Origin of the sequence: Wolbachia endosymbiont (group A) of Lasioglossum morio, from assembly GCF_947250585.1 — a bacterium.
GTDB classification, from domain to species: Bacteria; Pseudomonadota; Alphaproteobacteria; order Rickettsiales; family Anaplasmataceae; genus Wolbachia; species Wolbachia pipientis.
In genome coordinates, this window is sequence record NZ_OX366327.1 from 173014 (window position 1) to 634386 (window position 461373).

General features: G+C 35.1%; 384 protein-coding genes, 8 tRNA genes, 3 rRNA genes, 1 other RNA gene and 39 pseudogenes (2 of these 435 cut by a window edge). 246 read left to right on the plus strand and 189 right to left on the minus strand.

All coding sequences use genetic code 11. From position 1 onward, the window contains the following. The 4 genes and pseudogenes from OOK89_RS00895 to OOK89_RS06575 all read left to right on the plus strand — a co-directional run. Positions 1-2286 carry the 3' portion of a response regulator gene (locus tag OOK89_RS00895; RefSeq protein ID WP_151807519.1) on the plus strand. The gene continues 195 nt to the left of window position 1, outside the view, so 2286 of the gene's 2481 nt are visible here — the last part of the coding sequence; its start codon lies beyond the left edge, outside the window; the stop codon is at positions 2284-2286. Positions 2287-2376: 90 nt separating this feature from the next. After that, complete coding sequence (locus tag OOK89_RS00900; RefSeq protein WP_006280226.1) at positions 2377-3219, plus strand: ParA family protein; 843 nt, start codon at positions 2377-2379, stop codon at positions 3217-3219. Continuing rightward, entirely contained in the window at positions 3216-4067 is an 852-nt protein-coding gene (locus OOK89_RS00905) for a ParB/RepB/Spo0J family partition protein (protein ID WP_151807520.1), read from the plus strand. The genes OOK89_RS00900 and OOK89_RS00905 overlap by 4 nt, the downstream gene beginning before the upstream one ends. Before the next feature lie 235 nt (positions 4068-4302). Then, positions 4303-4386 (plus strand): annotated as a pseudogene (locus tag OOK89_RS06575) (WPE palindromic element domain-containing protein); the annotation flags it as partial. Between the two features lie 560 nt (positions 4387-4946). Here OOK89_RS06575 and OOK89_RS00915 read toward each other — a convergent pair. Beyond that, complete coding sequence (locus tag OOK89_RS00915) at positions 4947-5561, minus strand: hypothetical protein (RefSeq protein WP_264719075.1); 615 nt, start codon at positions 5559-5561, stop codon at positions 4947-4949. Positions 5562-5714: 153 nt separating this feature from the next. On the opposite strand from OOK89_RS00915, the gene OOK89_RS00920 reads away from it, so the two are divergent. The 10 genes and pseudogenes from OOK89_RS00920 (at position 5715) to OOK89_RS00965 (ending at position 15227) form a co-directional block, all read left to right on the plus strand. Beyond that, positions 5715-7219: ribosomal RNA gene (locus tag OOK89_RS00920) — 16S ribosomal RNA — on the plus strand. A gap of 100 nt (positions 7220-7319) precedes the next feature. Continuing rightward, positions 7320-7697 carry a succinate dehydrogenase, cytochrome b556 subunit gene (sdhC, locus tag OOK89_RS00925; RefSeq protein WP_010963112.1) on the plus strand — a complete coding sequence of 126 codons (378 nt, stop codon included), beginning with the start codon at positions 7320-7322 and terminating at the stop codon, positions 7695-7697. Further along, a complete protein-coding gene (gene sdhD / locus OOK89_RS00930) occupies positions 7694-8050 on the plus strand; it encodes a succinate dehydrogenase, hydrophobic membrane anchor protein (RefSeq protein WP_010963113.1) in 357 nt (118 codons plus the stop codon). Before sdhC ends, sdhD begins: the two co-directional genes overlap by 4 nt. A gap of 84 nt (positions 8051-8134) precedes the next feature. After that, a complete protein-coding gene (locus OOK89_RS00935; protein ID WP_141456696.1) occupies positions 8135-9373 on the plus strand; it encodes a hypothetical protein in 1239 nt (412 codons plus the stop codon). A gap of 112 nt (positions 9374-9485) precedes the next feature. Then, entirely contained in the window at positions 9486-10775 is a 1290-nt protein-coding gene (locus tag OOK89_RS00940) for a sugar phosphate nucleotidyltransferase (RefSeq protein WP_006280310.1), read from the plus strand. Positions 10776-10908: 133 nt separating this feature from the next. Further along, positions 10909-12138, plus strand: a complete 1230-nt coding sequence (locus tag OOK89_RS00945; RefSeq protein ID WP_012673387.1) for a lipoprotein-releasing ABC transporter permease subunit — start codon at positions 10909-10911, stop codon at positions 12136-12138. Beyond that, the gene (locus OOK89_RS00950; RefSeq protein WP_038250643.1) at positions 12131-12862 is read left to right on the plus strand and encodes a hypothetical protein; all 732 of its coding nucleotides are present in this window, start codon (positions 12131-12133) and stop codon (positions 12860-12862) included. The genes OOK89_RS00945 and OOK89_RS00950 overlap by 8 nt, the downstream gene beginning before the upstream one ends. After that, a pseudogene (locus tag OOK89_RS00955) lies at positions 12859-13215 on the plus strand (heme biosynthesis protein HemY); the annotation flags it as partial. The gene OOK89_RS00950 and the pseudogene OOK89_RS00955, both read left to right, overlap by 4 nt. A 58-nt stretch (positions 13216-13273) precedes the next feature. Beyond that, a protein-coding gene (locus tag OOK89_RS00960; protein WP_264718686.1) for an IS5 family transposase occupies positions 13274-14106 on the plus strand; the annotation gives its coding sequence in 2 pieces (ribosomal slippage) (positions 13274-13640 and positions 13640-14106; 834 coding nt in all). Between the two features lie 109 nt (positions 14107-14215). Continuing rightward, positions 14216-15227, plus strand: a protein-coding gene (locus tag OOK89_RS00965; protein WP_094745768.1) for an IS630 family transposase whose coding sequence is annotated in 2 segments (ribosomal slippage) — positions 14216-14677 and positions 14679-15227 — 1011 coding nt in all. Because the reading frame shifts where the segments join, the coding sequence is not laid out codon by codon here. 35 nt (positions 15228-15262) lie between these two features. Here the strand turns inward: OOK89_RS00965 and OOK89_RS00970 are convergent. Then, positions 15263-16095 (minus strand): IS5 family transposase gene (locus OOK89_RS00970; RefSeq protein WP_264718686.1). Its coding sequence is split into 2 segments (ribosomal slippage): positions 15263-15729 and positions 15729-16095, totalling 834 coding nucleotides; the frame shifts between segments, so codons are not numbered across the junction. Positions 16096-16140: 45 nt separating this feature from the next. On the opposite strand from OOK89_RS00970, the pseudogene OOK89_RS00975 reads away from it, so the two are divergent. The 12 genes and pseudogenes from OOK89_RS00975 to OOK89_RS06375 all read left to right on the plus strand — a co-directional run. Further along, positions 16141-17022 (plus strand): annotated as a pseudogene (locus OOK89_RS00975) (heme biosynthesis protein HemY); the annotation flags it as partial. 198 nt (positions 17023-17220) lie between these two features. Next, positions 17221-18084: an ATP synthase F1 subunit gamma gene (gene atpG, locus OOK89_RS00980; protein WP_264719078.1), complete on the plus strand. Its 864-nt coding sequence runs from the start codon at positions 17221-17223 to the stop codon at positions 18082-18084. Between the two features lie 18 nt (positions 18085-18102). After that, entirely contained in the window at positions 18103-19437 is a 1335-nt protein-coding gene (locus OOK89_RS00985) for a TldD/PmbA family protein (RefSeq protein ID WP_264719079.1), read from the plus strand. Between the two features lie 174 nt (positions 19438-19611). Then, positions 19612-19863, plus strand: coding sequence for a cold-shock protein (locus OOK89_RS00990; RefSeq protein WP_006279919.1), 252 nt, complete (start codon positions 19612-19614; stop codon positions 19861-19863). Positions 19864-19898: 35 nt separating this feature from the next. Continuing rightward, complete coding sequence (locus tag OOK89_RS00995) at positions 19899-21125, plus strand: DEAD/DEAH box helicase (protein WP_264719080.1); 1227 nt, start codon at positions 19899-19901, stop codon at positions 21123-21125. A gap of 203 nt (positions 21126-21328) precedes the next feature. Beyond that, positions 21329-23635 carry an AAA family ATPase gene (locus OOK89_RS01000; protein WP_070357007.1) on the plus strand — a complete coding sequence of 769 codons (2307 nt, stop codon included), beginning with the start codon at positions 21329-21331 and terminating at the stop codon, positions 23633-23635. A gap of 63 nt (positions 23636-23698) precedes the next feature. Further along, entirely contained in the window at positions 23699-24700 is a 1002-nt protein-coding gene (locus OOK89_RS01005) for a J domain-containing protein (protein WP_264719081.1), read from the plus strand. Positions 24701-24758: 58 nt separating this feature from the next. Then, a complete protein-coding gene (locus OOK89_RS01010; RefSeq protein ID WP_151807527.1) occupies positions 24759-25655 on the plus strand; it encodes a class I fructose-bisphosphate aldolase in 897 nt (298 codons plus the stop codon). Positions 25656-25660: 5 nt separating this feature from the next. Continuing rightward, positions 25661-25732, plus strand: a tRNA-Cys gene (locus tag OOK89_RS01015). A gap of 130 nt (positions 25733-25862) precedes the next feature. Then, positions 25863-26939: a quinone-dependent dihydroorotate dehydrogenase gene (locus OOK89_RS01020; protein WP_151807528.1), complete on the plus strand. Its 1077-nt coding sequence runs from the start codon at positions 25863-25865 to the stop codon at positions 26937-26939. A gap of 187 nt (positions 26940-27126) precedes the next feature. Beyond that, complete coding sequence (rnc, locus tag OOK89_RS01025) at positions 27127-27825, plus strand: ribonuclease III (RefSeq protein WP_264719082.1); 699 nt, start codon at positions 27127-27129, stop codon at positions 27823-27825. 81 nt (positions 27826-27906) lie between these two features. Then, positions 27907-28042 (plus strand): annotated as a pseudogene (locus OOK89_RS06375) (IS66 family transposase); the annotation flags it as partial. A gap of 122 nt (positions 28043-28164) precedes the next feature. Here the strand turns inward: OOK89_RS06375 and OOK89_RS01035 are convergent. Both OOK89_RS01035 and OOK89_RS01040 read right to left on the minus strand, forming a co-directional pair. Further along, positions 28165-28707: a hypothetical protein gene (locus OOK89_RS01035; RefSeq protein ID WP_264719084.1), complete on the minus strand. Its 543-nt coding sequence runs from the start codon at positions 28705-28707 to the stop codon at positions 28165-28167. A 109-nt stretch (positions 28708-28816) separates the two neighbouring features. Next, on the minus strand, positions 28817-29347 hold the full coding sequence (locus OOK89_RS01040) for a phospholipase D family nuclease (RefSeq protein WP_250296025.1): 531 nt from the start codon (positions 29345-29347) through the stop codon (positions 28817-28819). Positions 29348-29893: 546 nt separating this feature from the next. On the opposite strand from OOK89_RS01040, the gene OOK89_RS01045 reads away from it, so the two are divergent. Beyond that, complete coding sequence (locus OOK89_RS01045) at positions 29894-30019, plus strand: hypothetical protein (protein WP_255511221.1); 126 nt, start codon at positions 29894-29896, stop codon at positions 30017-30019. 185 nt (positions 30020-30204) lie between these two features. Here the strand turns inward: OOK89_RS01045 and OOK89_RS01050 are convergent, their stop codons facing one another. Next, a complete protein-coding gene (locus tag OOK89_RS01050) occupies positions 30205-30900 on the minus strand; it encodes a hypothetical protein (RefSeq protein ID WP_264719085.1) in 696 nt (231 codons plus the stop codon). A 288-nt stretch (positions 30901-31188) separates the two neighbouring features. On the opposite strand from OOK89_RS01050, the gene OOK89_RS01055 reads away from it, so the two are divergent. Genes OOK89_RS01055 through OOK89_RS01070 form a run of 4 tightly spaced genes read left to right on the plus strand, consistent with a single transcriptional unit; the run spans position 31189 to position 33470 of the window. Beyond that, positions 31189-31827: an HAD family hydrolase gene (locus OOK89_RS01055; RefSeq protein WP_155969299.1), complete on the plus strand. Its 639-nt coding sequence runs from the start codon at positions 31189-31191 to the stop codon at positions 31825-31827. Further along, entirely contained in the window at positions 31827-32315 is a 489-nt protein-coding gene (locus OOK89_RS01060) for an RDD family protein (RefSeq protein WP_264719086.1), read from the plus strand. Before OOK89_RS01055 ends, OOK89_RS01060 begins: the two co-directional genes overlap by 1 nt. 59 nt (positions 32316-32374) lie before the next feature. Next, positions 32375-32851, plus strand: a complete 477-nt coding sequence (gene bfr, locus OOK89_RS01065) for a bacterioferritin (RefSeq protein ID WP_007549093.1) — start codon at positions 32375-32377, stop codon at positions 32849-32851. A gap of 1 nt (position 32852) precedes the next feature. After that, on the plus strand, positions 32853-33470 hold the full coding sequence (locus OOK89_RS01070; RefSeq protein ID WP_006280475.1) for an SURF1 family protein: 618 nt from the start codon (positions 32853-32855) through the stop codon (positions 33468-33470). A gap of 30 nt (positions 33471-33500) precedes the next feature. Here OOK89_RS01070 and OOK89_RS01075 read toward each other — a convergent pair whose 3' ends face one another. Together OOK89_RS01075 and OOK89_RS01080 are read right to left on the minus strand one after the other, a co-directional pair. Next, complete coding sequence (locus OOK89_RS01075) at positions 33501-35219, minus strand: monovalent cation:proton antiporter-2 (CPA2) family protein (RefSeq protein WP_264719087.1); 1719 nt, start codon at positions 35217-35219, stop codon at positions 33501-33503. A 5-nt stretch (positions 35220-35224) separates the two neighbouring features. Next, on the minus strand, positions 35225-35797 hold the full coding sequence (locus OOK89_RS01080; RefSeq protein WP_264719088.1) for a thioredoxin family protein: 573 nt from the start codon (positions 35795-35797) through the stop codon (positions 35225-35227). A gap of 108 nt (positions 35798-35905) precedes the next feature. Between OOK89_RS01080 and tmk the strand changes: the two genes are divergently transcribed. Then, positions 35906-36496 carry a dTMP kinase gene (gene tmk, locus OOK89_RS01085; protein WP_264719089.1) on the plus strand — a complete coding sequence of 197 codons (591 nt, stop codon included), beginning with the start codon at positions 35906-35908 and terminating at the stop codon, positions 36494-36496. Here the strand turns inward: tmk and OOK89_RS01090 are convergent. The 4 genes from OOK89_RS01090 to OOK89_RS01105 all read right to left on the minus strand — a co-directional run bounded on the left by OOK89_RS01090 (position 36489) and on the right by OOK89_RS01105 (position 41123). Beyond that, entirely contained in the window at positions 36489-37157 is a 669-nt protein-coding gene (locus OOK89_RS01090) for a hypothetical protein (protein ID WP_010081999.1), read from the minus strand. The genes tmk and OOK89_RS01090 overlap by 8 nt on opposite strands. Positions 37158-37363: 206 nt before the next feature. Continuing rightward, complete coding sequence (gene ftsH / locus OOK89_RS01095) at positions 37364-39151, minus strand: ATP-dependent zinc metalloprotease FtsH (RefSeq protein WP_264719091.1); 1788 nt, start codon at positions 39149-39151, stop codon at positions 37364-37366. Positions 39152-39163: 12 nt separating this feature from the next. Next, complete coding sequence (gene tilS, locus OOK89_RS01100; RefSeq protein WP_007548788.1) at positions 39164-40459, minus strand: tRNA lysidine(34) synthetase TilS; 1296 nt, start codon at positions 40457-40459, stop codon at positions 39164-39166. 184 nt (positions 40460-40643) lie between these two features. Next, on the minus strand, positions 40644-41123 hold the full coding sequence (locus tag OOK89_RS01105) for an OmpA family protein (RefSeq protein ID WP_010081889.1): 480 nt from the start codon (positions 41121-41123) through the stop codon (positions 40644-40646). A 275-nt stretch (positions 41124-41398) separates the two neighbouring features. Here OOK89_RS01105 and OOK89_RS01110 point away from each other — a divergent pair, with 275 nt between their 5' ends. From OOK89_RS01110 to OOK89_RS01155, 10 genes are all read left to right on the plus strand, one after another. After that, positions 41399-42820: a gluzincin family metallopeptidase gene (locus OOK89_RS01110; RefSeq protein ID WP_010963135.1), complete on the plus strand. Its 1422-nt coding sequence runs from the start codon at positions 41399-41401 to the stop codon at positions 42818-42820. A 23-nt stretch (positions 42821-42843) separates the two neighbouring features. Beyond that, a complete protein-coding gene (locus OOK89_RS01115; RefSeq protein WP_264719092.1) occupies positions 42844-43920 on the plus strand; it encodes a rod shape-determining protein in 1077 nt (358 codons plus the stop codon). Positions 43921-44236: 316 nt separating this feature from the next. Next, on the plus strand, positions 44237-45349 hold the full coding sequence (gene mnmA, locus OOK89_RS01120) for a tRNA 2-thiouridine(34) synthase MnmA (RefSeq protein WP_264719093.1): 1113 nt from the start codon (positions 44237-44239) through the stop codon (positions 45347-45349). A gap of 949 nt (positions 45350-46298) precedes the next feature. Next, a complete protein-coding gene (locus tag OOK89_RS01125) occupies positions 46299-47522 on the plus strand; it encodes a WD1261 family protein (protein WP_264719094.1) in 1224 nt (407 codons plus the stop codon). Between the two features lie 69 nt (positions 47523-47591). Further along, positions 47592-48098: an inorganic diphosphatase gene (gene ppa / locus OOK89_RS01130; protein WP_182321076.1), complete on the plus strand. Its 507-nt coding sequence runs from the start codon at positions 47592-47594 to the stop codon at positions 48096-48098. Between the two features lie 44 nt (positions 48099-48142). Continuing rightward, positions 48143-48304: a hypothetical protein gene (locus OOK89_RS01135; protein WP_010963140.1), complete on the plus strand. Its 162-nt coding sequence runs from the start codon at positions 48143-48145 to the stop codon at positions 48302-48304. Positions 48305-48396: 92 nt separating this feature from the next. Continuing rightward, positions 48397-48487, plus strand: a tRNA-Ser gene (locus OOK89_RS01140). A 159-nt stretch (positions 48488-48646) separates the two neighbouring features. Next, positions 48647-49792: a SurA N-terminal domain-containing protein gene (locus OOK89_RS01145; protein WP_155968436.1), complete on the plus strand. Its 1146-nt coding sequence runs from the start codon at positions 48647-48649 to the stop codon at positions 49790-49792. Positions 49793-49879: 87 nt separating this feature from the next. Continuing rightward, a complete protein-coding gene (locus OOK89_RS01150) occupies positions 49880-50500 on the plus strand; it encodes a ferredoxin reductase domain-containing protein (protein WP_155968434.1) in 621 nt (206 codons plus the stop codon). Further along, complete coding sequence (locus OOK89_RS01155; RefSeq protein WP_006280381.1) at positions 50484-51035, plus strand: 5-formyltetrahydrofolate cyclo-ligase; 552 nt, start codon at positions 50484-50486, stop codon at positions 51033-51035. The genes OOK89_RS01150 and OOK89_RS01155 overlap by 17 nt, the downstream gene beginning before the upstream one ends. Before the next feature lie 44 nt (positions 51036-51079). Here the strand turns inward: OOK89_RS01155 and OOK89_RS01160 are convergent, their stop codons facing one another. Further along, positions 51080-52117, minus strand: coding sequence for a hypothetical protein (locus tag OOK89_RS01160; RefSeq protein WP_264719095.1), 1038 nt, complete (start codon positions 52115-52117; stop codon positions 51080-51082). Between the two features lie 136 nt (positions 52118-52253). On the opposite strand from OOK89_RS01160, the gene elbB reads away from it, so the two are divergent. Further along, positions 52254-52961 carry an isoprenoid biosynthesis glyoxalase ElbB gene (gene elbB, locus OOK89_RS01165; RefSeq protein WP_022626165.1) on the plus strand — a complete coding sequence of 236 codons (708 nt, stop codon included), beginning with the start codon at positions 52254-52256 and terminating at the stop codon, positions 52959-52961. A 175-nt stretch (positions 52962-53136) separates the two neighbouring features. Continuing rightward, a complete protein-coding gene (locus tag OOK89_RS01170) occupies positions 53137-53445 on the plus strand; it encodes a hypothetical protein (protein WP_039963709.1) in 309 nt (102 codons plus the stop codon). A gap of 2 nt (positions 53446-53447) precedes the next feature. Here the strand turns inward: OOK89_RS01170 and OOK89_RS01175 are convergent, their stop codons facing one another. Further along, complete coding sequence (locus tag OOK89_RS01175; RefSeq protein WP_264719097.1) at positions 53448-54995, minus strand: peptidoglycan D,D-transpeptidase FtsI family protein; 1548 nt, start codon at positions 54993-54995, stop codon at positions 53448-53450. 20 nt (positions 54996-55015) lie between these two features. On the opposite strand from OOK89_RS01175, the gene ispH reads away from it, so the two are divergent. From ispH to hemA, 5 genes are all read left to right on the plus strand, one after another. Next, positions 55016-55945, plus strand: a complete 930-nt coding sequence (gene ispH, locus OOK89_RS01180) for a 4-hydroxy-3-methylbut-2-enyl diphosphate reductase (protein ID WP_264719297.1) — start codon at positions 55016-55018, stop codon at positions 55943-55945. A gap of 673 nt (positions 55946-56618) precedes the next feature. Further along, positions 56619-56810, plus strand: coding sequence for a hypothetical protein (locus tag OOK89_RS01185; RefSeq protein WP_264719098.1), 192 nt, complete (start codon positions 56619-56621; stop codon positions 56808-56810). Between the two features lie 969 nt (positions 56811-57779). Next, entirely contained in the window at positions 57780-59675 is a 1896-nt protein-coding gene (htpG, locus tag OOK89_RS01190; protein ID WP_095742876.1) for a molecular chaperone HtpG, read from the plus strand. A gap of 37 nt (positions 59676-59712) precedes the next feature. Continuing rightward, positions 59713-63846, plus strand: a complete 4134-nt coding sequence (locus tag OOK89_RS01195) for a host RNA manipulator TomO (RefSeq protein WP_264719099.1) — start codon at positions 59713-59715, stop codon at positions 63844-63846. 64 nt (positions 63847-63910) lie between these two features. Continuing rightward, entirely contained in the window at positions 63911-65119 is a 1209-nt protein-coding gene (gene hemA / locus OOK89_RS01200; protein WP_264719100.1) for a 5-aminolevulinate synthase, read from the plus strand. Positions 65120-65237: 118 nt separating this feature from the next. On the opposite strand, the gene OOK89_RS01205 is transcribed toward hemA, so the two are convergent. From OOK89_RS01205 to OOK89_RS01220, 4 genes are all read right to left on the minus strand, one after another. Beyond that, positions 65238-65933, minus strand: coding sequence for an inositol monophosphatase family protein (locus OOK89_RS01205; protein ID WP_151807552.1), 696 nt, complete (start codon positions 65931-65933; stop codon positions 65238-65240). 8 nt (positions 65934-65941) lie between these two features. Further along, positions 65942-66508, minus strand: a complete 567-nt coding sequence (efp, locus tag OOK89_RS01210) for an elongation factor P (protein WP_012673415.1) — start codon at positions 66506-66508, stop codon at positions 65942-65944. A gap of 62 nt (positions 66509-66570) precedes the next feature. Then, the gene (gene rimM / locus OOK89_RS01215) at positions 66571-67077 is read right to left on the minus strand and encodes a ribosome maturation factor RimM (RefSeq protein WP_006279718.1); all 507 of its coding nucleotides are present in this window, start codon (positions 67075-67077) and stop codon (positions 66571-66573) included. Between the two features lie 14 nt (positions 67078-67091). Beyond that, on the minus strand, positions 67092-68267 hold the full coding sequence (locus OOK89_RS01220; RefSeq protein ID WP_065094478.1) for an aspartate aminotransferase family protein: 1176 nt from the start codon (positions 68265-68267) through the stop codon (positions 67092-67094). Positions 68268-68332: 65 nt separating this feature from the next. Here OOK89_RS01220 and OOK89_RS01225 point away from each other — a divergent pair, with 65 nt between their 5' ends. The 3 genes from OOK89_RS01225 to recF all read left to right on the plus strand — a co-directional run bounded on the left by OOK89_RS01225 (position 68333) and on the right by recF (position 71522). Beyond that, positions 68333-69751 (plus strand): sensor histidine kinase, encoded by a 1419-nt coding sequence (locus tag OOK89_RS01225; RefSeq protein ID WP_264719102.1) that lies wholly within the window; start codon positions 68333-68335, stop codon positions 69749-69751. 189 nt (positions 69752-69940) lie between these two features. Further along, positions 69941-70408: a thioredoxin-dependent thiol peroxidase gene (gene bcp / locus OOK89_RS01230; RefSeq protein ID WP_006279715.1), complete on the plus strand. Its 468-nt coding sequence runs from the start codon at positions 69941-69943 to the stop codon at positions 70406-70408. Between the two features lie 16 nt (positions 70409-70424). Next, on the plus strand, positions 70425-71522 hold the full coding sequence (gene recF / locus OOK89_RS01235; RefSeq protein ID WP_138264925.1) for a DNA replication/repair protein RecF: 1098 nt from the start codon (positions 70425-70427) through the stop codon (positions 71520-71522). A gap of 696 nt (positions 71523-72218) precedes the next feature. Here recF and OOK89_RS01240 read toward each other — a convergent pair. The 3 genes from OOK89_RS01240 to OOK89_RS01250 all read right to left on the minus strand — a co-directional run bounded on the left by OOK89_RS01240 (position 72219) and on the right by OOK89_RS01250 (position 73470). Continuing rightward, positions 72219-72560: a TrbC/VirB2 family protein gene (locus OOK89_RS01240; protein ID WP_264719103.1), complete on the minus strand. Its 342-nt coding sequence runs from the start codon at positions 72558-72560 to the stop codon at positions 72219-72221. A gap of 214 nt (positions 72561-72774) precedes the next feature. Beyond that, positions 72775-73128 (minus strand): TrbC/VirB2 family protein, encoded by a 354-nt coding sequence (locus tag OOK89_RS01245; protein WP_264719104.1) that lies wholly within the window; start codon positions 73126-73128, stop codon positions 72775-72777. 24 nt (positions 73129-73152) lie between these two features. Continuing rightward, entirely contained in the window at positions 73153-73470 is a 318-nt protein-coding gene (locus OOK89_RS01250; RefSeq protein WP_264719105.1) for a TrbC/VirB2 family protein, read from the minus strand. 136 nt (positions 73471-73606) lie between these two features. On the opposite strand from OOK89_RS01250, the gene OOK89_RS01255 reads away from it, so the two are divergent. Continuing rightward, positions 73607-74422, plus strand: coding sequence for a YihY/virulence factor BrkB family protein (locus tag OOK89_RS01255; RefSeq protein ID WP_155969484.1), 816 nt, complete (start codon positions 73607-73609; stop codon positions 74420-74422). After that, positions 74409-75164, plus strand: a complete 756-nt coding sequence (locus OOK89_RS01260; protein ID WP_264719106.1) for an SDR family oxidoreductase — start codon at positions 74409-74411, stop codon at positions 75162-75164. The genes OOK89_RS01255 and OOK89_RS01260 overlap by 14 nt, the downstream gene beginning before the upstream one ends. 465 nt (positions 75165-75629) lie before the next feature. Here the strand turns inward: OOK89_RS01260 and OOK89_RS01265 are convergent, their stop codons facing one another. Further along, on the minus strand, positions 75630-75791 hold the full coding sequence (locus OOK89_RS01265) for a hypothetical protein (protein WP_238514577.1): 162 nt from the start codon (positions 75789-75791) through the stop codon (positions 75630-75632). Positions 75792-75929: 138 nt separating this feature from the next. Here OOK89_RS01265 and carB point away from each other — a divergent pair, with 138 nt between their 5' ends. The 3 genes and pseudogenes from carB to OOK89_RS06580 all read left to right on the plus strand — a co-directional run. Then, on the plus strand, positions 75930-79385 hold the full coding sequence (carB, locus tag OOK89_RS01270; protein WP_264719107.1) for a carbamoyl-phosphate synthase large subunit: 3456 nt from the start codon (positions 75930-75932) through the stop codon (positions 79383-79385). Between the two features lie 164 nt (positions 79386-79549). After that, positions 79550-79765: a hypothetical protein gene (locus OOK89_RS01275; RefSeq protein ID WP_264719108.1), complete on the plus strand. Its 216-nt coding sequence runs from the start codon at positions 79550-79552 to the stop codon at positions 79763-79765. Further along, positions 79762-80350, plus strand: a pseudogene (locus tag OOK89_RS06580) (IS110 family transposase); the annotation flags it as partial. The gene OOK89_RS01275 and the pseudogene OOK89_RS06580, both read left to right, overlap by 4 nt. A gap of 181 nt (positions 80351-80531) precedes the next feature. Here OOK89_RS06580 and OOK89_RS01290 read toward each other — a convergent pair. The 9 genes from OOK89_RS01290 to OOK89_RS01330 form a co-directional block, all read right to left on the minus strand. After that, complete coding sequence (locus OOK89_RS01290; RefSeq protein ID WP_010082050.1) at positions 80532-81512, minus strand: SGNH/GDSL hydrolase family protein; 981 nt, start codon at positions 81510-81512, stop codon at positions 80532-80534. Between the two features lie 140 nt (positions 81513-81652). Continuing rightward, a complete protein-coding gene (gene rpoD, locus OOK89_RS01295) occupies positions 81653-83605 on the minus strand; it encodes an RNA polymerase sigma factor RpoD (RefSeq protein WP_012673419.1) in 1953 nt (650 codons plus the stop codon). 138 nt (positions 83606-83743) lie between these two features. Next, positions 83744-84055 (minus strand): cation:proton antiporter subunit C, encoded by a 312-nt coding sequence (locus OOK89_RS01300; protein WP_006279706.1) that lies wholly within the window; start codon positions 84053-84055, stop codon positions 83744-83746. Beyond that, positions 84052-84471, minus strand: coding sequence for a Na(+)/H(+) antiporter subunit B (locus OOK89_RS01305; RefSeq protein WP_006279705.1), 420 nt, complete (start codon positions 84469-84471; stop codon positions 84052-84054). Before OOK89_RS01305 ends, OOK89_RS01300 begins: the two co-directional genes overlap by 4 nt. Continuing rightward, positions 84464-84991, minus strand: coding sequence for a DUF4040 domain-containing protein (locus OOK89_RS01310; protein WP_015589497.1), 528 nt, complete (start codon positions 84989-84991; stop codon positions 84464-84466). Before OOK89_RS01310 ends, OOK89_RS01305 begins: the two co-directional genes overlap by 8 nt. A gap of 1 nt (position 84992) precedes the next feature. Next, on the minus strand, positions 84993-85280 hold the full coding sequence (gene mnhG / locus OOK89_RS01315) for a monovalent cation/H(+) antiporter subunit G (protein ID WP_006279703.1): 288 nt from the start codon (positions 85278-85280) through the stop codon (positions 84993-84995). Between the two features lie 6 nt (positions 85281-85286). Beyond that, on the minus strand, positions 85287-85532 hold the full coding sequence (locus tag OOK89_RS01320; RefSeq protein ID WP_007548527.1) for a monovalent cation/H+ antiporter complex subunit F: 246 nt from the start codon (positions 85530-85532) through the stop codon (positions 85287-85289). Positions 85533-85560: 28 nt separating this feature from the next. Further along, on the minus strand, positions 85561-85968 hold the full coding sequence (gene rpoZ, locus OOK89_RS01325; protein ID WP_007548528.1) for a DNA-directed RNA polymerase subunit omega: 408 nt from the start codon (positions 85966-85968) through the stop codon (positions 85561-85563). Positions 85969-86028: 60 nt separating this feature from the next. Continuing rightward, positions 86029-86325 (minus strand): helix-turn-helix domain-containing protein, encoded by a 297-nt coding sequence (locus OOK89_RS01330; RefSeq protein WP_012673420.1) that lies wholly within the window; start codon positions 86323-86325, stop codon positions 86029-86031. Positions 86326-86761: 436 nt separating this feature from the next. Here OOK89_RS01330 and purE point away from each other — a divergent pair, with 436 nt between their 5' ends. The 4 genes from purE to OOK89_RS01350 all read left to right on the plus strand — a co-directional run bounded on the left by purE (position 86762) and on the right by OOK89_RS01350 (position 93640). Next, on the plus strand, positions 86762-87253 hold the full coding sequence (gene purE, locus OOK89_RS01335) for a 5-(carboxyamino)imidazole ribonucleotide mutase (protein ID WP_006280351.1): 492 nt from the start codon (positions 86762-86764) through the stop codon (positions 87251-87253). 7 nt (positions 87254-87260) lie between these two features. Further along, positions 87261-89078, plus strand: coding sequence for a DNA mismatch repair endonuclease MutL (gene mutL / locus OOK89_RS01340; RefSeq protein WP_264719109.1), 1818 nt, complete (start codon positions 87261-87263; stop codon positions 89076-89078). 882 nt (positions 89079-89960) lie between these two features. Continuing rightward, positions 89961-92606 carry a 2-oxoglutarate dehydrogenase E1 component gene (locus OOK89_RS01345; RefSeq protein ID WP_264719110.1) on the plus strand — a complete coding sequence of 882 codons (2646 nt, stop codon included), beginning with the start codon at positions 89961-89963 and terminating at the stop codon, positions 92604-92606. Positions 92607-92851: 245 nt separating this feature from the next. After that, positions 92852-93640, plus strand: coding sequence for a hypothetical protein (locus OOK89_RS01350; protein WP_264719112.1), 789 nt, complete (start codon positions 92852-92854; stop codon positions 93638-93640). 130 nt (positions 93641-93770) lie between these two features. Here the strand turns inward: OOK89_RS01350 and OOK89_RS01355 are convergent, their stop codons facing one another. The 3 genes from OOK89_RS01355 to OOK89_RS01365 all read right to left on the minus strand — a co-directional run bounded on the left by OOK89_RS01355 (position 93771) and on the right by OOK89_RS01365 (position 96759). Beyond that, the gene (locus OOK89_RS01355) at positions 93771-94367 is read right to left on the minus strand and encodes a TIGR02217 family protein (protein WP_138265061.1); all 597 of its coding nucleotides are present in this window, start codon (positions 94365-94367) and stop codon (positions 93771-93773) included. 45 nt (positions 94368-94412) lie between these two features. After that, positions 94413-95780 carry an OTU domain-containing protein gene (locus tag OOK89_RS01360; RefSeq protein WP_264719113.1) on the minus strand — a complete coding sequence of 456 codons (1368 nt, stop codon included), beginning with the start codon at positions 95778-95780 and terminating at the stop codon, positions 94413-94415. Positions 95781-96000: 220 nt separating this feature from the next. Next, positions 96001-96759 carry a DsbA family protein gene (locus tag OOK89_RS01365; protein WP_264719114.1) on the minus strand — a complete coding sequence of 253 codons (759 nt, stop codon included), beginning with the start codon at positions 96757-96759 and terminating at the stop codon, positions 96001-96003. 422 nt (positions 96760-97181) lie between these two features. Between OOK89_RS01365 and OOK89_RS01370 the strand changes: the two genes are divergently transcribed. Together OOK89_RS01370 and OOK89_RS01375 are read left to right on the plus strand one after the other, a co-directional pair. Then, positions 97182-99062, plus strand: a complete 1881-nt coding sequence (locus OOK89_RS01370) for a DUF3857 domain-containing protein (RefSeq protein ID WP_236514513.1) — start codon at positions 97182-97184, stop codon at positions 99060-99062. 47 nt (positions 99063-99109) lie between these two features. Continuing rightward, positions 99110-100588 carry a UbiD family decarboxylase gene (locus OOK89_RS01375; protein WP_151807676.1) on the plus strand — a complete coding sequence of 493 codons (1479 nt, stop codon included), beginning with the start codon at positions 99110-99112 and terminating at the stop codon, positions 100586-100588. Between the two features lie 785 nt (positions 100589-101373). Here OOK89_RS01375 and ubiA read toward each other — a convergent pair. From ubiA to OOK89_RS01400, 5 genes are all read right to left on the minus strand, one after another. Continuing rightward, on the minus strand, positions 101374-102231 hold the full coding sequence (ubiA, locus tag OOK89_RS01380) for a 4-hydroxybenzoate octaprenyltransferase (RefSeq protein WP_264719117.1): 858 nt from the start codon (positions 102229-102231) through the stop codon (positions 101374-101376). 3 nt (positions 102232-102234) lie between these two features. Further along, positions 102235-102633, minus strand: a complete 399-nt coding sequence (locus tag OOK89_RS01385) for a ribosome-binding factor A (RefSeq protein ID WP_015589509.1) — start codon at positions 102631-102633, stop codon at positions 102235-102237. A 9-nt stretch (positions 102634-102642) separates the two neighbouring features. Further along, the gene (gene infB, locus OOK89_RS01390) at positions 102643-104967 is read right to left on the minus strand and encodes a translation initiation factor IF-2 (protein WP_264719119.1); all 2325 of its coding nucleotides are present in this window, start codon (positions 104965-104967) and stop codon (positions 102643-102645) included. 9 nt (positions 104968-104976) lie between these two features. After that, positions 104977-106539, minus strand: coding sequence for a transcription termination factor NusA (gene nusA / locus OOK89_RS01395; RefSeq protein ID WP_151807679.1), 1563 nt, complete (start codon positions 106537-106539; stop codon positions 104977-104979). Between the two features lie 88 nt (positions 106540-106627). Next, positions 106628-109702, minus strand: coding sequence for an efflux RND transporter permease subunit (locus tag OOK89_RS01400; RefSeq protein ID WP_264719121.1), 3075 nt, complete (start codon positions 109700-109702; stop codon positions 106628-106630). 175 nt (positions 109703-109877) lie between these two features. On the opposite strand from OOK89_RS01400, the gene OOK89_RS01405 reads away from it, so the two are divergent. Beyond that, positions 109878-110618 carry a hypothetical protein gene (locus tag OOK89_RS01405; RefSeq protein ID WP_151807680.1) on the plus strand — a complete coding sequence of 247 codons (741 nt, stop codon included), beginning with the start codon at positions 109878-109880 and terminating at the stop codon, positions 110616-110618. 3 nt (positions 110619-110621) lie between these two features. Here the strand turns inward: OOK89_RS01405 and OOK89_RS01410 are convergent, their stop codons facing one another. Next, positions 110622-111359, minus strand: a complete 738-nt coding sequence (locus tag OOK89_RS01410; protein WP_006280263.1) for a type I glutamate--ammonia ligase — start codon at positions 111357-111359, stop codon at positions 110622-110624. Positions 111360-111685: 326 nt separating this feature from the next. Here OOK89_RS01410 and dnaA point away from each other — a divergent pair, with 326 nt between their 5' ends. After that, entirely contained in the window at positions 111686-113068 is a 1383-nt protein-coding gene (dnaA, locus tag OOK89_RS01415; RefSeq protein ID WP_264719122.1) for a chromosomal replication initiator protein DnaA, read from the plus strand. 27 nt (positions 113069-113095) lie between these two features. Here dnaA and OOK89_RS01420 read toward each other — a convergent pair whose 3' ends face one another. Continuing rightward, positions 113096-114370, minus strand: coding sequence for a metallophosphoesterase (locus tag OOK89_RS01420; RefSeq protein ID WP_151807682.1), 1275 nt, complete (start codon positions 114368-114370; stop codon positions 113096-113098). A gap of 190 nt (positions 114371-114560) precedes the next feature. Here OOK89_RS01420 and OOK89_RS01425 point away from each other — a divergent pair. The 8 genes from OOK89_RS01425 to OOK89_RS01460 all read left to right on the plus strand — a co-directional run bounded on the left by OOK89_RS01425 (position 114561) and on the right by OOK89_RS01460 (position 122763). Further along, a tRNA-Leu gene (locus tag OOK89_RS01425) sits at positions 114561-114648 on the plus strand. A gap of 29 nt (positions 114649-114677) precedes the next feature. After that, on the plus strand, positions 114678-115760 hold the full coding sequence (locus OOK89_RS01430) for a GTP cyclohydrolase II (RefSeq protein WP_010082649.1): 1083 nt from the start codon (positions 114678-114680) through the stop codon (positions 115758-115760). Positions 115761-115832: 72 nt separating this feature from the next. Further along, positions 115833-116513 (plus strand): VirB8 family type IV secretion system protein, encoded by a 681-nt coding sequence (locus tag OOK89_RS01435; RefSeq protein WP_151807683.1) that lies wholly within the window; start codon positions 115833-115835, stop codon positions 116511-116513. Further along, the gene (gene virB9, locus OOK89_RS01440; protein ID WP_174515708.1) at positions 116500-117300 is read left to right on the plus strand and encodes a P-type conjugative transfer protein VirB9; all 801 of its coding nucleotides are present in this window, start codon (positions 116500-116502) and stop codon (positions 117298-117300) included. The genes OOK89_RS01435 and virB9 overlap by 14 nt, the downstream gene beginning before the upstream one ends. 16 nt (positions 117301-117316) lie before the next feature. Continuing rightward, positions 117317-118777: a TrbI/VirB10 family protein gene (locus tag OOK89_RS01445; RefSeq protein WP_174515709.1), complete on the plus strand. Its 1461-nt coding sequence runs from the start codon at positions 117317-117319 to the stop codon at positions 118775-118777. Position 118778: 1 nt separating this feature from the next. Then, positions 118779-119771 (plus strand): P-type DNA transfer ATPase VirB11, encoded by a 993-nt coding sequence (gene virB11 / locus OOK89_RS01450; RefSeq protein ID WP_264719126.1) that lies wholly within the window; start codon positions 118779-118781, stop codon positions 119769-119771. Between the two features lie 30 nt (positions 119772-119801). After that, positions 119802-121805 (plus strand): type IV secretory system conjugative DNA transfer family protein, encoded by a 2004-nt coding sequence (locus tag OOK89_RS01455; RefSeq protein ID WP_264719127.1) that lies wholly within the window; start codon positions 119802-119804, stop codon positions 121803-121805. A 121-nt stretch (positions 121806-121926) separates the two neighbouring features. Further along, complete coding sequence (locus OOK89_RS01460) at positions 121927-122763, plus strand: P44/Msp2 family outer membrane protein (protein ID WP_264719128.1); 837 nt, start codon at positions 121927-121929, stop codon at positions 122761-122763. A 38-nt stretch (positions 122764-122801) separates the two neighbouring features. Here OOK89_RS01460 and OOK89_RS01465 read toward each other — a convergent pair whose 3' ends face one another. After that, positions 122802-122945: a hypothetical protein gene (locus OOK89_RS01465; protein WP_264719129.1), complete on the minus strand. Its 144-nt coding sequence runs from the start codon at positions 122943-122945 to the stop codon at positions 122802-122804. A gap of 3 nt (positions 122946-122948) precedes the next feature. Further along, positions 122949-123788, minus strand: coding sequence for a peptide chain release factor N(5)-glutamine methyltransferase (gene prmC, locus OOK89_RS01470; RefSeq protein ID WP_174515710.1), 840 nt, complete (start codon positions 123786-123788; stop codon positions 122949-122951). A gap of 434 nt (positions 123789-124222) precedes the next feature. Here prmC and OOK89_RS01475 point away from each other — a divergent pair, with 434 nt between their 5' ends. The 3 genes from OOK89_RS01475 (at position 124223) to OOK89_RS01485 (ending at position 126551) form a co-directional block, all read left to right on the plus strand. Beyond that, positions 124223-124393, plus strand: a complete 171-nt coding sequence (locus tag OOK89_RS01475) for a hypothetical protein (RefSeq protein ID WP_264719130.1) — start codon at positions 124223-124225, stop codon at positions 124391-124393. Positions 124394-124609: 216 nt separating this feature from the next. Continuing rightward, positions 124610-125440, plus strand: coding sequence for an ankyrin repeat domain-containing protein (locus tag OOK89_RS01480; protein WP_264719131.1), 831 nt, complete (start codon positions 124610-124612; stop codon positions 125438-125440). A gap of 112 nt (positions 125441-125552) precedes the next feature. Continuing rightward, entirely contained in the window at positions 125553-126551 is a 999-nt protein-coding gene (locus tag OOK89_RS01485; RefSeq protein ID WP_264719132.1) for a helix-turn-helix domain-containing protein, read from the plus strand. Between the two features lie 485 nt (positions 126552-127036). Here OOK89_RS01485 and OOK89_RS01490 read toward each other — a convergent pair whose 3' ends face one another. Next, positions 127037-128062 (minus strand): SDR family NAD(P)-dependent oxidoreductase, encoded by a 1026-nt coding sequence (locus OOK89_RS01490; RefSeq protein WP_264719134.1) that lies wholly within the window; start codon positions 128060-128062, stop codon positions 127037-127039. An 846-nt stretch (positions 128063-128908) separates the two neighbouring features. Between OOK89_RS01490 and OOK89_RS01500 the strand changes: the two genes are divergently transcribed. After that, positions 128909-129970 (plus strand): ankyrin repeat domain-containing protein, encoded by a 1062-nt coding sequence (locus tag OOK89_RS01500; protein ID WP_151808102.1) that lies wholly within the window; start codon positions 128909-128911, stop codon positions 129968-129970. 524 nt (positions 129971-130494) lie between these two features. Continuing rightward, entirely contained in the window at positions 130495-131997 is a 1503-nt protein-coding gene (locus OOK89_RS01505; RefSeq protein ID WP_174516139.1) for an ankyrin repeat domain-containing protein, read from the plus strand. Between the two features lie 486 nt (positions 131998-132483). Here the strand turns inward: OOK89_RS01505 and OOK89_RS01510 are convergent, their stop codons facing one another. The 4 genes from OOK89_RS01510 to OOK89_RS01525 form a co-directional block, all read right to left on the minus strand. Then, positions 132484-135915 (minus strand): cytoplasmic incompatibility factor CifB, encoded by a 3432-nt coding sequence (locus OOK89_RS01510; RefSeq protein ID WP_319803646.1) that lies wholly within the window; start codon positions 135913-135915, stop codon positions 132484-132486. Positions 135916-135968: 53 nt separating this feature from the next. Next, positions 135969-137441: a cytoplasmic incompatibility factor CifA gene (locus OOK89_RS01515; protein ID WP_264719135.1), complete on the minus strand. Its 1473-nt coding sequence runs from the start codon at positions 137439-137441 to the stop codon at positions 135969-135971. A gap of 109 nt (positions 137442-137550) precedes the next feature. Further along, the gene (locus OOK89_RS01520) at positions 137551-138264 is read right to left on the minus strand and encodes a pyrimidine dimer DNA glycosylase/endonuclease V (RefSeq protein WP_015588934.1); all 714 of its coding nucleotides are present in this window, start codon (positions 138262-138264) and stop codon (positions 137551-137553) included. A 20-nt stretch (positions 138265-138284) separates the two neighbouring features. Continuing rightward, positions 138285-139181, minus strand: coding sequence for an Rpn family recombination-promoting nuclease/putative transposase (locus OOK89_RS01525; RefSeq protein ID WP_213863264.1), 897 nt, complete (start codon positions 139179-139181; stop codon positions 138285-138287). A 588-nt stretch (positions 139182-139769) separates the two neighbouring features. Between OOK89_RS01525 and OOK89_RS01530 the strand changes: the two genes are divergently transcribed. The 6 genes and pseudogenes from OOK89_RS01530 (at position 139770) to wmk (OOK89_RS01555) (ending at position 146179) form a co-directional block, all read left to right on the plus strand. After that, positions 139770-140681 carry a hypothetical protein gene (locus OOK89_RS01530; RefSeq protein WP_264719137.1) on the plus strand — a complete coding sequence of 304 codons (912 nt, stop codon included), beginning with the start codon at positions 139770-139772 and terminating at the stop codon, positions 140679-140681. 75 nt (positions 140682-140756) lie between these two features. Further along, positions 140757-141596 carry a WO male-killing family protein Wmk gene (gene wmk, locus OOK89_RS01535; protein ID WP_264719299.1) on the plus strand — a complete coding sequence of 280 codons (840 nt, stop codon included), beginning with the start codon at positions 140757-140759 and terminating at the stop codon, positions 141594-141596. A 162-nt stretch (positions 141597-141758) separates the two neighbouring features. After that, positions 141759-142439 carry a JAB domain-containing protein gene (locus OOK89_RS01540; RefSeq protein ID WP_264719138.1) on the plus strand — a complete coding sequence of 227 codons (681 nt, stop codon included), beginning with the start codon at positions 141759-141761 and terminating at the stop codon, positions 142437-142439. Between the two features lie 224 nt (positions 142440-142663). Beyond that, entirely contained in the window at positions 142664-143971 is a 1308-nt protein-coding gene (locus tag OOK89_RS01545) for a hypothetical protein (protein ID WP_264719140.1), read from the plus strand. 364 nt (positions 143972-144335) lie between these two features. Next, positions 144336-145173 (plus strand): annotated as a pseudogene (wmk, locus tag OOK89_RS01550) (WO male-killing family protein Wmk). Positions 145174-145237: 64 nt separating this feature from the next. After that, on the plus strand, positions 145238-146179 hold the full coding sequence (gene wmk, locus OOK89_RS01555) for a WO male-killing family protein Wmk (protein WP_264719141.1): 942 nt from the start codon (positions 145238-145240) through the stop codon (positions 146177-146179). Between the two features lie 49 nt (positions 146180-146228). Here wmk (OOK89_RS01555) and OOK89_RS01560 read toward each other — a convergent pair whose 3' ends face one another. The 7 genes and pseudogenes from OOK89_RS01560 to OOK89_RS01590 all read right to left on the minus strand — a co-directional run. Next, positions 146229-146927 carry a BRCT domain-containing protein gene (locus OOK89_RS01560; protein ID WP_264719142.1) on the minus strand — a complete coding sequence of 233 codons (699 nt, stop codon included), beginning with the start codon at positions 146925-146927 and terminating at the stop codon, positions 146229-146231. A 112-nt stretch (positions 146928-147039) separates the two neighbouring features. Beyond that, positions 147040-148482 carry a group II intron reverse transcriptase gene (locus OOK89_RS01565; protein ID WP_264719301.1) on the minus strand — a complete coding sequence of 481 codons (1443 nt, stop codon included), beginning with the start codon at positions 148480-148482 and terminating at the stop codon, positions 147040-147042. After that, the gene (locus OOK89_RS01570; RefSeq protein WP_264719143.1) at positions 148401-148817 is read right to left on the minus strand and encodes a reverse transcriptase N-terminal domain-containing protein; all 417 of its coding nucleotides are present in this window, start codon (positions 148815-148817) and stop codon (positions 148401-148403) included. Before OOK89_RS01570 ends, OOK89_RS01565 begins: the two co-directional genes overlap by 82 nt. Before the next feature lie 508 nt (positions 148818-149325). Then, positions 149326-150057, minus strand: a pseudogene (locus OOK89_RS01575) (NAD-dependent DNA ligase LigA); the annotation flags it as partial. A gap of 31 nt (positions 150058-150088) precedes the next feature. Beyond that, positions 150089-151339 (minus strand): group II intron reverse transcriptase/maturase, encoded by a 1251-nt coding sequence (gene ltrA, locus OOK89_RS01580; protein ID WP_264719144.1) that lies wholly within the window; start codon positions 151337-151339, stop codon positions 150089-150091. Between the two features lie 34 nt (positions 151340-151373). Beyond that, complete coding sequence (locus OOK89_RS01585; RefSeq protein ID WP_264719146.1) at positions 151374-151532, minus strand: hypothetical protein; 159 nt, start codon at positions 151530-151532, stop codon at positions 151374-151376. A gap of 353 nt (positions 151533-151885) precedes the next feature. After that, positions 151886-152335 (minus strand): annotated as a pseudogene (locus tag OOK89_RS01590) (NAD-dependent DNA ligase LigA); the annotation flags it as partial. Between the two features lie 201 nt (positions 152336-152536). Here OOK89_RS01590 and OOK89_RS01595 point away from each other — a divergent pair. Further along, on the plus strand, positions 152537-153397 hold the full coding sequence (locus OOK89_RS01595) for a helix-turn-helix domain-containing protein (RefSeq protein WP_264719148.1): 861 nt from the start codon (positions 152537-152539) through the stop codon (positions 153395-153397). 383 nt (positions 153398-153780) lie between these two features. Here the strand turns inward: OOK89_RS01595 and OOK89_RS01600 are convergent, their stop codons facing one another. The 4 genes and pseudogenes from OOK89_RS01600 to OOK89_RS01615 all read right to left on the minus strand — a co-directional run. After that, on the minus strand, positions 153781-154125 hold the full coding sequence (locus tag OOK89_RS01600) for a hypothetical protein (RefSeq protein WP_015588894.1): 345 nt from the start codon (positions 154123-154125) through the stop codon (positions 153781-153783). A gap of 12 nt (positions 154126-154137) precedes the next feature. Beyond that, positions 154138-154947 (minus strand): ankyrin repeat domain-containing protein, encoded by an 810-nt coding sequence (locus OOK89_RS01605; protein WP_015588895.1) that lies wholly within the window; start codon positions 154945-154947, stop codon positions 154138-154140. Positions 154948-155136: 189 nt separating this feature from the next. Beyond that, positions 155137-155628, minus strand: a complete 492-nt coding sequence (locus OOK89_RS01610; RefSeq protein ID WP_264719150.1) for a hypothetical protein — start codon at positions 155626-155628, stop codon at positions 155137-155139. A gap of 111 nt (positions 155629-155739) precedes the next feature. After that, positions 155740-155895 (minus strand): annotated as a pseudogene (locus tag OOK89_RS01615) (patatin-like phospholipase family protein); the annotation flags it as partial. A 240-nt stretch (positions 155896-156135) separates the two neighbouring features. Here OOK89_RS01615 and OOK89_RS01620 point away from each other — a divergent pair. Together OOK89_RS01620 and OOK89_RS01625 are read left to right on the plus strand one after the other, a co-directional pair. Continuing rightward, on the plus strand, positions 156136-157050 hold the full coding sequence (locus tag OOK89_RS01620; protein ID WP_197907416.1) for a DMT family transporter: 915 nt from the start codon (positions 156136-156138) through the stop codon (positions 157048-157050). A gap of 64 nt (positions 157051-157114) precedes the next feature. After that, the gene (locus tag OOK89_RS01625; RefSeq protein WP_174516729.1) at positions 157115-158428 is read left to right on the plus strand and encodes a UDP-glucose dehydrogenase family protein; all 1314 of its coding nucleotides are present in this window, start codon (positions 157115-157117) and stop codon (positions 158426-158428) included. 2 nt (positions 158429-158430) lie between these two features. Here OOK89_RS01625 and OOK89_RS01630 read toward each other — a convergent pair whose 3' ends face one another. From OOK89_RS01630 to OOK89_RS01670, 9 genes are all read right to left on the minus strand, one after another. Continuing rightward, the gene (locus OOK89_RS01630; protein ID WP_255498567.1) at positions 158431-159633 is read right to left on the minus strand and encodes an MFS transporter; all 1203 of its coding nucleotides are present in this window, start codon (positions 159631-159633) and stop codon (positions 158431-158433) included. 112 nt (positions 159634-159745) lie between these two features. Continuing rightward, on the minus strand, positions 159746-160789 hold the full coding sequence (locus OOK89_RS01635; protein WP_174516730.1) for a threonine aldolase family protein: 1044 nt from the start codon (positions 160787-160789) through the stop codon (positions 159746-159748). Beyond that, positions 160786-161835: a threonine aldolase family protein gene (locus tag OOK89_RS01640; protein WP_174516731.1), complete on the minus strand. Its 1050-nt coding sequence runs from the start codon at positions 161833-161835 to the stop codon at positions 160786-160788. The genes OOK89_RS01635 and OOK89_RS01640 overlap by 4 nt, the downstream gene beginning before the upstream one ends. Further along, positions 161807-163612, minus strand: a complete 1806-nt coding sequence (locus OOK89_RS01645; RefSeq protein ID WP_174516732.1) for an ABC transporter ATP-binding protein — start codon at positions 163610-163612, stop codon at positions 161807-161809. Before OOK89_RS01645 ends, OOK89_RS01640 begins: the two co-directional genes overlap by 29 nt. Continuing rightward, complete coding sequence (locus OOK89_RS01650; RefSeq protein ID WP_006280067.1) at positions 163613-164602, minus strand: phytanoyl-CoA dioxygenase family protein; 990 nt, start codon at positions 164600-164602, stop codon at positions 163613-163615. Positions 164603-164605: 3 nt separating this feature from the next. Beyond that, positions 164606-166300, minus strand: coding sequence for a WG repeat-containing protein (locus tag OOK89_RS01655; protein WP_006280066.1), 1695 nt, complete (start codon positions 166298-166300; stop codon positions 164606-164608). After that, entirely contained in the window at positions 166261-168597 is a 2337-nt protein-coding gene (locus tag OOK89_RS01660; RefSeq protein ID WP_015588900.1) for a glycosyltransferase, read from the minus strand. The genes OOK89_RS01655 and OOK89_RS01660 overlap by 40 nt, the downstream gene beginning before the upstream one ends. Beyond that, the gene (locus tag OOK89_RS01665; protein WP_015588901.1) at positions 168554-169513 is read right to left on the minus strand and encodes an NAD-dependent epimerase/dehydratase family protein; all 960 of its coding nucleotides are present in this window, start codon (positions 169511-169513) and stop codon (positions 168554-168556) included. Before OOK89_RS01665 ends, OOK89_RS01660 begins: the two co-directional genes overlap by 44 nt. A 131-nt stretch (positions 169514-169644) precedes the next feature. Then, positions 169645-170406, minus strand: coding sequence for a sugar phosphate nucleotidyltransferase (locus OOK89_RS01670; RefSeq protein ID WP_174516733.1), 762 nt, complete (start codon positions 170404-170406; stop codon positions 169645-169647). 693 nt (positions 170407-171099) lie between these two features. On the opposite strand from OOK89_RS01670, the gene OOK89_RS01675 reads away from it, so the two are divergent. Beyond that, positions 171100-174627 (plus strand): DEAD/DEAH box helicase, encoded by a 3528-nt coding sequence (locus tag OOK89_RS01675; protein ID WP_264719151.1) that lies wholly within the window; start codon positions 171100-171102, stop codon positions 174625-174627. Positions 174628-175090: 463 nt separating this feature from the next. Here the strand turns inward: OOK89_RS01675 and OOK89_RS01680 are convergent, their stop codons facing one another. Beyond that, positions 175091-177205, minus strand: coding sequence for an AAA family ATPase (locus tag OOK89_RS01680; RefSeq protein ID WP_264719152.1), 2115 nt, complete (start codon positions 177203-177205; stop codon positions 175091-175093). A gap of 1793 nt (positions 177206-178998) precedes the next feature. Here OOK89_RS01680 and OOK89_RS01685 point away from each other — a divergent pair. Together OOK89_RS01685 and OOK89_RS01690 are read left to right on the plus strand one after the other, a co-directional pair. Next, positions 178999-179496, plus strand: a pseudogene (locus OOK89_RS01685) (AAA family ATPase); the annotation flags it as partial. 1433 nt (positions 179497-180929) lie between these two features. Then, the gene (locus OOK89_RS01690; RefSeq protein ID WP_213862822.1) at positions 180930-181781 is read left to right on the plus strand and encodes a BRO-N domain-containing protein; all 852 of its coding nucleotides are present in this window, start codon (positions 180930-180932) and stop codon (positions 181779-181781) included. 521 nt (positions 181782-182302) lie between these two features. On the opposite strand, the gene OOK89_RS01695 is transcribed toward OOK89_RS01690, so the two are convergent. Together OOK89_RS01695 and OOK89_RS01700 are read right to left on the minus strand one after the other, a co-directional pair. Beyond that, the gene (locus tag OOK89_RS01695; RefSeq protein WP_264719154.1) at positions 182303-183409 is read right to left on the minus strand and encodes a hypothetical protein; all 1107 of its coding nucleotides are present in this window, start codon (positions 183407-183409) and stop codon (positions 182303-182305) included. Then, on the minus strand, positions 183375-184607 hold the full coding sequence (locus OOK89_RS01700; RefSeq protein WP_264719155.1) for a hypothetical protein: 1233 nt from the start codon (positions 184605-184607) through the stop codon (positions 183375-183377). Before OOK89_RS01700 ends, OOK89_RS01695 begins: the two co-directional genes overlap by 35 nt. A 226-nt stretch (positions 184608-184833) precedes the next feature. Here OOK89_RS01700 and OOK89_RS01705 point away from each other — a divergent pair, with 226 nt between their 5' ends. The 17 genes from OOK89_RS01705 (at position 184834) to OOK89_RS01785 (ending at position 196513) form a co-directional block, all read left to right on the plus strand. Further along, a complete protein-coding gene (locus OOK89_RS01705) occupies positions 184834-185301 on the plus strand; it encodes a crossover junction endodeoxyribonuclease RuvC (RefSeq protein ID WP_264719157.1) in 468 nt (155 codons plus the stop codon). A gap of 131 nt (positions 185302-185432) precedes the next feature. Next, positions 185433-186665 (plus strand): DNA modification methylase, encoded by a 1233-nt coding sequence (locus OOK89_RS01710; RefSeq protein ID WP_264719158.1) that lies wholly within the window; start codon positions 185433-185435, stop codon positions 186663-186665. A gap of 1 nt (position 186666) precedes the next feature. Continuing rightward, complete coding sequence (locus OOK89_RS01715; protein ID WP_264719159.1) at positions 186667-187164, plus strand: hypothetical protein; 498 nt, start codon at positions 186667-186669, stop codon at positions 187162-187164. A gap of 14 nt (positions 187165-187178) precedes the next feature. Beyond that, positions 187179-187301 (plus strand): hypothetical protein, encoded by a 123-nt coding sequence (locus OOK89_RS01720; protein ID WP_264719160.1) that lies wholly within the window; start codon positions 187179-187181, stop codon positions 187299-187301. Further along, the gene (locus tag OOK89_RS01725; protein ID WP_264719161.1) at positions 187298-189136 is read left to right on the plus strand and encodes a phage terminase large subunit family protein; all 1839 of its coding nucleotides are present in this window, start codon (positions 187298-187300) and stop codon (positions 189134-189136) included. The genes OOK89_RS01720 and OOK89_RS01725 overlap by 4 nt, the downstream gene beginning before the upstream one ends. Then, positions 189136-189360 (plus strand): gpW family protein, encoded by a 225-nt coding sequence (locus tag OOK89_RS01730; RefSeq protein ID WP_264706169.1) that lies wholly within the window; start codon positions 189136-189138, stop codon positions 189358-189360. Before OOK89_RS01725 ends, OOK89_RS01730 begins: the two co-directional genes overlap by 1 nt. Positions 189361-189443: 83 nt before the next feature. Next, on the plus strand, positions 189444-189644 hold the full coding sequence (locus tag OOK89_RS01735; RefSeq protein WP_264719162.1) for a hypothetical protein: 201 nt from the start codon (positions 189444-189446) through the stop codon (positions 189642-189644). A 53-nt stretch (positions 189645-189697) separates the two neighbouring features. After that, the gene (locus tag OOK89_RS01740; protein WP_264719163.1) at positions 189698-189961 is read left to right on the plus strand and encodes a glycoside hydrolase family 25 protein; all 264 of its coding nucleotides are present in this window, start codon (positions 189698-189700) and stop codon (positions 189959-189961) included. A 77-nt stretch (positions 189962-190038) separates the two neighbouring features. Next, positions 190039-190290 (plus strand): GH25 family lysozyme, encoded by a 252-nt coding sequence (locus OOK89_RS01745; protein ID WP_264719164.1) that lies wholly within the window; start codon positions 190039-190041, stop codon positions 190288-190290. After that, a complete protein-coding gene (locus tag OOK89_RS01750; protein ID WP_264719303.1) occupies positions 190290-191720 on the plus strand; it encodes a phage portal protein in 1431 nt (476 codons plus the stop codon). The genes OOK89_RS01745 and OOK89_RS01750 overlap by 1 nt, the downstream gene beginning before the upstream one ends. Continuing rightward, complete coding sequence (locus tag OOK89_RS01755; RefSeq protein WP_264719165.1) at positions 191717-192802, plus strand: S49 family peptidase; 1086 nt, start codon at positions 191717-191719, stop codon at positions 192800-192802. Before OOK89_RS01750 ends, OOK89_RS01755 begins: the two co-directional genes overlap by 4 nt. 200 nt (positions 192803-193002) lie before the next feature. Beyond that, the gene (locus tag OOK89_RS01760) at positions 193003-193374 is read left to right on the plus strand and encodes a head decoration protein (protein ID WP_264719166.1); all 372 of its coding nucleotides are present in this window, start codon (positions 193003-193005) and stop codon (positions 193372-193374) included. A 51-nt stretch (positions 193375-193425) separates the two neighbouring features. Continuing rightward, the gene (locus OOK89_RS01765; RefSeq protein ID WP_264719167.1) at positions 193426-194430 is read left to right on the plus strand and encodes a major capsid protein; all 1005 of its coding nucleotides are present in this window, start codon (positions 193426-193428) and stop codon (positions 194428-194430) included. Between the two features lie 173 nt (positions 194431-194603). Next, positions 194604-194909 (plus strand): head-tail joining protein, encoded by a 306-nt coding sequence (locus OOK89_RS01770; RefSeq protein ID WP_264719168.1) that lies wholly within the window; start codon positions 194604-194606, stop codon positions 194907-194909. Positions 194910-195008: 99 nt separating this feature from the next. Then, positions 195009-195599, plus strand: coding sequence for a PQQ-like beta-propeller repeat protein (locus OOK89_RS01775; RefSeq protein ID WP_264719169.1), 591 nt, complete (start codon positions 195009-195011; stop codon positions 195597-195599). Then, positions 195557-196192, plus strand: coding sequence for an outer membrane protein assembly factor BamB family protein (locus OOK89_RS01780; protein WP_264719170.1), 636 nt, complete (start codon positions 195557-195559; stop codon positions 196190-196192). Before OOK89_RS01775 ends, OOK89_RS01780 begins: the two co-directional genes overlap by 43 nt. An 87-nt stretch (positions 196193-196279) precedes the next feature. Continuing rightward, positions 196280-196513, plus strand: a complete 234-nt coding sequence (locus tag OOK89_RS01785) for a phage tail protein (protein ID WP_264719171.1) — start codon at positions 196280-196282, stop codon at positions 196511-196513. Here the strand turns inward: OOK89_RS01785 and OOK89_RS01790 are convergent. Beyond that, positions 196493-197325, minus strand: a protein-coding gene (locus OOK89_RS01790; RefSeq protein ID WP_264718686.1) for an IS5 family transposase whose coding sequence is annotated in 2 segments (ribosomal slippage) — positions 196493-196959 and positions 196959-197325 — 834 coding nt in all. Because the reading frame shifts where the segments join, the coding sequence is not laid out codon by codon here. The genes OOK89_RS01785 and OOK89_RS01790 overlap by 21 nt on opposite strands. A 64-nt stretch (positions 197326-197389) precedes the next feature. Here OOK89_RS01790 and OOK89_RS01795 point away from each other — a divergent pair. The 13 genes from OOK89_RS01795 (at position 197390) to OOK89_RS01855 (ending at position 205360) form a co-directional block, all read left to right on the plus strand. Further along, positions 197390-197716, plus strand: a complete 327-nt coding sequence (locus tag OOK89_RS01795) for a phage tail protein (RefSeq protein WP_264719172.1) — start codon at positions 197390-197392, stop codon at positions 197714-197716. Between the two features lie 3 nt (positions 197717-197719). Then, entirely contained in the window at positions 197720-198193 is a 474-nt protein-coding gene (locus OOK89_RS01800; protein WP_264719173.1) for a hypothetical protein, read from the plus strand. Next, a complete protein-coding gene (locus OOK89_RS01805) occupies positions 198180-198644 on the plus strand; it encodes a phage baseplate assembly protein V (RefSeq protein WP_264719174.1) in 465 nt (154 codons plus the stop codon). The genes OOK89_RS01800 and OOK89_RS01805 overlap by 14 nt, the downstream gene beginning before the upstream one ends. Before the next feature lie 3 nt (positions 198645-198647). Beyond that, positions 198648-198902, plus strand: coding sequence for a PAAR domain-containing protein (locus OOK89_RS01810; RefSeq protein ID WP_264719175.1), 255 nt, complete (start codon positions 198648-198650; stop codon positions 198900-198902). Further along, complete coding sequence (locus tag OOK89_RS01815) at positions 198899-199234, plus strand: GPW/gp25 family protein (protein ID WP_264711367.1); 336 nt, start codon at positions 198899-198901, stop codon at positions 199232-199234. Before OOK89_RS01810 ends, OOK89_RS01815 begins: the two co-directional genes overlap by 4 nt. Before the next feature lie 2 nt (positions 199235-199236). After that, on the plus strand, positions 199237-200037 hold the full coding sequence (locus OOK89_RS01820) for a baseplate assembly protein (protein WP_264719176.1): 801 nt from the start codon (positions 199237-199239) through the stop codon (positions 200035-200037). Continuing rightward, positions 200037-201197, plus strand: a complete 1161-nt coding sequence (locus tag OOK89_RS01825; RefSeq protein WP_264719177.1) for a phage tail protein — start codon at positions 200037-200039, stop codon at positions 201195-201197. The genes OOK89_RS01820 and OOK89_RS01825 overlap by 1 nt, the downstream gene beginning before the upstream one ends. A gap of 173 nt (positions 201198-201370) precedes the next feature. Continuing rightward, positions 201371-201973: an ankyrin repeat domain-containing protein gene (locus tag OOK89_RS01830; RefSeq protein WP_264719178.1), complete on the plus strand. Its 603-nt coding sequence runs from the start codon at positions 201371-201373 to the stop codon at positions 201971-201973. Between the two features lie 262 nt (positions 201974-202235). Then, positions 202236-202805, plus strand: a complete 570-nt coding sequence (locus tag OOK89_RS01835) for an ankyrin repeat domain-containing protein (RefSeq protein ID WP_264719179.1) — start codon at positions 202236-202238, stop codon at positions 202803-202805. Positions 202806-202845: 40 nt separating this feature from the next. Beyond that, positions 202846-203286, plus strand: coding sequence for a DUF2924 domain-containing protein (locus OOK89_RS01840; RefSeq protein ID WP_264719180.1), 441 nt, complete (start codon positions 202846-202848; stop codon positions 203284-203286). Further along, positions 203280-204782 carry a recombinase family protein gene (locus tag OOK89_RS01845; protein WP_264719181.1) on the plus strand — a complete coding sequence of 501 codons (1503 nt, stop codon included), beginning with the start codon at positions 203280-203282 and terminating at the stop codon, positions 204780-204782. The genes OOK89_RS01840 and OOK89_RS01845 overlap by 7 nt, the downstream gene beginning before the upstream one ends. A gap of 28 nt (positions 204783-204810) precedes the next feature. Then, positions 204811-204969: a hypothetical protein gene (locus OOK89_RS01850; protein ID WP_209472999.1), complete on the plus strand. Its 159-nt coding sequence runs from the start codon at positions 204811-204813 to the stop codon at positions 204967-204969. 214 nt (positions 204970-205183) lie between these two features. Further along, a complete protein-coding gene (locus OOK89_RS01855; protein WP_264719182.1) occupies positions 205184-205360 on the plus strand; it encodes a hypothetical protein in 177 nt (58 codons plus the stop codon). A 76-nt stretch (positions 205361-205436) separates the two neighbouring features. Here OOK89_RS01855 and OOK89_RS01860 read toward each other — a convergent pair whose 3' ends face one another. The 4 genes and pseudogenes from OOK89_RS01860 to OOK89_RS06585 all read right to left on the minus strand — a co-directional run. After that, entirely contained in the window at positions 205437-206339 is a 903-nt protein-coding gene (locus OOK89_RS01860; RefSeq protein ID WP_264719183.1) for an Rpn family recombination-promoting nuclease/putative transposase, read from the minus strand. A 676-nt stretch (positions 206340-207015) separates the two neighbouring features. Further along, positions 207016-207957 carry a hypothetical protein gene (locus OOK89_RS01865; protein ID WP_264719185.1) on the minus strand — a complete coding sequence of 314 codons (942 nt, stop codon included), beginning with the start codon at positions 207955-207957 and terminating at the stop codon, positions 207016-207018. Between the two features lie 769 nt (positions 207958-208726). Continuing rightward, positions 208727-211252 (minus strand): ankyrin repeat domain-containing protein, encoded by a 2526-nt coding sequence (locus tag OOK89_RS01870; protein WP_458694372.1) that lies wholly within the window; start codon positions 211250-211252, stop codon positions 208727-208729. Positions 211253-211456: 204 nt separating this feature from the next. Then, positions 211457-211711, minus strand: a pseudogene (locus OOK89_RS06585) (DnaJ domain-containing protein); the annotation flags it as partial. Between the two features lie 504 nt (positions 211712-212215). Here OOK89_RS06585 and OOK89_RS01875 point away from each other — a divergent pair. Both OOK89_RS01875 and OOK89_RS01880 read left to right on the plus strand, forming a co-directional pair. After that, positions 212216-213790: a hypothetical protein gene (locus tag OOK89_RS01875; RefSeq protein WP_264719188.1), complete on the plus strand. Its 1575-nt coding sequence runs from the start codon at positions 212216-212218 to the stop codon at positions 213788-213790. 441 nt (positions 213791-214231) lie between these two features. Beyond that, positions 214232-214399 carry a hypothetical protein gene (locus tag OOK89_RS01880; protein ID WP_264719189.1) on the plus strand — a complete coding sequence of 56 codons (168 nt, stop codon included), beginning with the start codon at positions 214232-214234 and terminating at the stop codon, positions 214397-214399. 212 nt (positions 214400-214611) lie between these two features. Here OOK89_RS01880 and OOK89_RS01885 read toward each other — a convergent pair. Then, a pseudogene (locus OOK89_RS01885) lies at positions 214612-215548 on the minus strand (IS110 family RNA-guided transposase). 224 nt (positions 215549-215772) lie between these two features. Between OOK89_RS01885 and OOK89_RS01890 the strand changes: the two are divergent. Together OOK89_RS01890 and OOK89_RS01895 are read left to right on the plus strand one after the other, a co-directional pair. Then, positions 215773-216085, plus strand: a pseudogene (locus OOK89_RS01890) (IS66 family transposase); the annotation flags it as partial. Between the two features lie 175 nt (positions 216086-216260). Further along, positions 216261-217404: pseudogene (locus OOK89_RS01895) on the plus strand (transposase). Between the two features lie 71 nt (positions 217405-217475). On the opposite strand, the gene OOK89_RS01900 reads toward OOK89_RS01895, so the two are convergent. From OOK89_RS01900 to OOK89_RS01920, 5 genes and pseudogenes are all read right to left on the minus strand, one after another. Beyond that, positions 217476-218308, minus strand: a protein-coding gene (locus OOK89_RS01900) for an IS5 family transposase (protein ID WP_264718686.1) whose coding sequence is annotated in 2 segments (ribosomal slippage) — positions 217476-217942 and positions 217942-218308 — 834 coding nt in all. Because the reading frame shifts where the segments join, the coding sequence is not laid out codon by codon here. Between the two features lie 85 nt (positions 218309-218393). Then, positions 218394-219226, minus strand: a protein-coding gene (locus OOK89_RS01905; RefSeq protein ID WP_264718686.1) for an IS5 family transposase whose coding sequence is annotated in 2 segments (ribosomal slippage) — positions 218394-218860 and positions 218860-219226 — 834 coding nt in all. Because the reading frame shifts where the segments join, the coding sequence is not laid out codon by codon here. Between the two features lie 85 nt (positions 219227-219311). After that, positions 219312-220144, minus strand: a protein-coding gene (locus OOK89_RS01910) for an IS5 family transposase (RefSeq protein ID WP_264718686.1) whose coding sequence is annotated in 2 segments (ribosomal slippage) — positions 219312-219778 and positions 219778-220144 — 834 coding nt in all. Because the reading frame shifts where the segments join, the coding sequence is not laid out codon by codon here. Between the two features lie 90 nt (positions 220145-220234). Beyond that, a pseudogene (locus OOK89_RS01915) lies at positions 220235-221093 on the minus strand (IS630 family transposase). A 109-nt stretch (positions 221094-221202) separates the two neighbouring features. Next, positions 221203-222114 (minus strand): Rpn family recombination-promoting nuclease/putative transposase, encoded by a 912-nt coding sequence (locus tag OOK89_RS01920; protein ID WP_264719190.1) that lies wholly within the window; start codon positions 222112-222114, stop codon positions 221203-221205. Between the two features lie 425 nt (positions 222115-222539). Here OOK89_RS01920 and rnhA point away from each other — a divergent pair. After that, positions 222540-222966, plus strand: a pseudogene (rnhA, locus tag OOK89_RS01925) (ribonuclease HI); the annotation flags it as partial. Between the two features lie 200 nt (positions 222967-223166). Beyond that, positions 223167-224156 carry a WO male-killing family protein Wmk gene (gene wmk, locus OOK89_RS01930; RefSeq protein WP_264719191.1) on the plus strand — a complete coding sequence of 330 codons (990 nt, stop codon included), beginning with the start codon at positions 223167-223169 and terminating at the stop codon, positions 224154-224156. Between the two features lie 12 nt (positions 224157-224168). On the opposite strand, the gene OOK89_RS01935 is transcribed toward wmk (OOK89_RS01930), so the two are convergent. From OOK89_RS01935 to OOK89_RS01965, 7 genes and pseudogenes are all read right to left on the minus strand, one after another. Beyond that, entirely contained in the window at positions 224169-224870 is a 702-nt protein-coding gene (locus OOK89_RS01935) for a BRCT domain-containing protein (protein ID WP_264719192.1), read from the minus strand. A 112-nt stretch (positions 224871-224982) separates the two neighbouring features. Continuing rightward, complete coding sequence (locus tag OOK89_RS01940; protein WP_264719301.1) at positions 224983-226425, minus strand: group II intron reverse transcriptase; 1443 nt, start codon at positions 226423-226425, stop codon at positions 224983-224985. Further along, the gene (locus OOK89_RS01945; RefSeq protein ID WP_264719143.1) at positions 226344-226760 is read right to left on the minus strand and encodes a reverse transcriptase N-terminal domain-containing protein; all 417 of its coding nucleotides are present in this window, start codon (positions 226758-226760) and stop codon (positions 226344-226346) included. The genes OOK89_RS01940 and OOK89_RS01945 overlap by 82 nt, the downstream gene beginning before the upstream one ends. A 508-nt stretch (positions 226761-227268) precedes the next feature. Further along, a pseudogene (locus tag OOK89_RS01950) lies at positions 227269-228000 on the minus strand (NAD-dependent DNA ligase LigA); the annotation flags it as partial. A gap of 31 nt (positions 228001-228031) precedes the next feature. Next, positions 228032-229282 (minus strand): group II intron reverse transcriptase/maturase, encoded by a 1251-nt coding sequence (ltrA, locus tag OOK89_RS01955; protein ID WP_264719144.1) that lies wholly within the window; start codon positions 229280-229282, stop codon positions 228032-228034. A 34-nt stretch (positions 229283-229316) separates the two neighbouring features. Beyond that, complete coding sequence (locus OOK89_RS01960) at positions 229317-229475, minus strand: hypothetical protein (protein WP_264719146.1); 159 nt, start codon at positions 229473-229475, stop codon at positions 229317-229319. Positions 229476-229828: 353 nt separating this feature from the next. Then, positions 229829-230278 (minus strand): annotated as a pseudogene (locus OOK89_RS01965) (NAD-dependent DNA ligase LigA); the annotation flags it as partial. 201 nt (positions 230279-230479) lie between these two features. Here OOK89_RS01965 and OOK89_RS01970 point away from each other — a divergent pair. Then, complete coding sequence (locus OOK89_RS01970; protein ID WP_264719148.1) at positions 230480-231340, plus strand: helix-turn-helix domain-containing protein; 861 nt, start codon at positions 230480-230482, stop codon at positions 231338-231340. Between the two features lie 383 nt (positions 231341-231723). Here the strand turns inward: OOK89_RS01970 and OOK89_RS01975 are convergent, their stop codons facing one another. The 4 genes and pseudogenes from OOK89_RS01975 to OOK89_RS01990 form a co-directional block, all read right to left on the minus strand. Continuing rightward, positions 231724-232068 carry a hypothetical protein gene (locus OOK89_RS01975; protein ID WP_015588894.1) on the minus strand — a complete coding sequence of 115 codons (345 nt, stop codon included), beginning with the start codon at positions 232066-232068 and terminating at the stop codon, positions 231724-231726. 12 nt (positions 232069-232080) lie between these two features. Further along, positions 232081-232890: an ankyrin repeat domain-containing protein gene (locus OOK89_RS01980; RefSeq protein ID WP_015588895.1), complete on the minus strand. Its 810-nt coding sequence runs from the start codon at positions 232888-232890 to the stop codon at positions 232081-232083. Between the two features lie 189 nt (positions 232891-233079). After that, positions 233080-233571, minus strand: coding sequence for a hypothetical protein (locus OOK89_RS01985; RefSeq protein WP_264719150.1), 492 nt, complete (start codon positions 233569-233571; stop codon positions 233080-233082). A 111-nt stretch (positions 233572-233682) separates the two neighbouring features. Continuing rightward, positions 233683-233838, minus strand: a pseudogene (locus OOK89_RS01990) (patatin-like phospholipase family protein); the annotation flags it as partial. Between the two features lie 240 nt (positions 233839-234078). Between OOK89_RS01990 and OOK89_RS01995 the strand changes: the two are divergent. Then, entirely contained in the window at positions 234079-234993 is a 915-nt protein-coding gene (locus OOK89_RS01995; RefSeq protein WP_197907416.1) for a DMT family transporter, read from the plus strand. Between the two features lie 64 nt (positions 234994-235057). Next, entirely contained in the window at positions 235058-236371 is a 1314-nt protein-coding gene (locus tag OOK89_RS02000; RefSeq protein WP_174516729.1) for a UDP-glucose dehydrogenase family protein, read from the plus strand. A gap of 2 nt (positions 236372-236373) precedes the next feature. Here OOK89_RS02000 and OOK89_RS02005 read toward each other — a convergent pair whose 3' ends face one another. The 9 genes from OOK89_RS02005 to OOK89_RS02045 form a co-directional block, all read right to left on the minus strand. After that, entirely contained in the window at positions 236374-237576 is a 1203-nt protein-coding gene (locus OOK89_RS02005; protein WP_255498567.1) for an MFS transporter, read from the minus strand. 112 nt (positions 237577-237688) lie between these two features. Beyond that, the gene (locus tag OOK89_RS02010) at positions 237689-238732 is read right to left on the minus strand and encodes a threonine aldolase family protein (RefSeq protein WP_174516730.1); all 1044 of its coding nucleotides are present in this window, start codon (positions 238730-238732) and stop codon (positions 237689-237691) included. Continuing rightward, on the minus strand, positions 238729-239778 hold the full coding sequence (locus tag OOK89_RS02015) for a threonine aldolase family protein (protein ID WP_174516731.1): 1050 nt from the start codon (positions 239776-239778) through the stop codon (positions 238729-238731). The genes OOK89_RS02010 and OOK89_RS02015 overlap by 4 nt, the downstream gene beginning before the upstream one ends. Then, entirely contained in the window at positions 239750-241555 is a 1806-nt protein-coding gene (locus OOK89_RS02020) for an ABC transporter ATP-binding protein (protein ID WP_174516732.1), read from the minus strand. Before OOK89_RS02020 ends, OOK89_RS02015 begins: the two co-directional genes overlap by 29 nt. Further along, positions 241556-242545 carry a phytanoyl-CoA dioxygenase family protein gene (locus OOK89_RS02025; protein ID WP_006280067.1) on the minus strand — a complete coding sequence of 330 codons (990 nt, stop codon included), beginning with the start codon at positions 242543-242545 and terminating at the stop codon, positions 241556-241558. Positions 242546-242548: 3 nt separating this feature from the next. After that, entirely contained in the window at positions 242549-244243 is a 1695-nt protein-coding gene (locus OOK89_RS02030) for a WG repeat-containing protein (protein ID WP_006280066.1), read from the minus strand. Then, entirely contained in the window at positions 244204-246540 is a 2337-nt protein-coding gene (locus OOK89_RS02035; RefSeq protein ID WP_015588900.1) for a glycosyltransferase, read from the minus strand. The genes OOK89_RS02030 and OOK89_RS02035 overlap by 40 nt, the downstream gene beginning before the upstream one ends. Beyond that, positions 246497-247456, minus strand: coding sequence for an NAD-dependent epimerase/dehydratase family protein (locus OOK89_RS02040; protein WP_015588901.1), 960 nt, complete (start codon positions 247454-247456; stop codon positions 246497-246499). The genes OOK89_RS02035 and OOK89_RS02040 overlap by 44 nt, the downstream gene beginning before the upstream one ends. A 131-nt stretch (positions 247457-247587) precedes the next feature. After that, positions 247588-248349, minus strand: coding sequence for a sugar phosphate nucleotidyltransferase (locus OOK89_RS02045; protein ID WP_174516733.1), 762 nt, complete (start codon positions 248347-248349; stop codon positions 247588-247590). Between the two features lie 693 nt (positions 248350-249042). On the opposite strand from OOK89_RS02045, the gene OOK89_RS02050 reads away from it, so the two are divergent. Then, positions 249043-252570, plus strand: a complete 3528-nt coding sequence (locus OOK89_RS02050; protein ID WP_264719151.1) for a DEAD/DEAH box helicase — start codon at positions 249043-249045, stop codon at positions 252568-252570. Between the two features lie 592 nt (positions 252571-253162). Here the strand turns inward: OOK89_RS02050 and OOK89_RS02055 are convergent. Then, complete coding sequence (locus OOK89_RS02055) at positions 253163-253315, minus strand: hypothetical protein (protein ID WP_174516734.1); 153 nt, start codon at positions 253313-253315, stop codon at positions 253163-253165. A 40-nt stretch (positions 253316-253355) separates the two neighbouring features. On the opposite strand from OOK89_RS02055, the gene OOK89_RS02060 reads away from it, so the two are divergent. From OOK89_RS02060 to OOK89_RS02085, 6 genes and pseudogenes are all read left to right on the plus strand, one after another. Next, entirely contained in the window at positions 253356-255539 is a 2184-nt protein-coding gene (locus OOK89_RS02060; protein ID WP_264719193.1) for an AAA family ATPase, read from the plus strand. A 1080-nt stretch (positions 255540-256619) separates the two neighbouring features. Further along, positions 256620-257471: a BRO-N domain-containing protein gene (locus OOK89_RS02065; RefSeq protein WP_264686500.1), complete on the plus strand. Its 852-nt coding sequence runs from the start codon at positions 256620-256622 to the stop codon at positions 257469-257471. A gap of 240 nt (positions 257472-257711) precedes the next feature. Next, positions 257712-257840, plus strand: a pseudogene (locus OOK89_RS02070) (IS5-like element ISCaa9 family transposase); the annotation flags it as partial. A gap of 1696 nt (positions 257841-259536) precedes the next feature. Continuing rightward, positions 259537-260001 carry a crossover junction endodeoxyribonuclease RuvC gene (locus tag OOK89_RS02075; RefSeq protein ID WP_264719194.1) on the plus strand — a complete coding sequence of 155 codons (465 nt, stop codon included), beginning with the start codon at positions 259537-259539 and terminating at the stop codon, positions 259999-260001. Positions 260002-260125: 124 nt separating this feature from the next. After that, a pseudogene (locus OOK89_RS02080) lies at positions 260126-261358 on the plus strand (DNA modification methylase). Between the two features lies 1 nt (position 261359). Beyond that, positions 261360-261878, plus strand: coding sequence for a hypothetical protein (locus tag OOK89_RS02085; RefSeq protein WP_264719195.1), 519 nt, complete (start codon positions 261360-261362; stop codon positions 261876-261878). Here OOK89_RS02085 and OOK89_RS06590 read toward each other — a convergent pair. Next, positions 261864-262981 (minus strand): annotated as a pseudogene (locus OOK89_RS06590) (IS3 family transposase). The gene OOK89_RS02085 and the pseudogene OOK89_RS06590 sit on opposite strands and share 15 nt — an antisense overlap. A gap of 262 nt (positions 262982-263243) precedes the next feature. Between OOK89_RS06590 and OOK89_RS02115 the strand changes: the two are divergent. From OOK89_RS02115 to OOK89_RS02140, 6 genes are all read left to right on the plus strand, one after another. Next, positions 263244-263762 carry a phage tail protein gene (locus tag OOK89_RS02115; protein ID WP_264719198.1) on the plus strand — a complete coding sequence of 173 codons (519 nt, stop codon included), beginning with the start codon at positions 263244-263246 and terminating at the stop codon, positions 263760-263762. A 3-nt stretch (positions 263763-263765) separates the two neighbouring features. Beyond that, on the plus strand, positions 263766-264239 hold the full coding sequence (locus OOK89_RS02120; protein WP_264719199.1) for a hypothetical protein: 474 nt from the start codon (positions 263766-263768) through the stop codon (positions 264237-264239). Next, positions 264226-264681, plus strand: coding sequence for a phage baseplate assembly protein V (locus OOK89_RS02125; RefSeq protein ID WP_264719200.1), 456 nt, complete (start codon positions 264226-264228; stop codon positions 264679-264681). Before OOK89_RS02120 ends, OOK89_RS02125 begins: the two co-directional genes overlap by 14 nt. A 3-nt stretch (positions 264682-264684) precedes the next feature. Then, positions 264685-264939 carry a PAAR domain-containing protein gene (locus tag OOK89_RS02130; protein ID WP_197907399.1) on the plus strand — a complete coding sequence of 85 codons (255 nt, stop codon included), beginning with the start codon at positions 264685-264687 and terminating at the stop codon, positions 264937-264939. 2 nt (positions 264940-264941) lie between these two features. Then, positions 264942-265232: a GPW/gp25 family protein gene (locus tag OOK89_RS02135; RefSeq protein WP_264719201.1), complete on the plus strand. Its 291-nt coding sequence runs from the start codon at positions 264942-264944 to the stop codon at positions 265230-265232. A gap of 20 nt (positions 265233-265252) precedes the next feature. Next, positions 265253-266264 (plus strand): IS630 family transposase gene (locus tag OOK89_RS02140; protein WP_094745768.1). Its coding sequence is split into 2 segments (ribosomal slippage): positions 265253-265714 and positions 265716-266264, totalling 1011 coding nucleotides; the frame shifts between segments, so codons are not numbered across the junction. 35 nt (positions 266265-266299) lie between these two features. Here the strand turns inward: OOK89_RS02140 and OOK89_RS02145 are convergent. Further along, a protein-coding gene (locus OOK89_RS02145) for an IS5 family transposase (protein WP_264718686.1) occupies positions 266300-267132 on the minus strand; the annotation gives its coding sequence in 2 pieces (ribosomal slippage) (positions 266300-266766 and positions 266766-267132; 834 coding nt in all). Positions 267133-267230: 98 nt separating this feature from the next. On the opposite strand from OOK89_RS02145, the gene OOK89_RS02150 reads away from it, so the two are divergent. The 13 genes from OOK89_RS02150 (at position 267231) to OOK89_RS02210 (ending at position 285297) form a co-directional block, all read left to right on the plus strand. Beyond that, positions 267231-268859, plus strand: a complete 1629-nt coding sequence (locus OOK89_RS02150) for a recombinase family protein (protein ID WP_264719202.1) — start codon at positions 267231-267233, stop codon at positions 268857-268859. Between the two features lie 533 nt (positions 268860-269392). Further along, on the plus strand, positions 269393-269767 hold the full coding sequence (gene rpsL / locus OOK89_RS02155) for a 30S ribosomal protein S12 (protein WP_007549314.1): 375 nt from the start codon (positions 269393-269395) through the stop codon (positions 269765-269767). A gap of 5 nt (positions 269768-269772) precedes the next feature. Next, entirely contained in the window at positions 269773-270252 is a 480-nt protein-coding gene (gene rpsG / locus OOK89_RS02160) for a 30S ribosomal protein S7 (RefSeq protein WP_007549313.1), read from the plus strand. A 21-nt stretch (positions 270253-270273) separates the two neighbouring features. Further along, a complete protein-coding gene (gene fusA, locus OOK89_RS02165) occupies positions 270274-272349 on the plus strand; it encodes an elongation factor G (RefSeq protein ID WP_264719203.1) in 2076 nt (691 codons plus the stop codon). A gap of 11 nt (positions 272350-272360) precedes the next feature. Continuing rightward, complete coding sequence (gene tuf / locus OOK89_RS02170) at positions 272361-273533, plus strand: elongation factor Tu (protein WP_010962309.1); 1173 nt, start codon at positions 272361-272363, stop codon at positions 273531-273533. 13 nt (positions 273534-273546) lie between these two features. Continuing rightward, a tRNA-Trp gene (locus OOK89_RS02175) sits at positions 273547-273619 on the plus strand. A 10-nt stretch (positions 273620-273629) separates the two neighbouring features. Further along, complete coding sequence (secE, locus tag OOK89_RS02180) at positions 273630-273839, plus strand: preprotein translocase subunit SecE (RefSeq protein WP_006279543.1); 210 nt, start codon at positions 273630-273632, stop codon at positions 273837-273839. After that, positions 273829-274665, plus strand: coding sequence for a transcription termination/antitermination protein NusG (nusG, locus tag OOK89_RS02185; protein ID WP_070356705.1), 837 nt, complete (start codon positions 273829-273831; stop codon positions 274663-274665). Before secE ends, nusG begins: the two co-directional genes overlap by 11 nt. Positions 274666-274667: 2 nt before the next feature. Next, on the plus strand, positions 274668-275108 hold the full coding sequence (locus OOK89_RS02190) for a 50S ribosomal protein L11 (RefSeq protein WP_006279541.1): 441 nt from the start codon (positions 274668-274670) through the stop codon (positions 275106-275108). A 4-nt stretch (positions 275109-275112) separates the two neighbouring features. Next, positions 275113-275766 (plus strand): 50S ribosomal protein L1, encoded by a 654-nt coding sequence (rplA, locus tag OOK89_RS02195; RefSeq protein ID WP_065094732.1) that lies wholly within the window; start codon positions 275113-275115, stop codon positions 275764-275766. 12 nt (positions 275767-275778) lie between these two features. Beyond that, positions 275779-276297, plus strand: coding sequence for a 50S ribosomal protein L10 (gene rplJ / locus OOK89_RS02200; RefSeq protein WP_006279539.1), 519 nt, complete (start codon positions 275779-275781; stop codon positions 276295-276297). 26 nt (positions 276298-276323) lie between these two features. Beyond that, positions 276324-276725, plus strand: a complete 402-nt coding sequence (gene rplL / locus OOK89_RS02205; protein ID WP_007551887.1) for a 50S ribosomal protein L7/L12 — start codon at positions 276324-276326, stop codon at positions 276723-276725. Positions 276726-276783: 58 nt separating this feature from the next. Then, positions 276784-285297 carry a DNA-directed RNA polymerase subunit beta/beta' gene (locus tag OOK89_RS02210; protein ID WP_012673039.1) on the plus strand — a complete coding sequence of 2838 codons (8514 nt, stop codon included), beginning with the start codon at positions 276784-276786 and terminating at the stop codon, positions 285295-285297. 6 nt (positions 285298-285303) lie between these two features. Here OOK89_RS02210 and dusB read toward each other — a convergent pair whose 3' ends face one another. After that, positions 285304-286266 (minus strand): tRNA dihydrouridine synthase DusB, encoded by a 963-nt coding sequence (gene dusB / locus OOK89_RS02215; RefSeq protein ID WP_012673040.1) that lies wholly within the window; start codon positions 286264-286266, stop codon positions 285304-285306. A 5-nt stretch (positions 286267-286271) separates the two neighbouring features. Continuing rightward, entirely contained in the window at positions 286272-288194 is a 1923-nt protein-coding gene (locus OOK89_RS02220; RefSeq protein WP_151807695.1) for a Ulp1 family isopeptidase, read from the minus strand. A gap of 143 nt (positions 288195-288337) precedes the next feature. On the opposite strand from OOK89_RS02220, the gene serS reads away from it, so the two are divergent. Both serS and purD read left to right on the plus strand, forming a co-directional pair. Beyond that, positions 288338-289615 (plus strand): serine--tRNA ligase, encoded by a 1278-nt coding sequence (gene serS / locus OOK89_RS02225; RefSeq protein WP_264719304.1) that lies wholly within the window; start codon positions 288338-288340, stop codon positions 289613-289615. 34 nt (positions 289616-289649) lie between these two features. Next, positions 289650-290921 (plus strand): phosphoribosylamine--glycine ligase, encoded by a 1272-nt coding sequence (gene purD / locus OOK89_RS02230; protein ID WP_264719206.1) that lies wholly within the window; start codon positions 289650-289652, stop codon positions 290919-290921. 636 nt (positions 290922-291557) lie between these two features. Here the strand turns inward: purD and OOK89_RS02235 are convergent. After that, on the minus strand, positions 291558-294152 hold the full coding sequence (locus tag OOK89_RS02235; RefSeq protein WP_246432744.1) for a WD_0033/WD_0034 family tandem repeat-containing protein: 2595 nt from the start codon (positions 294150-294152) through the stop codon (positions 291558-291560). A gap of 395 nt (positions 294153-294547) precedes the next feature. On the opposite strand from OOK89_RS02235, the gene OOK89_RS02240 reads away from it, so the two are divergent. The 3 genes from OOK89_RS02240 to gatC all read left to right on the plus strand — a co-directional run bounded on the left by OOK89_RS02240 (position 294548) and on the right by gatC (position 296987). Then, positions 294548-295414, plus strand: coding sequence for an ankyrin repeat domain-containing protein (locus OOK89_RS02240; protein ID WP_006280296.1), 867 nt, complete (start codon positions 294548-294550; stop codon positions 295412-295414). A 303-nt stretch (positions 295415-295717) separates the two neighbouring features. Beyond that, positions 295718-296644: a ribose-phosphate diphosphokinase gene (locus OOK89_RS02245; RefSeq protein WP_264719208.1), complete on the plus strand. Its 927-nt coding sequence runs from the start codon at positions 295718-295720 to the stop codon at positions 296642-296644. Continuing rightward, positions 296634-296987, plus strand: a complete 354-nt coding sequence (gatC, locus tag OOK89_RS02250; RefSeq protein ID WP_015588776.1) for an Asp-tRNA(Asn)/Glu-tRNA(Gln) amidotransferase subunit GatC — start codon at positions 296634-296636, stop codon at positions 296985-296987. The genes OOK89_RS02245 and gatC overlap by 11 nt, the downstream gene beginning before the upstream one ends. A 41-nt stretch (positions 296988-297028) precedes the next feature. Here the strand turns inward: gatC and OOK89_RS02255 are convergent, their stop codons facing one another. The 15 genes and pseudogenes from OOK89_RS02255 to OOK89_RS02325 all read right to left on the minus strand — a co-directional run. Beyond that, complete coding sequence (locus OOK89_RS02255) at positions 297029-298291, minus strand: Tol-Pal system protein TolB (protein WP_015588777.1); 1263 nt, start codon at positions 298289-298291, stop codon at positions 297029-297031. A 5-nt stretch (positions 298292-298296) separates the two neighbouring features. Further along, the gene (locus OOK89_RS02260; RefSeq protein WP_012673044.1) at positions 298297-299931 is read right to left on the minus strand and encodes a ribonuclease J; all 1635 of its coding nucleotides are present in this window, start codon (positions 299929-299931) and stop codon (positions 298297-298299) included. A gap of 339 nt (positions 299932-300270) precedes the next feature. Then, entirely contained in the window at positions 300271-301389 is a 1119-nt protein-coding gene (dnaJ, locus tag OOK89_RS02265) for a molecular chaperone DnaJ (protein WP_015588778.1), read from the minus strand. Positions 301390-301471: 82 nt separating this feature from the next. Further along, positions 301472-301549, minus strand: a tRNA-Arg gene (locus OOK89_RS02270). 66 nt (positions 301550-301615) lie between these two features. After that, positions 301616-302092 carry a hypothetical protein gene (locus tag OOK89_RS02275; RefSeq protein WP_264719209.1) on the minus strand — a complete coding sequence of 159 codons (477 nt, stop codon included), beginning with the start codon at positions 302090-302092 and terminating at the stop codon, positions 301616-301618. Between the two features lie 23 nt (positions 302093-302115). Further along, positions 302116-302532: a hypothetical protein gene (locus tag OOK89_RS02280; RefSeq protein WP_264719210.1), complete on the minus strand. Its 417-nt coding sequence runs from the start codon at positions 302530-302532 to the stop codon at positions 302116-302118. Between the two features lie 218 nt (positions 302533-302750). Then, positions 302751-303062: pseudogene (locus OOK89_RS02285) on the minus strand (nuclease/transposase family protein); the annotation flags it as partial. A 95-nt stretch (positions 303063-303157) separates the two neighbouring features. Then, positions 303158-303418: an HNH endonuclease signature motif containing protein gene (locus OOK89_RS02290; protein WP_264719212.1), complete on the minus strand. Its 261-nt coding sequence runs from the start codon at positions 303416-303418 to the stop codon at positions 303158-303160. Next, positions 303393-304127, minus strand: a complete 735-nt coding sequence (locus OOK89_RS02295) for a group II intron maturase-specific domain-containing protein (RefSeq protein ID WP_264719213.1) — start codon at positions 304125-304127, stop codon at positions 303393-303395. The genes OOK89_RS02290 and OOK89_RS02295 overlap by 26 nt, the downstream gene beginning before the upstream one ends. Next, a complete protein-coding gene (locus OOK89_RS02300; RefSeq protein ID WP_209473350.1) occupies positions 304121-304489 on the minus strand; it encodes a reverse transcriptase/maturase family protein in 369 nt (122 codons plus the stop codon). Before OOK89_RS02300 ends, OOK89_RS02295 begins: the two co-directional genes overlap by 7 nt. A 9-nt stretch (positions 304490-304498) precedes the next feature. Further along, positions 304499-304885 (minus strand): reverse transcriptase N-terminal domain-containing protein, encoded by a 387-nt coding sequence (locus OOK89_RS02305; RefSeq protein ID WP_264719214.1) that lies wholly within the window; start codon positions 304883-304885, stop codon positions 304499-304501. Between the two features lie 451 nt (positions 304886-305336). Beyond that, positions 305337-305633 (minus strand): annotated as a pseudogene (locus OOK89_RS02310) (PD-(D/E)XK nuclease family transposase); the annotation flags it as partial. Positions 305634-305685: 52 nt separating this feature from the next. Further along, a pseudogene (locus OOK89_RS02315) lies at positions 305686-307065 on the minus strand (IS4 family transposase). A 54-nt stretch (positions 307066-307119) separates the two neighbouring features. Beyond that, a pseudogene (locus OOK89_RS02320) lies at positions 307120-307347 on the minus strand (IS66 family transposase); the annotation flags it as partial. Between the two features lie 105 nt (positions 307348-307452). Then, a pseudogene (locus OOK89_RS02325) lies at positions 307453-307794 on the minus strand (DUF6444 domain-containing protein); the annotation flags it as partial. A 466-nt stretch (positions 307795-308260) separates the two neighbouring features. On the opposite strand from OOK89_RS02325, the gene OOK89_RS02330 reads away from it, so the two are divergent. The 8 genes from OOK89_RS02330 to OOK89_RS02365 all read left to right on the plus strand — a co-directional run bounded on the left by OOK89_RS02330 (position 308261) and on the right by OOK89_RS02365 (position 317010). Then, the gene (locus tag OOK89_RS02330; RefSeq protein ID WP_264719215.1) at positions 308261-308902 is read left to right on the plus strand and encodes a protocatechuate 3,4-dioxygenase; all 642 of its coding nucleotides are present in this window, start codon (positions 308261-308263) and stop codon (positions 308900-308902) included. Positions 308903-309037: 135 nt separating this feature from the next. Further along, on the plus strand, positions 309038-310501 hold the full coding sequence (locus tag OOK89_RS02335) for a leucyl aminopeptidase (protein WP_233395611.1): 1464 nt from the start codon (positions 309038-309040) through the stop codon (positions 310499-310501). Between the two features lie 694 nt (positions 310502-311195). Then, positions 311196-312383 (plus strand): MFS transporter, encoded by a 1188-nt coding sequence (locus tag OOK89_RS02340; protein WP_141456806.1) that lies wholly within the window; start codon positions 311196-311198, stop codon positions 312381-312383. A gap of 60 nt (positions 312384-312443) precedes the next feature. Then, complete coding sequence (locus tag OOK89_RS02345; RefSeq protein ID WP_006279881.1) at positions 312444-312749, plus strand: integration host factor subunit alpha; 306 nt, start codon at positions 312444-312446, stop codon at positions 312747-312749. Then, on the plus strand, positions 312749-313075 hold the full coding sequence (locus tag OOK89_RS02350; RefSeq protein WP_006279880.1) for a MerR family transcriptional regulator: 327 nt from the start codon (positions 312749-312751) through the stop codon (positions 313073-313075). The genes OOK89_RS02345 and OOK89_RS02350 overlap by 1 nt, the downstream gene beginning before the upstream one ends. A 45-nt stretch (positions 313076-313120) precedes the next feature. Continuing rightward, on the plus strand, positions 313121-313717 hold the full coding sequence (locus OOK89_RS02355; protein WP_006279879.1) for a murein hydrolase activator EnvC family protein: 597 nt from the start codon (positions 313121-313123) through the stop codon (positions 313715-313717). Between the two features lie 12 nt (positions 313718-313729). Next, complete coding sequence (gene leuS / locus OOK89_RS02360; protein WP_264719216.1) at positions 313730-316246, plus strand: leucine--tRNA ligase; 2517 nt, start codon at positions 313730-313732, stop codon at positions 316244-316246. Positions 316247-316374: 128 nt separating this feature from the next. Then, the gene (locus OOK89_RS02365) at positions 316375-317010 is read left to right on the plus strand and encodes a hypothetical protein (protein ID WP_155968855.1); all 636 of its coding nucleotides are present in this window, start codon (positions 316375-316377) and stop codon (positions 317008-317010) included. Positions 317011-317439: 429 nt separating this feature from the next. On the opposite strand, the pseudogene OOK89_RS06595 reads toward OOK89_RS02365, so the two are convergent. Next, positions 317440-318526: pseudogene (locus OOK89_RS06595) on the minus strand (IS3 family transposase). A 136-nt stretch (positions 318527-318662) separates the two neighbouring features. On the opposite strand from OOK89_RS06595, the gene OOK89_RS02390 reads away from it, so the two are divergent. After that, positions 318663-319370 carry a pyridoxine 5'-phosphate synthase gene (locus tag OOK89_RS02390; protein ID WP_006279877.1) on the plus strand — a complete coding sequence of 236 codons (708 nt, stop codon included), beginning with the start codon at positions 318663-318665 and terminating at the stop codon, positions 319368-319370. Here the strand turns inward: OOK89_RS02390 and OOK89_RS02395 are convergent. From OOK89_RS02395 to rplM, 3 genes are all read right to left on the minus strand, one after another. Further along, positions 319363-319674, minus strand: coding sequence for an HU family DNA-binding protein (locus OOK89_RS02395; protein ID WP_006279876.1), 312 nt, complete (start codon positions 319672-319674; stop codon positions 319363-319365). The genes OOK89_RS02390 and OOK89_RS02395 overlap by 8 nt on opposite strands. Positions 319675-319820: 146 nt before the next feature. Continuing rightward, a complete protein-coding gene (gene rpsI / locus OOK89_RS02400; RefSeq protein ID WP_264719217.1) occupies positions 319821-320276 on the minus strand; it encodes a 30S ribosomal protein S9 in 456 nt (151 codons plus the stop codon). Positions 320277-320286: 10 nt separating this feature from the next. Next, entirely contained in the window at positions 320287-320745 is a 459-nt protein-coding gene (gene rplM / locus OOK89_RS02405; protein WP_010082596.1) for a 50S ribosomal protein L13, read from the minus strand. 129 nt (positions 320746-320874) lie between these two features. On the opposite strand from rplM, the gene OOK89_RS02410 reads away from it, so the two are divergent. From OOK89_RS02410 to OOK89_RS02450, 9 genes are all read left to right on the plus strand, one after another. Beyond that, the gene (locus OOK89_RS02410) at positions 320875-322098 is read left to right on the plus strand and encodes a TolC family protein (RefSeq protein ID WP_006279873.1); all 1224 of its coding nucleotides are present in this window, start codon (positions 320875-320877) and stop codon (positions 322096-322098) included. 19 nt (positions 322099-322117) lie between these two features. Then, entirely contained in the window at positions 322118-322693 is a 576-nt protein-coding gene (locus OOK89_RS02415) for a PopZ family protein (protein ID WP_010082598.1), read from the plus strand. Positions 322694-322769: 76 nt separating this feature from the next. After that, entirely contained in the window at positions 322770-323348 is a 579-nt protein-coding gene (locus OOK89_RS02420) for an RlmE family RNA methyltransferase (protein ID WP_264719218.1), read from the plus strand. Positions 323349-324200: 852 nt separating this feature from the next. Further along, on the plus strand, positions 324201-326222 hold the full coding sequence (locus OOK89_RS02425; RefSeq protein WP_264719219.1) for an ankyrin repeat domain-containing protein: 2022 nt from the start codon (positions 324201-324203) through the stop codon (positions 326220-326222). Positions 326223-326545: 323 nt separating this feature from the next. Continuing rightward, positions 326546-326857 (plus strand): ECH_0659 family protein, encoded by a 312-nt coding sequence (locus OOK89_RS02430; protein ID WP_151807564.1) that lies wholly within the window; start codon positions 326546-326548, stop codon positions 326855-326857. Positions 326858-326993: 136 nt separating this feature from the next. Next, entirely contained in the window at positions 326994-327542 is a 549-nt protein-coding gene (locus OOK89_RS02435) for a head-tail connector protein (protein WP_264719221.1), read from the plus strand. A 135-nt stretch (positions 327543-327677) separates the two neighbouring features. After that, positions 327678-328088 carry a tail completion protein gp17 gene (gene gp17 / locus OOK89_RS02440; protein WP_264719222.1) on the plus strand — a complete coding sequence of 137 codons (411 nt, stop codon included), beginning with the start codon at positions 327678-327680 and terminating at the stop codon, positions 328086-328088. Then, positions 328063-328452, plus strand: a complete 390-nt coding sequence (locus OOK89_RS02445) for a phage tail protein (protein ID WP_264719223.1) — start codon at positions 328063-328065, stop codon at positions 328450-328452. The genes gp17 and OOK89_RS02445 overlap by 26 nt, the downstream gene beginning before the upstream one ends. A gap of 65 nt (positions 328453-328517) precedes the next feature. Then, on the plus strand, positions 328518-329303 hold the full coding sequence (locus tag OOK89_RS02450) for a hypothetical protein (RefSeq protein WP_264719224.1): 786 nt from the start codon (positions 328518-328520) through the stop codon (positions 329301-329303). A 359-nt stretch (positions 329304-329662) separates the two neighbouring features. Here the strand turns inward: OOK89_RS02450 and OOK89_RS06600 are convergent. Beyond that, positions 329663-330749 (minus strand): annotated as a pseudogene (locus OOK89_RS06600) (IS3 family transposase). Positions 330750-330958: 209 nt separating this feature from the next. On the opposite strand from OOK89_RS06600, the gene OOK89_RS02475 reads away from it, so the two are divergent. From OOK89_RS02475 to OOK89_RS02485, 3 genes and pseudogenes are all read left to right on the plus strand, one after another. Continuing rightward, positions 330959-331219, plus strand: coding sequence for an HNH endonuclease signature motif containing protein (locus OOK89_RS02475; RefSeq protein WP_151808131.1), 261 nt, complete (start codon positions 330959-330961; stop codon positions 331217-331219). 95 nt (positions 331220-331314) lie between these two features. Next, positions 331315-331626, plus strand: a pseudogene (locus tag OOK89_RS02480) (nuclease/transposase family protein); the annotation flags it as partial. A gap of 7 nt (positions 331627-331633) precedes the next feature. After that, positions 331634-332638, plus strand: coding sequence for an Mrp/NBP35 family ATP-binding protein (locus OOK89_RS02485; RefSeq protein ID WP_264719226.1), 1005 nt, complete (start codon positions 331634-331636; stop codon positions 332636-332638). Positions 332639-333016: 378 nt separating this feature from the next. Here the strand turns inward: OOK89_RS02485 and OOK89_RS02490 are convergent, their stop codons facing one another. Beyond that, positions 333017-333184: a hypothetical protein gene (locus tag OOK89_RS02490; RefSeq protein ID WP_160142642.1), complete on the minus strand. Its 168-nt coding sequence runs from the start codon at positions 333182-333184 to the stop codon at positions 333017-333019. A 180-nt stretch (positions 333185-333364) separates the two neighbouring features. Here OOK89_RS02490 and ubiH point away from each other — a divergent pair, with 180 nt between their 5' ends. After that, a complete protein-coding gene (gene ubiH, locus OOK89_RS02495) occupies positions 333365-334513 on the plus strand; it encodes a 2-octaprenyl-6-methoxyphenyl hydroxylase (RefSeq protein WP_213863120.1) in 1149 nt (382 codons plus the stop codon). Between the two features lie 442 nt (positions 334514-334955). Beyond that, on the plus strand, positions 334956-335918 hold the full coding sequence (locus tag OOK89_RS02500; protein WP_012673056.1) for an IS481-like element ISWpi4 family transposase: 963 nt from the start codon (positions 334956-334958) through the stop codon (positions 335916-335918). Positions 335919-335920: 2 nt separating this feature from the next. Here the strand turns inward: OOK89_RS02500 and pth are convergent, their stop codons facing one another. Together pth and OOK89_RS02510 are read right to left on the minus strand one after the other, a co-directional pair. Next, entirely contained in the window at positions 335921-336469 is a 549-nt protein-coding gene (pth, locus tag OOK89_RS02505) for an aminoacyl-tRNA hydrolase (RefSeq protein ID WP_006280288.1), read from the minus strand. After that, the gene (locus OOK89_RS02510) at positions 336469-337080 is read right to left on the minus strand and encodes a 50S ribosomal protein L25/general stress protein Ctc (protein WP_010962412.1); all 612 of its coding nucleotides are present in this window, start codon (positions 337078-337080) and stop codon (positions 336469-336471) included. The genes pth and OOK89_RS02510 overlap by 1 nt, the downstream gene beginning before the upstream one ends. 145 nt (positions 337081-337225) lie before the next feature. On the opposite strand from OOK89_RS02510, the gene OOK89_RS02515 reads away from it, so the two are divergent. Next, complete coding sequence (locus OOK89_RS02515) at positions 337226-337525, plus strand: NADH dehydrogenase ubiquinone Fe-S protein 4 (RefSeq protein ID WP_065094969.1); 300 nt, start codon at positions 337226-337228, stop codon at positions 337523-337525. Positions 337526-337818: 293 nt separating this feature from the next. Here the strand turns inward: OOK89_RS02515 and ftsL are convergent, their stop codons facing one another. Both ftsL and rsmH read right to left on the minus strand, forming a co-directional pair. Beyond that, on the minus strand, positions 337819-338130 hold the full coding sequence (gene ftsL / locus OOK89_RS02520; protein ID WP_007548286.1) for a cell division protein FtsL: 312 nt from the start codon (positions 338128-338130) through the stop codon (positions 337819-337821). After that, positions 338127-339071, minus strand: a complete 945-nt coding sequence (gene rsmH / locus OOK89_RS02525) for a 16S rRNA (cytosine(1402)-N(4))-methyltransferase RsmH (protein WP_182320089.1) — start codon at positions 339069-339071, stop codon at positions 338127-338129. Before rsmH ends, ftsL begins: the two co-directional genes overlap by 4 nt. Positions 339072-339289: 218 nt before the next feature. Here rsmH and OOK89_RS02530 point away from each other — a divergent pair, with 218 nt between their 5' ends. Continuing rightward, complete coding sequence (locus tag OOK89_RS02530; protein ID WP_264705539.1) at positions 339290-340537, plus strand: MFS transporter; 1248 nt, start codon at positions 339290-339292, stop codon at positions 340535-340537. Positions 340538-340564: 27 nt separating this feature from the next. On the opposite strand, the gene map is transcribed toward OOK89_RS02530, so the two are convergent. Together map and ftsA are read right to left on the minus strand one after the other, a co-directional pair. Then, positions 340565-341347, minus strand: a complete 783-nt coding sequence (map, locus tag OOK89_RS02535; RefSeq protein ID WP_038250362.1) for a type I methionyl aminopeptidase — start codon at positions 341345-341347, stop codon at positions 340565-340567. Positions 341348-341480: 133 nt separating this feature from the next. Next, a complete protein-coding gene (gene ftsA / locus OOK89_RS02540; RefSeq protein ID WP_264719230.1) occupies positions 341481-342719 on the minus strand; it encodes a cell division protein FtsA in 1239 nt (412 codons plus the stop codon). 138 nt (positions 342720-342857) lie between these two features. On the opposite strand from ftsA, the gene def reads away from it, so the two are divergent. The 10 genes from def (at position 342858) to uvrC (ending at position 355125) form a co-directional block, all read left to right on the plus strand. Further along, on the plus strand, positions 342858-343397 hold the full coding sequence (def, locus tag OOK89_RS02545; RefSeq protein WP_264719232.1) for a peptide deformylase: 540 nt from the start codon (positions 342858-342860) through the stop codon (positions 343395-343397). Further along, on the plus strand, positions 343387-344208 hold the full coding sequence (locus tag OOK89_RS02550; protein ID WP_264719233.1) for a uracil-DNA glycosylase: 822 nt from the start codon (positions 343387-343389) through the stop codon (positions 344206-344208). The genes def and OOK89_RS02550 overlap by 11 nt, the downstream gene beginning before the upstream one ends. Positions 344209-345149: 941 nt before the next feature. Continuing rightward, positions 345150-345362 carry a hypothetical protein gene (locus OOK89_RS02555; protein ID WP_006279675.1) on the plus strand — a complete coding sequence of 71 codons (213 nt, stop codon included), beginning with the start codon at positions 345150-345152 and terminating at the stop codon, positions 345360-345362. 5 nt (positions 345363-345367) lie between these two features. Next, complete coding sequence (gene nuoG / locus OOK89_RS02560; protein WP_458694373.1) at positions 345368-347416, plus strand: NADH-quinone oxidoreductase subunit NuoG; 2049 nt, start codon at positions 345368-345370, stop codon at positions 347414-347416. Next, complete coding sequence (gene nuoH, locus OOK89_RS02565; RefSeq protein ID WP_264719235.1) at positions 347400-348425, plus strand: NADH-quinone oxidoreductase subunit NuoH; 1026 nt, start codon at positions 347400-347402, stop codon at positions 348423-348425. The genes nuoG and nuoH overlap by 17 nt, the downstream gene beginning before the upstream one ends. Then, the gene (hemB, locus tag OOK89_RS02570; protein WP_264719236.1) at positions 348418-349413 is read left to right on the plus strand and encodes a porphobilinogen synthase; all 996 of its coding nucleotides are present in this window, start codon (positions 348418-348420) and stop codon (positions 349411-349413) included. Before nuoH ends, hemB begins: the two co-directional genes overlap by 8 nt. 146 nt (positions 349414-349559) lie before the next feature. After that, positions 349560-350318: a phosphatidylglycerophosphatase gene (locus tag OOK89_RS02575; protein WP_213863111.1), complete on the plus strand. Its 759-nt coding sequence runs from the start codon at positions 349560-349562 to the stop codon at positions 350316-350318. Positions 350319-350362: 44 nt separating this feature from the next. Next, entirely contained in the window at positions 350363-351202 is an 840-nt protein-coding gene (locus OOK89_RS02580) for a glycine--tRNA ligase subunit alpha (protein WP_264719237.1), read from the plus strand. A gap of 3 nt (positions 351203-351205) precedes the next feature. After that, positions 351206-353314 carry a glycine--tRNA ligase subunit beta gene (gene glyS, locus OOK89_RS02585; RefSeq protein ID WP_264719240.1) on the plus strand — a complete coding sequence of 703 codons (2109 nt, stop codon included), beginning with the start codon at positions 351206-351208 and terminating at the stop codon, positions 353312-353314. Beyond that, on the plus strand, positions 353299-355125 hold the full coding sequence (gene uvrC / locus OOK89_RS02590) for an excinuclease ABC subunit UvrC (RefSeq protein WP_264719241.1): 1827 nt from the start codon (positions 353299-353301) through the stop codon (positions 355123-355125). Before glyS ends, uvrC begins: the two co-directional genes overlap by 16 nt. 94 nt (positions 355126-355219) lie before the next feature. Here the strand turns inward: uvrC and OOK89_RS02595 are convergent. Then, a tRNA-Arg gene (locus OOK89_RS02595) sits at positions 355220-355296 on the minus strand. 147 nt (positions 355297-355443) lie between these two features. Between OOK89_RS02595 and OOK89_RS02600 the strand changes: the two genes are divergently transcribed. From OOK89_RS02600 to OOK89_RS02625, 6 genes are all read left to right on the plus strand, one after another. After that, positions 355444-356217 (plus strand): ABC transporter ATP-binding protein, encoded by a 774-nt coding sequence (locus tag OOK89_RS02600; protein ID WP_141456795.1) that lies wholly within the window; start codon positions 355444-355446, stop codon positions 356215-356217. A gap of 128 nt (positions 356218-356345) precedes the next feature. Then, the gene (tatA, locus tag OOK89_RS02605) at positions 356346-356513 is read left to right on the plus strand and encodes a twin-arginine translocase TatA (protein ID WP_006013840.1); all 168 of its coding nucleotides are present in this window, start codon (positions 356346-356348) and stop codon (positions 356511-356513) included. 166 nt (positions 356514-356679) lie between these two features. Then, a complete protein-coding gene (locus tag OOK89_RS02610; protein ID WP_010962397.1) occupies positions 356680-357336 on the plus strand; it encodes an exopolysaccharide biosynthesis protein in 657 nt (218 codons plus the stop codon). Between the two features lie 90 nt (positions 357337-357426). After that, positions 357427-358083 (plus strand): exopolysaccharide biosynthesis protein, encoded by a 657-nt coding sequence (locus tag OOK89_RS02615; protein WP_264719242.1) that lies wholly within the window; start codon positions 357427-357429, stop codon positions 358081-358083. Then, on the plus strand, positions 358076-359443 hold the full coding sequence (gene cysS / locus OOK89_RS02620; protein ID WP_264719243.1) for a cysteine--tRNA ligase: 1368 nt from the start codon (positions 358076-358078) through the stop codon (positions 359441-359443). Before OOK89_RS02615 ends, cysS begins: the two co-directional genes overlap by 8 nt. 6 nt (positions 359444-359449) lie before the next feature. Continuing rightward, a complete protein-coding gene (locus OOK89_RS02625; protein WP_319803647.1) occupies positions 359450-359869 on the plus strand; it encodes a YqaA family protein in 420 nt (139 codons plus the stop codon). Positions 359870-360048: 179 nt separating this feature from the next. Here the strand turns inward: OOK89_RS02625 and OOK89_RS02630 are convergent, their stop codons facing one another. Together OOK89_RS02630 and gatB are read right to left on the minus strand one after the other, a co-directional pair. Beyond that, positions 360049-363753 (minus strand): ankyrin repeat domain-containing protein, encoded by a 3705-nt coding sequence (locus tag OOK89_RS02630; RefSeq protein ID WP_264719245.1) that lies wholly within the window; start codon positions 363751-363753, stop codon positions 360049-360051. Between the two features lie 141 nt (positions 363754-363894). Beyond that, positions 363895-365319, minus strand: coding sequence for an Asp-tRNA(Asn)/Glu-tRNA(Gln) amidotransferase subunit GatB (gatB, locus tag OOK89_RS02635; RefSeq protein WP_264719246.1), 1425 nt, complete (start codon positions 365317-365319; stop codon positions 363895-363897). 565 nt (positions 365320-365884) lie between these two features. Here gatB and OOK89_RS02640 point away from each other — a divergent pair. Together OOK89_RS02640 and ruvX are read left to right on the plus strand one after the other, a co-directional pair. Then, positions 365885-366073 (plus strand): hypothetical protein, encoded by a 189-nt coding sequence (locus OOK89_RS02640; RefSeq protein WP_264719247.1) that lies wholly within the window; start codon positions 365885-365887, stop codon positions 366071-366073. Between the two features lie 266 nt (positions 366074-366339). Then, entirely contained in the window at positions 366340-366807 is a 468-nt protein-coding gene (ruvX, locus tag OOK89_RS02645; RefSeq protein WP_010082183.1) for a Holliday junction resolvase RuvX, read from the plus strand. Positions 366808-366851: 44 nt separating this feature from the next. Here ruvX and ruvC read toward each other — a convergent pair whose 3' ends face one another. From ruvC to rplU, 8 genes and pseudogenes are all read right to left on the minus strand, one after another. Beyond that, positions 366852-367340 carry a crossover junction endodeoxyribonuclease RuvC gene (gene ruvC, locus OOK89_RS02650; protein ID WP_151807779.1) on the minus strand — a complete coding sequence of 163 codons (489 nt, stop codon included), beginning with the start codon at positions 367338-367340 and terminating at the stop codon, positions 366852-366854. Beyond that, positions 367341-368168, minus strand: coding sequence for a cytochrome c oxidase subunit 3 (locus OOK89_RS02655; protein ID WP_006279354.1), 828 nt, complete (start codon positions 368166-368168; stop codon positions 367341-367343). 47 nt (positions 368169-368215) lie between these two features. Beyond that, complete coding sequence (locus OOK89_RS02660) at positions 368216-368875, minus strand: TenA family protein (RefSeq protein WP_264373885.1); 660 nt, start codon at positions 368873-368875, stop codon at positions 368216-368218. A gap of 44 nt (positions 368876-368919) precedes the next feature. Then, positions 368920-369603: a TenA family protein gene (locus OOK89_RS02665; protein WP_038249063.1), complete on the minus strand. Its 684-nt coding sequence runs from the start codon at positions 369601-369603 to the stop codon at positions 368920-368922. Between the two features lie 126 nt (positions 369604-369729). Further along, positions 369730-370901, minus strand: a pseudogene (metK, locus tag OOK89_RS02670) (methionine adenosyltransferase). Between the two features lie 57 nt (positions 370902-370958). Then, positions 370959-371035, minus strand: a tRNA-Ile gene (locus OOK89_RS02675). Positions 371036-371044: 9 nt separating this feature from the next. Then, the gene (gene rpmA / locus OOK89_RS02680) at positions 371045-371314 is read right to left on the minus strand and encodes a 50S ribosomal protein L27 (protein WP_006279564.1); all 270 of its coding nucleotides are present in this window, start codon (positions 371312-371314) and stop codon (positions 371045-371047) included. Positions 371315-371324: 10 nt separating this feature from the next. Beyond that, positions 371325-371627: a 50S ribosomal protein L21 gene (gene rplU / locus OOK89_RS02685; protein WP_006279565.1), complete on the minus strand. Its 303-nt coding sequence runs from the start codon at positions 371625-371627 to the stop codon at positions 371325-371327. A 219-nt stretch (positions 371628-371846) separates the two neighbouring features. Between rplU and OOK89_RS06515 the strand changes: the two genes are divergently transcribed. Next, positions 371847-372104 (plus strand): toluene-4-monooxygenase system B family protein, encoded by a 258-nt coding sequence (locus OOK89_RS06515; RefSeq protein WP_264719248.1) that lies wholly within the window; start codon positions 371847-371849, stop codon positions 372102-372104. A gap of 642 nt (positions 372105-372746) precedes the next feature. On the opposite strand, the gene glmU is transcribed toward OOK89_RS06515, so the two are convergent. Then, positions 372747-374039, minus strand: a complete 1293-nt coding sequence (gene glmU / locus OOK89_RS02695; protein ID WP_264719250.1) for a bifunctional UDP-N-acetylglucosamine diphosphorylase/glucosamine-1-phosphate N-acetyltransferase GlmU — start codon at positions 374037-374039, stop codon at positions 372747-372749. Next, positions 374040-375083, minus strand: a complete 1044-nt coding sequence (pheS, locus tag OOK89_RS02700; RefSeq protein ID WP_077188521.1) for a phenylalanine--tRNA ligase subunit alpha — start codon at positions 375081-375083, stop codon at positions 374040-374042. Positions 375084-375229: 146 nt separating this feature from the next. Here pheS and OOK89_RS02705 point away from each other — a divergent pair, with 146 nt between their 5' ends. From OOK89_RS02705 to OOK89_RS02790, 18 genes are all read left to right on the plus strand, one after another. Further along, positions 375230-376960: a hypothetical protein gene (locus OOK89_RS02705; protein WP_006280251.1), complete on the plus strand. Its 1731-nt coding sequence runs from the start codon at positions 375230-375232 to the stop codon at positions 376958-376960. A 181-nt stretch (positions 376961-377141) separates the two neighbouring features. Next, positions 377142-377738 carry a riboflavin synthase gene (locus OOK89_RS02710; RefSeq protein WP_151808045.1) on the plus strand — a complete coding sequence of 199 codons (597 nt, stop codon included), beginning with the start codon at positions 377142-377144 and terminating at the stop codon, positions 377736-377738. 57 nt (positions 377739-377795) lie between these two features. Further along, positions 377796-378386, plus strand: coding sequence for a CvpA family protein (locus tag OOK89_RS02715; RefSeq protein ID WP_015588828.1), 591 nt, complete (start codon positions 377796-377798; stop codon positions 378384-378386). A 124-nt stretch (positions 378387-378510) separates the two neighbouring features. After that, positions 378511-378840, plus strand: a transfer-messenger RNA (tmRNA) gene (gene ssrA / locus OOK89_RS02720). Between the two features lie 23 nt (positions 378841-378863). After that, on the plus strand, positions 378864-379301 hold the full coding sequence (locus OOK89_RS02725; protein WP_264719253.1) for a ClpXP protease specificity-enhancing factor SspB: 438 nt from the start codon (positions 378864-378866) through the stop codon (positions 379299-379301). 200 nt (positions 379302-379501) lie between these two features. Next, positions 379502-379720 carry a hypothetical protein gene (locus OOK89_RS02730; RefSeq protein ID WP_006279413.1) on the plus strand — a complete coding sequence of 73 codons (219 nt, stop codon included), beginning with the start codon at positions 379502-379504 and terminating at the stop codon, positions 379718-379720. Between the two features lie 67 nt (positions 379721-379787). Further along, positions 379788-379994 carry a type II toxin-antitoxin system RelE family toxin gene (locus OOK89_RS02735; protein ID WP_231115925.1) on the plus strand — a complete coding sequence of 69 codons (207 nt, stop codon included), beginning with the start codon at positions 379788-379790 and terminating at the stop codon, positions 379992-379994. A gap of 110 nt (positions 379995-380104) precedes the next feature. Further along, complete coding sequence (locus OOK89_RS02740; protein ID WP_095742622.1) at positions 380105-380326, plus strand: hypothetical protein; 222 nt, start codon at positions 380105-380107, stop codon at positions 380324-380326. Beyond that, complete coding sequence (locus OOK89_RS02745; RefSeq protein ID WP_010962380.1) at positions 380307-380618, plus strand: type II toxin-antitoxin system RelE family toxin; 312 nt, start codon at positions 380307-380309, stop codon at positions 380616-380618. The genes OOK89_RS02740 and OOK89_RS02745 overlap by 20 nt, the downstream gene beginning before the upstream one ends. Positions 380619-380701: 83 nt before the next feature. Further along, positions 380702-380923 (plus strand): hypothetical protein, encoded by a 222-nt coding sequence (locus OOK89_RS02750; RefSeq protein WP_006279415.1) that lies wholly within the window; start codon positions 380702-380704, stop codon positions 380921-380923. Continuing rightward, entirely contained in the window at positions 380914-381189 is a 276-nt protein-coding gene (locus tag OOK89_RS02755) for a type II toxin-antitoxin system RelE family toxin (protein WP_264719254.1), read from the plus strand. Before OOK89_RS02750 ends, OOK89_RS02755 begins: the two co-directional genes overlap by 10 nt. A gap of 172 nt (positions 381190-381361) precedes the next feature. Next, complete coding sequence (locus OOK89_RS02760; RefSeq protein WP_264719255.1) at positions 381362-381637, plus strand: YggT family protein; 276 nt, start codon at positions 381362-381364, stop codon at positions 381635-381637. 4 nt (positions 381638-381641) lie between these two features. Continuing rightward, the gene (locus tag OOK89_RS02765; protein ID WP_264719256.1) at positions 381642-383756 is read left to right on the plus strand and encodes an FtsK/SpoIIIE family DNA translocase; all 2115 of its coding nucleotides are present in this window, start codon (positions 381642-381644) and stop codon (positions 383754-383756) included. Positions 383757-383937: 181 nt separating this feature from the next. After that, entirely contained in the window at positions 383938-384795 is an 858-nt protein-coding gene (locus OOK89_RS02770; RefSeq protein ID WP_264719257.1) for an Rpn family recombination-promoting nuclease/putative transposase, read from the plus strand. 196 nt (positions 384796-384991) lie between these two features. Further along, positions 384992-385516: a hypothetical protein gene (locus tag OOK89_RS02775; RefSeq protein ID WP_264719258.1), complete on the plus strand. Its 525-nt coding sequence runs from the start codon at positions 384992-384994 to the stop codon at positions 385514-385516. Between the two features lie 163 nt (positions 385517-385679). Continuing rightward, positions 385680-386300: a TRP75-related protein gene (locus tag OOK89_RS02780; RefSeq protein WP_264719259.1), complete on the plus strand. Its 621-nt coding sequence runs from the start codon at positions 385680-385682 to the stop codon at positions 386298-386300. A gap of 25 nt (positions 386301-386325) precedes the next feature. Continuing rightward, positions 386326-387606 carry a flavodoxin-dependent (E)-4-hydroxy-3-methylbut-2-enyl-diphosphate synthase gene (ispG, locus tag OOK89_RS02785; RefSeq protein WP_264719260.1) on the plus strand — a complete coding sequence of 427 codons (1281 nt, stop codon included), beginning with the start codon at positions 386326-386328 and terminating at the stop codon, positions 387604-387606. 396 nt (positions 387607-388002) lie between these two features. Next, positions 388003-388835, plus strand: a protein-coding gene (locus OOK89_RS02790) for an IS5 family transposase (RefSeq protein ID WP_264718686.1) whose coding sequence is annotated in 2 segments (ribosomal slippage) — positions 388003-388369 and positions 388369-388835 — 834 coding nt in all. Because the reading frame shifts where the segments join, the coding sequence is not laid out codon by codon here. Here the strand turns inward: OOK89_RS02790 and OOK89_RS06605 are convergent. The 6 genes and pseudogenes from OOK89_RS06605 to OOK89_RS02825 form a co-directional block, all read right to left on the minus strand. Continuing rightward, positions 388796-389678: pseudogene (locus OOK89_RS06605) on the minus strand (IS3 family transposase); the annotation flags it as partial. The gene OOK89_RS02790 and the pseudogene OOK89_RS06605 overlap by 40 nt on opposite strands. A gap of 346 nt (positions 389679-390024) precedes the next feature. Beyond that, positions 390025-390282 carry a hypothetical protein gene (locus OOK89_RS02805; RefSeq protein ID WP_010962372.1) on the minus strand — a complete coding sequence of 86 codons (258 nt, stop codon included), beginning with the start codon at positions 390280-390282 and terminating at the stop codon, positions 390025-390027. Positions 390283-390375: 93 nt separating this feature from the next. Next, positions 390376-392763 (minus strand): DNA topoisomerase (ATP-hydrolyzing) subunit B, encoded by a 2388-nt coding sequence (gene gyrB / locus OOK89_RS02810; protein WP_264719261.1) that lies wholly within the window; start codon positions 392761-392763, stop codon positions 390376-390378. A 216-nt stretch (positions 392764-392979) separates the two neighbouring features. Then, the gene (locus OOK89_RS02815; RefSeq protein WP_264719263.1) at positions 392980-393588 is read right to left on the minus strand and encodes an SCO family protein; all 609 of its coding nucleotides are present in this window, start codon (positions 393586-393588) and stop codon (positions 392980-392982) included. 44 nt (positions 393589-393632) lie between these two features. Then, positions 393633-394328: a DNA polymerase III subunit epsilon gene (dnaQ, locus tag OOK89_RS02820; RefSeq protein ID WP_064124802.1), complete on the minus strand. Its 696-nt coding sequence runs from the start codon at positions 394326-394328 to the stop codon at positions 393633-393635. Positions 394329-394345: 17 nt separating this feature from the next. Next, entirely contained in the window at positions 394346-394996 is a 651-nt protein-coding gene (locus OOK89_RS02825) for a Tim44/TimA family putative adaptor protein (RefSeq protein ID WP_264719264.1), read from the minus strand. A 164-nt stretch (positions 394997-395160) separates the two neighbouring features. Here OOK89_RS02825 and secB point away from each other — a divergent pair, with 164 nt between their 5' ends. The 3 genes from secB (at position 395161) to putA (ending at position 401548) form a co-directional block, all read left to right on the plus strand. After that, the gene (gene secB / locus OOK89_RS02830; RefSeq protein WP_006279761.1) at positions 395161-395664 is read left to right on the plus strand and encodes a protein-export chaperone SecB; all 504 of its coding nucleotides are present in this window, start codon (positions 395161-395163) and stop codon (positions 395662-395664) included. 14 nt (positions 395665-395678) lie between these two features. Continuing rightward, positions 395679-398273 carry an aconitate hydratase AcnA gene (acnA, locus tag OOK89_RS02835; protein WP_264719265.1) on the plus strand — a complete coding sequence of 865 codons (2595 nt, stop codon included), beginning with the start codon at positions 395679-395681 and terminating at the stop codon, positions 398271-398273. 134 nt (positions 398274-398407) lie between these two features. Further along, a complete protein-coding gene (gene putA / locus OOK89_RS02840) occupies positions 398408-401548 on the plus strand; it encodes a bifunctional proline dehydrogenase/L-glutamate gamma-semialdehyde dehydrogenase PutA (protein ID WP_264719266.1) in 3141 nt (1046 codons plus the stop codon). Positions 401549-401689: 141 nt separating this feature from the next. Here the strand turns inward: putA and OOK89_RS02845 are convergent. The 8 genes and pseudogenes from OOK89_RS02845 to OOK89_RS02880 form a co-directional block, all read right to left on the minus strand. After that, a pseudogene (locus OOK89_RS02845) lies at positions 401690-402825 on the minus strand (transposase). 266 nt (positions 402826-403091) lie between these two features. After that, the gene (locus OOK89_RS02850) at positions 403092-403436 is read right to left on the minus strand and encodes a DMT family transporter (protein ID WP_006279756.1); all 345 of its coding nucleotides are present in this window, start codon (positions 403434-403436) and stop codon (positions 403092-403094) included. A gap of 16 nt (positions 403437-403452) precedes the next feature. Then, the gene (locus OOK89_RS02855) at positions 403453-403767 is read right to left on the minus strand and encodes a DMT family transporter (RefSeq protein WP_010082606.1); all 315 of its coding nucleotides are present in this window, start codon (positions 403765-403767) and stop codon (positions 403453-403455) included. Between the two features lie 99 nt (positions 403768-403866). Next, positions 403867-404973 carry a D-alanyl-D-alanine carboxypeptidase family protein gene (locus tag OOK89_RS02860; protein ID WP_264719267.1) on the minus strand — a complete coding sequence of 369 codons (1107 nt, stop codon included), beginning with the start codon at positions 404971-404973 and terminating at the stop codon, positions 403867-403869. 832 nt (positions 404974-405805) lie between these two features. Continuing rightward, positions 405806-406564 (minus strand): cell division protein FtsQ/DivIB, encoded by a 759-nt coding sequence (locus tag OOK89_RS02865; protein WP_015588843.1) that lies wholly within the window; start codon positions 406562-406564, stop codon positions 405806-405808. Beyond that, positions 406545-407498 carry a D-alanine--D-alanine ligase gene (locus tag OOK89_RS02870; protein ID WP_264719268.1) on the minus strand — a complete coding sequence of 318 codons (954 nt, stop codon included), beginning with the start codon at positions 407496-407498 and terminating at the stop codon, positions 406545-406547. Before OOK89_RS02870 ends, OOK89_RS02865 begins: the two co-directional genes overlap by 20 nt. 89 nt (positions 407499-407587) lie before the next feature. Next, positions 407588-408373, minus strand: coding sequence for a hypothetical protein (locus OOK89_RS02875; RefSeq protein ID WP_264719269.1), 786 nt, complete (start codon positions 408371-408373; stop codon positions 407588-407590). A 193-nt stretch (positions 408374-408566) separates the two neighbouring features. Continuing rightward, complete coding sequence (locus OOK89_RS02880) at positions 408567-408941, minus strand: ferredoxin family protein (protein WP_141456813.1); 375 nt, start codon at positions 408939-408941, stop codon at positions 408567-408569. A 61-nt stretch (positions 408942-409002) separates the two neighbouring features. On the opposite strand from OOK89_RS02880, the gene dprA reads away from it, so the two are divergent. Continuing rightward, entirely contained in the window at positions 409003-410091 is a 1089-nt protein-coding gene (dprA, locus tag OOK89_RS02885) for a DNA-processing protein DprA (protein ID WP_264719270.1), read from the plus strand. Between the two features lie 213 nt (positions 410092-410304). Here the strand turns inward: dprA and OOK89_RS02890 are convergent, their stop codons facing one another. Both OOK89_RS02890 and OOK89_RS02895 read right to left on the minus strand, forming a co-directional pair. Beyond that, positions 410305-411033: a triosephosphate isomerase gene (locus tag OOK89_RS02890; protein WP_015588848.1), complete on the minus strand. Its 729-nt coding sequence runs from the start codon at positions 411031-411033 to the stop codon at positions 410305-410307. 24 nt (positions 411034-411057) lie between these two features. Then, a tRNA-Thr gene (locus OOK89_RS02895) sits at positions 411058-411130 on the minus strand. Positions 411131-411208: 78 nt separating this feature from the next. Between OOK89_RS02895 and rsmA the strand changes: the two genes are divergently transcribed. From rsmA to OOK89_RS06610, 3 genes and pseudogenes are all read left to right on the plus strand, one after another. Beyond that, positions 411209-412027: a 16S rRNA (adenine(1518)-N(6)/adenine(1519)-N(6))-dimethyltransferase RsmA gene (rsmA, locus tag OOK89_RS02900; protein ID WP_264719271.1), complete on the plus strand. Its 819-nt coding sequence runs from the start codon at positions 411209-411211 to the stop codon at positions 412025-412027. Between the two features lie 31 nt (positions 412028-412058). Next, positions 412059-413552, plus strand: coding sequence for an IMP dehydrogenase (guaB, locus tag OOK89_RS02905; RefSeq protein ID WP_264719272.1), 1494 nt, complete (start codon positions 412059-412061; stop codon positions 413550-413552). A 63-nt stretch (positions 413553-413615) separates the two neighbouring features. Continuing rightward, positions 413616-414597 (plus strand): annotated as a pseudogene (locus tag OOK89_RS06610) (IS3 family transposase). 46 nt (positions 414598-414643) lie between these two features. Here OOK89_RS06610 and OOK89_RS02920 read toward each other — a convergent pair. Continuing rightward, positions 414644-414925 (minus strand): hypothetical protein, encoded by a 282-nt coding sequence (locus OOK89_RS02920; protein ID WP_237357365.1) that lies wholly within the window; start codon positions 414923-414925, stop codon positions 414644-414646. Here OOK89_RS02920 and secD point away from each other — a divergent pair. Beyond that, on the plus strand, positions 414825-416270 hold the full coding sequence (secD, locus tag OOK89_RS02925; RefSeq protein WP_458694374.1) for a protein translocase subunit SecD: 1446 nt from the start codon (positions 414825-414827) through the stop codon (positions 416268-416270). The two genes, OOK89_RS02920 and secD, sit on opposite strands and share 101 nt — an antisense overlap. Here secD and OOK89_RS02930 read toward each other — a convergent pair. Next, complete coding sequence (locus tag OOK89_RS02930) at positions 416267-417052, minus strand: enoyl-ACP reductase FabI (RefSeq protein ID WP_006280349.1); 786 nt, start codon at positions 417050-417052, stop codon at positions 416267-416269. The genes secD and OOK89_RS02930 overlap by 4 nt on opposite strands. A 233-nt stretch (positions 417053-417285) precedes the next feature. On the opposite strand from OOK89_RS02930, the gene OOK89_RS02935 reads away from it, so the two are divergent. The 3 genes and pseudogenes from OOK89_RS02935 to OOK89_RS06615 all read left to right on the plus strand — a co-directional run bounded on the left by OOK89_RS02935 (position 417286) and on the right by OOK89_RS06615 (position 420584). Beyond that, positions 417286-418101 carry a hypothetical protein gene (locus OOK89_RS02935; protein ID WP_264719275.1) on the plus strand — a complete coding sequence of 272 codons (816 nt, stop codon included), beginning with the start codon at positions 417286-417288 and terminating at the stop codon, positions 418099-418101. Between the two features lie 62 nt (positions 418102-418163). After that, positions 418164-419336, plus strand: a complete 1173-nt coding sequence (locus OOK89_RS02940; protein WP_264719276.1) for a porin — start codon at positions 418164-418166, stop codon at positions 419334-419336. 170 nt (positions 419337-419506) lie between these two features. After that, a pseudogene (locus OOK89_RS06615) lies at positions 419507-420584 on the plus strand (IS3 family transposase). Between the two features lie 48 nt (positions 420585-420632). On the opposite strand, the gene OOK89_RS02965 reads toward OOK89_RS06615, so the two are convergent. Next, complete coding sequence (locus tag OOK89_RS02965; RefSeq protein WP_264719277.1) at positions 420633-422036, minus strand: NAD(P)H-dependent flavin oxidoreductase; 1404 nt, start codon at positions 422034-422036, stop codon at positions 420633-420635. Positions 422037-422180: 144 nt separating this feature from the next. Here OOK89_RS02965 and OOK89_RS02970 point away from each other — a divergent pair, with 144 nt between their 5' ends. Next, complete coding sequence (locus OOK89_RS02970; protein ID WP_179947529.1) at positions 422181-422324, plus strand: hypothetical protein; 144 nt, start codon at positions 422181-422183, stop codon at positions 422322-422324. Positions 422325-422385: 61 nt separating this feature from the next. Here OOK89_RS02970 and coaE read toward each other — a convergent pair whose 3' ends face one another. Both coaE and OOK89_RS02980 read right to left on the minus strand, forming a co-directional pair. Beyond that, on the minus strand, positions 422386-422973 hold the full coding sequence (coaE, locus tag OOK89_RS02975) for a dephospho-CoA kinase (protein WP_151808066.1): 588 nt from the start codon (positions 422971-422973) through the stop codon (positions 422386-422388). A 342-nt stretch (positions 422974-423315) separates the two neighbouring features. Further along, positions 423316-424494 carry a ribonuclease D gene (locus OOK89_RS02980; RefSeq protein ID WP_264719306.1) on the minus strand — a complete coding sequence of 393 codons (1179 nt, stop codon included), beginning with the start codon at positions 424492-424494 and terminating at the stop codon, positions 423316-423318. Positions 424495-424627: 133 nt separating this feature from the next. Between OOK89_RS02980 and OOK89_RS02985 the strand changes: the two genes are divergently transcribed. After that, positions 424628-425026: a hypothetical protein gene (locus OOK89_RS02985; RefSeq protein ID WP_007548550.1), complete on the plus strand. Its 399-nt coding sequence runs from the start codon at positions 424628-424630 to the stop codon at positions 425024-425026. A 989-nt stretch (positions 425027-426015) separates the two neighbouring features. On the opposite strand, the gene mutS is transcribed toward OOK89_RS02985, so the two are convergent. The 4 genes and pseudogenes from mutS to OOK89_RS03010 form a co-directional block, all read right to left on the minus strand. Next, positions 426016-428526 (minus strand): DNA mismatch repair protein MutS, encoded by a 2511-nt coding sequence (mutS, locus tag OOK89_RS02990; RefSeq protein ID WP_264719308.1) that lies wholly within the window; start codon positions 428524-428526, stop codon positions 426016-426018. Between the two features lie 359 nt (positions 428527-428885). Then, positions 428886-429842 (minus strand): annotated as a pseudogene (locus tag OOK89_RS02995) (IS5 family transposase). Between the two features lie 260 nt (positions 429843-430102). Next, a complete protein-coding gene (locus tag OOK89_RS03005) occupies positions 430103-430921 on the minus strand; it encodes an ankyrin repeat domain-containing protein (RefSeq protein WP_141456816.1) in 819 nt (272 codons plus the stop codon). Between the two features lie 185 nt (positions 430922-431106). Further along, positions 431107-431289, minus strand: coding sequence for a hypothetical protein (locus OOK89_RS03010; RefSeq protein ID WP_006279522.1), 183 nt, complete (start codon positions 431287-431289; stop codon positions 431107-431109). Positions 431290-431686: 397 nt separating this feature from the next. On the opposite strand from OOK89_RS03010, the gene OOK89_RS03015 reads away from it, so the two are divergent. Then, positions 431687-432394 (plus strand): TerC family protein, encoded by a 708-nt coding sequence (locus OOK89_RS03015; protein ID WP_038199715.1) that lies wholly within the window; start codon positions 431687-431689, stop codon positions 432392-432394. Between the two features lie 32 nt (positions 432395-432426). Here OOK89_RS03015 and guaA read toward each other — a convergent pair whose 3' ends face one another. From guaA to OOK89_RS03030, 3 genes are all read right to left on the minus strand, one after another. Then, a complete protein-coding gene (gene guaA / locus OOK89_RS03020; RefSeq protein WP_264719281.1) occupies positions 432427-433989 on the minus strand; it encodes a glutamine-hydrolyzing GMP synthase in 1563 nt (520 codons plus the stop codon). 968 nt (positions 433990-434957) lie between these two features. Then, positions 434958-436742 (minus strand): ribonucleoside-diphosphate reductase subunit alpha, encoded by a 1785-nt coding sequence (locus OOK89_RS03025; RefSeq protein WP_264719282.1) that lies wholly within the window; start codon positions 436740-436742, stop codon positions 434958-434960. A gap of 58 nt (positions 436743-436800) precedes the next feature. Continuing rightward, positions 436801-437877 (minus strand): methyltransferase domain-containing protein, encoded by a 1077-nt coding sequence (locus tag OOK89_RS03030; RefSeq protein WP_012673083.1) that lies wholly within the window; start codon positions 437875-437877, stop codon positions 436801-436803. Between the two features lie 335 nt (positions 437878-438212). Between OOK89_RS03030 and OOK89_RS03035 the strand changes: the two genes are divergently transcribed. Then, positions 438213-440978, plus strand: a 23S ribosomal RNA gene (locus OOK89_RS03035). A gap of 66 nt (positions 440979-441044) precedes the next feature. Beyond that, a 5S ribosomal RNA gene (gene rrf / locus OOK89_RS03040) occupies positions 441045-441151 on the plus strand. A gap of 85 nt (positions 441152-441236) precedes the next feature. Here rrf and OOK89_RS03045 read toward each other — a convergent pair. The 3 genes and pseudogenes from OOK89_RS03045 to rpmH form a co-directional block, all read right to left on the minus strand. After that, on the minus strand, positions 441237-441500 hold the full coding sequence (locus tag OOK89_RS03045; protein WP_065094928.1) for a hypothetical protein: 264 nt from the start codon (positions 441498-441500) through the stop codon (positions 441237-441239). 86 nt (positions 441501-441586) lie between these two features. Continuing rightward, positions 441587-441862 (minus strand): annotated as a pseudogene (rnpA, locus tag OOK89_RS03050) (ribonuclease P protein component); the annotation flags it as partial. Positions 441863-441929: 67 nt separating this feature from the next. Then, the gene (gene rpmH, locus OOK89_RS03055) at positions 441930-442064 is read right to left on the minus strand and encodes a 50S ribosomal protein L34 (RefSeq protein WP_006279898.1); all 135 of its coding nucleotides are present in this window, start codon (positions 442062-442064) and stop codon (positions 441930-441932) included. A gap of 107 nt (positions 442065-442171) precedes the next feature. Here rpmH and pstC point away from each other — a divergent pair, with 107 nt between their 5' ends. The 4 genes from pstC (at position 442172) to OOK89_RS03075 (ending at position 445752) form a co-directional block, all read left to right on the plus strand. Continuing rightward, complete coding sequence (gene pstC, locus OOK89_RS03060) at positions 442172-443260, plus strand: phosphate ABC transporter permease subunit PstC (protein ID WP_038199744.1); 1089 nt, start codon at positions 442172-442174, stop codon at positions 443258-443260. Between the two features lie 101 nt (positions 443261-443361). Then, positions 443362-444789, plus strand: a complete 1428-nt coding sequence (atpD, locus tag OOK89_RS03065) for a F0F1 ATP synthase subunit beta (RefSeq protein ID WP_010962432.1) — start codon at positions 443362-443364, stop codon at positions 444787-444789. Between the two features lie 12 nt (positions 444790-444801). After that, positions 444802-445146: a F0F1 ATP synthase subunit epsilon gene (locus OOK89_RS03070; protein WP_015588865.1), complete on the plus strand. Its 345-nt coding sequence runs from the start codon at positions 444802-444804 to the stop codon at positions 445144-445146. Between the two features lie 426 nt (positions 445147-445572). After that, entirely contained in the window at positions 445573-445752 is a 180-nt protein-coding gene (locus OOK89_RS03075) for an ankyrin repeat domain-containing protein (protein WP_223823054.1), read from the plus strand. Between the two features lie 197 nt (positions 445753-445949). Here OOK89_RS03075 and OOK89_RS06620 read toward each other — a convergent pair. Together OOK89_RS06620 and OOK89_RS03095 are read right to left on the minus strand one after the other, a co-directional pair. Then, positions 445950-446930: pseudogene (locus tag OOK89_RS06620) on the minus strand (IS3 family transposase). A 105-nt stretch (positions 446931-447035) separates the two neighbouring features. Beyond that, positions 447036-447746: a class II aldolase/adducin family protein gene (locus tag OOK89_RS03095; RefSeq protein ID WP_264719283.1), complete on the minus strand. Its 711-nt coding sequence runs from the start codon at positions 447744-447746 to the stop codon at positions 447036-447038. A 280-nt stretch (positions 447747-448026) separates the two neighbouring features. On the opposite strand from OOK89_RS03095, the gene OOK89_RS03100 reads away from it, so the two are divergent. After that, on the plus strand, positions 448027-448650 hold the full coding sequence (locus OOK89_RS03100) for a DEAD/DEAH box helicase family protein (RefSeq protein ID WP_010082279.1): 624 nt from the start codon (positions 448027-448029) through the stop codon (positions 448648-448650). On the opposite strand, the gene tsaB is transcribed toward OOK89_RS03100, so the two are convergent. From tsaB to OOK89_RS03115, 3 genes are all read right to left on the minus strand, one after another. Beyond that, positions 448645-449220: a tRNA (adenosine(37)-N6)-threonylcarbamoyltransferase complex dimerization subunit type 1 TsaB gene (tsaB, locus tag OOK89_RS03105; RefSeq protein ID WP_010962437.1), complete on the minus strand. Its 576-nt coding sequence runs from the start codon at positions 449218-449220 to the stop codon at positions 448645-448647. The genes OOK89_RS03100 and tsaB overlap by 6 nt on opposite strands. Continuing rightward, on the minus strand, positions 449220-450350 hold the full coding sequence (locus OOK89_RS03110; protein ID WP_264719310.1) for a dicarboxylate/amino acid:cation symporter: 1131 nt from the start codon (positions 450348-450350) through the stop codon (positions 449220-449222). The genes tsaB and OOK89_RS03110 overlap by 1 nt, the downstream gene beginning before the upstream one ends. A gap of 128 nt (positions 450351-450478) precedes the next feature. Continuing rightward, complete coding sequence (locus OOK89_RS03115) at positions 450479-451468, minus strand: ribonucleotide-diphosphate reductase subunit beta (RefSeq protein ID WP_006280119.1); 990 nt, start codon at positions 451466-451468, stop codon at positions 450479-450481. Positions 451469-451599: 131 nt separating this feature from the next. Here OOK89_RS03115 and OOK89_RS03120 point away from each other — a divergent pair, with 131 nt between their 5' ends. After that, positions 451600-451938 (plus strand): outer membrane protein assembly factor BamE, encoded by a 339-nt coding sequence (locus OOK89_RS03120; RefSeq protein WP_006279908.1) that lies wholly within the window; start codon positions 451600-451602, stop codon positions 451936-451938. A gap of 131 nt (positions 451939-452069) precedes the next feature. Here OOK89_RS03120 and OOK89_RS06520 read toward each other — a convergent pair whose 3' ends face one another. Together OOK89_RS06520 and OOK89_RS03130 are read right to left on the minus strand one after the other, a co-directional pair. Then, positions 452070-452222 carry a hypothetical protein gene (locus OOK89_RS06520; protein ID WP_237357331.1) on the minus strand — a complete coding sequence of 51 codons (153 nt, stop codon included), beginning with the start codon at positions 452220-452222 and terminating at the stop codon, positions 452070-452072. A 78-nt stretch (positions 452223-452300) separates the two neighbouring features. Further along, complete coding sequence (locus OOK89_RS03130; protein WP_022626225.1) at positions 452301-452921, minus strand: hypothetical protein; 621 nt, start codon at positions 452919-452921, stop codon at positions 452301-452303. A gap of 172 nt (positions 452922-453093) precedes the next feature. On the opposite strand from OOK89_RS03130, the pseudogene OOK89_RS03140 reads away from it, so the two are divergent. Both OOK89_RS03140 and recO read left to right on the plus strand, forming a co-directional pair. Then, a pseudogene (locus tag OOK89_RS03140) lies at positions 453094-454117 on the plus strand (PDDEXK nuclease domain-containing protein). A 310-nt stretch (positions 454118-454427) separates the two neighbouring features. Further along, positions 454428-455150: a DNA repair protein RecO gene (recO, locus tag OOK89_RS03145; protein ID WP_065094880.1), complete on the plus strand. Its 723-nt coding sequence runs from the start codon at positions 454428-454430 to the stop codon at positions 455148-455150. 42 nt (positions 455151-455192) lie between these two features. Here recO and OOK89_RS03150 read toward each other — a convergent pair whose 3' ends face one another. The 4 genes in view from OOK89_RS03150 to OOK89_RS03165 are tightly spaced (at most 52 nt apart) and all read right to left on the minus strand, a layout consistent with a single transcriptional unit that may run on beyond the window. Further along, positions 455193-455486, minus strand: a complete 294-nt coding sequence (locus OOK89_RS03150) for a hypothetical protein (protein WP_264339170.1) — start codon at positions 455484-455486, stop codon at positions 455193-455195. Between the two features lie 52 nt (positions 455487-455538). Next, a complete protein-coding gene (locus OOK89_RS03155) occupies positions 455539-456921 on the minus strand; it encodes a PleD family two-component system response regulator (RefSeq protein WP_264719285.1) in 1383 nt (460 codons plus the stop codon). Further along, positions 456893-457189 (minus strand): Sec-independent protein translocase subunit TatB, encoded by a 297-nt coding sequence (gene tatB, locus OOK89_RS03160; protein ID WP_151807733.1) that lies wholly within the window; start codon positions 457187-457189, stop codon positions 456893-456895. Before tatB ends, OOK89_RS03155 begins: the two co-directional genes overlap by 29 nt. A 4-nt stretch (positions 457190-457193) precedes the next feature. Beyond that, positions 457194-461373, minus strand: the 3' portion of a protein-coding gene (locus tag OOK89_RS03165) for an NAD-glutamate dehydrogenase (protein WP_264719288.1). The gene runs 554 nt beyond the window's last position; only the last 4180 of its 4734 coding nucleotides appear in the window; its start codon lies off the right edge, out of view; its stop codon occupies positions 457194-457196.

A 461373-nucleotide genomic window follows, 5' to 3' on the forward strand; every position in this document is an offset into this window, starting at 1 on the left:
CTCTTTATGATGTATAATGTAAAACGCTACAGATACCTACTTAATACTATAGAATTTCAAAATGCAATATTTGCAAATGCACTAAATCATAATACAGAATTTTGCCTTATTTTACATAAAGATGAAGGTATTATTTATGCTGATGCAAGGTTCTACGAAAGGTTTAAAGATCATATAGATGATGACATTACGTTAGACAAGATTCTTGAAATAGGAGATGTTTCAGAAGCAGACAAAAAAGTACTCTATCATGCACTAAAAAATAACTCTTCTGTACAGGTATGCATTTCCTTAAACAAGAAGAATAGAGTATCTAACTTTCTTTTGCTCTTTGAGCCGATACCAGATAATCCCCAAATTGCTATAAATAGTAATAAGATTTTAAATTTATCATTAGTGCCAATAGCAAGGCCAGATGGGTATTTTGTATTAAAAGCAACACAGATAAACAAGGAGCAGATATATGAAGAGTTAATAGAAAAACACAGCATAGGAACTTACATTGCAAATGCCAAAGGGGTGATTTTATCTGTAAATAAAAGATTTTTAGACATATTTGAACTGAAAAAACTGGAAAAAGGTAGCTCAATCAGTGATTTTATATCTCAATCTAAATATAACAATACAACAACCGATAATGAAATTTTGTTTTTTACTATAAGTGGTATTCCATTCAAGGCTTATATGAGCACTGCTATATTTTGTGATAAATACAACCATAGCTATATATATGGCTTTATAACACCAACCGAATCAAATATTGTTGATTATCAATTACACCCTTGTTTTGCAAATTCATCAATTGCTATTGCACAATGTGACATAAACGGCAACTTTGTAAAGAAAAATACGGCACTAATAAAGCTTGCAGGGTCAGATAATAATTCAATCTTTACGTTGATATTGGATAGTTATCATGTGAAAATACGTGAATATTTTTCGAGTAATAGAATAAATAATGCGTCTTTTGATGTACAGCTCAACGGCGGTAATAACATAAAAATATATTTCAATAAGTTTCTTCATAATAAAATGATCTTCATACTTTGTTATTTTATTGACAATACTGAACACAAAAACCTAGAGATAAAGCTTGAGCATTATCAAAAGATGCAAGCTATAGGGCAGTTAGCAGGTGGTATTGCGCATGATTTCAACAATATATTGACTGGGATAATAGGATTTTGCGATTTGCTTTTACTCCAGCATTCAGCTGGTGATCCATCTTTTGGAGATATAATACAGATACAGCAAAATGCAAAGCGTGGATCAAATTTAGTAAGACAATTGCTTGCTTTCTCAAGAAGACAGACCTTGCAGCCAAAAATTATTGATGTAAATAATACTATAGCTAATCTTTATGAAATGATAAAAAGATTAATAGGTGAAAATATAAAATTTAATATTTATTATGGTAGAGACTTGGGTGCTGTTAGGGCTGATCAAGGGCAATTAGAGCAAGTTATACTTAACTTAGCAGTCAATGCTAGTGCTGCTATGGAAAAGGGCGGAGAATTAACTATACGAACCTTTAATCAAAAGATTGACTCATTAAATTCTACACCTCAGGATATGTTTTCTCCAGACAAGGAAGCGATTGAACATGGAAATTATGTTGTGATTGAAGTAATTGATACTGGATGTGGAATGACGAGTGATACAACTGAAAAGATCTTTGATCCATTTTTTTCTACCAAAGATATTACCTCTGGTACAGGTCTTGGCCTCTCTACTGTATATGGCATTATTAAACAAACTGAAGGATACATCTATGTTGCTAGCAAAGTAAATCATGGAACTAAATTTAGCATATTTTTGCCCATGGTTTACATATCAGATGAAAATGATAGAGAGGAAGATAGTGAAGAAACAGAAAAACCGGTAGTAAGTGAAATTAAAGGTAATGGTATAATTTTATTAATCGAAGATGAAGATTCAGTAAGGGAATTCATCTCTAAAGCACTCAAAAGAAAAGGATTTGATGTAATAGAAGCAAGCATAGGCAGCGAGGCGCTAGAAATAATCAGTAAAAAAAGTCAACACATAGATCTTATAATCACTGATGTAATCATGCCAGAGGTGAGCGGCCCAGAAATAGTTAAAGAAGCATTGATCCATAGGCCAAATATCAACGTTATTTTTATTTCTGGGTATGCAGAAGATGCTTTTTTAAAGAGTGATGACATCAATATAGAAGATTTTCACTTTTTGCCAAAACCATTCACTCTGAATGAATTAGGAAACAAGGTTCAAAGTGTGTTACACAAAGCAAAAAAGACAGTCTAATTTTAGTGTGGTTAACAACAAAAAAATTTTCTAATGCAAAAGTTTCTTGCATATATACAATAGAATTATTTTATACATAAGATAAAAGGCGTGAGCAAGATTATTGCAATAGTAAATCAAAAGGGTGGAGTTGGCAAAACCACAACTAGTATAAATTTATCGACAGCCTTTGCTGCTGTGGGAAAAAGCACTTTATTGGTAGATCTTGATCCTCAAGGAAATGCTAGCACCGGGCTCGGGATTTCTTATCGTAGTAGGGAAGAAAAAAATATATACAAAATACTACTAAGCAGCGAAAATAAATTGATAGAATCGGCAATTTTCAATATAAAGGAAATTCCAAATTTATCACTAATTTCGTCAGTAGTTGATTTATCAGCTGCAGAAATTGAATTATCGCAACTTGAGCGAGGAAAATTTGTGCTAAAAAGCGCATTAGAGAAGATACGCGATAATTATGAGTATATAATCATCGATTGCCCTCCATCACTTGGGCTTCTAACCATAAATGCTTTGACTGCTGCTAATTCTATTATTGTCCCTCTTCAGTGTGAATTTTTTGCTTTGGAGGGATTAAGCCATTTAGTTAAAACTGTAGAGCTGATAAAAAGAAATAACCTAAACCCTTTTTTGGCAATAGAAGGGATAGTGTTAACAATGTATGACAGGCGCAACAAACTCAGTGAACAGATTAAAAACGATATTTGCCAGTATTTAAATGATAAAGTATACAAAACTATCATCCCATTGTATGAGACTGTTATTCCACGTAACGTACGGTTATCAGAAGCACCTTCTCATGGAAAACCCGCTATTGTGTATGATCTTAAATGTCCTGGTGCACAAGCGTATATAAGTTTGGCAAGGGAAATTTTAAAAAAGCACGCGAGCAGTTGTAAGGAGAAGAAGCTAGTAAGCGAGGGCGTGGTATGAAGGATGATAGACGCCTCGGCAGAGGTCTTGCCGGTCTCATAGGCGATAATTATGATAATAAAGAAGATCGACAAGAGTATTTGCCTATTTCATTACTGCACCCAAGCAAATTTCAACCGAGGAAACATTTTGACGAGGAATCATTAAGAGAGCTTGCAAATTCGATAAAGAAAAGTGGCATTATACAGCCTATCGTGGTACGCAAAGATTCAAATGATGATGGTTACGAAATAATAGCTGGGGAACGTCGTTGGCGAGCAAGCAAGATTGCAAATCTTGATAATGCACCGGTTATCATAAAAGATCTGAGCGACAAGGAATGCTTGGAAGTATCCATTATTGAAAATATACAAAGGCAAGATATTAATCCAATAGAGGAAGGTGAAGCTTACAGAAAACTGATAGATGAGTTTTTCTATACACATGAGGAATTAGCTTCAGCTATAGGCAAAAGCCGCAGCCACATAACCAATATGATTCGGATGTTGTTGCTCCCTGATAGGGTGAAAACAATGATCAATGAGAAAAAATTGTCTATGGGTCATGCAAGAGCGTTGATTAATGTTGAAAATGCGGAAAGTATTGCAGAAAAAATAGTTTCTCAGGGCTTAAGCGTTAGACAAACTGAAAAACTGATAAAGGACCTACATCAAAACAACAATCAAAAAGAGCAGAGATATACTAGAAATCAAGATATGACAGTAATAGAAGGCGCTATATCTTCTCAACTTGGTTTAAAGATCAAAATTAATGACAACAATTCTAAGGGTAAAGTTATGATACGGTATGATAATCCAAATGAATTGGATTTGATATTGAAAATTTTGAATAGGAAACTTGAGGCATAGCTAGTAGTTGGCTAGCAAAGCAACAAACCAATATCAACTGTTGGTGTCATGAAAGTAGCTGACACTGGAATCCAGGAATTTTATTAAGTTGGTAAGCATAAAAGTATAACTTCTACGTCATACCGCCGCGGTATCCGCTAACAAGCAGCGGGGTGACGATTGTCAGGGTAGCTGTCATCCCAGTGCCCTGACTACTTGGATCCAGGAAAAAGAATGGTGTCATCCAAGTAGCTGACACTGGGATCCAGAAGACTTAATTTCAACCAAGTGGCTGCATAATAAAGGCTGGATTCCAGTGTCACGCACTGGGATGACACCCTAGTAGAAATCGTTTTTGTAATTGCAACATTCGTGCAATCTTTAGCCATAAATATTAAGAAATTTACCAAATGAAAAAAAAGGCAAAAGAAGCCCTGGGGTTATTATCCGCTTTAAAATATTGGCGTTTTTTATGTTTTAAACGCTTGACAAGCAAGATTAAGCTGCTTTTAATTGCAACTAACTTACGCTGCAAATGTTTAAGAAGTTTACTAAGCAGAAAAAAAGACAAAGAATCCCCGAGTTAGCTAGTCTTTTACTATCTCTGTCGAGTATTGGCATTTTTTGATGTCTTGTAACGCTTTATAAGCGCGTTCAGCTTATTTAGATAAAAATCTAGATGTAGATGAAGTTTTGTAAAGACATACAGTATCTATATACTGCAAAAAATTGAACATAAGACGCCGATACATTAAGTAATCCTTACCTTTTAATCTGCAGATTGGCGAAAGCAAATACAATAGCTTCACTATCATGATAAGGGGGCTGGCGAAGGGTGTCAAGTAAGTTTTTTCGTTTCATCCGATGCGCTGCCAAAAGCTATGCAAAAAGTCCAATGAGTTAACTCCCATATATCCTGAGTAATTCTTGTGCATTAGCTTTGATTAGGATAGGGCATTTTCTATCATTTAATAGGGAACGCAATATTTCAGTTGCACCTTTAATGTCGTTATTATGTATCTTTACTACAGCGATAGCTTCTTGGCTTGAATAAGGATACACTGTGCTTGATTCTAAATTATCAATTTTGTCTTTATTTATTTTTTCACCGTTGGAGTGAAGTAAGCTCATTACTTCTAAATATTGTGCTAACTCACGCAAAACACCAGGAGCATCTTTATCATCTGCCAAATCATTATAAATAGATGCTGTGTCTGTTGGCATTGAATCTGAGATATGATTGAATGCGCGTTCAAAATTTGCTAAATACTCCCAATTTGAATCTATTTCTTCTAGCAGCGGCTTATTATCTTTTTTTAAGAATAATACTTCGTAAAACTTGTCACCTGCAGTTATAGATTGTTTTGTGTTATCAATGTTGCGCAATAAGTATAATGTGATGCCAACTAACATTGGCGCGAGTGCAAGCAGAAAGATGTATTTTTTCATGGTAATATTCCAAATAGTTATATATTTATACATTAATGCTTTTGATTTGCAAAAACATATTGACATAGTGATTATATCACATAATAATATTCTTAAAGTTGTTTGAATAGTTGGAGATTAAAATATTTCTAAAGTAGAAATAAAGACAGCAGTATTAAGCTAAATTATTTTTTGTCGGATTTATCCGATGTACCCTCAACCTTTTATAGGTTGAAGTCTAAATTTGAGAGTTTGATCCTGGCTCAGAATGAACGCTGGCGGCAGGCCTAACACATGCAAGTCGAACGGAGTTATATTGTAGCTTGCTATGGTATAACTTAGTGGCAGACGGGTGAGTAATGTATAGGAATCTACCTAGTAGTACGGAATAATTGTTGGAAACGGCAACTAATACCGTATACGCCCTACGGGGGAAAAATTTATTGCTATTAGATGAGCCTATATTAGATTAGCTAGTTGGTGGAGTAATAGCCTACCAAGGCAATGATCTATAGCTGATCTGAGAGGATGATCAGCCACACTGGAACTGAGATACGGTCCAGACTCCTACGGGAGGCAGCAGTGGGGAATATTGGACAATGGGCGAAAGCCTGATCCAGCCATGCCGCATGAGTGAAGAAGGCCTTTGGGTTGTAAAGCTCTTTTAGTGAGGAAGATAATGACGGTACTCACAGAAGAAGTCCTGGCTAACTCCGTGCCAGCAGCCGCGGTAATACGGAGAGGGCTAGCGTTATTCGGAATTATTGGGCGTAAAGGGCGCGTAGGCGGATTAGTAAGTTAAAAGTGAAATCCCAAGGCTCAACCTTGGAATTGCTTTTAAAACTGCTAATCTAGAGATTGAAAGAGGATAGAGGAATTCCTAGTGTAGAGGTGAAATTCGTAAATATTAGGAGGAACACCAGTGGCGAAGGCGTCTATCTGGTTCAAATCTGACGCTGAGGCGCGAAGGCGTGGGGAGCAAACAGGATTAGATACCCTGGTAGTCCACGCTGTAAACGATGAATGTTAAATATGGGAAGTTTTACTTTCTGTATTACAGCTAACGCGTTAAACATTCCGCCTGGGGACTACGGTCGCAAGATTAAAACTCAAAGGAATTGACGGGGACCCGCACAAGCGGTGGAGCATGTGGTTTAATTCGATGCAACGCGAAAAACCTTACCACTCCTTGACATGGAAATTATACCTATTCGAAGGGATAGGGTCGGTTCGGCCGGGTTTCACACAGGTGTTGCATGGCTGTCGTCAGCTCGTGTCGTGAGATGTTGGGTTAAGTCCCGCAACGAGCGCAACCCTCATCCTTAGTTACCATCAGGTAATGCTGGGGACTTTAAGGAAACTGCCAGTGATAAACTGGAGGAAGGTGGGGATGATGTCAAGTCATCATGGCCCTTATGGAGTGGGCTACACACGTGCTACAATGGTGGCTACAATGGGCTGCAAAGTCGCGAGGCTAAGCTAATCCCTTAAAAGCCATCTCAGTTCGGATTGTACTCTGCAACTCGAGTGCATGAAGTTGGAATCGCTAGTAATCGTGGATCAGCACGCCACGGTGAATACGTTCTCGGGTCTTGTACACACTGCCCGTCACGCCATGGGAATTGGTTTCACTCGAAGCTAACGACCTAACCGCAAGGAGGGAGTTATTTAAAGTGGGATCGGTGACTGGGGTGAAGTCGTAACAAGGTAGCAGTAGGGGAATCTGCAGCTGGATTACCTCCTTAGGCTTTGCACATAATTTACCATTTTTAATGATGGTGTTGTTATGTGCTATACTGCTGTCTTTACTTCTACTTTATTTTAATTTCCCGATAACGGAATTTTATGAGTGATAGACCTCTTTCTCCACATTTACAAATATATAAAGTACAAGTTACTAGTTTTTTCTCTATTATGCATAGATTGACTGGTATCTTGCTATTCCTTTTATTAATGATACTTTCTTGGTATTTCATATTACATGTTTACTTTCCTGAGTTACTTATAGTAAGGTACTTAAATGCATTATTATTCACTCCTGTTGCTAAATTAGCTTATGTCTTATGTTTTATAAGTTTTGTATATCATTTTCTTAATGGTATTCGTCATTTATTGTGGGATGTTGGGCTTAATTTAGAAATTACTGGCGTTTCAAGGAGTGCTATACTGCTGACAGTAACGCTACTTCTTTCTACTATGGCTTTTTTATTTATGTTTATATGAGTCAGTCTGGAAATTCAGTACATCATTGGTGGGTTCAGCGTGTTTCTGCGGTAATTTTACTGTTCCTGTTTCCTTGGTTTATCTATTCATTTTCTTGCACATTTTATACTGATAGCTCTTTGTCTTTTAGTGAAAAATTTATTAATCACCCTCTAGAGCTTTTATTTTTTGTTGTATTGTTGTTTTGCATTTTTTGGCACGCAGTTCTTGGAATGCAGGTAGTATGCGAAGATTATATACACAGCGTACCTTTGAGGATTTTTACAATTACATGCATAAAGTACTTATCAAGCATTACTTATATAACCCTCGCTTTTACAATCTTTATCTTCTACAGGCATATTTTCTTGTAAAATCACCGGTGCTGTGTTAATATATTATTAGTGTACTAGTTTTATTATTGAACTATAGCATTATAGCGATTTTGGTTTGACAATATGTTTGAAGCATTAAAAAAGGGAGCAATAGATCTTACACTTAAAGCAAAAGGTCTGCTTACTTCACCTGAATCTCAAGTTTACGTCGAAGACCTTAGAAAGGTAATGATGTATGATGGAAGGAAATGCCAGTATCCAAAAAATTATGATCAAATTGTACAGTCTGCTAAAATCATAGAAAACAGGGATATGCATGGAAATGCTATACTAGATAAAGATAAAAATCCAACCTATAAACTTTTGTATGGTCAAAAAGATGAGAATAGAAAACAACCAAGTTTCAGATTATCTTTAGTTCCCAAAAATGAAGATAATGATAGATCTTATTTTACTATCAATTATATAGACAATCAGGGTAAGCAAATTCCTATAGATTGGTTAAATAAGTCATACTTTGAGCCATTAGGCTTTTCGAGAATGGATTTGAAAAAACACGCGCCAATTTTCGAAGCTCAAAAAACTAAGAATCCTCAATATCCGTTTGAATTAACTAACTCTTCTGTGCTAACTAAAGAGGTGAAAAATAAAGAAGGTAAAGTTCAGGAAGTTGTTGATGAAAAAGGAAGAAATGGAGAATTATTATACACTAGTGATGACAAAAAGCTAAGCACCCATTTTTCAGAAATTAGAGATCAGAATGGTAATCTAGAGCTAGATAAAAGTCTTATATCTGTTCCTATCGTTTTTGCTACAAGCTTGGCTAAAGTTTGTACTAAATTGTTGACTTCTCTTCCTATAAAGTTAGGGAAGTATTTAATAAGCGAACAAAACCCAATTGCAAAGTCTTTTGGTTATCTTTTATTTACTCCTGCAATGGCAATAAAAAATTTAGTGAATATGGGAGCTACTATACTTAAGGCTCCAATTTTATTGTTTGTAGCAAATGAGAAAAAATATGGTGATGCTTACTACACCATGTGGAAACACCAACTGAAAGGATGTTTGGAAGAAGCAAAAAGTGACTTTAATGTTATTAAAGGTGAAGAAAGGCTAAAGCCGGATCATGGGAATCGTGATTCACTAGTGGGCACATGGGATGAGCTTAACGCTAGAAGGCCAAAGAAACAAGGGGATGATAAAGAAGTTAGCAAGAGTAATGAAATACTAAAGAGTCCTGAGGAAGAACAAAATAAGGGTAATGAAATATTAAGTGATAAAAGAAAAGGTCATGTTGAGGAATTACAAAATAGAAGAAATTCACAGCAAGGGCAAGGCGCTACACATGATCACTCTCATTAGCAATTACTTTAAATCAACATTTACTTTCTTTATTAACTATTCCACAACAAAAACTTGCATGTATTTTGCCCTCAGTATAAGATATTAATTATTTAATTAATATCTTAACTAAATGCGCCCTGTAATATTGTGTGGTGGTAGTGGTAGCAGACTTTGGCCTTTATCTAAGCCAAAGCAATTTCAGAAAATATTTAGTCAGAACACTATGTTTCACAACACTTTGTTGAGGCTAAAAAGCGATTATATGCCGCCCATAATTGCTACAAATATACAGTACGAGTCATTAGTGATGGAGGAATTGCATGCACTGCAAGAATATAAAGTGATTTTCGAACCAGTGAAAATTGGAACAGCAGCGGCAATATTAATTGCTGCACTTCTCTGCAATGAAAACGAGACAATGTTAATTCTGCCTTCAGACCATTTTATAGGTGATTTGAATAGTTTTTATGCTTCTACTCAAAAAGCGTCTAAGTTAGCCTCTGAAACTAACTCTATAGTCACTTTTGGGGTTAAGCCTCATGAATTCAATTCTGAATACGGCTATATAAATGCAGTATATGATCAGAAAGAAAAATGTCATATAGTGAAAGATTTTACAGAAAAGCCCGAGCGTAAGTTAAGTAACGATCATTATTGGAACTCTGGAATATTTGTGTTTAAAGCAAAACGCTACATAGATGAGATTAAAAAATCTGCCCCGAATCTTTACAATTTATGTTTTAAATATTTCACACCGCAAGAGAGATTTCTGTATTTAAAACAACGAGATTTTGCAGGAATTGAAGGCATATCCATTGATTACTTGGTGATGGAGAAAGCAAAAAACGTTGCAATGATAGAAGCTAATTTCGATTGGTTGGATGTTGGAACTTGGAATTCAGTTTTAGAATTGAGTGAGAAGTTTAGTAAAGAACCGGTGTCATTTCAGCATGTGATTAGAGAAAAAGAACCAGTTTCAACGACAAAAAGTAATAAAAATTTATTGGGTGGAGCTTGTAAGCAACCAAACAAAAGTCTAATTTCATTTATTCATAAAGTTAAGAAAGTAAAGGTGATAAGGAAAGAAGTTAAACCATGGGGATTTTGTAGTATAATTTTAATGAGCGAAAATTTTCTTATAAAATATCTTTTTATAAATCCATTAAGCTGCACTTCTAAGCAATTCCATCACTATAGAGATGAATACCATATAGTGCTATCAGGAGTTGGGTATGTTAGTTTAGAAGACAAAGAATATGCTATAGCAAAAGACCATATGATAGAAATCCCAAGGGAAGTTTCCCATAGGATTGAAAATAGAAGCATAAGCTCTCCACTTGAAATAGTTGAATTTCAGATAGGAGAGCATTTATCTGATAATGATATAGTGAGGTTGGATGATGTATATGGAAGATTTTGAAATTCTAATGTTAAAGATACTCTATAAGCCTGCTAAATTTAAGGAAGCAAAAATCTCTAGTTTTCAAATAAAGAAAAGTCTACAATTATACGAAGTTTCAAAAATATAATGTTTAACCTCAAAATATTTTGTAATGTCCATTGCCTTTGAAATTACTATGGCTGCTTGCTATTTGCGAGCGAAAAATGCCAGATTTTGCTCTATAATGACTTTGTTCTCTATTATCGGCATTGCCCTTGGAGTTGCAACACTAATAGTGGTGATGTCTGTGATGAACGGATTCAGAGCAAAGTTGCTTGACTCAATACTTGGCATTGATGGCCATATTAATGTTTATTTTGATAGGAACATAAATTCAGATTACTACGCAGTTTCAAAATCTATTGAGAGAATTCCTGGTATATTAAAAGCTACTCCTATGACCAATGATCAAGTTATTATTGTAGCAAACGGTAAAATTGCAGGTAGCGTAGTGCGAGGTGTATCAACTAAAGACTTGCTTGATAGTACTGCCGTTACAAATAATGTAATTATAGGTGATGTAAAAAAATTTGATGAAGGAATAATAATAGGAGCACGCTTAGCAGAAGCTTTGAACGTTGACTATGGCGACGAAATTACGTTTATATCATCTGAAGAATTTGATGCATTACTTGGTGAAATGCCGCGAATGAAAAAATATAAAGTTATAGCAATATTTGATATGGGTATGTTTGAGTATGATAATACCTTGATATATATGCCTCTAAAATCAGCACAAGCCTTTTTTAATTATAAAAATAGCATAAAAAATATAGAAGTACTTGTAGACGACGTTACTAGAGCTGATAAGCTGGCAGATGCTATAGAAAAAGAAATAGGAATGGAAGCTGAAAGTTGGCAATCACAGCAAAGCCATTATTTTAGTGCTTTAAAAACTGAAAGAAATGTGATGTTTTTAATTCTCACTTTGATTATAGTTGTAGCAGCGTTTAATATTATCTCAAATTTAATGATGATAGTGCAAGAAAAGAAATCCGCGATTGCAATTATGCGTACATTTGGTGCAACAAGTGGAAGCATTATGCGTATATTTTGCGCTTGTGGTCTATTAATCGGTTTTACGGGAACTTGTCTTGGCTGTATTATAGGTGTCGTTTTTTCTCTCAATATCGAAAGCATTAGAGTGTTTTTAGAAAACATTACTAACGTCAAGCTGTTTGATCCTATGATATACTTTTTTTCAAGTTTGCCAGTGATATTAGTACCCCAAGACGTAGTAAATATTTCTGCACTTGCGTTACTCTTATCATTTTTAGCGACAATTGCTCCTGCGTTGCAGGCAGCTGCACAAGATCCTGCGGAGATACTACGTTATGAATGATACTCAGCAAAAGTACATAGGTTGGTTCTTAATTGTATTGTTATTTACCGGTTACATCACAATAAATAACATAATCTTTTTAAAAATAAATCAGCAAGAGAGTGAAAACAATGTGAAAGCTTTAACGGAAAACATGGATGAATTTAGAATGTTGCTTGAAGTTAATCAATCTAGAATAGAAAAAAAGATATTTGACCTCAAGAGAAGTCAGCATACTCAATGTGAGCAAGGTGATAATAACTCAAGATGTAAGAACCTTGCAAAATTGCTATTACTTGTGGTTAAAATGAAGAATTCGTTATTGCGAGAAGCAAAATTTGATAACCATATAAATTCAATAAAGCCTTTGATATCAGAGCTTGACGATCCAGAGATAGAAAATGCAGTAGATGAATTAGAAAATTTGAAAGAGATAAATACCTTACACGAATTGAAGTTATCTTTTGAAAAAACTATTGATACTATCGATTACAACAAAAGTACATTGTCTAAAAAAATCATTTCAAACTGGATAAAGGTAGACGACCGAAATGATCCATTAAGAGTAAAATTCGCAGAAATTGAGGAGTCAATAAATGATAATGATTGGCAAAATATAACTGTTACAGTAAGCAATTTAACGCATTCAGAATTCAAGCCATGGCTGAATAAATTGAATGGTTTTATTGTAGCTTCTAAGAATATTTCAACAATATATCATCACTTATTACAATATATCTCATGATTTATTTTATAATTTTCGCTTTTTCGTTTTTATTTGGTATATGGGTCAAGGTAAGTGGTGAAGTAATAAAATTGGAATTAGGCAATTACACTATAAGTATTGATCTATATTTCATTATTTTTACTTGTGTAGTTTTATTATTTTTATTAATTACACTTGTACGCTTTTTTTCCTCCATTTCATCAACATTTGCCAACATAAGAAATAGAAGAAGGGATAGGGAAGAATTGCTTCTCTTTGAAGCTTTCTTTAGCATAGACTTAGACAATATAGAGAATGCCCAAAAGCTAGTTAAAAGTCTGAGTGAGGAGAGCGATAGGTTGTCTTTAATAAAGCTCTTTAACTCAGGTAAGAGGTTGTCCACAAACCAAGGAATACGTAGTATATAAAGAAAGAATATTGAGGTAAGAGATGAGGAAAAAATATCCAACAGATTTAAGTAAAAGGGAGTGGGCAAGAATAGAAAAACACTTCAGAGTATCGTACAAGAAAGGAGGAAGGCCACCAAAATACAGTAAGTGTGAGATAGTAAATGCAATTCTTTATATACTGCGCACAGGATGTCAATGGCGCTATTTACCACACGATTTTCCGCCGTGGAAGGCTGTGCATGAACAGTTTAGAAGATGGAAAAAGCAGGGAATTTTTGAGAAAATGAACTATGATATCACTAAATATAGTAGGTCAAAAATGGGAAGAAATGAGGAGCCGAGCGCATGCATAGTGGACAGTCAATCGGTAAAAACCACGGAAAAAGGGGGGTCAAAGGTTATGATGGTGCGAAAAAGGTAAAGGGGAGAAAAAGACATATAATCACAGATACTCAAGGATTTGTGCTTGGTTGCTATGTAGGAGCTGCAAGCGAAAATGACAGAGATGGGGTGAAGATGGCATTGGACAATATGAAGGAAAAATACAGCAATATTAAGAAAATGTGGGCTGATATGGGATACCAAGGAAAAGATTTAAAGGATTACGTAAAGAGAGAATATGGGATAGATATTGAAATTGTCAAAAGGCCTCCATGTAGGTTTTGGGTGCATAAAGATACACCACTAGAACTATTGCCACAACGGGATCCTGGATTTTCAGTACAGCCGAGAAGGTGGGTGGTAGAGAGGACTTTTGCTTGGATCAATAGAAATAGAAGGCTATCAAAGGAGTACGATTTACTTACAACATCTACTGAAAGTTTCATATATCTGGCTATGAGTAAAGTTATGTTAAGTAGGGAATATGCTTGATTTACTGGTTTGTGGACAACCTCTAATACCAATTCCCATTACACGGCAAACAGATGGACAAAGATGGAAGAAAAGCCATAATGAAGTAAGTAAAATAGTTGAGGTATAAATGGCATTAAGATCAAAATTATTGGATGAAAAAGTAGTAGAATCAGCAAAAGAAATGCTGAAGAAAGTAAGGAATAATGCATATGTTTCAAAAAAACTAAATGCTGTAATTGCAGCAAAAAAGTACAGTATAACGGCTGTAGCAAAAATATATTGCATTTCAAGAAGCGCACTAACTTCGTGGGTAAAACTCTTGAAATTTGGCAGAGAAGAAAAACTGTTTGCTCCTCCACAACGCCGTAGAAAAACTAAATTAAATCAGGTTCAACTACAGCAAATTGAAGAGTGGATAGAAGAAAATCCTAATATTACCATTAAAGAAATGAGAATAAGAATCCAGGAAAAGTTCAGATTAAATATCAGCAAATCTACAGTACACCGCTATATGCAAAAGATGAAATTCTCATATATTACACCAAGACCAGTTCATAATGGACAAGATAAAAGCAAACAAGAGGAATTCAAAAAAAAATCTCAATGGCGCTATTAGCAAGTATCCAGAAAAAGAGCTATTTTTCTTTGATGAATCACGGTTTGGCACACATTCAAAGGTTGGACATGGGTGGTTTAAAAAGGGGATTAGAACACAGGTTAAAACAAAATTAGGTAGGCAAAATTTCTATCTCTATAGTGCGGTTAATCCTAGAAATGGAGAGAGTTCTAGCTTATTTGCACCAAATGTCAACACTGATTGCATGAACATATTTCTTGAGCAGATGTCGCAATATCTAGAAACACGAGAGGCTTTTCTTGTTATGGATTGTGCTAGTTGGCATAGGTCAAAAAATTTAAAGGTACCTAAAAATATCGATATTATATACCTACCTCCGTACTCACCTGAGCTAAATCCTGTTGAGAGGCTTTGGTTATATATAAAACAGAACATTTTGCGCAATAAAATATACGATACAATTGCTCTGCTTGAGGGTGCTTTGTGCAAATTTATTACTTCTCTTGCCAGCTCCACAATTAAACAACTCTGCAATGTCTCCTATTTGACTGGCCAACAATGAGAGTTGGTATAAGAGGTTGTCCACAAACCAGTAAATCAAGCATATTCCCTACTTAACATAACTTTACTCATAGCCAGATATATGAAACTTTCAGTAGATGTTGTAAGTAAATCGTACTCCTTTGATAGCCTTCTATTTCTATTGATCCAAGCAAAAGTCCTCTCTACCACCCACCTTCTCGGCTGTACTGAAAATCCAGGATCCCGTTGTGGCAATAGTTCTAGTGGTGTATCTTTATGCACCCAAAACCTACATGGAGGCCTTTTGACAATTTCAATATCTATCCCATATTCTCTCTTTACGTAATCCTTTAAATCTTTTCCTTGGTATCCCATATCAGCCCACATTTTCTTAATATTGCTGTATTTTTCCTTCATATTGTCCAATGCCATCTTCACCCCATCTCTGTCATTTTCGCTTGCAGCTCCTACATAGCAACCAAGCACAAATCCTTGAGTATCTGTGATTATATGTCTTTTTCTCCCCTTTACCTTTTTCGCACCATCATAACCTTTGACCCCCCTTTTTCCGTGGTTTTTACCGATTGACTGTCCACTATGCATGCGCTCGGCTCCTCATTTCTTCCCATTTTTGACCTACTATATTTAGTGATATCATAGTTCATTTTCTCAAAAATTCCCTGCTTTTTCCATCTTCTAAACTGTTCATGCACAGCCTTCCACGGCGGAAAATCGTGTGGTAAATAGCGCCATTGACATCCTGTGCGCAGTATATAAAGAATTGCATTTACTATCTCACACTTACTGTATTTTGGTGGCCTTCCTCCTTTCTTGTACGATACTCTGAAGTGTTTTTCTATTCTTGCCCACTCCCTTTTACTTAAATCTGTTGGATATTTTTTCCTCATCTCTTACCTCAATATTCTTTCTTTATATACTACGTATTCCTTGGTTTGTGGACAACCTCTAAGACGGGAAATTACAGCTTTTTCAGTAACGGTTTAACAAATATTGCAAATAAAAATCGTAACTTAGCTCTACTTCTAGCCAATAAGCTGATTGTCCACCTCAAACAAGAAAAAGTAGTCTTTCAAAAATTTATAGAATATTGCTCTAGTTCAATTAACGATAAAATGCTATCTATTCCCTTTCAAATAGAGCATTGCATATTGAAAGAAGATTGGATTAATGCAATTTTAAGGTTGAAGGAAGCAGTTAAGTTCAATATTTTTCTTCCCTTTGACCATAAAGAAATGTTTGCAGTCTTTTATTGTGCTTTGGCAAAACAATATGAAAGTAAAGGGGATTTTAAAGGGGCTATAAAGTCTTTATTCAGAGCACAAAGTTATTATGCAACTTTTCGGCCCATCAATTATTTAAAGGCAGAATTATATATTAAACTTGGAAAAATCAGAAAAGCTTCTGCAGTGCTAGAGGCAGAATATGCAGTAAATCCTACTCTTCAGTCAGCTAGAATGTACATCAATTTAAATAGTAAAGGTGCTGAAAGACTATACAACTTACGCCCTGATTATTATTTTAGTTACTGTTTACTTGCTTTGTCCTCAATGAGTTCAGGTAAATATGATCTTGCAAGTCAATATTTAGACACTGCTATGAAAAAAGCTAATTACATGTCAATCTACTTTATTGTAATACAGCTCAAGGTTACATTGCAAGAACACGACAAGGTAATTTATTGGCTAAACAAGATGGGCTCAGAAGCTTTGCCTGATCCAGGCTGGAAATGTAAAAATTGTAACAGGGAACTAGAACAATGGGATCATAAGTGTTCAAGTTGTAATAGTTTTAATTGTGTTTATTATATATTATAAAATTCCACAAAGTGTAGAAATTACCATTAGGCTACTTTCACATTGATATTGCTGAAGTTAGAGCACTTTCTTAATATAATCCTTATCTCCAAACAATAAACCTGCAAGTTTCTTAGCTAGACTTGGTTTTAATGTCAAAAAAACTTGCTTTTAGACACTAACAGTTATATATTTTTAATAAATAGAGTTGTATACAAAATGAAGAGCTTAAAGGAATTCTCCTTAAGAATTAAGAATATTAGGTCTGTCCAGAAAACCACGAAAATAATGCAAATGGTTTCTGCAGCAAAGTTATTACAAAGCCAAAAGAAATTATCAAATTCAAAATTATATATATCTAAGCTGCATAGCATTATTTCTTCATTAATGCTATCAGTTGATCAAGAATTACTGGCAAAAATTCTAAATGTCAGTAACAACGGTTCTTACCTAGTATTCATTGTTGCGTCTGATCGTGGCTTGTGCGGCAACTTTAACTCTTCTATTGTCAAATTTAGTCAAAATAAGTTAATCACAAATGGCAAAAAAGTAGATATTGTATTTCTTGGTAAAAAAGCTTTTGATATAGGGAAAAATAGATTTGACTCTAAAAGTATCTTAAAAATTGAAAATAGTAAGGGAATCACGTTAAAGCACGTAGAAGCTTTGGTTGGTGGTATAGATCTAAGTAAATACGATAAAGTTAAAGTTTTTTATAGCAAATTCTATAATACCTTCACGCAAAAACCAATGTTGGAAACAATAAAACCATGGAGTAAAGACTCATCCTTGATTGATAACTCTCTGGCTGGTCCAATAACAGATTACGGCTATGAGTATGAACCACAAAATATTGAATTTATTTTAAAATCTTTGGTTCAAGATTACGTTGTAATTGCTCTTTACTCTGCTTTACTTGAAAGTGCAACGAGTGAGAATAGTGCTAGAATGGTTGCTATGGAATCAGCAAACAGAAACACTAAAGAGATACTGAACAAATTAGCATTGCTTTATAATCGTTCTCGTCAAGCAGCGATTACGACTGATTTAATTGAAGTTATAGGTGGTGCAGAATCTTTATAGAAATCTAAGGAATAGAAAATGAATATATTAAATATTGCAGCAGATATTACTAAACTAATAAAAAAGCAAAATCAAGATGCGGAAGTTACAATATATGAAACTAATAAGACTTCAGTTTCTCAGCGTCTATCAAAAATTGAGCAAATATCACAATCTAAAAATTGCACTGTAGGAATCAGAGCTATAGCAGGTAAAAACAAAGCTGCGTATATTTCTACAAACGATTTGAATAATCTGAGTGATACAGTAAGCCAAGTGGTAGAAATGGCAAAGAATGCACCAGAAGATCCTCACATTAATTTTGCTGTAAATGGTAGTAATTATACCTCTTCTGTAGATTTAAGTATCTCAGATAATAATGTTGTAACCGTTGATAACCTAAAAGAAATTGCTGAAGCTGCAGAAAATTCAGCCCTCGCACATAAGAGTATCACTAATTCTGAAGGAGCCTCTTCTTCATACGCTTTAGTGAATACAGTATTATCAACTGTTTCTGGTTTTATTGGCTCGTTTAGTAAATCAACCTTTGTTAATCAGGTCTCTGTTGTTGCTGGAAGAGAAAGTGAAATGAAGGTTGGTTACGATTATGATATAGCATGTAATTTTAGTGATTTAAAGTTGCCAGAGTTAATAGGAAAAGAAGCAGCAAAAAGAGCAATTGATCAATTGAATTCACGTACAATTAAAACTGGTAAGTTTCCGGTTATTTTTGAAAAAAGAGCAGCAAAGGGGCTAGTAAAAAGTTTCGCTTCTGCTATAAATGGCGACAGCATTGTGAGCAACAGTTCTTTCTTGAGGAGTAGTTTAAACGCTCAAATTTTTAATGATAGAATTAGCATTATCGATGATCCGTTATTGCCAAGAGGCATAGCATCAAGACCATTTGACGGAGAAGGGATAATTAGCAAGAAAAATATATTTGTAAAAAACGGAATATTACAAAATTGGATTTTAGACTTATACTCGGCTAAAAAATTAAACTCAGAAACAACCGGAAGTGCAACTCGTGCAAGTAATGCTGCAATTATTCCTGCAGCTAGTAACCTCTACATTGAGAATGGTAATGTATCATTTGAAGAATTAATTCAGGAAGTGAAAGAAGGAATATATGTAACTGATTTGTTTGGTTTTGGTGTCAATTTAATCAATGGCAATTACAGCCAAGGCGCTTCCGGATTTTTTATAGAAAATGGAAAAATAGTGTATCCAATACATGAGATTACCATTGCTAGTAATTTGAAGGATATGTTTAGCAATTTAGTCGTTGCAGATGATCTAACTTTTTGTGGGCAATTTAATTCACCGACGATTAAAGTTAGCGAAATGACGGTTGCAGGTTCGCTTAACGATTAAAAATTTTATTTGCATCAAGTGCAACAATTGTGTATTATTGTCATGTAATGTTAAGAATAGACTATGGAGTATAAAGGTTTAGTTTCAATAGCTAAGCTTAAAGCATTCTCAATCGTAATTTCAAAGTTTTTCATCACATTAGTAATATTAGTTAATAATTTAGGAGTTGTTTAAATGGAATTTGGTAATGTAAAATGGTTTAATGCCGAAAAAGGCTATGGTTTCATCAAGCCAGAAGGTAAAGGGGGTGACGTTTTTGTACATATTAGCACATTGGAACGTTCAGGAATAAGGCCTGAGGCACTTAAAGGAGAGAATAAAGAGAAAGGAATAAAAGGGGAAAGGGTGAGTTATGAAGTTAAAGAAGAGCGCGGTAGAAACGGAGAAGATAAAAAATCTGCAATAAACTTAAGATTGGAAGATTAATCTATTATGAAGTCTTTTAATAGGATTAACGTATTGTGAATAATTTTCATGAGATGGGTCTACCAGCTTCGCTTACACAAGCTCTAGATAAAAATAATCTTTTCGTCCCAACTCCGATTCAAATACAAGCGATTCCCTTAGCGCTACAAGGTAAAGATATTCTCGGATCTGCTCAAACGGGAACTGGAAAAACTTTGGCATTTGCTATTCCGTTGGTTGCTAAGTTGCTGAATGAGCCTAACGCTGGTTCAGCTTTAGTCATTGTGCCAACCAGGGAGCTTGCGCATCAGGTAACAAATGAGATAAAAAAACTCTTATTTCAAAATTCTGCACTAAGGGTCGCTTTGTTGATTGGTGGTGAGCCTATTTTTAGGCAGCTAAATCAACTTCAGAAAAAACCACAAATTGTAATAGGTACTCCTGGTCGTATTATGGACCATATTGAGCGTAAAACTTTGATTACTCGCAATGTTAGCGTTCTTGTGCTTGATGAAACGGATCGTATGTTTGATATGGGCTTTGGAATTCAAATTGAAGGGATCATGAAATATCTGCCAAAAATACGGCAGACTCTTATGTTTTCTGCAACTCTTCCTAGTGATATAGTTAAACTTACTGAGAAGTACCTTAATCGACCAGAACGTATTTCTGTTGATTGTGAGGCTACAACTTCTGTAAAAATTAAGCAAGAAGTTGTTTATGCATCAGAATCAGAAAAATATGGGAAGCTTGTTATACAACTATGTCAGCGCGAAGGATCAATCATTATCTTTGTCAAAACAAAGCAAGGAGCGGATCAGCTAGCTAGCAGATTGCACAAAGATGACTATAGCGCTTTAGCAATTCATGGTGATTTAAGGCAGCACAAGCGCGAAAGGGTCATTAATTCTTTTCGTCGTGGCCGTAATCAAATCATGGTTGCAACAGATGTTGCTTCTCGCGGCCTTGATATTCCCCACATTCAACATGTTATCAATTATGATGCACCACAATCGCAAGCTGACTATATTCATCGTATAGGTAGAACTGCACGCGCTGGAGCTGAAGGGTATGCGCTATCTTTTGTTACACCTCAAGATAAGAGAAGACTGCCTGCACTGGCAGACAAAGAAGGAGAGCTAAATTTTGATTGTAGTGTGCAATTTAAAAAACGTAACAGCAAAAAGGTCTTTAAAAGGCCAAGTACGTTAAAGACTAAATACGGTAGAAAAAAGATCAATGCATTTAAGAAGAAAAGCAGAGTACTAGAAAAAGCGTATTAAATAGGATTTACCTACAATTTGATAAGCGTAAAACTCGTCATTCCGCTACTCATTAGCGGAATCTATGCTGAGATATTGCGGTGCTATGACGTAGATCCAGAGTGGGATTCAAATTGGCTACAGCGAACTGCTGGATTTCAATTTTTTTAATAATTGTGTGCTATTCATTATATATGAGTTCCCACTTTTAAAGAGAATAGGAGATGATTTCCAAAAACTTAGAGGCAAGTTTGAATAGAGCACTATTCATTGCTTCTAATTTTAATCTTAAATATGCGAAAGTAGAACATTTATTGCTGGCGTTAACTAAAGACGTGGATGTAAATTACGTTTTATCAAGATGTAATATCAGAGCCGATGAAATCATCAGTATGGATAACATTCTATCAAGATGCAATATTAAGGCTAATGATTATAATAATAATATAAAAGGGTTTTTACAAAGCAGTTCTGAATTGATTATCAGTGGAGTTAAACCTAGCTCAATGTTTCAATGCATAATACACAGAGCAATAATACGGGCTCATAGCTTGGGGAAAAAAGAAATAAATGGAGCAAGTGTTCTAGTAGAAATTTTGTCTGGGCAAGATTTATACGTTGAAGATCTATTGCAGAAACAAAGTGCGAAAGATTCCAATTTGATTTACCACATATCTAACATGAAATACTCTAACGATATAGATGAATACACCACTAATCATAAAGTAAAACTTGATAAAAATAATGATGCTCCTACTACAGTAAATAAAGGTGAGCTACTAAAAGATGAGGAAATTCTACAAAGTTATTGTAAAAATTTAAATGACTATGCAAGAAGCAAAAAAATAGATTATGTTATTGGTCGTGATTATGAATTAAATCGCACTATAGAAATATTATTGAGGCGTAGAAAAAACAACCCTTTATATGTTGGAGATCCAGGTGTTGGCAAAACCACAATAGTTGAGGGTTTGGTACTCAAAATCATTGAAAACAGTGTTCCAAGTGCGCTCAGGTCCAGTATAATTTATGCTTTGGATTTAGGGTCACTCCTTGCAGGGACACGCTATAGAGGTGATTTTGAAGAGAGAATAAAATCTATAATAAAAGCGATTGAGGCAAAACCAGGTGCTATCCTTTTTATTGACGAAATACACACTATCATTGGAGCAGGTTCTACAAGTGGTAGCTTTCTTGATGCAGGTAACCTACTCAAACCTGCGCTTGCAAGAGGTACACTGCGTTGTATAGGTGCAACTACATATAGAGAATACAGCAATAGTTTTGAAAAAGATAAAGCATTAGCGAGGAGGTTTCAAAAAATTAATGTTAAGGAATCTTCTGTTAACGAAACGATAAAGATACTAGATGGTATAAAGCACTACTATGAAGGGTATCATGGAGTATATTATACAAAGAATGCCATTAGGTCTGCGGCTGAACTTTCGCATAAGTATATTACTGGGCGAATATTACCTGATAAAGCGGTTGATGTTATTGATGAGGCAGGGGCATATTGTAAATTGCTAAGAAACAGGGGTAAAATTGTAAATAGTAGAGATATTAAGAATACCATTACTAGAATTACAAATGTGCCTTGCGGATCTGAATCTGATGATTTGCAGAAAGTAAAGTCTTTAAAAGCTAATCTAGAGAAGGTGATTTTTGGCCAAGAGCAGGCAATAGAATCTCTTGTTAATTCTATTAAAATTGCTAAATCTGGGTTGAGAAATTACAATAAGCCTTTAGCAAATTATCTTTTTGCAGGGCCAACCGGTGTTGGTAAAACCGAGCTAGCAAAACAATTAGCAGAAAGCATGGGCATGAATCTTATACGCTTTGATATGTCCGAATATATTGAGTCTCATACGATATCAAGGATGATTGGTTCTCCTCCTGGATATGTAGGTTATGATCAGGGTGGATTACTCACAGAGTCTGTATCTAATAATCAATATAGTGTTGTGCTGCTTGATGAAATTGAAAAGGCTCATAGCGATATCTATAATATATTGCTACAAATTATGGATTATGGTTGCGTTACAGACACTTACGGACGTAAAGTTAACTTTTCCAATATAATCTTAATTATGACAACTAATGCAGGAGCAGCTGAACGCAGCAAAAGTTTTGTTGGCTTTGGGCATAAAAAATTTAACACTGGTGATAGTGAAAAAGCGATAGAACAGGTTTTTAGCCCTGAATTTCGTAATCGTCTTGATGCGATTATTTCTTTTTCTGACTTAAATGCGGATATAATTCTGCATATTGTAGATAAATTTATTCAGGAACTGAAAAAGCAGCTGACGCAAAAAGGCATAAACTGCTTGGTAGAAGATGAAGTGAAATCTTATCTTGCACAAACAGGTTATAGTAAGGAAATGGGAGCACGTCCGATAGAGAGACTTATTGAAAAAGAGATAAAAAGTTACTTAGCGGAAGAAATACTGAATCGTAAATTAATAAAAGGAAAGAAATTAAGAATCTATATGAATAAAGTAGAAAATAAAATTGCTTTTGATATAGTTTGAAATTCTTGTTTTTTTATTACACTTATAGTATACTTGTTTTATTTTAAGAATAATGAGGCTATAGTGGCAAGTTTAACTAGAAATCAATATTACAGTAATCAAGATTTACAGAATTTATTTTCAAGACTAGGAATAAAAGCGGAAGAAGTAATAAGCCAGGAGTTTGACGATATACTCAAGTTAGTTGAACGGCGTTATAGAAAACTGGCATTGAAATTCCACCCTGATAAAAACAAAGGTAATGAAGAGCAGGCAAAGAAAAAGTTTCAGGAACTTACTGATAACAAGAGGAAATTAGAGCAACATCTTAACGCCTTAAGATCAGGAAGAACTCCTGGTAGACCTACAACATTACAAGAAGAAATAGCAGAAAAGCAGAGAAAAGTCGATGAGATTTTATCACGTAGAAGTGAAGCTATAAATGGAGCACTTTTATTCTTTGTATTAGCAAATGTGGTGTTTACTCCATCGCTGAAAGTCGAATATTGCTTATCGCAACTTGCTAATAGTGGCACGGTGCAAAGCATCGCTTATCAATTTTATGCATTTAGCATAGGGATTTGGCCGTTGTTATTTATTATATCCTTTTTTGGTGTTATTTATGCAGCAAGTAAACAACAAGGTTTGCAAGAAGAAAATTCTGATAAATATAACCGAAGAGTAAATATGCTTCTTACTGCTGATAATTATGTGATATGTATCGCAGCAACATTTGCTATATGTGGTCTAGTGTCAGAGGTAGCACAAAATGGCTGGCCTGCTCAATATGGAACAATGCTGATGATTAATTTAGTATTAGATTTATTACTTATTGCTTTACTTAGAACTTTTACAAAGGCATCTGAACTATATAGTGAACATTGCATTCAGCGTTTATATGAAGAAGATACAGAATTTAGCTATAAAGAAAAATTTGCATGGTATGACTACAAGTTAGTGCTTATGCCACTTGTTCTTCCTATTGTCAAAATGTGTTTTGGAGATTTAATCCAAGAAAAGTCACGACAGCACACCACCGATCCTAACGTTACATCTTTAGGTACACCTGCAGGACAAGAACCATAAAAAGATCTTTGCTTCAACTGTGGTTTTTGCTATACTTTAAATGAACTTCATAGCGTTAATGAGTAAAGAAATAAGACAAATCTTAAACCACTACGAAAGTGAAAACCCCGGGGTAAAAGCAAATCTTACTCGTATTCTCATGCATGGAAAGCTTGGCGGCACTGGCAAATTAGTAATTCTCCCTGTAGACCAAGGGTTTGAACACGGGCCAATAAAAAGTTTTGAAGTTAACCCTGATGCTTATGACCCACATTATCATTTTCAGCTTGCAGTTGATTCGGGAGTAAGTGCATATGCTGCTCCACTTGGTATGATTGAAGCTGGTGCTTCAACTTATGCTGGAATGCTCCCACTTATTTTGAAACTTAATAGTTCCAACTCCTTACATTCGAAGAATCTGACTTCTGATCAAGCAATAACCTCTTCTGTGAAAGATGCACTGCGTTTGGGCTGCTTGGCTGTTGGATTTACTATATATCCTGGTTCTGCTAAGTGTTTCGATATGATGGAAGAAGCCCGTGAAATCGTAGCTGAAGCCAAATCTTATGGGCTTGCAGTAGTGTTATGGTCTTATCCACGCGGTGAAGGAATTTCCAAAGAAGGTGAAACAGCGGTTGATGTTATTGCCTATGCTGCACACATGGCAGCTTTGCTTGGCGCTAATATAATAAAAGTAAAACTTCCAACTAAATATTTGGAAAGGGAGAAAATAGAAACAGAAAATATTGAATCATTACCTAAAAGAATTGAATATGTTAAAAGATCTTGTTTTGCAGGAAAAAGAATAGTAGTTTTTTCTGGTGGCGAGTCGAAATCAGTGAATGACATATGCAATGAAGCGAAAGAAATTAAGCAGGGTGGTGGTAATGGTTCAATTATTGGACGTAACACTTTCCAACGCAAAAGGGAGGAAGCTTTATCTATGCTAAAAGATATAATGGATATCTACACATAAAAAACGGCTGGGTGGCAGAATGGCTTATGCAGAGGACTGCAAATCCTTTTACACCGGTTCAATTCCGGTCCCGGCCTCTTTCATTTTCTATATCTTGTAAAAGTTGCTCAATTTAACAGTAGCTTTAAGTGTGTAACCTATAGAGAAAATTATTTATAAGTAAAATCAATTTCTTTTCAAGTTATGGTTATACTCTTATAGCGTTTCATGGTAAAAAATAAACTAAAAATAAGCAAAGTGTTTTACAAAATGATATTACGTGATTTATTGTTTTTACTGCCGCCCGAAGTTGCTCACTCTTTGGCAATTATGGCATTAAAGAAAATACCTTATAAGAATCCTATAGAGCTACCAGAATCTTTGAGTGTAAATTTTTTTGGTAATAAGCTCAGAAGCCCCGTGGGTCTGGCTGCAGGTTTTGACAAGAATGCAGAAGTTATAAGGCCTATGCTTTCATTTGGTTTTGGATTTATTGAAACTGGTACTGTAACTCGTAATCCACAATATGGAAACAAAAAACCAAGAATTTTTCGGTTAATTAAAGATCAAGGGGTAATTAACAGATTGGGATTTAACAATAAAGGAATAGACTACTTTCTTAAACAAATAGATAAAACCAAGCTTGATGATTGCATTTTTGGCATCAACATAGGAAAAAACAGTACATCAAAGGACCAAATCAGCGATTATGTTGACTTAATAAAGATAGTATATGGAAAAAGCAATTATATAGTGCTGAACATCTCATCCCCAAACACGCCTAATTTACGCAATCTGCACAATAAGCAAGAATTATCGGAATTGTTGAAATCCGTAACTCTAACCCGGAAATCAATTGATAATTCTAAATCCATACCAATAATATTAAAAATCTCACCAGATATAGATCAGCAAACGAAAGAAAATATCGCTGAGCTTGCGTTGGAATATAAGATTGACGGATTAACAGTGAGCAACACTACGATCAGTCGGAATAACTTACATTCCCACCACAACGAGAGTGGTGGGTTGAGTGGCAAACCGCTGTTTAAACTTTCAACCGAGTTATTGAGCGATATGTACAAACTTACTAAGGGCAAAATATTGTTGGTAGGATGCGGAGGAATCTCAAGTGGTGCTGATGCATATAAAAAAATAAAGGCAGGAGCTTCTTTGGTGCAGTTGTACACTGCTCTCATATACCACGGACCTCAAGTTGTAAACAAAATTAATCTAGAACTTGCAGAACTAATAAGGAGAGATGGATTTAGTAACATTAGTGAGGTGGTGGGTTGTATACATTAAACATCTTCTCTGTTACCTAAGTAGCCGACACTGGAATAACATCGATGAATCATTATTCAAATAATGGTTATGCAAGAAGTCTATTAAAATGTATATTTTGGAAGTTGTTGGTATTATTTTAATAAAACAAAACTAATTCTTTGGTATAAAGGTGTGGTAGGAAGTGTTATTCTTTTAAATAATGGGTATGAAGAGTTTGAATGATGCAATATCTAAGATCATTGATTATAAATTTACAAATTATGCAATATTAGAAGAGGCACTAACTCACCCAAGCGTAAATAAAAGGAATAGCAAAAACCAGATTGTAAGCTACGAAAGACTAGAGTTTTTGGGCGATAGTGTTTTGAATATGGTTGTATCTGCCACACTGTTTAAACTATTTCCTGAAGAAAAAGAAGGAGCATTGGCAAAAAGAAAGACGGATTTAGTTTGTGGCAACACCATTGCTAATGTTGCTAAAGAAATAAAATTAGGCAGCTTTATCATCATGAATAATAGTGAACGCTGCAATGGAGGAAGATGTAACTTAAAAAATTTAGAAAACTCGCTTGAAGCACTAATAGGTGCAATTTATGTTGATGGCGGACTTGAAAATGTTGAAAAGTTTATTATCCAATATTGGGAAAAGCTAGCTAAAAGCATGCTTGATCCCCCTCAAGATCCTAAAACCTCACTGCAAGAGTGGACTCAGAAAAACAAATTGCCTTTACCAGAATATGAGCTTGTAAAACAAACTGGACCAGCGCACAATCCTGAATTTACTATGTCAGTTTGCATAGAAGATTATGGTAAAGTTTCTGCATGCGCTTCTAGTAAAAAGATTGCTGAACAAAAAGCTGCTGAGTTGATGCTAGAAAAAATTGAAAAAGACGCTTCAGTTTAGGCAAAATAGGCATTAATGTAAGTTTTAAGGAAGCTAATAGCGTTTAGGGGAAATGGTCAATTTAAGGAGAAGCATAGTATTATTCATAAAAAAGTTGATCTACCAAAAATCAAGCCTTATGTAGTGGAATATCAATGGCCGTTGTCGGAGATGCGGAAAAAAAAGAAGTAGCAAGTTACCAAAAGGTGTTATGCCAGATACATTTGGTCCAAGAGTTGTTTTGTGAAGTTGACAGAGTCAAGGAGAATGAAAGTTTTAAAAAATAGCATATTTTTTAATTATAAAAATTTGATATTAACTGTTGTTGGTTGATTGAGTAAAAACCAGTAAATGGTCACGTTAAAACATATTTTTAAATTTTTGCCAAAACCCTGGTTTACTATCATTAACCTTTGTAAATGTTACATTTAAACTGTATCTCGGATCGTTTGGCACGTCGTATTTAATGCTAAATGTTGAAACTTTATCGTTATTGTAAATATTCACATCATCATATGATAGCTTCGTTGTGTAACACTTTACATGCTTTTGTTTATCATACACTAGATCACCTGACTCTCTTTCTAGTTCTACAAATTTCGTTTTTTTCTGACATTCCTTTATTTTTATTAAATCCTTATCTAGTGATATTGAAACTGGCAGCGTATTTCCAGCGTATTCTTTAGCTAAAAGTTCACTTTGAGGATACATTTTTATTTCCCTGCCAAAATGTGAGTCTATGAAATTATTGCTCCAAAATTTATCGCCAGAATGTACGTATTCGTCAGTAGCATACGGTACCCCACCATAACTGCATTGAACTTTATAATCTCCAACACCGTTGTTTTGAAAAAAATCGTGAATGGCAGTGTAGCTACCGGCAGCATCGTTTATATAATCCATTACCTTATTCCTTAAACTTCTAGTTTATTATATCATAATCATTACGCCAATCAATAAAAAAAGCTCTCCCTTGCTGTTTTTAGAGCTGATTTTAAGCAAGTGCTTTTGATTAGTTGGGAGCATATTTATAAGATTGTGACATTCGTGCCTCCCAGTTTTTCACATACTGCTGAATCAATTCAGGATAATCTGTAATAATTAATAAATTTTCAGCATTTCCTTTTTTAGCTGTCTTACTCAGGTTAAACGACCCTGTGATGACTTTTTGATTGTCAACAATCATTATCTTATTATGAGCAATCTTTGGCTTATCATCGATCCAAATTGGTACTCCACCTGAAAATAATTCATTTATAACACTATATTTTGAGTAGAGTTGCGATTTATCTAAGATGACTTTAACATCAACGCCACGTTCTTTAGCATTGATCAAAGATTTTGCAATTGTTCCAAGAGTAAATGTATATTCTTGAACTAAGATAGATTTTTTAGACTGATCTATTACGCTGATTATCGGCATAGCACAATCTTCTCCAGGTGAAAAGCAAACCGTAGCTTTTGGGCAGGGCGAAAATATAAAACCCGCATAGTAATACAGAGAAAAACACATTAACAAGAATAAAAAGTGAAAAAGCCTCACAACAACCCACCCCCGGATATACGGCGATAGGCTACATCATAATTTAATCACCTGTCAATAGACTTCTTGCATAGTTTTTGGCAACAACCGTTAGAAACGAAAAAACTTACTTGACAAACTCCGCCAGCCCCCTTATCATGAAACTGAAGGTATTCAGTTATCTTCATCTGTGCAGATTAAACAGCAAGAAAACAACGTAGTTGGCGTCTTATTTTTAATTTTTTGCACTATGTGCACCTTATGTCTTCACAATATTTCTAGGTTTTTACCTACACAAGCTGAAACGCGCTTATAAGTCGTTTAAGACAGTATAGTACGCCAATTTGCAGGATTAGGGAGTGACAACTAGCTAACACGGGGTTTCTTTTGCCTTTTTTTCTGCTTAGTAAATTTCTTAAACATTTAAACTAAGGTGAGGTGCATTTAAAAGCAGCTAAATTGCAGTGTTTAAGACTTAAAAAACGCCAATGTTCTAAAATAGATATTAGCTGGGGCTTCTTTTGCCTTTTTTTTCGCTTGGTAAATTTCTTAATGTTTATAGCTAACATGAAGCTAAGTACGAACTTTGTTAAATACAACAAATGGTGTCATCCCAGTGCTCCTTTTTTTGTCATCCGAGTAGCTGATACTGGGATCTATTTTGCATGTAACTCCAATTGTGTTTTGGCATAAAACGCGACGCGTATTAGACTTATTTGCAAGCAAAGCTTGCTAGATCCAAGTAGTCAGGGCACTGGGATGACATCATAGGGACACTGGGATGACACCCTGACAATCGTCATCCCGCTACTTGTTAGCGGATGAGATACCGCGGCGGTATGACGGTTCGTGGCGGTATAATGAAGCTTGAAAGTGGATCACCTTTCACGACCCGTGTTTACTTCATTCACTTTAGGAGTATTAACAGGCGTTATTGCCGGGTTCTCAAGCTTTGTTGCCTGCTTCAAACCCTCGCTTACACTTTTGTCCTTTAAAATTTCATCAAGCTGCTTACTCTTTTGTTGCTCTTCGTTATTTGACGTATCTCTTTGAGCATCTTCTTTCATGCCACGAGCATTCTCTACATCCTTTTCACCTTCACCTAAAAATTTTTCTAATATTTTCTTAACAAAGCGCTTCAGAAGACTCAAAAACCCTTCTTCTTTTTGATTTTCTTGTGGTTGAGGCGTGTTATCTTTTTTGTCCGGCTCAGTGTTGAGCTTCTCTTTTACAGAACTCTTGCTCACTGAGGGATTAACGGTTTGTGAATCGTGCTCTGATGCTGTTTGCACAGAAGCTTCAGTAGTCTTTTTTTGTGTATTATGTTCAAGGTCTTTAACTGCTGTTGTAGTTTCTCTAAGAGTGTTAGCTGCTTCTTGAAATTTTTTGTCATTTTTTAATTCTGCAACTTTTTCACTTGTGAAGATGCCCTTCCCTTTATATTGTTGGTCAAGCTCAGCAATTCTTTCAAAATCTTGACGTGCTTTTTCATCTACACGTCCTTCTTGACTTTCAAGTTTCTGATTCAATTCTGCAACGTTTTTCATTTTGTTCTCAAGCTCCTTATTTTTCACAGCTTTTAGAGCCTTTGTTCCTTTTGCGATATAATTAACCTTCTCTTCTAATGAGGTACCTTCTGGAAAAGCACCTGGAGAACGTTCAAAGACGTCTTAAACTTTTTTTCAACACTTTCTTGAGATGTCTGGGCCATACCTATTACCTATTAAAACATATCATATAACCAGTATATTAGCTAATTATATAAAAAACAGTTAACATAACTTGTGGTAGAGCGTCCTATTTATATCTTTTTCATTAAAATGCTATTTACTTATTAACTTAAAATATATAACAATATAGAAATGAAAAACAGCCCATTAGCAGTAGTATTCGATTGGGATAATACCTTAGTTGACACTCAAGATAATATTTTTAATGCTATTAAGCATACCATAAACTCAATGGGGTATAGTAATAAAGCTGCTGATAGAAATTCCCATGAGTCGAGAAAGAGCTATATGGTCAATTTATTTGGCGATCAGTGGAAAAAAGCGAATCAGATATATCAACAATATTTAGATGATGCACTATTGCAAAACATTGCTCTGAATCAAGGAGTAGAGAAAATGTTGCAGACACTGAAAAGCCACAATGTTTATCTAGCAATAGTAAGTAATAAGAAAAATACTAATTTACGTAAAGAAGTTGCCTATTTTAAACTAGATTCTTACTTTGAAAGAGTGGTTGGGTCATGCGATACTGCAGAAGATAAACCATCTGCAACCCCACTGCTATTTGCACTAGAAGAGAGTACGTTGCCTATAAATAGAGAAAATGTGTTTTTCGTTGGTGATAGCATCACAGATGTTCTGTGTGCACAAAATGCCAATTGTTTACCTATTATATACGGTCAATCAATAAGCGGTTATGAAGATTTGTTATGTTTTCAACATTTTGATAAGCTTACAGATTTCATAATAAAATATTTGGAAGATAGGTAATGACAGAGATTGCCAGTATAATAAGACGCTTTTGCGCATATTTGATAGATAGAGCAATTTTATTAATTCCAAACTTATTAATCAGACTATTGTTAAAGAATTTTCCGTTAATTTCATCTATGTGTATAGATTGCAGTTACTTCACATATTTTATATCTTCAAAAGCCCAAGCAACTCCTGGTCAGCAATTAATGAACATACATACCATAAGCTTGGACGGTTCTAAAATAGATTTGAGTTTAGCATTTGATAGAAGCATTTCTCAGTTTTTTCTTTCTCTATTATATAACATAATAGTTATCCTCATCGAGCTTTTCCAAGAACAGGACGTGTTAATAAACGCTTTCGATATATTAATAGTGCTACTCACTATATTAACGGTGCTGCTCACTCTCTGCTGGTATCTAGTTGCTTGCTTCTCTAAGAAAAAACAGACATACCACGACATGCTATTTAATACGGTTGTTATCAAAGGAACTATTAAATGAGTTGCTATAACTATCGTTATCATATAAATTATGCTGATGAATTGAACTAAGGGAAGATTATGAATGAAGAGATAGTAAAACATTTGAACAAATTATTGACCAATGAGCTGACTTCTGTACGCCAGTATCTTTTGCATTTTGCGATTCTCAAAAACAATGGAATTAATAGACTTGCAGAAAAGGTAAAAAATGAGCTTAATGAAGAACTTGAACATGCAAACAAGTTGGCAGAAAGAATTTTGTTATTCAAAGGAGTTCCAAATTTTCAGGATACAAACGAAATATCAAAGCATGATGGAAAGTTTACAAAAGACACAATACGGAAAATCTTAGAAGCTAATTTGAAATTAGAGGGAAAAGGTATTAAGGATATCAAAGAAACGATTTCTATCGCTGAGAAAGAAAAAGATTTTGTTAGTGTAATGTTATTAGAAGAGATGTTAAAAAATGAAGAAGAGCACTTCCATTGGATTGAAAAACAGATTGACCTTATTGAACTAATGGGTGTTGAAAACTATTTAAGAACACAAATATAGAGTGTTAAAAAAAATAGTATTTATTTTAATTGTACCTTGCTTGCTCCTTTTTTTATTAGGATTATGGCAAGTATTCAGATTGAACTGGAAGAATAATATTATCAAAAATATGAGTCTTCCAGTTGTTCATCTATTGCCCAATAACGACCTTGAAAAATTTAACTATAGGCATGTCAAGATTGATGGGATTCTAAGTGACATAGAACTATATGTTTTTGCAGGACAACATGGCTATCATGTGTTATCTCCTATGCTACTTACTACTGGAAATTATATGCTAGTGAACAAAGGAATAGTTAAAGAAAAAAAAGAGGAAAGAGCAAAAATTGAAAAAGTAGCTGCAGGTGGAGTTTTATATTGCAATAGCAGTAAAAGCAAAAATTGGTTTATCAAGAACGATACTGCTTCGAATACATGGTTTACCCTGAGTACAGAGGAAATTTCCAATGAGTTAGGTATTAAGCTAGAGAAGTGTATATTGTGGCCGAACAATTTTGGCAGCAAATTAGCTATACAGCCAATGAAGCATTTGGAATATGCAATCACTTGGTTTGCACTTTCCTTAACTTGGTTGATTATGTGCATAATTTACCATAGGCAAAACCTCAATAAAGCTTGAAGCTTTCTGTACATAAAATTAGAGAAGTAGTTATTCATCTTTATCACTACCAAGGTCTTTTAACATACTGTAATTGCCTTTTCTGAATCTACTTTTTAAAGACGTAACTCCACTTTCGCTAATACCACTAAGGCTCAGTGCAGCTCCACCTAGCTGCAATCCTATCTCAGATGTTTCAGGAATAATTTTACTAGCTCCTAGATCTCTATAAACCTCCACATTACTCAGATCTGGTAAGCGTATTACAATATTTACATGCGGAAAATTTGCTGCAACTAAAGAAACAACTTTTTTTATAGTAACTTCATTCTTTATTGAAATAACGAGAGCTTGAGCTCTTTCTATTCCTACTGATTTTAAAATTTCACATCTTGTAACATCTCCAAGATATATAGGAAAACTATCACTTTTTCCTTCTTTGACTATTTTCGATTGAATATCTACAACAACGTAACTTAAATGCTCTGCAGTAAGCATTTTTGTTACCATATATCCCACTCTACCAAATCCAGCAACTATCACATGGTTATAAAGATCTTGTGTATCTGTTTCAACAGCTTCATCATCTAATATTGTTTTCTCAGTGCTAAATGAGCTTGCTATCCAATCTCCAAGCCCCGATAAAAGAGGAGTGAAAGCCATGGTTACTGTAGTTACCATCATAAGTACTTGAGCGATTTCACTTGGTAGCACATTTAGCTCATCTGCTAAGCGAAATAAAATAAACGCAAATTCACCGCCTTGTGAAAGCAGTAACCCAGCTTGTATAGCAGGTGCACTCTTAAACCCAAAAAATCTACACAATATATATATGATAGATGTTTTTAAAACGATAAGGATAATCGATAATAAAGTAATTAGTGGTAACTTATTGAGTAAAAGTTCGGTATTGATGGACATACCAACAGTCATGAAAAATAAACCAAGAAACAAATCTTTAAATGGCAATACTGCGTGTTCTACTGAGTGTCTATATTCTGTTTCTGCAACTAACAATCCAGCAACAAATGCACCTAATGCCAACGATAAATGAAATTGCTCAGTAATAAACGCTGCTCCTAATACTATTAAAAGCGTTGTTGATATAAAGACCTCATTACTTTCCATTTTAGCAATAATCGAAAATAAAGGTCTAAGCAATAATCTACCAGTTATAAATATCAGCACTAATGCAATAGCTGCTTGCATCAATGAACCTGCCAATGAGCTTATCAGGCTGTGCTCAGAATTGCCAGCAAGTAAAGGTACCAATACTATTAATGGTACCACTGCAAAATCTTGCATTAATAGCACTGCTATCGACAACCTACCAACCTGACTTGCTTGAGAACCTTTTTCTTGCAGAACCTGCAACACTATTGCTGTTGAGGATAGCGCAAGCCCACCACCAATAACTGTTGCTATATTCGTATTCACTCCGAAAGCAAGAGCGATGCACCATATTGCTACCATGGTAACTATAACTTGAAGAGAACCGAACCCAAATACATGAATACGCATAGCGATCAGGCGCTCAAATGTCAATTCAAGGCCTATAATGAATAATAGAAAAACTACACCAAATTCTGCAAGATTATCCATTGCTTCAGCTGAGTGTATCAGATTAAATCCATGAGAACCAATAACTGCACCTGCAACGAAGTAACCAAGCACTGGACTAATATTCATTTTCCAAAATGCTATGACTATAAACACAGCAGCAGAAAGTAAAATTATAATATCAAACAAATGCTGAGAGCCACTGTGCATGATATTTAACCTGTAGAATTAGACCATTTAATTGAGCAGCCAATACTTGATTCTTGGTCAATTGGAGAATTACCAGTTTCTGCAATAAATTTCATAGCTTGAAATAAGTCACTACTTCCTACTTCATAGCTTTGAACCTTTTCTTTTTTTGTGTCGTTAAAACGTCCACGATAGCAAAGGTTTAAATTGGAATTAAAGCCAAAAAAGTCAGGAGTACAAACAGCCCCGTATTCTTTAGCTATTTTCTGTGTACTATCAATCAAATATGGAAATGTAAACTTATTTTCCTTGGCAAAATTAATCATATTTTCAAAGGAATCTTCTGGATATTCATTTACATCATTTGGCATTATTGCAATGGTGTTTACCTGATAATCTTTTTTCAATTGATCAACATCGCTCACCAGATTGCTAATAATTGACTGAACGTAAGGACAGTGATTGCATATAAACATTATAATAAGACCATTTTTTCCACAACAGTCACTTAATGCATAATATTTATTGTCTACTCCCAAAAGATTAAAATCTTTTGCAGTAAAACTAAAATCGACTTTAGGAGTATTCAGAGCAACCATAGACTATTATTATACCATATGTAATTTACGGTCTTATTATTTAAATGTCAAACGGTTTCTATGTATACTGTTTGCATATTCTTTTTTAGTATTATAATTATAAAACTTATGTTCATAACTTTCGAAGGAATAGACGGCTCTGGTAAAACAACACAATCTGAGCTACTTGCAAATCATTTTAAGCAAATTCGCGGTGAAAATAGCGTAGTATTGACTCGGGAACCAGGCGGCACTGATTTTGCAGAAAAGATAAGAGGAGTGTTGTTAACAAATAATATTGATCCTATTTCTGAACTCTTGCTGCTTATCTCGATGAGGCACGAACATATGAAAAAATTAATATTACCAGCTCTTGCAGAAGGAAAAATAGTGATTTGTGATCGGTTTATTGACTCAACTATTGCATACCAAGGATATGGGTTTGGAGTTGACTTAGGGCTAATAAGGGACTTACATAAGCTAGTGGAAATTAAATATCCAGATATTACATTCATTCTAGATATTGATGTTAAAGTTGGGTTAAGTAGAGCAAAAGACAAGAATAAATATGAAGAAATGAATGTTAATTTTTACAATAAGGTCAGAAAAGGATTTCAGGAAATAGCCATAAAAGAGCCCGTTAGGTGCAATGTTATCACTAAAATTGAAATAAAAAATGATAATCACGTACACAATGAAATTATTGATAAAATCACCTAGCTTGTGATAGAAAATTATCAATTTCAGGTAACATTATTTCATATGAATAACTTTTTGTTTGAGTAGCTAAAAAATCCTGTATTTTGTCTGGATCTTCTTCACTTATCATCTTATATGCCCTTGCGAGGTTCATTAATTCACTTCTATTTTTTTTATTGCTTACTTCAGTAATAGTAAAAAATTGATCAAAATGGTCTAAGAGGTCTTTATTTTTTATTGAAGACACAATATCGTCAATTTCTTTCACATATAATGCAAGTTTGTGTGCTTTACTACGATCTTCAAAACAAAGATTAACAAGCACGTTGCGAAACCTATCTTTCGTAGTACTTCTCACTTCTGCTAATAAGGACTTAATATTTTCTTGGCAATGCACTCTCTTTACCGATTCAGCCGGTTCAACCATACCAAGAACATTCTTTACCAAAGATTTTTCTTCACAACTAAATATGAACATGTAATAACCCATCGATAAAGTGAAGAGCAAGAACATAGCCGGGAGTAAAAACGGAGCTAATACATTTTGTGACGCAGGGAAAATAAACCAGGTAACAGTTGCTATTGACACAGTTACAAATAATCCTGATAAACATAATTGTGCTTTTCTTCTATAATTCTGATCAATAACTGTACTTACACCAATAGAAGCTATATCAATCATTACTCACACCTCATTAAACATTAATACTAACTGAATGATAGCATTATTGTGATGAAAATGCAATATTATGAATATTTTAATACAATTTATATTGACAGTTACAATTCTAAATTGTTTTATTGCAGCGTTAGCTGATTAACATTTTTAAGATGAGGTCAACTCTCATAGAGAGAGGATTTTTTTATTTTCTCATTCTTCTCATTTTCCTATCTAACAATTTTTTTTCCATTTAATATGTCCTTTATTTCATCTCCTGTTAAAGTTTCAAACTCCAGTAGATTTTCGGCAATGAGATCTAAGCCTTTCTTATGCTTGGTCAAAATCTCTTTTGCTTTTTCATAGCAAGAAGACACAACTTTCTTCACTTCTTCATCTATAAGTTTTAACGTATCTTCAGAAATTATGTCAGAACCATGCATGGTTTGTTCGCGATTGTGATAGATCGGACCTATTTTGTCACTCATTCCCCATTTTGTTACCATAGAACGTGATAAATCTGATGCTTGTTTTATATCCGAAGATGCACCGCTTGTGACTTTATCATAGCCAAAAATTAGCTCTTCTGCCACACGTCCACCCATTGCAACAGTTATATCTGCTAGCATCTTTTCTCTTGTGAGGGACACTCTATCTGTTTCTGGTAGTCTCATCACTAAACCTAGGGCTCTACCCCTTGGAATAATAGTTGCTTTGTGTATCGGGTCAGAGGCAGGCATGTTGATAGCAACTACTGCATGACCAGCTTCATGGTATGCAGTCAGTCTCTTTTCCTCTTCTGTCATAATTAGGGATCGTCTTTCTACGCCCATCATCACTTTATCACGTGCATATTCGAAATCATCCATGGTAACAATCTTCTTGTTTCTTCTTGCAGCGATAAGTGCAGATTCATTCACCAAATTTGCTAGATCAGCCCCTGAAAAACCTGGTGTTCCTCTTGCAACTGTTTTCACGTTTACATCTGGTGCTATTGATATTTTCTTTATATGAGTATTTAATATCTTTTCACGCCCATTTATATCGGGTAAAGAAATAGTAATCTGTCGGTCAAAACGACCAGGTCTAAGCAGTGCTGGATCTAAGACATCCGGACGGTTAGTCGCAGCAATTATTATTACACCTTCATTAGACTCAAAGCCATCCATCTCAACTAATAACTGATTTAATGTTTGTTCTCTTTCATCATTGCCGCCACCAAGACCAATGCCACGATGTCTACCCACCGCATCTATTTCATCTATAAAAATTATACAAGGAGCATTTTTCTTGCCTTGATCAAACATATCACGAACACGACTTGCACCAACACCCACAAACATTTCAACAAAATCAGATCCAGAAATACTAAAGAATGGCACATTAGCTTCTCCTGCAATTGCACGAGCAAGTAAAGTTTTACCAGTTCCAGGAGAGCCAATCAAAAGGCACCCTTTTGGTATTTTTCCACCTAATATTTGAAATTTTTGCCTTTGTTTAAGAAAATCAACGATCTCTACTAGCTCTTCTTTTGCTTCATCAATTCCGGCAACATCATCAAATGTTACTTTTTTTCCACTAGTCATGAGTCTAGCCCTTGACTTGCCAAAGCTTATAGTTCTGTTGCCCCCCGCTTGTGTTTGTTTAAGAAAGAATAGCAAGAAGCCAATAAAGATAAATGTTGGGACCCATGAGATAAGTAATCCACCAATTACGTTCATGGCAGAATCTCCAGTTGAAAAGGAGAATCTCACTTTTCTATCATGTAAATTTTTTATTAGGTCGCTATATATGACACCGCTTGAATTGAAACTTGAACCGTCCCTGAACTTGCCTTCAATGCTCTGGTTTTTTATGACAATATTTTCTACATCATTGTCTTCTAGTCTAGTTAAAAATTCCGAAAAAGGTATAATTGTTTTACTTTTACCTACATTTCCGCTGAACTGAATATAAGCAACTGAAATAAGAACAATAATTACTAACCAGATCAATAAGCCTTCTAAAAATTTTTTCATTTCTATTTCTAACTAAATACTAATCAAGCTTACCAAATTTTGTTTTATCGTGCTATTAATAATGCATTGAACCTTATCGTCATTGGTATTTTTTCCGTTATAATTTACATCAGGATAAGCAAGCACCTTTCCATCTTTTAGCACTACAGGCAAAGAATAGAAAACTTCAGGGCAGCAGTTGTAATCCTTCAGAAATTCAGGAACTTTTTGTGTTTTTTTTAATGGAGCGATGATAACTGAACACTCTTGATTTCCGAGTATTGTGCAGCTAAATCTGTTATCCCATTGAGTAGGTTCATTTAAAGGTAGGTTTAAGGTAATTTCTTGTATCTTTGACGATTCTCTAATTATCAAGATATTTTCTCCATGTTTTCTTATTTTACACCCAGAAAGTGTACAGTTAACATTACTATCCTTTTGCAATATTTTATTAAATATTACGATAAGGCTGTTGTACCTTGGTTTATAATGTTTACTGGCAATTGCCATTATGGAGTAAAGAAGAAGCCTCAAGGCTATTTCCTCTGGCAATTGATAAAACTCACTTAGTTTAATTTCAATATAACCAAGATCATGCACATTAACGCAGTCATTAAACGCAAGGCGTGTGTAGTGCATCAACGCTTTTGCAGCTCTTTTCATATGAAGGGCTGTGAGGCATATTCGCTCTGTTAAAATCTCTTGATTATCACTTGCTTTAAGTAAGTTACGGTATAAAGTTCGCCTGTATTTTAAGTCATAGTTGCTTCTATCTTCGATCCATTTTAACCGATGAAGCTTAGCGTACTTTTCTATTTCACTACGACTAAAATTTAACAATGGCCTAAATATATAAATACCATTTAGGAAAGACTTGTAGTCCATTGATGATAATCCATCTACGCCACTACCTCGCTCTAATCTTAACAAGAACGTTTCTGCTTGATCATCTTTGTGATGAGCAACAAGTAAATATTTAACATTATTATTTTTACACCACTCTGCTAGTAACTTATACCGTGCTTTTCGTGCCTGTAACTGAATATTGCCTTTAATATTTTGCTTCTCCCAATTTAATATGAACGATTCCTTTGCTCCAAGTTCCTTTGCATAACTTACAACAAAATCAGCTTCTTTTTGAGACTCTGGACGTAACCCATGATTTACTGTTAATGCTGTAGGAAGTGAAAGCTTGTTTTTTTTTGCCCAGTTAGTCATTAAGTGCAGTAAGACTATACTATCTACACCACCTGATACTGCAACTGCAACTTGATTGTTATAGAAAGCAAAACTATTAACCACATTTTGAAATAATAACTCTAATTCCATTATGTCTCTTGATGGCCAGACAGGTCAGATCTCTTACGTCATACCGCGACTTATTTGTGGTATATATAGATCCCGCTAACAAGCAACGAAATATGACAAGTTTGTCCTTTTTTGTCTACCCCAGTGCCCTTTCTTTATGTCATCCCAGTGTTTGACACTGGGATCCAGGTTTTAATGCAAGAAACTATTTCTTTATTCCAGAAAATGAAAATTCCACTCTACGATTTTTAGCATGCTCTTTTTCATATTTAGAATTTCTAGAATCATCTTTTACATTAACCAAAGGCTCAGTTTCACCTTTAGAAGCAGTTTTTATTCTGTTTTCTATGTAGGGTGTACAACTAACCATAAATTTTTTAGCTGCATCTGCCCTTCTAGCGCCTAGCGCAAGATTATATTCATGAGAACCACGGTTGTCAGTGTGACCAGTTAAAGTAACCTTCGCGTCAGGGTTATCTTGTAACACCTCCATTACGTCAAGTAATGCATCTGCACTTACTTCAGCAATACTAGATTCATCATAACCAAAGAAAACTCTTTTATCACCTATCTGCTTAACAACAGAATTTATTTTATTTGTTGTATTTGCTCCTTTTTTTGGGCAAGAACTTACACCAGTAAGTAATAAACAAAAACAGCACATTATAACCAGTCTACTCCACATTACTAAACCTCCATAAATTTTAAATAGTGCGTAACTTTAATTTCAGTAGCTAATATCTCTCCATATTGTAATATAGTCAAGAGAAATAAAATACTAAATACTTTTTCTACAACCTTACAATTAATTTTCCTATAATATGCTGGACTCTGAGTAGAAAAATCCAATAAAAGAATAAAAAGTACAATTTTTTATTGTACTTTAAGCAAATATACTTTTAACTTTATTATTAATCTATTACGGTATTAAACAGATGTTTTCTAAAATAATGAACAAATATGCAATCTTATAAGTTTTTAGAGGAAGTATTATATAGGGTAAAGAATATCGAAAATACGCTAAAAGTACTAAACCAAAGCCAATTGAATATAGAGGACAAAGTTGAACAAATGAGTCTTCTAGAAGAAATCAGACATGAAATTATCTCTCATGACGCAATAAAGGAATCATTAGCAGATGCTCTTGGTAACAAAAAAAGTGCAAATACTCAGCAGCTAAAGTTAATAGAGAGAATACATAAAAGCAACAGTGCTGTTCCTATTGATTTAGTAAAGTCTTTATCCAAAGCTAAGGTTGAATGCCAAAATTTATGGAAGCTATCTCATTCTGAAACCAGTAACTTAGAAAAACTAAAAGAACGTTTTACTGATTTAATCACACTCATTCGCGAAGTAGCTTCTATAAAATCGCAGCAATTAAAATGCTCAAAATACGACTCACTGCTTGCTGACTATGACTCTGATATCACAGAAAAGAATATAAGGGAAGTATTCCCCAAGGTAGGCAAATTTTTTAGCGAAAATGTAGATAAAATAATTGAAAAGCAGAAAAAGGATAAGGTTACTAATATACAAAAAGTTGCTACTCAGAAACAGATTGAACTTGGCTCATTATGTTTACAGCAAATGGGTATTGCACTAAATGAGATTCGTACTTCTTATTACTACCCTATAGATTATGATGAATCTGATTTTTGTTATGGTTTATTTTCACTTTTACGGCATAGTGGTTATGCAATTTATCAAAAATGTTTAGCGCAAAATTCTATAAGTAGTCCAATTACGAGACATGTTATGTATGAAACTCAAGGGTTATTCATGGAAAGGATGATTGGAACATCCAGAGAATTTATTGAGTTTATTCAACCACACATAAAAGAGAAATTTGCTATAAAAGGCAAAACTAACGAGAAAGTTAGCAGTGTTGAAAATTTGTACTTGATTTTCAATGAAATAAACCTTTCTTCTTTTTTAAAAAATGCAGATGAATTTAGTCTGTTAGCTCATATTATGTTGAGAACTAGGTTAGAACAAGATATAATAAATGGTACATTGGAAGTCAAAGACCTGCATGATGCGTGGCTGGAAGGTATGAAGCACTATAAAATTCCAGTAAAAGCTGAAAATGAGCTAAACACTTATTTTCAAGATGAATATTGGGCAAGCGGTGTTATGGGCTACTTTCCTATAAAAATTATTGCTTTAATTGCTGCTGTGCAGATTTTCTCTTGCGTTAAAAAGAATCATTACGAATCATTAAGTGCTATAATAAAAGGAGATTTTAGTTTACTTATCAGTTGGTTATCTCAAAATATATACAGTGCAAAGTGTGGCCTGGAACTGCTAAAAAAAGTAACAGGTAAGGGTTTAGACGTTGAGTGTGTTACTTACTACTTATCTGAAAAGTATAATTTGTCTTAATAAATGGTTTTCTTGAGTTATGTATGAATTTTGTTCGAAAATTAACCGGAAAGTTTTGTAGCCTTTTCACTTTCAAAGGTTTATTCGCTAGCGATATTGCTATAGATCTTGGCACTGCAAACACTTTAGTTTATCAGAAAAATCAGGGAATAGTGCTTGATGAGCCTTCAGTTGTAGCAAGAATAAAAGAAAAAGGAAGCTACGTTCCTTATGCTTTTGGTAAAAAAGCTAAAATGATGCTTGGGAAAACGCCTGGAGAAATAGAGGCGATAAGGCCCTTAAAGGATGGAGTTATTGCTGATTTTAAAAGTGCGGAAGAAATGCTAAAATATTTCATACGCAGTGCAAACACAAAATTCACTGTTAATAAACCTAATATTATCATATGCGTTCCATCTGGATCCACGCCAGTTGAAAGGCGTGCTATACAAGATGCAGCAGAAAGTGCTGGTGCAAATGAAGTATTTTTAATTGAAGAACCAATGGCTGCAGCAATCGGAGCTGGGCTCCCGGTTACTGAACCTGAGGGTTCTATGATTGTTGATATAGGAGGCGGTACAACTGAAGTTGCAATTATTTCTTTAGGTGGAATTGTTTATTCACGTTCTGCCAGAGTAGGTGGCGATATTATGGATGAAGCAATAAAATCATATATTCGTGAAAATCATAAATTATTAATCGGTGAAACAACCGCTGAGAAAATTAAGAAAAGCATAGGTTCAGCTAGTCTGCCAGGTGAAAATAACAAAGAGGGAATGATAATTAAAGGCAGGGATTTAGTGAGTGGCATGCCAAAAGAAATGCTTTTATCAGAATACCAAGTTGCAGAGAGTTTAATAGAGCCTGTACATCAGATAATTTCTGCTATTAAGACTGCGCTGGAGAGCACTCCACCTGAACTTTCTTCTGATATAGTCGATAGAGGAATAGTTTTATCCGGTGGTGGTGGATTATTACGTAATCTAGGTAAAGTTATCAGTGAAACAACAAAATTACCGGTTCGTGTTGCAGATGACCCACTTTGTTGTGTTGCCTTAGGTAGTGGAAAAGTGCTTGAAAACATGGATTATTTTGGCCATGTTTTATTCAAGCAAGATTAAATTATTTTTGAAGGTAGTTTATCGAATTGTTTTGATGGAATTATGTAATATAAATGAGATCCCAGTGTCATGCACCAAGTAATTTGAAGGCAACTTCTAGCAGAAAAGGGTGTCATCCGAGTAGCTAACACTGGGATCCAGGAAACTTGATTACAAATAAATATGCTGTTTTAATGAATTTGTGTAATAGAAGCTAGATTCCAGTGTCAGCTACTTTCATGACATCATCTACTATGTAAATTGCCCCCAAATCAAAACGTTTGCACAGTTGTATGTTGGAATGACACAAGATTTGCGTTTATAAATTAAGGCGATTATGCTAAAAGAATTTGAAATTGAACCTCTGCTAAAAGATAAAGCTCCGCACCAGACCAAGGCTATTGTTGCAATGTCCGGGGGAGTTGATAGCTCGGTTGCTGCAGCACTGCTACATAACCTTGGGTACCAGGTGATAGGTGTGACTCTTCAACTCTATGGCACTGACGGTAATGCTAACGCAAGAAAGGGTGCATGCTGCGCTGGACAGGATATTTATGACGCTAAGCGTGTAGCTGAAAGTGTTGGCTTTCCTCACTATATTTTAAACTATGAGGAAATATTCAAAAAGGAAGTAATAGAGGATTTTGCGAGTACCTATATGCGTGGGGAAACTCCCATACCATGCGTGAGATGTAACCAAACGGTAAAATTTCGTGATCTATTGCAAGTTACAAAAAATCTTGGTGCGGATGTGCTCGTAACAGGACATTACGTGAGAAGGTTAGAAAAAAATGGTGAGGTAAAGTTGTGCAGAAGCATTGATAAAAGTAAAGATCAAAGTTATTTTTTGTTTGCAACTACTGAGGAGCAGTTAAAGCTTTTGCGATTTCCGCTAGGTGGGTTCTATAAAAGTGATATAAGAAAATTAGCAAAATATTTCAGTTTACAAATTTCTGAAAAGCCAGACAGTCAAGATATATGCTTTGTTTCCGAAAGCTATAGTAAAACAATAGCTAAATTAGCTCCACAATCTGTACAGAAAGGTAAAATAGTGGATGTTAATGGAAAAGTGCTAGGCGAGCACAGTGGCATAGTAAATTTTACAGTGGGGCAAAGAAAGGGCTTGGGTATCGCACACAATGAACCTCTTTACGTGATAAAAATTAATACAGAGAATAATGAGGTTATAGTAGGTCCGATCAACGTATTAATGCAAAAAAAAATATTGATCAAGGAGTTAAATTGGTTAGAACAACCAAAGGAAGGTATGGAAGTAACTGTGAAGCTGAGATCATCACATGCGGGAAGTTTAGCAACAATACATTCAGCTGACGAAAAAAATAAAGCCTGTGTCATTTTAAACGACGATTACTTTGGCATCAGTCCAGGTCAAGCCTGTGTAGCGTATAAAGATGAGCAAGTTATCGGCGGTGGATGGATATGCTCTTAACTAAAAGCTTTAATGCAGAGTGTAAACATACAATAGACTTCTTGCATAACCATATAACATTGGGAATAGAAACAAAAAAACTTGCTTGACAAACTTCGCCAGCCCCCTTATCATGAAACTGAAGCTATTTATTTATCTTCTCTGTACAGATTAAATGACAAAAAAACTCACGTATCTGGCGTCTCATGTTTAATTTTTTGCACTATGTGCACTCTATGTCTTTATCAAATTTCTGGGTTTTTACCTACACAAGCTGAAATACGCTTATAAAGCATTTAAAACATTAAAAAACGCCAACTTAAAAAATGGATAGTGAATAACTAGCTACCCTAGGGTTTCTTTTGCCTTTTTTTCTGTTTAGTAAATTTCTTAACGTTTATAATTTAGATTAGTTGCGGCTTAAAAGCAGCTAAATCGCGGTTATTAAGTGTTTAGAATAAAAAAACGCCATACTTGAAAGTATAATGTAAGTAATTAGCCAACCACGGGGCTTCTTTTGCCTTTTTTTTCATTTGGTAAATTTCTTAATGTTTGTAGCTAAACGACAACCGTCATCCCGCTGCTTGTTAGCGGCTAAGAGATACCGCGAATGAATCGCGGTATGACGGTTCGCGGCGGCATAAAGATAAGTCTCGTCATCCCGCTGCGTGTTAGCGGAATCTCTTGTTAGCGCTGCGGCGGTATGACGGTTCGCGGTGGCATGACGATAAGCCTTGTCATCCCGCTACGTGTTAGCGGGATCTATGTTGAGAGATACCGCGAATGAATCGCGGTATGACGGTGTAGATAGTATCCCGCTGCGTGTTAGCGGGATCTCTTGTTAGTGCCGCGGCGGTATAGCTATACCTTTTTCTACTTAGTTTGGGTTATGCAAGAAGTCTAATAACATTTGTTGCTATTTTGCCATGTATCCCTTATACTATAAAGTAGAACATTATAGGTTTCAGCAATGATAAAAGAAATTGAAGAACTAATAAAAATTGTTGGTAAGGGTAATTTATTAGAGACGTTATTTATTTTTTTAGGTAGCTTTCAACATGCTGACTTAGGTCGTTTTATGGATCACAGAAATCATTTTGGTTTGTCTGAATTCATTAGAAAAAAAGAGGAACCATTAGATAAATATTTTAACTTAAAATTTAGTCTACAAGGGCTGTTTTTAATTTATGCTCAAGCTTATCAAATTCTAAGTGAAAACAATAACCTGAATACTAAAGATGTCATAGATAAAATATATGAAGTTATTAAAGGATCTGAGTTAAATGAATATATAAATGAAGTAGTAGATGGAAGAAAATTAGATTTACTTAACATCTTAGCAAATCCAAAGAGAGAACCAATATTTAAAACAGAAGAAGATTTTGAAAATAAAGTACTCATTGGTCTTAGAAAGTTACTAAGTGAAGGAAATACATTAAACAAATATGACAGAGAATTTGCATTAAATAAGTGCGTTATCAGCAGCTATTATTCCATTCATGACATAAAAGCAGATAAAGATATAGCATTGTTCTTTTCTTTGGGTGGTCACTATAAAGAACTTTCGTCATCTAACAAAACAGTAAAAAGAGAAGTATTAGAGATATGTGAGAATCAGTTAATAGAGAGCTATATAATGTTCTTAGCTGGCAAACTACACATGATCGGATTATCAAGTAGAGATAAATATACAATCGACCATGAGAATGTGGATCGGCAAGAGAAAGCATTGAAAATGGATGGATTAATATATCCTATAAATACAAAAAACACCCTAGAGCAACTGTTAAAAAACCAAAATAGTGATGAATTTGAACAATTAATAACGAGCCCTGATAATATATACTACTCAGTGCTGCAAGAAGAGAATGAATGTAGGCCAAATCCTATCACCAGCAAGAAAAAAGAAAAAGACCATAAAAACACAGTCTGTAAACTTATTTTAGGTATGTTTGTATTATCTGTTGGGTTATATGTTGCTGATTATTTCTTTATGGAGCAAAAATTGTTCAACTCAATAAAAAATGTTTTGCCACAAGACAACCTTACTAACCTGATAGTTGGTGCGGTGCTTACTATCGTAATAGTATATGCCTTATTTCAATTATTGGAACCACCACAGGAACCACCACTTTCAACAGTCAATAAGATGACGAATGAAAATTTAGGACCGCTCCATGCAAAACAAGCTTAGAACTACATAAATGTAGCAACTTAAAAGTACATATTGTATAATGCTTATTCTTAAGTTAAGAGGTAATTTATGGATTTAAGTAAAATAACAGCAGGACCAAATGCGGTGAATGTGGTAATTGAAATAAGTGCAAATGCTGAGCCTGTAAAGTATGAATTTAATAAAGAGCTTGGGTTGTTACAAGTTGACAGATTTTTATCTACCTCAATGACTTATCCTTGCAATTATGGGTTTGTACCAAATACCTGCGCAGGTGATGGTGATCCTGTGGATGTTTTGGTGCTAACTCAGTTTCCCTTAGCATCTAGTGTTTTAATATCGGTGCGTCCGATAGGCGCATTACTCACTAAAGATGAAAAAGGAGAAGATGAGAAAATATTAGCTGTGCCTGTTTCCAGTGTTGATAGCTATTATGACAATATAAAGGACTATTCTGACTTATCTAAAAGCCTACTAGATAAAATTACTCATTTCTTTTCTCATTATAAAGATCTAGAAAAGGGAAAAACGGTAGCAGTTGGAGAATGGGTTGGTGTGGAAGAAGCAAAGAAAATCATTGAAAAAAGCAGAAATTAGTTTTTATTGATTTATAGCTAAAGTGGCTTAGGTTTGCCCACAATTTGAAAAACAACAAATTCGTCATTCCGCTACTTGTTAGCGGAATCTATACCGCGCACAACTGTACGAACATTGCAATATGGCACATAGTAAACGATGTCATTCCAGTGCGTGACACTGGGATGACAAGAAAGGGAGCACTGGAATTTTTGTTTCAGCATTAGCCATGCATCTGAACAGATACAAATATTGCAATTAAAAGCATTAGACAGGTGGTAGAGGTCTTGGTATTATATAATCTTTAGGTTCTAAATTTGGAAGGGTGGCCGAGCGGCTGAAGGCGGCGGTTTGCTAAACCGTTATACGACCCAAAAGTCGTATCGAGGGTTCGAATCCCTCTCCTTCCGTATACTGTTTTTAGCACGGTTTAAATTCGCTATATTAGCATGTTTACCTGATCTTATTGTAATGTTTTTTTTATTTCCATCTTTAACTATTAAAAAGTTGGCTAGCATTGACTCAGTATTTATTATAGAATTGGTCATTAACTAAACAACTTTGCTTGTATGTATAGAATACTAATTTTACTGTTAATAGTGTTGCCACTTAGGTTGCTTGCAACCGAGATTGAAATTGTTGCAGATGTAAATGGTGAACCAATTTCAAATTTAGATATCGAAAAGCGCATCAACTTTATAAATTCATTGTTTGGCACTCAAAGCGTTAATCAAAAAGAAGCAAAGCCTCAAATTCTTAGGGAGCTAATAGACGAAATTATCATTATCAATGAAGCGCAGAGGCTGAATATAAAATTGAGCAACGAGGAGTTAGATAATGCTATCATGTTATTTTTAACCCAAAGTTTTAAACTTAAGGCTAATGAAGTTGATCAATACATAGAGAAGCATAATATAGATCTTGGTATTTTAAGAAAACAAATAAAATGTCAGTTACTGTGGAGCAAAATTATTGAAGTAAGAATTGTGCCATTTATTAATATAAGCGATAAAGAAGTAGATGATGTAAAAAGGCAAACAGAAAAGCCGGATTATCTTATCACGTTCCAAGAGTTTATAATTCCTGATCAAAAAGACAAGGACGTTTATGGTATAGCTGAAGATTTAGTAAAAAAATTACGCAACAGTAATAACCCAGAATCTCCAATAAAGATGCGTAAAGCAACAGTTAATTTAAGTCAGCTAAAAGGAAAACTCAAGAGCGTTTTAGAAGGATTAGAAACCAGCGACATAGCAGGTCCATTCAGTTTCAGTGAAGGTTACTCCGTTATAAAAGTAATAGATAAAGTACAACTTAATCATGCACTGCTGGAAAGCACTTTAAAATTAAAACAGATTGTGGTTGAAGGTTCAGAAAGTTTATTAGATAATCTCAAGGAGCAAAAAGTTAATTGTTTAAATTTTGATAAATTAGCAGATAATTTTAAGCTGCCAAACGCAAAAGAATTTGAAATAAAAATGCGAGATTTAAATCCTGATTTACAGATTTTATTTAGTAAAACAAGTGTGAATGAAATAGTAGAATTGAGAGAAAATGGCACTGCAAAGTTGATGATGTTGTGTGATATCAAGAGTAATGTAGCGGGTATAGAAGCAATCAAACAGAAAATGTACCAACAAAAGATTATGATACAAAGCAACTTGTTATTAGATGATATGCGTAAAAATGCAGCTATCAGTTATCGGTATAGTTGAAGTCAGAGAGTGTCCTTGTCTCTGTCTTTGTGTGCCTTTGTTCTACAAAATTTCGAAAAATTTGAACAAATGTAGTTAAAGTAGCACATGAAGAATATAATGCTAATTGGTGGTGGAGTTGGAAATGCAGTGTTATTTTCGATAGGGAAGGCATGTCTTGAAAATAATAACAAGGTTTTGTACTTCGCTGGCTATAAGAAGTTAAGTGATGTATTTAAACGAGCACTGATAGAGCGTGCATCAAATGCAGTAGTTTGGGCATGTGAAGAAGGATTGATAGAAACAAGCAGAGATCAAGATAAATCCTTTCATGGTAATATAGTTGATGCAATAGTCTCTTATCAACAAGGAAGATTAGGTATTAATTTGAACGTTATAGATAAAATTATCACTATTGGTTCTGATAAAATGATGAAAGCTGTGAATGAAGCTAGAAAAACAATTTTAAAGCCATATCTGAAGTCAAGTCATATAGCAATATCATCAGTTAATTCTCCTATGCAGTGTATGATGAAAGAAATCTGTGCTCAGTGTGTGCAGCAACATATAAATGCGAAAACAGGAGAAAGGAGTTTTGTTTATAGCTGCAGTAATCAAGACCAGGATATGGAATTTATTGACTTTGATTTTTTAAGTGAGCGCTTGAAGCAAAATAGTTTACAAGAAAAACTCACTGCGAAATGGATAGATCATGTTCAAAGATATTAAACAGCACAAAAAGGAAATAAGAGAGCAATATAGAGCTATAAGAAAAGATATTGATGAAAGTTATTCCAGTTATGCAGCAAATTCCCTTATTAATCTCTTTAATCAGAACTTAAGCTACGTTAAAGGCAAAACAATTGCGGCTTACATTCCAATGGATGGGGAAATAGATGTTGTGCCTTTGATGCATAGTTTACTCGATTTAGATTATAAAGTAGCAATTCCTAATAAAAATAAGTTACTAAAATTTGAGGAATGGAACAAAACAAATGAAGACGTAATTCCTGACACAATCATTACTCCTGTTATTGCTTTTGATGATCATTTTAATAGATTAGGTTTTGGCGGTGGTTGGTATGATACAATGATAAAAAAATTACGGCCGCTTGGAAAAATATTTATAGGTGTAGCCTATGAGAAACAATATTGTAAAAATCTACCTGTAGAACAACATGATCAAAAATTGGATATTATAATCACTGAAATGTGTGTTAGATTTGAAAGTGGATTGCTCAAAAAAGTGGATAAAAAGGAGTAGCGCAATCCCTCTTTCTGATAGTAATTTTTGCGTCAAAAAATGCATCAACTCGGTCCTGTGATTCCTCCTTCACTAACTCGTGCAGCACTTGAAATACCTAAGTGAGAATTTGGCTTCATTTCCTGAGCTTTCTCATTAACTTTTTGTTCTACCTCTTTTATGTCACTACCAATTGCCATAATTACAGGTTGAAATTTATTTATAAGGTCATTAAGTGCTTTCATATCTGCTACATGAGTACTGAGGCCCTTTTCCAGAAGTCTGCTCATATCATCTTTTGAAAAATTTTGAATGGTTCCATTCTTTACTAACTCTTGTATAGCAGATCGCTGCCCTTCATTTTGAAGCATTTCTAATATTTTTTTCCCATCATCAAAACCTTTTTTAGTGTCAACGTTTTTGTTATCTTTAAGACTAATGTTTGCAATAGTTTCAAGCACGTTTGTTCTTAATCTGCTAAAGTTATTCTCTCTTGCTTGAACTGTAGGTAATTTATCTATTAAATCCTTATATGAACTTTTCACTGCTTTTCCTGTTTCAATCGCACCTTCTTTTATTTTTTCCCCTGCCTTTCCTATACCTATTCCTACATAACGTGCTCCAATAGCTACAAGCGCTACTAATGTAGCAAGCACAATAAGCGGAGAAAATGCTGCTCCTAATACCATTACGGCAGAAGCTATTCCAATTTTTTTATTTGCAGATGCTGATTTAAAATAATTGACTAGATTATCCAGTGGACCTTTATTATTATTTATAACATTACTTATTGCTTGTTGGTTAACAGATTCTAACGCCTCTTCTATTATTTTTGAGTTAACATTTTCAGAAGTTAAACCTTCAAGCGCTTCTTCAATGAATTTTATAAATAATTCTTTGTTGACCTCCTTTTGCAAGCCTTGGTCATTAATCGCTAAACCTAAATCTTTGAGGTTCATCCCTTTAACTTGTTCTGATAGGGTTGTAAATAACTCTTTTTTCCCCTCTTGTGAGGATTGTGCAATACTTTCTATTATATCTGAAATAGCTTTTCTTAGTTCTGGATAGTCAGTGTCAAAAAACATACTATTGCTAGATTCCATATTCAGCTTCGTTGATTATAAATATGCCTAATTATACATACTAATCATTAATTATATTATAATTGATATAACATACCCCTTTCCAAATATAGAATTTGTATTAAAATATCTAGATTATATGAAATCAAGGTACTTTATGGGTGAAAAAAAATTAAAAGCTGCTGTGGTCTTATCAGGGTGTGGTCACCTTGACGGTGCAGAGGTAAGAGAAGCGGTTTTAAGTTTGCTTGTGCTTGATCAGCAGGAAGTGGATGTTAAATGCTTTGCACCTGATATCAATATCACACAAGTTATGAATCATAGAACAAAAGAGGCAACAAAAGAAAAAAGGAATGTACTTGTGGAAGCAGCAAGAATCGCAAGAGGCGAAATATATGACTTAAAAGAAGCCAAAGCTGAAAATTTTGACATGCTAGTTGTACCTGGTGGATACGGGGTTGCGAAAAATTTATCTGACTTAGCTGAAAGTAAAGACATGGTGACAGTAATGCCTGAATTTGAAAGATTAGTTTCAGAATTTTTTGTTACAAAAAAGCCAATAGGAGCGATATGCATATCTCCAGCCATCATTGTTTCAATTTTAAGTAGCAAGATAGGTAAAGAAGAAAGTAAGGTTAAGGTAACTATAGGAGATGACAGAGAACAGTTGATAGAAAGGCTTGGCGGCGAGCACATAAAATGCGATACAGAGTTATCAATAGAAGACGAAGAACATAATGTATTTTCCTGTTCTGCTTATATGCGTAGCGACGAAAGTACATACTCTGTATATCAAGGGATAAAGCATATGATTGACAGCATGGTAAAAAAGATTAACAAAAAAACTAAACAGCCATTCCTATAAGGTGTACTAAATAAGACTTCTCTATTAATCACACAATTAACTGTTGAATTTTACATTTCTAGCTGTATTATGGCTACGTAGCTAAAGTAACTTAGGTTTATCGACGCTTTACTACTTGTTAGCGGTGTGGTGTAGTGGCCATATATGTTTAGTTCTTTTTTTTAAGGTATTTTGTATGTCAGATCTTTTCTATATTGAAACTACGTGTTGTGTGGACGGTCAGTGTGATGTCTATACAGGGGAAGTGAGTTTTAATGATGTCATGTTAGGCAAGTTCAGTCTAAATTCGTGCAGCGGGAAAGAAGCTATGATAAATCTAGACATTATTACATTCGATATTAATATCGCTATTGATGGTCAAAATGGAAAGACAATAAAAAAAGACCTTAAAGGTCTTGAATTTGTAACTAAAGATGATGGTTCTTGGTATATTAATAAGGATTTTGGTAATGATAAATTTGAAATTATAGTAAAGCAATCATAATTTTACATCTCAGGTGTAACATTTAGTATAGGTGCTACTCTATTTATAATGTTTCTTACTATAGGCGCAGCAATTACTCCCCCGGTATGGTGCATCCCTTGAGGCTCATCAATAGCAATTAGCACTATGTACCTTGGGTCAAGCATAGTTAGCACTCCTATAAATGATGCTATGTTTGCATCTTTGCTATATTTACCATCTACAACTTTTTCCGCCGATCCAGTTTTTCCTCCTATTGAATATGCCTTTATTTTTGCTTTTCTGCCAGTGCCATCTGTTACTGCTGCACGTAATAATTTTCTCATTTCCCTGGAAGTTCTTCTTGAGATAATTTGCTCTCCTATACTTCTTTTATTCAACATCAAGGTTGCGTTATGAAATATCCCATTGTTGATTAATGCTGCTGCAGTTTGTGCAAGATGTATAGGAGTTACAGCTATGCCATAACCATAAGATGCTGTTATTAAAGTGTTTTCACTCCATTTATCCGGGATTATCGGTGTGGATTTTTCTGGTATTTCTATTTTCAAAGGAGAAAATAGCTTCATAGCTTTAAAGTATTCTACCTGTTTTTCAATACCTAATTTGACTGCAATTTTTGCTGCACCAATGTTGGATGATTTTACGAATATATCTTGCACAGTAATTTTTGGAATTTTAGATTTGTGAAAATCCTGAATTTTATACTTTCCAATGGTGATTGGTGTTGATACGTCATATAAATCGCTAGTTTTTGTAGCGTTCGCATCAAGCGCTGCGGCTATTGTAAAGTATTTTAATACCGACCCCATCTCATATACCCCAAGACTGGCGCGATTAAACTTTTGTACGTCTTCTGCCTTATTCTGTAAGTTGGGATTAAAATCAGGTAGGCTGACCATCGAGATGACTTCACTATTTCTCACATTTAAAACAATTCCTACTCCGCCAAGTGCCTGATATCTGCTTACAGCTTTAGTTAGCTCTTCATGCACTATGCTTTGCACTCGTGTATCTAAGGATAGTATTATGGGCTTTTCTTGCTCATTGTTTTTACTTATATACGCCTCAACTCCTGCAATACCATTGCCATCTATGTCAGTGTAACCAAGCACGTGTGAAAATAAATTACTGTGAGGATATATACGCTTTATGTCGTCATAAAAATTTACTCCTGGTACACCAGCGTTTTTGATCGCTAGTAATTCTTTTGGAGTCAAGTGCCGCTTTATCCAAGCAAATTTCTTTTCTGAAGTAAGTACTCTATATAAGTTCTTGTATTCGAGGTCATGCAAAGTAGAACACAGTTGTGCTGCTATACTTTCCGGATTCTTTACTTTGGTTGCATCTATATATAGTGATGTTGTGGGCACATTTGTTGCTATTACCACTCCATTTCTATCTAAAATATCAGGTTGTTTATGTACTATATTATCTTTTCTAAAATTTTCTGAAGTAGTAGGTTGATCAAATGTTAAAGAGAATATGCGAAAAATAATTATTATATAAAATATAAATAATGGTACTATAAAACACAGTGAGCGGAGCTTATTTTTAAGTAATGCTTGCATATTTACTTGATTTGACAAAAATGGAAATCATCTTAGCTGAACCACGAGGTTTTTGTGCCGGGGTAAAAAGAGCTGTGGACATATTAGCTATTACTTTAGAAAAATACAAAAACGAGTGCCAAGTTTATGTGCTACACGAAATTGTTCACAATAAATATATAGTAGAGGACTTTAAGAAACAAGGAGTGGTTTTTGTAAGCAGTATCGAGGAAATTGAAGATAATGAAGGAATACTGATCTTCAGCGCGCACGGAGTATCAAAAAATATAGAAGATGAGGCAAAAAGAAAGGGTATTCAAGTGATTGATGCAACATGTCCTTTAGTTAGCAAAGTGCATAAAGAAGCAAAAAGGTATGAAAACAGTGGTAAAGAATTAATTCTCATTGGGCATGAAAACCATCCAGAAGTTAAGGGAATTAGGGGAAGAGTAAACAATCCTATCACTTTAGTGCAAACTTTGCAGGATGTATATGATTTAAAGGTTAAAGATCCAGATAATTTGTCTTATGTTACACAAACTACGTTAAGCATCGACGATACCCGTGACATTATTGCTGCCTTGAAATTAAGGTTTCCAGGCATAACAGGTCCAGATTTAAAGGACATATGCTATGCAACGCAAAATAGACAAAATGCTGTTAAAAAGCTAGCTGAAATTGTAGACATGGTGTTAGTTGTAGGAAGTAAAAATAGCTCAAATTCAAACCGCTTATTAGATCTGTGCACTGCTAGAGGAAAAAGAGCCTACTTGATTGATAATTACAGCTGTGTGAATAAAAGCTGGTTTCAGGGCGTAGAAAAGATAGGAATCACCGCAGGTGCTTCCGCTCCTGACATATTGGTTGATGAATTAATGGACTACCTAAAAGTAAACCTGAGTGTAAAAATTTCAGTTATGCCAGGTGGTATTACTGAAAATGTTCAGTTTAAAATACCGAATCTGGTTTAAAACACAACTTATCTACTAAACTTCTTTTGAAATCACACAAACCAGCATCTATAGCTAAGACGTCATACCGCGATTCATTAGACTTCTTGCATAACCATATAACAAACTTTTATTGGGAATAGAAACGAAAAAACTTGCTTGACAAACTCCGCCAGCCCTCTTATCATGAAACTGAAGCTATTGTATTTGCTTTCGCCAATCTGCAGATTAAAAGGTAAGGATTACTTAATGTATCGGCGTCTTATGTTCAATTTTTTGCAGTATATAGATACTGTATGTCTTTACAAAACTTCATCTACATCTAGATTTTTATCTAAATAAGCTGAACGCGCTTATAAAGCGTTACAAGACATCAAAAAATGCCAATACTCGACAGAGATAGTAAAAGACTAGCTAACTCGGGGATTCTTTGTCTTTTTTTCTGCTTAGTAAATTTCTTAAACATTTGCAGCGTAAGTTAGTTGCAATTAAAAGCGGCTGAATCTCGCTTGTCAAGCGTTTAAAACATAAAAAACGCCAATATTTTAAAGCGGATAATAACCCCAGGGCTTCTTTTGCCTTTTTTTTCGTTTGGTAAATTTCTTAATGTTTGTGGCTGAACGACAACCGTCATCCCGCTACTTGTTAGCGGGATCTCTTGTTAGCGGCTGAGATACCGCGAATGAATCGCGGTATGACGGTTCGCGGCGGCATGACGATAAGGTTTATACCTTGTCATCCCAGTGCCCAAACACTGGGATCCAGTTTTCTTTACAAATTCACCAAAAGTGTTTCATTCTATAACATAAAACCCATACTCACCAAATCCAATGCATTACTTGCAATTAAGTTTCCTGGATCCCAGTGGGCTTTGTTGCATCGCTAGCTATGATGGATTAAAGATAAAAAAGGTGGAGAATATCAGTAGCTTATTATTCTGGTATTTATAACAAGAACGGTCAGTGAATACCTAAATTTGAGTAAAAGAAATTTCACTACCACTCACTAATCTGGCTAAAATTCAAGAATTTCAATGCTTTAGCTATTTTCAATAGAATTAAATTTATTAATATAAATAACAAATTACTATTCTTAAATTTGATCAGATTGATTGCAAAAAAACAAGATTTTCAATAAGTTGCTTATAATCCTAATTATAGTTAGCCTTTCATAAGTAGCGATGCAACAAAGCCATCCCAGTGCCAAGCACTGACCATTTCTGGTCTCTTAAATTGCAACTAATCTAAGTATTAAAAAATTTACCAAGCGAAAAAAAAGGCAAAAAAAGCCCGATGGTTGGCTAGTTACTTACATTATACTTTCAAGTATGGCGTTTTTTTATTCTAAACGCTTAATAACCGTGACTCAGCCGCTTTTAAGCCGCAACTAATCTAAATTATAAACGTTAAGAAATTTACTAAACAGAAAAAAAGGCAAAGAAACCCTAGGGTAGCTAATTATTCACTATCCATTTTTTAAGTTGGCGTTTTTTGATGTTTTAAATAGCGTATTTCAGCTTGTGTAGCTAGAAATTTGATAAAGACATGAGGTGCACATAGTGCAAAAAATTAAGCATGATTTACGCCAAATACATTAAGTTTTTTTGTCATTAATCCACTGCAGAGATTGCGAAGATAAATAAATAGCTTCAGTTTCATGATAAGGGGGCTGGCGAAGGGTGTCAAGGAAGTTTTTCGTTTCATCCAATGCGCTGCCAAAAGTTTGTTATGCAAGAGATCCCATAAATTGGGTGTCATAATAACTACACCCACATTAATTTTGGTGTACGTGACCTTGAAAGATCGTGATTCAATACTTAAATTATTAGGGTAGTAGGCAAATAATGGAGCTCAAAATGCATAATGTACAAGAAACTGAAAATTTAAAATTTGACGCTGAGGTAGGGAAAGTACTGAATATAGTGATTCATTCACTTTACACCAATAAAGACATTTTTCTGCGTGAATTAATATCAAATGCATCAGATGCATGTGATAAGTTGCGCTATGAATCTCAACTAAACCCTAATTTGCTAGATTTGAGTGACGAATTAAAAATCACTATCAGCTCCAATAAAGATAAGAACGAGCTATATATCACTGATAATGGCATTGGAATGAATAGACAGGATTTAATAGACAATCTTGGTACAATTGCAAGCTCTGGTACGCAAAAGTTCTTGGATGCGATTAAGAATAGCAAGGATTCAAGCCAAACTGTGGAGCTGATTGGGAAGTTTGGTGTTGGTTTTTACTCAAGCTTTATGGTTGCATCAGAAGTAATAGTAGAATCGAGAAAAGCTGGAGAAGAGGAGTCTTGGATCTGGCAATCCAAAGGAGATGGGGAATATTCAATCAGCAAGTCAGATAATCAAGTCCCTCGCGGAACCAAAATTACGCTCATTATGCATCCTGAAGAAAACGAGTTTTTAGATAAATTTCGTGTTGAAAATATTGTCACTACTTACTCTGATCACATAAATTTTCCTGTTGAATTTATAGACGAAGAAGGAAAAAGTGAAAAGTTAAACAGTAAGGCTGCAATTTGGACTAAGCCAAAAAATGACGTTACTCAAGAGGAGCACAACGATTTTTTCCGCAGTGTTGCCCACGTTGGCGGGGAGCCCTGGATGATATTGCATAATAAAAATGAAGGTGCAATAGAATATACAAATTTGCTTTATGTTCCTTCTATAAAACCTTTTGATTTATTCCATCCAGATAGACGTTGCTCTGTTAAGTTATATGTAAATAAAGTATTTATCACTGAAGATAATGTACAGATCATACCGCAGTATTTACGTTTCTTGAAAGGTATTGTTGATTCACCGGACTTACCTCTTAATATCAGCAGAGAAACGTTGCAGAATAATCGTGTTGTTGAGCAAATCAGGAAATCCCTCACTAAACGCGCGATATCAGAGCTCGGTAAAAAGGCAAAAGAGAATTTAGAGGAGTACACAAAATTCTGGACCAATTTTGGTGCAGTATTAAAAGAGGGTCTTTGTGAAGCTATGCCAACTGATGAGAGAGAAGCGCTGCTCTCGATTTGCAGATTTCATAGCACTGGTGATGAGAAATTAGTCAGCATTGATGACTATATAAGCAGAATGAAGCCTGAGCAGGAGCATATCTATTATCTCACTGGAAATAGCTTGGATTCAGTGAAAAACAGTCCGCAACTTGAGGGATTCGTCAGTAAAGGACTAGAAGTGCTCCTATTTGTTGATCCAGTTGATGACTTTTGGACTAGTGTAATTCATGAATACAAAGATCAGAAAATCAAGTCTGTAACCCGTGCAGATGTTGATTTGGAAAAATTCTCTTCAGAAGAAGATAAGACAGATGAAGAAAATAAATCGAATGAAGAAAAAACTGAGGAAACTATACTGCAATATTTTACCACAGTGCTTGGAGATTCAGTAAAAAGCGTAAAAATTTCCAAAAAATTGACTGATAGTCCCGTATGCCTAGCGGTTGATGAAGGTGCTATGGATCTTCGCATGGAGCGTTTTTTGCGTGAACAAAAGCAGCTAAATTACCGCACGCCAAAGGTGCTTGAAATTAATACTAAGCATCCTGTAATAAAGAGTATAATGAAATCTTATGCTGAAAGTGGTGAAAACCCAACATTGGAAGACATGATTCATTTATTATTTTACCAAGCTTGCATCGTGGAAGGTGAAGAGATGGATGATGTAAGTCTGTTTGCTAAGAGATTGAATAATTTGCTTGGCAAGATTTCTGTTTAATGCTATACTTAGTTTAGTTATTAATTAGGGGTAAAACATGTTTGGTCCAGGTTTTAGAGACTTTGTATCACAGGATACAACTTCACATGGCCAATCAAATCCTGAAAGATTAATCAAAAGTTGGCATGGTTTTGAAAAACCAGATTCTGAAGATTCAGGTATTGAAGAAGAGTTTGAAGTTTTAGATAGCGAAAGTCAAGAGATACCAGCTACTCCATGCAGTACATTTCCTGAAGATCTAAGTTTAGAGAATGCAATACTTGCAAACTTTCCTGATGGTTGTGATAGGTCGTTTACTGTAGAGTTAAAAGATGAAGATTCATATGGTATCATTCCTAAAAACTTAACTTTTGCTGAGATTATAAATATCTTAAATCAAGCTATACAAGAAGATAATTGTGAAGAATTAGACAAGGTTGTACAAAATATTGAAGATTATGAAGGCAGGTCTATTACGCTGGATAATGAAAATCTCAAAGATTTCTGTTCAAATCAACTTAATTTGGAGTTACAAAACGGAAGCAACCATCAACATATATATTCAAATGTACTATCACAATATAAATTTGATCAAGAGGGTTTCAAGTATGATTATTCAGTAAAAGAATTGGTACTATTGGCAATTGCAGCTAATGACAAGCTAGTAGAGCAATATCAGGATTTTCTTTTTGCTGAAGGAAATTTAAGTCTTTTACCTATACTTGTTGGTGGTCAAGAATACGTTAAAGCTTTTATAGGAAGATTCCATGATACTGATGGGATTTATGGAAGATTAAAAGATCAAACTATACAACTTGTTGAACCTAATAAGATTGACTTTTTCTCAGTTATAGCACTAAGAAAAGAGCAAGAATTATTAAATGCAGTTTTTGTCAAATACGTTTTAAGAGATTTTGGACAGGTGTTAAAAACAAGTAAACCTGATCCTTTGTATGGTGTGCTTGAAACAGCGTCTCTGATCAAAAATGAAGAGTTCATCACGATAGTGCTAGATGCATTTGAAAAATATATTAATGAGCTAACTGAAAAAGCCTCAACAGAAGAGTTATTAAAAAAGAGTTTTGTTACTTTATTAGAAACTGCGATAAGCCAGGAACACACATCTGTCATTGAATACCTGTGCAAACGATACACTAATAGTGCAGATTATGCCATTTACGATGTATATGAACAAGCATTTGCGGATGATAAAGTTATTACAATACTAGGGCAACAAATCCTGAAAAACATAGGAGCTCGTGGCAGAAAAGAAATTTATGATTTAATTCTGAAAACTGCATTGGATGCTGGTAATATTGCATTTATCGAGCACTTGTGTGAAAAATGTGCTAAATGCAGCAATGATGTTATCGGCTATCTCAATCAAAAATTTAAAAATAACGAATTTGATAACATACACGAATCAATCCTCATTGCATTGTCTAATGTTGAATACACAAACACAGACGTTATAGTCGAGGTGCTTTTTTACACTAAAGAAATCCATCAAAACGTATCACATAATGAGCAAGTGATTAGGCCGGTCATACAGAATATACTGAAAAATGCAACACACTACTCAATAGGCCAAGAAGATTACTCCTTAGTCAAGGAAGTATGTTACTTATACACAGAAGAGGGTGCAATTAACGTAATTTTTCAAGAGGAGTGTAAGATTTTTAAATCTAGCATAGAAAAGCGCATAGAAGATCTGGAAAAGGAAAACAAATTATTGCAATCTGAAGCTTTACGTGAATATAACAGCTGTCTTCCAGGTATTGTAAATGGATTAGTTCAGACTGCTTGCATAGTGTATGATGAATACACTAAAGATCCAAAAGACAATAAACGTCAAAAGAATATTGATCTAATATTCAGTTTAATGCAAATTAGAAATATTCTGCAATTTTCTATTGATGTGCAAAAATATTCCTGTCATGAACGTCAAGATTTGTGGGATGAAATGTGCCAAACTCCTGGAACTTTTATAATACGAAAAAGAAGTAATAACGTTGCAGATGAATTAGAAATTCCAGTTATAACAAGTGACATTCTATCAGAAAATCCAGGACTTGAAAGTGCTGGCAGTAAGCAGACAGAAAAAAATATTGTGGACAGAGGAAAAAATATTATGAACAATGAAGAGGCTTCAATAGAGGAAGCTATAGGTAATAATTATGAGGAGGGTGAAATGGGTAAAAATAGTGCTAAAAAACGTAAAGAGAGCATAAAACGATCTAAAGAAGAAAAAAAGAAAAATGAACAAGAAAAAGAAGTGCAATTTAGAGAACTATATGTTGGTAAAAATGATGGCTCGAAGGTAATCACTGAAGTTGATAGTAGTAAGAGGAAACAAGCTCCTGTCCAACCTGCTGAACATGTACCAGAAGAAAGTGCAAAACTTAAGGCACAGCCTTCTAATACTCAAGAGCAACAAGGTGATCAACAAGATTCACCACCACTTTCACCACAGAGTTCTGCGAGTGGTAATGTTGAAGGTACAAAAGCCTCTGCTAATGCAGCGCCAGTGCCAACGCCGAATCCGATATTAACATCAATACCAGACCAAGTGCCAACATCAGTGCCTCCAGTAACTAATAAAAGCTCTGGACAAGCGGATAATGTTCAAATCAATGGCAAGCAGTCTACTAATCCAAGCAATACTGTACCACCTGTTCAACCAACTACACCTGAAACACCTAATGCTTCTTCAAGTGAGAATAAAATCTCTGAACAAAAAGATGGTACTCAAACTAGCACCAGGCAGCAAGAAGTGTTTCCTTTTTATCCTTATATGCAGAACGGTCATGTGCTTCCAAGTGGAAGTCTTAACCCTATTACCGAAATGGGAAATACACAGAATTTGCAATCTGCAGTTTTAAGTAGTCAACAGCTTGCTTTCCGCAATGTCATTGAAATTTTCAACAAGCATGGTAGAGAGGGTTTTACTTCGCTTAAGCTTGTGGTACAGGAGTTTCTTCGCAATGGAATATCAAAAATCCAACTTCCTACCTCTAATGGTTACATTACCCTTAATTTGAATACGATCAACAAAGCAGGTTCAGAAGGATTGCAAAATATAGTAAAAGTACTTACAGATTCGTATGAGAATGGTGCACTTAATGATAGAACTCGCAATGCTATTGAGACACATGATGATATTGACGATTATAGGCTATTTTCAGAGAAAGATCCAACTCTAACACCTACGCCAGTGCCAACGCCGAACCTAACACCAACACCGAATCCAATTCCAATACCTACGCCGGCGCCAACACCACAACCAACACCGGCACTGAAGCCAACACTAATACCTTCAGTAGCTAACAACAAATCTGAGCAGGTGAATAATGTTCAAAGTAATGGTAGACAGTCTGATAATCAAAACAATAAAGATATACAAGATGTTAGCGCTACTATAAGTGATCAGGTAACTCCTGTGAGTAGTGATACTGAAAACAATAAAGTGGAAAAAAGTGGTGTGAGTTTACAAAGCAGCGGCTATGTGGACAATAGCACAGTATTATCCTTTGTGGATAGAGAGCATGTTATTCATGTTGATGCGCAGGTTTCAGGGGATGTGAGTTGTCTGGTTGAAACTATTAGTGAAGATACTGATGAAGTTGCAAGTAATCAAAATGGTGTACTTTTGCTGGAAGCTCAACCTATGGTACAGAGTTATGATTCAAGTGAAAAAGGTAATACTAATTTGCAAAGTGCAGGTGATAGTAGTGTAGGTGTAGTGTCAAAGAATGGTAGTGATCAACTACCTGCCGATAATCTAGAGCAGAATAGCAAAGGGGTGGATGATAGTAGTGTATCTGTGCAGTCTATAGGTATGGTGATAAGTCAATCTAATAGTGCTTCCACTATAACTCTGGATGATCACAAGCCTCTCATGAAAGATATAGAAAATGATAATGATCCAAGTGAAGAAGATAATGATTCTCCACAGAATATCAAAAAAAGCACATTGTCTACTATAGTTGTTTCAACACTAGTCGTGGCTGCAGTAGCTTCGATAGCTATCTCTGTTTACTTAGAAATGTTAGCAGTGGGGATAGCAGTTGGAGCTTGTTGTCTGGTTGCTGCTGCAGTTATATACTGCTGTACACCTAAAAGCCAAGTTGAAAACAACGAGGTTGAAAAATCTTTCAACACGGGGAAAGTACCTACTGCCGTACATGTATAATAAATATAGTAGTTTACCATTTAATAATTTATTATAATTATGTTAATTATCGGTAAATAAGGACTTGGTAAACTACGAAGAAATATTCTTGAATAAAATAAAAGATATAAAAGATGAGGGGCGCTACCGTGAATTTACGCACTTTGCGTCATTGCCAGGTAGGCTCCCCCACATTATGGACTACGAAAGAAATAGGGAAGTAATTGTTTGGTGCAGTAATAACTATTTGGGAATGTCGCAGAATGAGAAAGTTATTGCCGCTATTCAAAATTCATCTGTTGGCGCTGGAGGAACAAGAAATATATCTGGTACAACAAAAGAGGTTGTCGAACTTGAAAAATCCTTAGCTTGTTTGCATAAAAAAGAGGCTGCTTTAACTTTTGCTTGTGGCTACCTCGCTAACCAGACAACACTTAGCACTTTATCGTCTGTTATTCCTGGCGTAGTAATTTTTTCAGACGAGAAGAACCATTCTTCGATGATAGAAGGCATAAAATCAGGAAAAAGGCCAAAACATATATTTAGACATAATGATGTTGATCACTTAGAGCAGTTGTTAAAGTCCGTAGACACAAAAACACCAAAAATCATAGCACTTGAATCCGTATATTCAATGGATGGCGATATAGCGCCGCTTGAAGCGATATGTGATCTTGCAGATCAACATAATGCAATTACCTATTTGGATGAGGTGCACGCAGTTGGCATGTATGGTTCACATGGTGGCGGAATTGCAGAAAGAGAAGGTCTGATGGATAGAATAACCGTTATTCAAGGTACACTATCGAAGGCTTTTGGAGTGATGGGTGGGTATATAGCGTCTTCAAAGAGCTTGGTAGATGTAATAAGAAGTTCCGCTCCAGGATTTATTTTTACCACTGCTATGTCGCCTGTTTTAGCAGCGGCAGCAAAGGCAAGCATTGAGCACCTAAAATCGAGCAACATTGAAAGGGAAAAGCAAAAGCAAGTCGTTGAAAAAGTAAAAAACTCGCTGAGAAATGCAGGAATTAACTTCATTCCAACAGAAACTCATATAATTCCAATAATAATTGGCGACCCAGAGTTATCCAAAAAAGCATCAAAATTATTATTTGATGAGTATGGAATATACGTTCAACATATAAATTACCCGACAGTTCCAAGAGGAACTGAGCGTTTCCGTATTACCCCTACACCTTATCATACAGATGAAATGATAGAGCATTTAACAGAATCTCTTGTAAAAGTTTTCGAAAAATTGTCTATCCCTTTAGCCTGTTTATGCTATAGCTAGTACAGCCCTACGTCATACCGCGATTTATTCGCGGTATCTCAGCATGGATTCCGCTAACAAGTAGCGGAATGACGAGTTTTACGCTTATCAAATTGTAGGTAAACATAAATTACTTTAGCTATAGTTTTATATCTCCAGCAATGATTAGCCCGTTGTCTTCCGTTAGCCTTCCACCGCTTTCTTGCAGAAAAAGTCTACCGAGCAAGGCTTTATATTTGTTAACTCCAGAGTAAACTGTTCCTCTGTGCCTTCCTGCTGCAAGGTATGCAAAGCCTAAAATTGTTGAACCTATGGAGCGTACATTACTATTACCAGGCAGCAATTTATTTAATAAATTACCACTTACATCTATTAGACCCCCTTCACGGCTTTTCACTCGCATTTTTATATGACGAGATCTAAAATCCTCAAGAAAAGCACCTTTCTTTTCTTCTGCCCAAAAAGTTTCTCTAAGAGCCGGAGCATCAATTACAGCCGCCACAACTTTATTTTTATGAATGAGACAGACTGATACTGCAAAATAAACCATACAACTGGAAAAGTTCTCCCTGCCCTCTATAGGCATAATAAACCAGGTATAAGTGTCATCTTTTACTTCTTGATCAGTATCATCTTCGGAAATAAACCCATAGTCTCGTTTGTAGTCGTGCAAGCAATCGTATATGGTTTGCTTGGATTTTGAATAAGTTTTATTAATAAAGTCTGCTGATTTAACATTAGAAATTTGCAATTCATTAAAATCGCGCATAAGCTGCCTGGAAGCATTACGCACAGAATCAAGCATCACATTAATTCGTGGTGATGAGATGGACATTCTTCTTTTTACTCTTTCACTCTTTCATAATAGCTGTCATCTGGAGTATATACTACAATTTTATCCTCTTCTTTTATAAACTGAGGCACGTTAACGCGCATTCCGTTTTCCAAAATTGCAGGCTTATAAGAAGCAGTAGCAGTTTGTCCTTTAATAACAGACTCTGTTTCTTTCACAGCAAGTGTAACATAATCAGGCACATGCGCAGAAATTATTTTGTCTTGATAAGCTACAACTTTAATTTTCATGTTATCCTGTAAATAAATTTTTTTTTCTCCCAATAAGTCCAAATTTATAGTGATTTGCTCGTAATTACTTGGATGCATAAGATTTACAATGTTTCCTTCAGTGAAAAGGTAAACATATTCCTCTTCATCTAAAATTGCCCTTCTGATTGTTGCATCAGAACGAAATCTTTCATAGTGTTTTGCTCCGGTTTTGATGTTTTTCATTTCGGCTTGTATGTATGCACCACCTTTACCAGGTTGAGTATGCATAATACCTACAACCAAAAATAATCCGCCGTTATGTTCCAACACCTGACCTGGTCTAATATCGTTAGCTCTTTCTGCCATAATTACATTTTCAGTTTGATCTTACAATTATAAATAGCTTTATATAAATATCAAAGTCTTTATTAGTCAATAAATTCTGGTATATTTAATACTATATACCTCCCCTTTATATTTATATGTGGAAATATCTCTTTAGTGAAAGACAGCATAATACGTTTTTTTGTGCTGATAACTAAAATTTCTAATATATCCCCTGAGCCGAAATTATACACAGATTTTACATAGCCATATAATTCATTACTTTTCAGCCTTACTTCCATATCTACAAGGTCACTTTGGTAAAATTCATCCTCATCATTTAGCTCTGGTAACTTGCTTCTTTCTATATATAGCTTCTTATTCCTTAAAAGCTCTGCTTCATTACGGGAATTTACTCCGCTTATTGTAGCTATTACTAAATTATCACCTATGACGGATACTGAGTCTATTTTATAATTCTCATCACCACTTATTAGCTTACCATATAAGGAGATATTTTCAGGCTTTTCAGTAAAGGTTTTTACTTTAACAGCTCCTTTAATTCCGTGAGGAGAGGTAATAATTCCTAAGCATACCAGATTGTCGTTCATATTAATGCAAGTATCTAATCAGAAGATTTCTCAGATAAATATTGAGTCAAAATCTCGATGCCTTCATCAATCTCTTTTTCAGTGATAATGAGTGGAGGTAAAATTCTCACAACGTTATCTGATGTTACCCCAACAGTAAGCAAGCCGCGATGACTTAACTCTTCTGCAAACTTTTGATTGTCTGCTTTCACTTTTATTCCAAGCATTAACCCTTTCCCTCTTACTTCCTCTATTATTGGAAATTTACTTGCTAAGTCTTCTAGTTTATTTTTTAAGTATTTACCTCTAATTTCAACATTTTTCAAAAAGCCGGGGCTGAGCAATTCTTCGAGCACAGCATTACCTACTGAGGTTGCAAGCGGATTGCCACCAAAAGTGGAACCGTGCATACCAACTGCCATATATTTAGCAGCCTTTTCAGTTGCAAGACAAGCCCCCAGCGGAAACCCCCCGCCTATTCCCTTTGCAAGAGCACATATATCAGGTTCCACTCCTATATGTTCGTATGCGAATAATTTTCCTGTCCTACCAGCACCGCATTGTACGCAATCAAAAAATAACAATATGTCATTTTCATCACACAGCCTTCTTAGTTCTTTCATAAAGACTTCATTCATTACTTTGATACCACCTTGCCCTTGTATTGGTTCTATTAATATAACGCCTATACCACTTGAAATTGCTTTCTTTACGCTCTCAATATTGGGCTCGATGTTATCACACCAATCAATGTAGGGATTTAGTAATTCAGAAAATTTCTGTTTATCGTTTGTAGCACAAGTTAAAAAGGTTCTTCCATGAAATGCACCATGGAATGTTAAAATTCTGTGACGATTTTTATTGCCTTTTCCATTTTGATAGATCCTAGCAATCTTAAGCCCACATTCTACTGCCTCTGATCCAGAATTTGAGAAAAATACAGTGTCAGCGAAACTGTTGTTTATTAATTTTTCTGCAAAATTATTGGCAGCAGGTATATTATAGGTATTTGATATATGCCATAATTTTTCTCCTTGCAATTTAAGAGCACTAATTAATCGCGAATTAGTGTGACCTAAGCTACTAACGGCTATTCCGGAGTGAAAATCTACGTAGCGCTCACCATCAACATCATATAGGTAGATACCTTTGCCATGAGAAAAATTTATATTAACAGGAGAATAAACTGGCAAAATAGGAGAAATTGTCATAAAATATTATATGCTAAATTTTATTATTAATAACATAAAAACCGTTGTTTCACAATAAGAAGGATATGTATAAGCTAGGTAAATTGATGTTTTCTGCGTTGAAGAAAAACAAATACACAAAAGTTATTGTATTACTCTCATCGATCTTTATGATTTTATTCAGTGTGATATATTGTAATCATTTACTAAGGAGTAATTTCCTTTCTTCTTACCGTGATTCAAGTGTAAACTTAAAAAGCGTACTGGAAAATGGCATAATAAAAAAATACCATTATTTACTAATAGAAAAGCATCACATTAAATACAAAAATTTTGACTACATAAACCAACTAGTAAAACTAAGTGCTGAATTATTACAATCAGTGAGCAAAGTAAAGGATTTCAGCTTAATACTGTATGATCAAAACGGCAGAATAATATTCAGTAATTTTAACACTCAAGATTATGATTATGAACAGTTACTTACAAACGATGCAATTGATAAACTATTAAGTAACCAAGAAATATTTTATACTACAGGAAATACATTAACTTCTATTTTCCCTATATTCCATGAAAATAGCGCTAAACCGTCGTTTTTTTTGAAGATTCTTCGAAGCTACAATAATTCTTATGTTATAGCATATGGCCTATTTTTAGGCTTATTATTAATAATTTTAATATTAATAATGTTCTATTTGCACTTTTCTAATACCAAAATGCTGGCCAAGCAACATAAAACTAACATTGAATTACAGCAGATAAAAGAGGCATTAGAGCAAGAAAATGCAAACAAGCTAAAGTTTTTTGCAAGCGTTACACATGAGTTACGCACACCTCTTAATGCTATTATTGGATTTGCAGAGTTGATCAAAAATGAAACTTTAGGTTCAATGGATAACTCTCAATACAAGGAGTATGCAGACGATATATATAATGCAGGGACGCATTTACTTGCTTTAATTAACGATGTGCTCGATTTTTCTAAAGCTGAATCAAGTAGTTTAACAGTAGAAAAAGTGAAGTTTAACCTGAACAAAATAATGGATTCATGCATAAATATGCTATTACCTAAATTAAGAGAAACTGAGATTAATTTAAAAAAAGAGATACCTAATAAGCAATTATTAGTTATTGCAGATCCTAAGAGAATGAAACAAGTTATAATAAATTTATTATCAAACTCAATCAAATTTACCCCAAAGGGTGGTTTAATAAGAATGGTGGTAAAAGAAAATATAGAAAAAAACTTATTAACTATTGAGTTTCATGACAATGGAATAGGGATAATGCAGCAGGACATATATAAAGTTATGTCTGTTTTTGGCCAAGCAGATTCGGGGTATAGAAACGAAGGTACGGGCATCGGATTGCCGCTAAGCAAGAAATTAGTAGAGTTAATGGGTGGAACTTTTGACATTAAAAGTGAAGCAAAACTTGGTACTACGATAACATTGAACTTCTTTTATGAAGAACAAACATGTGAAGATTCGATTGATTTTTAATAGGATCTATTTGATATGGCCTTACATCAGACGAAAACCACACTTTATCAAAAGCGGCAAGCCGAGAAGGTAGGCAGAAATTCATCAATAAGCCCCCGTCAAGAATCTTATCTGTTAGCTATATATAAAATTTGATACTCTGACTACAATATACTACTATAGATAGAAGTGTTATTAATGGAGCAAGGTATGGAATTAGCAGTAGGAAATAATGCACCCGATTTTAGCTTACCAACAGATTCTGGTGAAAATTTATCACTGAGTGAATTTTTTGATAAAAAAAATGTAGTTCTTTATTTTTATCCTAAAGACGATACTCCGGGTTGTACAATGGAGGCAAAAGGCTTTAGAGATAAAATAGATGATTTTTCTTTCCTTGACACAGTGATAATTGGTGTATCAAAAGATAGTGTTAGATGTCACACTAACTTCAAAGCAAAATATTCTCTGCCGTTTTCTTTAGTTTCTGATGAGAATGCTGAAATGTTGGGAAAATATGGTGTTTGGGTAGAGAAAAGTATGTTTGGCAAAAAGTATATGGGAATAGAACGCACTACTTTTTTAATAGATAAAAAAGGTAAAATAGTGAAGATCTGGAAAAATGTAAAAGTTAGTGGACATGTTGATGAGGTTCTGGAAGAAGTAAAGAGAATATAAACTAAAGAATAGGTTAATGGCTACCCATTGCTACATAAAAAAGCTGAAATTACATAATTTTCGTAGCCACTCAAACTTTGAACTGGATTCAGATGATAGCTCAGTTGTAATAACTGGCAAAAACGGTATTGGTAAAACTAATATACTTGAAGCAATCTCGTTGCTTGCTAAAAGCAATGGAATGAAAAAAGCAAAAGCCAGTGAGATACAAAATAGATTCAGTAATGAAGATTGGGTAGTGCACTATGATTTTTTTAATGGAATGGATTTTAATTCAATTGGTATCGCAAAGAGTTTTGATAAGAAACTAATACAAATTGATGGAAAAACGCAATCGAGTTATTCATCTTTGTATAAGATATCCAATGTAATATGGCTGATTCCACAAATGGACTATGTTCTTCTCAATTCTCCAAGTGACAGATTAAAATTTTTAGACCGTATAGTCTCACTGTTTGAGGAAAATTACACTTGCTGCTACATGAAACACAGAAAAGCTAAACGTGAGCGAAGTAAACTGTTGAGAGAGAACACCTTGGACGAAAATTGGCTCTCTAGTCTTGAAAACATAATGGCCGTTAATGCAGTTAGTATTTTACGTATGCGATCGTCTGTTTTAAAGACACTACAAGACACAATTGATAACCATTCCAGTGAGTTTTTTCCGAAGGCAAGTTTGAAATTCAGCAGCCAGCTAACTTTGGACGATACTGCAGAATATTTTCAGAATCGTCTAAAGGAAAACAGAGAAAAAGATTCATTGACTGGTAGAGTAACCTTTGGTGTGCATAACGATAATTTTCGGGTTTTTTGTCAAAAAAGAAACGTACCAATAAATCTGTGCTCCACTGGAGAACAAAAGTTATTACTGCTTTCTATTATTTTATCCAGTGTAAAAGCAAGGTGTATTCATTACAATAAGGCACCACTTCTTCTACTTGATGATATAATGTCTCATCTGGATAAACATTACAGAAAGGCGTTAATGGAGGAAGTGTTAAGTATTCAATGTCAAACTTGGATAACTGATGTAAATCAAGATAATTTCAATAGCTATCTTTATTCTTTCAAGTTTTTTGAATTATCAAATGAATTAAATGCAAAACTTCCTTGACAAACCTCGCCAGCTCCCTTATCATGAAACTGAAGCTATTTATTTATCTTCGCAATCTCTGCAGTGGATTAATGACAAAAAACTTAATGTATTTGGCGTAAATCATGCTTAATTTTTGCACTATGTGCACCTCATGTCTTTATAAAACTTCTAGGTTTCTACCTATATAAGCTGAAACGCGCTTATAAAGCGTTTAAGACAGTAAAAGACGTCAAATAGACAAGGGAGAATTTGAATACTAGCCACCCTAGGGTTTCTTTGCCTTTTTTTTCGCTCAGTAAATTTCTTAATGTTTATAATTTAGATTAGTTGCGGCTTAAAAGCAGCTGAATCGCGGTTATTAAGCGTTTAGAATAAAAAAACGCCATACTTGAAAGTATAATGTAAGTAATTAGCCAACCACGGGGCTTCTTTTGCCTTTTTTTTCATTTGGTAAATTTCTTAATATTCATAGCTAAACGACAACCGTTATTCCGCTGCTTGTTAGCTGATGAGATACCGCGAATGAATCGCGGTATGACGGTATGCGGCGGCATGACGATAAGCCTTGTCATTCCAGCGCGTGACGCTGGAATCTAAACTTTAACTGATATGATTACAGAAAGAGAATTTATTAGGTATTCATAGACACTGAAAGTGGTCAGCTTGACCACTTTCAAGTAAAGAAAACTACGTTTGTGCCTCCAATAATTTCTATTACTTATCCGCTACTGCACCGTCTTTACAAATCACACCGCCTGGTGTTATTTTTGAAACGACTACAGGAGCGCCAAAAAACACAGCAGTGAATGCACCGAGTGCAAAAAGCGCTGGCCATGGCATTCTGCCAAATATCGCAAGCAAAGCTGCACCTATTATCACTATTGTGATCATCGGCCCACCTATGCCGTGAGTATAGCCTATTATCTTGCATATCACTGATGATGTTGTATCATTTTCATCAACAAAAACGGTGTTGGTGGTGCCACCACTAGTATTAGCATTTGCATCAAACGCAAAGGAGAGAATTAACGCCACAAGTAGAAGAAAATTTTTCATTACGCCTCCTATAATTTCTGTTTCATGTTTGATTATCTATCGCTTTGATTAAATTTAAGTAAATGGTGAGGGTTCTAGTAAATTTGTCATCCTATCAGTTTATAAAAATTCCCGGATCTCAGTGTTATTCACTTGGACAACATTTATACAATTGTGGAATAATGGTGCTCCTTTAAGAAGCACCATTCAGCTAATGTTTTTCTAAATTTAGTACCTATTTACATACATTATTTGTTGTATCCCATGCTTTACCATCAGGGCAAGCAGTTGCACCATTTTTACAAATCACACCGCCTGGTACTATTTTTGAAACAACTACAGGTGCACCAAAAAACACAGCAGTAAATGCACCGAGTGCAAAAAGCGCTGGCCACGGCATTCTGCCAAATATTGCAAGCAATGCTGCACCAATTATTACTATTGTGATCATCGGTCCACCTATGCCGTGAGTATAGCCTACTATTTTGCATATTGTATTTGACGTTGCGTCATCAGTAACACTGCTAGCAAAAGCATTATCAAATGCAAAGAAGAGAATTAACGCCACTAGTAGAAGAAGATTTTTCATTATGCCTCCAATAATTTCTATTACTTATTCGGTTACTACACCGTCTTTACAAATCACACCTCCTGGTGTTATTTTTGAAACGACTACAGGAGCACCAAAAAACACAGCAGTGAACGCACCAAGTGCAAAAAGTGCCGGCCATGGCATTCTGCCGAATATCGCAAGCAAAGCTGCACCAATTATCACTATTGTGATCATCGGTCCACCTATGCCGTGAGTATAGCCTATTATCTTGCATATCACCGATGATGTTGTATCATTTTTATCAACAAAAGTATTTGCAGCATTTGCATCAAATGCAAAGGAGAGAATTAATGCCACAAGTAGAAGAAAATTTTTCATTATGCCTCCGATAATTTCTATTTAATGCTGGATTATCTACCATTTTGATTAAATTTAAGTAAATGGTGAGGATTTTTTTGCTTAAAAGTATCCTTTATTTCATTTAGAATACTTTTCTTGGTTCGTTTATATTACAGTGCTACAGAAATTTTACAGCATCGTTTATTGTCTTTATCGTGCTTTGATTGACACAATTTATAATGATGGAGTGGAGCATGCAGGGTATTTATCATTTTTAATTCTGTTATCAATATTTCCTTTTCTCATCGTTTTAATGGCTGTGGCGTCAACATTCGCAAATTTTTTAGACCAGTACAACATTGGCTGGGTATTTATCATTGATAACATGCCACAGGATATTTTATCATCTTTGATGCCGCGTATTAGGGAGATAATATCAGGCCCGCCGCAAAGCTTACTAACTTTAGCAATTGTAGGTGCTGTTTGGACCGCTTCATCGACAATTGAAGGGCTTAGAACAATACTCAATAAGGCCTATAAAGTTCCGGTTTCGCCGCCTTATATATTAAGAAGAGTACTAAGTATATTACAATTTTTAGTAATCACGCTTATTATAACTCTAACTATAGTGTTTTCTACACTAGTACCAATGCTAATTGATTTTTCCTATCAGGGGCTAAGTTATACTAGGTATTTACTTATTGAATTTGTACTTTTCACAGTAGTCTCTTGGCTATATTTTATGTTACCAAACATAAAACAAAATTTATCAGACGTATTTCCTGGATCTTGTGTAGCTGTTATTCTTTGGACGATTTCTGCTTCAGCTTTTAAGCAATACTTAAAAGCTTCCTTTGACCAACTGGATTTGATATATGGAAGTTTAGGTGGTGTGGTAGTGTCATTACTATTTTTTTATATGCTAAGTTTGATTTTTATATATGGAGCAAAATTCAATTTTCAGCTAAAATATTTCAATGGATCTCGCTAAGGAGAAAGAAATGGGTAAGTTAGAAGGTAAAGTAGCTTTAATCACCGGAGCTTCAGGTGGAATAGGCTCTGCTGTTGCAAAAAGGTTTATAAGAGAAGGTGCATGTGTGATTCTGATTTCAAGATCTCTTGATAATCTCAAGCCACTATATAATGAAATTGAAGAGCTTGAAGAATTTAAAGAAGGCTCTGTGAAACTAATTCAGCTTGATCTTTTAGACTTTGAGAATGTAAAGATACTGACAAACATGATAGAAAGCCTGAAATTATCAGAATCTGGAGCACTTGATATATTAGTTGCGTGTGCTGGAATTTTAGGCAAACTGAACCCCATTCATGACTGTGAGATTGAAGAGCTACAGAACGTAATGAATACAAATTTTACTGCCAATTGGTACTTACTAAAAAACTTAGATCCAATGCTAAAAAAGTCTAATGCTGGAAGAGCGATATTCATGACCTCAGAAGTGACACTTTCTCCTTCCTCTTATCCATATTGGATGCCGTATGCTGCAAGTAAAGTTGCACTAGAAATAATGGTGCAGATATATGCATCTGAGACAAAACATACAAAATTATGTGTAAATGCTGTATACACGGAAGGACCTGTGGGTAGTGAGCAGGCGTTTCCTGGATCTGAATTAGTGTCACCCGATAAACTAACAGATGAATTCGTGGAATTAGCTTCTGAAAACTGCAGCGTATCAGGAAAAATCTTACCGCTCAGCAAATCTCCCGAATAAATTACCATAGTATCTGCAAAGATACCGTTAAGCCCACAACTGTATGAACATTGTGATTTGAGTCCACTAGGAAGGATGTCATCCCAGTGCCTCTATGGTGTCATTCCAGTCTGGAATCTAGTCTTTATTATGCAGCCACTTATTTAAAGTTAAGTTTTCTGGATCCCAGACGGCTTTGTTGCATCGCTAGCTATGATGGATTAAAGATAAAAAAGGTGGAGAATATCAGTAGCTTATTATTCTGGTATTTATAACAAGAACGGTCAGTGAATACCTAAATTTGAGTAAAAGAAATTTCACTACCACTCACTAATCCGGCTAAAATTCAAGAATTTCAATGCTTTAGCTATTTTCAATAGAATTAAATTTATTAATATAAATAACAAGTTACTATTCTTAAATTTGATCAGATTGATTGCAAAAAAAACAAGATTTTCAATAAGTTGCTTATAATCCTAATTATAGTTAGCCTTTCATAAGTAGCGATGCAACAAAGCCATCCCAGACTGGGATGACACCTCTGGGCACTGCCGTCATAAAGGAACCAGTGTCAGCTACTTGAATGACATCATTTGCTGTGCAATTTACCTTCAAAAATGAATGTTTGTACAGCTGTGTGTCAAGCACTGGAATCTGCCACGCAAATTGCAATGTTCGTACAGTTATGCGTCAAGCCTAAAAGTAATTAGCTAATAGGTTTAATAAAAATTCACATATACAGGAAAGATTGGTAACATTACTTGAATAGAGACCGTTATTGTAATTATGCCGAAACGCACAGATATAGAATCTATATTAGTAATAGGAGCAGGCCCAATAGTTATAGGTCAGGCATGCGAGTTTGATTATTCCGGAACGCAAAGCTGTAAAGTATTAAAAAGCGAAGGTTATAAAGTCATTTTGGTTAACTCCAACCCCGCAACTATAATGACAGATCCTGAGTTTTCTGATGCGACGTATATTGAGCCGGTACTGCCTGAAATCATAGAGAAAATTATAATTAAGGAGAGGCCAGACGCAATATTGCCAACAATGGGCGGGCAAACAGCGCTCAATTGTGCAATAAAACTTGCAGATGATGGAGTGTTAGACAAATACAACGTAGAATTAATAGGGGTAAATAGAGAAGCAATAAAAAAAGCAGAGGATAGAGAGTTATTCCGCCAGTCCATGGATAGAATAGGACTGAAATACCCCAAAAGTATCATTATAAAAAATCAAGAACAAATAAAAAAGGCTTTGGATTACGTTGGATTACCAGCAATCATTCGTTCATCATTCACTCTTGGTGGCGCAGGTAGTGGCATAGCATATAATAAAGAGGAGTTTTTCAATATCGCAGAAAGTGCTCTCAAAATTTCGCCAATAAATGAAGTTCAGATAGATGAATCAATTATCGGCTGGAAAGAATATGAAATGGAAGTTATCCGCGATTGTAAAGATAACTGCATAATAGTCTGTTCGATAGAAAATGTTGATCCGATGGGAGTGCACACTGGGGATAGCATAACTGTTGCTCCTGCTTTGACTCTGCGTGACGTAGAATACCAACAGATGAGAAATGCATCTATAGCAGTGCTGAGAGAAATTGATGTTAGTGCCGGTGGTGCAAATGTTCAGTTTGCAGTGAATCCTAAAGAAGATGGAAGCCTCGTTGTAATTGAAATGAATCCAAGAGTTTCTCGCTCTTCTGCACTTGCTTCGAAAGCAACAGGCTATCCTATTGCAAAAGTTGTAACTAAACTTGCTATTGGCTATTCGCTCGATGAAATACGTAACGACTGTGCTCCAATAATACCAGCAGCATTCGAACCAGTGATTGATTATATCGTCACTAAAATTCCTCGATTTGAGTTTGAGAAATTTAAAGGAACGAATTGTGAACTATCAACCTCCATGAAATCAGTGGGAGAAGTAATGTCTATAGGCCGCACTTTTAATGAGTCACTGCAGAAAGCTTTTCGTTCACTTGAAACTGATTTTACAGGACTTGATGAAGTATTTCCTGAGAACATTGATATTGATCACATAAAATCTCAATTAGCAAAATTGCTACCAAACAGATTACTGATTGCTGCTGACGCAATGCGCCACGGAATTAGCATAGAAGAAATAAATTCGATTACAGGATATGACTTATGGTTTCTGCAAAATATACAGCAAATTATATTAACTGAACAAAAAATCAAGGAAAATGGCCTTCCTGGAACTGCATATGAAATATTAGAACTAAAAAAGATGGGATTCTCGGATGCAAGGTTGGCAAAGTTAAGTAATAGACCTACCTCTGTCATCCCAGTACCCTCTAATGTCATCCCAGTGTGTGACACTGGGATCCAGCCAGCGTTATACGCTGGAGATCGAGTAAAACAAATTGAGGAAATAAGGAAAAAATTTGGCATTCATCCAGTTTATAAACGTGTAGACACCTGTGCGGCTGAATTTGAATCGAGCACTGCTTATATGTATGGCTGCTATGAGGGAGACATTACAAATAGGACAGAATGCGAAGCGGACATTTCTGACCGAGAAAAGGTTATCATCTTAGGAAGTGGTCCAAACCGCATTGGTCAAGGTATTGAATTTGATTATGCATGCGTACATGCAGCTTCTGCCGCCAAAGAAATGGGGTATGAAACAATAATGATCAACTGTAATCCAGAAACTGTCTCAACTGACTACGATACTGCTGATCGTTTATATTTTGCCCCACTGATTGCAGAGGATGTGCTTGAAATACTAAGTAAAGAGCAAGAAAATGGCACACTGGTTGGTGTAATAGTTCAAATAGGTGGTCAAACGCCCTTAAAGTTAGCCAAAGTGCTTAACGAGAGAGGTTTCAAAATTCTGGGAACTCCGTTTGATTCTATTGACCTTGCAGAAGATCGCATGAGATTTAAAAATCTTGCTTTGCAACTTAATTTAAAACAACCTGAAAGTTCTATCTGCCATTCAGTAGAAGAAGCGTTAACCAACGCAGAAAAGGTGGGGTTTCCACTAGTAGTCAGGCCATCATATGTCCTCGGCGGTCAGTCTATGTCGATTAGACACGATACTCAGAGCTTTAAAGAGTACGTCTTGGATCAAACTAAAATCTTTGAGCATGGTTCGCTGCTTCTTGATAAATTTTTAGTCAATGCAGTTGAGGTTGACGTTGATGCTGTATGTGATGGGGAAAAAGTTTTCATTGCAGCGGTCATGGAGCACATTGAAGAAGCTGGTATCCACTCTGGCGATTCAACATGCTCAATACCGACAAATACATTGAGCGACGAAGTAATAAAAGAGATTAAGCTACAAACTGAAAGAATAGCTCTTGCACTAGAAGTGAAAGGTCTGATAAACATTCAGTTTGCTGTTCAAGAGAATAGACCTCTTGCAGAACCTGTTTGTGATGAGAAATTTTTAGAAAAAATGCAGATGAGCACCACAGAATACTCGAATGTATTTGAGGAGCGCAGACAAGCTTTGACGACAAAATTGCCTTCAGAAATCGAGTTATGCAAGAGGTCTAGTGATGTATACATACTTGAAGTGAATTTAAGGGCTAGTCGAACCGTTCCTTTTATTTCCAAGGTAATCAATATTCCTATTGCAAAGCTTGCCACTCAAGTTATTTTGGGTAAAAAATTGAATCAGGAAAACAAGCCTTTCAATCATTTTGCAGTTAAAGCTGCTGTTTTTCCATTTACCCGCTTTGCAGGAGTGGATACTTTACTTGGTCCTGAAATGAAATCAACAGGAGAAGTGATGGGAATCGACTCATCTTTCGAAGCTGCACTTGCAAAAGTGCACATGGCTGCAGGATACAAGTTACCAACAGAAGGAACAGCTCTGGTTTCAGTAAAAGATGATGATAAAAAGTATATATTGCCAGTTGCACGAATGTTGAAAGAACTGAGTTTTGAAATATATGCCACCAAAGGCACAGCTTCGTATCTGAACAATAACGGCATTGCTGCACAAGCTGTAAATAAAGTAAGAGAAGGCAGACCTCACATAGTTGATATGCTCAAAGATGGAAAAATAAATCTAGTGATCAATACTTCAAAAGGCGTGAAATCAGTCTCAGATAGCAAAGATATCAGGAGAACTGCTATTTTGCAAAATATAGCTTACAGTACCACAGCTTCTGGGAGTAAAGCGTTAGTGCTTGCAATTCAATATGTAAAGAATAGCAAATTGGAAGTGAAATCATTACAGCAGATACAAAACGTTTAAATATCAAAACTAGAATAATTCACTCTCAAAATGCTAAAGAGAACATAATAAAAAGATGGAAATTTTGAAGGAAATAGTATACCTAAAGAATCAACTAGCGTAATTGAACAGCCAAATGCTACAACGAATACTCCACAATCTTACCTAGAGGACACTTCCCTTATATGTTAAGAACAGGTCTTTATAAATATCAAAGTAGTGATATTAAAGACACACAGAGAAGAGGAACCGTCACGCCCCTTGATTATAAGAATCGTTGTTCAGCAAGGTTCTCTTCTCTGGTTTATTATACTGAAAGTTCCGAACAACTGATTGAGCTTTTAGGCTCGTATATAAGGCTGGAAAATGCAGTATATGTTATTATTACGGAGGAATTATGAATTCATCAAACATTATTGCTGGCATTGATGTTAGCAAAAGTAAATTAGATCTCCACATTCACCCACTTGAGCATTATAAAATATTTGAAAACAATGTACAATCCATTGATGAAATGCTGGACTTTTTACGTTTGCATAATGTAACCAAAATTGGTCTTGAGGCAACTGGTGGATACGAAAAATTATGTGCCTATACTTTACTAAGCAATGGTTTTGAGGTGTACGTCATTCAACCAAGGTGGGAGAGACTATGCTAAAAGCCTTGGTATTACTACAAAAACTGATAAAATAGACTGCAGTATCATCTCACGTTATATTAATAATACAGATATGCGTGTTACTCCTTTAACAGTTAGTAATGGTAATATTGATTGCTTGAAACAAAAATTATCTCGTAGAAACCAACTTGTAGAAATAGCAAAAATACAAAAAACCCAAATCCAACAGGTAACTGATACATCTATAATCAAACAAATAGAGGAACTTCTTGCAATTTTACGTAATCAAATTAAAACTTTAGAAGATGAAATGATTACATTTATCGATCAAAACCAAGAGCTTAAAAGAAAATATATATCAATAACTATATAGTAGCGGGATGACGGTTTTTCAAATTGTCGGTAAATCTAAGTTAGTTTAGCTATAGGCAGCAATTTTCTGTATTTATTTTAAATTGAAGAAAGCTCAAATGAAAGATCGTGTTTTGCTAAAAATCACAGAATGCAGTCTGGTTACTATTTAAAAGGATATGTTCAAAAAAACTGTGTCAAATCAACTCATACACTTCATTACCAACTTCATGATGAAGTTCCGCAGTTGGATGGAAATAATCAAAAAAGAAATAATCCTTTAGTGTTTCTTTGCTACACCCAGGGTTATAGTGAACGTCAAGTTCCCCTTTAAATATCAACTTTAAGAGTATTTTTATATTTTCTTTAAATCTCCCAACTTGGTCTGCAATGTTCGATGTGCATGCATCTTGACAATTTAAACCTTTGCTCTTGTATTCGCTAAACATACTTCTCATTTTAGAGTTAAGATCAAATGCTTTTATTTCAAGATTTGTACTTTTCTTCATATAATCTAAGCCTTTAGCCAGTTTTGCATTGAAACTCTCCGTGAGCTTTGTAGCTAGTTCCCTTGCTTCTTCATCTCTATTAAAAGCTGGTATTGAGCCAACTTCAGGTGCATTTGCAACAACTACATGCTTAACACCATGTTCATTTAGAACCTTAAGTGCATTACATATTTCACTCACTGCTTGTTCCAACACTTCTTCCGCTTTAGTATCGTCATAAGCAGTGGCAACCATAACATCATTTCCGCCGATTATGATGCAAAATAAATCTTCTTTACCTATATCTGGATGATGTTTAATTACCGCATCTAGCTGGTTAGCTAAACGAAATTTATTGAAGAAATAAGAAAAAATAGGGTCAAAAATTTCAGATGCTGTTGCATATGAAACTGCGTAATTCTGACCTTGCTGTTCGTGGCATCTCCCAAAAAATGAATAACTCCACCCAGGTTTAAATTCATCTAAATCTAAATATTTTGCTATATATTCAACAGCAGTAGGGCCATTGCTAAAAGATCTTCCTTGATAAAAAGGATCATCAAATTTTACGCTTTTTGCAAAGGATAAATTATTTAAAATTCCAATGATTGCGCCATTATCGGATAAGCTATCACCCAGAACATAAAAATTTCTATACTTTGAATTAGAATTGTCATTTTTGTTTGTCATAATATTTACTGTAGATTAGCATGTTGTTTCATTAGATTCATAGAAAAAGAAAAATAGCGGTGAAATTATACAACTTTGGCCTAACTTGCTCTCCACTTTTTCCGGGCAAAATCAGCTTCTTCTTAACTTGACACGTATACTTAAAAGAACCCTCTAAGTTTTCTAGCACGGCTTGGATGTTTCAACTTGCGCAGTGCTTTTGCCTCTATTTGCCTAATTCTCTCACGTGTTACATTAAAAATTTTTCCTACTTCTTCTAAGGTATGTTCCTTCCCATCTTTACCAAGGCCAAAACGCATTCTTAAAATTCTTTCTTCCTTTGGTGTTAAAGTTGCAAGAACATTGGTTGTAATGCCACGCAAGTCAGCAAGTATTGCAGCATCCTCTGGCCTGGAGACTCGCTTGTCTTCTATACAATCACCAAAGGTACTACTATCATCTTTTCCTGTTGGAGCTTCAAGACTTACTGGATCCCTTGCTATTTTCATAACTTTGCGTATTCTTTCCAGTGGCATTGTCAGTTCTACACTCAATTCCTCTAACGTCGGCTCTCTTCCCATCTCATGAGTCATCTTTCTTAATGCTCTGTTGATTTTACTGATAATTTCCACCATATGAACTGGTATTCTAACTACTTTAGACTGCTCAGGTATTGCTCTAGTGATTGATTGTCTTACCCACCAAGTGCCATAAGTTGAAAATTTATATCCACGTTTGTAATCAAACTTATCCACGGCCTTCATAAGACCAATATTGCCTTCTTGTATCAAATCAAGCAGATCAAGGCCTCTTTTTGAATACTTCTTAGCAATGGAAACTACTAGCCTTAAGTTAGCCTTAATCATTTCTTGCTTTGCTTCAGAGACTTCTCGTTCGTGTTTTTGTATTCTCTTGATTAGCTCCTTAAATTCTTGTACGTTATCTTCCTGTATATGCTGCTTAATACCGTTCAAGGTACTAGCTATATGTTCAGAGTTATCGTCTATAAACCTTAAAAATTTGTTTTTTAATTCACCTGTAAAAGAGGACTGATTTTCATTGATCTTTAAAAGACTTATCTTTTTCAATTCGTGCTTTAAAAGCACGTCATCATAAACTTTATAGAAACTTTCTCTATCGATATCGTATTTTCTAGCCTCAGCAATAAGATTAGCCTCTTCAAGCGTAATGGATCTATTTATCTTATAAAGTTCTTGTGTAATTCTGGCAACAGCAGCATCACTTAACTTAATTTGTAATGCTATAGACCATATTTGATTATACAAATTTTCTAGCTCATTAGAGAAATTTTTAGAATTTTTTCTTAATATCAACGCTTCATTTGTTAAAGTAATTATCTCATCCAATGCAACTATGACCTTTGGCAATAAGTCACTTTCCATTTCAAGAATAGAAACATTTAAATTGACTGAACTTATATCTTCATTATTACCGTCTTTCTCATCATCACTTTTTTTACTATCTTTCTCATCATCACTACAGTACTCAGCATCTTCAGAAACATCCTCAGAATCCTCAACATCTTCAGCACTTTCTTCACTCTCTTCACTTTCTTCTTTGGGTACCACATTAAAATCAGAGTTATAAATTGCATCCAGATCTATAATTTCTCTCAGTAAGAGAGCTCCATTACTTAAATCATCACGCCATACTTTTATCACCTTTAATGTTACTGATGTTTCAATTATTGCACGTAACATGTTATGCTTTTCAGATTCAATTTTTTTTGCTATCTCGATTTCATCTGCCCTTGATAAAAGCTTTACGGAGCTCATGTCTTGTAAATAAATCCTCACTGGATCATCATTTTGTACTAAAGTTGCAGTAACATTTGGCGATGTGTCATCATCATCAAGTTTACTATCATCACTGTTGGAAGGAATATCTTCTTCATCTTCGCTACTTTCAAGCACATTAATTCCGGAATCCTGCAATAAAGATATAGCATCATCTATAAAGTCAGACGAAAAATTTTCATCTGATAATTTATCATTTATATCATCAAAGGTGATAAAACCACCCTTTTTTATACTCTTAGTTACCAGATCTTTGATAATTTTTTTCTTATCTTCTGCATCATTAATAGTTGACATCATTACCTTTATAGTTTATAATTTTATTTCTTATTAACAAACAAACTTACAACGAGCAAGTCTATAATTTTACTTTTAACTTGTGGCTATTTGTTACTTCATATAGTTTAAGATACTGTTAATTTATGTACACTTGTCTTAATCGATTGTTCCATACTTTTCTTCCATTTTTACTGCTATGGATAATCCAACTGAAAATGTTGCAATTCCAACCACTATAGCAGTAAGCATTAAAACATGGGGTATAGGATTGCTATATGAATAAAAATTTGAAACCAATATAGGAGGCAAGGAACTTTTTATATATCCTAGAGATATGTAAAATAACAAAACAGATGCTTGGAAGACGCTTACCCCTATCATTTTCTTGATTAAATTTTTATCGTTTATAATAATATATAAACCTAGCACCATTAATACAATAATAATCGTATAATTATATAAAGTCATTGTTTTTTCCTACGAGCAAAATTTATATATATAATTAACATAGAGGAGCAGACAGTAAATGCTACACCTAATTCCACCAAAAAAATACCTAATTTTTGACCGGTTCTATTATTGGTTAACAAGATATCATAAGATAAAAAATTTTGGCCAAGTAAAGTTGTTGCAACGCCCGTTCCTCCATAAATTAAAATACCTAACACGTTAGTCAATCTAATCACAGAATAAGGTATTGCTTTTAGAGTTGTAGATACACCAAATAGCATTGAATATAATATTATCCCGGAGGCAATAATTATTCCTGCTTGAAAACCTCCACCCGGAGTGTAATCACCGTGAAATTGTATGTATAAACCAAATAAAATGATAAAAGGTATCATCAAAAATGTTACTGCATTTAATATCGGATCTTTAATCATTTTCTTTTTCTTCTTTTAATATCAACGTTATACAAAGCGCAGCAGTAAAAACTACTATAGTTTCTCCAAACGTGTCATAACCACGAAAGCTTGCCAAAATAGCTGTCACTATATTAGGAATACCGGTAGCTTTTTCGGTATTTTCCACATAATAAGGAGCAACATGCAAGTGGATCGGAGCATTGTGGCTGCCAAAATCTGGCAATTGAATCATAAAATATGACAAACATACAGCCAGAAATAACATAAAAAAAAGCGTTATAGGGTTATGAGATAGATTTACTTTATGATTCTTTATCAAGGAGAGTGCTGCAAACGTAAAAACTGTACTGAGCCCCGCACCAACAGAAGCTTCAGTAATTGCAACATCAGGTGCATTCATAATTAAGTATATAAGCGCAATCAGTGAACTAAATACACACATTAGAACAGCACTTACGACTAAATGTCGCGAGAAAACTATAAAAACCGTAACTGTTAGTAACAACAAAAGTAACACTACATTTAATATTTCTAACACCTTAGCCTTCTTTAACAGTTTTTTTCTTAACTTTATAATGAGTGCGCGCTAAAATATAGCTATTAGTTGAGTTAGCTACCCATATTATAAAAATTAATAATACTATTTTAACAGTATTGATTGAAAATCCATTCTGCAAAGCAAAACCAATTAACAATAACGTTGCACCGCTAGAATCTGTAATACCTGCTGCATGTAACCTAGTATAGAAATCAGGAAATCTGATCACCCCTATATTTGAAATAATTATCAAACAAATACCTAAAAATATGAAAATGGATCCTATCATAAATTATCAAAACAACATTAATCTCATTAGTGCTATAGTTGATATAAAGCTAACGCTAGCATACAACAATGCTATATCAATTAAAAAAAAATTATTCAGAATGATTGATATTGCTGTTATAAGTACAACTACTTGCGTTGAGAAATTATTGAACGCTAAAACCTTATTGTACACATCATTTGACTTAGACACTATGCAACACAACATTACACTCATACAGAACAACAGTGTATAGATAGCAATGCAAATCATTTAAAGACTATGTGACTTCAGTAGATTTCTAAACGGATACTTCTTCATCGCCATCTTGATCATTTATTTCATCATCTATTTCACCATCCACTTCATAATCTTGGCTTTCTTGACTTGCATCAAGATCTGTGTTATCAGAAAAATTTAATAAATTCGCTAGCTTACTTGTATTACTGCTGTAAACATTATTCATATTTCCTTTCATGTATTCCTTGCATCTACCTACCAAAAGGCTAAACAGCTCATGAGTATCCACCTGTTTTCCTGCTATTTCATGTAAGGAAACTATGGTATTTTTATGACCTTTAAACTTAGCTGCTTGAATTGGATTACTTGCCCCTGTATTTAAATCATGTGTTCTTTGACTTGCCAACAGAACCAATTTGAAACGGTTACTTACCCGTTCTATACACTTTTCTACAATAGACTCAGCCATAAGATACTACCTTAATAAGTTTTATACTATATCACAAAAAACAAGTTGTCAACTTTGTATCTATTGCGATTCAACTTCATGTTTTACTTTTTCTGCCTCAGATTTTATTTCTTGGCTTTCTGTCATCGTGATTGTTATCTCATGATCAAGTTTTTTTAGAAATCCTAACAATCGCTCTAAAGAAAAACCATCTATTTTACCATTTTTAATTTGCGATACCTTTGGCTGATCAATACCAAGTTTCTCAGCTGCAAAAGCCTGAGTCCAAGCATTTTTTTCTACAATTTTATTTATTATATAAAGCAACTTTGTTTTTATTCCTGCACTGTCTAAGTTATTTAACGATATTATTTCCATAATTCTTACACTCACATATCAATTAACTTTATTAAATATTATAACATAATATTTAATATACCAAGATATTAATATCATGTAACTTGTCAATAATTATATGATATCAATATTTAAAACTTTAAGTTGATTATATATTAATATTTTTATCAAATTTCTAGTAATTTTAAATTACCATTTTACCATCAGTCTATCTGAAAAAACCATTTATAGAAAGAACAAGCTAAGATTACAAAGCTTGAAATACAAAAATAATTATTTTATAAATTTATCTTACATAAGAAGTTTATATCTCTATATCTTAATATAAATATTTATTTAAATTTTTAAAATTTCTATTTTAACGAGAATTCTATATATTATATTTATAATATAATTTAAATATTTGTTGCTTTTTAGCTGGAACATTATTTAGTTAGTAAGTAAAATTGTGTTGAATATGACAAAAATAAAAAAAGATGTTGCTGTTATTATGGGAAGTGAGTCAGATTACACCACTATGGTCCATACTGTTGATATGTTAAAAGCATTAGAAGTTTCACATGATATATTCATAATATCTGCACATAGAACACCAGAAAGGCTCTTCAATTTTGCTAAATCTGCACAAGAAGAAGGTTTTAAGGTTATTATAGCTGGTGCAGGAGGTGCAGCTCATTTACCTGGTATGGTTGCGTCACTAACTTGTTTACCAGTTATCGGCGTTCCTGTGCATAGTAAACAATTAAATGGGCTGGACAGCCTACTCTCTATAGTTCAAATGCCAAAGGGTGTTCCAGTTGCAACCATGTCTATAGGAGAAAATGGAGCATATAATGCTGCCATTACTGCCGTATCTATATTGTCAATTTCCAACAGTGAAATTGCAGGTAGGTTAAAAAAGTGGAGAGAGAAACAGACCAAAGAAGTAAAAGAAAAACCAGTTTCATAATAAATCTATGGCAATAATTCTTTTAGACACAAAAACCATAAACCGTATAGCAGCGGGGGAGGTGATAGAAAGGCCAGCAAGTGTAGTAAAGGAATTAGTGGAAAATGCAATAGATGCTGGAAGTTTAGAAATAGAGATTAAAATAGAAAGTGGTGGGCGTAACCTTATTATTGTGACAGATGATGGTAACGGAGTAGAAAAAAACGATTTAGAACTTGCGTTTATGCGCCATGCTACTTCAAAATTGAGCGACAATGAGTTGATAGAAATCAAGCATCTTGGCTTTAGAGGAGAAGCTCTGCCTTCAATTGCAGCAGTAAGTAGGATAAAATTATCGTCTAAGGCAAGAGAAGCAAATGAAGCATGGTCTATAAGTTATGAGGGTGGAGAGAAAATAGGGGAGCAAACTCCTTACTCTTTATCACAAGGCACACATATTGAAGTACGAGATTTATTTTTTGCCACTCCAAATAGACTAAAATTTCTAAAAACTGAAAGAGCAGAAACTCAAAGCATTGTTGATATTGTAAACAACCTAGCAATGATTAACTATCATATAGGGTTTACTCTCACTTCAGGTAATAAAAAGCTCTTAAAATACGCTAAGCAGACTTCGTTATTTCATAGATTGTGTGAAGTAGAAGAAGAATTTCAGGGCAGTTCTCTGGAGATTAATGAAGAAGAAGACGGCATTAAACTTACGGGACACATCTGTAAGCCGACCGTCAATCGTGGTAAGTCCACTCAGATCTATACGTTTGTTAATGGAAGGCCAATTAAAGATAATTTACTTATTGGCGCAGTTAGGTATGCATATCATGATTTTATTCCAAGCGATAGGTATCCTTTTGCAGCGTTACATTTAGAGATACCTTATGATCAAGTAGATGTAAACGTGCATCCAAATAAGTCAGAAGTAAGGTTTCAGAATAAGAAGCTCATATATGAGATAATGACAAGAGGATTAATTAAAGCATTGTCAAGAAGGATAGGCACCTTTCCAGCGCATGACCAGAAAATGGATTCAACATTGCCAGATCCTTTTGATAAACCTGATGTTCAAAATGAAAGAAGGCCAAGTCCTTTTGAAAATCAACTAATAAAAGAATTTGCTTCTCCAAATGAAAAAGCAAAAGGCTTATCAGAACAGTCAAAATCGTTTGATTATACCGGCATACAGAAATTCCCAGCACAAGCGGAGGCTATGGTTCTAGAAAAAAAGGTGTTAGAGCAAGTTGATTTGATAGAGAGCCACCCGCTCGGGTTTGCACGCTGTCAGGTCTATAATACTTATATTATTGCAGAGGTAAGAGACAAATTGATTATAGTCGATCAGCATGCAGCCCACGAGAGATTAGTATATGAATGCCTAAAACAAAAATCAAGTATAAAAAGACAAAAACTACTTCTTCCTGAAACGGTTGAAATCAAAAATCAAGCCGGAATGGAGATGATTGAAATCTATAAAGATAAGTTATTTGAAATGGGTTTTGATATTGAAATCAAATCAGAGAATAAAGTGATAGTAAAAGAAATCCCTGCAATTTTGGGAGCAATAGATGTGAAAGAGATGCTAATTAACATAATTGATAGATTAACGGAAATAGAAGATACATTGCCAGTAGAAGATAAAGTGAACAAAATATTGGCCACTATCGCTTGTCATGGATCAATTAGAGCAGGCAGGAAAATGAGATTAGAAGAAATGAATGAGCTGCTGAGACAAATGGAAAAAACCCCATATTACGGGCAATGCAACCACGGAAGACCAACTTATATAGAAATGAAACTCAGTGATATTGAAAAACTTTTTGAGCGTAGGTAATGAGGTTGCCATAAATATGTAAGTGCTCCTTTCTCGTCATCCAAGTAGCTCATAGAAACGAAAAAACTTCCTTGACAAACCTCGCCAGCCCCCTTATCATGAAACTGAAGCTATTTATTTATCTTCTCTGTACAGATTAAATGACAAAAAAACTCACGTATCTGGCGTCTCATGTTTAATTTTTTGCACTATGTGCACCTTATGTCTTTATAAAATTTCTAGGTTTTTACCTAATATAAGCTAAAATGCGCTTATAAAGCATTTAAAACATAAAAAAACGCCAACTTAAAAAATGGATAGTGAATAACTAGCTACCCTAGGGTTTCTTTTGCCTTTTTTTCTGTTTAGTAAATTTCTTAAACATTTATGACTAAAGGTTAGTTGCATTAAAAAGCAGCTAAATCGCGGTTATTAAGCGTTTAGAATAAAAAAACGCCATACTTGAAAGTATAATGTAAGTAATTAGCCAACCACGGGGCTTCTTTTGCCTTTTTTTTCGCTTAGTAAATTTCTTAATGTTTATAGCTAAACGACAACCGTCATCCCGCTACGTGTTAGCGGGATCTCTTGTTAGCGCCGCGGCGGTATGACGTCTCGCTTGCAACCTATAGCTTTGTCATTCCAGTGCTCCTTTTTTTGTCATCCCAGTGCCTTGACTATTTGGATCCAGAAAACTTAGCTTCGAGTCAAGTAGGCTGCAAATAAAAACTGGATTCCAGCGTCACGCGCTGGAATGACACCCTGACAATCGTCATCCCGCTACGTGTTAGCGGGATCTATGTTAAGAGATACCGCGGCGGTATGACGTATAGAAACTAAAAAAGTTCTTTTTTAAAAAACTTAAGTTATACTTATAAGTGTTTGATATCTTATATAGTAATTATGTCGAGTTTAAGCTGCCTTTATGGTGATAATGCAGAATTTGTGGAAGAAATGTATAGCCGTTATTTGCAGGGCGATAAATCAATCGGGGAAGATTGGAACAGAATTTTTTCAAGTAATTTAGAAGTTAAGAAAACGGAGACCTGCAATGTAACCAAGACGGATGATTCGGCTTCTGATTTGGCAAATTTCTTTAGGTCTTACGGTCATTTTTTTGCAGACTTAAATCCATTATCGCCAAATGTAAGTAAAGAAATAGATTATCAGAAATATTCGAATCTTTCTCCTACGGATGATACTAGAATCTATAGAGATATTTACTGCAAGAATATCGGTTTTGAATTTATGCATATTTCCTCTTATGAGGAGAGAATGTGGCTGCAAGAAAAAATAGAAAGTCAGAGCTACAAACTGGATTCGCGAGACAAAAAAGAAATACTGAGGCACTTGATCGAATCTGAGATGTTCGAGCAATTTCTCCATATGAAATTTCCTGGATATAAACGCTTTTCTATTGAAGGTGGAGAATCAGCTATTGTTGCAATTGAGAGAATCATCAGTGATTCTGCAGCTTTTAGTATTGAAGAAATAGTCCTTGGCATGGCTCACCGCGGACGACTCAATGTTCTAACCAAAGTTATGGGAAAAGAATATGCAGCAATGCTGTCTGAATTTCAAGGCAATCTTGCATACCCAAGTGGTCTTGAGGTGTCCGGTGATGTTAAATATCACCTTGGTTACTCTTCTGATCGAGCACTTTCAGGTGGCAAAAAAATACATTTAAGTTTATGCCCTAATCCATCTCACCTTGAAGCGGTAAATCCGGTTTTGGCTGGAAGAATAAGAGCAAAACAGAATATAAGATCTGTGCTTGGCATATCAATTCATGGTGATGCGGCTTTCATCGGTCAAGGAGTGGTTGCTGAAACTTTAACCTTAAGCAATATTGAAGGCTATAAAGTGGATGGCATTGTGCACATTGTCATTAATAACCAAGTTGGTTTTACTGCTAACCCATGTTGCGCACGATCCTCTTTTTATTGCACTGATATAGCAAAATCAATAGAAGCTCCAGTGTTTCACGTCAATGGAGATAACCCGGAAGCTGTGAGTTTTGCTACAAGTCTGGCGATGGAATATAGGCAGAAATTTAAAAAGGACGTAGTAATTGACATAATGTGCTACCGCAAATATGGCCATAATGAAGGTGATGAACCGAATTTCACTCAGCCACTTATGTATAAGGCGATATCAAAGCATAAAACTCCTGGAACATTGTATGAAGAAAAATTGACTGCAGAGAAAGTATTAGATGGCGATGAAGTAAATAAATTGCGCAGTGAATTCAGGGCAAAATTAGATAAAAGTCTTGCTGAATCAGCGGCTTACACTCCAAAAAAAGCTGACTGGTTCGGTGGAGTGTGGTCAAAATTAAGAAGAGCAAAGCTGAACGATTTGAGCGAATACTACACGGATTCTGGTGTTCCGCCAGATGAGCTGAAAAAATTGGGTGTTCATATAAATAGCAATATCCCAAGTAGCTTTAATATCAACAATAAAGTTAGAAGAATACTCGATGGCAGAATAGACAGTATAAATTCCGGTCACGATATAGACTGGGCAACTGCTGAAAGTCTTGCATTTGCATCACTGCTCACAGAAGGAATAGGAGTGCGTTTATCAGGACAAGATTCTGGACGTGGAACTTTCTCGCACCGTCATTCAAGGCTTGTTGATCAGGTAACAGAAGAAGCGTTTATTCCGCTAAACAATATAAATGAAAAGCAAGCTCACTTTGAGGTCATAGATAGCGCACTATCTGAGTATGCTGTAATGGGCTTTGAATATGGATATAGCCTTGATTCCCCGTATTCACTGGTGCTCTGGGAAGGACAATTTGGTGATTTTGCAAACGGTGCGCAAATTATGATCGACCAGTTTATCGCATCTGCAGAAACAAAGTGGTTGCGATCAAGCGGTCTAGTTTTATTGCTGCCTCATGGTTATGAAGGACAGGGACCTGAGCATAGCTCCGCACGTATAGAGAGATTTTTGCAACTCTGCGCAGAGGATAATATGCAGGTAGTTAATTGTTCCACTCCGGCAAATTACTTCCATGTCTTACGCAGACAAATGCATAGAGACTTTCGTAAGCCTCTGGTAGTGTTTACACCTAAATCGCTACTGCGCCACAAAAGAGCAGTTTCTAACCTATCCGATTTTGAAGGAAAATTCCTCACGGTGATTCCAGAATGTAGAAAAGGTTTAGTTTCAAGTGATAAAGTACGAAAAGTTGTAATATGCAGCGGTAAAGTTTATTACGATATAATTGAAATGCTTGAAACACAAAAAATAAACGATATAGCAGTAATACGTTTGGAGCAATTCTATCCGTTTCCGGCCGATAAACTAAGCAGTGAACTTGAGAAATACGAGAACGCTGAAATTATATGGTGTCAAGAAGAACCAAAAAATATGGGAGGATGGTTTTTTGTCAACCCATTGATAGAGGAAGTGTTATCCAATCTCAATATTCAAGCAAAAAGACCTAAGTGTATCGCAAGACCTGCTGCTGCATCTCCTGCATGTGGTTATGTTAGTGTCCATGCTCAGCAACAAGAGGAGATTTTAAGACAGATCGCTTAGTATTTACAGTTATTGAAGCAGAAGTGGTGCTATAAAAGTAGCTGACACTTGAATCCGGTTGCATCACGCGCTGCAGCCAGGCGCAATAGAAAACGCATTACACCAATAAAGCCCTTTTGGTACTCAAGCAAATATAAAAGATTTTTATTCTATTAAAAAAAATATAATTTTTATTAAAATTTTCATTTATTTTTATTTAAAAAGTAAACATTATTAATATTTACTTTAATTAATATAGGATATATATGAATACAAAAATATTTGAGATGTTAATAAGGAGAACTGGTCTACGCAGAGATAGCAAAGCTGAGATCATACAGTTAAATAGAAATGAAAAAGCTTTTGTAGATGAGGATAAAGAATCTATCGAATTAGCTGAGGCCATTTTTGAAGAGAATAATATGTTTCATTTCCGCAAACCAGGTCCTGCTATGGATTACATTTTGCACAAATTAATAAATGATAGGAAGCTTTTCGAGGAAATGAAAGATAGAGGTACAAGTATAATACGTCTTTTTTCTTTGTTATCAATGTATCATGGTCGTCTCAATTGCTGTGTTATAAGAAAAGGAGGGTGTATTACTGAGTGTGGCATACTTGATTACGCTGGCACCTATCCAGAACTAGTGCCTTTAGAGGACTTTATACTTATTGAGCCTTGCTCGTACCTCGAGTACACTGTGCTTGATAATGATAACATCAGAAATAGGTTAGCTAGAGACTTGACTGAAGACAAAACAAAATTAGATATTTTCGTAAATGGAATTTTAGCAATAAAGAGCTCGGATTTAGTATTATCTTGTATTAACAAGATAGAGGTTCTTAATGAGGAAGATAGATATTTTGTTAATCGCTTACAGAAAAACAACATGCTAGACTACATCTTAAACAAAGATGATACAACACTTGCAAAATCAACTCTAAAGGAGTTGTTGAAGCTTTCTATTTTGCAGGAAGAAAAAAGCACTGAGTTAGAATCTCCCCAAGCTTCAAGTGTAAATGTTAGCAAAGCTCAGCAACATTGTAGTATATAGCTGGTGATAAAGTTTAAAATAATTGCATATACTGAGGCTCATTTAGGTATAGAGCCTCAGTGGTGCTTAATTTTTCAATTTATGGTAGACTAGTAGCCCTACTATGATGTGGATCTATGCTCGCTTATAACTAAAATTTCACTTCCACCAAGGGGATATTATTCCAGCTATTGCTTCCATAGTCATCAATCGAAGCGTTTAAGTAATCTGTATCAAAGCGTACGGGCACATCAAATTCGAAGCTCGCAGTGATTATCGCATCTTTTACTGGTGGCTTCATAAATGTTATTTCTCCCGTTGAATAATTTACTGAATATTCACTCTCTTCTTTACCATTTAAATAAATCTTTACTGTCCCATGTACTGGCTTTTTGATCATACGTATATGCTTATCTTCCCCACTTACATAAGTTTTGATTAGCTGAAAAGTCGTTTTTTTGTTATCTCCTATACCAATCTCTTGATTAATGGCTATAAAATCCGACCAATCCTTAAAACGAAACCCTATTGCTTTACCTTTTCGTGCATGAAAAAATGTTATTAGTTCTAGTAGCTGCTCGTTTGATCTGACCCCGTAAGCTATGTTGTATCTAGTGCGTGCATGAGACCAATTGATGTTGCGCTGTTCACAACCATTGTGAGTTGTTACAACGTCAGTGGAAAATTCCGGTCCTCCAGTGGAACCATAAGATATATTTTCTGGAAATCTAATTTCTGTGAATGACATATGTCCTCCTGTGAAAATGAAATTGAGATGATAGTTTAAAAAGTCTTAAATCCTTAATGTTGCCTTATCAATAAGGCTGTGCATTTTTAATCCCACCTTCTCTAAGAAAGTGTGGGCATTATCTTCTTGACCTTTTCCTAACTCGCTTTTCAGTTCGTTAATGTCTTTATGACTCTGCGTTAATTGATATACACAAACACATGCAGCGACTAAAGCAGTTCCAGCAAGACATGCAAAAGGAATTGCTTGAGTAATGATAGCAGCTATAGCAGATGCTGTGAATGCTATAGCTGTTATTACAGTAGCTATTACATAAATAGCCTCTTTCCTGTAACTATTGATTAATTTTTTTTGTATTTCTTTTTGTTGTGTTTTTTGTTCTTGCTGATGAGAGGAAGGGATTTTTTTATCTGTGTAAATTTGTAAAACCGGCGCACTAGTGTTGGTATTAATTATTTCTTGTTGTACTTTTTGCTCTGATTGATTAGAAGTAGGAATTTCTCTATCCGTATAAACAGTCGCACTAGCGCTGGCATTAATTCCTTCTTGTCGTGTTTTTTGCTCTAGTTGATGAGAAAAAGGGATTTCTTTATCCGTATAAACAGTCGCACTAGTACTGATATTAATTATTTCTTGTTGTACTTCTTTCTCTGATTGATCAGAAGTAGGAACTCTTTTACCTGTGCCAAGAATTGCTTCACTAGAAACTTGTTGATCTTCTTTTATATCTTCAGAAATTCCACTAAGGAGTGGTACAAAATGTTGCATGTAATTCACTACTCCTACAGTTTTTTTACTATTATCTATCTTTAATTGATCAAGATTCACACCTTGTATAAAAACTTCTAGATCATCATCATGTGCTGTAATTTTAGTTACTGTAACTTTTTGACTATCTTCCTCTATTGAATAAATATCAAGCTCCACTTCATACTTATCACATATCATTCTCCCTTCAATCCCTGGGCGACCCCATATAGGTAGGCTAGCTTCTGTAGCCATACTTCTAATATCTTTTAAATATCTATCAAAAGATGCAATATTGTCTGGTATAATATTGTTCTGGTTATCTTTCATTACATTTCCATTTGAACCTATCATAGGTACAGCATATCCTTCAGCAATATTTTTTGTTATTTCATCAAAAACCCATCGTGAGTCCTTTTTGTTTTCAGCATAATCTGCACAATCTTTTCTTAATGATTTTGCGGTAAAACGATGACCAGGTTTTAACTCATTCAACCCTTGAGCCACGGAGTCAAAAAAGCAATCCCCTGTCTTTAGAGCAGCCCCTATCTTTAGTTTTTTAGAATAAGCACTCTTTAAATTATGCAATAAATTACTTGATTTTTTCTTTTCTTTGATTTGTCGAAAAAGAGCAATTGGTTCTCTTGTATAATTAGGTTCTTTCATATTGTAACTCCAGAATGGTAATTATATATTGAGTTTAACACTTTTTAATGGATTAGTCAATCTTTGCAGGCTGAGGTTATGCTTGACTATAGGCATCACCTGCTTTTCTTGAGCTACTGTGTCACTTCTACGTGCCGTTACTTATCACACCCACAGTTACTATACTCAGGTTCATTTGAGTTGTCAAGCAAAAAAAATAAAATTTTATGGCAAACTGTAACTAGCCTTGCTTGTGACTTAATTCATCTACTTTTTTGCGTAATACATTCAAATCAGTTGCTCCTACAAACAGGCTATCTCCAATTATTAAAAAAGGTGTACCACCTACTCCCAAATCTCTTACTAGAAGCCTACTGTTGTTTATCATTTGCTCAATTTTGTCCGCGTTATCTTTTATGGAATCATTAAAATCGTCCTCATCAATCCCTATGTTTTTCACTATATCCAATATGCTTTCGTCTGAAAATTCTCCTTTGTGACTTAAAGCAGCATGGTGAAAATCGAAATATTTTTCTTTATCGAGAAAATAGACAGCTAAAGCACTTTTTGCTGCCTTTAAAGAAGCGTTACCAAGTATTGGAGCATCCCTAAAGATATACTTAATTTTGCCGTCGTTAATTAACTGCTTTATATCATTCTTTATAGCTTTGCAATGTCCACAAGAATAGTCAAGGAAGCCTACAGCTATAACACTACTATTTTCATTTCCGGAGTAAGGATAAGTAAGGTCAAATATTTCATCCTTGTATTGTGAAATTTTACTTTTGGTTACATTATCTCGAGCAGCGTAACTACTTTTAATCGACTCCTCTTTGAGAGTTTTTACGATCTTATCAAAATTTCTACTGATATAATCATCTAATCTCGTACTTATTTGGTCATCGGTTAGGGTTTGACCGCGGTGTGAAAGCCAATTGTTTATTACTGGTAAACTTGCTACTGCCAGTATAAGAATCAATAAAAACGATATTCTAGACATATACTTATTAAAGAACCTACAATATAAAACTTTTAGTACACATTTATCTATATATTAAAAGAAGCATCTAATGTTAATATATAAAAACATTTATATCAAGTGTATTTTATAGTCAGTTTTGCCTCGAATACAAACTTTACGTACAATGATTAGGTATATTGTCACAAAGTTCATCAGAAGACTTGGTGATGAGGGTGGTGAAACATTTTGGTAGTTGATTATCTTATAACTGCCATGTATAATGCTAACAAACGCGGCGATAAATATTGGTAAAAAAAAGGAAATAGCCATTCTAGGAAGTAAGCTTCTCTTTTTCCCATTTGCTGAGTTTATTGCAGTGTATGGTCGCGTCGTGTGGGTGTAATAAAACAATTTTTCAGTCAATATGCCGATAATTTTAAATATTCTATATGAGTGTCATAATGAAATTTTTAAAAACTCTTTTTAACTTAACATTGTTAGTGTTTTTTATAACTCCTCCAGTTGAAGCAAGGTGGACTAAGTATGAAGATGCTCCCATTGAGATCAAAATTTCTAATAGTACCATTAATATTAATGGGGATGGTACTTATGAATTAGAATCAGAACTCCAAGCAAAAGTACTCAAGGAATCTGGGCGTAGTGCATTCTCCCCATACAGTCTTATTTATAATGGTGATAGTGCAGACCTCACTATTTTAGAAGCTAAAACAGCTTACAATGGGAGGGAATACGTAGTCGCTAAAAACATGATAGAGGACAAGGCGTTGGCTAGTCCTCAAGGTTTCGATCAGCTAAGGCAAGTAACCATATCATTTCCTAAAATGACAATTGGTGCAGAAGTATATCTAAAATATAAACAAATTCATAAAAAAGTTCCTATTGATAATTTTTATGGTTTGCACTTTTCTTATTATGGGCGGTATTTTCAAGCAGAGAATACTAAAATCAATTCTGAGTTGCCTCTAGAGATTAGAGTGAATGATCCAAGAAACGTATTAAAGATCGCTGAGGAGAAAAAGAATGGTGTACATTCTATAAGCATTACTTTAAAAAAGGCAATTTATGAAGGTTTGATAAATGAGCCACATAATGGAATATTGAATTTTAAGCACAATACTTGGGTATCACTGTCAAGCCTATCTAAATGGGAGGATTTAGCAAAAAAATTAGCTCCTGGATATTATAACGTCATTACTCAGCCACTTCCTACAATTTTTACGGCCATAGCAGAATCTGCTGCCAATGAGAGTACTGATGAAGAGAAAATTAACGTTGTTACTTCTTTGTTGAATGAGAAAATTCAATACACGGGAGATTGGCGTACAGTGTCAGGACGATTTTTTCCAAGAGATTTAGAGAAAATTGCTGATTATCAAACTGGAGATTGTAAGGATTTTTCTGTTAGTACGGCTGCTATTTTACAAAAACTTGGTTACAGAGTTCAACCTACTCTAGTTATGAGAGGAATTACTAGCATTCCTAATTCCGAAGCATTACCTAATCTGGGTAATTTTAATCATACGATGCTCAGAGTAACAAATAAAGGTGGAAAAATATATTGGATTGATCCGACTAATAAGGTTAGTATGGCACAAGGTATTTTTCCAGATGTTGCTGACAAAGTTGCTTTAGTATTGGATTCTAAAGAAGTTAGCTACACAAAAATTCCTGCTGTACAAGCTGAAAATTCAAAAATTATATCCCATAGTGAATTAACTATACAAGATAATGTTGTAAACGAACGTGGTCAGCTTACTATGCAAGGGGAGTCAGCTATGAGCTTAGCAAGTGCTGGATTATATTACTCAAACGAGCAGTTAAGAGATTCTGTTTTTTATATAATTAGTGGGGTATATCTTAATGAAAAAGAAAAGAAATTCTTAGAATTGCCTGATCTTACTTCGCGTAATGTAGAGGATCTTACAATTAAGTATGAATTACAACAAAAAAATAAAGTTTTTAGGACGAACCTAGGACTTGTTTTAACTTTAGAAAATAATTTGCTTAATGGTGTCGTAAATACAGTTTCTGACCAAGTGTCAGACATTTTTATAGGTACTCCTCATACTCGTGAAACGCATACGGTAATAAAAGACATTGCGATTAAAAACTGTGCAGAATTGAATTTTGAAATAAATTCTCCATGGTTATATGTAAATAGGTCATGTAAACATCAAAATGGCAGCACAGAATTAAATGATATAGTAGCTATACAGAAAAGCTTTATTACCAATGAAGAGTTAAACACTACTGAATATAAAAACTTAAAAAGCGAGCTGGAGAATAATTTTTCTAGAGCCTCTATAATAATAAGTGAATAGGTTGTGCTGGGAAAAACACTTCTTAAAAGACTTAAAATCTTTAAAATATGTACAACAACTTACGCGACTTCATCAAAGCCTTAGAAGAAAAAAAAGATCTGATTAGGATTAAGGAGGAAGTTTCAACAGTTCTTGAAATGACAGAAATTCACCGCAGAGTTTTGTCAAACAAAGGACCAGCTATCATCTTTGAAAATGTTGTCACAGAAAACGGCAAAAATTCGATTCCAGTTTTAGTGAATTTATTCGGTACTATTGAAAGAATTGCCTTGGGACTGAACATAAATCCTGGTGAGCTAAGAGATCTTGGTAAACTTTTAGCATTTTTGCAATCACCTGAGCCGCCAAAAAACTTTAAGGATGCTATAAAAATGTTTCCTTTGTTGAAAGTTGTGTTATCGATGCGAAGTAAAATAGTGAGCAAGGCTCCATGTCAAGAGGTAGTGCTAACCGGAGATGAAGTGGACCTAAGTCTACTGCCCATTCAAACATGCTGGCCAAATGAACCTGCACCACTTATCACCTGGCCAATTGTGGTAACGAAAGGACCCACGAAAGAAAAGCAAGATAATTTTAATCTTGGAATATATCGTATGCAGGTTATAGATAAAAAAACAACACTAATGCGTTGGCTTGCACACAGGGGTGGCGCAACTCACCATAAGCGTTGGAAGGAAGAAGGCAGAAATATGAAATTTCCTGCTGCTGCTGTGATCGGTAGTGATCCTGCAACGATTATTGCTGCGGTAACTCCAGTGCCAGAAACATTGTCAGAATACCAATTTGCTGGACTACTGCGAAAGAAGCCGCTTGAGCTGGTAAATTGTAAGACTATTCCACTTCAAGTGCCAGCTCACGCGGAAATCGTTCTGGAAGGCTATGTGAGTTTGGATAGATATCAAGACGAAGGGCCATACGGAGATCACACCGGCTACTATAATTCTGTTGAGCAATTTCCTGAATTTAATATTACTGCAATTACTATGCGTAAAAATCCAATTTATCTCAGCACTTTCACCGGCAAGCCACCTGATGAACCATCGATTCTTGGTGAAGCACTCAATGAAATTTTTGTGCCCATTCTTATTAATCAATTTCCAGAGATAGTGGACTTTTATCTGCCGCCGGAAGGTTGCTCATATAGAATAGCGGTAGTGTCGATAAAAAAATCCTATCCAGGGCAGGCAAAAAGAATTGTTATGGGCATACTTTCTTTTCTAAAGCAGTTTTTATACACGAAGTTTATTATCGTTGTTGATGATGATATAAATATACGTGATTGGAAGGAAGTGATGTGGGCAATGTCAACAAGGATGGACCCTGTGCGTGATACAATCATGATAGAAAATGCACCTATTGATTATTTAGACTTTGCTTCCCCTGAAAGTGGACTTGGAGGTAAGATGGGATTTGATGCGACAAATAAAATCCCGCCTGAAACCAAACGAGAGTGGGGAAAGAAAATTGAGATGAGTGAGGAAATAGTAAGGAAAGTCGCGGAGAAGTGGGAGGAATATATGGACTAGACTTCTTGCATAAAAGCAGAAAAAAGTTTGGCGTTTTTTATAATGCCGTAATTAGCATTAACTGATAATTGTGATTTAAGTTCGTCACAGTGCCCTTTTTTTGTCATCATATAGCTATACCGCCGCGGTATCTCTTAGCCGCTAACAAGTAGTGGGATGACGAGCTTATCGTCATCCTGCCGCGAACCGTCATACCGCGATTCATTCGCGGTATCTCAGCCGCTAACAAGCAGCGGGATACTTAGGGATGACGGTTGTTGTTTAGCTGTAAATATTAAGAAATTTACCAAATGAAAAAAAAGGCAAAAGAAGCCCTGGGGTTATTATCCGCTTTAAAATATTGGCGTTTTTTATGTTTTAAACGCTTGACAAGCGAGATTCAGCCGCTTTTAATTGCAACTAACCTACGCTGCAAATGTTTAAGAAATTTACTAAGCAGAAAAAAAGACAAAGAATCCCCGAGTTAGCTAGTCTTTTACTATCTCTGTCGAGTATTGGCATTTTTTGATGTCTTGTAACGCTTTATAAGCGCGTTCAGCTTATTTAGATAAAAATCTAGATGTAGATGAAGTTTTGTAAAGACATACAGTATCTATATACTGCAAAAAATTGAACATAAGACGCCGATACATTAAGTAATCCTTACCTTTTAATCTGCAGATTGGCGAAAGCAAATACAATAGCTTCAGTTTCATGATAAGTGGGCTGGCGGAGTTTGTCAAGCAATTTTCGTTTCTGCGAGTACCTGAGTTTATTGACTTCATTAGAGCCAAAACTCTTGAGACCTAGGTGATAATTCTATCTAAAAGGATGCCAAAAAAGAGAAGCAACCCTACGTAGGAATTATTTTTAAATATGGACATGCATTGACTGGGATCGTCAGGATTGAAATTTTTGTATTGGCGGTGAAATATGAACCCTACAGCAAGTAGAGCAATATAAAAAATGTTATTTAATGATGATAAGATACCAGCATATAGCCACGTCATAAGAGATATTAAATAAAATCTTTTCAACCAAGATTTTGTTGTATCACCAAAATATAATGCGGTAGATTTCATCCCGAGTTTTTCATCATCTTTTTTATCTTGATGGGCGTATATGGTGTCATAACTAAGCGTCCAAAAGACGCATCCTATATAAAACAGCAAGGATTCTATACTGATCTGGTTTATTATTGCTGCTGAGCCCATGAGCGATCCCATATTGAAGGTAAACCCTAAGAACAATTGTGGCCACCAAACATACCGCTTTAATAAAGGGTAAGTAGCTATCATACACATTGAGATTATTCCAAGTATAAGTGTAGTTTTATTAGTTAATAATAAGATTACCAGGGCAATAGACAGTAACAGTGAAAGTAAAGCCAAAGCCTGCTTTATGTTTAATGCACCACTTGCAAGTGGCCTATATTTTGTTCGTTCAACGTGCGCATCTATTTTTCTATCGAAGATATCATTGATTATGCACCCTGCGGGTCTCATTAAAAATGCACCTATAGTAAACAAAACAAGGAGAAAAAGAGTCTGATACGATAGAGAAGTTGAGGCTAAAAGAATACCGCTCAAACTGGGAAATAGCACAAGCCACAAACCCGTTAAACTGTGCAACCTCATTAATGAAAAGTAACGATTGAAATGCATTAATTAAGTGTGATTATGTAATATTTTGCTTACATTAACAAAATTATCGAACGCTAAGTCAGGCTTGAAAACTAGTTCAGGTATAAATCGCAAATCAACATAACACAGTATAGATTTACGTATTGACCATGCAGATTGGTTCATTTCATTAACAACGGTGTTAAGATCACAATTATTCTCAGAAGGATCTCCAGTGCGTCTTTTTTCTGGATCTAAGTAGTCAGCTACTTGAATATTCAATGAAGATAACACAATATATACATCTGCTTTTTTCAAATCTTTACTTAATTTTACGTCAGATACCGCTACATTTTTATTGAACACCTTACCTTCCATTAGAATTCTTGATATTGCTCTATGCAATACCGATGCTATCTTTAGGTTTCTAATTTCCTTTTTCATATCCAGCTACTATAACACCCTTTCTTCTTGCACTAATTGATAAGCTTCCAAAATATCTCCAACTTTAATATCGACATTACCCTCTAGTGATACTCCGCATTCAAAGTTTACACCTACTTCTTTAACATCATCTTTAAATCTACGTAGTGCTTTTAACTTTCCTTCATGCACCAATTTGCCACCACGCACTACCTTAATTAAAGAATCTTTTTTTATGACTCCATCACTTACATAACATCCAATGATATTACCAGCTTTAGATACATTAAATATTTGCCTTACAGATGCAGAACCAACACGAACCTCTCGTGTAACAGGCTTTAACATTTTAGTTAAATACATTCTCATGTCGTCAATGAGCTCGTATATTATGTTATAAGTATGTATTTCTATACCTTTTTGTTTTGCCAAGTCCCTTATTTTTGAGTCCACTTTTACATTAAAAGCTAAAATTACTGCACTTGATGCTTCTGCAAGCAGCACATCTGAATCTGTTATCCCTCCTACTGCTTTGTGTAGGATATTTAATTTCACTTGGTCTTTACCGAGTTTATCAATTGAACTTGATATTGCTTCAATAGAACCAGTTACATCGCACTTTAAAACTACAGATAGTTCTTCTGTTTCGCTGTTATTACGACTGAATATATCTAAATTATTGTCGCCCAAATCTTCTTTCTTTTTCTTGATCAACTCTAGCCTGTATTCAACAATTTCACGCGCCTGCTTTTCAGAATTTACAACAACAAATTTATCTCCAGCATTTGGTACACCATTTAGACCAGTAATTTCAATTGGAGCGGAGGGTAGTGCTGCTTTTTCTCTTTGACCAAGGTGATTAACCATACTACGTACTTTACTGTATGTTGTACCAACTACCAATATGTCACCAACCTTTAACGTTCCTTCCTCAACTATCAATGTAGCTGATATTCCTTTCGCTTTATCTATTTTGGATTCTATTACCCATCCAAGTGCTCGACAATCTTCTATTGCTTCTAGCTTCATTAATTCAGCGATTAACAAAATCGTCTCTTCTAGTTTATCTAAATTAGTTTTCTTTTTTGCTGATACTGGCACAATCATAACATCACCACCAAGCTCTTCAGGAATGAGATCATATTGAGGTAAGCTACTCATTACTTTCTCCACATCACCAGGCTCAGATTTATCAATTTTATTAATAGCAACTATAATAGAAACATTTGCTGCTTTTGCATGATTTATTGCTTCAACTGTTTGTTTCATGATTCCATCGTCAGCTGCAACTACTATTACAACTATATTAGTAATATTGGCACCACATGCACGCATCGCAGTGAACGCTTCATGTCCTGGTGTATCAATGAAAGTAATTTTTTGCTTATCTTTTGTTATTATTTGATAAGCACCTATGTGTTGAGTTATGCCACCTGACTCTCTTTCTGCAACATTAGATTCACGAAATGCATCGAGCAATGAGGTTTTACCATGATCGACGTGTCCCATAAAAGTGACGATTGGTGGTTTAGGTTTTTTAGGCAGGCTTTCTCTGCCTTCTATAAAAAATAAATCCTTTTCTTTGTTGGCATCGCTCACTCGTTTAGCCGTATGATTAAATTTTTCCACTATTTCACATGCTATATCTGGATCCATCAGATCATCTACTCTATAACTCTCACCGACTTCTTCTTTGAACATTTTTAGCACACTCTTGCTATCTTCTGCCATGCGAATAGATAACTCCCTGATAGTTATTTTGTCTGGTATAATAACTTCTCTTGATATATTTTTACCCTTAGTAAACTTTGACTTTCTACCTCTTATACCAAACCTTTGCTTAAATACAGGGGGTTGTTCAGTTTTTTCATCTATTGCCTGTGCAATTACCAGTTTAGAATGCTTAGAATATATATCTTTGTTGACTTTAAAAGACTTTTTATCGTTGTCCTCATGGTCAATACTATCTTCTTTTGGTTCAACTAAGTGGGTATTACTTAAAACTTGCTTATTTATTTCCTTAGATAAAGCGTCCGCTTCATTTTTCTCGTCAGTCTCTTTATTGCTGTCTTCTTTTGCTGTTTTCTCTTTTTCTTCTCTCTGATTTCTTTCTTTCAGCAAAGCAGCATTCTGCACAGCATTAATGCGAAAAATTTGTTCTTTCTCTGTTAAAGAACCTAATTTACTCTCGTCAAATAAATTATGTTCTTCTGCATCATGAGATTTTTTTCTTCTTTTTTTTACTACTGTAGCTCCAGTACTTGGGCTAGCTGAAGAGTTTAAATTGAGGTCTAATTTAAGCTTGCTTAAACCTTGGAGCGTTAATTTTTTATCACTGATATCTTCATTATTCATATTATTTTATTATATTAATCCAAGCTTTTTACGTGCTTCTATGATTATTGAATCTACTGTATCTTTTAGATCTTCTTTGCTATCGGATGAGGAAGAGAGTATGCTGCAAAACTCATAACTTGATAAATCTGCTATGTCCTCTAAAGTCTTAATATCATGCTTACTAAGAGCAATTTTATTGTCTATTGATAAAGTTAAATTGATTACATCATCCTCCATACCTAAACTTTTTAGCTCTTCTATTTTTCTATCATTTTCTGCTTTCAGGTACTTATTTGCTCTATTGTGAAGTTCGTTTGCAATATCTTCATTAAAGCCCTCTATTGAAGCAAGCTCTTTAATTGAAGCGCTAGATATGTCTTCTACACTTGAAAAACCTTCTGTTACCAATAGCTGACCCATAATCTCTTCTAAGTTTAAAGCTTCAGCAAATAAAGCTGAACATTGACTAAGTTCTTTACTTCGCCTTTCTGATTCTTGCTGAGTGCTTAATATCTCAATTTTCCATCCAACAAGCTCTGAAGCTAATCTTACATTCTGGCCCTTTTTTCCTATAGCTAAACTCAATTGATCTTCAGCAACTATTAACTCTATGCAATTTTCATTTTCATCAATAATAACCTTCGATACTTCTGCAGGAGTAATGGCTTTGATAACAAATTGACCCAAATCTGAGGAGTAATTTATAACGTCAATTTTTTCACCATTTAATTCGTGTATAATAGTTTTTATTCTATCTCCCTTAACTCCAACACAAGCACCTACTGGATCAATGTTCTTGTCGGGAGAGAAAACGGCAACCTTAGACCTTGAACCAGCATCTCTAGCTATACCTTTAATTGTCACTAATCCGTCAGCAATTTCTGGTATTTCTTGATTTAATAATGCCTCCAAAAAGCCTTCATGAGTCCTAGAAAGAATAATTTGACGTCCATCATCAGAACGCTTAACAGTCTGTATGTAAGCTTTAACCTTATCACCTTCACGAAATGATTCACCACCAGTTAAATTTCGCAATGGAAGATATGCCCTAGTGCCATTTATGTCTATAATAAGATCTGAATATTCTACTTGTTTAACAATACCATACCTTATTTCTCCCACTTTATCTTTAAATTCCTCATATTGCTTTTTTGACTCTTCATCTTTAATTATTTGAGCAATCGTTTGCTGGGCAATTCTTGCTGAAGCAAGATCAGTGTTAAGAGAGAGCAATTCACTAACAGTATCTCCAACTTTTGCATCTCCTTTTATTAATTTAGCTTGTGTAAGCGTAATTGATTCACACTCAGTATTCTCTTTTTCATTTGATTCATCATCAATAACTTTTAGTTTTCTATATGAAGTAACTTTGCCTGTGTTTCTATCTATATCAACTACAATTTTACTTTTGCTACCATATTTTTGATGAGCCACTGCTTCTATAGCACTTTCTAGTGCCTTTATTACAACATCAAAATCTAAACCTTTTTGAAGTGAAAGCTCTCCTGCTGTTTTTATTACATCAAGGCTTCCAACTATGTTATTCTTGTTACTTTTCTGCTTAACACTGCTTTTACGATTAGCAATCATAATAAATAAATCCAATGTAATTAGTTATAATTATAGCTCCAACGGGCAAAGAACACTATCTTAAATGTTAAATGATTGCTAATTTAAGTCAAGTTTTTTCATGTTTTTGTATAACAAGCAACGCAGGAGTAAAGAATAAAGTTAAAACCGTTGCAGCCAATATTCCACTTGCTATGGTTGTTGAAATGTCAACCCACCACTGGCTTGATGGAGCATCATATGTGATTTGTAGCGTAAAAAAATTGATATTTAACCTGGTAATCATCGGTATTAAACCAAGAACTGTGGTTGCAACGGTAAGCAATATTGGCCTAACGCGAGAAATTGCAGCGTTTATTACACATCGCTTGATGTCATTTTTGTGTACCTTAATTTGGTGATGAAAGGCATCAAGCAATAGTATGTTATTATTTACTATAATTCCCGCCAAAGCAATTATCCCCACTCCACACATAACAACTACGAAAACTTGTTGGATAAGAAAGAAAACAAAAAACACACATGTTGTGGATAAAAACACTGCTGTCATTACGATAAATGTATGGTATACATTATTAAACTGTGTCACTAATACCAATATCATTAGTGTAATCGCTAATATAAAAGCCTTTAACAAAAATGCTCCTGATTTTTGTTGATCTTCTTTGTCGCCTTTAAAATCAATTTTTACTCCCTTGTCCCAATCCTGGGCAATAGAATTCTGAATGAACTTTACTCTTTCATCAACAAGATAGCCAGTATCAACGTCAGCAGAGATTGTCACTGTGCGTAATCCATCAATCCTGTTTAGTTTGTTTACCTTTTTTTCGGGAGCATATTTTACTATATTGCTCATAGGATACGGGCCATTAACTGTATTGATAAAAAGATTGTCTATAGTCTTCATGTTGCGATCCTTTCCAGGGAAACGGAGTACAATATCGATTTCTTCATCCGTGTTATTTGGTCTATATTTTCCAATCAACACTCCATTTGTAACCATCTTTATAAAATCGCCAATGGTTGCAACACTTACTTCAGAGCTTGTAGCCTTATTCTTATCAACACTCATATTCCACTCTATTTCAGGTGCTGATCTGCTATCTTGAATATTTATAAACCCGGATGAAGGTTGGTTCATAATTTCTAGAATTTTCTCTGCTGCTAAATTCAAACTGGATACACTCCCGCTGAGGTTAATTTGTATTGGCTTGTCAGCCGACGGTCCTGGCTTTTCCTCTTGAACATTAATTATTATTCCTTTCATGTCTTGCACACTGCTCCTTATATCATTTAGTATGTGCTTAGCTTTGCGCCTGAAGCGCCAATCCATAAGTTCTAGTTGTATTCTGGCGATAACGTTGTCTGAAAATGCTCCTGATCTAGCATAAGAAACATGAATTTCTTTTTCAATGCTCAAAATGCGTTCTTCCACTTCTTTGAGTATCAGATCTCGTTCTTTGGCTGATAAGCTTTCTTTTGCTTTAACACTGATTAAAATATTATCTGAATCCACTTTCGGAAAAAACTTTACTCCAGGACCAAAAGTAAAGTACAGCACACTAAATGAAAACAAAACGAATACAGTAGCACATACGAATTTTTTAGGATGATCCAAAACCTTCTCTAGCATGCGTACGTAAGCTCTTATTATAGGCCCAGCATTTTTTATTTCACCACTTTCTATAGCACTCATTTTTTTTATTTCTTTTTTTGAAGTTATCGAAGGCTTACCAAATATTGCACCAAGTGTTGGTATAAAAACCAAAGCCATAATGAGCGATCCAGTCAAAGTTAGGATTATTGTAATTGGTATGTACTGCATGAATTTACCAACAGTATCAGGCCAGAATAATAGAGGAAAAAACACTGCTAATTTAGTTAACGTTGATGATAGAACCGGATAAAACATATCACGAACTGAAGTGTAAAAAGCTTCTACTTTGTCCATTCCGCAGATCATCTTTCTATCGGCATATTCGCTGATCACAATTGCATCATCAACCAGCATGCCAACAGCCATAATTAAACTGAAGAGCACAACGATATTTAAGGTTATACCCATAAAGTAAAGAGCTATTATCCCAATGAGAAAGGAACCGGGTATCGAGAGTGCCACAAGAATAGCAATCCTTGTTCCCATAGAAAGCATCATTATGATCAATATTAACAACACAGCAAATATTATGCCGTTTTCCAAGTCATCAAGCACATCGCGGACGTTTTTTGACTGGTCGTTTAAGTACACCACTTTTAAATTTTCAGGTAATTGATCTTTTGCCTTATCCATTAAGTATTTTACTTGATTTACTGTGTCTATTATGTTTTTTCCGTTACGTTTTGAAATTTCTAGCATGACACTAGGTAATCCATTAATGCGAGCAAATCCTTGGTGATCCTCAAACCTAGGGTATACTTTTGCTATATCTTTGATTCTCAAAACTGCATCGCCTTGAGATCTAATAGGAATATTCATAATATCTTCTATATCTTTTAATAACCCTGATATTTTAATCGAATATTTACCGGTATCATTTTCCAGTGACCCAGCTCCCACTAGTCTGTTATTGCTTGATATAGCTTGGAATATTTCGTTTGATTGAATGTTATATTTTGTTAGAACTGTGGGCTTAACTATCACTTCCACTGTTTCTTTACGCATACCTGCCACTTCAACTTTGAGAACATTTGGCAGAGATTCTATTTCTTTCTTTAGCTTGCGTGCTATTTCAGTTAAGGCTCTTTCTGGCAAATTACCAATTAAGCCGACATTGAGTATCGGAAATAAGCTCAAGTTTATTTCATTGATTATCGGAGATTCCGCTTCAACAGGTAACTTCGATTTTATGTTTGAAAGCTTTGAACGAACATTATCGAGCACTTCTTTATTATCATACTCTGTTCCAAATTCGAGTATCATGTGAGCACCATCATTAGTTGCAAAAGCTCTCAATTCTCTTACACCTTCGATGGATCTTAGTTCATTTTCTATAGGAAGCACTAATAGCTTTTCACTATCTTGAGCAGAAATCCCAGGAAGTCCAACAAACACGCTGATTATAGGAATCTGTATATCAGGATTGCTTTCCCTTGGCATTTTTACATAAACGTATGAACCGAAGATAAAAATTACTATAAGTAATAATACCACCGCCCTGTTTCGCTCTATGAGTAAGCTCTGCATGTTGAATGTTAGCTGAATATGTGTGTTTGTACAATATTATAGTCGAGATACATTGCATATTAATTAATCCTTGTGTAGCTTTAAAACTTTATGCAAATAATTAAAATTTTCGCAAAATTGCAAGTATAAGAAAATTCCTGTATAATAATTCTAGAACAGTATTTGAGAGGTTATTATGGTGGCAATTCTAAATATAACAAAAGGCAAAAATAAAGTTATTGTGTCTGGATTAGCTGGAGCTTTATCAGCTTTAATATTTTTAACAGCAATCCACATTGCCGCAAAGATAGCCATTATCGTTTCTGCTGCTGCAGTTACTTACTTATTACTTTCGCTGATTCATAAAATAAGAACTAAAAAAGAACAGCCTGAAATTACTGGTGTTTCAGGAGAGAAAGTTTCAGAAGATGAAGGGTATAGCAGTGTTGATGAAGGTGAAGAAAAAGATACCGCAAAAGAACCAGAAAGAACTGAAACTGAGTTAGAAGAAGAAATAATAAGGAAAAGAGCACAAGAACGCATGGAGAAAGGATCACTTGGTGGTCCTATAAATGCGTTTGGCGAACCAATTCATGTGACTATAGATGCTGAAAATAGTAATCCTGTTGATTATACAAAAACTATGGTAGTGCCTGAGGAAATTATTCTTAGCATGCTAAATGATAAAACTCTTACACAAAATAACTCTAGCTCTATAAAGAATCAGATGAAACCTCTTCCTGAGCACATGGATGTGCCTGGTAATCCACTTCCTGGGCAAGTGTTAAGCAATCTAGAGCTTGAATCTAAAAGCACGCAGAAACTATCTGCTTTAGACTTGCTATTACAGTGCAAAAATGTAGATAATGATGTAAAAAAAATGCTAAAACAGCCAATTACCCAAAAGGGGTTTAACGGATTAGGATTTGATAGATAGTTGTTATATTAACCTCTCCATCTCATATTGAGGATCAGATGCAATGCCGTAGACCCTATTTGGCGGAGCAATTTTGTTCTCTATACCAAAAACCATACCTTCAATTATTGCTGTGAGTACTTTTTCAAGGTCACAATCTGCTCCGGGAACGCGGTGCTCTAGGCGGCATCTTTTGAAATCGTTGCCAAAATAGGGAATTCTTATCGCAGCAGTTCTGTTATTTACTCCCCAACTAATCGTAGTTGGAGTGTGAATATCCGGATACTGAAATCTTAAATATGAATCATCATTTGGAGCAAAAAACAACATATGTTTTTTCATCATTGCACATAATCCACCAATACTATGAATCAGATAGTCACTGTACTTTTGCTCATTGATATAAAATAAGTTACCGTTATTTGAATTCACGAGATTAACATGCACATTTAATGCACTGCCTGCTCTATCCAAATAAGGCTTTGCTTTAAAAGAAACATTCCCACCTAGTTTTTGTGCTGTTTCAGTAAGTGATTGTTTTGCTAACTCAAAATGCTTAATTAAATTGTAGGAGTTCGTATAACAACCACTTTTTATCTCATACTGATGTGTAGAATTCTCCTTCTCGCAAGAAAATTCAAGAGATGCTATTTTATTTTTGATGCTATTCAGAAATAAGTATTCTTTTTCTATTCCTTCAATGTAAAACTCTAGTTCAATACCGAATACAGCATAACAACTCAAATTACTTAATATAATCATAAATTTGCTTCAGTAAATCTATATTAGGTTAGCTATATTTATATGAATACTTTACTTATTTGCCAGTAAATTTAACATCTTATTTATACATAATGTATTACTGTTTTTAATAGCATGCTTCTAATCCTCGATACAAGCGACATTTACAAATTTTTCATTTTTTTGAAATAAAAATGATCAATTTTAATGTTTTTATACCCTTTACAACCCATCAAAAAATCACCATAATTTTTAGTATGTATTAAGTAGTATTAGCTTTTCATTTTGCAGTAAGCTATTGATTATCTTATATTTTTCTAATTATTGCTTTTTTCTTGGTGTGGTATATGAACTTAACTAGCCCTAAGGTTTCTACTATGTTTTTTGATCAGATTATTACAGTAACGGATCACAATGTTACTTGGGAAAAAATCCAAAATTGTCTTTATAATCTTTATGGAGAAGCAACATATAATAGCTGGCTGAGTTCACTAAAATTTGTCAGTAGCAGAAATGGGGAAGTTCTTTTATCCGTGTCAACAAGGTTTATAAAAGAGTGGATTACAGTTCATTACATGAAAAAAATATTATCATTATGGCAAAGCGAAGATAAAAGTATACGTTCTATTGATATTCAAGTAATTGAGGAGAGGAATTCAAATTTTAATGTTATACTAAAAAACAGAGAGGAAAGTAATCATAATCTTGGTTCGCCGCTGGATCCAAGGTTCACCTTTGATAATTTTGTAGTGGGAAAGCCAAATGAATTAGCATTTACGGCGGCAAAGCGTGTGGCAGAATCTATAGATCCAATATTAGGCAGCAATCCTTTGTTTCTATATGGTGGAGTGGGACTTGGTAAAACACATCTAATGCATGCTATAGCTTGGCACATAGTCAATTCCCCATCAGCAAAAAGAAAAGTGGTGTATTTATCAGCAGAGAAATTCATGTACCAATATATTACAGCGCTGCGAAGCAAAGATATTATGTTATTTAAAGAGCAATTTAGATCAGTAGATGTATTGATGGTAGATGATGTGCAATTTATCAGTGGTAAAGATAGTACACAAGAAGAATTTTTTCACACTTTCAATGCATTGATAGACCAAAATAAACAATTGGTTATATCAGCTGATAGGTCTCCTAGTGATCTTGATGGAGTGGAAGAAAGAATAAAATCACGACTCGGTTGGGGGTTGGTGGCAGATATTAATGAAACAACTTTTGAATTAAGGCTTGGTATATTGCAGGCAAAAGTGGAGCAGATGAATATGTATGTTCCGAAAGATGTCCTAGAGTTTTTAGCAAGGAACATAAAATCTAATATAAGAGAATTAGAAGGAGCATTAAATAAGGTTACCCATACCTCATTAATTGGAAGAAGTATGACGGTAGAATCAGCTAGTGAAACCCTAATCGATCTTCTTAGGTCAAATCATAGGTCAGTCACAATAGAAGAAATACAAAAGAAAGTAGCTGAATTTTTCAATATAAAGGTTGCAGATATGCAATCCAATAGAAGGCTTCGCAGTCTTGCAAGGCCAAGACAAATAGCTATGTATTTTGCCAAAAAATTTACGCAAAAAAGCCTACCAGATATTGGGAGAAACTTTGGTGGCAGAGACCATGCTACTGTTATACATGCAGTAAAACAAGTAGAAAATTTTATAAAGACCGACTCAAAATTTGCTGATGAAATCAATCGATTAAAAAAACTGTTTAAGTAGCGTTTTTAAAATAGCTAATAACAAATCCTAAAATGAATCGACTATAGTTTTAATCCGTTTAAGTTTAAAATCTTCTGTTAGCTTCGCAGAATACATTTCCTTATTGTGTTGATTATAGAAGGTAAATTCGTGATCATCTAAATTTAGTATTGCAAAGCCAAAGCCAAAAAAGTTTCTAACCTCGTGTGCTAAGTAGTTTTTACCATTTAAATAGTCAAATTCTACATTTTGATAAACAGATTCTTGATCTTGAGCGTGTAATGATGCACCACCGTTTCCAACTATAATTTGGTCTGGAACATTATCCATTAATAAAATCTGGGCTATATGAATGTGGCCAGAAACTATGGTAGTAACATTGCTTGGAAATTTATCTCCAAAAGCTTCGATTTGTGTAAGATTACCATGGCTTTTTAATGTCAAAAATTCTTTTTTTGGAGATCTCCAAAGCGGTTTATGAGTTAAAAACCACATGGGCTTGTCAGAACTATTTTGTATCAATTTATCAAATTGCCTCTCAAAAGCATCAATTGTGCTTTGGGTTGTAAAAATATCCTCACCGGATGAAGAGTCGAAGATAAAAAATTTCATCGGTCCAGCATCTAAGGACCAACTAGAAACGAAGTTTCCACATTTTTCAGACGAAAAGGGGTATGAATCTAGATACCTGAACCATCCTTCATAAGCTCTATCACAACTCTCATGGTTTCCACGAACAAAAAGGAAAGGGGATTGTGATAAAATATCCTTTGCAGGCTCAAACCAATCAGCGTACCAAACTTCTTTATTATATCCATAAATATCGCCACACTTTTTTGTATTTCTACATTTTGTTTGTCTATAATGATAATCACCAACATGGATAATTAAATCTGGTTTATGAAGGGCGATTGAATCTAAATTTTTTTTTAAAGGCCAGCTATCTACCGAATTACATTCCTGCTGAAATAACATATTTATTCTACAGCCCGTGTCACCAATGAAAGCAATTTTATTAACCTTTTTTGGTAATATAGGAACCCGTAGATCCTCAATACTAATGTTTTTGGCACTTGTTTGTACTGTCAGTTCACAAACTGTTTCGTTATGACCACCATTGTTAATTGAGCTGCGATTCAGCATTTCTGTTTCCTCGCCATCAACATAAACAATGGGACACATGTCATTGTCCGTAATTGCGCGTATGCTTAGTTTATTTTCTGGGATAACTTGAGACCATGTGTATAATATTTGTGCATGGACGAAATGAAAGCTAGTTATAAGAGAGAGAGCTAAAAAAATAAAGATATTAGCTATATTCATTTGTATAAAAACCTAAGTTAAAAATTAGTAGTAAGGTTATCTTAAATGATTAAAATTTATAATCACAAAATTCATAATCAAATTATACAAACAATTTCTAAATTATTCTAGTATCAGATTGACACTCTAGATGAAAAATTCTAAAATGATTAAGTAATTTAAAATAATTATATAAAAACTAGAATATAGTGCGGCCGTGGTGGAATTGGTAGACACGCAGCGTTGAGGTCGCTGTGGCTCATAAGGCCTTGGAAGTTCAAGTCTTCTCGGCCGCACCAGTTTTTATCGCTGTTTAATATGGGTAAAAATGTTTATAGGAAATCAGAGTAGCAATAAGGTAGAAAGAGCTATCAGCGAAATCAGGCGCGGTCGGCCAATTGTAATATATGATGAAAGTAATTACCTATTGTTTGCTGCTGCTGAGGCTTTAGAAAGAGATTTATTTAATCAATACAAGCTTACATCAAGTAATGTATATGTTACTTTAACTTCAAGTAAGGTAAAATACATATCTCAGAATAAAGAACATAACAGCAAACGTCTGTTGGTGAATAATTTTGATGAACTGCTCTATTTAATAAACTGTTCAAAGGAAGATTGCATAAAAGAGTTGCAATGCTCAAAGACAATAGATGAATGTGCTATTGCCTTGCTTAAGTTCTCAGAATTATTGCCATACGCGTTAGTGGCTGATATGACTTTTGAGAATAACCATGAAATGCGAAATTGGTGCGAGAAAAATGACGTTATTGCACTGGACACGTCATTCATAAATAATTTTCAAGAAAATCAGGATGTATATGAAGTGTGCAAAACATCATTATTTTTAAAACAGACTCAAGAAGTAAATATCATATCTTATAGAACCGAAAGTGGTGGAAGAGAACATCATGCAATTATCATTGGCAATCCAGATAAAGATGACGAACCATTAGTGAGAATTCATTCTTCGTGCTATACGGGTGACTTGTTAGATAGCTTGTCATGCGATTGCAGAAGTCAGTTACATCAAGCAATTCAAATGATAGCTGACTCTGGAAGTGGTATTATATTGTATTTGATGCAAGATGGAAGAGGCATTGGTTTAACTAATAAGTTAAGAGCGTACAGTATGCAAAGAGGACATAATCTTGATACTGTTGATGCAAATAGAATATTGGGTTTTGAAGATGATGAAAGGAGTTTTGCTGTTGCAGCTAAAATGCTTAAGAAATTGAACATTAACAAAATCCAATTACTTACAAACAATGATAGGAAATTGTCAGAATTGGAAAGTAGTGGTATAGGAGTTACAAAGTGTCTACCACTTATTGTGGAACGTAATAAATATAACGATTCATATATGGAGACAAAGTTTGGTAAATTAGGCCATAGATTAAGAGTTTTTTAGCTTTTTTGCTGTAACTACTTTGTTAATTTGCTATGTTTATTAACATAAGTTAAGATTTTTAGGAATACTAAAATGCTAAGATTTTTTAAGCGAGAAAAAAATACTGAATCCTTAGATAAGGATATAAATTGGAATTCAAACCGCTACAGCACAGTTATTGCTCAAAGGAATATTCTACTTTTATTTGCATTAATATTATTAGCAACGATCTCTATCAGCATATTAGTCATATTTAAAATTAGCACAAGTAGCACTATTGAGCCATTTGTTATAGAAATTGACAAGAAATCAGGAATAGTGCAATTGGTTGATCCTGTCACAGTAAAACAGTATTCTGCAGATGAAGCGCTAAACGATTATTTTATTTCAGAGTATATAAAAGCAAGGGAGGTTTTTGATCCATATCATTATAATTATAACTATTATACAAAGGTGAGGTTGTTTTCCTCACCTAATGTGTATAATGAATTTAGAAATTATGTAGGATCGCAGAATATGGATGATCTTTTTAATTTATATTCAGATACCAAAAGTGAATTTAAAATTCGCTCAATTCAAAAGTTGGGTAACGATGCTCTTCAGGTGAGATTTTTTGTGGAATTTACACGGAAAGATGGAAGTTCTACGAGAAAAAATAAGATAGTTATTATGTCATATAGATATGCATCGCTTGAAATGGATGATCAGCAAAGATATATTAACCCATTAGGATTTCAAGTTATTTCATATAGAGTAGATGATGAATATGTATAGGATATTATTAGTTTTAGCTTTACTTGTAAGTGGCAATTTAAACGCATCCATTAATTATAATGAGCCTATTTCTATAGATAGTAGAATAAAGACTTTTGTGTATAGCCCTAATGAAGTATTTACGGTGGTTTTTAGTCAGGGTTACTATTCTTATATTGAATTTGCGGAAGGAGAAAAAGTTAAAAATATCGCTGTTGGTGATGCATCAAGTTGGAAAATTAATCCTTATGACAATAAATTGCTTATCATGCCATTTGAAGTTAGTAGTCGCACTAACATGATTATTACGACAACTAAAAAAAGAAATTACATTTTTGATTTAATCTCAAGGCCAAACTACGATAAATACCCGGATACTGATGCTAAGAAAGTAGATCACGATTATTCTGCTGAAAAGGATATATCTTACGTAGTACGTTTTTATTATCCTCAAGAAGAAGGTGAATTTGATGTTGATTTAGATGAGGTTTCTTTACCTACTCAAATGCAATATACTACAGACAAGCTAGAAAAAATAATACAAGAAAATGATACGAAGTACAATTATACATATATTGATGAAGGTGGTAATGCGGATATAGTTCCGATCGAGTTATTTGATGATGGTTATTTAACCTATTTAAAATTTAGAAATAATAATAAAATACCTCAGGTTTTTGTAGAAGGGGAGGATAAACCTTGTAAAAGGCTGTTATTTGATGATTATGTTATAATAAAAGGAGTACATAAAAAGCTATTTATGCGTTATGAAGATGGTGAAGTTGAAATTATAAATAGGTCACTTTAGCTGTGGTACATGCAATATGAATAAAGAAAGGCGTAACAATTCAGAAGATGAATCAGAAATAGAGAATAAGGTAGTAACAGTTGGCTCTAATCAAGGTCATAGGGCATTGATGGTCATTATTTTAGTGCTTCTGGCTGGTGGAGTGTATTATCTCTATTTTAGTCCTTCTCCTAAAGAGGGTTCAGAAGTTATTAAAAAAGAGGAAACAAAGCAAAACGTTCAAGAATTGAAAGGAAAGTTGGAACAAGTTCCAGATAATGTAATGGTTCCTGAAAGAATAATAACTGATCCCTTACCACCCTTACCTCCTCTTCCTACACCACTAATCATACCAGAAATAAAACAAATTAGAAAAGAAGAAGTGATGAAAAAAGAAGAAGAGAAACCAAAAGAAACTCCTGTGTCAAATATACCTATTTTGCCAAAGCAAAATTTTCCTTCTAGTAATGTTATGGGCAATTTACCTACCTCGTTTCCTACAATAGGGGGTGGCGGTTATCCTAGAGACAGACGTAGTGCACAGATGTTGACAATTTCAGGTGGTAGTGGAGAGAACAAGGCTGCTGATGCTATTTTATCCGACACTTCAGCACAATCGAGCAAAGCTACCAGAGTAGGAAAGCTTGGTTTAATGATTACTCAAGGTAAAATTATTGATGCTGTTCTTGAAACTGCAATAAACTCTGATCTGCAAGGAATGCTGCGTGCTATGGTGAGTAGAGATGTTTATGCAGAAACTGGTGATACAGTTTTAATACCTAAAGGCTCAAGATTGATAGGCAGTTATTCATTTGACTCGAATGTTGCTAAATCTCGTGTAAATATAAACTGGAATAGAGTGATTCTGCCACATGGAATAGATATTGCAATCTCATCACTTAGTACTGACGAGCTTGGTAGAGCAGGAATAGCAGGAATAGTTGATAACAAAATAGTAAGTGCGTTATTCTCTTCAGTGACACTTGCTGGTGTTTCGATTGGTTCTGCTGTTATAGGGCAAAAGGCTTCTAATCTTGTTGATACGCTAACTATCAGAGATGCAGTAAAGTCTATCACTGCAACCGAAATAGATTTTTCTTCTCTCCAACTCATTATTGACCCAGAAAAGAAGATATCTAGTGACAAATGGAAATTAGGCCTTGGGGCTATCGGAAGAATTCGGAGTGCCAAAAGCAGACAAGATTTACTAAAAATAATGAAAGAGGAAATAGCAAAAGCACTAGGAATTGAAGAAGACGAGGTAAATATAAGCCTGGAAATTGTAAATCAACTGTTAGAACAAATTCAAAGAAAAAGCAAGTCTGTTTATGATGAAGCAATCGGGAAATCAATCGAGGATTTTTCTAAAGATATGCGGGATGTAGTGGGCAGATATACAGATAAAAAACCAACTATTTATGTTGATCAAGGCACTGCATTGAAAGTATTTGTTAACCAAGATATAGTATTTCCTCCACAGGCAATATTAAATCAATGAAATGAACTATGCTGCACTTGATACATATTTGGAGCCATTACAAGGCATATTTCAAGAAGAAGGCGTAAATGAAATATCAATAAATAAGCCAAAGGAAGTATGGATTGAAAATCGCGGTGAAATAAGGTGTGAAAAATTAGAAGTATTCGATCTTAACCATTTGAAATCTCTTGGCAGACTGATTGCTCAAGCTACAGAACAAAAACTTAGCGAAGAAGCGCCGTTACTTTCGGCAACATTACCAAATGGTTATCGTATACAGATAGTATTTCCGCCAGCATGTGAACCTGATAAAGTAGTCATGTCGATTCGTAAGCCTTCTAGCATGCAGTTAGCACTCGATGATTACGAAAAAATGGGGGCTTTTTCTGAAACTGTTACAGAAGCAACTGATAATCCAGTTGACCGTCATTTGGATTTATTGTTAAGGCAAAAAAAAATAAAAGAGTTTTTAGAATACGCTGTAATAAGTAAGAAAAATATTATAATTAGTGGTGGAACTTCCACTGGTAAGACTACTTTTACTAATGCTACTTTGCGTGCTATTCCAGCTGAGGAAAGAATTATTACTGTTGAGGATGCAAGGGAAATCGTTTTGAACGATCATCCCAATAAAGTCCATCTAATTGCCTCTAAAGGAGGGCAGGGCAGAGCAAAAGTAACCACTCAAGATTTGATAGAAGCGTGCTTACGTTTAAGGCCAGACAGAATAATAGTTGGTGAGCTCCGTGGAGCGGAAGCTTTTAGTTTTCTCAGGGCGATAAATACTGGTCACCCTGGATCAATATCAACCCTTCATGCAGATAGTCCAACAATGGCCCTTGAGCAAATAAAATTGATGGTTATGCAGGCAAATCTTGGCATTCCTCCAGACCAAATTATACCATACATTAAAAATGTGATTGATATTGTTATTCAGCTAAAAAGAACCGGTGGGGGCAAAAGAAGCATTTCTGAGATATTATTTACTAGATCTGCGAGCGAAAATGCTTAAATTTATACATAAGTTAAGGAAGAGTAGTTTATGAGTAATGGAAATCACCTACGTAATATTCTCATAGGAGGTGTAGTAGCTTTTAGCGTACTTGAGTTTTGCTTCTATCTATCTGGTATATTGTTTGTTCTGTTTGCTGATGGTCCGGATGCTGTGGATTTTAAGGCAATTAATCCTAGTTTGACGCCTTTCCCTCAAGCTCTTTGGCCAACGATTTTTGATCATATACAATATTGTTGGCATCATCCAGAGTTATATAGCCTTGAGCTCAAAATCACATTAATTATATCTTCTGCACTGCCTATCATTGTTTTAATGATTATCTTATGGAATTTAAGAGAAAGGATAATTGAGTGGCGACCATTTAAAAAGAAGGAATCACTTCATGGAGATTCGCAGTGGGCATCAGAGAAAGACATACGAAAAGCAGGATTAAGAAGCAAAAAGGGATTATTGCTTGGTAAAGATAAAAGAGGATACTTCATTTCTGATGGGTTTCAGCATGCATTGTTATTTGCACCTACAGGTTCTGGTAAGGGTGTTGGCTTTGTAATTCCTAATTTATTATTTTGGACTGACTCGATAATTGTACACGACATAAAATTAGAAAACTATGAAATAACAAGTGGTTGGCGAGAACGACAAGGACAAAAAGTATACGTATGGAATCCAGCGCAGCCAGATGGAATAAGTCACTGTTACAATCCATTACAATGGATTAGTGAAAAACCTGGGCAGATGGTTGACGATGTGCAGAAAATAGCTAACCTAATCATGCCTGAACAAGACTTTTGGCAGAATGAAGCAAGAAGCTTATTTGTTGGAGTGGTATTATACTTACTTGCTGCACCAGAGAAAGTTAAATCTTTTGGTGAAGTTGTGCGTACGATGCGTAGTGATGACGTGGTTTATAATCTTGCTGTTGCTCTTGATACAATGGGTAAAATACTACACCCTGTAGCATATATGAATATTGCAGCTTTTTTACAAAAAGCTGATAAAGAAAGGTCAGGTGTTGTATCAACCATGAACTCATCACTTGAATTGTGGGCAAACCCATTGATTGATACTGCAACTGCGTCAAGTGATTTTAATATTCTAGATTTTAAAAAGAAGAAAATTACAGTTTATGTTGGTTTAACTCCTGACAACTTGACTAGGCTCAGGCCTTTAATGCAGGTTTTTTACCAACAGGCAACTGAGTTTTTATGTAGAAAATTGCCATCGGATGACGAGCCTTATGGCGTATTGTTTTTAATGGATGAGTTTCCTACACTTGGAAAAATGGAGCAATTTCAAACAGGTATTGCATATTTTCGTGGTTATCGAGTTAGGTTATTCTTAATTGTTCAAGATACTGAGCAGCTCAAAGGAATATACGAAGAAGCAGGGATGAACTCCTTTTTGTCAAACTCGACTTACAGAATAACTTTTGCAGCCAATAATATTGAAACAGCTAATTTAATATCGCAACTTATAGGAAACAAAACTGTACAACAAGAATCGTTGAATAAGCCTAAATTTTTAGATTTAAATCCTGCTTCAAGGTCATTACATATCTCTGAAATACAGAGAGCATTGCTATTGCCTCAAGAAGTTATTATGTTGCCACGTGACGATCAGATAATTTTAATAGAGTCGACTTACCCAATTAAATCAAAGAAAATTTTGTACTACAGTGATACCACCTTCACAAGAAGGCTGCTCAAACAAACTCGTGTGCCTACACAAGAACCATATGACCCAAACAAAGTTCTTTCTGCCGCTGCGAGCAAAGATCAGGTTAATAACGAGGGGAATAATGTTCTTGAGGGACCTAATTCAGTTGATTATCCTGCTGAAACTAAAACCGAAGATGCAGTATATGATGAATCAGATGAATTTGCAGACGAAGATATTGATGATGAAGATATCGACGATAAGTTTGAAGATGATGACGAGGAAGATGAGGATAGGAGCGATGATGGGTTTGATGACGAAGAAGAGGAGGATGAATTTGAAGATGAAGATAAATTAAAAAATGACGAGAAGTAAGGTTAACTTTGCCTATTTTTAGCTCAGAAAAGTGCAAGTTATGCAAATAATTAGGTTTTTCATATTAAGCCATTTTTAATTAATTAGTATTAGATTAGCTATTTTAACTAGGGGAGTAGTAATGATTAGTAAAAAAACATTAGCGGTTACAGCATTTGCTTTATTGTTGTCACAACAATCTTTTGCAAGTGAAACAGAAGGGTTTTACTTTGGTAGTGGGTATTACGGTCAATATTTAAATAACACAAGCGTACTAAAAACAAGCACTACAGGTATCAAAAATTTGTCTATAAATGACAGGGGTGCTCAGAACACAGAAGGTCAGTCACTAAGTGAGTATAAAGGAGATTATAATCCACCTTTTGCTGCAAATGTGGCATTTGGTTACACAGGAGAATTGGGTAACAACAGCTATAGGGCTGAATTGGAAGGAATGTATTCTTCTGTAAAAGTGGATAATATTGGTTTAACAAGTAGCCAAATAACTGTTTCATACCTAAAGGAGACTCCTAATAAAGAAATTTATCTCTATAGTGCTGCAGTTAGTCATGACCAAATTGAGAACATATCTGTAATGGCAAATGTTTATCATCATTGGAAAAGTGACCGTTTCTCTTTTTCTCCTTACGTTGGTATTGGGATCGGTGCAACAAGAATGACGATGTTTGAAAAACCGTCAATAAGACCCGCAGGTCAATTAAAAGCTGGCTTTGACTATCGCATAAACGAAGATGTAAATATGCATATCGGATATAGAGGTTTTGGTGCTATTGGTAGCGATATTAAGCTTACAGCAAAAAGGTTAGGACAAGTGGTAGACGGCCATAATGCTGGAAAAAAGAAGCTTGATCCTAGCTCAGGTAACAAAGTAACTGAGGAAATAAATATAGGTAATCAACTATTTCACACACACGGCATAGAGGCTGGCCTTACTTTCCACTTTGCTAGTAAAGCTTAAACATGTTGCCCTTTAAAAAATGCATAAAACCGTTCCTGTCATCCTATGGCTTGACCATAGTAAATATAGATCCCAGTGTCACGCACTGGGATGACGAGGTAGAGGGTACTGGGATGATGAGGTAGAGGGTACTGGGATGATATAGGATAATATGGGATGAAGGAGATAATACAAGAAAACATTAGCTATGTTCTTTTCACAACAATGCATCTCTTCATTCCCGCTAAGTCATATACATATTCCTGAAAAGCTAGTTCATACAAGGGTATTATTTTGTCAATATCATTTTGATCTTCACCTACCTCCAATATCGCAAACCCATTTTTTTTAAGGCACTTTCTCAATATTGGAAAAATACTCAAATAACAGCTCAAACCATCAATACCACCATCAAGGGCAATTCTTGGTTCCTTTTGCACTTCAGCTTGCAAGTCTTTCAATTTGCTTCTTTTAATATATGGAGGATTACTGATTATAAGATCGAATGAACCTCTGCACTCTGTCCACGAACTTGGAAATATTTTGGCTCTGCTGAGAAGATCATGTTTTTTTGTGTTCTGATAGGCAACTTTATATGCTTCCAAGCTTTTTTCAAAACCGACGCCAACAGCATATTCATACTCACTAAGTACGGATATCAATAAACAACCTGTGCCTGTACCAAAATCTGCAATTTTTAGTTTCTGTTTTTTGTTTGGGTAATATTTTAACACTGCTAGGATTATTGTTTCACTATCTGGCCTTGGATCTAAAACATGCTGGTTAACTATAAAATTTTTACTCCAGAATTCACGATTACCTATTATTTGCGATATTGGATATCTTTCCGCTCTTTTTTTTGTTAATTTCCAAAATAAAAGTTCTTTCTCCATCGGCACTTGATCAGCATGGTTCACAATTATAAATGATCTTTCCACTCCAAGTACGTGCTGCATGATGATTTCACAATCTAAATGTGGTGATTCAACTTTATGTGACGATAATAACTCCGATCCTTCTTGAATTAAAGTGCTGATTGTTTTCATTATTCTAAAAATATGTTTCTTTCAGCCAAAAATAGCAAGATGAGCTTCCAGTTTAGGGTAGCTGCACTAAATCCCAGTGTCAAGCACGCAGCTGTACGAACATTGCAATTTGCAGATCCAAGTAGCTTGACTACTTGGATCCAGCTAAGTTGGTGAGCATAAAAGTATAGCTAATGCGAGCTTTACGTCATACCGTCACGGTATCTCTAGATTCCGCTAACACGTAGCGGGACGACGAGGTCAGGGTGTCATCCTAGTACCTTCTCCTGTCATCCCAGTGCCCTGACTACTTGGATCCAGGAAAAAGAATGGTGTCATCCAAGTAGCCTTCCTCCCCTGTCATCCCAGTGCCCAGACACTGGGATCCAGAAAAGTTTGCTTGTAAGCAAGCAAACTAGCACAGAAAGTGGTTACAACATTTTCGATGAGATTATATGGAAAACTGGATTCCAGTGTCAAGCACTGGAATGACACCTTCCTGCCCAGTTCATGTTGCCATAAATATTAAGAAATTTACCAAGCAAAAAAAAGGCAAAAGAAGCCCTAGTCATTGTCTATTTTCAGTATTGACGTGCATAACAATGTTACAAAAAATAATATCATAGAATTCAATAGGATAATCCCTAGAGAATTACTCATCTACAAAAAGCCAAATCGTGTTAATTCTGTTTAGATGTAAAAGATAAGCTAAATTTTTACAGGGAATTTAAAACAGTAGAATACCTTCGATTGAAAGAAAGAACCAAACTAGGCAACTTAACCGGTTTGCTATTTCAACTACTACAACTAAATCAATAAATCTTAATAGGGGGAAAAACATTATGAAAACGTCAAAATTGACATTAGTATGCGACATATATGAATTAACAAATAAAGATGAAAAGAATATACAAAAACTAGCAAGAAAAATAGAAGAAGGGGAAGGTGTTGCCGAAAAGTTCAAAAATGGAATATTCAAAAAGTCCAGCTATAACGCAAGTACGACTCTTTTAGCGAAAATAGCTTACAAATATCAGGGTAGAGAGGAGACATTGTCACTACTACAGTATGCTATAAGTCATAAAAATAATCAAGCTGTAAAGGATCTTTTAGAAGAAGCCAAAAAACAAAAACTATTAAAGAAAGTTCTTAATGAAGAAATGACCACAAAACATTCAGATGGTCGAGAAGAAAATCATACAATACTTACAGATGCTATATCACGTAGAGACAATGACATGATTAGAGCAGTGTTAAAGATCTCTGAGGAAAATGGTATCTTGAAAGAGATTGTCAAAAAAAGAATAACGATAAAACATTCAAATGGCAAGGAAATGACTTACACCCCATTCACCTATGCTGAAGTGTGTGAAAATAGTGAAGCTGTAAGAGAACTGGGAAATATTCTTAATAAGAGAGCAACCCAGCAGTCCACTGTTGTAACAGCCAAAACTACTACAGCTAAAGATGGCACTACTGCACTACACATAGCTGCTGAAGATTGTAACTTTGACATGGTCAAATGTCTTGTAATAAATGGGGCAAATATAAATGCCAGAGACAAGAATGATAATACACCGCTATATTTGGCTACTCAAGATAGAGAATATCAAGATAAAGATATTAAAGAGGACGTGAAGGAGTACCTTATCAATCGAGGTGCACATATTTAGAGAAAGCAGAAACCTCTTTTACTCAGCTCTCCTATTTCTAGTGCAAGGTAGGAGAGTTAATAGAATCTTAGATAAAAGAGTATACCTTTGTCTCAAAATATTTTAAAGAGACATGACTACTGATACAAGGTCTACAGACTACGAAGTAGGGAAAAAATTAAAACATGAGAGGGAAAAGCAAAGACGTACTCAGGCAGGTTTAGGAAGTAAAATCGGAGTATTAGAGAAGCAAATGTCCAGATATGAGCGAGGGGAAAATCCGATTTCAATCATTATATTCTGTATGATAGTAGTGGAACTAATGATTGATATGGCAAAACTACTGCCTGAATCGACGATATCAGAGAAAATTGAAGGTAAAGTAGAAAAAACACTAAATCTAGTTAGAGAATGTAAAAAATTTAGGAATCAGGAATTATGTAAGATAGCCTCTGCATTAAACAAATCTATCCAGATGGGAGAAGAAGAGGGTAGAGAAGCAGGAAAGATTAAAGTGGCAAAGAATTTACTTAAAGCGGGTATTTCTGTTGATGTCATTCTCCAAACAACAGGCTTGTCTGAAGATGAACTTAAGAAACATGATAAAACAGAGATAGTTAACTTTATAGCCTATAAAACAGGGGAAAATATGAAAGACTGGAGGCTAGCAAGAGGACGTAGTCAGGAGGATTTAGGAAATGAAGTCGATTTAACAGGTGGTCAAATACGACGCTATGAGCAAGGAACCCATATCATGACAATAGGAAAACTATGTAACACAGCAGACAAATTATCAACGCACGCTAAAGCTCTACTGCCGAAAATTAGTGAACTAATAGAAAAAGGCAATGTTGAAATTGAAAGAAGTAATGAGGATAGAGAGGGAGAAAATGGGGTACTAGATTTAGTGAGAGAGTATGAAAAAATTGATGATCAAGAAATACGTGATAAATTTTATTCATTAATTATGTCAGTATCTAAAAGAATACAGATTGATAAAGAAAAGGGTAAAAAAATAGGGAGAACAGAAATGGCAAAGAATCTACTTGAGGTAGGTGTTCCTATTAATGTAGTACATCAGGCAACTGGACCACAAAACCTTAAAGCTAGTGGCATGCTTAAAAGACAATAAGCAAAGTAATTTTTTAAATAAGATAATTTATTTAGAAGAATTATTAATCCAACATTACCTCCCTTTATCCCACTGCCATTTCTCCTTAACTTGAGCTTATGGAGCTTTTCACCCTATTTATTAAGAGTTTAATGAACTATCGAGAATAACAATAAAGAGCACGCCTAACATTATATAAACGGATACCATAATAAAAGCCCCTTAGCTAACCACATTAAAACCATTGCCCTTCTCTGGCTTTTTTGATTGTTTCGTTTACTTCTGCCTTATCATAAACTTGTCCAGGCTTAAAAATATCTTCAATTAACACTCAGCCTGTAAAGATATTATGTATAATACATAGCACGAATAAAAGTTAATGCAAGCATAATTTTTCTAACTTGAGTATTTTTTACTCCAATAAACTTCACTGACGTTGATGTGCACACCCCTGAGCCTGCTATACTTCTGCTTGTTAATTAGTTATGCAAAAAGCCGGCCTAATGCTATGCTTTCCAATTCCCAGTTATGCTTTGCTCTTCTCTCGGTTCATCTATTTTAGTACTAGGCTTTGACAACATATATGTAATACCACCAACTGCTAGTGCTGCTATTGTGGTTGCAACTACTGCTATTGCTATAGATATTAGTTCAGCTGCAACCACTCCAGTTATAAAAAGTGTCACTGCTATTGTAGCGCCTAATGCTGCAACTGAACCACCAGCAAAAAGACCTATGATTGCTTGTTGTTTCGTTTTGTTGCCATGTATCCATGCAGAAACTCTTGTAGATGATTTAGTAGGAAGCAACGACATAATACGACCAAGGCATAGTAATGAAGTCGGCAAAATTATAATTTCTTTTTTTCCCTTGAGAACACCGTCTAAAATACGTTTTGCAGCGTCTTCTTTCTTCAACACAAACCAACTAAGCATATTATTCGCTTTCGCTATAGATTTATTCAAATTCTTTAATATATTTGTTTTTATTCCTCCTGGCATTACAGTAACAAATTTTACATTATTATCAACATGCTGAATCCTTAGTGAGTCAAAACAAGCTGTTAATGCTCCTTTACTGGCAGAATACGCAGCATTGTATGGTAATGGATATAAAGCCGCCATAGAAGATGTAGCAATAAAAGTTGCTTGAGAATTTCGATCAAGGGAATACTTAAGCCAATGCTCAAGCCAATTCACAACACCAAAGTAGTTAGTTTTCATAACCTTCTCATGAACATTGGCGCTTAATCCATCACCCTCATTTTCACCATATCCTGCATTAAGGAAGAAATAAGTTGGTATAATATCTTTTTCTTTTAGCTGATCAGAAGTATTTTTAACGTCGGAACCATTACTAACATCACACACCATAGGCGTAAAATCTTTACCCAATTCTGCTCCTAGTCCTTGTAGTTTTTCATTGTTCCTAGCAACACCCACTACACGCCATCCACCTTGAACAAGCTGACGTGCCATGACTTCTCCGATTCCAGATGAAGCTCCCGTAATAAGACAAACCCTTTTACTCATATCATCTCCTATAAAATCGCATAATAACAGTAAAACTGTAACGGGAACCATTGTTCATGTCAACTAATTTCTTTCAATAAAATTTTAACCTTACCCAGATGATATAAATTGTTATTGTTCGGTTGGAAGTAAGAGAAGATAATAACTTCTCAGAGTGGATAAGGGGCAGTTGGCTAAAATCCATATTCATGTAGAAAACGCTGGGCTCCATAGCGTCACAAACAATTTAATTATTTACTTTTTCAAAAAATATAAAAATAGTACGTACGTTTGTGAGAACAATTCAAATAAAAGCGGCGTTGTGAAAATAAAAACGTAAAATTGTTGCAACAAAGCTAAGCAAATTAGTTCATATCTAAATGTGGTAAAATAGGCTAAAATGGCTGGTTTTGTGGTATAGTAAAATCATTATAAGTAAAAGTTTGCACGGATCTAGCGGTAGACCAACTGATCCCAAAAAAACTTGTTCTCACGCTTGTTATTTTAAGTTGCTGAAAGTGGTTGTATCGGTTAGGTTATTAGTAATATATTTTACTAAATTAATACCAATTCATTTGAGGATAAAAAGGAAAACTAAGGTAAATTTATAGCAAAAAAGGTTTGTGCTCATCTTATGACAAAGATGCAATAGAAACTCTCATGGAAAAGAGGCAAAGATTGTGGAAGTATATAGAAAAAGCTTTATGACGCTCAACGAAAAAAGGGAGGCGTTTGGCTTGCTGATGTTGCAGGTGATGATGAATTGAATTAAAAATTTTATATATAATGTAAGTGTAGTAATATTAATAAATATCAAATATTTATACTGCATTATCATCTAGCATACTAACAAATTAGAGGTAATTTATGAACGAAATACAACAAAGAGAGTTAAATGAACAACTTTTTAATGCTGTTGTACAGGGTAATATAGGGCAAATTGAGGAGTTAATAGTAGCTGGAGCAGAGGTTAATGCGGTAGATGAGGGTGAAAAAGCTTTTTCACGTCTTTCTGCTTTAAGTAATACAAGGGAAAGAGGGGTAGTAGAGGCAGCGAATATTCAGCAACTTAGACTCACTCCTTTACATTATGCTGTTTTAAGTGGCAGAGAGATGGTAGAGCTTTTAATCGAAAAAGGGGCAAATATTAATATGGTAAGTGAAGATGGACCTACTCTTTTACATTATGCTGCTGCTTTCAGTGACAAAAGAGAGGTGGTAGAGCTTTTAATCAAAGAAGGGGCGAATGTTGATGCGGTGGATGATAATGGCAATACTCCTTTATTTTCTGCTGCTTTAAGTGGCAAAAGAGAGATGGTAGAGCTTTTAATCGAAAAAAGGGCGAATGTTGATGCGGTGAATAAGGTTAAAAATACTCCTTTACATGCTGCTGCTTTAAGTGGCAAAAGAGAAGTAGTAGAGTTCTTAATCGAAAAAGGGGCGAATATTAATGCGGTGAATGAGAGTAAAAATACTCCTTTACATGCTGCTACTTTAAGTGGCAAAAGAGAAGTGGTAGAGCTTTTAATCGGAGAGGGGGCGCATATTGATGCGATAGATGATAATGGCAATACTCCTTTAAGTTGGGCTGCTGAACATAGCCAAAAAGGTGTGATAGAGTCTTTACTTGAAAAAGGAGCGAATATTGATGTGATAGATGGTGATGGCAATACTCCTTTAAATTGCGTTATTATCTCGAATAAAATAGACAATGCTGAGTTAATAGTAAATCACATAGCAAAACTGGAAGCTACTGGCTTATATGTCAGTCCAGAGAATATACAACTTAAAGCTCAGATAATGCCAGAAATAGAAAAAAGAATATTTCTACATAATCATAAACCATTGATTGATGCTTTATCGACGCATTATGGAAGTAATTTTCAAGCAATGACATTTACTGGTATAAAGAACAGGAGTACGAAATAATACACTAATTTACTTTGTAGACTTCGAAGATGTTACAACAAGACATGTTCCTACACTGAAAGTCAAGACATTTGCAGAGATGGTTAAAAATAAAGATATAAATAGTAACCTTGAGTGCCCAAGCACTGAACAAACTCAAGGAGCTAGTCAGTCTCTTAATTAAAGAAGGATACATGGAGACCTGCTGCGAAAACAAGAAGAGGTGTTCCTCGCTTGTATGAAGTATTTTTAAACGTGGTTTTTTTAAAGATCATAATTACCACAAAAACTGGGCTTTCCTTTTGCAGCAGGTCTTAAGCCTCCGCAGCGGACCTTCCGATTCCAAAGCAACTTCTTCTCTGTTGCATTTATTGGTTTGTGGAATAGTAGAAATATTGTTTTAATATCTACATAAAGACATACATATAATTAAGAAAAAGACAGAAGAAAAGAATATAAGAAATTAGAACTGACAAGCAAAAACTTGCTTTTTTATTAAATACGTGTACAATTTAGGCATGTGTTTTTAATTTTGAGGTATAGGTATGATAGACTTTATGAAGAATGAATTTGAAATAATATTGCAGGGGATAGAGGAAAATCCAAGTATATACAGCAATAACACAACTACAAGAATAGCAAATGAATTACAAGAATATAATTCAAGAAGGTCAAGCGAAATTAATGAATCTAGTGAATCTATTCACCACAAAATGCAGCTATTGGATGAAAACTATAACAGAGAGACACAGTTATTGAGTGAAAACTATGGCAGAAAGATACAGTCGTTAAACTACCAGTACAATAGTAAATTGTTACAGGAGCTGCATAACAATGCCAATAGTAGTAAATCCAATTATGATTCTAGACATGCTATACCTGATTATGATTGGGAATATGAAAGGTATAATAATAGTTTGAAAGATAGCGAAGCAAAATTTAATATGGAATTCAAGAAATATGAGAATGAGCTCAGAGAGTTAGAGCAGGAGCGTTGTAGTATAAAACATATAATGCATGAATGTAATCAGTGGAAAAAACATGGGTTTGATATAAATTACATTTTCAAAGTACAAGATGATTCTAACCATACAAAAGAATATACATTATTACATTTTGCTGCAAATTTTGGGGATATAAATGTTACAAAATTACTGTTAGAAGGAGGAGCAGGTGTTGATATAAAAGATCAAAACGGAAATACTTCTTTGCACTTATCCGCATCCAATGGCTATATAGACATAGTAGAACTTCTAGTGAAAGAAGGATCAGACCCTAATGTAGTGAATAAAGACGGAAATACTTCCTTGCACTTAGCTGCTGCAAATGGCCATATAGACATAATAGAACTTCTAGTGAAAGAAGGATCAGACCTTAATGTAGTGAATAAAGACGGAAATACTTCCTTGCACTTAGCTGCTGCAAATGGCCATATAGACATAATAGAACTTCTAGTGAAAAAAGGATCAGATCTTAATGTAGTGAATAAAGACGGAAATACTCCTTTACATAGTGCTTTCTATAATAATTGCACAAAGGTAGTTAAGTATTTAATAGGAAAAGAACCAAGTATGAAAGAAGTTGTAGAGCATCTAGTGAGGTGTGTAGTAGAAGATAGAGCACATACGTTACTAAAAGGTCGTACTCCTTTACATTTAGCTGCTATTTATGACTGCACAGAAGTAGCAGAGTCTTTACTGAAAAAGTGGGAAAATCCTTTGTTAAAAGACACTAATGGTAAAACTCCAAGAGAGTTAGCCACAGATGAAAGTTTAATACAGCTTTTCGGGGAAGCAGAAATAAAACAACAAGAATATAATGCAACCAAGTGGGGTCTTGTTAGTGGCGGATCAACAGCAGTATTAGGTATAGCTGCGACAACCATTTTTGCAACAGTATTTACAATTGGATTTCTGCCTATAGTAGGGGCGGTTGCTGCAGCCACAACACTTGCGTTAGCGGTTGGTGGGACTACATATATGATATTAAAGCCCAGTGCTAAAATAGAGAGAATCGAATGTGAAGAAACATACATCTGCAGAACTTAGGCTTGTTGAAGTTTAGCTCCTTGTGTATGGAATATGCAACTACTATCGGCTTGATGTGCATCCCCAAAGTGTAGTGGTATGGGCGGTATCTGACTCATAGACGTCGTTTCAATTATTAAATATGTTAAAGTACAAACATGAATGAGTTAGAAAAAGTTTGTTCAAGCTATATGAAAAAGTGAAAAATCTAGGGGTAGTGTGCTGCAAGACCTACCCATTCCAAAAAAAAATTGTTCTCACGCTGGCTGGTTTTGGTTGCTGGAAATGGTTGCATCGTTTAAATTTATTAATGTTATACACTACCAAATTAATAGTTGCTCATTTAAGAACCTCCTTCAACTTTACCCAACTCGACACATATACTTTTTGAAACATTGCTGCAAGTAGAAAAAAACAGGTTACCCACCTTAACTTCTTTAAATTTGCTCACAATCTTTACTTGATGCATAAGGTTTTTGTTACACTCCTTTCATCTACCGATTACCTCTACCTACCGCCTTTACCTTGGCTAAGGTCAGAAACACGACTAGCTTCAGGACTTTCTAAGCTTGACTGTGGCAGGTCACCAAAATTACTGGAATCACTAACACCAAGCGATATAGGTGCTTCTACTGGTCCACACCCTCCTCCCACTCTGTGATATCCTAATTCTAGATAAGTACGTAGTAATGGATCAATTTGTTCTCTATTTTGAATGTATGCTTGCAATTGCACATCTTGAAATCCCGGATTATTCCTGAATAATTGCGAAATGCCCACTCTTATGTTCTGAAAGTAATTTCTATCTCTGTTTGGGTGGCCTCTTCCAAGAAAATCGCGTATTATATTTATGATATTCTGCACTTGCCCAACAGGATTTTCGTTTAGAACTCGATTAATATCACTAGCATTTTCTAATGCCCATAAACCACAATTCCAACCATCTGTTTGCTGACTAACAGAAACATTATTAATCCTGATATTATTTCCTAAGTTATTTTGAATGATATCAGTAATACCACCTGGAACAGCAGTAGCAGTTGAATCAGCATAGTACCCAACATAGTTCCCATTTTGACGTTCAATCACTAGTGTAACCCAATGAGTATTATTTAAAGTAATGATTAAAGTTAAACGCTGTTGTTTTTCATTTTCCCTAAATTGATTTAATACTCTAACAATGTGCTCGTTACCGTCATTCCTTGCCAAATTAGCTACTTCAAAAGTGTGATTACCTTCAGTACGAAGCTGATATCGCAATCTTCCAGCGTGAGCTATATCAATTTGTTGAAGCCAGTAATCATAATGTCCATTTCTCGTCGCAAATTCTAGCGTAAGTAGATCATTTACTTCTATCCCTTGATTTCTAAGAATATCTCTTATTTGTCTTCTTATCTCTTGTGCTGTAGGAATGGAATTATCACCTCTCCTTATTCTTGACTTTAATGTTTCTATTACCTGTGCTCTAGTACCTTGCAAGTAACTAAATGGAACGTGCAGATTATCATCTATATCAAGCAAAAAAATCGAGTTCTGTCCTGGTTTTCTTTCCGTGTAAAAGCGCCTGAAATTTTCACGAGTCTGATCTGATAATAGACCCTCTGGTGGATTTTCATCAATAACACTTTCAGGTCCCACTAATACTCCTGGTCTTGAGTCACGACCACCACGATCAAGTCTATGTACATACTCTTCTCTTCCTATTCCTTCTGGAATAGATATAAGACCTTCTACTCTCTCTGCACCTGCATTAAATATAAGAGGAAGTAAAACCACCTCATTTCCAGAAGTAATAGGCACATATCCTCTCTGCTTGTTTATAAGTTCTTTTATTTGATCTTTTGCGTTATTCTCCTTTTGTATTATTTCTTCTGCATTACCAGCAAATCTTAATATATATCCAATTGGATGAGTATCTGCTGTAGGTTGCCTTAATAATAAAAGGTCTAATCTCTGTTCTGTAATTCTTGTGAGTATTGCCCTTTCTCCTTCTTCTTCCTGACCCCTTTTCAAACTATATGTTTGACCAACTTTATACATAGCAAGCACTTTATAAGGATTATCACTAGCATAAAATGTACCATGTAGTATAGAACGAAACTTATCCTCACTATTAACATTTATTGCGTCCCTAAGTGGCATCAATATTCCAGAGATCTCTTGAAACAGCTCTCCATGATGACCTACATCTTGCCAGCCATCATTCATAACCCTTTCTGAAATACCATGTACATTTTCAGCATTAGGTACTTGTGCAAGATCACCATCAAGAAAATTATTTGCATTATTATTTTGGTAATCGTGATATAAACCAAGGTCATTTGGTTGATCAATATCTAGCTCAAATTGGTCATTAAGTGTGCATGAAACTTCCCATACATGAACATTATTTCCATTAATATTAAGATTTTCTAAATTGATTGCTCCTTGTTGTTGTGCATCGTGAGCTCTAATATGAAGTATAACTATATCAGAACCTTCAGCATGAAAGACCATAGTTAAACATCTTAAACCCTCATCACCATGTCTAAATATGTATTTTGTTATAGGTGCTTCGTCTTCTTCTTCTAGTTCTAAAGGGTGCCTATCAAAAGCACTACTTCCAAAAGTAAAACCAGTTATACAATCAAATACTCTGTTATAATTATCTGCATTTCTTGGTATTTCACCAGGAAGATGTTGAAGCAAGAAATCTCTAATATTCTCTCCAACCTCTTCATCTTCTATATACTCAAACAATCTTTGTACTAAAGGAAATCTATCCTGTTGAAGCCCTACTGTATCAACACTAAAAGGATCTAGATTTAAATTAAAATTTAATCCAACACAGACAGTATTTCTTGATTCAGTATGGATAGGTATAAATGAAAAAACATGCAATCTTTCAGCGTGACTTCTGGCGCGGTTTAATGCGATATTGGACGGTGCCCTTGTAGCAAGATTAACAACAATAGGAATATTTTCTCTTTCTGCTTGGTGACGTACAAGAAATGCAACATGTGAGTTTCTAGGAGATAAGTCAAGATCGATGCCTATTGTGTAGCGATGACTAAAATTTGCTAAAAAACCTAATAAAAACCCGTGACTCTCAAATTTTTGATTGCGATTTTCAATATTATTTTCTAGCGCTTGTCTGCAATTATCATAGATGTCAGTTATGTATGGCAAAACTTCCCTGTGCATTCTACGTTCTACATTTTGTCTTTGGTTATTTGCTAGTATTTCCATAAAGTTGTCAATCCTTTGTTGACCTTGTGCTACCTGTGCAAAATTGACTGATCTATCAAGTTGTCTGAGCTGATTTTGATTGAGTTGTCTTCCTTTTATTTCCTGAATTGTCAATCTGTGATCTCCTAAGAGTTGTCTAAGAAGACTAATCTCAGATGCTGAATATTTGGCAAATTTATCTCTACCCCTAAAATCCTTTTCACGAATCACCTCGAATACTGTTGCAATTGCCTCTCCCTGACTCTTGCCCTTTCCATGCATGCATACTTTATATTGCTCAAAATTTAGGTCTTCTGCCCTTAAATTCGGATTTTGCCGTCTAATCTCTTGCACTAGAGCATTTCTCTCCCTTGTACTAAACCTTAACCCATCACTGTTAGGGCGATCAGAAATGCTGTAACACTTGACAACTCGCTGTCCGTCACGACTACGAGTTGAAACAGCAACCTTTAAGTTTCCTGTATTTCTATTCCTACCACCTGTATCAATACCATGATTATCAAAACGAAAATAGACTCTCTCATTTGCAGTTAAGATACCAGCATCATGTGCAGTAGCAAACATACTAAAAAAGAATACAGGAAGGAAACGACCTGCACTCACATGATACAAAAAAGATGGACATTGATCTAAAAAAGATTCAAATCCTTGTCTGAATCCTTCAAGATCTCCATCCACCAAACTCCTAATAAATCCATCACCATTACTCATACAAAATACCCCTTATTTACTACGACCAGAAACACCAAGAGTTCATAAGTGGATTACTTATTACCACTAAGCGTAAAGACGCTTTTTTTCTTATAAGAAGAAACACCACTTACACTAGGAGTTCCAAGCTCAGACTGTGGACCATCATCAACTGGCAAAGTTGTTTCCTTACTACCATGAGCTTTAGATCGTGACCGTAAATTATTCCAAGGACCATCACCTACAGGTGGTAAAATTGTTTTCTCTAACTCAGAGAATAATTCTTCCGCAAATAGACCGTAATCCACATTTACTTTTTTACCTGGTCTTCCAGCTAATCTAAGATTTTTTGTTATTAATTTTTTAAAGAACTCAAACTTTTCAGGAAAGCAATCTTTAGCAAATAATATTACATCTAATATTTCTTTTTTCTCTACTTCTTTTTCCTCATCAGACTTATAAATGTCTTCTCGTTTCCAGTTAATTATTAACCCTGCAAGCATGTCCTGTATAGGAACTATACAATTAGAAATATTAACAGAAATCTTTCTGTATTCAATAAAGCAGTCACATTTCCAAATCTTCATAATAAGAGATCTAGCTTGAACATTTGATTCAGGATTTTTCAACATTACATTTGAAAGTGAGTAAAGAAGGAGGTCATACTCATCCTGTGAGAGTATTTCCTTTGAATGATCACCTCGTGCTGAAGCTTCCTCATAACACCAGCACTGTACCAAATCATGAACCGTATCAAAAAAACATGACTCTATTAATTCAGCAAGAAGGGAATATACTCCCTTATCTTTCTGCAGCAATTTCTGTAAAAGAGTATCTTTATCACCTATATTCCTTACACAAAAATCTAAAATAGGAGCATCTTTCTCAACAGATTGAACGCGAGACAGAGCAATAATAGCTTCTGTAAGTTTCTTTTCCTTATCTTCTTCTTTTAAATGATTATAAAAATACTCTACTCCTTCACTCCACTTAAGTTTTACAGCACTGTCAAAACCTTCTGACGCGTTACTTGGTTGCTTTAATCCCCCAGATTCTCTATCGATCCAGAAATCAAACACAGGACCTTTCCTCTTTATGCTATCTAGTAACGATTTTCGTACGTATTTGCCAATTTCAGTTTCAGTTTTACCATCAAATGCACCAGGAGGAAAATTGTTCCTATAAGATTCAAATCTTTTTTGAAAGAGTGGATGAATTTTATCTACCACACAGTAACTACAAGCCATCTCATATTTGCGAAGTGGATTATCTATTCCACCTATTTTTTCTTCAGTAAACCTTTGACCTAAAGCAGCATTATCCAACCTTACACCTGACCAGCAACCTTCATCTTGGAATACATTGTGCAAAAACTTCAACTTATCACCCTTAAAGTATTTTATGTGCTCCATAAAGTTATCTTGAAGGACTCCCACCCATCTCTTGATAGCTGACTTCCTCCCGGCAGCAACTGCTGGATCTGGATGTTTAATAGCTTCCTGTAATTTTTTGGACATCGTAGCCCGAAGCTCTTTCTGTGTTGGCATTAACCCCTCCTATTAAGTATTTATATAAAAAAGGCATTGTACATACATTAGAATGGATTGCAACATAAAAATTACTAGAATAGAGGACTTAATAAAAAAAACGTTATGGCTAAAACTTTTCTTCTTGAATGTCCTTAATGTAATCAATAGAAAGGCCGATCATTTTAGCTATAACATCTATAGAGACACCGGCCTTAAGTGAATTCTTTGCAACTTCGATTTTCTCTGCTTTTCTGCCTTCGGCTCTGCCTTTTTCATGTCCGATTTGGATGGCTTCTCTATTTATGAGCTGTATTAGCTGTGGTGTTGTGTAGCAGATTATCCAATCTGGTGCTTCTCTGCCATTTTCCCACTTAGCAAATCTCATCTTTTCCTTGAGATAATATCTCCTATAAGCTTCCACAGCACTGCTGCATTTATACTGATCCGGCAGTGCTTGTATAAAAGCTTGCATATCAGTTGATCGAAAAATGAGTAAATCCTTATTACTATCACACCAATTTATTACTTCCTCTGATTTATGCTTCCTTTTGTATCGCTGTGTATACTCTTTACACAATTCTTTTCCATACTCTATCAACCAACAAAAGTTTCCTTTCGATTGCCTAGCCCACAAAGAACAAGGATGATTGCTGTGAGTGAGTTTATATGGAACTTCTATATCCTGATCTATGACACTAACAAAAGGATTTGGCGCTTTTAATGCTATTGAAAAAACATTACTTAATAACTGAGCAGTTTCTAATGGCATTTTTACTATATGCTTATCACATAACATTTTTGCCGCAATCTCTGGGTTTTCATCTAGTACAAAGATGTTCATCTAAACATCCAAAGATAGAATCAGCTTAAGTCTTTAATTTCATTAGCTGTAAGACCAGTAGTTTGAGCTATAATATCAATAGAAACACCTGCTTTTAGTAGATTCTTTGCGACCTCAATTTTCTCTGCTTTTCTGCCTTTTTCATGTCCGATAAGGATGCCTTCTTCTCTACCTTTTTCAGTAGCATCATCAAGTTTTTGAGCGAGGACAGCCTGTTCATCAAGAATACGTTTTATTTCCTGTTCATAGGCAATAAATTCTTTTTCTGACCAGTTAAATCTATTTAGTTCTTCATAGGCCTTTTTAATTATTACATCACTACCTATTATTTTTTCCAGCTCTTCTTCACTAGTCTCATCTGCATATTTAAAGAAGTAGATCCATTTTTCAACTATATTTGAAAGCTGATCCTCTTTGGTTTTTGGAAATTTTGGCAATTCAATAAATATGAAGTAAAAATCTTTTAGATCGTGTTCATTAGTATCTTCATCCCGAATAGTATGCTTTGATTTATACTCAGACTTGTCCGGAAACAGGATACAATCTGCTATAGCAATGAAGATAATTTCCTTAAGGTCTTGGTATTGATCACCTTTATCGGCTTGTCTTGAATACGCTTTAGCTGCATAGTATTGGGCACGTTTTTCAAAGCCTTTAGTTTTAGCGACCTGCATCTCGACGATCACTTGCACCCCATCTTCATCTCTACAGAGAACGTCAACAATACTTTGCTTTTTAGCAGCAATATCAGGGTCTTGAATAGTACTTAGAAACTCTATATCCTTTATTGCACTTTTGTCAGTGAAGCCAAGGATATCATTGAGGAAGTGAATAAGAATATCTTTATTTTTTTCAGTACCGAAGATACGGCGAAAAGATATATCATTTTTGGGGTCGAGAAACTTCGAAAGAGCCATGAGAAAAAAACCTAAAAAGCATTAATAATTATACACAATTCTGAAGAAATATTCAACGTTTTTATTTTTAGGTAAGATTCAAGAGTGTCGATGAAAAAACGACCTCCATAGATGACCTTAGAATGGGATTTTAGGTCTTGAACATCCTTTTATACATCTTTTTATAACCCCCTCATAAAGCGCCTAAAAACCACGGCAAATGAACTTATGAATTTAGTAGCTATAAAGAACTTTAAAAACACTTATTTTTGGTGTGAGAGCCTAATAAAAATACGAGCGTAAAAACTCAATTACCTAACACCGTGAGATTAACCTCCCACACCCTTATTATAAATAACTCAAAAATAGTATTCAATAATTTTTAGTGGAAAATTTTACAATTGAAGTTATATCTGAGTAAGTATGAATACAAAAAAAGTAGTAATGTACACTGGCAAACGAGGAAGCAGATTAGAAAAGAAACTAAAAAGCTGAAATACAAAAACTACCAAAAAAGAGACATAAATTGAAGACCATAGCAATATAAATTTTTGCATGATTTTCAATTAAAAATTCTATAATATAGCGTGAGCATTTTCAACAAAACGTATGTTAATACAACTTCTATCTAAAACTTCTGAACAACTGAAGGAGCATTGTGCATTATTAAGCAGTGAGGAAAAGCAAAGTCTTTATAGCAAGGTGCTAAATGAAGTTAAAAATACATCCAGAGATTCAAGAGACGGTATAGATCAGCTAAAGAAGTTGAGTAAAGTGGCTGTTGCGATAGAAGAAACTATTGATAGTAAGTTACTAGAAAAGTTTAATGATGGTCATCCATTAAGAGAAATTAATATTGCCTATGCTTCTGGAGAAGCTACAAACTATTTATTTAGCCTTAGTGATTCATCAGAACTTTATGATTTGAAAGAGAATAGAGAAAAAGCAATTTATCAGGCGATCAAATCAAACGATAGAGAGTTAGTAAAACATCTGCTAATGATTCTTGTGGCGGGTGATAGAGAGATTGAGTTTTTTAAGGAATTAGAGATGTTGCTGTCAGGAGCATATGAAGAATTAAAGGAAAAATTATCGCAGGATATGAAAAATTATCTAGAAAAAAATATAAGTTTAAAACGTTTTGTGTGTAATAATGTTGACGTATTAATAGCAAAGCCTGTTGATATAAGAGCAATGATCAACCTATTTATAGTTCAATCTGGAGTAAATTATAAAATAGATGAGTTATTGCTGATAAAAATAGCAGAAGGCTTAGAAGAAGGAGAATTACTATCACAAATAAATCAGATGATAGAGACGCTGAAAAAACATGAAAGGTTTATGGAATTGGAATATAAAGTAAGAAGGTTAAAATCAGAACTTGCAAGTGGAGAGAGCAAATATTCAGATGAGGTTATGAAGTTTATTATAGAAGAACGAGAAAGAGAGATGAGAGGGGTTGAGGACAAAAGCGACCAAATAATAAGCGAAAGGGAGAAATTATTTAAGCAACAATTCTAGTAGAAGACATTAGTGTGTGAATTGGCAGAAAGCCTAAGCTACAAAGTTAGACAAGAAGTAAGAAATCGTAGGCTAATGCTAGGGTATACTCAAAAGGATTTAGCAAGTAAAATCGGTACAAAATATCAGGTCATATTACAATATGAAAAAGGAACACGTAAAATTTCAATTAAAAAATTATATGCCATAGCAAAAGCATTATCAACGAGTGCTAGAGATCTAGCTTCCGGACAAGCAGTATCAAAAAGGTATTTTGAAAATGAGGGAGAAGAGATATTAAATCTAGTAAGAAGACATAAAGAAATTAAGGATCAAGAATTACGCGAGATATTTTATTTATTAACCAAATTCATCCGTATTAGTGAGGAAAGAAGCGGAAAAGCGGTGAAAATAGAAGTAGCAAGGGGTTTGGTTAAAGTAGGAGTTTCTGTTGATATTATCTCGCGAACAACTGACTTATCTATTGATGAATATAGTAATAAGGAGAAAAAGATTCGTATTCCGTACAAAGTAGGGCAAAGGATAAAAGAGTGGAGGTTGAAACGAGGATACACTCAGGAAGATTTAGCGAATAAAATCGGGGGGATAACAAATCAAGGAATATACGAATATGAACAAGGACGCGCTGCTGTTTCACTCGAAATGTTAGATGAAATAGCAAAGGTATTATCAATTAGTATCGTAGATTTACTTCCCGAATCGACAGAAGATGAGGAGCTATCAAATTTGATAGAAGAATACAAAAAGATTGAGAGCCAGGAGTTACGCGATGTGCTAATCAAATCTTTATTTGAAGGCATACGTGTTTGTAAGGAAAAGGTTAGAGAAGCAAAGAAGATCGAAGTTGCAAAGAGTCTAGTTAAAGAAGGAATTTCTGTTGATATTATCTTACAAACGACTGGCCATAAGTTTTAAACGAAATATTAATATCTTTTGCATTTCCATAAAAAAAATAAACAAAAAAAAATTTAAAAATTGACTTGACTTCCCGCGAAAGCCATGGCCTTATGCCAATACTGCTAAAAAAATAGCAGTAAACATTTAAAAATAATTTATTATTAGTGAAGGATATATTATATGAATAATAACAATAAAAGTAAAGATCGTAGAGAAGAAATAGAGTTCAGAGCATTGGTAAGCAAAGGACATGCTTTACTAGATCGTGAAATAATAGAAACGTTTCTGAGTGGAGCGCATGATGGGGTCGAAGCTAGCATTATTGCTGAAAGGCTAATGGATCGTTTTAAAGGAATAGGAAGGATTTCAAGTCTGGAAATAGATGACCTGAAAACTATAGAAGGGGTAACCAACTCTACAGTTACAGCAATTTTATGTCTTAAGGAAGCTTTAAAGAGGGTGCCGAGAGAAGAGTTAAAGAAAGGACCTGTAATAGGTGGTAACTTGGAAAAGCTCGTAGAATATTTAAAGGCATGTATAGGGCACTTAGAAAAGGAATGTACAATAATAATATATTTGGATCAAAAGTTCCATTTAATAGGGGAAACAGTGTATGTTGGTAAAAAGGATAGTGTACCTATTTGCATACATGAAGTGGCAAGAAAAGCAATAATAGAAAAAGCAAAGTTAATGATAATGTCGCACAACCACCCATGCGGAAGTTTAAAGCCATCAGATGAGGATCTAGCTGTAACTAAAAAATTGGCTGAAGCCTGTAAGACTATAGAGATTAGGTTATATGACCACATTATCATTACAAGTGCAAGTTATCTTAGTCTTAAGAAAGAAGGACTGTTATAGTCCGAAAAGAAGAGCTGCTCAAAGGTAATTTGAAGTAAAAATTCGTTATTAGGAAGTACTGAGCAGCTTTTTGATGTCCCAAAAGTTGTTCTTTTGAATGCAGGAAAATATTTGCAAACACATTAATTACCCTTATAATTAATGAGAAAGCATACATCTAGTTAACAATAAAGTAATAAAGCTCGGTGTAAACTTAGAAAGTATTTTAAATAGCGGAGGCTAATATGAGTAATAAAATAATTGTACCTTTTAATGATAAAGAGGGAAATACTTACGAATTAAACATTGATCTTGACGTATTGTCGAAGGATAATAGCATATCTAAAGCTATTGTAGGCATCTTTAAGAAAAACCAGCAGTCTATCCCTGCAGGCGATGATCTTAGCAAATTACCGGAGATATTAGATGCTATTGCTGGAAAGAAAAACCTGTTGTCCGCCTTTTCAAGTAAAACGACTAATAAGAAGGCTAAGAACCTTGAAAGTAAAAAGCCTTCTTCTCAAGATGGTCGTGACAAACCAAGCAACTCGGAAGAAGGACTTAATAATCATTATAGCAGACAAGGTCGTTCAAGGAAATCAAATCCATTTATCTCACCGCTGCAAAAGATAGAGCCAAGTTGGGATGAAAATGAGAAGTTGAACCAGTTTAAAGATGCAGTAATAAAAGCAGAGAACATAAATGAAGTGGTTGAAGCCTTAAAACAAGCAATAGGTAAAGGAGTAAGGATGAATGCATATTATGATGGACAGCGTAGTTTTGCTGATATCGTGATGTGTAAAATACTTTCGAACCAATTCACAAAAAATGAGCAGAAAAAGATTGTGGGTGCATTAATGTTGAGAGGCGCAACATTTGGTTACGATCTGTTAAATGATAAACTTGCAAGCGAAATTTACAGCAAACTGCAACCAAATATTCAACCGCAGATAAATGAGCGACTTCAAAAGCTGAAAGAAGCTGGTGAAAATGCTGTTCAAGGAGGAAGCGTAGAAGAGGTAGAAATAGACAACGATACATTTTATATGAAATTTTCTGGTGGTAGAGTAGAGCCTGCGAAAGTAATAGAAGGTACAAGCAATTTGGGTCTAAACAAAGGATGGATAGAATCAGGAAGTTACATAATAAAAATAGACAATGGTGAAATTGAAGTAAGAAGCGAAAAAGGAGGTACAAGAAATTATGTTGATCTATCAGATAACAGCGATTTTCAAATGACGCTTCATTCAAGCCTTGGTGAGCTAAAAATTAGATTGTGCCACGATGCAGAAAATTACGGTCAAGTACAAGTAATAGTAGAAGACAAAGAAACGTGGGAGAAATTACAAGAAGAAGGAGGAGAAATAATGGAAAATTGTCTGTTAGGAGGAAAGACGATCGAAAAGGCAATAAGAGAAGGAGGTTTCACACGGTGTGGCATATGGAGTGAAAAGAGGGCCACAGAAGAAATAAAGGCAGTTGGCAAGAATGAAACATTGTCGTGGGTGGATAGAGTACATGGGGGTAGTAAAGCAACCTCTGTGGAACGTTAAACAACCGAATTCCTTCTCCACTTACAACGATTACTTAAAAAGAGTGGAGAAGGAAGTTTTTAATTTTTATAAGATGTATAATGTGTCACATAGAAAAAAGTTTACAGTAGAATTTAAGGTGAGAGCTGTAGAACTAGCTAAAAAATCGGAGATGCCAATAGCAGGGACAGCAAGAAAGCTAGGTTAGTGGATTAGGGCGATGGATAAAAGAGTATAAAAAAAGCTCTAAGATTAGCTTCCGAGCGCTTACCTCTTTCTTGGCCGATTTGGATGTCTTAAGTTTTTGCAGTTAAAAGTTAAGGAAGAACTTTAATAAAATCTTAGAACAGGATATATATTTGTTTTAAAGTTCGTGTAAAAAAGAGTGGCTCCTGATTCTATAAACTACAGAGTAAGGCAAGAAGTAAGAAATTGTAGGTTAAAGCAAGGATATACTCAGAAGGATCTAGCGAATAAAATCGGTGTAAAGTACTGGCTAATATTGCAATACGAAAAAGGTGGACGTAGAATTCCAATTAAAAAATTATATGCCATAGCAGAAGCATTATCAGTTAGTGTTAAAGATCTAGTTTCCGGACAAGCAGTATCAAAAAGGTGTTTTGAAGGAGAAGAGATAGCAAGAAGATATAAAGAGATTAAGAGTCAAGAATTACGCAAAATATTTTACTTATTAACAAAATTCATCCGGGTTAATGAAGAAAGTAGTGGAAAAGCAGTGAAAGTGGCAAAGGGTTTAGTTAAAGAAGGAGTTTCTGTTTCGCGCTTATCTATTGGTGAATATGAGGAGAAAAAAATTCCATACAAGGTAGGACAAAGGATAAAAGAGTGGAGGTTGAGACGAGGATACACTCAGGAAGATTTAGCGAATAAAATCGGGGGGATAACAAATCAGGGAATATACGAATATGAACAAGGACGCGCTGCCGTTTCACTCGAAACGTTAGATGAAATAGCAAAGGTATTATCAATTAGTATCGTAGATTTACTTCCCGAATCGACAGAAGATGAGAGAGAAAATGAGCTATCAAGTTTAATAGAAGAATACAAAAAGATTGAGAGTCAAGAATTACGCCGCATACTAACAGAATCTTTATTTGAAGGCATACGGGTTTGCGAAGAAAAGGTTAGAGAAGCAAAAAATTGCAAAGAGTCTAGTTAAAGAAGGGGTTTCTGATCTCGCAAACGGCTGGTTTATCTGTTAAAATTTTTATAGTAAAATAGTCTAGCGTGCTGTATATATAGGTTTGTTTCTGTAGATGAGGATATATGTTTACTTCTGTAAGAAAAAGCGATTTTAACCCGGTTGGTTCTATAAACTACGAGATAGGACAAAAAGTAGAAAGTTGCAGGTTAATACAAGGGTACAATCAGAGAGAGTTAGCAAGTAAGATTGGGTCAACGTACCAAGAAATAAACAACTATGAGCTGGGGTATAGCCCTATTCCAATTGAAGAATTATATAGAATAGCAGGGGCACTATCAGTTAGTGTTATAGATCTACTTCCAGGACCAACAGAACTGAAGGAAAACAGTTGGTATGAAGATGAGGATGAAGAAATAGTCTATCTAACAAAAATACATATAGAAATTAAGGATCAGGAATTACGCAAGAAGCTTTATCCATTAGTAAGATTTGTATATGTTAGCGAAAAAATTAGTCAAGAAGAAGTTAGAATAGAAGTAGCAAAGAATCTAGTTAAAGAAGGAGTTTCAGTTGATATTATTTCCCAAGCGACTCGCTTGTCTAGTTACGAATATGATGATACAGAGAAAGAAATTTGTACTGATTCTATACTCTACAAAGTGGGAAAAAGGATAAAAGAGCAGAGATTAATACGGGGATACACTCAAGAGGAGTTAGCAAATAAAATCGGTTCAACACTTAAGGAAATACACGACTATGAACAAGGATACACAGACATTCCAATTGAAATATTAGATAAGATAGCAAAGGCATTATCAGTTAACATTAAAGCTCTATTTCTTGAACCAACAGAATATGAAAATGAGCTATTGAGGTTCATAGGTGGATACAAAGAAATTGAGGACCAAGGATCAAGGGATGTATTGGATGCGTTAGTCAAATCTCTATCTGAAGGAATGCAGACTGGCAAAGAAAAGGTTAAAAAAGCGGAGAAAATCAGGGTTGCAAAGGATCTAGTTAAGGCAGGTGTTGCTATTGATATTATCTTGCGAACAACTGGCTGAGCAACTTGAAACCCAAATAGGCATCCATAGCAAGAATTTCATATAGAGATTACCTCTTTTGGAGGAGGGCTACAAATTTCTCTTCAGTTAAAATTTTAACACCCAGCTTTTTAGCCTTTTCGAGCTTTGACCCAGGTTTTTCACCGACAACCACAAAGTTTGTTTTATTTGACACACTTGAACTCACAATTCCGCCTAAGGATTCCATTAGTGCTTGCGCTTCATTTCTTTCCATTTTTGAAAGTTTTCCAGTAAAAACCACTATTTTACCGCTAAAAGGGGAATTACTAACATTAGCACTTACAGGCTCAATCTTTAGTTGAGAAGCAAGATTCTTTACCATTTCAGCATTGTCCTCATCAGAGAAAAATTCCTCCAAGGAAGTTATGGTCTCTTCGCCTACGCCTATTATCATTAATTTATCAGGAGCTTCTCTATCATAAGGTAATTGAGCCATAACTTCATACCAACCATCATAAGATTTGTAATGATTAGCTTGTATTTTTGCTGCACGCGGTCCTACAAGTCTAATTCCCAAAGAAGTTATAAACTTTTCAAGCGTTACAGTTCTTTTGCTGTTGATAGAGTGCAATAAATTAAATATGATCCCACCCCTTTGTTCACTTAAGTTGAAATTTTTTAGTTTTTCTTCGAGAGCAAAAATATCAGATATTTTCCTTATCAAACCAAGGTCATAAAGGAACTCCACTTGGTTACTGCCAAAACCTTTAATGTCAAGAACTTCCACAAAATATTTTAACTTTCCTATTCGCTGTGCTTGGCAACCGTTTTCTTCGGAACATCTAGCTGTAGCTTCATCTTCAAATATATCTACTGCACTGTTATCTAAGCGAGGAAAGTCACCTCTCCCCGCTCGACTTCAAAACCGGACTTGATAGTTTCCCATCATCCGGCTTCCCTGTAATTCGGTGCTTGTCACGCAAACTTCTATGTAACTGGTCATGGCAATGCTTGTGCAGCAAGGACAAATTCTTAATGTTATTATTGAATCTATTGTGGTCCTGATGATGCACATGTGCTAGGTCATCAAATTTAAACCATAGGTGACAATAATTACATTTGCCTTGCTGTATCTTCAGTAATCTTATTACTTGTGGCGATTTTCCTGGAATTGTACTTAAACGACTTCCCCAGTATGGCCAGTCCCCATCATAAGGAGATCTGGTTCCTTTCACTTTGATATGCCGTCTAATGACATGATCTCCGTGTTTTCTAATATGTATTTCGTTACTCGTCATGAATCTCCAATTGTCATTACCATACTTTTTAAAGTATTTCCTCTTAATCCAGTGTCCTCCTTTGTTTGGGTGTTTAAATTTTGCCCATCTCCAAAGTTGGGTGTACATGATCATATCCATTAAGTGAAAGGTTTTATTTGAGACTACCGAAGTGTAATACTGACACCATCCTCTAACAATTGGATTAATGTTGCTTATTACAGCTTCTTGCGATTCGCCTCGCATTTTCCTTAACTTATGTTTAATAACCAGTGTGTGCTGTTTAACAGAATTGCGACTTGGTTTGATTAACAACTTGTAACCTTTCTTATTTTTTACTGGATATTGTCGTATTGTAAATCCAAGAAAATCGAAACCTGGTTTCTGTCCATTAGAAAACTTGAGAGTGTGTGAAATTCTTGTTTTTGAAGGCTTTAACTCTAGTCCAACAGTTTTTAACCAACTTTCGATTAGCTCTTTAGCCTTAAGTATAATCTCTTCACTCTCGTGTATGACAACAAAATCATCAGCGTAAACAATTACACTTATTGATTGTTGTGCTACTGTATGTGATGCCTTGCTGCCGTATTTCCTTTTTACGTATTGAAAAAGTTCACATGCTAATGCTTTTTTAATATGACTTTCTAACCCATTTAATGCTATACAAGCCAATATAGGAGAAATAGTCCCTCCTTGAATTGTACCGCTTTTGGTTGGTTGGAAAGTTCCATTTTCCATCACACCTGCTCTTAACCACTTTTTTATAGTTCTCTTAAGGGTTGGAGTGGTATTAAGTTTGTCCAACAGAGCGCGATGATTTATATTATCAAAACATCCAGAAATATCTGCATCTAAAATAAATGCGGATTTCTTACAAAGCGCATAAAATATGGCCTTTATAGCATCATGACAGGATCTACCACACCTAAAACCATAAGTGTTCGGCTCAAATTTTGCCTCCCATTCAGGTTCTAGCGCCATTTTTACAAGTGTTTGTTTTGCTCGACACGATATAGTGGGAATACCAAGGGGACGACATTCCGATGGCTTACCAGGTTTTGGGATCCAGACCCGTCTTGATGGTTTTGCTTTTCTTTTATATCTAAAGAACATGCTAATTGCAACCTTTCTTTCTGATTAAGATTCGCTTTTCCATCAATACCTGCAGTCTTTTTCCCTCTGTTGTCCTGAGTTACCCTTCTCACAGCGAGCATTCTTGCACTTGTTGATTTTAGTAATAATCTCTGAAGTTTATGCATCTTCTTGATATCATTACATTTAGAAGCTCGGTAAATTCGTTTTTGTAGCTTAAATGAAGATTTTTCCAGCTTACGCCAGGGTGTTTCATTCCATTCATACCTAACATTTTGTTGGCTCATAACATATTCACTACTATTCACAACTTTACCTTCCAAACTACAGTGTCCACGTCTGCATATCCTAGACATTACTCTAGGCGTTTGCTTCTTGGACAATCCCTCCAACATGAGTGCTTATGGCTGGCTACCTACTTATATTCAATTGAATATAAGAACATTCATGTGGTTACTCCGTTCCACGGTTTTTGTTTCACGTTAGACTTAGATTCCTACTATTTGCCGGAAGCTGAGAACATCTATAATTAAGCTGCGGAAATCTTAATTCCTCATTTGCTTCATACCTTTTGGTTTATGCGTATTCAACCTCTTTTCGCATATTCCCAGTGACGACAATTCTGACATAGGTTTCTCTCGTAATCATATCTAACTCTGTTTGCGGGGATTTGCCATAAGGTTTAACATTACCCGCTTTTGCCTCATGCTTGCATCTCAAAGGTTGCCACTCTCTGAAATGTGAGACATACATTATCCCTGATGTCTGGGGAAGATGGAATTTAACCATCACAAAAACCGCAACATCGGATCGCACTCCGCATTCCGGGCAAGTATCAGGAAATATAAACTTTGGTGTATTCCGAGAACGAGACTTTTTATCCACTTCTACAATGCGGGAAATAACATCTCCAGCTCGTTCTACTACTACGATATCACCTTCCCTTATGTCTTTGCGCTTAATTTCATCTTTATTATACAGATTTGCCCTAGTAATGAGAACCCCTCCTATATTTATCGGAACTAATTCTGCAATTGGTGTCAGCACACCGGTTCTGCCTACTTGTACTGATATCTTCTTTATCTTGGTTTTTCCTTGAGCTGCAGGAAGTTTGTGTGCTGTAGATCCACGTGGTGCCTTGTTAGTATTTCCTAATCTATCATGTAATTTCAAATCATTAACCTTGTAGACTACGCCATCGATATCATAGCCTAAATTATGACGATTACTATAGATTCGATCATAGAACTCCAACATTTCGCCTACATTGTTTGCTAAAAATTTATATTCATTAACACAAAAGCCAAGTTCTTTCAGTCTATTTAATACTTCAAATTGAGTCTTTTCTGTACCGCCAATCAAAGAATAAGCAAAATATTTCAGCGGTCTCCTAGCGGTAACTTCTGGGTCCAATTGCCTTAATGAACCTGACGCTGTGTTGCGTGGATTTGAAAATTGATTATCCTTATTTAATTTAAAAAAATCATCATTTCTTATATATAGGAGAGTAGACCAGCGGACCTTCCCCGCCAGTCCCTCGCAGAACTGTGCATGAGCCTCTCAACTCACACAGCTCCCATTATTCAGTCTTTTGACCCACACCTAATGTCCAGTGATAAAAAGTATTTGGCCCTTCTTTCCTCATTTTTCCTAGAAGTTGCCTTGCTAGTCTTCCATGATTTCGAAGCTTCTTATACTTTGCTCTGATCCACTTTTCTAGATGCCGCTCTATGTTCCTCAGAGGTTTGCATATCTCTTTCTTGTAAAACCTACCGTAGTACTGATACCAGCCTCTGACTATAGGGTTCACTTTCTTTGATATCTCCTCCAAAGTTGTAGATGTTTGTCTGTGTATTTTCCATGACCTTATGGTTTGACTAATCTTCTTCTTGGCCTTATTACTAACTGCAGGTATGAACGAGAGGAAATAATCCCCTACTTTACTGTTCTTTGCCATCCTAGGCCTGAATGTATAACCTAGCAAGTCAAAACTTTGTAAAGCATATTCACCTTTCCTTCTATTATCCTTACAATACACTATTCGTGTCTTTTCTGGATGTAGCTTTAGCTTATACTTGGCCAGTCTTTTTCCAATTATGTCTCGCATAAATTCTGCTTGCTTCTTAGTTTTGCAATGCACTATCGCATCATCTACATATCTCTCAAATGGTTTTGTTGGGTGATTTTGTCTCATCCACTCATCAAATACATGATGCATGACTATATTAGAGATGATTGGACTAACTGAACCTCCTTGCGGAACTCCTTTTTCCCTAACTACCTTACTGCCATCTGCTTGCTGAATTGGAGCTTTCATCCATCTTTCAACATACAGTATGACCCATTTGCAGTCTGTGTGCTTTTTGATAGCTTGCAATGCCAGATCGTGGTCCAAATTGTCGAAAAATCCAGATATATCTAGATCTACCACCCAATCGTACCTCCAGCATCTTTCACGCGCCGTACCTACCGCATCCAGTGCAGATTTATTTGGTCTATAACCATATGAATCCTCATGGAATTTTGGTTCTACTAGCGGTTCCAGATACATAGCAGCAGCCGTTTGCCCTATCCTGTCGAATACTGAAGGAACACATAAAATTCTTTGCCCTCCTGTATCTTTTGGTATCGCAACAGCTTTTACCGGCTCTGGAAAATAACTTCCAGATGACATCCGATTCCATAGTTTGTATAGATTATCTTTTAGATTTTCCTCAAACTTTATTATCGAAACCTCATCCACACCAGCAGCACCCTTATTTTTCGATACTTGTTTATAAGCTCTCCAAATAAGTTGCTTCGGTATATCAAAAGACTTTGTTTTATTCATTAACTCCTCCCTTTCGGTTGATAAACAATTAAAACTAAATAACCCAGCCCCTTCGCTTCATTTCCGTTACAGAAACTTCTTCACTACTACGAACTGATCCGCCCCTGTTTTTCGTATCGGTACTCTCACCCTTGGAGTTTAGCTCCTTGGATTTCTCCCTTTTCATCGAAACGACAGGTTCCCGTAGTTCCACACAATAGCCCAAAATAGATTCGTGCCACCTTTATGCCGGACGCCATCTACCCAGTAAACAAGCTCCCGATAGACTTATCCCAGGTTAGAGAAGACCCCTGGTTTTGACGTCATTTAAATCAGTTTCGACACTTCATCAGTGGTTCACTTTCGTTCACCTCTCTATTTCATACATGACACATAACTGTGCCTTTTCCATAACGCTCACCACCTTGGCTCTTTACCAAAGCAGCTTATGGTTGTTTGAAGCCTGCTCTTGTAAACCGGCTCCGAGGGGCCCACCCTCATCTATTGCGTAGCTTAAGCACTCAGTTTGCTCATTTCTGAACATCCCTTGCGTCTCTACGGCACACCCTCGCCCCTAACTTCCAATCTGCCCTTTACATCAGGTAAAACTTTAGGAAAATCTTTTATTGTTGCAGCATTGTGAGTAACATCCTCTCCTACAAAACCGTCACCTCGTGTTGCAGCTTTAACAAGTCTTCCATCCTCATAAATCGCAGAAAACGACACCCCATCAATTTTTGGCTCACATACTATCTCCAACTCATGCACATTCAGAAGTTTTTTAACCCTAGCAAGAAACTCTTCAACTTCATCTCGTCCATGAGCCTTGTCCAACGAGAGCATTGGTACAATATGTTCCACCTCTAAAAATCTTCTATCAGGCGCAGTACCAACGGTTTGAATATCTACTTTTTTTACCAGTTCATCGTACTCTGCATCGGTTATTTCTGATATATTTTCCCGATAGTACAACTCATTGTAGCGTTTTATTTCTTCTTGTAATGCATTTTCACTCATAATAATTTACCTCAACCACTGTTTCAGTATATAGCGACAATTGTAAATAAATTATTGACCGTTGTATTCGTTTAGCTGGTACTTTACAAAGAAGCCACTAGCTTTGCTACTGCTTTTATATTTAATATATAATATTTAAATAGAAATAGAAAAATATTTAATTAGTAGAGATTTCTGCTCGCTTCTAGCCTTAGCTACATTGTGAGATATCAATTTCCTGAAGTTTATGCCTATTGTTTTGGCAGAAGTAGTAAAACTTTAATCAAACTCAATAATACTGTATTATATGTTTGTTCTGCAATTGTGCAAAAAATGACCACTACCAGAGAGAAAATTGCTATCGACTCTTTAAGCTACCAAGTAGTTCAAAAGATAAAAGAGTTGAGGTTATTAAGGGGATATTCTCAAGCGAAGTTAGCAAAGGAAACTGGTATATCAACGTCACAAATACGAAGATATGAACAAAGGATAGATGCTGTTTCACCTGAAAATGCAGAAAAGATGCTAAAAGTATTATCGGCTAGTTTTAAAGATATATTTCCTACAACAGGTTATGTTAATTACAAGGAAGAAAAGATGCTGAGTATACTGCAAAATTTAAAAAAAATTAAGGACCAAGAATTTCGCAGTGCATTTTGTGTATTAGTAAAACTTTTGTCAGGGGAAATTCAAATTGGCAAGAGTATAATAGGTACAAAGTCTATAAAGCACAAAATTGGACAAATGGCAAAAGATTGGAGGTTCGTAAGAGGATGTACTCAGTTGGAGTTAGCGAATAAAATCGGATTATCACAACAGCAAATACACAGATATGAACAAGGTGTAGATTGCATGTCATTTAAAAAGCTATCTGAAGCAGAAAAAGCATTAGTGAATGCTAGAGTTTTATTCTGTGGACCAACAGAAGAAAATTATTACGAAGATGAAGATAGTGAAGGAGAAATGAAAATATTAAATATAATGAAAGAATGTCAAAAAATTGAAGATCAAAGATTACAGGATTTATTGAGTTCATTTTTATCAGAGGTAGTAAAAATTAGCGAAGAGAAGCAGAATCAATAAAACTTATTTTTATAGAAAAGGTATATCTTTATGGACATTTGTATATTTAACAAAAATTTTACATGTTTTAAATTTAAAGGAGGGTGAAGGTGAGAAAACTACAGAAAATAATAAGAGTTATAAAAGGTATCTCTATAGAGCGATACGTTATTTTGTGAACCCGAATTATACAAGGCTGTTTCAAGCAAAGATTTAGGTAAAATAAAGTCGTTACTAAAAAAAAGGTGCTGATTCTAATGAATGCAGTAGCAATGGCTCTGCACAAATGTTGGCTGTTGTAAAACTGTTCATAAAGAATAAAAAGGGTTCAGCAGCGAAAGAGAAACAAGTTGTATGACATGGATGTAATTCAGGAAGCCAACAACAATGGGAAACTTTCGGAGCTACCGCCCTCTTCCCTTATATTTGCCTTGAGTTGAAGCCTGAGCTTTTACAAATAGCTCCCAATATCCCTTCTCATCGCCTTCTTCCTGTATCAATCGTGCTAACCGCTGCATCAATTCATTATTGAGGATAGCCATCTTTGTCCATTTACCTATCGGTTTTGCAACACCAATTATTTTTAGATTTTCTTTATAAACTTGAAGGTTATGTTCAATTTTCTCTTCACGCTCTTTTAGTGACATCTTTCTGATAAGACTTTTATACGCTCGTTTCCTAAAAAAGGAAAATATTTTAATAGCAATGATTAGTATTATGCCACATATAGAAATCTGCTCGTAGGACATTGTTGCACTCCGCTATTTTAAGGTTATTCCGTAAAGCAGAAATAATTCTGTAATTTCTTCGTTTTCATCCGCTACAGCGTTCTCTAGTGCTGTGTAACCTTCTTTAGAGTTATAAAAACATTTCAGATGAACATTTGCTTTTTTACTCAGCAATAATTCCACAATTTCTTTATTGCCATTCATAACAGCCAGATGCAGCGGTGTACAACCACTTTTCCCAATTGCGTTAACATCTGCCCAGCTTCGCAATAAAAGCTCTACATACTCTTTCTTATTTAATGAAACTGCAAGGTGCAAAGGAGTACTTTCTTCTGCATTTTTAGTTTCGAGAAAGGCGCCTCCCTTTATCAGTAACCCCAACATTACCCCATCAGCACATTTTACAGCTATATGAAGAGGTGACTCACCTAGACCATTTAGGCGATTAATGTCTGCACCATATCGTAATAGCCTTTGCATAGCATACAATTGCTTATACTTTATTGAAAAATGTAAAGGAGTATTACCGTAAATATTATAGGCGTTAATATTTTCAGTCCTTGCTGCAACAGTTTGTACTATTTCGATAAAGCCAAATATGGAAGCAACGTGTAGTACTGTATTGCCTTCTCTATCTGCAGCATCAACGTTAGCACCATGTTTGACAAGGAATCGAATGATATTATAAAAGTTCTTTTCTGCAGCAAAATGTAAAAAACTAACACCCAATCTACTATTTATGATCCATTTGAAAACTGCACTAACTAATAAAGAAAAAATACTAGGATGTCTGAAGTGATAAATTTCCTTTGCAGCCTTTTGTAAAATCTTTTCTACTGTCATAGCAACCCCACAAAAAGTGTGTTTGTATTAGAGTATGCAGCGAGAAACGTTTTTAAATTATTAACTCGCATACCCGTTTAGTTAGTATTTTACAAAGAAGCCACTAGCTTTACTACTACTTTTATATTGAATAAATAATATTTAAATAGAAATAGAAAAGTATTTAAGGTAGTATATTAATGTAGAAATCTATTCCTTAGAAATTTGCTCTGAATTTTCTTTACTTACTGGTTTTATAGACACATCTTGAATTTCTTCTTCTGGCTTAGCTAGTAGAGTTGACTCTTCTTTAGATTCTGCTGCTAATTTACGTTGTTTAATAAATTTCTTTAGTGTCTTGACTGCGATAAAGTTAATACTGAAAACACATGCAGAAGTTATGGCTAAGGCTGGAAGAGGAGCTAAACTGAATGTTGGTAAAATTGCCACAATTGTAGCAGATGTTAGTAAAAATGCTAACTTCTTGCTCCCGATTATCTTGTTTTTCTTAACCTTTATTGGGTTTAATTTTTTTATTTTCCCTTTTAGCTTTTTGAAGCCTTTTTTGAACACGTTGCCCTTTTTCAGCTCTTTTTCTACGAGTTTTGCTTTCTTTGTTTTTAAGCTTTTTATTTTTTCTTTTATTCCTTTTTTATCTTTTTTTACTTTAGAGGTTACTTCCGAGCATAGGCTAGGTTTCACCACAATTTCAGAGAGCGGTTTTGGCTTATCGTTTGAAATTTTAGCTTCTTGCCCCTTAGTATGCTTTTTGGGCGAAACTATGTTTTTTAAACCTTTCTTTGCTTTATTTCTTTAGTTTGCTTGGCATTTCAAAAATTTATCTATTAATTCCTGGTTGTCCTCTATCATTGCATTTGCCTCCTGCTGCAGACATTTAATATTTTTAGGTGTTACATTATCCATCTCAGCTGATGCTACTTTTAGTTGTGATTGAATGTCTATCATTCTTATCTTATATTACAAAAAAATCAGTCAGTAACTCCCTGCTCAGATAATCTCTATTCTAAATCTATTAAAATTACGCAATTAAAGACATATCTTGTATAATACTTCTAATGCTACTTTTAGCAAAAATTTGTGAATATGGTTAGAACAGTAAGTAGAAGAGAGCCTGTATGCTATCAACCTTTTTTGCAGCGAAGTTATATGAGCACATCATGGAAGTTTGTATATTAAATTAGGAGTTTTGTGGATTACAGACTAAGAGCTTATTTACTTGGAGTTATCTGGTTTATACTTAGTTTATTTAGTAGTGTAGCTAATGATACTATATCAAAATATCTAAGTTTACATCTCCAAAGTTTTGAAGTAATCTTTTTCCGCTTTTTATTTAGCACTATTACCCTTGTACCTTTTATGCTTTACTATGGAAGAGAAGCTTTTAAAACAAGTCAAATATCTATTCAGATAACTAGAGGAGTATTGTTATTTGTTGGAATAACCTTGTGGACCTATGGGTTAGCTATTTTTCCCATAGTAACTGCAACAATTATAAGTTTTTCTATACCATTATTTGTTATACTTCTTGCAATCCCTTTACTAAATGAAAATATAATTTGGCAAAGATGGTCAGTAACTGTTATTGGCTTTGTTGGTATTGCTATTACTACCAAAGCTTATAGTGAAGACTTTAATCCTAAAATTTTTATTTTTATTGTATCTACATTAATCTTTGCTATATTAGACATACTTAATAAGAAACTCGCAATAAAAGAGTCAGTAATAAGTATGTTATTTTATTCAGCTCTAACAACAACTATTTTTTCCACTGTGCCTTTGCTGTTTTATTGGCATTTGCCTTCCTTGTTAGAATTAGTATTACTACTGATTTTGGGAATTAATTCAAATCTAATTCTGTTCTTCATATTAAAAGCTTTTACTCTTGCAGATGCTACTGCACTTGCACCATATAGATACATAGAGCTAATAATTTCTGCAATAGTAACATATGTTATGTTTAATGAGTTGCCTGATAAAAGTGCTTTGTATGGTATTTTAATATTAATACCATCGACTTTGTTTATAGTTTATTCAGAAAGTAAAGTAATTAAGAAAAATAATGTATGCAACGCTAGAGTAAAAATTTATGACTCTAATTGTTAATGATGTTCTTTTTAAATGTTTAAGCAGTTGAGCTACATTAGGATATTTTTAAGGTAATGACAAGATGTATATAACCATTATAGGAATAGGGTATGTAGGTTTAGTATCTTGTGCAATGTTATCAGAGCAGGGTCATAACGTTGATTGCATTGACATAAATACTAAGAAGATTGAATTATTGAAATTAGGAAAAATTCCTATATATGAGCCTGGATTAGCAGACTATTTAGAGAATAATATAAAGTTACAAAGGATAAGATTCTTCGATTCGTATTCTCAAATAAATCCCAACACAGAAGTAGTGTTTGTAACTGTAGATACTCCATCAGACTCCTTAGGAAATGCGGATTTAAAAAATGTATATAATTCAATAAGTAAAGTTTCTGAGAGAGTTAATCAAGATTGCTTAATAGTTATAAAATCAACTATTCCTCCTGGTACTACAAAAAATATATATAATTATTTATCTAATAAGGGCTACAACTTTGATTTGGGAGTTAATCCAGAGTTTCTCAAGCAAGGCTCTGCAGTATCAGATTTTTTATATCCAGATAGAATAATAATAGGAGTAAAAACTAAGCGAGCTAGAGTAAAACTAGAAGCTATATATAGATCATTTACAGATAGGAATATTCCGTTAATAGTCACTGATACAGTTACAGCTGAAATGATTAAATATGCTTCTAATGCCTTTCTAGCAACAAAAATTGCTTTTATCAATGAAATGGCAGGTTTATGTGAGATGTTAGAAGCAGACATCGACCTTTTAGCTAATGGCATGGGGATGGACCATAGAATAGGTAGGGAATTTCTAAAAGCTGGCCCAGGATTTGGAGGATCCTGTTTTCCTAAAGATTTGTCAGCTTTGATAAGGATTGCTGAAGATCATAATGTCAAGCTACAAATTTTAAATTCAGTTAAGGAATCTAACTATAATCATATAACAAACATCGCTAAAAAGGTAGAATATGCTCTAAATGGAGCTCAAAATAAAAAAATAGCGATATGGGGGCTAACTTTTAAACCTGGTACTGATGATGTAAGAAATAGTCCAGCTATAGATGTCGCAAAATTGTTAGTGAATAACAACGCTAAAATTACTGCATATGACCCAGTGGGAATGAATAATGCTAGGCAAGTTCTAAAGGATATAGAGTACGCGGATAACGCTATAGAAGCTGCAAGGGGCGCAGAAGCCTTGTTATTGTTAACGGAGTGGAGGGAATTTAAAAGTCAAGACTTTGTAATTTTAAAGGATGTTATGGCTACACCTAATATTTTTGACTTTCGTAATTTATTAGATAGTGAACTGTTGCTAAGATATGGTTACAATGTTTACTCTCTGGGCAAAAAATCTAAGTTTACCTGGGAAGTTTAATGTTAAGAAATATTCCCTATGTCAACTTTATGCAGTTGTTTTAGGTTCCTGCTTGATAATACGCAAAAGCAAATGGATATAATAACAGAACAAATAAAGAAGAATGAGAACATCATGTTATTACCAAAACATTCCACAAGTAACCCTAAAACTACACATGAAAATATTGAACTTGCAATATACCCAAATAATCCTGTCAAGCTTACAATTGTACATACATTATTTTGTGGAGCAATGTCTACAGCTATAACACCTGTTAGTACTTGTACTCCAAATATAAAAAATCCTGATAAAGCTGCACCAAGACTCATAAGAACTATGTTTTGACAAAAGTTCATTCCAATAAAAGTGAGTGCTATACCCAGCATGTAAAGTAATGCTAGCAAACTTCTATTTTGAAAGAAATACATATCACTAATTCTTCCTGTGATTAAAGTTCCAAGGATTCCACCCAAATCATAGACACCTGTGATTAGTGAGGATTGTACAAGAGAGATTTGTAATCTATCTTTTAAAATTATAGGAAACCAAAAGAAGATTCCCATTTTTATAATATAAGTACAAAAAGTAGCATAACATAGAAACCATATGGAACTTGTCACCTTAATGCCAATTTTAGGTTTCTGCACCTTATAGATAGTAGGAGTAGTACTTTCTCTGTAATATGCTTTTAATGTTATGTAAATTCCAAAAAGTAAGCATAAGAGGCCAGAATACAAAAATGCACTTTTTACACCATATATTTTGATTATACTTGGTAACACAATTAAAGTAAGGCAAGAACCAAGTTGCTGAGATGCACTCATAACCCCCCACAATGATGCAATTGAAGAGATACTAGAGTTTGTAATCATAAACTTGGTAATAGCTGGCCAACCTACTCCTTGTGCCCAAGCTAATAATATCAATGTTAACAGTAATAAGGTTAGGTTATTGTATGATAAAATTATACCAATGGTTGATATTCCAGTTACAATATTGCATAGCCCAAACATAAATAATGGATTATCTTTGAAGTCCATGATTATCCCGTTAAAGAATTTCGATACTCCGTAAAAAAAAGAAAAGCAGGCAAAAAAATAGCTTAATTTTACATGGTCAGTATCTATTAACAGTGGTAGAGCAATTGGTATACTCTGCCTTGAGAAGTAAAGTAGCACATATCCAAAAAAGAATAGTAAATATTGAAAGAAAACAAAGTTCACACCTATTCCCCAAACAGTTCCATGCAAATACTAGCATAATACTATGTTGGTATAATATTGTTTTACAAGAAGTTTGCAAACCATTAATGTAGAAAATTGATAACAATCGAAATTACCTATTCAGTATCTTTCTTATAGTAGATATAGTAGTATTAATATCTTCACAGCTTATATCTCTATGTGTTATAACTCTGATTTTACCTCTTATGTTAGCCATCCTAATTCCATAATTTGTCATTAGTATATTTATTAATTCTTGAGCAGATATACAATCAGTACGTAATGAGAAATACGCTATATTAGTTTTGTATAGGTCAATATTGATTATAACTTGATCTATAGAGCTAAGACCTTTTATAAGGTGCTGCATTTTTTTATGATCTTCTATTAAAGAATTCATGTTGTTGTTGAGAGCATATAAACATGCAGCTGAAATAATGCCAGCTTGGTGCATACCTCCGCCAATTTGAAACTTATAGTACCAAGCTTTTTCAATAAACTCTTCACTTCCAGCCAATACTGCACCCATTGGAGCGCCTAATCCCTTACTAAAATCAATAAACACCGAATCAAAATAATTTGCATATTCTTTTGGAGATATTTTAGCATAAGCACAAGCATTGAACAGCCTTGCTCCATCTAAATGAGAGGATACGTCGTTCTTTTTGCAGAGACTTGAGATCTCTTGAATATACTCTAAAGGCCACACAGCTCCACCACCAAAATTCGTTGTTTGTTCGACAGAAACAAGCCCAACTTTTGGAACATTCCTTAAGCTAGGACGAGTAATAAACTCAACGATTTGCTCTCCAGTAAATATTCCTCTTGTTCCTTTAATAGGTAAAGGAGTGGCATGTGCCTGGGCTGCAATTAATCCAGATTGCACTATTAATGGATGCGAAGTTTCATCGAGTAACAAATAATCACCAGGTCTTTGAATGTGCACTTTATAAGCAATTACATTACACATCGTTCCCGAAATCAAAAATATTCCTGCTGGCTTACCTAATATTTTACATGTGGTTTCTATTAATTCGTTTACAGTTGGATCTTCACATGCAGCTTCATTTCCAACTTTTGCTTTAGCCATTACTTCCCTCATTTCAGATGAAGGATTAGTGTTTGAATCGCTAAAGAAATCTATTTTTACCCTCATACTAAATTTAATACAACCTCCTTTATAATTTCAGCAGCATTTATTATGTCTGCTTCCTCTATGCCAAGATGAACAACTGCTCTTATATGAGATTCGAGCCAAGGAAAGAGCAATAAACCATAAGCTTGGCATTTACTCAAAAAAAACTCATTAGTCACATTTAGTTCTTTTATACTAAAGCTTACTATGTTAGTTTCTGGATAAGGTAGTATCAGCTTTACATGTGGAATTTCTTTAATCTTGTCTGCAAACAATTTAGCAAGCTTATTATCTTCTTTAAGCCTAGAGATATTATTCTGTAGTACATATTTTGCTGCATTAGCGCAGTACCCAATTTGATGATAACCACTCCCCAACCAAACCTGTAACTTCTTAGCCTTTTCAATTATCTCTCTTTTACCCATAAGCATTGAACCAAAAGGAGCTCCAAGTCCTTTAGTAAAAGAAAAGCTCATTGTATCTACATATTTAGCATAGTCAGCTAAAGCAACATTTGTTTCAGCATGAGCATTAAATATTCTCGCACCATCTAAATGAAGACTTATATTGTGAGCTTTTAAGAAATTATATAACTCTACTTGTTTCTTAAAAGGATAAATTTTACCGTTAAACCCGTTTATACTATTTTCTATAGAAACTAGACTCACCTGAGCAAAAATTTTATATCTCGGTTTAGAGTTAATAGCATATTCTACTTCATCAATATCTAAGATTCCGGTATTATTCCTAATACAGTTAAACACTATACTATTTACTTTTGCATTGCCTGCACTATCGAAAAAATTAACATGATAATTATAATGAGTAATTAGTTCATCACCAGGACTTGTTTGACTTGCAATAGCTAACCTATTTGCAAGCATACCGCTGGTTACGAACAATGCTTCTTCTACTTTGAATAATTGTTTACAATATTCCGATAAGTTGTTACAGCTTTTGTCTTCACCGTAAGCAAAATCTCCAACGATTGCACTACTTATTGCGTGTATAACGTTGGAGCTTTGTAAAGTTGTAGTGTCACTTCTCAGGTCGATAGTTTTTTCCATTTTCTTTTTTGATATTTAGACAGCCAATTTGAGCATCCCAAAGTTCTTTATAAAGACCTTTCTTGCAAACTAGTTCAGAATGTTTACCATCTTGGACAATTTTTCCTTTGTCAAATACTAGAATTCGGTCCATATGTAAAAGTGTAGAAATACGGTGTGCTATAGTAATGGTGGTTTTATTTTCCATCAACTTAAATAAACTCATTTGAATTGTTTTCTCTGTTATAGAATCTAACTGACTAGTTGGCTCATCGAAAAATAATATCGGAGCGTTTTTTAGAAATGCTCTCGCTATGATTATTCTTTGTCTTTCCCCTCCAGATAGCTTTATGCCTTTTTCTCCGACTACAGTTTCATATTGATCGGGTAGAGTCATAATGAAATCGTGAATACCAGCCAGCTTTGCAGCTCTTATTATTTCTTCGATAGTAGATTGAAGTTTACCATATATAATATTTGCTAAAATAGTATCATGAAACAACAATGGTTCTTGAGGTATTACAGATATTTGTTGCCTCAAAGAACTCTGTGTAACTTCCGATACTACTTGATTATCAATCTGTATATTACCTTTTTTAACATCAAATAGCCTTATGATTAAGTTTATAAAAGTAGATTTACCATCTCCAGAATAACCAACTAGACCTACCTTTTCGCAAGGATTAATGGTAACTGAAAAATCTTGAAATAATGACTTCTGACCCTCATAAGAAAAAGAAACATTATTAAACGTTATTCTTCCACTTAATAAATTTAATTTTTTAGCATTTTCCTTATCTTGAATTTCTGGTACGGTAGTCAAGATTGGCAATGCATCTGAAACTTTGCCGAAATGAGTAGAAAATTGGGTAAGATTCCTAGTTAGATGGTTAAGAAACTCTATAATCGATATATTAATTCCAAGTACAAGAGCAATATCTCCTATTGCAATCTTGTTCAATTGATAATCATGAATTAAAAAATACAAGTTTACTGCTTGGAGTATATCAAATGAATAGCCATATATAAACCAAAGCCAAAAGTATGCCCATTGTAATTTTCTTTCTGCAATAGTTTTTTTCTTGCATACTTGAAAAAATTTATGCCTCTCATGCGCTTGCCGAGAAAATAACCTTACTGATATAACATTTAAAATACTGTCGGCTATACCCGCTATTACTTGTGAACTTTGTTTAGAATGATCATCGGCTAATCCGGTAAGCACCCGAAAACTGAAAACCGAAATCAAAATAAAAATGTTCACCCAAATGAATGTAGCTATTGCAAACTTTATATTTACTAGTGATAAAGTATAAATAGCCAAGATTAATGCTATACTATAACTAAAGAAACAGTCTATAAGCAGTCTTATTAGCTCTATCACACTATCCATTAAGTTACTGACCTTATATACTAAACTTCCGGATAGGTTGTTTTGATAATAGGAATGGTCTTGCTGAAGCAGCCTGTAAAAAGACATATCAGCTATTTTTTGACGCATTGAGGTAAACATTCGAATGTCAACAAAATAGCCATAGAATCTAAAAGCAGTAGTAATAAGTAATGCCATACAAACATAAGCGCTTACAGGTAATAAAAGATTTTCAATTACATTACCTTCTTGATATTTTACAGCTGTATCTAAGATATTTTTTACTAAATACTTTCTAAAAGATAAATCAACAGCCACTACTAGGGCAACCAGGAACATTACAAGCACATTAAGCTTAAACTTGGATAAGATATTCAAAATGAACACCAATATATACTTGAAACTACCAACTCTACTTTTGTTCATTTATAATGCTAGCTCCACCACATTGACTTTTTTATTGAGAAATACAAGCAGTGAAAACCATAAATTTTTGTATATTTTTCCTGAAATGTCTCCAGCATCATGTAGTGCTGACGCTTGATTCAGAATAAGTAGCTTATATAAATCTCGCTTAGCTTCAGCAGTGTTGACCTCAGAAATATTTGTAGTTGTGTCTGTAATAAAGGCTAACCAGCTCTTAATAAGTTCTTCCATATTTTTTGTTTTTATACTTTCCTGGCGACGAAATAATGATAAGTATTCTCTCAGTATAAATTCTGTTAATGCACCACAGTTTAATATACCAAAAACTGAAGGCTGAGGTTTTGGCACACAAGGAAGACTTTTATCTTTTACAACCCATCTCGTAACATAAGCAAACCTATCTTTAGCATCTATATTCTTATCACTACCATGCCATAACCGTGAATCAAAAACTATCGCATCTCCTGCTGAAATAGGTAGTGACTTAATTTTATAATTTTCCCGGTTATCCGAGTATTGATCCAAAAAGTATGGATGCCAAAAATCAACTAGAGGCTGTATTTTCCAGTTGTGACTATCTTCTATAACTTGTAGTGCACCTGAAGTTTTATTGACATTATTCAAAGCTAGCCAAACAGAAAAATGATAAGGGTCATTAAAGCTATAAGAGATGTCCTGATGGAAGGGAACTGCATCTATTAAATCAGCAGTTTTACATATAACATTTGATTTTTTCTGCAGTATCTGGCATTGAAGTGACTTTTCAAGATAATTTTTAATAATTTTATCTAATACTTGAGATACAATTCTAGTTACCTGAGATGATGTACCCCATCTTCCAGTGCAGTTTAAATAGTCAGAAGTTGAAACACCTAATTCTTGAGATAACTTTGATATCTTGCTTATTATATCATTTAAAGACTGAGTTATTAACTCTAAAGGAACTAGATTTTTGATAATAAAAAAACCATTTTTTTGCAATGCTTTCATATATTAACACCTAATGTCAATAACTGATAAATAATCTGTTAAAGGTACAATACTAAAAATTTTAAGCCCTTTTACTTGTTTTAGTATTCTTTTCCAATCGCTCAATGTCCTTAGTTTACCCCCTGTTTCAACCATTACATTAATATCTACAGAACCTCCCACTGGGGAGTAGTAATCTAGGATAGTTTCTATCACTAAAACGCGTGGTATTCCTTTATTTTTTACCAATTTTAAATAAGACAATACCTTATTATCATCATAATGCTGCAGAAAGCGGCAAAAGACACCTAATTCATAATTTGTAGCTGATAATTCTTCTTGAGTTATGAGTTTAATTTTTAAATCTTCTACTGCCTGCCTAGGCACTTTATGTTCGTTGTAATAATATAAGCCTATAGAACCTTTATTGTGTATATCAGAATAAGCAAGAAATAAAGAGTGTACGCCAAATAGCAATATATTTTTAGCACCATCTATATTAACCCTAGAATTAAACTCTTTAGTGTCAAACCTGGAATATCCTAGCAATGCTTGGTAAAACGCTATTTTCCTGTCTTCTGATGTTTCTTTCTCCTTAAAAGATTCAAATGAAGATATTGACTCCTGCCTTAATATATCGGCAATTTTTAACCAATTCTTTTCAGCGGCAACCCTTGCCCACATTGCTGCTGCTTTAGGCAAAAATGGTATTTCCTTAAAACACTTACCTTTTGATGATAGTTGCCATAAGTCCTTGTTCTTATCGTAATCAATAAACCCTATTTCCCACAACGCCCTTAACAGCCTTTCTAGATTTGGAACGATAATATTTAACTTTTGAGATAAAACTGGCATAGTTGCAGGTAAGATATTTAACAAATCAAGTTCAATAGCAACATTTGCGAGGTAAGTTTTCCAAAAGGCTGAAAGTTCTGCAGAAATCTTATGCACTTGAGATTCTTTATCTAAATCAAAAATACTAAACTTTACGTTTCCGGTAATATCGATCTGTCCTAATACACCTTCAAAAGTTTCAACTTTTGCCATGCCATTATAGAATGCTTCTACCATTTTAAATCTTTGCCGGTAAACAGGATTGCCATTAATATCTATATGAAACCAGCCATGCTTATCTTCTGCAATAGCAAATCCTTTATGAAAAACATTAAGCTTTTTATACCATTTATTATGTACTAACTTTCCATGATTATTAATATGTGTAGCTTTACCATCTTTATGGACTACAGCGATACCATCCTTAAAATCCCCAACATAATTGTATTCTTGCTCATAAACTCTATTGCCGTTCAAATCAATATGAAAAAACTTATCATGCTTTCTAATCACACAAATATCTTCTTGGTAATTTCCAATCCATTGATACGAATGTTTGTATACTCTACATCCAGATGGATCAATATGGTAATACCCTGTGTCATCTTCTACGGCTGCTCTATTGCAGTAAAATCCAAAAGTTTTTAAAAATCTGTCGCGATAAATTGCTTCTCCCATTGCATCGATGTGATAAGCGCCTGTCTCATCATAAACTGGTGCAAGGCCAGGCTCGTGAAATTTATCAACTCTAATAAATCTATTTTTGTACAAAGGATTTTCTGACAATTGGTGAAACCTTTCACAGGGGGAAACCCTAATAGATTTAAGGTACTCACTATCTTTCATTAATTGACTAATGGTTTTCTCATGTTGCATGTTTTGCATAATTCATAGTTTAAATAATTCTTTTGTAAGTTTAGGTACTCGCTACTTTGCCATATTTCCTCCAGTTTAACTTCATTAACATTGCCAAAATCTCCTAATGTTTTGCGTAGTTCATCTGGAGCACAGCAGGGACTAAACTTGCCTTCATTGTTTATCCATGCTTCTTTACCTAAAAATGGGCACTGACCACCTGGAGCCAAATCCTTGATACCCTCTTGAGAAAGGATCGTAAAATTTTCTAATTTTATCTTTTTACCATTTGGCAATAGCATATTATCCCTAAGTTCATATAACCTTCCCACCTCCGTATTCCATCTACTAATTGCTAATTCATCTCTCCTCATAGATAGATCCTTAATTTCCTTAAAATGTGCCCAAAGATGATGTCCTTTAACTCTATCTATGCCATTTTTTATAGCCATCTCAACTATGTCGTAAAGTTCATGTAAATTACTTTCTAAAAATGTTAATTGTAAAGTAACGGTACACCTTTCACCTGTATCGCTAAAGTATTTATCTCTAACTTCAAGGAAAGTTTTTAAATTTTCTGTCACTACTTCCCATTTTGAACCTTTCATGATTCTTTCATGAGTTTCTTTAGTTGCCCCATTCCAGGAAATCTTAACATCAGATAAAATTGGTACCAATAGTTCAGCCCATTTTCTAGCTCCTTTAATAGGAAAAGAACCATTGGTCGTGAGGTTAAGCTTCAGGCCGAACTCATGGCACAAATTGATTATTTCATCAAAGCTTTTATACATTAAAGGCTCACCCATAGTAGAAGGAATGATTTCCCTTAAAGGTGTTCCATCTGCTTCCTTAATTACCTTCCTGATAGTTTCTATTGACATTATCTTGGGTTTTATCCCTTTAGCTTTCTTCTCCTCTTTAACTTTACTATATGGTGAAAAGCATTCACACATTACACAAGCAAAGTTGCAGTAATCTGGATTAGTATCAAAAGTAATTCTCCAAGGACCAGGTTTTGTAGCCACTGATTTGCCTTTATTTTCAATAACATTACGGTAAATTTTGTTAAGTTTCTCAGTATGCTCACTTATAGAAGGTACATTACCATTTTTAGTATAAAGATAGCCTCTTTGGGTCAGTTCACTGTATAATTCCTGGTCTGTAGATAGGACTTGCATTTTTTCTGACAAACTATTTGTATCTCTATGCTTAAATAATAGTCCGTTTATTCCATCTCTTACATATTCTGCCATGCCACCATAATCAGCCGTTATTACTGGTACACTCAGTTGCTGTGCTTCATGTATTACTAATGGTGAATTTTCACCCCAAATTGAAGGAACAACTATCGCATCAACTTTATTAAATACATCAGTAACTATATTTTTATTGTTATAACTTCCCATCCATTCTATCCTTTCTTTAACAGCATGTGGAAACTGATCGGCAATCGCTTTTAAAGTTTTAGTTTCTTCCCTTGCCGCTCCCCAAATTCTAAGTTTTGCTTTAGATGATAAGCGAGAAAAAGCCTTCAATAATAGGTCAACACCTTTCTCGGGAGTATGAGTACCTATATAACCGAAAATAAACTCTTTTTCTTGCACCCTATTTCTATTCTTAAGACGATTTAGATCAAAACCATAATCAAGATAAGAAATTTTGTTTATCGGAACATTAAAGTCTTGAGTAAATTTATCCATTAAGAATTTTGACGGAGCAATGAAGTAATCTATATAGTCCACTACTTTCTTTGTTTGCTTCATTCTAGTTGCAACCCATTGTTCCCAATAATTTAAGTCTGAATTCAAGAATTCTTCATCTCCTGTAAAATACCCCTTGTAACATTGGGTTGCACATTTTTGATCCTTCTGTCCATCACAAAGCCGTAACAAATCTTCAGAATTACGTTGAATAAATCTTCCTCTTGGACACATTAACCAAAAATCATGTAGCGTAAAAATTGTAGATATATTTTCTTTAAAAGCAACTTCTGGTAAAGTAATTGATAGATGATTAAGATGACCAAAATGTATAAGATCTGGTTGAAAGTTATCTATTATTCTTTTAAATTTTATATTTACTTCTTCATTGATAAATTTGTAACGATATTTAGTTGTAGGTATATTAATTAAATTCAGTAAGATCCGGGAATCACTACAGTCCAGAGCTGTAGTATAATGGAAATCAGGTAAGAAGCTGTTTTCATGCCTAGTAAATATTTGTACCTCATTATTATTGGCTAGTTCATGGGCAAGAGTTTGGCTGTAAACCTCCGAACCAGCGCTATAATAAGGAGGGTAACCATGAATAACTTTTAATATTTTCATATATTACCATATCTATATTGTTAGGATATTCTTGTGTATTGTTTTGTAGACTTTTTATAAATTTACCTAATCCTACTTTTAATGAATGCTTTGGAGACCAACCAAGTAGCTCTTTAGCTCTAGTAAAATCACCATGGAACTTAGTTACGTCAAAATTTCTTGGAGGATAAAAATCAATTCTAGAATCACTTTCCGTGACTTTTAATATTGTTTTTGCTAAGTTTTCTAAAGTACATGGGCTATTAGTAGTAAGATGAATAGCAGGAAGAGAAGATTTCTCGTTTTGTAAATATTTAACAGTTAAGTATATACCCTCTATAACATCATCCAAATAGGTAAAATCAAAAACACATTCTTTACCTTCTATCCTAATTGGATCGCCTTTCAATGCATTGATACAGAGTGCAGGAATTACTCTACTACTATGATCTAGTAAACCACCATATACATTTGAGAAGCGTAATATTGCTACATTAAAGTTAGAACCTTTTAAATTTATTACTTGTTCTTCAATAAACGCTTTACCTTTGGCGTAATTATTTATTGGGTTAATACTAGCAGACTCTGCAACTGGTAGTTCCTTTTGTTCTCCATATACTTCTCTACTGCTTGCATATATAAACCATGGTTTATTCGGAAGCGACTTGCAGAATTCTAAGAATTGGATTGTACCATCGACATTAACTTTTTGGCACAATTTAGGATAAAGCTCACCATGTATAACTCTAGAAATTGCAGCCAGATGAATAACCCCCGTACACTTAGCGAGTAGCGGCATTATATCTTCTGAAAAAAAACTGAGTGGGTTGTCGCGAAACCTAATATCGCAGCTTATTACTTCATAACCCTGCTTTTCTAACTTTTCTACTAAAGCCGATCCTATCAAACCTGCAGCACCTGTTATTAATATTCCCATGTGTCCCTCTCACTACAACCAGGAAAATCTTTCACACCTATCATCTTACAAGTAAGACTTAAAAAGCATTATAAAACTAGTATAAAACAAATGTCAACTTAAATTAAGGATCAATGAATAAAAAAATATAGTTATGAAAGAAGGGTTGGTTGTCTTCTTCTATTTGCCTGAAAATAACGTTCTGCTTTGACCAAATCCTCTTTGTTATTTACCCCCATTGCTTCCTTTTCGTCAGCGACTACATAACCTGCACGTAAGTTATTGCTTGCTGCAATGGGTATTATATCATTAAGACAACATTCGTTGGTCGAATCATTAAATTTTACTTCTTTTATTAGGGTATAAAGATCTTTAGCGTATGAAACCATTATTCCAGAGTTTGCAAGAAGAATTTCATCTTCACTTTTCAAGACTTTTTGAACATTGTCATTATCATCAATTACTAATCTTCCATATTGCTTATCTTGACTATTAAATCCAAGAAGAACTAAATTTTTATTATTACACTTTAAACAATCAGTCATTCTCATAACTGTATCACTAGATATAAACGGGGTGTCTCCGTACTGTATTAAAACTATGTCTTGGTCAGATAACCGCTCCAGGCTTTCTAGGGCAATTTTAACTGCAGTGCCAGTACCTGTAATATTTTCTTGAATTATCAATTTTATATTATATTTATCAATTATATCTTTTAAGGTACTAAATCTTTCTAACTCCTTTAGAAAAGGCTTGTTAATGACAATTGATAGACTTTTTAAACTCAGCGGTTTTGCATTGTGAATTATATGCTCTAAAAGAGTAAAATTTCCTACTGGGTGTAGTGTTTTTGAGTACTGTGAATTCATTCTACTGCTTTTTCCTGCTGCTAATATTATCAACGTGTTATCCATACATAACTCAAGAACTTACTAGGAGGTAAGTTAAGTGATAATTAATGAGTTGTAAAGTCTACTATAGTTTCCTAAATGATCCAGAAAAAATAATTAACATGCTTGAAATATATAAATCCTCTATGACGCTAATATAGATTAGCCGATAAAGTAAGCTTCCCAGAACTACTCATTTATATTGACCCATCAGTACTTATACAAAAGCTAGTTGATCGAGAAAATAGGCAAATCCTTATCAACGGCCTACTACTTTCCCTAACTTATGCTTCCTTGTTATATTGTTGAGTATACTTTTTAAATAGTTTTTTTCTGTTTTCTATCAACCAATAGAAGTTTCTTTTAGCCCATAAGGATATTTATATAGGAACTGATATTTTCTATGCTGGCAAGAGTCTTGACGCCGTAAAAAAAACTACTCAATAATTGGGTAACTTCTGATGACATTTTCACTGTACATTTATCGCACAACATTAGTGCTACAATCACAGGTGTAAAGGTATTAAACAACCTTTAAAAAGTTTCACTTTTCCCTTAATCAATTTTTCCTTTGATATAAGTGTTTATTGCTTTTGCCCTCTCTGTTGTTATAATTAACATTTTGTAGTAGTTCAAGATGAGTTTTGCATATTCAGAGAAAATCATCCATAGAATCAGCATCTAGCTTATCTAGGTTAAAATATATAGTTTTACAAGATGACTATTTATGGAAGAACATGGTGGGGAGAAAAATGGCTTCAGTGCTTCAATAGAATTGATTATGATAACCGTCTTCCACGTGGTAGAACTTGTGCTAATACTGGTCGAGCTTTTGGTATTAAAATTAATGGTCACATAGTTACAGCTAAAGTTCATAGCTCAGGATCTTACCCATATCGTGGTTCAAAACCTCAACCATATAAAGTCAAAATTATACTCAATGAATTAAGCTCATCAGAACAACAGACCATTCGTCAAATTATTGAAACTTCACCTTCTATACTATCTAAATTAATAAATAGGCAATTACCAACCAGCTTGTTTGATAAGCTTAATGATCTTGGGATTAAATTGTTTCCTTCAAATTGGGAAGAGATGAATGCAAATTGCAACTGTCCTGATTGGGCTATGCCTTGTAAACATATTGCTGCTGTAATTTATCTTATTGCTGCAGAAATTGATAAAAACCCCTTCATGATTTTTAATATTCATAATTGTAATTTGTCAGCACTTATCGATGATTTTGGGAATGGAAAATTAGAAAATGCTCAAAATATTTTAAAGATAGATGATATATTTAAGGCATGTTCTAAAATTAGAATACATAACCAAGCAATTTTAAATGATATTGATTTATCAACTATTCCTAACCTTTTTGATTGTATCAGTAGTATTTTAACAGATAATCCACTTTTTTTTGAAAAAAACTTCCATAATATTTTACAGATAGCTTATAAGCACTGGCAAAAGTATCCTGCAGGAAAGTTAGTGTACTATCCAGCTTCTAAGAAGGAACTATCAGAAGAGGAGCTATTTATTAAAAGATGGGGAAATATTGAGAATTGGAAAACATTTCAACTATTCATTGATGATCAGCATTACCTTACTCAAGTGAGCAATGGTGCAACTAATTTATTTAGGCTCAGTGGAAATGTATTGAGGGATGTAGCACGATTTTTAAATGATATTCCTAGTTCGTTACTCCACAAACTTAACCCTGAACTTCGCTTCATGCATATGATTTCACAGTTTGCACATATGCTGATGGAAAAGTCAGCGCTAATACCACAAGTATTACAAAACAAAAGAGGAGAAATTATAATTAGGTGGATTCCGGCGTTGTTTAATGAGTCAGTTAAGGAAATTCATAGCAAGATATCATCTATTTGTCCGCCTCTATTGATTAAATATCAAGAAATCGCTATGGAACCAGAGGAACAGGTAAATGTTGCTATCTCTCTCATCCTTTTAGGGTATATAGAAGATAACTTTCCTGCATCACTGGATAAGCATAGAGATAAATACATCTTTGAATTATTCTTTACTGGAAGACCATACAAGTTTACTGAGTTTAGCAACAAGGAAATACCGCAAGCAATTAATCTCTGGCTTTCACGTCTTTATTTAGCAGATAAACCTTACAAACTCTATTTAATGATAAAAGATCACCATGAAAAATTTGAACTTGAGGTACAGTTATCACTGGATGATGAGAAGTCATTCATAAAGCTGGAAAAAGCACTTTCTAATCAAAACGTAAAGCTTAGTATTTTATCTGATCTTGCACTCTTATCTGAATACATACCTGAATTAGAAAGATCGATTGATAGCAATAGCAAGTTATCATTTAATTTAGACGATTTTGCACCTTTATTCCTGGGTATTGTACCAGTACTAAGAGCAATAGGTATAACAGTTATCTTGCCGAAATCTTTGCAAAAAATCTTCAAACCACAATTAAGTCTTAGTTTGTCTGCCAAGGATAAAATAAAAGAAGATCGCGAAAGTTTTTTAACGCTGGAAAATTTATTGAAATTTGATTGGAAAGTAGCAATAGGAGATAAAAAACTAAGCGTTACAGAATTTAAAAAATTGCTAAAAGATTCCCGAGGGCTTGTGCGAATAGTCGATCAGTATGTGCTTTTGGATGATAAGGAGGTAGAAGCTTTATTAAAAAAACTTGATAAATTGCCTGATTATTTAAGTCAAGCAGAGCTTATGCAAGCTGCTCTAACAGGAGAAGTAAATGAAACTAAAGTAGCATTTGACCAGCAGCTTACAAGCTTATTTAATAAACTTAATACTTACACACCTGTTACTACACCAAATAATCTAATAGCACAACTACGCCCATATCAAGAACGCGGATTTAGTTGGCTTATACAGAACATAGAAAACGGGTTTGGTAGCATAATTGCTGATGATATGGGTCTTGGTAAAACATTACAGGTTATAGCAGCTATTCTGTATTGCAAAAATACAGGGTTTTTGGATCGGGACAGAGTCTTGGTAGTAGCTCCCACAAGCATATTAAGTAATTGGCAACGAGAGATGGAACGTTTTGCACCAGAATTAAAGCTTTTCATCTATCACGGACAAAATCGAGAATTGGCAAGTGATTATGATGTAGCTCTAACATCCTATGGTCTTGCACGTCGTGATAAAAAAGAGCTTAACAGAGTCGGATGGTTTTTGCTCGTGATTGATGAAGCACAAAATATAAAGAATCCCAACAGTGAACAGACCAAAGCTATAAAAGCTATTACAGCAAAAAATAAAATAGCTATGAGCGGTACACCTGTTGAAAATAGACTACTAGAGTATTGGAGTATTTTTGATTTTACTAATAAATATTACCTTGGTACCCCTAAGCAATTTAAAACTCGTTTTGCAACACCGATTGAAAAAGCGAGAGACAAAGCTTGTCTAGAGAGGTTCATGAAAGTTACCCACCCCTTTATGCTACGTAGGGTAAAAAGTGATAAAAGCATTATTCAGGATCTACCAGATAAAATTGAAAATAATCGTTATTGTTCTCTGACTCCAGAGCAAACAGCACTTTACCAAGAAGTCGTTAATACAACTATGGAAAAGATAGAAAGAAGTGAAGGAATTGAACGTAAGGGACTAATTCTTAAACTTATCAATGCTTTAAAGCAAATTTGTAACCATCCATCGCAGTTTGGCAAGAAAAAGCGTGCAAATGTTGAGCAGTCAGGAAAGATGCAGATGCTAGAAGAGATACTGATAGGAATTAGTGAACTTGCAGAAAAATCATTAATATTCACCCAATACACTGAAATGGGTAAAATTATAGCTAGACTGCTTGAAGAAAGGTTTGAATCAAAAGTGCCATTTTTACATGGAGGACTGTTCCGTAAAGCACGAGACGAAATGGTTAATGACTTTCAAAATTCATTGCAATCAAATATTCTTATAGTATCTTTAAAAGCTGGTGGAACAGGGCTTAATTTAACAGCAGCAAATCATGTAATACATTACGATTTATGGTGGAATCCAGCAGTGGAAGCACAAGCAACAGATCGGGCCTATCGTATCGGGCAAGAACGTAATGTTATGGTGTACAGGCTACTTTCAACAGGTACATTTGAAGAGCGTATTGATGAGATGATTCAAAGCAAGAAGGAATTAGCAAACCTAACTATAAGTAGTGGCGAGAGTTGGATTACAGAATTTAACAACGATCAATTAAGAGATTTAGTTAATATAAAAAATGCACTATAATATAGCTGAGTTATTTAATGTAAAGAACCAGATAACTACCGCTCAATAGTTCAAAATAGAGACAAAGATCAAAATTTACGTCTCCAATTTTATCATACATAATGGAGACAAAGATTTATATTTTATGTTTTATGTCTCCATTATTTACTGGTAAGCAAAAAGCCTGTAATTACGTTTTAAAGCGATTTAAGTATCCATTGTACCTTTTTAGCGCCTGTAATACCCTTTAAAATTTGAATAAAAGGCATCTTTAACAATTCTATTACTGCAGGACAAACTTGCTAGCAAGTTTATAGTCATTTTTATTCATTGTAAAGAAAAAATTTTGTATGAAGGTTTTTTAGAAAATTCACTTACCTTCTTAAATGTTCTTAATACCCTAAAAATCTGAATAAATGAAAACATAGGCTTTTTGTGAACAAAAAAAGTAATTACTGTTTTCATAAACTTTTTTACAGACGGCTTACCATAAAATATCTAAATCCTTAATAGGTAAGACTACACCATTTGCTAATAAATAATGATGTGTTGGTTTTACTAATTTGTATTCTACTTTACCTTCTGTAGAAACCTTAAGTTCCATATCTTTCACACAAAGAAATCCATACTTAGAATTGGTCCCATATTCCTCAGCATTACGAAAGAATTTAATCTGTCCAAGAGTTGCAAGATTATTTATTCTTTCTCTGATATTGCGCTCACTACCAAGCCCCTCTTCTCCTTCAAAACGCTTTGCAAATTGTCCAGCAGTATAAATATTACCTTGATATGCGCTACTGCGAATTAAACTCAAGATAACCTCATGTTTTCTCATCCGTTCTAAATCCAGCTTTTTGCTATATTGATCTCTGATTATTGGTTCTGAATTTAAAACTGAATTGTCATGTACAAATGCTCCATTTTTCCAGTAAAGTGTCATTTGCCCGTTATTGCACTGCGAATAATTAGATTTTTTACGCGATAAAATTCTCTCGTCAGGAGAAGCATTAGCTTTATCTGGTCTAGTCAAATACCAACGAGACCTTACTGTATTATTCCATGCTGTTGAACCACCTGTACCAGTTTTACGTATCATCCCCGAATCAGAAGGGTGAGCAAGCAATAGAACCGCTCCTTTTATTGCTTGAGCTATGCGACCACAACAGGTTTGAATAAATTGCCTTACATGAGAGCGATCGTTTTCATTACCTCCAAATAGGTCTGCTGCTGTATCTAATACCACAAGCTTCGGCTGAAACGATTCAATGTCCTCAAGTAACTCTTGAAAGTAAGTAGTTAATTGACCAGTATCTTTGTTATTAAAAACCATAAGTTGATTATTGTGCCCTGCTCGGGACCATAAGCCAACATTATCCTGAAAATCAGAAGATTCCATACCTGATTGATAAAATTCATTTATTGCGCATTGCCGACGCCAAAGTTCTTCTTCATCGTCTTCACAGAACACACCGTATGTCTTTATTTGTTCTAGATCTATTCCAAGCCAAGGTTTACCAGCAGCAGCGGCTGTCATTAGTTGTTGAGCAAGGAGAGATTTTCCAACACCACCATCACCGTAAAGAGCTGTAACACTTCCCACAGGGAGCCAATCCTTAATAACCCACTTTCTTTCTGGAGGGATATTGGTCCAAGCTGTAGTATCAATCCTTTTTGACTTTCTTGGAGAATAAGGGCTTTTGTTGTTAAGAATAAATTCTTCAACGTTCATTCCTTCTAGCACACCGTCTGCAACATCCCAAGCGTTTGGTTTATCTTGAGGAATCTTGAGAATAGAAAGTGATGCAACTCCAATATCTAAAAGCTTTTTTCCAACTTTTTCAGCATAATCTTTCCCAGGATCATCGTTATCTGGCCAAATGATAACATGTTTTCCCTTAAGTGGACTCCAGTCGGTCTTCTCAATAGGTGCATTTGCCCCAAACATTGCTGTCGTTGCAGTGATTTCTTGTTCTATTAGTGCTTCTGCGCATTTTTCTCCTTCTACAAAAACAACTTTATCAGACTTTAAAATTCCTGGAATGTTATACAGAGGCCTGATCTCAGGTGCAGTGAAGGTAGATTTTTTAGCATCAAAAGGTAGATACCTCTTTCCTGAAGCAGTATCATAACGATATTTACTTGCAATCAACTGGTTATCCTGATCAAGATAGTCCCATTGAGTTATTTTCTTTTGTTCTTGTATAGGCGGTTTGTTGCATCCTAACCATTTACTTATCGAAGCCATTACTTCAACAAATTCTATTTTAGCATTTTTCCCATGTGCGGCTGCCCAAAGATCGATAATGTCACCACCGCCCCCAGTTGCGAAATCAATCCATAACCCGACCTTACCATACGCTAATTCAACTTTGAGGCTTTTGCCTTTATTACCTTGTACATCACCTATATGAAATTTATCACCATGAAAAGTTCCTCTTGGAAATAAATAAGAAAGGCATGATCTTATGTTTAATAATAATTGCCTTTTAATCTCTTCTACATCAAATTGCTTTAATGGTTCTACAGTATTGTTAAAATCGTAATATTCATCATTTAAAGTATTTTTTTGTTTGACATTAGTTAAAAAATCTTGTATCATAGACTGAAACTCCTTTTAAAGTTAAGTGTTTGAAAGGTTTTTGAGTAAGGCTGTTTTGATTGGGGTCTTACTCTTTGTTGTTAAGGGAAAGCTATGGTGGCAGGTCTTTTGGCATATGTTTTACGTCTAAGTGAAAAGCATATTAAGAAGGTTTTTCATTGGTTGGCTGCTTTAGTAGGTTGTGAGGGTATTGAAACTCTTTTTAATTAAGAGATAATCCTCTACGCCTATTCTACAGTATTTTTCTTACTATGTCAATTTCTTATTAAATAAAGTCATAATGCTTCTATTTTGTCACATTGATATATTACATACTACTAATATGTAATATATATTATATATAAGGAAATTTACCATTTAACATTTTGGCTAAACCTCCCCATATACGCAGCTTTGAGACTGATTGGCAATTTTGCCAAATGAAATCTTATTTGCCATTTGAAATTCCTTTAAAGTATTGATTTTCTTGCATTTCTCTTTGTAGGTTCATTTGGTTATTTGGTAAGTTTGCCAAATGACTTGCATTTTATTTAAAATAAATTAAAAAAAACTAATGTTTTCTTTCTGCTATATAGTTCATAATGGTGTCTTTGAAGGTTAGGAATAGTTTGATTTAAGGTGGGATTATAAGCGAATAGAAAAGTGTTTGTACTCCTACTACCGGATTTCTTACGACTTTTTCCGGAGAGAGTAGAAGGTTTTTTCCGAAAGAAAGTAATAGTATACATGTTTACTCCTTTTATGAAAATATATGGATTTAATGCTTTCTTGCTATATATATGTTCACCAAAATTCCAAAAACTGTTCAATATTTTTGAAAAAACTTTAGGGGCCTATAATATATATACAGGATTCGCTTGTTTTTCGTCCAAAAAATCTTATATATATACGCGGTCCGTTCTAAATTCGTCCAAAATTTTAAGAAGTAAGATTTTAGATTACGCTGATTTTAGGCAGTTTAAGCCAGTTTAGATTATAAAATGAAATCTTATTAAGCTGAGAAGTGGGCTATTGTAGAGGAATTTAGTATAATTTAAGATTACAAGTTGAGCAAACTGCTCCAATACCATAAAAGGCTACTCCTTGGCTGATTTTAGGTATTTCTTAGTTTAGAAAAAAAACCTATTATTATAAATAATAAAAATAAGGTACATAATAATACCCTATTTATATTTTTCACTTCTATTTATTTTTTAATTTTGTAGATAGCTCTCTAAAAAAAGGAGGTGAAAATTAGGTAAGTTCAAACTCTGTGATCAGAGAACGCTTGTTCAAGACATCAATAAATAAAATCTTCAGTTCTTTTTAAAAAATTTTCTTTACAAAGCATAAAAACCGTGATAAACTTAAGAATAAGTTTGTTTTGCAATAGTAAGACTACTAAGGATGCCTTGTAATTGAGTTTAAAGGTAGCGCTCTTTGATCAGGGGGGTACATTTATCCTTAAAGTCACATCTAGCTTTAAAACGTAGGTTTTGTCTTCTCTAAAAAACATTAAGCTATTTTTTTTAAGTTACTTACACGCAACTCACCAAAAACCCAGCCCAGATAGCTACACTATTACTTCGTTTCTTTTGCTTTCCTCAAACTTTTCTACCTTTTTAATGCTCAGAGCTTATGTCTGATATACGTTTTAAGCCTTTTACACGTTCTTTTAGGAGATTAACTAAGCTAATTCACTTTTTTCTTCCCCAAAGCCATAATTGACCAGATGAAAGTACAAACAAATGAATTAGATAAAATAACGCTTCTTTTCTTTCTTCTACAGAGCCGGCATTTTAGCTTTTTCTATTTGGCCGGTAGAAGGTACAGCTAAGCCAAAAATCTTTAAGTCAATAGGAGAAATGCCAAGACAGAATGCTTTGTTTCATGGGGCAGTTGTGAAGGCCAATGGTTTAGCTGATCACACTGTAAGAACTTACCTAAGAAATCAAGAAACAGGGCTACTAGAAGATATAACAGCACAATTGAAAGTTAAAAACATTAGCGATAAAAGTCTTAAGATATATCTTATCGATGCAATTAAACGATCTGCTATTGCAGGGCATCCATTTACTCATACAGGAAGTGCAGGAGTATATAAACAACGGCATAGACTGCCTGAAATTTTTCACAATATGGGAAGAGATAAATTAGAACGTATGATACAGGAACTTTTACAGGTAAAACAGTTAGTAAAAGGAATGTCTAAAGGTTCAAGAGAGGATAAGTGGCTTGACGTTACAACAGGACCCTTTGCTTGTGGTATAGGAAAATTCACCCCTGGAGCTGAAGATCTTAACTGCAAATAAAACTTCTGTAGGTAAATTCTTTACAGCTATTTTTAATAGATCTCTTATTCAAATACTTGTTCTGTAGGCTTTGTTGCTAACCATACTTTTCTATATATGGATATATACAATATTCAGTTGCTAGTTTACGTTGAATGCTACAATAGATAGATATATAGTAGAATGGAGAAACAACCAGAAATAGCTAAAACCATACCAGATGGGCTATTGGTTTTTCAACAGCTATGCAAGAATATTTTTACAAACAGACATTAATCTCTTAAAAATTGATATCTATTATAGGTAGCATTATATTCCTAATTCCTAGGTTATCAGCTAAATAGTTAGAAATCAAGGAAGCTAGACTCTGCATAAAACCTAGGCTTTTTGACCTACATTCCTAAAAGTATTCCTAGCAACTACGCACCTAAAGTTAGCCAATATGGCTGATTTTGCTATTCCTAAAACCCTTATATATTATATATATATAATAACAATAGTAATAAATATAAATTAATAAATATATAAACTACAAATAAATAAAACTTATCAAAAAGAAAGAAGAGCAAAAAGACCACTACAAAACTTATTAGGATATTTAAATTGAATAAGAAAGAACAAATGGCTCATAATTGCGTTTTAAGACGATCCTGTGACTTCAGGGTACAATTATACCACCAAGACCTAAATTACTCATGTAGGGTAGCTTAAAACTCGATTACGAGGCATTTCTAAACTATTTTTTACCCCAAACTTTTATTTACTACAAGAAAGCCTAAAACCAGTCTATCATGTTTTTTTGTTGGTTGCAAAGAAAATTTTTCAAACCTAAAGAACAAATGGTTAGTAGACTTTTTGAAACGTTATTTTTGCAACAGCCAACTTATGTCACTTCTATCATAGAGAGGGTAACAAAATACTCCTACCCTTTAAAACGCTTTAGGAGGTCCTTACAACACTATTTGTAATTTAGATATAAAATCGTCTTTTTTAAATTAACGCGTGTAGCCTCCCTAAAAACTCGAATAAAAGGCATCTTTAGTAACCCAACTATTGCAAAGTAAACTTACTAGTAAGTTTAACACATTTTTTACACTTTGCAAAGAAAATTCTTCAAAAAAGATTGAACGACTTGTGAATGGGTTAATGGAGACTTTATGAAAATACAACAACTTTTATTGCAAACCTCTGAGCAATTGATTGCAAAATTCTCAGTAATGAAATCAGCAAATTGTAGATGAAGCTCAAGGAAAAAAGTTACTGCCATAGAAGAAGAAACAGAAGCTACAGAACTCTTAACCCGCTTAATAGTTCAAAATGGAGACAAAGATCGAAATTTATTTATTTACGTCTCTAATTTTATCACGTATAATGGAGATAAAACTTCCACTATTTATTAGTAATAAAAAGCAACTTAGTTTATATTTGGTTTTTAGAATAAACTTATTTTCAATATGATTGACACTTTAACTTTAAAAGAAGGAGATATTGAAACTACTGCTTTTGATAATAGCAATTTTACTAGAGTATTACACGATGGAGAATGGTGGTACGTAATAACAGAAGTAATAGCTTTTCTGACAGGTAGTAAGAACCCATCTGACTATCTAAAAAAGATAAAAAGCAGAGATATAGGGCTTTCTGAAGGATGGGGACAATTTGTCACCCCCCTTGAAATTAAAACAAAAGGTGGTAAACAGAATGTTAATTGTACAAATGTTGAGGGGTTGTTTCGTATTTTGCAGTCTATTCCTTCCAAAAGAGTTGAACAATTTAAACGTTGGCTTGCAAAAGTCGGGTATGAAAGGCTACAAGAATATGAAAACCCTGAGCTTGCACTCAAACGAATCTATGCCGATTATGCTGCAAAAGGGTACCCTCAGGAATGGATACAAAAGAGAATAGAATCGATAGCTGTCAGAAATCAACTAACAAAGGAATGGGGTAACAGAAATATATCTGACCACAATAATAAGTATATTGAAGGTAGGGAATACGCAATATTGACAGACGTAATTTCTGAGGGAACGTTTGGAGTAAAAACAAAGCATCATAAGGAAATAAAAGGCTTGAGGAAACAACCACTAAGAGACCATATGACACCAATTGAATTAATTTTTAACATGCTAGGAGAACAGGCTACCATTGATGAAATAAAAGATAAAGATGCACAGGGCTATAATAAAAATTTAGAAGCGGCAAAGGAAGGAGGCAAGAACGCAGGCACAGCAAGAGAGGCATTTGAAAAAGCGAGAGGTGTGAAAGTCGTTTCTTCAGATAACTTTTTAAAGAGGATTAAAGATTAAAGTTCTCACTATGAGAAACCTCTGAATTTTATGGTTTAAAACGTTTTAGAAGGCTATTATAGCGTTATTGATGATTTAGATAGGTTTTGTATGTTTTTACCAAAAACTCATGTAATCTCTTCTCAGATCAAGTAAAAAGTTGTTTCAAAAATGGAAAGAACTCAAATAGTGAAGATTTCTGTTGTAAAAGACATAATGCTCTTTTTAATTTCTTAGCTGTCTTAAAATTATTTTAACTTTTTTTCAGAAAATCCCGGAAAAAGTAGTAAGAAATCCGGTATATATTAGTATAGAGACATTGAGTGTAGATGTGCTTCAAACACAAAAGTCGGCAAACAAAAAGATTGAAGAAAGCAAAAGAAATTTAGGCTTTTACGTAATTGAGAATTTGTATTTTTTTAGATAAGGCAAAAACTGTGTTTTAAAGCTAGATGCGACTTTAGAGTCAACCAAAGCTTAAAACTCAATTACATGAATTTTACTTTTTCCATTATAACATCTTTTACTTCTCGTCAACACAGTTAACGAACTACCACAGTAAAAGGGTTAATACGGTAACCATAATCTCTACGCGATGATCCAGGCCAACCAACTGTTTGAATCACATCATTACGTTCGATGTTTAGTCCTAACTTTTTAGCTAAGGTGGTTTTTATTGTCCTTTGGATTGTGTTTAGTGGTTTTCTGATGTGATGTTCTGGATCTGCTTCTTGATCAAGATTTAGATGTTTTTCTATTTGAGCTATGCTAAGCAACGTGTGTTTTTCAGGAGGCAATTCTTTTTTACAGTCATTCAAAAATTGTTCAAATAATATGCGAAAAACTTTCATACATGCTACAGCTTTCTTATTCAGAATCTCTATATTGTTTACGTAAAGTGAGCCTTCTACCAATTGTAACTCTAGTAATTCTTTCTCTCTAGCAGGTTCAATTTGCTCAAGTGAAGTATGTAAAATTTGCATTGAAGTATTTGGTATTAACTCTGGTACTCCTCTTTGTACTGCTTCTTGAAATATTTCAATTAAAGTCCTACGCTGACAGAAAAGGTCAACCATTTCTACTATAGGCAAATCAAGAGGTATGTCTGGTATGTTTTTTCTCAGTATTACTAATACGGTTGGATTGACTCTTAGCCTATCTATGGTTAAGAATGTTGGATTGGTGCAAAAATCAAGAATAATGAGATTTACAAATTCACCTTGGCCACCAATATAATAAACTCCTCTTTCCACCTTTTGCCACATGAAATGCGTAGTACTTAGCTGACCTTCAAACCAATTCATAATTTTCTCTGGGTTTAAATATACAGATAAGCGATGAAATCTTTGCTTCTTGTAGGTATTAGGTAAAATATCACGGTTGCAATTCTCACAAATTATATTATCGCATACTTCATCAAAATCCTCATCAATGAAAATCTCATTGTTACAGTATGGATCAACTATATTTGGCCAATCTAATTTATCTTGTCTATGAGAGCAGATAATATAGGCCCTCTCTTGCATCTTAATTAATTCAAGATCTGACAAATACTTTGCAGCTTTAATGTAGTTTTGATTTGGATTAACCCAAGAGCTACCAGAATTAAAAAGGTCAGAGATTTGCTCTTGGCAAGATTGTAAGACCATAAAATTGTTTCATGTATGCTTTAAAATCCTCTCTTTCCTTTTTATTCAACGGATGTTCAGAGTAGTAAATTGCTATGTACTCATCACTTCGCTTAAAAAATAATCCTATCTTTTTGCCTTGAAATATTATCTTCATCAATTCAATAGATTTTAGTATATCACCAATAGAAGGGTGTAAAATATAAAGCTCAGATGCAATAGGATCATGTGGTATAACGGTTAAAGTAATGCAGGTGTTGCTATATTTAAAACGATTTGACTGAAATTTTAACTCAAAAGTGAATATATTTGAATCAGAGCCATCAACACAAACTTTAATGAATTTATACACTTGCTCTGCAAAGTTTTTATCCTGCACATTTACAAAAACACATTCAGAGCTAAAATAACGACTTGCAATGCTATTTGCTATCTCTGTAGCTTGATCAATATTTTTGGCAGTAAGATCTACTTGAGTACCATTAACTAGAAAATCCAAAATCATCCAATCTGGCTTATGACCATGAACAACCTTGTTTGAGTTTAGTAGTAAATCTATACCACTAGCTCTACGAACTAATACATATAAACGATTTTGATGGTAGAAGAAACCTTGTAATTGATTTTCAAAACCGTCATTTCGTTTAGTGTCGTCTTCTTTCAATATCTGCACTATGGTTTCCTGAGAGATGAAGTCTTTAAATGGAACATTTGGTTGTCGTGGTATCTCTTGTAGAGCAAATGATACAGAACCTTTTCTTTGTATTTTTTCAAAGTGATAGACAGACTTTAAAAGGTTGTGATCTACATGAAACAATAGAAATAACAAAGACTTTTTGTCGTATTTATTGTTATCTTTTAGAAGGTAGGATTTCATGAGTTCCTCAGTCAATGCAGATCTTGCAATTTCACTGACAGTAGCTTCAAGCTTTGCACGGTCAAAACAGCTAATCAGATAATAAATAACTAGAGAGTCTAAATGTTTAGCAATCACTTTACGTTTATATTGTATGGATGTGTTATCGTAGTTTTCATCATCAAAGAGTTGACCATTTAGTTTGTCTTTAAAACAGTGTTGAAAGATAACACTTAACTGCCTACCAGAAAGTGAATTCATCCAGGAATAACGCACTTCTGTATTGCGAAAACGCTCAAGTAAGTAGTTAACTGGTACTTCTAAATCATCTTCCCAGAATTTACGGTTTGGATAAATTTGCATAAAAGATTAAATAATACCGTGCAGCATAATATGGTATTTACATTGTTAAGATAGAAATCTGAAAGTCTTGACCAATAGTTATACGATGGTTGTTTACTGATTTTTAACCAAGTTTTTCTCTAAAAAATTTGTTTATGAAGAAGATTTTTTGGACAAAAATTTTTCAAATCCTGAATATATATTATATAGGTATTTTACACTCTAGCGAAACAAATTCTGAATATAAATGTCCGTTTTAACACTCGACCTCGGCAAACAAACCGGCTGGGCAATTTTGATAGATGGGGTAATTCAAAGTGGGAGCGAAAGTTTTCATGGTAATCGTTTTAGCGGAGGTGGCATGTGCTTTTTGAGTTTCCGTAATTGGCTTAACTCTTTAGAACATAAGTTCACTGCAGTGTATTTTGAGGAAGTAAGAAGACATTTAGGTACTGATGCAGCTCATTGCTATGGTGGTTTTTATGCCGTTCTGACTGCTTGGTGTGAGGAAAACAACATTCCCTACAAAGGTGTGCCGGTGAAGACGATAAAGCGCTTTATAACAGGTAAAGGCAATGCAAGTAAGGGTGAAGTTATTGAAGCTATAAAGGGCAAAGGTTTTTTTCCTCAAGACGATAATGAAGCTGATGCTTTGGCATTGATGTTCTATGTTAATAATTTTAGTAAAGATTTTAATATGCTAGATAACATATAGGAAGTGGGTCCTTCCCGCCAGCCAGGCTGATTTGGGAGCGAAACCCCGAGCCCTCTCTAGCGTCAGATGTATTTTAATTATTAACTTTTTAACAAGTTATTAAGAATTTAAACATAACAACTATTAGGAATATGAACTTAGCAATACACTACTATCCTATTGAAAATCTTGTCGAATATGAGCGTAATCCTCGCAAGAACGACGATGTAGTAAACAGAATGTGTGCTTCAATCCGGGAGTTTGGTTTTCGTATTCCAATAGTTGCAAAAAGCGATGGCACTGTAGTTGATGGTCATTTAAGGCTTAAAGCAGCAAGAAAACTGGGTATGGAGAGTATTCCCGTAGTGCTCAGTGATAATTTAAGTGAAGCCCAAACCAAAGCTTTTCGGTTACTAGCAAATCAATCAGCTAACTGGGCAAAGTGGGACGATGATCTTTTGAAGTTGGAAATTCAAGAGTTAGAAGACTTGGAGTTTGACCTTAAAATGACTGGATTTGAGCTGGAAAAAGTCCAACGCTTTCTCGACAACATTGATGGAAAAGAAGAAGTAGAAAGAGGAGAAAAAGAGGGGGTGGAATTGGTCGATAAAAAGTCAGTAGTGTCGAAACCAGGGGATCTGTGGATTTTAGGTGGTCATCGAATCTACTGTGGTGATAGTTGTCTGGTTGAATCATTTAAAGCGGTACTGGACGATAAAATGGCAGATATTACCGTGTGTGACCCTCCGTATAACGTAGCATATGGTGACAGTCAGGAAAGAGAAGACAAAAAAATACTAAACGATGATCAAGGTGAAAATTACGAATTGTTCCTTTATGACATTTGTACTTATGTTTTAGCATACACCAAAGGGGCAATTTACATCTGTGCATCATCATCTGAGCTTTCGACCTTGCAAAAGGTATTTGAAGAAGCAGGTGGTCGTTGGTCGACATTCATCATTTGGGCAAAGAATCATTTTACGCTAGGAAGATCTGATTATCAAAGACAATACGAAACAATACTCTACGGTTGGAAAAATGGCAATAAACGTGAGTGGCATGGGGGACGTAATCAAAGTGATCTCTGGTTTTACGATAAGCCAACTTATAACTCATTGCATCCAACGATGAAACCAGTGGAGTTAATGGAGAGAGCGATAGTAAACAGCAGTAGACCAGGAGACATAGTTCTTGATCCATTTAGCGGGTCTGGAAGTACATTAATTGCATGTGAGAGGACAGGAAGAATCTGTAGAACCATAGAACTTGATTCCGCCTTTGTAGATGTAACGATAAAGCGTTGGCAGGTGTATACAGGAAGAGATGCTATTCTCGCTGATACTGGAAAGACTTTTGCACAAATTCAAGAATCAAGACAATAAGATGGAAGAGGGAAAAATCACACAAACAGAATGGGCAAGGGAACAAGGGTTTGCCAAGCAATATGTCTGTTATTTAGTGAAGAAAGGAATAGTTGAGCTGAAAGATGGATTAATTGACCGAGAACAAGCAAATAGAGCAATAGAAGCAATTAGAGATCCAAGTCAACCACTGAGGAGAAAAGGTGGAGAAGAAGGGGAAAAAAGAGGAAATAATGATCTTTCAACGATGTTGCTTAAAACCCGAATTAAAAACGAGATGGAGCGGGGAAAACTGCTCGAGGCAAAAGCAAAAGCTGAGATTGGTGAACTTATCTCAGTAGAAGAAGTAAAGACTGAAGCATTTAATGTTGCGAGAGTGGTTCGTAACAATCTTTTGAATATTCCAGACAGAGTATCAGCATTACTGGCATCGATGAACGACACAGAAAAGATCCATGAAACATTAACTGAGGAAATCAGAACAGCTTTAGAAGAGTTAGTGGAAAATACATTTCAATGATACTAAGGAAGCACTTGATAGGTTTAATAAACATATTAGTTGCAATACTGATTTTAAGTAAGGCATCAGCAGATACTTATTGCAGACAAAAAATACCTCTTTTTCTCCTTAAAAGTGCAACAATTGCAGCATTATGATATACAGCAGTAGTTTTTATGCAGGGCTAAGGCCAGATCCACCACTAAAAGTATCAGAGTGGGCAGATAGAAATCGTCAACTTTCAACGATAGCATCATCAGAACCAGGGAAATGGAGGACAGAGAGAACGCCGTACCTTAAGGAAATAATGGATTCACTATCTTCGTCTTCACCGGCTGAAAAAGTGGTATTCATGAAAGGAGCGCAGATAGGCGGAACAGAAGCTGGGAATAACTGGATAGGATATATAATCGACCAAACACCAGGCCCTATGCTGGTAGTACAGCCAACAGTAGAAATGGGCAAGCGTTGGTCAAAGGGAAGATTTGCGCCGCTCATTGAAGATACGCCATGTTTAAGGAGTAAAATAAAAGATCCAAGGTCAAGAGATTCAGGCAACACTGTACAAAGTAAGGAATTTCCGGGAGGAACGGTAGTAGTAACAGGTGCCAACAGTCCAGTGGGTCTGCGCTCTATGCCGGTAAAATATCTTTTTTTAGATGAAGTAGATGCATATCCAGGAGATTCAGGAGGAGAAGGGGATCCAGTTCTTCTCAGTATCGCGCGAACTAATACATTTACGCGGCGAAAAATATTCTTGGTTTCAACACCTACGGTTCACGGAATAAGCAGAATAGAGAAGGAATTTGAGAATTCAGACAAACGATACTTTTTTGTACCTTGTCCACATTGTGATCACTATCAGGTGCTGAAATGGCCACAGATAAAGTGGAAAGATAAAGATCCCTCAACAGCCCATTATGTGTGTATAGAATGCAGCGGCAAAATAGAAAACCATCAAAAAACAGAGATGCTAGCCCGTGGAAAATGGAGAGCTACAGGGAAAGAGGGAAAAAAAGAGGCAAAAGAAGGGGGAAAAATAGGGTTTCATTTATCGAGCTTGTATAGCCCAGTTGGTTGGTATAGTTGGAAACAAGCAGTGGAAGATTATCTGCATGCAAAGGAAAATGAACAATTACTGAAAGTTTGGATAAATACAACACTCGGAGAAACCTGGGTAGATAAGGGAGAAGTACCAGACTGGAAGCAACTATTTAACCGAAGAGAATCCTTTACGGTTGGTACGGTGCCAAAAAGTGGAAAAATAGTATTGACGGCAGGGGTTGATGTACAAAAAGATCGTTTAGAAGTAGAAGTGGTAGCGTGGGGAAGAAACCGAGAAAGTTGGTCAATAGACTACCAGGTATTAGAAGGTGATACTGGAAGTGGAGAAATATGGGAAAAACTTTCAGAGCTTTTGAATCATCATTTTATCGGTGAAAATGGTCTTGAATACATGATAAGCATGATGGCGGTAGATGCTGGGTATGCAACACAAGAGGTATACAACTGGGTAAGAGGTCACCAAGGGTCAGGGAGAGTAATGGCAGTGAAAGGAGCAAACAAAGCGCTAGTGCCACTTAGCAGCCCAAGTAGAGTAGATGTAACAGTTAGCGGACAAAAGCTAAAGAGAGGAATGAAGCTGTGGCCAGTTGGGGTATCGATATTAAAGTCCGAGCTTTTCCAATTACTTAATGTTTTAACAGAAGGGGCGCCGGGGTATTGTCATTTTCCCGAATATCCACCTGAATATTTTAAGCAACTTACTGCAGAACAACTAATTACCAAGGTAGTAAAAGGGTATACCAAACAAGAGTGGCAAAAGATAAGGGATCGAAATGAAGTACTAGATTGCAGAGTTTATGCAAGAGCAGCATCGATAGCACTGGGAATAGATAGATGGCCAGAGAGTAAGTGGGAAAGTTTAGTAGGTGAAAAAACTAAAAAGTCAAAAAGAGTGAGAAGAAGTCAATGGTTGAATGAGAAAAGTTGATGTATAGCCAAGAATATTTAGATCAAGTAGAAGAAGCGATAAAGAAGCTACAGAGCGGGGAAAGAGTAGTATCGATTGCATATGGTGACCATGTGGTTAGGTATGGAGAAGTACAGATAAAAGATCTATTGGACTTAAGACAACGAATCAAAGCTGAGCTGAAAGTTGCAGGTATAAAGCCGAAGCGCAGGATTGTGATTTCAACAGATAAAGGGGTTAAATAAAATGGCTGAAAATCAACTAAATGTTAACGTGAGCTTTGAAGGTGAATTAGCGAAATATCTCAAAGATATAGCAGAACAAGACTGTGGCAGAGATTTTAGTGCATCTAGCAACGGAAGCGCTAGAGGAAGACATAGAATTGTCAAAAATGATTGCAGAACGAGATGTTGAAGGTGCAGAGTTGATTAGAGCTGAAGATGTGGACTGGGATAAAATATTATCTGCAGGAACCTTTTGCACAAAATGTCAACAGCCTATTGACCAAAATTCTCCAACAACTCATTGAAATTTCAAATAGTGCAGCAACCTGTTGCACAAATAACAAAATAAGAGCCCCAAATGATAAAAAATGTAATTGTAGATCTCTCCCACTGGAACCAAAGTGTAAATTTTAAGTTAGCGAAAGAAGATGAAATATTAGGAATCATTCATAAAGCAACGCAAGGGCTAGAGTATGTGGATCCTAAATATGCAGAAAGAAGGAAAGCTGCCGAAGAAAAAGGACTGCTTTGGGGTGCATATCATTTTGGCGTAGGAGCAAACGGAAAGGACCAAGCTGAGCATTTTCTCGAAACAATTGGTAGATATATTGTTAGCCCTTGACATTGAGGAAAACAAAGATGGAAAAAGCATAATGCCAAAACAAGCAGAGGACTTTGTAAATAGGGTCTACCGGACGTTTGCCGTTAATTTATGGAAATGCGTATTTTCTCAAGGATTTTTCCACTCCAACTCTAACTGAATGCCCACTATGGTTATCAAAATGGGGAAGAGAGCCAACACTACCAATAGGATGGAAAAAATGGACTTTATGGCAGTATACCGATGGTAAAACAGGTCCTAAACCAAATTCAGTAGAAGGCATAGGACCATGCGATAGGAACAAATTCAACGGGACATTGGAAGAGTTACAAGATTTTTGGATATCATGATGTTATTGAAATCATTCAAGCAATTATTCCACAAGCGACCAAAACCAAAAGGTTCAGCATGGGATGCGTCAGGCTCAGGAAGAAGATTATTGCACTTTCAACCAGAGTCAGGAAGTATAAACAATTTGCTTTCTCAGAGCCTTGAGCACCTACGTAGCCGCTCTCGTGATATGGTAAGAAAGAACTCCTATGCAGCAAACATCATCGATACGATAGTGAGTAATTGCGTTGGGACAGGAATAAAGCCGCAGTCAAAGGCGAAAGATGGAGAGTTTCGGAAAAAAGTGCAAGAGTTATGGCTGAGATGGACAGATGAAGCAGACAGTAGCGGAGTAAGTGATTTTTATGGATTACAAGCTCTTGTATGTAGAAGCATGATAGAAGGAGGAGAATGTTTTGTAAGACTCCGAACAAGAAAACGAGAAGATGGTCTTTGTGTGCCGTTGCAATTACAAGTACTTGAATCAGAGCATTTAGACAATAAGAGCAATCAAACCCTCGCCAACGGTAATGTAATAAGAAACGGGATTGAATTTAACCGACTTGGGCAAAGAGAAGCGTATTACCTTTTTCGAGAACATCCAGGTGAAGGATCATTTGGAGAGTCAGTTAGAGTACCAGCAAATGATGTTTTACATATCTATAGACCACTAAGACCTGGGCAGATTCGAGGAGTACCGTGGCTTTCTACAGTACTGTTAAAGCTCTATGAACTTGATCAATACGATGATGCGGAATTAGTCAGAAAAAAGACTGCAGCGATGTTTGCGGGATTTATTACGAGACTTGATCCTGAAGCGAACATCATGGGAGAAGGAGAGAGTAATGAACAAGGAGTAGCGCTGTCAGGCTTAGAACCTGGGACTATGCAATTACTTGATCCCGGAGAAGATATTAAGTTCTCGGAACCATCAGACGTTGGGGGAAGTTATGAAGCATTCATGAAACAGCAGCTTAGGGCAATAGCAGTAGGCACAGGGATAACTTACGAGCAGCTAACAGGAGATTTAAGTGGTGTCAATTATTCATCAATAAGAGCTGGGTTAATAGAGTTTCGTAGGAAGTGCGCGATGTTACAGCATAACGTGGTAGTATTTCAGCTTTGCCGGCCAGTATGGAATAGGTGGCTAGAATTAGCACTACTCTCTGGAGAACTGGACATAGGTGAAAATTGGGCAAAAGAAACAGCAAAAGAGGTAAAATGGATACCGCAAGGGTGTGCTTACGTAGATCCGCTAAAAGACCAGCAAGCACAGCAAATGGCGGTAAGGAATGGGTTTAAAAGCAGGTCAGAAGTAGTATCAGAGCTAGGTTACGATATAGAAGAAATCGACCAAGAAATTGCTGAAGATCAAAGGCGTGCTAGTGAATTGGGTTTAAGTTTTGACTCGGACGTCAGTAGTTTTGATTCTAATACTGAAATAATATGACAACACAAGTGAGCTGGCTCAATAAACCGATGATGATAGAGCAAAGAAGCTTTGATTTATTGTCATTACATGCAGAGAAGCATCCAACGTTTAAAAATATAAAACATGCAGTAAGAAATAGTGAAAGGGGAATAAAAGTAATACCAATACATGGAATCTTGACGAAGAAGTCAGAGGCTTTTGATGATGTGTTGGGGATGACATCGTATGAGAAGATACGTGAAGAGATAGAAGAAGCTTTAATAGATGAAGAAGTAGAAACAATAATTTTGGACATAGACAGCCCTGGAGGAGAAGTAAACGGTTTATTCGACCTTTCGGACTTTATTTACGAAGCAAGGGCATTGAAAAAGATCGTAGCAATAGCAAATGATGATGCATATTCTGCAGCGTATGCGATAGCGTCAAGTGCTGAAAAAGTATTGGTAACGAGGACTTCAGGAGTTGGAAGCATAGGAGTAATAGCAAGTCATATAGACCAAAGTGGATTTGATGAAAAGCAAGGGATAAAATATACAACTGTTTTTGCTGGAAGTCGAAAGAACGATTTAAATCCGCATGAGCCGATAACATCTGAGAGTTTGGAAAGCTTACAAGAGGAAGTAGACCGCCTATATGAGATGTTTGTCCAGCTTATAGCACGAAACAGAAATTTGTCCACGGAAAGAATCAAATCAACGGAAGCAGGGCTATATTTTGGAGAAAAAGCGATAGAGGTAGGACTTGCTGATGGAATTACGACATTTTCAGAATTTATAGATAATTATAGGAGAAATAATATGACTAAAACTGAGATAAAAGAACAAGCAATAGATATTGATGAGCAAGGAAGATGTTTAGGGTACGAGAGCTGCCGTAAAGAAGTATTAGAGGTGATAAGATTATGTAATTTATCAAAGATGCCAGAGAAAATAGGAGAATTTATCGAACAGGATGTCAATGCAAAACAAGCGCAAGAGATATTAATGTCGATACTAGCAGAGAGAACGAAGAAGACAGAGATTTTGAGTACAATACCACAAAGTTCATCAGAAGATTTAATGATGGAAGTGGCCAAAATACGCCAGAATAGGCAATTATAAGCAATCTATCTTTTACCGCGGAATATAGCAATAATAAACGCCGCGGTAGCTAAAACGCGCCAGAATAGCCAATTATAAGGTTATATATCTTATACCGCAGAACTTTAAACACCGCGGTAGCTAAAACGCACCACAACTATAACCGCCGCGTATCAAACATGGCGGTAAAACTAAAGGGAAAAAAAGGAGAAAAAAAAAACATGACAAGTATAACAGAAGGAAATAATTTAGGTGACCTATTAAAGTATGAGGCATCAAACCTATATTCAAGAGACCAAATAACAGTAGCAAAGGGACAGAACCTTAAACTTGGTACAGTTGTTGGGTGTGATACTAAAGACGGTCTAATTAAGTCCTTAAATCCAACAGCTACAGACGGCACGCAAACAGCAATAGGTGTAATAACAAGTGATGTAAATGCAACGGAAACCACCAAAGCAGTAATCATTACACGTATAGCGATGCTAGCAGATCATGCAGTGGTGTGGCCAGGAAATATCACTGAGGAGCAAAAAGCTGCAGCAATAAAGCAACTTGAAGCACGGGGCATCATCATTCGTAAGGTAGTTTAAAACTGCTCAACTGAAGAGCAAAACCAACTTAAAACACTAAAGGGGAAAAACATGCAAAATCCATTTACAAATCCAGCATTTAGTATGACGGAATTAACTAAAGCAATAAACATATTGCCGATAAATTATGGTCGAACAGAAAGTTTAAATTTATTTCCAAGTAGATCAGTAAGATTCCGACATATTACAATAGAAGAGCAAAACGGAGTATTGAGTTTATTACCAACGCAAGTTCCGGGAGCACCAGCAACAGTGGGAAAACGCGGAAAACGAAAAATAAGAACATTTACGATACCACATATTCCCCATGATGACGTAGTGTTACCTGAGGAAGTGCAAGGAATAAGGGCATTTGGGTCAGAGAATGAACTGAAAGCGTTGGCTAACGTGGTAACAGATCATCTGGAGTTGATGAGAAACAAACACGCGATAACGTTAGAACATTTGCGAATGGGGGCGTTGAAGGGAATCATTCTTGATGCAGATGGGTCAGAGTTATTAAATCTTTACAACGAATTTGAAATTACACCGAAAGTAGTAAGTTTTGCGCTAGGAACAGCAACCACCGATGTAAAGCGTAAGTGTCTGGAAGTATTGAGGCATGTTGAAGACAACTTAAGTGGTGAATATATGACTGGGATTCATGCACTGGTAAGTCCTGAGTTTTTTGATGCACTAACTTCTCATGCCAAAGTAAAAGAAGCATACGAGAGATGGCAAGAAGGGGCAGCGCTGAGGAACGACATGAGGTCAGGATTTACGTTCTGTGGAATAACATTTGAGGAGTACAGAGGGCAAGCAACCGACCCTGAAGGAAATGTGAGAAGGTTTATAGAAAAAGACACAGGACACTGTTTTCCACTTGGTACAGCAAGCACATTTACTACTTACTTTGCGCCAGCGGACTTTAATGAGACGGTGAATACCCTTGGTCAGCCATTGTATGCAAAACAAGAGCCAAGAAGATTTGATAGAGGGACTGACCTTCATACCCAATCAAACCCTTTACCGATGTGCCACCGTCCGAGGATATTAACAAAAATCGTTGCAGCATAGAGGAGCCAAAAAGGAAAGAATGACTTTCCTCCTACCAATATAGCCACTTTGTGTGCCTTTCAAGTTTATTGCATAAAGAGGTAAAATGGTTTTTGTGGGCAGAGCAACTACAAGAAAAGAGGTATGAAAAAGCTGCTCTGCTCGAAGTAAAAGTTAATACATAAAAAGAAGACATGCAAGGAAATATTAAGAGATTATTAAAAGATTGTTTTACACATTTAGGGCAGCAAGCGTTGTATGAATCAAAGGATAAGTCATACATGGTTCAGGTGCTGAAACAACAACCAGATAAATTATATGGAATTGGTGAAGGACAATTTGTCGGGGAGATGTTGATTTTGGAGGTGAGTGTCTTTGATGTATTGCAGCCAGTAGTAGGAGATATCTTTATTATTGGTGACCGTAGATACAAAGTACACTCACCGCCACTTAGAGATAATTCTGGAATGGTATGGAAAATACATGCAGTGAGAATGTAAAATGGTTTTTAGTGTTAAAATCAAAACTAACGATAGTGAAATTGTTCAATATATTGTATCTTTAATGTGTATATAAAATGATCTTTCTAGAAAAGTTTTATGAAATTAGTCGTCTTTTTAATTGCTTCCTTGTTAAGCACAAGTTGTGCTATTGCAAAAGATGAGGTAGAGCTTAGCTTAAAAATAAAAGATAAATATAGGTGTCACCTGTGGAATATCCCAAGTAGAGAGTTTTCTCAAGGTTATATAGAACCAATTCCCTTATCCGAAGCTCACGATCTAGTCATTGGTGGCGATGGGGTATTGTATTACAGAGCAGTGTACCCGGAAAAACTAGATTTATCTGATAGTCATAAAACAATTGGTAGAATGAGTGCTGCTTGCAGTAAATATTGTAGAAAAATTTACTTAGCAATAGATAATGTGCTATATGGAATAAACAGAACTACAGTTATGTGGAAAAAGGAATTAAAGTCTCCAGTAAAAGGAAACCCGACAATTTTTAATGACAGACTAGCAGTTTTAACTATGGATAACTATTTGTACATGCTAGACATGGAAAATGGTAATACAATCTGGTCGTATCATTGCCTAATCATAATGGTAGCAACCAACCGGCAAGTTCATATTACACATCCCCTGTGGCTATGTACAACACAGTATTTGTTCCATTTTCAAATGGGAAGTTAGTAGCTTTTGATAAAGGTGGAAAAAAGTTATGGTCTTATAAGTTACCTTCAACAAACCTCTTAGATACTGAGCTTACAGATATCACGACTACTCCAGTAGTAAAGAATAACACATTAATAGCTACAAACAATTCTACCATTGTTGCGATTGATATAGGATCAGGAGATCTTTTGTGGTTAAAGGCCATGGAAGCAAAAAATATCAGTGGTGGTGGGATTATGCCATGGCTGTACCCCGATGATATAAATGGTAACGAATTTTTTGTAGTAAACACAAAGAATGAAGTTATGAAAGTTGCAATACCTGATGGTCAGATAATTTGGAGTACTAACTTAGTGGTGAATGATGAGCTAAATGATAAACTAAAAGACACATATTATGCTAGACCGGTGATAGATGGAAAATTATTTATTGTGAGCAATAAGGGAATCATGTTTCTATTAGATGAGAAGTCAGGCATGATAGAAGAGATAGTCAGCATTCCAGAAGATGTGTATCATACGCCTGTAACTGATCTTGGAGTTGGGGATTACTACTTTACAACTGAGAAAAAAGGTGTGTATAGCTGCATTGATCCAAATATCAGCAGATGAAATATTGCAGGTAATAAGGAAGAGATGTGCCATAGGTAGCACCACTTAGGAGGAGTATTGTGGAAAATTCAAGCGTCAGGGGTGTAGATGCGTATTAACATCGAAGTCACCGATAGCATCGAAAAAGTTATGCAAAGCATAGATGCTGAAAGAAGAAAAATAGAATTAGCAACAGTAAGCGCATTGAACAAAACGGCACTATGGGTAAGATCGCAAACTGTCAAACAAGTTAGCGAAGAAAAACAAATACCAAAAAAAGCAATGAGAAAAAAGTTAAGAGGTTGTCCACAAACCAGTAAATCAAGCATATTCCCTACTTAACATAACTTTACTCATAGCCAGATATATGAAACTTTCAGTAGATGTTGTAAGTAAATCGTACTCCTTTGATAGCCTTCTATTTCTATTGATCCAAGCAAAAGTCCTCTCTACCACCCACCTTCTCGGCTGTACTGAAAATCCAGGATCCCGTTGTGGCAATAGTTCTAGTGGTGTATCTTTATGCACCCAAAACCTACATGGAGGCCTTTTGACAATTTCAATATCTATCCCATATTCTCTCTTTACGTAATCCTTTAAATCTTTTCCTTGGTATCCCATATCAGCCCACATTTTCTTAATATTGCTGTATTTTTCCTTCATATTGTCCAATGCCATCTTCACCCCATCTCTGTCATTTTCGCTTGCAGCTCCTACATAGCAACCAAGCACAAATCCTTGAGTATCTGTGATTATATGTCTTTTTCTCCCCTTTACCTTTTTCGCACCATCATAACCTTTGACCCCCCTTTTTCCGTGGTTTTTACCGATTGACTGTCCACTATGCATGCGCTCGGCTCCTCATTTCTTCCCATTTTTGACCTACTATATTTAGTGATATCATAGTTCATTTTCTCAAAAATTCCCTGCTTTTTCCATCTTCTAAACTGTTCATGCACAGCCTTCCACGGCGGAAAATCGTGTGGTAAATAGCGCCATTGACATCCTGTGCGCAGTATATAAAGAATTGCATTTACTATCTCACACTTACTGTATTTTGGTGGCCTTCCTCCTTTCTTGTACGATACTCTGAAGTGTTTTTCTATTCTTGCCCACTCCCTTTTACTTAAATCTGTTGGATATTTTTTCCTCATCTCTTACCTCAATATTCTTTCTTTATATACTACGTATTCCTTGGTTTGTGGACAACCTCTAAGTGTGGATAAAGCAAATAGAAAGCGTTTATGGTCGATAGTAAAGCTCAGTTCGCAGTGGATAGGAGTAGCAAAACTTGGGAGTATAAAACAGACAAAGATAGGAGCAAAAGTAGGAAGCCGTACATATGAAGGAGCATTTATAGCAACAATGAAAAATGGTCATATAGGAATATTCAAAAGAAGGTACATGACACCGTTACCAATAGATGAAATTAAAGTAAACACGCAAGCTCGGGAAATAATGAAAGAGTTAGCTGAAAATGAAGCAGAAAGAGTATTTGAGAAGTATTTCGACCATGAACTTAATTTTATTTTAAGAGGATCATAATGTATGTTTTGGAGAGATCTACATCAGAAGATTTGTACAATGCTAAAGGAAGAAATACCAGCGATACAGACGTGCGAAGTTTACCCAGCAATAAGAAAAGAATTGGTAGCACCAGCGGTATTTGTAGAATTGTCAAGTTTAGAGCAAGGAAAAGATCCTGGGACAGAGGAATTGGCGCTGAGAGCAAGATTTGAAGCGAGAATTGTAGTTGATGGAACAGTCGAGGATTCCTCGGTAGTTGTGAGATCATTAGCAGCAGAAGTAGCAAGAGTAGTAAACAAAAATACTTGGAACTTGAAAAATATTGCACCTGGAGAGTTTTTATCAGCAGGAGGAGATGATTTTAAACCAGAGTTGGATGCATATTTAGTGTGGTTGGTAGAATGGGTTCACGAGCTACATACAGGGGAATCAATATGGTCAGAAATTGGGGTTATACCACATACGATAAGTGTTGGCGAAAATGTTAGAGCATAATTTTGCAATTTCAGAGCTGAATAGGAAGTTAGCGAATATTATTCGTATAGGTCTAGTTAAAGAAGTAGACTATGAAAAAGCAAGAGTGCGGGTAAAAATAGGGGAATTTTTAACGGATTGGCTTCCGTGGGTAACGGCAAGAGCAGGAGAAGATAGAAGTTGGTTTGCGCCGAATATTGATGAGCAAGTAATAGTATTATCGCCATTTGGGGAATTATCTTTGGGGGTAGTATTACCAGCAATATATCAGGAGAAATATCCGCCTCCAGAGAATAAAAAGGAAATAAATAGTGTAAAATTTCAAGATGGGACAAAGTTATCATATGAGCAAGAAAAGCACCATCTTAAGATAGATGTAGTGGATAAAATAACGTTGAAAGTAGGAGAATCAAGCATAGAGATGACAAAAAAAGGAATAAAACTCAAAGCAAAAAGAATAGATCTAAACTAGTATATGGGTAAAGCAATCGTTTGTGTAGGAGATTATTGCAGTGGAATACCAGCACATGTTTGTATGAGTGGTAGTAACGATGTTTTTGTAAACGGTAGATCTGTGTGTCGAAAAGGAGATATCTTAACTATGGGAGAGACACTAACGCAAGGATCAAACAGCGTATTTGTTAATGATATTGGCATAACAAGAACCGGTGACTTGGCATCGTGTGGTTTTCATGTGATAGGTGTTAGCAAAAATGTATTTGCAGAATGAGAGGCATGAATGCTAGCACGGGAAAGGAATTAGAAGGAATAGAACATCTGAAACAATCAATAATTGATATACTGACCACACCGATAGGATCACGTGTTATGCGAAGGGATTATGGGTCAAGACTACTTGAATTAGTAGATAAGCCAATTAATAGGGATTTAACTTTGGAAATCTATGCAGCAGTAGCAGAAGCTCTACAAAAGTTGGAGCAAAGATTTAAGTTAGAAAAAGTAAAAATTACAGAAGTGAAAGAAGGAAAGGTCAATATTTCATTAGATGGTATTTATCTACCAAATGGGAAAAATATTCATTTTGATGGGATTGTGGTATAGAGATGGAGCAGCCAAATATTATCGAACCACTGAACTTTGAAGAGATTTTTTCTCGGATGAAAGAGGAATTAGTAAGTCGTGATGAAAGTTTTACAGCATTAGTAGAAAGTGACCCAGCAATAAAGATTTTAGAGGTAGCAGCCTGGCGAGAACTTTTGCTTAGACAAAGAATAAATGAAGCAGTAAAAAGTAATTTACTTAAGTTCGCAGGAGGAGAAGACTTAGATCGTTTAGCTGAGTTTTACGGAGTTGAGAGAGAAAAAGAAGAAGATGACGAACGATTTAGAAAAAGAATCAAGGCAAAAATAGTTGGCTCAAGCACTGGAGGAAGTAAAGAGCATTATAGGTTTCAAGCACTCTCAGCAGATAGAAGAGTAAAGGATGCGCTGGTTGAATCAAAAGTGCCAGGGAGTGTAGAGATCTCGATTTTATCCACGGAGTTATCCACAAATGGCATAGCATCTGAAGAACTACTTGATATTGTAGGAAAGCAAGTCACCAGGGATGATATAAGGGTATTAACAGATACGATAACAGTAGTTGGTTGCAATATTATTGAAATAAATATCCACAGCAGAATTAGTATTAAAAGACCAGATATTATTGAAACGGTGAAGAAGAAATTTACAGAAAAATTTGAAACAACGAAAAGATTAGGATGGAGTGTAACAAGATCGTGGATTATAGCTAATTTGTTCGTAGAAGGAGTAGAAAACGTGGAATTAATCGAGCCAAGAGAGGACGTTGTGGTACTGGGAAATGAGTGTGCTGCCTTAAGAAGTTTAAATGTTGAGTTGAATTAATGCTATTACCACCAAACGCAACAAAGCAAGAAAAAGCGCTGGTTGATGCAATCGATTACAAAGTAGATCCAAGCAGGATAAGAGGATTTAAGTTTAATCCTAAAGATGAAATATTGCCATGGATAGTAGAGGAATATGGTCTAGAAGAGATTCTGCATTGGGCAAAAGAGAAAAGAAGAGCGATAAAAGAAGGGGTAGAATTTCAGCGTTTAAGAGGAACACCAGCGTCACTGAAAATAGCATTAAAATGGGCAGATATAGAAGATATTACGATCATTGAGGAACCTCCAGGAAAACATTTTTTTGAATTACAGATAGGGATAAAAGATGTTCCGAACGACTTCTTCGTGGATGCAGTAGTAGAACTAGCAAAACTATCATTGCCAGCAAGATCGAGGCTAATGAGGCTTTTCAATGACCACTATAATATTGGAAGATTTATTTTAGATGAAAGCTTTTTTGGCAGCTTATTATCAGACTACTCTGGTACAAAGATCGAAAAAGATGGACCAGTGTTATCATTTGGAAGAGTAAATTTTTTCAGGTCAGAAGGTCCATTAGTAGAGATTATAGATAGTTACTTGCGAGATCATTATGAACAAGCTTTGAGCAATGATATATATCGCCTAGATGTAGCAATACTTGGAGAAACCGAGCCTCATACTAAGAACTATAACGGTATTTATGAAAGAAATCATGTGTGGTATAACTTCAAAGCGCTATATCCGCTACCACAGAGCTTACTACCGGCGATTAAGTTTGCTAAAGCGCAGATAGTATTATCGGACAGTTGGAGTTTAGGAGAAATAAACGCATGTTTTCCGGTTACTAGTATAGAAGAGGAAGGGGATAAATTTTTATTGGGAAGTAGCAAACTATCTGAACAACTGTGGAATTTAAAATACAAGCCAATTTTAGAAAGGTTTAGCGTTACTCACCACTACAAGGTAGAAGATTTTACCAACCAAAAAGTTATAAGATTTGGTTTAGCAGAACACAATGTTCATTTTGAAAGCGATTTAAATTCAGAGCAAAAGGATTCAATACATGAACCGGAAAATTACATTTTAGTGTTTTACCCAGGTGTACTAACGTGGCACGAACATCGACATTTGAACAGAAGTTGGGAAGAAAAACAGGTCATATGTTTAATGAGTTAAATATATATACTTATATCTTCATACACTACATTAACATTCGGTAAAAATGTGTGTTTTTTGAAAAAAAGAAGTTGCTTTTCCATGCCAAAACAGCTATAAATTAGGTAGGTGTAGGTAAACAAAAAAGATTTACCAAACGCTAGAAGTTAGGAAGTTTTATAGTGAGGTACATCATGTGGATTAGTCAAGAAGAAAGGGATGATTTTAATGAATTATTTCAAGAGTTGCTTGCAGGCAAATTGTCTAAAAAGCATATAAATAGAAAAAATGAAAACGGTGAAACAATGTTGCACCGAGCAGCAAAAATGTCGACGAGAAAAAAAGTAAACTGGCTGATATGGGAAGGAGCAGATGTAGATGCAAGAGATAACGAAGGTTATACACCACTGCACTTAGCAGCGCTTGGAATGCGTCTGGAAAACGTAAAAGAATTAATAGAAGCCAGAGCAGATATAAACGCAACTGAAGAAGATGGAAATACGGCACTACATCTAGCGTGTATGGTAGGTGGAAAAAAGATAGTAGAAGAGTTAATAAAAGCAGGGGCAGAAATAAACCGGGTAAGTATATCAGGATTTAGCCCAATGTATTACGCAAGTGATGAAGAGATAAGCGAGGTGTTAAAGAAAAATGGAGGAAAAATAGTGAATAAACAGAGGGAGTTAATGGAAAAAATAAGTAAGGTATCGGAAAAGCAGGTGGTAAATGGTGGAAAGAAGCTAAATGATGTGGAGGAAAGGGCTGTAGATGTTTGCAGACTTTTTGTGAGGAAATAAGAGGCTAAATATATGGAAAAAATAGAAGGGAAAAGCTGGCAACAGCAGGAGAGGAATTGCTATTATTTAACAGATTAAACATATAGATTTATATCTTAATATAATATGCTGAAAAAATGTGTATATTTTGTAAAAAAAAACTTGCTTTTTATGCCAAAACAGCCCTAAGTGAAAAAGTAGCTAGTAAATAAACAAGATTTGCTAAGCGCTAAAGTGAGCCAAATTGGAGCCACTTTATATTGTATTAATAGCTGAGGAACTTATGGTAAAATTTAGTAAGAAAGAAAGAGAAGAATTTAATAAGTCGTGGAAAGAAGTATTAGATAACCCAATAGAAAATATTAATAAAAAAGACACAAAAGGAAGGACGATATTACATTATGCAGTAGGGATGCTAGATCCAAAAAAAGTGAGGTTATTAATCAAAAAAGGAGCAGATATAAATGTGGCGGATGCAGGGCAATATAGACCACTACACCTAGCAGTGATGGGCCAACGTCTAGAAAATACAAAAGAGCTGATAAAGGCAGAAGTCGATGTAAACGCAGTGGAACGAAGTAGCAAATTTGCCCCGTTACACCTTGCCTGCATGGTAAGTGAAATAAAAATAGTAGAAGAGCTAGTAAAAGCGGGAGCGAATATAGAGCAAAAGGATAAATTTGGCAAAACCCCAATGGATTATGCGAGAAATAATAAAGAGATAATAGAAGTGTTAGAGAACGTAAAAATGGCAAATAAACAGAGGGAGTTTATAGAAAGAGGGTTGTATCCGGCAGCAGGTGTGATAGTGGCAAAGGAAGAGCTAGAAACTGTGGATGAGGAAGTGCTATGAGCCGCAACTTTTTTTAAAATTCAGAAGCTAGGAGAGAGGCATGGAAAAAAAGGAAGAAATAGAAAAAAAAGTAAGGAGTTTAGGAGGGAAACCATTAGCAGAACTGAAAAAAATATGGAAGAAGGTATATGGGGAAGAGGCACCTAGATACTCAAAGAAATATTTGATACCAAGATTGGCGTATAGGTTGCAGGAGAAAGCGTATGGAGAAATGTTAAGAAAAGGAGCAAAAAGACTAGAATACCTGGCAGATCGTCTAGAACAGGGAAAAAGGATAAGTAGCGATAAACTGCCAGCAGTAGGAACGGAGTTGATATTAGAAAGAGGTGAAGAAACGCATGCAGTGATGGTAACAGATAAGGGTTTAATCTACAGAGAAGAATTTTTTACGTCATTATCAGCAGTAGCCGGGAAAATAATGGGAATGAGCTATAATGGACCACTCCTATTTGGGATGAGAGACAAGGAGAAAAAATGCTAAAAGAGGTAAGGTGCGCAATTTATACAAGAAAATCAAACGAAGACGGGCTAGAGCAGAAGTTTAATAGTCTTGATGCACAGCGAGTAGCATGTGAAAAATATATAAAAAGCCGAGAAGGGTGGATAGCATTAGCAAAAAGGTACGACGATGGTGGATTTTCAGGAAAAAATTTAGAAAGACCAGCGATAAAGGGATTGTTTGAAGATGTAAAAGCCGGAGAAGTGGACTGTGTGGTAGTGTATACGCTCGATAGATTATCAAGAGAAACAAAGGACTGCATAGAAGTAACGTCATTTTTTAGAAGGCACCGGATAAGTTTTGTAGCAGTGACGCAAATATTTGATAACAACACACCAATGGGAAAATTTGTGCAAACAGTGTTATCAGGAGCAGCGCAACTAGAAAGAGAAATGATAGTAGAGAGAGTAAAAAATAAAATAGCAACATCGAAGGAAGAGGGTCTATGGATGGGAGGGAATGTGCCGCTAGGGTATGACGTAAAAGATAAGGAATTAATAATAAATGAAAAAGAAGCAAAAGTAATAAAGCATATATTTGAGAGGTATATGGAGCTGAAGTCAATGGCAGAACTGGCAAGAGAGTTAAACAGAGAAGGATATCGAACAAAAGCAAAATCAGATATCTTTAAAAAGGCCACAGTAAGGAGGATAATAACAAATCCGATATATATGGGAAAAATCAGGCATTATGAGAAGCAATATGAGGGAAAACATGAAGCGATAATAGAAAAAGAAAAATGGCAAAAGGCACAGGAATTAATAAAGAATCAGCCATATCGAGGCAAAAAATATGAAGAGGTGCTACTAAAGGGGATGATAAGATGCAGATGCTGCAAAGTAAACATGACGCTGACATACTCAAAAAAAGAAAATAAAAGGTATCGATATTATATATGCAATAACCATTTAAGAGGAAAAGGTTGCGAGTCGATGAACCGAACAGTAGTAGCCGGAGAAGTGGAAAAAGAAGTAATGAAGAGAGCGGAATGCTTATATGAGAATTGGGAAAAAGGGGCAAAAAAAGAAAAATGGGAAAATTTAAGTTTCAGAGAACAGAAAGAAGCAGTGAAAAAATTAATAAAGGTAGTGTGGGTAAGAGAGGAAGGAGTAGAAGTATGTTCTGAATCAGAGGAGACATTTATAGCAATGAATTTAAAGAAGAAAGGAAACAAATGCACAGTAGTAGAACCAGAAGGAAAAACAAACAATGCGCTACTGAAAGCAGTGGTGAGAGCTCACCTATGGAAACGGCAGCTAGAAGAAGGAAAATATGCAAGTGTGAAGGAACTGAGTATCAAAATTAATATAGGTACAAGACGTATACAACAAATTTTAAGGTTAAATTATTTAGCTCCAAAGATTAAAGAAGACATAGTAAATGGAAAACAACCAAGTAATTTGCGGTTAGTTGATTTAAGGGAAATACCGATGCTGTGGAGTGAGCAGTTGGAGAAATTTTACGGAATAGCATCTTAATTTACAAAAGAAATAGGAGAAAAACATTATGAGAACACCGAAAAAAATATGGAAAGATATTGCTGAAAAGCTTAGAAATAAAAAAGGTACCACTACCGCAAAAGGAGCTGATATGGAGATGCCGGCAGATGTTGAGGAAGTTAAAGTTGAAATAAAAAAGCAAACCAATACAGTTTACAGAAACTGACACTAAATTATATAATATAAATAGTGAAGATCTTCAACCTATATGTGAAAGTAGCGAAAAAGCGCAAATAGAAACTACTGTAGAGCCAACTTCCGTTGATAGAGCTGACAGCCCATCTTCCGCTGAACCATGTTTTGATGCTACAGACGAAAAAGATAAACCGTTAACGCAACAAAGGCAAGCAATCCTGGCTGGTGTTGTTGGTGCAGTGTTATTGGCAAGCGGTGTTGCATTGTATATCATGAAAATGCCTGTAGTAGCAGCGGTTGTGGGAATTGTTGGATTATCTTGTGTGAGTTATGCGTTGTATGATGTCCTAAAGCCGAATACGACGCTAGAGAAAGTAGAAAGTGTGGAGCAGCCTATTCAGTCTTCTTTGAATCTAACATAAAAGGCTATGCTCAAAAAACTATAAGCGTCAAGTAAATTTCAAATAAGGTAATTTCTTTAGAAGAATCTATAAGTTATTAAACTTTCTGCAATTCTTTTATCTCACTTATAGAAAGACCAGTAAACTTGACAATAGTGTCAATATCAACATTATTAGCCAGCATTGTTTTTGCTACTTCAACTTTTCCTTCAATTTTTCCTTCAATTTTTCCTTCCTCTTTACCAATTTTTTTGCCTTGTTCAGTAGCATCATCGAGTCTTTGAGCGAGGACAGCCTGTTCATCAAGAATACGTTTTATTTCCTGTTCGTAGGCAATAAATTCTTTCTCTGACCAGTTAAATCTATTTAGCTCTTCATAGGCTTTTTTGATTATAAAATCACTCCCTATTATTTTTTCCAGCTCCTCTTCACTGGTTTCCTCTGCATACCTAAAGAAATAGGCCCACTTTTCAACTATATTCTCCAACTGATCTTCCTTAGTTTTTGGAAATTTTGGCAATTCAATAAATATAAAGTAGAAATCTTTTAAATCATGTTCATTAGTGTCTTCATCCCGAATAGTATGCTTTGATTTATACTCAGACTTATCGGGAAACAAGATACAATCTGCTATAGCAATAAAGATAATTTCCTTAAGGTCATGGTATTGATCACCCTTGTCAGCTTGTCTTGAATAAGCTTTAGCAGCATAGTACTGAGCACGTTTCTCGAAGCCTTTAGTTTTAGCGACCTGCATTTCGACGATCACTTGCAGTCCATTTTCATCTCTGCAGAGAACATCAACAATACTTTGCTTTTTAGCGGCGATATCAGGGTCTTGAATAGTACTTAAAAACTCTATATCCTTTATTTCATTTTTACCAGTGAAGCCAAGGATATCATTGAGGAAGTGAATAAGAATATCCTTATTTTTTTCAGTACCAAAGATACGCTTGAACGATATATCATTTTTGGGGTCAAGAAATTTAGAAAGAGCCATAATAAGTAAACCTATAGGACGTTAACAATTATACACAATTCTGAAGAAATGTTCAACTTCTTTATGCTAAAGTCTATTAAAGTGGTAAATTTAGCTGAATTTCAAGAGTTGGCTAAAAAACTGCCTTCATAGATGGCCCTAGAATGCTACTACGCACCTTGGATGTACAATTTAGCACGGCTTCTATTGAGGACCCCTGAGCAGCTAAAACTATACTGCAAACTGCTCGATAATGAGAAAAGACAAGATCTTTATCAAAAGGTGCTGAAGGAAATGCGCAGAGGTTAATCAGTTGAAGAAGCTGAATGAAATAGCTGCTGTCATAGAAGAGACTATTATTGCCCACAAAGATGGAGAGAAGAGGGAAGAAAGTTAGGTTATTAATTAGTATGCATAAGATACTAATATGTGAATATATCCTACCGGCCCACAAAATCTTAAAGCTAGTGGTATGCTTGAAAAAGCATAAGTGTTAAGTAAATCCTTTAAATGAGATAATTTATTTGGAAAAACCTTTAAATTAGAGAGATCATTACTTAATATTTAAAGAACCTCTCCCTGCTCTTCCTCCTTACCTTAAGCGCATGGTTTACAGCACACACCTTTGAACTTTCTGCAAAAGCCCACCTGGAAGAACTTATACTCTATTATTTCTCTTCTTCACTTCTATTTTCCCTTAACATAATACATGCTGGCTAGGTATAACCTGCTCTATATATAAAACCTGTAGCTCTGAAGCAGGTTCTTGACTATTTCTTGCCTGATTTACAACATGCTGGCTGGTATTCATTATAACCTGCTCTATACATGAAACCTGTAGCTTTGAAACAGGTCCTTGACTACTTCTTGCCTGATTTACAATCCTTTCCACCACACTTGGAAGCATCTTACCAGATAATTCATTTGCAAGATAGTCAATTACATCATCACAAATAATCTTGCTGTTAAGTAAGTAATTACTGTTAATATTGTTGACTTTACCGGCTTTGAATAAAGCTACAGCAAATCCCAAATTTCTCTTTATATCAATTTCAGAGTTATCTAATATACCCTTAAGACGGTCGCTTTCAACATTTTTAACTAATATCTCTAGCTTTTCAGTACCAATAGAATTTATTGTATTAATTGCCTCAGGACTTTCTAATATACCTTTAAGATTATGACCATCAATATGACTTATTATCTTTAACTTTTTAGTACCAATAGAGTTTATCCCATTAACTGCTTCAGGGCTTTCTAATACAGCGTTAATATAAGTTTTGATGCGACTTATTGTCTCTAGCTTTTTAGTACCAATAGAATTTATTGTATTAATTGCCTCAGGACTTTCTAATATACCTTTAAGATTATGACCATTAATATGACTTATTATCTTCAACGTTTCAATGGTCAAAGAATTAATCACTGCAGAACTACCCAATATATTTTTAAGATAGCAGCTATCAATGTTATCAACTAATATCTTTAACTTTTCAGTACCAATAGAGTTTATCCTATTAACCGCTTCAGGGCTTTCTAGTATACCTTTAAGATAATAGCTATTAATACTATTAACTATTTTTAGCTTTTCAGATTCTATTTTACTAATTGTTTCATGACTGCCTAATGTGTTTACCATATTATACCTATCAAACCTATCGTAATGTTGTATCATGCATGTTTTATTTTGCAAGTTTAAAAACCAATGCTAAACTAAGGATATAAAATTTAAGTAAACAAACGATTAAATCTGCTGCAAAAGAGGGTGACGAAATGACCTGAATAAGATAAATTAGGTCATCGGTATTAAGAACGCTACTATGGATTAGCCGATAAAGAAAGAGTAAGAAATAGGAGATTTTTTAAGTTTTAGAGAATATAAAATAAGAGTAGAATTATTGTAATAATCTCGGAATGTGATATTTCTGGCACTCTTGTAGGTTTTTTACTATTAGGTAGTGTATGTTTACAAAATTTTCTGTATCCGTTCAGCGGAGCGGCAGAAAATGGTTGAAAGATAAGCGAAAGGATTTCAAATAATCCATTTTTCACCTCAAATTGTGTAAAGTGTAAAAAAATCAACCACATTACACCGTATTTAGCCCGTTTTATTCTAATGATTTTGTTTGTTCAGCCATTTTCTGCCGCTCCGCTGAACAGATACAATTTTCTTCTATTATTCTACAATAATCATCTACAAAACAGTGTTGTATTCTTATTTACTGGAGTACCTCCTATTTTTGCTTAAATGCTTTTGCTCTCTTTACTCTACTCTCTTTTAAATCGATAGATATTTTAGCTCTAACACCTTACGTTACAAAGATACAAGTTCATATGTATGGCTTACAGCACATACTTTTGAACTTGCCAAAAGGTGAACGGTTAAGATTAAAACCCTCAAGACTATTTCAAGCAACTACATGAACATCATTTGCAATTTGATCACTTTCAACATCACTAAGTGCTGTATTTGCCTTATATGAACAATAACATCCTACTGCAAGAAAAGTTAATGCAGCTACAGCGAGTGAAATACACATTGCTAAATGAAACATTGTTAAACTTGCACCAACAGCAAATGCCCCAGATAATACAAAAGAAACAGAGGCGTAATTACCTTGCCTTCTACTATGAATGCTTGCTCCCAAGAATTTTTCGTTTTTACCATTTAGCTCTTTATTTTTGCTTTCAAGTTGTTTCTGCAGACTTTGGATTTGACTTTCTTCACCAGTTTTTTTATCCAAGTCTTTCTGCAGCCTTTTAAGCTGAATTTCTGCGCTTTCAAATCCCTCTGTTTTTGCAGCTAAGTTTTGCTGTGCTTGATTTAGCTCTTCTTTTAATTGTGAAACATTTCCCTTTGCAACATCTAGCGTTTTCTCTTGCTCTAATTGAACTTGTACATCCTTTAGCTCTTTCTCTTTCTCTTTCTTTGCAAGTTGACTGCCAAGTGCACTTTTTTCTTCATTCAATTGATCTACCCGACTAGTTAGATTATTAATCTTTTGTTTTTCTTGTTTCAACTTTTCTTGTAATTGTGAAACCTTTCTATTTGCATTACCTAGTTCTTTCTTGTTGTTTTCAAGGTCAACTTCTTTACTCTTAAGTTCATCAGTTTTTTTAACCAAGTTTTGCTGTGCAATTTCCAGTTCCTCTTCTAGTTTAGCTATCTGAGTATCTTTTTCAGCTAAGGAACTACTTTCTTTTTTTTTGTCTACTGGTACTTCATCTCCCTTATAACCATTGCTTATAAATTCATGTATCGAACCCCCTACGTTATTTATTGTATCACTTTCTTTTGTTGATGAAAGAACATTTTTTTCCGTCTGTTGGCTACTAGCACTTTCAGGTTCTGGATTTTTTTGATCACCTGATTGAACTATACCCTCTTCTGCAGCATAGAACTCATCATCACTCTCTTCAAAGTCTTGTTCACTACTAAGTGGAGTAGCTTGTGCCTCTTGACTTTCACTGTCTAATTGTGATTGGCTAAATAGATCTATAAGCTGAGTATTACCTTGCTCAGTTGCAAGTGCTACTGCATTTGGGTTTCCAAAATAAGGTTCAGCCCCTTTACTTAAAAGCAATTTCACAATTTCAATATCTTTATTCTCTGAGGTTTTATTATTTGAAAAGCGCTTTAATATTTCAGTATTTTGTTCAGAAGAAGTATATTGTAACAAAACTTCTATTGTCTCCTTTTTATACTTACAGATATTAGCAATAATTGCTTGTTCTAATTCAGGAATAACATTAATTCTTGCTTGATGTTGAAAAAGTAAAGATGCTAAGTTATGATTATTGTGTTCTAGAGCGTAATAAATTGGTGATCCATTATTTGATTCAATAACTTTATTAACATCAGCCCCTGCTTCTATTAGAGCCTTTGCTACCTCTGTATAGTTCTTGTAAGCAGCCCCAATTAAAGGAGTAATTCCATTTTTATGTGCTTTATTAACATCAGCTTTTTTGCCTATTAAAAATCTTACTATCTCTTCATAGCCATTGTAAGCAGCTAAAACTAAAGGAGTAGACCCATCTTTATTTGCTTTATCAATATCAATTTTATCAACATACCTAAATAGTAATTCTACAACATGTACCTGATTAAATCTGCATGCATAACTTAAAGCTTCAGAAGCAATAGTATCATCAAAACTAATTTCAGTACTTTGCTGAAAATGATGAAGAGCTTGTTCAAACAATGTAAGCCAACGTGGACATTTGGTGTTTGCAATGAAACAGTGTAACAAGCATACTTTTTCAGCTTTGGAAATCTTGACACGTCGCATTAGGAACTTTTCAAGGTTCTCCACTTCTAGTATTAGATTGCTCACCGTTTCTAAATCTTCACCTAGAAAAGCTTTAACTAATCTACAATTTAAATCCTTACGAAATAAAGTTATAAGCTGAGTATTGCCTTTATCAGTGGCAAGTTTCATTGCAGATGGGTTTCCAAAATAAGGCTCAGCCCCTCTACTTAAAAGCAAATTCACAATTTCAATATCTTTATCCCCTAAGGTTTTATTATTTGAAAAGCGCTCTAGTATTTCAGTATTTTGTTTAAGAGAAGTATGTTGCAACAGAACCTGCATTGTCTTCTTTGTATACTTACCTAGTATGCTGTAGCTATTAGTGATAATTGCTTGTTCTAATTCAGAAGTGACATTAATTCTTGCTCCACATTGAAAAAGTAAAGATGCTAAGCCATGGTTATTGCATTTTAGAGCGTGATAAATTGGTGCTCTATCTTTTGATTGACTAACTTTATTAACATCAGCTCCATACCCCAACAATAATTTTGCAACATCTATATTGCTGAACATACATGCAACGCTTAAAGCTGTGCCCTCTGGACATATATCAATGTTAAGGTCAATTTTGCCATCTCGCTTTGATAAAATATCTTTGAAGAACTTGAACCAATCTTTGAACATGCAAGCGTTAACGATAAGATTGTATAACACATGTTTAAAATCGTCCGGGCAAGTTATATGAAGGTTCTTTACTTTCTTTATTAGCTCTTTTGCTTCTTGTAAATTTCTGTAAAGAAATGCCTCAAATAAACGACTTGCAATATCTTTTTTGTTTCCTGCTCTTGGTGTTTCACTATGCTCATTATGTATACGCGATTTTCTACCTTTGTCATACTTCTTTCTCTGTTCTGGATCTACTAGTACTTCATATGCTTTCCCGAGTTGTTTAAATTCTCTCCCTGCTGCTTCTTTATTGTCAAGATTTCTATCTGGGTGATATTTTAGAGCTAATGCTTTGTATGCTTTTTTTATGTCATCTTGCTCAGCATCTACACCTACTCCCAATATTTTATAATAGTCAGCGTCAAAGCTAAAAGAGTACTTAAAATTTCTAAAATCTATCTTTTCACTAACCGGCATAGCCCCCCTAATGGTATTTCTTTTTTATGTTAATGATATCCTAAACTTAGCTTTTGTCAACATAAATTCTGTTCTAGTTTAAAAAAGCACTCACTTTCTAGCATCAACGAACATTTATTTGTTTACTTTCCCCAAAACCGCAAAAAAGTACCTACCTTTGTGAGAACAATTTAAATAAAAGCGGCGTTGTGAAAATAAAAGCGTAAAATTTTTGCAACGAAGCTAGGTACATTAGTTCGTATATAAATGTGGCTAAAGTAGGCTAATATAGCTGATTTTGCGGTGTAGTAGAATTACTTTAAAGAAAAGTTTGCACAGATCTAGCGGTAGACCACACGATTCCAAGAAAACTAGTTCTCACGGTAGTTGTTTTTAATTAGGCAAAAATAACCATATTATTAATTTTATGATAAAAAGTATGAAAATATATACCCATTGAAAAATAACTTGCATTGATGATTTTTTCGGCTATATATTTCACAAGTTTAATATAGTGAGTTTAATATGGTAAAAACAAAAGTAAGTGAACCATCTTCGAAAAACGATTTAAAAGGCGGTTTGAATCATAAAGAGCCAGATCTTTGCCAAAAGTTTTCGACTCTTCAGCTAAGTGAAAATAAAGGTGTTGATTACACTAATGGAGAAAGTTCTCACTCTCAGGCTATTTCAAAGAGCCCAGGTGGGAAAAAGACTCCATCAGATAAGAAACTAGAGTCTTCCGAAAATTCTGCGGAACGGAAGTTACATACGGGTGGAAGTAAGTTCACGTTCTCACAAGTATCCGAGGTACCAGAAAATAAGGATTATAAGAAGAATTTTCCATGTAGTGAAAATCGTGAATCAAGTGTAATAGCTAGAAGCCAAGAATCTTCTGCTAAAAGCAAGGATACTGTAGCAATAAATATTGAATTTCATGATAATCACTTAAAAAAAGGGTCTATGTCAACGTCCAACCAGGGACCTGGAAATAGATTTAACTCCAGCTCTAGCCCAAGTCGTACTAATGGTTTAGAAAGAAGCATGAATAAGAATACAGTAGTAAATATTAAAGAAGAGTGTCAAGAACTTCAGGACTTAAAAAGTATGAGTTCACAATTCTTCCCCTATATCTATAGTATCTGTGAAGGAGAAGGTTTCGATAAAACGGATTTCTATCAAAAGATTGATCTTCTACATGCAAAGCATCGTTTGTATGATGTGTTATTGTCGCTAAATGAGAAAGATCAAGACACGCCTTTACATGTGGCTATTAAAAAAGGTAAGATTGATCTTACGAAAGAAATTTTGCATATTCTTGATGAACCGTATAAGTTAGATAGCTTTTATAAGGGCAAGTATTTTGAACGTGAGAAGCCTCTTTTTAAAGTTGTTAGTACTAGGAATAAAGAAAGAAAAAGTGTAATTACTCTGGTTATTGAAGGTAATGATCTAGAACACATTGCGGCTGTTTTCGAGTACTTAGCTTATGATGAAGAAACAAAACAATTGCTTATTGAGTGCTGTGGTAAAGTTAATAGTTTGAGTAAAAAATTAGTAGATATAGATAAAAAATCAGCATTTACTAAGTGTTCCCTAAGCGTAGCAGAATCTATTTTCGCATTCCTTGCAGGTACTGGCTCTATTTTGACTGTATGTGACGTTATCTATTATCATACAACACCTGATAATACATCTCGTGCAACAATTAAATATACATCGCCTTGCAATACAACAGATACATCGCCTTGCAATGCAATAATTGAGTATATATCACTTTCAAGTTTTACCTCTCAAAATTCCTTTCGTTTACTTGCTGCTTTTACATCTTTAATGATTACTTTAAAATATGTGATTAATAAAGTACTTTCATGCTATGAAAAAAAAGATTCTATCTTGGAAGAAAGACTCAAAAGTTGTATGGAAAAAAGAGATAAGCTTGGAAGTGAGTTAGAATCTGCACTCCAGTGCAAGGTTTGTATAGAAAAGGAACTACGTTCTTTTCGAGAAAGTTGTAGTACTCAGATAAATTCAGCTTCTGTGCAGCCGGTAGATCAAGCTAATAATGAAGTATTCCTGGAGCAAGCACTTCAGAAGAGGTAAGACTTTAAGAGTTTTGAGTCTTTTAGCGTAGGCCATAACAAAGATGCTCTTTGAGTTGCTCGATAGTGTTTCTACAACAAGTGGGGGTTTATTGTCCGTATGGTTAGATAAAATTATAAATAAAAAATTTTAAAACATAGTTGATCTCACAACAGCTAGTTTTGGGCACTGGAAATAGTTAGATTATTTAAGTTTTTAGTAATAGTTGTTAGTAAATTAACAATGGTTTGTTTAAGAAAAAAAATTAAGGCAAATAGAAACAGAATTTAAAAAAGATTCTATACCTCTCCTGTTGAGGGCCTTTGATCTCTAAGTCTAAAAAAAAGATAGGGAATTGACAAGGTTTGAATATGGAGTTAAAGTATACTAAACTACTAATTTTTTATGGTATATTAGTGATGTATCAATTGCAATATTTTTTCATTTATAGTTGGGGTAACTATGCAAAGTGCTTCCTCTTCTTCTATCAAGGAAGATAAGAAATCTAAGTTTGTCAAGGAAAGGTCTTCCAAAACACCTGCCAAAGGAGCTAAAGGTAAAGTAAGTAAAGATTCTGATATAGTTCAAAAAGCTGAGCAATCATTAATAGATCAACTATGTTTTTTTTAATTTTTTGAATCTAGTCTTATTACAACTCTTATTTATAATTTTGTATTCTTGTTCAATTGAAAAATGTATTTTTGGCAGTAAAAGCCCTAGTTTATACAGAAAGGAATTTATGTCAAACAGCTACCACTACTTAGGTTTTATGGTTAATGAATATGTGCTTTAAGTTTGTGTAGGCGCACATATTCATTAACCTACTTTCTATGCAGTTTTTTTTATTTCATATTAATTGCTTCCTTAAGTCTTGCATTTGCAATTACTATGATTTTTCGCATTAGAGCCGTTATAGCTACCATTTTCTTTTTACCTCTACCAATGAGATCAGAGTAAAAAGCACCAAGTGCAGATTTAGATCTTGCAGCAGCCATGGAGGCTGTAAAAAGCTTTTTACGGACACTACTTCTACCACCTGTTATACTTCTGTAACCAATAGATTTTCCACTTTCTTTTGGATGCGGGGCAACTCCAGCAAGACTTGCGACTTCTTTTTTGTTTAGGTAGCCAAGTTCTGGCATAAGGCATATAAAATCTTGAGATAACTTGATACCTATTCCCGGTACCGTTCTAAGTATTTTTTGGCGCTTTTGTAACTCTAGATTTTCATCAATGATTTTTTGTATGGCATTATTGATCTCATTTATCTGACCGTTAAAAAAGTCAATGGTTTTTTGGCAACTTTCCTTTATATGCTCGTTTTCAGGTGTTTTCAGTCTACATTTCTCTTGAACTCTCATTTGTGTAATGTCATCACGTCGTTGACAAAGTGCAACTAAGGCTGTTTGTTCTTTTGACATAGGTACAAATAGAGATAGAGTACTATAGCATTCATATTCATATTGAGCAAGAGCTCTTGCATCTAGACTTTGCTAAAGTTCCATGAGATATGACAAAGCTTTTTACTTTGCGAGTATTAGCTCGATGTACAGCAACATTCTTATCAACAAGAAAATGTGCTAAGCCAAGCTCATATTTTCCAGTGTTTTCTAAAGTTACTAGAGAATTAGGTAGGATATCTGAAAAATTTTGAAACAACTGTTGCCAACCAGTAGCATCATTGTCAAACTTGATAGTGCTCCTTTGGTTGTGAGCTGCAGCAACATTTTTAAATTTTCCGATATCAATTCCAATGAAATTTTGATAAGATGTAATCATAATAAATAACCTCGATAGTTTAATTAATTTAAGATTGTAAACGGGTGCATACATATGTCCCATGCAACTATTCAAACGTATCGAGAGATGGGGCTAGTGTACCTTGATCTATACGGTTGTAATACCAATGTTTTGTCGGTCGCACACGCCCATGATAGCCCTATTCCTATAGTGAGTAGGGTTATCTTCCCTCTTGTTTCTTTTATAACACATTTTTAACTTACAATGTTTTTAGATTTACCAGACGTGCCAGAAAGTTGCGAAAACGTACAAGGTATTACTTGAAGGAGATATTTCGCCTATCTGAAGCAATAGAAGCCTCTCGAGTTGCAAGAAATATTGTGAAATCTGAAAGAATGATGTGGAAATTTTTAGATGACCCAGAAAATATTCTGCTGACAAATAACCACGCTGAACGGCAAATTCGGCATTATGTCGTTTATCACAAAAATTCATATTTTACACAATCAAAGCGGGGAAATACATTCCTTGAGCGGATAATTTCATTTCCAAAATCTCCTATCTATTGTTTCTTAAACCACTCTCCTGAACGGACAATGGCGTCAACTTAAGGGAAAATATCAGTGATTGTGTATAAAATTTATCTCTAAATTTTTTATCATTAAATTATCCAAAGAGTGCAATAAACAGCACTTTTGTTTCTGTTTTATTTCAACAAAGAAGTCTAAAATGTGTCCTTTTTAGGTGAAACATGCAAAAAGGAAAAAATTTTATTCTACAAATTAAAAATATAATATACTCGAAAGCTTTTCAGAGAATCCATTGTGTTGGAAAGAACAGTTTCACGCGAACAAGAAAACTCCCTTTTACGACAGTATTTTCTATGATTTTAAAGTTAGTTAAAAAAAGTTTGGGAATAGAATGTGAACTTATGGAGCCATTGACATGTACCCTCAAAGCAAGCTTTTTCTAAAGCAAGATATAAGATTTGCCATACAGGCTTTCAAGAATTTAAGCATCCAAACAGCCTATCAGGATGAACCTGAGTTGGAGAGGCTATAGACTTATTGCAGCAGATGGTTCTGGTATGAGATTACCCAGCTCTGGGGAAATTGTATCCGAGTTTGAACCAAATGGAACAACAGGCACCATTGGCAATTTGTTTGTTGATTTGTGTACTTCATTGATTTGCAGTGCTCGTCTTGCAGCTTGGAATATAGGTGAACAAACGTTGGCGGCAGAGCAATTACCCGAAGTTATCACTCAAATGCGTTTATTAAATCAAGAGAAATTATTATTTATCTATGATCGTCTTCAGTAAAATTCATTCAGCAGCATTATGATTTGGAAGTAGATTTTATTTTTCGCTTGCAAAAAAGAAATTATAGTAAGCTATGGGAACGCTGGCGAATTAGATTTTGATTTTATATTAGAAAATGAAAAGCTAAAAAATAAAATGAAAGGACAGAAAGTAAGAGTTATAGTGCTGACATTAGCCAACTGAGAAACAGAGTTTTTGACCGAGACTTTGGAGCAAAGCTTATGTGTTAAGGTGGCACATAGAGGAAACGACTCAAAGTAGGAGCAGAGTTAGAGAATTTTTCTGGAGAGGCTGTATTACAAGAATTTTGGGCAAACTTGGTCATGTGCAATATATTATCGCTTCATATGTGTGATGCACAATGGCCTTGGAACCCAGATCAAATTACTGAGTATCGTTTAAATTTTTCAATTTTATTTGGTGTAATGAGGCAGAAACTCTATCAGGTACTTATTGCGCCAAAAAACTTTCAAGCCCTTTTTAAGTATACGCGCTAAAGTTAAAATCCGACCGGGACAGCCGCAATAAAGTAGATAAGCCTAAACGCCATCATGTCTTTAGGAGAGTTTGCTAATGAAAGTTCTTAAGTTGACGCCATTGCCTGAACGGATACAAATAGTTAGAGGTTGTCCACAAACCAGTAAATCAAGCATATTCCCTACTTAACATAACTTTACTCATAGCCAGATATATGAAACTTTCAGTAGATGTTGTAAGTAAATCGTACTCCTTTGATAGCCTTCTATTTCTATTGATCCAAGCAAAAGTCCTCTCTACCACCCACCTTCTCGGCTGTACTGAAAATCCAGGATCCCGTTGTGGCAATAGTTCTAGTGGTGTATCTTTATGCACCCAAAACCTACATGGAGGCCTTTTGACAATTTCAATATCTATCCCATATTCTCTCTTTACGTAATCCTTTAAATCTTTTCCTTGGTATCCCATATCAGCCCACATTTTCTTAATATTGCTGTATTTTTCCTTCATATTGTCCAATGCCATCTTCACCCCATCTCTGTCATTTTCGCTTGCAGCTCCTACATAGCAACCAAGCACAAATCCTTGAGTATCTGTGATTATATGTCTTTTTCTCCCCTTTACCTTTTTCGCACCATCATAACCTTTGACCCCCCTTTTTCCGTGGTTTTTACCGATTGACTGTCCACTATGCATGCGCTCGGCTCCTCATTTCTTCCCATTTTTGACCTACTATATTTAGTGATATCATAGTTCATTTTCTCAAAAATTCCCTGCTTTTTCCATCTTCTAAACTGTTCATGCACAGCCTTCCACGGCGGAAAATCGTGTGGTAAATAGCGCCATTGACATCCTGTGCGCAGTATATAAAGAATTGCATTTACTATCTCACACTTACTGTATTTTGGTGGCCTTCCTCCTTTCTTGTACGATACTCTGAAGTGTTTTTCTATTCTTGCCCACTCCCTTTTACTTAAATCTGTTGGATATTTTTTCCTCATCTCTTACCTCAATATTCTTTCTTTATATACTACGTATTCCTTGGTTTGTGGACAACCTCTTAGAGGTTGTCCACAAACCAGTAAATCAAGCATATTCCCTACTTAACATAACTTTACTCATAGCCAGATATATGAAACTTTCAGTAGATGTTGTAAGTAAATCGTACTCCTTTGATAGCCTTCTATTTCTATTGATCCAAGCAAAAGTCCTCTCTACCACCCACCTTCTCGGCTGTACTGAAAATCCAGGATCCCGTTGTGGCAATAGTTCTAGTGGTGTATCTTTATGCACCCAAAACCTACATGGAGGCCTTTTGACAATTTCAATATCTATCCCATATTCTCTCTTTACGTAATCCTTTAAATCTTTTCCTTGGTATCCCATATCAGCCCACATTTTCTTAATATTGCTGTATTTTTCCTTCATATTGTCCAATGCCATCTTCACCCCATCTCTGTCATTTTCGCTTGCAGCTCCTACATAGCAACCAAGCACAAATCCTTGAGTATCTGTGATTATATGTCTTTTTCTCCCCTTTACCTTTTTCGCACCATCATAACCTTTGACCCCCCTTTTTCCGTGGTTTTTACCGATTGACTGTCCACTATGCATGCGCTCGGCTCCTCATTTCTTCCCATTTTTGACCTACTATATTTAGTGATATCATAGTTCATTTTCTCAAAAATTCCCTGCTTTTTCCATCTTCTAAACTGTTCATGCACAGCCTTCCACGGCGGAAAATCGTGTGGTAAATAGCGCCATTGACATCCTGTGCGCAGTATATAAAGAATTGCATTTACTATCTCACACTTACTGTATTTTGGTGGCCTTCCTCCTTTCTTGTACGATACTCTGAAGTGTTTTTCTATTCTTGCCCACTCCCTTTTACTTAAATCTGTTGGATATTTTTTCCTCATCTCTTACCTCAATATTCTTTCTTTATATACTACGTATTCCTTGGTTTGTGGACAACCTCTTAGAGGTTGTCCACAAACCAGTAAATCAAGCATATTCCCTACTTAACATAACTTTACTCATAGCCAGATATATGAAACTTTCAGTAGATGTTGTAAGTAAATCGTACTCCTTTGATAGCCTTCTATTTCTATTGATCCAAGCAAAAGTCCTCTCTACCACCCACCTTCTCGGCTGTACTGAAAATCCAGGATCCCGTTGTGGCAATAGTTCTAGTGGTGTATCTTTATGCACCCAAAACCTACATGGAGGCCTTTTGACAATTTCAATATCTATCCCATATTCTCTCTTTACGTAATCCTTTAAATCTTTTCCTTGGTATCCCATATCAGCCCACATTTTCTTAATATTGCTGTATTTTTCCTTCATATTGTCCAATGCCATCTTCACCCCATCTCTGTCATTTTCGCTTGCAGCTCCTACATAGCAACCAAGCACAAATCCTTGAGTATCTGTGATTATATGTCTTTTTCTCCCCTTTACCTTTTTCGCACCATCATAACCTTTGACCCCCCTTTTTCCGTGGTTTTTACCGATTGACTGTCCACTATGCATGCGCTCGGCTCCTCATTTCTTCCCATTTTTGACCTACTATATTTAGTGATATCATAGTTCATTTTCTCAAAAATTCCCTGCTTTTTCCATCTTCTAAACTGTTCATGCACAGCCTTCCACGGCGGAAAATCGTGTGGTAAATAGCGCCATTGACATCCTGTGCGCAGTATATAAAGAATTGCATTTACTATCTCACACTTACTGTATTTTGGTGGCCTTCCTCCTTTCTTGTACGATACTCTGAAGTGTTTTTCTATTCTTGCCCACTCCCTTTTACTTAAATCTGTTGGATATTTTTTCCTCATCTCTTACCTCAATATTCTTTCTTTATATACTACGTATTCCTTGGTTTGTGGACAACCTCTTATAGCATTTCTCATAATAGTCCGAATAGGTCATAGGAAGGCAGAATCAACAGCACGACGAAAGGATTCGAATAGAGGAATGTTTTTCCTGGCTCTGTTTTTTATAGCAAACCAATGATGCTCAATTTTGTTAAAATCTGGAGAATAAGGCGGCAGATACAAAATTTCTGCACCGACTCCTTTAGCGAGCTTGATAAGCTTATCAGACTTATGAAAAGTAGCATTATCAAGAATGACAGTTTGTCCAGGTTCTAAGATCGGTGCCAAAAATTGCTCAAACCATCCATTAAAAATATCCATATTACAGTGGCCTTCAAATGTTAATGGAGCAACTATCTTTCTTCTACTTAAGGCTGCAACCATGCTGATTCGTTGAGTTTTTTTTCCAGATTTTAGGGCATAAAATCGCTGTCCTTTCTGGCAATACCCATATGGATAGTCCTCCGTGTTATCAATCCCAGACTCATCTATATACACTAAGTTTTCTGGTTCTTTTGTTGCTATAATTTTTAAGAATTCAGCACGTTTTTCTTCGTTCCTTTCCTTGTATCCATATGTCTTTTTTTGCGCGTAAATCCAATTTTTCTGAGAGCTCGGTGGATCGTTTGGATACTAACGTTGCCCCAAAGTTTAGCCATTTCCGACAGAGTTTTTCTACCGTGTTTTTTAGCAAATTCGATAAACTTATTCCAGTCGATAATTTTCTGATTGTAACCTCCATTACCGAGTTTTTTGACTGAAAGTCGCCTGTTTCTTTTTTTCTTTGCTGCCACTCCCACAAAGTAGTTCGTCCAATTTTAAATCTTGCTGCCACTGCTTCTCTGCTTTCCCCTTCGTCTAGTGCTTCCATTGCTTTTTTTCTTAAATCATAACTATATGCTGCCGGCATCCAACCTCCTTATCGCCATCTATCCTTATCTTATCATATCCGGACTTCTGTGGAAAGAGCTATAATATGCCTCTTACGGAGATAAACAAAGTTAGAGATTTATGATTATTTAGTTCCCTAATTTTTGAATTTCATCTAAAGAAAGGCCGGTAATTTCAGCTATAATATCAATGGAGACACCTGCCTTAAGTGAATTCTTTGCCACTGCTATTTTAGCCTGTTTTTCGCCCTCTTCTCTGCCTTTTTCATGTCCGATTAGGATGCCTTTTTCTTCCCCAACCTTAACACCTTCATCAAATTTTTGAGCGAAAGCAGCTATCTCATCCATTAGACGTTTTTTCCTTTGCTCATATGCTAGTAATTCTTCTTCCGACCAATTAAACTTATTCATCTCTTCATAAGCTCGTTTTATTATTACGTCACTACCAACTATTTTATCTAGATCCTCTTCCCTTGTTTCTGCTGCATATCGAAAAAAATAACACCACTTTTCAACTATATTTTCTAGTTGGTCTTCTTTCGTCTTTGTAAATTTTGGTAGTTCAATGAATACGAAATAGAAATCCTTTAAGTCATGTTCATTGGTATTCTCATCCCGAATAGTATGATTTGACCTGTACTCAGTCTTGTTTGGAAAAATAATACAATCAGCAACAGCAATAAAGATAATTTCTTTGAGGTTATGATATTCATCTCCCTGGTCAGCTTGACTTGAGTAGGCTTTAGCAGCATAATACTGAGCACGCTTTTCAAAGCCTTTGGTTTTAGTGAACTGCATCTCTATTATGTACCTGGAGCCTTGAGAGTCCTTACAAAGAACATCGACAATACTCTGCTTTTTAGCGGCAATCTCAGGGTCCATAATAGTAGCTAAAAATTCTACGTCCTGAATTGCAGCTAAGCCAGTAAAGCCTAAAATATCGTTCAGGAAATGAATGAGGATATCTTTATTCTTTTCAGAGCCAAATATTCTTTTAAAGGCGTAGTCATTGCGCGCATCAAGAAATTTAGAAAGAGCCATGAGAAATCAACCTAAAAAGCATTAATAATTATACACAATTCTGAAGAAATATTCAACGTTTTTATTTTTAGGTAAGATTCAAGAGTGTCGATGAAAAAAACGACCTTCATAGATGATCCTAGAATGCTACTACGCACCTTAGACGTCCTTTTATACATCTTTTATCAACCCTTCTGTAAAGCGCCTAAAAAGGCCAGCAAATGGATGTCATGAATTTGGAGCTGTAGGAGACATCAAAGATACGCTTTTTGGTGTGAGAGGCCAATTTCCTAATAAAAATACGAGCGTAAAAACTCAATTACGATTTACCTAACATCGTGAGGACAGGTTTATTAGCCTCCCACACCTTTACATGATAAAGATCTTGAAACTTAATGTCAATATTTTCAGTAGCAAATTGTAAGTTAAAAATATATCCTGTTAGCATGGGCGAAAAAAAGAAGGTTACAATATATACGGATGGAGCGTGTTCTGGAAACCCTGGTCCAGGAGGCTGGGCTGCTGTAGTTATGTATGAAAATAAAAGTGTCTTTATCAAGAAACGTATTTCTGGAGGTGAAGAAAACACAACAAACAACAAGATGGAGTTAAAAGCTGTAATTAATGGTCTCAAGATGTTAAAAGTTTCTTGTAAAGTGGTTTTACATACTGATAGCCTTTATATCAAACAAGGTATAACAGAATGGATCAACAAATGGAAGATAAACGGTTGGAGGACGGCAAATAAAAGCCCAGTAAAAAACATGGAATTATGGAAAGAGCTAGATGAAGTTGCCTTACAGCATGACGTTAGTTGGAAGTGGGTTAGAGCTCACAATGGTAAACGAGGAGGCGGATAGACTGGCTAGAAAAGAAACTAAAAAGCTGAAATACAGAAGTTATGAGATTGAGAAACCACTAAAAAAGAGAAGAAACTCCAAGTTACGTAGATTAAAGACCGTAGCAACATAAGTTACCTGTGCCATTTTAGCTTGTCACAGCATAGGCATTGAATATACTAGTTTTCAACAGGCATCTGAGAGTTAGTTTGTTTTGAAATCGTGTGAAAAAGAGTGACCGCTAGTAACATTAATAGTAGCCGTATAAAGCATACTAACGCTACAAGATATAAAATAGCGCAAAAGATAAGAAGCTGGAGGCTAAAGCGAGGATATACCCTGAAAGCTTTAGCAGATAAAACAGGCATAAAATATTACACGCTGCTAAAATATGAACAAGGGGTACAAGGTATTCCAACTAAAGACATAAAAAGACTAGCGGACGCATTCTCAACTAAGGCTGGAACTCTATTTCCTAGACGAAAAGTACTAAGAGAAAACTGTTGTTTTGATAAAGCCAAGGAACAAGCAATATACAATCTCACGGCACAAACAAGAACGCGAGAATCACGCAAGGCAATTTATGCATTGACCCAATCTGTCCGAGCTCAGAAGGAAAGTAATGCAAAAGAGGCAAGGGTAAGAATAGCACAAAATCTACTTAAAGCAGGGTTTTCTATTGACATTATCTACCAAGCGACTGGTTTATTAGTTGATGAATACGACGACAAAGAGAAAAAAATACCTAAGCGTCAAAACGAAGGAGAAGAGATAAAAAATTGGAGGATAGTACAAGGATATGCTCAAGAATATTTAGCAGAAAAGCTCGGTGTGTCACGTTCGAAAATACACAACTGTGAACAAGGGAACGTTATCATTTTAGGTGAAACGTTATGGGGAATAGCAGTAGAATTATCAAAGGATGTTGACGATCTTATAACTAAACCAACGAAAGAAGATTATTATGAAGATAGTGAAGGAGAAAATGAGCGATTAAGTTTGGCGAGAGAGTGTCAAAAAATTGACGATCAAGAATCACTAGATGAACTGGGTATATGGGTAGAATTTTTATCCCAAAGAAGGCAAATTTACAAAGAAAAGATTGATAAAGTAGAGTCAATCAAGGTTGCGAATAATCTACTTATACTAGGTGTTTCTGTTGATGCTATTTCTTCGATAACTGGCTTACCTGCAGAGGAAATAACGCAACCTGAGAGAAATTAAAGACAGAAGGCGTTATTCTTCTCCCAGGATTAATTTATTAAACTCTTCTTCAGTTAAAATTTTCACACCTAGCTTTTTAGCCTTTTCGAGCTTTGACCCAGGTTTTTCGCCGACAACCAAGAAGTCCGTTTTATTTGATACACTTGAATTCACAATTCCTCCTAAAGATTCTGCCTCTGCTTGCGCTTCATTTCTCTCCATTTTTGAAAGTTTTCCAGTAAAAACTACTGTTTTGCCATTAAAAATGGAATTACTAACATTAGCACTTACAGGCTCAATCTTTAGTTGAGAAGCAAGATTCTTTACCATTTCAGCATTGTCCTCATCAGAGAAAAATTCCTCCAAGGAAGTTATGGTCTCTTCGCCTACGCCTATTATCATTAATTTATCAGGAGCTTCTCTATCATAAGGTAATTGAGCCATAACTTCATACCAACCATCATAAGATTTGTAATGATTAGCTTGTATTTTTGCTGCACGCGGTCCTACAAGTCTAATTCCCAAAGAAGTTATAAACTTTTCAAGCGTTACAGTTCTTTTGCTGTTGATAGAGTGCAATAAATTAAATATGATCCCACCCCTTTGTTCACTTAAGTTGAAATTTTTTAGTTTTTCTTCGAGAGCAAAAATATCAGATATTTTCCTTATCAAACCAAGGTCATAAAGGAACTCCACTTGGTTACTGCCAAAACCTTTAATGTCAAGAACTTCCACAAAATATTTTAACTTTCCTATTCGCTGTGCTTGGCAACCGTTTTCTTCGGAACATCTAGCTGTAGCTTCATCTTCAAATATATCTACTGCACTGTTATCTAAGCGAGGAAAGTCACCTCTCCCCGCTCGACTTCAAAACCGGACTTGATAGTTTCCCATCATCCGGCTTCCCTGTAATTCGGTGCTTGTCACGCAAACTTCTATGTAACTGGTCATGGCAATGCTTGTGCAGCAAGGACAAATTCTTAATGTTATTATTGAATCTATTGTGGTCCTGATGATGCACATGTGCTAGGTCATCAAATTTAAACCATAGGTGACAATAATTACATTTGCCTTGCTGTATCTTCAGTAATCTTATTACTTGTGGCGATTTTCCTGGAATTGTACTTAAACGACTTCCCCAGTATGGCCAGTCCCCATCATAAGGAGATCTGGTTCCTTTCACTTTGATATGCCGTCTAATGACATGATCTCCGTGTTTTCTAATATGTATTTCGTTACTCGTCATGAATCTCCAATTGTCATTACCATACTTTTTAAAGTATTTCCTCTTAATCCAGTGTCCTCCTTTGTTTGGGTGTTTAAATTTTGCCCATCTCCAAAGTTGGGTGTACATGATCATATCCATTAAGTGAAAGGTTTTATTTGAGACTACCGAAGTGTAATACTGACACCATCCTCTAACAATTGGATTAATGTTGCTTATTACAGCTTCTTGCGATTCGCCTCGCATTTTCCTTAACTTATGTTTAATAACCAGTGTGTGCTGTTTAACAGAATTGCGACTTGGTTTGATTAACAACTTGTAACCTTTCTTATTTTTTACTGGATATTGTCGTATTGTAAATCCAAGAAAATCGAAACCTGGTTTCTGTCCATTAGAAAACTTGAGAGTGTGTGAAATTCTTGTTTTTGAAGGCTTTAACTCTAGTCCAACAGTTTTTAACCAACTTTCGATTAGCTCTTTAGCCTTAAGTATAATCTCTTCACTCTCGTGTATGACAACAAAATCATCAGCGTAAACAATTACACTTATTGATTGTTGTGCTACTGTATGTGATGCCTTGCTGCCGTATTTCCTTTTTACGTATTGAAAAAGTTCACATGCTAATGCTTTTTTAATATGACTTTCTAACCCATTTAATGCTATACAAGCCAATATAGGAGAAATAGTCCCTCCTTGAATTGTACCGCTTTTGGTTGGTTGGAAAGTTCCATTTTCCATCACACCTGCTCTTAACCACTTTTTTATAGTTCTCTTAAGGGTTGGAGTGGTATTAAGTTTGTCCAACAGAGCGCGATGATTTATATTATCAAAACATCCAGAAATATCTGCATCTAAAATAAATGCGGATTTCTTACAAAGCGCATAAAATATGGCCTTTATAGCATCATGACAGGATCTACCACACCTAAAACCATAAGTGTTCGGCTCAAATTTTGCCTCCCATTCAGGTTCTAGCGCCATTTTTACAAGTGTTTGTTTTGCTCGACACGATATAGTGGGAATACCAAGGGGACGACATTCCGATGGCTTACCAGGTTTTGGGATCCAGACCCGTCTTGATGGTTTTGCTTTTCTTTTATATCTAAAGAACATGCTAATTGCAACCTTTCTTTCTGATTAAGATTCGCTTTTCCATCAATACCTGCAGTCTTTTTCCCTCTGTTGTCCTGAGTTACCCTTCTCACAGCGAGCATTCTTGCACTTGTTGATTTTAGTAATAATCTCTGAAGTTTATGCATCTTCTTGATATCATTACATTTAGAAGCTCGGTAAATTCGTTTTTGTAGCTTAAATGAAGATTTTTCCAGCTTACGCCAGGGTGTTTCATTCCATTCATACCTAACATTTTGTTGGCTCATAACATATTCACTACTATTCACAACTTTACCTTCCAAACTACAGTGTCCACGTCTGCATATCCTAGACATTACTCTAGGCGTTTGCTTCTTGGACAATCCCTCCAACATGAGTGCTTATGGCTGGCTACCTACTTATATTCAATTGAATATAAGAACATTCATGTGGTTACTCCGTTCCACGGTTTTTGTTTCACGTTAGACTTAGATTCCTACTATTTGCCGGAAGCTGAGAACATCTATAATTAAGCTGCGGAAATCTTAATTCCTCATTTGCTTCATACCTTTTGGTTTATGCGTATTCAACCTCTTTTCGCATATTCCCAGTGACGACAATTCTGACATAGGTTTCTCTCGTAATCATATCTAACTCTGTTTGCGGGGATTTGCCATAAGGTTTAACATTACCCGCTTTTGCCTCATGCTTGCATCTCAAAGGTTGCCACTCTCTGAAATGTGAGACATACATTATCCCTGATGTCTGGGGAAGATGGAATTTAACCATCACAAAAACCGCAACATCGGATCGCACTCCGCATTCCGGGCAAGTATCAGGAAATATAAACTTTGGTGTATTCCGAGAACGAGACTTTTTATCCACTTCTACAATGCGGGAAATAACATCTCCAGCTCGTTCTACTACTACGATATCACCTTCCCTTATGTCTTTGCGCTTAATTTCATCTTTATTATACAGATTTGCCCTAGTAATGAGAACCCCTCCTATATTTATCGGAACTAATTCTGCAATTGGTGTCAGCACACCGGTTCTGCCTACTTGTACTGATATCTTCTTTATCTTGGTTTTTCCTTGAGCTGCAGGAAGTTTGTGTGCTGTAGATCCACGTGGTGCCTTGTTAGTATTTCCTAATCTATCATGTAATTTCAAATCATTAACCTTGTAGACTACGCCATCGATATCATAGCCTAAATTATGACGATTACTATAGATTCGATCATAGAACTCCAACATTTCGCCTACATTGTTTGCTAAAAATTTATATTCATTAACACAAAAGCCAAGTTCTTTCAGTCTATTTAATACTTCAAATTGAGTCTTTTCTGTACCGCCAATCAAAGAATAAGCAAAATATTTCAGCGGTCTCCTAGCGGTAACTTCTGGGTCCAATTGCCTTAATGAACCTGACGCTGTGTTGCGTGGATTTGAAAATTGATTATCCTTATTTAATTTAAAAAAATCATCATTTCTTATATATAGGAGAGTAGACCAGCGGACCTTCCCCGCCAGTCCCTCGCAGAACTGTGCATGAGCCTCTCAACTCACACAGCTCCCATTATTCAGTCTTTTGACCCACACCTAATGTCCAGTGATAAAAAGTATTTGGCCCTTCTTTCCTCATTTTTCCTAGAAGTTGCCTTGCTAGTCTTCCATGATTTCGAAGCTTCTTATACTTTGCTCTGATCCACTTTTCTAGATGCCGCTCTATGTTCCTCAGAGGTTTGCATATCTCTTTCTTGTAAAACCTACCGTAGTACTGATACCAGCCTCTGACTATAGGGTTCACTTTCTTTGATATCTCCTCCAAAGTTGTAGATGTTTGTCTGTGTATTTTCCATGACCTTATGGTTTGACTAATCTTCTTCTTGGCCTTATTACTAACTGCAGGTATGAACGAGAGGAAATAATCCCCTACTTTACTGTTCTTTGCCATCCTAGGCCTGAATGTATAACCTAGCAAGTCAAAACTTTGTAAAGCATATTCACCTTTCCTTCTATTATCCTTACAATACACTATTCGTGTCTTTTCTGGATGTAGCTTTAGCTTATACTTGGCCAGTCTTTTTCCAATTATGTCTCGCATAAATTCTGCTTGCTTCTTAGTTTTGCAATGCACTATCGCATCATCTACATATCTCTCAAATGGTTTTGTTGGGTGATTTTGTCTCATCCACTCATCAAATACATGATGCATGACTATATTAGAGATGATTGGACTAACTGAACCTCCTTGCGGAACTCCTTTTTCCCTAACTACCTTACTGCCATCTGCTTGCTGAATTGGAGCTTTCATCCATCTTTCAACATACAGTATGACCCATTTGCAGTCTGTGTGCTTTTTGATAGCTTGCAATGCCAGATCGTGGTCCAAATTGTCGAAAAATCCAGATATATCTAGATCTACCACCCAATCGTACCTCCAGCATCTTTCACGCGCCGTACCTACCGCATCCAGTGCAGATTTATTTGGTCTATAACCATATGAATCCTCATGGAATTTTGGTTCTACTAGCGGTTCCAGATACATAGCAGCAGCCGTTTGCCCTATCCTGTCGAATACTGAAGGAACACATAAAATTCTTTGCCCTCCTGTATCTTTTGGTATCGCAACAGCTTTTACCGGCTCTGGAAAATAACTTCCAGATGACATCCGATTCCATAGTTTGTATAGATTATCTTTTAGATTTTCCTCAAACTTTATTATCGAAACCTCATCCACACCAGCAGCACCCTTATTTTTCGATACTTGTTTATAAGCTCTCCAAATAAGTTGCTTCGGTATATCAAAAGACTTTGTTTTATTCATTAACTCCTCCCTTTCGGTTGATAAACAATTAAAACTAAATAACCCAGCCCCTTCGCTTCATTTCCGTTACAGAAACTTCTTCACTACTACGAACTGATCCGCCCCTGTTTTTCGTATCGGTACTCTCACCCTTGGAGTTTAGCTCCTTGGATTTCTCCCTTTTCATCGAAACGACAGGTTCCCGTAGTTCCACACAATAGCCCAAAATAGATTCGTGCCACCTTTATGCCGGACGCCATCTACCCAGTAAACAAGCTCCCGATAGACTTATCCCAGGTTAGAGAAGACCCCTGGTTTTGACGTCATTTAAATCAGTTTCGACACTTCATCAGTGGTTCACTTTCGTTCACCTCTCTATTTCATACATGACACATAACTGTGCCTTTTCCATAACGCTCACCACCTTGGCTCTTTACCAAAGCAGCTTATGGTTGTTTGAAGCCTGCTCTTGTAAACCGGCTCCGAGGGGCCCACCCTCATCTATTGCGTAGCTTAAGCACTCAGTTTGCTCATTTCTGAACATCCCTTGCGTCTCTACGGCACACCCTCGCCCCTAACTTCCAATCTGCCCTTTACATCAGGTAAAACTTTAGGAAAATCTTTTATTGTTGCAGCATTGTGAGTAACATCCTCTCCTACAAAACCGTCACCTCGTGTTGCAGCTTTAACAAGTCTTCCATCCTCATAAATCGCAGAAAACGACACCCCATCAATTTTTGGCTCACATACTATCTCCAACTCATGCACATTCAGAAGTTTTTTAACCCTAGCAAGAAACTCTTCAACTTCATCTCGTCCATGAGCCTTGTCCAACGAGAGCATTGGTACAATATGTTCCACCTCTAAAAATCTTCTATCAGGCGCAGTACCAACGGTTTGAATATCTACTTTTTTTACCAGTTCATCGTACTCTGCATCGGTTATTTCTGATATATTTTCCCGATAGTACAACTCATTGTAGCGTTTTATTTCTTCTTGTAATGCATTTTCACTCATAATAATTTACCTCAACCACTGTTTCAGTATATAGCGACAATTGTAAATAAATTATTGACCGTTGTATTCGTTTAGCTGGTACTTTACAAAGAAGCCACTAGCTTTGCTACTGCTTTTATATTTAATATATAATATTTAAATAGAAATAGAAAAATATTTAATTAGTAGAGATTTCTGCTCGCTTCTAGCCTTAGCTACATTGTGAGATATCAATTTCCTGAAGTTTATGCCTATTGTTTTGGCAGAAGTAGTAAAACTTTAATCAAACTCAATAATACTGTATTATATGTTTGTTCTGCAATTGTGCAAAAAATGACCACTACCAGAGAGAAAATTGCTATCGACTCTTTAAGCTACCAAGTAGTTCAAAAGATAAAAGAGTTGAGGTTATTAAGGGGATATTCTCAAGCGAAGTTAGCAAAGGAAACTGGTATATCAACGTCACAAATACGAAGATATGAACAAAGGATAGATGCTGTTTCACCTGAAAATGCAGAAAAGATGCTAAAAGTATTATCGGCTAGTTTTAAAGATATATTTCCTACAACAGGTTATGTTAATTACAAGGAAGAAAAGATGCTGAGTATACTGCAAAATTTAAAAAAAATTAAGGACCAAGAATTTCGCAGTGCATTTTGTGTATTAGTAAAACTTTTGTCAGGGGAAATTCAAATTGGCAAGAGTATAATAGGTACAAAGTCTATAAAGCACAAAATTGGACAAATGGCAAAAGATTGGAGGTTCGTAAGAGGATGTACTCAGTTGGAGTTAGCGAATAAAATCGGATTATCACAACAGCAAATACACAGATATGAACAAGGTGTAGATTGCATGTCATTTAAAAAGCTATCTGAAGCAGAAAAAGCATTAGTGAATGCTAGAGTTTTATTCTGTGGACCAACAGAAGAAAATTATTACGAAGATGAAGATAGTGAAGGAGAAATGAAAATATTAAATATAATGAAAGAATGTCAAAAAATTGAAGATCAAAGATTACAGGATTTATTGAGTTCATTTTTATCAGAGGTAGTAAAAATTAGCGAAGAGAAGCAGAATCAATAAAACTTATTTTTATAGAAAAGGTATATCTTTATGGACATTTGTATATTTAACAAAAATTTTACATGTTTTAAATTTAAAGGAGGGTGAAGGTGAGAAAACTACAGAAAATAATAAGAGTTATAAAAGGTATCTCTATAGAGCGATACGTTATTTTGTGAACCCGAATTATACAAGGCTGTTTCAAGCAAAGATTTAGGTAAAATAAAGTCGTTACTAAAAAAAAGGTGCTGATTCTAATGAATGCAGTAGCAATGGCTCTGCACAAATGTTGGCTGTTGTAAAACTGTTCATAAAGAATAAAAAGGGTTCAGCAGCGAAAGAGAAACAAGTTGTATGACATGGATGTAATTCAGGAAGCCAACAACAATGGGAAACTTTCGGAGCTACCGCCCTCTTCCCTTATATTTGCCTTGAGTTGAAGCCTGAGCTTTTACAAATAGCTCCCAATATCCCTTCTCATCGCCTTCTTCCTGTATCAATCGTGCTAACCGCTGCATCAATTCATTATTGAGGATAGCCATCTTTGTCCATTTACCTATCGGTTTTGCAACACCAATTATTTTTAGATTTTCTTTATAAACTTGAAGGTTATGTTCAATTTTCTCTTCACGCTCTTTTAGTGACATCTTTCTGATAAGACTTTTATACGCTCGTTTCCTAAAAAAGGAAAATATTTTAATAGCAATGATTAGTATTATGCCACATATAGAAATCTGCTCGTAGGACATTGTTGCACTCCGCTATTTTAAGGTTATTCCGTAAAGCAGAAATAATTCTGTAATTTCTTCGTTTTCATCCGCTACAGCGTTCTCTAGTGCTGTGTAACCTTCTTTAGAGTTATAAAAACATTTCAGATGAACATTTGCTTTTTTACTCAGCAATAATTCCACAATTTCTTTATTGCCATTCATAACAGCCAGATGCAGCGGTGTACAACCACTTTTCCCAATTGCGTTAACATCTGCCCAGCTTCGCAATAAAAGCTCTACATACTCTTTCTTATTTAATGAAACTGCAAGGTGCAAAGGAGTACTTTCTTCTGCATTTTTAGTTTCGAGAAAGGCGCCTCCCTTTATCAGTAACCCCAACATTACCCCATCAGCACATTTTACAGCTATATGAAGAGGTGACTCACCTAGACCATTTAGGCGATTAATGTCTGCACCATATCGTAATAGCCTTTGCATAGCATACAATTGCTTATACTTTATTGAAAAATGTAAAGGAGTATTACCGTAAATATTATAGGCGTTAATATTTTCAGTCCTTGCTGCAACAGTTTGTACTATTTCGATAAAGCCAAATATGGAAGCAACGTGTAGTACTGTATTGCCTTCTCTATCTGCAGCATCAACGTTAGCACCATGTTTGACAAGGAATCGAATGATATTATAAAAGTTCTTTTCTGCAGCAAAATGTAAAAAACTAACACCCAATCTACTATTTATGATCCATTTGAAAACTGCACTAACTAATAAAGAAAAAATACTAGGATGTCTGAAGTGATAAATTTCCTTTGCAGCCTTTTGTAAAATCTTTTCTACTGTCATAGCAACCCCACAAAAAGTGTGTTTGTATTAGAGTATGCAGCGAGAAACGTTTTTAAATTATTAACTCGCATACCCGTTTAGTTAGTATTTTACAAAGAAGCCACTAGCTTTACTACTACTTTTATATTGAATAAATAATATTTAAATAGAAATAGAAAAGTATTTAAGGTAGTATATTAATGTAGAAATCTATTCCTTAGAAATTTGCTCTGAATTTTCTTTACTTACTGGTTTTATAGACACATCTTGAATTTCTTCTTCTGGCTTAGCTAGTAGAGTTGACTCTTCTTTAGATTCTGCTGCTAATTTACGTTGTTTAATAAATTTCTTTAGTGTCTTGACTGCGATAAAGTTAATACTGAAAACACATGCAGAAGTTATGGCTAAGGCTGGAAGAGGAGCTAAACTGAATGTTGGTAAAATTGCCACAATTGTAGCAGATGTTAGTAAAAATGCTAACTTCTTGCTCCCGATTATCTTGTTTTTCTTAACCTTTATTGGGTTTAATTTTTTTATTTTCCCTTTTAGCTTTTTGAAGCCTTTTTTGAACACGTTGCCCTTTTTCAGCTCTTTTTCTACGAGTTTTGCTTTCTTTGTTTTTAAGCTTTTTATTTTTTCTTTTATTCCTTTTTTATCTTTTTTTACTTTAGAGGTTACTTCCGAGCATAGGCTAGGTTTCACCACAATTTCAGAGAGCGGTTTTGGCTTATCGTTTGAAATTTTAGCTTCTTGCCCCTTAGTATGCTTTTTGGGCGAAACTATGTTTTTTAAACCTTTCTTTGCTTTATTTCTTTAGTTTGCTTGGCATTTCAAAAATTTATCTATTAATTCCTGGTTGTCCTCTATCATTGCATTTGCCTCCTGCTGCAGACATTTAATATTTTTAGGTGTTACATTATCCATCTCAGCTGATGCTACTTTTAGTTGTGATTGAATGTCTATCATTCTTATCTTATATTACAAAAAAATCAGTCAGTAACTCCCTGCTCAGATAATCTCTATTCTAAATCTATTAAAATTACGCAATTAAAGACATATCTTGTATAATACTTCTAATGCTACTTTTAGCAAAAATTTGTGAATATGGTTAGAACAGTAAGTAGAAGAGAGCCTGTATGCTATCAACCTTTTTTGCAGCGAAGTTATATGAGCACATCATGGAAGTTTGTATATTAAATTAGGAGTTTTGTGGATTACAGACTAAGAGCTTATTTACTTGGAGTTATCTGGTTTATACTTAGTTTATTTAGTAGTGTAGCTAATGATACTATATCAAAATATCTAAGTTTACATCTCCAAAGTTTTGAAGTAATCTTTTTCCGCTTTTTATTTAGCACTATTACCCTTGTACCTTTTATGCTTTACTATGGAAGAGAAGCTTTTAAAACAAGTCAAATATCTATTCAGATAACTAGAGGAGTATTGTTATTTGTTGGAATAACCTTGTGGACCTATGGGTTAGCTATTTTTCCCATAGTAACTGCAACAATTATAAGTTTTTCTATACCATTATTTGTTATACTTCTTGCAATCCCTTTACTAAATGAAAATATAATTTGGCAAAGATGGTCAGTAACTGTTATTGGCTTTGTTGGTATTGCTATTACTACCAAAGCTTATAGTGAAGACTTTAATCCTAAAATTTTTATTTTTATTGTATCTACATTAATCTTTGCTATATTAGACATACTTAATAAGAAACTCGCAATAAAAGAGTCAGTAATAAGTATGTTATTTTATTCAGCTCTAACAACAACTATTTTTTCCACTGTGCCTTTGCTGTTTTATTGGCATTTGCCTTCCTTGTTAGAATTAGTATTACTACTGATTTTGGGAATTAATTCAAATCTAATTCTGTTCTTCATATTAAAAGCTTTTACTCTTGCAGATGCTACTGCACTTGCACCATATAGATACATAGAGCTAATAATTTCTGCAATAGTAACATATGTTATGTTTAATGAGTTGCCTGATAAAAGTGCTTTGTATGGTATTTTAATATTAATACCATCGACTTTGTTTATAGTTTATTCAGAAAGTAAAGTAATTAAGAAAAATAATGTATGCAACGCTAGAGTAAAAATTTATGACTCTAATTGTTAATGATGTTCTTTTTAAATGTTTAAGCAGTTGAGCTACATTAGGATATTTTTAAGGTAATGACAAGATGTATATAACCATTATAGGAATAGGGTATGTAGGTTTAGTATCTTGTGCAATGTTATCAGAGCAGGGTCATAACGTTGATTGCATTGACATAAATACTAAGAAGATTGAATTATTGAAATTAGGAAAAATTCCTATATATGAGCCTGGATTAGCAGACTATTTAGAGAATAATATAAAGTTACAAAGGATAAGATTCTTCGATTCGTATTCTCAAATAAATCCCAACACAGAAGTAGTGTTTGTAACTGTAGATACTCCATCAGACTCCTTAGGAAATGCGGATTTAAAAAATGTATATAATTCAATAAGTAAAGTTTCTGAGAGAGTTAATCAAGATTGCTTAATAGTTATAAAATCAACTATTCCTCCTGGTACTACAAAAAATATATATAATTATTTATCTAATAAGGGCTACAACTTTGATTTGGGAGTTAATCCAGAGTTTCTCAAGCAAGGCTCTGCAGTATCAGATTTTTTATATCCAGATAGAATAATAATAGGAGTAAAAACTAAGCGAGCTAGAGTAAAACTAGAAGCTATATATAGATCATTTACAGATAGGAATATTCCGTTAATAGTCACTGATACAGTTACAGCTGAAATGATTAAATATGCTTCTAATGCCTTTCTAGCAACAAAAATTGCTTTTATCAATGAAATGGCAGGTTTATGTGAGATGTTAGAAGCAGACATCGACCTTTTAGCTAATGGCATGGGGATGGACCATAGAATAGGTAGGGAATTTCTAAAAGCTGGCCCAGGATTTGGAGGATCCTGTTTTCCTAAAGATTTGTCAGCTTTGATAAGGATTGCTGAAGATCATAATGTCAAGCTACAAATTTTAAATTCAGTTAAGGAATCTAACTATAATCATATAACAAACATCGCTAAAAAGGTAGAATATGCTCTAAATGGAGCTCAAAATAAAAAAATAGCGATATGGGGGCTAACTTTTAAACCTGGTACTGATGATGTAAGAAATAGTCCAGCTATAGATGTCGCAAAATTGTTAGTGAATAACAACGCTAAAATTACTGCATATGACCCAGTGGGAATGAATAATGCTAGGCAAGTTCTAAAGGATATAGAGTACGCGGATAACGCTATAGAAGCTGCAAGGGGCGCAGAAGCCTTGTTATTGTTAACGGAGTGGAGGGAATTTAAAAGTCAAGACTTTGTAATTTTAAAGGATGTTATGGCTACACCTAATATTTTTGACTTTCGTAATTTATTAGATAGTGAACTGTTGCTAAGATATGGTTACAATGTTTACTCTCTGGGCAAAAAATCTAAGTTTACCTGGGAAGTTTAATGTTAAGAAATATTCCCTATGTCAACTTTATGCAGTTGTTTTAGGTTCCTGCTTGATAATACGCAAAAGCAAATGGATATAATAACAGAACAAATAAAGAAGAATGAGAACATCATGTTATTACCAAAACATTCCACAAGTAACCCTAAAACTACACATGAAAATATTGAACTTGCAATATACCCAAATAATCCTGTCAAGCTTACAATTGTACATACATTATTTTGTGGAGCAATGTCTACAGCTATAACACCTGTTAGTACTTGTACTCCAAATATAAAAAATCCTGATAAAGCTGCACCAAGACTCATAAGAACTATGTTTTGACAAAAGTTCATTCCAATAAAAGTGAGTGCTATACCCAGCATGTAAAGTAATGCTAGCAAACTTCTATTTTGAAAGAAATACATATCACTAATTCTTCCTGTGATTAAAGTTCCAAGGATTCCACCCAAATCATAGACACCTGTGATTAGTGAGGATTGTACAAGAGAGATTTGTAATCTATCTTTTAAAATTATAGGAAACCAAAAGAAGATTCCCATTTTTATAATATAAGTACAAAAAGTAGCATAACATAGAAACCATATGGAACTTGTCACCTTAATGCCAATTTTAGGTTTCTGCACCTTATAGATAGTAGGAGTAGTACTTTCTCTGTAATATGCTTTTAATGTTATGTAAATTCCAAAAAGTAAGCATAAGAGGCCAGAATACAAAAATGCACTTTTTACACCATATATTTTGATTATACTTGGTAACACAATTAAAGTAAGGCAAGAACCAAGTTGCTGAGATGCACTCATAACCCCCCACAATGATGCAATTGAAGAGATACTAGAGTTTGTAATCATAAACTTGGTAATAGCTGGCCAACCTACTCCTTGTGCCCAAGCTAATAATATCAATGTTAACAGTAATAAGGTTAGGTTATTGTATGATAAAATTATACCAATGGTTGATATTCCAGTTACAATATTGCATAGCCCAAACATAAATAATGGATTATCTTTGAAGTCCATGATTATCCCGTTAAAGAATTTCGATACTCCGTAAAAAAAAGAAAAGCAGGCAAAAAAATAGCTTAATTTTACATGGTCAGTATCTATTAACAGTGGTAGAGCAATTGGTATACTCTGCCTTGAGAAGTAAAGTAGCACATATCCAAAAAAGAATAGTAAATATTGAAAGAAAACAAAGTTCACACCTATTCCCCAAACAGTTCCATGCAAATACTAGCATAATACTATGTTGGTATAATATTGTTTTACAAGAAGTTTGCAAACCATTAATGTAGAAAATTGATAACAATCGAAATTACCTATTCAGTATCTTTCTTATAGTAGATATAGTAGTATTAATATCTTCACAGCTTATATCTCTATGTGTTATAACTCTGATTTTACCTCTTATGTTAGCCATCCTAATTCCATAATTTGTCATTAGTATATTTATTAATTCTTGAGCAGATATACAATCAGTACGTAATGAGAAATACGCTATATTAGTTTTGTATAGGTCAATATTGATTATAACTTGATCTATAGAGCTAAGACCTTTTATAAGGTGCTGCATTTTTTTATGATCTTCTATTAAAGAATTCATGTTGTTGTTGAGAGCATATAAACATGCAGCTGAAATAATGCCAGCTTGGTGCATACCTCCGCCAATTTGAAACTTATAGTACCAAGCTTTTTCAATAAACTCTTCACTTCCAGCCAATACTGCACCCATTGGAGCGCCTAATCCCTTACTAAAATCAATAAACACCGAATCAAAATAATTTGCATATTCTTTTGGAGATATTTTAGCATAAGCACAAGCATTGAACAGCCTTGCTCCATCTAAATGAGAGGATACGTCGTTCTTTTTGCAGAGACTTGAGATCTCTTGAATATACTCTAAAGGCCACACAGCTCCACCACCAAAATTCGTTGTTTGTTCGACAGAAACAAGCCCAACTTTTGGAACATTCCTTAAGCTAGGACGAGTAATAAACTCAACGATTTGCTCTCCAGTAAATATTCCTCTTGTTCCTTTAATAGGTAAAGGAGTGGCATGTGCCTGGGCTGCAATTAATCCAGATTGCACTATTAATGGATGCGAAGTTTCATCGAGTAACAAATAATCACCAGGTCTTTGAATGTGCACTTTATAAGCAATTACATTACACATCGTTCCCGAAATCAAAAATATTCCTGCTGGCTTACCTAATATTTTACATGTGGTTTCTATTAATTCGTTTACAGTTGGATCTTCACATGCAGCTTCATTTCCAACTTTTGCTTTAGCCATTACTTCCCTCATTTCAGATGAAGGATTAGTGTTTGAATCGCTAAAGAAATCTATTTTTACCCTCATACTAAATTTAATACAACCTCCTTTATAATTTCAGCAGCATTTATTATGTCTGCTTCCTCTATGCCAAGATGAACAACTGCTCTTATATGAGATTCGAGCCAAGGAAAGAGCAATAAACCATAAGCTTGGCATTTACTCAAAAAAAACTCATTAGTCACATTTAGTTCTTTTATACTAAAGCTTACTATGTTAGTTTCTGGATAAGGTAGTATCAGCTTTACATGTGGAATTTCTTTAATCTTGTCTGCAAACAATTTAGCAAGCTTATTATCTTCTTTAAGCCTAGAGATATTATTCTGTAGTACATATTTTGCTGCATTAGCGCAGTACCCAATTTGATGATAACCACTCCCCAACCAAACCTGTAACTTCTTAGCCTTTTCAATTATCTCTCTTTTACCCATAAGCATTGAACCAAAAGGAGCTCCAAGTCCTTTAGTAAAAGAAAAGCTCATTGTATCTACATATTTAGCATAGTCAGCTAAAGCAACATTTGTTTCAGCATGAGCATTAAATATTCTCGCACCATCTAAATGAAGACTTATATTGTGAGCTTTTAAGAAATTATATAACTCTACTTGTTTCTTAAAAGGATAAATTTTACCGTTAAACCCGTTTATACTATTTTCTATAGAAACTAGACTCACCTGAGCAAAAATTTTATATCTCGGTTTAGAGTTAATAGCATATTCTACTTCATCAATATCTAAGATTCCGGTATTATTCCTAATACAGTTAAACACTATACTATTTACTTTTGCATTGCCTGCACTATCGAAAAAATTAACATGATAATTATAATGAGTAATTAGTTCATCACCAGGACTTGTTTGACTTGCAATAGCTAACCTATTTGCAAGCATACCGCTGGTTACGAACAATGCTTCTTCTACTTTGAATAATTGTTTACAATATTCCGATAAGTTGTTACAGCTTTTGTCTTCACCGTAAGCAAAATCTCCAACGATTGCACTACTTATTGCGTGTATAACGTTGGAGCTTTGTAAAGTTGTAGTGTCACTTCTCAGGTCGATAGTTTTTTCCATTTTCTTTTTTGATATTTAGACAGCCAATTTGAGCATCCCAAAGTTCTTTATAAAGACCTTTCTTGCAAACTAGTTCAGAATGTTTACCATCTTGGACAATTTTTCCTTTGTCAAATACTAGAATTCGGTCCATATGTAAAAGTGTAGAAATACGGTGTGCTATAGTAATGGTGGTTTTATTTTCCATCAACTTAAATAAACTCATTTGAATTGTTTTCTCTGTTATAGAATCTAACTGACTAGTTGGCTCATCGAAAAATAATATCGGAGCGTTTTTTAGAAATGCTCTCGCTATGATTATTCTTTGTCTTTCCCCTCCAGATAGCTTTATGCCTTTTTCTCCGACTACAGTTTCATATTGATCGGGTAGAGTCATAATGAAATCGTGAATACCAGCCAGCTTTGCAGCTCTTATTATTTCTTCGATAGTAGATTGAAGTTTACCATATATAATATTTGCTAAAATAGTATCATGAAACAACAATGGTTCTTGAGGTATTACAGATATTTGTTGCCTCAAAGAACTCTGTGTAACTTCCGATACTACTTGATTATCAATCTGTATATTACCTTTTTTAACATCAAATAGCCTTATGATTAAGTTTATAAAAGTAGATTTACCATCTCCAGAATAACCAACTAGACCTACCTTTTCGCAAGGATTAATGGTAACTGAAAAATCTTGAAATAATGACTTCTGACCCTCATAAGAAAAAGAAACATTATTAAACGTTATTCTTCCACTTAATAAATTTAATTTTTTAGCATTTTCCTTATCTTGAATTTCTGGTACGGTAGTCAAGATTGGCAATGCATCTGAAACTTTGCCGAAATGAGTAGAAAATTGGGTAAGATTCCTAGTTAGATGGTTAAGAAACTCTATAATCGATATATTAATTCCAAGTACAAGAGCAATATCTCCTATTGCAATCTTGTTCAATTGATAATCATGAATTAAAAAATACAAGTTTACTGCTTGGAGTATATCAAATGAATAGCCATATATAAACCAAAGCCAAAAGTATGCCCATTGTAATTTTCTTTCTGCAATAGTTTTTTTCTTGCATACTTGAAAAAATTTATGCCTCTCATGCGCTTGCCGAGAAAATAACCTTACTGATATAACATTTAAAATACTGTCGGCTATACCCGCTATTACTTGTGAACTTTGTTTAGAATGATCATCGGCTAATCCGGTAAGCACCCGAAAACTGAAAACCGAAATCAAAATAAAAATGTTCACCCAAATGAATGTAGCTATTGCAAACTTTATATTTACTAGTGATAAAGTATAAATAGCCAAGATTAATGCTATACTATAACTAAAGAAACAGTCTATAAGCAGTCTTATTAGCTCTATCACACTATCCATTAAGTTACTGACCTTATATACTAAACTTCCGGATAGGTTGTTTTGATAATAGGAATGGTCTTGCTGAAGCAGCCTGTAAAAAGACATATCAGCTATTTTTTGACGCATTGAGGTAAACATTCGAATGTCAACAAAATAGCCATAGAATCTAAAAGCAGTAGTAATAAGTAATGCCATACAAACATAAGCGCTTACAGGTAATAAAAGATTTTCAATTACATTACCTTCTTGATATTTTACAGCTGTATCTAAGATATTTTTTACTAAATACTTTCTAAAAGATAAATCAACAGCCACTACTAGGGCAACCAGGAACATTACAAGCACATTAAGCTTAAACTTGGATAAGATATTCAAAATGAACACCAATATATACTTGAAACTACCAACTCTACTTTTGTTCATTTATAATGCTAGCTCCACCACATTGACTTTTTTATTGAGAAATACAAGCAGTGAAAACCATAAATTTTTGTATATTTTTCCTGAAATGTCTCCAGCATCATGTAGTGCTGACGCTTGATTCAGAATAAGTAGCTTATATAAATCTCGCTTAGCTTCAGCAGTGTTGACCTCAGAAATATTTGTAGTTGTGTCTGTAATAAAGGCTAACCAGCTCTTAATAAGTTCTTCCATATTTTTTGTTTTTATACTTTCCTGGCGACGAAATAATGATAAGTATTCTCTCAGTATAAATTCTGTTAATGCACCACAGTTTAATATACCAAAAACTGAAGGCTGAGGTTTTGGCACACAAGGAAGACTTTTATCTTTTACAACCCATCTCGTAACATAAGCAAACCTATCTTTAGCATCTATATTCTTATCACTACCATGCCATAACCGTGAATCAAAAACTATCGCATCTCCTGCTGAAATAGGTAGTGACTTAATTTTATAATTTTCCCGGTTATCCGAGTATTGATCCAAAAAGTATGGATGCCAAAAATCAACTAGAGGCTGTATTTTCCAGTTGTGACTATCTTCTATAACTTGTAGTGCACCTGAAGTTTTATTGACATTATTCAAAGCTAGCCAAACAGAAAAATGATAAGGGTCATTAAAGCTATAAGAGATGTCCTGATGGAAGGGAACTGCATCTATTAAATCAGCAGTTTTACATATAACATTTGATTTTTTCTGCAGTATCTGGCATTGAAGTGACTTTTCAAGATAATTTTTAATAATTTTATCTAATACTTGAGATACAATTCTAGTTACCTGAGATGATGTACCCCATCTTCCAGTGCAGTTTAAATAGTCAGAAGTTGAAACACCTAATTCTTGAGATAACTTTGATATCTTGCTTATTATATCATTTAAAGACTGAGTTATTAACTCTAAAGGAACTAGATTTTTGATAATAAAAAAACCATTTTTTTGCAATGCTTTCATATATTAACACCTAATGTCAATAACTGATAAATAATCTGTTAAAGGTACAATACTAAAAATTTTAAGCCCTTTTACTTGTTTTAGTATTCTTTTCCAATCGCTCAATGTCCTTAGTTTACCCCCTGTTTCAACCATTACATTAATATCTACAGAACCTCCCACTGGGGAGTAGTAATCTAGGATAGTTTCTATCACTAAAACGCGTGGTATTCCTTTATTTTTTACCAATTTTAAATAAGACAATACCTTATTATCATCATAATGCTGCAGAAAGCGGCAAAAGACACCTAATTCATAATTTGTAGCTGATAATTCTTCTTGAGTTATGAGTTTAATTTTTAAATCTTCTACTGCCTGCCTAGGCACTTTATGTTCGTTGTAATAATATAAGCCTATAGAACCTTTATTGTGTATATCAGAATAAGCAAGAAATAAAGAGTGTACGCCAAATAGCAATATATTTTTAGCACCATCTATATTAACCCTAGAATTAAACTCTTTAGTGTCAAACCTGGAATATCCTAGCAATGCTTGGTAAAACGCTATTTTCCTGTCTTCTGATGTTTCTTTCTCCTTAAAAGATTCAAATGAAGATATTGACTCCTGCCTTAATATATCGGCAATTTTTAACCAATTCTTTTCAGCGGCAACCCTTGCCCACATTGCTGCTGCTTTAGGCAAAAATGGTATTTCCTTAAAACACTTACCTTTTGATGATAGTTGCCATAAGTCCTTGTTCTTATCGTAATCAATAAACCCTATTTCCCACAACGCCCTTAACAGCCTTTCTAGATTTGGAACGATAATATTTAACTTTTGAGATAAAACTGGCATAGTTGCAGGTAAGATATTTAACAAATCAAGTTCAATAGCAACATTTGCGAGGTAAGTTTTCCAAAAGGCTGAAAGTTCTGCAGAAATCTTATGCACTTGAGATTCTTTATCTAAATCAAAAATACTAAACTTTACGTTTCCGGTAATATCGATCTGTCCTAATACACCTTCAAAAGTTTCAACTTTTGCCATGCCATTATAGAATGCTTCTACCATTTTAAATCTTTGCCGGTAAACAGGATTGCCATTAATATCTATATGAAACCAGCCATGCTTATCTTCTGCAATAGCAAATCCTTTATGAAAAACATTAAGCTTTTTATACCATTTATTATGTACTAACTTTCCATGATTATTAATATGTGTAGCTTTACCATCTTTATGGACTACAGCGATACCATCCTTAAAATCCCCAACATAATTGTATTCTTGCTCATAAACTCTATTGCCGTTCAAATCAATATGAAAAAACTTATCATGCTTTCTAATCACACAAATATCTTCTTGGTAATTTCCAATCCATTGATACGAATGTTTGTATACTCTACATCCAGATGGATCAATATGGTAATACCCTGTGTCATCTTCTACGGCTGCTCTATTGCAGTAAAATCCAAAAGTTTTTAAAAATCTGTCGCGATAAATTGCTTCTCCCATTGCATCGATGTGATAAGCGCCTGTCTCATCATAAACTGGTGCAAGGCCAGGCTCGTGAAATTTATCAACTCTAATAAATCTATTTTTGTACAAAGGATTTTCTGACAATTGGTGAAACCTTTCACAGGGGGAAACCCTAATAGATTTAAGGTACTCACTATCTTTCATTAATTGACTAATGGTTTTCTCATGTTGCATGTTTTGCATAATTCATAGTTTAAATAATTCTTTTGTAAGTTTAGGTACTCGCTACTTTGCCATATTTCCTCCAGTTTAACTTCATTAACATTGCCAAAATCTCCTAATGTTTTGCGTAGTTCATCTGGAGCACAGCAGGGACTAAACTTGCCTTCATTGTTTATCCATGCTTCTTTACCTAAAAATGGGCACTGACCACCTGGAGCCAAATCCTTGATACCCTCTTGAGAAAGGATCGTAAAATTTTCTAATTTTATCTTTTTACCATTTGGCAATAGCATATTATCCCTAAGTTCATATAACCTTCCCACCTCCGTATTCCATCTACTAATTGCTAATTCATCTCTCCTCATAGATAGATCCTTAATTTCCTTAAAATGTGCCCAAAGATGATGTCCTTTAACTCTATCTATGCCATTTTTTATAGCCATCTCAACTATGTCGTAAAGTTCATGTAAATTACTTTCTAAAAATGTTAATTGTAAAGTAACGGTACACCTTTCACCTGTATCGCTAAAGTATTTATCTCTAACTTCAAGGAAAGTTTTTAAATTTTCTGTCACTACTTCCCATTTTGAACCTTTCATGATTCTTTCATGAGTTTCTTTAGTTGCCCCATTCCAGGAAATCTTAACATCAGATAAAATTGGTACCAATAGTTCAGCCCATTTTCTAGCTCCTTTAATAGGAAAAGAACCATTGGTCGTGAGGTTAAGCTTCAGGCCGAACTCATGGCACAAATTGATTATTTCATCAAAGCTTTTATACATTAAAGGCTCACCCATAGTAGAAGGAATGATTTCCCTTAAAGGTGTTCCATCTGCTTCCTTAATTACCTTCCTGATAGTTTCTATTGACATTATCTTGGGTTTTATCCCTTTAGCTTTCTTCTCCTCTTTAACTTTACTATATGGTGAAAAGCATTCACACATTACACAAGCAAAGTTGCAGTAATCTGGATTAGTATCAAAAGTAATTCTCCAAGGACCAGGTTTTGTAGCCACTGATTTGCCTTTATTTTCAATAACATTACGGTAAATTTTGTTAAGTTTCTCAGTATGCTCACTTATAGAAGGTACATTACCATTTTTAGTATAAAGATAGCCTCTTTGGGTCAGTTCACTGTATAATTCCTGGTCTGTAGATAGGACTTGCATTTTTTCTGACAAACTATTTGTATCTCTATGCTTAAATAATAGTCCGTTTATTCCATCTCTTACATATTCTGCCATGCCACCATAATCAGCCGTTATTACTGGTACACTCAGTTGCTGTGCTTCATGTATTACTAATGGTGAATTTTCACCCCAAATTGAAGGAACAACTATCGCATCAACTTTATTAAATACATCAGTAACTATATTTTTATTGTTATAACTTCCCATCCATTCTATCCTTTCTTTAACAGCATGTGGAAACTGATCGGCAATCGCTTTTAAAGTTTTAGTTTCTTCCCTTGCCGCTCCCCAAATTCTAAGTTTTGCTTTAGATGATAAGCGAGAAAAAGCCTTCAATAATAGGTCAACACCTTTCTCGGGAGTATGAGTACCTATATAACCGAAAATAAACTCTTTTTCTTGCACCCTATTTCTATTCTTAAGACGATTTAGATCAAAACCATAATCAAGATAAGAAATTTTGTTTATCGGAACATTAAAGTCTTGAGTAAATTTATCCATTAAGAATTTTGACGGAGCAATGAAGTAATCTATATAGTCCACTACTTTCTTTGTTTGCTTCATTCTAGTTGCAACCCATTGTTCCCAATAATTTAAGTCTGAATTCAAGAATTCTTCATCTCCTGTAAAATACCCCTTGTAACATTGGGTTGCACATTTTTGATCCTTCTGTCCATCACAAAGCCGTAACAAATCTTCAGAATTACGTTGAATAAATCTTCCTCTTGGACACATTAACCAAAAATCATGTAGCGTAAAAATTGTAGATATATTTTCTTTAAAAGCAACTTCTGGTAAAGTAATTGATAGATGATTAAGATGACCAAAATGTATAAGATCTGGTTGAAAGTTATCTATTATTCTTTTAAATTTTATATTTACTTCTTCATTGATAAATTTGTAACGATATTTAGTTGTAGGTATATTAATTAAATTCAGTAAGATCCGGGAATCACTACAGTCCAGAGCTGTAGTATAATGGAAATCAGGTAAGAAGCTGTTTTCATGCCTAGTAAATATTTGTACCTCATTATTATTGGCTAGTTCATGGGCAAGAGTTTGGCTGTAAACCTCCGAACCAGCGCTATAATAAGGAGGGTAACCATGAATAACTTTTAATATTTTCATATATTACCATATCTATATTGTTAGGATATTCTTGTGTATTGTTTTGTAGACTTTTTATAAATTTACCTAATCCTACTTTTAATGAATGCTTTGGAGACCAACCAAGTAGCTCTTTAGCTCTAGTAAAATCACCATGGAACTTAGTTACGTCAAAATTTCTTGGAGGATAAAAATCAATTCTAGAATCACTTTCCGTGACTTTTAATATTGTTTTTGCTAAGTTTTCTAAAGTACATGGGCTATTAGTAGTAAGATGAATAGCAGGAAGAGAAGATTTCTCGTTTTGTAAATATTTAACAGTTAAGTATATACCCTCTATAACATCATCCAAATAGGTAAAATCAAAAACACATTCTTTACCTTCTATCCTAATTGGATCGCCTTTCAATGCATTGATACAGAGTGCAGGAATTACTCTACTACTATGATCTAGTAAACCACCATATACATTTGAGAAGCGTAATATTGCTACATTAAAGTTAGAACCTTTTAAATTTATTACTTGTTCTTCAATAAACGCTTTACCTTTGGCGTAATTATTTATTGGGTTAATACTAGCAGACTCTGCAACTGGTAGTTCCTTTTGTTCTCCATATACTTCTCTACTGCTTGCATATATAAACCATGGTTTATTCGGAAGCGACTTGCAGAATTCTAAGAATTGGATTGTACCATCGACATTAACTTTTTGGCACAATTTAGGATAAAGCTCACCATGTATAACTCTAGAAATTGCAGCCAGATGAATAACCCCCGTACACTTAGCGAGTAGCGGCATTATATCTTCTGAAAAAAAACTGAGTGGGTTGTCGCGAAACCTAATATCGCAGCTTATTACTTCATAACCCTGCTTTTCTAACTTTTCTACTAAAGCCGATCCTATCAAACCTGCAGCACCTGTTATTAATATTCCCATGTGTCCCTCTCACTACAACCAGGAAAATCTTTCACACCTATCATCTTACAAGTAAGACTTAAAAAGCATTATAAAACTAGTATAAAACAAATGTCAACTTAAATTAAGGATCAATGAATAAAAAAATATAGTTATGAAAGAAGGGTTGGTTGTCTTCTTCTATTTGCCTGAAAATAACGTTCTGCTTTGACCAAATCCTCTTTGTTATTTACCCCCATTGCTTCCTTTTCGTCAGCGACTACATAACCTGCACGTAAGTTATTGCTTGCTGCAATGGGTATTATATCATTAAGACAACATTCGTTGGTCGAATCATTAAATTTTACTTCTTTTATTAGGGTATAAAGATCTTTAGCGTATGAAACCATTATTCCAGAGTTTGCAAGAAGAATTTCATCTTCACTTTTCAAGACTTTTTGAACATTGTCATTATCATCAATTACTAATCTTCCATATTGCTTATCTTGACTATTAAATCCAAGAAGAACTAAATTTTTATTATTACACTTTAAACAATCAGTCATTCTCATAACTGTATCACTAGATATAAACGGGGTGTCTCCGTACTGTATTAAAACTATGTCTTGGTCAGATAACCGCTCCAGGCTTTCTAGGGCAATTTTAACTGCAGTGCCAGTACCTGTAATATTTTCTTGAATTATCAATTTTATATTATATTTATCAATTATATCTTTTAAGGTACTAAATCTTTCTAACTCCTTTAGAAAAGGCTTGTTAATGACAATTGATAGACTTTTTAAACTCAGCGGTTTTGCATTGTGAATTATATGCTCTAAAAGAGTAAAATTTCCTACTGGGTGTAGTGTTTTTGAGTACTGTGAATTCATTCTACTGCTTTTTCCTGCTGCTAATATTATCAACGTGTTATCCATACATAACTCAAGAACTTACTAGGAGGTAAGTTAAGTGATAATTAATGAGTTGTAAAGTCTACTATAGTTTCCTAAATGATCCAGAAAAAATAATTAACATGCTTGAAATATATAAATCCTCTATGACGCTAATATAGATTAGCCGATAAAGTAAGCTTCCCAGAACTACTCATTTATATTGACCCATCAGTACTTATACAAAAGCTAGTTGATCGAGAAAATAGGCAAATCCTTATCAACGGCCTACTACTTTCCCTAACTTATGCTTCCTTGTTATATTGTTGAGTATACTTTTTAAATAGTTTTTTTCTGTTTTCTATCAACCAATAGAAGTTTCTTTTAGCCCATAAGGATATTTATATAGGAACTGATATTTTCTATGCTGGCAAGAGTCTTGACGCCGTAAAAAAAACTACTCAATAATTGGGTAACTTCTGATGACATTTTCACTGTACATTTATCGCACAACATTAGTGCTACAATCACAGGTGTAAAGGTATTAAACAACCTTTAAAAAGTTTCACTTTTCCCTTAATCAATTTTTCCTTTGATATAAGTGTTTATTGCTTTTGCCCTCTCTGTTGTTATAATTAACATTTTGTAGTAGTTCAAGATGAGTTTTGCATATTCAGAGAAAATCATCCATAGAATCAGCATCTAGCTTATCTAGGTTAAAATATATAGTTTTACAAGATGACTATTTATGGAAGAACATGGTGGGGAGAAAAATGGCTTCAGTGCTTCAATAGAATTGATTATGATAACCGTCTTCCACGTGGTAGAACTTGTGCTAATACTGGTCGAGCTTTTGGTATTAAAATTAATGGTCACATAGTTACAGCTAAAGTTCATAGCTCAGGATCTTACCCATATCGTGGTTCAAAACCTCAACCATATAAAGTCAAAATTATACTCAATGAATTAAGCTCATCAGAACAACAGACCATTCGTCAAATTATTGAAACTTCACCTTCTATACTATCTAAATTAATAAATAGGCAATTACCAACCAGCTTGTTTGATAAGCTTAATGATCTTGGGATTAAATTGTTTCCTTCAAATTGGGAAGAGATGAATGCAAATTGCAACTGTCCTGATTGGGCTATGCCTTGTAAACATATTGCTGCTGTAATTTATCTTATTGCTGCAGAAATTGATAAAAACCCCTTCATGATTTTTAATATTCATAATTGTAATTTGTCAGCACTTATCGATGATTTTGGGAATGGAAAATTAGAAAATGCTCAAAATATTTTAAAGATAGATGATATATTTAAGGCATGTTCTAAAATTAGAATACATAACCAAGCAATTTTAAATGATATTGATTTATCAACTATTCCTAACCTTTTTGATTGTATCAGTAGTATTTTAACAGATAATCCACTTTTTTTTGAAAAAAACTTCCATAATATTTTACAGATAGCTTATAAGCACTGGCAAAAGTATCCTGCAGGAAAGTTAGTGTACTATCCAGCTTCTAAGAAGGAACTATCAGAAGAGGAGCTATTTATTAAAAGATGGGGAAATATTGAGAATTGGAAAACATTTCAACTATTCATTGATGATCAGCATTACCTTACTCAAGTGAGCAATGGTGCAACTAATTTATTTAGGCTCAGTGGAAATGTATTGAGGGATGTAGCACGATTTTTAAATGATATTCCTAGTTCGTTACTCCACAAACTTAACCCTGAACTTCGCTTCATGCATATGATTTCACAGTTTGCACATATGCTGATGGAAAAGTCAGCGCTAATACCACAAGTATTACAAAACAAAAGAGGAGAAATTATAATTAGGTGGATTCCGGCGTTGTTTAATGAGTCAGTTAAGGAAATTCATAGCAAGATATCATCTATTTGTCCGCCTCTATTGATTAAATATCAAGAAATCGCTATGGAACCAGAGGAACAGGTAAATGTTGCTATCTCTCTCATCCTTTTAGGGTATATAGAAGATAACTTTCCTGCATCACTGGATAAGCATAGAGATAAATACATCTTTGAATTATTCTTTACTGGAAGACCATACAAGTTTACTGAGTTTAGCAACAAGGAAATACCGCAAGCAATTAATCTCTGGCTTTCACGTCTTTATTTAGCAGATAAACCTTACAAACTCTATTTAATGATAAAAGATCACCATGAAAAATTTGAACTTGAGGTACAGTTATCACTGGATGATGAGAAGTCATTCATAAAGCTGGAAAAAGCACTTTCTAATCAAAACGTAAAGCTTAGTATTTTATCTGATCTTGCACTCTTATCTGAATACATACCTGAATTAGAAAGATCGATTGATAGCAATAGCAAGTTATCATTTAATTTAGACGATTTTGCACCTTTATTCCTGGGTATTGTACCAGTACTAAGAGCAATAGGTATAACAGTTATCTTGCCGAAATCTTTGCAAAAAATCTTCAAACCACAATTAAGTCTTAGTTTGTCTGCCAAGGATAAAATAAAAGAAGATCGCGAAAGTTTTTTAACGCTGGAAAATTTATTGAAATTTGATTGGAAAGTAGCAATAGGAGATAAAAAACTAAGCGTTACAGAATTTAAAAAATTGCTAAAAGATTCCCGAGGGCTTGTGCGAATAGTCGATCAGTATGTGCTTTTGGATGATAAGGAGGTAGAAGCTTTATTAAAAAAACTTGATAAATTGCCTGATTATTTAAGTCAAGCAGAGCTTATGCAAGCTGCTCTAACAGGAGAAGTAAATGAAACTAAAGTAGCATTTGACCAGCAGCTTACAAGCTTATTTAATAAACTTAATACTTACACACCTGTTACTACACCAAATAATCTAATAGCACAACTACGCCCATATCAAGAACGCGGATTTAGTTGGCTTATACAGAACATAGAAAACGGGTTTGGTAGCATAATTGCTGATGATATGGGTCTTGGTAAAACATTACAGGTTATAGCAGCTATTCTGTATTGCAAAAATACAGGGTTTTTGGATCGGGACAGAGTCTTGGTAGTAGCTCCCACAAGCATATTAAGTAATTGGCAACGAGAGATGGAACGTTTTGCACCAGAATTAAAGCTTTTCATCTATCACGGACAAAATCGAGAATTGGCAAGTGATTATGATGTAGCTCTAACATCCTATGGTCTTGCACGTCGTGATAAAAAAGAGCTTAACAGAGTCGGATGGTTTTTGCTCGTGATTGATGAAGCACAAAATATAAAGAATCCCAACAGTGAACAGACCAAAGCTATAAAAGCTATTACAGCAAAAAATAAAATAGCTATGAGCGGTACACCTGTTGAAAATAGACTACTAGAGTATTGGAGTATTTTTGATTTTACTAATAAATATTACCTTGGTACCCCTAAGCAATTTAAAACTCGTTTTGCAACACCGATTGAAAAAGCGAGAGACAAAGCTTGTCTAGAGAGGTTCATGAAAGTTACCCACCCCTTTATGCTACGTAGGGTAAAAAGTGATAAAAGCATTATTCAGGATCTACCAGATAAAATTGAAAATAATCGTTATTGTTCTCTGACTCCAGAGCAAACAGCACTTTACCAAGAAGTCGTTAATACAACTATGGAAAAGATAGAAAGAAGTGAAGGAATTGAACGTAAGGGACTAATTCTTAAACTTATCAATGCTTTAAAGCAAATTTGTAACCATCCATCGCAGTTTGGCAAGAAAAAGCGTGCAAATGTTGAGCAGTCAGGAAAGATGCAGATGCTAGAAGAGATACTGATAGGAATTAGTGAACTTGCAGAAAAATCATTAATATTCACCCAATACACTGAAATGGGTAAAATTATAGCTAGACTGCTTGAAGAAAGGTTTGAATCAAAAGTGCCATTTTTACATGGAGGACTGTTCCGTAAAGCACGAGACGAAATGGTTAATGACTTTCAAAATTCATTGCAATCAAATATTCTTATAGTATCTTTAAAAGCTGGTGGAACAGGGCTTAATTTAACAGCAGCAAATCATGTAATACATTACGATTTATGGTGGAATCCAGCAGTGGAAGCACAAGCAACAGATCGGGCCTATCGTATCGGGCAAGAACGTAATGTTATGGTGTACAGGCTACTTTCAACAGGTACATTTGAAGAGCGTATTGATGAGATGATTCAAAGCAAGAAGGAATTAGCAAACCTAACTATAAGTAGTGGCGAGAGTTGGATTACAGAATTTAACAACGATCAATTAAGAGATTTAGTTAATATAAAAAATGCACTATAATATAGCTGAGTTATTTAATGTAAAGAACCAGATAACTACCGCTCAATAGTTCAAAATAGAGACAAAGATCAAAATTTACGTCTCCAATTTTATCATACATAATGGAGACAAAGATTTATATTTTATGTTTTATGTCTCCATTATTTACTGGTAAGCAAAAAGCCTGTAATTACGTTTTAAAGCGATTTAAGTATCCATTGTACCTTTTTAGCGCCTGTAATACCCTTTAAAATTTGAATAAAAGGCATCTTTAACAATTCTATTCATGAACCAAAAAGTAATTGCCGTTTTCAGAAACTTTTCATTTTTACAGATGGCTTGAAAAGATTATCATTAATAGGTAGGCCAAACTCCTCCAAAGAAAAAAGTTTTTAATTTTTTCAGAAAAAGTCATAAGAAACCCGGTATATATATAGTAGAGGGTTTTCTATTCGCTTATAATTCCACCTTAAATTAAACTATGCCTGCGTATATGAGAAGGTTTAGCCAAAATTCCTTACATATTAGTAGTATGCAATATATCAACAAAATAAAAACTAAGAGGTTGACATAGTGAGTAAAATGTAGTAGAGTTATAGTAGAGCATTTTTTCTTAAAAGAAAGAAGATACTAAAGCCTCACTTTTCACTATAAACCTAAACTGACTTCCTTTATTTCTTAATATAGCCTTGCCAAGAGAACCTCCTATTGCAGTTTTTACTTCATAAGAAGAGAGTAAGACCCCAATCAAAACAGCCTTACTCAAAAACCTTTCAAACGCTTAATCTTAAAAGGAGTTTCAATTTATGGTACAAGATTTTTTAACTGATGTCAAACAAAAAAATACTTTAAATGATGAATATTATGATTTTAACAATACTGTAGAACCATTAGAGCAATTTGATGTAGAAGAAATAAAAAGACAACTATTATTAAACATAAGATCATGCCTTTCTTATTTATTCCCAAGGGGAACTTTTCGTGGTGATAAGTTTTATATAGGTAATGTACAAGGTGATAAAGGAAAGAGTCTAGTAGTAGAATTAAGTGGCAGTGAAGCTGGCCTATGGCACGATTTTGCAACAAAAGAAGGTGGTGATATCATCGATCTTTGGGCAGCAGTACATAGAAAAAGTACGAGAATAGAGTTTCCTGAAGTAATGGCTTCTATAGCTGAGTGGTTTGGTCATTTTAAAAAGCTCAAAACTTCAGGTAATCCAACTGCATATTGGGATTATTATGATGAAAACGGACAAGCTATTGTTAGAGTCTATCGTTATGATGATGATAGTGGAAAGCGATATCTTCCTTTTGACGTGAAAAAATCTACTTTTACTGCACCAGAAATCAGACCTTTGTACAATATTCCAGGCATTTTAAAATCTGACAAAGTTATTCTAGTTGAAGGGGAAAAATGTGCAGAAGCACTGATAAAACAAGGTATTACAGCTACAACAACAATGTCTGGAGCAAACGCAGATGTTAAAAAGACTGATTGGTCACAACTGAAGGGCAAGCATATTATTATTTGGCCAGATAATGATGAAGCAGGTGCAAAATATGCTAAAAATGTTGGAAATAAGCTTTTAGAAATTGGAGTTGCATCACTTGCTGTGCTTGAAATTCCTCGAGGTAAGCCTGAGAAATGGGATGCTGCTGATTGTGTAGAGGAAGGTATAGATGTCAAAGAGTTTTTAGCTTCAACTCCGTTACTTACTATTGATACTCCAGCTACTGGTACTTCAAATATGAAAAGTTTAGAAAGATCCACAAAACAGCCACTTAATATTTTAGATTGGAGTGCAGAGCGCTTTGTAGGTCCGGTACCAGAGCAAAAGTTTCTTGTTGAAGGTCTATTTCCTTTAGGTGTTACTTCAATAATAGCAGCAATGGGAGATACAGGCAAAGGTATGCTTCTTCTTGACCTAGCGCTTAAGGTTGCAAGTGATAAGGATCAGATGTGTGGCTTTGGTTCACTTGTTACTGAACATGGATCAGTAGTGATTTTTTCAGCAGAAGATGATGCAAGTGAGATACACCGCCGCTTAGAACGACTCGACCCTAAGTGTGAAAGGTTGAAACATAAAGATAAATTATTTATTGTACCACTGCCAAACGTCAGAGGATCACTTACAATACTCAGAAATGTTCGTGGTAAAATCGTCGAAGTTTCTCCTGAATTCGAATCCGTAATGAAACAGCTCGAGGAAATTAAAGATCTGAAATTGATAGTATTTGATCCACTTGCTTCATTTATCCATGCAGATATAAATGCTGATCCTGCTGTAGGGGATTATCTAATGTGCTTATTATCTGATTTAGCATGTAGTACTGGAGCTTCGATAATTACTGCTCATCATATGAGAAAGCCAAAGAGTGAGAAACCTATATTAACTGCTGAACAAGCACGAGATGCCATCCGTGGTACCTCTGCTCTTGTTAATGGTGTTAGATGCTCATATGCTTTTTGGCCAGTAGAAAATACAGCTAGGCTAGAAATCTTTAAGGCAGTAGGAGAAACACCAAGACAGAATGCTTTGTTTCATGGGGCAGTTGTGAAGGCCAATGGTTTAGCTGATCGCACTGTAAGAACTTACCTAAGAAATCAGGAAACGGGGCTACTAGAAGATATAACAATACAACTAACAGTTAAAAATGCTAGTGAAAAAGACCTTAAAATATGTCTTACTGATGCAATTACACGATCTGCTGCTTCAGGACATCCATTTACTCACACAGGAAGCACAGGAGTATATAAGCAACGGCATAGACTACCTGAAGTTTTTCACAGCATGGGAAGGGATAGACTAGAGCGTATGGTACAGGAACTTTTACAAGCAAGACCACCAAAATTAGTAAAGGGAATGTCTACAGGTTCGAAAGAAGATAAATGGCTTGACAGTCCAACTGGACCATTTGCTTGTGGTATAGGAAAATTCACTCCTGGAGCTGAAGATTTTAGCTATAGGCAAAATTTAATGTTAGGATAAGTCTTTTTTTATGGGTAAAAATATTTTAGAGTTTACCCAGTTTTCTCTATTGCCCTTTCAATCTATAGCTACTATCAATTTACATCCACTCAACTAAAACTTAGCACTCAATATAATTTTCAACTAAAGAAAGGTAGAATATATAAGAAATAGCACCACCAATGATTGTATTACATTCCTAATTCCTAGGTTCCTAAATCAGTAATTAGAAATCAGGAATCTAAACTCTGCGTGAGAGCTAGCTTTTTTACCTACGTTCCTAAAAGCGTTCCTAGAAACTACATGTCTAAAGTCAGCCAGTGAGGCGGATTCTAGCTTCCTAAAACCCTTATATATTATATATATATAATAGTAATAAATAATAATAGATAATATAAAATAATAGTAAAACACAAATAGAGTACAATAACTTAAACAGCAAAAAAAAAGAAGTCCAGAAAGGCTGCCACAAAACATTATTAAGATATTTACATTTAATGAAAAATACAATTAGTGCGTTTTTTAAAAGGCTCTTACTCTCATCTTTTTTTTATGCTGATAAAACTCAAATAAACGTTGGTCTGCTAATGCGGTTTTAAAACGATTCTACGACTTCAGGGTACAATTATACCACCAAGACCTAAGTTACTCATGTAGGGTAGCTTAAAACTCGATTACGAGGCATTTCTAAATTATTTTTTACTTTAAACTTTTACTTGTTATAAAAAAACCCTTACTTTAGTCTATCACGTTTTTTATTTGTTGTAAAATATTTTTTCAAAAAAGTGAACAGTTTTCATAATTTCGGTATAGCAAAGTATGTCAGTAGAACAGCTTTTGTTTAAAACCTCTGAGCAATTAATTGCAAAACTCTCAGTGATGAAATCAGCAAATTGTAGATGAAGCTAAGGGAAAAAAGTTTAAAGTTACTGCCATAGAGGAAGAAACAGAAGCTCGTAAAATTTGATTGCCGCTTAAAATGGAGACAAAGAGCAAATCTCCAATTTTATCATACATAACGGAGACAAAATTTCCACTATTTATTAGTAATAAAAAGCAACTTAGTTTATATTTGGTTTTTAGAATAAACTTATTTTCAATATGATTGACACTTTAACTTTAAAAGAAGGAGATATTGAGACTACTGCATTTGATAATAACAATGTAACTAGAGTATTACACAATGGAGAGTGGTGGTATGTAATAACAGAGGTAATAGCTTTTCTCACAGGTAGTAAGAACCCATCTGATTACCTAAAAAAGATGAAAAGCAGAGATATAGGGCTTTCCGAAGGATGGGGACAATTTGTCACCCCCCTTGAAATTAAAACAAAAGGTGGTAAACAGAATGCTAATTGTACAAATGTTGAGGGGTTATTGCGTATCTTACAGTCTGTTCCTTCCAAAAAGGTTGAGCAGTTTAAACGTTGGCTTGCAAAAGTCGGGTATGAAAGATTACAAGAATATGAAAATCCAGAGCTGGCATTTAAACGAGCCTATGCTGATTATGTTGCAAAAGGATACTCTAAAGAGTGGATACAGAGAAGAATGCAGTCCATATCTGTAAGAAATCAACTCACAAAAGAATGGGATAACAGAAAAATATCCGACCATAATAATAAGCATCTTGAAGGCAAGGAATATGCAATATTGACAGATGTGATCTCTCAGGCAACTTTTGGTATCAGGACTAAAGAACATAAAGATCTAAAGGGTCTAAAGAAGCAACCATTAAGAGACCATATGACACCAATTGAGCTAATTTTCAACATGCTTGGCGAACAAGCAACTATTGATGAAGTAAAAATCAAAGATGCACAGGGTTATTATGAGAATTTAGAGGCAGCAAAAGATGGTGGTAAAAATGCTAGTGTAGCAAGAGAGGCATTTGAAAAAGCGCGAGGTGTAAAAGTTGTTTCTTCGGATAACTTTCTCAAGAAGATTAAAGATTGAGGTTTTCACTGTGAGAAGAAAGGAATCAAAACATTCTCTGCTAATTTTAGCCGATTCTACTGCAACACTGTTCTTTAAAGGCAAGCGTTCAAGATCGTGACGGCGCTCTGAATCTTTTTTCTAAACAGAAAACTCCAACATTACAGAAGTTTTTGCTGATCAAGGATACACAGCAAAATCGCTGTTTTCTGAAGACAGGATACAATTGCCAAAAAAGCTAGTAGGGTTTCAGTAAGCGATGAAAGAACTTTCGCTTGGCTTTCGAATTTTAGGCGCATGAGTAAGGACTATGAACACTCGCCACTTACTTCAAAAACTAATATTTTCTTTGATATGATTACTATTATGCTTGCTAAATTAACCGTTTAAATCTTTTCAAGACAGGTTCTTAAGGTCTGAAAATGCCATATTAGTAAAATTGTTCATAATAATTATTTGTAAATTAAGCATTTTAGATTCGAGATTACACAGATTTTTGGCAGTTTAAGCCGTTTTAGATTGGAAAATGAAATCTCCTAAAAGGAAAAACCCGGCTATATCAAAGAGTTAAGGACCAATTTAAGTTTGAAATTCAAAAAAACTTCTTAATTGCTTTAAAAGCTAGGATTATAGCGGGTTTTTTGGTATAGCTCAGTTTCGGGTAAAACCTTATATATTAATATATATAATAAATAATATATAAAACATATAGGATATGTACCTTTCATAATACCTACCTAAATATTATTAACGTGCTTAAATGTTTACTTTTTTAATTTTTAAATAACAAAAAAAAACATGAACTGTAATAAGTTTATTATAATATAAATCTTAAGAGAAGTTCCGCGGTTGCTCAACTGAAATGGTTTTCAAGCTTTAAAAAAGGCTAATACACATTAATACCGTGCTGCTTACCATTTAAATTTTTAACCGAAATATAAAAGTCGTTTTAACCGCGTTTTTAAAGCTACCCATGACCTAGATGAAGGAAACTACCCTCGTTAGTCAAAGAACGCTTGTAACATAGCTTAAAATTGAAATAAATGACATTCCTAAGTATCTCCTACCACAATAAATCTCTTCTTAGCAAAAATACACATTTAATTTTATCATATCTTTTATTTATTGCAAAGATTTTTTTCACAGTGCTGTTGGTGTTCATAGAAATTAAGAGCTACTTAAAAAGATACAAAAGCCTAATCAAAGGGAGGGAGCACCATCCTTTAAAAGAGTTTAGAACGCCATTTATAGTGCTAACTGCAATTGAAGCAATAGCTGTTCATTAATTCCTTACATAAAAACCCAAAATAACTATCTTTGCTTTATCTTTTAGCTGGTTTTCAAAGCTTTAAAAATACAAAATCTTTAGCAAATATCTTAAAAGTAGCAGCAAAAATTATGAGATATTTTCATCCTTAAAAAGTCTCATTTCCTTTCTATTAGCTTTTTAATATATCTCCGCTTAAAGTTAAAATATAAGGAAGATTTATCACTACCTTCATCTTTTGGTGAATTTTACAAACCAATTTTAGCAATTTAAGAATTATTTTAACTTTTTTTCAGAAAATCCCGGAAAAAGTGGTGAGAAATCCGGAGTATAGGGGCATTGAGTGTAGATGTGCTTCAAACACAAAAGCTTAAATTCGGCAAACAAGAAAAGATTGAAGAAAGCAAAAGAAATTTAGGTTTTTGGTAAGTTACGTAATTGAGAAGAAACAGCTTTATATTTTTTTAGATGAGGCAAAAACTTTGTTTTAAAGCTAGATGTAACTTTAGGGTACTAAAATACTACCATTACCAAAGAACGCATATAATGCCCCTTAGAACTCGAATAAATGGCATTCTTAGCAATTCTATTGCTGTATAGTAAACTCACAAGTGAGTTTAGCACGTTTTTTACGCTTTGCAAAGAAAAATTAAAAAAAAGTGAACAGTTTTTGTAAAATCGGTGAATATATATAATAGCAAGTCCTAACTAAGGTAGTAGCATAAGATTCTTGTCATTGGCCAACAAAAACCCATTCATAGCGTATTTTGAAGGAACCAGACGATATTTAGCGCTACTTATAGTTTTAAATAATAGCAAATGTCAATCCTAACACTCGACCTCGGCAAACAGACAGGCTGGGCTATTCTTACAGACGGAGTAATTCAAAGTGGGAGTGAAAACTTTCATGGTAGCCGTTTTAGCGGAGGTGGAATGTGCTTTTTAAGTTTTAGTAATTGGCTTAATTCTTTGAAAGATATTTCTGCAGTGTATTTTGAGGAAGTAAGAAGACATTTAGGAACAGATGCTGCGCATTGTTATGGTGGTTTCTTTGCCGTTTTAGCTACTTGGTGTGAAAAGCATCATATACCATACAAAGGTGTTCCGGTGAAGACGATAAAACGTTTCATAGCAGGCAAAGGCAATGCAAGTAAGGGTGAAGTAATTGAAGCTGTAAAGGGAAAAGGGTTTATTCCTCAAGATGATAATGAAGCCGATGCTTTGGCATTGATGTTCTATGTTAATAATTTTAGTAAAGATTTTAATATGCTAAACATCCCATAGAAAGTGGGTCCTTCCCGCCAGCCAGGCTGATTTGGGAGCGAAACCCCGGGCCCTCTCTAGCGTCAGACGTATTTTGATTATTAACTTTTTAACAAGTTATTAAGAATTTAAACATAGCAATTATATGAATTTAGCAATCCACTATTACCCCGTTGAAAATCTTGTCGAATACGATCGTAACCCTCGCAAGAATGACGATGTAGTAAACAGAATGTGTGCCTCTATTCGGGAATTTGGTTTTCGTATCCCAATAGTTGCAAAAAGCGATGGCACTGTGGTTGATGGTCATTTAAGGCTTAAAGCAGCAAGAAAACTGGGTATGGAGAGTATTCCCGTAGTCCTCAGTGATAACTTAAGTGAAGCCCAAACCAAAGCTTTTCGTTTACTTGCCAATCAATCAGCTAACTGGGCAAAGTGGGACGATGATCTTTTAAAAGTGGAAATTCAAGAGTTAGAAGATTTGCAGTTTGACCTTAAAATGACCGGATTTGAGCTAGAAAAAGTCCAACGCTTTCTCGACAACATTGATGGAAAAGAAGAAGTAGAAAGAGGAGAAAAAGAGGGGGTGGAATTGGTCGATAAAAAGTCAGTAGTGTCGAAACCAGGGGATCTGTGGATTTTAGGTGGTCATCGAATCTACTGTGGTGATAGTTGTCTGGTTGAATCATTTAAAGCGGTACTGGACGATAAAATGGCAGATATTACCGTTTGTGACCCTCCGTATAACGTAGCATATGGTGACAGTCAGGCAAGAGAAGACAAAAAAATACTAAACGATGATCAAGGTGAAAAATAAGAACTTTTCCTGTATGACATTTGTTCTCACGTTTTAGCATACACCAAAGGGGCAATTTACATCTGTGCATCATCATCCGAGCTGGCAACGCTGCAAAAGGTATTTGAAGAAGCAGGTGGTCGTTGGTCGACATTTATAATTTGGGCAAAGAATCATTTTACGCTAGGAAGATCTGATTATCAAAGACAATACGAAACAATACTCTACGGTTGGAAAAATGGCAATAAACGTGAGTGGCATGGGGGACGTAATCAAAGTGATCTCTGGTTTTACGATAAGCCAACGTACAACTCACTGCACCCAACGATGAAACCAGTGGAGTTAATGGAGAGAGCGATAGTAAACAGCAGTGGACCAGGGGATATAGTTCTTGATCCATTTAGTGGTTCTGGAAGTACATTGATTGCATGTGAGAGGACAGGAAGAATCTGTAGAACCATAGAACTTGATTCCGCCTTTGTAGATGTAACGATAAAGCGTTGGCAGGTGTATACAGGAAGAGATGCTATTCTCGCTGATACTGGAAAGACTTTTGCACAAATTCAAGAATCAAGACAATAAGATGGAAGAGGGAAAAATCACACAAACAGAATGGGCAAGGGAACAAGGGTTTGCCAAGCAATATGTCTGTTATTTAGTAAAGAAAGGAATAGTTGAGCTGAAAGATGGATTAATTGACCGAGAACAAGCAAATAGAGCAATAGAAGCAATACGAGATCCAAGTCAACCACTGAGGAGAAAAGGTGGAGAAGAAGGGGAAAAAAGAGGAAATAATGATCTTTCAACGATGTTGCTTAAAACCCGGATAAAAAACGAGATGGAGCGGGGAAAACTGCTCGAGGCAAAGGCAAAAGCTGAAATTGGTGAACTTATCTCAGTAGAAGAAGTAAAAACCGAAGCATTTAACGTGGCAAGAGTGGTAAGAAATAATCTCCTCAATATTCCAGACAGAGTATCAGCATTACTGGCATCGATGAACGACACAGAAAAGATCCATGAAACATTAACTGAGGAAATCAGAACTGACCTTACCCAGAAAAAGTGGAGAGAAAGTTTGGAATGTTTTTCACAAAGAAAATGATGAATCAAAATGCTCAGGAATGCAATAGTTAATAGTGGAATGTCTACGTTGTTTGTTATAAAAAATTTCTATATATTCAAATATAGCAGTTTTGATATGCTGTTTAGAGTGCCGAGAGGTGTCTATTAGTAACTCCCTTTTTAGAGAACTGAAGAAGCTTTCCACAACAGAATTGTCGTAACAACAACCTTTATGACTCATCTATGTTTTTTATGGATAAGAGATATTGATAACCTTGCGAAGTATATTGTGAACCTTGATCACTATGTAATAGTAGATTTTCAGCAGGTTTACGCTTATTAACGGCCATTAATAAAGAGTCTATAACCAATTGTTTATTTATTGAACTGCTCATTGACCAGCCAACTATCATGCGTGAATATAGATCGATTATTGCTGCCAAATATAGCCATCCTTCCTTGGTTTTTATATAAGTAATCCCATACTTTATTTGGTTGATCGACAATAAAGTTTTGGTCTAATATATTGGGAGCTACAACTCTACTGTCCGTTTGTTGTTTCTTAACTTTAAATTTTCTTCTCAATATAGCCCAAATGCCATTTTTCTGCATAATACTTTGCACTGTTTTTAAGTTGCAACTTTTACCAGAAGCCTTTAATTCAGCATGAATTTTAGGAGCTCCATATCTACATTTAGAAGCTTGATATATTTTTTGAATATCTGCTAATAACTCCTTATTTGCTGATTCTCTACTGCTTATTTTCCTTGTAGTCCACTTATAGTAGCCACTAGCAGAAAACCCTACATAATTCCTGCACTTTATGGTGTTTACTATGCTCTTTTATAAAAAAATATTTTACTCTTTTTGACTGGCCAGGGCTTTTTTTAAAATGTCTCTTTCTCTTGTTACTTTTGCTAACTCTTTCTGTAAATCAAATCTCTCTTTGTCATAAGGCGCTACATCTGGAAATGCATTTGCCGCTGACTTTTTTTCGTTATATTTCTTCATCCATTTTCCTAATACACTATCCCTTATTCCTAGATCTCTTGCTACTTTTGCAACTGGTTGACCTGCCTTTCTTTGTTCATTTGCCAGCTTAACAGCTTCCAATTTGAATTCTGCCGTATATTCTCTTGCCATTTCTAATCCTCCAAAATTTTATTTTACCCGAAAAAACTCCTTTCTTTCTCTCCACTTTTTCTGGGTAAGGTCAGTGTATCATACGCCTGTAACTGATCTTGGAGTTGGGGATTACTACTTTACAACTGAGAAAAAAGGTGTGTATAGCTGCATTGATCCAAATATCAGCAGATGAAATATTGCAGGTAATAAGGAAGAGATGTGCCATAGGTAGCACCACTTAGGAGGAGTATTGTGGAAAATTCAAGCGTCAGGGGTGTAGATGCGTATTAACATCGAAGTCACCGATAGCATCGAAAAAGTTATGCAAAGCATAGATGCTGAAAGAAGAAAAATAGAATTAGCAACAGTAAGAGCATTAAACAAAACAGCACTATGGGTAAGATCGCAAACTGTCAAACAAGTTAGCGAAGAAAAACAAATACCAAAAAAAGCAATGAGAAAAAAGTTAAGTGTGGATAAAGCAAATAGAAAGCGTTTATGGTCGATAGTAAAGCTCAGTTCGCAGTGGATAGGAGTAGCAAAACTTGGGAGTATAAAACAGACAAAGATAGGAGCAAAAGTAGGAAGCCGTACATATGAAGGAGCATTTATAGCAACAATGAAAAATGGTCATATAGGAATATTCAAAAGAAGGTATACCACGTCTTTGCCAATAGATGAAATTAAAATAAATACCCATGCTCGGGAAACAATGAAAGAGTTAGTCTCTAATGAAGTAGAGAGAGTATTTGAGAAGTATTTCGACCATGAACTTAATTTTATTTTAAGAGGATCATAATGTATGTTTTGGAGAGATCTACATCAGAAGATTTGTACAATGCTAAAGGAAGAAATACCAGCGATACAGACATGTGAAGTATATCCAATGATAAGAAGGGAAATAGTAGCGCCAGCGGTATTTGTAGAATTGTCAAGTTTAGAGCAAGGAAAAGATCCAGGAACAGAGGAGTTCGCGCTGAGAGCAAGATTTGAAGCAAGAATTGTAGTTGATGGAACAGTCGAGGATTCCTCGGTAGTTGTGAGAGAATTAGCAGCAGAAGTTGCGAGAGTAGTGAATAAGAATACTTGGGACGTGGAAAATGTTTCAGCAGGTGAATTTATATCAGCAGGAGGAGATGATTTTAGGCCAGAGTTGGATGCATATCTAGTGTGGATGGTTGAATGGGTGCATGAAATCCATGTATGGAAGTCAGTGTGGTCAGAAACTGGTATCATACCACATACAATAAGTGTTGGCGAAAATGTTAGAGCATAATTTTGCAATTTCAGAGCTGAATAGGAAGTTAGCGAATATTGTTCGTATAGGTCTAGTTAAAGAAGTAGACTATGAAAAAGCAAGAGTAAGGGTCAAAGTAGGAGAATTTTTAACAGATTGGTTACCATGGATAACTTATCGAGCTGAAAGCTGGTCACCACCGAATATTGATGAACAGGTAGTAGTGTTATCACCGTTCGGGGAATTATCATTAGGAGTGGTGTTACCGGCAATATATCAGAAGAAATATCCCCCTCCGGAGAATAAAAAGGAAATAAATAGTGCAAAATTTCAAGATGGGACAAAGTTATCGTACGATAAAGATAAACATCATTTAGAGATAGATGTAATAGATAAAATAACGCTAAAAGTTGGGGAATCAAGTATAGAAATGACAAAAAAGGGAATAAAACTCAAAGCAAAAAGAATAGATCTAAACTAGTATATGGGTAAAGCAATCGTTTGTGTAGGAGATTATTGCAGTGGAATACCAGCACATGTTTGTATGAGTGGTAGTAACGATGTTTTTGTAAACGGTAGATCTGTGTGTCGAAAAGGAGATATCTTAACTATGGGAGAGACACTAACGCAAGGATCAAACAGCGTATTTGTTAATGATATTGGCATAACAAGAACCGGTGACTTGGCATCGTGTGGTTTTCATGTAATGAGTATTAGCAAAAATGTATTTGCGAGCTAACAATGAAAGGGATGAGCAAAGAAACAGGTAAAGAATTAGAAGGAATAGAACATCTGAAACAATCAATAATTGATATACTGACCACACCGATAGGATCACGTGTTATGCGAAGGGATTATGGGTCAAGACTACTTGAATTAGTAGATAAGCCAATTAATAGGGATTTAACTTTGGAAATCTATGCAGCAGTAGCAGAAGCTCTACAAAAGTTGGAGCAAAGATTTAAGTTATACCAATTCCCATTACACGGCAAACAGATGGACAAAGATGGAAGAAAAGCCATAATGAAGTAAGTAAAATAGTTGAGGTATAAATGGCATTAAGATCAAAATTATTGGATGAAAAAGTAGTAGAATCAGCAAAAGAAATGCTGAAGAAAGTAAGGAATAATGCATATGTTTCAAAAAAACTAAATGCTGTAATTGCAGCAAAAAAGTACAGTATAACGGCTGTAGCAAAAATATATTGCATTTCAAGAAGCGCACTAACTTCGTGGGTAAAACTCTTGAAATTTGGCAGAGAAGAAAAACTGTTTGCTCCTCCACAACGCCGTAGAAAAACTAAATTAAATCAGGTTCAACTACAGCAAATTGAAGAGTGGATAGAAGAAAATCCTAATATTACCATTAAAGAAATGAGAATAAGAATCCAGGAAAAGTTCAGATTAAATATCAGCAAATCTACAGTACACCGCTATATGCAAAAGATGAAATTCTCATATATTACACCAAGACCAGTTCATAATGGACAAGATAAAAGCAAACAAGAGGAATTCAAAAAAAAATCTCAATGGCGCTATTAGCAAGTATCCAGAAAAAGAGCTATTTTTCTTTGATGAATCACGGTTTGGCACACATTCAAAGGTTGGACATGGGTGGTTTAAAAAGGGGATTAGAACACAGGTTAAAACAAAATTAGGTAGGCAAAATTTCTATCTCTATAGTGCGGTTAATCCTAGAAATGGAGAGAGTTCTAGCTTATTTGCACCAAATGTCAACACTGATTGCATGAACATATTTCTTGAGCAGATGTCGCAATATCTAGAAACACGAGAGGCTTTTCTTGTTATGGATTGTGCTAGTTGGCATAGGTCAAAAAATTTAAAGGTACCTAAAAATATCGATATTATATACCTACCTCCGTACTCACCTGAGCTAAATCCTGTTGAGAGGCTTTGGTTATATATAAAACAGAACATTTTGCGCAATAAAATATACGATACAATTGCTCTGCTTGAGGGTGCTTTGTGCAAATTTATTACTTCTCTTGCCAGCTCCACAATTAAACAACTCTGCAATGTCTCCTATTTGACTGGCCAACAATGAGAGTTGGTATAAGAGGTTGTCCACAAACCAGTAAATCAAGCATATTCCCTACTTAACATAACTTTACTCATAGCCAGATATATGAAACTTTCAGTAGATGTTGTAAGTAAATCGTACTCCTTTGATAGCCTTCTATTTCTATTGATCCAAGCAAAAGTCCTCTCTACCACCCACCTTCTCGGCTGTACTGAAAATCCAGGATCCCGTTGTGGCAATAGTTCTAGTGGTGTATCTTTATGCACCCAAAACCTACATGGAGGCCTTTTGACAATTTCAATATCTATCCCATATTCTCTCTTTACGTAATCCTTTAAATCTTTTCCTTGGTATCCCATATCAGCCCACATTTTCTTAATATTGCTGTATTTTTCCTTCATATTGTCCAATGCCATCTTCACCCCATCTCTGTCATTTTCGCTTGCAGCTCCTACATAGCAACCAAGCACAAATCCTTGAGTATCTGTGATTATATGTCTTTTTCTCCCCTTTACCTTTTTCGCACCATCATAACCTTTGACCCCCCTTTTTCCGTGGTTTTTACCGATTGACTGTCCACTATGCATGCGCTCGGCTCCTCATTTCTTCCCATTTTTGACCTACTATATTTAGTGATATCATAGTTCATTTTCTCAAAAATTCCCTGCTTTTTCCATCTTCTAAACTGTTCATGCACAGCCTTCCACGGCGGAAAATCGTGTGGTAAATAGCGCCATTGACATCCTGTGCGCAGTATATAAAGAATTGCATTTACTATCTCACACTTACTGTATTTTGGTGGCCTTCCTCCTTTCTTGTACGATACTCTGAAGTGTTTTTCTATTCTTGCCCACTCCCTTTTACTTAAATCTGTTGGATATTTTTTCCTCATCTCTTACCTCAATATTCTTTCTTTATATACTACGTATTCCTTGGTTTGTGGACAACCTCTAAGGTATGCGGTAAACAACGAAAAGGAGGTGGGGAAAAATGACAACAGTGGCCTTATATGCAAGAGTTTCATCGAGGAGCCAAGCGCAGAACAATACAATAGAGAGTCAAATTGCAGAGCTCAAGTATAGAATTGCTGCAGACAAACATGAGTTATTAGATGAGTATGAATTTAAGGACAATGGCTTTAGTGGGTGGAATTTAGAGCGTAGAGGTTTAGATGAGTTACGTGATAAAATAGCAGAAGGTCAAATTAATAAAGTTTATATTCATTCACCTGACCGGTTGTCAAGGAAATCTGCACACCAAATGATATTACTTGATGAATTTGAGAAAGCAGGAGTAGAAGTAATATTCTTAAATCATGCAAATGAAAATAATCCAGAGTCTAAATTATTACTAGGAATGCAAGGGTTAGTGTCAGAATACGAATGCACAAAGATCATGGAAAGAAGTCGTAGAGGGAAACTCCATGCAGCAAGAAAAGGTAGTGTAAGTGTAATGAGCAAAGCACCTTATGGTTATCGATATATAAAAAAGCATGTAACAGGAGAAGCCAAATTTGAAATTAATGAAGAGGAAGCAAAAGTAGTGCGCAAACTATTTGAGTGGATAGGTCAAGAAAGAATAGGTATAAGGGCAGCTACACTGAGGCTAAAAGAGAGGTCAATTAGAACAAGAACTGGACAGGAGAATTGGTATCCAGCAACGATTTGTAGCATATTAAAAAATCCCGCATATAAAGGACAAGCAGCTTTTGGTAGAGTAAGAAGGATTGAAACAGCATCATGGAAGGCAACAGGAAGAAGGTCTAAACAAAAGATGAAAAAAGTTTCTGTCCACCGTACAGATAAAGAGAATTGGATTTATATACCAGTACCAAAAATAGTTGATGAAGAATTATTTGATGTAGTGCAAGAGCAACTGGATGAAAATAAAAAAAGAGCAAGAATGCAGAAAGTGAAAGGAAAAGAGAGAAATCTACTACAAGGTCTAGTTGTATGTCAAAACTGTGGATATGCTTATACCGGTTCGCATTGTAGAAATGGGGAAAAAACATATAGCTATTATCGTTGTAATGAGCGTGTTATGATTAATAGTTACGATAAATGTAACAATAAATATATCCGTGCAGATATGTTAGAAATGGTTATATGGGAAGAAGTAAAAAGTTTGTTAAAGGACCCAGAGAGGATTAAAAAGGAGTACCAACGTAGAGTTTCAGAAAATAAAAATGATGAATCATCAGATAAAAAATTTGCAAGAAGGGAAAGTCAAATAAAACAAGGTATCGAAAAACTTATGGAAGATTATTATAGTCAAGAAAATGCAGGCGGGGAAAAATATATAAATGAGGAAGAATTTAAGCAGACAATGAAAAAAATGAAGGAACGTTTAAAAGGGATGGAAGAAGAGAAGAAAAAGGTTGTTGATCAAAAGACACTACAGAAGAGAGTGAGCCTTATTATCAATAGCATAAAGGGTTTTTATTCTAGTGTTAAATCGAACCTAGACTACCTAGATTGGCAAACTAAACGTGGTATTGTTAGGACATTGATAAAGCAAATTAACATTGGTCTTGATAAGGTGGAAGTGGCATTTCGGATCAAAGAACTAGCGCAGGAGGAAAATTTGCAACATTGTATTAAACGCGTTGGCGTTTTTTAAGTCTTAAACACTGCAATTTAGCTGCTTTTAAATGCAACTCACCTTAGTTTAAATGTTTAAGAAATTTACTAAGCAGAAAAAAAGGCAAAAGATATCCCGTATTAGCTAGTTGTCACTCTCTAATCCTGCAAATTGGCGTACTATACTGTCTTAAACGCTTTATAAGCGCGTTTCAGCTTATATAGGTAAAAACCCAGAAATGTTGTGAAGACGTAAAGTGTGCATAGTGCAAAAAATTAAAAATAAGACGCCAATTACGTAATACTGTTGTCATTTAATCTGCACAGATTGAAGATAAATGAATACCTTCAGTACCATGATAATGGGGCTGGCGAAGGGTGTCAAGTAAGTTTTTTCGTTTCTACTGAATGACAGTTGTGGCTTGGGAGGTAGTGCAAGAAGTCTACTGATGGCTTTCAAGGCAGTTGAGCTTAATTATTAGAGTAGTAATGTTTATTTTTATATTGACTATTGAGGTTTATTATTTTATAACTAAAAACTTAGTTATTTTAATGAGCTTGAGTTTATAACATATGCCTACGATAAATCAATTAATACGTAAGGGTAGATTAGGATTGACCCATAAGAAAAAGGTACCAGCTTTGGGAAAAAGCAACCCTCAAAGGAGAGGTGTTTGCACTAAGGTGTATACTACAACTCCTAGAAAGCCTAACTCAGCACTCCGTAAAGTAGCCAGAGTAAAAATTAGTGGGTATGGTGAAGTGACGGCTTATATACCTGGTGAAGGTCATAATTTACAAGAACACTCTGTTGTTTTGATACGTGGTGGGCGGGTTAAAGATTTGCCAGGTGTGCGTTATCACATAATAAGAGGTGCCCTTGATCTGCGTGGTGTGCAAAATCGAAAGAAAGCTCGTTCAAAATATGGTGTAAAGAAATCTGGTTAAAGTTTATGGCTCGTCGGAATAAAGCAAAAAAAAGAGAAATAAGTCCTGATTCGCGTTACGGCAGTGTTTTGCTGATGCGTTTCATTAATACAATCATGAAATGTGGTAAAAAATCTACTGCAGAAAAGATTATCTATGACGCTTTGTCTTTAGCTGAAAAGAAAATAGGCGAAGGTGGGTTATCAATTTTTGAGACAGCAGTAGGAAATGTTACTCCTTCTATAGAAGTGCGTTCTCGACGCATTGGTGGTGCAACTTATCAAGTACCTGTTGAAGTTCGACAAGATAGAGCGGTTTCTTTAGCGTTAAGGTGGATTGCTAAAGCAACTTCTGCTGCTCGAAAAAAGAGTGGAAAAACCACTGTTGATTGTTTGCAATCTGAAATACTGGATGCTTATAATAAACGCGGTGGTGCGTTTAAGATGTGCGAAGAAAAATATAAAATGGCTGAAGCTAATAAGGCATTTTCTCATCTTCGTTTTTAATGTTAGCTAATTAATTGTGATATGGAAATTGGAATATCTAAATACAGAAATATAGGGATAATGGCTCACATAGATGCTGGTAAGACTACCACAACAGAGCGTATTTTATTTTATACTGGTAAGCAAAATAGAATTGGTGAAGTGCACGATGGTGCAGCTTCTATGGATTGGATGGAGCAGGAAAAAGAGCGTGGTATTACAATCACATCTGCTGCAACAACATGCTTTTGGAATGATCATAGGGTCAATATAATAGACACTCCTGGTCACGTTGATTTCACTATTGAAGTTGAGAGATCTTTAAGGGTTTTGGATGGTGCAGTTGCTGTATTTGATGGAGTTGCTGGAGTTGAACCTCAATCTGAGACAGTGTGGCGTCAAGCTGATAAATATAGCGTTCCTCGTATCTGCTTTGTTAATAAGATGGATAGAATAGGGGCAAATTTTTATCGATGTGTTGATATGATAAAGACGAAGCTTGGTGCAGCACCTTTAGTTATTCATTTACCAATAGGGAGTGAGAAAGATTTCAAAGGTATAATTGACCTTATTTCTATGAAAGCCATTATATGGCAAGAAGAAACGTTGGGCGCTAAATTTTCTTATGAAGATATTTCTTCTGATTTGCTTGATAAGGCTCAAGAATATCGAAATCTTTTATTAGATGCTGCAGCTGAGATGGATGATGAAGCGATGAATACTTACTTTGAGTCTAATGATCTGCCAGTAGATTTACTGAAAAAATGCGTGAGAAATGGGACCATTAAAGGAAAATTTGTTCCTGTGTTATGTGGATCAGCTTTTAAAAATAAAGGCGTACAACCACTTTTAGATGGTGTGGTTGACTTTTTACCTTCTCCTATTGATGTTGATGTAATTGTTGGAATTGATCCTAAAGATTCAGAAAAGAAAATTGAGGTCAAACCTTCAGAAAAAGAGAAATTTGTTGCTCTTGCATTTAAAGTGATGACGGATAAATTTGTAGGCAGCTTGACGTTTATCCGTATTTATTCTGGTAAATTAAAGTCTAAATCTACCGTTTCAAATGCGTTAAAAAACGAAACTGAAGGGATTGGCAGAATGTTACTTATGCATGCAAATAACCGAGAAGATATAACTGAGGCTAGGGCTGGAGATATAGTTGCTTTAGTTGGGCTAAAGAAAACAACCACCGGAGATACTTTATGTTCTGTTGATTTTCCTATATTATTGGAGCGTATGGAATTTCCTGAGCCTGTTATTGAAATTGCTGTGGAACCTAAAACCACTTCAGATCAGGAAAAATTAGGTATTGCTCTAAATAGGTTGGTTGCAGAAGATCCTTCTTTAAGAATGTCAGTAAATGCGGAAAGTGGCCAGACTATATTGAAAGGCATGGGTGAGCTCCATCTTGAGATTATTGTTGATAGAATGAAGCGCGAATTTAACGTTGAGGCTAACGTCGGTGCTCCTCAGGTTGCATATCGTGAAACTATCACTAAATCTGTTGAAATTGATTACACTCATAAAAAACAATCTGGTGGAGCTGGTCAGTTTGCTAAGGTTAAAATAAAATTTGAACCTCTTGAGCCTGGTTCTGGGTTTCAATTTGAAAGTAAAATTGTAGGTGGTGCTATTCCAAAAGAGTATATTCCTGGGGTAGAAAATGGCTTGGAGTTGATAAAAGAAGGTGGTATAATTTCGGGATTTCCGTTGATTGATTTTAAGGCTACCCTTCTTGATGGTGCTTTTCATGAGGTTGATTCTAGTCCTTTAGCTTTTGAACTTGCTGCTAAAGGTGCTTTTAAAGAGATGGCAAATAAAGCTGGTCCAAAAATGCTGGAGCCTATAATGAAAGTTGAAATCATTACTCCTGAAGAATATATGGGTGATGTTATGGGTGATATAAATAGTAGAAGAGGAAATGTTGCTGATATGCTCGATTTAGGTAATAATAGTAAAATAATTACTGCTTCGGTACCTCTTGCAAATATGTTTGGTTATATCAACGTTTTGCGTTCTATGTCTCAGGGAAGGGCGCAGTATAGTATGCATTTTTCTTGTTATGAGCAAGTGCCACAATATGTGGTTGATGAGTTAAAGTTAGAGTATAATTAAGGGTAATAATTATGACAGCAGTAGTGGAAGCATTTGGAAAGCCGCATGTAAATGTGGGAACAATAGGACATGTGGATCATGGGAAGACGACGTTAACAGCGGCGATAACGAAGCATTATGGAAATTTTGTAGCGTACGATCAGATAGATAAAGCGCCAGAAGAAAGGAAGAGGGGGATAACGATAGCAACAGCGCATGTTGAGTATCAGACGGAAAAAAGGCATTATGCACACGTTGATTGTCCTGGACACGCTGACTATGTAAAGAACATGATAGTAGGTGCAGCACAGATGGATGCGGCGATATTGGTAGTGTCGGGGGTTGATGGGCCAATGCCACAAACGAGAGAGCATATATTGCTGGCGAAGCAGGTAGGTGTTGGATATATCGTGGTGTATATAAATAAAGCTGATGTTGCTGATGCTGATATGATAGATTTAGTAGAAATGGAAGTGAGGGAATTACTGAGTAAATACGGATTTCCAGGGGATGAAGTGCCTGTGGTGGTTGGTTCAGCGCTCAAGGCGCTGGAGGATGACAGCAGCGAATATGGAAAGAAATCAATAGACAAATTGATGGAAAAGTTAGATGAATATGTAGCGGTTCCACCAAGGCCTGTGGATTTACCATTTTTATTGCCAATCGAAGATGTATTTTCGATATCGGGGCGAGGAACAGTTGTAACAGGAAGAATAGAGAAGGGAGAGATAAAGACGGGAGAAGAGATAGAGATAATAGGTCTGAAAGCGACGCAAAAGACGATATGCACAGGTGTTGAGATGTTTAAGAAGTTGCTGGATAAGGGAAGTGCAGGACTCAATGTAGGAATATTGTTAAGAGGAACAAAAAGAGAAGAAGTGGAGAGAGGGCAAGTATTAGCGAAACCGGGGACGATAACACCGCATAGAAAGTTTAAGGCGGAGGTTTATATATTAAAGAAAGAGGAAGGAGGAAGGCATACACCATTTTTTGCGAATTACCAGCCACAGTTCTATTTAAGGACAACGGATGTAACTGGGAGCATAAAATTGCTAGATGGGAAGGAGATGGTAATGCCAGGAGATAATGTGAGTGTAGAAGTAGAATTGCAAGTACCGATAGCAATGGATAAGGGATTGCGTTTTGCGATAAGAGAAGGCGGTAGAACTGTTGGTTCTGGTGTTGTTTCTGAAATTTTGGAGTGAGAGTTTGAGTTATAGGAGTGTAGCTCAATTGGTAGAGCGCTGGTCTCCAAAACCAGAGGTTGTAGGTTCAATTCCTATCGCTCCTGCATTAATGTTGTGGTGGAAATGTTAAAAAGTTTGTGTGGTTTTTTCTGTGATATAAAGCAAGAAATACGAAGAATTGCTTGGGTAAAGAAACAGGAGGTGTTGTCATCTCTATTTGTTGTAATGATTGTTATATTATGCTTTTCGATTTTCTTCTGTTTTGTGGATTTTATGTCTCTTTACGTAATTAAGGCTTTATTTGGAATTATTTATGGAATGTGAATATAAATGGTATATCATTAAAGTTGATTATGGATATGAGCAAAACATACGCGAATTGGTAAGTAATGCTGTTTATTTTAAGGAAGTGTTTATTCCTTATCAAACGGTATGTAATTCAAAGTCTGATATAAAAGAATTATGTGAAGTGTATGTATATATGCATCTGTGTGATGAAAGCAAAAATATTTTGAATCAAACGCCTGGATTCTGCAGTGGCGAATCTGGTGATTTTGAGATGATTTCAGATGATGAGATAAGTTTAAAGTGTAAAGAATTTAATAGATATAAATGGTATATCTTGAGAGTTGCTTCCAATTGTGAAGAGAAAGTGCGCCAACATATATTGGAAAATTCTATGAGATTGGGTGTTAATGATTACTTTAAGGAAGTTTTTATTCCATATGAAGAGCTAAGTGAAGTAGAGTTGAAATCTAAGAAAATTGCTACACGAAGGAAATGCTTTCCTGGTTATGTCTTTTTATACGTGAATTTATGCGATGAAGTATTGAATTTTATCAATAATATACCAAAATCTCTTAAGGTTTATGGATTTTTGAAAAACGGTAATATTCCAAAGGTGATTTTGGATGATGAGATTCACTCAATGTGTAATGCACTTTATAATGCTCAAGAGACAAAGAAGTTAGGTTATGGTTATGAAAAAGGTGAAAAAGTGAAAATTAATGATGGTCTTTTTCAAAATTTTACTGGTAAGGTAAATATGGTAAACGATGAGAAAAAAATTATTAATGTGGAAGTATCGATTTTAGGTAAGCCGACAATAATAGAGCTTGATCTGGCTCAAGTAGAGAAAATAGAGGATTAATTATGAGTGTTATAGTTGCTAAGATTAACTTACTTATGGAAGCTGGGAAAGCAGTTCCAGGACCGAAAATTGCTTCAGTACTTGGTCCACGTGGTATACCTGTTCCTAAGTTTTGTGAAGCTTTTAATAAAGTTACTAGTGCTGCTAACGCTAATTATAAAGTAGGCGATTTAGTAACAGTGCGAATTTCCATAAAGGATGATCGCTCTCATGATTTTACTGTCAGCGGTCCGCCTGTGGCTTATTTACTTAAGCAGGAGGCTAAATTAAGTAAAAGTTCTGGTAATCCTGGTAAAGAATTAGTGGCTAAATTACCTATGTCTGCTATAATTAAAGTAGCAAAGTGCAAGATGGTTGATATGAAAGTGGATAATGAAGATTCAGCAGTGAAAATGGTTGTAGGCACTGCAAAATCTATGGGTATAGAAGTTGTGGAAGGTTAGGTAAATGAATACATATAATGATAATCCTAAGCAGTGTTTGAAGAAGATTGTTGAGTCTGCTTCAGCAAAATTTAATGAATCAGTTGATATTGCGGTCAATTTAGGCGTAGATTCACGTAAATCTGAAGAGCAGGTGCGTGGTACAGTAGTTTTGCCTAAAGGTATCGGGAAGAATATTAAAGTAGCTGTTTTCGCTCAAGATAAACATTTATTAGAAGCTGAAAAAGCTGGTGCTGATATTGCAGGAGGAGAGGATTTAGTTGAAGAAATAAAAAAAGGTAGAAAGTTAGATGTTGATTGGTGCATTACTACTCCTGATTTTATGGCAAAAATCACTCCTATTGCAAAAGTATTGGGTGCTAAAGGGCTGATGCCTAACCCTAAATTTGGTACTGTGACTTCTAACATTGCAGAAGCTATTAAAACCATTAAGTCTGGTCAGGTAAAATTTAGAACAGATAAAAATGGTGTTATTCATGGTAAATTAGGAAATATTAAATTTGATATTGATGACTTGCTAGAAAATTTAAAAGCCTTTCTTAAAGTAATTAAAGATAATAAACCTATTTCTGCGAAAGGAATTTACTTTAAGGGTGTTTTTTTAAATTCAACTATGGGTAAAGCTTATAAGATAGGCAAAGTGGAAGATATAATTTAAGGGAGTGATACCGTGAAGCGTAAAGATAAGGATGAATTTATACAGAGCACAATAAACGTATTTGTAAATAATGATTTCTTGATATTAGTAAATTTTAAATCTATAAATGCTAATGATTCATTAACTCTGAGGAATAGTCTGAAGTCTATAGCAGGTGGGGTATTAGTAGTTAAAAACACTCTAGCGCGCTTGGCTTTGGAAAGGACTGGTAAATTCTCTTATTTATCAGGCAAATTTTCCGGTCCTGTTGCTATTATATACTCTAGTGGCATAGTAGAAGCTGCAAAATTAATAGTTGATTTTACTAATGCTAACAAAGAAAAAATGTCTGTGATTTGCGCAGCTCATTTAAATGAATTGTTAACAGTGGAAGATGTTAATAAACTGGCTAAGTTGCCTTCTCTGGATGAATTGCGTGTTAAAATTATGCGTTTAATATCTTATGATATTCCTGCTCGGTTAGCGTTGTCTATTAATTCATCTTCTATGAGGCTTATGAGAGTTTTGGATTATTATAGTTCTAAAAAATAAATTTGTTGTTAAGTAAGGTGGTAATTATGAGTAATGTAACAAGTGATTTGGTTGATAAAATATTATCTTTAAACCTATTAGAGGCTTCTGAACTTGTAAAAGTTTTAGAAGAGAAAATAGGGTTGCCTGCTGGTTCTTTTCTTGGTGGAGCTGTTGGTGCTGGGGCGCCTATTGGTGATAATGCTGCTGCTCCTGCTGCTCAAGAAAAAGCTGAGTATAAAGTTGTGATTAAAGAAATTGATGCGAGTAAAAAAATAGGAGTTATTAAAGCTGTGAGAGAGGTTAATTCTACATTGGGTTTAAAAGAAGCAAAAGAGTTGGTTGAATCTTTACCTAAAGATTTGACTGCTAATGTTCCTAAAGACGAAGCAGAAAAAATCAAGCAAAAACTTATTGAAGCAGGAGCAACTAAAGTGGAGCTTGAATAATATTTAATGTATTAATTTTATATTGATATAGCTCTTTTAATTAGTTTGGGGTATTTTAATGGTTGATTCTTCTTATATGTACGCTTCTGGTGCTTTTGTTCCTAGAGTTTCTTATTCTAGGTCGATTGATTTAAAAGATTCTTTATTGGATTTGGTTAAGGTTCAAAAAGAATCATATGATTCTTTTACTCCTAAGAATAAGGGTAATGAAAGACTTGAAGTTATCTTTCATACAATCTTTCCAATAAATGATCCTTTGCGTAGGGCTACTATTGAGTTTATAAGTTGTAGGGTAGATGATCCTAAGTATGATGAATCTGAGTGTATAAAGCGTGGTGTAACTTTTTCTGCTCAGGTTATTGCTTCTATACGTCTTGTTGTTATGCAGGATGGTATTTCTCTTGATGAATATAAATCGATTAAAGAGAGTGGAGATCATTCTAAACTTGCAACCGTTGTAAAATCTATAGAAGAGCAGAAAGTCCACTTTTGTGGGTTGCCTATGATGACTGATAAGGGCACTTTCATCATTAATGGTGTGGAAAAAGTTATCGTCTCACAAATGCATAGGTCTCCTGGTGTATTTTTTGATAGCGATAAGGGAAAAACTTACAATTCTGGTAAATTGATCTATTCTGCTAGAATTATTCCTTATAGGGGTTCTTGGCTTGATATTGAATTTGATGTTAAAGACCATTTGTATTTTCGTGTTGATAGAAAAAGAAAATTGCCAATTTCAGTTTTATTAAAGGCGTTGGGTCTATCAAATAATGATATACTCGATAGATTTTATGAGAAAATAAAGTATGTAAAACATAAAGATGGTTGGAAAGTGCCTTTTGTTCCTGATAAATTTAAAGGAGTGAGGCTGCCTTTTGACTTAATGGATATTGAAGGTAATGTGCTGCTTAAAGCTAACGTTCGTATTACCTCAAGACTAGCTAAAAAGCTATATGATAATGAATTGAAAGAGTATCTGGTTCCTTTTAATTCTATATGTGGTTTATTCCTCGCAGAAGATTTAATGGATAGTGCTAGCTCTACGAAAATTTTATCTGCTGGTGAATCTATAAAGTTGGAAGACATAAAGAAGCTTGAGTTATTATCTGTAGATGAAATATCAGTGTTGAACATAGATAATTTGTTTGTTGGACCTTATATATTAAATACGCTTTTCTTAGATGAAAACATGTCTTATCAGGATGCACTATATGAAATATATAGAGTTTTGCGTCCTGGTGAAGTTCCTGTTTTAGAGATAGTAGAAGAGTTTTTCCGTAATCTTTTCTTCAGTCCGGAATATTATGATTTGTCTAACATTGGTAGGTTGAAGCTTAACTCTTACCTTGGATTAAATTATGATGAGGATTTAACTGTTTTAACGCATGAAGATATTATTGAAATTGTGAAAAAAATAGTATTGTTACGTGACGGTCAAGGATCTGTAGATGATATTGATCATTTAGGAAACAGAAGAGTAAGATCAGTTGGAGAGTTTATAGAAAATCAATTTAGAACTGGGTTGTTGAAATTGGAACGCGCAATAGTTGATTCTATGTCCACTTCTAGTTTAGATAAAGTTTCTCCATCTGATTTTATTAATCCAAAAGTGTTAACTAATGTCTTAAGAGATTTCTTCAATTCTTCTCAATTATCTCAATTTATGGATCAGACTAATCCGTTATCTGAAATAACACATAAAAGAAGGTTATCCGCGTTAGGTCCTGGCGGTTTAACAAGAGAACGGGCAGGATTTGAGGTGCGTGATGTTCATCCAACTCATTATGGAAGAATTTGCCCTATTGAGACTCCTGAAGGGCAAAATATAGGGTTAATCAACAGCTTAGCTATATACGCGCGTATTAATAAATATGGTTTCATTGAAAGCCCTTATAGAAAAGTAGTCAATAGGGTTGTTACTGATCAAATTGAGTATCTTTCTGCTATAGACGAAGGCTCACATCATATAGCTGACACTAGCGTAAAGCTTGATGAAAATAATTGCTTTGTTGATGACATGCTATACTGTAGATATGCTGGTAGCTTCGTCATGGTAAGTAGCGACCAAGTTAGTTACATTGACGTATCTCCTAAGCAGGTAATATCAGTTGCAGCTTCCTTGATTCCATTTTTAGAAAATGATGATGCTAATAGAGCATTAATGGGCTCAAATATGCAACGTCAGGCCGTACCTTTATTGAAGCCTACCGCTCCTCTGGTTGCTACTGGTATGGAGTCTTTTGTAGCTTCTGGCTCTGGTGCTGTAGTTTTAGCAAAACGCGATGGCATAGTTGATAGTTCTGATAGTAACTCTATAGTTATACGTGCTTTTGATAAAGAAAGGGTTAACTACTTGGACGTAGATATTTATCATCTAAGGAAATTTCAGCGTTCTAACCATAATACTTGTATTAATCAAAGACCGCTAGTGTGCGTAGGTGATTATGTTAAAAAGGGTGATGTAATAGCTGATGGTCCTGCAATTAACAGTGGTGAGTTGGCGCTTGGTAAAAATTTGCTAGTCGCTTTTATGTCTTGGCAAGGTTATAATTTTGAAGACTCTATTATTATTTCTAGTGAAGTTGTTAAAAAAGATCTCTTTACTTCTATTCATATAGAAGAATTTGACTGTGTTGTACATGATACCCCTTTAGGATCAGAAAAAATAACTCGTGCTATACCTGGTGTTAATGAAGAAAATCTATATCACTTGGATGATAGTGGTATAGTGAAAATTGGTACAAGAGTTGGTCCAGGCTATATTCTGGTAGGTAAAGTTACACCTAAACCTTCTCTTTCATTGCCTCCTGAAACGAAGTTATTAATGACAATTTTTGGTGAAAAGTCATTCGATTGTGCGGATTCCTCTTTATATACATCTCCAGATGTTGAAGGGACAGTAATTGATGTACAAGTCTTTACACGCAGGGGGGTTGAAGAAAATGAAAGGGCATTACTCATCAAACAAAAAGAGATAAATGACTTTGAGGAAGAGCGAGATTATATAATCAATGTTACTAGTGAATATTTCTATGATGAACTGAAGAAACTTCTTATTAATTCTGGTTCTCAAGATCGAGAAAAATTTGACTCTATTGAACGTGAGCAATGGTGGGGTATAGGATTAAAAAACCAATCCATTTCTGAGCAAGTTAAGAGCTTAAAAAAAGATTTTGATGAAAAAGTATCACATGCAATAGCACAGTTTAAGCGAAAAGTAGAAAAATTACATGAAGGTTATGACCTGCCTCAAGGTGTGTCGATGTCAGTAAAAGTTTTCATTGCTGTGAAACATAGTCTGCAACCAGGGGATAAAATGGCTGGTAGACATGGAAATAAAGGTGTGATTTCTCGAGTTGTGCCAGTGGAAGATATGCCTTATTTGGAAGATGGTACTCCTGTTGATATTATTCTTAACCCCCTTGGTGTTCCTTCACGAATGAATGTAGGGCAAATACTGGAAACGCATGTAGGTTGGGCTTGTAGAAAATTAGGGGAAAAGGTAAGTAATATTCTCGATGAGATCAATAAGATCAAAAGTGCTTTTTGCAAGGGAATTAGGTCCCTTAACGATGATAATTTTACACAATTTGCAGTAGCATACCTTGATAATAAAAAAATTGAAAATATTGATGATGATGAAATAACGGCTTCTGTTTTAAATACACCTAATAAGAATGCACTAAATGACGAGTTGAATGAGTTAGTAGAGAACTATTTGAACTCTTGTAAAAGTTCATACAGCAATTTACGTAACTTCCTGATTGAGGTTTATAGCTATGGCAGTAACGTATCTATCTGTAATGATATTCGTAATATTAGTGATAATAATCTCATTGAATTTGCACGCAAATTACGTGATGGCGTTCCTGTTGCTGCACCTGTATTTGAGGGTCCAAAAGATGAACAAATAGCAAAATTATTTGAACTTGCTGGTTTAGATAACTCTGGACAAGCTGTATTATATGACGGTTGCAGTGGTGAAAAATTCGACCGCAAGGTTACAGTTGGTTACATGTACATGCTTAAGTTGCACCACTTGGTTGATGGTAAAATTCATGCGCGTTCAGTAGGGCCTTATAGTTTGGTTACTCAACAACCTCTTGGAGGAAAATCTCATTTTGGTGGTCAGCGTTTTGGTGAAATGGAATGTTGGGCATTACAAGCCTATGGTGCTGCTTATACTTTGCAGGAAATGTTAACTGTGAAGTCTGATGATATTAATGGTAGAGTTAAGATTTATGAATCGATAATAAAAGGTGACAGTAATTTTGAATGTGGAATTCCTGAATCCTTTAATGTGATGATAAAAGAACTACGTTCTTTATGTTTAAATGTAGATTTAAAGCAAAATGATGTAGTGATTGAAGATATATCTCACACTAACATTGCACAACCTTTTAATGAGGTTAGTATATCGATTGCTAGCCCTGAAAGTATTAAGCGTATATCTTGTGGTGAGATAGAAGATGTTTCAACTGCAAATTATCGTACGTTCAAAGTTGAGAAAGGTGGATTATTTTGCCCTAAGGTTTTTGGCCCTGTCAATGACGATGAATGTTTATGTGGAAAATACAAAAAAAGAAGACACAGAGGTCGCATATGCGAAAAATGCGGAGTAGAAGTTACATCTTCTAAAGTAAGAAGAGAAAGGATGGGTCATATAGAGCTTGCATCTCCTGTTGCTCATATATGGTTTTTGAAATCGCTTCCTTCAAGAATTGGAGCATTATTGGATATGTCTCTCAGAGATATTGAGAATATTTTATATAGCGATAATTATATCGTAATAGATCCTCTTGTTTCGCCTTTTGAAAAAGGTGAGATTATTAGTGAAAAAGCTTATAATGAAGCTAAAGATAGCTATGGGATCGATAGTTTTGTAGCTATGCAAGGTGTTGAAGCTATAAGAGAGTTGCTAACGCGCCTTGATTTACATGAAATTAGGAAGGATTTAAGACTAGAATTAGAATCTGTTGCTTCTGAGATAAGAAGAAAGAAAATTATAAAGAGATTGCGTATTGTTGAAAACTTCATTAAATCTGGAAATAGGCCTGAGTGGATGATACTTACAACTATACCTATTTTACCACCTGATTTGCGTCCTTTGGTATCGCTTGAGAGTGGTCGTCCTGCAGTTTCTGATCTGAATCATCATTATAGGACTATTATTAATAGAAATAACAGGTTGAGGAAATTGTTGAGCTTAAATCCTCCTGAGATTATGATTCGTAATGAAAAAAGGATGTTACAAGAAGCAGTTGATTCTCTTTTTGATAATAGTCGTCGTAATACTTTGGTAAATAAAGCTGGTGCTGTTGGATATAAAAAGTCCATTAGTGATATGTTAAAAGGAAAACAGGGTCGTTTTCGCCAGAACCTCTTAGGAAAAAGGGTAGACTACTCTGGACGTTCTGTAATAGTTGTTGGTCCAACTTTGAAACTAAATCAGTGTGGATTACCAAAAAGAATGGCTCTTGAACTATTCAAACCTTTTGTTTACTCAAAGCTTAAGATGTATGGTATGGCTCCAACTATTAAGTTTGCTAGTAAGTTGATAAGAGCAGAAAAACCAGAAGTTTGGGATATGCTTGAAGAGGTAATAAAAGAGCATCCTGTTTTGTTGAATAGAGCGCCTACGCTACATAGACTTGGTATTCAGGCTTTTGAGCCAATCCTTATTGAAGGCAAAGCAATACAGCTTCATCCGCTTGTCTGTACGGCGTTTAATGCTGATTTTGATGGTGATCAAATGGCAGTGCATGTGCCAATTTCATTGGAAGCTCAGCTTGAAGCTAGGGTGTTGATGATGTCCACTAATAACGTTTTAAGTCCTTCTAATGGCAGACCGATTATAGTTCCTAGTAAAGATATAGTACTTGGTATATATTATCTGACTTTACAAGAACCTAAGGAAGATAATTTACCATCTTTTGGTGCTTTTTGTGAAGTTGAGCATTCCTTGAGTGATGGTACTTTACATATTCATTCTAGTATAAAGTATAGGATGGAGTATATTAATAGCAGCGGTGAAACTCACTATAAAACTGTTTGTACAACTCCTGGCCGTTTAATATTATGGCAAATTTTTCCTAAGCATGAGAATCTAGGCTTCGATCTAATAAATCAGATATTAACAGTCAAGGAAATAACTGGTATAGTTGATTTGGTATATCGTAACTGTGGTCAAAGTGCTACAGTGGCATTTTCTGATAAATTAATGGTACTTGGCTTTGAGTATGCCACATTTTCTGGTGTCTCTTTTGGTCGTTGTGATATGGTTATACCTGAAACTAAAGCTACACATGTTGATCACGCGAGGGGTGAAATTAAGAAATTCTCTATGCAATATCAAGATGGGCTAATAACTAGAAGTGAGAGGTATAACAAGGTTATAGATGAATGGTCTAAGTGTACGGATATGATAGCTAATGATATGTTAAAAGCAATATCTATATATGATGGAAATAGTAAGTACAACTCAGTGTATATGATGGTTAACTCTGGTGCAAGGGGTTCTACTTCACAGATGAAACAGCTAGCAGGAATGCGAGGGCTCATGACCAAACCTTCTGGTGAGATTATAGAAACACCTATAATTTCTAATTTCCGTGAAGGATTGAACGTATTTGAATACTTTAATTCTACTCACGGTGCGCGTAAAGGTTTAGCTGACACTGCACTTAAAACTGCAAACTCTGGATACTTAACTCGTCGTTTAGTTGATGTATCTCAAAATTGCATAGTTACAAAGCATGACTGTAAAACAAAAAATGGTCTTGTTGTGAGAGCTACAGTTGAAGGAAGTACTATAGTTGCATCTCTAGAGAGTGTTGTGCTGGGTAGAACAGCTGCAAATGATATATATAACCCAGTGACAAAAGAATTATTAGTAAAAGCAGGGGAATTAATTGATGAGGATAAAGTAAAGCAAATCAGCATTGCAGGTCTTGATGTTGTAAAAATTAGATCGCCTTTAACTTGTGAAATAAGTCCTGGTGTATGTTCTTTATGTTATGGAAGAGACCTTGCAACTGGTAAAATTGTTTCAATAGGTGAAGCAGTTGGTGTTATAGCTGCTCAATCTGTTGGAGAGCCAGGTACTCAGTTAACGATGCGTACTTTTCATATAGGTGGAGTAATGACTAGAGGCGTTGAATCCTCGAATATTATAGCTTCTATTAATGCTAAAATAAAGTTAAACAATAGTAATATAATTATAGATAGAAACGGAAATAAAATTGTGATAAGCCGTTCCTGTGAAGTCGTGTTGATTGATAGCCTTGGTAGTGAGAAGTTGAAGCACAGTGTACCTTACGGCGCTAAGCTTTATGTAGATGAGAGTGGGTCAGTAAAAATTGGCGATAAAGTTGCGGAATGGGATCCTTATACATTGCCTATTATCACGGAGAAGACTGGTACAGTGTCTTATCAGGACTTAAAAGATGGAATTTCGATCACTGAAGTGATGGATGAATCTACAGGAATATCAAGCAAAGTAGTAAAAGACTGGAAATTGCATTCTGGTGGAGCTAATTTACGTCCTCGTATTGTGCTGCTTGACGATAATGGTAAAGTAATGACACTCGCAAGTGGCGTTGAAGCATGTTATTTTATACCAATCGGTGCAGTGCTCAATGTACAAGATGGCCAGAAGGTTCATGCAGGTGATGTTATTACAAGAACACCAAGAGAGTCAGTTAAAACTCGTGATATTACTGGTGGTTTACCGAGGGTTATAGAGTTATTTGAAGCACGTCGTCCTAAAGAGCATGCTATTGTTAGTGAGATAGATGGCTATGTAGCGTTTTCTGAAAAAGACCGTAGAGGAAAACGCAGTATATTAATTAAACCTGTAGATGAACAAATTTCTCCAGTTGAATATTTGGTATCAAGAAGTAAGCATGTAATAGTCAATGAAGGTGATTTTGTACGTAAAGGTGATCTATTGATGGATGGTGACCCTGATCTCCATGATATTTTACGTGTGCTTGGGTTAGAAGCTTTAGCGCACTATATGATTTCTGAAATACAGCAAGTTTATAGATTGCAGGGTGTTCGTATAGACAATAAGCATTTAGAGGTGATCTTAAAACAAATGCTACAAAAAGTGGAAATTACTGATCCTGGTGATACTATGTACTTGGTTGGCGAAAGCATTGACAAGCTGGAAGTTGATAGGGAAAATGATGCTATGAGTAACTCTGGCAAACGGTCTACTCATTATCTTCCTATTCTGCAGGGGATTACTAGGGCAAGTCTTGAAACTAGCTCCTTTATTTCTGCTGCCTCTTTCCAAGAGACAACAAAAGTACTTACAGAAGCAGCATTCTGCGGGAAGAGTGATCCTTTAAGTGGATTAAAAGAAAATGTTATAGTAGGAAGATTAATTCCTGCTGGTACAGGTTTGATTATGAATAAGATCAGAGCACTTTCACTTTGTGATAATGTGGATAAATATGAAAAATATTTTGATATTGAAACTTATGACGAGGAATGGTTGATGGATAATGGTTGTCATTTACACTCTGGTGAGGAAGAGAGCGTAGTGGCATACGATCAGTCGAATTGAGTACAGCTAGTGTGTCTCTTGACCAAAAAAGCCAATAATATTTTCTTTCACTTCTGTGCTATCTGTCATGTTATTTACTCTCACACGAAATTCAGATGAGCCTTGAAGCCCGCTACTGTACCAACCTATGTGTTTGCGGGCCATCTTTATTCCTGTGTCATTTCCATAGTACTCAAGAATATTGTCGTAATGCTCGAGTATGATGCTTAATCTCTCTGAAGCTGTTGGCTCAGAAGTTTCACTTCCACTGAGAAAGTTCATTGCTTGATTAATCAGCCAAGGTTTACCGTAGGCACCACGACCTATCATCACTCCGTCTGCTCCAGATTCTTTGAGAGCATTCTGAATATCATTTAAATTTTTAATATCGCCATTTACTATAACTGGAATTTTCACTTGCTCTTTAACATTTCTAACGAATTTCCAATCTGCTTGACCATTATAAAGCTGCGCTCTTGTTCTTCCATGCACAGTGATCATTTTTGCTCCTAAGTCTTCGGCAATTTTCGCAAGTCTCGGGGCATTGCGATTTTCATCGTTCCATCCAGTGCGCATTTTCACCGTAACTGGCATATTCACTGCTTTGACCACAGCTTCAATTATCTCAGCGGCTTTTTTCTCATCACGCATTAGCGCTGATCCTGCATAACCGTTTACAACTTTTTTAACAGGGCAACCAAAGTTTATGTCTATAATTTTTGCTCCCATGTCCTCGTTTAATTTTGCAGCCTCCGCCATAACATCTGGCTCACACCCAGCAAGCTGCACAGCAGTTAATGCATCGACTTTTGCTTTTTGCAAACTCTGGCGAGTTTGCATAATCATAGCTCTGCTTGCGATCATCTCTGAAACTAACAAACTTGCACCAAGTTTCTTCACAATACTTCTAAACGGATAATCAGTCACTCCAGACATTGGAGCTAAAATAACTGGAGAATCAATTGTCAAATTTCCTACTTGTAGGGACATATATTCTATGTGTTCAAACCTAGCGCATTTACACATACTGTTACAACACTTTGTATAGCCGAACTTACTTTTTCCATAAGAGAAGGCTCTACCTCTACTATCTCAGCTCTCTCATAATGACCAGGTGCCAAGTATACCGTTTCTTGTTCTTTATTTCCCCATAGCTCGTTGTTCTGCTGATAACCTTCATTTATCATTCCCGCATTTGGCAGAAACAATGTATTTACATCATTACCATTATTTTTATAGTAGACGTCAATTTCAATATTAGCCAGCGAAGCTAAGATAGAAATTTCTTCTATGAAAACATGGTAACTTTGGCTGCTGATTGCCTCTAGATAAGATCTATAAATGGATTTGCCATTGAGAAAAGAATTTGCTGCAGTATCACTATTATAATTTCTATCATATTTTCTTTCACTAATATTGAGATTACTAGCACTAATGCTTCTTAAATCACCTATAACTTCATTTTCTTTTAATGTTGTAAGACAACATAACTTTTTTATTAATTTATTAGTCTTTTTTTTGATCTTCTCTACCCGTCTGTTTGTATGCTGAACCAAATCTTTTATTGAGTCCGACATACCAATCAAATGATTTGGATTTTCTAAGAATGCACCAAAAACTTTCTGCATCTGTCCCTTCAATAACTCAGGCATCCTTGGATCATTCAAAGAGTTAAATTGACTTAAAAATTTGTGCCATTCCATTCTCATATCTTGTGCTTTTTCAGTTTTATATTGACCAGAGCTATTATCACCAAATACCGCATGGAAAAAGCAGTTGCCATCACCTGTAGTATTATATTGAACAATTTTTGTTTGCTTACTTTCTACTGAATCTAAACTTACTCCGCTATCTTTACGACTTATATTTCCTGGACCACCTAATACAGGGCTTGGCGTGCCAGCCCTGCTTTGTTCATCCTTTTTCAACGCTTTTGCAAATTCTTTTCTCTTCTCTATTAATTGCTCTGAACTAAGTTCATATTTTAGCTGATCATCAATTTCATCAAACGATTTGCCTGCTTTCAGCATATCTGTAATTTTCTTAGCATTCTCTAAGGCAAATATTCCACAATTATACTTATCATCTTGTTGTTTAGCTTTTGAGTTTCTAATACTACTATTGTCTATTCCTAGAGTTTTCTGTAGCGCACTTGATACCTCTTCTGGTAATGGTTCACCAAATGAATCGCAATAATATGCTCTAAACTTTTTACTCTTTTCATCATGAGAAATAACCAATGTTACCCAATGATTGTTATTTAAGTTAAGAATTGAAGATAATACTAAATTGTTATCCCCTTTTACTTTATCTTTATATTCTTGCAATCGGTTCCCCAGAAAAGATGTAAGATTATCGAGGCAAGAAAAGAACACTCCTTTGGAAAATTCCCTGTGACCTTTTTTACGATATGGCATCCATCCATAGTAACTTTTTGCAATCTCTGCAATATCAAAATTACTTAACCAAAATTTATAATCTTCTTTTTTATTTGTCTTATATACAAAAGAATCCTTATTTTCTTTGCAGTCAAAAATACCACTATCCCTATCAGGAGTTTTCGGTCTTGCTTGCTTTTCTGGAGTCTTGCCTTGCAAATCTTGTAGTTCTGTATCTTTTTCTTCACTCTTTTCCCCCTTTGAAGCTCTTTTTCCATTAATATAGTTCTTCGCTAAGTAAAATAAAGGTTCAACAACCATTTTGTATGCTACTGTAAGAATTATTCCCATTAAAACCCAAACTACGGGGTTAGAGATGAGCATAGCAAGTGGAAAGGTCAATAGAGGGGATCCTATTACCGCCCCTAAACAGCCAGCAGCGAATGTGGCTGCTAGGCATACACAAGTAGCGTAGATAACGAATTCCTCACCAGCAAAGTCAGTGCTCTCTTTCTGATTATTTTTTGTAATACCCAACATACTACACCCTATGAACGCTAAGTTAATTAAATTTTAACAAATTCTAACAAAAAAATCAACCATAATAATTTTAGTAGTATGAGAATATATTGAATATTAAGAGCTTTTGGAGTACAGTAACAATGTTAGTAATAGCACAATATATGCACGATATAGAATATATACGCAAAAACCCTGAAGGATTTGAAAAGGCAATGAAAAGCAGGGGAATTAGAGAATCTACTGCGGAAGAGATATTAGAAATCGATCACGAGAAAAGATCATTAACCACTAAACTGCAGGATTTGAATAGGCAGCGCAATGAAATCACAGAGGAAATAAAAAAGCTTAAAATGAGCAAGAGCCCCTGTGAAGAGCAAATAGAGTTGTCAAAAAGCATCACAAATGAGATAGAGGCAATCAGCTTAAAAGAACAAGCAGAAAAGGATAAGTTAGTGAATGTTTTATCTAACTTGCCGAATATTCCTGCGCAAGATGTGCCAATAGGCGCAGATGAGAACTCTAATTTAGAGGTGAGAAGATATGGAGGAAAAAGACAGTTTGATTTTGTACCAGAATCTCATTATGAACTCGGAGAAAAATTAGGTTTAATAGACTTCGAACAAGCGGCGAGAATTTCCGGATCAAGATTTACGATATTAAAAGGACAGTTAGCTAAGCTTGGACGAGCGCTAATAAATTGTATGCTTGAAATGCATGTTAATGAATTTGGCTATACTGAGGTGTACCACCCGGCTTTGGTGAAAAACGAAGCTATGTATAATGTTGGTCAGCTACCGAAATTTTCTGACGATTCGTATTTAACTACCGACGAATTGAGGTTGATTCCCACAAGTGAAGTGTTTTTAACAAATTTAGTTGCTGACAAAATAATGGAAGAAAAAGAACTGCCTATTCGCTTTACTGCATATTCGGAGTGCTTTCGTAAAGAAGCAGGTAGTGCAGGTCGCGATACCAGGGGCATGATAAGGCAACACCAATTTGGTAAAGTGGAGTTGGTAAGCATCACAACTGAAGACCAATCAAATGATGAGCTTGAGCGTATGACGAGTGTTGCTGGAGAGATATTAAAAAAATTAGAATTGCCATACAGAGTAATGCTGCTTTGCAGTGGCGATATGGGTTTTGCTGCACAAAGGACTTATGACATAGAGGTATGGTTACCTGGGCAAAATAAATATAGAGAAATATCAAGCTGCTCAAATTGTGGTGCATTTCAAGCAAGAAGGATGAACGCTAAATACTCTTCAGAAACTGATAAAAAGATAAAAAAATATGTTCACACTTTAAACGGCTCAGCTTTAGCTATAGGAAGAACGATTATTGCCATAATGGAGAATTATCAAAATTCTGACGGGTCGATTGCAATACCAAACGTGTTGCAAAAATACATGAGTAATGATACTGTTATAAGCAAATAATAATTTTGACATATAGAAAAGCGAGGAAATAAAGATGAAGGTTCTGGTTATAGGTTCTGGTGGGCGTGAGCACGCTCTACTTTGGGCTCTAAAAAAATCTCCTATCTTGACTGAGTTATATGTAACTCCTGGTCGCCAAGCTATGAAAGATCTTGGGGCTCTTGTGGATGTAAATATTCAAAATTCAGTGGATGTTACACAATTTTGCAAGAGAGAAAATATAGAGTTGGTTGTTATTGGTCAAGAACAACCAATAATTGATGGGCTTGCTGATGATTTAGTTGCAGAGGGAATAAATGTTTTTGCTCCAAGTCAAGCAACTGCAAAACTTGAGGGATCGAAGTCTTTCACCAAGGGACTATGTAAACGATATGGTATACCAACTGCCAAGTACGAGTGTTTTGTTGATGAAGGGTTAGCTAAAGATTTTGTACGTAGCAATAAAATAAAGTTTCCACTTGTAGTGAAAGCAAATGGAATTGCAGCAGGAAAAGGGGTGGTTATATGTAATACAGAAAGCGAAGCTTTTTCAGCAATAAATTCAATGCTAGTGGAGAAAAAATTTGGTGAATCAGGTGAAGAAATAATCATAGAAGAGTTTTTAGTTGGAGAAGAAGTAAGTTTTTTTGCTCTTATTGATGGGTTGAAAGTAGTAACTCTTGGGTGTGCAAAAGATTATAAGAGAGTTGATGAAAGTAATGAAAGCCAAAATACTGGAGGTATGGGGTCGTACTCATCACCTTCAATTATAAGTAAGGACATGGAGCAAAAAATTATCCAAAAAATAATATACCCTACAGCTCAAGCATTGGTTAACATGGGTACGTCTTATAAAGGAGTACTCTTTGCTGGTTTAATGATTTGCAAAGATAGCCCAAAACTTCTCGAGTATAACGTTAGATTCGGTGATCCAGAAACGCAATCTATATTACCTAGATTTGATTCAAATTGCGATTTGTTAAAATTGATGTTGTCAGTTGCAGAAGGAAAGTTAAATGTCAAAATGGTGGAACTTAACAACAAATCTACAGTTTGTGTAGTTGTTGCAAGTAAAGGCTATCCTGGTGATTATCAAAAGGGAGAAGTAATTAAAGGATTAGATAAGATTGAAAGCATTCCTGGTGTGTTGGTGTTTCATGCTGGTACTAAATTGGATGAAAGTGGTAACTTAGTTTCCGATGGCGGAAGAGTGCTAAATATAGTAGCAGAAGGGAGCACTATAGAGGAAGCCAAAAGTAAGGTGTACTCAGCATTAAATTTTTTAGAATGGCCAGGGGGCTTCTTCAGATACGATATCGGTAGTTAATGTTAGCTGTCGGTTAGCAGGTGGTTCACAGAAACGAAAAACTTCCTTGACAAACTCCGCCAGCCCCCTTATCATGAAACTGAAGCTATTGTATTTGCTTTCGCCAATCTGCAGATTAAAAGGTAAGGATTACTTAATGTATCGGCGTCTTATGTTCAATTTTTTGCAGTATATAGATACTGTATGTCTTTACAAAACTTCATCTACATCTAGATTTTTATCTAAATAAGCTGAACGCGCTTATAAAGCGTTACAAGACATCAAAAAATGCCAATACTCGACAGAGATAGTAAAAGACTAGCTAACTCGGGGATTCTTTGTCTTTTTTTCTGCTTGGTAAATTTCTTAAACATTTGCAGCATAGGTTAGTTGCAATTAAAAGCAGCTAAATCTTGCTTGTCAAGCGTTTAAAACATAAAAAACGCCAATATTTTAAAGCAGATAATAACCCCAGGGCTTCTTTTGCCTTTTTTTTCATTTGGTAAATTTCTTAAATATTTATGGCTAAACGACAATCGTCATCCCGCTACTTGTTAGCGGGATCTAGAGATACCGCGGCGGTATGACGTAGGGAAACCTTTCTTGGGTTAGCTATAAAACTAATCAGCATCTTGTTTAGCACATATAAATTAAGTTTCACAAATATAGTGCTAAACCTTGAAAATATGTTATAGCTACTTCTTCCAATTTAGTGGTGGGTTTTGACAGTACACATGTTATTTTACTAGCTACCAACTCAAGTGTCACAGAAGTTGCAATCATTTTAAATGTCACAGAAGTTGCAATCACTGCATTTATATTCTGTACTTTAACATTTACTCTACTTTCTATTAGAGGCTTTACCCCCCCTACATCATTACGTACAGCAGTATGATTTATTTCATTTTTAGTTCCACTACTATGCTGCAACAAGATATCCCCATTAACTTTTATTTCAACATTTTTGTCACTACTACCATTGTTAAAATTTAATCCCTCATCTCTTCTACTTTGTCTTTTTTCTTTTAATTTTAATTCAGTTTCTCTTTCATCAAGTACGGAAACGGTAGGAAATGGGATGTGAGTTTTTTCCTGACCATCTTGATTTATAGCTCTTGTTGTATTAAAAGCTTCGTTGCTTTTACATGATATTGTATAAGTAAGTGGTGTGTAGATTTTTTCTTCACTATCTGGATATTTTATAGTTATTGTTGCATTAAGAATGTCTTTCAGAATATCGTTTTCTCTAGCTATGTCTAAAATTTCTTGAATAACTTTGCGATCATGTAATGCGGCAAGTAACTTATCAGTTACTTTTTGATTATTTTTATGTTTTATGGTTATTGTTGTGTTAAGAATGTCTTTCAGAATACCGTTTTCTTTAGCTACTCTTAACATTTTCTCAACAGCTATACTATCTTTACGTAGTATAGCATAAGCAAGTGGTGTGCAAGTTTCTTCCTGACCATCTGGATATTTTATAGTTGTTGTTGCGTCAAGAATGTCTTTCAGAATATCGTTTTCTTTAGCTACTCTTAACATTTTCTCAACAGCTATACTATCTTTACGTAGTATAGCATAAGCAAGTAGTGTAACAGTTACTCTCCGACCATCTAGACATTTTATAGTTATTGTTGCGTTAAGAATATCTTTCAGAATACTGTTCTCCTTAGAGATTTTTAAAATTTCTTCAATAGCTATACTATTTTCACGCAGTATAGCATAAGCAAGTAGTGTGTAAGTTACTTCCCGGCTATCTGAATGTTTTATAGTTGTTGTTGCGTCAAGAATATCTTTCAGAATACCGTTTTCTTTAGCTACTCTTAACATTTTCTCAACAGCTATACTATCTTTACGTAGTATAGCATAAGTAAGCGGTGCGCAAGTTTCTTCATGACCATCTGGACATTTTATAGTTGTTGTTGCATCAAGAATATCTTTCAGAATACCGTTTTCTTTAGAGATTTTTAAAATTTCTTCAATAGTTTTGCTATTTTTACATGATATAGCGTAAGTAAGCGGTGTGTAAATTTCTTCCTGACCATCTAGATATTTTATAGTAGTTGTTGCGTCAAGAATGTCTTTCAGAATATCGTTTTCTTTAGAGACTTTTAAAATTTCTTCAATAGTTTTGCTATTTTTACATGATATGGCGTAAGTAAGCGGTGTGTAAATTTCTTCTTGACCATCTAGATATTTTATAGTAGTTGTTGCGTCAAGAATATCTTTCAGAATACTGTTCTCTTCAGCTGCTACTAGAATTTCTTTAATAATTTTGCCATCCTCCCAGAACATAGCATGAGCAAGTGGTGTGTAAGTCACTTCCCGGCTATCTAAATGTTTTATAGTTATTGTTGTGTCAAGAATATCTCTCAGAATACCGTTTTCTTTAGCTACTCTTAACACTTTTTTAACAGCTATACTATCTCTACGTAGTATAACATAAGCAAGTGGTGTGTAAGTCACTTCCCGGTCTAGATATTTCATGGTTGTTGTTGTGTTAAGAATATCTTTCAGAATACTGTTCTCTTCATCTGCTACTAGAATTTCTTTAATAGCTTTGCTATCCTTCCAGAACATAGCATAAGCAAGTGGCGCGTAAGTCACTTCCTTGTTATCTGGATATCTTATAGTTGCTGTTGTGTTAAGAATATCTTTCAGAATACCGTTCTCCTTAGAGACTTTTAAAATTTCTTCAATAGCTATACTATCTTCATATAGTATAGCATAAGCAAGTGGTGTAACAGTTGCTCTCCGACCATCTGGATATTTTATAGTTGTTGTTGCGTTAAGAATATCTTTCAGAATACCGTTTTCTTTAGAGACTTTTAAAGTTTCTTCAATAGTTTTGCTATTTTTACATAATATGGCATAAGTAAGTGGTGTGCAAGTTTCTTCCTGACCACCTGGATATTTTATAGTTGTTGTTGCGTCAAGAATGTCTTTCAGAATACCGTTTTCTTTAGCTACTCTTAACATTTTCTCAACAGCTATACTATCTTTACGTAGTATAGCATAAGCAAGTGATATAATAGTTGGTTCTTTACCCCGATGTTTGCTTACTTCCGTAGTAAGAATCCTTTGTTTTTCCTTTTTAGATATTTTTTCTAGTTCTTCAGCAATGCTACTTTTTTTGCCTTTTATTTTTGATGCTAATTTTAAAATACTTTTTTCATCTTTCTCTTTCAATTTCGAATCGTTTACCTGATGAGTCATTTTTTTTCTCAAGGTCTTTCTTATTAAACTAAGCATAACATTTTCTCTCTTCGTGGTTATAATATTTGCTTTTATGAATCAGTTGTGTTGATAATGTATTAATTGCATAGTTCAGACATTGTTTTATAAAGCAAAATTTTAGTAGACCACCTTACAAGAACGTTTCTTGCTAATTCTGAATCCGAAAAAAGGACGCAGTAAAGTTATTTGTAAGGGAAGAATGAAACTTGTAGCTATAGCTAAACTGACTTACGATAATTTGAAAAACCGTCATCCCGCTGCTTGTTAGCGGGATCTAGAGATACCGCGGCGGTATGACGGTTCGCGGCGGGATGACGATAAGCTCGTCATCCCGCTACATTAATATTGTATTAATAAAAACTTAATAATAATCCTTAATAATATATGAACTAACATGTTCGCAATTTCGTATGACAGAGGAAACAAAAGATGGATATGCTTCCTTATACGTTGCAATTCAGGAAGGTAATATTGAAGCTGCAGAACTACTAATAAAATGTGGCACAAACGTCAATGATCATTATGAACGCAATCGTACGCCACTGCATATTGCCATCGGACGCAAACAATTAGAAATAGCAAAATTGCTGATAAAAAATGGAGCAAACGTTAATGCAAAAACTCAAAATCATGGTAAAGATGATCTAACACCAATGCACTTTGCAGTTTTTGCAAATACGCCAGAATTTATAGAATTACTAGCTAGCCATGGTGCATTGATTAATGAAAGAGAAAGTACCGAAGGGTATACTCCTCTTCACTTTGCTGCTTTATATGGGAACAAAAATATAATACAAGCCTTAATTGATAAGGGACAAGATATTGAAGATGTGGACAATAATGGGCGAACAGCTCTGTTTTTAGCTGCTAGGCAGTGCACTGAAGCAGAAGATGATAGCAGAATAGAAATTATCAAGTATTTGATAGACAAGCTCAAAGCAGATGTAACAAAGAAAGACAATAATAACAATGCAGTACTCTTTCCTGCCGCTAATAATTGCCCTGGAAAAGTGGTAGAATTCATCATTGAGCAATATATAAAAATCTTTGAGTTAGAGAATTTTATCAACCACAAAAATAATGATGGAATGGATGCTTTGGATATTGCGCTGAATAGTGGAAACGAGAAAGCTATTGAAGTATTAAGATCATATGGAGCAGATATCAAGAATAAGGTAGATGGTAGCATTCAAAAAATTACTGCAGAAAAACCAAGTAGTACCCTAGACAGAGCAGAAAGTGCAGAGGTAGCGCCTCCAATTAAGCAAAGAGTATAAAGCTTTTTATAAAGCGATTATAAATTTCAGTAAGTTGCAGAGGCTCTACAATGGGAAGTGTAGTATGTTAGCAGATACAAATGACTAGATAAATTATATTTCATTAAAGTCATTTATCTTGAAACATAAGCAGGATTTTGTATAGTTGTTTCAATTTGGGTCTGTATATTGAAACAACGCGTGAAAATGACAGGTCATTGTACAAGAGGTACCTAATTCACCGACAAGAATGCTAGATAAAGACACTTACATTTCAATTATTTCACAATTTCTGTATAATCTTAAAAACTCAATTAGTGCGTTATGAAGATAATAATAGGTAATGCTAGTAAGGAATTAGGGGAATCAGTAGTTAACCGGCTAGATGTTCAACCATCCTCTGCTTGGATATCAAAGTTTACCGATGGCGAGGTAAATGTAGAAGTAGCAAATGATCTATATAATCAAGAAGTATATATAATACAATCTCTTTCTCCCCCTGTGAATGATAACCTTATGGAGCTTCTGCTCATAATTGATGCAGTAAATAGATTAGGAGCCAAAAGGATAGTAGTAATTATCCCTTATTATGGATATAGCAGGCAAGATAGAATTATCAAGAACAATAATATGCAATCTGCTTTAAGTGCTAAATTAGTTGCAAATCTTATTCAAACTGTAGGTGCAAGTAGTGTTGCAGTTATTGATTTGCACTCAAGTCAAATTGAAGGATTCTTTGATGTACCGATAACTAATTTGAACTGCTTTGAAGCATTTGTTGACTCTATACACACGGAAAATTTGGCAATTGTTGCACCTGATGTTGGAGCAATTGGTAGAGCACGTGCTTTTGCAAAGACTTTAGAGGAAAAGTACAAGATAGGGTTAAGTGATAAGATTATTGTAGTAGATAAATATAGGGAGAAAGCAGGCACATCTCAAGTAATGAACATAATAGGAGAAGTTGCAAACAAAAATTGTGTCATTGTTGATGATATAGTTGACTCTGGTGGAACGTTGTGTAATGCAGCTCTTGCTTTAAAAAGTTACGGAGCAAAGTCCGTAACTTCATGCATCACACACGGTGTGCTTTCAGGAAGTGCAGTTGAGAAAATCTCTTCCTCTTCTTTAGATAAATTAGTGATTACGGATACCATACTTCACAAACTTGAAAAAACTGGTAAAATAGAAGTTGTTTCGGTCGTAGATATTTTAACTCACTTTATCCAAGGAGGTAAAGATGCCAGCTAAGTCAACAGAAGACGTTATTACTTCACTAATAGAATTTGCAAATAAGAGAAAAATAACAATTACCAAGGAAGAAATGCTTAAAATTGCACAGCTTGTAAGGATTAAGTTATCAAATGACGAGATTGATCACTACTCCAAAGAACTGACAATGCTGGATTGGATACATGATACTTTATTGCAAGTTAATACTGAAGGTGTTTCTCCTATGCGTTATGGCAGCATAGACAAGGACATTCATGTACGCGATGATGTTATAAATTCTCAAAACATTAAAAAAGAGATATTGTCCAATACAAAACCTGAGCATGGGTATTTCGTAGTGCCAAAGGTTATAAGCGATTAAAGTAAAATAAGGCTCATATCAAATCTATAATAGATCTACTTTCAAAAATAAGACCAATCCGGTAAAGAAGCATTTGTGGGAGTGGAAACCATTTTTTGATTTTTCTTTACTAAGTCTACTAAATATAGTTTAGAGTTGCTTGGTGATTCTGTTCTTGTAAAAATGATTTCTCTACCATTTGGTAGCCATGCCGGGGATTCAATTTTATGCCCCTCTGAAAGCAGACGTTCTTCTTTGCCATCTGGCTTCATAACTCCTATGTAAAATTTTCCTGACTGAATCTTTGTAAAAGCTATCAGATCTCCTTTTGGCGACCAAACAGGCGTAGCATATCTTCCACTTCCAAAACTAATTCTTTTAGGTTTTTTACTTTTGTTAGTAAAATCGATAACGTACAGTTGCTGACTCCCACTTATATCAGAACTAAAAGCCATATACTTTTGATCTGGAGAAAAAGAGGGAGAAGTGCTTATAGCTGAACCTTTAGTAATTTTTTTTGTTCGTTTACTACTTAAATCCAAAGATAATATATTCGTTTCACCACCCAATGAGTGGGAAATTAAAAGAGATTTACCATCGGGAGAAAATCTTGGTGCAGAAACAACTCCTTCAAATGCGCTGATTATTGATTCAGTGTTATCTTTTAAATTTTTTAATATTATATAACTTTTACCATTTGCGTACGAGATATAAACAATACCCTTTCCATTTGGTGAGAATCTCGGTGTTGACACAAATCTATCGCCATTTGTTAAGTATTTTATATTACTTCCATCTTGATTCATCACAGCAATTTTACGCACAGATTTGTAGTTGCTATCTTTTTCTTCAGCGATATACGTGATTTTTGTGTTGAAGTGCCCTTTCTCACCAATTAATCTATCATGTATCACATCCGAAACGAGGTGACCAATTTTTCTCCAGTCTTTTGCTGGAAAAACAACTGACTGAGTAAGTAATTCTCTTTTTGTAAAAGTGTCAAATAAACGAAATGATAGCTCTAATGCACTACCAGATATTTCGCTTAAACTTACTGTGACTACAGTATCGCTTTTCCAAGATTTAGATTCAGCTTCCGCGCCACGTTTTACATTAAATAAGCCACAATTAGATAAATTTGTTCCTATTACCTTTGCAATATTTTCGCTTAATTCGCTTTCCAACGCTGTTTTACATGTACATTTAGATACAACAAGACCAATGTTGCCAACACTGCTTTTTTTTATATCAACATATAAAGCAGCTTTTGTAAAATAAGGAATAAATAACGAAATAAATAACACCAGATGAACGAATAGCTTCATTCATTTCATACCTGTTCTATCTGAACCTCAATTATAGGCCTTTTTAGTAAATATTCCTTTAAGATACTCAATATTGAACTTTCAATCTTATTTTTAATTTTTTTTGTTGGCTGCAAACTAAACAACGACTCAACTTTCTTGACAATTTTCTGTATGGTAGCTGCATCTTCTAGCACTTCAAAAACACCAGGTACAAATACTTTTGGTTTAGCAAGCAATTTATTTTTCTTGTTTACAACTGCTGTTACCACAATAACTCCGGCATCTCTCATCCTTTTACGCATTTTTATAACACTGCTCTCCGGATGACGTAGCAGCATACCATCAATACCAAAGTAGTCAACATCAATTGAATCAACTTTTTCTCCGTTCTCCAAATTAACAATATCACCTGGTGCAATCATTATTGCTTTTGCCACACCGCACTCTTTAGCAAATTTTACATGTGCATGCGTGTGAATATATTCGCCGTGAACTGGAATAGACATCTTCGGTTTTATTAAAGAATACATTTCCTTTAGCTCTTCTCTTGTTGGATGCCCAGAAGCATGAACATGCTCTGTTTTTTCAGTAATAACTTCTACCCCCATCTCAATAAAGGCATTGAGCATGTTGTGCGCACGAGTTTCATTTCCAGGAATGATTTTTGACGAAAAGATCATGGTATCACCTTGCTGCATTTTAAATGCTTGATGACTCTTAGCAGCAAGTCTTGCGGTAGCTGCCAGTGGCTCACCTTGACAACCTGTGCAAAGTAGCACCAGTTCTTCCCTTGGAAAATTTACTGCTTCCTTTGCTTCAAGAAACTGAGGAGAATCAGTTAAATAACCACTATCTTGCGCAACTTTCACTATTCTCCATAAAGATCTACCAAGTAAAACTACTTTTCTATTTAGTGCTTTTGCAGCTTGGCTTATCGTTTCAATTCGTGCCACATTTGAAGCGAATAGCGAAACAGCAACTAATTTTTTAGACCGCTTTATTATGTTATAAATATTATTATAAATTTCACCTTCTGACTCAGGGTGATGCTTGCTTAATATATTGGTTGAATCGCAAATTGCTGCAAGCAGGTCACCTTTATCGCCAATTTCTTTTAGACGCTCCATATTAGAAGTTAATCCAACAACAGGTTTTGGATCAAATTTCCAGTCTCCGGTATGGAGTGCACTACCCATTTCAGTGCTAATTAATATTGAATTTGCCTCAGGAATTGAATGAGTTACATTTATAAATTCGACGGTAAAAGGACCCAAATTTATGCTGCCATTTATGTCTACCTCTTTCACAGGCACTATACCTTCCAATCGAAATTCTTTTAGTTTCTCTTTAAGAAAATTAACCGTAAACTTTGTTGTATATATGGAGCACTGCAACTCTTCCCACAAGTGGGGCACTGCACCGCAGTGGTCCTCATGTGCATGTGTAATTATTATTCCAAGTAAATCTTTTTTTCTTTGAGCAATAAAATCTATATCAGCAATGAGCAGCTCAACACCTGGCATAGTTTCATCTGCAAAACCAACACCAAGGTCGATCATAATCCACTTACCTTGGTAATGATATAGGCTAACATTCATCCCGATTCTTCCTACTCCCCCAAGCGGAAGAAATAAAAACTCATTTTTGTTTATATTCATTAAATTTAAATTATTAAAACCTGAGAATAGCAAAACTTCGACCTTAAATAAAGAAATTTATTGCTTTTACATAGTTTTATAGCTAACCCAAGAAAGGTTTCCCAACGTCATACCGCGATTCATTCGCGGTATCTCAGCATAGATTCCGCTAACGAGTAGCGGAATGACGAATTTGTTGTTTTTCAAATTGTAGGTAAACCTAAGCCACTTTAGCTATAAGGAGCTAAGAAGTTTCTATTGGCTAATTATTGTTAAGTTTTCCATGAGTGAGATCAAAAAATTGCAGGATTAAATGAAAACCCGTAAACAGTTACCCCTTCATGTCATTTAGCAGATTTCTTATTTTTTTTTTACTTTACTAAAAAACCCTTCAGATTGCTGTTGTACACTTGCATTTTCCTCTTCTTCAAGCGCTTTTAATAGTTCAATTTGCTTTTTAGTTAAATTTTTTGGATTTAAAGTCTCAACTATTACCTGTACGTATAAATCACCACGAGCATGTGAGTTCATATATGGCATACCCTTTTCCCTACAACGTAGTTTGGTACCAGTTTGAGTGCCTTCAGGGACCTTTACTTTTATTTTAGCTCCATCAATTGATTGAATATCGATTTCACCACCAAGCACTGCTAGTGTCATTCTTATAGGCACTTTACAGTGTAAATCTGCTTTATTTCTAGCAAAGATTTTATGGAAAATTATTTTCACGTATACGTATAAATCTCCACTTTTTCCACCTTTTGTTCCAGCTTCTCCTTTACCACTTATCCTTACCTTAGCTCCTTCTTCTATGCCTTTTGGAATTGAAACGGATATATTTACTTCATCTCTTCTACGTCCACTTCCACCACATTTCTTACATTTGTTTTGTATTATTTCTCCTTCCCCATAGCATGTAGTACATGTTCTTTCGATGGTAAAAAAGCCTTGTTGAGTTCTAATCCTACCGCTTCCCTGGCATGTGTGGCACTGAACTGGTTTAATTGCTCCTTCGCCACCTGTGCCTTGGCATGTATCACATTTTACATTTGTCACATAATGTATAGGCGCTTGTATTCCTTTAAATGCATCTTCTAAGGTAATTTCAAGATCATAACGTAGGTCTGCTCCAGATACTCCTGTTGTACTTCTTTTTGCTCTCGATCTACTTGCACCACCACCGAATCCTCCACCAAAGAAGTCATTGAATATGTCGCTAAAATCTCCTGCAGAGCTAAAGCCTTGAAATCCACCAGAAGCACCTTCGTGGCCATAACGGTCATAGCCTGCCCTTTTCTCAGAGTCAGACAGAACTTCATATGCAGCTGTTACTTCTTTAAATTTTTCCTCTGCTTCTTTATTGCCAGGATTTCTATCAGGATGATATTTTAACGCTAATTTTTTATATGCTTTTTTTATCTCATCAATATTGGCATTTCTACCTACTTCCAGCAGATCATAGTAGTCTTTTTTGCTCATATATAATAGTTTAGTGTTTAACCTTTAAAGATAGGCATTACATATATTAATTTCAAGTGTGACTTCTGTTTCCTATAAAATGTGGTGCACCCTGAGCGACTTGAACGCCCGACCTTTTGATCCGTAGTCAAATGCTCTAATCCAACTGAGCTAAGGGTGCTTTCACAAAGTTAACTTTAGCAGGTTTTGTAGCTTGATTCAATTAATTTGGCTAAAAATAAAACTGTTAATTTTTATCACGCGTGAACCCCTTACAATTCCCAAACTTCTGTTGCAAATAAGGATTATCAAATGCATTTTGAGGAGGAGCGCTTGGAGTAGTATTAGGATATTGAGGAGAGTAAGGAGGTGGTGCATCACGAGAAGAATCTCCATAACCATGCACTTGTTTAAGATAGCTATCTACCGCTCTTTCAGCTTTCTCGATATTTTCTGATTCTTCCTCATGCTTCATATGAAAAGCTAAACCACCAGTAAAACACACAAGAGAATTAACACCAAGGATAACTAAACCCCACACTGGTAAGACTGGGTAAACAGCACAAGCTACCAAAGCTGCCAAAGAAACAGCGCCAACCGCAAATTCTATATTCCTAAGCATCTTAAGTTTATTATCCAGGTAATCTATTTTTTCTTCTTTTCTAGCCGTTTTTCTGCTGCTGTTATACCAAAAACACATACCAGCATGGAAAGCAACACACATAACTGCAACTGCTATACCTAAAGCTAATAACTTCCTACTATCTTCTGATTCTCTTTTTTCTCTTGATGAGTGGTATTACCATTGTTAATATTCGTTATATTATTAACCGTAGTATGACCACCAAACAGGTTGCTAAGTAGTAAATAATCCCAAAAGTCTAAACCTCTATTATTGTGTACATGTATATGTGTAGTCTGAGAGCTTGTAGGTTGTGCGTTATTCCCTGCGTTATTTCGCTGGCTTCTGTTTTCTCTAGTACTGCGTTCATAACTTGAATTTTGATTCTCATTAAATCTTTTATACACATCGTTAAAATTCTCCTTGCTCCAAGTTAAATTCGGTGTATTATTACAATACTGTAGAAACCCTTCAATATTATTACCTAATTTCTTTATATAGGCTAACGCATACCTTTTTAAAGCACTATCTTCTACTACCATAAATACCCTCTTAAGTTAAGATTAAATTAATAAATACTTACTTATTATAACAAGATAACATCTACTTGTCAACTTGAGCCTGATTCAAGTATCCGTTCAGAGTGTGGCAGAAGAACTTATTCAAATAAAGTAGGTGGTAAAATATAAACATTTTATAAAGTGAAAAATGGACTTTTCAGACCACTGCCGAGCTAAAAAAGCCCTGAAAACCGTGATACTTAGGCCACTTCTTGCTTAAGCTGTACAATTTCAGCTTGAGAAAGGCCAGTGGATTCAGCTATTAAATTAACAGATACACCAGCTTTAAGTAAATTTTTTGCAACTTCGATTTTTCCTTTCTCTATACCTTCCTCAAGTTTGTATTCAAGAATGGCTTCTTCCTTACGTAGATCCATTATTCTTTCTTCATATGCTACTAAATCTTTCTCATCCCAACGAAACTTGTCCAACTCATCATATGCTAGCTTTATTATTGGTGATTCCTCTGCAATTTTCTTTAGATCTTCATCTGTTGTTTCTTCTGCGTACTGTTGTCTAAGTGAAGAAGGTCGCCCTTCCTCACTCGACTTCAAAACCGTACGTGAGACTTTGCGCCTCATACGGCTTCTCTCCAATTTGGAGCTTTTCATGCACACCTCCTGTGTAATTCATCGTGACAATGTCCATGTAACAAAGATAAGTTTTTGATCATGTTGTTTCGTCTATTCCGGTCTTTGTGATGTATTTCTATTGTATCATCACTTTTAAACCATAGTCTACAATTATCGCATTTACTTTGTTGCAACCTCAATAATTTTATTACTCCTAGTGGCTTATCTGGTATTTTTCTCAGACGTTTACCCCAATATACCCAATCACCATCATATGGGGATCTGGTTTTTTGCACTTTGTTTAATAACATGATCGCTGTGTATAGTAAGACGTACCTTGTTACTTGTCATAAAGCGCCAGTTTTCGTTATTATACTTCTTAAAGTACTTTCTTTTTATCCAGCATCTCCCTTTGTTTGGGTGCCTAAAGACTGCCCACTTCCAGAGCTTTCTATGTATAGTATTATCCAATGAGCTAAAGATTTTACATGAAACTACCGAAGAGTAATATTGACTCCATCCTCTGTTTATTGGATTGAGATTCCTTATTATTACTTCCTGTGGCGCCCCACGCATTTCTCTAAGTTTATGTTTAATAGCAAATGTATGCTGCTTTATAGAATTACGACTTGGTTTTATTAATAATGTGTAACCTTTTTTACTTTCTTTTGTTGGATATTGTCTTATTGAAAATCCAAGAAAATCAAATCCTGGTTTTGTTTCGTCAATGGTTCTTAATGTATGAGAAATTCTTGTTTTAGAGGGCTTTAATTTTAGTCCAATGGTTTCTAACCATTCTTCAACTAAAATTTTTGCTTTAAGAATAATCTCTTCGTTTTCATGTATGATGACAAAATCATCACAGTAGAAAATTACACTAATAGACTTTTGCGCGTTTTTATGCGATATCCTACCATATTTTCTTTTCATGCATTGAAAGAGTTCGTTTGTTAATGCTTTTTTGACATGTTGCTCTAATCCGTGTAATGCAACACAAGCTAGCAACGGTGCCTCCTTGAATTGTACCACGTTTTGTGGATTGAAACTTTCCATCTTCCATAACGCCTGCCCTTAACCATCTTCTTATGATTTTCTTTAACGTTGGTGTGGTTTTCAAGCAGTTTATTATGGTTAATATTGTCAAAACATCCAGAAATATCAGCATCTAATACATATGCTGTTTTCTGTTTTAGCACATCAAATATGGCTTCAATTGCATCATGACATGATCTACCAGGTCTAAAACCATAAGTGTTTGGCTCAAGTTTTGCCTCCCATTCTGGTTCTAAAGCCATTTTTACAAGTGTTTGTGATATAGTAGGTATACCAAGCGGGCGATGCTCCGATGGCTTACCAGGTTTTGGGATTCAGACGCGTCATGATGGCTTTGCTTTTTCTTTTATATCTAAAGAATATGATAGTTCTAATCTTTCTTTTTGATTAAGATTAGCCTTTCCATCAATACCTGCAGTCTTCTTCCCCCTATTGTCCTGTGTTACTTTCCTAAAAGCGAGTGTTTTTGCACTTGTTGATTTGAGCAATAATTTTTGAAGATTATGCATCTTTTTGATATCATTACATTTAGAGGCTTGGTAAATTCGTTTTTGTAGCTTAAATGAAGATTTCTTCAGCTTTCGCCAAGGAATTCCATTCCATTCATACCTAGCTTTTTGCTGGTCCATAACATATTCACTACTATTCACCACTTTACCTTCCAAATTAAAGTGTTTACGTCTGCATATCCCAGATATTACTTTGGGCATTAGCTTCTTAAACAATCCTTCCACATAGCAGCTTGTGGTTGGCTACCTACTTATATTTTAATGAATATAAGAGCTTTTATGTGGTTACTCCGTTCCATGGCTTCGTTTCACGTTAAACTTAGATTCCTACTATTTGCCGGAAGCTGGGAACATCAATAACTAAAGTCTTCAATCTTTAGTTCCACTTTTGCTTCATACCGTTTTGGTCTATGCGTAATTCAACCTCCTTTCGCATACTATGCTTTGACGACAATTCAAACATAGGTTCCTCTCGTAATCATATCTAACTCTGTTTGCAAGGATTCACCATGAGGTTTAGTGTTACCTGCTTTTATCTCATGCTTGCACCCCAAAGGTTGCCACCCTTTAAAATGTGAGATATACATTATCCCCGATGTCTAGGGAAAGTGGAATTTAACCACCACAAAACCACGACTTTCAGGGTCGCACTAAAAAAATAAATCCATTTTTCAACAATATTTGAAAGCTGATCCTCTTTTGTCTTATTAAACTTTGGTAGCTCGATGAAAGTGCAACTAAAATCTTTGAGATCATGTTCATAGGTAATTTTATCAAAAGTAACGTGATCAGATTTGTAAGCCAGCTTGTTAGGAAATAAGATAAAATCGGCGATAGCAATAAAAATAACTCCTTTAAGATCTTGATCACCTTTGTGAGCTTGACTTGAATAAGCTTTAGCAGCATAGTATTGAGCGCGTTTCTCAAAACCTTTATCACGAGCAAACTGGTCAGGTAAGGAAGCAGTATTACTACTACTCCCTCCCTTAGAAACCTTACTATTACCCACAAATATGAGGTTCGTGAGCAAGTCGCCATCCTTCTGCTAAATCAAAGAGACGTTTATATCCTTTCCAAAGAGTAATTGGTCCTGGTTTTGGGTCGCTTTTTCTTGCTAAATGACCTCCAAGTTCACGAAACGGCTTCTTTTATAGTAGGGGCTATATTTGGACATGGTTTCCTGTGTATTTTAACATATAAAACTTTCCATTCCTCCTCAGCTAATAAGGCAGTACATGGTAATGTTGGGTTAGTTCTTGCAATTGATGTAATAAAGAAAATTCTCCAAGCAATAATGCTCATGACTGTTAAATACCTCATTAATCTTTCTGCTGTTCCAAGTCTACATTCCTCAACTTTGAGACCAGATTTTAAAATCTTATGCAATATCTCTATTTTCCATCTCAAACAATACCAACTAACTTTTTCAACAGCTTCTTCAAAAGTACTGACCGGAAAAAAGCATCCACTCTAGAGGACTTGCTTCGGGAGGAGAGTTTTTTTCAACAACATGAATTGCGTGAAGTTGTAGACTCTGTCGGTTTATATTTTATGTGACCTTCTTTACATTTTATATGGCCTTCATGTGATAAATTTTCCGAATCTAATTTCTAAAAACGCTGTCCTTTTTTGCTTGTTATCTCTAGCAGGGATTTCAACTTCTACTTTTCCAGCGCAAGGGAGGCCTTGGATAAATGACCATAATTTTTGCTTGTTCCTGGTATGCATGAATTTTTTATTTACATTTCTGTTGTGGCGAGCTCTTACTAAAATTGCTGAGTTAAGATTATGTGCAAGTTCAAAAAAATCATGCATATCTGCTTCTCTGTCACATACAGTTATAGCTTCGGTTTGGGCCAGATCTATAATATTATTTGTTTTCTTTAAACTTTCTAGCCATTTCATACTTTCTTTATCCTCAATATGAACGTTGTTACGATGGCTCTTTAGTCTTTTTTCTTCTTCAGAAATGAGTTGCCTCGAGTAAATCTTTTGATCCAGTATTCCCAGCTTCCGTACTAACAGCAAGGGCTGTATGCATTACTGCTCCTTTTCCAGCAATAGTTCCCAATCCGCTTATGGCTTGAGTATGAAATATAAGTTGTATCTTGAATCACAAGAATTCTTTTATGAGCTTTTGTTCTTTCAACTGTTTTATCAATGTGTGAAGCTAGAATATCGACTTCTTTTACGTTCTCATTTTGAAAAAAACGTTATGCTGCTTTTGCTTCTGACCAACTTCCGCATGCCTCATTAATTGAGCTTTCAGGTAAACTTATCAAACTATCAGCAATCTTTACTAATCGGTCAGTTAATCTTTTATCTCCAAGTACAGCATCTCCAAATTCATTTTTAGCCCATTCATTACTCTCGTTTGCCATTTTTATACCCTCAATATTTGCAAACTTTAATATTGTAATACTTTATTTATAAGTACATTTATATTTGTGGGTAATAGTAAGATTTGATATGCTGCCAACACTTATGTTCAAATTAAAAATGTCATTTATGATACTAGCCACTTCACGCTTTGAGTTTTTGTAAAATCCGCTGAGTGCTGCAATTATAGACTTAACCCTTGGACCAAATGTATCTGGCGTAACACCTTCTGGTAACTTGCTACTTTTTCTTTTTCTGCATCTCCAACAACGACCATGTTCCAATTATAGCTCTTTTTACAATAATCCGAACAGACCGTAATATGCTACTGGCCTGCTATAGCCATAAACACATATCTTATCGCATTCGGACTATTATAAGAAAGGCTATACTACATAAGGCCTAATTTCCGGAAGATCAACTTTTTGGTGAACATAAGGTTTTTCGCATATTACAAGCTCTCCTCCGCATTCGCAAATATTAGGCAACTCTATTTTTACTACTTTATCCGCTTCCATTGTGGCATGAAAATTTCCTTTATGCCCAACCTGATCGCCAACATTCCTTTCGCTTTTTGGCTTGTCCTTTTTTATTTTGTATAGCTCTTTTGAGCTGGGCAGGGATGAGTTTTTTGAATTTAAACCGAGCCTTTCCTTTAATTCAGCGTTCTCTATCTTTAAAGCTTTATTTTCTGCTTTTAAGTTTTCTATCTCTGCTTTCAGTTTTTCTATTTTTTGCTGTAAATTTTTGCAAAGTTCTCAAAGGTTTACCACATTACCTCACTTTTGCTCTATGATTATCTTTATTATCTTGCTTTGTCTACCTTATTCTACCACTCCGCTGAACGGATACAATTTACTAAACAGAAAAAAAGGCAAAAGAAACCCTAGGGTAGCTAGTTATTCACTATCCATTTTTTAAGTTGGCGTTTTTTAATGTTTTAAATAGCGCGTTTCAGCTTGTGTAGGTAAAAACCTAGAAATATTGTGAAGACATAAGGTGCACATAGTGCAAAAAATTAAAAATAAGACGCCAACTACGTTGTTTTCTTGCTGTTTAATCTGCACAGATGAAGATAACTGAATACCTTCAGTTTCATGATAAGGGGGCTGGCGAAGGGTGTCAAGCAAGTTTTTTCGTTTCTATTTCCAATAAAAGTTTGTTATATGGTTATGCAAGAAGTCTATTATAAATGAAATGAATGTGAAAAATATCTTGTTAGCACTTTTAGTACAAATGATATTCAGTTTGCCGCTATTTGCAGCTGATCCTGTTTTGCTCAACTGCATTAAAACTCCGGAAATATATGACCTTGATGCAAGGCCGAAAAATTTTAGCTCTTCAAACAATTTAAGAAGGAAACCTGGTTCTCCAAATAGTGCAATAGGAGAATTAATACACATAGTAGGTAAAATTACTGATATAAACTGTTTACCAATACAAAACGCTGTAGTTTCTATATGGCACGCGAATTCACGCGGCGTGAACCATTACGATAAGAATATAGAGGATGATCTGAATTTTGCTGGATCAGGAAGGTTTGTAGTGAATAATCTTGGCTATTATAATTTTATTACGATAGCACCTGGTAAAATTGGTGATAGAGCTCCACATATCAACTTTCTAGTTCAACATCCGGATTTTCCAGAATTCACAACGCAAATGTTTTTTGCTGACCATAATTGCGATAATTGCGCTGATCCTGTTCTTGAAGATTTTGTTAGTAATGGGCTTGCAAGCCTTCTCATAACACCATTTACTTACAGTGATCAGGTCATAAAAACCTATACGTTTAACATTACCTTGGGCGGATATAATAAGTTCTCTAATAAAAGATAAAAAACCTTGCATGTAAGGGAGTCCATAGTAAACTTAAGTGTTATTGTACTTAGGATGTATATGAAAAATATCTTACTGATGTTTTTGCTATGTTTTATGTACAGTTTACAATTATTTGCAACGGAGATACCAGCAATGAAAATAACAATTTCTAAAATTTCGCCCGATTTTAAAACAATAGTAATGGGTTTATTTGAAGACAACGAAACCGTAAATGATGGCGGAGTTTTGCAAGGAAAACAGGTCATAGATAATATAAAGCAATTTAGCGATTTCAATGGAAGTTTTGGTGAATTTTTCTCTACTGCTTTGCCAGAAGAAAAAAATGTTATAGTTGTTGGACTGGGTAAGAAGGATGAATGGAATGAAAATAAAGAATTAAATATTGGTGGTAAAATATATTGTGAGCTAAGCAGATTAAAAATTAAAAAAGCAGCGGTTTTAATCGAAGGTAGTGCAGCAAATGTTGCATATGGTGCGTTTCTGCGTAGTTTTAAGTTTGATAAGTATAAAACTAAAAAGGATGAGAAAATTACAGAGGTAGAGGAGATTACCGTATTAGTAAAAGATGAACAATTAAGTAATGCTGAAAGATCATTTGAGCACTTAAGGCAAGAAGGTGAGAGTATATTCCTTGCGCGCTCTTTTATAACAGAGCCTCCTAACATTCTATATCCAGAATCCTATGCTGATCATATAAAAAAAGAACTTACTAAGCTTGGCCTTGAAATCGAGGTGCTTGATAAAAAGCAGATGGAAGAGAAAAAAATGGGAGCCTTGCTTGGAGTTGCACAAGGAAGTAGTAAAGAACCAAAATTAGTAGTGATAAAATGGAATGGGGCTTCTAAAGAACAAAAGCCTATAGCTTTTGTTGGTAAAGGTATAACGTTTGACACTGGTGGAGTATCACTCAAACCTTCACGTGGTATGGAGTCGATGAAATATGATATGGCAGGCTCTGCTACTGTGGTTGGGGTGATGCATGCTTTAGCAGGACGAAAAGCAAAAGTAAATGCGATCGGTGTGGTCGCACTTGCAGAAAATGCAGTGGGTGGTAATGCTCAAAGACCAAGTGATGTAGTAACTTCAATGTCTGGACAAACAATAGAAGTGTTGAACACCGATGCAGAAGGAAGGCTCATACTTGCAGATGCTTTATGGTATACGCAAGATAGATTCTCACCAAAATTTATGATTGATCTTGCAACTTTAACTGGTGCTATAGTGGTTGCACTTGGAAATAACGAATATGCTGGTCTTTTTTCAAATAATGATGAATTAGCAAACCGTCTGATTGATGCAGGAAATGAAGTAAATGAGAAGTTATGGCGTTTTCCTATGAATGAAACTTATGACAAAATTATTGATTCACCGATTGCTGATGTTCAAAACATCGCTCCTGCAGGCTCTGGTGGAGATAGCATAATGGCTGCACAGTTTTTACAGCGTTTTGTGAATGAAACTTGCTGGGCACATTTAGATATCGCAGGCACTGCTTGGCACGAGAAAGGTACTGACATTTGTCCAAGAGGAGCAGTAGGTTTTGGTGTAAGGTTACTTAATAAGTTGGTTGAGAAGTACTACGAAGCCAATGATTAAAGGTCTTTATACTGGATTTATGGCTTAGCTACATGAACGTTTATTTTCGAGGCGCAGCAAATGAAAGTAGCTGATACATATTTCTTTTTTTCTGGATTCCAGTGTCAGCTACTTTCATGACACCCTGACAACCGTCATCCCGCTACTTGTTAGCGGCTGAGATACCGCGAATGGATCGCGGTATGACGGTTCGTGGCGGCGTGACGATAAGCTCGTCATCCCGCTGCTTGTTAGCGGGATCTAGAGATACCGCGGCGGTATGACGTAGGACTGCTGTCATCCCAGTGCTCCTTTTTTTGTCATCCAAGTAGCCTCCTATGGTGTCATCCCAGTGCCCAGACACTGGGATCCAGTTGAGCTATTTCAACAAAAATACTGCATTTTGAGATGAACGTTTATTTTCACCAGATTATTTACAAGTATAACAATTAAAGTCTGGATTCCAGTGTCAAGCACTGGAATGACACCGTCTTGGATGGAAACCAGTGTTGGCTACTCGGATGACATCATAGGGGCGCTGGGATGACACCCTGACAATCGTCATCCCGCTGCTTGTTAGCGGCTAAGAGATACCGCGGCGGCATGACGTAGGGAAACCGTTTTTTGGGTTAGCTATAATAGTAGTCAGGAAACAATAGCTTAAAAAGAGACTTAGTGTTAAATTTCTAATAGATTACTTATAAAAATAAATCTTATGGAAAGCAGAGCTAAGGCTTGGTTCATTTGGCTGATTAGTAACTTGGTTGTTATATTCAGCAACATGCAGATAATTTATACCTTTATAAGTGTAAATCTCGAAAAGGAACTTGGACTTACAATCGCGCAAGTTGCACTGGCTAATTCAGCATATACTTGGACTTTCGCCATCTTACAATTTTTTAGTGGAGCAACGTTTAATGTTTTTTCCAGTAAAAAAATTTATTTTTTCTCGTTATCAACTATGATCTTGGGGTTTTTTGTCCTTATTAATAGTGACAATTTCTCCCATTTGATTTTGTCTCAAGTGTTGATTGCAACTGGAGCATCATTTGGTTTTATTGGTGCTGCTCACACAAGTAGCATATGTTTTTCCGCTGCCCAATTTGGACTAATGTTTTCACTAGTGCAGACAATTTCAAGCCTTTCTGCTTTGGTAATTCAAATACTGTTCTCTAACTTGCTTGCCGAAGATGCATATTGGAAAAATCTGATTGTATGCATAATACTATTTGGTGTGTTGATATTTGTACTTACGCTTTTTTGTCCAAACACACTTCCAGAAAGCAGCTCAGAAAAGCGCACAATAAAAAGCTCTATGAAGACAGTAATGTGCTCTATATTAACAGTGCTAAAATTAAGAGATATCTGGATAACTTCAGTGGTGGGTGCTATTACTTTTGGAACATTTTTAGCACTTAATACCTTGTGGGCTCCAAGGTTACTGGGCAACTCAGAACTCAATGCAATGGAGTCAGGTATAGCAACTGCAATACTATGGCTTGGTCTTGCAGTTGGTGCTCCAATTGCAGATCGAATCTCAAACTTATTTAAAAATAGGAAACATGTAATTTCTGCTTTTGCTTTATTGCAAGGCGTCTCAATTATTATTTTACTATACAGCCATTTAACAGTCCACGTTGTGTACTTTTGTATGTTAATGTTCGGGTTTTTTGCGGGAGGACATATGCTTAATTTTACTGTCGGCAGCGAGATTGTGAAACGAAAATACATCAGCACATCATCATCCATTATCAATGGATTTATGTTTATTGGCAGTGGAGTTATAGTGTCAATGTTAGCACTTTTTACAGATCATAAAATGGCACTTTTTGCAATATTTGCGATATTGATAGTTGCCGGTATTTTAAATTATGCAACAAAAGAGACATACTCTAAAAAATAAAGTAGCTGAATCTCGAGTCGATTGCTATATTATATTTACGTATTGTAATATTTATCAATAATGGATCACGTTACAACAAAAGACACAACAGTAACTAAGGCAACGATAGCTGGAGATATAAACCAAGAAATAGGATTATCAAAGGAAGACTCTGTTTCGATAATAGATGATATATTGGACGAAATAAAGACAAGCTTGGTAAAGGATGGAATAGTAAAAATATCGTCATTTGGAACATTCTTGGTTAAGAAAAAGAAGGAAAGACCAGGAAATATACCAAATACATCGGAGAAAGTGATGATTCAGGCAAGAAATTCAGTTTCTTTTAGGCCTTCAAAAATTATAAAAAAATCAATCAATAATTAATGAACAAGGAAAAATTATTTTATACGATTGGGGAAGTAGCTGAAGAGCTACATTTGGAACAGCATGTTTTGAGATTTTGGGAAGGTCAATTTCATCAAATTAAGCCTACAAAGCGTAAAGGAAGAAGGCTATATGATCGCAAGTGTATAGAGGCCATAAAGAAAGTAAAATACATGCTATATGATAAAGGATATACAATAAAAGGAGTGCAAAAAGAATTTGGTAATGATATAAAAGTCACAAAGAATTTGTTGCAAGAACTCACCGATTTGAGGGACTATTTAACTAGTAAAATAAATAACGAGGAAAGTAACAAGCAGGCGTGAAACACTACGTCTCGCTAAAATTTTGGAGTTTTGTGAGAGTTTAAAATGTGGCATATAGCCTCATTTCTTATGTTATTAGCAATATTAATAGGCTGTGGCCTGCAAAAACCTGCACCTGTGCTGCTTAAAGGCGAAGAATTTTACGGAAAAAGAGATCTGGAATATACAAGAGAGTACCATTTAATTAGGGAGCCTTCAGTGCAAAAAGAAAGTAGAAAAGCCATCATAAATAGGATATACAAAGATAACAATAATACACAAAATGTGGGGGTAAATTGTAAATTTGTAATGCCAGTTAAAGGTTCAGCTACCTCTTCTGATGAAATGTGTAAGGATGGCATAAAAATTGCTGCTCAAAATGGAACGAACGTAGTTTCCTCTGCACCAGGCAAAGTGATATATGTAGGCAAAGGGCTGAGATGGTATGGGAATTTAATTATAGTGGAACACAAAGATAATTACATGACTGTGTACTCCTATTTAAAAAACATACATGTTGAAATTGGCGATAAAGTAAAGCAAGGTCAAGTAATTGGATCTGCAGGTAAATCAAGCACACAAGATAAAGATCCACAGATGTGTTTCACAATACGACATAATGGCCAAGCGGTTGATCCTTTGATGCATATGAACTGTAATTGAATTTGGATTTATATGAAATATGATTTTAAAAGTGTTGAAAAATTTTATCAAGATAAATGGGATTTTTCTGTAAGCAAGAGTGGTAAACAAGAAAAGTGTTACGTGTTGGAAATGTTTCCATATCCATCTGGTAAAATTCATATGGGACACTTACGTAACTATGCAATAGGGGATGTGATAGCGCGTTACAAGAGAGCTAATGGATTTGAGGTTTTGCATCCAATTGGCTGGGATGCGTTTGGATTACCAGCTGAGAATGCAGCAAGGGATAACAATATTAGCCCCGAAACATGGACAAAAGAGAATATAGATAATATGCGTACACAGTTGAAATCTATAGGTCTTTCTTATAATTGGGAGCGTGAACTCTCCACATGTGAGCCTGATTATTACAAACACGAACAAAAATTTTTCCTGGATTTTTTAAAGCATGGGCTTGCCTATCGAAAAGAATCATGGGTTAACTGGGATCCAGTGGACCAAACAGTGCTTGCAAATGAACAGGTGGTTGATGGAAAAGGATGGCGATCAGGTGCAGTTGTTGAAAAACGTAAGTTGTCCCAATGGTTTTTAAAGATTACTGATTTCGCTGAAGATTTACTCAAGTGCCTGCAAAGTTTGAAAAATTGGCCAGAAAAAGTCAAAACAATGCAGGAGCGTTGGATAGGAAAATCTGAAGGAGCAACTATAGAGTTTGAAGTAGTTGGCCTGAATAAGAAATTAAAAGTTTTTACAACTTATCCTCATACTTTGTTTGGGGCTTCTTTTTGTGCAGTGGCAGCAGAGCACCCTATTGTGCAGGATTTAAAGAATGGTTCTTCTGTTGTCATCCCAGTGCTTGACACTGGGATCCAGGAAATAAAATCGAAAAGAGAGAACGATGAAAAAATAGGAGTTTACACCGGATTAAACGTCAAACATCCATTTCTTGATAAGGAATTGCCGCTTTACATAGCGAATTTTGTGTTGATGGAATATGGGGAAGGCGCGATTTTTGGTTGCCCTGCACATGATCAGCGTGACTTTGAATTTGCACAGAAATATAATTTGCCGATAATTCCCGTTATTTCTTCAGCCCACTTAGGTGTCATTCCAGCGCGTGACCAGAATTCTTACAATGGATCCCAGTGTCAAGCTACTCAGATGACAAAGGAGGCGTATACTGGAGACGGGACAATGTTTAACTCCGAATTCTTAAACGGATTAATGGTTAGTGAAGCAAAGGAAGCCATAGTTAAAAAATTTGAAGAAAAAGAAATAGGCAAAAAAACAATAAACTATCGTTTGCACGATTGGGGAGTTTCAAGGCAGCGTTATTGGGGATGCCCTATACCTATCATATATTGCAAAGATTGCGGAACTGTTCCAGTGCCAGAAAAAGACCTTCCTGTAGTTCTACCAATAGATGTAGAATTTACAAGTGGTGGCAATCCGCTGGATAAGCACCCAACTTGGAAATTTGTTGATTGTCCAAAGTGCGGAAAGCAAGCAGAGCGTGAAACTGATACATTCGACACCTTTTTTGAATCTTCCTGGTATTTTGCTGCATTCTGTAGTGAAGATAAATCAATAGACAAAGATGCATGTAATCGTTTTATGCCTGTTGATTATTATATAGGTGGGATAGAACATGCAATTCTGCATTTGCTTTATTCAAGATTTTTCTGCCGTGCTTTAACCAAATGTGGCTATTTTGATATTAAAGAGCCTTTCTCTACTTTAATCACTCAAGGAATGGTCTGCCATGCAACTTATAAAGACGAAAATGGTAAGTGGCTATTTCCCGCAGAAGCAAAAGAATTAATAGCGCGAGGTGCAAAAGTTCAAGTGGGCAAAGTTGAAAAAATGAGCAAATCGAAAAAGAATACAGTTGACCCAAACTTTATCATAGAAAAGTATGGTGCTGATACTGCTCGCTTGTTTGTGTTGTCCGACACTCCTCCGGAGAAAGATATGGAATGGTCCGATGATGGCGTGGAAGGTTGTTCTCGTTATGTAAATAAATTGTGGCGTATGGTCATGCAGCTAAGACCTGTAAATATACACTATGATAATGAAAATGTTACGGGTGGACTTCTAGAGTACAGAAAAAAAATTCATAAACTCTTACACGGACTTACAGATGACTTGGAAAACTGCAGATTAAACTGTGTAGTGGCAAAATTTCGTGAGATGACGAATTTAATAGCTGAAATAGACGTAAAAACTGGAAAATCTCTTATTGATGAAGGTATATGTATATTAATCAGAGTAATCGAACCATTCATACCACATCTAGCTGAAAGCCTATGGCAAGAAATAGGAGGTCAACCTTGGCCAAGAGCTGATGAATCATTATTAGTTGACGATACGGTAACTATAGCAGTGCAAATCAATGGAAAATTACGTACAACAATCAAGGTGGCAATTAACTTACCTCAAGAAGAATTGAAGAAAATAGCGATAGACTCTGTGTCCAGTAAGATCGATCAAAGCAAAGTTCGCACTGTATATGCTGTACCAAATAAGATAGTAAATATAGTTATATAAAAGACCTGAGTAGTACGTTTTATATAATCTGATTTTATGGCTATACTTTTTTTGACATGTAGTTATATCTTTTTTAATATAAAGGATATATACTTATGCATTATATATTTTTTTGTATGAGGAGTTATATGAAAATAAAGAGATTGTGCGTTTTGGCTGTGTTGCTTACTTCATCTCTAGCAGGTGCAGCTAGTAATAGTGCAAGTAAGTCAGAAGATAAGTACTATGCAGGTTTAAACTTTGGTGCTGGTTGGGGTGGTGGCTTTAAAATGAAACCTGGTGTTGTTCTTGGTTACCATTATGACCAAAACTCTAAATTTGAACTTGAGGTTCTCAGTAATATTAAGTCATTAAAGAGCATAGGAGCTAGCTTATTGGCAAACTACCGCTTCTATCCTGACCTTGATATTGATCCCGTTAAACTATATGTCAGCGGAGGTTTAGGAGGATATCTCCAAATAACACCTTTTGGCTTTGGTGTTAGTGATACAGTTGATGGTGATGGCGATAGTTCACAAGAAGAAAAAGAAAAGGAAGAAGAAACACAAGGTGCTCCAGAATCAGGTGGTGAAGCTGCTGGTTCATCTGTAGTAGATAAAATACTGAGTTCTATTTCCTATAAACTAAAGTTAGGTGTTGATTATGAAATTACTCCGCAGATAATTGGTGCAGTTGGTATGACCATGGGTGGGCAACTAAGTGGTATAAAAGCAAAACAAATACCAGATGCAACTCTAGAGATAGGGGTACGTTATAATTTTTAATGCTGCTACTTAGTTCATAAAGGTAGAGACGATGTTGAGGATGAAATAAACAGCATTAAAAAAAATCCGAAAACGTATTTTCGAATATGGTTTTGAACGCTAGCTATAGATTAGAAAAATAACAAGAAAAAGGGTAAACATACTGTAATTGCTGTTGAATGATGGAGTCCATTATTTTAGCACGAAGTAACGAATTCAGTAGAATAAGTTCTTCAAAAATAATTTAAACTTTTATTAGTAGGAGCAGTCTCATGGAATATTATAGCGATCTCACTAAAAGAAACTTTTATAAGTATCGTTGATGAGAAAGGAAAAATTGTTAAGGAAGAAGTTGTTGCAAGAGAAAGTAAGGCAATAGCTGAATTTTTTCTTGGTCAAGGCAAAAATGACCTTACCCAGAAAAAGTGGAGAGAAAGTGTGGAATGTTTTTTACAAAAAGAATGATGCATCAAATTGTTCTGGAATGCAATAGTTAATAGTGACGTTGTTTGTTATAAAAAATTTCTATGTATTCAAATATTGCAGTTCTAGTTTGTTGAGCAGAGTGTTGTGAAGTATCAATAAGTATTTCTCTTTTCAATGAGCTAAAGAAGCTTTCTGCAACAGAATTGTCGTAACAACAGCCTTTATTACTCATCTATATTCTTTACAGCTAAGAGATATTGATACCCTTGCGCAGTATATTGTGAACCTTGGTCACTGTGCAGCAGTAGATTTTTAACAGGTTTACGCCTATTAATGGCCATTAATAAAGAGTTCATAACCAATTGTTTATTTATTGCACTACTCATTAACTACCATACGTGAGAATTATTGCTGCCAAATATAGCCATCCCTCCTTGGTTTTGATGTAAGTAATCCCATACTTTATTTGGTTGATCAACAATAAAGTTTTGATCTAGTATATTGGGAGCTACAGCTCTATTATCTGTTTGTTGTTTTTTAATTTTAAACTTTCTTCTCAGTATAGCCCTGATGTCATTTTTCTGCATAATACTTTGCACCGTTTTCAAATTGCAACTTTTACCCAAAGCCTTCAATTCAGCATGAATTTTAGGAGCTCCATATCTACATTTAGAAGCTTGATATATTTTTTGAATATCTGCTAATAACTCTTTATTTGCTGATTCTCTACTGCTTATTTTTCTTGTGGTCCACTTATAGTAGCCACTAGCAGAAAATCCTACATAATTCCTGTACTTTATAGCAGTTACTATATAAAAAAATATTTTACTCTTTTTGACTGGCCAGGGCTTTTTTTTAAATGTCTCTTTCCCTTGTTACTCTTGCTTTGTAAATCAAACCTCTCTTTGTCGTAAGGAGCCATGTTACCTCTACCTGGAAATGCATCTGCTGCCGACTTTTTTTCGTTGTGTTTCTTTATCCATTTTCCTAATAAACCACCCTTTATTCCTAAATCTCTTGCTATTTTTGTAATTGTTTGACCTGCCTTTCTTTGTTCATTTGCCAGTTTAACAGCTTCCAATTTGAATTCTGCCGTATATTCTCTTACCATTTCTAATCCTCCAAAATTTTATTTTACCCGAAAAAACTCCTTTCTTTCTCTCCACTTTTTCTGGGTAAGGTCAAACAATGACTATGCAAAAAACCTAATAACATGTATAATCTATAAATAATTTCTGAGGTAGATTGTGAAACTAGGTGTTAATATCGATCACGTTGCAACCCTCCGCAACGCACGCGGAACTTCTTATCCAGATCCATTGAAAGCAGCAGAAATAGCCATTGACGCTGGAGCAGACTTTATTACTGTACACTTACGAGAAGATAGAAGGCATATTAGAGATGAAGACGTATTTAACCTAAAAAAAAGCATTAGCACTGAGTTAAATCTTGAAATTGCAGCCACGGAAGAAATGCTTGAAATAGCAAAAAAGGTAAAACCCTATTCGATTAGTATAGTACCAGAAAAAAGAGAAGAATTAACAACCGAAGGTGGCCTGGATATCGTGAATATGCACAGTAAACTTTCTAGTATAATAGAGGAAATGCATAGCTCTAGCATAAAAGTCTCACTGTTTATCGATCCAAATATTGATCAACTAAAATATCTTGAAAAGCTAGGGACAAAACCTGACATAATAGAAATTCACACAGGGGATTACTGTGATAATCCATCAGAAAAAAAGTTACAGTTAATTACTAATGCTGCAGAGTACGTCAATAAATTAGGAATAGAATGCCACGCAGGACATGGCATAACTTATAAACACGCTAAGAAGATGACAAGAATACCTCACATCTCAGCTCTTAACATAGGCCACTATTTAATTAGCGAAGCTGTATTTTACGGCTTACACAGCGTAGTAAAAACAATGAAAATGACAATGTCTAACTAACTGCTGCTTTTTCCTTCTCATTTAAAATACTTAAAAGAGTTTGGCTTGCTTTAAATTTTACCCTTGTCTTTTTAGGAACAGTCATGATCTCACCACTTTGGGGGTTACGACATTGTTTTTCCTGACTGATAGCAGTAGAAAATGTTCCTATTCCATGCAAACGTATTTCACCTTTCCCATGCAGCTCATTCTTTATTATTTTAATAAACGCATCATGAATCTTGCTCAAATCAGATTTTGTTATATCTATATTCTGACTAGAACAATCTTCCTTTAATTGTTTTATTATATCTTCTTTACTCATAAATTACCTTAATATTGAAAAAATCACATAAATAGCATATTATGTTGACACCGATAGTCAACTAAATTCATCACAAAAATAGAGGATATCATACATTTTTGCAAATATTTGTATAATACTTACAAAAAAACACCCCTATAAAATAACTATCTCTTAGAAAATTGACACTTTTTCCGAGCTTTATGTTGACCATATTTCTTACGTTCAACAACACGTGAATCTCTAGTTAAGAACTCACCATTACGTAGTATAGAATGCAAATCTTGGCTTACACTACTTAAAGCTCTGCTTATTCCATGAGCTAGAGCACCTGCTTGACCAGATAGCCCTCCACCTTTTACAGTTGCAAATATATCGTATTTATCCAATGTGGAAGTTGCAACAAATGGCATTTTTACTATTTGGCACACTGACTCTCTTTTAAAATAAGAAATTAGATCGCCTTTTTTGTTAACACTAAATTTTCCACTCCCCGGCTTTATCCATACTCTTGCTACAGATTCTTTTCTTCGGCCTGTAGCATATAAACGACCAAGCGAATCAACTGCTGATTTAATTGTCTTTTCTGACCAATCATTGTTATTTATTGTAGAACTCTTCATTTTTACTCCATTACTTTTTATTTTTACGATTCAAAGAGGCAAAATCTATCTTTTCAGGTTGCTGTCCTTGATGCTTATGCTCTGAACCAGAATAAACATACAAATTTTCAAAGCGTCTACGTGCCATAGGCCCATCATCAAGCATCCTTTTCACTGCCATTTCTATTACACGCTCAGGAAATTTGCCATTTAAAATATTATCTGGAGTAGTTTTCTTCAAACCACCAGAATAACCTGTATGCTTATAGTAAATTTTATCTTTAAGCTTCTTTCCGGTGAAATGCACCTTTTCTGCGTTGATAATAATTACATTATCGCCACAATCCATATGAGGTGTATACTCAGGTTTATGCTTTCCACGTAATAGTGTCGCTACAAATGCTGCAAGCCTCCCTACCACTAATCCTTCTGCATCTATGACAAACCACTTTTTATTGATTTGTTTCTCCTTTAAGAAAAAAGTCTTCATTATTTGATCCAACAATAGTAAGCTATGATATACTTAATTTCTCAATAGTGTCAACAATATTAGTTATTGATTATTAAAGTAATTTATGTTAGTAATTGAGCTGCGCAACCAATATGCATAGGAATTAGAATGTTTCGATTGATTATCACACTTGCGATCATTTTTAATACTATAAGTTGCTATGCAACCGATGTGGGAGAAGTGATAAGCAAAGCCATCAAAAATAGCTCAAAAATAAAGTCTCAATTTTACCAATATAAAAGCGCAGAAAAACACTATAAATCTTCTGGGTTAGCTGGATTTTTACCTGACATTAATTTGCAATACAATTTCGATAGTAACTTTAATCTTGATACATCTGAAAAAAAACTTACATTGCGCCAGAAATTAATCGATGGCGGTGGTACCTTTGCCACATTCAGTCGATCAAGCCATCTTCTCAAAGCAGAAAAGATGCGATTTCAGCAATTAAAACAAGAGCTTGCACTTAATGCTGTGAAAGCATATGTTAATGTTTTACAAAAGACAGAAATATTAAAGCTCAGAGAACATAAAGAACGCGTTTCTTTGGAACATTTGTCAGCTATGAAAAAACGCTTTTCCCTTGGAGAGGTAACCAATGCTGAAGTTTTGTTAGCAAAAGCAAAATTTTCGTCTTCTATATCCGAAAGAGTTGATGCTGAAGGTAAATTAAAGTTGGTAAATATTGCTTATTATCATTTGATTGGCGAAGATGCTGATGACCTTTCTGAAGCTAATGATAAACTACCTTCTGTTCCAGAGCTAAATGAATGTTTACAGTTAGCAAAAACCAATAATTTATCTCTAAAAGCAGCAGTTTATCAAAAAAGAGCAGCCGGAATGGAAGTGATTGCTGAAAGCTCCAAGTGGCTTCCTTCTTTAAATCTAAGTGCAAGCAAAAATTTTGGGGAGGATGGTATGAAGGTAGACAAACTATTAGAAAATGTTCATGTAGTTTTTACTCTTGATGTTCCAATCTTTAAGAGAGGAGTTAATGCTTTTGGTGTCAGTAAAGCTAAAATGGATGCAAAAAAATCTACCTACGATTATTATGAAACGGTAAAAAATATAGAACAAGCAGTTGTAAATGCTTGGAATAATGTGTTGACAGCAAAGGCCATTATCAAAGCAAGTCAAGAAGCGGAAAAAGCAGCAGCTCTAGCATTGGAAGGAGTTGAGCAAGAAGTAAACTTAAATTTAAAGAGTACATCTGACCTTTTGGACACTGAAGATGCATTATTTAAAGCACGTTCAGACTTAGTTGAAGCAAAAAGCAATTATGTGATTAGTGTTTACAACTTGCTTTTTATGATAAATAGTATAGACCTCTAAATTTAATGGTATTAGCACTATGCATGATGAACAAGGCAATCAATCTGTAAAAGATATCCTAGAAGATATAAAAAAAGCTATATCGGGTAAAAACGCGAGTAACGATAAAGCAGAAATAAAGGATGAAAATGATGATGTGCTATACCTTGAGGAAGAGTATCCAGAAGAAATAGAAGAAGATGGCAAAAAAGAAAATAATGAAAAAGAGGACATTGATAATGATGACCAAAGTGAGGAAATGGCTTGCAACAATAACCAATTTAATGGCCATAGCTACAATTCAGAAGAAAAAAAAGATATTTATTTGTACGATAATATCCAAATGAGTAATAACAAAGCGAGTAATAGCGGCTTACAAGCGCAAAATAACGATCATCTAATTTTAAAAGAGAATATGGAAGAGATCAAAGCGTTGCTTGGAAAAATGCAAAACGAATTACAGCATAAACAACAAAAAAAAGCGAACCTTACTGTTGAAGAATTAGTTACATCTCTTTTAAAACCTCAGCTCTCAGAATGGCTGAATAAATATCTACATGCACTGGTAAAAGAAGTAGTTGAAAAAGAGCTTAAAGATATAATCAATAATAAGTAGGGTATTAGCAATAAAAACTAGAGTAAAGACGGCTAGAGGCAGAAAACTATCTTCAACAAGGTGGCTACATCGTCATTTGAATGATCAGTATGTGCAAAAAACTAGCAAGGATGGTTATAGGTCACGCTCAGCATATAAGCTGGTAGAAATGGATAACAAATTTAAATTATTCCAAGAAGGGCAAAAAATTATTGATCTTGGTGCTTCTCCTGGTGGATGGTCACAAGTTGCATCTCAGAAAGGTGCAAATGTGGTTGCTCTTGACGTAAAACCAATGAACGCAATTAATGGAGTAGAGTTTATACAATGTGATATTATCAATGAGCTTGAAATTTTAAGAGAAAAATTCAAGGATCAAAAATTTGATGTAATTTTATCTGACATGGCGCCCGAATCTTGTGGTTTAAAATCGTTGGATCATATCAGAATTATGCTTTTATGTGAGGCAGCGCTCAATTTTGCAAAGCATTTCTTGAGCCATGGTGGCACGTTTGTAGTAAAAATTTTCCAAGGAGAATCTGATAAAGATTTTTGTAACGAGCTAAAAAAAATGTTTAAAACAGTAAAATACTTTAAACCAAAGTCAAGTAGATCTGAATCTACAGAAATGTATTTGGTAAGTTTAGGCTTTATTGGCAGCAGACTTTCTATATAATATTAATCCAGGTAGCCCACAGAAACGAAAAAACTTACTTGACAAACTCCGCCAGCCCCCTTATCATGAAACTGAAGCTATTGTATTTGCTTTCGCCAATCTGCAGATTAAAAGGTAAGGATTACTTAATGTATCGGCGTCTTATGTTCAATTTTTTGCAGTATATAGATACTGTATGTCTTTACAAAACTTCATCTACATCTAGATTTTTATCTAAATAAGCTGAACGCGCTTATAAAGCGTTACAAGACATCAAAAAATGCCAATACTCGACAGAGATAGTAAAAGACTAGCTAACTCGGGGATTCTTTGTCTTTTTTTCTGCTTAGTAAATTTCTTAAACATTTGCAGCGTAAATTAGTTGCAATTAAAAGCAGCTGAATTTCGCTTGTCAAGCGTTTAAAACATAAAAAACGCCAATATTTTAAAGCGGATAATAACCACGGGGCTTCTTTTGCCTTTTTTTTCATTTGGTAAATTTCTTAAATATTTATAGCTAAACGACAATCGTCATCCCAGCGGGATCTGGAGATACCGCGGCGGTATGACGGTTCGTGGCGGCATGAAGATAAGCTCGTCATCCCGCTGCTTGTTAGCGCCGCGGCGGTATGACGTAGGACTGCTGTCATTCTGCTACTTGTTAGCGGCTGAGATACCGCGAATGAATCGTGGTATGACGGTTCGCGGTGGCATGATGTAGGACTGCTGTGACACCATTATAGAATGAACCAGTGTCAGCTACTTGCATAGAAAATGTTTATGACTAATTTTTAGATCAAACATGGAATTTCGACAAACTTAACTTTTTTGTGAGACTGTTCAGCAATAATAAATAAATTGAGAGGAAAGGTTATGGCAATGGAAAAGAAAAAGTTTTTTGAAATAATAAATGAGGTAAGCAAGAGTGAAGGTTTAAATGAGAATAATTTACTTGAAAGAATAGGGAATAAGCTAAAAGATGCAGACTCAATAGTATATAGCACTTATAACAATTTGAAGATAGATAAGATGTTCAGTATATTAGATTCAGACAAAATTGTAGATTATATGTTAGTACATCTTGCTGTGGAATGTAACAGTGTACCAATAGTAAAACTCCTACTAGCAAAGGAAGCAAAAGTTAATGAACCAATATATGAACTTGATGAAGCTAAGTCTAAGCTAACTGCTTTGCACATTGCTGCTTTGCATGGTCATCAAGAGATAGTTCAGCTTTTATTGAATAATGACGCAAATCCTTTACTAAAAGATAGTCAAGGCCGAACTCCAAGGGATATTGTCGGTGATGTAAAAGGTAAAAAGGCTATAATAGAAATGTTAGAGGAAGGAGAACAACGTTATGCTGAGGCAGGAGCTACGAGAAGACAAAATAGACAAGGCACTTTACCGCAGCCTAATAATAAAACTCCAGGAAATTTAGCTTTGAACGGAAATAACGTAACTGCTGCAGTACAAGCATGGGGTGCAAAACATCAGGAAGAGAATAGTAGAATTACACCAAACAACAAAAAAGTCTATGTACAAGATGAGGATGAACAGACTTCTTCAAACTCAATCGTTAATGAAAACAATACAGACAAAGTAGATGATACATTAGAAAAAGAACAGGCTATAAGAGAAAGAGATGCTATGGCGCAAAAGTTGCAAGAGGCAGAACAAAGACTTGCCAATAATCAGAAGCGCATAGAACATAATGACTTGCACAGTCAACATCCAGAGCAGTATACTACATATAATGGGGAACAGACCTTTTTAAATAAAAGTAATAGTGGCGATAGTGGAATATATTTTGATGCAGATGAATCTGAAGCTTTAGGCCAATCTATATTAGAAAATGGAGAAGACATTAATGCACAAGATAAAGATGGCGTGACCCGTTTACATTATGCTGCTACATATGGTTATGTAGAGATTGCAGAATATCTAATAGATAATGGAGCAGATGTTGATGCACAAGATAAAGATGGCGTGACCCCTTTACACTATGCTGCTGCAAAAAGCGCTAAAGAATCAGTAAAACTTTTGATAAAACGTAAAGCAAATATTAATGCACAAGATAAAGATGGACATACCCCTTTATATTTTGCTGTTGCAAATGACAATAAAGAATTAGCAAAACTTTTGATAAAATATGGAGCAGATCGCTCATTGATAAAGGATGAAGACCTAATAGATAGACTAAACAGTATGTGTGATCAGCCATCTGAGGTTGTATCTAGTACTTCTTCCCATTCCAAAACACACAACGCAATGGAAACTCCAGAAGAAGCAGAAAAGGTTAAAAAAAGTAAAGTTAAGTTAAAAGAATTACGTACTCAGCTAAAGGATAAGCAGAAAAAGAATGAATTGCTAAAACAACAAATACAAGATCTAGAAAGTGAAAAAGCAACGCTTAAGGATAAATTAGACAAAACAGAAAGTCAGCATTCTAAAACAGAAGTGTTGTTAGAAAAAGCGCAAAAAGAACTAGAAGAATCAAAAAGTTGTATAGCTGGATATGGGACTAAGTTGAAAGAATTCAATAAAGAGAATGAATCACTAAGACAAGAAATACAAGATCTAGAAAGTGAAAACACAACACTTAAGGGTGAACTAGGCAAAACAAAAACTAAAACAAATGAAGTGTCGCTAGAAAAAGCAGGAAAAAGACAAATGAGTTTCTTAAAAGTTGCTTCTGTGAATCTTGTAACTATGTTAACAGTAGGTGCTACTCTCAGTATTGCTTTCGACTTGTCTGTTCTACCAATAATTGTAGTTTTTGTAACATCTGCATTGATAGCTAGCGGCGTTACATATGCAATATCAAAACCCATCGCTCCTGACACTGAATTGAAAGAAGTGAATATTCAAGGTTCAGCACAACGGTGTTTGTAAAACTTAGCACCCACAGTTGTACGAACATTGCAGTTTGCAGATGCAAGTAGCTGACACTGGAATCTATAACTAACCCAATAAAGGTTTCCCAGCAGTCCTACGTCATACCGCCGCGAACCGTCATACCGTCACGGTATCTCTTAGCATAGATCCCGCTAACAAGCAGCGGGATGACGAATTTGTTGTTTTTCAAATTGTAGGTAAACCTAAGCCACTTTAGCTATAGTAAAAAGTATTTGCAAGTTACACAGTAGTGTGAATTTTTTACTTTGGTAGTTTTTTTATTACAGTTATAATCATAAAAGTAGTTGAGTTTAATTAATATGAAAACTTTTACGAAAAACTCTAAGAGTAATGGAAAAAAGCTGGAGGAGTTTAATAAGGAAATTGAAGATATAACAACTATAGCTCAAGATAAATTTGCACATGAACTTGAGAACATCGCATATGACAGTGTGCAAAAATTTCGCAGTCTGCTTGCTAAAGAGTTAAACTCCACCTTCAATAATATTCATTCTCAAAATGTCAATCTACTAAAATCCAGCCTAGTTGAATATGCTATAAGTTCAAATTTTATCAACAAAAAAGGAGAAACAGCTTTAATACGTTCTCTTCTTAATATATTCATACGATAAAGCACTCAGAGTTGTTGCTGCGCCAATTTAACTTAATGTTGCATGCAAGCTGCATAGCTAAAGTAAGTAAGATTTGCCCCACGCTGTCACGAGGTAAACCTTACTTATTCTAGCTATATCAAAAAGGAGGGTTATTATGTCAATAAGATCTACTTCACCAAGAATATCTGTGCAACGTAAATCTAAGCCTGAATCTTTTCCAGTTACTTTAGAAGAGGTTAAATCTTTTCTACGTATTGAGAACAACCAGGATGATAAGTTGATTTCAGATCTAATTTTTATGGCAACTGATTATGCTGAGTGGCATATGGAAAAGTCACTAGTGAAACAAACATGGCAAGTTTCATATGAAGATTATGTACCTCGTAGGATCTATTTAAGCTATGGCCCTGTGAGTAAGATAGTATTGGCTACTGCAATGATGTCTAAAAATCAAGAGAAGAGTACACTTAAGTATTATTTTAGCGATGTAGGGGGCTACGTTGAGTTTTTCAATTATTTGAATGCAATAAGAGTTGATGTTGTATACGAAGCTGGTTATGACAATGTTCCTGAGCAGATAAAACTAGGTATTATGCGGCATGTTTCTGCTCTTTACAAAAATCGTGAATCGGAGGTAAGTAGCCATTTGTCTGAAGTGAAGAAGGTATATTCTCCGTTTCGCGAACCAAAGGTTGTTTTGTAGATAAGGATGAAATATAGCTAAAGTAAATAAGACTTGCCAACGTCATACCGCGATTCATTCGCGGTATCTCTTAACATAGATCCCGCTAACAAGCAGCGGGATGACGAGTTTCTATATATCTTTCGAGGGTTAATCATGGAAAAAATTCAAGCTATAAACGAGTTGTACAATAGCGTTTATGCAGCACTAAAAGCAAATTCTGATTTAAGGAAATATGTTACTAACATTTATGACTACTTACCTAAACAGGTCACCATTCCTTACTTGAGATTGCGCGCAGTGAATTATAGCAACCTGCATATGCTGTCCAATTTTGCTACAAAGGCAAGATTTTCATGCGACATATATACTTATCATATAGACAGTATGTTTGCCATTATAAGGCATATTAACTTGATACTTAAGAGCATTGAAGGTTTTAGTAGTGAGGTCATTTTAGAAAGTAATTGTGCTATGGATCAGCACGATGAAATTTTACATTCAACAATTAATTTTGATATTTTAATAAAAGGAGGTGATAATGAGCAAATTACAGCTAAAAATTAAAGGTCATGACAATAATTTTATTGTGTTAAATAATATAAGAAACCTAAGGTTTACTTTGCGTAATAACAGAGAAGAGGTGAAAGATATTTCTTCTTTTGGCTGGAGGAAAGTGCTCGATTGTGCTGGAAGCAGACACATTACGATAAAAATTAATGGAATTTTAGACTCTGTATTAGCTGATGAATTATTACGTAATTCTGCTATGCTAAACTCTAATAATGATTATGAAATTAGTTTTAATGCTAAAGAAAAGATCAGATTACGATGTTCAATTGAACTGTATGAGAGGTATTATGATCCTGTTACTTTTGACAGCTTTACTGTAGTTTTAACTAGTGCTGAAGTTGTAAACGCTTTTCATTAATGTTAATTTAATTTTTTCATATACAATAGTAACTGGTGAGAATTTTAACTAAATTAAAAAAAATCATGAACGACAAAGACCTTTTCGAGGAAGACGGTGATGATATTGAAGAAAATAACGATGATAAAAGAGAGAGAAGTTTAGAAAATGAAAATCAGCAAAATCAAGAAGAACAACACAAAGAGGAAGATAAGCAATACATAATACAGTATATTCAAGACTATTTGAAAGTTTTTGAGGATATTCTAAATCAGATCGACGAAGGAATTGATAATTCGGATAGTTACGAAAGGACTATGCAAATAAAGCGAAGCATAGACAGGCTCATAGAGACTTTATATAGTCAGGCTGCGTCTGAAGATATTGATGCAGAATTTGAAACCACAAAGCATACTCGTGATAAATCAGAATCTATGAAAAGAGTTAGAGAGAAAAGAAGGAAGCAAGTGATAGAAGAAGTATTAAGTAGCATGTTTGCCCAGCAACAAAAGGAGCTAATGAACGCTAAACACTTAAGTCATGGACATGAAACAGCAAAAGATGGGGATGTCCACGAAGCAAAGGAAAAAGTGAAGTCTTCAATCAGGGGAGTGTTGTTTTCGGTGATTGCTCATAGGATGGATCCAAGAAGGAGGGCAGGGGAAACTGCTGACGGTAACGAAAAGCAAGCTCATATACATGGCAGGGAAGCAGTTGGTGGAGTTTTAGGTGCATTGTTAAAGACATTTTTAACAGCAGTTACTGCCGTTGTGCGCGAAATTACTAAGCCACTTCAGAAACAGGAAACATCTTTTGCAAAACAAGTTGAAGAAAGCAGAAACGCAGATTCACAAAAGGGTCGATCTGTGTAGATTTCTCCTTGTAATAATCTTTCGATTCTACTGTCTGTTAATTCAAATTAGGGTTATAAAATTTTAGAAGCCAGCTCTTATATAACCAATTTATAGCAAGAAATTACGATACAAAAATCAGCGTCCGTTAGAAAATAAACATAACACAGGGTGATAGAGTTGCCCCTATCCATAAGCGTCAGTTAAGCTCAAAATTGTAAGCTTAAAATATGGTTGAATAATTATTAATAATAGTATATAATTATTAACGTTTTTCAGGCATTTTGTTATGGGTGCGCCAAGTAAGCGTTTAGAATACAGTTGGTGAAAATCCAACGGACCTTACCCAGAAAAAGTGGAGAGAAAGTTTGGAATGTTTTTCACAAAAAGAATGATGCATCAAATTGTTCTGGAATGCAATAGTTAATAGTGACGTTGTTTGTTATAAAAAATTTCTATGTATTCAAATATTGCAGTTCTAGTGTGTTGAGCAGAGTGTTGTGAAGTATCAATAAGTATTTCTCTTTTCAATGAGCTAAAGAAGCTTTCTGCAACAGAATTGTCGTAACAACAGCCTTTATTACTCATCTATATTCTTTACAGCTAAGAGATATTGATACCCTTGCGCAGTATATTGTGAACCTTGGTCACTGTGCAGCAGTAGATTTTTAACAGGTTTACGCCTATTAATGGCCATTAATAAAGAGTTCATAACCAATTGTTTATTTATTGCACTACTCATTAACTACCATACGTGAGAATTATTGCTGCCAAATATAGCCATCCCTCCTTGGTTTTGATGTAAGTAATCCCATACTTTATTTGGTTGATCAACAATAAAGTTTTGATCTAGTATATTGGGAGCTACAGCTCTATTATCTGTTTGTTGTTTTTTAATTTTAAACTTTCTTCTCAGTATAGCCCTGATGTCATTTTTCTGCATAATACTTTGCACCGTTTTCAAATTGCAACTTTTACCCAAAGCCTTCAATTCAGCATGAATTTTAGGAGCTCCATATCTACATTTAGAAACTTGATATATTTTTTGAATAGCTTCGAGTAGCTCTTTATTCGCTGATTCTCTACTGCTTATTTTTCTTGTGGTCCACTTATAGTAGCCACTAGCAGAAAATCCTACATAATTCCTGTACTTTATAGCAGTTACTATATAAAAAAATATTTTACTCTTTTTGACTGGCCAGGGCTTTTTTTTAAATGTCTCTTTCCCTTGTTACTCTTGCTTTGTAAATCAAACCTCTCTTTGTCGTAAGGAGCCATGTTACCTCTACCTGGAAATGCATCTGCTGCCGACTTTTTTTCGTTGTGTTTCTTTATCCATTTTCCTAATAAACCACCCTTTATTCCTAAATCTCTTGCTATTTTTGTAATTGTTTGACCTGCCTTTCTTTGTTCATTTGCCAGTTTAACAGCTTCCAATTTGAATTCTGCCGTATATTCTCTTACCATTTCTAATCCTCCAAAATTTTATTTTACCCAAAAAAACTCTTTTCTTTCTCTCCACTTTTTCTGGGTAAGGTCAGTCTTTAGGCACCCAAACAAAGGGAAATGCTGGATAAAAAGAAAATACTTTAAAAAGTATAATAACGATAACTGGCGTTTTATGACAAGTAACAAGATACATCTTATTATACACAGCGATCATGTTATTAAACAAAGTGCAAAAAACCAGATCTCCATATGATGGTGATTGGGTTTATTGGGGTAAACGTCTGAGAAAAATACCAGATAAGCCATTAAGAGTAATAAAACTATTGAAGTTACAACAAAGTAAATGTGATAATTGTAGACTATGGTTTAAAAGTGATGATACAATAGAAATACATCACAAAGACCGGAATAGACGAAACAACATGATCAAAAACTTATCTTTGTTACATGGACATTGTCACGATGAATTACACAGGAGGTGTGCATGAAAAGCTCCAAATTGGAGAGAAGCCGTATGAGGCGCAAAGTCTCACGTACGGTTTTGAAGTCGAGTGAGGAGGGGCGACCTTCTTCACTTAGACAACAATATGCAGATGAAACTACGGAAGAAGACTTAAGGAAAATAGCAGAAAAAGCACCAATAATAAAGTTAGCCTACGATGAATTAGACAGGTTTAGCTGGAATGAAAAAGATTTAGTAGCATATGAAGAAAGAATAATGGATCTGCGGAAAGAAGAAGGCATCCTCGCTAAAAAACTTGATGAGGGAAAGATTGAAGGAAAGATTGAAGTAGCAAAAAACCTACTTAAGGCTGACATCTCTATTGATATTATCTCTCAGACAACCGGCCTTCCTCAAGCTGAGATTAAACGACTTCAGGAAGAAATCACCTAAAAGGCTAATGATCAACGAAAAAATTGTAAGAGAGAACTTAAAAAAAGTCATAGAGCAAAAAAGCGGTAAAGATGTGATCGCTCTTGGCATAATATCCTCAATTATTATTAAAGGTCAAGATGTTGGTTTTGTGCTTGAAGTTGCCGGTAACACGCAAGCAAATGAAGAATTAAGAAGAAATTGTGAGCAAGCTGTTAAAGCTATACCGGGGGTGACAAAAGTGACCGTGGTTGCTACTTGTCAAAAACAAACTGGGCAACAAAAAGCTAAATTATATATCGAAGGAGTGAAAAATATAATCGTTGTGGCCTCTGGTAAAGGCGGTGTGGGCAAGTCCACAGTTGCGCTAAATCTTGCTCTCTCATTAGCAAAGTTAAAACACAAAGTTGCGCTGGTTGATGCAGATATATATGGTCCTTCAATTCCTAAAATGCTTGGCGCTGAAAAATTAAAGCCAGAAATACAGGATAGTAAAGCAATGCCTATAGAAAAGTATGGACTGCATACTATTTCAATTGGCTATTTTATCGATAAAGATCGTGCAGCAATATGGCGCGGACCTATGATTACAAAAGCACTTTATAGTCTGCTAATGGGAACAAAATGGTCCGATATAGAGTATTTGATAATTGATACACCACCTGGAACTGGCGATGTGCATTTAAGTCTTATGGAAAATTTTAACTTAACTGGGGCGATAATAGTTTCAACTCCACAGGAGCTCTCTTTAATCGATGCTCGCAAAATTTATGATATGTTTACAAAGCTCAGCGTACCGGTTATTGGCATTGTAGAAAATATGAGTTATTTCATTCAAAGCGGCTCAAAAATATACATATTTGGAAAAGACGGTGCAAAAAAAATGTCTGAGGAGCTGGGCATCAAACTTCTAGGCAGAGTTCCTCTAGATCCACAAATATGCCATGCTTCTGATTGCGGAAATCCTTTAATGTTAAGTGAGGATTTGGCAGAGATTTATGAAGACATTGCTCAAAGTATAGTTAAACAATAGAATAAGCGTGAGAAACATGCGAATCAAAGTCCTCTTTTGTTAGTTACAAAATAGACTGCTTGCATAACCATTATTTACATGAAAAATTAGCAGCTTTTGTCATTCCAGCGCGTGACGCTGGAATCCAGAAAAAAAGAAGAATGGATCCCAGTGGGCTTTGTTGCATCGCTAGCTATGATGGATTAAAGATAAAAAAGGTGGAGAATATCAGTAGCTTATTATTCTGGTATTTATAACAAGAACGGTCAGTGAATACCTAAATTTGAGTAAAAGAAATTTCACTACCACTCACTAATCTGGCTAAAATTCAAGAATTTCAATGCTTTAGCTATTTTCAATAGAATTAAATTTATTAATATAAATAACAAATTACTATTCTTAAATTTGATCAGATTGATTGCAAAAAAACAAGATTTTCAATAAGTTGCTTATAATCCTAATTATAGTTAGCCTTTCATAAGTAGCGATGCAACAAAGCCATCCCAGTGTCAAGCACTGGGATGACACCTTTATGTTTGAGGCAAAACCGGCCATAGCATTTAACACACTGCCTTCGCAAAATGTTCGTACAGTTGTTCGTTACGTGCTGGAATGACAAGGTGGAGTGTCTTTAGATGTCATCCAAGTAGCTGACACTGGGATCTAAAAAATTTAATTTATATATAAAGTTTGTTTAAACTATTTTCAAAACAGATAAAATATAATTTTACAATTAGCGTAAATAAAATGAATTATGATGTAATCATTTCAGGTGGTGGGTTACTTGGTCTTATTACTGCCATTGGCCTCAGTTGTGACTCTGTGTCTGTAGCTGTGATTGAAAAAAATAGTCTACCACGTGTAGTAGATGATAATCGAGCATTTGCTATTTCTCAAGGCTCGAAAAAAATATTGGAAAAGTTAGGGATTTGGCAGTTTGTGGAAAGTGAAGCTGAGCCAATACTTGATATATGCATATTAGATGCGGTTACTGTGCATTACAATCATAAAATGGTTAGCGAAGAGCCAATGGGTTATGTTATCAACAATGCTACTATATGGAATGCAATCAACAATAATTTTCTAAATAAACTGAATATATACTCTCCACATTCCTATAAAACAATTGCTTGTGATTCAGGATATGTGGAAGTGATTCTTGATAATAACCAGGAATTAATATCATCGCTACTTATCTGTGCTGAAGGCAAAAACTCTAAATTACCAGAGTTATTTTCTATACCGACAGTGAAATTTGACTATAAACAAAGTAGCATAGTATTTAATGTAAAGCATGAACTGCATCACCAAAACTTAGCTGTGGAGCGTTTTTTCCCTGGCGGTCCATTTGCAATTCTACCGATGAAGGGTGGCTATACTTCTTCGATAGTTTGGACAGAAAAATCTGAAATTTCAAAAATGCTAATGGATCTGTCTGAAGAAGAATTTATTATAGAGCTTAAAAAAAGATTTGGTTCTTATTTAGGAGAGATAAAATTAGAGGGTGAAAGAAAACTTTATCCTTTAAGTTTTGCTTTCGCAAAAAAGTTATATAAGGGTAGAGTTTTGCTTATCGGCGATGCAGCACATTCAATTCATCCAGTTGCAGGTCAAGGGCTTAATCTTGGAATTAGAGATGTAGAAAGTGTTATAAAGCACGTAGTTGCTGCAAAAGCGGCTGGTACTGATGTTGGCAGTAGTTATTTATTAAAGAAAATTTCACGTAACAGATACTTTGATAATTTTACAATGGCGCTTGCAACTGATGGATTAAATAGGATGTTTTCCAACAGAATATTCTGCGCTAAAGCACTAAGAAATCTTGGCTTGATTGCAGTTGAAAATTCAAATTTCCTCAAAAAACGCTTCATTCGGCATGCTATGGGATTTATATAAATCACTATTTTATAGTTAATGCAAGTCAGGTTTCCCACGTCATACCGCCGCGGTATCTTGGCCGCTAACACGTAGCGGGATGACGAATGTATCTGTTTAGCAGTTGTGTTAAAAGTCAATAGAAAAATTGATGTAGCTGTGGATAAGTACTTTTATCTGTATAAACGTGCTTATCCACAGCTATACTGGCTCTTAGATAGAAACAGACAGAGAGTTATATTCCTCAGTAAAAACCCTGTCATCTCTGACTAAAGAGTTAGCAAGAATAAGCAATTTCCTCATGGCAGCAGTGGAAGCAATTTTATATGGCTTTTTATATTGACTATATAATCTAGTAAAGAAAGGTTTGATATAGGAATTAGGGGGGGAGGGGGGGATGTATGGTCCCAGAGTGTGATGGTATGATAAAATATGAGAAAACAATACCATCAAAGGAGGAATTATGGGACAAATATTACATGGGTGCGCCAAAACAACAGAGACAATTCGTAGAGCAATACAAAATAGTAAAGAGAGCATAGCAAAACTCTCCAGGTACTATAACCTTAATCCAAAAACTATCATTAAATGGAGAAAACGGTCTTTTGCCAAAGACGCTGATATGGGTCCGAAGCATGCAAGATCAACTGTTTTAACTTTAGAAGAGGAGGCTGTAATTGTTGCATTTCGTAAGCATACTCTATTGCCATTAGATGATTGTCTCTACGCTTTGCAAACCTCAATCCCACACTTGACTCGCTCTAGTCTACATCGTTGCTTACAGAGGCACAGCATTAGCAGACTACCAGATGTTGATGGCGAAGTTAAACCAAAAAAGAAATTCAAACAATATCCTATAGGCTATTTCCATATTGATATTGCAGAAGTCAGAACAGAAGAAGGAAAGTTATATTTGTTTGTTGCAATAGATAGAACATCCAAATTTACGTATGTTGAGTTGCATAAAAGTGCTACAAAACCTATAGCTGCTGAGTTTCTACGTAATTTGATTAAAATTTTACCATATAAAATCCACACTATTTTGACAGATAACAGTGTACAATTTACCAACCAAAAACGCCATAAATACGCTTTTCAACATATATTTGATAGAGCTTGTGAAGAAAATGACATTGAACACCGTCTAACAAAAGTTAGCCATCCTTGGACAAATGGGCAAGTTGAGCGTATGAACAAAACTTTAAAGAATGCCACTGTTAAGAAGTATTACTATCAGTCTCACCAGCAACTCAAAGAGCATCTTTATGACTTTGTTATGGCCTACAATTATGCTAAAAGACTCAAAACTCTTAAGGGTCTTACACCTTTTGAGTTTATATCTTTACAGTGGACAAAATCTCCTGAATTGTTCATACTAAATCCACACCATCACACTCTGGGACCATACACTCCCTGTGTTTCGTAATATTATACAATCAAATTGATAAAAGCTGTATTATCTCCTTGCAGCATTAAGTGTATATTTTTTGCTATTTTTTCCACTAAGGGAGTAACATTATCAAAATTTGAAAATTTTGATAACACATAATCTGCTAAGCTTCTTTGATCTTCAGGTCTACCCACTCCAAATCTCAAGCGCCAATAATCGTTGCCAATAAAACTATCTATGGATTTAAGTCCATTATGTCCAGCAGAACTACCACCTTTCTTTACTTTTATTCTTCCAAGTTCCAAATCAGCGTCATCATGTATGACAACGATATTATCTAGCGATAATTTGTAAAAGTTTCGTATTTTTGCAACAGGGATGCCTGAATTATTCATAAATGAATAAGGCTTTATTAACATGATTTTATTATCATTAATCATGCCAGAGGTTATCAGATAATCGGCTTTTTTAGAGAACAACTGAAAACCCCAATATTTGCAGATTGCATCAACGGTGATGAAGCCGATATTATGATGAGTTAGCTCATATTGACTGCCAGGATTACCAAGCCCAACTATCAGGTGCACTATTCCTCTGTTTCTGCTTGAGGTTCTTCAACGTCACTATCGGCAGCAGAAATTGTAACAATGGTAAAATTTTCTTCTTCATGAGCTACAAACTTAACACCTTCTGGTAATTTTACATCATTAATATGTATAGACTGGCCAATCATTTTACCGGATAAATCAACTTCAATAACCTGAGGTATTTTATCAGGAGAGCATTTAACAGCAATAGAACGACACAAAACATTAAGCACTCCACCTAATTTGATTCCTGGAGCTTTACTTTCATTCACAAATGATAGAGGTATGTCTATTTTAATTTCACTGCCTTTATCAACAAACTGAAAATCAACATGTTGCACAGTATCCTTTACTACATGCAATTGGATATCGCGAACAAGAGCATATTCCTTTTTGCCCGAAATATTCAGCTCTATCAAATGTGCAGAAAGAGAGCCTGACTTATATTGCTTTGTGAATTCCTTTGCAGACAATGTCAAATTTACATTATCATGGCCCTTTCCATATATGATTCCAGGGATGTTTCCTTTCTTCCTTAGAGAATGCATCGCTTTTGTTTTTGTTATATCACGTAACTCTGCATTAATTGTTACTATTTCCTGTTGCGTCATCGGTTACTCCTATTCAGCTAATCCTTTTAATATAATTTAATAATAATATAACATAAAAATATTTATTTCAAACTTCATTCTTTCATACTAATTGTTTGTGAAAGGATTTATTTAGATATATATTTAAGCTTATTTAACAAGAACTATGGGCATTGACGATAAAGTAGTTTTTAGGATTTATAGACCAACAAGAACTGCAACACAATCTGGTTTAGGTAATACAAATTTCTGGCACCTGAAAATTGAATCTGGCTCTTACTACATTGAACCTTTAATGGGCTGGGTTGGCTCAAAAGATCCAAAAAAACAGATTGTATTAAAGTTTGATTCTCTTGAAAAAGCAGTATTCTACGCAAAAAAACGCAACGTTAAATACATAATTGAAATGCCAAAAAATGTTAAGAGGCTGCCAAAATCTTACGCAAGCAATTTCATACTAAAGTAAGTTGCACAACAAATGGTGTTATGCAAGTAGCTGACACTGCTCTCCTTTGTCATCCCAGTGCCCAGACACTGGGATCCAGGAATTTTATTAAGTTGGTAAGCATAAAAATAGCTGTTTTACGTTAAAATACAATGTTTTTGATGATTATGGAAAGACTGGATCCCAGTGTCAAGCACTGGGATGACACCATTTGTTGTAAACTCACTTTTACTCTATGGTCTTGCCGCTATCCTGAACGGATACAAAGTAAGTTTTACTGTGATGTGCTCATCTGTAAAAAATAAGACTTAATCTCACTGTTGATCATGGATTTTAAGTTGTGCTAGCACACTGCGGCCATTTAAAGAGTCAAGATTTTTAACCTGGCTAGCCAGTATTAAAGAGTTATTTTTCAGGTATTTCTTTACAAGGCTTGCAAGTCTTTTTGGATTATTCAAATAGCTCCACTCTGCTTGTAAAACTTTTATATCACTTTGTACTAAATTAATTTCACTTTTTATTTTTATTAGCTCTCTATTTAACGACTGAACATGTAATTTTACCTTAAATAGTCCTACAATGCTAAGAAAAAACATAACTATTGAGATGATGCAGAAAGTTCTCACGACAACCTCTGTATAGCTCTTAGTTTTGCTGAGCGTGAACGCGGATTTGCACTTACTTCTTCTATACTTGCTTCGATCACTTTTTTATTTAGCAGAGAGAATGTCTTGCAATCAGTAGCACATAAATCTTTAAAAAAAGTTTTGACTATACGATCTTCTAAGGAATGAAAGGTGACAACAATTAATTTGCCATTCTCACTTAAAATCTCAGATGCAGCTTTAATACCCTTTTCAAGTTCTCCCAGCTCATCGTTTACCCATATTCTGATTGCCTGAAATGTTCTGGTTGCAGGATCAATTTTGCTTTTTCCACGAAATACCACGGAACGTACAATATCCGCAAGCTCAAATGTAGTTTTGATAGTTTTCTTCTTCCGTGCATTTATTATTGCTCTTGCAATTTTGCGAGAATGACGTTCGCCTCCGTAGTTATATATAGTATTTGCGATTTCTTCTTCGCGTAAAGCGTTAACAAACGTTGAAGCGTTTATATAAGAAGAGTTATCCATACTCATATCGAGTGGACCATCATGTAAAAATGAGAACCCTCTATCTCCGTTATCAAGCTGCATAGATGAAACTCCGATGTCAAAGACCACTCCATCCACTCCGTTTGATGTCATTCCAGCGTGTGACCAGTTATTTTTTCCAGTATCAAGTACTGGGATGACAGGAGATGGCTCAACGCTGCTTAGTATACTTTTAATATTACTAAACTTCTCAATGAATAGTTTTATTCTATCTGGATATCTAATGCTTAAATCATCATAAAACTTAGTTACCGTTTCATCTCTATCAATTGCATATACTTTGCAATCAGCTGACTCCAATACTGCTTTGCTATACCCTCCAGCTCCAAATGTGGCGTCCACATATATACCACCATCCTGCGGTGATAGTAGTGATAGCATCTCTTTTAACAAAACTGGAGTGTGTGTCATATCAAAAAATTTAAGTACAGTTGGTGTAGATATCCTACTCTACTCTACTCTTCACATCAATTTTATTTATGTACATAGATTTTCTTGCCAAAATATGGTATCTTATCGGAATATATGAGCAATAATATTAAAATTAAGGTTTAATATTGTTAATATAATATTCACATAACGTTCACATTTTTTTTTATATATAAGATCAAACAGGCTATAGGGAAATTATGCAGCAAATAACAAAAGTAATATTTTCAAGTTTGATTTGTAACACTTTATTGTGGTATGACCACATGCTTTTTGGCCACTTAATAAACATAATAGGTGGTGTGTTTTTTCCATCGGATGATCAACTAACCAGCGTATTGAAGGCTTTTGGAGTGTTTGCAGTGGGTTTCTTAATGAGACCAGTCGGTGCTGCTATATTTGGTCACATTGGTGATAAACATGGCAGAAGAGTTGCCTTATTGCTCTCGATTATATTAATGACTTTATCAACCGTATTAATTGCTTTTGTTCCAGGTTATCAAAGCATTGGAATACTAGCGTCAATGCTGGTAGTGTGTTTAAGATTATTGCAGGGTATATCTCTTGGAGGAGAAGCAGGAAATGCACCATTTTTAATAGAACATGCTCCTAAAAACAAAAAAGGATTTTTTGGCAGCATTGAGGTATTAAGTGCAATTCTTGGTTCAATATTAAGCCTGATAGCGGTACTCATATGCAAAAAAGTATCTGATTTTGAATCTTGGGGGTGGAGATTACCTTTCATTTTCAGTTTAGCAATGGGATTAATCAGCATATATATGAGATATATACTTGATGAAAGCCCAGAGTATAAAAGACAAAAAAATCCGTCTAAATTGCCACTAAAAGAGTTATTAAACAATTACAAAAAGCCTGTTCTAATATCAATAGGTATTGACTTGGTTGAAAATGCGTCTCTCTATATATATTTGGTATTTTTCAATGTGCTTACGAATAAAATATTAACAGTAAATACTCATTTTAATCATATAGTGGAAATACTGAGTCAAATTGCGCTCGGAGGATTGACAATATTATTTGCTATACTTTCTGATAAGGTAGGAAGAGAAAAAGTTATGAAATTTGCATTTATAGCTTTTGTAATAGTAAGTTATCCAGTTTTTTCAATGTTATGTAGTGGCAATTACTTGCTGGCACACATTCTTTTTATAATTCCAATAGCTGCATCGCTTGGTCCTGTCAGTGCACTTATGTGCGAATTATTTCCAACAAAGGTTCGGTACAGTGGATTTGGTTTATCAAGAAATATAGCTGCTGGATTTTTTGGCGGCCTTGCACCATTTATATGCACAACAATTATCAAGGTTACAGGACAAGAGACTTCAGCTAGTTTTTACATGATTTTCTGTGCATTAATTGGGCTAGTTGCTATATCGCAAATTAAGGGTGAGCTTTCTTCAAAATTACCCAAAGTAAACCAAGTATAGTTGCAGTATAGCAGAATTTAAAAAAATCTAATTATAAGGCGGGAAGTGCCAATTTTTAGGTGATAATGTGAATATTTCAGCACCATCTTTTGTTACTCCGAGCGTATGTTCAAATTGAGCAGAAAGTGAAAGATCGCGTGTTGTCACTGTCCAATCATCGAGTTTACTGAGCAGAGTCTCATGTTTTCCAGCATTAATCATTGGCTCTATTGTAAAGAACATACCTTCCTTCAAGACGAGATTTTCATCTTGATCATAGAAATGCACTACATTTGGTGGAGCATGAAAGACTTTTCCTATACCATGTCCGCAGTAGCTGCGTACGATAGAATATCCAAAATCTTCAATATACTTCTCTATAGCAAGCCCTATTTCATTTAACTTATTGCCGGGCTTAACTTGTTTGATCGCTTCCATCAACGCATTATAAGTAGCGTCACATAAACGTTTTGCTTTTATTGATGGCTTGCCAATCCAAAACATGCGACTTGTATCACCATGCCAGCCATTTAAAATCACCGTAACGTCAATATTCAAAATATCTCCATCTTTAAGCGGTTTATCATCGGGAACACCATGGCACACAACTGCATTTTTTGAAGTGCAAATTGATTTTGGATATCCCCTATAATTTAGTGGTGCTGGAATTGCACCTGCATTAATTATAAAATCATGACATAGATCATTTAACTCATTAGTTGTCACCCCTATCTTTACGTACGGTGCAATGAAATCAAGAGTTTCAGCAGCAAGCCTGCCAGCCTTGCGCATAAATTTAAAATCTTCTTGTGAGTGTATAGTTATGTTCATATTTTCCATGTCTTATTGTAATTGGTACGCTTACTCGCAAGTACATAAACATAATAATTTTACATATTATAAAAATAAGTCCTATGGATCCTAGTGTCAAGTCATTTGTATGAAAAGTGGTAAAAACAGAAATCTAGACTGTAACTTTCGATTTAACCCAATTATACAATTTACTCATTTTACCATCTTGACCGAGCATTCCAGAGTTATTTTTATAAAAAGTGTCAACTATTAGCTTTATAGAGCCTATAGCAGCAGAAAATACAGGATTTTTATCATATTCGCCATCAAGACCGCTACAAGACTCAGGGCACCCAATTCGAACTTGCTTATTGAATATATAGCCTGCAATTTCCTTCATGCTTGTGAGTTGACTAGTTCCACCTGTGATCACTACTTTATTAATTGGATCTTTCTGCTCTTGAAATTGCTCTCTTACCATTTCAAGTATTTCTTCAACTCTTGGTCTTATGATGTTAATAAGCTCAGATTTGAATACTTGAGTAGGTTCATCATTTTCACTATTTTGGACTGTAATATATTCGTTCTCATCTATTGAAGTTACGATAGTGCTACCATACAGTATTTTTATATACTCTGCACGTTCTATGCTTGTGCATAGCCCGTAAGCAATATCTCGAGTGATATGAACACCACCAATTGGAACGCTGCTTGCATACACAAGTTTCCCTCTTTTGAAAATTCCAATTGCAGTGCACCCACCGCCTATATCAACAATAGCAGTCCCGAGCTCTTTTTCATCTTCACTGAGACACGCAAGACCTGCAGAATATGCAGAAGCAATACAACCTGCCATATTTAATCCACCATTATTGGTAATACAGTTTTCAATATTGGTAAGCGCTGGACGCGAAGCAGTGACAACATTAACATCAGCAGATAGTCTTTTTCCGTACAATCCACCAACTTCTTTTATGTCAGTCATGTCATCTAAGTGATATTTCAGTGGTATATTGTGAATGATAACATTTTCTTCAATATATTTCTCAAACGTCTGAAAAACTACACGTTTTATATCCCGGTCAGAAATTTCATGATTAGCTGCAATAATTTCATTATGTACATTGAAAGATGAGATGCCACATCCAGCAATGCTCACATATATCTGGTCTATAGTTTCCTCTGACACTTGCTCAGCTAAACCTATAGTTGATGAGATGGAGTAATTTGCGTGTTTTACATTAGTTATCGACCCACCGTTTACACCTTCTGCAATCTTATAACCCGTTCCTGTTACTTTATAGCTGAAGTTGCCATTTATCTTAACGATTAGACAAATAATCTTTGTTGTACCTATGTCTAAAACAGCAAAAACATTTCTCTTTGGTTTTGCTATTACTGCAGAGTACATTAGTTAACCTTATTACGCAATTTCATTTAAATTGTAGCTTTCTTTAATAATTTATATTTCTATTATAGATATAGCAACATTTTAATATACACTAAATTCTGGACAAAAGGAAAAGCAAAACATAGAATTATAATTTTTATGTCCATATTACCAATTGTAATTGCCCCTGATGAAAGACTAATCACACGTGCCAGTGAAGTAACAGATATAAACGATAAAATTAAAGAATTAGTAAACGACATGTTCGAAACTATGTATGATGCAGAAGGTCTTGGCCTTGCTGCAGTGCAAGTTGGAGTGTTAAAGAGAATTTTTGTTGTGGATGTTCAGCTAGAAACAATTGAAAATGAGCCAGCAGGATATGAATCAATTGGCAAATTTTGCATGATTAATCCAGAAATTACGGAATTATCTGATGAACAAGTGACTCTCAAGGAAGGGTGCCTTTCAATTCCAGAGCAAAGTCATGAAATTAAGCGTCCAAAGTATCTAACTGTGAAATATAAAGACTTAGATAATGAAGAACAAACACTAAAAGCTAGTGGTTGGCTTGCAAGGTGTATTCAGCATGAATTAGATCACTTAAACGGCATATTATATATTAGACATTTATCTAAATTAAAGTATGATATGGCCATGAAAAAAGCACAAAAGATTAAAAAGCAATATGAGCAATGAAGACCTAGAATTATTAAAATTTTACCATGAAGTGGGCGTTGATTGCACACTAACAGAGGGTGAAGAGGAAAAAAAGTTGGAGAGCAAAGAGGGTGTGCAACCCTCTGTTATCCAAACTGGGACCCAGAAGAAAGATGCAGATACGCGCTGGGGTGACACTAAAGATGGAAAAGACATGTTTCCAAGTGACTGGATAATCGAAGCAAGGAAACTTGCAAGCAAATGTAATAGTGTGGATGAATTAAGAAGTGCAGTGAAGTCATTTGAAGGTTGTGAAATAAAAAAAACTGCAACTAATACTGTCTTTTCCGATGGTAATCCAAACGCAAAAATTATGCTCGTTGGTGAAGCTCCAGGGGCAAATGAAGACCTTCAAGGCATACCATTTTGTGGTGCAAGTGGAATGTTGCTCGATAAAATGTTAAATGCAATCAATCTTGATCGCACCAAAGTTTATATAAGCAATACCGTATTTTGGCGCCCACCTGGCAATAGAAAACCAACCGACCTAGAGCTTGATATGTGCAGACCATTTGTTGAGAAGCATGTTGCACTAGTTTCACCACAGGTTTTGGTTTTAGTTGGTGGAATTGCGTGTTATAGCCTTCTTGACAGCACAAAAACTATATCGAATTTGCGTGGTAGATTTCATACGTACACTAACCAATATTTGTCCAATTCAATCACCACAGCCGCTATATTTCATCCAGCTTACCTACTTCGCCAACCGGCACAAAAACGTTTAGCCTGGGAGGACTTGAAGAAGATTAGGGAGTATCTTGATAACACCAATAACTGCACAAATACCTAATAAAGTGGTAGACCTCTTGCATAGTTTTTTGCAGCATGTTAACAATCGTTAGAAACGAAAAAACTTACTTGACAAACTCCGCCAGCCCCCTTATCATGAAACTGAAGCTATTGTATTTGCTTTCGCCAATCTGCAGATTAAAAGGTAAGGATTACTTAATGTATCGGCGTCTTATGTTCAATTTTTTGCAGTATATAGATACTGTATGTCTTTACAAAACTTCATCTACATCTAGATTTTTATCTAAATAAGCTGAACGCGCTTATAAAGCGTTACAAGACATCAAAAAATGCCAATACTCGACAGAGATAGTAAAAGACTAGCTAACTCGGGGATTCTTTGTCTTTTTTTCTGCTTAGTAAATTTCTTAAACATTTGCAGCGTAAGTTAGTTGCAATTAAAAGCAGCTTAATCTTGCTTGTCAAGCGTTTAAAACATAAAAAACGCCAATATTTTAAAGCGGATAATAACCCCAGGGCTTCTTTTGCCTTTTTTTTCATTTGGTAAATTTCTTAATGTTTATAGCTAAACGACAATCGTCATCCCGCTGCTTGTTAGCGGGATCTATGCTTTGAGATACCGCGAATAAATCGCGGTATGACGTAGAGCTCGCGTTAGCTACACTTTTATGCTTACCAACTCAGTATCCAATCAAAACCTGGATTTCAGTGTCAAGCACTGAAATAACACCGAAAGGGCTACTGCTGTCTTGGATGGAAACCAGTGTCAGCTACTTGAATCTGCCACGCAAATTGCCTGCAAATTGCAATGTTCGTACAGCTGTGCGTCATGCGCTGGAATGGCATCAAGGGGTAACTTTTTATTTAAACAATGATTGTAAAATGATTATAATAAGAGATCTATTGAAATTTTAAAGTTATTAAATATTGACGCTATATACTTAAGTGTTAAAATAGAATGAAAAGTTTTTAGGAGTTTATATGGCAGCAGGTGGGAAAGCAAAGACAGCTAGTAAAAATAACCCTACTCAGCGTAAGAAAGCTGAGCAAAAAATGTATAAAGATAAACCGGTAAAACCTGTTAGATATATAGATCGTGATTCGCGCATGAATTATATGTCTGCTCAATATGACAACGGCAATCTGGTTGAAGATGAGGTAAGCGGCAATCCTATAAAGTGGGAAGCTGTATAATAGTTGTGGTTAAAGTTACTATTAATTCTAAGGAATGTGAAGTAGAGCATGGGCTCACTATAATTCAAGCTTGTGAAGTCGTGGGCGTTGAAATTCCACGTTTTTGTTATCATGAGCGTTTAGCAATTGCTGGTAATTGCAGAATGTGTTTGGTTGAAGTGGAGGGTGGACCTCCAAAACCAGTAGCCTCTTGTGCAATGCCAGTTGCAGAAGGGATGGTTATTCACACTGATACCCCTAAGGTTAAAAAAGCACGTGAAGGTGTGCTTGAGTTTTTGCTAATTAACCACCCGCTTGATTGCCCAATTTGCGATCAAGGTGGTGAATGCGATTTGCAAGATATCACGATGGCTTATGGGAAAGGAACCAGCAGACTTGATGAGCATAAGAGGGCTGTGCCAAAAAAACACTTCGGACCACTGATTGAGACTGCGATGAATCGATGCATTCATTGCACTCGGTGTGTTAGATTTTTGTCTGATGTTGCAGGTACAAATGAACTTGGAGGAATCGGAAGGGGAGAAGATGTAGAGATTAGCACTTACATAAAAAGGCATATTAGTTCTGAATTATCTGGAAATATCATAGATCTCTGCCCGGTAGGGGCTTTAACTTCAAAGCCTTACTCCTTTACAGCGCGTCCATGGGAGCTATCACATTGTGAGACTATAGATGTGCTAGATGCTGTGGGTAGCGCAATTAGAGTTGATTATCGTGGCCCGGAGGTTATGAGGATATTACCAAGGCTGAGCGAAGAGGTAAATGAAGAATGGATATCAGATAAAACCCGCTTTGCCTATGATGGACTAAAAGTTCAGCGTCTTGATCGACCTTATATAAAAAAAGATGGTAAATTAGCCCCAGTTGATTGGAATGAAGCATTAACTGTTGCTGCAAAGAAATTAAAGAATACAAAATCAAATAAAATAGCTGCAATTGCAGGTGATTTAGCAGATTGTGAGTCTATGCTTCTACTTAAAGAAATGATGCAGAAGCTCGGCTCGGGAAATATAGATTGCAGGCAGGATGGTGCAAAACTTATACCAAATAATCGTGGATCGTATGTGTTCAATACCACTATTGAAGGTATAGAGAATGCGGATTTGTGTCTGCTTATAAATACAAACCCAAGGATAGAAGCACCGATCATTAACGTAAGATTGAGAAAGAGATATTTACAGGGCAACTTTCCTGTTGCAAGTGTTGGTCCTAACATTGAATATTTGTATCATGTTGAGAAATTGGGCGATAATCCTGATATTTTGAGTGAAATAGCAAATGGAAATCATAAGTTCTGTAAGCTGCTGAGTGCTGCTCAGAGCCCTATGCTGATTATCGGTCAAGATGCATTAGTAAGAGACGATTCTGAATCAATTCTAATTCTAGCTGGCAAAATTGCAGAAGAATTTAACATGGTCAGAGATGACTGGAATGGCTTTAATGTGCTGCATAAAGCTGCAGCAAGAGTTGGTGGGCTAGATATTGGGTTTGTTCCTAAAAAAGGCGAAAGGGATATTAATCAAATATTGGAACATGCAGAAAGTGGTGAAATAGAAGTGGTTTATCTTCTTGGTGCAGATGAAATTGACACATCAAAGTTAGAAAACACATTTGTAATTTATCAAGGTCATCACGGTGATAAGGGTGCACATGTGGCAGATGTTATCTTGCCTGGTGCTGCATATACAGAAAAATATGCAACTTATGTAAACACTGAAGGTCGAGTGCAAAGAACAAATTTAGCTGTATTTCCTCCAGGTGAAGCAAAGGAGGATTGGTTAATTATTAAAAATCTCTCGCAATATTTGGATCTTTCCTTACCATATGATAGTTTATTTGACGTAAGAAAAAAATTAGATACTATCGGTCCACAGTTTAGAAATGCTGATCAAGTGATAAAAAACACATGGGTACCAATCAGCAATGGTAAAATAAATTTAAGTAATACACCTTTTACTTTAAAGGAGTGTAATTTTTATATGACGGATTCAATAAGTCGCGCTTCAAAAATAATGGCAGATTGTACTAAAGCTTTTTATGAACACGCTAGTTAATATTTTATTTATTTTAGTACCGCTACTACTTTCAGTTGCATATTTGACATACTTTGAGCGTAAGGTCCTTGCTGCAATTCAACTGAGGCACGGCCCAAGTGTAGTTGGACCTTTTGGGCTATTGCAGCCATTTGCAGATGCTATTAAGCTCCTGATTAAGGAGCCGATAATACCATTTAGAGCGAGCACCATACTGTTCATTATGGCTCCAATGCTTACCTTTATCTTGGCATTAATTGCCTGGGCAGTTATACCGTTTGGTGCTGAAGTAATTGTAGAAAATGGCCAGCAAGTAGTTATTCCTAAGGTTATAGCAAATATTAATGTTGGAGTGCTTTATGTGCTAGCTATATCGTCGCTGGGAGTATACGGCGTGATTATTGCAGGCTGGTCAAGCAATTCTAATTATGCATTTCTTGGCGCTATACGGTCGGCTGCTCAGATGATTTCGTATGAAGTTTCAATAGGCTTAATAGTTGCTACAGTCGTTATTACCACTGGAACATTAAATCTTGGAGAGATGGTGGTAGCGAAACACAATATGCCATTTTGGGTTGATTTACTACTAATGCCTATAGGAATAATATTTTTTATTTCTTTGCTTGCAGAAACTAATCGTCACCCATTTGATTTACCAGAAGCTGAAGCAGAGCTAGTCTCTGGATATAACGTTGAATATTCATCCATGCCTTTTGCCCTCTTTTTTCTTGGAGAATATGCAAATATGATTTTAGCAAGTGCTATGATGACAATATTCTTTCTGGGGGGATGGTATCCTCCGTTAGAACTTGGTTTGCTTTATAAAATTCCAGGTTTAATTTGGTTCGTTTTGAAGATAGTTATACTTTTGTTTATATTTATTTGGATTAGAGCAACAATACCTCGTTATCGATATGATCAGCTAATGCGCCTTGGTTGGAAAGTATTTCTACCAATATCGGTGCTTTGGGTGATACTCATTTCAGGGGTGTTGCTCTTTACTGGGAACTTGCCTGGATCCAATGTTTAATTTTCCAAATACAAGATTAAGACGCAGGCGCTCGAGCAAATGGGTTCGCAATTTAACAAGTGAAAATAGTTTATCAGTAAATGATCTGGTTCTTCCTCTGTTTGTTCATGACAGAGAAGAAACAACTGAACCAATTTCTGGCTTACCAGGCGTAAAGTGTTATTCAATAGATGGATTAGTGTCTATAGTTAAGGAAGCTAAAGATTTAGGGATTAATGCTGTTGCAATTTTTCCTGTAGTTGATAGTAAACTAAAATCTGAAAACGCTGAGGAAGCATATAATTCTGACAACTTAATCTGCAGAGCAATTTGTGCTGTAAAATTAAAGGTACCTGAAATTGGTATTATTGCAGACATTGCATTGGATCCATACACTATTCACGGCCATGACGGCATTTTAAAAGATAATCAGATGGATGTAGAAAACGATGAAACTATATCAGTGCTGTGTAAGCAAGCGTTTGCTTTAGCGAAAGCAGGATGTGATATAGTTGCTCCTTCTGATATGATGGATGGTAGAATAGGAAGAATCAGAAAATCATTAGATGATAACAACTTTCAAGACGTATTAATATTATCTTATGCAGTGAAATACTGCTCTAGCTTCTATGCTCCATTCAGGCAAGTCGTTGGTTCATGTGGGCTATCACATTCTATAGACAAAAGTGGTTATCAAATGGATTATAAAAATGCGCGCGAAGCAATGTGCGAAATTGAAATGGATATAAATGAAGGTGCAGACTTTATTATGATTAAACCAGGTATGCCATATTTAGATATTATCAAAACAGCAAGTGATAAGTTTAATTTTCCGATTTTTGCTTACCAAGTAAGCGGTGAGTACGCAATGATAAAAGCTGCTGCAAATAATGGCTGGCTAGATTATGACAAGGTGATTTATGAATCTTTGATTGGTTTCAAACGTGCGGGTGCAAGTGCAATATTCACTTACGCTGCACTTGATATTGCAAAAAATTTAAGTGCATAAGCCCTATAAAATTATTAAATTTTTGGCGCACGTTCTTCTACTGTTGCTGCATATTACTTAAAGTTTTCCAATACATGTTTTAAGTTGTTGATAAGTCCGTTACAATACAGTATTATAAATAATATAAACCAAGTGTTACTTAGAACATGGGGATTTTTTTTAAATTTTTGGGAAAGATGCTAGGTAAGGTTTTTCCTGCCAAAACAGTAAGCTCTCTTTTAGGAATAGGATATTTACCAAGTTGGCAGAACTATTGGTCTTCTTTTTTAATATTATTTATTGTCGATGTTATATTAATTCTTACATATGGAGGCGAATACTTACTATATAAAATGCCAGACTCAGGAATAGTTGTAGCTGCTGTTTTTACAAAATTGGCAATAGTTATGTTAGTAATGCAATTAATTGGAATATTTATTTTTCATGCTCAAGACCCTTCAGCAAACAGTGGTGAAGAAATAGTAATACAAATAGCGTCAGGGCAAGTACTGACTGTAGCACTTTCAATGCCGGCAATGATGTCGATTTATTATGCTGTAAGTAAACTCTATGGGAGTATATGTAAGCAGATGTTTCAATGCCCATTTTGGTTTAATGATTTTATGCACTTTTTCTTTTTTCTTATGATACCTTACGTATTTTTTAATGTCGTAGAAGTGATAAAACCATGGCCAATAAGTTCAATACAGCTCAGCTATAATAATGCAATGTCAATTACATTTGAGGGGATTTTTCACACATTTTATGCGGTGATTTTACTGTATTTAACAGCATTTATATTCTGCGATTTAACTATGCATGATGCAATTGTCCTAAATAAAAGCATAATTCAGTATGTGAGGGAAAGTTCAGCAGTTTTAGGTGATTATTTACATGATACTGTTAAAAAAATAGGTATTGAATAGTACTTATTTATTTATATATTTAGTATAAAAAGTGTGCAATTTGTGTGAACTTACAAAGTATAATAAAAGAGTTACAAGATTTTTGGGCTGGTGAAGGGTGCGTTATACTTCACCCATACACATCTGAAGTTGGTGCTGGCACATTACATCCCGCAACAATTATGTCTGCAATTGATACAAAACCGACAAAAATTGCATATCTACAACCAGTAATTAGGCCAGCAGATGGGCGCTATAGTGATAATCCTAATCGCTTGTATCAACATCACCAATATCAAGTTATAATAAAGCCATCTGGTAATAATTTACAAGACGTCTATTTAGATAGCTTAAAAGTTCTTGGCATATCTACAGAAAAATGTGATATTAAGTTTGTTGAAGATGATTGGGAAAACCCAAGTGTTGGTGCATCAGGACTTGGATGGGAAGTTACATGCAATGGAATGGAAGTAACACAGCTTACTTATATACAGCAAGTTGGAGGGATTGACTGCAAGATGATTCCTGGTGAGGTGGCATATGGGTTGGAACGTTTAGCAATGTGCATACAAGGTGTAGATAATGTTTACGATATAATTTGGAACGATAACGGTGTAACTTACGGAGATATTTTTAAACAAAGAGAATATGAATTTTCTTATCTAGCGTTAGATTATTATGATACTAAAGTGGTACAGCAGCAATTTGAAGATACGGAAAAATTATGTAAGTTCCTTATTGAAAAGGAGCTACCAATGGCAGCTTATGACCAATGTATTAAAACTAGTCACCTACTTAATCTGCTTGATGCAAGAGGTGTGCTTGGTGTGAATGAACGTACAGCTTATATTGGTAGAGTTAGAGAGCTGACAAAAAAATGTTGTGAATTGTACATGAGTAAATAGCGTATGTCGTTGCAGTTATTATTTGAGTGCCTTTCAGAAGAAATACCACCGAGAATGCAGAATGTAGTTGCAACTCAAGTTAAAAGCTGTATTGCCAATGTTTTTAACAAAAATAATGTAAAATTTACATCAATGGAGGTTTTTATAACGGCACGTCGCATTACCCTATTTGTCGACAACATAAATGCTTTGGAGCTAAAGGATTCCAATAACGAAGTTAAGGGACCAAACATTAACGCACCAAAAAGTGCTATCGAAGGTTTTTTAAGAAAATATCAGAAAAATGAAGAAGATTTGCTCGTTCGAAAAGTAAATAATGAGGATTTTTACTTCATTAAAAGAGAAAGCTGCTCATTTAACATCAGAGAATTCCTCAAAAATCAACTGGAGGAAATGCTCAAAAACTTTTCTTGGTTGAAGAGCATGAGATGGGGCGAAGGAAAAGAAAGGTGGGTTAGGCCAATCAAAAACATTTTATGCATTTTAAATGACGAAATAATACCTGTGTCTTTTGCAGGGATCACAGCATCTAACACAACATATGGCCATCGATTTCTCTCAAGTGGTACAGCGTTAACTGTTAAAGCACCTAAAGACTATTTTGAATTGCTAGAAAAAAACAGTGTAATTCTCCAAATGGACAAAAGAAAGCAATTTATACTAGATCAGATTAATAAATTCACAAAAGAGCAGAATTTACAACTTGAGAAAAATGATTATTTACTAAATGAATTGACAGGGCTTATAGAGTGGCCAATCGTACTGTTTGGTGAAGTGAATCAAGAAAAGTCATTTGGATTACCGAAGGAAGTAATACTTAGTATAGTTAATACACAACAAAAATACCTTGCTTTAAGTAATGGAAAGAGAATTTCACACTTTGTCACTGTTGTCAACGTCAACAATGGTGAAGTTATTAAAGGACACGAAAGAATATTAGAAGCACGTCTTGCTGATGCCCAATTTTTAATATCTCAAGATAAAAAGGAAAATCTAGATTATTATGTCAAAAAATTAGGTTTGATATTATTTCATGCTTCACTTGGCAGCGTGGGGGAAAAGGTGAAGCGTATTACGGCTCTGTCAAAGTATATAGCTATATTTATTCCACATGCTTCGCTGATAAAAGTTGAACGCGCTGCATATTTGGCAAAAGCTGATTTGGCAACATCGATAGTAAGAGAGTTTCCAGAATTACAAGGAGTAATGGGTGGATATTATGCTTCTTATTTTCAAGAAGATAGAGAAATAGTGGAAGCTATAACTGAGCATTATAAGCCAATCGGGCCAGAGCAAGAGTGTCCTAAATATCCTTCTGCAATTGCTGTGTCAATTGCAGACAAAGTGGATAGCTTAGTTGGTTTAATTGCAGCAGGTGAGAAAATCTCTGGTTCGTATGATCAGTTTGGTTTGCGGAGAATGACAATTGGTATAATTAGGACAATACTTGAAAATAATTTGCATATTCCAATTAGGCTAATGATAGACAAGTCAGTATCTTTATATTCAAGGCTTCTATTTAATAAAAATACAACATCAGTTGATAAGCCAAATAGAAAACAAATTTCAGAACTAGTATTTAGATTCTGCTTAGAAAGATTCAAGGTTATTTTAAAAAATAGAGATATAAGGCAAGATGTTGTAGATTCAATACTATATAAAATCGATATTAATGATCTGCTGACAGCAGAAAAGCAAACTGTTATATTGGATCGTTATCTTAGTACTCCAGAAGGTGAACAAATTCTAAGCACTTACAAAAGAGTCAGTAACATGATGAGCAAAGCAAGGAAAAGTGATGGCACTACTTATAGTGCATCTTACGGTAAGAGGTTTTTGATTGAAAGTGAAGAAATTGCGCTATCAAATTGTGCTATAACTGCTTGTAAAAACATAAAACAAGCGATAAAAAATAACCACTTTAATGTAGCACTTGATGAACTTGCTGGTTTTGCTCCGTTTATCAATCAGTTTATGGACAGTATAAAGATTAACTGTGATTCTGATAAGCTGAGAAGAAACAGATTATCTTTGCTTGAAAATGTAGTTTCCACCTTTCATTTAGTAGCAGATTTTAACCTCATACAGGTTAAGCAATGGATAAATGCTTAGGCAACTATAAAGAACAAATCAAATCATCTCCACAGTCCTGTGGCGTGTATAAGATGGTCGGAGATAAGAATAAAGCTTTATATGTTGGAAAAGCAAAAAACTTAAAGTCAAGGTTATCCGACTACCTTCAATTCGAAAATCTTTCTGAACGAATTAGAGTTATGCTCTTACAGGTTATTAAGGTTGAAATATTCATCACTGAGAATGAAATCGAAGCACTGCTTCTTGAAGCACAGCTAATAAAATCATTGAAACCACTTTATAATATTGTGCTTAAGGATGGAAAATCTTATCCTTATATAACAATTTCCAAGCACGATTATCCAAGAATAGCAAAATATAGAGGCAAATTTAAGAAGAATGAGTTTCATTATTATGGTCCCTTTACATCTGCCGCTGCTGTTAAGCAAACTATATTATCATTGCAAAGAGCTTTTCTCTTGAGAGTATGTTCAGATCAATACTTTTCATCAACAAAAAGACCATGTATTGAGTATCAAATTAAGCGCTGCTCAGCACCATGCATAAACAAAATCACAAAAGACGACTACTGCCAATCAGTAAAACAGGCACGAAATACATTGCTTGGAAGAAATAAGGAAGTGAAAGAACAGTTACTTTTCACAATGAGAAAGTGCAGCAGTGAAGAAAACTATGAGCTTGCTGCTATATATAGAGATCGGGTAAAGTTTCTTGAGCAAATTCAAATACAGCACACGGATTTTTCTTTTGAAAAAGATGCAGATTTCTTCAGTATTGTACGTGAAGAGGATCTAGCATGTATTAGTGTGTTATCGTTCAGAAATAAAGACAACTACGGCAGCACTCCTTACTTTGCCGAGAACTGTGGTGATCACTCAAATGATGAAATTTTATCCACCTTTTTGGTCAATTTTTATAATTCAGCTAACATACCTCCAATACAAATTTACGTTCCAGATTCTATTGTGGATAAGGAAATTATAGAACAAGCACTATATAAGGTTGCTCAAAAGCCAGTAAAAGTTCTGCATGCAAAGAATAAAAAAGAGCGTGATTTATTGAAATTTGTTTATGATAACTCTCAGCATAGCTTAGAGCAGAAGCTTATCGATTATAGAAATAACCTAGAAAAGCTTGAAGAGCTTAGCAAAATCTTCTTGTTACCAAACATTCCAAAGCGTATTGAGGTTTATGACAATAGCCATATATTTGGAAACCAACAAATTGGTGTAATGGTTGTTGCAGGGCAGGAGGGTTTTTTAAAAAGTGAGTACAGAAAATTTACTATAAAGGAAAAATTTTCAGGCGATGACTATAAAATGATGAGGGAAGTGCTAACCAGACGTTTCTCCGGCAATATAAAAGGCATAATACCTGATTTTTTACTGATTGATGGTGGACCAGGACATGTTTCCATAGTACAGAATGTACTGGAAGTATTGAATATAAACGTTCCTTTTGCTTGTATGGCAAAAGGTCCTGATCGTAACGCAGGAAATGAAAGATTTTATATGCTGGGCAGGGAAGAATTCAGTCTGGCAAATGACAGCAAAGTCATGCTTTACTTACAATCGCTGCGTAATGAAGCCCACCGTTTTGCGATAACTTCACATAGAAAAAAACGCGATAAACAGTTTATAGTTTCACAATTAAGCAAAATACCCGGCATTGGCAACAAAAGAAAAAAAGCGTTGATGTCTTATTTTGGTTCAGTGAAAAATATAAGCAAAGCTTCTCTGGCTGAAATTCAAAACGTACCTGGAATTAGTAAAGGTTTAGCAGAAGTCATTCTTAAATACGTGAATTATAAGAGAGGAGTACTGGAATGACACAAAACCCGTTTTATTATTAGGGAATTTATATCTTAAAACCGCAAAAAAAGGTGTGTGTATTTGTGAGAAAAAATCTCCATGAAATTTAATGTGGTGGGACTAGTGCGATTCGAACGCACGACCTTCGGATTAGGAGTCCAACGCTCTATCCTGCTGAGCTATAGTCCCGTGTTTCCTACCATTCATGTAAAGTTATAGCAAAAAATCCTTTCTTTTCTAGATTTCTTGCATAACCAATTTATGACGACAAAAAACATTTCTGTACTTCTTGAGTATAATGCTATTATATTTAATAACATGGTTTAAGTAAGATTAATGCTAGTTAACAATATTGGTTATTTCTATAACAATCAAAACGACTTTGCTTTAAGCAATATAAACATTAAAGTAAAGAAAGGAAATGTTGCATGTTTATTGGGGCATTCTGGCTGTGGCAAGTCAACAATTTTGAAATTAATTGCGGGGATAGAAAATCCAAAATCTGGAACTATTTTTATAAATGATAGGTTAGTTGCAAGTAATAAGGCATCAGTCGCTATAGAACATAGAAATATCGGATTGATTTTTCAGCATTCTGCATTATTTCCTCATAAAACAGTAGTAGAAAATATAACCTTTGCTATCCGCAGCTCTTCCAAGAGAGAAAAGCACCTAATTGCATTGGAAATCTTGAAGTTACTCAATATAGAAAAATATGAAAATATGTACCCTAACGCCTTATCTGGAGGACAGCAACAATTAGTTGCAATAGCAAGAGTGATGGCACAAAACCCTGATGTTGTGTTGTTAGATGAACCATTTTCTAATTTAGATATACTGCTCAAGTGCCGAATAAGACAACATATATTGTCCCTTTTTAGAAGTAAAAATATCCCTGTGCTAATGGTAACTCATGACCCGCAAGAAGCATTGAAAGTTGCAGATTTTATCTACGTAATGAAAAATGGTAAAATTATTCAATCAGGAGTTTCTAGCGATATATACCATAGGCCTCAAGATGATACGCTAGCAAAGTTTTTTAGTGAGCTCTCTTCTACTCTACAGTTAAGCGAAAAGTTTCCACTTATTCGCTGCAAGAAAATAATCTAGTTTGGGATTGTTATAAAATAATTAAAAAACCTTGATTTATAATTAAATAAAGGTGATATAATCTATGTGTTACTTGACTTCAGTCAAGTTTTAATATTTAAAGGTCAATATTTTAAATGGAGGTGAAAATGAGTTTAGGACCATGGCAATTGTTTCTAGTCTTAATAATAATTTTAGTTCTGTTTGGTGCAGGCAGATTACCGCAAGTTATGGGTGATTTAGGAAAAGGCATCAAAAACCTTAAACAGGAGCTTAAGGACTCAGAAAAATTATCGTCTAATGAACCAGATCGTTAGCGTCCTCATACTTCGTGACATGCACCTTAGTGCATGTCATCTGTTTAAAAACTTAGTCAGGTTAAAGAATGAAAGAGATGAAGTGTTGGTATGAAATAAATAACAAATATTGAAATACAGCAACAACTATGTTAGCTTAAGAGGAATATTTTATTAAAGGATAATTGTGCAAAAAAGTGAGAAACTAACTAAAGATAAAAAACTAGCTTCTGATATTCTAAAAGAGGTTGCAGATACCAATAACAATGATAGCAATAAAGTAACTTTGTTTGACATTAAAACAGCTTTGCATGAGCGCGGTTTTGGTATTTTAATAATCATCTTCTCCTTGCCGCTATCGGTGCCTATACCGGTTCCACCTGGTTATACAACTATTCTTTCTATACCTTTAATCTTATTCTCACTGCAGCTTCTATTTGGATTTGATTCTCCTTGGATGCCCAGTTGGCTAGAAAGAAGATCTTTTCAGCGTTCAACACTAGCTCTTGTGGTAGAGAAAACTTCCCCTGTATTAGAAAAAATAGAAAAATTCATGAAGCCAAGACTGTCTTTCATTTTCTATGGGCCTGGTGAGAAGATTCTGGCTTTTATGATGTTGCTTTGTGCAATAATAATAGCTCTTCCATTACCTTTTACTCACTTCCTTCCTGCAATTGGCACAACTCTTATTTCACTTAGCATTATGAGTAAAGACGGGTTTCTATCCATATTGGGAGTTTTAGTATCATTGTGCGCGTTGTTGCTTACTCTTGTTGTAATAGTCAAAGGACCACAACTTATAACCGGAGCACTTTCTCTTCTTAAAAGCTTTACAACACTTTAACAAAAGAACGAATTACTAGCGCAAAATGAATAATGCATATTGAAATAAAACAATAGTTGTGTTAAGAATTATTTTTATCAAAGGTTTTTCGTGTCAAGAAATGATAAGTTGACTAAAAGTGATAAATTAGCTTCTGATATTCTAAAAGAAGTTGCAGATACCAATAACAATGATAGCGATAAAGTAACTTTGTTTGACATTAAAACAGCTTTGCATGAGCGTGGTTTTGGTATTTTAATAATCATCTTCTCCTTGCCGCTATCGGTGCCTATACCGGTTCCACCTGGTTATACAACTATTCTTTCTATACCTTTAATCTTATTCTCACTGCAGCTTCTATTTGGATTTGATTCTCCTTGGATGCCGCATTGGTTGGAAAGAAGGTCTTTTCAGCGTTCAACACTAGCTTTTGTGGTAGAGAAAACTTCTCCAGCATTAAAAAAAATAGAAAAGTTCATGAGACCAAGAATGTCTTTTATTTTCTATGGGCCCGGTGAAAAAATTTTAGCTTTTATAATGCTGCTTTGTGCGTTATCAATAGCTCTTCCACTACCTCTTACTAACTTCATTCCTGCAATTGGTACGACTCTTATTTCGCTTGGTATCATGAGTAAAGATGGGTTTCTATCCATATTGGGAGTTCTAATATCATTGTGTGGGTTATTGCTTACTCTTGTTGTAGTAGTCAAAGGGCCACAACTTATCATTGGGGCATTTTCTTTTCTCAAAAGCTTCGTATATGGTTAGGCTTTACAACACCTTAACAAAAAAAAAGGAGCTTTTTACACCTATCGATAAAGATCATGTGAAAATGTATGTTTGCGGACCAACAGTATATGACACAGCACATATAGGCAATGCACGGTCTGTTGTTGTGTATGATGTGTTATTTCAGCTACTTAAGTTTTGTTATGGCAAAGTTACCTATGTGCGTAACATAACCGACATTGATGATAAGATAATTAATGCAGCAAGTGAAAAAAATAGCAACATAGAAAGTATCAGCACATATTACACCAAGGCTTTTCATGAAGATATGAGAAGCATAAATTGTGCAGAGCCAACACACGAGCCAAAAGCAACGAAAAACATAAATTATATTATAGAACTAATTGAATATTTGCTGCGATCTGGTCATGCTTATGAATCCAATAAACATGTATATTTTAGTGTAGAATCTTACCATGAATATGGTGCTTTATCAGGAAAAAAAACTGATGAATTGGTTCCAGGTAGCAGAGTTGAAGTTAATGAAAATAAAAAGCACCCGGGAGATTTTGTGCTGTGGAAGCCTGCAAATGATATTGACTACAAACTTTCAAGTTATTGGAATAGCCCATGGGGAGAGGGCAGGCCTGGATGGCATATAGAATGCTCAGCAATGTCATATGCTTACCTTGGCAAAGATTTTGATATTCATGGTGGCGGCATAGATTTACAATTTCCTCACCATGAAAATGAAATTGCACAGAGTAAGTCTGCATTTGCTGGATCAATGTTTGCAAAATACTGGATACATAACGGCTTTCTTACAGTAAACGAAGAAAAAATGAGCAAGTCCTTATTTAATATAGTCAAAGTAAGGGATTTGCTAGATAGTGGAATAAAGGGTGAAGTAATACGCTATGCACTGCTCAAAACTCACTACAGAAAACCACTTGATTGGACAGAAAACGTTATTTCTGACGCACAGGAAACCTTAAATAAATTTTATCGGCTATCACGTGATTTAGATACAATAAATGAAAGTAACGCAGAGATTTCTGAAGATTTTATAGACGCTTTAAAAAACGACTTAAACATTCCTGAAGCTCTAGCTATATTACATGAAATGGCTGCAAAAATTAACAAAATGAGTAATGAAAGTGAAAAGCTAAAATTAACTGAGAGTTTTGTTAAGAGTGCCAGATTTATTGGTCTTCTTGAGTCAAGTTATCAAGAGTGGTTTACTGCTGGTGTGAGTCATCAAGAAATAGAAAGATTGATAGATTTAAGAAGAGCAGCAAAACAAAATAAAGATTATAATACTGCAGACAAAATAAGGGACCAGTTGAAACAAATGGGGATTACAATTTCTGACAATGAAGATGGTACAACAACCTGGTAAACTCATATGGAAAACTACTTCCTGTTATTCACAGATAGTCTAGTATCATCATTAGTCTTACCCATACATCAAGGTTTTGTGTTCAATACCATGCTTTATTTCAGGTCGTATCACACTCCACTACTGATGTTATTTTTTGGAGTACTAGGATCAAGCCTTGGTGGAATAGTTAACTGGTCTTTAGGTAGAATAACAATCTCTATACGAAAATCATACCACAAACTAGAGAACGAGCATAAAACACCAAAAATCGTAAAAAATCTACTGATTTGTGCAGTTACATTACTTTCATGGGTGCCAGCACTTGGAAGTGTGATTCAAATTTTATCAGGTTATTTTAAGTTAAACCTTTATACCCTTGCCCCTTTAATCATTCTATCTAATTTCTTCTATTTGTTATATCTAATACTTACTTTTGGAGTATAACAGCTATAGTACTACAGCCATTAAAGCCCACTTCTGTCATCCTATAGCCTGGAGCTATAAATTATAGCCTTTCTTATAATAGTCCGAATGCGATAAGATATGTGTTTATGGCTATAGCAGGCCAGTAGCATATTACGGTCTGTTCGGATTATTGTAAAAAGAGCTATAAATGCAAAATTTCAATAGTCATGGGATGCACCATGAGCTAAAAGCAATTCCACAAGGTCCCTATGATTGAAATCAGTGGCATAATGTAATGCTGTTCTTCCTTCATTATTTTTAGTGTTAACGTCTGCGTTGTGTTTTAGTAATACCATAGCTATATCGACTTTTCTCATCAGAGTAGTATGATGTAGTGGTGTTTTGCCATCTTTATCCTTAGCGTTGACATTAGCACCTTTTTCAATAAGGTACTTTGTTAGTTCTAAGTTTTCATCTTCAACAGCGGTGTGTAATGGAGTTTCATTACTTCCGTTTTTAACATTAACATCGGCACCTTTACTGATCAGACATTTTACTATACTTAAGTCCTCACTAAAGGTAGCCATATGGATAGCGAGGTGTAACGGTGTTTCGTCATTTTTACCCTTAGCATTGACTTGAGCACCTTTTTCAATAAGATATTTCATTATTTCTAAGTCTCGATTTCTTGCAGCATGATGTAATGGAGTTTCATTGCACCTGTTTTTAACATCAACATCAATACCTCTTTCTATAAAATATTTTACTACTTTTAGTTTTCCACTTTTAACAGCAAAGTGTAATAAAGTATTACCAATTTTAGTCTTGATACTAAAATAAGTATCCTTTCTAACAAGATATTCCACTACTTTTAAGTTTCCACTTCTAGCAGCATAGTGCAACGGAGTTTCATTATCTCTGTTCTTAACATTAATATCAGCGTTATATTTTAGCAGTATTTTTACCATATCAACCTTTCCCTTCATAGCAGCAAAATGGAGTGGAGTGTTGCTATACTTATCCTTGGCATTAACACCAGCATTTTCTTGAATGAGGTATTCTGTTGTTTCCAACATTCCATTCAAATCATCTCCCCATAATAGACGGTTATTCTTGGCAATCAAGTGTAATGGTGTCCAGCCATGTTTACCTTTGGCATCAATATCACTACCACCTTCAACAAGACATCTTACTACCTTCAAGTTCGCGTACAGAACTGCCCAGTGCAATGGTGTTAGATCATTATTACCTTTAGCATTAACGTCAGCACCTCGTCTTACAAAATACCTTACCACATCAATCTCTCCCCTGGTAACAACCCAATGTAGTGGAGTATCACCATATCTGTCTTTAATATCAATTCCTTTACCAACAAGGTACTTTACCGCCTCTAGTTTTGCAAACCTAACAATCTCATGAAACATAGTTTTGCCATTGCTGTCCCTAGTACTAACATCAATACCTTTTTCTTTCATAATATATTTTGCTATATCAAAATTTTCGCTCTCAACAGCCCAGTACAACGGAGGCCAGCAAAACCAATCTTCAGTGTCAAAATTAGCACCCTTACCTATAAAATACTTTACTATGTCTAATTTTCCATACCTAACAGCCCAGTATAATGGTGTCTGATAATAATAGTCCCTAGTATCAACATTAGCACCTTTATCGATCAGGTATTCCACTATGTTCAACCATCCACTTCCAGCAGCTAAATGTAATGGAGTAACGCTATACTCACATTTAGCATTAACAACCCCTCTAAATTTGTCTGAATATTTTTCTTCCATATGCGTTAATATGGCCTTAATTGCTTTATAATTACCATTTCCCGTAAGTAAATGTAATGGTGTACTACTGTATTCACCGTAAGTGGAATTAAAATAAAAGTCACCAATTAACTTACCTTGTTTACTTACATATCTCCAAATAGATGTAGCATGACTTGCACTGTTTTGCGCCGCATTACCACTATTTATCAATTCTAGAGCTTTTCTGAGGGTTTTCTCTTCTTGTCGGTTCTCTTGTAATTTTAATCTTGTTACTTTCTGTACTAACCTATGGACATTTAATACACTTTGGTTTTGTTCATCGCCCACCATGGAATATCTCACAAGTAAACGGATGGCTAGCTTTAACTGCTTTTTCTTATAATCACTTACCAAATTTAAGAATATTTCTCTAGCGATTTTATCAGGTGCAAAATAAGCCAAAACATCTAAAATCTCTGAAGCTAATGGTCCATATTGTTCATCACTTCTTACTTTATCCATCGTAACTTCCCAAGCTGTAAAAGTTGTTTTAGTATAGTCATTATCAATTCCTTGAAATATTTTAGACTTAAGTAACTTCTTAGCTTTCTTTTCATACTCTTTTAGATAATCACTAATTTCGAACTTCTCTGTTATTCTCTGGTCTTCGATATATGATACTGCTTGTTGTATAGCTAAAGGAAAGCATTGCAACCTTCTTACCAAATTTTCTATCTCCCGATCTTGCGATTTATCTTTTTTTGGTATATTAAATCCTTTTTTAACAAATTCTATAGCGTCTTTTAGTTCCAATCCCTCTAGTACTATAACATCTATCCCCTTCTCCAGTTCTTGATCATGTGAAGTAATCAAAATATGAGGCTTGTTAAGATCAGGAGATAAAGAAAATGGCAAAAATTTACTTATCTTTTTGTACTCTTGAACGTTATCGAAAATGAACAGGCTCCTCCTTCTTGCAAAGAAAGCAAATACTTCTCTAACAATAGTTTCTATCGTTTTGTCGTTTCTGTACTTATCTTTGGGAGAAATACCTAGTCTATTATCTCTAGCTAATCTCAAGAAAGAATCTTTCATAGTTTCAAAGTTTTCAGCGTCTATCCATATAACATTGCCGTCATAACATCTTCTATATTTACAAGCATATTTTCTAGCCAACTGGCTTTTTCCCATCCCCCCAGGACCACTAATAGACGTTATGTATGAAATTACAGCACCTTTGGGATTGCGTCGTAGCGAATCATGTAGCATTCCCAATTCCTCATCTCTTCCTGTAAATAGTCTGACTGGACCTCTGACATCAAACCAAACCGCTCCTAAAATTTCCTCTCTTATTTTTTCAATTAGGGCTTTCGCCTGTTCATATGATAGAAACTCCTCTTCTTCTTTTTCCAGCAAAATCAGCACTTCTTCCTGGTAACGGCTGTAGAAGTGACTTGCATCAGTATTGCTGAATTCCTTGCCCAATTCACTCTTAATAATTTCACTAAGTTCAGTTCCGCTTGGCAAATTGACTGCAAATACTAATTTATTTAAAAAGTCTTCTATTTCTTTATCACTGACTTCTCTACCTACCTCACGCTTTATAAAATTCTTATTCTCCTGCAAATATGAGATAATGCTATCATCAAATTTATATCTTACACCATCACCTACATCCAGAAACTCATCTTGTGTGTCTATTCTTATGACTGAAATTTCCTTTCCTTTATTCTTCCCACTCGGCATCATTCTCAGCTTTCTTACTGGATGCGATGTCGAATCCGCGGAATCAAAATCATCATTTGTAATAATGACAAAATCCTCTATTTCACCCTCAAACTCTCCACTACTTTTGATCTTTAAATAAGCAATGAGATATTTTATTAAGCCAAATGCACCATTCTTTCCCGGTGTTAATAAGTCACCTATACTGATCTTTTTGTGCCTACCCTGCCTGTGCTTGACTTGTATGAATCTATGTACTATTTTCCCATCTTGTTCATACCGAAGAACAATATCATCAAAATCCTTAGCTGATTTTTTCTCTGTGAATAGGCGGAAAGAATACTCTCTATCTACTGCATGTTTAGGAAACAGCATTAGCCATCTTGCTTGATACATAATACCATGAAAGGTGCGCTTAACCGCCGAGCAGGATAATCTTACAGGCATCCTCAACCTCACATAATTTTAAAGATGGTGCCGACAAATGGTAAAAAAATAATAAAATTATATGTCATGAGATTAAAGATATCGTAGCGTAAATCTGAGAATATCTACGAGATGTGCTGTTATGTAAATAAAAAAATGTGACTAATTACTTAATCTTTCACTCAAAATTGAATTCACGACATCAGGGCTGGCTTTTCCCTTGGTAAGTTTCATAACTTCGCCGACAAAGAATCTGTATAACTTTGTTTTACCGCTTTTGTATTCTTGAACTTTATCTTGGTTGTTATTGATGATTTTGTCGATAACTTCTGATATTTGACCTTTATCGGTTATTTGCTTTAGGTCCTGCTCTTCTATAATAAGGGATGCAGGTTTGCCAGTTTCAAACATAATATCAAAAATTTGTTTGCCAAGTTTAGCAGAGATTGTTCCATCAACGATAAAATCTAAGAGCTCGGACAGGGCATTGGCTTTGATTGGAGAGCTCACAATATCAATATTTGCTTTATTTAAACGACCGAAAAGCTCTACAGTTAACCAGGTGACCGCGAGCTTTGAATCATGTTTTTTTATCAATTCCTCAAAGTAATCAGCAATCGCTTTATCGGAGGTAATGACGTTTGCATCGTATTCATTGATACCTAATTCCTCAATGTATCGCAGCTTTTTTTGATCTGGCAACTCGGGTAAAGATGATTTAATAGAATCGATTTTATCCTGGCTTACCTCAACAGGTAATAAATCAGGCTCAGGGAAGTATCTATAGTCGCTTGCATCCTCTTTGCTTCTCATCACTTTTGTTTTTCCCAAAGCAACATCAAACAATAAGGTATCTTGACTTATTTCTTCTCCACTTTCTAAAATTTCAATTTGTCTTTGTATTTCATAGTCTATAGCTTGCACAATATAACGTATCGAGTTCAGATTTTTTATCTCACAACGAGTGCCAAATGTACTACTGCCTTTTAGGCGGACAGAAACATTTGCATCACAACGAAGTGATCCCTTTTCCATATCACCATCACACGAACCAATGTAACGCAAAATCTGCCTCAATTTTTTCGTGCATTCTGCAGCTTCCGCAGATGAACGGAGATCTGGCTCTGAAACAATTTCCATTAAAGCAACCCCTGCACGATTTAACTCTACATAAGTTCTGCTTTCCTCATGAACGCTCTTTCCTGCATCTTGCTCTAAATGAATTCTCGCAATTCTTATTTCTTTTTCATTGTCGTTGATAAATACTCTACCGTTTTTAACTATTGGCTCAAAAAACTGAGTTATCTGGTAACCTTGTGGTAAATCAGGATAAAAATAATTTTTCCGATCAAAGTAAGAATACTTATTAATTTCTGCAGAAAGTGCAAGACCAGTGCGTATTGCTTGCTCTATGCAGTAGTAATTTAGTATTGGCAGCGTACCTGGCATTGCCGCATCAACTAGAGAAACTTGAGTGTTATGCTCAGCACCAAATTCCGTTGATGAGCTAGAAAATAGCTTCGTATTAGAAGAAACTTGAGCGTGTACCTCAAGCCCAATTACCGCTTCCCAATCCTCTTTCGTCATGTATTTTATTTAAATGATAATCTTAATATTCTGCAAAATTAGCACAAAAAGTCAAAACAAAACTCATGTTAGCTAAGTGGTATGCAGATTGTTTTACCCATAGAAACGGGTTAAATGCAAAAGATTACTTGACAAGCTTCGCCAGCCCTCTTATCATAAAATTGAAGCTATTTATTTATCTTCTCTGTACAGATTAAATGACAAAAAAACTCACGTATCTGGCGTCTCATGTTTAATTTTTTGCACTATGTGCACCTTATGTCTTTATAAAACTTCTACCTACATAAGCTGAAACGCGCTTATAAAGCGTTTAAAACATAAAAAAACGCCATACTTGAAAGTATAATGTAAGTAATTAGCCAACCACGGGGCTTCTTTTGCCTTTTTTTTCGTTTGGTAAATTTCTTAATGTTTGTAGCTAAACGATAACCGTCATCCCGCTACTTGTTAGCGGCCGAGATACCGCGAATGAATCGCGGTATGACGTAGGATTGCTGTCATTCCAGTGCCAAGCACTGGGATCCAGCCTTTATTATTTGGTTGAAATTAAGTCTTCTGTATCCCAGTGTCAGCTACTTGGATGACACCTTCTTTTTCCTGGATTCCAGTGTCTGGGCACTGGAATGACATCCTCCCTTGTGGAGATTGCTCTCAAATCACAATGTTCGTACAGCTATGCAAACACAAAGGTGTCATTCCAGCGCGTGACGCTGGAATCCAGTTGAGCTATTTCAACAAAAATACTACATTTTGAGATGAACGTTCCAGACTTATTTACAAGTATAACAATTGAAGTCTGGATTCCAGTGTCAAGCACTGGAATGACATCATAGGGGCACTGCCCTTTTGGATGGAAACCAGTGTCAGCTACTTAGATGATACCTTTTTTCTACTTAGTTTGGGTTATGCAAGAAGTCTATTGCATTCCTGAGCAATTTGATTCATTATTCTTTTTGTAAAAAATTTTCTTAACTTTCTCTCCACTTTTTTGGTAAGGTCACTTTAAAGGAAGTCTAATAGATGCTACATAGAAATCCAGATGAGTTTCTAAAGTCTATTCCAAAAGATAAGCGCATAATGTGCCTTGACATGGGAGAAAAGCAAATAGGCATAGCATTTAGCGATAAAACACAGCTCATAGCCACAGCTCATAGCATATATCACAGAAAAAATATGAGCAAAGATTTAGGTTATCTGCATAGAATATTCAAAGAAAATGAATCTGGATCAATGGTAATAGGACTACCATTAAAAATGGACGAGCAAGAAACTAAATGGTGTAAAACTATAATCCAATTCGCAAATAAAATAATAAAAAAATATAAAGTAAATATATACTTACAAGACGAAAGCTTCTCAACATCTATCGCAACTCATACACTAAAAATTACTGGAATATCAATCACAAAATCGAAAAAAATAGATGATAAAATCTCCGCATGTATTATTTTGCAACGAACGTTAGACAAGATAAATACAATCAAATAGTTTTTCCAGATCTGGAAATCTTCAAACTGAATCCCATATAAAAGTTACTCAACAAAACAAGAACCTTTCGTATAAGCATGACAAATTGCTACAGCAAGAGCGTCAGCAGCATGGTGGCATTTTATACTCAAATTTTTAACTATTTGCTTCACCATAAATATCATCTGATCCTTATCAGCATGGCCATTTCCGGTAATGCTTTTTTTTACATAGTTTGCATCATATTCATTCATAGTTAGCTTTGTTATTTTTAACGCTAAAATTACAACCCCTCTTGCATATCCTAAAGTTAGTGAAGATTTAGGATTTTTATTAACAAAAATTTTCTCCACCGCAGCTTCATTCGGAGAGTATAGGGAAATTACTTTCTTTAATTGTTCAAAAATTATATGTAGGCGTTCACCTGTACCCAATTTACCATCAGTTGATATGGTACCGCCGCCCAAAAATTCAATATTATTTTTTTCGTTCAGGCTGATAATGGCCCACCCAGTCTTGCTTATTCCTGGATCTAGACCTATTATTTTAACCACTTAATAAACGCTTAACCAATAGACAAACAAAAATAAAAATATCCAGACTACATCTACAAAGTGCCAATACCAGGAGGCAAACTCAAAGCACAAATGGTCCTGAAGTGTAAATTGGCCTTTCCGTGCTCTAAATAAACACACTGATAAAAATATTATTCCTATTATAACGTGTGCGCAGTGAAAACCGGTAATCATATAAAAATTGGATGTATAAATAAGCTTTTCTCCTGTTTCTTGTAGAGAAAAACTCGCTTCATGATACTCTATTGCTTGCACTATTATAAAAAAAACTCCAAGCAATATAGTTATGGACAGCATTTTAATCATGCTCTTTTTATCATTTTTAAGTAAAGAGTGATTTGCCCAAGTAATTGTTGTACCAGAAAGCAATAATATTAATGTATTCATGAATGGTAGTGACCACGGATCAGGTGGCAAAATTCCTTCAGGGGGCCATTCAACTTTTTTTGCAGGAGAAAACGCCTCAAATAAAAAAACTGGATCAAGCCAGGCTTTAAAGAATGAACAAAAGAACACTATAAAAAATACGACCTCCGAGAGAATAAACAAGTACATTGCAAATTTGAGTCCATGTTTTACAATGGCAGTGTGACATTTGTCATAAATGGCCTCCCTTATTACATCTCTCCACCAATAAAACAGCACCCCTGATACTGCGGAGATTCCCAAAACTAAACAAAACATTCCGACAATTTGTTTATGAAGCGCGCCAACTAATCCAAGTGCAAGAATAAGAATTGCTGCTGATACAGCAATTGGCCAAGGGCTTGGATCCACTAAATGAAAATCATGTTCTTTACTTTTCATAGCATTTTAAAAAATACTTATTAAGGATACAAATTAGCTTAAAATTGTCAATGTTCCTTAGGAAATTGATTGAATCTTGAAAAATTATATGCACCGTTCAAAAAATCTAACACAAATTGTGCAGTTATTCTAAACAACTCAAGCATTCTGCTCTTTTCGTTTTCTCTTGCTCTGCTGCAATATCCATCAACAATATTTTCCAAAATAATGCATCCAGACTTTACTGAATCACTGTAACAAAAATTAAACCAATCCCTATATCTATTATTTTTCTTGAATCTATTTTTCATGCTATCAACGACAGTCTCGTATATAAACATGCAAGAATACAAAACCGTCATAGCCTCATAGGTATTACTATGCGAGATGGATAAAAGAAAATTAGTGAAATTAAAACACTCAAGAGATTTCTTTTCGCGACTTATACCGTACATAGTAAAGTAGTAGTCATATAGCATTCTATTAACAGTCACTACTCTTTGGGCTACTTCAGCAAGCGAGATAATACTACTATAATCTTCCATTCTGGATGCAGTAATTAAGGTGGTACGAATATAATCACCTAAGAACAACGTCTTTTGTTGAGCATAGAACTTGAAGTTCTCTATATTTAGGGTGTTATTCGCTAACTCAACATTAAAAGGATGCTCAATTATATCCTTTAAAAGATTTGACCCGTAACAGCTCCTAATTATGCCACTGAACACTGTAGTTACCGATAAAAGATCAAGTTAACGTAAATAATCCGCTGCTAATATTCTTTGCTAGATATATTAGAGTAATATGCCTCATCCCAAAACATTATTTCTAATTCCAGCCCTTTCTTAAAAAACTCATACATCCTCTTTTTTTCACAGTCACTAGCTTTTTTATATAGCTTATTTGTAATATCAGTAACCTCATCAATTACAGCATTTACTGTTTCGCTACTATAAATGTTGATCCACTCTTTGTATTTGTTATTTTTAACCCCTTTAGTTGTTATCTCATTTACCATATGGCGTATAACGATTTGGTATATGTTAAAGCAAGAATAAGATGCTACTAAAGCTTCATTAACAGAATTGTGATATGCGGCACTCATGAAAAAGTCAGTAAAGGCAGAACAAGCTCTTGACTTTTTGTGATCATCAGATAGATCACAATCTTCAAAATATTTTTTATACTGTTCTCGAACATAAAATGCTCCTTGTGCCAAATTGATTAAACTACTCATCATTTCAATATCATCAACTCTAGCTGCAACAATTAAAAAAGCACGAGCGCAATCTATACAATACAGAAAATCCTGCTGAAGGTAGAATTTGAATTTTTCATAATCTAATGTATTATTTATCAATTCAACATTAAAAGGGTGTTCTTTTATTTTATCAATAAGATCAGAAAACTCTTTTACAATTACGTTGTACAGTTCTCCTTCTATTTCGTTATACACTTTATAAGCCTCACAATAAAAATTGAATATAAAAATTATTACTAATGTGGTATAATTATTATGAAAAAGCGTGCTATGCTTTAACAATAAGCTAGTATATAAATATGGGGCTGTAAATCAAAAATTTTAGCAATCTAAAGAAATTTTACTATTACCTTCTATATTGAATTCTCTACAAAGATCAGCAGATAAGTCCATGTTTTCCCAAGAAAATCCACCGTCCCTTTCCGACTGTTTACCAAAATGTCCATAACAGGCTGTACGTTTATATATAGGATGATTAAGCGATAAATGCTTGATTATGCCTTTTGTTGATAAATCTATATTATTCTCGATAAACTTTTTAATTACTCTTTCCTCTACCTTATTCGCACCAAATGTATCAATATAGAATGAAGTAGGTTTTGATACACCAATTGCATAAGAAAGCTGCACAAGACAACGTTCAGCCAAACCTGCAAAGACAATATTTTTAGCAAGATATCTTGCCATATAAGCCGCAGATCTATCAACTTTGGTTGCATCTTTTCCGGAAAACGCTCCTCCACCGTGTGGAATATAACCTCCATAAGTATCAACCATAATTTTTCGTCCGGTTAATCCACAATCACTAACCGGTCCACCAATAACAAATCTACCAGTTGGATTGACTAAGAGATTTTCCTCAGGACACATCCATCCTTCAGGTAAAGATGAAACTATGTAAGGGTAAATTATTTCTTTTACTTTTGATTGATCCAAATCCTCAGGGTGCTGTATTGAGACAATAATACTTTCAGCACGTACCGGGAGGTTATTCTCATATGCCAAAGTGATTTGTGACTTTGCATCTGGACCAAGTTTTGCTTCTTTAACTGCGCTCATGATATTTTTCAGAATCGAGTGTGCATAAAAAATGGGTGCCGGCATAAGGTTTTTTGTCTCTGTTGTTGCATAGCCATACATTATGCCCTGATCTCCAGCACCTTGATCCAACCCTATTGCAATGTCATTTGATTGCTCATGTAGCAATATATTTACTTTCACTTTTCTCCAGTGGAACCCATCGTGCTCGTAACCAATATCTTTTATTGTATTCCGTACAATACTTTCAATCCTGCTATTTTTGATGTTAGGCCCAAACACTTCCCCAGCTATAATAACGTTATCTTTGGTGACTAAAGTCTCTATTGCGCTCGCGCAAAAGGATCAGTAAAAAGGTACTCATCAAGTATTGCATCTGAAATTTGATCTGCTACTTTATCTGGATGACCAGCCGCCACTGATTCACTGGTTACTAAATTTTTATATAAACTCATGTTTTTGCTTATACAATATCAAAACCGCTATAGAAAACACAGTTAGTAACTACTAAATGGTGGGTCTGGGAAGAGTTGAACCTCCGACCTCACGCTTATCAGGCGTGCGCTCTAACCACCTGAGCTACAGACCCATGATTTATTCAAGCTGAAGCTTTCATATTATCTGTAGGCACGATATCAATAAAAGTCTTTTTATTTGCTGATCTTCTAAAGCTGACCCAGCCTTCTATTTTAGCAAAAATCGTATGATCTTTACCTATACCAACATTCTTTCCAGGATGGAATTTTGTGCCTCTTTGGCGCACAATTATGTTACCAGGAATAACCTTCCCATTCTTCTTTATTCCTAACCTACGACCCGCTGAATCTCTACCATTACAGGAACTACCACCTGATTTTTTAGTTGCCATATCTTACCTCTTACTTTTGAAGACTAATTTCATTTATACGAAGAACAGTTATATACTGCCTATGACCAGTTTTCCTACGGTAATTTTTTCTTCTTTTCTTCTTAAAGATTATAATTTTTTCCCCCCTGCACTGCTCCAACACTTCAGCTTTAACAGTAGCATTAGATGAATAAGATAAGCCATTATTTGAAATACAAATCACCTTATTGATTTCCACCTCTTTTTTTTCTTCAGCTTCTAACTTCTCTACCTTTATTATACTACCTTCTTTTACTAAATATTGCTTTCCACCAGTCTCAATTACTGCAAACATGATAAATATAAATTATTGTTATTAACTTTAATCGTAAACGATGTCATATACGCTGTCAATATAAATAAAAAGCATGACTTAACGTTCTTTTTGAGCTACTAAAATACTTCTATCTGTTTTCATCTTTTATCTACCTTTTCTCAGACAGTAGACTTCTTGCATAACCTAAGCAGAAAAAAGGCAAATAGTTATTATAGCTCTAAGTTTACCGACACCGTCATGCAAGTAGCCCCTTCTCCTGTCATCCGAGTAGCTGACACTGGTTTACCTTATGATGATGTCATGAAAGTAGCTGACACTGGAATCCAGCCTTTTCATCCAAGACGGCAGCGCCTCCTTCTTCTGTTATCCCAGTGCCCAGACACTGGGATCCAGGAAAGTTTGCTTGTGAGCAAGCAAACTAGCATAGAAAGTGGTTACAACATTTTCGATGAGATTATATGGAAAACTGGATCCCAGTGTCAAGCACTGGAATGACATCATAGAGGCACTGGAATGACATCATAGGGGCTCGGGTGACAAAAAAAGGAGCACTGGAATGACACCTTCCTGCCCAATTCATGTTGCTATAAATATTAAGAAATTTACCAAGCGAAAAAAAAGGCAAAAGAAGCCCCGTGGTTATTGTCCGCTTTAAAATATTGGCGTTTTTTATGTTTTAAACGCTTGACAAGCGAAATTCAGCTGCTTTTAATTGCAACTAACCTACGCTGCAAATGTTTAAGAAATTTACTAAGCAGAAAAAAAGACAAAGGACCCCCGAGTTAGCTAGTCTTTTACTATCTCTGTCGAGTATTGGCATTTTTTGATGTCTTGTAACGCTTTATAAGCGCGTTCAGCTTATTTAGATAAAAATCTAGATGTAGATGAAGTTTTGTAAAGACATACAGTATCTATATACTGCAAAAAATTAAACATAAGACGCCGATACATTAAGTAATCCTTACCTTTTAATCTGCAGATTGGCGAAAGCAAATACAATAGCTTCACTGTTATGATAAGGGGGCTGGCGGAGTTTGTCAAGGAAGTTTTTTTGTTTCTATTCCCAATAAAAGTTTGTTATATGGTTATGCAAGAAGTCTAATATTAAAAATGACACAACAACATAATTAAATTAGACTACTTTATTCTCTTAGTTACTTGCTTTTCTCTTGCTATTGCAAGGCTTTTTTCTGGTACATCCTCAACTATAACACTACCTGCTGCAATTACAGATTCATCATGAATATTAAGCGGCGCAATTAGTGAGCTATTGGCGCCAACAAAGCAATTGCTCCCTATATTCGTTTCATGTTTATTTTTCCCATCATAATTACAAACAATAGTGCCTGCTCCTATATTACTCTCCTGCCCTACTTTAGCATTTCCTATATAACTTAAGTGTTTTATTCTAGTGTTTTGACCAACTTCACTTGTTTTCACTTCCACAAAATTTCCTATTTTTGCCTTATTACCAATTGTTGTGTTTCCGCGTATTCTGGTAAATGGACCGACCTCAGCATTACTTTTAATTAAGCAATTTTCTAAATGCGAAAATGGCAGTATTTTCGCACCAGACTCTATTTTCACTCCAGTACCGAAAAAAACATATGGGTAAATAACTGAATCTCTGGCAATTTGCGTATCAAGAGAAAAGAAAACAGTCTCTGGTGCAACAAGCGTTACTCCGGAGTCGGTAAAAATTTTTCTTTTATTTTCTTGAAAGTAAAACTCAGCTTTTATAAGGTCATTTCTGTTATTTATTCCCGTTGCTTCTTCTCCACCCGTAATAACGTAACCGACATTTAAATTACTCTTCACTGCAATGGAAACTATATCGGTCAAATAATATTCATGAGTTGAGCTATTGCACTCTATTTTCTCCACCAATTCACGTAAATTCTTTGCATATGCAACCATTATTCCAGCATTGGCAAGAAACTCTTCATGATTATTTTTATCACTCTTTGCTTCTACGATTTCTCTTAAGGAACCATTCTCAATGATTAACCTACCATATTCTTTATTGCTTGCCCTAAAACCTAGGCAAGCTAGAGCCTTGCCTTCTAAATAACTAATCATTTTAGTTATTGTGCTGCTTTTTATGAGCGGAGTATCCCCATACTGCACAACAACTATGCTTGAATCTGGCAATTCTCTTAGGTTTCTCATCGCAGTTTTGACCGCATCTCCCGTGCCAAGTGTTAATTCTTGTGTAATTAACTGTATATCCTTAAAGCACTTTAGTCTTTCAATTAAAGGCAGATCAACTACAACAGCAATATTTTCAGGATTTAACTGTTTTGCATTGTAAATGACATGCTGAAGCATGGAAAAATTGCCTATTTCGTGCAGAACCTTAGGCAAATCTGAATTCATCCGCCTGCCATGCCCGGCAGCAAGTATGATAAAAGTATGAGCTTTATTTATCACTTATCTTAAAGATGAAAAATGAAAACCATAATGATCAAGCCAACTGATTTTGTTATCGTAAAAGCTTCTTAGGTCGCTGATTTGATATTTTAGCATCGCAAGCCTTTCTATACCAATGCCAAACGCAAAACCGTTGTATTTAGTATGGTCTATTCCAACATTTTGAAAGACATTTGGATGCACCATACCACATCCAAGCACTTCTATCCATTTACTACCTTTATAACTTATGTCCACTTCCGCAGAGGGTTCAGTAAAAGGAAAAAAACTATTACGAAAACGTATCTTCAGCCCTTTATCTCCAAAAAACTTATTAAGGAAGTGATGAATAGTAAATTTTAACTGGCCCATATTGACGTTTTCATCGACATATAACCCTTCTATCTGGTGAAACATAGGAGTATGAGTTGCATCAAAGTCATTTCTGTATACCCTACCAGGGGCTACTATTTTAATTGGGAATTTTTTTGTTTTTTCCATGGTTCTAATCTGTACAGATGAAGTGTGAGTGCGCAGTACCATTCTTTTATCGTTTATTTTATTCTTTAAGTAGAAGGTATCTTGCTCCTCTCGCGCAGGATGATGACTTGGAGTATTCAGTGCATCAAATACATGAAATTCATCTTCAATATCAGGGCCATCAACTGCTTTAAAACCCATATGTGCAAAAATAAGCTTTACTTCATTTATAACCTTACTGAGTGGATGGACCTTGCCCATTTTTTCTGGTCTAACGGGCAACGTGATATCAACCGCCTCGTTCTGCAATTTAAAGTTAACTTCTTCTGTTTTTAGCACATTTTCCCTATTCATGATAAGATGATCTATCTTATCACGTAAAGCGTTAATAACTGCGCCTAAATCACGCTTTTTCTCTGCATTTTCTATCTTTTTTAAGTTATCAAAATACGCTCTAACTACACCCTTTTTTCCCAAATATAATAGCCTAACTTTTTCTAAATCTTGCAAAGAAGAAGCATTCTCAATTTCGGAAACTGCTTTATCTTCAAGTGAAAGTATGTCATCTAATAACTCTTTATTCATCTTAAAAACGCTGGCTTAAACTTTCATTATAGTGAAATTTTAAATATCATCAACAATCCGAAAAATTGCCCTATTCTGATTATTAATTTATTGACTAATTAATCTTTTTTATTTACCTTTGCGTTGATGAATTTGCTGTATCAACTATGCACAACAGTAATACTGAAACTAAGAATAAGTATAAAATAGAGGATTTACCTAAGCTCTTTAAGGAAAAATCCAGAAACATAAGTAAAGCATTTTCTAGCGAAACAATTAAGATCAGTACTATTCGCTCGAGAAGTATTGAAAGTAATATACAAGAATTTTCATTTGAGCTAACAGCAACAGATAAAGACACCTTTAATATAAGGTTATTTCGAATAAACTCTTTAATTAATTTTTTCAAAATCTGCCTTTCCCGGGAAAAAAATTTTACAGCAAACATAAAAGTGCCCAAAGAAAGCAGTGAACTATATAATAACTACTGTAAAACTAACAGTTATAAAACTGTAAAAGAATTCGTAAATAATGCTCCGCCTCAAATCCTTCTGCAGGGCACAACGATAACGCTACAAACAGACGTTGAAAACATTAACCTGGACAACTTGCACCAAATCGAGTTATTTCTAAATGAAAAGCTACAACATGCAGAAAAAACTGAAAATGAAGACAAAAAAGAACAGAGTGAAGCTAACCAAAAAAATGCACAAAATAGACAAATCGTACCAGTTACAGGCTCATTTGGCTTCGATGTAACAAATAATGGAAAACAAGTTACACGCGCTTCGATAGCAGTTGCTGTAATGCATGAAAACGTTTTCTGGTTTAGATCTTTTTTCTGTCTGCCCAATCTTTTTAATACGTCACAATTCTTTTCCCAACAATTGCCAAAATTTTCTATACAGAGCAACAATATACTATTTGGTGTCATTCCAGCGCTTGACCAGGAAAAAAGAAACATGGATCCAAGTAGTCAAGCTACTCGGATGACAGGGGGTAGTATAGAAAATCCAATACCTCAAGAAGCAGAACAGAATGTAGGTCAAACTACTTCGCACACAGAGTATTTTAAGGCTAACAGAAAAAAGAAGTCAAAAAAGCAGACCAAAGAACTATCAGAGAAAGAAAAACCATTAGCCATAAAACAAGCACAAAATGATGCTAGAGTAGCTATGATAGATAACCAAATTGAGCACAGGGGGAAAAAACTCGATAAAATATTTATTGAAGTGATGAGTGGATACAAAAATCAAGATCCAGAAACATTTTGCAATATTTTCAGCTCAGTATTCAATATTGTTTACTTTCAAGATAAACAATTACATGCAATATTAGAGCCAGGCGAAATATCAGAAGTATTACAGATACTCGAAAGGCCACAACCTCTTAGTAACTCACTTTTAGGTAAAGAATATTTACAAAAACAAGTATATAGAAAAAAAGAGCAATTGCTTAAATTAGTTTCAGGTGTTTATATACAACAACCTTCTCCACAACATGAAAATACTCCTCATAAATCTACAAACCCTTTACCAATTAAAGATCTTTCACCAGCAACAAATGAAGCTAAAACTCTACCACCTACTAACATTACACTCAAATCACCGTTAAAAACTGTATTTTCCTCAAAAAAGGCTTATTTTTGTCTATTTATAATATTAGCATCTGCATCAACACTTTGCTTATGGCATTTTCCATTAGGAAAAGTGTCAATGTTAAAAGGATTAGTGCCACCAGAAAAAAGGGAAAGTATTGGGTTAGCATTGAACATAGGGTTGCCAATATTAATCGCGCTGTGTATTTTGAATTTAGCTCGCTTTATATATTCTGAATATTCTATAGAATCTATTAAGCAAGTAAGTGAAAACGATCCCCTTTCTCGCGCCTATAGCTAGTGCAGGCTCAGTTTTCCTACGTCATACCGTCACGGTATCTCTAGATCCCGCTAACACGTAGCGGGATGACGAATTTGTCGTTTTTTAAATTGTCGGTAAACCAGAATTACTTTAACTATAACAAAATAGAAATAAGTTGTTGTAAAAAATTTTTCATGGTAAAATTATTTATTTTCACCATATGTTTAAAGGAATTATCACGGATATCGGGACTATAACTGATACTACCACTCACTCCAACTCTGATCAAATTTTCCATATCAAGACACAAAATTTATCCTCTATAAATAAAGGAGATTCAATAGCTTGCTCTGGTGTGTGTTTAACTGTTGTTGATATAATGAGCGATATATTTACAGTCCAAGCATCTCAAGAAACTATGAAGGTTGCTAACTTAAATACGTGGAGAATAGGAAAAAAAATAAATCTCGAACAAGCAATGAGATTAAGCGATAAGATCGATGGCCACCTGGTTCAGGGTCATGTTGATGGGATAGTAAAATTTTTAACAATTAATCAAAATTTAGATTCTCATGAAATCAAACTATCGTGCCCACAAGAATTAATTAAATTTGTTGCAAAAAAAAGCTCCGTTACACTAGATGGGGTTTCCCTCACAGTGAATTCAGTTATTAATCAGGAATTTACAGTAAATATCACTCCCTATACATGGGAAAATACAACTTTTCAGTACAACAAAGTAAATGATTATTTGAATTTAGAAATTGACATGATCGCTAGGTATTTAGATCAATTGATGCAGCATAAATACAATTAATTTTACAACCTTGTTATTTACAACTATTATATCTTGAAAACCATATAGATATAAAACATGCTTTTCGATAGCCTAATTATCTTCATTGTTGTTCTATGCGTAATAATCTCGGTAACTAGAGGCTTTATAAAAGAGCTATGCGCACTAATGTTTCTATTTTTATCGGTCTTTCTGACAGCTAATCACTATGATTTTTTCACTCCAAATTATAGTAAATATTTTGATTCTAAAGTTACACTAAACATACTTTCTACAATCTCTGTATTTATTATACTTAATCTTATATTCATGATAATAAATAACTGGCTAATGTACATATTATTACCCATAAGGTTGGGGTTTATCGATAGAGTTACTGGAATCTTTCTCGGAGTGCTTAAAGGAATATTGCTCTCTTATGTATTATTTTTTGCTGTGCACTTATATTGCTACACAGTATATGACAAAAAAGAGGGAGAGTATAAAATAGAAGCAGAAGACATATTGCCTAATTGGATAATAAATTCACACTCTTATCAGGCTTTATTTGTGACAGCAGAAGAAGTAATTGACATGTATGTACCAGAGTCGTTGATACTAAAAATAAAAGAGATCGGTGGAGAAATGGTTGATCAAGAAAAACCTAAAAACAATAAAAAAGAAGAGTAAATATTTATTTATAAATATTTTCATTGGGAGTATTCAAAAAGCCATATGTGTCAGGTTAAGAGCACAGAATTTTTTACTGGAAATATTAATTTTGTTTTAGCAATAAATCAACTTAAGGTCATAATATCTTGACATTTATTTAATGTTGCTATATAATAGCTATGTACATTTTGTGTACTATAGCAATAAAATTACCTTGTAATAGGTGTATTGGACCCGAGGGCAGTACTCGGCGCCTCCACCATGTTTTTTAATTATACGGGGGCGATTAAGGATCGACATGCATAGTAAAGATGGTAGCTTTGCTCGGTTAGACACCACCGCTAAGAGTTCATAATTTAAATGCAAACGATAATTTTGCTGCTGAAGAATATCGTGTTGCTGCTTAATTTAGCACAACCGGTTTATTACTAAAGCACGGTTTAGGGAACGCCGGGTAACAGAAGTTCCCCCAAAATTTACGTATGTGAAAGTTATATGGAGCAAACAGATTACAAAAAACTGCTTAATTCTGCTAAGTTTCAAGTTATCAAAAAGACTTTAGATGTTATATCAGGTAATGGTTTTATCCCTCACTTAGAAATATTATTTTTCACATATTTTAATGGTGTGACCATGCCAGATCGTTTGAAAAAGTCATACCCTACTCAAATGCTTATTATATTACAGCATCAATTCTATGATTTAAAAGTTTCTGAGGATAAATTTAGCGTCAGTTTGAGTTTTCAAGGAAAACAAGAGCGAATTACTATACCGTTTTTTGCTATTAGTGAGTTTCGTGATAAAATTTCAGGAGATGTTTTAATATTTGACAAAATCAGTGTCGACTCTGATAAAGAATACAAAAGTGAAAAATGTACTGAAAAACTATCAAACGGTAGTATTATATCCATAGATCAACTGCGTGATGAGTAACTGCTCATCTTTATAAACAAAAAATATTAATAGAAAAAAGTGGTCTAACTTAAGTAATAGAATAGAGGGTAGATAAATATGCTAAATCTTTAATTATTTATTAACGCAGGTGGCAAAATTTTTCTTACATATCATCAACTTCCTTTATTGAAAAATTCAGAAAAATGTTGTATAATTATTAGTAGACTTTGGTAAAACATATGACAGATTCAGGAATTAGTATAACTTTTGACCCAAAAACTTCACATAACCTTACTAAGTTAGCTGAAATCACCAAGGAATCCGTTCAAGAACTAGCAAAAAGGTTAGTCATCGAAGGAATCGAGTGCGAAGTAGAAGATATTGCGTTATATAAAACTATTAAGGAATGTGAGGATGTAGACTGGAATACAGTACTATCTGAAAGGGAGAGGACATAAACTGAAATACGATATTGTCTACTCAAAAAACTTTACTGAAAGAGATTTTCTAAATCTTCCAAAAACAATAAGATCAAGGATTACAAAAGCGATAAACGAGCGGCTTACAACTGATCCAATTAAATTTGGTAAACCATTACGTGGCAGGCTAAAAGGGTATAGAAGAATAAGGGTTAGTGATTATCGAATTATTTATACTGTAAATATTGCAAAACATAAGGTATTTGTTGCTACAGCAGGACATAGAGACACCATTTATGAGAAGGCTACTTGATAAACATTAAATATATTTTTATACAGCCCTCCTTCCTTCCTTCCTTCCTTTATTGAAAAATTAAAAAAAATGTTGTAAAATAGCTATAGTAGTAGACTTTGGTAAAACTTATGGTAAATTCAAAAGTTAGTGTAACTTTCAACCCAGAAACTTCGCAGCATCTTGTTGAACTAGCTAGAGCCACCAAGCAGTCTGTTCAAAAATTAACAGAAAAGCTAGTCAAGGAAGCAATCGAACTTGAAGCGGAAGATATTGCATTTTCCAAAATTATTAGGGAGTTAAATTCTGATGATGCAGAAGAAGTAGAGGATAGTGAAGACATCTGGAAATAAGCAATACACCATTAAATATCTAAAGCATGTTCTTAAAAGAAATTTGCCTTCCTTGCCGGAAGATGTAAAGCCAAGTATTAAAGATGCAATAAAAGAGTATCTTGAGACTGATCCTATTGGTAACGGTGTGTTGCTACGCAAGAGATTAAAGGAACATAGAAGAATAAAAGTTGCTGATGATTATCGTATTGTCTACCGTGTAAATACTGTAAAACGTATAGTAATTATTGTTTCAATAGGACACAGGGACAATATTTACAAGCAGGCAATATTGGACCTACTGAAACATTAAATATATTTTTATACACCACTCCTTTCTTTATTGAAAAATTAAAAAAAATGTTGTATAATTATTAGTGGACTTTGGTAAAACATATGGCAAATTCAGGCATTAACATAGCTCTTAGCGAAGAAACTTTAAAGCATCTTGCTGAATTATCTGAATTTACTAAACAGCCCGTTCAAGAATTAGCAGGAAAACTATTTAGAGAAGCAGTTGAGCTTGAAATGGAGGATTTTTTAGTATCTAAAATTTCTGATGAGCGTGATGTTGAAGGTGCAGAAACAGTTGATTTTGAAGATATTAAGTGGGATTAGAGCGTTACAAGGTTAAGTCTCTAAAGAGTGTTGTTGAAAAAGATTTACCAAACCTTCCAAAGATAATAAGGCTAAGAGTTCAAAAGGCTATAAAAGAACGTCTTACAGTTGACCCAATAAATTTTGGTGAACCACTACATCATAACTTAAAAGGATGTAGAAGGCTAAGAATTGGTGACTATCGTGTAATTTACAGAGTAAATCAATTAGATCATATAGTAACTATCACAGAGATAGGACATAGAGATGATATTTATAAGAAATAAATATCAACATTAATATATATTATACACCCCTCCTTCCTTGTCCATTCTCTACTTTAGGTGGCTTTGCGCAGCTCAAAAAATGAAGTTTTTTTTTGGTTCAGCAAAAACAACATTTTGAGTTTGAAAAGGCTAAATACTTGTCTTTTATATAACTTTCGTGTAATAGATATGTATGCATCCAATCATATATCTACTCAATACGTTACTTGATCTTTATAGCTTCATTCTAATATGTTGGGTTATCCTAAACTGGCTGATTAAACTTAATATGGTGAACATATATAATGAAACTGTCAGCAGCATAATGCACATCTTGAACCAATTGACATATCCACCACTAAAAATTATCAGAAGATACATACCACCGTTCAACGGATTAGATTTATCTATAATGATATTGCTAATAGCAATTCGCTTTGTACAATATACAATGAATTACTACTTTTAAGTAGATGCTAAAAAGATATCTAAAAGCAGCAGTATATCTATCACTCTTAATATATATATATATATCAGTTTTTAGCTACAACTATAAAGATCCTTCCTTAAACACAGCTACAAATGAGGAAGTGACAAATTTAGGTGGAATAGTAAGTTCATATTTAGCTGATATATTGGTTCAATTTCTTGGATTAACTAGTGTTACAATAGCTACAACCATAGTTTACTTGTTGATCTTCAGGCCATCAAAAAGGCTGCTAAAAATTCTCTATTTAATATTAATCAATTTAGGGATATGTGCTATACTACCACAACTTTCGCTAGGCATCACTGCAAGGTACAGACACAGTGGAATAATAGGGAATGCACTAATTAATAACTGCCCGTTTTATATATTTGTGATAGTAACATCAATAGGTCTTGTAGGATCTGTTGGTTGGAAGAGAACAATTTACTCTCTATTCTTCTTATGTAAAAAAATAGCTTGCTTATTTGTAAATGTTCCATTCTTCAGATCACATAAAACTACTGAGTATTCAATTGCACCATTAGTAGTAGAAGAAAAACATAGAACTAAAATCACTACTAAACAACAACCAAAAGAAAGACAGAAAAAAGCTACCGAGGAGGTTTTAAGTGAGTTTAAGTTTCCAAGTATCCATTTACTTTCTAAAGCAGAAGAGTCTTTGCAGAGAAAACAGCTAAATGAAATGGAGAGCAATAAAAATTTATCTCTGCTGGAACAAGTCCTGAGTGATTTTGGCGTGCAAGGAAAAATTATCAGTGTATGCTATGGGCCGGTTGTGACTTTGTACAAACTTGAACCACAAGCTGGCACGAAATCTGCAAGAGTAATTGGCCTTGCAGATGACATTGCACGTTCGATGAGTGCACTCTCTGCACGTATTTCAATAATTCGTGGGCAAAATGCTATGGGAATAGAGTTGCCGAACAAGGAACGGGAAATTGTAATGCTGCGTGATTTGCTTGAATCCCCAGAATACCAAAATGCAAACTTAAATCTCCCAATTGCGCTTGGCAAAGAAATAAGTGGAAAACCAGTTATTGCAGATCTAACTAAAATGCCCCACTTGCTCGTTGCTGGAACCACAGGGTCTGGTAAATCAGTTGCGATTAACACTATGATTCTTTCACTCGTTTATCGATTAAGTCCTGATGAATGTAAGATGATAATGATCGACCCAAAAATGCTTGAGCTTTCAATATATGATGCAATACCGCATCTAATAACGCCAGTGGTAACAGAGCCAAAAAAGGCTGTAGTCGCTCTTAAGTGGATAGTAAAAGAGATGGAAAATCGCTATCGCATGATGTCGTATTTGAATGTACGCAATGTAATAAACTATAACCAAAGAATCACAGAAGCGATGAATAGTGGAATAGAATTGGAGCGCGTTGTACAGATTGGCTTTAACTCAACAACAGGTAAGCCTTTGTTTGAAAAAATACCAATCAAGATGGAAATATTTCCGTATATTGTAGTGATCGTGGATGAAATGGCAGATTTGATGCTTGTTGCCGGCAAAGAAATAGAGTGCTCTATTCAACGCTTAGCTCAGATGGCTCGTGCTGCAGGAATACACATCATAATGGCAACACAACGCCCATCTGTGGATGTGATCACAGGTGTGATAAAGGCGAACTTTCCAACGAGAATCAGTTTTGCTGTTACTTCTAAGATAGATAGTCGCACAATACTCGGCGAACAAGGGGCTGAACAATTGCTTGGTATGGGTGATATGCTTTATATGGCCTCTGGTGGTAAGATTATTCGAATTCACGGCCCATTTGTGAGCGATGATGAGGTGCAAGATATAGTTGATCATCTGAAAATGCAAGGTGAGCCAAATTATATGGAGGAAATTACCAAAGAAGATGAAAATTCTTCTGTGGAATCAGAAGGTGAAACAGAGGATGAAGAAAACGACCTCTACAATCAAGCAGTGGCCATCATTCAAAGAGATCAAAAAGTTTCAACCAGTTACATTCAGCGACAACTTAGAATAGGCTATAACAGAGCTGCAAATATTGTTGAAAGAATGGAAAAAGAAGGTGTTGTCAGCGCTCCAAATTACTCAGGGAAGAGAGAGATATTAGTAGAATAACAGGGCTTCTGAGAACGTTCATGCGCGTTAAGTTAGGCCATAGATGGGTATCTTAAAATTTGCTGCAAATGCAACTTTCTTGGCTATCTTTTACAAAGTTAAAAGTTGTCTTCCTTAAAAATATAATTGAATAATTGTTAATAATAGTGTATAATTATTAATATTTTCAAGCATTCTTGCCATGGCTCTTTCTAAATTTCTCGATCCAAAGTTAGATTTAACATTTAAGAAAATCTTTGGTACTGAAAAAAATAAGAATATTCTTATCCATTTTTTAAATGATATTTTAGGATGTACTGAAGTCAATACTATACAAGAAGTAGAATTCTTAAGCACCATTATGGACCCTGAAATTGCCTCTGATAGACAAAGTATAGTTGATGTTCTTTGCAGGGATTCTAGTGGGTCAAGATATATAATTGAGATGCAGCTCGCTCGCGACAAGGGCTTTGAAAAGCGCGCACAACTCTATGCTGCTAAGGCTTACTCAAGGCAGGCTGATAAAAATTACATTAATTTAAAGAAGGTTTTCTTCATTGCTATTTCCAATGGTATGCTATTCCCTGAAGAGGTTGAGTATATTTCTACTCACAATATACGTAATATAAAAACCAACGGCCATTACTTAAAAGATTTTCAATTTGTCTTTATAGAATTACCTAAATTTTCAAAAAGCAGAGTGGAGGAACTAGAAAGCACAATAGAAAGGTGGTGCTTCTTTTTTAAGCATGCAGAAGAAACGACAGATGAAGATCTAAAGAAAATTGCAGAGGAATCACCAATAATAAAGCTAGCATACGATGAATTAGACAAGTTTCACTGGAGTGAAAAAGATCTCCTAGCTTATGAAGAAAGAGTGATGGATCTACAGAAAGAAGAAGCTATCCTTGAATACAGACTTGATCTTGCTGAAGAGAAAGGTGTACGGAAAGGAAAAATTGAAGTCGTAAAAGCAATGCTAGCTAATAATGTTGATGTCAACACTATTGTTAAGTTTACTGGCCTCTCCATGAGTGAGATCAAAGAATTGCAGAATTAAGTGTGAATGGTTATAAAAATACAATAAGCATTTTTCTTCATGTATTTCGTAAGTACCTTAATTTAAGTTTTCGCACTTTCAAAAAGCAAGTCAAACAAAATTATTAAAAAGTCAATACATAATGACAGTTAATTTAATAATAATTTAAACATTGGGAATGTAAAATTATAATATATTAATTAACTAGGGGGTTAAAATGGTAAAAGGAATTTTGTGCAATTGGTTAGGTGTAACAGAATTGCAAGAAAGTCAAAAAATCGATGCTGAGCAGTTTGAAAAAGTTTTTGGTGCATTAAAAGAATGGCAAGAAGCTCAAAAGATAGATGCTAAACAGTTTGAAGAGGTATTTAGTGCATTAAAAGAATGGCAAGAAGCTCAAAAGATAGATGCTGAGCAGTTTGAAAAAGTTTTTAGTGCATTAGAAGACAAGATTGGTACTGAGCAGTTTCAAGCTATGCAAGAGCACTTAAACGGCCTACAAGAAAAAGTGGAAACACTTGCAGAGGCAGTAGCAGATCAAGAAAAAACACTACTAATTTGTACCATAGCCACTGCTGTTGCCGTAATAGCGATAACTAGTTTTGTTGCATTCTGTATCTATCAGGGAGTTAAGTGTGAAAGGGAGAAAGAAAAGAACTTGTCTAAAGATACGCCAGACACAAAACTTAATGATAAAGTTGATACTCAAGTGCAACAGAATAGCTTATACACTCCAAACTAAGTTGTATAACACCTTCCTCTTCTCTTAGCCTATGTAGATTTTTTGATAGTAAACATATCACTTTTTAGAAAAATATTTGTATTGTAAAGTTAGTAAAGATTCTGGTTTACTTAAAGTTTGTTAATTGCTATCTTTTAAAACACGATATTTACTATAGCACCATATGCTTAGGATTTTTTCTAAAGTTTTGTTTATATTAATGTTTTTGGTTTCTAGCTTTTTTACTGTGCATAGTGCTGAAGCTAAATCTAAGCTCAGTAAGAGATACATACCTCCTGGTAACCCTGGTGGTGCAAGCTTTCATACAGATGAGGATTTTGCTGAGTCATATAAGCTATATGAAAAGCGTAGGGAATTGCTCAAGAAAAAAAAGTCACAAGATCGAGCTATAAATAAAGAAGATCTAATCAAAAAATTAAAAGAGAAAAAAATTGCTAGTCTTGATAATGAGCCAAATGACATGGAAGCTTGCATAGTCGACGATGAAGAGAGCACTATGATAAATCAGCATGGTATTAATATCGCACGTTTAAGGGGTGCTGTATTTATAGATCAAGAGCCAGTTTTCCAGTATGAAAATAAGCAGCATGAAAGTGAACAACAAGAAGAGAAGAAAGTTACTTCAACACGAGAAAAAAAAGTTTCTCCTATGAATATCACTATAAAAAAAACTCCATCAAGAAGAACATGCTCACATGATTCTATTGCTAATTTGGATAACGTAGATGCTTATAGTTTGAATGGTTCAAGTTCATTTGGCAGTGTAGCTGACACAGTAAAATAGTATCACAATATTGGCCATTAATAATATGCTAGATAAAGACCTGATATTGAATGATGATGCATATGAATTATTGCCGATTTCCAGGCACAAAACTCATGTTGTAGAAGTTGGAAAAGTAAAGATAGGTGGAAATAATCCTGTAGTTGTACAATCTATGGCGCTTGGTGTGCATATAGATTCTGATAATATAAAAAGTAGCGCAAAACATTATGCAAAAGAGATAACAGAACTAGCGCGTACAGGTTCAGAATTGGTGCGAATTGCCTTGAACTCAGAGGAGGTAGCAAGAGCAATACCTTATATAGTAGAAGAGATAAATAAAGAAGGTTTTGACGGTAAAATATTGGTAGGCTGTGGTCAGTATGAGCTAGATAAATTAGTTCAAGATTATCCAGACAACATCAAAATGCTGGGTAAAATTAGGATAAACCCAGGCAATATAGGTTTTGGCAACAAACGTGATGAGAAGTTTGAAAGGGTTATAGAGTATGCAATAATGCACGATCTTCCGGTTAGAATTGGGGTAAATTGGGGTAGTCTTGATAAATACCTTTTGCAAAAATTGATGGATGAAAACTCTTCGCTTAGTAATTCAAGGCCTTCTGATGTTATACTGCGCAAAGCACTTGTAATGTCTGCTCTTGATAGTGCAAAAAAAGCTGAAGAAATTGGTCTAAATTCAAACAAAATAATCATTTCATGTAAAGTTAGCAAAGTACAAGATTTAATTTTAGTTTATATGGCACTTGCAAAATCTTCCAATTATGCGCTGCATTTGGGTTTAACTGAGGCTGGTATGGGCAATAAAGGTGTGGTAAATACCGCAGCAGGGCTTACTTATTTATTGCAAAATGGCATTGGAGATACAATACGGGCTTCTTTGACTCAACGTCCTGGTGAATCGCGTACTAATGAAGTGGTGGTGTGTCAGGAAATATTGCAGTCTATAGGCTTGCGACACTTTAACCCTCAGGTTAATTCATGTCCTGGTTGTGGGCGCACGAGTAGCGATCGTTTTCGTATATTAACTGAAGAGGTGAATGGCTATATAAAAACTCATATGCCGATGTGGAAGAAAAAAAATCCAGGTGTAGAGCATATGAACATTGCTGTTATGGGATGCATAGTAAATGGTCCTGGAGAAAGCAAACACGCAAATTTGGGAATCAGCTTACCTGGATATGGAGAAAAACCTGTTTCAGCAGTCTACAAAAACGGCAAATATTTCAAAACTTTACAAGGTGATAATGTCTCTGAAGAATTTAAGGCAATTATTGATAATTATGTGAAGAAGCATTACACGTAACCTTTCACGGTTAATTAATAGATAAATCGCAAATAAAAAAGAAAATTAAACCTTGTTTTTCTTTTTTCGTTGGGAATGTTCAAAAAAGTGTGTCAAACCGAAAAAAAAGTAATAAATTGATATAAAAAAAATGGAGGTTTGACTGACCTTACCCAGAAAAAGTGGAGAGAAAGTTTGGAATGTTTTTCACAAAGAGAATGATGAATCAAAATGCTCAGGAATGCAATAGTTATAGCTCTTTTTACAATAATCCGAACAGACCGTAATATGCTACTGGCCTGCTATAGCCATAAACACATATCTTATCGCATTCGGACTATTATAAGAAAGGCTATAAGAGGTTGTCCACAAACCAAGGAATACGTAGTATATAAAGAAAGAATATTGAGGTAAGAGATGAGGAAAAAATATCCAACAGATTTAAGTAAAAGGGAGTGGGCAAGAATAGAAAAACACTTCAGAGTATCGTACAAGAAAGGAGGAAGGCCACCAAAATACAGTAAGTGTGAGATAGTAAATGCAATTCTTTATATACTGCGCACAGGATGTCAATGGCGCTATTTACCACACGATTTTCCGCCGTGGAAGGCTGTGCATGAACAGTTTAGAAGATGGAAAAAGCAGGGAATTTTTGAGAAAATGAACTATGATATCACTAAATATAGTAGGTCAAAAATGGGAAGAAATGAGGAGCCGAGCGCATGCATAGTGGACAGTCAATCGGTAAAAACCACGGAAAAAGGGGGGTCAAAGGTTATGATGGTGCGAAAAAGGTAAAGGGGAGAAAAAGACATATAATCACAGATACTCAAGGATTTGTGCTTGGTTGCTATGTAGGAGCTGCAAGCGAAAATGACAGAGATGGGGTGAAGATGGCATTGGACAATATGAAGGAAAAATACAGCAATATTAAGAAAATGTGGGCTGATATGGGATACCAAGGAAAAGATTTAAAGGATTACGTAAAGAGAGAATATGGGATAGATATTGAAATTGTCAAAAGGCCTCCATGTAGGTTTTGGGTGCATAAAGATACACCACTAGAACTATTGCCACAACGGGATCCTGGATTTTCAGTACAGCCGAGAAGGTGGGTGGTAGAGAGGACTTTTGCTTGGATCAATAGAAATAGAAGGCTATCAAAGGAGTACGATTTACTTACAACATCTACTGAAAGTTTCATATATCTGGCTATGAGTAAAGTTATGTTAAGTAGGGAATATGCTTGATTTACTGGTTTGTGGACAACCTCTAATAGTAGATTTTTGGCAGGTTTACGCTTGTTAACGGCCATTAATAAAGAGTCCATAACCAATTGTTTATTTATTGAACTGCTCATTAACTACCATGCGTGAATATAGATCGATTATTGTTGCCAAATATAGCCATCCTTCTTTGGTTTTTATATAAGTAATCCCATACTTTATTTGGTTGATCGACAATAAAGTTTTGGTCTAATATATTGGGAGCTACGACTCTACTGTCCGTTTGTTGTTTCTTAATTTTAAATTTTCTTCTCAATATAGCCTGAATACCATTTTTCTGCATAATACTTTGCACTGTTTTTAAGTTGCAACTTTTACCCAAAGCCTTCAATTCAGCATGAATTTTAGGAGCTCCATATCTACATTTAGAAACTTGATATATTTTTTGAATAGCTGCGAGTAGCTCTTTATTTGCTGATTCTCTACTGCTTATTTTTCTTGTGGTCCACTTATAGTAGCCACTAGCAGAAAATCCTACATAATTCCTGTACTTTATAGCAGTTACTATATAAAAAAATATTTTACTCTTTTTGACTGGCCAGGGCTTTTTTTTAAATGTCTCTTTCCCTTGTTACTCTTGCTTTGTAAATCAAACCTCTCTTTGTCGTAAGGAGCCATGTTACCTCTACCTGGAAATGCATCTGCTGCCGACTTTTTTTCGTTGTGTTTCTTTATCCATTTTCCTAATAAACCACCCTTTATTCCTAAATCCTTTGCTATTTTTGTAATTGTTTGACCTGCCTTTCTTTGTTCATTTGCCAGTTTAACAGCTTCCAATTTGAATTCTGCCGTATATTCTCTTGCCATTTCTAATCCTCCAAAATTTTATTTTACCCGAAAAAACTCCTTTCTTTCTCTCCACTTTTTCTGGGTAAGGTCACTTGGCAACAGTTGCTCTACTTTCTCCTTCATCCAATGCTTCCATTGCTTCCATTGCTTTTTTCCTTAAGTCGTAACTATACGCTGCTGGCATACAAACCCCTCTACCATAAATCCATTCTTACCTTATTGGGATTATTATGAGAAGAGCTATAACTCTATGGGAGGGAAGCAAAATCTGGGATTCGGCCTTAATGGCATTAGCGTTGCATCAGCTTCACCCTCCCTGTGAGGTATTTTAGCTCTAATGCCTCACATCATAAAGATACAAGTGTCAAGCTACTTGGATGACAGGGGAGGGAGGCACTGGGATGACAGGAGAAGGTAGTGGGATGACACCCTGACAACCGTCATCCCGCTGCTTGTTAGCGGGATCTAGAGATACCGCGAATGAATCGCGGCATGACGTAGGACTGCTTTCATTCCAGTGCTTGACACTGGAATCCAGCCTTTCTGCAATCTCATCGAAAACGTTGTAACCACTTTCTATGCTAGTTTGCTTGTGAGCAACCTGGATTCCAGTGTCAAGCACTGGAATGACACCGTTATAAAGGAACCAGTGTCAGCTACTTGAATGACACAGTCTTTGCTTAAACCCGTAACGTTCGTACATTTTGCTAAAAGTTCAAATATCAACATCATGCACATTAAGTGCATTGCTATTAATAAAATCACGGCGTGGTTCAACTATATCACCCATTAATATTGAAAATATGGAATCAGCTTCTTCACAATCTTTTATTTCAACCTTTAATAAAGTTCTAGCCTCAGGATTTAACGTAGTATCCCATAGCTGATCGGCATTCATTTCACCAAGACCTTTAAATCTCTGCAGAGTTAAACCCTTTTTACCATAGTCCATTATTATTTTTGCAAGCGTACTTGGAGAAGTGATTCTTATTTCAGTTTCTTGTGACTTTAAAAATGAATCACCATTAAATAAATTACTTATACCATCAAGCAAACTTAATATGTTTTGCATATCTTTGCCTTCAAGCATACTAAGTGCAAATATATATTTGTCTGCCAATCCTTGAAACAATTTAGAGATATGAATTTCTTTTTCTTCATCTTTTATTTCCACTTCCCAAGTGTATTCGCTGTACATTAACTTCAAATACTTTAATATCTCATCAGCCGATGATAGAGCATTCTTTTTACTTAAAATTAGCAATGACTCTAAGAGATTTTGTGGTATTTCTCTATCATAATTTTTGCTAATATTAGAAGTGCTAACGCATTTATTCAAAATAAGGCGCAAGTTGTTAAATTCTGTAGCTGTACCACTTAGTGTTAATCTTTTAACTGCTGAGTTTATTATATACTCTTCAAAAGTTTCGTCATCTTTAATATAAGTGTCTTTGGCATTCTTTGTAACTTTATAGAGGGGTGGCTGTGCTATGTATAAGTAACCTTTTTCAATAACTTCACGCATATGTCTAAAAAAGAAAGTTAGAATCAAAGTTCTTATATGTGAACCATCAACATCTGCATCTGTCATGATGATAATTTTATGATATCTAGCTTTTTCAATATCGAAGTGTTCACTCCCTATTCCAGCACCAATTGCAGTAATTAAAGAGCCTATTTCTGCAGATGAAAAAATACGATCTAAACTTACACGTTCTACGTTTAGAATTTTTCCTCTTAAGGCAAGCACTGCTTGTGTTTTACGATTACGCCCCTGCTTTGCAGTACCACCTGCTGAATTACCCTCTACTATAAATAATTCCGATAACTCAGGAGCTTTTTCCTGGCAATCAGCAAGCTTTCCTGGCAGAGTTGCAATATCAATATTGTTTTTGCTTTTAACTAACTCTCGTGCTTTTCTTGCGGCTTCTCTTCCTTTTGCTGATCTGATTGCTCTTTCTACTATACTTGCTGCCAATTTGGGATCAGTTTCAAGGATTGTGCTCAATTTATCAGAAACTATACTTTCTACAACTGCACGTGCTTCAGAACTAACTAGTTTATCTTTTGTTTGTGAAGAAAACTTAGGATCAGGCATCTTGAGAGATAAAACACAAGTTAAACCTTCTCTAACGTCTTCTCCAGTTAAATTTACTTTTGCTTTCTTTAAGAACCCTTCATTAGTTGCATAGGTATTGATACATCTAGTTAGTGCAGATCTAAATCCTGCCAAATGCGTACCACCATCTCGTTGCCGTATATTATTAGTGAAACACAACATATTCTCATAGTAGGAATCATTCCATTCCATCGATATTTCCAAGCTGATGCCAAGATCTTCTGCATCTCCTTTCATACTGGCAATTTTAGTTACATGTGTCTTATTCTTATCTAAGTACCGCACAAAATTCGCTGTACCAAAATTGTCTTTAGATTGATTGCTCTGATTGAAATGAGACTCTGTATATGGTTCATTGCGCAGATCACGTAAAGTAATGTCGATATTTGAATTTAAAAATGCTAATTCTCTTATACGACTTTCAAGCGTTGAGTAACTGAAATTAATGCCATTAAAAGTCTCTGTTGATGGCATGAACGTGACTTTAGTTCCTCTTTTGTTTGTATTTTCGTTGACTACCTTTAAAGGTTCAATAGACTCACCATCTTCAAAACGCATAAAGTGTTCTTTCTTATTGCGCCAAATAGTTAATTCCAACCAGCTTGATAATGCATTCACAACTGAGATTCCAACACCATGTAATCCCCCAGAAACTTTATAGGTATTACTGTCAAATTTACCACCAGCATGGAGTTGAGTCATTATTACCTCTGCTGCTGATATTCCTTCTTCTTCATGAATGTCAGTTGGAATGCCACGACCATTGTCGGTTACTGATACTGAACCATCTTTATTTATGCTAACTTCAATTTTATCACAATATCCAGCTAAAGATTCATCTATTGCGTTGTCAACAACCTCATATACCATGTGATGCAAGCCAGATCCATCGTCAGTGTCACCAATGTACATACCTGGACGTTTCCTTACAGCATCAAGACCCCTTAAGATTTTTATTGCATCGGCATTATAACTATTTTCCATGGTATTGCTTCGTTTATGAATGTTAATTAATATTACATTCATATATGCTGATTAGCAACATTTTTAAACTGATAACCCATATTAAAAGCACAATTTTACGAATATTTATTTTTGAAGACAGCAAATAGTGTCATTCCAATGTGTCTTCCCGATGGAGATTAAATTATAACGCTCATGCAGTTGCGTGTTCAACTAATTAACAGAAAAATCTATAATTCAGTTTACGTATTTTCTGATCTCAGCCAAAATCTTATCAGATTGACTTTCGTCTGAATTTAAATCAGCTGCAAAGTGTGTAACATATCTTCCTCCAGGGCCAATAAGATATATTATCGAAGAATGGTTGATTTCTTCTTCTCCGTCTACTTTGCTTGCATATACTTTATATTTTGCAACTACTTCGTCTATTTTTTCTCTTTCACCAGTTAACATTTGTATTCTGTGGTCAAATTGCTGCTGAAATTCTTTAAGTCTTTCCGTGCTATCGCGCTCAGGATCGACTGTGATGAAGAATGTTTGTAGCTTGTTGTTAGTTTTCTCATCTAACTTTGCAAGTGTTTCTGAAATTATTCCAAGGTTCATAGGGCAAATTCTTTTGCATGAGGAAAACCCAAAGAAAATCATCATGTATTTATCTTTAAAATCACTACTGCGCAGGATCTGTCCGTCCTGATTAATTAAAGAAAAATCTCCGCCTATCTTAACTTCTGCGTTGTGAATCGCTGCTGGGGCAAATATGCCTTTTTTAGTGAAATAACAATAACCTAAAAAAACAACTGCTAATGCTGCTAGCACATTAGATAACAATCTTATAAACCTTACCATTAGGGTGCTCTCAGTAAAATTAAATTGTATCTTTATTAGTTGACCTATTCAATATATTTATTCCAAAGTGTATTGTTAATTTTGTCTAACAGTTTCTTATGTTCATCAATTTCTTCACTATTTGGTGAATGTTCTCTGGGAGTTAGATTACGCACTTTATGCTGAACGAATGTAGAGTTACTGTCCTGATTGCATTCATTATCAAACAGAAAGGTTTGTAACCCTCCTGTAAGTTCAACATATACCTTTGCAAGCAATTGAGCATCAACTAGTGCTCCGTGCAATTCTCTATTCTCTAGCGATATATCAAAACGCTTACATAATGCATTCAAAGAAGCAGGTGATCCTGCGAATTTTTTCCTCGCAAGAGGTAATGTATCTAGCACTCTGTCTGAGGAAATTAACCCAGCATTCAGCTTGCTTAACTCCATGTTAAGGAACTTAACATCGAATTCAGCGTTGTGAATTACCAAAATATCATTAGATATAAAGTCAAGAAATTCAAGTGCAACATCTGAAAATAATGGTTTATCTTCTAAAAATTCTTCACTAATACCGTGAATCTTAAACGAGTGATAAGGTATATCTCTTTCTGGGTTAAGGTACCGATGGAATACTTTACCTGTTGGAATGCGGTTAATTAATTCCACACACCCTATTTCAATAATTCGATGACCAGATTCAGTGTCAAGACCTGTCGTTTCAGTGTCAAGTACTATTTCGCGTAGCTTGCTTTCCATTTCAAATAAAACTCATCTTACTTATCATTTGTCTTATCGTTACTTGTCTTTTTATAGTGAATAGAAACAAGCAACCAGCTCGGGTCTGATGAATTAACATTTTTTTTGAATTGCCATACATCCTCAACTTTATTAATAGTGGATGTACTACCTGATATTATATCTCCTTCATTGTTCTTAACGAAGTTAATTTGCTCTGAAAGGAAATATACTGCAATAAACACTGCGTTTTTTACTAGCTTTATTTCTAAAATCTTTTGTGAAACGATAGAAACAATTATAGACTCGTGCACCTCTTTACGATGTTTAATCTTCTCTGCAAAATTATCATATAAGTCTTTATCGAGAAGTGGTTTTAACTGAGACAAATTTCCTTGATTGAAATACTTTATTATTAATTCAAAAGCTATGCTTGAACCTTCTATAAAGTGGGAAATAGAAAAATCTTTATTTTTTTTTAATATTTGTTCATAAGTAACTTTTATTGAATTTTCATCATTGCTATCAATGTAACCCTCAATGTTTTCTACTACGTCTTCTCTACTTCGGCTTACATCCAATACACTAGTTAGCTTTTTTAGGTTGAGGTTGGCTGATCTTCCTAAAGAATTATACAAACGTGAAAAAATGAACGCCGCTAATAAAGCATATATTACAAGCTCTATCATAGTAACTCAACTCCTTGGCATATAAAGTATCCGAACATTATTAATTATTAATGAAAATATGTTTTTCATATCAACTTATAATCAGGTTTGCTATTCGTTTGTAAATGAATATATTATATAAGAAAGTATTAAATATCTCAACTTAATTAAAGGAGACGTAAGAAATGCCACAACAAAAAATGAGAATTCACGGTCAATATGTTAAAGATCTATCATTTGAGAATCCGAATTCGCCATTCCTTTCTTCTAGTAAAGCTCCAGATATTAATGTAATGGTTAATATCAATTCAGCAAAATTAGAAGGGACGAAAAACAAAGAAGAAGTGAATGAAGAAAAATCTTTCCATGAAATTACTTTGCATATAGAAGTCAAAGCAACGGTAAAAGATGAAGGCATAAAGGATGGCGTAGCTTTCATTTGTGAAACGAAATATTGTGGCATTTTTTCAATAGAAAATTTAAAAGAGTTGAGTGAGGAAGAAGTAAGACAAGCTTTGTTTATTGGTGGACCTACTTTTCTTTTTCCTTTTGCAAGAGAAATAATTGCAAGAGTTACAAGTAGTGGTGGATTTCCCCCACTGATGCTAGATCCTATAGATTTTGAAACTATGTATGAGCAGCAAGGTCAACAACAAAAAAGTAACGGTAGTAATTCCAATTTTAACTAATATAGTGTGATAGGATGAACAATTCTTTAAACGCAAAAACGACTTTAAACATTGACGGGAAATCATACAACTATTTTAGCCTAAGTAGTGCTAGTGAATTTTTAGGAATAGATGTGACTAAATTGCCTTGCTCACTTAAGGTTCTGCTTGAAAGTTTATTGCGCAATGAAGATGGAGTAAACGTAAAGCTAGATGACATAAGAGTACTAGCAGACTGCGTTAATAAACACACTAATCACGAAATTAGCTATAAACCAGCAAGGGTGTTGATGCAAGATTTTACAGGGGTTCCTGCTGTTGTTGATCTAGCTTCAATGCGGGACTATGTTAAGAAAAATGGAGGAAACCCAAGCAATATAAATCCGTCTGTACCGGTTGATCTTGTGATTGACCATTCTGTTCAAGTAGATAGTTATGGAAGTGTTTCCGCATTCAGTAAGAATGTTGAGTTAGAAGTAAAAAGAAATTTGGAGAGATATCAATTTTTAAAGTGGGGAGAATCGTCCTTCACAAATTTTAGAGTAGTGCCACCTGGCACAGGGATTTGCCACCAAGTGAATCTTGAATATTTAGCGCAAGTTGTGTGTAATAATGATGGAGTCATATATCCTGATACTTTAGTTGGTACTGACAGCCATACTACAATGGTTAACGGATTATCAGTTCTTGGTTGGGGTGTTGGAGGCATAGAAGCTGAGTCTGTGATGCTTGGTCAACCAATTAGTATGGTGATTCCAGAAGTAGTTGGATTTAAATTAATTGGCAGATTGTCGGAAGGGGTAACTGCGACCGATTTAGTGCTGACGGTTACCAATATCCTAAGAACAAAAGGCGTTGTTGGTAAGTTTGTAGAATTTTATGGTGATGGTTTAGATTATTTATCTTTGGCAGATAGGGCCACTATAGCAAACATGGCCCCGGAGTATGGCGCAACTTGTGGATTTTTTCCAATTGATCAAAAAACGCTAGATTATTTAAGCTTAACCGGAAGGCCAGAAAAGCTGATTAAGCTAGTTGAGGCTTATGCGAAAGAGCAAGGACTGTGGCGTGGCAATAATGAGTTAGCATTTTTTGACACACTAGAGCTCGATTTATCAAGCGTGAAGCCAGTAATGGCTGGTCCTAAAAGACCACAAGATAAGGTTTTTCTTTCACAAGTGGCAGAGTCTTTTTCTAAATCATTTTCAGTTAATGAGTCAAAGGAAAACGATAAACTCCAAGATGGAAGTGTAGTTATTGCAGCAATAACAAGCTGCACTAATACTTCAAATCCAAGTGTGATGATTGCTGCAGGTCTTGTAGCTCGTAATGCAATTAAACTTGGATTAAAATCAAAGCCTTGGGTTAAAACTTCTCTTGCTCCAGGGTCACAAGTTGTAACAGAATATTTAGAAAAGTCTGGATTGCAGGTAGATCTAAATGCTTTGGGTTTTAATCTAGTTGGATATGGTTGCACAACTTGCATTGGGAATTCTGGTCCACTTAATAAAGATATAGAAAATGGCATTAAAAACAAAAACTTAACCGTTGCTGCAGTTTTATCTGGCAATCGTAACTTTGAAGGAAGAATTCATCCGTTAGTCAAAGCTAATTACTTGGCATCTCCGCCACTTGTTGTTGCATATGCACTTGCTGGTACTGTGCAAATTGATCTGACAAAAGATTCAATATGCAAAGATAAGAATGGAAATGATGTCTATCTCAAAGATATATGGCCAACAAACAATGAAATCGAAGATTGTGTTAAAAGTGTGGTAACACGTGAGATGTTCATACAAAAGTATAAGGATGTTTTTTCTGGTGATAAACATTGGCGAAAGATAAAGTGTGAAAAAAGTGAAATCTATAATTGGGATGCAAACAGCACTTACATACAAAATCCGCCTTATTTTGATAATTTATCACCTAAAAATAATAAAATCGATATAAAAGGTGCACAAATATTGGCAATGTTTGGCGATAGCATAACCACTGATCACATTTCCCCTGCTGGAAATATTGCCTCAAGTAGTCCTGCAGGTATATATTTAAAAAATCTTGGAATTGAGCCACAGGACTTTAATTCGTATGGATCTCGTCGTGGTAACCACAATGTAATGATGCGTGGCACTTTTGCTAACATTAGAATAAAAAATGAAATGGTTAGCACCGAAGGTGGATATACAAAATATATTCCTTCTCAAGAAATTATGTCAATTTTTGATGCAGCAATGCGTTACAAGGAAAATAATGTACCTCTAATCATTGTTGCAGGAAAAGAATATGGCACAGGTTCAAGTAGGGATTGGGCAGCAAAGGGTACTTTATTGTTGGGGGTTAAAGTTGTCATTGCAGAAAGCTTTGAGCGTATACATAGGTCCAACTTAGTTGGTATGGGTGTTCTTCCACTTGTATTTCAAAATGGAATAACCAGAAAGATATTTGATGGTAGTAAGGTAATAAGCATAAAAGGTGAAATAGTGCCAGGTGGAAATCTAGAATGTATCATCAAAAGAAAGGATAATTCAAGGCAATCAATTCAACTCAAATGCTGTGTACAAACCGCAACTGAGACTAAATACTTGATGTGTGGTGGAGTGTTGAGCTACATACTTGCACAATCTTTTTGATTTAGTGAAGTTATTGCATGGACTTCTTTTAGCCAGCCCTGATCCCTTTGTAAATAGCAATTTGCTCTGCGCAAAGTTATGATATAATTTCACCATACATATGGTGTCGGAGTATTTTTTGGAGATAATTATATATGATAAGCTCTATACAAGAACCTAATGAACTCAGAAAACGTTTACAAGGATTTTATCGTACTGATGAAAAGAGTTATATACGTTATCTTGTAGAAAAAGCAGAGCTTTCGGCTGATTCAAAAAATAGAATTTATAATATTGCAAAACAAGTTATTGAAAAAATCAAACACAATAAATTAAGTATTGTAGATTCCTTTATGCAGCAATACTCGCTTTCCAATGATGAAGGAATAGCGCTTATGTGTCTTGCTGAGTCACTACTTAGAATACCAGATGATTATACAATAGACGAGCTAATCAAAGATAAAATTGCCAATCAAGAATGGAGTAAATATTTAGGATATTCTTCTTCATTGTTCGTCAATGCTTCCACGTGGAGTTTAATGATAGGTAGCAGTATATTGAGAGATAATGAAGGCGATTCGAAGTTCTATTACGCAATTTCTAAGTTACTTAAGAATTTAGGAGAACCGATCATTCGCAAAGCAGTAAAACAAGCAATGTCTATGCTTGGTAATCATTTTGTTGTTGGAGAAACCATAGAAGAAGCTTTAAGGTACGCAAAACTAGATGACAATAGTAAGTTTTTATACTCTTTTGATATGCTTGGCGAAGCTGCTCACACAACTGAGGATGCAGAAGAGTATTTTAATTCGTACATGCACTCAATAAAAGCTATAGGTGAATCCACTGAAATAAATGATTGTTTTAAATCCCATGGAATTTCAATCAAACTTTCTGCTTTACACCCACGTTATGAATTTAGTCAATTTGGCCGAATTGCTGGTGAGATATTCACTAAGGTTTTAGAGCTCTGCCGCGAGGCAAAAAAATACAACATTTCACTATGCATAGACGCAGAAGAAACAGAAAGGCTTGAAATTTCCTTAATCTTGTTTGAACAATTACGGCTTGATGAATCACTTTCTGAGTGGGAAGGGCTCGGCTTGGCTGTACAAGCATATCAAAAACGTGCTTTATCTGTTCTTGACTTTGTAGAGGATGTTGCTATTCGATCAAAGCACAAAATTATGGTGAGGCTTGTAAAAGGTGCATATTGGGATTCAGAAATCAAGTGTACGCAAGAATTGGGATTAAATGATTACTCAGTATTTACAAGAAAAAGCTATACTGACGTATCTTACCTCGTGTGCGCACAGAAACTTTTGAGTAAACCAAACAGCTTTTACCCATGCTTTGGAACTCATAACGTCTATACTTTTGCTTCTATCATGGAACTTGCTGATAAAAACCACCCTGGATTTGAATTTCAACGCTTACATGGAATGGCAAAAGACTTATATGATTATGCAATGTCAGAGCTTGCAACAAATGTTAGCTGTCGTGTCTACGCACCCGTTGGGGAACATAGTGACTTGTTGCCTTATCTTATAAGACGCCTTCTTGAAAATGGAGCTAATAGTTCGTTTGTTAATCAAATAAGTGATCCTAACGTTAAAATCGATGAGTTAATTTCAGATCCACTGGAAAAAGCTATAAATTTTAATTATGAACCTCATCCAGGCATTCCATTACCACAAGATATTTTGGGACCAGAAAGAAAAAATTCCTTGGGGATGGATATTAGTGATTCTGTGATAGTCTCACAATTTGCAGATGATATAAAGGGTTTTAGTGAAAAAAAGTGGCAAGTTGGACCAATAATTGATGGAAAAGCACTATTTGATAATGCTGAATTTATCGAAGTAGTGAATCCTGCACATTTGGAAAATGTAATTGGAGAAGTGTCAAGTGCAACAAGCGATCAAGCTTTAAACGCTCTTGAAATAGCACATAGTGCTTTTGCTAAGTGGCAGAATGTTTCAGCAGAAGAGCGCGCTAAATGCCTTGAAAAAGCTGCAGATTTGCTTGAGGAAAGGATGAAAGAGTTAATTTACATTCTGATTGTGGAAGCAGGAAAAATTTTATCCGATGCAATAGCAGAAGTAAGAGAGGCAATCGACTTTCTGCGTTATTATGCAATGATAGCAAAAAATGAACTGAGCGACTGGAAAAAATTGCCGGGCCCAACAGGTGAAGATAACTTCATCTTTTTTGAAGGCAGAGGAGTTTTCTTATGCATATCACCGTGGAATTTTCCGCTCGCTATCTTCATTGGGCAGGTCTCAGCTGCACTTGCAGCAGGTAATGCAGTGCTGGCAAAACCGGCAGAGCAAACGCCGATTATTGCCTACGAAGCTGTTAAGATACTACATGAAGCTGGGATACCAAAGAATGTGTTACACCTCATTCCTGGGGATGGTGGATATTTAGGCAAAATATTAGTTCCAGACAATAGAATTGCCGGAGTAGCTTTTACTGGCTCAACACAAACTGCTCAAATAATCAATAAAATGCTTGCAAATAGGGATGGTCCTATCGTACCACTTATTGCTGAAACAGGAGGGCTCAATGCTATGATAGTTGATAGCTCTGCTCTCTTAGAGCAAGTGACTACGGATGTTTTGCTTTCTGCGTTTCGCAGCGCTGGCCAACGCTGTTCTGCGCTTAGAGTGCTGTTTATTCAAGAGGACATAGCAGAGAAGCAGATAAAAATGATATGCGGTGCAGCGCAAGAACTCAAGATTGGTGACCCAATACAACTTAGTACTGATATTGGTCCAATAATTGATAAAGCATCTATCGATATGCTCACTCAACATACGCAAAAAATGTCAGAGGATAAAGATTCAAATCTGTTATTTAAAGTACCCATGGATACAAATTCTCATAATGGTTATTTCTTTCCTCCATATATTTATGAGATACAAAAAATTTCGCAATTAAAGCAAGAAGTATTTGGTCCTATTTTACATATCATACGTTTTAACAAGTCACAATTAAATGAAGTTATAAGTGATATAAATAGTACTGGATATGGGCTTACGTTTTCTTTGCAGAGTCGTATACAAAGTCAAATTGACACTATAAGTAAAAAAATATCAGTTGGAAATGTCTACATCAACCGTAACCAGATAGGTGCAGCAGTTGGGATACAACCATTTGGTGGTAGAGGACTATCTGGCACTGGGCCAAAAGCTGGTGGTCCTCATTATTTACAGCGTTTTTCTACAGAAAAAGTTGTAAGTGTTAACACTACAGCATTTGGTGGTAACACTACACTTATGTGTTTGGATTAATTTGCGGGCCCTAATTTTTCTTACCCCTAAACTAGACGTTCGTGCAGTTATATACACAGCGCTAAAATCCGAAAAGGACCAGCTCATGCACTGAAATAAATCGTATCCGTTCAGCCAATGGCGTCAACTTAAGAACTTTCATTAGCAAACTCTCCTAAAGACATGATGGCGTTTAGGCTTATCTACTTTATTGCGGCTGTCCCGGTCGGATTTTAACTTTAGCGCGTATACTTAAAAAGGGCTTGAAAGTTTTTTGGCGCAATAAGTACCTGATAGAGTTTCTGCCTCATTACACCAAATAAAACTGAAAAATTTAAACGATACTCAGTAATTTGATCTGGGTTCCAAGGCCCTTGTGCATCACATATATGAAGCGATAATATATTGCACATGACCAAGTTTGCCCAAAATTCTTGTAATACAGCCTCTCCAGAAAAATTCTCTAACTCTGCTCCTACTTTGAGTCGTTTATAGCACTCCTCTATGTGCCACCTTAACACATAAGCTTTGCTCCAAAGTCTCGGTCAAAAACTCTGTTTCTCAGTTGGCTAATGTCAGCACTATAACTCTTACTTTCTGTCCTTTCATTTTATTTTTTAGCTTTTCATTTTCTAATATAAAATCAAAATCTAATTCGCCAGCGTTCCCATAGCTTACTATAATTTCTTTTTTGCAAGCGAAAAATAAAATCTACTTCCAAATTATAATGCTGCTGAATGAATTTTACTGAAGACGATCATAGATAAATAATAATTTCTCTTGATTTAATAAACGCATTTGAGTGATAACTTTGGGTAATTGCTCTGCCGCCAACGTTTGTTCACCTATATTCCAAGCTGTAAGACGAGCACTACAAATCAGCGAAGTACACAAATCAACAAACAAATTGCCAATGGTGCCTGTTGTTCCATTTGGTTCAAACTCGGATACAATTTCCCCAGAGCTGGGTAATCTCATACCAGAACCATCTGCTGCAATAAGTCTATAGCCTCTCCAACTCAGGTTCATCCTGATAGGCTGTTTGGATGCTTAAATTCTTGAAAGCCTGTATGGCAAATCTTATACCTTGCTTTAGAAAAAGCTTGCTTTGAGGGTACATGTCAATGGCTCCATAAGTTCACATTCTATTCCCAAACTTTTTTTAACTAACTTTAAAATCATAGAAAATACTGTCGAAAAAGCTTGTTCGTGTAAAACTCAACACAATGGATTTTCTGAAAAGTTTTCGAGTATATTATATTTTTAATTTGTAGAATAAGGTTTTTTCCTTTTTGCATATTTCACCTAAAAAGGACATATTTTAGACTTCTTTGTTGAAATAAAACAGAAACAAAAGTGCTGTCCCTTGCACTCTTTGGATAATTTAATGATAAAAAATTTGGAGAGAAATTTTATACACAATCTCTGACATTTTTCCTTAAGTTGACGCCATTGTGTGAACGGTTACGGTTTCCCGTCTTCACCATGCTATATAGAAAAAAGTCTGGATTCCAATTTGCATGACAATATGGAGTATCTGCTTCTTTCATCCCAGTGGGATCTTTTATTCCATTTTATCAACAGTTTGTTTTGCAGTATCAAACAATTTTAATCCTATAATCCCGAATGTAACTAAAATAAAGCATATTACTTCGAATAAATTAACTGGTTCATCAAATAGGTAAACTCCAAGTATCGAAGCTCCTATAGCGCCCACTCCAGTCCAAATTGCATAGCATACTCCGATAGGTATAGAACGTGTAGCGAGCGAAAGTAAATATGTACTAAGAGCCATGGAGAGTATGCTAATTATTGATGGTACGAGATGAGTAAATCCATAACTATGCTTAAGTGTTATGACCCAGAACACTTCAATTAGTGACGATAAGAGTAAATATATCCAATTCATGCATAAATTTTTAGGTTTAAATAGAGAGCTTCAGCCCTATGCTTCCTATTACAATTAAAACGATACATAAAACTTGAGATAAATTAATATTCTCTGTGAAAGTGGTTGCACCAATTATAGTTATTCCAATTGTGCATATTCCAGAGGAAACTGCATAGCATACCCTAATAGGTAGAAAGCATGCTGCAAGAGATAAAAAATAAATGCTAATGATCATAATTACCAATGTTGCAATCGAAGGCACAACTTTAGTAAAACTGTTACTAAACTTTAGTGTTACAGCCCACAGTATCTCTAGGATACTAGACAGCAACAAATATAACCAGCACATTTTCGTAACACTTCAATCTTGTATTGTAACAGAAATTGTTAGTTAAAACTACACTAAAGTGCAATAGATCTCTCTTTCGGAATTGCTTTAATATCAAACTTAAAACAACATCCTAAAAAACTTTTCTACGAAATTCAATTCCTGCACGTCATTTGCTGCATAAAGTGGTGTAGTTTGTTGCTCAATACCTGGTATTTCTACAAAAACTTTGCCCACTTCTTGACCTTTTTTAATGGGTGCAGGTATCATATCTTTATATTCAATACGCACCTTAATTTGGTCATGCAATTTGCGGTTGTAAGTTATGGTAACATCGTTTGCAACTGTAATAGGCACTTTTTTATCTTTTCCATAGAGAACATTTACTTCCTCAACTACGCTATCCTTAGCGAATATTTTCTTGGTGTTAAAATGATTTAAGGAGTATTGTATCAGTCTTTTTGCTTCTTCTATTCGCTCTTTCTCAGTGTTTAAGCCATTTACGACAGCAAAAATTCTCCTATCATTTCGTTTTGCAGATGCTACAATGCCGTAACCACCAGCATTTGTATAACCGGTTTTTAAACCGTCAACCCCAATATCGTGAAAAAGTAGAAGATTTTTATTCTTTTGTACAATTTCATTATATGTCAAATATTGTTCAGAAAATAAATCATAATATTCAGGAAAATCGGTGAAAATCCTTTTTGCCAGCATTACCAAGTCTTTTGCGTTCATAAAATGATCTTCATCTGGCCACCCGCTTGAGTTGACAAAATGACTGTCATTCAGATTCAAATTTTGTGCAACTTCATTCATTTCAGCCACAAAATTCTCTTCTGATCCTGCAATGCCCTCGGCTAGTGTTATGCAGGCATCATTGCCTGAGACTATTGTAATTCCTTCAAGTAATTCCCTTACTGTAACGGATTGACCTTCTTTCAAAAACATAGAAGAGCCTTTTCTTTCCCACGCTTTTCTACTTACTCGAAATTTATCCTCCATGTGTATTATTCCAGCTTTTAGATAATCGAAGGCTACATATAAAGTCATTAACTTGCTCATTGAAGATGGGGCCATTTTTTCATCGGAATTATGGTCAAAAATGAACGAGTCTGAAGCTAAATCTAAGACTACTGCTTGCTTTGCTTTGGTTCTAAACTGGTATGAGTATGAAGAAAAAGGAAGTATAAAAACTAATAGCAAAATTACCAATCTGCTTAACATATCTATAATTTTAAATTTATAGTGTACTAATTAATAGTATAATTTTACAGGGGCATTTCAATAGATCTCTTGCATAAAAATTCCTTGACAAACTCCGCCAGCCCCCTTATCATGAAACTGAAGCTATTTATTTATCTTCTCTGTACAGATTAAATGACAAAAAAACTCACGTATCTGGCGTCTCATGTTTAATTTTTTGCACTATGTGCACCTTATGTCTTTATAAAATTCTAGGTTTTTACCTAATATAAGCTAAAATGCGCTTATAAAGCATTTAAAACATAAAAAAACGCCAACTTAAAAAATGGATAGTGAATAACTAGCTACCCTAGGGTTTCTTTTGCCTTTTTTTCTGTTTAGTAAATTTCTTAAACATTTATGACTAAAGGTTAGTTGCATTAAAAAGTAGCTAAATCGCGGTTATTAAGTGTTTAGAATAAAAAAACGCCATACTTGAAAGTATAATGTAAGTAATTAGCCAACCACGGGGCTTCTTTTGCCTTTTTTTTCGTTTGGTAAATTTCTTAAATATTTATAGCTAAACGACAACCGTCATCCCGCTACGTGTTAGCGGGATCTCTTGTTAGCGGCTGAGATACCGCGAATGAATCGCGATATGACGGTTCGTGACGGTATGACGGTTCGCGGTGACATGACGATAACCTCGTCATCCCGCTACTTGTTAGCGGGATCTATGTTAAGGTATGGCGGTTAAATAAGGGATCTATGTTAAGAGATACCGCGAATGAATCGCGGTATGACGGTTCGCGGCGGGATTCCAGTGTCTGGGCACTGGGATGACAGGAAAAGGGGCTACTTGGATTACAGCAGATCACCTCTTCACAAAAATTTTATCAGTAATACGCATATCAATAATACTCCAATCGCTGAAAGTAAAATCAGTTGTATTGTGTAAGTGGTTTAAATAGTCCCATGCACTATAAGGGTTATCTTCAGGCAGTTTTACTGTGGAATCGTTATCAAGTATGATATTCCATCTTCTATTCCCTATATAAGCAAAAGAAGAAATGTGGTCTCTTAATTGAGTTTTACTCTCCAACACATCTCTAACAAATTCTAGGTTTGATAACGAGTTTTGTCCTTTAATTACAACAAGATCATCTACTAGATAGTCATCTACGATCACTTTACCTTCAAAATCAATTACCGAGGTTTTGTTATTATCTTTCCAGAGAGCAAACGGTTTATGCTCATCTATATTAATGTGTAGAGTATTGGGCAAAATTCTGTGAACTCTTACGTGTTTTATCCACCTGCTTACGGATTGTATGTTACCGGCAAGTTTTGAAAGTGATATATACAGGATAGGTTGCGTTCTATCTGTCAAACTTAGAATATCCTTTTTGTTTGTAAATTTATTGCCGCTCACGACTACTTCGTCGATTGAAAATCCACTACTGAGTAATAAACTAGATAGGCAGTCATTATACCAAGTAAAGTAGTAATTAAATCGATTTATTATTTTATCAAGTGAGCTGTAAAGTATTAGCGTAAGAAAAAGTGCTGTGATAATAACCAAGGCACACTTACGCAAAAAACTCCTTTGGCTTCTAGTAATACTGCTCAACATGACTTAAATCCCTAATATTTTTGTGCTGCAAACTATCTTCAATAATAATTTTAACTAATTCATTAAAATTGATTCCTTTTGCCAATTTTGCAATTTCTGGCACTAACGATAACTCAGTAAACCCAGGATGTGTATTAATCTCAAGCATTTTTAAAGTGTTATTTTTGGGATTATAACGGAAATCTGAGCGGGAAATAGTTTTGCATCCTAAAAATTGATGAACTTTCAGTGCGTGTTCCAAGGTCATTTTATATATATTGTTAGGAATTTCAGCAGGAAATATATGTTCTGCAAATCCATCTGTATACTTTGCTTCATAATCATAGAATTTATTTTTTGGTCGTACTTCTATAGTGCCAATTGCTTCATCCAGCAATACAGCAGTATGTAACTCTATGCCCGGTATGTATTCTTCTACGATCATCTTTTCCATTATAGTAGAACTGTTATCTTTCAGTTCTAAGTAATCCTCGTGCGAGAAAATTATGTACACTCCAATACTTGAACCTTCATTAATTGGTTTTAAGACGTACGGATAATCGATTTTAATATTATTTTTTAGTACATCTTCTCGGCTAATTACATAACCTTTTGGAGTGTCGATATTAAGGGATCGAAATATATGCTTTGACATCACTTTATTTATAGCAACGGCAGAAGCCATAACTCCTGAGTGTGTATATTTTATACCTAAGATTTCCAATAAACCTTGAATGCAGCCATCTTCACCATAAGGTCCATGCAGAGCGATAAAAGCAAGGCCCGAATTAATTTTTCTAAGCTTTTCAGCAATGTTGCTGTCAACATCTATTTCTATTGCATTATATGAAAGGCTATCGAGCGCCTTCTTTACTGCTTTTCCGCTCATAAGCGATATTTCTCTCTCACAAGAAAACCCACCACTTAAAATTGCTATAGTTGGAACCATAAGCATTCTATGTTTTACTATATAGCATATATAATGGTTACATTAAGCTTATTAAATACCTACTTTGGCTAACTATAAGACCTTCTTACTTTCCTTTAAGCACTTTTTTTATCCACTTCAAATAGCGTGCTCGGCAACGGTACTGGCGTGTTTGCTGCACCTTTATACTGTTCACAGACAAGCTTTTCTAAATCCTCAGCAGATTGTTCTTTTGCTTCTTCTTTTTTCACTACTCCACTAGTTACTAAATCAATTAAGGCTGTAGTGTGTATTATCATTCGATTATTTAGCTCAAATATCTTTTTTGTATCAAGTGAGGGGTTTCTAATTAAGGCAGATAGTGCATGCATATATTTGTCTATATCAGAAAGACTTTTGCTTGTATCATAGTTGCTAACTAATATATATTCCTTCAAACGCTCAATTTCTTCTGGAGTAAACTTGTAAACTTCATCAAGTTTCCTTATTAAAGATATAGTAAGTATTCTACTTAGAACTCTTAATTCTCTAATAAATTGTATTCCTTCTCCTTCAGGATAAGACATTTCTTCTTTTTTATATTTCTTAAATAATTCTTGATCATAAGACTTTCTGAAATCTGACATCATTGCTAATGCTAACTCTTGTGAACCTAGCTTAAAAACTTCGTTGAAGCTGCTTGCGTTGGCATCTTGTGCACCGCCTGCAGTAATTCCACAACTATAAGAAATCTTTTCAGATAAGCTATGATACTCTTTTATCATCTCTTTCAGCAATATTTTAATATCATCTTCGGTTAACTCTACTGTTGATAATAGATCACATGTTTTTTCAAGATCACCATTCACTTGAAAAAGTAACCCTTCAATCTTTTTAATGGTTTCTCTTTTATTTATACTCACAACTTACCCCCAAGATTTAATGCTAACAGCTAGTTTTATAATCAAATATTTCAAAAGTCAATAAGCCTTTTTCCTTAATCCTTAAATTAATCGATACTAATTTATCAGCATAACAACTTAGATAACGCAACTATTTTCAGCAACCAAAAACAATAACCCTGAAATACAAAAAGTTTCTTTTCCTTCAGCAGTATTATTCTAAATTTTCCTCAAAATAAGTTGTTTTATCCTTTTTTTCCTTATACTCTTCTGCTGTATAGAGAGGTTGCTTCTTAGCTGTGATATTTGGCCATTTTTGTGAATATTCTACGTTTATGTTGTAAAATGACTTGAAGATTTTTTGTTCACTGTTCAGTAACTCTTCATCTAGTTCTAAAATATCTTTTATGGAATCATCAGTTACAATTGCATCCACCGGACACTCAGGTATGCACACTCCGCAATCAATACATTCATCTGGGTTAATCACGAGCATGTTTTTACCTTCATAGAAGCAGTCGACGGGACATACTTCCACACAGTCCGTATATTTACATTTTATGCATTTATCTGTAACAAAATGCGTCATAAAACACTGTATATTTGCATTATCTTGGGTACACTAAATTGATAAGAAATTCAAGTCTTTTATGAAGATAAATAAATTGAACAACAAAGAATTAGAAGTATGGTTAAGCTTGGCTAGAACTATAGGACCAATAAAGTTTTTTAGTATACTAAGAACATATGGATCGCTAGATGAGGTGCTAAAATATCTCAATAGGGTGGCTAATAATAAGGTGTATGGCATTCAAGATGCACGAGAAGAAATCAATAATGCAGAAAGAATTGGAGCTAAAATTATACCCGCATGTGACCCAGATTACCCTGATCTTTTAAGAAATATCTCTAGTTGTCCTCCTGTAATAACTGCGCTTGGTGATATATCATTATTAAGCCGTGAGATAATTGCAATAATCGGTGGGCGTAACTCTTCAATGAATGGAAGAAATTTTGCCAATAAGTTGGCACTTGATTTAAGCGAAGCTGGTTTTGTTATTGTTTCTGGACTTGCAAAAGGAATCGATACTGCAGCAAACAGTGTAATATACAAAAATCATCCCACTATTGCTGTTACAGCAAGCGGAATTGATGTGGTGTATCCAAAAGAGAATTTTGATCTATACAAAAAAATCACTGGGAACGGTGGGTTAGTAATTACTGAGCTTCCATTTGCTACTAAACCAAAGCCTCAATATTTTCCTCAGAGGAATCGAATTATATCTGGTCTATCGCTGGGTGTTGCAGTGATTGAAGCATCGAAACGTTCTGGCTCTCTAATAACAGCAGATTTTGCTTTAAATCAAGGGAGAGAGGTATTTGCAGTTTCTGGTTTTCCTTTAGATTCACGCTGTAGTGGTAGTAATTATTTAATTAAAAACGGTGCTAAGCTTATCGAATCCGCTGATGACATAATAGAGAGTATTAGGTTTAGTTTACCTCCGCAGCAAAAAAACCTATTTGATGTTGAGCACCATTTTGTTAACCAAAAACAAGAAAAATTACAACAGGCAAAATCTGTTATAGTTGATCATATTAACTCTGTACCTGTTGATATAGATGAACTTATATTAGCAAGCGGACTTTCTACCAACATAGCTCTAATGGCTCTTTTAGAACTAGAGTTGGAAAACAAAATAGAGCGTTCACCGGGGAATAAAATATCGTTAATTTTCTAGATTACTTTAGCTATACTAGATGTTCGTACAGATATAGCTAAAGTGGCTTAGGTTTACCTACAATTTGAAAAACAACAAATTCGTCATTCCGCTACTCGTTAGCGGAATCTATGCTGAGATACCGCGAATGAATCGCGGTATGACGTAGGGAAATCTTTCTTGGGTTAGCTATATATGCTTGACACTGAAATGATGTCATTTGTCATAGGATTCTTAGTTGCTGATTTTAGAATTGATAAGAGAAAACTTTTTTTCAACTTGTTGTATAATTTTATAAAAGTGATCGAAATCTAAGCTTGCACTGCCAATTAAAACTCCTGATAAATTTGAAATACTGAGCAAATTTTCTATATTTTCTGAACTGACTGAACCACCATATATAATGTGTTTTTTACTAGTACACAATTTTATTACCTCTATCACCTTAGCAATTGCATCATTATTTGGCACATGACCTGTGCCTATTGCCCATATTGGCTCATATGCTACGGTATATTCACCGTGTGTTGGCAAACGGTTTTTGCATTGATATTCTATTACTTCTTTTGTTTTTTCATTCTTATAATCTTCTGAATTTTCACCCACACAGATAATTGGGTGTAAGCCTGATTCTATTGCTATTTCCGACTTAAGTTTTATTTCACTATCTTTTTCATTAGCCCTTTCAGAATGCCCAAGTATTACGTAAGTACACCCTAGTTCTTTTAACATTTCTGCGCTAATTTCACCTGTGTAAGAACCGAACTTTTTATGATGGCAATTCTGTGCTCCTATATTAATATTATTGTTCAACTCTATACTGCTTGGAAATGACGTAAAAGGAGGGCAAATTACTAATTTAGAGGTAATTTCGTTGCTCTTGTTGTTAAGTTTGCCTATAAAGTCAACAAATGAAGAACGCATTCCATTCATTTTCCAATTTGCTACTATTAAAAAGGACATCAACTTTACTTATATGGGCGAGAGTGCCGGCTGTCGGACTTGAACTGACAACCTACTGATTACAAGTCAGTTGCTCTACCAATTGAGCTAAGCCGGCGTTAAACACATTAATAATATACAATTATCAATGGATTTTAGTCAACTGATTTTTAAAATACTGTATAATGAAAATAATATGAGAAAATTTTTACTGAAGCCAAAAAAGAGTCTAGGGCAAAATTTTATTTTATCGAGTGAGATAACAAAAAAAATCGTCGCTTTAGCTGGTAGTCTGGAAAATTTTAATGTCATTGAAATTGGTCCTGGATATGGTGCATTAACAAGAGAAATATTGGTGCATAATCCAAAGTCTCTACTTTCTATAGAAAAAGATAGAGATTTAGTAAAACACCATGATCAACTGCTAAATGAGCATCAAGGAAAGTATAAAATTATAGAAGCAGATGCACTGCACGTTATAGAAGAAGAGCTGATAGAACGTCCAGTTAAAGTTATTGCTAACTTGCCTTACAATATCTCGGTAGTGTTATTTTTAAAGTGGTTAAATAATATAAAATTTTTTACGAACTTGACATTAATGTTTCAAAAAGAGGTAGCAGATCGCATTACGGCAAGACCCAATTCTAAAGATTATGGTTCCTTATCAGTGCTAAGCCAATTACTATGCGATATAAAAAAGGAATTTGATATTGAACCTAAAGAGTTTTTTCCAAGACCAAAAATACATTCTTCAGTAATTACAGTAAATCCTTTGCCTACCCCAAAATTTGCAGTAAATTTGGAAACCTTAACAAGATTAATACGTGCCGTTTTTGCTCAAAGAAGAAAGATGCTGAGAAATAGCTTGCAAAATATAACGAACCACACTGAAACTGTCCTTGAAAACGCTAAATTGAGTGGAAACGAACGTCCAGAAAACTTAACTATTGAGCAGTTTTGTTTGCTGGCAAATAATGTAGAATGCTTATTTTGCAAAAGCCCTATTGCAATTTAATTAATTGGCGTATAAGCTTTAAATAAAGCCTATGAAAAAAATGGAAGCTTGTTATTCGTTTGACGATATACTTCTTTTGCCAGCCTATTCTAATATATTGCCTTGCGATGCAGATACAAAAACTTATTTAACAAATAATATAGAACTAAATATCCCTCTCATATCCTCTGCAATGGATACTGTTACTGAATCGGGCTTTGCAATAGCTATTGCCCAACATGGAGGGATAGGTTGCATACATAAGAATTTATCAATAGATGAACAAGTTTTAGAAGTAAGAAGGGTGAAAAAATATGAAAGTTGGATCGTGTATAACCCAATTACGATTTCACCGGATAAAACAGTTGCGGAAGCAATTTCATTAATGAGAGAGCACAATTATTCTGGCATTCCTGTAGTCGATCAACGCAAGTTAGTTGGAATTTTAACTAACCGAGATGTGAGATTTATTGAAGACCAGAACATGAATGTAAAAGTTTCCGAAGTGATGACAAAAGATAAGTTAGTGACAGTGCGGGAGCAGGGAGTGAATAGTGCCTCAGCAATGAAATTGTTGCATGAAAATAGAATAGAAAAGCTTTTGGTCGTAGATGAAAATTCTTGTTGTATAGGTTTAATTACGGTTAAAGACATTGAAAAATACAATAGATATCCAAATTCATGTAAAGACAGTAAAGGACGGCTCAGAGTTGCCGCTGCAATTGGCACTGGTAAAAAAGATGGTATAGAAAGATGTGAAGCTTTGATCGGAGAAGAAGTTGATGTAGTTGTTGTGGATACTGCTCACGGTCATTCCGAAAACGTTATCAATACCATTAGGGAAATAAAAAAGATGTATCCTAATACGCAATTAATTGGCGGAAACATCGCAACAAAGGAGGCTGCTGAAGTGTTGATTGATGCGGGTGTTGATGCAGTGAAGGTTGGAATAGGACCAGGATCAATCTGTACAACCAGAATAGTTACAGGCGTTGGTGTGCCACAATTCTCTGCAATCAAGAATGTTGCAGAGGTGTGTAGAGCAAGAAACGTAAGACTAATTGCTGATGGTGGGGTAAAATACTCAGGAGATGTTGCAAAAGCTATTGCAGCTGGTGCTGACTCTGTGATGATTGGTTCGATTTTTGCTGGCACTGACGAAAGCCCAGGTGAGATTATTATGTATAAGGGCAGAGCATATAAAGGCTATCGAGGAATGGGATCTATTAGTGCAATGAAACGAGGTTCAGCTAGCCGTTATTTTCAAGATAAAGATTCAAAACTCAAATTAGTTCCACAAGGAGTGGAAGGAAGAGTTCCATTCAAAGGTCCAGCTTCAGGAGTAATCCATCAATTGATTGGCGGATTGCAAGCTGCAATGGGGTATACTGGTAATAGGAATATAGAAGAGATGAAAAAAAATTGTAAATTTGTTACTATTACTGCATCAGGATTAAGAGAGAGTCACGCTCATGATATAGTCATTACACAAGAAGCTCCAAATTATGCTTATCAAACGTCCAATTTGTCAACCGATTCGGAGTAGTCCAGAAAAAGTAGAGAGAAAGTTAAAACGTTTTTGGAGTAAAATAAAACGTTTTTTCAAAATATGACAAATAGAAGAGAATATACAGCAGAATTCAAATTAGAAGCTGTTAAGCTGGTTAAAGAAACAGGTCAAGCAAGTACAAAAATAGCAAAAGATCTAGGTATAGATGGCAGTATGTTAAGTAAGAAAATATGATGGAAAAATGTCTGGAGCATACGCATTTCCAGGCAAAGGCTCCTTATGACAAAGAAAGATTTGATCTAAAAAAAGAGCTAATAAGAGAAAGAGACATCTTAAAAAAAGCCCTGGGCAAAGAAAAAGAGTAAAGTATTCTTTTATATAGAAATTGCTATAAAACACAGGAACTATGTAGGGTTTTGTACTGGTGGTATTGGTTGCTAAGGAAAAAAGCAGTAAAGAATTAGCAAAAGAAGGGCTTCTAGCAGATATTCAAAAAATACATCAAGCATTCTAAATGCAGATATGGAGCCCCTAAAATTCACGCTGAATTAAAAGCTTTAGGCAAAAATTAAAACAGTACAAAGTGTTATGCAAGAAAATGGCATTAAAACCAAGCTTAGACGAAGGTTCAAAAATAAAAAACAGCAAATAAGCAACCGAGTTGTGGCTCCGAACACATTGGATCAAAATTTTACTACTGATCAGCCAAATAAAGTTTGGGATTACCTACATAAAAACTAAAGAAGGTTGTTGGCGGCAATAATTGACCTATATTCACGCATGGTGGTTAATGAGTAACATGATAATTAGTTATAGATTCTTTATTGATGGCCGTTGATAAACGCAAACCCGATAAAAATCTGCTGTTACATAGCGATCAAGGGTCACAGTATACCTCTCAAAATTACCAATTTCTATTGAATACAAAAAACATCATTTCCAGCATGAGCCATAAGGGCTGTTGTTACGATAACTCTGTTGCAGAAAAGTTCACTTAAAAGGGAGCTGCTTATTGATACTTCTCGCTCAACAAACCAGAACTGCCATATTTGAATACATAGAAATCTTTTATAACAAATAACGTAGACATTCTACTATTAACTATTGCATTCCTGCACAATTTATTCTCATGATAAAAACGTCTTAACTTTCTCTCTACTTTTTCTGGGTAAGGTCAAATAGAGAATTTTACAAAAATCTATTTTTAACTTACAATCAATTATTACAATTTTAAACCTACAACTTATGTACAACAGACTTATAATCAAATCTTTTTCAGTATTATGCATCTGTTTACTTGCTTTATACATAACACTGCCAAATTTCTTTGATAATAAGCTTTTTATTTCGAAAAAAAGAATAAACTTAGGCCTTGACCTGAAAGGAGGGGCATCTTTGCTTTTAAACATAGACTTAGACTTCTATTTTAAGGAAAAGCTAAGCATGCTAGCTAACGAAATAAAAGAGACATTGCTAACAAAAAATATTGAATCTAACGTACAAAATAGCGTTGTAACTTTAAATAATATTGATGATTATAAAAAAGCATCTATGTTGATTAATGCGATAAATCCAAATTTAGAGCTAAATAGAAAAGATTCTTCAATTCTCATTTCGTATAAACCCCATTATAAAAATTCTTTGATCAGTGAAGTAGTTGCAGAATCAATAAACAATGTCCAGCGCCGTTTGGATAAACTTGGCACAAAGGAAGTCAGCGTTCAAAAACAAGGGCAGAATAAAATATTAGTGCAGGTGCCTGGAGTAGAAGACACCAAGCAGATAAAATCTCTGCTTGGCAAAACTGCTAAGCTAGCTTTTCATTTGGCAAACACTAACATAGCCAAGGTGCAGGATATAGATTACGAAACTACTGTCATGCTCAAGGATTCTTTAGGTAATTCTTATCCAATATTCCGCAAGACTGAAATAGGTGGCGATTCGCTGGTTAACGCATCAGTTAGATTCGGCAATTTAGGTAAACCGACAGTGCATTTTAAATTTGACAGCATAGCGAGTAAAAGATTCGCGAAAATCACTAAAGAAAATGTGGGAAAACCTTTTGCAATTGTTCTGGATAACACAGTTTTAACAGTACCTACAATACGTGAGCCAATTTTAAATGGAGAGGGAGAAATTAGCGGTAATTTCACTGAAAAACAAGCAAGCGAACTTGCAATACTTTTAAAATCTGGAGCACTGCCAGCACCACTTAAAATAATTGAAGAAAAAAACATTGGCCCAAGTCTTGGAGAAGAATCAATAAAGGCAGGGGAAATGGCAGCAACAATCTCTATTATAGCCGTGGCTTTATTTATAATCATCACTTACGGCAAATTAGGTGTATTGGCCTCTGTTGCACTTTTTTCTAATGTAGTTCTTATATTATCAATTCTCACTCTGCTTGAAGCAACTCTAACTTTACCTGGAATTGCCGGTATTGCACTTACTGTTGGTATGGCGGTGGATGCAAATGTTTTAATATTTGAGCGAATTCGTGAGGAAATCAAATCTGGCAAGAGAGTGGAACGTGCTATTGAAGAAGGGTTTAAAAACGCTATAAAGACAATACTGGATTCAAATATCACTACATTAATTGCTGCAGGAATAATGTTCATTATTGGCAGTGGAGCAATAAGAGGCTTTTCTGTCACTCTATCAATAGGAATTTTATGTTCGATGTTTTCTGCAATCACAGTCACAAAACTCCTGATAGAGTTGTGTATGAACCCGAAGGAACTAGTGCTTTGTTAGTCAACTACCTTCATTCCCACAACGTTATATCCTGAATCAACGTGCAAAATTTCTCCAGTAGTGCCACTACTTAAGTCGCTTAATAAGTATAACGCTGCCTTGCCAACATCCTCTATTGTAACATTGCGTCTGAGCGGAGAATTATTTCTATTCCATTCTGATATGGAGTGAAAATCGCTTATTCCAGAAGATGCTAAAGTTCTGATTGGACCAGCGGAAATTGCATTTACTCTGATATTTTGTGGCCCGAGATCACATGCTATATATTTTACACTTGCTTCAAGTGCCGCTTTACATAAACCCATAACGTTATAATTTGGCATAACTTTTTCAGCGCCATAATAAGATAAAGTAAGTAAACTACCACCATTTGACATCATTTTTTCAGCCCTTTGCGCTAAAGCAGTAAAAGAATAGCACGATATATGCATTGCATTGAGGAAGTTATCCAGTGAAGTATTGACATATTTACCATCTAACTCATTTTTATCGGAGAATGCTATTGCATGCACCAAAAAGTCAAGAGTACCCCATTTTTTCTCTATTATTTCGAAAGCGTTATCTATGATTTTTTCATTTGAAACGTCGCAGTGTAATATTAGCTCCACATTTAGTTCATCTGCTATTGGTGATAGTTTTTCTTTTATTATTTCATTCTGGTAGGTGATTGCAAGTTCTGCTCCGTGCTCTGAGAGAGTTTTTGCTATACCGTATGCTATTGATCTCTTATTTATTATTCCGGTTATTAATCCCTTTTTGCCTTGTAATAGACTTGTCGTCATAGAACTATCTGTTTTTTTATAATTTGGAATATTAACTAGGTAAAGTCAAGATATCACTATGTTTTAAAATATTTTTTGCAGTAACTTGAAGTCTATAAACAGTAATCTTGATTCTTCTACAACAAAGCCATCCCATATGACATTTTACCTATACCCAATCAAGCATATTAATAAGTAAGTAAATCTTAATATAATCTTATTATACTTATAAATACGCTGTATAGAATGAAAGTATGGATGATTTCATAACTGCAAGAAGAAAAGATGATGCTGTGGTATCTGTTTGTCAGGATAATAAGAAAAAAAACGTGTTAATTTTAGGGCTCAATCAAGCCGCAAGGAATTTGTTAAAATACGAGGAAGGGAATTTACTTAATAAGCCGTTAATCAATATTTTAAGTGCAAGAGCAGCTGACGACATGAAGAATTATTTAGAGTATACCGAAAATGGGCACGATTTACTTGATATATTACCTAAAGTGATAGATTTTTCCTTAACTGATGCTAAAGGAGAAGATATCAGGACAAAAGTAAAAGTTTTCCGCACTGCACAATTTGCCAGTAATAAAATAAATTATGAGCTATTAATACGTGATATCAGTTTGTCCCATAAACTAGGAATCTTTAGAGATAAATATCTAATGGGTAAAAAATATAAAAACCATGACTTATTCGATATACCGGGCAATGAGTCCACTATTCTAGAGTTATACGTTATATTAAATTTTGCCTTTCAACATCAAATTAATGCAGCTATAGGAGTGATTGGCTTAAATAGTAGCTGTAGTGAGACAAATAATGCACTGAAAGTTGTCATAGAACATTTTTATAAAAATTGCCGTAGTGATGATTTTCTAGGGTATATTGATGAGAATAAAGTGCTTTTTGTTTTGATTAACTGCGATGTAAAAAGTACATCTAAAATAATTAATCGTATACATTCTGCCATTAATAAGCAGTTATTAAAGCGAAAATTACCAAGTGTATCAATAATTTATGGGAATATAGCTCAAAAACAGGCAGCAAAATCTACCAGCGGTGCCTTCTGAAAAGTTGTTTTTTATTTATATTGAGTTTAAACTTAAATTTTTATAAAGATTTAAGTTTATTTATGAAGTTAAAGTACTACCTGGTAGCACTGCTTTCATCATTGTTTTTGCAGAATAGTGCTAGCTCTAAAACAATTTTGGATAAGGAAATATTTTATGCAGAACTAGACGGAAAAATAGATTTGAGATTCGGCTACGCCTTCAACAGAGATTTTTTCAATGCTAAGCCTAAGGATAAAACTTCAAGTTATTCATACTTGCGCTTTCTTTATTTACAGCAAGTTTATCCAAATACTCAAATGGGGGTTAATGTTAAGGCAGGGGTTTCTGGTATTGCAAACCTAAAAGCGTTAGACATAGAAAAGTTAGACATGGAGGAATGGTATTTTATCATAAAAAACCAGGAACTTGGATCAATTGAATATGGTAAAAGAAGTTTAGTTGGTCAGAGCATGTTAATTAACACTTCAAAAATTTATGCAGCTGCTGGAGGAGTAAATGGTCATTGGACAAACTATGCAAATTTGCGCGGTGATCATAAAAAGGATGGTGACCCTGGATATGATCAAGACAAGGTGTTCTGGGTCAAGCCCAATATTTATAGCGATTATAATGAACTCGAACTAGGGTTAAAACAATCATCAATTAACTACATCTCCCCTGAAATCTATAACTTTCAACTCGGATTCAGTTATGTTCCAGGAAAAAATAACTTACAGTACAGCAATTTAATTGCTGCTGGCCTTTCCTATAAAAACAGCTTGTCAGATGATATAGGTTTTACTACTGCCTTAACTGGTGAATTTGCAAGGGAAAATTTTAATGACTGTACAAATAAAAATCCTAGCGATCTTCAGTGTCATAATCAATTACTACACTGGAATTTTGGTTTGAAGCTAAAATTGTTCGATCTTGATTGCATTTTTTCGTATGGTAATGGTGGTAAATCTGGTGAGAAGCGTAATCCTGAAACAAATAATACGTATTATATGAATGCAGGTATCGCTTACCGTTCTGATTCTTACAAATCGAGCTTAACATATTTTAGTAGTGGTAGGGATATTGCAGGCGAAGGTACAAACGAGTTAACATCATATGCTTTAAGTCTTGAAAATTCTCTTTTTTTAGGTACTTCATACTATTTCGATATTGTAAAATTTAGTACCAAAGAACCTAAAATAGAAAATAACAACTCTGGTTATGTGTTCTTGGCTGGACTGAAATTAAGTTTTTAATATTGCCTCCTTCCAACACTCTTTTCTGTCATCCAAGGTAACCGTTCACAGATTTCCACTTAATTTTTCAATCTCACTCATGGAGAGGCCAGTAAACTGACCTTACCCAGAAAAAGTGGAGAGAAAGAAAAGAGTTTTTTCGGGTAAAATAAAATTTTGGAGGATTAGAAATGGCAAGAGAATATACGGCAGAATTCAAATTGGAAGCTGTTAAGCTGGCAAATGAACAAAGAAAGGTAGGTCAACCAGTTGCAAAAGTAGCAAGAGATCTAGGAATAAGGGATAGTGTATTAGGAAAATGGATGAAGAAATATAACGAAAAAAAGTCAGCGGCAAATGCATTTCCAGATGTAGCACCTTATGACAAAGAGAGGTTTGATTTACAAAGCAAGAGTAACAAGGGAAAGAGACATTTAAAAAAAAGCCCTGGCCAGTCAAAAAGAGTAAAATATTTTTTTATATAGTAACTGCTATAAAGTACAGGAATTATGTAGGATTTTCTGCTAGTGGCTACTATAAGTGGACCACAAGAAAAATAAGCAGTAGAGAATCAGCAAATAAAGAGTTATTAGCAGATATTCAAAAAATATATCAAGCTTCTAAATGTAGATATGGAGCTCCTAAAATTCATGCTGAATTGAAGGCTTTGGGTAAAAGTTGCAATTTGAAAACGGTGCAAAGTATTATGCAGAAAAATGACATCAGGGCTATACTGAGAAGAAAGTTTAAAATTAAAAAACAACAAACAGATAATAGAGCTGTAGCTCCCAATATACTAGATCAAAACTTTATTGTTGATCAACCAAATAAAGTATGGGATTACTTACATCAAAACCAAGGAGGGATGGCTATATTTGGCAGCAATAATTCTCACGTATGGTAGTTAATGAGTAGTGCAATAAATAAACAATTGGTTATGAACTCTTTATTAATGGCCATTAATAGGCGTAAACCTGTTAAAAATCTACTGCTGCACAGTGACCAAGGTTCACAATATACTGCGCAAGGGTATCAATATCTCTTAGCTGTAAAGAATATAGATGAGTAATAAAGGCTGTTGTTACGACAATTCTGTTGCAGAAAGCTTCTTTAGCTCATTGAAAAGAGAAATACTTATTGATACTTCACAACACTCTGCTCAACAAACTAGAACTGCAATATTTGAATACATAGAAATTTTTTATAACAAACAACGTCACTATTAACTATTGCATTCCAGAACAATTTGATGCATCATTCTTTTTGTAAAAAACATTCCAAACTTTCTCTCCACTTTTTCTGGGTAAGGTCACTGACTCAATACCCAGTCAATATCCTTTCCACCAGTTCTTTTACTGCCGGTACGTAGCCATTCTCATAAAATGGATCTTGCTTAAATTTGTACACATTGTGCCCGGAAAACATGAGTTCGTTCTCAATATCACCATCGTGTATAACGTTTTGCAGTGTTTTTTGTATGCAAAAACTACGCGGATCTGGCTTTCGTCCTGTTGAATGGTCACCATGATCTTTCCAATTGCTAAACAAACAATGACTTAAGCATCCCATACAATTGATTTGATCTTGTCTTATCTCTGCAAACCTGCCTGGCGTCACAAAAATAACAGTTGTATCTGGAGTTTTCATTGCTTCTGTGTACCCTGCTTTAGTCCATGTATTTGCCAGCTCTTTGTCTTTTGCAGTAAGGTAGATCTTCCTACCTCTGCTACCCATTGCAAATTCACTATTGAATTCCTCGCTGGCATTTTCTGAAAAATTTACTTGATGTAATTTTCGTTCCTGTAACTCACGTATAAAATTATTCCTCACCGCAGATGAATAAAACCCTGTTGGACTGAATTTATTTAAAAATACATCACCTTCTTCTAAAGTGAGTAGCTTCTTTTTCCACTCTGCAGAAATTGGGCTTTCTTTCGTCAAAAGTGGACGAGTGCCAAACTGAAAAGCTATTGGTCCAATTTGCAGATTGTCAAACCAATGTTCCCAATCTTTCAAATGCCACACTCCTCCTGCCATAACAATTGGTGTTTCTGAAAGACCGATCTCGTTCATGAAAGATCTAAGCTCTGCAACTCTTTCAAATGGAGCCTGTGGTAGCTCTGGGTCTTCACTGTTACTGAGTCCATTGTGCCCTCCAGCAAGCCATGGATCTTCATACACTACTCCACCAAGCAAATAGGAAGATATTCTTTGGTAAGTACGCTTCCATAATGCTTTAAAAGCACGCACCGATGAGATAATAGGGTAATAATAAACCTGATATTTAGCTGCAATTTCTCCAAGCCTATAAGGCATACCAGCACCGCAGGTAATACCATGAATCAAACCTTTCGCTCCTTCTAATATGCCATGAAGCACGCGTTCTGCTGCTCCCATCTCCCAAAGTACATTCATATGTACTCTTCCATGACCTTTTGATATTTCATTTGCTATTCTTGCCTGACTAATTCCAGCTTTAATACTATATTCAATCAATTCGCTGTGTTTTTCATTTCTTGTTCTGCCTTTGTAAATCAGCGGCACCAACTCGCCGTTATCATCAATAAGCTTAGCATTTGCACCAGAAAACGTACCCACAGCATCTGCTGCAGCAAATGCTCCGCTTGATCTCCCATCACTAACTGCAATGCCTTTACCACCTTCGATGATTGGCCACACTTCCTTTCCTGAAATTACTATCTTTTTTATCTTATTTTTCAAAACTTCCTCGCAATCTTTCACTCTATTTTACTTAATTACTAAAAAAATGATAGCTGTTTATTTTTTCTTGTATCATTAAAGCTTCTGTAGCTACTCATGCTGTTGTAGTTTGAGAGCAGTTCCCATCGGAAGGGTGTCATTCCAGTGCTTGACACTGGAATCCAGTTTTTGATCAAAAATGTTGCTATAGTGCACAATCAATTTTCCTGGATCCCAGTGTCTGGGCACTGGGATGACACCATAGGGGGCTACTTGGATGACAGGGGAGGGAGGCTGCTGGGATCCTGACAACCGTCATCCCGCTGCTTGTTAGCGGGATCTAGAGATACCGCGGCGGTATGACGTAGAGCTACGTGTTTAGGTTTAATGAATCCACTATATCTTTTACTTGAGAAAAAACATACTCTTTGCTTACACTGGTATCGATAATAAAGTCACTCATCTTCCTTTTCTCCTCAATAGATAACTGAACATCGGAGATTAGATTAAGCTTTTCTTTATCTATGTTGCGTTCGTTAAGTCTTTGAGCTTGCACAACGCTATCTGCATGAACAAAAACAATAAGGTCGCAATATAAATAAAATTTTGTTTCTAATAGAAGTGGCACATCTAAAACTAAAAGTTTTCTATCGATCTTTTTTTCCTTGGCAATAAAAAATTCTAATTCACGCAGCACAGCAGAGTGAACCAAAGATTGAAATTGTTTCCAATTTTCATCGTAGGCTAAGAAATATTTAGACAGTACTGTTCTATCTATTTCACCATTTACTACCACTCCAGGAAAATTTTTCTCTGCATAACTTATTATGCTTTTATCCACTTTATAAAGTTGGTGTACAACAGAATCAGCATCAAATACAACAGCACCAAACTCTTGAAAGCAATTAGCTACAAAGCTCTTTCCTACCCCAATTCCGCCTGTTAGACCTATAATCATATAACAAAAACACATTAGACTTCTTTTGAAACTATAGCTAAGGTTTCTCTATATATATTAACTAGATTTTCTAGATCCCAGTGTCAAGCACATAACTATACGAACATTGCAATTTGTAGGTGGTGTCATTCCAGTCTGGAATCCAGCTTTTATGTTGTATAGTGCACAATCAATTTTCCTGGATCGAAGTAGTCTGGGCTACTTGGATGACACCCTACTTAACCGTCATACCGCCGCGGTATCTCTTAGCCGCTAACACGTAGCAACTGTTCTCCCTTGTCATACCGTCACTTGGCCGCTAACACGTAGCGGGATGACGATTGTCGATAAATCTAAGTTACTTTAGCAACAGTTATTCTCCACTAAATTACTCTGAATTTTGGTTATATTATTTGCGGATTTCACTGCTGAAATCTCAAATTTTGAGCTTGTGTTCAAAAATGATTCAACTGACCTGCCAAAAAAATCATATCTCCATCCCTTGAATAATTTATCTGTCTGTCCAGATATTGACCCGGTTAACTCATCTTTTGAAGAAACTAATTTCCTTGATATGTTACTTTCTTTACATTTACTATCTAAAATAATTGAGAGTATATCAAGTACAGATTTGTCATAATTACTCGATAAGGTGTTGTTTTGCTGCATCCAATTTCTCTCATTTTCATTAAAAATATTCACAAACTCTAGTAAATCTGCATCTTTTATATTTTTTGCATTCCTCTTGAGATCATCTAAAATTTCATCAACATGCTCTATATTTTTTTCAATAAAATCAGCTATTACAGCATTATTGATTATTTTATTACGGTTCATATTATAGCGCTGTGCTAAGGTTTCTTGCCACTCACTAACTGCTTTAACAGTTAGTATCAATCTTGGATTTACTTCATAATTAAATTTAATCCTCTTCCATGCATCTTTTGGGCTATGTAAATACTTATTTATATCAACTATTGATTCCATCTCTTCTTGAAACCAACCCATCCTATTATTTTCTTCAAGTTTATTGCACAATATTTGGTATAGGTCATATAGGTGTACCACGTCGTTTACTGCATAATCTAACTGATCTTCGGACAACGGACGCCTTAACCAATCTGAATTTTTAGCTTTAATTTTATCCAGTGCTATTCCTTGATATTGCTCCACTACTTTTGAGTAACCAATAAAGTCATGATAATAATGACAAAACATAGCAGCAACTTGGGTATCAAAAATGGGAGTGGGAATACATTTAAACACAGTGAGTAAGGATTCTATATCCTGCCGGCAGCTATGAAACACTTTGGTTATCCCCTGATTTAGCATTATTTTCTTAATGAATGATAAATCAATTTCTGGCACTAGTGCGTCTACAATAAAACTCTTCTCTCCGTAAGAAATTTGAATTAACGATAATTTTGGGTAGTAGATTAAATTATTTCTAATGAACTCCGTGTCAACTGCTATAAATTTTGGCTTTTTTGCTATCAACCCCTCACATATGTCCTCCAGCTCCGACGTTGTATTAATTAACATATGTTTTTTATTCAGTGGTTCTATTTTACTACTTATATTAAATTTTGCAATTAGAGTCACTACGAAATTAGTAATGGAGCTTGCTAGTTACTTATAATATTATAAAGTGTTTGTTATGTAGTGGTGAAGTGTTATGGTAGATTTTATAGACCTTTTTCAAGGAAGTAAAGATTTTACGATGTGCATGCACAACGGTTCAGGGGATGCAATATATAATCGATGTATATCTGCTGTAAGAATGGACCCGCCATGTATGCATGGTGAATCTATTCAAGGTTTGTTTGAAAGTTCGTTTGAACAAGGTGTTGTGACTGTTAGAGTGAACTTAGACTTAGAAACTTTAAATGTAGTGGTATATAAATCTCCTCCAACTTCTGATAAGCTTGACGCATTTTCACTAGCATATCAAATAGACAGATATCACATAGATGAGAATACTATAGTTTTTGATGAGAAAGTAAATACAATAAAATTTGATATATCAAATCCTTTAAAACATAAATTTATTACATTTGAGATTTTTAAAAGATAAATTATAATTCTGGTTCATTTATAAAAGGCTAGACTTAACGTGCCAGGCAGGAATTAACTGAAAGAAAAATTGAAGTAGCAAGAATTGATCTAGTTTGATATTACTAATATAGTAAATCTCTGGATATATAATAAGAACTAGATTCCAGCGTCACGCGCTGGAATGACAGGGCTATAGGTATCATCCAAGTAGCCTCTTTCTTGTCATCCCAGTGTCCTGACACTGGTTTCCATCCAAAAGGGTGTCATTCCAGTCTGGAATCCAGATTGGACACTGAATTGGTGAGTGTAAAATTCTACGTCATACCGCCGCGGCGCTAACAAGAGATCCCGCTAACAAGCAGCGGGATGACGGTTGTCAGGCTAGCTGTCATCCGAGTAGCCTCCTTTTTTTGTCATCCCAGTGCCCAGACACTGGGATGACACCCTACTAGCGGAAGTTACTCTCAAATGTTTGTTCATGTTAGCCACAAACATTAAGAAATTTACCAAATGAAAAAAAAGGCAAAAGAAGCCCTGGGGTTATTATCCGCTTTAAAATATTGGCGTTTTTTATGTTTTAAACGCTTGACAAGCAAGATTAAGCTGCTTTTAATTGCAACTAACTTACGCTGCAAATGTTTAAGAAATTTACTAAGCAGAAAAAAAGACAAAGAATCCCCGAGTTAGCTAGTCTTTTACTATCTCTGTCGAGTATTGGCATTTTTTGATGTCTTGTAACGCTTTATAAGCGCGTTCAGCTTATTTAGATAAAAATCTAGATGTAGATGAAGTTTTGTAAAGACATACAGTATCTATATACTGCAAAAAATTGAACATAAGACGCCGATACATTAAGTAATCCTTACCTTTTAATCTGCAGATTGGCGAAAGCAAATACAATAGCTTCACTATCATGATAAGGGCGCTGGCGAAGGGTGTCAAGTAAGTTTTTCGTTTCTATAGCTACTACCACGATTGTATAGGTAATTCTTCACTTATAATAATGATTCAAGCCTTCAGCTCCTCAAACACTTCACTTGCTCTATTTAAAACAGAATCAGGAAAACCAGCAAGTTTTGCTACATGTATTCCATATGACTCATCTGCAATGCCTTCAATTACTTCATGTAGAAAGATAACCTCTCCGTTCCACTCTCTTATTTTTACACAAAAACATTTCACGTTCTTCAAGTATTTGCTTACTTTAGTTAATTCATGATAATGAGTTGCAAAAATGGCGCGGCACTTATTTACATTGTGAATATGTTCAATCACCGCCTGTGCAATAGATAATCCATCATACACCCCTGTGCCCCTACCAATTTCATCAAGTATCACCAAGGAACGGTCCGTTGCCTGATTTACTATCGTTGCTGTTTCGATCATCTCTACCATGAAGGTAGAATAACCAGCTGTTATATTATCCGTTGCGCCAACCCTGCTGAATATCTTGTCAATCACTCCAATATGTGCACTCTCTGCTGGCACAAATGACCCCATGTGAGCTAAAATTGCAATGAGAGCGTTTTGCCTCAAGAAAGTGCTTTTTCCAGCCATATTAGGACCAGTAATTAGATGTATACCAGCTAAATTGATGCTATTTGCAATGAATTTATCGTTAACTTCAACCACTGGATGTCTTCCGCTACAGATATTGAACTCTTTGCTGTCATCAATAATGGGTTTTACGTAATTATTTTGCACTGCAAGCTCTGCAAACGCGGTTCTAATGTCAAGTTTTGCCAAAGCATTTGCAGCAAGAGCAATTTTTTCAGACTCTTTAGCAACTTCACTACACAGTTCACTAAAAATTTTCATTTCTAAGCCGATTGCAGCATCACGTGCCGTAAGAATTTTATTTTCTAATTCTTTCAACTCATTAGTAGTGTAGCGCATGCTATTTGCTAAGCTTTGCCTATGAATAAATATATCCGAAGTTATTTTGTGATTTGCTGACACTTCAACGTAATAACCGAGTATATTGTTGTGTAATATTTTGAGTGCGGCAATGCCAGTTAGGTCGCGATAAGATTCACGAAGTTTGGTTACCAACTTGTTACTATTGTTCAATATATAAGATAACTCGGATAATTCTGAGTTGTATTTTGGGTAGATAAACCCTCCCTCTTTCACGGAACTGAGATTATTATCAAGTATAGCACTATTTAGCAGTTCAAATAGGTCTTTATGATTACCAAGGCTCTTATGTATTGTGCTGAGTTCACTCTCGTCACTACTTATCACCTGAGTAGTAGACACTGGTTCCTTTTCTCCGGTCAAGCACTGGAGTGACATCTGAGAGTTAATTTCTGATTTTTCACTTAAACAATAATTATGCAAGGTAGACAGAAACTCAGACAACTCCAAAGTTTTTCCGAGGCCTATTTTCAATAGGTTCATATCCTTTGGTGAACCACGCCCTAGTATTAAGCGCGATAAAGACCTTTCAATATCCGGAATGTTAGATAATATCTCTCGTATTTTTCTGCGTGGCTCATGATTATTTACAAAAAATTGAGCGGTGCTGAGCCTCAAATTGATTGCCTTGGAGCAAGCAAGGGGTGAAGCGAGCATTTGTTTGAGCAGGCGTCCACCAGAGGCTGTAACTGTGTGATCAATAACTGAAATTAGTGAACCTTTCTTTTCACCAAATTGAGTTGAAAACAACTCAAGATTTCTCCTTGCTGAAGCATCAATAAGCATGAAATTTTGTTGCTTATAGGTTTTTGGGAATTCAAGCCTTGGAATGGAGCCCCTTTGTGTTACTCTGACATATTCAAGCAGTGCACCGCACGCCATGATTTCTACTTTGCTGAAATTTCCTATACTCCCAAGTTCCCTGATTTTATAAAACTCGCATAACGTTCTGTGAGATTTACTATACTCAAAAAAGCTCTGTGCGTGTTGCGTAATTGATATTTTATAATTTTTTAAAACCGATCTAATTTTTTCGTCCTCAGTGAATTTTTCAGAAATTAATAATTCTCTTGGTGATATACGCAATAAATCACTATCTAGAGCTTTCAAACTCGTTAAAGTGTGAAAAAATTTTCCCGTCGATAATTCAAGCCAACTAATAGCATATTCGTCATTTTGTTCAACTATGGACGCGAGATAATTATTGCTTTTATCCTCCAGTAGTGAATCTTCTATAATTGTACCTGGAGTTACAACTCGCACTACATCACGTTTTACTATGGATTTATAGCCCCTCTTTTTTGCTTCATCAGCAGTTTCTAATTGATCACAGATTGCTACTTTGAATCCTAAATCTATTAGCTTGTGCAGGTAAGACTCACTACTGTGTGCTGGCACTCCACACATTGGTATTTCTTGCCCACACGAATTACCTCTCTTAGTGAGCACTATATTCAGCAATTTCGCAGCTTTAATAGCATCATCGAAAAACAATTCATAAAAATCTCCTAGCCTATAAAATAGCAGATGATCTTTGTATTGAGCTTTCAGGTTCAAATACTGCTCCATCACAGGGGTGTTTTTTTCTTTTACGAAGCTCATAATATTTTTTAATATATTGTATTGATAAACGTTATTATAGATTATATTGCACATGTGGATAACATAAATTTTAAATAGGTGTATAGAGGGAAAAATTTAAAACAATTAAATTTCTTGGATCCAAGTAGTCAGGACACTTGGATGACATAAAGAGTAGGGGTATTTGATGACAAAAAAACAAAAAACGCAGTTGTCATTCCAGCGCGTGACGCTGGAATCCAGCTTCTATGCAACCTCATCAAAAACATTCATTTAGTGTAAGATCAGCTACTTTCCATGCTAGTTTACAAGCAAACTTTTCTGGATCCCAGTGGGCTTTGTTGCATCGCTCTTCGGATAGTAGGTAACGCACAATAAATTTATGAAGCTATCTCAAATTTAGCCATACCAATATCAGTGAACTTATTGAGCAAATAGCATTTAACAAGTAGTTCCTTCTCACGATTAATCTCAGATTTGCTCCTAAAACTAAACCCAAATATTCGCTTCAACCTTGAGAAAAATCCTTCAATATACGATCTTTTTCCGTAATTTACTTCTTCTTTCCATCTTTTTATACCATTCTCACCATGTAATTTCATTAACTGAATAGCGGCATTTCTATCAAGCATATAATCCAATTTTGGATGCTCTGCTGCGTTGTTTTTCGGAGGAATTTTCGTTTTTATACCATATTGATTACACAGCTTATAGAGCTTTTCTCTATCATATGCCCTATCTGCATATAGTACTTTTATGACATACTGAAAATCGACTTCTTTTAGCAAATCACAAGCTCCATAGTGATCAGAGTAGACACCATTACTGTATTTTACAGCTATGGCTTTTTTGCTGTTTGTATTCAACATTACATGCAATTTTCTTGTCTGTTCATAGCTGCGATACTTTCTATCTTCGCTATTTTCCTTGCTATGACCAGGAGTGTTGTTGTATATACTAATTCCTGTACTGTCTATAGCAATTTCGATATCTTCCATATTATTTTTATCAATTCTGCAATCATTGATCTTAATATTAAGTTTCTTAAACCTTCTTGATGATTGTGAATAGCTGATAACTTGCAAATTTTTCCCAATTTGCTCAAGTTATCCTGCTATAAACCCAACTGTTTGCCTCAGGCCTATTCTAAATAAACAAGTTATTATGTGCACCAAAATTACAACTTTATCGCTATAAATATTGTTGCCACCTGGTATTTTTGGACCATTCTCGTACCACTTTTCTATGGCTTCGTTGATATAATGAAAAATATTTCCTCTTTTTTCTAGAAATTTGTTATATTCGCTATGGTTACTGACCCTCATTTTTTGTGGCATATTTTTTCTTCAACAGTTAAATCGCTATTTTATAATGAATTTTGTCAGTAGCCACCAGATTTTTTCAGTTGCTATGCAACAAAGCCATCCCAGTGTCAAGCACTGGGATGACATCATAGGGGCGCTGGGATGACACCCTCCTTGTGTGTATTATAGCTAAAGTGACTTACGACAATTTGAAAAACGACACATTCGTCATTCCGCTACTAGTTAGCGGAATCTATACCGCGAATGAATCGCGGTATGACGTGTTGCTTGGGTCAGCTATATGTAAGTTGTGGCCCTTCTTTATTATTTTTATTAGCGGCAGTTGTATCATCAACAGATATTTCAGAGCTAACAGTGCTAATAGTTTTTTCTATCGCTTTAGCCTGTTCATAGTCTTGACTCAAAAAATACATGGCCAGTCCAATAGCTATACTAGCAACAAGGGAAGATGCTATCATTACACCTAGTATCATACCACCAGAAAGACTTACTGCAACACACACACCAGCTCCAAGTACAACACCAAGAAAACCACCAATTATTACGCCAGGCACCAAACTGCCTACCATAGCGCTTTCTTTTTTCGTATTAGCTTGTTTTTTCATACTTTTAATAAGCACTTCTTTTGTTTCTCCTTGAGCTAAATCTAAAGGAATTTTATTATCCGCGTTTTGTATCAAAGGATTTGCACTATATGTAACAAGAAGGGTGATTATTTCTTCAGTTTTATTACCTATAACTGCATGATGTAGTAATGTATTTCCCTCTTCATCTTTAAAGTTTATATGAGTACGAAATTCTTCATCTAGATTTCTTATTGGGTTGTTTTTTGCATATATCCCAGATTGTATTGCTCTATCTAAGCATTGTATCACTTGTTCTAGTGATTGCTCGCCAGGATTTTGTATAAAATGAAGCAGAATTTCGTGTACTATCGCTTCCTTTGTAGTTTTTGGGCATCGTAAAGCGTAATTAAATGTCTGTGTAGTAATAACTTCTTCTTTTCTTTTTTTAAGAACAACCCTTAAATCTTCAATCGCCTTTTCACCATCTTTTATTCCAAGAATTATTGAATCCAAATTATTTATCATGCTATCCTCCTTGGTTTGATTGCATTGCTCATTAATAAATAATATAATAAATCCTGCTAAAAGTCAAGCAATTAATTAATAAGTTAATATAATCCTCCAAAAGGAGCTCCTTACTTTTTGTTCAGCATGTCCATTGGATCAGACTCTTTAAGCTTGCTGTTTGCTGAATTTATTCATCACAATAGCTACAATGTGCTATCGAAGTTCTCTGTAATCTTAGTTGGTTCTTCTAGAATATTCAAAATATCAGTTGCACAATAAACCCGATCTCTCTTTCCTTGAGAAGTTTGTGAAACGATGCCTAAATCTTCAAGCTTTACGATTGCTCTTTGGGCTGTTGTAAATACGACACCTAAGTTTTCAACCACTTTCCTTATAGTAAAGTAAGGGTTTAAAGACTATTAACTAAATCATTGTTCCATTCAAATTTTGGTGGCAAGGGGCTTGGTATAAATGCCTGATAACCAGCGAATACTTTGCCTGATGGTGATCCTTTAATATACATTCATTCAACCTAGCACACTATTTTTATAGTATATATTATTTTCAAATAAAGTCAAAAATGAAAATAAGGCTTTATCTTATTTGCGTGCATGAAAATAAGAAACTCTCTTATTATTGATTTTGCTCAAAAACGAAAATAGAAGAAGCTGCTGAACTTTATATATCCTGTTTTTCTGGAGAACTGCTATAAAACTTCTGAGTGAAGTCACTTAATTTTTACACATCTATTGTAGAGTAAGAAGAACCGAATTTGAAACAAAAATGCTAACTGATGCTTGGACTTTACTGACACTTACACTACTTGAAACTATACTTAGTGTAGACAATTTAATCTTTATTTCTCTAGCAATAGATAAGGTACCAAATGCGCTGAGAGAAAGAGTGCGCCTTATGGGCCTTGGATTAGCACTATTAATGCGTTTTGTAATACTATTTTTTACATCATCTATATTGTCAATGCAAAAACCTATATTTCACACTGCATCAGCAAGGGATTTACTTATGATCGCAGGGGGATTATTCCTTATTGTTAAGAGCTCTATGGAGTTACGGGATGACATCTTTGTATGTAAGAAAAATAAAAAGAAAGCAAACGTTAAATCAAAATTTTTTTTAGTTGTGCTACAAATTATATTAATAGATTTAGTTTTTTCGGTTGATTCGATATTAACTGCTATAGCACTAACTTATAACATGGTAATAATTGCTACAGCATTTACATTTTCCATGCTAGCAATGCTGTTTTTATCAAGTTATACCGCCCAGTTAATCAAATCTAACCCAGGGTTAAAAATAATCGCCATTTTATTTATTTTACTTGTCGGTGTGTACCTCATACTTCATGGATTTCATATAGAATTACCAAAAGGATATTTGTATTCTTCATTTATGTTTGCACTGCTTGTGGAAATTATAAGCAAAATAAAGAAAATTAACCGTCATACCGCGATTCATTCGCGGTATCTCTAGATCCAGCTAACAAGCAGCGGGATCTTTTTGATTTACTCCCACTCAATAGTTGCGGGTGGTTTAGAAGTGATATCATAAACAACTCTATTTACTCCGGGAACATTATTAACAATTATACTGCCAACATTCTGTAAAAAATCCCAAAATACTAGCAAGTGTTGATCCTTATTTTCAAATGGAAATGCATCAGCTGTCATACCATCAGATGATGTTACAGCCCTTAAAGCACAAACATATCCATACGTACGACCATCTCCCATAACGCCTACAGTTTTTATTGGTAATAATACAGCAAAAGCTTGCCATATCTTATCATATAGATCGTAATTTTTCATCGTATTAATATATATTTCATCTACTTCTTGCAATATTTGCACCTTTTCTTCATCGACTTCACTTATAATCCTCACCGCAAGTCCGGGTCCTGGAAATGGATGTTGAAATATTATCTCATCTGAAAGCCCAATTTCCTTTCCAAGTAGCCTTACCTCATCTTTAAAGAGGTAACGTAAAGGCTCCACTAACTTCAGATTCATCTTTTCTGGCAACCCACCAACATTATGGTGAGACTTAATTGTACTAGTGTTGTCTGAGGCATGCCCTGACTCAACTACATCAGAGTAGATGGTACCTTGCATCAAAAAATCCACATCACCTATTTTTTTTGCTTCTTCTTCAAACACTTCAATAAAAGTGTTACCGATAATTTTTCGTTTTTCTTCTGGATCAGTTATTCCCTTCAATCTACTCAAAAATAAATTTGATTTATCAACGTAGTTTATCGGAATCTCTTTCAACATAGCAATGGTCTGGTTCTTGCGTAACAACCCAGTATCGATAAAAATACAGTTTAATTGTTTTCCTATAGCTTTATATGTGAGAGCCGCTGCAACGCTTGAATCAACCCCACCACTTACTGCAGCGATTACTTTTTTCTCTCCTACTACATTTTTGATTTTTTCCTTTTGCTCCTCAATAAACGACTTCATTGTCCAGTCTCTTTTGCAATTTGCAATATCCAAGAAGTTAGAGAGCAATTTACTGCCATTTGTTGTGGGCTTAACCTCAGGATGGAACTGAGTACAGTAAATCTTCCGCTGTTCGTTGACAATCATTGCAATTGTTTGATTTATCACACCTGATGCGATAACAGTAAATCCCTGTGGTATAGTATCAACACTGTCCGCATGGTTCATTAATACATCCACTTCAGAATTAACATCCCAGGTATCCTTTACAATGGGGGATTCTTTTAGTATCTTGATTTTAGTTCTACCAAACTCCTGTTTGAAACTCTCTTTTACTTTTGCTCCAAAATAATGACAAATGAGTTGCTGTCCATAGCATATTCCAAGTATAGGAACGTTTGTTGCCTCATTAAGTTTTATAATTTCATGTACTACTCTACTTGTTTCAGAACAATCATCATTTACAGATTGTGGTCCTCCAGAGAGAATAAACCCATTGAATTTTGATATTGTTTCAAAACTGATGTTGCTTGGAAATATCTCACAATAAACACCCATTCCTCTTACTTGTCTTGCGATAAGCTGTGTAAACTGTGAACCAAAATCAATAATGGCAATTGCTGACAATTTGCTCCTCCATATTATTTAAAATGATATCTGATAATAAAGAAAATAATGGAGTAAGTAAACCAAGACCTGTTTAAAAGCTTTAACGCGTGGTACAAGTTAGCTATATAGCTAATTTTCCTACACCATACCGCTGCGGCGCTAACTAGTAGCGGAATGACAGCAATCTACGTCATACCGCCGCAGTATCTCAGCCGCTAACAAGTAGCGGGATTATCTTCATGCTGCCACGAACCGTCATACCGCGATTCATTCGCGGTATCTCAGCCGCTAACAAGAGATCCCGCTAACAAGCAGCGGGATGACGAGGTATAAACTTTATCGTCATGCCACCGCGAACCGTCATACCGCGATTCATTCGCGGTATCTCGGCAATAGATCCCGCTAACAAGTAGCGGGATGACGATTGTCGTTTAGCCATAAATGTTAAGAAATTTACCAAATGAAAAAAAAGGCAAAAGAAGCCCCGTAGTTGGCTAATTACTTACATTATACTTTCAAGTATGGCGTTTTTTTATTCTAAACGCTTAATAACCGCGACTCAGCTGCTTTTAAATGCAACTAACCTTAGCTATAAATGTTTAAGAAATTTACTAAACAGAAAAAAAGGCAAAAGAAACCCTAGGGTAGCTAGTTATTCACTATCCATTTTTTAAGTTGGCGTTTTTTTATGTTTTAAACGCTTTATAAGCGCGTTTCAGCTTATGTAGGTAGAAGTTTGATAAAGACATAAGGTGCACATAGTGCAAAAAATTAAACATGAGACGCCAGATACGTGAGTTTTTTTGTCATTTAATCTGTACAGAGAAGATAAATAAATAGCTTCAATTTTATGATAAGAGGGCTGGCGGAGTTTGTCAAGAAAGTTTTTTCGTTTCTATTCCCAATAAAAGTGCGTTATATGGTTATGCAAGAAGTCTATTTACCCATTTGCTTAACTTTCTCTCTACTTTTTTTGAGTAAGGCCGCTATTGGCATGACAGACATTCATCGTAGTCAATATCTGTTTTTTGTTGCAATATTTCACTTTTTTTGAATATGTCATGCGAGACCTTATCGGCTCTCTGCATTGATTGTGATCTGCAGTAATATAAGCTCTTCAATCCTTTTTTCCAAGCAAGCATGTGTATTTTGTGCAAGTAACGTTTATGTACGTTGGCAGGTAAGAACAGATTTACTGATTGAGATTGACAAATATACGAAGTTCTATCACTTGCATGTTCTATAATCCATCTTTGGTCAAGCTCGTACGCTGTTTTAAATGTCAATTTTTCATGCTCACTAAGAAAATCTAAATGCTGAACGGAACCCTCGTTTGTTGAAATTGAAGACCATATTTTATCATTGTCTTGATTTTTTTCTGCTAATAGTTTTTGCAAGAATTTATTTCGCACTACAAATGAGCCTGTAAGTGTCTTTTGTATGAATACGTTTGCTGCGTATGGTTCTATTCCAGGGGAGGTATTACCTGCAATAATGGAGATCGAGGCAGTAGGAGCAATAGCGAGTTTGTGTGTAAACCTTTCCATTAGATCAACTTCTTTGGCATCAGAACATGCTCCCTTTTCTTCTGCTAATTTTTTAGAAACTATATCTGCTTGCTCGCGTAAATACTTAAATATTTTTTTATTCCATTGTTGTGCTGTTACTGATTCAAAAGGAACCATTTTGCTTTGTAAAAATGAGTGAAAGCCCATCACACCAAGACCAATACTGCGTTCTCTTATTGCAGAATATTTTGCTCGCTGCATTTCATTCGGTGCTTTATTTATGAAATCTTCCAATACATTATCAAGAAAGCGCATTATATCTTCTATGAAGAGTTTATTGTCTTTCCATTCTTCGTAGTACTCAAGGTTTACGGATGATAGACAACACACAGCAGTGCGTGACTTATTCAGGTGATCATAACCTGTGGTTAAAGTTATTTCACTGCATAGATTTGACATCTTGATGTCTAAGTTGAGCTTTTTGTAAGATTCTGGCTTATTGTTATTTGTTGCATCAAGGAAAATAATGTAAGGTTCTCCAGTTTCAACTCTTGCTGTTAATATTTTGATCCATATATCCCGCGCTTTTACAGTTGAAATAACCTTATTGTTGTGAGGGCTTATTAAATTCCATTCTTGATCATTCTCAACAGCCTGCATAAATTTATCTGTTACTATTACAGCATGATGTATATTTAACGCTTTGCGATTTGGGTCACCGCCTGTTGGCTTGCGTAAATCTAGAAACTCTTCTATCTCCGGATGAGATACAGGAAGGTAGACTGCTGAACTTCCTCGCCTTAGGGATCCCTGACTAATTGCAAGCGTTAGAGCATTTTGCACTACAATAAATGGAACAATTCCTGATGTTTTGCCGCTACCCTTTACGCTTTCGCCTATTGAGCGTAAATTTCCCCAATAACTACCTATGCCTCCTCCACGTGCAGCAAGCCAAACATTTTCGTTCCATAGATCAACTATTCCCTGCAAGCTGTCTTCGGTTTCATTAAGAAAGCAAGAGATAGGTAACCCTCTCTTAGTGCCACCATTGCTGAGTATTGGTGTTGAAGGCATGAACCACAAGTTGCTCATGTAGTCATAAAGACGCTGCGCATGTTCTTTATTATCAGAATAGTAATTAGCAATACGTGCAAAGAGGTCTTGATAACTTTCATTTTCTATTAAATACCTGTCTGATAGAACTGCTTTTCCAAAGTTGGTTAATTTGCTGTCCTTTGCGTAATTAATGGTAATGTTATTCATAAAGTTCCTTTTATTCTTTTATTATATATAGATACTTAAAAGTCATTTTGAGCGATTTTTAAGTTAGGTTTTTCGGATTTTCTTGTTGATGCTGTAATGCAAACAAGATACCGTCAACCTGACTGCCATATATTTTACAGTAACTCATATAACTTATTTGCATATTTATTTCTTTTGCAACATGTTGAACATAACTTTCTGAGTGACGAAAATAGTCTCCTTTATTTACAAAGTCAATACCTTCACCTTCCTTTCTTCTTATTAAACATACAATAACTCCTTTTTTGCTCGTAGATCTTTTTGCTAATTCCAACTCTTCTTGAAAGTCATGTAGATAATGTAGCACTTCAGCAAAGATAATTACATCATACTGCTGGTTTTTCTCTTGTTTAAGAAACTCTTTCATTTCCATATGTATTAATTCATTGTAAACAGGCTTACCTTTTATAAAGCATCCTCTTGCGATATTTAGCATTCTACTTGAAATGTCAATTCCTGTTATATGGTTTCCAATACTATTTATTTTCAAGAAATGACCACATATTCCAGTTCCACAACCAAGGTCGAGTATATTGAGCTCAGAAGTGGAGTTGTTGAAGATTTTTGTAATTATCATGTGTACAAGTTCATGCCCTCTATATTGTTTGGCAATCAACCAATGCTCAACAAAATATTCACCTGTGTAATCAAAATATTGTCTTATGAGGTTTTTTGGCAATTCTGTAATAGGCGCTGAGTTTGTCATTTTTTTTATATAGTAAGACGCCTCCTCGTGGTCATTATCTAATTTTAGTGCCCTTGTTAAATAATTATAAGCTTTGTTAGTATTCCCTACCGCAAAATGACACCTTCCGATGTTATACCAGACTATAGGTAAATGGGGGTAAAATATGCTAATTAACCAAAATCGTAACTTTGCATCTGATATGCTACCTTTATAAAAGTGATATAAACCGATTTCAATGTTGGTGTTTAACAGGTTCTTAGATTTTTTAAGAAGCACTGTCATTTCTTTATGAAGAGTATTATATTTATTCACAATGAAGTGTTTTACTTTCTTAATATTTAATACGCCAATGAGCTTAGACATACAATTTAAAGCAACGTTTTTTATAAAAGAGAGATTACTTTTCATACGTTAGAAATACTCCGAATGTTTATTATCATTTTTAGGCAATTGATTTTAACACATTTTATCTTACAAAATATCTGTTTTATTAATTTTTACTGTATATATAAGTTTACCACATATTTCTCAGATTATACTGTTTAGGATTGCTAGTATATTGTTGTTGATAATATAAGTAAATGTTTTGTGCAAAAAGGCGTTGACATATTATTTATTAGGTTATAATATATAAAAGATTAATTTAGTTTTTAGATGTTTGACAAGTTTTATGGTAGAGATTAATTTAATCTCAATTCAATTTTAATAATATTTAACTCTGCATATTCTGCATATAGTCGGATAAATAAATTATTAAGAGCACTTGATGGATGCCTTGGCGTTAAGAGGCGATGAAGGACGTGGCAGGCTGCGATAAGCTGTGGGGAATTGTCAACAAATTTTGATCCGCAGATTTCCGAATGGGGAAACCCAACTAGTTTAGCTAGTTATTACGTACTAAGTATGTAAAGCAAACTTGGTGAACTGAAATATCTAAGTAGCCAAAGGAAAAGAAATCAACCGAGATTCTGTTAGTAGTGACGAGCGAAAGCGGAAAAGGCTAGTGATTTAAGAATAAGAATTAGAATACTCTGGAAATAGTAACCATAGAAGGTGATAGTCCTGTATAAGTAGAAAGTTTTTAAATCCTTGAGTAGAGCGGGGCACGTGAAATCCTGTTTGAATATGGGGGGACCATCCTCCAAGCCTAAATACTCCTTAACGACCGATAGTGAACAAGTACCGTGAGGGAAAGGTGAAAAGAACCCCGGGAGGGGAGTGAAATAGAATCTGAAATCAAGTGCTTACAAACAGTTGGAGCTCTATATCAATTTATTGATATTTAGAGTGACAGCGTACCTTTTGCATAATGGGTCAGCGAGTTAATCTATGAAGCAAGCTTAAGCCGTTAGGTGTAGGCGTAGCGAAAGCAAGTCTGAATAGGGCGTTTTAGTTTTATGGATTAGACCCGAAACCAAGTGATCTAGTCATGACCAGATTGAAGGTGTGGTAAAACACACTGGAGGATCGAACCAGTTAATGTTGCAACATTATTGGATGAGTTGTGATTAGGGGTGAAAGGCCAATCAAACTTGGAAATAGCTGGTTCTCCGCGAAATCTATTTAGGTAGAGCGTTGTATGTATGTTGTTGGGGGTAGAGCACTGGATAGACTAGGGGGATTCACCGTCTTACCAAATCTAACTAAACTCCGAATACCAACAATTAATTATACAGCAGGCACACTACGGGTGCTAAGTCCGTGGTGAAGAGGGAAACAACCCAGATCACTATCTAAGGTCCCAAAATTACAGCTAAGTGGGGAAGGAAGTAGAAAAACCATTACAGCTAGGAGGTTGGCTTGGAAGCAGCCATCCTTTAAAGAAAGCGTAACAGCTCACTTGTCTAAATAAGTTTTTCTGCGCCGAAAATGTACCGGGGCTAAAGCTGTATACCGAAGATGTGAGTGCTTATTGATTTCGATCAATAGGCGCGGTAGCGGAGCGTTCCGTAAGTCTGTGAAGGTGGTTTGTGAAAACTGCTGGAGATATCGGAAGTGAGAATGCTGACATAAGTAGCGTAAAAGAGTGTGAAAAACACTCTCACCAAAAATCTAAGGGTTCCTACGTTAAGTTAATCTGCGTAGGGTTAGTCGGTTCCTAAGGCGAGTCCGTAAAGGAGTAGTCGATGGCAATTAGGTTAATATTCCTAAACCTCTTAAGTGTGACGGGTTTCGTATTTGTATAGATCTTATTGGATTGATCTATGCTTAAAAGAAGCTCCAGGAAATAGCACTTATATTTATGAGGCCGTACCGCAAACCGACACTGGTGGATGAGTAGAGTATACTAAGGTGTTGAAAGAATGATGTTGAAGGAACTCGGCAAATTATACCTGTAACTTCGGAAGAAGGGTAACCTGCTTTTAGGCAACTATGAGTAGGTGGCACAAAATAGGGAGTAGCGACTGTTTACTAAAAACACAGGACTCTGCAAACACGTAAGTGGAAGTATAGGGTCTGACGCCTGCCCGGTGCTGGAAGGTTAATAGGAAGGGTGCAAGCTCCGAATTGAAGCCCCAGTAAACGGCGGCCGTAACACTGACGGTCCTAAGGTAGCGAAATTCCTTGTCGGGTAAGTTCCGACCCGCACGAATGGCGTAACGATTTCTCCACTGTCTCCAACATCACTTCAGCGAAATTGAATTCCCCGTGCAGATGCGGGGTACCCGCGGTTAGACGAAGAGACCCCGTGCACCTTTACTATAGCTTTACATTGCTATTAAAAGTGTGATGTGCAGGATAGGTGGGAGACTTTGAAGTTATGGCGCTAGCTATAATGGAGTCAACCTTGAGATACCACCCTTTACACTTTTGATATCTAACTATGTTTCATTATCTGGAACTAGGACATTGTATGGTGGGTAGTTTGACTGGGGCGGTCGCCTCCTAAAAAGTAACGGAGGCGTGCGAAGGTAAGCTAGAGCTGGTCGGAAATCAGCTTGATAGTATAATGGCATAAGCTTGCCTGACTGCGAGGCTGACAAGCCAAGCAGAGACGAAAGTCGGTCATAGTGATCCGGTGATTCTGTATGGAAGGGTCATCGCTCAACGGATAAAAGGTACGCCGGGGATAACAGGCTGATGGTGTTCGAGCGTTCATAGCGACGACACCGTTTGGCACCTCGATGTCGACTCATCACATCCTGGGGCTGAAGAAGGTCCCAAGGGTTCGGCTGTTCGCCGATTAAAGTGATACGTGAGTTGGGTTTAGAACGTCGTGAGACAGTTCGGTTTCTATCTGCCGTGGGTGAAGGAAATTTGAGAAGGTCTGACTCTAGTACGAGAGGACCGAGATGGATATACCTCTGGTGTACCAGCTGTTATGCCAATAGCATCGCTGGGTGGCTATGTATAGATGGGATAATTGCTGAAAGCATATAAGCAAGAAACCCTCTTCAAAAAGATTTCCCAATTAAGGCCGTGGAAGACTACCACGTTGATAGGCTAGGTGTGGAAGCATGGTAACATGTGAAGCTAACTAGTACTAATAGCCTGATTGATTTATTTGCTTTCTATATGTGTGTATGCAGTGTTAAATATTAAGTTAAAATTGTTAAATTAGAAATTTTTATTGACTTGGTGGCTATAGCAAAAATGAACCACCCGATCTCATTTCGAACTCGGAAGTGAAACTTTTTAGCGCTGATGGTACTTGAAAAGGGAGAGTAAGTCGCCGCCAAGTTTATAAAAATTTCTTTGTTAATTAGACAGTAGGTATACTTATATTTTAACTTTCTTGTTTTGTTACTATTCTTTAAGTTTTTACTTTAACCACGATATCTTTTTTTTCTTATATGTTCTTGGTCATTTTCTACATTATTTAGCATTGTTCCTACTTCCCCTAATTGATTACCTTTTGAAGGAGAATTACTGATTTCTGGTAATATTACATTACCTCCCACTTTTTTAAATAATTCTTCTTGTTGGCGAAATGCTGACCTCCAATCTGTTCCTGTTCCTTTAGGAAGAAATAAGAATTGATACATCTGACCAAAGCCTGTGTTATTTACCTCTTTTATATGCTCTACCATTCACCACACCCATTAACTATTTTTAAAAATTTTACCTATATTATCATAAAAAATATAGTTGTAAATACCTTAATTGAGATTTTTTTTTATTTTATCTTTTTTAAGCAAATAGTTAGATCTTTTTGTAAATTTTTATAACTTGCTTGCATAATGTTTCTATGAGTTAGTATTATGTAGTAGTGCCCTATATTACTTATATTTAAAATGCTAATTTTAGCAAGCATTCGTAGTTGCCTTTTTATTTTATTTCTTTTTGCTGCTTTTCCGGTTTTTTTACTGATAGCCAGACCTACTCTAATAGTATGAATGTACTTTTCAGGTTCTCTTTCTTTTATAGCGTACAGTGATATATAAAGCCCACGATAAAAAAGACTGTTGAGTGCTAACTTATTTTTGAAAGCAGAAGAAAAATCTTTTTTTTTATACTTACTATGCGCATAATTTGTTACACCCTAATGAACGGCGCCTATTAAGGATTTTTCTTCCAGCTCTTGTTGCCATACGTGAACGAAATCCGTGTCTGCGCTTTCTTATCAAATTTTTTGGTTGAAATGTTCTCTTCATTGTTTTTATATTAATATAATTATTTATTTTAAATTGTTTTACTTTATTGTCAAATAATGGTGAACTTGTATGACATTTTCGTAGAATAAAATTTGATGCATGGAAGAATGAATTCGGTGATAGTCATACCTGTCTTACTAATCCTTTTATTTTGTTTTAGTAGGTTTCAAGAAGTAAATAAGGTTAAATCTTATCTATATCTTAGTTGTGTATGGATGCTAACTTGGTTGTTAGTATTCTATAATAATTGTTTTGTAACTTTTATTTCTATAGCGTTACTTTTTTTCATGCTTGCTTTTATCTTTAAAAATAAAAGAAATAAGATAATAAAACTTTCGTTATTTGTGGCTTTGGCCATATCATTTTTTATCACTTTATTTATAATGCTGTCTATTTTTATTCAATCCATTAGTTTTTTTAATAAAGTAGCTATTTCAGAATTCTTGTTTTGCTTGAAATGGGGCCACAATGTAGTCACTATCAATGAAGAGAAGATAGGATGTTTTGGTATAGCGCCGCTTTTAGTTGGTACATTACTTATAACTATTATAGCAATGTTAGTTGTCGTTCCGCTTGGTTTATTTTCTGCAATATATATTAGTGAATATGCGAGTGAGAAAGTGCGTTATATTGTTAATACAACTTTGCAAGTTTTGTCTGCTATTCCTACGGTTGTATATGGATATTTCGCGGTTGTGTTTTTGTCTTTCTTTATAAAGCAGGTAGCAAATTTTTTTGGTTTAAGTATACACTCAGAAAGTGCCTTAGTTGCCGGTTTATCGATTGGGATAATGATTCTTCCTTTTATTATTTCTTTACTCGAAGATGCCATAAGATCTGTTCCAAAAAGCTTGCGTTATGGCTTCATGGCACTTGGTGCAACTCCAGCGGAAACTATATGGCATATAACAATACCTTATGCAATGCCTACAATTTTAAGTGCAATTTTATTGTCAATTTCAAGAGTGATAGGTGAAACAATGATTGTGCTAATGGCTGTGGGAATCAACGCAAATTTGACTTTTAACCCTCTTAATTCAGTTACTACCATTACCGTGCAGATCGCTACATTACTTACCGGAGATCAGGATTTCAATAGTGTACAAACTCTTGCTGCTTATGCGCTTAGTTTAGTATTGTTTATTATTACTTGGCTATTAAATGCATTTGCATTGTTTGTAATGAAGCGTAACTAGTAAGCGTTTTAATGTTGCAAAATTTCTATTAATAATATAAAATTTATTTTCTTTAGAAGTTCTTTTATGGAATTATAGTGTTAGGTGATAAAAATAAAGAGATGAATATAGGTAGAGCGATTAAGGTAACTCAAGCAGTTGTTGATATAAAATTTGAAGGTGAATTGCCTAAAATATTTAATGCTTTAAAAAGCAAACTAAAATATAAGGATAAGGAGCTGGTTTTAGAAGTTTCGCAGCATATAGGTGACAATATAGTTCGTTGTATTGCTATGGATAGCACAGATGGCATGTCAAGGGGGGATGAATTTGTTGATACAGGTGCACCAATATCGGTGCCAATTGGGCGTTCAACTTTAGGAAGGATTTTTAATGTTGTTGGAGAGCTTATAGATGAGTGTGGTCCACTGAAGGGAAAGTATAACTTAGAGCCTATACACAGAGCACCTCCAAGTTTTACTGAACAGAGAATACAGGAAGAAGTTTTAGTTACGGGAATAAAAGTTATAGATCTTCTTGCACCTTATCTTAAAGGAGGAAAAATTGGCTTATTTGGTGGAGCCGGTGTTGGTAAAACAGTCCTAATAATGGAATTAATTAATAATATAGCAAAAGCTCATAAAGGATTTTCTGTGTTTGCCGGGGTAGGGGAGAGAACGCGTGAAGGTAACGATCTTTATCACGAGATGATCACTTCAAATGTAATAAATATAAATGAGCATGAAAAATCTCAAGCTGTTTTGGTTTATGGTCAGATGAATGAGCCTCCTGGAGCAAGGGCTAGAGTTGCTTTAACAGCACTTACTATGGCAGAGTATTTTCGTGACCGTGAAAACCAAGATGTTCTATTTTTTGTGGATAATATCTTTAGATTTACACAAGCTGGTTCTGAAATTTCTGCTTTACTTGGAAGAATACCGTCAGCTGTTGGTTATCAGCCAACCCTTGCAACTGATATGGGTGCAATGCAAGAAAGAATAGCTTCAACAACTTCTGGCTCTATTACTTCTGTGCAAGCTATATATGTTCCTGCGGACGATTTAACTGATCCAGCCCCAGCAACTACATTCTCTCACCTTGATGCAACCACAGTGTTGTCAAGGCAAATAGCTGAAATGGGAATATACCCTGCTGTTGATCCACTTGATTCAACTTCTCAGTCTTTATCTGCTGAAATCATTGGTGAAGAACATTATAATGTAGCTTCTGAGGTGAAACGTATATTGCAAACTTATAAATCACTGCAAGATATTATCGCAATACTTGGTATGGATGAGCTATCTGATGAAGATAAAATTATTGTTGATAGGGCTCGTAAGATTCAGAAATTTCTTTCTCAACCTTTTCACGTTGCAGAAATATTTACTGGCATGCCTGGTAAATTTGTTTCACTTTCTGATACTGTTTCCAGTTTTAAAGGGATTGTTGAAGGCAAATATGATCACTTACCAGAGGCTGCTTTTTATATGGTGGGGAATATAGATGAAGCAATAAAAAAGGCTGAATTAATACAAGCTGAAGCTAAATAAAAGTTAAAGATTATGAATACTTTTAAAGTGCAATTTTTCTCTCCTGATGATCAAATTTCATTCAGTGGAGTGGTTTCTCTTTCAGTAACTGGGCTCGAAGGGGAGCTTATGATTTTAGCTCACCATGCTCCTTACTTAATTTATTTATTGCCTGGTATGATTACTGTTAAAATGAGTAACCAAATAGAAAAGAAGGTTGTAATTGATAGTGGCGTATTAGAAGTTGCAAATAATAATTGTAGCATTATAACAAGTCAAATTCAGGTTTTTGATCGTGCAATTCATGATGAGAAATCGTTTAAAAATAAGAGAATTAGTATATATTTAAGTTATCTTGATGAGAAGTTTCTTTCTTAGTTATTTTAGGCAAAAAGTCAATTATCATTCAAGTGGCTATAAGATTTTTGCTCAGGGGGCTCTTTTTTGTCATCCCAGAAACCCCGGGGTGTCATCCCAGTGTCGGAGTACTTTAGGTGTATGATCCCAGAGTGTGATGGTATGGGACCATACACCTAATCAAATAAAAATTAAAGAAGGAGAGTTGGTTGTAACGGTTGGAGATAACGACTTTGTTTTACCTGGAATTTACGTTGGATAAACTACAAAAAATAACAGGTAAAAATCAACGTAAATTTAAGATAAATCGATTTTATTAGTATTATCAAATCAAAATCTGTTTTTAATTAATCAATAATACTTTTTTACATATTTTCATCCCCTTTCATGGATTTTTTAATTTTATAGATGATATCTAATATTATTAGAAGCATTGTAAAATATCTTATGAGAAAAGTTATAAAATATATTAGCATTATTGGTATTGCATGTTTAGTATTGTTATTTTTTATATCTAATGTGGAAACACGCGTAAAAACACAGGAAGAACAATTATTCCTAGCTGTAGAAGATGGTAATGCACAAGAAGTAAAACTATTACTCAAAAATGGTGCAGACCCAAATTGACCTTACCCAGAAAAAGTAGAGAGAAAGTTAAGACGTTTTTATCATGAGAATAAATTGTGCAGGAATGCAATAGTTATAGCCTTTCTTATAATAGTCCGAATGCGATAAGATATGTGTTTATGGCTATAGCAGGCCAGTAGCATATTACGGTCTGTTCGGATTATTGTAAAAAGAGCTATAATAGTAGAATGTCTACGTTATTTGTTACAAAAGATTTCTATGTATTCAAATATGGCAGTTCTGGTTTGTTGAGCGAGAAGTATCAATAAGCAGCTCCCTTTTAAGTGAACTTTTCTGCAACAGAGTTATCGTAACAACAGCCCTTATGGCTCATGCTGGAAATGATGTTTTTTGTATTCAATAGAAATTGGTAATTTTGAGAGGTATACTGTGACCCTTGATCGCTATGTAACAGCAGATTTTTATCGGGTTTGCGTTTATCAACGGCCATCAATAAAGAATCTATAACTAATTATCATGTTACTCATTAACCACCATGCGTGAATATAGGTCAATTATTGCCGCCAACAACCTTCTTTAGTTTTTATGTAGGTAATCCCAAACTTTATTTGGCTGATCAGTAGTAAAATTTTGATCCAATGTGTTCGGAGCCACAACTCGGTTGCTTATTTGCTGTTTTTTATTTTTGAACCTTCGTCTAAGCTTGGTTTTAATGCCATTTTCTTGCATAACACTTTGTACTGTTTTAATTTTTGCCTAAAGCTTTTAATTCAGCGTGAATTTTAGGGGCTCCATATCTGCATTTAGAAGCTTGATGTATTTTTTGAATATCTGCTAGAAGCCCTTCTTTTGCTAATTCTTTACTGCTTTTTTCCTTAGCAACCCATACCACCAGTACAAAACCCTACATAGTTCCTGTGTTTTATAGCAATTTCTATATAAAAGAATACTTTACTCTTTTTCTTTGCCCAGGGCTTTTTTTAAGATGTCTCTTTCTCTTGTTAGTTCTTTTTTTAGATCAAATCTTTCTTTGTTATAAGGAGCCTTTGCCTGGAAATGCGTATGCTCCAGACATTTTTCCATCATATTTTCTTACTTAACATACTGCCATCTATACCTAGATCTTTTGCTATTTTTGTACTTGCTTGACCTGTTTCTTTAACCAGCTTAACAGCTTCTAATTTGAATTCTGCTGTATATTCTCTTCTATTTGTCATATTTTGAAAAAACGTTTTATTTTACTCCAAAAACGTCTTAACTTTCTCTCTACTTTTTCTGGGTAAGGTCACTACTTGGATGACAGATAGTAGTGCGAAAGTCTCTTACAACTTACTTTTAATTAGTCTAACCCATGCGTGCCAATCCCTCTCACCAAGATTGCTTTCAAAAGATAGGAGATCCTTTACAGCTTTTGAGCAAATTTCTTCACTTGGAATTGATAACTCCTTATTCATTGCTAACGTTAAACATTGAGTTTTGCACGCTTGTTCTAAATGATACGAGTAAAACATTGCTTCTTGTATAGTCCGACCACACGTTATAGATCCATGATTACGCATTAACATGACAAAATTTTCTTTCAGATCAGCTATTAACCTCTTTCCTTCTGTATCGCTAAGTGCTAGGGAATTATAATTATGGTAAGAGATTTTATTGTAAAAGTGCAGTGCCCATTGACTTATAGGAAGCAGCCCATCTTTGAGAGAAGAAACTGCTACAATAGAAGGTGTATGCAAGTGAAAAATTGCTTGAATATCTTTCCTTGCTTGATAAACAAAACCATGAATTATATAGCCAGTTCTATTATATTGATATTCTTTGCCTTCAATTACATTCCCATCAAATGATACTTTCATTAACGAACGTTCATCTACTTCATCAAAACGCATACCAAACGGATAAATATAAAACGACTTTTGATCTTCAGAACGCACTGAAAGGTGAGTATATGTATGATCATCGAACTTAAGGTAGGACAAAATCTGATAGGCATAGACTAGATCCCTTTTTACTCTGCTCTTTGTTAACAACACAATCCTCTGTTAGAATCTTCTGAAGGTTTATACGCGAAAAGAGACTTGTAGTAAACTAATAAGTCTATGCCACTCTGTCTTGCTTTCTGAATACCAAACACTTTTGTGTTGTAGCTTGCTTAAAAATAGTTATCGTTATTATAGAGTTTATATACAGAATTTATGTTTTTAAATTACATAATATCTTAACTACAAAAATAATTTTCTATATAATATTTCATATGTTTTAAAGCTTCATTTTTATGTTATTATAAATGTAAGTTTCAAGATTGAAAATAATATGGTAAATATTAACACAAAAAAACAGCCAGCAGGATTTTTCATATATCTCTCTGGTCTTTCGGGAAGTGGTAAACTTTCCACAGCAATAGAATTATCTAATATGATAAACGCATTAATTGTAAATAGTAAGTTCTATAACAATGTTCAAGCTTGCTCTATATACGATGGTGTCTTTGAACGTGATCAAATACCTAAAGAAGTTCAAGATAGAATATATGGCATTATGCAAATTATGCTTCAGGTAATAGAAAATTATCCGATTCACTCAAAAAATTACATATTTATTGATGAGTTGATGGAAAATAATGACCAGAACATGAGGATGTATGATTCAATAGTAAGGCTTAGTAAAAAAATGAACACAGAAATCCTTCCTGTGGTACTTAGGTGTGATCTACCGACATTACAAAAGCGTATTGCATTAAAAAGGCAAAGAAAAAATAGGAAGGTGATTAATCTAAATAGCATTGTAGAGAAATTTAGGACTGACGATTTATTTATACCACCAAGTGCCATAGAGATAGAAAATTCAGATATGAGTATAAAAGAAGTAGCTCAAGAGATAGTAAACCAGATGCACAAGCTTAGTAACATTGCATGTACGCGAAAGAATAGTCTATAATGATTTCATATACTGAGGCTCATTTAAATATAGAGCTTCAACTTCATTTAATTTTTGCTTGTTCTCTAATCTATAACGGACTAATAGCCCTGCATGGCTAGCATTTAAATTGCAATCCATATGTGTACTGCTTGTAGCGTGACACTGGGATCCAGGTGCAGATAGTGGCAATAAATTGAAATCAAATAACTGCGTATAAAACCCTTGAGCATTTTTGACTATAGCTCTGATATTTTTTTTGTTATTCGTACAAAGCAAAGATATTGCGTAGGCTTGAACTTCCAGCGCACTAACTCCGTATAATGGCTTATTTGTAGCAAGATTTATACCTTGTGCAGCTGATATACCAACTCTAATTCCAGTGAAACTTCCTGGTCCAACTACTACCACTAAATGATCTATTTTATCATAATTATAGTTGTGCTTATCAAACAAAGTATTCAGAATTTGAAAAAATGATTCTGCATGATTGTTGCTGGCGGAATTGTGCTCTACAAAACAGTTACCATCATAATCAACTATTGCTATTGAACTACCAATACCTACAGTATCAATCGCTAAAATAGACATTACTTAAGCTTATCATAGAGTTTTGTAAACATTATAGCAAAGGCACCATTACCCATAACGTTTGCTGAAGTGATTATTGGATCAAACACTATATACAGTGCTGTGATTAACGAAAGCATTTCTGGAGAAAATTTGAGGTATTTCTCAAGAATAGGTAGCATTACCATAATTCCTCCTGCCGGAACTGCCACGATAGCAAACTTAAATAACAAAAAATAGAGAAGGAAAGTTACATAGTCTGTTGTGCACAATGAATAACCGGAGGCAATTATCATTGATAATATTATAATAAAAAAGCAATCACCTACTAAATGAAAGCTAGCAGTTATTGGCACAACAGACGATGCTATGTCAGGTTGCTTTACATTTTTTTTGCTTCCTTCAAGAGTAAGCGGCATAGTTGCATTACTAGACATTGTGCTCATTGCAGTAATAAATGCCTGTATCATATTGCCTATACTAGCTATCCAGCTTGTGATCTTGAATGAATTTGCTGCTCCATATAAGAGGAAAACATAAAGGTAGGTTGCAGATGCTATAATAATGAAAATTATTGAGTAATCCTTAAATATTATAGATAAAACTTGATCATGCTGCATTTTTAAAGCAAGCCCAAGTACAAATATTGGAATAATCGGCGTCAAAAACGTCTTCAAAATAAAGAGAGTTAAATCTAACATTTTGTTCGAAAGCTCTCTGCTTTTTTTGGGTAGCAGTGTGGACACTACTATGCTGGACACAAATCCACAAGCAAGGGCATAAAAATTAGAAAGCAATGCAGGCAGTCTAAACGACCATAAGGGAACAATTGTTTCTTCATACGTTATATCTTGTATTGAATAAGTGTTTTGTATGATAAAATGCCCAACAGAATAAGCTATTAAACTTGAAGCCAGATTCGATAAGAAGATCATTATAATAAGTAACAATATGAACTTTATAGCTGACTGCTTAAGATTGTTAACACTGCTAAAGATTAACGCAAAAATAATAAAAGGCATTATAAATAGCAAAACCTCTTTTATACTAAGGCTCGTTGAGTACAAGAAGGTTTTTACTTCCATTGGAACTAAATGACCAAAGAATGCAGCTGAAGTGATGACCGTGAGTAAGATTAATAGTTGTAGCACGTTCTTATATACCAATGTCCTATGGACATATATATGGTAAGTTAGTTGTTAAGTAAAGCAAAACTGTCTAAACTGCACAGCAAATGGTGTAATGAAAGTGGAATGACAAAAAAGAGTGAAATTAGCATTCACTTATTATTCGTGTCATTTTCAGTAAAAGCTTCTTCCCACGTGCCTTGAGTTGCTGCGCGGCTATACTCTGTTACTCTATTTTCAAAGAAATTCGTATGTTCAACGCCATTTAGTATTTCATCAAGCCACGGAATAGGATTATCATTGACATCATATATGGACTCAAGACCTAATTGCATTAACCGTCTGTTTGCTACGTAGCGTATGTAATTGCGCACTTCTTCTGCGGATAGTCCTTCAACATCTCCTAAATCAAAGGCAAGCTTTATGAATTCGTCCTCAAGTTCAACGATGGTGCGACATGCAGAATATAATTCCTCTTTAAACTCGTTGTCCCAAATTTCATTATTCTCTTTAATAAATGTATTAAATAACATGATAATTGAATTGGTGTGCAAAGTTTCATCACGGGCTGACCAGGCAATTATTTGTCCCATGCCTTTCATTTTTCCAAAGCGTTGAAAATTGAGCAAAATTGCAAATGATGCGAATAACTGCAACCCCTCGGTAAATGCACCAAACACCGCTAGAGTTTTAGCTACATGTTTTTTATCGTGTTTTTTGCTTTCCTCGAATTCTAACATGTATTCATACTTCTTTCTCATAGCATCATACTTTAAGAATGCTTGATACTCGCTTTCTGGCATGCCAATTGTGTCTAAAAGATAAGAATAAGCTGCAATGTGTATAGTTTCCATATTGGAAAAGCTTGCAAGCATCATGCATATTTCCGTTGGCTTAAATATATTTGAATAATGCCTCATGTAGCAGTTATTTACTTCAATGTCTGCCTGAGTAAAAAATCTAAAGATCTGGGTTAGTAGATTTTTTTCTACACTTGAAAGTTTAGTTTTCCAATCCTTTACGTCATCAGCAAGCGGAACTTCCTCAGGTATCCAATGGATTCTTTGTTGCTGCAGCCACGCATCATACGCCCAAGGGTAATTAAAAGGTTTGTATATTGGATCTGCTTCTAACAATGACATAAGACACCTATTATTTTCTAAAGTAAATATTATATTAAGTGATATTGAGAATCAGTCAATTTAACTTTTTTGAAATTTGACGGCAGATAATTTATTAGTGTATTATAGCTTCAAGTAATTTATCAACAGAAATGCGAGTATTAATATCTTTTATTTTATTATTTACAGTGAGCTGCACTCACACTATTCACAATCACGGAGCTCCTGGCATTAGTGTTGAATTGTGGAGCAAGATAAAAGTAGGTGACGATAAAGAAAAAGTGGTTCACACTTTAGGATCACCAACATTAGTATCAAAGTTCGATGACAATGTTTGGTACTATGTCTCATATAAAATTAAACAAGCCAATTTTTTAGGAAAAAGGAAGTATAGTAGTAAGTCTCTGCAAATTTCATTCGACCAGGACGGTAAAGTTGAAGATACAAAAGAAACTGACATCTTAGAGAGATCTTTGGCTGTTTCTGATTGAAAGTTTGCTCAGATCTTCCTACGTCATACCGCGGTTCATTCCATAACTGTACGAACATTGCGATTTGGGCCTACCAGAAGGGTGTCATGAAAGTAGCTGACACTAGTTCCTTTATGACGGCAGTGCCCAGACTACTTGGATCCAGGAAACTTAATTGCAAGTAATGCATTGGGTTTGGTAAGTATGGGTTTTGCGTTATAGAATGAAGCACTTTTGGTGAATTTGTAAAGAAAACTGGATCCCAGTGTCAAGCACTGGGATGACACCATTTGTTGTAAACTCACTTTTACTCTATGGTTATACTACCTTGCTGCTATCCTGAACGGATACAGTGGGCTTATTAAATTATAGAATTACTTTAGCTATAGAATAAAATCTAGTGTTACTTCACGCCAAATGTGGTGGTGCTGAGTAGGCAAGCCGGTCAATGGGCTACATTTATATACTGCACGCATTGCGTTATCTGCTATCGACCTGAAAAGTGGATTATTTCGATAGGAATCACTGTCTGCTACATCCGCCATAATTATCTCGCCTTGACTGGATAACAATAAGTTAATTTTTATATTAAAATTTTCTTTGTAAGCTATGCTTTCAGGAATGCTCCAGCATTTTGTGAGCTTGTCTCTTATAGAGTTAATAATTTCTGTTACAACTAATTCATCCTTTTTGCTCTCAACGCTTTTTTCGTTTCCTATTTCATTTTTTGCCCCTCTAACATCCCTTCTTAGTTTTTTCTCTACACTTTTTTTTCTTTTTGGAATTGGAATGAATTCTTTACCCTCGTTAATAATGACTTCTTCTTGCATTTCGATAATTTGCCTCGGTTGTGCTACAACAGTGTGCTCAACTATTTCTTTTTTCCTTTGTGGTATAGGAACAGCTAACGTATCATTCGTTTGGGCTTTTGTTGAAGATAACGAAAAAAGCAAAAAACAACATAAAGACAAAAAAAGAATATAATTCGAATAGAAAAAACGCATATGTTAAGCAGCTTGTTTTACTGGTTTAAAGCTAATATTGCACGTAAAGTCAATATATTTTAGTTGATGGACAAGTTTGAAGTCAATAAGGAATTCCTTCAAAGCTGAAGGCAAGCGAAAGATTGTCTTCTCGACAGACAAAGGAATTGTATAATGGATTAAAAGGAACCGTATGACAAAAATTATAGCAAAAGAATATACAGAATTTTTAGAGCAGTTGAAGGATCATATTGCAACAAACCGTTATAAAGCAGCACTTGCAGTAAATAGTAAGCTTATTTTGCTTTACCACCATATTGGTACAGAGATCCTAAAACGCCAAAATCTGGGGAGCTAAGGTAATTGATCAATTAAGTAAGGATTTGAGAAGTACATTTCCAGAAATGAAAGGCTTTAGCACGAGAAATCTGAAGTATATGCGTAAGTTTGCCGAAGAATATCCTGATGTTGAATTTGTGCAGGGGCCTCTTGCACAATTAACTTGGTATCACAATATCACTCTTTTGGAAAAAATAGAAAGTCATGAAATAAGATTATTTTATGTAAAAAAAGCTATTGAACATGGCTGGTCACGTAACATTATGGTGATGCAGATAGAACTTGGACTACATAAACGTCAAGGAAAAGCAATAACTAATTTTAAAGAAAAATTACCATCTCCACAATCCGATCTAGCACATTACACATTAAAAGATCCGTATATTTTTGATTTTTTAAGTATAGGTAAGGATGCTCATGAAAGAGAAGTAGAAAAAGGACTCGTAGGGCATATGGAAAAATTTCTGTTAGAACTCGGTGAAGGATTTGCATTTGTTGGTAGACAATTTCATTTAGATGTTGGTAATAAAGACTTTTATATTGATTTATTATTCTATCATTTAAAGTTACGTTGCTTCGTAGTGATTGAACTAAAAGATAAGGATTTTAAGCCGGAATATGCTGGTAAAATGAATTTTTATCTTTCTGCAGTTGATGATTTACTGAAGCACTCGACAGATCAACCTTCTATAGGGTTAATCTTATGTAAATCTAAAGACGATGTACTTGCTAAATATACACTCCGAGACATGAACAAGCCAATAGGGCTAGCAGAATATCGAATAACTGAAAATCTACCAGAGAACATAAAAACAGCTTTACCGACGATAGAAGAATTAGAAGCTGAATTATCCAAAATTTCAGACGAGGAAAAGTAATGTTACTAAAATCATTCAAACAATTATAGCTCTTTTTACAATAATCCGAACAGACCGTAATATGCTACTGGCCTGCTATAGCCATAAACACATATCTTATCGCATTCGGACTATTATAAGAAAGGCTATATTTAGCAAACCAAAAGCTCAGTATGAAATGCATCAGGCTCAGGAAGAAGAGTGGCAGCCAATAACTTACTCTCTCATAGCCTTGAAACTTTGGAAGCAAACAGTAACGGAGTAAGTGATTTTTATGGATTACACGCTCTAGGTGCACTATCCTATATATCATACGGTCAATACACTCTAAATGAGATGGAAAGATGAAGGCATCATTATAGCTGCTAAAAAATACGGCGATAAAAACTTAATTCTTTCTCTGTTTACAAAAAATCATGGAAAGCGCAGGGGATTAACTAAGCTAACAAACAATAGCAATTATAAGTTTCAGATAAGTAATCTATTACATGCAGAATGGAGTGCTAAGTTACCTGAAAATCTAGGTTTTTTTAAGTGCGAATTAATCGAATCTCCATTCCATCATTTCTTTCAAGATAGGTTAAAAAGCATTACTATTGTTTCTTTCTCCTCTATTTTAGAAAAAGTGCTTCCAGAAAGTGAACCCTGTGCCATGCTGTATGACAATTTTCGATATTTCATCGATGTAATTAAACACAACAATCAGTCTTGGCAAAGCCATTATCTTAACTTAGAGCTTCTGCTTCTTACGCAATTGGGATTCAAGTTAGACTTATCCAAATGCGCTGTAACAGGTGTTAAGGAAAATCTGCAATTTATTTCTCCAAAAACTGGTAGAGCAGTGTCAAAAAAAGTAGGAGATTATTATGCAGATAAACTCCTACCTTTTCCACAAATGTTGCATGATGTATACAATAATACCCTACAAAACAGCTACTCATTCCAAGAATTTCAGTTAGGACTGAAAGTCACAGGATATTTTTTAAATAAGTATCTATTTTTGCAGTTAAACGTGAAATTTCCAGAGCTGAGAAACCTCATGTTGTCGCTTTAATCTTAGTTATCATTTTTTTGAAATCATTTCAGAAATCTATAGCTAACCCAAGCAACACGTCATACCGCGATTCATTCCATAGCTGTACAAACATTCATTTTTGAAGGTAAATTGCACAGCAAATGGTGTCATTCCAGTGCTTGACACTGGAATCCAGAAATTTTGCTTATAACTGAGCTGATGAGCTAAAGGTAGTTGTCTTACGCTAAAACAAACGTTTTTAATTAAGTTGCATAGAAGCTGGATCCCAGTGTCTGGGCACTGGGATGACATCCCACTGGTGGGAATTGCTCCCAAACTACAACGTTCGTACAGTTGTGCGCGGTATCTCAGCATAGATTCCGCTAACGAGTAGCGGAATGACGGTTGTCGGTAAACTTAAGCCACTTTAGCTATAGCCAGTAACCACTCTATTTCTACCACTGTTTTTTGCTTTATATAAATATTTGTCGGCACGTACTATAAATTTTTTAATATCATCAAAGTCAGATCCTTGCATTTCTGCAATTCCAATGCTCACAGTTACATTATGGGTTGTATTTTTATCCGCAAGTACAAAAGGTTCTTTAGCAATAATTTTTCGTATTCTCTCCGCAATAGTATACGCATCTGATACATTGGTATCTGGCATTACAACAACAAACTCCTCACCACCAAACCTAGCTAGTAAATCTGTCACTCTGATATTTTCAGAAATTCTTTTCTGTATTTGCTTTAAAAGTTCATCTCCAGCACTATGCCCAAAACTGTCATTCACCATCTTAAAATAGTCTATATCAAGTATCATAAGAGACAACCTTCTATCCTTTTCCACAGAGTCCTTAACAATGTTTCTTAAGTGTGCATCAAAATATCTTCTATTATAACAGTTAGTTAATGGGTCCTTTATAGACATTTCCGCATTATTAAATAAATTCATTCTCAAGGCATCTTGATATCTTTTGCGTTTCACTTGCGAATTAACCCTTGCTATTAACTCACCCTCATCCAAAGGTACTGTTAAATAATCATTAGCACCTACATCAAGTGCTTTTACTAAATTGTTTTTATCATAATCCTCAGAAAGAATTAGAATTGGTGTATAACGTGTTTCCACCTTACTACGAAACCCAGAACACAAACGCAAGCCGTCAGTTTTTGAAAACTGCATATCAGAAATGATCAAGTCGTAATTATCCTTAATACCAACCTTTAATGCCTCTATTGGATCACTCAGTATTTTAATTGACCTAAAGCGTTGCTTTAGTACATTATATATTTGCTCTGCTTGATGAACATCCTCATCTACAACAAGTATGTTAGCATCAAAAATCTGATTGGAATAATCCATAATACTGTTTCCTGCTACTCCGCCAATCTCAGCGTTGGTTTCTCCTCTTAAACGCAATTCATCTATAATCATTTTTAAGCGCGTGAGAGACTTAATTCGTGCAGATAAAGCAGTTTCGTTTATTGGTTTAGTCAGAAAATCATCCGCGCCAGCATTAATACCTTGCACTCTATCATGAGTGTCATGCAGTGCAGTTACCATAATTATTGGAATATGGGTTGTCAAGGGATCACTTTTTAGCTCCTTACAAACTTGAAAGCCATTCATCTTTGGCATCATGATATCAAGTAATATAATATCAGGCTGTTGCTTTGCTACTAAATCTATAGCTTCTTCACCATCATGAGCTACGATAACCGTATAGTACTCTGCTTTTAGTCGAGCTTCTAAAAGCTTGACATTAGATAGTACATCATCTACTACCAGAATCTTCGCTGTCATTATCTTTAGATGTATTATCTATATCGTAAGTAGGATAAAGCTTACCATTTTTACCAACTATGTAATTTACTTTCTCAGTATTACACTCTTTATATAAGTCTTCAATTCCGGCATCCTTCAATAACCTTTTGGCTTTTGACTTTGCAATTATAAAATACCTATATATAGTCTTAATAAAATCAATAAATACAGGTACCTTATTTTTATCAAGAACAATTATGCTCACTAAAGCTACAACTAAAATTTCTGAAAGACCTATATTGAACATTTTCCTATGAAGCAAGTACTTTAATCCTTCTGATTATAAATATTAATTTGCTTAAATCAAGTTTAGAAGCAACCATCTCATCTAAAAAACTATTATAACGTTCTATGTAGTCCTTATCATTACAAGCCCAGGTTTGAACCTTATCTTCGGGGTTATCAGTAGCTTTTATGACTTTAACAGCTAGCTTGTGATGGTAATTGCTTAAATCGTCCAATAAATCATTAACTAAGCTGCGATCCCAATAAGAAGAGCGGCTTTTCATCTTGATGGCAATTGTTCTAATCAGATCGAATCTTAACAGCGACTTTAACTCAAAGTATATTTTACCAGCATCAAGAATGGACAAAGATGTCTGTTCAGCAACAGATATAATATCCAGTGCATAAGTAAGAACGCACAGGTCAGCAATTTTTTTTGCTAGATCTTTATCTATATTAAGTTCCACTAAAGAAGTGTATCCATGATTATAGACCTTTAACAGGTGTTCATCTAAAACATCATGGCCTAAAGTTTCAATTGCATCTTTAAATTTTGTAACATCATCCAATTCTACAAAGCTAAGATTTTTTACTAACCAAAACGATACTCTGCCAATAAATTTCTGCACATTTCTCACTATTTGCAAGTATGAGTTAATATCAATTTTTCCATCCAATTCATCAATTTTCTGCCACAGGTTATTTAAATCATATAGGTGGTTAACAACGATATATATGTTAACTGCTTCGTGTACCTTAATTCCAGTATTCTCAACTAAATTATTAATAAATATACAGCCCATCCTATTTACAACATCATTTGCAATGCAAGTGGAGATAATTTCTCTACGAAGTTGGTGTTTTAATATGAAATCCTTAAACTCTGTTAACATCTTTTTAGGAAAATAACCTAGCAAGTAGTCATTAGATATAAGATCTTTTTCAGGCAGATCGGAATGTATAATTTTATTTTTTATTGCTGTTCTAGCATAAGATATTAGAATAGAAAGCTGAGGAGAACTGAAACCTTCTGCACCGGTTAACATCCTTGCTACCTCTTCGTCAGCTGGAAGAAATTCTACGCTTCGGTTTAACAGCCCAGATTTTTCTAAACTGAGCAGTAACCTGTGGTCCTGCTCCAATCTCTCTTTAGCTTGCAAACACTCAAGAAGTAATGCTTTTGTTTCAATTCTGTTGTGGTTCTCAAGCACCTTGGATGCAACTTCATCCACCATACTTGCCAGTATTTCATTCCTTTTTTCTAAAGAAATACCCCCTGCTTTCATAGCTGAAACAAATGCAATCTTAATGTTAACTTCAAGATCCGAACATATCACTCCGGCTGAATTATCAACAAAATCTGCATTGATATATCCACCTCTTTCAGCATATTCTATTCTCCCAAGCTGTGTACAACCAAGATTTCCACCCTCTATAAACATAGAAGCTCTAATATCCTTACCGTTTACTCTTAATTCATCGTTTGCTTTGTCACCGACCATGCTATGACTTTCACTCTTTGCCTTAACAAACGTGCCGATTCCTCCGTTCCATATGAAGTTCACTTCTGCTTTGAGTAGATATCTAATCAAATCACTTGGAGATAACGTATCTTCCGTTATATCAAAGCATTTTTTCATTTCTTGAGAAATGTTTACTTGCTTGCTGCTACGCTCAAATACCCCGCCACCCTGAGAAATCAAATCTTTGTTATAATCCATCCAAGTTGAAAATGGTAACTCAAAGAGACGTTTACGCTCTGTGAAACTCTTTTCTGCATCAGGGTTTGGGTCAACAAAAATATGCATATGGTTAAATGCGCCGATTAAATGTATATTTTTTGAAAGCAGCATACCGTTTCCAAATAGATCGCCAGCCATATCTCCAATCCCAATTACAGTTACATCTTGGTAAATATCCTTATTCATTTTCCAAAAATGCCTCTGTGCTGCAATCCATGCACCTCTTGCTGTGATACCCATCTTTTTGTGGTCATAACCTGCTGATCCACCAGATGCAAATGCATCACCAAGCCAAAAATTATACTCAGAGGCTATTTGGTTGGCATAATCAGAAAATGAAGCAGTGCCTTTATCAGCAGCAACCACGAGATATGGATCATCTTCATCATACCTAATCACATTCTCTGGTGGAATTATTTTACCATCAACCACGTTATCAGTAATATCAAGCATTCCTCTGATAAAACTCTTATAGCATTCAACACCTTTCTCTCTTAAAGTATCTTTGTCTTTATAAACTTGCTTAATTACAAACCCACCCTTTGCGCCAACAGGGACAATAACCGCATTTTTTGTCATCTGAGCTTTCATGAGCCCCAAAACTTCAGTGCGAAAATCTTCCGTCCTATCCGACCACCTTAAGCCACCACGGGCTAATTTCCCTCCTCTTAGATGTATTCCCTCAAAAAGGTTTGAATAAATATACAATTCACGATACGGACGAGGATCAGGTAAACCATTTATTTTACTTGAGTCAAATTTTGTAGATAAATATGGTTTATCGTCTTGATAATAACTGGTCCTTAAAATAGCCATTATCAAGTTAAATATCGAGCGCAAAACGTAATCATGTGAAACATTGCTGATCTCTTTTAGAAGTTCCTCAATTTTTTCTCTGACAATGTCCGTAGTTTCTGCTCTATCAATGTCTATGTTAGGATCAAATCTTGCATGAAATAGTTGTATCAAATACTTTACTATTTTTGGATGCTCTGAGACTACCTTTTGAATATATTCTGGATTATAGTTAAATGACGTCTGCTTTAGATAAGCACTTAACGCTCTAACCAGAAGCACTTCCTTCCACTCCAGCCCAGCAATAATGACCAAACTGTTGAAATAATCATTTTTAATTTCCTTTCTAAACACTTTCGCAAGTGTTATTTCAAATTGCTCTTTTAGAGTAATGTTGTCTATTAATTCATCAACTCTTGACAACACAAAATGGTGTATCCATATTCCGCCGTTGATTTTTATGTAATAACCATTATGAGATAGAATCTTAGCTCCCAAATTCTTAGTAATTCTTAATATCTTCGATAATTCAAGACCTCCATTGCTCGAAGTGTAAACCTTTAATTGATAATTAAGATTGTCACGAGTAAGTCTTAAATCGACCTCGCTAACTTCTTTTTTCCTCACTATCTCCAATTTTTTCATATCGTAATATGCGTCATGAGGTTCGAAACTCTCTTGATAGCTTATTGGAAATGCCTTGCAATAACGGATGAATATATCCTCAACAGTGCTAAAAGTATTATATAAATTGTCTATAAAACGATCTTCCCATTTTTCCGTAATGTTCCTTAATTTGTTTTCGATACGCAAAACTTCATCATCAGGAACACTAGCGTTTTTAGCCTTTAGCACCACGTGCAATTTCATTAAGTCATATTCGTTTATAATGTGGTGGTTATAAATATCTGAACTTTCTGCATTTATCTCATCCTTCAATATATTGCTTATCTTGAGCATTAGCCTGGAGCTAGCATAACGCATCGGTATCAGCACTATACAACTAGTAAACGCTCCCTTACTTCTTAAGCATAACTTGACTCTTGGTCTTATTGCAAGGGACATAATAGAAGTACAAATTTGAAATAATTCTTCCTCATTAGACTGGAACAATTCATCACATGAGAATACTTGTAAAATATAAATTAGAGCTTTGTTATTGTGGCCCCCGGTTACAAACCCTGCATTTTTTTCTATAACTTTAACTTTATCTCTTATTATTGGAATAGTTCTAATATCTTGGACCTCCGCTACAGAAGTAAATAGCCCGAAAAAACGCCGTTCCTTTACTACATTACCCTGGTCATCAAATTCTTTTACTCCTATACAATTCATGTATGTACGCCGATGGACTATTGAGATTAGATCTGATCTCAATATGTATGGGGAATCAAGGTTTGCAGAAGGAATCAACGTACTTTGACCTACTCTCATCAGGCCAAGGTCCTTTTTGCTATCACAGACGAGTTTTTCATCTTTACCAGCAATATATTCTTGATAACCTAGAAATACGAAGTTATTATTCTTTAACCAAACTAGAAAATCTTTTTGCTCTTGATTTCGGTCTGGTGTCATTCCAGTGCGTGACACTGGAATCCACGTGTCCTTTTCCTGGATCCCAGTATCAAGTACTGGGATGACAGAAAGACTTGCCTCATCAAGTTTCTTA

What these genes read in the sequence shown, in the direction of transcription:
- OOK89_RS00915 (WP_264719075.1), bottom strand. Translation starts at nt 5,561, where the DNA reads ATGTCAATATGTTTTTGCAAATCAAAAGCATTAATGTATAAATATATA.
- OOK89_RS03070 (WP_015588865.1), top strand. Translation starts at nt 444,802, where the DNA reads ATGAATACTTTTAAAGTGCAATTTTTCTCTCCTGATGATCAAATTTCA.
- purE (WP_006280351.1), top strand. Translation starts at nt 86,762, where the DNA reads ATGACAAAAATAAAAAAAGATGTTGCTGTTATTATGGGAAGTGAGTCA.
- rpoZ (WP_007548528.1), bottom strand. Translation starts at nt 85,968, where the DNA reads ATGGCTGAGTCTATTGTAGAAAAGTGTATAGAACGGGTAAGTAACCGT.
- OOK89_RS01740 (WP_264719163.1), top strand. Translation starts at nt 189,698, where the DNA reads ATGATAAAAAATGTAATTGTAGATCTCTCCCACTGGAACCAAAGTGTA.
- OOK89_RS02395 (WP_006279876.1), bottom strand. Translation starts at nt 319,674, where the DNA reads ATGAGTAAAGAAGATATAATAAAACAATTAAAGGAAGATTGTTCTAGT.
- OOK89_RS01195 (WP_264719099.1), top strand. Translation starts at nt 59,713, where the DNA reads ATGTTTGGTCCAGGTTTTAGAGACTTTGTATCACAGGATACAACTTCA.
- OOK89_RS01545 (WP_264719140.1), top strand. Translation starts at nt 142,664, where the DNA reads ATGAGTAATAAAATAATTGTACCTTTTAATGATAAAGAGGGAAATACT.
- OOK89_RS01845 (WP_264719181.1), top strand. Translation starts at nt 203,280, where the DNA reads ATGCTAAAAGAGGTAAGGTGCGCAATTTATACAAGAAAATCAAACGAA.
- OOK89_RS02255 (WP_015588777.1), bottom strand. Translation starts at nt 298,291, where the DNA reads ATGAAGCTATTCGTTCATCTGGTGTTATTTATTTCGTTATTTATTCCT.
- htpG (WP_095742876.1), top strand. Translation starts at nt 57,780, where the DNA reads ATGCATAATGTACAAGAAACTGAAAATTTAAAATTTGACGCTGAGGTA.
- OOK89_RS03155 (WP_264719285.1), bottom strand. Translation starts at nt 456,921, where the DNA reads ATGACAGCGAAGATTCTGGTAGTAGATGATGTACTATCTAATGTCAAG.
- OOK89_RS02880 (WP_141456813.1), bottom strand. Translation starts at nt 408,941, where the DNA reads ATGACGCATTTTGTTACAGATAAATGCATAAAATGTAAATATACGGAC.
- OOK89_RS02065 (WP_264686500.1), top strand. Translation starts at nt 256,620, where the DNA reads ATGATTGACACTTTAACTTTAAAAGAAGGAGATATTGAGACTACTGCA.
- OOK89_RS03100 (WP_010082279.1), top strand. Translation starts at nt 448,027, where the DNA reads ATGGTAAATATTAACACAAAAAAACAGCCAGCAGGATTTTTCATATAT.
- OOK89_RS01690 (WP_213862822.1), top strand. Translation starts at nt 180,930, where the DNA reads ATGATTGACACTTTAACTTTAAAAGAAGGAGATATTGAAACTACTGCT.
- OOK89_RS02305 (WP_264719214.1), bottom strand. Translation starts at nt 304,885, where the DNA reads ATGCCCAAAGTAATATCTGGGATATGCAGACGTAAACACTTTAATTTG.
- OOK89_RS01160 (WP_264719095.1), bottom strand. Translation starts at nt 52,117, where the DNA reads ATGGAATCTAGCAATAGTATGTTTTTTGACACTGACTATCCAGAACTA.
- OOK89_RS01880 (WP_264719189.1), top strand. Translation starts at nt 214,232, where the DNA reads ATGCAAAGTGCTTCCTCTTCTTCTATCAAGGAAGATAAGAAATCTAAG.
- ispH (WP_264719297.1), top strand. Translation starts at nt 55,016, where the DNA reads ATGGAAATCATCTTAGCTGAACCACGAGGTTTTTGTGCCGGGGTAAAA.
- OOK89_RS01205 (WP_151807552.1), bottom strand. Translation starts at nt 65,933, where the DNA reads ATGTCCATCTCATCACCACGAATTAATGTGATGCTTGATTCTGTGCGT.
- ltrA (WP_264719144.1), bottom strand. Translation starts at nt 151,339, where the DNA reads ATGAATAAAACAAAGTCTTTTGATATACCGAAGCAACTTATTTGGAGA.
- OOK89_RS02920 (WP_237357365.1), bottom strand. Translation starts at nt 414,925, where the DNA reads ATGTTTAAAAGCAAAGATGCCCCTCCTTTCAGGTCAAGGCCTAAGTTT.
- OOK89_RS02775 (WP_264719258.1), top strand. Translation starts at nt 384,992, where the DNA reads ATGGTAAAAGGAATTTTGTGCAATTGGTTAGGTGTAACAGAATTGCAA.
- OOK89_RS00985 (WP_264719079.1), top strand. Translation starts at nt 18,103, where the DNA reads ATGAATATATTAAATATTGCAGCAGATATTACTAAACTAATAAAAAAG.
- OOK89_RS01780 (WP_264719170.1), top strand. Translation starts at nt 195,557, where the DNA reads ATGTACAACACAGTATTTGTTCCATTTTCAAATGGGAAGTTAGTAGCT.
- OOK89_RS03120 (WP_006279908.1), top strand. Translation starts at nt 451,600, where the DNA reads ATGCGAGTATTAATATCTTTTATTTTATTATTTACAGTGAGCTGCACT.
- OOK89_RS02365 (WP_155968855.1), top strand. Translation starts at nt 316,375, where the DNA reads ATGAAAATAAAGAGATTGTGCGTTTTGGCTGTGTTGCTTACTTCATCT.
- OOK89_RS01245 (WP_264719104.1), bottom strand. Translation starts at nt 73,128, where the DNA reads ATGAAAAATCTTCTTCTACTAGTGGCGTTAATTCTCTTCTTTGCATTT.
- OOK89_RS01060 (WP_264719086.1), top strand. Translation starts at nt 31,827, where the DNA reads ATGACAGAGATTGCCAGTATAATAAGACGCTTTTGCGCATATTTGATA.
- OOK89_RS02075 (WP_264719194.1), top strand. Translation starts at nt 259,537, where the DNA reads ATGTCAATCCTAACACTCGACCTCGGCAAACAGACAGGCTGGGCTATT.
- rnc (WP_264719082.1), top strand. Translation starts at nt 27,127, where the DNA reads ATGAAGAGTTTGAATGATGCAATATCTAAGATCATTGATTATAAATTT.
- dnaA (WP_264719122.1), top strand. Translation starts at nt 111,686, where the DNA reads ATGAACTTAACTAGCCCTAAGGTTTCTACTATGTTTTTTGATCAGATT.
- OOK89_RS03115 (WP_006280119.1), bottom strand. Translation starts at nt 451,468, where the DNA reads ATGTCATTGTTAGAAGCAGATCCAATATACAAACCTTTTAATTACCCT.
- OOK89_RS01225 (WP_264719102.1), top strand. Translation starts at nt 68,333, where the DNA reads ATGTATAAGCTAGGTAAATTGATGTTTTCTGCGTTGAAGAAAAACAAA.
- wmk (WP_264719299.1), top strand. Translation starts at nt 140,757, where the DNA reads ATGCTAGGGTATACTCAAAAGGATTTAGCAAGTAAAATCGGTACAAAA.
- OOK89_RS02345 (WP_006279881.1), top strand. Translation starts at nt 312,444, where the DNA reads ATGGATCACGTTACAACAAAAGACACAACAGTAACTAAGGCAACGATA.
- OOK89_RS01525 (WP_213863264.1), bottom strand. Translation starts at nt 139,181, where the DNA reads ATGGCTCTTTCGAAGTTTCTCGACCCCAAAAATGATATATCTTTTCGC.
- OOK89_RS01625 (WP_174516729.1), top strand. Translation starts at nt 157,115, where the DNA reads ATGTATATAACCATTATAGGAATAGGGTATGTAGGTTTAGTATCTTGT.
- OOK89_RS02850 (WP_006279756.1), bottom strand. Translation starts at nt 403,436, where the DNA reads ATGAATTGGATATATTTACTCTTATCGTCACTAATTGAAGTGTTCTGG.
- OOK89_RS02725 (WP_264719253.1), top strand. Translation starts at nt 378,864, where the DNA reads ATGGAGCAAACAGATTACAAAAAACTGCTTAATTCTGCTAAGTTTCAA.
- OOK89_RS02710 (WP_151808045.1), top strand. Translation starts at nt 377,142, where the DNA reads ATGTTTAAAGGAATTATCACGGATATCGGGACTATAACTGATACTACC.
- virB9 (WP_174515708.1), top strand. Translation starts at nt 116,500, where the DNA reads ATGAATATGTATAGGATATTATTAGTTTTAGCTTTACTTGTAAGTGGC.
- OOK89_RS02860 (WP_264719267.1), bottom strand. Translation starts at nt 404,973, where the DNA reads ATGTTAAGCAGATTGGTAATTTTGCTATTAGTTTTTATACTTCCTTTT.
- OOK89_RS01260 (WP_264719106.1), top strand. Translation starts at nt 74,409, where the DNA reads ATGGATCTCGCTAAGGAGAAAGAAATGGGTAAGTTAGAAGGTAAAGTA.
- OOK89_RS01650 (WP_006280067.1), bottom strand. Translation starts at nt 164,602, where the DNA reads ATGAAAGCATTGCAAAAAAATGGTTTTTTTATTATCAAAAATCTAGTT.
- OOK89_RS01755 (WP_264719165.1), top strand. Translation starts at nt 191,717, where the DNA reads ATGACAACACAAGTGAGCTGGCTCAATAAACCGATGATGATAGAGCAA.
- mutS (WP_264719308.1), bottom strand. Translation starts at nt 428,526, where the DNA reads ATGAGCTTCGTAAAAGAAAAAAACACCCCTGTGATGGAGCAGTATTTG.
- OOK89_RS01110 (WP_010963135.1), top strand. Translation starts at nt 41,399, where the DNA reads ATGCAATCTTATAAGTTTTTAGAGGAAGTATTATATAGGGTAAAGAAT.
- OOK89_RS01775 (WP_264719169.1), top strand. Translation starts at nt 195,009, where the DNA reads ATGAAATTAGTCGTCTTTTTAATTGCTTCCTTGTTAAGCACAAGTTGT.
- OOK89_RS01355 (WP_138265061.1), bottom strand. Translation starts at nt 94,367, where the DNA reads ATGTCATTCACAGAAATTAGATTTCCAGAAAATATATCTTATGGTTCC.
- mutL (WP_264719109.1), top strand. Translation starts at nt 87,261, where the DNA reads ATGGCAATAATTCTTTTAGACACAAAAACCATAAACCGTATAGCAGCG.
- OOK89_RS02740 (WP_095742622.1), top strand. Translation starts at nt 380,105, where the DNA reads ATGGTAAATTCAAAAGTTAGTGTAACTTTCAACCCAGAAACTTCGCAG.
- OOK89_RS02210 (WP_012673039.1), top strand. Translation starts at nt 276,784, where the DNA reads ATGGTTGATTCTTCTTATATGTACGCTTCTGGTGCTTTTGTTCCTAGA.
- atpD (WP_010962432.1), top strand. Translation starts at nt 443,362, where the DNA reads ATGAATATAGGTAGAGCGATTAAGGTAACTCAAGCAGTTGTTGATATA.
- OOK89_RS00945 (WP_012673387.1), top strand. Translation starts at nt 10,909, where the DNA reads ATGTCCATTGCCTTTGAAATTACTATGGCTGCTTGCTATTTGCGAGCG.
- tuf (WP_010962309.1), top strand. Translation starts at nt 272,361, where the DNA reads ATGACAGCAGTAGTGGAAGCATTTGGAAAGCCGCATGTAAATGTGGGA.
- OOK89_RS01645 (WP_174516732.1), bottom strand. Translation starts at nt 163,612, where the DNA reads ATGAACAAAAGTAGAGTTGGTAGTTTCAAGTATATATTGGTGTTCATT.
- rpsG (WP_007549313.1), top strand. Translation starts at nt 269,773, where the DNA reads ATGGCTCGTCGGAATAAAGCAAAAAAAAGAGAAATAAGTCCTGATTCG.
- OOK89_RS02705 (WP_006280251.1), top strand. Translation starts at nt 375,230, where the DNA reads ATGCACAACAGTAATACTGAAACTAAGAATAAGTATAAAATAGAGGAT.
- OOK89_RS03015 (WP_038199715.1), top strand. Translation starts at nt 431,687, where the DNA reads ATGCTAACTGATGCTTGGACTTTACTGACACTTACACTACTTGAAACT.
- tsaB (WP_010962437.1), bottom strand. Translation starts at nt 449,220, where the DNA reads ATGTCTATTTTAGCGATTGATACTGTAGGTATTGGTAGTTCAATAGCA.
- OOK89_RS02940 (WP_264719276.1), top strand. Translation starts at nt 418,164, where the DNA reads ATGAAGTTAAAGTACTACCTGGTAGCACTGCTTTCATCATTGTTTTTG.
- OOK89_RS01750 (WP_264719303.1), top strand. Translation starts at nt 190,290, where the DNA reads ATGTTATTGAAATCATTCAAGCAATTATTCCACAAGCGACCAAAACCA.
- OOK89_RS01175 (WP_264719097.1), bottom strand. Translation starts at nt 54,995, where the DNA reads ATGCAAGCATTACTTAAAAATAAGCTCCGCTCACTGTGTTTTATAGTA.
- virB11 (WP_264719126.1), top strand. Translation starts at nt 118,779, where the DNA reads ATGAACTATGCTGCACTTGATACATATTTGGAGCCATTACAAGGCATA.
- rpsL (WP_007549314.1), top strand. Translation starts at nt 269,393, where the DNA reads ATGCCTACGATAAATCAATTAATACGTAAGGGTAGATTAGGATTGACC.
- OOK89_RS01430 (WP_010082649.1), top strand. Translation starts at nt 114,678, where the DNA reads ATGTTTATAGGAAATCAGAGTAGCAATAAGGTAGAAAGAGCTATCAGC.
- coaE (WP_151808066.1), bottom strand. Translation starts at nt 422,973, where the DNA reads ATGATTATAGGTCTAACAGGCGGAATTGGGGTAGGAAAGAGCTTTGTA.
- uvrC (WP_264719241.1), top strand. Translation starts at nt 353,299, where the DNA reads ATGGATAAATGCTTAGGCAACTATAAAGAACAAATCAAATCATCTCCA.
- OOK89_RS02015 (WP_174516731.1), bottom strand. Translation starts at nt 239,778, where the DNA reads ATGGAAAAAACTATCGACCTGAGAAGTGACACTACAACTTTACAAAGC.
- OOK89_RS02025 (WP_006280067.1), bottom strand. Translation starts at nt 242,545, where the DNA reads ATGAAAGCATTGCAAAAAAATGGTTTTTTTATTATCAAAAATCTAGTT.
- OOK89_RS02415 (WP_010082598.1), top strand. Translation starts at nt 322,118, where the DNA reads ATGCATGATGAACAAGGCAATCAATCTGTAAAAGATATCCTAGAAGAT.
- OOK89_RS01115 (WP_264719092.1), top strand. Translation starts at nt 42,844, where the DNA reads ATGAATTTTGTTCGAAAATTAACCGGAAAGTTTTGTAGCCTTTTCACT.
- OOK89_RS02280 (WP_264719210.1), bottom strand. Translation starts at nt 302,532, where the DNA reads ATGGTAGTAGAAGATAGTGCTTTAAAAAGGTATGCGTTAGCCTATATA.
- OOK89_RS02125 (WP_264719200.1), top strand. Translation starts at nt 264,226, where the DNA reads ATGTTAGAGCATAATTTTGCAATTTCAGAGCTGAATAGGAAGTTAGCG.
- mnhG (WP_006279703.1), bottom strand. Translation starts at nt 85,280, where the DNA reads ATGATAGGATCCATTTTCATATTTTTAGGTATTTGTTTGATAATTATT.
- OOK89_RS03025 (WP_264719282.1), bottom strand. Translation starts at nt 436,742, where the DNA reads ATGAATAACATTACCATTAATTACGCAAAGGACAGCAAATTAACCAAC.
- tatA (WP_006013840.1), top strand. Translation starts at nt 356,346, where the DNA reads ATGAGTTTAGGACCATGGCAATTGTTTCTAGTCTTAATAATAATTTTA.
- tatB (WP_151807733.1), bottom strand. Translation starts at nt 457,189, where the DNA reads ATGTTCAATATAGGTCTTTCAGAAATTTTAGTTGTAGCTTTAGTGAGC.
- OOK89_RS02655 (WP_006279354.1), bottom strand. Translation starts at nt 368,168, where the DNA reads ATGAAAAGTAAAGAACATGATTTTCATTTAGTGGATCCAAGCCCTTGG.
- gp17 (WP_264719222.1), top strand. Translation starts at nt 327,678, where the DNA reads ATGGAAAAAATTCAAGCTATAAACGAGTTGTACAATAGCGTTTATGCA.
- OOK89_RS02150 (WP_264719202.1), top strand. Translation starts at nt 267,231, where the DNA reads ATGACAACAGTGGCCTTATATGCAAGAGTTTCATCGAGGAGCCAAGCG.
- OOK89_RS01500 (WP_151808102.1), top strand. Translation starts at nt 128,909, where the DNA reads ATGAACGAAATACAACAAAGAGAGTTAAATGAACAACTTTTTAATGCT.
- OOK89_RS00935 (WP_141456696.1), top strand. Translation starts at nt 8,135, where the DNA reads ATGTTTGAAGCATTAAAAAAGGGAGCAATAGATCTTACACTTAAAGCA.
- OOK89_RS02085 (WP_264719195.1), top strand. Translation starts at nt 261,360, where the DNA reads ATGGAAGAGGGAAAAATCACACAAACAGAATGGGCAAGGGAACAAGGG.
- efp (WP_012673415.1), bottom strand. Translation starts at nt 66,508, where the DNA reads ATGGCAGAAAGAGCTAACGATATTAGACCAGGTCAGGTGTTGGAACAT.
- OOK89_RS02330 (WP_264719215.1), top strand. Translation starts at nt 308,261, where the DNA reads ATGAATGTGAAAAATATCTTGTTAGCACTTTTAGTACAAATGATATTC.
- glyS (WP_264719240.1), top strand. Translation starts at nt 351,206, where the DNA reads ATGTCGTTGCAGTTATTATTTGAGTGCCTTTCAGAAGAAATACCACCG.
- OOK89_RS01460 (WP_264719128.1), top strand. Translation starts at nt 121,927, where the DNA reads ATGATTAGTAAAAAAACATTAGCGGTTACAGCATTTGCTTTATTGTTG.
- OOK89_RS03130 (WP_022626225.1), bottom strand. Translation starts at nt 452,921, where the DNA reads ATGCGTTTTTTCTATTCGAATTATATTCTTTTTTTGTCTTTATGTTGT.
- OOK89_RS03030 (WP_012673083.1), bottom strand. Translation starts at nt 437,877, where the DNA reads ATGAAAAGTAATCTCTCTTTTATAAAAAACGTTGCTTTAAATTGTATG.
- OOK89_RS03150 (WP_264339170.1), bottom strand. Translation starts at nt 455,486, where the DNA reads ATGCTGAGATACCGCGCACAACTGTACGAACGTTGTAGTTTGGGAGCA.
- infB (WP_264719119.1), bottom strand. Translation starts at nt 104,967, where the DNA reads ATGAATAATGAAGATATCAGTGATAAAAAATTAACGCTCCAAGGTTTA.
- OOK89_RS02935 (WP_264719275.1), top strand. Translation starts at nt 417,286, where the DNA reads ATGGATGATTTCATAACTGCAAGAAGAAAAGATGATGCTGTGGTATCT.
- OOK89_RS02220 (WP_151807695.1), bottom strand. Translation starts at nt 288,194, where the DNA reads ATGTTGGGTATTACAAAAAATAATCAGAAAGAGAGCACTGACTTTGCT.
- prmC (WP_174515710.1), bottom strand. Translation starts at nt 123,788, where the DNA reads ATGAAAACAATCAGCACTTTAATTCAAGAAGGATCGGAGTTATTATCG.
- OOK89_RS01810 (WP_264719175.1), top strand. Translation starts at nt 198,648, where the DNA reads ATGGGTAAAGCAATCGTTTGTGTAGGAGATTATTGCAGTGGAATACCA.
- OOK89_RS02245 (WP_264719208.1), top strand. Translation starts at nt 295,718, where the DNA reads ATGAAGATAATAATAGGTAATGCTAGTAAGGAATTAGGGGAATCAGTA.
- OOK89_RS01330 (WP_012673420.1), bottom strand. Translation starts at nt 86,325, where the DNA reads ATGGAAATAATATCGTTAAATAACTTAGACAGTGCAGGAATAAAAACA.
- OOK89_RS02020 (WP_174516732.1), bottom strand. Translation starts at nt 241,555, where the DNA reads ATGAACAAAAGTAGAGTTGGTAGTTTCAAGTATATATTGGTGTTCATT.
- rsmH (WP_182320089.1), bottom strand. Translation starts at nt 339,071, where the DNA reads ATGACACACACTCCAGTTTTGTTAAAAGAGATGCTATCACTACTATCA.
- tmk (WP_264719089.1), top strand. Translation starts at nt 35,906, where the DNA reads ATGTTCATAACTTTCGAAGGAATAGACGGCTCTGGTAAAACAACACAA.
- rsmA (WP_264719271.1), top strand. Translation starts at nt 411,209, where the DNA reads ATGAGAAAATTTTTACTGAAGCCAAAAAAGAGTCTAGGGCAAAATTTT.
- OOK89_RS02760 (WP_264719255.1), top strand. Translation starts at nt 381,362, where the DNA reads ATGCATCCAATCATATATCTACTCAATACGTTACTTGATCTTTATAGC.
- OOK89_RS02985 (WP_007548550.1), top strand. Translation starts at nt 424,628, where the DNA reads ATGGTAGATTTTATAGACCTTTTTCAAGGAAGTAAAGATTTTACGATG.
- OOK89_RS01360 (WP_264719113.1), bottom strand. Translation starts at nt 95,780, where the DNA reads ATGAAAGAACCTAATTATACAAGAGAACCAATTGCTCTTTTTCGACAA.
- OOK89_RS01410 (WP_006280263.1), bottom strand. Translation starts at nt 111,359, where the DNA reads ATGATTATATTAAGTAATTTGAGTTGTTATGCTGTATTCGGTATTGAA.
- OOK89_RS01660 (WP_015588900.1), bottom strand. Translation starts at nt 168,597, where the DNA reads ATGAAAATATTAAAAGTTATTCATGGTTACCCTCCTTATTATAGCGCT.
- OOK89_RS01765 (WP_264719167.1), top strand. Translation starts at nt 193,426, where the DNA reads ATGCAAAATCCATTTACAAATCCAGCATTTAGTATGACGGAATTAACT.
- recO (WP_065094880.1), top strand. Translation starts at nt 454,428, where the DNA reads ATGAGATGGAAAGATGAAGGCATCATTATAGCTGCTAAAAAATACGGC.
- serS (WP_264719304.1), top strand. Translation starts at nt 288,338, where the DNA reads ATGCACGATATAGAATATATACGCAAAAACCCTGAAGGATTTGAAAAG.
- ubiH (WP_213863120.1), top strand. Translation starts at nt 333,365, where the DNA reads ATGAATTATGATGTAATCATTTCAGGTGGTGGGTTACTTGGTCTTATT.
- OOK89_RS01815 (WP_264711367.1), top strand. Translation starts at nt 198,899, where the DNA reads ATGAGAGGCATGAATGCTAGCACGGGAAAGGAATTAGAAGGAATAGAA.
- OOK89_RS01770 (WP_264719168.1), top strand. Translation starts at nt 194,604, where the DNA reads ATGCAAGGAAATATTAAGAGATTATTAAAAGATTGTTTTACACATTTA.
- OOK89_RS01920 (WP_264719190.1), bottom strand. Translation starts at nt 222,114, where the DNA reads ATGGCTCTTTCTAAATTTCTTGATGCGCGCAATGACTACGCCTTTAAA.
- ppa (WP_182321076.1), top strand. Translation starts at nt 47,592, where the DNA reads ATGGATTTAAGTAAAATAACAGCAGGACCAAATGCGGTGAATGTGGTA.
- OOK89_RS02115 (WP_264719198.1), top strand. Translation starts at nt 263,244, where the DNA reads ATGCGTATTAACATCGAAGTCACCGATAGCATCGAAAAAGTTATGCAA.
- OOK89_RS00940 (WP_006280310.1), top strand. Translation starts at nt 9,486, where the DNA reads ATGCGCCCTGTAATATTGTGTGGTGGTAGTGGTAGCAGACTTTGGCCT.
- OOK89_RS02600 (WP_141456795.1), top strand. Translation starts at nt 355,444, where the DNA reads ATGCTAGTTAACAATATTGGTTATTTCTATAACAATCAAAACGACTTT.
- OOK89_RS01480 (WP_264719131.1), top strand. Translation starts at nt 124,610, where the DNA reads ATGAAAACGTCAAAATTGACATTAGTATGCGACATATATGAATTAACA.
- bfr (WP_007549093.1), top strand. Translation starts at nt 32,375, where the DNA reads ATGAATGAAGAGATAGTAAAACATTTGAACAAATTATTGACCAATGAG.
- OOK89_RS02930 (WP_006280349.1), bottom strand. Translation starts at nt 417,052, where the DNA reads ATGACGACAAGTCTATTACAAGGCAAAAAGGGATTAATAACCGGAATA.
- nusG (WP_070356705.1), top strand. Translation starts at nt 273,829, where the DNA reads ATGGAATGTGAATATAAATGGTATATCATTAAAGTTGATTATGGATAT.
- OOK89_RS02030 (WP_006280066.1), bottom strand. Translation starts at nt 244,243, where the DNA reads ATGCAAAACATGCAACATGAGAAAACCATTAGTCAATTAATGAAAGAT.
- guaB (WP_264719272.1), top strand. Translation starts at nt 412,059, where the DNA reads ATGAAAAAAATGGAAGCTTGTTATTCGTTTGACGATATACTTCTTTTG.
- dusB (WP_012673040.1), bottom strand. Translation starts at nt 286,266, where the DNA reads ATGTCCCTACAAGTAGGAAATTTGACAATTGATTCTCCAGTTATTTTA.
- OOK89_RS01370 (WP_236514513.1), top strand. Translation starts at nt 97,182, where the DNA reads ATGAAATTTTTAAAAACTCTTTTTAACTTAACATTGTTAGTGTTTTTT.
- OOK89_RS02730 (WP_006279413.1), top strand. Translation starts at nt 379,502, where the DNA reads ATGACAGATTCAGGAATTAGTATAACTTTTGACCCAAAAACTTCACAT.
- OOK89_RS01385 (WP_015589509.1), bottom strand. Translation starts at nt 102,633, where the DNA reads ATGAAAAAGGAAATTAGAAACCTAAAGATAGCATCGGTATTGCATAGA.
- fusA (WP_264719203.1), top strand. Translation starts at nt 270,274, where the DNA reads ATGGAAATTGGAATATCTAAATACAGAAATATAGGGATAATGGCTCAC.
- hemB (WP_264719236.1), top strand. Translation starts at nt 348,418, where the DNA reads ATGTTTAATTTTCCAAATACAAGATTAAGACGCAGGCGCTCGAGCAAA.
- OOK89_RS06515 (WP_264719248.1), top strand. Translation starts at nt 371,847, where the DNA reads ATGCAAGTAGCCCCTTCTCCTGTCATCCGAGTAGCTGACACTGGTTTA.
- OOK89_RS02530 (WP_264705539.1), top strand. Translation starts at nt 339,290, where the DNA reads ATGCAGCAAATAACAAAAGTAATATTTTCAAGTTTGATTTGTAACACT.
- OOK89_RS01045 (WP_255511221.1), top strand. Translation starts at nt 29,894, where the DNA reads ATGAAGCTAAGTACGAACTTTGTTAAATACAACAAATGGTGTCATCCC.
- OOK89_RS01705 (WP_264719157.1), top strand. Translation starts at nt 184,834, where the DNA reads ATGTCCGTTTTAACACTCGACCTCGGCAAACAAACCGGCTGGGCAATT.
- ftsA (WP_264719230.1), bottom strand. Translation starts at nt 342,719, where the DNA reads ATGTACTCTGCAGTAATAGCAAAACCAAAGAGAAATGTTTTTGCTGTT.
- ltrA (WP_264719144.1), bottom strand. Translation starts at nt 229,282, where the DNA reads ATGAATAAAACAAAGTCTTTTGATATACCGAAGCAACTTATTTGGAGA.
- OOK89_RS02355 (WP_006279879.1), top strand. Translation starts at nt 313,121, where the DNA reads ATGTGGCATATAGCCTCATTTCTTATGTTATTAGCAATATTAATAGGC.
- OOK89_RS01730 (WP_264706169.1), top strand. Translation starts at nt 189,136, where the DNA reads ATGTATAGCCAAGAATATTTAGATCAAGTAGAAGAAGCGATAAAGAAG.
- elbB (WP_022626165.1), top strand. Translation starts at nt 52,254, where the DNA reads ATGGGTGAAAAAAAATTAAAAGCTGCTGTGGTCTTATCAGGGTGTGGT.
- OOK89_RS01865 (WP_264719185.1), bottom strand. Translation starts at nt 207,957, where the DNA reads ATGGTAAACACATTAGGCAGTCATGAAACAATTAGTAAAATAGAATCT.
- OOK89_RS02120 (WP_264719199.1), top strand. Translation starts at nt 263,766, where the DNA reads ATGTTTTGGAGAGATCTACATCAGAAGATTTGTACAATGCTAAAGGAA.
- OOK89_RS02855 (WP_010082606.1), bottom strand. Translation starts at nt 403,767, where the DNA reads ATGTGCTGGTTATATTTGTTGCTGTCTAGTATCCTAGAGATACTGTGG.
- OOK89_RS02190 (WP_006279541.1), top strand. Translation starts at nt 274,668, where the DNA reads ATGAGTGTTATAGTTGCTAAGATTAACTTACTTATGGAAGCTGGGAAA.
- OOK89_RS01320 (WP_007548527.1), bottom strand. Translation starts at nt 85,532, where the DNA reads ATGATTTGCATTGCTATCTATACACTGTTGTTCTGTATGAGTGTAATG.
- OOK89_RS01675 (WP_264719151.1), top strand. Translation starts at nt 171,100, where the DNA reads ATGACTATTTATGGAAGAACATGGTGGGGAGAAAAATGGCTTCAGTGC.
- OOK89_RS01405 (WP_151807680.1), top strand. Translation starts at nt 109,878, where the DNA reads ATGGTGGCAATTCTAAATATAACAAAAGGCAAAAATAAAGTTATTGTG.
- OOK89_RS02425 (WP_264719219.1), top strand. Translation starts at nt 324,201, where the DNA reads ATGGCAATGGAAAAGAAAAAGTTTTTTGAAATAATAAATGAGGTAAGC.
- OOK89_RS01220 (WP_065094478.1), bottom strand. Translation starts at nt 68,267, where the DNA reads ATGACAATTTCTCCTATTTTGCCAGTTTATTCTCCTGTTAATATAAAT.
- OOK89_RS01700 (WP_264719155.1), bottom strand. Translation starts at nt 184,607, where the DNA reads ATGCAAATTTATCCAAACCGTAAATTCTGGGAAGATGATTTAGAAGTA.
- OOK89_RS01640 (WP_174516731.1), bottom strand. Translation starts at nt 161,835, where the DNA reads ATGGAAAAAACTATCGACCTGAGAAGTGACACTACAACTTTACAAAGC.
- OOK89_RS01305 (WP_006279705.1), bottom strand. Translation starts at nt 84,471, where the DNA reads ATGATTAAAGATCCGATATTAAATGCAGTAACATTTTTGATGATACCT.
- OOK89_RS01540 (WP_264719138.1), top strand. Translation starts at nt 141,759, where the DNA reads ATGAATAATAACAATAAAAGTAAAGATCGTAGAGAAGAAATAGAGTTC.
- OOK89_RS01490 (WP_264719134.1), bottom strand. Translation starts at nt 128,062, where the DNA reads ATGAGTAAAAGGGTTTGTCTTATTACGGGAGCTTCATCTGGAATCGGA.
- dnaJ (WP_015588778.1), bottom strand. Translation starts at nt 301,389, where the DNA reads ATGAGCAAAAAAGACTACTATGATCTGCTGGAAGTAGGTAGAAATGCC.
- OOK89_RS02050 (WP_264719151.1), top strand. Translation starts at nt 249,043, where the DNA reads ATGACTATTTATGGAAGAACATGGTGGGGAGAAAAATGGCTTCAGTGC.
- OOK89_RS01125 (WP_264719094.1), top strand. Translation starts at nt 46,299, where the DNA reads ATGATAAAAGAAATTGAAGAACTAATAAAAATTGTTGGTAAGGGTAAT.
- sdhD (WP_010963113.1), top strand. Translation starts at nt 7,694, where the DNA reads ATGAGTCAGTCTGGAAATTCAGTACATCATTGGTGGGTTCAGCGTGTT.
- OOK89_RS01530 (WP_264719137.1), top strand. Translation starts at nt 139,770, where the DNA reads ATGTTAATACAACTTCTATCTAAAACTTCTGAACAACTGAAGGAGCAT.
- OOK89_RS01445 (WP_174515709.1), top strand. Translation starts at nt 117,317, where the DNA reads ATGAATAAAGAAAGGCGTAACAATTCAGAAGATGAATCAGAAATAGAG.
- rpsI (WP_264719217.1), bottom strand. Translation starts at nt 320,276, where the DNA reads ATGAAGAGTTCTACAATAAATAACAATGATTGGTCAGAAAAGACAATT.
- OOK89_RS01400 (WP_264719121.1), bottom strand. Translation starts at nt 109,702, where the DNA reads ATGCAGAGCTTACTCATAGAGCGAAACAGGGCGGTGGTATTATTACTT.
- OOK89_RS02770 (WP_264719257.1), top strand. Translation starts at nt 383,938, where the DNA reads ATGGCTCTTTCTAAATTTCTCGATCCAAAGTTAGATTTAACATTTAAG.
- OOK89_RS01695 (WP_264719154.1), bottom strand. Translation starts at nt 183,409, where the DNA reads ATGGTCTTACAATCTTGCCAAGAGCAAATCTCTGACCTTTTTAATTCT.
- OOK89_RS01725 (WP_264719161.1), top strand. Translation starts at nt 187,298, where the DNA reads ATGATATACAGCAGTAGTTTTTATGCAGGGCTAAGGCCAGATCCACCA.
- rimM (WP_006279718.1), bottom strand. Translation starts at nt 67,077, where the DNA reads ATGAACGACAATCTGGTATGCTTAGGAATTATTACCTCTCCTCACGGA.
- OOK89_RS01800 (WP_264719173.1), top strand. Translation starts at nt 197,720, where the DNA reads ATGTTTTGGAGAGATCTACATCAGAAGATTTGTACAATGCTAAAGGAA.
- rplL (WP_007551887.1), top strand. Translation starts at nt 276,324, where the DNA reads ATGAGTAATGTAACAAGTGATTTGGTTGATAAAATATTATCTTTAAAC.
- OOK89_RS02625 (WP_319803647.1), top strand. Translation starts at nt 359,450, where the DNA reads ATGGAAAACTACTTCCTGTTATTCACAGATAGTCTAGTATCATCATTA.
- recF (WP_138264925.1), top strand. Translation starts at nt 70,425, where the DNA reads ATGGCTACCCATTGCTACATAAAAAAGCTGAAATTACATAATTTTCGT.
- OOK89_RS01510 (WP_319803646.1), bottom strand. Translation starts at nt 135,915, where the DNA reads ATGAGTAATGGTGATGGATTTATTAGGAGTTTGGTGGATGGAGATCTT.
- rplA (WP_065094732.1), top strand. Translation starts at nt 275,113, where the DNA reads ATGAATACATATAATGATAATCCTAAGCAGTGTTTGAAGAAGATTGTT.
- OOK89_RS02515 (WP_065094969.1), top strand. Translation starts at nt 337,226, where the DNA reads ATGGGCATTGACGATAAAGTAGTTTTTAGGATTTATAGACCAACAAGA.
- OOK89_RS01090 (WP_010081999.1), bottom strand. Translation starts at nt 37,157, where the DNA reads ATGATTGATATAGCTTCTATTGGTGTAAGTACAGTTATTGATCAGAAT.
- OOK89_RS01170 (WP_039963709.1), top strand. Translation starts at nt 53,137, where the DNA reads ATGTCAGATCTTTTCTATATTGAAACTACGTGTTGTGTGGACGGTCAG.
- OOK89_RS02980 (WP_264719306.1), bottom strand. Translation starts at nt 424,494, where the DNA reads ATGTTAATTAATACAACGTCGGAGCTGGAGGACATATGTGAGGGGTTG.
- bcp (WP_006279715.1), top strand. Translation starts at nt 69,941, where the DNA reads ATGGAATTAGCAGTAGGAAATAATGCACCCGATTTTAGCTTACCAACA.
- rpoD (WP_012673419.1), bottom strand. Translation starts at nt 83,605, where the DNA reads ATGTCAACTATTAATGATGCAGAAGATAAGAAAAAAATTATCAAAGAT.
- ispG (WP_264719260.1), top strand. Translation starts at nt 386,326, where the DNA reads ATGCTAGATAAAGACCTGATATTGAATGATGATGCATATGAATTATTG.
- ruvX (WP_010082183.1), top strand. Translation starts at nt 366,340, where the DNA reads ATGCTACATAGAAATCCAGATGAGTTTCTAAAGTCTATTCCAAAAGAT.
- OOK89_RS01670 (WP_174516733.1), bottom strand. Translation starts at nt 170,406, where the DNA reads ATGGATAACACGTTGATAATATTAGCAGCAGGAAAAAGCAGTAGAATG.
- OOK89_RS01435 (WP_151807683.1), top strand. Translation starts at nt 115,833, where the DNA reads ATGCTAAGATTTTTTAAGCGAGAAAAAAATACTGAATCCTTAGATAAG.
- OOK89_RS01455 (WP_264719127.1), top strand. Translation starts at nt 119,802, where the DNA reads ATGAGTAATGGAAATCACCTACGTAATATTCTCATAGGAGGTGTAGTA.
- OOK89_RS01505 (WP_174516139.1), top strand. Translation starts at nt 130,495, where the DNA reads ATGATAGACTTTATGAAGAATGAATTTGAAATAATATTGCAGGGGATA.
- rpmH (WP_006279898.1), bottom strand. Translation starts at nt 442,064, where the DNA reads ATGAAGAGAACATTTCAACCAAAAAATTTGATAAGAAAGCGCAGACAC.
- rplM (WP_010082596.1), bottom strand. Translation starts at nt 320,745, where the DNA reads ATGAAGACTTTTTTCTTAAAGGAGAAACAAATCAATAAAAAGTGGTTT.
- OOK89_RS03005 (WP_141456816.1), bottom strand. Translation starts at nt 430,921, where the DNA reads ATGATAAATAATTTGGATTCAATAATTCTTGGAATAAAAGATGGTGAA.
- OOK89_RS01975 (WP_015588894.1), bottom strand. Translation starts at nt 232,068, where the DNA reads ATGTCCTACGAGCAGATTTCTATATGTGGCATAATACTAATCATTGCT.
- OOK89_RS01785 (WP_264719171.1), top strand. Translation starts at nt 196,280, where the DNA reads ATGCGTATTAACATCGAAGTCACCGATAGCATCGAAAAAGTTATGCAA.
- OOK89_RS02430 (WP_151807564.1), top strand. Translation starts at nt 326,546, where the DNA reads ATGAAAACTTTTACGAAAAACTCTAAGAGTAATGGAAAAAAGCTGGAG.
- nusA (WP_151807679.1), bottom strand. Translation starts at nt 106,539, where the DNA reads ATGATTGCTAATCGTAAAAGCAGTGTTAAGCAGAAAAGTAACAAGAAT.
- nuoH (WP_264719235.1), top strand. Translation starts at nt 347,400, where the DNA reads ATGAACACGCTAGTTAATATTTTATTTATTTTAGTACCGCTACTACTT.
- OOK89_RS01665 (WP_015588901.1), bottom strand. Translation starts at nt 169,513, where the DNA reads ATGGGAATATTAATAACAGGTGCTGCAGGTTTGATAGGATCGGCTTTA.
- OOK89_RS01145 (WP_155968436.1), top strand. Translation starts at nt 48,647, where the DNA reads ATGTATAGAATACTAATTTTACTGTTAATAGTGTTGCCACTTAGGTTG.
- OOK89_RS01805 (WP_264719174.1), top strand. Translation starts at nt 198,180, where the DNA reads ATGTTAGAGCATAATTTTGCAATTTCAGAGCTGAATAGGAAGTTAGCG.
- OOK89_RS02350 (WP_006279880.1), top strand. Translation starts at nt 312,749, where the DNA reads ATGAACAAGGAAAAATTATTTTATACGATTGGGGAAGTAGCTGAAGAG.
- OOK89_RS01375 (WP_151807676.1), top strand. Translation starts at nt 99,110, where the DNA reads ATGTACAACAACTTACGCGACTTCATCAAAGCCTTAGAAGAAAAAAAA.
- OOK89_RS02865 (WP_015588843.1), bottom strand. Translation starts at nt 406,564, where the DNA reads ATGTTGAGCAGTATTACTAGAAGCCAAAGGAGTTTTTTGCGTAAGTGT.
- ubiA (WP_264719117.1), bottom strand. Translation starts at nt 102,231, where the DNA reads ATGCATTTCAATCGTTACTTTTCATTAATGAGGTTGCACAGTTTAACG.
- OOK89_RS01850 (WP_209472999.1), top strand. Translation starts at nt 204,811, where the DNA reads ATGAGAACACCGAAAAAAATATGGAAAGATATTGCTGAAAAGCTTAGA.
- OOK89_RS02275 (WP_264719209.1), bottom strand. Translation starts at nt 302,092, where the DNA reads ATGTGTGTTGCTTTCCATGCTGGTATGTGTTTTTGGTATAACAGCAGC.
- pstC (WP_038199744.1), top strand. Translation starts at nt 442,172, where the DNA reads ATGAATTCGGTGATAGTCATACCTGTCTTACTAATCCTTTTATTTTGT.
- OOK89_RS01655 (WP_006280066.1), bottom strand. Translation starts at nt 166,300, where the DNA reads ATGCAAAACATGCAACATGAGAAAACCATTAGTCAATTAATGAAAGAT.
- OOK89_RS02135 (WP_264719201.1), top strand. Translation starts at nt 264,942, where the DNA reads ATGAAAGGGATGAGCAAAGAAACAGGTAAAGAATTAGAAGGAATAGAA.
- OOK89_RS01075 (WP_264719087.1), bottom strand. Translation starts at nt 35,219, where the DNA reads ATGCACAGTGGCTCTCAGCATTTGTTTGATATTATAATTTTACTTTCT.
- OOK89_RS01010 (WP_151807527.1), top strand. Translation starts at nt 24,759, where the DNA reads ATGAGTAAAGAAATAAGACAAATCTTAAACCACTACGAAAGTGAAAAC.
- OOK89_RS02715 (WP_015588828.1), top strand. Translation starts at nt 377,796, where the DNA reads ATGCTTTTCGATAGCCTAATTATCTTCATTGTTGTTCTATGCGTAATA.
- sdhC (WP_010963112.1), top strand. Translation starts at nt 7,320, where the DNA reads ATGAGTGATAGACCTCTTTCTCCACATTTACAAATATATAAAGTACAA.
- rplU (WP_006279565.1), bottom strand. Translation starts at nt 371,627, where the DNA reads ATGTTTGCAGTAATTGAGACTGGTGGAAAGCAATATTTAGTAAAAGAA.
- dprA (WP_264719270.1), top strand. Translation starts at nt 409,003, where the DNA reads ATGAAGATAAATAAATTGAACAACAAAGAATTAGAAGTATGGTTAAGC.
- OOK89_RS01155 (WP_006280381.1), top strand. Translation starts at nt 50,484, where the DNA reads ATGTTCAAAGATATTAAACAGCACAAAAAGGAAATAAGAGAGCAATAT.
- OOK89_RS02010 (WP_174516730.1), bottom strand. Translation starts at nt 238,732, where the DNA reads ATGAGGGTAAAAATAGATTTCTTTAGCGATTCAAACACTAATCCTTCA.
- OOK89_RS02040 (WP_015588901.1), bottom strand. Translation starts at nt 247,456, where the DNA reads ATGGGAATATTAATAACAGGTGCTGCAGGTTTGATAGGATCGGCTTTA.
- OOK89_RS01825 (WP_264719177.1), top strand. Translation starts at nt 200,037, where the DNA reads ATGCTATTACCACCAAACGCAACAAAGCAAGAAAAAGCGCTGGTTGAT.
- OOK89_RS01600 (WP_015588894.1), bottom strand. Translation starts at nt 154,125, where the DNA reads ATGTCCTACGAGCAGATTTCTATATGTGGCATAATACTAATCATTGCT.
- OOK89_RS01290 (WP_010082050.1), bottom strand. Translation starts at nt 81,512, where the DNA reads ATGACAAACAAAAATGACAATTCTAATTCAAAGTATAGAAATTTTTAT.
- def (WP_264719232.1), top strand. Translation starts at nt 342,858, where the DNA reads ATGTCCATATTACCAATTGTAATTGCCCCTGATGAAAGACTAATCACA.
- purD (WP_264719206.1), top strand. Translation starts at nt 289,650, where the DNA reads ATGAAGGTTCTGGTTATAGGTTCTGGTGGGCGTGAGCACGCTCTACTT.
- OOK89_RS01515 (WP_264719135.1), bottom strand. Translation starts at nt 137,441, where the DNA reads ATGCCAACACAGAAAGAGCTTCGGGCTACGATGTCCAAAAAATTACAG.
- OOK89_RS01635 (WP_174516730.1), bottom strand. Translation starts at nt 160,789, where the DNA reads ATGAGGGTAAAAATAGATTTCTTTAGCGATTCAAACACTAATCCTTCA.
- OOK89_RS01150 (WP_155968434.1), top strand. Translation starts at nt 49,880, where the DNA reads ATGAAGAATATAATGCTAATTGGTGGTGGAGTTGGAAATGCAGTGTTA.
- OOK89_RS01760 (WP_264719166.1), top strand. Translation starts at nt 193,003, where the DNA reads ATGACAAGTATAACAGAAGGAAATAATTTAGGTGACCTATTAAAGTAT.
- gyrB (WP_264719261.1), bottom strand. Translation starts at nt 392,763, where the DNA reads ATGGAAAATAGTTATAATGCCGATGCAATAAAAATCTTAAGGGGTCTT.
- OOK89_RS01240 (WP_264719103.1), bottom strand. Translation starts at nt 72,560, where the DNA reads ATGAAAAATTTTCTTCTACTTGTGGCGTTAATTCTCTCCTTTGCGTTT.
- wmk (WP_264719141.1), top strand. Translation starts at nt 145,238, where the DNA reads ATGTTTACTTCTGTAAGAAAAAGCGATTTTAACCCGGTTGGTTCTATA.
- OOK89_RS02500 (WP_012673056.1), top strand. Translation starts at nt 334,956, where the DNA reads ATGGGACAAATATTACATGGGTGCGCCAAAACAACAGAGACAATTCGT.
- OOK89_RS02780 (WP_264719259.1), top strand. Translation starts at nt 385,680, where the DNA reads ATGCTTAGGATTTTTTCTAAAGTTTTGTTTATATTAATGTTTTTGGTT.
- OOK89_RS02630 (WP_264719245.1), bottom strand. Translation starts at nt 363,753, where the DNA reads ATGCCTGTAAGATTATCCTGCTCGGCGGTTAAGCGCACCTTTCATGGT.
- OOK89_RS01080 (WP_264719088.1), bottom strand. Translation starts at nt 35,797, where the DNA reads ATGGTTGCTCTGAATACTCCTAAAGTCGATTTTAGTTTTACTGCAAAA.
- OOK89_RS01830 (WP_264719178.1), top strand. Translation starts at nt 201,371, where the DNA reads ATGTGGATTAGTCAAGAAGAAAGGGATGATTTTAATGAATTATTTCAA.
- OOK89_RS02445 (WP_264719223.1), top strand. Translation starts at nt 328,063, where the DNA reads ATGAGCAAATTACAGCTAAAAATTAAAGGTCATGACAATAATTTTATT.
- OOK89_RS02410 (WP_006279873.1), top strand. Translation starts at nt 320,875, where the DNA reads ATGTTTCGATTGATTATCACACTTGCGATCATTTTTAATACTATAAGT.
- OOK89_RS01520 (WP_015588934.1), bottom strand. Translation starts at nt 138,264, where the DNA reads ATGAACATCTTTGTACTAGATGAAAACCCAGAGATTGCGGCAAAAATG.
- OOK89_RS02045 (WP_174516733.1), bottom strand. Translation starts at nt 248,349, where the DNA reads ATGGATAACACGTTGATAATATTAGCAGCAGGAAAAAGCAGTAGAATG.
- OOK89_RS02750 (WP_006279415.1), top strand. Translation starts at nt 380,702, where the DNA reads ATGGCAAATTCAGGCATTAACATAGCTCTTAGCGAAGAAACTTTAAAG.
- OOK89_RS01250 (WP_264719105.1), bottom strand. Translation starts at nt 73,470, where the DNA reads ATGAAAAATTTTCTTCTACTTGTGGCATTAATTCTCTCCTTTGCATTT.
- OOK89_RS03045 (WP_065094928.1), bottom strand. Translation starts at nt 441,500, where the DNA reads ATGGTAGAGCATATAAAAGAGGTAAATAACACAGGCTTTGGTCAGATG.
- OOK89_RS01485 (WP_264719132.1), top strand. Translation starts at nt 125,553, where the DNA reads ATGACTACTGATACAAGGTCTACAGACTACGAAGTAGGGAAAAAATTA.
- OOK89_RS02335 (WP_233395611.1), top strand. Translation starts at nt 309,038, where the DNA reads ATGAAAATAACAATTTCTAAAATTTCGCCCGATTTTAAAACAATAGTA.
- OOK89_RS01420 (WP_151807682.1), bottom strand. Translation starts at nt 114,370, where the DNA reads ATGAATATAGCTAATATCTTTATTTTTTTAGCTCTCTCTCTTATAACT.
- OOK89_RS02815 (WP_264719263.1), bottom strand. Translation starts at nt 393,588, where the DNA reads ATGGTAAGGTTTATAAGATTGTTATCTAATGTGCTAGCAGCATTAGCA.
- OOK89_RS03075 (WP_223823054.1), top strand. Translation starts at nt 445,573, where the DNA reads ATGAGAAAAGTTATAAAATATATTAGCATTATTGGTATTGCATGTTTA.
- OOK89_RS02130 (WP_197907399.1), top strand. Translation starts at nt 264,685, where the DNA reads ATGGGTAAAGCAATCGTTTGTGTAGGAGATTATTGCAGTGGAATACCA.
- OOK89_RS00990 (WP_006279919.1), top strand. Translation starts at nt 19,612, where the DNA reads ATGGAATTTGGTAATGTAAAATGGTTTAATGCCGAAAAAGGCTATGGT.
- OOK89_RS02060 (WP_264719193.1), top strand. Translation starts at nt 253,356, where the DNA reads ATGGTACAAGATTTTTTAACTGATGTCAAACAAAAAAATACTTTAAAT.
- carB (WP_264719107.1), top strand. Translation starts at nt 75,930, where the DNA reads ATGCCGAAACGCACAGATATAGAATCTATATTAGTAATAGGAGCAGGC.
- putA (WP_264719266.1), top strand. Translation starts at nt 398,408, where the DNA reads ATGATAAGCTCTATACAAGAACCTAATGAACTCAGAAAACGTTTACAA.
- OOK89_RS02435 (WP_264719221.1), top strand. Translation starts at nt 326,994, where the DNA reads ATGTCAATAAGATCTACTTCACCAAGAATATCTGTGCAACGTAAATCT.
- OOK89_RS02240 (WP_006280296.1), top strand. Translation starts at nt 294,548, where the DNA reads ATGACAGAGGAAACAAAAGATGGATATGCTTCCTTATACGTTGCAATT.
- tilS (WP_007548788.1), bottom strand. Translation starts at nt 40,459, where the DNA reads ATGGAATTAGAGTTATTATTTCAAAATGTGGTTAATAGTTTTGCTTTC.
- OOK89_RS01035 (WP_264719084.1), bottom strand. Translation starts at nt 28,707, where the DNA reads ATGGATTATATAAACGATGCTGCCGGTAGCTACACTGCCATTCACGAT.
- acnA (WP_264719265.1), top strand. Translation starts at nt 395,679, where the DNA reads ATGAACAATTCTTTAAACGCAAAAACGACTTTAAACATTGACGGGAAA.
- OOK89_RS01980 (WP_015588895.1), bottom strand. Translation starts at nt 232,890, where the DNA reads ATGACAGTAGAAAAGATTTTACAAAAGGCTGCAAAGGAAATTTATCAC.
- OOK89_RS01345 (WP_264719110.1), top strand. Translation starts at nt 89,961, where the DNA reads ATGTCGAGTTTAAGCTGCCTTTATGGTGATAATGCAGAATTTGTGGAA.
- OOK89_RS02510 (WP_010962412.1), bottom strand. Translation starts at nt 337,080, where the DNA reads ATGACGCAACAGGAAATAGTAACAATTAATGCAGAGTTACGTGATATA.
- OOK89_RS00950 (WP_038250643.1), top strand. Translation starts at nt 12,131, where the DNA reads ATGAATGATACTCAGCAAAAGTACATAGGTTGGTTCTTAATTGTATTG.
- OOK89_RS02870 (WP_264719268.1), bottom strand. Translation starts at nt 407,498, where the DNA reads ATGCTTATGGTTCCAACTATAGCAATTTTAAGTGGTGGGTTTTCTTGT.
- OOK89_RS02485 (WP_264719226.1), top strand. Translation starts at nt 331,634, where the DNA reads ATGATCAACGAAAAAATTGTAAGAGAGAACTTAAAAAAAGTCATAGAG.
- OOK89_RS02765 (WP_264719256.1), top strand. Translation starts at nt 381,642, where the DNA reads ATGCTAAAAAGATATCTAAAAGCAGCAGTATATCTATCACTCTTAATA.
- leuS (WP_264719216.1), top strand. Translation starts at nt 313,730, where the DNA reads ATGAAATATGATTTTAAAAGTGTTGAAAAATTTTATCAAGATAAATGG.
- gatC (WP_015588776.1), top strand. Translation starts at nt 296,634, where the DNA reads ATGCCAGCTAAGTCAACAGAAGACGTTATTACTTCACTAATAGAATTT.
- OOK89_RS01680 (WP_264719152.1), bottom strand. Translation starts at nt 177,205, where the DNA reads ATGATACAAGATTTTTTAACTAATGTCAAACAAAAAAATACTTTAAAT.
- OOK89_RS01860 (WP_264719183.1), bottom strand. Translation starts at nt 206,339, where the DNA reads ATGGCTCTTTCTAAATTTCTTGACCCCAAAAATGATATATCGTTCAAG.
- OOK89_RS02450 (WP_264719224.1), top strand. Translation starts at nt 328,518, where the DNA reads ATGAACGACAAAGACCTTTTCGAGGAAGACGGTGATGATATTGAAGAA.
- OOK89_RS01300 (WP_006279706.1), bottom strand. Translation starts at nt 84,055, where the DNA reads ATGACTTTATATAATTATACGATTATTATTGTATTAATGGTGCTAGGT.
- OOK89_RS01105 (WP_010081889.1), bottom strand. Translation starts at nt 41,123, where the DNA reads ATGTGGAGTAGACTGGTTATAATGTGCTGTTTTTGTTTATTACTTACT.
- OOK89_RS02260 (WP_012673044.1), bottom strand. Translation starts at nt 299,931, where the DNA reads ATGAATATAAACAAAAATGAGTTTTTATTTCTTCCGCTTGGGGGAGTA.
- OOK89_RS01465 (WP_264719129.1), bottom strand. Translation starts at nt 122,945, where the DNA reads ATGTTTTCTTGTATTATCTCCTTCATCCCATATTATCCTATATCATCC.
- OOK89_RS01715 (WP_264719159.1), top strand. Translation starts at nt 186,667, where the DNA reads ATGGAAGAGGGAAAAATCACACAAACAGAATGGGCAAGGGAACAAGGG.
- OOK89_RS01840 (WP_264719180.1), top strand. Translation starts at nt 202,846, where the DNA reads ATGGAAAAAAAGGAAGAAATAGAAAAAAAAGTAAGGAGTTTAGGAGGG.
- OOK89_RS02825 (WP_264719264.1), bottom strand. Translation starts at nt 394,996, where the DNA reads ATGATAGAGCTTGTAATATATGCTTTATTAGCGGCGTTCATTTTTTCA.
- dnaQ (WP_064124802.1), bottom strand. Translation starts at nt 394,328, where the DNA reads ATGGAAAGCAAGCTACGCGAAATAGTACTTGACACTGAAACGACAGGT.
- OOK89_RS02575 (WP_213863111.1), top strand. Translation starts at nt 349,560, where the DNA reads ATGGGGATTTTTTTTAAATTTTTGGGAAAGATGCTAGGTAAGGTTTTT.
- OOK89_RS01820 (WP_264719176.1), top strand. Translation starts at nt 199,237, where the DNA reads ATGGAGCAGCCAAATATTATCGAACCACTGAACTTTGAAGAGATTTTT.
- OOK89_RS01475 (WP_264719130.1), top strand. Translation starts at nt 124,223, where the DNA reads ATGGAAAACTGGATTCCAGTGTCAAGCACTGGAATGACACCTTCCTGC.
- ftsH (WP_264719091.1), bottom strand. Translation starts at nt 39,151, where the DNA reads ATGAAAAAATTTTTAGAAGGCTTATTGATCTGGTTAGTAATTATTGTT.
- OOK89_RS01185 (WP_264719098.1), top strand. Translation starts at nt 56,619, where the DNA reads ATGACGGTTCGCGGCGGCATGACGATAAGGTTTATACCTTGTCATCCC.
- OOK89_RS02035 (WP_015588900.1), bottom strand. Translation starts at nt 246,540, where the DNA reads ATGAAAATATTAAAAGTTATTCATGGTTACCCTCCTTATTATAGCGCT.
- OOK89_RS01870 (WP_458694372.1), bottom strand. Translation starts at nt 211,252, where the DNA reads ATGTTCAAAGATTGGTTCAAGTTCTTCAAAGATATTTTATCAAAGCGA.
- map (WP_038250362.1), bottom strand. Translation starts at nt 341,347, where the DNA reads ATGAACATAACTATACACTCACAAGAAGATTTTAAATTTATGCGCAAG.
- OOK89_RS00905 (WP_151807520.1), top strand. Translation starts at nt 3,216, where the DNA reads ATGAAGGATGATAGACGCCTCGGCAGAGGTCTTGCCGGTCTCATAGGC.
- OOK89_RS01835 (WP_264719179.1), top strand. Translation starts at nt 202,236, where the DNA reads ATGGTAAAATTTAGTAAGAAAGAAAGAGAAGAATTTAATAAGTCGTGG.
- mnmA (WP_264719093.1), top strand. Translation starts at nt 44,237, where the DNA reads ATGCTAAAAGAATTTGAAATTGAACCTCTGCTAAAAGATAAAGCTCCG.
- OOK89_RS02000 (WP_174516729.1), top strand. Translation starts at nt 235,058, where the DNA reads ATGTATATAACCATTATAGGAATAGGGTATGTAGGTTTAGTATCTTGT.
- rpmA (WP_006279564.1), bottom strand. Translation starts at nt 371,314, where the DNA reads ATGGCAACTAAAAAATCAGGTGGTAGTTCCTGTAATGGTAGAGATTCA.
- OOK89_RS01275 (WP_264719108.1), top strand. Translation starts at nt 79,550, where the DNA reads ATGTTAAGAACAGGTCTTTATAAATATCAAAGTAGTGATATTAAAGAC.
- OOK89_RS02555 (WP_006279675.1), top strand. Translation starts at nt 345,150, where the DNA reads ATGGCAGCAGGTGGGAAAGCAAAGACAGCTAGTAAAAATAACCCTACT.
- OOK89_RS01605 (WP_015588895.1), bottom strand. Translation starts at nt 154,947, where the DNA reads ATGACAGTAGAAAAGATTTTACAAAAGGCTGCAAAGGAAATTTATCAC.
- OOK89_RS01875 (WP_264719188.1), top strand. Translation starts at nt 212,216, where the DNA reads ATGGTAAAAACAAAAGTAAGTGAACCATCTTCGAAAAACGATTTAAAA.
- cysS (WP_264719243.1), top strand. Translation starts at nt 358,076, where the DNA reads ATGGTTAGGCTTTACAACACCTTAACAAAAAAAAAGGAGCTTTTTACA.
- OOK89_RS01710 (WP_264719158.1), top strand. Translation starts at nt 185,433, where the DNA reads ATGAACTTAGCAATACACTACTATCCTATTGAAAATCTTGTCGAATAT.
- OOK89_RS01055 (WP_155969299.1), top strand. Translation starts at nt 31,189, where the DNA reads ATGAAAAACAGCCCATTAGCAGTAGTATTCGATTGGGATAATACCTTA.
- OOK89_RS02340 (WP_141456806.1), top strand. Translation starts at nt 311,196, where the DNA reads ATGGAAAGCAGAGCTAAGGCTTGGTTCATTTGGCTGATTAGTAACTTG.
- OOK89_RS02890 (WP_015588848.1), bottom strand. Translation starts at nt 411,033, where the DNA reads ATGTCCTTTTTAATAGTAGCAAATTGGAAAATGAATGGAATGCGTTCT.
- OOK89_RS01365 (WP_264719114.1), bottom strand. Translation starts at nt 96,759, where the DNA reads ATGTCTAGAATATCGTTTTTATTGATTCTTATACTGGCAGTAGCAAGT.
- secB (WP_006279761.1), top strand. Translation starts at nt 395,161, where the DNA reads ATGCCACAACAAAAAATGAGAATTCACGGTCAATATGTTAAAGATCTA.
- OOK89_RS02550 (WP_264719233.1), top strand. Translation starts at nt 343,387, where the DNA reads ATGAGCAATGAAGACCTAGAATTATTAAAATTTTACCATGAAGTGGGC.
- pheS (WP_077188521.1), bottom strand. Translation starts at nt 375,083, where the DNA reads ATGAATAAAGAGTTATTAGATGACATACTTTCACTTGAAGATAAAGCA.
- OOK89_RS01350 (WP_264719112.1), top strand. Translation starts at nt 92,852, where the DNA reads ATGAATACAAAAATATTTGAGATGTTAATAAGGAGAACTGGTCTACGC.
- atpG (WP_264719078.1), top strand. Translation starts at nt 17,221, where the DNA reads ATGAAGAGCTTAAAGGAATTCTCCTTAAGAATTAAGAATATTAGGTCT.
- OOK89_RS02235 (WP_246432744.1), bottom strand. Translation starts at nt 294,152, where the DNA reads ATGCTTAGTTTAATAAGAAAGACCTTGAGAAAAAAAATGACTCATCAG.
- gatB (WP_264719246.1), bottom strand. Translation starts at nt 365,319, where the DNA reads ATGACGAAAGAGGATTGGGAAGCGGTAATTGGGCTTGAGGTACACGCT.
- OOK89_RS01000 (WP_070357007.1), top strand. Translation starts at nt 21,329, where the DNA reads ATGATTTCCAAAAACTTAGAGGCAAGTTTGAATAGAGCACTATTCATT.
- OOK89_RS01020 (WP_151807528.1), top strand. Translation starts at nt 25,863, where the DNA reads ATGGTAAAAAATAAACTAAAAATAAGCAAAGTGTTTTACAAAATGATA.